This window comes from Sorangium sp. So ce1335, assembly GCF_051521615.1.
Taxonomy (GTDB): domain Bacteria; phylum Myxococcota_A; class Polyangia; order Polyangiales; family Polyangiaceae; genus Sorangium.
Genome location: NZ_CP150363.1, coordinates 10,749,465 through 11,210,837, shown reverse-complemented (window position 1 = coordinate 11,210,837; position 461,373 = coordinate 10,749,465). Strand labels below are relative to the sequence as shown.

Genomic DNA, 461,373 nt, shown 5'->3' with positions numbered 1-461,373 from the left:
AGGAGCTCCGCACCACGATCGCCGCGGCGAAGCGCTTCTGCGCCGAGCGCGGCGTCGACATCGACGGGGCGAAGGACAGGAAGGGCTTCGAGCGCCTCCTGCGCCTGCACGACGGCGTGGACAGGCTGCTCAACCCGGCCGAGGTGAAGAAGCGCTACCTCGACCTCGCCGGTCGCGTGGATCGCCTCTACCGCGCGCTCGGCGTCGATGCGCGGAAGGACGAGCTCGCCCCGGACTGGGGCGTTCTCACGGACCTGGCGCGCGGCATCCGGGGCCTCCAGCAGCCGGTCGACATCTCGAAGATCATGGACGCCGTCGAGCACCTGCTCGACGAGTCGGTCGACGCGAAGGGGTACGCCATCCGCGAGACCACGGGGGCGCCGTCCGGCGGTCGCGTCCACCTCGGCGGGATCGACTTCGACGCGCTCGCTCGGTACTTCGCGACGACGAGGCACAAGGCCAGCGCAGCGGAGGCGGCGGCCGTGTCGGCGCGGCGAAAGGTCGACACGCTCGTCCGCCTGAACCCCACGCGGGGGAACCTGCGCGCGCAGCTCGAGGAGCTGATCGCCGAGTACAACGACGGCGCGCGCAACGCCGCGCAGTTCTTCAAGGATCTGCTCGCGTTCATGAAGAACAAGGTCGAGCCCGAGGAGCAACGCACCAGCGCCGAGTCGCTGAGCCAGCAGGAGCTCACGCTGCACGACCTTCTCCTCCCGCCGACGCTGAGGCTCACCCCCGGGGAACATGAGGTCGTGAAGAAGGTCGCGCGAGAGCTGCCGAGGCAGCTCGCGCCGAAGCTCGTGATCGACTGGCGGAAGAGCCAGCGCGCGCGGGCGGCCGTGAAGGTGACGATCAGGCGTGCGCTCGAGGTGCTACCCCAGGAGACGTACAGCGACGCGCTGTACAACCAGCTCGTCGAGGCCGTGTACGACCACGTCTACGAGTCGTACTGGGGCGACGGGAAGAGCAAATACACCGAGTCTGCCAGGTAGGTGACAGCACTTTGCTGCGCCGACCCCCGACGGCCGCCGCCTACTCCGTACCCCCGTTACAGAACACGCGCTACTGCCACGTCATGGCGGCATCGCAGCGCGCCATGTGAGACGCGGATCGCGTCGAAGCGTTAGACGATGACGGGCGCTCCGGGCGTGACTTCCCGCGACCCGGTCAATGCGGCCATCTGATCCTTGAATGCTTCAACGAGCCCCTCATCACGGGGGATCATCCCAAGAACGGGCGCGGCCAGCGGCACGTCCCTCCTGATGTCGGTCGTGTCGCAGATCACGTCAGCGAACCACTCGGTACCCAAGCAAAAGCGGATGATGCCCACGTAGCGAGACAACAGCGCGGTCGTGACAAAAAGCCGAACCCGTGCGCCGGCGATATCGAGCGTGTGGAGGTCACGCAGGTACTGCCCACCCAGCATGAACCGCGGCTCCACCTTCAGCGCATCACGCCGCTGCTGTCCGGCGACCCGCACCATCAAGGGCAGGAAGTCTCCGGCATAGGCAATGAGATCCTCTGCCGAAAGTCGGAGTTTTGGGTACAGTGGCACGATCGCGCCCCAGACGGTCGCCTTCGAGGCAAACTTCTTCTCGAGGTCAGGAGAGCGCGGCTTGAGCTCGAGGGTTGGCGATTCGTCGTCCTGACGCGGAAGCCAGATCGCGCGCGCGTAAGGCCCCAGCCGGTCGTCGTGCACGTAAAGCCGGCTCAGGCCCGTAGATCGGAGCTCGTAAGCGCCATTGTGCAATCTCAGCACGATGTCCTCGGCCGGCTCGTCTTCGTCGCTCTCTCGGAACCCGACTACCGTGATCGCGTGCGCCTCATCCTCGTCCTCATGGCGGATGCGAAGGATGACCGGGATCCCGGAGCGGAGATAGCACTTGAGCGCGATGGTGAAGCCGGCATGATCGTCGTCACCCCTCGACGTCAAGAGGTAGGGCGAGTAACCGAACTCGCGGATGGCTCCGAGGATCTGGTTCAGATCCAGGCCTGCGTTGGCCGGCAGTGCCCGCCCGCGCACAATATACTTCGTTGCGGCGGCAGTCACGGCGAGCGGGGTCGCCGCCCGGCCCCCGTCGGCACGCATGACGCGCGCAAGCGCGGACCAGATCGCCGTCGTGGCGCATGCTCCTACGGCCTGATCTTGCTGTTGGAACGGCATCCCCTTCACCATGAGCTCGAAGCCGGCGAGGTGGACCCGGTACTCTGTGCTCGCTGCAGCGAAGCAGCGCGAGGGCAAGCCCCTGTAGGGGCGTAGGATCGTCCGCCCGATCGGAGCACTGGGGAAAGGGCGTATGACCACGAAACCTACGTAAGCCGATTGTAGCCGGCTCTGGACGGTCTCGTAGTCGCTCTTCGCGTCCTCAATCCACTGCGCTAGCTCAGCGTCATCGAGCTCGCATGACAGGACGTGAATGCGCGTCGCCTTGGAGCGTGGCGGACGTAACGCACTGGCGTAATACCCGGTGTACTCCTCGAGATAGTGGCGATCGACGTAGGGTTCTTCGACGATCAAGGTCCTCGACTTCACCTCCTTGCTGACGAGGTAGGAGATGAGATACTTGACCTGATCGGTGTCCGCGTCCTCCGGAAGTCCGCTCGCCTCTCGCACCTCGTGCCAGAACGCGCGCGACGAAAAGGGAACACACCGCAGCGATAGCCGCACCGCCGTCACCGCGTCCGGAGCTTCAAATCCTCGTCGGTGACGACCTGCATCTTGGCGAAGCGCTGCCGGATCTCCTTCCGAAGCGCCAGCCCTTCCCGGGCCAGCTCCCGAGCGAGCTCCGGGCTCAGCCGCAACGGCTCTCCCGTCGAGGGTACAGCGTCCTGCTTCGGCTGGGATTGGTCCTTCGTCGTCATGGGGGTCATCCCGGAGTAGCGGCCCCGTAGGGCACCGCTTGGGCTGAGCTTAGAGGGCGCAGGGCCAATGCTCAAGGTCTGGCAGGAGGCGGGCACCCGCGCTGAGAGCGGCCGGTCCGCTCTGGCTTGAGCTCGTCGGATCCCGACCTGTTCCGGCTCTGGCGGCTCCCGGATTCGGGCTCCTCGCCGCCGGATCTCCTGGCACGGGTCGCTGGGAGCGAGGAACGCTGCGGGGCTGGAGCGGCCGGGACCCGCGATGGGCTGAGCATGCCGGTGTCCCTGACGTGGCCCTTGGTCGGCTGTCAACCGTTCGCTACGGCGGCCAAGTCTCAAATCACGCAGGCCAAGCGTCTGTGGATTTTCATAAGGGCGGAATGTTCGTGGGTCTACTCGTCGAACGCGCCGCCCCTGGTGTCCGGGATGCGTCGAAGTGCACGACCCCGAGCGGGCCGAGCTCCCGGGCATCCGCGCAGGAGCGGCAGGCGCCCTTCGCAGCCCGAGCCGCTGACGGGCGTGCACTCAGTAAACGCAACGTTGTTGCAAATGCATCCAGACCGCTCTAGTGTGCCCCGCACGCTCGCGCCGCGGGCGCGGAGGCTCACGTCCTGGGCCTGCGCTCGGCGGCGCGCGGCGCGGCGGAGCGCGTCCGCCCGCGCCTGCGCGCAGATCTGCCGAGAGAGGCCTCGTCGTGAACCGAAAGCTCCCTGTGACCGTGCTGTCCGGCTTCCTTGGCGCCGGCAAGACCACGCTGCTCAACCACGTCCTCGCGAACCGCGACGCGCTGCGCGTCGCCGTGATCGTCAACGACATGAGCGAGGTCAACGTCGACGCGGCGCTCGTCCGGGGTGGCGGCGCGGCGCTCCGCCGCGTCGAGGAGAAGCTCGTCGAGATGTCGAACGGGTGCATCTGCTGCACCCTCCGGGAAGACCTGCTGGTCGAGGTGGCCCGCCTGGCCGGCGAGGGGCGCTTCGACTACCTGCTCATCGAGTCGACCGGGATCTCGGAGCCGCTCCCCGTGGCCGAGACGTTCACCTTCGACGATCCCGCGACGGGCAAGGGCCTCTCGGAGGTCGCCCGGCTCGACACGCTCGTGACCGTGGTCGACGCGCAGCGGTTCCTCGCCGACTGGACGAGCGCCGACGAGCTCCGGGCGCGCAGGGCCGCGCTGGACGGCGACGACGAGCGCACGGTCGCCGATCTGCTCGTCGAGCAGGTCGAGTTCGCGAACGTGCTCGTCCTCAACAAGACGGATCTCGTCGGCGACGACGAGGTCGAGCGGCTCACGGCGATGCTCCAGCACCTGAACCCCGGCGCCCGGGTGATCAGGGCCTGTCGCGGCCAGGTCGATCCCCGCGAGATCCTCGGCACCGCGCTCTTCGATTTCGAGCAAGCGGCGCGCTCGCCCGGCTGGATGCGGGAGCTGCGCGGCGAGCACGTGCCCGAGACCGAGGCGTACGGGATCGAGAGCTTCGTTTACCGCGCAGACCGCCCGATGCACCCGGAGCGGCTCTGGGCCTTCCTCCACGGCGCGGCTGCGTGGGATGGAGTGCTCCGCTCCAAGGGGTTCTTCTGGCTCGCGACCCGCATGGACATCACCGGCGCCTGGTCGCAGGCGGGCGGCGCGGCGTCGTTCGAGGCGGCGGGGCGCTGGTACGCGGCCCTGCCCGAGGAGCAGTGGCCGGAGGACGGGGAGGAGCGCGCCGCGCTCGACACCGCGTGGAATCCGGTCTGGGGCGACCGGCGGCAGGAGATCGTCTTCATCGGCGTCGACATGGCCCGGGACGAGCTCACGCGCGGGCTCGACGCCTGCTTGCTCACCGAGGAGGAGATGGCCGCCGGGCCTTCGGGCTGGATCCGGTTCGACGACCCTTTCCCGGCGTGGGAGCAGGCAGAAGAGGTAGAGCGCGAGGTCGAGACCGCGCTGCCACTCAGGCCGACGTGAGGCCGACGTGAGGCCGACGTGAGGCCGACGTGAGGCCGACGTGAGGCCGACGTGAGGCCCGCCGCAGCGCGACCGGCTCACCCCCGGCGCTGTGTCGCTGCGGCGAAGCGCGCGCTCGCGGACGCGCCTCGCCTTCAGCAGAGCGCCAGTGTCGCGCCTACTTGCCGCCCCCCTTCGATATCTTCCCTTCCGTGAAGAACACGTGTTTGCGGGCGATCGGATCGTATTTCTTCATCTGCATCTTGTCCGTCATCGTCCGCTTGTTCTTCGTCGTGTAGTAGCAGTAACCCGTTCCAGCAGACGAGACGAGCTTGATGATATCGCGCACGAGGTGCCCTCCTTGCCGGCGATCGTCGACGCGTGGCCGCAGACCGAGCTCCGCGGCCGCGGAGCGCCGCGCAGGCCAGACGCCACACCACTACCTCGGGGTGGCTACTGATGCAACTTGATTGCATCAGCAGCGTGCCCTGTGGCAGCATGGCCCATGAAGCTTCGTCGCGGCATGACGGCTCAGGCCGCGGCGCTCACGGAACACGGAACACGACATGATGACGACGACGATCGCTGAAGAGCGCGGGGAGCTCGCGTCTCCGCCCGCGAAGATGGGCAGCTCGACGCGCCTCGTGACGGAGCTCGCCGATCTGGCCGAGCTCGCGTCGCCCGAGGTGAGCGTGTGCGTGCTGCGGCGACGCATCGACCCCGACGTGGAAGGCTTCGTGCGCGGGTGGCTGCTGCCCCAGCCATTCGTCGAGACGCTGCTCGTCGATCCCGGCGCGCCCGACCTCTCGGCGCTGGCTGCTGGAGCGCCCCCTTCACCCGGCCGCGAGGCCTTCCTTCAGGACGTGCGCTGGCTGATATCGCTCTTCTCGGATCTCGCGGGCTGCCCCCGGGTCGGCGTGCGGCTCGCGCGGCTCACGAGGCCCATGTGCCCGCGTCTCCATGTGGATAGGGTGGCCGTCCGTCTGGTGACGACCTATGTCGGGCCCGGGACGGAGTGGGCGGAGCACGCGGCCGTCCGGCGGGACCGGCTCGGCCACGGCGCGAGCGGGCTCCCCGACGAGGGGTCGGGGGTGCTGCGCGCCGGCGCTCGCCTCGGCCGGATGGCGCCGTTCGACGTCGGGCTGCTCAAGGGCGAGGCGTGGCCCGGCAACCGGGGCCGCGGCGCCGTGCACCGCTCGCCGCCCGGAACAGGGTCACGCGTCGTCCTGACGCTCGACGCCCTGGCCTGAATGCTACGCCATCACCTGCACGTCGCCGTGATGGTCGCAGTGCCCGCTGTGCGGGTGGTGCAGGTGGCCATCGACGAGGAAGTCCACGTGATCTCCGTGGGGGACGGCGGGGTGCCCGCACCCCTCTCCGTGCTTGTGCTTCACCTCATGCCCTGAGCACGCGTGGCTCGGGGTGCACTGAGCAGGATTCGCCGCGTCGACCGAGAGGACGTGCTCGTCGAAGTGATCTTCGTGCTGGTGGTGCAGGTGGCCGTCGTGCAGGTAATCGACATGATCGCCGTGGCGGATCGCCTGGTGTCCACATGCCTGGCCGTGCTCGTGCGCATGCTCGTGGTGCGTCGCGTGGTCCTTCATCCTGGGTCTCCTTCTTTCTTTGAATGGTTGGGAACGGACAGATCCGGAAGAGGTAGAGGTTGCTTGCATCAGCCTCCGAGGCCCGACCGCTCGCCGCCACCCACGACAAAGGGCCTCAGGTGAACGAAACCTAATCGCAAGGCATGCACCGGCCATTCCACTCCATTGCAAATTCCTTGTCCGACGGTTGTCGTCGGGCGAGCCCGCCCGGCGTGACGCCCGCGGGCAGCGCGTGACGCCCGCGGGCAGCGCGTGACGACCGCGGGCAGCGCGTGACGACCGCGAGCACGGCATGAGACCGGCCGGCAGCGCGCGATCCCGCGGGCGCCGCGCGATGTCGGCAAATCGCGGCGGATGTCGGAATGCTCCGCCGGGCGGTCGCGCGGCGGGCACGGCCGATCCGTCGCCCTCGAACCCGCATCTCGTCTAGACTCCCCGGCGATGGTCGAGCTAGCCAGGCACGCCGACCCGGACCAGGCGCGGCAGGCACCCCCGGAGAGACCCACCCGACGCTGCCCCGCGTGCGGGGTCCGGTACCCGCTCGACTTCCTCGTCTGCCCCATCGACGCGACCGCGCTCGAGCTTCAGGGCGTGACGGCGACCGACCCGATGGTCGGCGAGCTCCTCGCGGGCAGCTTCTGCATCACCGGCGTGATCGGCGCCGGCGGCATGGGCCGCGTCTACGTCGCCGAGCACATCCGCCTGCCCAAGCGCTTCGCCGTCAAGGTGCCCCACGAGCACTTCGCGAGCCACCGGGAGGCGATGGCGCGCTTCGAGCGCGAGGCCCAGACCATCGCGCGCGTCGGCAACGAGCACGTGATCGACGTCGTGGACGTCGTGCGCCTCAAGGACGGGCGCCCGTGCATGGTGACCGAGCTGCTCAAGGGCGAGGACCTCGGCAGCCTCCTCGACCAGGTCGGCAAGCTGCCGCTCCCGACCGCGATCACCATCTCGCGCCAGGTCTGCCGGGGCCTCGCCGCGGCCCACGCGGCCGGCGTCGTCCACCGCGATCTGAAGCCGTCGAACCTGTTCCTCGTCCGGCGCGAGGGGGGCAGCGTCCACGTGAAGATCCTCGATTTCGGGGTCGCCAAGGTGCTCGACGGCGCCGACCTCACCCGCACGGGCTCGGTGGTCGGCACGCCGCAGTACATGGCGCCGGAGCAGGCGCGAGGCTCCGCCGAGGTCGACTCGCGCGCGGACATCTACGCGGTCGGCGCCGTGCTGTACCGCATGCTGACCGGCGATCGGCCGTTCCCCGACGAGGAGCCGACCCGCGTCATGATCCGCCTGCTCACCGAGGATCCGCGGCGCCCGCGCGACATCGACAAGGCGATCCCGGAGGGGCTCGAGGCGCTCATCCAGCGCGCCATGGCCCGCGCGCGCGAGGACCGCCCGCCGTCCGCCCAGGAGCTCGACCGCCAGCTCGCGGACTTCGACATGCAGGACCCGCTCGGGCCCGGGCGCTCGCTCGGCCTGAGCACGGCCGTGACCGACGGCGCCCCGAACGACGAGGTGGCGACCGTCGTCATCCCGAACGCCCAGGCGCAGAGCGCGGACGACGTGACGCGCAGGGCGCGGCGCGCCCGGCCGGTGGCGGTGCTGCTGTCGATCGCGGTGAGCCTCGCCGCGGGGGCGGCCGTCTTCACGAGCGCCGCGATGGTGCTCCGGATGGTCTACCGCATCATCGAGCGGCGGACGCTCAGCGAGACAGAGCTCCTCATCGCCGGGGGGGTCGCCGGCGCGCTGTCGCTCTTCGCCCTGATCGGCACGCTCCGGGTCCTCGTCGGGCGGTGGCGGAGCGCGCCGGCCATGGAGCGCCTCGGCAAGGGGCTGAAGGCCGCGCTCGTGTGGCTGTTCATCTCGTGCGGCGTGCTCGCGCTGGGGGCGGCCGCCTACAACGCCTTCGCGCTGCCGATCCCCGCGGTGGGGCTCGAGCCGACCGACTGGCTCGGCTGGATCGACGTGGGCGTCGTGGGGGTGCCGACCCTGATCGCGCTCGTGGCGCTCATCGTGGCGCTGCGGCGGGTGACGCGCGTCTCGTAGCGTCGCGTCGCGCCGCCAGGGGGCGGCGCCGGCGGCGCGGGAGGAAAATCTGCTCATCCCGCGAGCCCGTCAATATTTTCTCATACATTCGACAGCTTGTAAATAGGTGGTTGAATCGGCGAGATCTCCGGGCCCGCGAAAGCACCCACGAGGAGGCGAGATCATGTCCGCACGATTCAAACCCGAGATGTATGCCGTCGATTTCGGCACCTCCAATTCGCTGCTCTCGGCGGCCAGCGCGGAGGCGACCTGCCCGCCCATCCCGCTCGACGGCGCGGCGGCCGACCCGACAGTCCTCCGGAGCCTTCTCTTCTTCGGACAGCAGCGGTTCTCCTGCGGCGCGGCGGCCATCACCGACTTCGTCGCGAACGGGATGCAGGGGCGCTTCATCCGCTCGATCAAGAAATACCTGCCTGACCGGAGCTTCACCGGGACCCAGATCGGCCACCGGGTCGTGACCATCGAGGACCTGATCGGAAGGTTCCTCAAGGAGATGCGCGATCAGGCGAACCGCCACTTCGACACGGACGTCGCGCGCGTCGTGCTGGGCAGGCCGGCGAAGTTCTCGACCGACCCGGCGGACGATCGGCTCGCCGAGGAGCGGCTCGAGCGGGCAGCGCGCATCGCCGGGTTCCGCGAGATCTTCTTCTGCCCCGAGCCGGTCGCCGCCGCGCACGATTTCCAGGTGGAGCTCGACCGAGGGGCCGTCGTCCTCGTGGCCGATTACGGGGGCGGGACGTCCGATTACACGATCGTGCGGATGCGCCGGGAGGGGTTCTCGCCGTCGGACGTGCTCTCGCTCGGCGGGGTGTCCATCGCGGGGGACGCGCTCGACGGCAGCCTGATGCGGCACAAGATCGCCCGCCACTTCGGCGCCGAGGTCACCTACCGCGTCCCGCTCGGCTCGAACCTGCTGACGATGCCCCGGCCCATCGCCGAGAAGCTCTGCTCGCCGGCCGACATGACCGTGCTCCAGCACCGCGACGTCCTCGCCTTCCTCCGCGACGTGAAGGCCTGGTCGCTCGGGCCCGAGGACCGGCAGCGCATGGACAACCTCCTCTGCCTCGTCGAGGACTCGCTGGCCTTCCGCGTGTTCGAGGAGATCGAGCGCAGCAAGTGCGCGCTGTCCGGAGAGGCAGCCACGGAGTTTCGCTTCGACTACCCGTCAATTCACCTCCGCGAGCACATCACGCGGGATGATTTCGAGGCCGCGAGCGCGCGGCAGATCGACGCCATCCTCCGCGCCCTCGACCAGACCGTGCAGGACGCTGGCATGTCGGTCGACGACATCGACGTCGTGTGCTGCACCGGCGGCACCGCCAGGGTGCCGGCCCTGAGGCGCGGGATCGAGCGCCGCTTCGGCCCCGGCAAGGTGCGGCAGCTCCGGAGCTTCCACTCGGTCGTGCAGGGGCTCGCCGGGCGCGCGCGCAGCATCGCCGCCGCGTCCGCCTGAGCGAGCGCCTGCCGCGCCCGGCTCCGGGCGGGTGCCCGCCGCGCCCGGCTCCGGGCGGGCGCCTGCCGCGCCCCGGGAGGACACGGCCGCGCCCGCCACAGCGCCGTCGCCGCCGAGCCAGCGGGGATCGCCCTCGACGATCCACGGGTACGCCTCGTGGAGCGCGCGCTCCATCAGGCCGCCGTAGGTGTGGCCGGCCCCCGCGGCGTGCAGGACGCGCGCGGTGAGGCCGCCGCGCTCGAGCACCGCCTGCGTCTCGCGCGCCCTGGCCGCGCAGCGTGCCCCGCCGCACGCGAGCAGCACCCGCGCCCCGCCGCCGCCGCGAAAGCGCCGCGCGGTGCCCAGCGTCCACTCGCCGAAGCCGCCGTAGCCCCCCTCGATCAGCGCCGCCCGCGCGAAGCGCGCGGGATGCCCGGGCAAGAGCAGCGCGCCCATGATCGCCCCCTGCGAGAACCCCGCATAGACGGGCTCGCGCAGATCCACCCGATCCCCGAAGCGCCGCGCCAGCGCCGAGACGGCGGCGGCGACCTCGCGGCTCAGCGCGTGGTGGTCCGGGTAATAGAAGATCCGCCCGCCATCCGGCATCCGCGCGTCGATGGGCTTGCCGCGCGGGCAGAGGATGAACCCGGCTCCCCGCACCATCGCGCGCCAGACATCGCAGTGCCACTCGGGCCGATCGCCCGCGCCGTGCGCGACGACGAGCACGGGCCGCGGCCCCTCGCCGCTCGGCGGCACGACCACCGCGGGCCCGAAGCCAGGGACCTCGAGGTCGACGAACGCTCCCCCCTCCGCGGGCGGCGGCGGCTCCGGCGCCGGCTCGGGGCGCGCCTCCGGCGCGTCGAGCGACGCGTCGCTGCGGCCCACGGGGGCGGCGAGCGGCGCCGGCGCGCAGCCGCCGGCGCCGAGCGCGACAGCGAGGAGGAGCGCCCCTCGCGGGCCGCAGGTGGGCAGCGCTCGTCGGCTCGTCGCGCGCATCGCGCCCCGGAACCTGAACACCGCGAGGACGAGAATCAAGAAGCGGGGCAGATGCCCTATCCCGAAATACAGGGAGAGCCGTCCGCGGACCGCGCCTAGGCCGACACGAGCACGATGCGGCTCACCTCGGGGGGCGCGCCGATGCGGGCGGGCGGGCCGGCGGTGCCGAAGCCGCGGTTGATGTAGAGATGCGCGCCGCCGCGCCTGTAGAGCCCGGCCACGTAGCCGTGCGGGAGCACCATGTCGGCAGGCCGGACGAGCAGGTTCACCTGGCCGCCGTGGGTGTGCCCGCTGATCTGCAAGGCCACGTCGCCGGCCGCCTCCGGGAAGAACACGGGGTTGTGGCAGAGCAGCACGCGCGGCAGGTCGCGCGGCACGCCGGCGAGCGCGCGGCCGAGGTCGGGGCCGCCGCCGGGCACCCGACGGCGCGCCCACACGTCGTCGACGCCGAGCAGCGCGAAGGCGCCGCCCGCGCCGCCGATGACGCGCCCCTGGTTGCGCAGCACGTGCGCGCCGCCGCGCTCGAGCGCGTCGATCGTCGCGTCGATGCCGGCGTAATGGTCGTGGTTGCCCGGGATCGCCGCGACCCCCTCGCGGGCCAGCGGCCCGAGCCGCCGCGCGAGCCGCCCGAGGTGGTCGGCGTAGCGCGGATCGAAATCGATGAGATCGCCCGTCATCACCACGAGATCGCCGCGCGCCTTGCGCACGAGATCCTCGGCCGCGCGCATCTCGGGCTCCCCCACGAACAGCCCGAGGTGGATGTCCGAGAGCTGGACGATGGAGAAGCCGTCCAGGCTGCGCGGGAGGCCGGGTATCGGAATCGCGATCTCCTCGATGACGTAGTCGTGCCGCCCGAGCAGCGCGCCGTACACAGCGCTCCCGCCGCCGATGAGGAAGGCGGAGCCCGCGGCGCCGTTGGCGAGAAAGGCGCGCCGCGGGAGCGCCAGCGACGGCACCGGCGGCGTCGCCGGCGCGGCGACAGGCGGCGTCGCCGGCGCGGCGACAGGCGGCGTCGCCGGCGCGGCGGCCGGCGGCGCGACGGGCTCGCCCGCGGCGTCGCCCTCGTCGCGCGCCGCGGCCTGCGCAGGGAGGCCGGCGCCGTCGGCGGCGCGCGCGGGTCGGGTGGCGCGGGCGAGCGCGGCGCGGCCGAGCCGCGCGATGAGCCGCCCGAGGTCGACGACGGCGAGCAGGACCGCGGAGATCAGGACGGCGAGCGAGACGGTGCTGCCCCCGAGCCCCATCGCGCGGAGCACGCCGTCCGGCAGGGCGCCGCGACCGAGCCGCCCGACGGTCATGGTGGCGATCCCGGCGACGAGCAGCCAGGTGAGCGCGCGCCGGGCGCGAGGGCCCAGGCCGAGCAGCCGGGAGGCGCGCCGGTGCACGTACACGCCCATGAAGCCAACGACGAGGAGGACGATCAGCGAGACGATGACGATGCGCATGCGGGCTCTGCGGACAGCGAGGGGACCGAAGCGTAACCTATCCGCGACGCCCGGCCAGACGCCGGTCCAGGACGCGCCCGAGCGAGCCTGCCCGCTGCGTGCCTGCCGCAACTGGACACGGCCGGCGCGCTCACGCCTTGTCACCTCATGAGCGCTGATCCACCGCGAGGCCACCCGGACAGGCCGCCGCAACGCGCGGCGTGACGCACCCCATGGCGCCGCGCGTCGCGCGTTGCTCCCCGCATCACCCACGTCCAGCTCGACGCGTCATGCGCGGCGCGCGCACTATCGTGAGCTCACCGCCACGGACAGGACTGGAAATGAACCTGAAACCGCTCATGCGGTTTGCCATGTCACCGGGCGTCGGGCTGCACTGCCCAGTCGTGATGAGATGATCACGCGGTGCGTTGAGCTTTCAGGGAGCCGTCCGCCCGATGCGCGTCGGCGCGTTCTCCACAGAAGGAGCATCCCTGCGGCGCCGTGGTTGGAGACGCTCGTGACGCGCTCGTGACGCGAGATGTGGACGGACGTGTTTTATTCGATGTGAAAAAATAACCGCACGGCAGACAATCACGAAGGGCACGAAGCCCACGAAGCCTGCGAAGCGTACGAAGCGACGGTGAGATCGCGCAGTCGTCGTTTGTTCTTGCCCCAGCGAAACCGTTGGTCTAGATTCGGCGCGCTAATCTTGACGTGCTGAGTTTGCCTGGTTCCTTTGGCGAAGTAGATGAAAGGCTTAGTATGCTGAGAAGGAATTCGCATCTGGGGATGAGCAACTGGTTTGCGGTCCTCTGCGCCGCATCTATCGCGGCGTGCTCGGGTGCAACCGAGAACGGTGGGGACGACGGATCGAGCGGCCCGGGCGGCCCGGGCGGTCCGGGGGGCACCGGCGCGGGCACCCCGACGAGCTCGGGCGTCGGCGCGGGCACCCCGACGGGCTCAGGCGTCGGTGGGGGCACCCCGACGGGCTCGGGCGTCGGCGCGGGCACCCCGACGGGCTCGGGCGTCGGTGGGGGCACCCCGACGAGCACCGGTACGGGCTCGTCCTCCTGCCCCGGGGGCGTCAACATCTCGGTCGCGGCGTCGGGCAACCCGTTCGAGGGCGGGCGCATGTTCGTGGACCCGGAGTACGTCGCCAAGGTCCAGTCGTCGATCGACATGACGACCGACGCGGCCCTCATCGAGAAGATGAAGAAGGTCCAGGAGATCCCCACCGCCTTCTGGCTCGACAGGATCGCGGCGGTCGACCGCCTCGCGGGGCACCTCGACAAGGCGATCGAGCTCCAGAACCAGCTCTGCGAGCCGGTCATCCCGGTGATCGTCGTGTACGACCTGCCGAACCGCGATTGCTTCGCCGAGGCGTCGAACGGCGAGCTCCGGCTCGAGAACGGCGGGGCCGAGCGGTACAAGACCGAGTTCATCGACCGGATCGCGGAGATCTTCGCCGCCCGGCCGAACCTGCGCATCGTCACGGTCATCGAGCCCGACTCGCTCCCCAACCTGGCGACGAACATGGGCCAGAAGGACTGCTCCGAGGAGACGGCGGCCGGCTACAAGGACGGCGTCGCGTACGCGCTCAAGAAGCTCAACATGTCGCACGTCCACCACTACATCGACGCTGCGCACTCGGGCTGGCTCGGGTGGCCGGACAACCAGGAGAAGGGCGCCGCGATCTTCAAGGAGGTCCTCGACCTCGCCGGCAATCCGCCCAACGTCCGCGGCTTCGCGACGAACGTCGCCAACTACACCCAGCTCAAGTACGCCGAGGGGGGGGAGAGCTACGATCAGCAGTTCAACCCCTGCTACGGCGAGTTCGACTACGTGACGCAGTTCGGCGAGGCGCTGTCGGCCGTGGGCCTCGGCACCAAGCACTTCATCATCGACACGAGCCGCAACGGCCGCGGCAACATCCGGTCGGACTGGGGCTACTGGTGCAACAACATCGGCGCCGGCATGGGCGAGCGGCCCAAGGCGAACCCGGGCGGCGCGCCGCGCCTCGACGCCTTCTACTGGGTCAAGCCGCCGGGTGACTCCGACGGCACCGCCGACAAGTCCGCGGAGCGCTACGACCTGTTCTGCGGCTACGAGAACGCGGACCAGCGCGCGCCGGAAGCCGGTTACTGGTTCCACGACTACTTCGTGGAGTGCGTGAAGAACGCCAACCCGCCGCTCTGATCGGCGTCGGCGGCTGTCCCAGGCTGTGACGAGCGCGCTCGATCGGACTCGATCGAGCGCGCAGCGGCGGCCGGGGCAGGCGAGGAGCGTAGAAGAAGGGGTCTACCCGCCCGCGGGCCGCGCGGCCGGCCGGAGGGTAGACCCCTTGGGAAAACGCTCCTCACCTGCCCCGGTCGCCGTGCTGTTTTCAGCGCCCTCCCCGGCATGAAAGGCACGCTGCCGGCCGGCGGATGCCAGGTCGCGCGCCGCGGCTCGGGCGGACGCCAGGCCGCGCGCCGCGGCGAGCCGTGGCATGGTGGCGCCCGGTGCACGACTCCATCACGCTCGATCAGCTCCGCACGTTCATCGCGGTCGCCGACGAGGGCAGCTTCTCGGCGGCGGCCAGGAAGCTCCGCCGCGTCCAGTCGGCCGTGAGCCACGCGATGGCCAACCTGGAGGGCCAGCTCGGGGTCGTCCTCTGGGACCGCTCGACGAGGATCCCGGCGCTCACGGAGCACGGCCGCGTCCTGCTCGGCGCCGCGCGGCGCGTGTGCGCCGACGCGGACGCGCTCAGCAGCGCGGCGCAGCGGCTCGCCGGCGGCCTCGACCCGCTCGTCTCGCTGTGCGTCGACGCGGTGTTTCCGCTGTCGGCGCTCGTCGAGCTCTGCGTCGAGTTCGCGCGCGTCTACCCGACCGTGGAGCTCGTCGTCCACACCGAGGCCATGACCGCCGTCGCGGACCGGGTCCGCGACGGGACATGCCAGCTCGGCGTCGTCGGGCCGGCCGCGGCGGCCCAGGGGCTCGAGCGCCGGCACCTCACGTCGGTGCGCATGGTGCCCGTCGCCGGCAGGTCGCACCCGCTCGCCGCGCAGCAGCACGCCGCGCCCGCCGCGCGCCTCGCGACCGAGCAGCTCCGCGAGCACGTGCAGATCGTGCTGAGCGAGCGCGGCGGGTCGCGCTCACCGGAGCAGGCGGTCCTGTCCCCGCGCACCTGGCGCGTCGTGGATCTCCAGACGAAGCGAGAGCTCCTGTGCGCCGGGCTCGGCTGGGGGAACCTGCCAGAGCACATGATCCGCGATGACCTCGAGGCGGGGCGCCTCGTGCGCCTCCGGCCGGACGCGTGGGGGGACGACGAGCACGTCCTGTCGCTCGCGGTTGTCCACCGGCCGGGGCTCGTGATGGGCCCCGCCGGGCAATGGGTGCTGAAGCGCCTCGTCGAGCTCTGCTGCCAGCACGTCGGTGGCCAGCGAGCGCCGCGGTGACCGGCGATCGCGTCAGAGCGAGAGCCGCGAGAAGAGCTCGTTCACGCGGATCGCGGCCGCGACGCTCCCCGTGTCGTGCGCGTAGTCCATCGCCGCGAACAGGTGCGTCTGCTCGAGGTCGAGCCGCTCCGGAGAGCGCTCGAGGAGCGCGACGTAATGCTCGAAGAAGCGGCGCTGATCGAACTGCGTGCGCTTCAGCACGGCGTGGCGCACGGTCGCGTGCAGCGCGAACCGGCCCTCGAACGGCTCCTGCACGAGCCGGAAGCGGCGCAGCGAGGCGAGCGCGTCGCCGGCGCTGCGCCCGGCCCGCGCGAGCTCGGCGAGCGACGCCGCGTCGACGTGGTCGCCGTTCGAGTGCGCCAGCACCGCGAGCATCCGGCGCGCCGCCGGCGCCAGCCCGCGGAAGGCCCACGCGACGAGAAGGCCGACCTCGGGGAGGTCGTCCTCGTGGTCGATGACCTGCACGCGATCGACCCCGCCCGCCACGAGAAAGCGGCGGAGCTCGTCGACGTCGGCCGCGCCGCTCGCGACGATCGCGTCGGCGAGCTCCAGGGAGACCGGGTTCCAGCGGAGCAGGCGCGTCAGCGAGGCGACCGCGGGGAAGGGGCTCTGCCCCGAGGTCACGAGCGGCGCGATGACGGGGAAGATCGAGACGCCGGCCACGAGGCAGCGCCGCGCCGTGATCACCCACGTCACCGCCTCGTCGCGCAGGTCGTCGAGCAGCTCGGCGACGGCGCGGTCGTGCTCGTGGTTGTCGAGCACGATGAGCATCTCCCCGAGCGCCCGCAGGCGGCGCCGCAGCGCCGGCAGCGACGGCGACGGCCCCGCCCCGAACCGCAGCGACAGCATGCCGAGCAGCGTGCGCGCGTCCCAGGCGCCGACCCGGAACCAGTGAACCCCGCCGGGGAGCTCGCGCGCGAGCTTGTGCCCGAGCGCGCACGCGAGCGTCGATTTGCCGCTGCCGCCCGTGCCGACGAGCGCGATGCGCGTCGGGCGCGACGCGCGCAGGGCGGCCGTGAGCGTCGCGAGCTCGCGGCGCCGGCCGCGCAGCGAGGGGGGCGGGGGAGGGAACACGTGCGGCGAGGCGGTCATCCCCGCGCGAGGCTAGCAAAAAGGCGCGCGGGGGGCGGGCGCCTCTTCGCTTCCACGGAGGATTCCGCGTGATCCAAATGGCTCACGCGGCTCGCGCGGTTCACATGGGTGGGTGCGGCGCGCGCAAGAGCAGCTCGATCGCGCGGGAGATCGGCTCCGGCGACATCGAGGTGAGGCGGATCCGGCGCAGCTCCTGCCCGCCCCGGCTCAGGAACACCGCCGGCACGCCGCGGATCTCGAGGCGCTCGGCCTCGGTCCTCGCCTCGTCGAGCTGCCGAAAGACCTCCGCGCTCTCGCGCTCCGCCATCGCCTGCGCGGCGTCCACGCCCGGCAGCTCGGAGGCGACGCGCAGCAGCAGATCGTCCGTTATCGCCGGGCGCTCGCGCGCCTGGATCCGGAAGAAGTGGTCCACGAAGTCCCAGAGCCGGTCCTGCATCCCGACGGCCGCGGCCATGCGCGCGGCCTGCACGGAGCCCGGCCCGAGGAACGTGAGATTCCGGAACACGAGCTTCACCTGCCCCGTCCTCACGTGGCGCTCGAGGATCGCGGGCAGCACCTCGAGCGCGTAATCCCGGCAATGCGAGCAGCGGAGATCGGAGAACTCGACCATCGTGACGGGCGCGCTCGGATCCCCGAGGACGATGCCGTCCTGGGGAATGCCGGAATAGAGGCCGCCACCCGCGCTGACGGCGCCGGTGGCCTCCGGCTCGGGCACCTCGCCCGCGCCCTGACAGGCCGAGATCCCGAGCAGGACGGCGGCGAGCAGGGCGCCGCGCCGCAGGGCGGAGACAGAGTGTGCGTCGCGTGAATGGGCGAGTGGGAATCGTTCGAGCAGCTCAGGCTTCATTCCGGGACACACGGCACGATCCATACCCCGTCACGGACGCGCGGAGACCGGCTCACGCGCATTCCGGTAAACGGTGCTGGGCGAGGATCTCCGGGCGAGGAAGGACTCCTGTCCAGCGCGCCGGCCGTGGAGGATCTGGGGCAACAAACGGGTTGAACCCGCCTGAAACGAGCAGAACTTCGAACCGCCAAGACGCCAAGACATTGTCTTCTTCTTGGCGTCCTTGGCGTCTTGGCGGTTTATTTCTCGCTCGCTCGACGTGGTCGTTGTTCTGGGGCGCCGGGGCGTCGAGCGCGCCGGGCGACCCTCGACAGGGCCTCGGCAGCGGCCCGGCGCGCCCCCGGCGGTCCCGGTGACGGCGCGCTTGCCTGGACCCCGCCCCATCCGCAATGCTCGCGCGGCCCCGCGTGTCCGCCGAATCGCCTCAGCCAAGCGCCGCCCTGCGCCGCGACCGTGAACGGGTCGGCGCCCTCGCTCCGCCCGACGGCGCGAGGCCGTCGGGCGCGCGGCCCGCCGAGCCCAGGCCTCCGCCCGACGGCCTGGCCAGGCAGCTCCGCGAGCAGGCGCAGGCCGCGCTCGGCGAGCTCCTCCGCGGCCTCCTGACGGCCAATCCGCAGGGCGCCGGCCTCGCGCCCGGCGGCACCGCCGCCGGGCGGCGGCACCTCCATGCCGGCCTCGTGGCCGCGCTGATGCGGGTCGTCTTCCTCCTCTACGCGGAGTCGCGCGGGCTGCTCGCCGGCGGCGCGCCGCTCGCGCAGCTCTTCGACGAGCTCGAGGAGGACGTGCGCCGCGGCGGCGACCTCGAGCGCCGCCACGGCGCGTGGGCACGGCTCGCGGCGCTCTTCCGCGCGCTCGTCGACAACGGCCCCGGGGACACGCGCGGCGGCCTCTTCGATCCGGACGCGTTCCCCTTCCTGGCGAGCCCGCCCTCGCTCAGCGACGGCGTGCTCCACCGGGTGCTCTCGACCCTGCTCGTCCACGGCGGCGCGAGGGTCCACCACGGCGATCTCGAGGTCGAGCACCTCGGCACGTTCTACGAGGGCCTGATCGCCCTCGACCTCGAGGTCGCCCAGGGCGAGTCGATGGCGCTCCTGCCGTCCCACGTTGTCGTCGACCTGGAGGCGCTCCTCGCCCTCCCCGGCGCCGAGCGGCTCGCGCGGCTGCAGGAGGCGGCGGACCTGAAGCTCGGCGCGCGCCACGCCGCCGCCGTCGTCGCGGCCGGCAGCGTGGACGATCTGGCGCAGGCGCTCGCGCGCCGCGCGTCCCCGCGACGGCCGGGCCGGATCGCGCGCGGCACGCTCTACCTCCAGCCAGGCCAGATCAGACGACGAGCTGGATCGTATTATACACCACGTGACATCGCTTGTCACGTCATTCAACGCACGCTCGCGCCCCTCCTCCGTGCGGGCGGCCGGCCAGCCGCGCCCGACGACATCCTCTCGCTGGCGGTGTGCGACCCCGCGATGGGGTCCGGGGCGTTCCTCGTCGAGGCGTGTCGCCAGCTCGCCGCGCACCTCGTCGCGGCCTGGGAGCGCGCCGGCGAGGCGCCGGGCCTCGCGCCCGGGGCGTCGCCCGAGAGGCGCGCGATGGCGCTCGTGGCGCAGCGCTGCGTGTACGGTGTCGACCTCGATCCGCTCGCTGTCGACCTCGCAAGGCTCTCGCTCTGGCTCGTCGTGGAGGAGCGCGGCCTGCCGCTGAGCTTCCTCGACGGCAAGCTCCGCTGCGGCGACAGCCTCATCGGCGCCGCGCGCGCGGAGATCGGCGCCTTTCCGGCCGACGCGTCGTCGCGCGGCGGCGCCGCGGACGCCGCGGTGGAGCGGCGCGCGCGGCGCGCTCCTGCGCGCCAGCCGCCGGAGCGCGCCGCGAGCGCCGAGCAGGGCGAGCCGGCCGCGGGCGTGGATCAGGCCGCGCTCGACGCCTGGATGGCCCTCTGGTTCTGGCCGTCGGAGGGCGAGCTCGCGGCCGCTGCGCCGACGCCGGACACGTTCGCCCGCCACATGGCCGGGGCGCGCGAGCCGACCGACCCGCGCGCCGCGCTGTCGCGCCGCATCGCCGAGGAGCGCCGGTTCCTTCACTGGGAGCTCGCGTTCCCCGGCGTCTTCGATCGCCCGGAGCCGGGCTTCGACGCCGTGATCGGCAACCCGCCCTGGGTCGCGTACGTCGGCCGCGCCGCGCAGCCGATCGCGCCCGAGGTCTTCAACCTCCACCTCCGCAGGAACCCGGCCTTCCACGGCTACCGCTCGCTGCACGGCCTGTTCGTGCACCGGGCGGCGTCGCTGCTCCGGCCGGGCGGCCGGCTCGGCCTCGTCATCCCGACGTCCGTCTCGGATCTCGACGGCTACGGCCCCACGCGGCGCGCGCACGACGCGCTCTGCGCCGTGGACCCCGACCTCCCCAGCTTCGGCAGCGACGCCTTCGAGGGCGTCTTCCAGCCGTGCATGGGCCTCCTCTCGACGCGCGTCGGCCCCGCGTCTCCCGGGGCGGCAGCGGCCGGCGCCCCGTGGCCGCTCGCTCGCTCGGATCTCGACCTCGTGTCGCGCCGGCTCCTCGACCGGCTGAGCGCGCTCGCGCCGCTGCCGGCCGTCCTGTTCGGGGAGCGCGGCTTCCAGAGCACCGCCGAGGACGCCGAGCACATCCGGCGCGCGGACGTCCCCGTGCCGCCGTACACCTGCCCGATCCGGGAGGGCACCGACGTCGGCGAGCTCATCGCGCGCGCGCCGCGCCACCATGTCCACCGCGCTGCCGTGAAGGGCCGCTTCCGCAAGGACGAGGACTGGAAGGCGGTGCGCCTGCTCATCCGGCAGACCGCCCGGTACCCGATCGCCGCCCTGAGCGACGGCCTCCCGTTCCGCAACTCGATCCTGGCCGGCTTCTGCGACGCCACCTGGAGCGAGTACGCGCTGCTCTGCTACCTCAACTCCTCGCCTGTCCGTTGGTGGCACTACACCCGGCACCGGGACGCGCGCGAGGGCATGCCGCAGGTGAAGATCGCGCACCTGCGCGCGATCCCCGCGCCCCCGCCGGGTCGGGCCGACCTGATCGCCGCGCTGGACGCGCTCGGGCGGGAGCTCGGCCCGGCGAACGCGGGGCTGCCCGTCGAGGCCCGGCGCCACCTGGACGCCGTGGTGGCGACCATGCTGGAGATGACCGAGGAGGAGCGCCGCTGCGTCGCGGCCTGGGCGGCGGCGACCCCACTCCCGCGGCCGGACGGCTGAGCGCCGGCTGGCGGCCCCCGGCGGAGCGCTCGGCCGTTCGCGGCGCCGTCAGAAGCCGCCGTCGAAGCCGGGCGGGTCTTCCTGCGGGCTGTCCTTCAGGTTGAACAGCGCGCTGCGGAGATCATCGAGGTCGAACGGCTTCTCGAAGACCGCCGACGCGCCGAGGCTTCGCGCGGCCGCGTGGAGGTGGGGGTCGCCGAACGCCGTGATCAGGATGACCGGCGGCCGGCGCCTCAGCTCGGACAGGCCTTCCAGGATCTCCATCCCCGAGAAGCAGGGCAGCTGGATATCGCTGACGATCGCGTCGATCGGCTCTGGCGGCTCCTTCCCACCGAGCCAGGGCGCGACCTTGTCGAGCAGCTCGAGCCCGTTGCGCGCCTCGGACACCTCGAACCCGTCGCGCCGGAGCGCGAGGGCGAGCGTGGCCCGCATGTCGTCGTCGTCCTCCGCCAGAACGATATGCTGACCTTTGCCGAACAAGCCGCAAGGCGGGACCAAGGGCTTGTCGCCAATCCAGCTTTCCGTCAGGTTCATGGCCGCTTCTCCTTAACTTCAGGCCCGCCACCACCGCGTCCTCGGACCGTCCACCGCGGTCCTCGGCGCTCGAGCCCGCAGGATTTGCAGCGCGCGTGCCACGCTGTCGTACCTTGCGGTGAAGCGGGCTCGACGAGTTCATCGCGCGCGCGGGGCGCGTCGTCCGCGGCGTAGCGGCGCGCGAGCAGGAGTCCCCTTCCGCCTCGTAGGGGCAATTTGTCGCGAGGAGGGGCAGAACACGCGCACGCGTGGGGCACTTCCGTCTCCCTGCCTCGGGGGGCCGCACCACATCGCGCGCGCGCGGATCGCCGCGCGCGCAAGGCCGTTCCACCCTGAGCGCGAGCCGCGCGCGTCGGTGCCAGCGACGCCGTGGCGTTATGGCCGAAGAGATCGGTGAGCTTGGAACAGCCGGAACGGCCGCGGAGGGCGGGCGAGAGAACCAGCCACGAGGCTGCCTCTCTTGACGAGATCGCCCGGCGAACAACAGCGGGTGACGAGGAGGGGAGAGGGGAGGAGGGGGGTGGGCCAGCTCCGCGCGCGAGGCAGGTCGCTCGGGCGGGCGCTGGCCCGGGGGGGCGACCGCCTGGCGGTCATCCGTTGCTGTCAGGGGGCCGTCGCCGTTTCCGGTGGGTTACCGGCTCGTTGCCGGCAGGTCATCGATCAGTCACGGTGCGGCGCGCAGAGGCGACCGTTGTTGTAGGCGTCGAGCGTATCGGCGAGGGGCTGGCCGCTCGCCCAGGGCGTGTTCTTGCCGCCCTCCTTCACGTTGCTGCCGAGCGGGTACTGCTTGAGCCAGGCGTCGGCCTTGGCGATGGTGTCCTCGATGCAGCTCGACTGATTGCCGATACCGACATTGAGCTTGGCGACGATGAGGTGCTTCGCGATGATGTACGTGACGTCGCCCTTGGTCGGGCGGCTGATGATGTCGAGGAGCTGGGCCTTCGTGTAGGTCTTGCCGCCGATGGTCAGCTGCGAGACCTTCCACGCGTTCGGGTGGTTCTTCCAGTAACCGGGGGTGCCGGTGCCGGGCGCCGCGGCCGGGCACGCGCCGCAATCGGCGCTGCAGCTCGAGCAGTCCTCGAAGCCCGCCTTGCAGGTGCCGTCGCCGCACACGGGCGGGCACTCACCGCAATCGGCGCTGCAGCTGCCGCAGGTCTCGCCGGCCTCGCAGACGCCGCTGCCGCAGACCGGCGGGCAGATACCGCAGTCGCTCGGGCACTCGAGGCAGTTCTCGCCGGCCTCGCAGGTGTCGTTGCCGCAGACCGCGGGGCAAGCGCCGCAGTCGCCGGCGCAGTTCGAGCAGTCTTCGCCGGTCTCGCAGACGTTGTTGCCGCAGACGGCGGGGCAAGCGCCGCAGTCGTCCGAGCAGGTGCCGCAGTCCTCGCCGGCCTCGCAGGTGCCGTTGCCGCAGACGGGCGGGCAGGCGCCGCAGTCGTCCGAGCAGCTCCCGCAGCTCTCGCTGGCGTCGCAGGTGCCGTCGCCGCAGACGGGCGGGCAAACGTCGCAGTCGGCGCTGCAGCTGCCGCAGTCCTCGCCGGCCTCGCAGGTGCCGTTGCCGCAGACGGGCGGGCAGGCGCCGCAGTCGACAGCGCAGGTGCCGCAGCTCTCGTCGCCGCCGCAGACGCCGTTGCCGCAGGAGAGCTGGTAGCCGAAGTCCGCGTCGAGCAGGTCCTGGGCCCAGCCGAGCGACACGGTGCCCGCGTTGTCGAGCGCGCCGTCGGGGTCGGCCGTCGGCTCCTGTCCGGCGAGCGGACCGCTCGTCATGAAGTTGTCGGCGGTGATCACCACCGTGTAGGTGCCCGCGGAGAGGGTGTCGAAGAGATAGAAGCCAGGCTGGCCGGTGTAGGGGCTGTTGCCGGTGACCGTGGAGGCCATGAAGGCGCCGTCCTGGTACAGCTCGACGAGGACGCCGTTGACGCCGAGCTCGCCCGTCTCCGGCTCGTAGAGCCCGTCGGCGTCGCTGTCGAGCCAGACCGTGTCGCCGATCGACGAGTACGTCACGTAGCCGAAGTCGGCGTCGGTCACCTGCTCTCCCGCATCGAGCGACACGGCGAGCGGCTCGTGGTCGGTGGTGAGGTAGTGCCCGAGCGGGAGCGTCGCGTCATCGACGCTGACCACGTAACAGCCCGCCTCGAGGTCGCCGAACCGGTAAACGCCGTTCGCGTCGGTCGCGGTCGTCGCGAGGGGGTCCCCGTCGGCGGCGCGGTCGCAGTTCGCGTCGTTGAAGAGGTCGACGACGACGTCGGCGATGCCGAGCTCGGAGGCGTCCTGGATGCCGTCCACGTTCGCGTCGAACCACACCTTGTCGCCGATCGAGCCCTTCGGGGCCGTGTAACAGACCTCGAGGAGGGGGCGGTAGGTGAGGTTCGTGTGGGCGCTGCCCTTGTACGATGTCTTGCCGTACGGGTCCTCCTCGAGGAGGATCCCGTAATTGGGTGAGACGCCGCCCACCCACTCCCGGACCAGCTCCGTGAGATCGAGCTGCTGCCACACCGAGCCACCGGCCACGAACGACGTGAAGGTCGTCGGATCGATGCCGCCGAGGTTGTTCCAGGTGACGTCGTTCTCGGTCCAGGGCCCGAGCACCCGATGGGCTCGGACGGTCTGGGCGGTGCTGCTGTAGGTCTGAACATAGAACTTGGCCGACGCGACGAACGAGCCCGCGGGGATGGCGCTGAGCTCGAAGCCGAACAGGGCTCGTTTCTCGCCGGCCGTGCTGGAGTACCCGGTGTTCACCTCGTGAGGCGATCGGACGGCGTAGCTCGGGTAATTGCTCCAGATCTCGGCGTTGAAGATGTCGCCGAGGACGCCGCGCTGGATCACGGTGCACGTGGGCGACGGCGCGGTGGTGCTGGCGAAGCTCGTGGCGGTGATGAACAGGGTGGCGAGCGCGGCGGAGGAGGCGATTGCGATCTGCTTCATTGGTAGCTCCTTGAGGTCCTCACAGGTGAACCACTGCTGGAGCGTCATCCGAATAGCAGGCGCCATGACACACGGGTCAGGCGAGGTCGGTTTCGCGGGCTCCGGTCGGACTGAGCCCCGCGGGGCTGATCGGGATCAGATCAGGTACGCGGGCGCCTTGGCTCGGATCGGAGAGCGGATGCGCAAAGGGACAGTGTTTAACTTTGCAACTCGATGTCGAAAGTGTCCAGATCTTTTTGATGGTGATACGCGATAAATTCAGTGTTGCGTGCTGGCTTGCACAGTGACGCTTTTGGGCCGCGCGGTGACGAATTTGGGCACCGTCATGGCCAGTCGGCGTCCCCCGGCCGACGACGGCGGTCCGCGGCGCAGAGCGGCGCGCGGCCGAGCGCTGGAGCGCCGGAGCGCTCCGCGTCCGCTCTGGCCCGTTGCAGGGCGGAGGGACGAACAGGATCGGATCAGGTGCGCGAGCGTCGCGAGCGAGATTTGATGCAGAGTGCGCACAGGACCATTTTTCAAGATAACGAATCTCTGTTTCGCCTGTCCAGATCCTTCCTCGAGGCGCGCGCTTTTTGAGGCGCCGCGTCTCCCCCTGCCGGCGCGTGATGCCCCCGTCCTGCGCCACCGCCTACTCTTCCTCTGGTTACCCTGGTTCCTCCGGCCCCGGCGGCCGGGCGGGCCGGAGCGCGTTTGTCGTCGTCTTCGTCTGGTTCGTCTGGTTCGTCTGGTTCGTCTGGTTCGTCTGGCGCGTGCGTCGTCGCACCGTCGAGCACGCCGCGGGCCTGCCGGGTGCCCCCCGCGGGCGGGCGCTGCTAGGGTTCCGCCGTGCGACGCCCGCTGCTCGCCTCGCCGGCCCTCCTCCCCACACGCCTCGCGCTCGTCGCCTCGTCGCTCGTGGCCGCCTACCCGAGCACGGGCGCCGCGCAGGACCAGCCGACGCTGAGCGGATCGTGGACGGCGAGCCCGCTCACCGAGCAGTGGTCGATCGCCGCGTGGGGCGAGGCGTGCGGGCCCAGGCCGCGGCCGCAGGGCGCCCCGGGCGGCGCGGTGCAGATCCAGCAGCAGGGCTCGGAGCTGTCGATCTCGGGCGCCGGTCGGCCGTGGAGCACCGCCGAGTGCTGGGAGCAGATGCCCGGGCTGGCGCGGAGCAAGCACTCGGCGTCCGGCAACGCGCGCTCCTGGCAGACGCGCTGCACGACGCCCCCCAACGACCCCCGCCGCGCGGTCGTCACGACGACCACGCAGGCGACCGACACGAGCGTCCAGATGGTCGAGACGGGCCAGTACCAGTTCGTCATCCAGGACACGACCTGCAGCGCCTCGGTGACGAGGACGCGGACCTACACGCTCGTCCGGCGCGCGGGCGAGGCGCCCCCCGCGGCGAGCGCGCCGCCGCCCGCGAGCGCGCCGCCGCCCGCCGCGAGCGCGCCCGCCGCCGCGAAGAAGCCCGCGGCGCCGCGCGCCTGCGACGCCCCCGGGGAGCCAGCGCGCCTCGAGGTCACGCCGTCGCGCAAGCTCATGCGGCCGGGCGAGAGGTTCCAGTTCCGCGCGCTGGTGATGGATGCGGAGGGGTGCGCGCTCCCGACGCGGCCCGCGTGGTCGGTCGCGCCCGGGCCGCTCGCGTCCGCCGCGACGGTCGACGCGACCGGCGCGCTCTCGATCGGCGCCGACGCGGGCGATGGGAAGCTCGGCCTCGTCGCGTCCGTTGCCGGCAAGGGCGTGACCGTCTCGATCGAGGTGACCAGCCCCGATCGCTACGACGCGCTCCTCGCGACGAGCGGGCTCAACGAGGCCGGCGAGAGCGACGAGGCCGCGTCGGTCGTGATCGCGACCGGCACCATCGGCGGGCGCACGACCACCGGCGAGGACCTGGGGCGCCAGCGCAAGAACCTGTTCGTCGCGATCGTGGGCGGGGTGGCCGCCTGCCTCGGTTTCGCGGGGCTGATCCTGCTGCGCCGGGGCCGCCGCCGGCCCGGCGGCGACCTGGAGGGCCCGGCCTCGACGGGCGGCGACGCTGGAGAGCGCGGCGGCGCCGGGGCCGAGGAGGCGCCGGCGTCCTCAGGGGCCCCGCCCGCGGCCGGGGCGGCCATGACGCAGGTCCAGCCGGCGCGGGCGGCGCGCGGAAAGATCTGCCCGACGTGCGGCGAGCTTTATCCAGCAGAGGCGATGTTCTGCGGTAAAGACGGCACGCAGCTCGTCCTCGTGAACTGAGCCGAGGCGCACCGCGCCCCGACGATTGCGCGCGGCATCGACGCGCGCTGCGTCATCCGCCGCACCGCGCCGGAGCTCGCCGCGCGGTTGACGCGATGCCGGCAGTGCCGTCCGCGGTTCACAAAAAAAGTCGTCGCCTTGATCGGCCTCGCGACGTCCCGCTATCCTGCCATCAACACGACCGGGCCGCGTGGACGTGCGCGTGTGTGGTCGTTGAACCCATGCCCGCAGGCCGGAACGGGAAGGGCGACAATCGCATGAAGATTACGTGTGAGTCTTGCCAGGCGAAGTACACGATTGCCGACGAGAAGGTCGTCGGCAAGACGGTCAAGATCAAATGCAAGAAATGCAACCACGCGATGGTCGTCACCGGCGCGAATGACGCTTCCCCGGCGACCGCCGCGGCGCAGGAAGCGACCGCGGGGCAGCAGGGCGATCTCTCGGACGACACCGAGGCGAAGCTCGTCGCCGACGCGGGCGGCGCGGCCTCGGGGGCCTCGCCCGACGCGTGGACCGTCAACGTCGCCGAGGGCGACGAGCGGACGATGACGACGGCCGAGCTCGTGTCGGCGTACGCCCGCGGAGAGCTCAGCAACGACACGTACGTCTGGAAAGACGGCATGGGCGACTGGCTGCCGATCGCCAGCGTGCCCGAGCTCCGGCAGCAGTTCTCGACGGACGCGGCGCCGGCGGCGGCGGCTGCGCCCGCGGCGGCGGATGCTGCGGCGGCGGCGGCTGCGCCCGCGGCGGCGGCCGCGCCCGCGGCGGCGGCTGCGCCCGCGGCCGCCGCCGTACCAGCGCCTGCAGCCGCAGTGCCTGCGCCAGCGGCCGCGCCCACGCCGGCCGTGCCAGCCGTCGCGTCGGCGCCGGTGCCCGTCGCGCCGGCTCCGACCGGGCTCAGGTTCGGGCCCGAGGGCACCGTGGTGATGAAGGACGCGCGGCGCGGTCCGAACCTGCCCGGCGCCTCGCCCACGGCCGCGGCGTCCGCGGCGGCGGCGCCTGCCACGGCCGCAGCCGCGGCCTCCGCGCCGGCCGCGGATGCCGCGGCCCCGGCGGCCGCAGCGGCTGCGGCGCCGGCCGCTGCAGCCACCCCGGCCCCGACGGCCGCGCGTCGCGCGGGCCGGGCGCCCGCGGCCGACGTCTTCAGCGCCGCCGCCGAGCGCGCCGCGGAGCCGGCGGCGGCGCCCGCGCCGCAGCCCGGCGCCGAGCGGCAGGTGGGGGAGCGCAACGAGAACTCGGTCCTCTTCTCGCTCTCGGCGCTCACGGCGGTCGAGACTGCGGTGGCCAAGCAGAAGCCGGAGGAGACGCCGGTCGGCCGGCGCCCCTCGAGCCGCCCGGCGAAGAACAACGGACGCACCGGGTATGACGACCTGCTGAACCTCGGCGGCGGCGGCATCGCCTCCGCGCCGATGCTCGCCCCGCCGCCCCTGCTGGCGCCGGTGGCGGACTCGCGGCCGCCTCCGTCGGGCTCGGCGAAGTCGTCCGTACCGCCGGCGCCGCTCTCGTCGCTCCCGTCGCTCTCCCCGCTCGCGGCGCCCGAGGCGCCCGCCACGCGGAGCCGCACGGGCCTGATCGCCGCCGCGGTCGCCGTCGTCGCGCTGATCGGCGGCGTCGCCTTCTTCTTCATGCAGTCGCCGTCGCCCGAGCAGGAGACGGTCACGCCGGAGCAGGCGAACACCGCCCCGGTCGAGGCGACGCCCCCGGCGGAGACGGCGACCCCGCCGCCTGCGGCCACGCCGACCGAGACGGCGGCGGCCGCCACGCCTCCCCCGTCGGAGACGGCCGCGCCCGCCGCCTCCGAGGAGCCCGCTGCCGGCGCCGAGGCGGCCGCGGCCCCGGATCAGGCCTCGCCCGGCGCGGCGGAGAAGTCGGCGCAGAGCAGCAAGCCTGCCCCGGCGGCGGCGGCCGCCGCCGCGGCGGCGAAGCCGGAGCCGAAGCCCGCGGCGGAAGCGGCTTCGTCCGGCAGCGGGCCGTTCAACCGTGGCGCCGCGACCTCGGCGCTCGGCGCTGCCGCGGCGTCCGCCAAGAGCTGCAAGAGGGCCGGCGGCCCGACCGGGACCGGCAAGGTCAGGGTCACCTTCGCGCCGAGCGGCAACGTCACGTCGGCCGAGGTCCAGGGCGCGCCGTTCGCTGGAACGAGCGTCGGCGGCTGCGTCGCCAGGCTGTTCCGCGGCGCGCGGGTGCCCGCCTTCGGCGGCGCGCCGGTCGCGGTCAGCAAGTCGTTCACGATCAACTGAGGACAGGGCGCCCGCCCTCCAGCGGACCGGGCACCCGCGCTCCGCGTGCGCCCGGTGAGCGCCCGGTGACGGAGCGCTGGAACAACGATCCGTTGGTCGAGCGAGGGATCAACCGCCAAGACGCCGAGGACGCCAAGAAGAAGACGATATCTTGGCGTCCTCGGCGCCTTGGCGGTTCGAAGCTCTGCTCGTTTCCGGCGGGTCCAACCCGGCTGTCGCTCTAGGCCCTGCGCCGCCGGCAGAGCAGGCCGGCCAGCGCGAGCCCCGCGAGCCACCCGGCGCTTCCATCCTGGCCTCGGGGGCTCGTCGCGCAGGCGCCGATCATGCCGCTGCCGGCAGCGTAGAAGTCCTCCGGCTCCACAGCGAGCTCGGTGGGCGGCGCGCCGGCGGCGTCGCCGTTGCCGTCGGTCGGGTCGTCGCTGACCGGCGCGCCCATCGCGCCGCCGGCGGCGATCTTCGCCTGGTTCTTGATGATGTCCGGCGCGTCCGCGTCGACCGTGACCTCGAAGCGCACCGTCACGCTCCCGCCCGCAGGGATGCCCCCGCCCCGCGCGCCGTCCGCCCCCTCGCCGAGCCGGAACCTGACGGTCCGCGTCTGCGGGTCGTACTCGCCGAGATCGTCATTCGCCCTGTCCGTCTGCGGCCCGGCGCTCGGCCCGTCGACGATCGCCAGCGAGCCGGGGACGAACGTCACGCCCTGGGGCAGCGCGTCGGTCACCACCACGCCCACCGCGTCGTCATTGCCGCTGTTCGTCGCCGTGATGCGGTATTCGATCGCGTCGCCGCGGTAGGTCGGCAGCCCGCCGAGGTCCGTCGCCACCTTCGTCGACTTGCTGAAATCGGGGCCGAAATTGGAGATCGACGTCACCCACCCCGCGAGGAAATAGAGCTCCTGGCTGCTCGTTGCGACGAGCGTCGCCCGGTCGTTCCCCGGCCTGAGCTTCGCGCTGACGTCCACGATGTCGATGTCGACGCCCGACATGCTCTGCGGCGTCCCCGCGATCCTCGGGAGGTCGCCCTCGACCGACACCGGCTTTCCGAGCGCCGAGCGCGTGCTGTTGAAGAAGTTGTCCGCGGGGTTCAGCTCGTTGCTGAGCGCCTCGGCCGGGTCCGGCTTGCCCGGGTTCTGCGGGTTGAAGAACACGCTGTCGCCCGAGTTCGTGTTGTCGCCCTCGAACGCGACGATGCCGAGCTTCGCGTTGAAGCCTGCGTCGGGCACCTTGAAGCCCGACAGCTCGACCTGCTGCGAGTTCCCCTCCGAGACCCGATCGAGCCCGTCGAACAGCGCGAGGTTGCGCATCGGCGACTTCGGCGCCTCGTAGAACACGACCATCCACCAGGCCACGAACACCACGTCGTCGTCGCTGTTCCTCACGTCGACGACGTCCACGCCGCCCACCCGGTAGGCCCCGGCGCCGCTCTCCTTCACGATCGCGGTGATGTCGGCGACGGACTGGTAGTTGCGCGACTCGTTGTCCTTACCCTGGTTGATCACGGTCTCGACCGAGTCGATGGCGGTGACCTTGCCGTCGAAGCCGCCCGCGTGGTGGAGCTCGACCTCGAGATCGGCGCCGGCGGGGTTGCGCGCGGCCCAGTAGAGGTACGCGTGCGTCACCGTCGCTCCCTCGGGGAGCTCCAGCACCGCGGTCGTGCGCGCGTCCTCCGGGGCGATATCGAGGCTCGCCTCGGCCTTGCCGTCCTCGGGCGAGTCGGAGCGCCAGAGGAGATCGGGCCCGGACTCGACCGTCGACGCGCCGCAGTCGCCGACCGTGCCCACCTGGGGCCTCGGCGTCGACGAGCGGCACTCCTGCCCGATCGAGCTCCCGATGAGCGCGAAGTCGCCCTGCTGATCGACCTGCACCCGCAGCTTGGGCTCCGCCGTCGCGCTGGCGGTCGTGAGGCCCATCAGCGTGAGTAGCGCGAGACCGGTGACGCTCAACTGCTTTCTCATCGATCTTCTCCGGTTTCGACCTGCGGTTGGTACGCGGCCTTCTTGATGATGTTGAACTGGACACGCCGGTTTCTCTGCCGGCCCGCCTCCGTCTTGTTGTCGTCGAGGGGCTGGTCCCGGCCGTAGCCCTGGGCCGTGAGCCTCGTCGAGTCGATGCCGCGCCGGACCAGCGCCGCCATCACGGAGTTGGCGCGGTTCTGCGACAGGATCCGGTTGTGCTCGTCGGTGCCGCGGTCGTCCGTGTGGCCCTGGATCTCGATGAGCACGATCTCCGGGTGCTCCTTCAGCACCTGGGCCACCTCGTCGAGCAGCGGATCGCTCACGGGCTTGATGGTGGCCTTGTCCGTGTCGAACTGCACCTGCTGGAGGATGACGACGTTCTTGTCGGTGACCCGCACCGCCTTCGGGCAGCCGTGCTTCTCGGGATCCGGGTCGGCGAAGCCCTTCTCCCGCGGGCACGCGTCCTTGTCGTCGCGGAACGTGTCGCCGTCCGTATCGCGCGGGCAGCCGTTCTTCGCCGGGTCCTTCGACCGGACCCCCTTGACCTCGGGGCACGCGTCCTCGCTGTCGGGCACGCCGTCCTCGTCCTGGTCCGGCGGGCAGCCGTTCTTGCGCGGGTCGTCGTTCCGGACGCCGGCCACGAGCGGGCACGCGTCCTCCGCGTCGACGATGCCGTCGTTGTCGCGGTCCGGCGGCGGGGGGCAGCCGTGCTTGCGCGGATCGTCGCTGGGGATGCCGGCCACGAGCGGGCACGCGTCCTCGCCGTCGGGGATGCCGTCGTTGTCGCGGTCCGGCGGCGGGGGGCAGCCGTGCTTGCGCGGATCGTCGCTGCGCACGCCGGGCACCTTCGGGCAGGCGTCCTCGGGGTCGCCGATGCCGTCCCTGTCCTGGTCCGTCGGCTGCTCCGGCGTGAAGGCGGCCATCGCGACGACGCGCAGGTCCGGCGTGCCGATCCCCGAGGTGAGCCCCGGCCCGAGGCCGATGCCCGCCTCCAGGAAGGGGAGGAATCGATACCTCGCGTCGAGGAGGAGCTCCGCGTTCACCGTGCGATCGCTGATGTCCTCGAGCACCATCGCGGCGGTGAGCTCCGGCCCGATCTGGAGCCGGCCGTCCGCGGCGAGGAGGCCGACGCCGCCGCCGAGCGTGAGCATCGTCCCCTGCGCCACGCCGCCGAACGACTGGGAGCGCCGCAGCTCGGTGCCCAGCGCGCTCGACCACACGAGCCGCTCCGTGCGGCCGCCGACGGCGACGTAGGGCATCGCGCGGACGCTGCCGTCGCTCACGAACGAGTCGTCCGCGCCGGTGGGCAGCCAGAGATACGCGCCGACGGCGACCTGGAGCGGGTCGTGGTAGGTGCCGTGGAGCTGTACGCGCGCGCCGACCCGCAGGTCGCCGAGATCGGCGCCGGTCGGGGACGCGAACTGCTGGCCGCCGCCGTTCGGGCTCTCGCCCGACTGGACCGCGGTGAGGGGCGCGTCGAGGCTGAGGCTCACCCTGTTCCAGAGCGGCAGCGACGCGTTGAGCCGGAACGTGAGCTGATCGCTGACGACCGCGCCGATCTCCGCGTTGTCGCGCGCGCGCCGCAGGACGAGCGGATTGCTCGCGTAGTCGGCCATCAGCATCACGTGCGGCGTCAGGTGGCCTGCGGCGAACGGCGACGGCACGCTGAACATGCGGTCCCCGGCCGGCGCCGGGACGAAGCGGCTCAGGGCCATGCCTTCGGGCTTGACGGGCGCGTCCTGCGCCCGCGCGGGCGCGGGGGCGACGGCGAGAGCGGCCAGCGCGGCGGCCAGCGAGAGGAAAGAACAAGGTCTCATGAGGTGGCACCCTGCGTCGGCGGGTTACGCATGACGATATAAGACGCTGTCGCTGACGAGTATACAGGTCAGCAACTGACCCGTCTTGAACAACGAGCGACGCGGGCCACATCTTCGTAGCACCTGCGCGCACCTCCCCGGACCATCTGAACGAACGATGGGCTATCGAGCGCGCGCGGCGCGGCCGCTGCGGCGCTGCGCCGTCGATCGATCTCGAGGTCTCAACCTGGGTGACGCTCCGGAGCGCCGCGCGGCTCGAGGACAGGGCGCGCGCGGGCGCGAGCGCGCGAGGTCGTCGCGCCCGGCGCCCGGCGACGCGCCGGCGCTACCCGTTCGCCGCTCGGGCAGCGCGGCCGTCGGCAGGTCGCCGCCGGCTCGTCCGGGCGCGGGGGAGCCGTCCGCGGCGGCAGGGGGCGCGGCAGGCGGCGCGGAGCGGCGGCGCGGCGGCCCATGCGCGCGGAGCAGCGCGCGGCGGCGCGGGACGGGGCAGGCGGCGCGGAGCGTTCCGCGGCGGCGCGGGGGCGAGCCGGACGGCGGGCTCGCCGGGTGGAGGTCGGTCGCCATCGGGCGCCTGCGTTCTGGCGCCTGCGTTCAGGACGACGAGCGGCTATGGTTGGCGGGACACCGCGATGGGCACCCTCCTCAAGCGCGCGCTCGACCAGGCGGCGGTCTGGCATCGGGCACAGAGGCGCAAGTATCCGAACGCCGACGTCCCCTACATCAGCCACCTCGCCGGCGTGGCGGTCCTGCTCGCACGCCACGGCTTCGACGACGAGGTGGTCGCGGCCGGCGCGCTGCACGACGCCATGGAGGACCAGGGCGTCACGTTCGACGAGCTGCTCCAGCACTTCGGCGAGCGCGTCGCCACGCTCGTCCGCCACGTGACCGAGCAGGACAGGTCGCTGCCCTGGGAGGACCGCAAGCGGCTCTACCTCGAGGCGTTCCCCACGAAGCCCTGGGAAGCGCAGGCGATCACGCTGGCGGACAAGATAGACAACTTCCAGTCGATCATCGTGTGCACGCGCGATCACGGCGACCCGTGGTCGATGTTCAAGCGCGGCAGGGACACGCAGATCGCGAGGTTCGAGGAGCTGCGCGCGATGTGCCGCGCGCTGCGGCCGCACCCGCTGCTCGACGAGTACGAGGCCACCCTCGACGAGCTCATGGCGCTGGGCTGAGCGCCGGCACGGAGCGGGGGATCGAACGGGGAAAGCGGAACACCTCGCGCGGGTCGTACCTGGCCTTGACGGCCGCGAGCCGCGCGACGTTCGCGCCGTAATAGGCCGTCAGCCAGTCCTCGAGCCCCGCATCGATGTAGTTGATGTACGCGCCTCGGGTGTGGGGCAGCATCGCGCGGCGGACCCGCTCGACCCAGGCGACGTTCTCCTCTTCTTCCGCGGCCGCGGTCCAGTAAGCCTGGTATTGCAGGCTCCACAGCGCGCGCCGGTGCGGGAACGCCGTGGCGTCGGGCGCGACCCGGCCCACGGCGCCGCCGTAGGCGTCGAGCTGGACAAGGCACCTCGCGCTCGGCGCGCGCGAGAGCTCGGCGGTGAGCGCCGCGACCGCGCCCTCGTCGAAGGGCTCGTAGGCATACGCCGACGCGTTCTTGAAGCGCGCCTGCGCCTGGTGCTGGTGCACTCTCCATCGATCGGGATCGCTGCCGAGCCCGCCGAACTCACCGACCGCGTTGAGGTAAGGCATGGTGTGGATCGACACGCGGAGAGGCGCGGCCCCCCGCGCGGAGACGAGCGGCTGAAGGAGCCGGTTGAGCTCCTCGCCTGTCCCGAGCATCTGACCCACACACGAGATCTCGCCCGCGGATCTGGCCGTGAGCTTGAGGATGCTCGTCAGCCGCTCCTCGGTGGCGGGGGCGAACGACTGCCACGCATCGAGCACGCCCGGAAGCGCGTCCCACGGCCAGGTGATCCTGAAGATCGAGACATGGGAGACAGGGTGTGTCTTGAACGTGAACGAGGTGACGACACCGAAGTTGCCGCCCCCGCCGCCCTGGCAGGCCCACAGGAGATCCTGGTGCTCGCCCTTGTCGGCGCGGATCACCTCGCCGTCCGCGGTGACCATCTCGACGGCGAGCAGGCTGTCGCACGTGAGGCCGAGCGCGCGCGAGAGGAGGCCGAACCCGCCGCCGAGCGTGAGCCCCGCGATGCCCACGGTCGGGCAGGAGCCCGCAGGGACGGTGACGCCGACCTGCCCGAGCGCGTCATAGACGGTGACGAGGTCGGCGCCTGCCCCCACCACGGCGACGCCGCGCTCGCGGTCGACGCGCACGCTGCGGAGATCGCTCACGTCGACGACGAGCCCCGCGTCGACGACGGAGAACCCCTCGTAACAGTGCCGGCCGCTCCTCGCCCGGATCTCCGCGCCGCGCGCCGTCGCCCACCGGACGGCGTTCGCGACGTCCTGCGCGTCCTGGCAGAACACGATGGCGGCTGGACGTCGCGAGAAGCGCGCGTTGTACACCTCGCGCGCGTCGTCGTACCCGGGGTCCCCGGGGAGGACGACTCGGCCGGTGAGCCGCGGCGCCGCGCTCATGAAAGCTCCCTCGCCCGCGGGCGGCCGCCAGACGGGCAACGCGGCGCGCCGTCCGCGCGCGTCGGTCGATGGGCGGCGCGAGATCTGCCCAGCATGCGCCGGAACCTGCGCCCCGCGGAGGCCGCGTCAAGCTGGGCCGGCGGGCGGGTCGCCATCGCATGTGCCCGGAGGGGAGCTCCCATGAAGGCGAGAAGGTCACTATGAACATGTCTTCTCGTCTTCTCGCCCCATCGTGTTCCACCCTCCTGTTCGAAGCCGGCCACCACCGGCGGCCGCCTCGCCTGGTGTGAGCACGATAAGCACCCTCGCGCCCGTCCCGGACGCGGGGCGAGCGCGCCGCGCTCCGGCGGACGAGGCGTTCCGGGGCCGCCTGCGCGCGCCGTGGGCCGCTCTCCTCGGCACATGCGATGCACCGCCGCGGGGAGAGCTCCCCCCAAGGAGGGACCGATGAAGCTCCTGTCTCCCCGCCACCATGGGTACATCGACTACGCGGCCGTCGCCCTGCTCGCCCTCGCGCCGCTCGCGCTCCGCTTCGGGACGGTGCCGACGTCGGTCTGCTATGTCACGGCCCTGGCGCACCTCGTCGTGACGCTGCTGTCCGACCACCCGCTCGGCGCCGCGCGGAAGATCCCGTTTGCGGTGCACGGAGCCGTGGAGTTCTCCATCGCCGTCGGCCTCCTCGCCGCGCCCTGGCTGTTCGGGTTCTCCGCCGAGCTCCCGGCGCGCACCTTCTTCGTGGCCGCGGGGATCGCGCTGCTGCTCGTCGTCCTCGCGACGAGCTACACGGCCGGCATCCTCTCCCGGCCGGCGCCCTACGATCGCTACGATCGCTGAGCCGCGCGGGCGGCGCTCAGCAGGCCTCCACCGCAGCCTGCGCCTCGCGCATCACCTCGGGCCACGACGGGTCCGGCCGCGACACCTCCAGCGCGACCGACAGCGGATCCTCGCCGGCCTCGATGGCGAGGCGCGCGGCGGCAGAGCCGGTGAGCAGATCGAACGCCGGGATCGTGTCCACGTACTCGTACCGCTCGGTGCGGAATCGGAACTGCTCCGGCTGCTGCCTGCGGGCGAACGCGGTGAGCGCGACGTACGTCGCCACCGGACGGAAGGTGCGCGGGTCGGTGACGTGGATCTGGACCCCGCCGCAGATCTTGCCGGCGTGCTTCTGGAACGTGGGCCGGAACGTGAGCGGCCGCGCGACGAAGCCGAGAAGCCCCGTGGACGCGAGGCGCGTCGCGAGGTCGCGGCCGTCGAGCCACGGCGCGCCGACGATCTCGAAGGGCCGCGTCGTGCCGCGGCCCTCGGACAGGTTCGTCCCCTCGATCAGGCAGCCGCCCGGGTAGACGAGCGCGGTGTCCGCCGTCGGCATGTTCGGCGACGGAAAGACGAACGGCCGGTCCCACTCGGCCGCGAGCCCCTCGCGGCGGTGGCCCTCCACGGCCACGACCTGCAGCCCGCAGTCGACGTCGCCGAGCGGGATGCCCTCGCGCCGCGCGAAGAGCGCGACGAGCTCGCCCACCGTGAGCGAGTGGCGGATGGGGACGGGCTCGAGGCCGACGAACGAGAGGAACCCAGGCGATTGCGTCGCGCCCTCCACGCTCTCCGTCGCGCCGCCGATCGGGTTCGGCCGGTCGAGCAGCACGACGTGAACGCCCGCCGCGTGGGCCGCGCGCAGCGCGAGCAGCGCCGTCCAGACGAACGTGTAGTAGCGCGCGCCGACGTCGGCGAGATCGATGAGGAGCAGGTCGATCTGCGCGAGATCCGCCGCGGAGGGCGAGAGATCCTCGAAGCGGTCGCCGTACAGGCTGACGATGCGCGCGCCCGAGCGCCCGTCGACGTCGCTCCGCACCGCCGCCATGTCCTGCGCCTCGCCGCCGTAGCCGTGCTCCGGCCCGAAGAAGAGGCGCGGGCGCACGCCGAGCTCCTCGAGGACGGCGGCGATGTGGGTGAGCTCGCGATCGACGCTCGCCGGGTGCGCGAGGACGCCCAGGCGAGCCGATCGGATGCGCTTGAGCTGCGGGAGGTCCGGGAGGCGATCGAGACCGACGTGCACGGTACCCTGACTACCAAGGCGCGCGCGGGCAGTCCATTTGTCCGCGTCGGATTTTCCGGGGCGCTGGCGCCGGCGCGGTCAGCGCCTGAGCGCCGCGTAGAAGGTCGCGTCCCGGCGCTGCACCCGGACGAGGAGCTCGCCGTCGCGCGCGGCTTCCTCGACGGCGGCGGCGGTGGGCGCGCGGTTCCGGTCGGCCTCCAGGATCACGTCGCCCGGCCGGAGGCCGGCGCGCTCGGCGGGCGAGTCGTTCGCCACGGCGACGATCCGCGCGACCGAGCCGCGCTCGCCGCCGGGGCCGCGGGGGGCGGGCGCGTCGCGCAGGGTCAGGCCGAGGCCGGGGTGCCGGGCGGGCGCGCGCTGGACCGGGAGCGCCGGCGGCGGCGGCTCGTTCCGCGGGGCGAGCGTGACGCGGGTCAGGTACCGCTGGCCGCCGCGCACGACCTCGAGCGCCAGCGTCTCGCCGACGTTGTGGTTGAAGAGCTCGCGGATGACGTCCTGCGCGTCGCGCACGGGCCTGGCCGCGACCGACGTGATCACGTCGCCCGGCTCGAGGTTCGCCCTGGCCGCGGGGCCGTCCGGCGCGACGGCGTTGACGAGCGCCCCGGCCCGGGGCGGGCTCTGCATCGCGGCCGCGAGCTGGGGGGTGAGGTCCTGCAGGCCGACGCCGATGAAGGCGCGCTCGACGCGGCCGTTCCGGAAGAGCTGCTCCGCCACGCGGCGGGCCATGTTCGCCGGCACGGCGAGGCCGATGCCCTGCCCGCGGCTCACCACCATGGTGTTGATGCCGAGCACGCGGCCGTCGAGGTCGACGAGCGGGCCGCCCGAGTTGCCGGGGTTGATGCTCGCGTCGGTCTGGAGGTAGTCCTCCACGTCGTTCACGCCCACGCCGCCGCGCCCCTTGGCGCTGAGCACGCCGGTGGTGACCGTGTGGCCCAGGCCGAACGGCGAGCCGATCGCGACGACCCACGAGCCGACGCGCGCGGCGTCGCTGTCGCCGAACGTCGCGGCGGGCAGGTCCTTCGCGTCGACGCGGATGACGGCGAGATCGGTCGCGGGGTCGCGGCCCGCGACGCGGCCGGCGAACATGCGGCCGTCGCGGAGCCGGACGGTGATCGCGCGGGCGCCGTCGACGACGTGGTTGTTCGTGAGGATGCCGCCGTCCGGGGAGAAGATGACGCCCGAGCCGAGCCCGCGGCGCTGGCCGCCGTCGCGGAACCAGCGCAGCGGCGAGGAGACGTCCTCGCCGACGGTGACCTCGATCTGGACGACGGCGGGGCCGACCTTGTCGGCGACGTCGGCGAAGGCCTCGCCGAGGCGGCGCAGATCGGCGGCGCCGGCGGCCGCGGCGGCGCTCGTGGCGGCGGCGCGGGACGGCCGCGGGGGCGCGGCGCGCGGCCCGGGCGGCGCCTTCGGCGAGGGCGCCGGCGCCGGATCCGCGGCCGGCTGGGCGCCCGCGGGCGACGAGAGCGAGAGGGCAGGGACGAGCAGGGCGAGGGATACAGCGAGCCGACGCGAGTTCATGCTTCCTCCAGCGCGTGGGAGAGATCCTGGCCGCGGTCCGCGGCGTGGGTGCCCGGCAGCGAGGCGAAGGTAAGACGGGAAGCGCTCGCGAGCGCAACCTCCTGGCGCGCGGGGACCGCGCGGGTCACGCGGGTTACCGATCGAGCAGACGTCGCGCGCCGGCGTCGGGGCCGGGCTCGGGCAGAACGTGCGCGCCGGCGTCGGGGCCGGGCTCGGGCAGAACGTGCGCGCCGGCGTCGGGGCCGGGCTCGGGCAGAACGTGCGCGTCCGCCTCCAGCCCGGCGCCCGCCGCCGCGGCCTCGTCCGCCGGAGCCCCTGCCGGCCAGGCATCCAGGCCGTCGTCGCGCAAGGTGATCTGCTCGAGGTAGAGCCCGTCCGGCGGCGCCGTGATCCCGGCGTCGCGCCGATCCCGCGACGCGAGCGCGCGGGCGATCGCGCCGGGCTCGAGGTGGCCGCGCGCCACGTCCATCAGGGTGCCGACGAGGATGCGCACCATGTTGTGGAGGAACGCGTTCCCGTCGACGTCGATCCGGACGAGGCGCGGATCCGCAGGGTCGAGCGACAGCTCGACACCGTACAGCGTACGGACCGTCGTCGTCCGCTCGTCCGCGCTCGTCCGGAACGCGGCGAAGTCGTGGGTGCCCGTCGCGGTGGCCGCCTCGGCGCGCGCCCGCGCGAGCGCGTCGTCGGTGAGGCCCTCGACGCGCCACGCGCGCCGGCTGAGGAACGGGTCGCGGACCAGATCCCGGAGGATCAGGTAGCGGTAGCGCTTGCGGAGGCTCTCGAAGCGCGGCGAGTACCCGACGCGCACGACGGCGGCGCGCCGGATCACGATCTCGTCCGGCAGGTGGCGCGCGGTCGCGAGCACCCAGCCGCGCGGCGGCAGCGGCGCCGCGGTGTCGAAGGCGACGCGCTGATCGCGCGCGTGGACGCCCGCGTCGGTGCGGCTCGCGCCGCGGATCTCGCGGATCGCCGGGTCGATGGCGCGCAGCGCGCCGAGCAGCTCCCCCGCGACCGTGCGCTGGTCGCGCTGGCGGGCGAAGCCGGCGAACGGGCGTCCGTCGTAGGCGACCGAGAGCAGGATCCCCCGGCTGGACGCGGCGACTAGCCTCGGCACGGCACGATGGGGGCGCGCGGCCTAGCCGCCGCTCCCTCCGGCGCCGCCCGCGCCGCCTGCGCCCGTGCCCGCGCCGCTCGTGCCCGCGCCCGCGCCGCCCGTGCCTGCGCCCGCGCCGCCTGCGCCGCCCGTGCCGCCCGTGCCGTCGCTCCCTCCCGTGCCGGTCGCCGACGTCGTGCTGGACGCTCCGGTATAGGGCATGTACCCCCGGACGCACTCCTGGTTGACGAGGCCCTCCGCGTTCTTGCAGCACTCCTCGGGCGCCGCACGCGCGCCGTTCACCGTGCAGTACGGGAACTGGTGGCAGCCTTCCGGGTCCTTCACGATCCCCTGGTCGGGGTCGAGGTTGTCTGTGCAGAGCGGCGTGGTGCCTTCCTCCGCGCTGCACGCGGCGCCGTACAGCGCGAGCGGCGCAAGCGCGAGGAGGAGCAGGCTGGCCAACCGGAGGGGGAGCGTACGCATCGGCTGCTTCCTATTGCTTGATGGTGAAGTTGATCGGCACGTTCACCACGACGCATCCGCTCTGCGGCGGAGGCAGTGATTTGCCGCGGAAACGTCCCAGGACGCAAGACGCAATCTCGCCCGAGCCCACCGTGTCGTTGAGGATCGAGGCGCTGCACACCGCGCCCGTCGAGGCGACCTGCACGCTCACCGTCAGCTTGCCGGAGACCTCCGAGGTGCGCAGCGCGCGGTTATAACAACCCTGCGCCGAGCGAGCGAGCCCGAGGACGGCGGAGTCGAGCGCCGGCGAGCTCGCGCCGTCGCCGCACTTGCCGGAGCAGGGCGACTTGCCCGTCGCGGCCGGGCTCTGGCCCGACGCGACCTTGCCGGCGTCCGCGCCGGCGTCCTCGACCTCGTCGACCGGCGGCGGCGGCGGCGGCGCGAACAGCGGCGGAGGATCCGCCGGCTTGCTCGCGACAGGCACGGCCGCCGTCGGCGCCGGGGTCGGCGCGGCCGGCTCGGGGCGCATCTTCCAGTAGAGCAGGCCGGCCATGAGCGCGGCGAGGACGACCATGCCTGCGATGTAGAGACCCGAGTTGCCGGATTTTCCGGGGATCTGCTGAGACGACGGGGGCATCGATGCGGACACGTGAGAAGTCCTCCCGGAGAGGCGCGCGAGGCCGGGCCGCTTTCGGCGGGGCCTTCGAGCGCCGGAGCCGAGACGCACGTGCGTCCGGCGGGGGCGAGTCTACAAGGGCAGACAGGGAAGCGCGCCAGGAAACTGGATGCGCCCGGGATGAACACGGCGGGTCCGCGCGGGCGGGCAGCGCGCGCGGGCCCGCTCGGCGCGCGCTGCCGCTCAGCGCGTGTAGAACGAGACAGCGGTGTCGCCGTAGGTCCGGACCGCAGCGCAGGTGAGCCCGGCGATCTCCGGCGAGGGGTCGCGCCGCGCGTGCTCGAGGACGAGGCGCCCGGCCGGCGCGAGCAGGCCGAGCGGCCCGGCGAGGCGCGCGGCCGCGGCGGCGGCCCGCGCCAGGGCGGCGTAGGGCGGATCGAGCAGGGCGAGGTCGAAGGGGCCCTCGTCGCGGACCTCATCGCGGAGAAGCTCGAGCGCGCGCTCGACGGGGAGCGGGACGACCCGCGCGGCCTCGTCGAGGCCGAGGGCGGCGAGGTTCTCGCGCAGCGTCGCGAGCGCGGGCCGGCCGTTCTCCACGAAGACCGCGCGGCGCGCGCCGCGCGAGAGCGCCTCGATGCCGAGCGCGCCGGTGCCGGCGTAGAGATCGCAGACGAGCGCGCCGGTGACGTCGCCGAGCGAGGAGAAGAGCGCCTCGCGCACGCGGTCCGCGGTCGGCCGCGTCCCCTCGCCGCGCGGCGCGGCGAGCCGCCGCCCGCCGAGCCGGCCGGCGATCACCCGCATGGTCGTCGCCCGCGCGCCGCGGGCAGCGCAGCGCGGCTCACCAGCGGTACGTCACGTCGAGGGCGCCCGCGCCGAGGCCGACGCTGGGCTGCACGGTCCAGCCGGTGCGGTCCCCGCTCCGGCCGTCGCTCGTCACGAGCAGGTAGGCGCCGAGGCCGGCGGAGATCACCGCCAGCGGGTAGAAGACGTACTGGAGCGCCATGAACGTGTCCGCCTGCTCGCAGAGCCTGACGCCGGCGTCGGCCGTCCGGCCGTCGCTGCCGGCCAGGCCCCGGACCGACTCGCGCTGCGCTGGCGCGCAGACGTCCTCGACCTCGGTGCCGAACAGCCCCCGGTAGGCGGTGTACCGCGCGTCGCCCTGGATCGTCGCGACCTGGATCGAGCTGATGATGCCCACCGTCCCGAAGGCCGCCCCCGCCCCGAGGCCGATGAACCCGCCCACGCGCTTCCAGTTCGTCTGCGACGCATCGGCGGGCATCTGGCTCAGCGCGATGTCGGTGGTGGCGACGGGCAGGACGACCACCGACGCCTCGGAGTCGAGGAAGCCGGTCGACTTGACGAGCACCTTGTGCGGCCCGGCCGTGACCGTGAACACGCCCTCACCGTTCTCCACCCTGCCGACCGGCCTGCCGTCGATGAGCACGCTCGCCTGCGCGGCGCCCGTCCTCACGCGGAGCGACCCCTGCGGCGGCCCGCCGGTCAGCGCCGCGATAGCGTCCCCCGCGATCTTGCGGAGCGGCTCGTCGTTGGCCTCGGTGAGGTTCGCGCTGTACTTCACCGGCACGCTCGAGGACGGCTTCCCGCGGGCCCAGAGGTGGAGGTCGCCCTCCACGTTGGCGTCGCTCTTGCGGAGCATGCCCCAGAGGTAGCGGTCGCTCTTGATGTGGTCGGCGATGCGGGTCTGACAGGCCTCGTCGGGCCGATCCTCGCACTGGAGCGACAGCGTCAGGACCTCGAGCGAGAAATCCCCCTCGCCGACCGACCACCCCGCGCTGTTCTTGATGGCGGACCGGAGCGCCTTGGTCAGCGCGTCGGCCTGGTCGTAGGCGTCGTCGGTCCGGATGGCGATGACGGTGATCGGCAGGGCGGTGGGCGACGGCTCGGCCGCCCGCGCGGAGTCGGCGCAGGCGAGGCAGGCGGAGAGGGCCAGCAGGAATGCGAGGCCGGTTCTCTGTGCGCGCGTCATCATGCGGTCCTGGGCTCCACGCGCCCAAGTTACCCGGCCGACGGTCGGGAACGCAATCCGTGAGCCGCGAGGCGAGCGAGGCTGGCGTGGCGAGCGCGGCGAGCGCGGCGTTTTTCGTTTCACCCAAGATTGCGCCGTGTCAGAGCATCCTCGACGCCGCCGGCCCGCGCTGCAGCGCGGCCTCGGGGGCGCTCACCGCCGGTCCATGAAGTTCCCCCGACACATCTTCCGCGAGTACGACATCCGCGGCGTCGCCGAGCGCGACCTCACGAGCGAGCTCGCCCGCGAGCTCGGCGCCGCCTTCGCCCTGCTCCTCGGCCGCGAGCTCGCCGCCGGGGCGCAGCCCGGCGCGGCCCGGCCGCGCGTCGCGGTCTGCCGGGACGGCCGCCTCTCGAGCGACCGGCTGTTCGCCGCCCTCACGGACGGCCTCCGCTCGGCCGGCGCCGACGTGATCTCGGCCGGCGTCGGCCCGACGCCGCTCCTCTACTTCGCCGCGCACCACCTCGGGACCGACGGCGCGATCATGATCACGGCCAGCCACAACCCGGCGCCGGACAACGGGTTCAAGCTGATGCGCGGCAAGGCCTCGTTCTTCGGCAAGGACATCCAGGCGCTCGCCGACCTCATCGAGCAGGGCGCCGCCGCGGGCGCCGCGCCGCCGGGCTCGCTCACCGAGGTCGACCTCGCCGCCGACTACGTCGAGGCGGTGCGCGCCGCGTCGCGCCTCGCCGGCACCGACGTCCGCTTCGTGATCGACGCCGGCAACGGCGCGGCCGGCCCGCTCGGCGTCCGCGCGCTGAAGGCGCTCGGCTTCGCGCCGGACGCGCTCTTCTGCGACATCGACGGCCTCTTCCCGAACCACCACCCCGACCCGACCGTGCCCGAGAACCTCGAGGCGCTCCGCGCCCGCGTGCTCGCGACCGGCGCCTCGCTGGGCGTCGCGTGGGACGGCGACGGCGACCGGATCGGCGTCGTCGACGAGCGCGGCGAGGTGCTCTGGGGGGACAAGCTGCTGATCCTGTTCGCGCGGTCGCTCCTCGAGGAGCGCCCCGGCTCGGCGGTGCTCGGGGAGGTGAAGTGCTCCGAGACGCTCTACGCGGACATTGCGTCGCGCGGCGGGCGCCCCATCCTCTGGAAGACGGGCCATTCGCTCATCAAGACGAAGATGAAAGAGGAGGGCGCCTTGCTCGCCGGCGAGATGAGCGGGCACATGTTCTTCGCCGATCGGTGGTTCGGGTTCGACGACGCCGTGTACGCGACCGTCCGCCTGCTCGAGATCGTGGGCCGCGCGCGGCGGCCGCTCGGCGAGCTGCTCGCGGACGTCCCGGAGACCTTCGCCACCCCCGAGATCCGGGTCGACTGCCCCGACGCCGTGAAGTTCGAGGTCGTCCGCCGCGTGACGGATCATTTCCGCCGCGTCCGTCCGGTCGTCGACATCGACGGCGCGCGCATCGATTTCGGCGGCGGGGCGTGGGGCCTCTGCCGCGCCTCGAACACCGGTCCCATCCTCGTGCTGCGGTTCGAGGCCCTGTCGGTCGCGCACCGCGACGCGGTCCGCGCCGAGGTCGAGGCCGTCGTCTCCGACGCGGTTCGCGCGTCCCTGGCTGCACCGCTCCCGTGACAAGGCCCGACGTCGAACCGCAGAACGAAGCCTGGACGATCCGCCGCGTGATCGCCTGGGCGTCTGGCGATCTGAAGAAGCGCGGCGCGTCCTCGGCGCGCCTCGACGCAGAGCTCCTGCTCGGCAAGGTGCTCGGCCTCGATCGGGTCGGGCTGCTGATCGACGCCGAGCGGCCGCTCGACAAGGCCGAGCTCGCCGCCTACCGGGAGCTCCACCAGCGCCGCCGCGCCGGCGAGCCGGTCGCCTACCTGCTCGGTGTGCGGGAGTTCTACGGCCGCCCGTTCCGCGTCGATCCGCGCGTGCTCATCCCGCGCCCCGACACCGAGATCCTCGTCGAGGTCGGCCTCGCCCGGACGCGAGGCGTCGCGCTCTCCGCGCGCGTGCTCGACCTGTGCACCGGCTCCGGCTGCGTCGCGGTGAGCCTCGCGTGCGAGCGGCCCACCGGCCGCGTGCTCGGCGTCGACCTCTCGGAGGGCGCGCTCGCGGTCGCCCGCGAGAACGCGCTGCGCCTCGGCGCCGTCAACGCGGGCTTTCTGCGCTCGGATCTCTTCGCGGGCGTGCCGTCCGGCCTCCGCTTCGACCTCATCACCGCGAACCCGCCGTACATCCCCGACGAGGACGTCGGCGCGCTGCAGGTCGACATCCGCGGCTACGAGCCGCACCTGGCGCTCGCGGGCGGCGCGGACGGGCTCGACGTCACGCGCCGGATCGTCGCGGAGGCGCCGGCCTGGCTCGCGTCCGGCGGCGTGCTGGCCGTGGAGGTCGAGGCCGGCAAGGCGGCCGCGGTCGCCCAGCTCTTCGCGGCGGCGGGGTTCGCCGAGGTGGCGAGGAACCTCGACTACGGCGGGCACGAGCGGGTCGTCTCCGGCGTCCTGCCCTGATCGCCCGCCGCGCGCGGCGTGTACGGAGGCCGTCCGGGGGCCGCGCAGCGCGCGCGCGCCCGCGCGAGGGTGGGGGTGGCGTGCCGTATGCACGGCGTGGCGCGGTCGGTGGCGGGGGCGCCGCGGCGGTCCGGGTGCGCCGGAGGGCGCCTGCTCAGCTGCCCGAGCGCGTTCCCTGAGGCGGAGAGGTGTTCCATGAGGCAGGTGCAGGTGGATCCCAGGCCCGAGAGCTCGACGGCGGATCTCGTGAAGGAGGCGATCGTCGAGGCCCGTGAGCTGATAGAGGTCGAGGTCGCGCTGGCGCGCGACGAGATCAACCAGGAGATCTCGCGGGCGAAGACGTCGGGCGTCGCGATCGGCGCGGCGGCCGCCGCGGCGCTGCTCGGGCTTGCGCTGGTCCTCGTCGCGGTCGCGCTGGCGATCGCGCCGGCGCCGCTGCCGGCGCTGCTGATCGGGCTCGGGCTCATCGCCCTGGCCGTCGTCGTGGGCATCGTCGGCTACGGGCGCGCGCCGAAGAGGCCGCTCGAGCGGACGCGGGGGCGCCTCGGGTCGGACGTCCGGCTCGTCCGGGAGCGCGTCGTATGAAGGGGCTGAACGGCCAGCGCGAGGAGTTCGAGCGGAAGGCGGACGAGCTGCGCGATCGGCTGCTGCACACGATCGAGGCGATCGATCAGCGGCGTCACGCGTTGCTCGACGTGAAGACCCAGGTGCGCCGGCACGGCGCCGGGGTCGTCACGGGGGGGATCATGCTCGTCGTGATGGGGGGCGCGGCGGTGATCTCGCTCATCCAGGAGGCGCGCGCGCGCGACGCGCGGCTGCGGCGCGAGCGCGTGCGGGCGCTTGTCCGGTTCTGGCGGCACCCCGACTGGGTGGCGCCGCGCGGGAAGCCGAGCGTGCCGCGCGAGATCGGGCGGAAGATCCTGGTGGGCGCGGCGTCCTTCCTCGCGATGCAGCTCCTCCGCCGCGGCATCCGGCTCACGCTGGCGACGCCGCGGCGGGAGGTGGTCGCGCGGCGGCGGGTGCCGGAGCTGCAGGCGTAGGGGGCGCATCGCCGCACGAGGCGATTCGAGGGGTCTCAGGGCTCGGTGTAGAGGGCGGTGCGCCAGCCCAGGTAGAACCCTGGCTGGCGCACCGACGTGCTCCAGGTGTAATCGGCGTAGAGCCACGGCCCCATCGACACCTTCCAGAGCCGGATCCCCTCGTAGAACACGCCGCCTCCGATGCGGGCCGGGAGGGCGCCGTCGATGGCGTCGGTGTCGCTGTCGGCGTCCGCTGTCGTGTAGGCCACGCCGGTGCCCGCGTCGAGGATGACACCCACGTCCCGCCAGCGATCTCCGAGCGAGAACAGCGGGAAGACCTCGGTGTGGAACATGAACCCGCCGGCCAGGATCGCGTGGTCGGCGGCGCTCAGGGCGTGCCCGCCCACCGCGCCGCCGAACGTGAGCCAGTCCGCAAGCACGCCGCCAAGCCAGAGGTAGCCTCCCCCCCCGATGCCGACGCCGGTTTCCGTGTAGTGGCGCTGGAATCCTATCTTCTGGACGTCATTCGGGTAGCCGGCGGCGCTCCCGAGCGACAGGCCGCCGGCGATCCCGGCGGTGAACCCGCCGCGCCGCGCGGGTCGCCTGGGCGAGAACAGCGGATCGATCGCGGGCGCCTCCGCGGCAGGCTGCGCGGCCGCGCCGGCCGGGTCGTCCGCCGCGCCGGCCTGCGCGGCCGCTGCGCCGGGGGGCGGCGTCTGCGCGCGGGTGGGGGGTGCGGGCGTCGCGGGCGCGCTCTGCTGCGCGGCTGCGGTGGACTGGAGCAGGCAGATGCCGAGCAGCGCCGGCAGCGCGGTCGCGCGTCCAGGGGGGAAGGGCGTCGCCATGGGCTCCCTTCCTATACGATGGCCGGGGTGCCCGCATCGCAATCCGGCGGCATCGCGTCACCGGGGCGCGTCGGCCTTGCCGATGAGCGGTCCGCGCCGTCAGCGCAGGCGGGACTGCCGCGAGAGGAGGCGGTTTGCCTCATGAGGTAGTCGGTCAGCGGGCAGTCGGGGCGCAGCGCACCCGGATGCGCACCAAGGCGTCTTTCCGCTCTGCAACGAGCACGAACGGCGGAGCCACGTCGCCGGCGCTGGCTTCGATCGCCGCGATCATCTCGAGCACGAAGGTCGGCGAGATGTGCCCAGGCTTGAGGTGAATGATGCCAAGAAATGGCTCGCCGCCGTGATAGGCCAGCGTGCCGAAGTCACCATCATGGGTCAGGACGACCCGCCCCTGACGATGCGCGTGACGGAGCACGTCGACATCGTCTCTGCCGCCCATCCCTTCGTCGAGCACCGAGCGCACGTCCTTGCCGCGTGCGAGGAGCGCGCGGACGACATCTCGATGGATGTTCTCGTCCGCGAGGAGCGGAAATTCAAGCGGCCTCACGCGGGGATCTTCACGTCCCAGACCACCTCATTCTTCAGCGAGCGCGCGGCGTACCGCAGCGCCGCCGAGAGCCCTTCCGACGTGATCTGCGGGTGAGCCTCCAGGATCTGCTCGGGCGTCGCGCCGCTCGCCAGGAGCTCCAGGATGAACTCAACACTGATGCGGGTGCCCTTGATGCAAGGCTTACCCCCGAGCAAGCCAGGGCGTGCGACGATCCAGTCTTCCATGGGCTGTCCTCCAGGCGCGGTCCAGTCTACCGGATGATAGCAGCGCGATCGCCGGGTCTGTACCGGCGCGGGCGCTCGTTCGCCCTGCCTGCACGCCAGCACCGCGCGCCCGGGCGAGCGCGTGTTACGTCGCGCCGCGCCGGGGGCAGCGCTGGCCGGCCCCCACCACACGCCCCGGGGGGACGCGCGCTCGTCTCCCGCATACGCCGGAGCGCGCGCACGCCCGCGCGCCCAGGTGCGCGGGCGACGCGGGGCGCGCTATGCTGCTCGTCCCATGAAGGCTTCTCCCGGCCTGCTCTTCGCGGCGTTTCTCGCTGGCGCCTGTGGAGGTGCCGACGCACACCGAACGGGTCCCACCATGACTGCAAGCTCCTCGTTGCCCCCTGGCGCGGCCAGCGCTGCGCCCGCCCCCGCTCCCCCCGGCCGCCCCGCGTACCCGCCCACCCGCGCCGCTCCGGTGAAATACACCCTGCATGGGGTCGAGATCACCGATCCGTATCGCTGGCTCGAGGACGGGGACTCGGCGGAAGTGAGGGAGTGGATGAAGTCTCAGGACGCGTTCACGCGCGCCGAGCTCTCCCGCCTCCCCGAGCGGGCCGCGATCGCGTCGCGGCTCAAGCAGCTCTTCTACATCGACGCGGTCTCCGCGCCGCGCCACCGGCGAGGCCGGTACTTCTTCAGCCGGCGGCACGCGACGAAGGAGAAGTCGGTCATCTACTGGAAGGAAGGGAAGGGCGGCGAGGAGCGCGCGCTGCTCGACCCGAACAGCTGGTCTGACGACGGCAGCCTCTCGCTCGGCGGCTGGGAGGTGTCGTGGGACGGCAAGAACGTCGCCTACAAGGTCCAGAAGAACAACTCCGACGAGGCGACCCTCCACGTGATGGATGTCGCGTCCGGCAAGCGCTCCGAGGTGGACGTCATCGAAGGGGGCAAGTACGCGTACGCGTCGTGGACGCCGTCGGGCGACGGCTTTTACTACGTCTGGCTCCCCACCGACCCGTCGATCCCGGTCGCCGACAGGCCCGGCTACGCGGAGGTGCGCTTCCACCGGCTCGGCCAGGATCCGAAGCAGGACCGCGTTGTGCGCGGCAGGACGGGCGACCCGAAGACCTTCCTCGACGCGTCCCTCTCCAGAGACGGCCGCTTCCTGATCCTCACCGTGGCCCACGGGTGGACGTCGACGGACGTCTACTTCCGCGATCTCCGCAAGCCGGGCGGGCAGGCCGTGGACAAGCCGCTCGCCGTCGGGCGCGACGCTCATTACAACGTCGAGGTCTACAAGGACCGTTTCTACGTCCACACCGACGAGGGCGCGCCGCATTACCGCCTCTTCGAGGTCGACCCGGACAGGCCGGATCGCGCCGCGTGGAAGGAGATCGTCCCGGAGCGCGCCGACGCCACGCTGGACAGCGTCTCCGTGCTGGGGGGGCACCTCGCGCTGAGCTACCTGAAGGACGCCTCGAGCCGGGTCGAGGTGCGCTCGCTCGACGGCAAGCTGGTCCGCGAGGTCCCGCTCCCCGGCATCGGCACCGTGGGCGGCCCGTCCGGGCTGCCGGACGAGGACGAGGCGTATTTCTCGTTCGAGTCCTTCACCTCGCCTCAGGAGATCTACGCGACGTCGATCAAGACAGGTGAGACGGCGCTCTACACGCGCGTCGACGTGCCTGTCGACCCGTCGCCCTTCACCGTCGAGCAGACGTTCTTCCCGTCCAAGGACGGCACGAAGATCTCGATGTTCATCGTCCGCCGCAAGGACATGAAGAAGGACGGGAGCTCCCGCGCGCTGCTCTACGGTTACGGGGGATTCCAGATCGCGCAGACCCCCGCGTTCACGGCCTCGATGTACCCGTGGCTGGAGCGGGGCGGCGTCTACGCGGTGGCGAACCTGCGCGGCGGCGGCGAGTACGGCGAGGCGTGGCACCGGGACGGGATGCTGCTCAAGAAGCAGAACGTCTTCGACGACTTCATCGCCGCCGCGGAGCACCTGGTCCAAGAGGGGTACACGCGGCCCGAGCGGCTCGTCATCCAGGGCGGCTCGAACGGCGGGCTGCTCGTCGGCGCAGCGCTCACGCAGCGGCCGGATCTGTTCGGCGCCGTGCTCTGCGGCGTCCCGCTGCTCGACATGGTGCGATACCACCTGTTCGGCTCCGGCAAGACGTGGATCAGCGAATATGGATCCGCCGACGATGCGGAGCAGTTCAAGGCGCTCCACGCCTACTCGCCCTATCACCGCGTTGCGCCGGGGACGAGGTATCCGGCCGTCCTCCTGCTGTCGGCCGACAGCGACGATCGGGTCGACCCCATGCACGCGCGCAAGTTCGCCGCCGCCCTCCAGGCGGCGAGCGCGGGCGGCCCGGTCCTGCTCCGCATCGAGCGCAACGCCGGGCACGGCGGCGCGGATCTCATCAAGGCCGCCGTCGAGAAGGGCGCGGACCAGATCTCCTTCGCGCTGTCGGCGACGAGCGCCAAGCAGGCGACGGCCAGGTGAGGCGCGGGGCGGCGCGACGGCCAGGTGAGGCGCGGGGCGGCGCGACGGCCAGGTGAGGCGCAGGGCGGCGCGACGGACAGGCTTGCGGCTCAGCGCCGCGACGGGTAACAACGCGCCGCCGTGCGAATGCTTCACCCCGGAGCCGGGTCCTCGCGGCCCGGGCCTTTGACCTCGCGTCCCCTCGCGACCGCCGTCTCGGCGCTCGCGGAGGGGCCGCGCGCGCCGCTCGGGGAGCTCTCCGACCCGGCGGCGGTCCTGGCCGGGCTCATGGACCTGCACGGGAGCGTCTCGCTCGCGCGCGAGCTCTCGCTGCTCGACCGCGCCGCCGCGCCGGCGTCGCCCGCGCCGGCGCTCGACGGCGCGCGCGCCGAGGTCCGCGCGCTCGCCGCCGATCGCCTCGGCGAGCTCGCGGCGGCGCTCGACCACGTGTTCGCTGCCCCGTTCCACCGGCGGAACAAGCTGCCCGACGCCGGCGCGGTGCTCGCGACGCTGGAGCAGACCGGGGTGCTGCCCGCGCGCTCGCGCGCCGGGCGGGCGCTCGCGTCCGCGGCGGGCCAGCTCTGGGAGCCGTTCGGCGAGCTCGCGGGCCGCGTCCTCGGCCGCATCCGGCTCGAGACGCGCGCGCTGCGCGAGGAGCTCGCGCCGTCGTTGCGGGCGCTCGGCCCCGCCGCGGCGCGGCTCGAGCGGCTCGACGCCGCGATCTCCGCCGCCACCCAGAAGCGGCGCGAGCGCGCGCTCGCCGAGCTCGTCCCGGGCCTCGCGCGCGCCTTCGCGCGCGGCCTCCGGGCGGCCGTTGCCGCGCTGCCGGAGGAGGCCGGGATCGAGGACGTCGCGGGCTGGTTCGGCCAGGATCAATGGCTCGGGCGGGAGCTCCAGCGCATGGAGCTCGTGGTCCAGGCGGTCCTCGCGCACGAGGCGGGCCGGCTGCTCGCGCTCGTCGACGGGGCCGCGGCGGCGGGCGCGCCCGCGTAGCCCGCGGGGGGCATCACGATGCGGCTCGCGACGGCGCGGCAGTGGACGACGCGGCTCCTCGTGCTCCTGGCCGGGGGGCTCGGCCTCGCGCTCGTGGGCCGGGCGGCGCTCGTCTACCGCGGGACGGATCCGCTCGCGTACCGCCTCGTGCAGCTCATCGCGCTCGGGCTCGCGCTCGGCACGCTCGAGCTGTTCGTGCGCGCGGGGCGGGCCGCGCGGCTCGGGCGCGAGATCGCCGCGCTGCCGCGGCCGGCGACGCGGGCGGCGATCGAGCAGGCAAGCGCGCCGCTCCGGCCGCTGCTCGAGGCGCGGATCGCCGGGGTGGCATCGCCGCCGGCCGCCGCGACGTTCGCGTCGTACCTCGTCGGCCTGCTCGTGACCATCGGGCTGCTGGGCACGTTCCTCGGCCTGTTCGAGACCCTGCGGGGGGCGCGCGAGGCGCTGACCCTCAGCGCCGACGTCGACGCGCTGCGGGGGAGCCTGGCCGCGCCGATGCAGGGCCTCTCGCGCGCGTTCGGCACCTCGGCGGCGGGGGTCGCGGCGTCGGCGATGCTCGGGCTCGCCGCGGTGCTCGTGCGCCGGGCCGAGGCCGTGACCGCTGCCGCGCTCCAGGTTTACGCGGCGGGCCCGCTCGCGGCGCTGACGGTCGCGGGCCGGCAGCTCGCCGCGCTGGAGGCGCTCGCGCGGCAGGGCGACGCGCTCCCCGCGGCTGCAGCGTCGCTGCGCGAGGCGACAACCCGGCTCGAGCGCCTCGAGGAGCGGCTCGTGACCGTGCAGGTCGAGGGCGCGCGCCAGGCGGCCGCCTCGTTCGCGGAGGCCGCCGCGGCGATCCGCGGCGACATCGCCGCGGGCCTCCGGCAGACGGCCGACGTCGCGGCCGGCGTGGTGAGGCCGCTGCTCGCCGATGCCGTGGAGCGCGCCGGCGCGACGGCGGGCGAGGCGCTGAAGGCGGTCGAGCGGCGCCTCGACGAGGAGTCGCGCGCGCGGCGGGAGGCGGACGTCGCGTCGGCGTCGCGGCTGGAGGGGCAGGCGGAGCGGCTGGCGGCGGTGGTGGGGGAGGCGATCGAGCGGCTGGAGCGAGCGCAGGCGGCGCGTCTTGCGGAGGCGGCGGAGCGGCAGGCGGAGCTGGACGCGGCGCGTGCGGCGCACCTGACGGCGCTCGGCGAGGCGCTCGCGGCGCCGCTGACGGAGGCGGCGCGTGCGGCGCAGGCTGCGCCGGAGGCGGCGTCGCGGCTGATCGCGGAGGCGTCGGAGCGTCTGACGGCGAGGGCGGAGGCGGACGCGGCGCGGGACGCGCGGCTGGACGCGCTGCTGGCGCGGCTGTCGGAGGCGACGGCAGCGATGTCCGGCAGCGCGCGGGAGCAGGCGGCGCGGGTGGCGGCGCTCGCGGAGCAGGTGGCGCAGGGGGCGTCGGAGCGGGACGCGCGGGCCGAGGCGCGCGTCGCGGCGGTGGGGGAGGCTGCGCGCGCGCTGCTGGCGGAGCAGGCGGCGCGGGTGGCGGCGCTCGCGGAGCAGGTGGCGCAGGGGGCGTCGGAGCGGGACGCGCGGGCCGAGGCGCGCGTCGCGGCGGTGGGGGAGGCTGCGCGCGCGCTGCTGGCGGAGCAGGCGGCGCGGCTCGCGGCGTTCGAGGAGCGGCTGGAGGGGGCGCGGCGGGAGGCGGCCGACGGGCTGGCCGAGCGGCTCAGCGCCCACGCCCGCGGCCTCGGCGAGAACCTGGAGCGGCTCGAGGGGGGTGTGGCGTCGCGGCTGGAGCGGATGGAGGGGGGCGTCGCGTCGCGGCTGGAGCGGATGGAGGAGGGCGCGGCGAAGCGGTTCGAGCGGCTCGATGAAGAGGCCGCGGCGCGGCGGCGCGAGCTGGAGACCGAGTCGGCGTCGCGGCTGGAGGGGCAGGCGGAGCGGCTGGCGGCGGTGGTGGGGGAGGCGATCGAGCGGCTGGAGCGAGCGCAGGCGGCGCGTCTTGCGGAGGCGGCGGAGCGGCAGGCGGAGCTGGACGCGGCGCGTGCGGCGCACCTGACGGCGCTCGGCGAGGCGCTCGCGGCGCCGCTGACGGAGGCGGCGCGTGCGGCGCAGGCTGCGCCGGAGGCGGCGTCGCGGCTGATCGCGGAGGCGTCGGAGCGCTTGACGGCGAGGGCGGAGGCGGACGCGGCGCGGGACGCGCGGCTGGACGCGCTGCTGGCGCGGCTGTCGGAGGCGACGACGGCGATGTCCGGCAGCGCGCGGGAGCAGGCGGCGCGGGTGGCGGCGCTCGCGGAGCAGGTGGCGCAGGGGGCGTCGGAGCGGGACGCGCGGGCCGAGGCGCGCGTCGCGGCGGTGGGGGAGGCTGCGCGCGCGCTGCTGGCGGAGCAGGCGGCGCGGCTCGCGGCGTTCGAGGAGCGGCTGGAGGGGGCGCGGCGGGAGGCGGCCGACGGGCTGGCCGAGCGGCTCAGCGCCCACGCCCGCGGCCTCGGCGAGAACCTGGAGCGGCTCGAGGGGGGCGTCGCGTCGCGGCTGGAGCGGCTCGAAGGGGGCGTCGCGTCGCGGCTGGAGCGGATGGAGGAGGGCGCGGCGAAGCGGTTCGAGCGGCTCGATGAAGAGGCCGCGGCGCGGCGGCGCGAGCTGGAGACCGAGTCGGCGTCGCGGCTGGAAGGGCAGGCGGAGCGGCTGGCGGCGGTGGTGGGGGAGGCGATCGAGCGGCTGGAGCGAGCGCAGGCGGCGCGTCTTGCGGAGGCGGCGGAGCGGCAGGCGGAGCTGGACGCGGCGCGTGCGGCGCACCTGACGGCGCTCGGCGAGGCGCTCGCGGCGCCGCTGACGGAGGCGGCGCGTGCGGCGCAGGCTGCGCCGGAGGCGGCGTCGCGGCTGATCGCGGAGGCGTCGGAGCGTCTGACGGCGAGGGCGGAGGCGGACGCGGCGCGGGACGCGCGGCTGGACGCGCTGCTGGCGCGGCTGTCGGAGGCGACGGCGGCGATGTCCGGCAGCGCGCGGGAGCAGGCGGAGCGGGTGGCGGCGCTCGCGGAGCAGGTGGCGCAGGGGGCGGCGGAGCGGGAGGCGCAGGCCGAGGCGCGCGTTGCGGCGGTGGGGGAGGGGGCGCGCGCGCTGCTGGCGGAGCAGGCGGCGCGGCTCGCGGCGTTCGAGGAGCGGCTGGAGGGGGCGCGGCGGGAGGCGGCCGACGGGCTGGCCGAGCGGCTCAGCGCCCACGCCCGCGGCCTCGGCGAGAGCCTCGAGGCGACGGCGGCGGTGGTGCGTGAGGCGTCGGAGCTCGTGCAGGCCGGCGGCGCCGAGATGACGGCGGTGGCGGAGATGTTCACCGTCGCGGTCGACCGTTACCGCGACGCGAGCGATCGCTGGCTGAACAACCTGGGCGCGATCGAGGACGCGATCGATCGCCGCGAGCACGGCGAGGCGGCGGACCTCCTCGGCGCCTACCTCGATCAGACCCGCGAGGTGTTCGACAATTCGCTGCAGTTCCAGCGCGAGCTCTTCTCCGAGCTGCGGGCGCTGAGGAGCAGGACGAGCTGATGCGTCGCCCCGCGCCGCCGCCTCCGCGTGGCTCCTCGTGCTCGCGCGCCGTCAGGTCCGCGGCGCATCGGGCGAGCGCAACGATGTCCCTGATCCCCGCCGCGAGCGCTCGCCGATGTCCCTGAGCCCTGCCGAGGACGACGCGCCCGACCAGGCGGCGGTCTGGCCGGTCTTCGGCGACCTGATGGCCTGCCTCTTCGGGCTCTTCGTGCTCTTCTTCGTCTGGGCCATCGCGTTTCAGGTCGACCTGACCCGCGATCTCGCCGCGGAGCGCGCCACCCGCGCCGCGGAGCGCGCGCGCCTGGAGTCGCTCGAGCGCGCCCTGGCCGGACCGCTCGCCGAGGGGAGGATCACGCTGACCGAGGGGCGCATCGGGATCCGCGGCAGCATCCTGTTCGAGCTCAACTCCGCCGAGCTCCAGCCGGAGGGCGTCGCGCTGCTCCGCGCGCTGGCCGATCCGCTGAAGGCTTACCTCGAGCATCACGACGAGCTCATCATGGTGAGCGGCTTCACGGACGACCGCCCGCTCACGAGCTCGTCCCGTGGCTATGCCGACAACTGGGAGCTCTCGGCGCAGCGCGCGCTCACGGTGACGCGCGCGCTGGCCGCGGCCGGCGTCCCCGACACGGCGCTGTTCGCGGCCGGCTTTGGCGAGAGGCACCCGGTGGCGCCCAACGACACGAGCGAGAACCGGGCGAAGAACCGCCGGGTCGAGATCTCGCCCATCCCGCGGCGGGGAGCGCCCTGATGCCGTCCACGTCGGATTTCTCTCCCGTGACGGTCGAGCCTGAGGAGCGCCAGAGGCGTTCGTCTCAACCTCGGTCGGGGCGTTCGTCTCAACCCCGGTCGGGGCGCCGGCCTCAACCTGGGTCGGCGGAGGCGGATCCCCAACCCGGGTCGGCCACCCCTGCCCCTCAACCCGGGTCGGCCTCGGCCGCTCCCCAACCTGGGTCGCTCGCCTCCGGGTCGGCCACCCCCGCTCCGGCTCCTCAACCCGGGTCGGTTGCAGCCGCTGTTCAAACTCGGTCGGGGCGCCGGCCTCAACCTGGGTCGGTGGCCATGGCCCCCCAACCCGGGTCGGCCACCCCGCCTCAACCTGGGTCGGATCCCCAACCTGGGTCGGCCACCCCGCCTCAACCTGGGTCGGTGGCCATGGCCCCCCAACCCGGGTCGGCCACCCCGCCTCAACCTGGGTCGGACCCCCAACCCGGGTCGGCCACCGCCGGGGCAGCCCCTCAACCTGGGTCGGTGGCCATGGCCCCCCAACCCGGGTCGGCCACCCCCGGGGCAGCCGCCCCGGCTCCCCAACCCCGGTCGGCTACAGCCGCCGCTCAACCTCGGTCAGGGCGCCCATCTCGACCTGAAACGGCGCTCGCGGAACCCCGTCCAGGGTCCTCCACGACCCCCCACCCCGACTCATCTCCCGCGGTAAATCCCGCGTCACCCGGCGCACCCCGCCCCACGCCGCCACCCGACGCCCATCCCGGGTCCTCCACGACCCCCCACCCCCTCGCCGCCCGCCTCGCCGCCCTCCGGTCAGCCGGCGCCGACCGCTTCGACCCCGCCGCCTACCGCTTCATCGAGGCGCTCCTCGAGCGCGCCGCCCCCCTCGACGGCGGCGCCCGCGACCGCCTCGCCGCCCGCGCCGCCGACCGGCTCGCGGCGCTCGAGGCCTCCTTCCATCATGCGCACGCCGAGGCCGAGCGCCAGCTCCGAGCCCTCGCCGACGCCGGCATCCCGGACGACGGCGCGCTCGCCGCCGCGCTCGCGCGCGGCGACTTCCCCACCGTCGTCCGGGCCGCCCGCCGCCGCCTGCGCGCGCTCGCCGAGGGCCGGCAGAAGACCGCCGTCCCCGCGCTCGCGCGCCTGCGCGGCGAGGCCGCCGCCCGCGACGTGCGCCTGCCCGCGCCGCTCGTCCGCGATCTCGCGCAGCTCCCGTGCGACGGCGACGTCGTCGAGCGCCGCGTCAAGCGGCAGGCCCAGGCGCTCAGCAACGCCCTCTCCACCGCCCTCTTCCACGAGTCGCTCGTGTCCGCCCGCGCCACGCTCGCCGTCGCCCGCGCGGCCGACAACGTCCCCGAGGACGCAGGCCCCTACAACGCCCAGGTGCTCGCCGCCCGCGCGCTCTGCGCCGCCGAGCGCCTCTCCGAGCCCTACCTGCGCGCGCTCGTGGCAAGCCTCCAGGACCTCGGCGCCCTGGCCGCCGCTCTCGAGCCGCCGCCGGAAAAGCCCGCCCGGAAGAAGGCCGCCCCGCGGAGCACGCGGGACGCCCGGAACACCGGAGACGCCGGCGCCCGCCGCCGGCCCGCCCGAAAAAAAGAATCCCTTTTTCGCGGATCGCGTTAGGTAAGAAGTCCCCATGCCCCGCTCGCCAGGCCGACGCCTCGCCGCCCTCGCGTTCACCGTTCTCGCCGCCGCCGCCTGCTCCTCCCCCCCCAAGGTGCAGAGCGGGCCGGCGACGCCGCCGCTCAAGCAGTGCGGCACCGAGGTCGTCCGGCGCGGCGACGGCTACAACGGCGCGGCGCGCGAGTGCATCTGGCAGGCGTACAGGGACCGCGAGCCGTCCGAGTTCACGACGACCCGGTACACCATCGAGGGCGACCCCGTCACCTACCACCTCGAGGTCACGGCCACGGGCGTCGTCGTCGTCGTGGACAGCAAGGATCGCTACGCCATGCAGGGCGTCTTCCGCCACTCCTGCCGCAACCTCGAGCGCATCATGCAAGAGGGCTCCGAGGACCGGTTCGGCTTCGCGCTGAGCGCCTGCTCCGGCGGCGGCGCCGAGCGGCTCGCCGTCCCGTGACGATCGCGCGGCGCGCCACGGTGTTCCGGTCGGTCCGGCAGCCCACCGGCCCCGCCGACGGCCGCCCCGAGAACACGGCGTCGATAGGCGACGGAGACGGCGGAAACGGAACGGCAAACCACGGGCAGCGCGCCCGTCACCCGACCTGCGCGTGGACGGCCGCGACAAGGCGCTGCCCGAGGCCTGATCTGGTGGACGCGACCGATCCATGGCGCGTAGGCTCGCTACGAGAAACCGGAGCGGCAGCACGATGAGCAGACGGAGCGTCCTGTACTGCACGATCGGGTCGATCCAGGCGCCGGAAGGGCGCGGCTGACGAAAGGATGGCGAACGATGAGCGCCCGTCGTCCGGCAGCTCGTCCGAGCGTGCCCGCGAGCAAGCTGGGGGGAAGCGCCGTGCAGCCGCACCTCGTCTTTGAAGCCGCCGGGATCAGCCACCCCGGCATGGTCCGCGACACGAACGAGGACAGCTTCGCGATCCTCGAGAAACGGGGGCTGTTCCTCGTCGCCGACGGCATGGGAGGGCGCGCCGCCGGGGAGGTCGCGTCGCGGATGGCGATCGACACCGTGCGCGACTTCTTCGACGACCCGGAGTCCACCTGGCCCGTCGCCGTCAGCGTCGGTCCGCCCACGATCCGGGGCTCCGAGGCCCGCTACGTCGACCAGGGCCTGCCGCTGCTCGTCGCGGGCATCCAGCTCGCGAACGGCCGCATCTTCTCCGCGGCGCGGCGCGACAGGGAGAAGCGCGGGATGGGCACGACGTTCGCCGCCGCGCTCGCGCGCGACGGCTTCGTCGCCATCGCGCACGTCGGCGACAGCCGCGTCTACCGCCTCCGCGATCAGCGCCTCGAGCAGCTCACGCGCGATCACTCGCTCGTCAACGAGTGCATCCGGCTCGGCCACCTCCTGCCCGAGCAGGCCAGCTCATTCCCGCTCCAGCACGTGATCACCCGCGCCCTCGGCACCGACGAGGCGGTCGAGGTCGAGACGCGCATCGACGCCATCGAGGGCGGCGACGTCATGCTGCTCTGCTCGGACGGCCTGTCCGGCGTGGTGCCGGCGCAAGATATCGCAAGTATCCTCGGCGACCGCGCGGAGCCCGGCGACCTCGCGGCGCGGCTCGTCAAGCGCGCCAACGAGAACGGCGGCCCCGATAACGTCACCTGCGTTGTCGTGCGCTGGCACGCCGCTGCCGACGGCCAGACAAGGCGCTGAGCCGCGCGTCGCAGGGGCGGTGTGGGGCCGCGCATTGCGCGCGGCTTGCCCCGTTTTCCATGAAACATCAACTGCCGGAGAGCGCGCCACCATGTTAATGCCGGTGCGGAATTCCCATGGTCGCGCGAACGAACGGATCGGCACAGCCGCACTCGACGACACCCACGACATCCACCTCCCGGAGCGCGGTGGCGGCGAGCACGGGCAAGCTCCGGACACCGGCCGCGCGGCGCGCGGAGCCGGCCGCGCCGGAGCCCGATCGGGCCGAGCCGAGGGCGCCGCTCAAGCTGCTCGAGGCGGCGCGCGAGCCTGATTTCATCGAGGTGCTCGGCTCGCGCGAGCACAACCTCCGCATCGACCGGCTCGAGGTGCCGAAGCGCAAGCTCGTCGTGTTCACGGGGGTGAGCGGCTCGGGCAAATCGAGCCTGGCGTTCGACACGCTCTACGCCGAGGGGCAGCGCCGTTACGTCGAGACGCTGAGCTCCTACGCCCGCCAGTTCCTCGGCCAGCTCGATCGCCCGCAGGTCGAGCACCTGCGCGGGCTGTCACCGACGATCGCCATCGAGCAGAAGAGCGCGTCGAGCAATCCGCGCTCCACGGTCGGCACGATCACCGAGGTCTACGATTACCTGCGCGTGCTCTATGCGCGCGCCGGCGAGCAGCATTGCCACCTCTGCGGCAAGCCGGTGAAGGCGCAGAGCTCGGAGCAGATCGTCGACGAGCTCCTCGCGATGCCGGAGGGGACGAAGTTCGTGCTGCTCGCCCCGCTCGTGACGCACCGGAAGGGGGAGTTCAAGGACCTCTTCGAGGAGCTCCGCGGCCGCGGCTTCGTGCGGGTCGAGATCGACGACGCCCAGCACCGGCTCGACGAGGCGCCGCGGCTCGACAAGAAGCTCAAGCACACCATCGCGCTCGTCGTCGACCGGCTCGTCGTGCGGGCGGACGAGCGCCAGCGCATCACCGAGGGCGTCGAGCTCGCGCTCCAGGAGGGGCGCGGCGAGATCCGGGTCGAGCTCCAGGCCGACGACGGCGCGTCCGGGCGCAAGCGCCGCCCCGCGGCCCCGCTCCTGTTCAGCGCCGCGCGCTCCTGCTGCGGCCAGAGCTTCCCCGAGCTCTCGCCGCAGAGCTTCTCGTTCAACAGCCCGCTCGGCATGTGCGGCGCCTGCAACGGCCTCGGCACCCGCCTCGAGATCGACCCCGCCCTCGTGATCCCGGACCCGTCGCTGTCGATCCGCGAGGGCGCGATCGCCCCCTGGGCCTCGGCGATGGCCCGCGGCGAGGGCTGGACGTTCCGCATCATCGACGCCGTGGCCAAGGCGTGCTCGGTCGACCTCGACGCGCCCTGGCGCAAGCTCGGGGCGAAGAAGCAGGAGATGGTGCTCCACGGCCTCTCGGGCAAGCGCATCGCCGTGACCTGGGGCAAGGAGGGGACCGAGACGCACGGCACCTGGGGCATGCGCTTCGAGGGCGTGATCCCGAGCCTGATGCGCAGGTTCCAGCAGTCGTCGTCCGAGTCGGCGCGGGAGGCCTACCGCAAGTTCATGAGCGAGCGGGCGTGCGACGCGTGCGGCTCCCGGCGCATGCGCCCGGAGTCGCTCGCCGTGCGCGTCGCGGGCAAGGGCATCGCCGACGTCACCGCGATGACGGTGAAGGACGCGTACGAGCATTTCTTCCGGCTGGAGCTCCCGGGCAACCGGCAGAAGATCACGGAGGGCGTGCGGCGGGAGATCACGAGCCGGCTCAGCTTCCTCCTGAACGTCGGCCTCGATTACCTGACGCTCGACCGCTCCGGCCCGACGCTGAGCGGCGGCGAGGCGCAGCGCATCCGGCTGGCGAGCCAGCTCGGCAGCGAGCTCTCCGGGGTGATGTACGTGCTCGACGAGCCGAGCATCGGCCTGCACCAGCGGGACAACCAGCGCCTCATCGAGACGCTGCGGCGCCTGCGCGACCTGGGCAACACGGTGCTCGTCGTGGAGCACGACGAGGAGACGATCCGGGCCGCCGACTACGTCGTGGACTTCGGCCCCGGCGCGGGGCACCTCGGCGGCCGGGTGATGGCCGCGGGCACGCCCGAGGAGGTCGAGCGCGACCCCGAGAGCCTGACCGGCGCGTACCTGTCCGGGCGCGCGCGCATCGAGGTGCCCGCGGCGCGGCGCGAGCCGCGCGGGTGGCTGGAGATCCTGGGCGCGTCCGAGCACAACCTGAAGAACATCGATGTCCGGTTCCCGCTCGGCGTGCTGCTCGCGGTCACCGGGGTGAGCGGCGCGGGCAAGAGCTCGCTCGTGAACGGCATCCTCCTGCCGGCGCTGGGCCGGGCGCTGCACAACAGCACCGAGCCGGTCGGCGCGCACCGCGCGATCAAGGGGCTCAAGGCGCTCGACAAGGTGATCGCGATCGACCAGAAGCCGATCGGCCGCACCCCGCGGTCGAACCCGGGGACGTACACGAAGGCGTTCGACCAGATCCGCGAGATCTTCGCCGAGCTGCCCGAGTCGCGCGCGCGCGGCTATGGCCCGGGGCGGTTCAGCTTCAACGTGAAGGGCGGGCGCTGCGAGGCGTGCAGCGGCGACGGCGTCGTGAAGGTCGAGATGCACTTCCTCGCCGACGTCTACGTCCCGTGCGACGTGTGCGCCGGCAAGCGGTACAGCGCGCAGACGCTCGCGGTGCGGTACAAGGGCAAGAGCATCGCCGACATCCTCGACACGAGCATCGACGACTGCCGGCAGCTCTTCGAGCACCACGTCGCGCTCCGGCGCGTCCTCGACACGCTCGTCGAGGTCGGCCTCGGGTACATGAAGATCGGCCAGAGCGCGCCGACGATGAGCGGCGGCGAGGCGCAGCGCGTGAAGCTGAGCCGAGAGCTCGGCAAGGTCCAGACGGGGCGCACGCTCTACGTGCTCGACGAGCCGACGACGGGCCTGCATTTCGAGGACATCCGCAAGCTCCTCGGCGTGCTCCGCCGGCTCGTCGACGCGGGCAACACGGTGGTGGTCATCGAGCACAGCCTCGATGTCATCAAGTGCGCCGACTGGGTGATCGACCTCGGCCCCGAGGGCGGCGCCGGCGGCGGCCGCGTCATCGCCGAGGGGACGCCCGAGGACGTCGCGAAGGTGCAGGCCTCGTACACCGGCCAGTTCCTGCGCCCCCTGCTGGCCGCCGGCTAGCCGGGCCCGCGCCACGAGGCGCCACGCCGGAATGTAATCACCAATTCATCGAACCCGCCGATCCTGAGAGTCCATTCTTTACAAGAATGGCGTCGTGGGCGGATTTCTTCGGCGTGCTTGCATTGCGGTACAAAAGCGCGTAGCCGGGATCAATGGACACCGACGTGTCCTCGAGTGCGCAAGCACCCCACCTGCCACGTCAGCAAACCACCCTGATCGTCTCAAGCAAGCCGGGCTGTCGCACAGGCCCCTGTGCTCGAAGTCCGTCGTCGGGAGGGCCCATGCAGATCTCGAAGCACTCTCTGTTTCTCGGCCTGGGGTTGTGGCTGGGCGCCACCTCCGCGGCCGCGTGCTCCGCCAGCGGAGCATCGGCGCCTGCGTCCTCCCAATCGGGCTCTTCCGGTCCTGGGAGCACGAGCGGCGCTGGCGCCGGCGGCGGATCGGGCGGCGGCGGATCGACGTCGACGGGCGGGATCGAGGACGATCTCGGCAGCGGCGTCACCACCGGGGGCGGCGGCGACGACGGCGACGTCCTGATGCCGGCGGAGGATCCGAAGACGTGCGCGGAGGCGGCCGCGAGCAAGTCCTACATCGGCTGCGACTTCTGGCCCACGGTCACCGCCAACGTCGTCTGGTCGATCTTCGACTTCGCGGTCGTCGTCGCGAACGCGGGAGACGAGGCCGCCGAGGTCGAGGTGACGCGCGGCGGTGAGCCCGTCGCGCAGGCCGAGATCCCGCCCAACAGCCTGTCGAAGATCTATCTCCCCTGGGTCCCCGCGCTGAAGGGACCCGACTCCGACGAGTGCGCCTCCGGTCGGCCGATCGAACGATCGGTCCGCGTGGACGCCGGCGCGTACCGCCTCGTGTCGAGCAGGCCGGTCACCGTCTATCAATTCAACGCGCTCGAGTACAAGGGCGCGGGAGGGCCCGCCGGCAAGGACTGGTCCTCCTGCCCGGGCAACGACGTGTGCGATGATGTTGCCCCGGTCGGCTGCTTCTCGTTCTCCAACGACGCCTCGCTGCTCCTGCCGAGCACGGCGATGACAGGCAACTACCGCATCCCCGGCCAGCAGGGCTGGGCCGACGTCGGGATGGGCGGGACCCTCGTCATCACCGGCACCGCGGACGGCACGAGCGTCACCGTGAGCGTGGCCCAGGGCGGCGCTGTCGTCGCCGGCGGCGGCGTCCCCGCCACGCGCGGCGGCGAGAGCTTCACGGTCGAGCTCGACGAGGGCGACGTCGTCGAGATCCTCGGCGATCCGGCCAGGGACCTCAGCGGCAGCCTCGTCACCGCCACGAAGCCCGTCCAGGTGCTGACGGGCATGCCGTGCGTGGAGGCGCCGATCGGCCGCGCCGCCTGCGACCACATCGAGGAGTCGGTGTTCCCCGCCGAGACCCTGGGCAAGCATTACTTCGTCACGATCCCGACGTCGCCCCGCGGCCAGGTCATCGGCCACATCGTGCGCCTCTACGGCAATGTCGACGGCACGGCGCTCACCTATCCCTCCGGCCGGCCGGACGGCGCGCCGACGAGGATCGACGCCGGCCAGGTCGTCGACCTCAGCATGGTGAGGAGGGACTTCGAGGTCGTCGGAGATCACGAGTTCGCGGTCAGCTCGTTCATGCTGGGGGCCGACATCGTCGACCCATCCACGCGCCCGCCCAACCAGAAGGGCGATCCGTCGCAGAGCCACCCCACCGCCGTCGAGCAATACCGCACGAAGTACGTCTTCCTCGCGCCGAGCGATTACGACGAGAGCTACGTCGACATCGTCCAGCCGATGGACGCCTCGATCACGCTCGACGGCGCCGCGGTCGGCGTCGCGCCCACCCCGATCGGCAACGGCTCGGGCTTCGGCGTCGCGCGCGTCAAGCTCGGCCCCGGCAACGGCGGCGCGCACGTGCTGACCGCCTCGGCCCCTGTCGGCATCCAGGTGATCGGCTACGGCTCTTACACGAGCTACCAGTACCCGGGCGGCCTCAACCTCCTCACCATCGCGCCGCCGCCGCCCCCGCCCCGGTGACCGCGGACAGCAGGGCGTCGCCGCGGCCGCCGGTTGTCTTTCCCCGCCGCCTGGCCTAGCACCACCGCATGGCGGCCAGGCAGCGCGTCACGGCCCGGGGCGCGGCGCTCTTCGTCGTCCTGGCCAGCCTCGCCTTCGCCACGAGCGGCCCCCTCGCCCGGTACGCGCGCCCGGTCCACCCGCTCTTCATCGCCTTCGGCCGGGTCGCCCTCGCCGCCGTGGCGCTCTCGCTTTTCGACCTGCGCGGGCTCGCCCGCTCGGCCGCCGCCCTCTCGCTGCGCCAGCGCGCCGCCGTCCTCGCCGCGGGCCTCCTGCTCGCCGTCCACTTCGCGCTCTTCCTCTGGGGCCTCGACCGAACCTCCCTCGCCGCGGCGCTCTCGCTCATCTCGCTCGAGCCGCTCGCGGTCGTGCTCTGCGCGTGGGTGTTCTTCCGCGTGCGCCCCACCCGCGCGGAGCAGGCCGGCGTGCTCCTCGCCACCGCCGGCGCCGCCCTCGTCGCGCGCGGGGCGGGCTCCGGCGATCACCGGCTCTCGGGCGACCTCATGGTCGTCGGCGCCACCCTCCTGTACGGCCTCTACGTCTCCTTCGCCCGCGCGCTCCGCGACGCCCTGCCCGCGCGGAGCTACGCCGCGCTCGTCTACGCGAGCGCCGCGATGTTCCTCGCCGCGGCGCTCCCCGCCGCGCCCGGCGCGCTCGAGGGCGTCTCCCCGCCGCCGGCGCACGCCACCGTCGCCATCGTCGCGCTCGCGCTCGTCCCCACCCTCGTCGGCCACACCGCGGTGCAGGCCGCGGCGCGGCGCATGTCCCCGGCGATCGTCGCGCTCGTGTCCCCCGGCGAGACGCTGGGCGGGATCGTCATCGGCGCCCTGTGGCTCGGCGCCGTCCCGACCTCCACCGAGGTCGCCGGCGCCGCGATCATCCTCGCCGGCGCCACCGTGGCCATCCTGGGGTCGAGCCCGCCCGCGACCGAGGGCGCCGGCTGACGCGCGCTCTCGGCCACCGCCGCGCCGCCCCGCGCCGAGCGCCCGTCGCGCGATGCCCGTCGCGCGATGCCCGTCGCGCGACGTCCGGCGTGCGGCGCCCGCCTCACGATGGAAGCGTGCCTGTGCAGCGATGGAGTCGAGCGCCCATGTCCCTCCCGGGACGGAAGTCGCCGGCGCGCGCCGCTTCGGTCGAACTCCTCACCACGATGATGGGGAATCGCAGGAGAACCACCCTCGCGCGCTTGACTGTCGAGGGTTCGACACGACGCTCTCAGCATGTACGGTGGGCTGTTTCGAAACATCCTGTTTCCGCTCTACGAGACCCGATTGCGGGGCAGGGATACCCTCAGGTCCCTGGAAGAGCTCGAGCGCTCCCAGTGGCGATCGGAAGAGGAGATTCGCGATCTCGCCTTCCGGCGGATGCTCGCGACGCTCCATTTCGCCGAGCAGAACGTCCCTTTCTACCGCGCCAGGTTCGCCGAGCACGGCGTGCGCGTCGCCTCGGTGAAGTCGCCGGAGGATCTGCTGCGGCTCCCCGTCCTCACGCGGGCCGACCTGCGCGCCCACGGGCACGATCTCCTCGCCGAGGGCTTCGTCGGGCGGCTCTACGCGAGCGGCACGGGGGGCTCCACGGGAGAGCCGGTGCAGTTCCGCTTCGACCACCGCACGTACGAGCGCCGCATCGCGGCCGCCATGCGGTCCGACCGGTGGGCGGGCGCCCGGCTCGGCGACCGGGAGCTCCACCTGTGGGGCACCCAGCTCTTGCGCGAGCCGCTCGCGAAGAAGGCGAAGCGATCGCTGTACGAGGCCCTCCTCCGCAAGAAGATGATCTCCGCCTTCGACCTGTCCGACCGGCGGCTCGCCGCGCTCCTCGACGAGATCGCGCGGTACCGGCCGCAGCTCATCGTCGGCTACACGGGCGCGCTGTACCAGGCGGCGCGCTACGCGCTCGCCGGGGGGCGCGCGCTCCCGGCGCCGCGCGGCATCGTCACGAGCGCGGAGCGGCTCTTCGCGCACCAGCGCGAGGCCATCGAGCGCGCCTTCGGCGCCCCGGTGTTCGATCGGTACGGCTGCCGCGAGCTCATGCTCATCGCCGCCGAGTGCGAGCGGCACACCGGCAAGCACATCAACATGGAGGGCGTGTACGTCGAGCTGCTCCGCGACGGGCGCCACGCCCTGCCGGGCGAGGCGGGTGAGGTCGTCGTGACCGATCTCGTCTGCCGATCGATGCCGCTCATCCGCTACAAGAACCAGGACGTCGCGATCGCCGCCGACGCGCCGTGCGGGTGCGGCCGCGGGCTGCCGATGCTCGCCTCGGTGGAGGGCCGCGTCCTCGACCTGCTCGTCGGCCCCGACGGCGAGCTGCTCGCGGGGGAGCTCTTCCCGCACCTCATCAAGGACCAGCCGACGATCGCCCGCTACCAGGTCTACCAGGACCGGCGCCGCGCGATCACGATCAGGCTCGTGCCCGGCAAGGGCTTCCAGCCCGAGACCGCGCGGCTCATCGAGCGCACCGTCCGGCAGCACCTCGGCGAGCGCGCCGAGATCTGCGTCCAGCTCGTCGACGACATCCCCCTCACGAGCGGCGGCAAGCACCGCGTCACCCTCTCGGAGGTCCCCGTCGAGCTGAGCCGGCGCGCGGCGTGAGCCCCCGGCGCCCGCCGCGGCGGCGCCGTCCGTCCTGCCCTGCGCGCCCTGGCGCCCGCCCCACGCACCTCGGCGCCCGCCCCACGCACCTCGGCGGCCCGCGCCGCGCACCTCGACCGGCCCGCGCCGCGCACCTCGACCGGATCGCGCCGCGCACCTCGACCGGATCGCGCGGCGCGCCTACAGCGGTCTTTCTACAGATCCGCTGAAGCTGCCTGGCGGCTGGCGCGCCGCGGCCTGCTCGACGGCGCGTCGCCCCGCTCCCGACGGCCCGAAGCGCTGGCGGAGCCGCGCTGTCCGGGGTATTGGGCAGAGCAGTACGATGTCGGACGTGCAGAGACCGCTTCCGCCGAAGAAGGACGTCGCGCTGGCCCTCCTCGAGCGAGAGCCGAGCGTGTTCATCCACCTCGATCCGCGCCGGCCCGGTGTCTCCGTCCCCAAGTGGTTCACGGGGCAGCCGCAGCTCATCCTGCAGGTCGGCATGAACATGGCGATCCCCATCCCCGACCTGAAGGTCGACGACGACGGGATCAGCTGCACCCTCTCGTTCAACCGCGCTCCGTTCTGGTGCCGCCTGCCGTGGCACGCGATCTGGGCGCTCGTGAGCGAGGACCAGCGCGGGATGGTGTGGCCCGAGGACATCCCGGCCGACCTCGCCGCGCAGAAGCAGCAGCGGCCCCAGGCGGGCCCGCCGCAGAAGCCCGGCAAGCGCCCGCGCCCGCGGCTGGCCGCCGTCGCGACCCCGAGCGACGACGAGCAGCGCGCCGAGGCGTCGGACGAGGCGCGCGCGCGCGACCGCGGCCGCCGCCCCGAGGGGGACGCGGTGGAGACCGGCGAGCGCCGCAGCACCAGCGAGGCCCCGGCGCGCGACGCCGGCGCGCCCGTGCGGCCGCTCGCGCCGGTGCCCGCCCTCGCGCCCGTGCGGTCCGCCCCGGAGGAGCGCGAGCGCGAGGACGACGATACCAGCAGCTCCGGTGAGCCGGAGCCCAGCCCGCGCCCCGGAGCCGGCAAGCCGAAGCGCGAGCTGCCCCCGTATTTGCGCGTCATCAAATAAAGCTACTGCTTGACGGTACGGCTCGGCCAAATCAACTGTGGCCCGCCATGCCTCGACCGTTGCAGCGCGTCGTCCAAGCGCTTGGGCTCCTCGGCGCCGTCGTCGCGCTCGAGTTCGGCTTCGAGACCCTCTTGCCGGACGCCGCCTGGCGGCAGCTCGCCCTGTTCGCGATGGTCAACGTCATCGCGGCCCTCTCGCTCAACGTCATCAACGGCATGGCCGGCCAGTTCTCGATCGGCCACGCCGGCTTCGTCGGCATCGGCGCGTACACCGGCGCGATCGTCGCCGGCCACCTGCACCAGCAGCTCGGCGGCGGCGAGCCGCTCTTCGGCGACTCGTTCCTCGTGATGCCGGCCGCGCTGCTCGCGTCCGGGCTCGTCGCCGCGCTCTTCGGCCTCATCGTCGGCCTGCCGAGCCTGCGCCTGCGCGGCGACTACCTCGCCATCGTGACGCTCGGGTTCGCCGAGATCTTCCGCCTGACGATCGCCACGGCGACGACGGGCGGCGCCGACCAGGGGACGGTGGGCAGGCTGCTCGGCGCGCTCGGCGGCCCGATCGGCTACGCAGGCCCCGACGACACGGGCGTCCCGCAGTACGCCGGCCCGTTCTGGATCTTCGGCGCCGTCGTCGTCGCGACCCTCATCGCGTGGCGGCTCAAGTTCTCCGGCTGGGGCCGCGCGCTGCGCGCGCTCCGCGAGGACGAGATCGCCTCCGCCGCGGTGGGCGTCGATCCCACCCGCTACAAGGTCACCTCGTTCGTCATCTCCGCCGCGGGCGGGGGCATCGCCGGCGCCCTGCTCGCCTCGATGCGCGACGGCAACCCCACGGTCCAGCCCGACCAGTTCACGTTCAGCTACTCGTTCGACGCCATCACGATGGTGATCCTCGGCGGCTCGGGCAGCGTCACCGGCTCGATCGTCGGCGGCGTGCTCGTGACCTTCACGGTGAAGCTCATCGAGCAGCTCCAGGGGCTCGACAGCGTCCTCGCGCTGAAGGCCGCCTACCCCGCGCTCGACCTGAACGCCCTCCGGATGGTGATCTACGCCGCGATCCTCATCGGGCTGATGATCCTCCGCCCCGGGGGGCTCTTCGGCGAGCGCGAGCTGTTCGACCGGCGCTGGGCGCGCAAGAAGCGCCCCCCCGCGGGCCCGGCCGAGCCCATCCCCGCCACCACGGGCGCCGAGGCCGCCGGGCGCGCCGGTGGGGCGCCGCCCGAGGGGCAGCCGCCCGGCACCGCCCTCGAGCGCGAGGCCAAGCCGGCCGGGAGGGAGCTCGAGTGAACCTCGATCTGAAGCACGTCACGAAGCGGTTCGGCGGCCTGCGGGCCGTCGGCAACGTCTCCTTCACCGTGCCGGAGCGCTCGATCTTCGGGCTCATCGGCCCGAACGGCGCCGGCAAGACGACGGTGTTCAACCTGATCACCGGCGTCTACAAGCACGACGAGGGCTCGATCCGCTTCGGCGGGACCGACCTCGCGCCGCTCAAGCCGAGCCAGATCGCGCGGCTCGGCATCGCCCGCACGTTCCAGAACATCCGCCTCTTCGGCCAGCTCACGGTGCTCGAGAACGTGCTCGTCGCCTGCGAGAACCTGCGCAGGTCGACGCTCACCTCCGCCCTGCTCCGCTCGCCGTTCTTCTACAAGGACGAGCAGGAGATGACCGAGCGCGCGCTCTCGCTGCTCTCGGTGTTCAAGCTCGAGGACATGGCGGACGAGATCTCGACGTCGCTCTCGTACGGCAACCAGCGCCGCCTCGAGATCGCCCGGGCGATGATGCTCAAGCCGAAGCTGCTCCTGCTCGACGAGCCGGCGGCCGGCATGAACTACGGCGAGGCCGAGGGGCTCAAGCAGCAGATCCGCTGGCTGCGCGACACGTTCGAGATCACGGTCGTGCTGGTCGAGCACAACATGCAGGTCGTGATGGGCGTGTGCGAGGAGATCCACGTCCTCGATCACGGCGAGACCATCTCGCACGGCACCCCCGAGGCCGTGCGCAGGGACCCGAAGGTCCTCGCCGCCTACCTCGGCGAGGAGGTCGAAGGCGAGGCGGCCGAGGCCAGCCCCGCGGCCGGCGCGGCCGCCCAGGAGCCCGCATGAAGACAGTGCACCCGACGCGGCCGCCCCCCTCCGTGGCCCCCGGCGAGCCGCTGCTCGTCGTCGACGATCTCGCGGTCAGCTACGGCGGCATCAAGGCGCTGAAGGGCGTCAGCCTCGAGGTCCGGCGCGGCGAGATCGTCGCGATGATCGGCGCGAACGGCGCCGGCAAGACGACGACGCTGAAGACGATCGTCCGCCTCTTGCCGATCGCCTCCGGCCGCATCCGCTACGACGGCAGGGACCTCGCGTCCGTGACGGCCGAGGAGCTCGTCGCCGCCGGCGTCTCGCTCGTCCCGGAGGGGCGCGCCATCTTCTCGAACCTGACCGTCCGCGAGAACCTCGAGCTCGGCGCCTGGTGCCACAAGCACGGGCCCACCATGGCCGAGACCCTCGACGACGTGGTGAAGCTCTTCCCCCGCCTCGGCGAGCGCATGCACCAGCAGGGCGGCACGCTCTCCGGCGGCGAGCAGCAGATGCTCGCGATCGGCCGCGCCATGATGGCGCGCCCCGCGATGCTGCTCCTCGACGAGCCCTCGCTCGGCATCGCCCCGCGGCTCGTCGCCGACATCTTCGAGTCGATCGCCACGATCGCGGCGTCAGGGACTACCGTACTCCTCGTCGAGCAGAACACCCGACTCGCGCTCAAGTACTCGACCCGCGCTTACGTGCTCCGTACTGGGCAGATCGCCATGAGCGGCGACTCGAAGGATCTCGCGGCGAACGAAGAGATCAGAGCGGCCTACCTCGGCGGCTGAATCCCCGCCGAGCGCGGGTCCTCCGCCGCGGCGCGCGCAGGCGTCACGGAAGAGACAGGCGGGAAGCGCCGGTGTTTCGCGCGCGTATCAACGCGTCGCGTGATGCGTTGAGGTGCGTTTGACATCGCGCTTTGCCGCCAATGGAGTATGGTTTCCGTGACCCAGGCGATGAAGAACAGGTCTTAACGGTCGCGGTCAGCGGTGGCCGCCAACGGGGGATACCCATGGAGATCGAGAGCACGACCCGCGTTCTGGTGATCGACGACGACGCCAGCAACTCCCAGCCGCTCGTCCACTTCCTCTCATCCCGGGACTACACGGTGGAGACGTGCTGCGGGCTCGGCCATGCGCGCGACGTGCTTGCCCGGTGGCGTCCTCACGTGATGGTGCTCGTGCCGCGGGACGAGGCGGAGGTGCACAGCGAGATGGAGGAGCTGCGCCGCATGTCGCCGCGCGTGCCCGTCGTGGTGCTCACGCTCGCGGCGGGCCCGCAGATGATCCTCGACATGGAGGCGTTCGCGCCCACGGTGCCCGCGTGCCCGTCGCGCGGCCTCGCGTACATCGAGTCCGCGGTCGCGGACGCGTCCGCCATGGGCTGAGCGGCCGCCCGCCCGCCGGGGCGCCCGCCCGCCGGGGCCCCGGTCACGTGGCCCGGATCACGCGGCCGGGTCACATGGCCCGAGCACGTGGCCCGAGCACGTGGCCCGAGCACGTGGCCCGATCACGTGGACGACGCGATGCCGTCCGGCAGCCCGTCGAAGAACTCCCCCACCACGGCCGCGATCCAGGCGCGCACGGGCTCTGTCGCGCAGAGGCTCCGCACGGCGGGCCAGAGCGCGGCCGCGAGCGCGTCGAAGTCGAGCGCGGGCGCGATCCCGAAGCGCCCGAGCACCTCGCCGATCGGCTCGTCCGCGTGGGCGGCCACGAACGCCGCGGTCGCCTCGTGGAGCCGCCGCCGCACCGGCCGGTCCCGCAGCACCTGGGCGGCGACGTCGGCGCCGAGCTCCTCGGCGAGCTTCGAGCTCCTCGCGTCGAGCTGGCCGACGAGCGCGCTGATCTCCTGCTCCAGCACCCACGTCGCGACGTGCTTGCGCAGGCCGACGAACTCGGGCGTGTCGCCCTTGGCGACGAGGATGTCCTGCACCTGGCGCATCGCCGTGCGCGAGAACCCCTGCAAGAACCGGCGGATCTCCGGCTCGAGGCGCCGCTCGAACTCGCCCCGCAGCGCGCCCACGCTCTTGCCGACCCCGCCGAGGCCGAACGGGGCGACCCGCTTGAGCAGCGCCGGCAGGCCCCACTCGGCGAAGAACGGGTTCACCTTCTCGGAGAACTCCTTCAGCGTGTCGTAGAGGACGTCGCGCATCACCGCGTCGAGCGCCGCGCTCTCCAGCACCTCGCGCACGAGCCGCTCCGGGACGAGCTTCGGCTGCTCCAGGATGCGGTCGAGCTTGTCGCGCGCCCCCTCCGGCATGAGCTCCTTCGCCCGCCGCCGCTCCGCGCGCGCCGCCTCGACGAGCGCCTCGAGCGCCGCCTCGGCCGCGGGCCGGACGGCCCGCCGGAGCGACTCCTCCGCCGCCAGCGCGTCGAGCGCCCGCGCGATCGCCGCCGCGTCCGCGATCGCGCCGAGCGGCGTCGCGAGCAGCGCCGCGAAGCCGGCGGGCAGCCGCTCCCGGAAGTCCCGCGCGGCGGCCTCGGAGACGAGCCGCGCCTCGAGGAACGCGATCTGGCGGGCCTTCAGTTCATTAAGTAACGCGCGACTCATCCGGGAACGGATAGCCCCGGGTCCCCGCCGGCGCCAGACGCAGATGACCCCGGTCCGCGGCCCGCGCTCGGCGCGCCGCGGCGGGTCCGGGGGCGCCGCGCCGGACGCGTGGCTCGGCGCGCAGCCGGGCGCGTGGTTCCTGGACAGCCCTCAAAATCGCGCAGGACTGTGGAACACTGTGAATTTGACCGTCAGGTGAGGGCCGTAGTTATTGAACCGGATCCCAGAGAAGGCCTTACTAAAAACACCTTACTTGGGCTGACGGTATCCGGAGATCACCTTACCTGGAGTGTCGCTCGTGTACGTGCGTTCGCGCGCAGAACCCGCAGCGAACGCCGCGCGAGCGAGCGGAGAGGGATTGTCGGTGATTGTCATTTTCCCCGGGGAGCGACTCGGCGGTGGCGTCAAGTTTCCCGGCGTCGTGACAGAGAGTTGCAACGAATTACAAGTGCATGACAACTTCGGATTCGGCCGATGGTACGCGTTCGTCACCCGCCAGCATCGCAGGAGTGGAGACCGGGGCTCTCGACCGGACCCACGGCTGCCCGGCACCCGCTGGCGGCAGGTGGTCCCGATGCTCTCCATGCTGCTCTGTGTGCTCTACTTCGGCGTGCTGCTCGGCCTCAGCGCCTACGGCCTGCACCGGCTGCACCTCGTGGTCCTCTGCCGTGTGCACCGCGCCAAGATCGCGCGCGCGCAGGAGGTCCCGGCGCTGACCGATCGCGACCTCCCGCCGGTGACGATCCAGCTCCCGCTGTTCAACGAGTCGACGGTCGCGGCGCGGCTGCTCGACGCGGTCGCGCGGATGGACTACCCGCGCGACAAGCTCGAGATCCAGGTGCTCGACGACTCGACGGACGAGACGCAGGGCCTCGTCCGCGCGCACGTGGAGCGGCTGCGCGCGCAGGGCATCGACGCGGTGTACCTGCACCGCACCGACCGGACCGGCTACAAGGCCGGCGCCCTCGACGCGGGCCTCAAGGTCGCGAAGGGCGAGCTCGTCGCGATCTTCGACGCCGACTTCATCCCGCAGCCCGGCTTCGTCCGCTCGATCGTCGGCCACTTCGAGGATCCGACGGTCGGCATGGTGCAGACGCGCTGGGGCCACCTGAACCGCGACGTCTCCATCCTGACGCAGGTGCAGGCCCTCATGCTCGACGGCCACCACCTCGTCGAGAACCGCGCGCGCTACGGCGCCGGCCTCCTGTTCAACTTCTCCGGCACCGGCGGGATGTGGCGCAAGGACGCGATCCTCGAGGCGGGCGGCTGGCAGCACGACACGCTGACCGAGGACCTCGACCTGTCGTACCGGGCGCAGCTCGCGGGCTACCGCTTCATCTACCGCGAGGATGTCGTCTCGCCGGCGGAGCTGCCGGAGGACATCTCGGCGCTGCGCGCGCAGCAGTACCGCTGGGCCAAGGGCACGGTGCAGACCGCGCGCAAGCTCATGGCCACGGTGCTGAACGCGAAGCTCTCGCTCGGCCAGCGGGTCGAGGCGTTCTTCCACCTCACGCCGCACTTCGCCTACCCGCTCCTCGTGCTCCTGAGCGTGCTCCTCCTGCCGGCGCTCGTGCTGTTCCCCGCGGCCGACACGCTGACGATGGTCGCCATCGACCTGCCGCTCTGCACGGCCACCACGGGCTCGCTGGCGGCGTTCTACATGCTGGCCGAGACGGCGCAGGGCCGCTCGCGCTGGGGCGCGGTCGTGCGCCTGCCGATGCTCATCGCGCTCGGGACGGGGCTCGCGCCGCACCTCTCGAAGGCGGTGATCGAGGGGATTCGCAGCATGTCCGGCGAGTTCGTCCGTACGCCCAAGCAGGGCGACAACAAGGGCCGGTACAGGGTGCGCACGGACCTGCCGCTCACCGAGGCGATGCTCGCCGTGCTCTCGTGCGGCGCGGTCGTCGCGTCGGTCCAGACGGGGCACTACTTCGCCACGCCGTTCGCGGTGCTCTTCGCTGTCGGCTACCTCTACGTCGCGTTCATGGTCGCCCAGGAGCAGATCGCGCGCCGCCGCGACGCGGCCACCTCGAGCGCGCCGGCCGTCTGGAGCGACGCGCGGCCGGCCGACGCGGCCGTCGTCGGCGCCTGGTCCAGGCAGGCGACGAAGGAGCGGCCCCTCGGCGACCTCGCCGCCTGAGCGGAGCGCCGCCGCGGCGAAGGCCTGTCCCCGTCCGGTCCAGCCTGCTCCCGCCTGTCACCGTCCGTCTCGGCCTGTCACTTCCTGTCACTTCCTGTCACTGTAATTTTGCATGAAGCGCGCCCGGACCTATCGGGCGCAGCCTGCGTGACCCCCCTAGACCTCCCCGACGCGGGCTGGCATCCTGCCGCATGCCGGTCGGGGGACCGTACGCGGCTTCCTGAACGGTCTTCAGGGGTTGCGGCGCGTCCCCCGCTCTGCAAGGGCGATGGGGGTGTCATGACGAAAGCCGAAATCGTTCAGGCGGTCTACTCCCGCCTTGGCGGGTTCTCGAAGAAGGAGTCCGCCGATCTGGTGGACCTCGTGTTCGAGACCATGAAGGAAACCCTGGGGCGCGGGGAGAAGATCAAGATCTCCGGATTCGGCAACTTCGTGCTGCGCGACAAGCGCCAGCGGCAGGGCCGTAATCCCCAGACCGGCGACCCGATCCTGATCACGGAGCGGCGGGTCCTGAACTTCAAGGCGAGCCAGATCCTGAAGCAGGCCCTCAACCCGCGCGAGACGGCCTCGGCGGCCGAGGAGTAACTGCTTGGCGGGGCGCCCGCAGCTTCCGGCGAAGCTGTACTACCGGATCGGCGAGGTGGCCGGCATCGTGGGGGTCGAGCCGCACGTTCTCCGGTACTGGGAGACGGAGTTCCGCTCCGTCCGGCCGCAGAAGTCGGCGAAGGGGCAGCGGGTCTACAGCCGGCGCGACGTCGAGACGCTCCTCAAGGTGAAGGAGCTCCTCTACGCGCACCGCTTCACGATCGCGGGGGCGCGGCGCAAGCTGCGCGAGGGCGGCATCGAGCCGCCGCCCCCCGACGCGGGCGCGAGCAGCGAGGAGGTGCAGCGCATGCGCGCGGCGCTCGTCGAGATCCGCAGCGAGGTGCTCGCGTTGATGGATGAGCTCGACCGCGTCTGAGGTCCACGGCGTCGCGCCGGGCGTCGCGCTGCGCCTCTCGTTGCCCGCCGGGGCGCGCGACGCGCCGGCGGACGCGTTGCCCGCGATCGACGTGTCGGCGATCGCGGGGGCGAGGGTGACGCTCCGCCGTGGCGTGGACGCGGACGGGCTCTCGCTGCGCGCGGTCTGCGCGACGGCGCCGTCGCGGCAGTGGGTCACCGGGCTGGAGGAACTGGTGATCGATCGGGCGACGGCGCTCGTGCACGGGGCGCTCGGGGCGGCGATCGAGCGGTGGGAGGCGGGGCCGATCCGCGCCGTGGGGGATCGGTTCGAGCAGGCGTTCGAGGGGGCGGGGAAGGTGGGCGAGCGCGCGGTGGCGATCCGCGGGCGGCACGTGCTCGGCTTCGCCGGGAGCGAGCACGACGCGGCGCTCTGCAGCGTGGTCTGCGTGGAGCCGGCGCAGGGGGCGGGCGGGGGCTGCGGCGAGGTGCTCGGGGCGACCGGGCTCGAGGGAGCGCTCGTGGCGCCGCCCGATCCGGGGCTGCTCGTGCGGGCGATCTTCGCGGGGGCGGAGCACCCGGCGGCCGCGATCGCGGGGATGGGGGTGCTGGCGGCGGCGGGGGTGGCCGTCGTGCTGGCGCGGCGTCCGAGGCCGCGGCCCTCGCCGTGAGTGTGCCGCGGGGACGGGGGGGCTGCCGAAAACTGCCCGACCCGAGGCCCCGAGGCGCAGAGGCTCCTTGGGCTTAACGCCTCGGTGAGCGCAAGGCGAGCGACGGTCTCGGTGCGAGCGAGGCGAGCGACGGTCTCGGTGAGCGCAGGGAGAAAGAGCGTTGTCTGAAGGGAATGCCCGCGGGCAGAGCGATCAGAACGGGATATCGTCGTCGTTGCCGCCGCCGTAACCGCCGCCGAAATCGTCCGGAGGGGGGCCGGGATCCTGCGCGGCCGGGGCCGGGCGAGCGCCGCCGCCGCCACGGTTGTAACCGCCGCCGGCCGGGCGGCCGCCGCCACCACCGCCGTAGCCGCCACCACCACCGCCGTAACCGCCGCCGCCGCCGCCACCACCGCCGCCGTAGCCGCCGCCGGGATCGGCGCCGAACGCGCCCGCGTCGTCGCCGCCCGCGCCGCGGCTGCGGCCGCCGCCCGTCAGCAGGACGTTGTTGGCGATCACCTCGGTCTTGTAGCGCTTGTTGCCGTCCCGATCGTCGTAGCTCGACGTGCGGAGCGAACCCTCGACGAAGATCGAGGAACCCTTGCTGAGGATCTTACCCAAGGCCTCGGCGCGCTTGCCCCAGATCACGACATTGTGCCAGTCCGTCCGTTCTTTCCGGACCTTGTCGCGGTCGAGGTACGATTCGGTCGTGGCGAGCCGCAGGTTCAAGACGGCCTGCCCTCCCTGGGTGAACCGAAGCTCGGGGTCGGCGCCCAGGTTGCCGAGCAGCATCACGCGATTCAAGCCTTCGGCCATCTTGACTCCTTCCCTAGGAGGGGCTCAGCGCGACTCGCGCCGAGCAGAAGACGACTGCTTCACTCCCCCATGGGGGCCGACGCGTCAAGGGTCGCAGCGCGCCGGGAAGCCCGCGGCGCGCCGGCGCGGCGGTGCCGGGGGCGCCCGCGTCCCGGCAGCGCGTGAGGTCGAGCCGGCTCACCCGCCGGCGCCGCCCCTGGCGAGGAGGTCGGCCAGGAAGAGCCGGGCGATCGTGAAGTAGAGAAGGATCCCGAGGACGTCCACGAGGCTCGCGATGAAGGGGGTGGAGCTCGTCGCCGGATCCAGGCCGAGCCGCCGGAGCAGGAGGGGGAGCATCGCGCCCACGGTGCAGCCCATGAGGACGATCGCCATCAAGGTCACGCCGATCGTCAGGACGAAGCCGGTGCCGTCGCCCCAGAGCCAGACGCGGATCATGCCGATGACCGAGAGGATGAGGCCGAGCACGACGGCCTGGCCGAGCTCACGGACGAGGACGCTGGCCCAGTCGCCGACGCGCACGTCGCCGACGGCGAGGCCGCGGATGATGAGCGACGACGACTGCGAGCCGGAGTTGCCGCCGGTCGAGATGAGCAGCGGCACGTAATAGGCGAGCGTCGCGACGGCCTCGAGGTCGTGCTCGAAGCGGCGCAGCACCTCGCCGGTCATGAACTCGCCGACGAACAGCACGGCGAGCCAGGGGGCGCGCTTCTGGATGAACGTCCAGAAGCTCGTCTTGAAGTAGCTGTCCTCGATGGGGCCGACGGCGCCGAGCCGCTGCACGTCCTCGGTCTGCTCCTGGGTGAGGACGTCCATCACGTCGTCGACGGTGATGACGCCGAGCAGCTTCCGATCGGCGGAGAGCACGGGCAGCGCGCTGAAGTCGTACTTCGCCATGGTCCGCGCGACCTCCTCCTGGTCGGTCTCGGGGCTGACGGTGAAGACGTTCTCGGTCATCACGTCGGCGAGCTTCTCGGACGGGGCGGCGAGCAGGAGATCGCGCAGCGACACGACGCCGATGAGGTGGCCCCGCTCGGAGACGATGTACACGTAGTAGATGGTCTCGGCGTCCTCGCCGACGGCGCGGATCCGCTCGATCACGTCGGCGACGGTGAGGTTGATGTTCACCGACACGTAGTCGGTGGTCATGAGGCCGCCGGCGCTGTCCTCGGGCCACTTGGCGAGCTCCTCGACCTCGGCGGCGGCCTCGGGGTCGACCTTCTCCAGGGTGGAGAGGAGGGTGTCGCCGACCTGCTCGGGGAGGGCCTCGATGAGGTCGGTGCGGTCGTCGGCCGCCATCTCGGAGACGATCGGCGCGATGCTCTCGACGCCCATCTGCTCGACGAGCGCCTCCTGGATCTCGCCGTCGAGGCGCTCGAAGATGGGCGCGGCATCCTCGGCCTTGAGGGCCATGAGGACCTTGGCCGCCTCGGCGTCGTCCAGCAGGCCGATCAGGTCGGCGAGGTCCTCGTCGTGGATTTCCTCCAGCAATTCGGAGAGCTGCGCTGGATCCTCGGCGAGGAGCTGCCGGACCTCCGGGACCATGGCGAGGGCGACGCGCAACATGCTCGTCGGGCACTGACCACAACTCGGTCCTGCTGGGAAGCGTCAATCCCGCCGGCGCCGGTCGCGCCAGCAAGCCTCCCCCCTCCGGCCGAGGTCGAGGTCGTGGCCGACCGAGGTTTGTGGCCGACCGAGGTTGTGGCTGACCGAGGTTGTGGCTGACCGAGGTTGAGTCTGGAGGCCGTCGATGGGGGCGCGGGGCGACCGAGGTTGAGCTTGCCAGGCCTGTCAGGTGGCCCGGCTCACTCGCGCGGGCAGGGGGCGCCGCCTACTGGGTTGGCTGAGGCGCAATCGAGTTGACAGCGCGGCTGGGCGCAGAGATGACCGCCGCCGAGGCGCCGCGGCGGCACCTCATTTGCCTGGGAGCCCTCGGGCTTGCCTTGGCGGGCCCGAGCGGGTCAGGCAGGTCGAATTGACAGCGTTCCGCCGGGGTCCCTAGCATCGGGCTCCGTCGAGCCGCGGATCGCCTGCGGAAGTCGGTCGTGGACCCGTGGATGGCGGGTCTTGTCTGTGGCTTGACCGCCGCGCAACCGGATCGGTGGTCGAAAGGAAAGTCGAATGATGACGCGGATTGAGCGTGAGAGGAGGCGCCCATGGAGGGGCGCGGTGAGGCTCGCCCTGACGGGCCTCCTGATCGCGGGCACAGGCAGCGCCTTCGGATGCCTGAACCGCCCCATCGCGACGAACAAGCCCCGCACGACGACCACGATCGTCGAGCGGCTCACGCAGAGCTCGGTCGATAAGATCGACCTGCTCCTGGCCATCGACAACTCGGGTTCGATGGCCGACAAGCAGGACATCCTCGCCTTCGCGATCCCTGACCTCGTCGAGGGTCTCGTCAACCCGCGGTGCATCCCCTCGATGGGCCAGGGGAACCCCACGACGGTCAACTCGCCGAACGCCGACTGCCCGGCGGGCTACAAGCGCGAGTTCGAGCCGGTCAAGGACATCCACATCGGCATCATCAGCTCGAGCCTCGGCGGCCACGGATCGGGCGCCTGCCCGGCGGAGACGAGCCCCTCGAACGTGGACATGGCGCACCTCCTCGCGCGCTCCAACGAGCGCTCCACGGAGAACGACATCCCGACGTACCTCAACAAGGGCTTCCTGGCCTGGGACCCCGATCAGAAGCTCGACGGCGAGGCCGAGGTGCCCGATCCGGAGGACGGCGAGGCCGACATCGACCAGGACTCGCCCAACGACCTCAACGACACCTCGCTGGTCGGACAGCTCACCGCGATGGTCCGTGGCACGGGGCAGGCCGGCTGCGGCTTCGAGGCGCAGCTCGAGAGCGTGTACCGCTTCCTCGTCGACCCGGAGCCCTACGCGAGGATCGAGATCGATGCCGACAACATCGCGGTGCCGAAGGACGTGGATCAGGCCGTCCTGGACCAGCGCGCCGCGTTCCTCCGGCCGAGCTCCCTCCTCGCGATCATCATGCTCAGCGACGAGAACGACTGCTCGATCCGCGAGGAGAGCCGCAACTACCTCGTGGCCGAGACAAGGAACGGCTTCCGCCTGTGGAGGCCGCGCCCCGAGTGCGCCGAGAACCCGGCCGACCCGTGCTGCCGGTCGTGCAGCCAGCCGACACCAGCAGGCTGCCCCGAGGTCGAGGAGTGCACGGGCTCGGACGGCTTCCCCGCGCGCCTGACCGCGGAGGAGGATCCGGTCAACTCCCGCTGCTGGGATCAGAAGCGCCGCTTCGGCTTCGACTTCCTCTACCCGATCGAGCGCTACCGGCGCGCCTTCACCGAGGCGCAGATCGAGAACCGCCGGGGCGAGCTGGTCCCGAACCCGATCTTCAGCGATCTGGACGCGGGGGACGACGACAGCGACATCCGCGATCCCGGGCTCGTCTTCTTCGCCGGCATCGTCGGCGTGCCGTGGCAGGACATCGCGCGCCAGAACGCCGAGGGCCAGCCCGACCTCCTGAACGGCCTCAACCTGGACGGCGAGCCCGTCGGCGGGTTCAAGAACGCCGATGAGCTCAGCGCACCGCTGCTCGACGGCGCGTTCAGCAGCACGTGGGAGATCATCCTCGGCAATCCTGCGAAGTTCGAGCCGCCGAAGGATCCGTTCATGGTCGAGTCGACGGCGCCGCGCTCGGGCGCGAACCCGATCACCGGCGACACGATCGTCCCGCCGCAGGAGGCGGGCTGGAACGCGATCAACGGCCGCGAGTACACGATCCCGACGGGGAGCACGGGCGACCTCCAGTACGCCTGCATCTTCGACCTCCCCGAGGAGAAGACGTGCGACGGCAACTCCCAGAGCTGCGACTGCAGGGTGGTGGGGGGCCAGCCGAACGACAACCCGCTCTGCGAGCCGGAAGCCGGCAGCGATCAGGCGGACCCGGGGGCCAGGACGACGACGCAGATCAAGGCGAAGGCCTACCCGGGCCTGCGCGAGCTGCAGCTCATCCGGGAGCTCGGCGCCCAGGGCATCGTCGGCTCGGTGTGCCCGAGGCAGCTCACGAACGAGGACGCGGCCGACTTCGGGTACCGGCCGGCGATCGGCGCGATCATCGATCGCCTGAAGACGGTCCTCGGCGGGCAGTGCCTGCCGCGCACCCTGACGCCGAACAACGAGGGGCAGGTCTCCTGCCTGATCCTCGAGGCGCGCAACACGCAGGGCCAGTGCAGGTGCGACGACACGCCGGCGCGCGTGGAGGTCCCCGAGCTCCATCAGGCGGCGAAGGACAAGGTGCTCGACGATCCGATCGCCCAGGTCGCCGGCTGGGACTGCGTGTGCGAGATCGAGCAGCTCGCGGGCGATCAGGCGACCGCGTGCCGGAACGACCCGAGCGACAACGTGAAGGTCGGCGGCGAGGACGTGCACGGCTGGTGCTACGTCGATCCGTCGATCCGCGTCGGCAGCCCGGACATCGTCGCGAGCTGCCCGCCCACCGAGCGGCGCATCATCCGGTTCACGAACGAGGGCGAGGCCCAGCAAGGGGCCACGCTGTTCATCACCTGCTCCGGCGAGTAGCCGGCGGCTGATAGCGCCCGGCGCGCGGGGCCCGATCGCGAGATCGCGCCCCGCGTCGCTTTTTGTGGCTCCGGAGCGCCCCGAGCGGACCGCCCGGCGGCGCTCTGGCAGGTCCCGGCGGGTTTTGTGCTAGAACCGTGCCCGGTCGTGGCCGGACGCAAGAAGATCCTGATCATCGAGGACGAGCCCCACATCGTGCTGGGGCTGACGGACGCCCTCGAGTTCGAGGGCTTCGCGGTGGCGTCGGCCTCGAAGGGGAAGGACGGCGTGCTGCTCGCGCGGCAGGAGAAGCCGGACGCGATCCTCCTCGACCTGATGCTCCCCGACACGAACGGCTTCAAGGTCTGCGAGGACCTGCGGCGCTGGGACGCGTTCGTGCCGATCATCATGCTGACGGCCCGCGGCCAGGAGATCGACAAGATCCGCGGCCTCGACGCCGGCGCCGACGACTACGTGACGAAGCCGTTCAGCGTGGGCGAGCTGATCGCCCGCCTGCGCGCCCTCTTCCGCCGCGCCGCCCGGCCCGCCGAGGCGCCCGTCGAGGTGTTCACGATCGGCAACGTGCAGGTCAACATGACCGCCCACACGGTGTCGCGGGGCTCTCGTTCGGACCAGCTCTCGTTCTACGAGGTCGAGCTCCTGCGCCTCCTGCACGAGCGCCTGGGCCAGCCGGTCTCGCGCGAGGAGATCCTCCAGAAGATCTGGGGCATCGAGGCCGGGCCGTCGAACCGCACGGTCGACAACTTCATCGTCAAGCTGCGCAAGAAGATCGAGCGCTCGCCCGACAAGCCGGAGCACATCCTCACGGTCTACGGCTTCGGCTACAAGCTCGCTCCCTGACGGAGCGGCAGCACGTTGCGCAGGTCGCACGGCACCGTCACCGCGGCGTCGGTGATCCGCTTCGGATCGATGTCCGACAGGCGGGCGCCCTCGCGGAGCTGCCGCGCCTCGAGGTGCAGCCGGACGAGGCCCGGGCTGCCGGTCTCGCCGGCGTACCCGACCACGTCGCCCGCATCGAGGCGCGCGCCCGCGACGACGCCCGGTCCAGGGCGATCGAGGTGCCCGTGGAGCAGGACGTACCGGCGCACCCGGTCGCCCTCGCGCACGTCGTGCGCCGTGGCGACCGTGATCCCGGTCAGCTCGCCGACGAAGACGACCTCCGCCTTCGCCTCCTGGCCGTCGAGCCTCAGCGCCGCCACGCGGTCACCCCGCGCCGCGGCGATCTCGACCCCGCCCGTCCACGACGGCGGCTCGGGCCGCGGGGCGCCGATCGCGGCGACGGGGCTGGGGCCGGTCGGGGCGGGGCCGGCCTGGGGCAGCGCGCCTGGCGGCGCCGCGGCGCCCTCGACGAGGAGGAACGCCGGCGACGGGTGATCGGGCGCGCCGATCGGGAAGGCGTACGCGGCGGCGCTCGCCGGACGCTCCGGGCGGCGGGGGATGTGCTCGTAGGCATGGCTGCGCGCGCCCGCCCCTGGGCGCGCCCCGGTGGGGCCGTAGAGCGCCGCCGCGCCGCCCTCGGGCAGCGGCGCGCCCGGAGCGGGCAGCGGGACGCACGCGGCGCCCTCCGGGACGGTGCGGGGGCCGCAGAGCGCCCCGGCGGCGGCGCCGCCGCGCGCCGCCGCCGCCGGGGGCCCGACGGCGGGCGGCGGCGGCGCGGGGTCGTCGAGGCCGCCGAGCGCAAGGACGAGGGCGGACGCCGCGGCGCCGCGCACGAGCGGGGAAGGGGAGATCGCCGCCCTGGTCGGGCGGGCCTGCGATGAGCCGGACGCGCGCATGCCATGAACGGTCTACCGCATCGGGCGCGGCTGGCGAGCACCGCGCAGCGGCGCCGCGCTCGCCGCGCGCCGAAGCCATCCCGCGCTCGCGGCGGTGTCGGCCTGGCGGCGCGCGGCGGCGTTGGCCCGGCGGTGCGCGTGGTCGCGCCCGCCGTGGACGGGAGAGGAACGCGAGGAAAGGGAGCGGAATGCGCGGGGAAGAGGCCGCTGCTGCCTGCCGGCTTGCGGAGGCGGCGCGCCGTTGATAGCTCCTCCTCGTGCAAAATCGCCAAGCCATCGAGACGACCCTGAACAAGCTGTTCGACGCGGAGCGCACGGCTCGCCGGCTCCACGACGACCTCGCGGCCATGCCCGGCGATGCGCTGCTCGACGTGCTCACCGACGCGATCGCGGCCGCCTCGCGCGAGGAGGACGAGGACGAGGCGGCGCTCCGGCTGGTCCGCGTCGCGTCGCTGCTCGGCGAGCACGAGGGCCCGCGCGCGCTCGACGCGCTCATCGACGTGCTCGCCTCGGAGCACCCGGAGGCGCGGCAGGCCGCGGGCGAGGAGATCGAGTCGCTCGCCTACGACCGGTTCAAGGAGGTCGCGCAGGCGATCGAGCGGGCGCTCAAGCGGCTGCCGGTCGGCTCGTCGGCGCTGCCGGAGCTGCCGTACCTCATCGCCGAGGTGCCGGAGCCGGGCGTGCCGAAGCTGCTCGGCCAGTTCCTGAGCCACAAGGATCCGGACGCGGTGGCGGCGGCGATCGAGACGCTCGTCGAGATCGGCGACCCGACGCACGCGCCGCTCATCGAGCCGCTGCTCGGCGACAAGCGCACGGTCGAGCTGGCGGACGACGGCGGCGACGAGGCGACGTCGGAGGTCACGATCGGCGAGCTCGCCGAAGAGGCGCTCGGCCTCCTCGCGCCTTACGACGACGAGGAGGGGGACGGGGCCGCCTGATGATCGGCCCGCCGCTGAGCGCGGCGGACGCCGTGTTGTTCGAGCACGCGGTCGTCCCACGCTACCTCTCGTTCTTCGCCTCGCTGGCGGTGAACATGCTGCTGCCCTCCGAGGCGGCGCGGATCGTCCATTTCGGCTGCCGGAGCGGCTTCCCCGATCCGATCGTGGCCGACAAGCTGCCCGGCGCGGCCCTCGTGGGGGTCGACTGCTCCGCCGCCGCGCTCGATCTCGCGCGCGCCAAGGCGGCGCTGTTCTCCGGGATGAACGCGAGCTACCTGCTCTGCGACGCCCTGCCGACGCCGCTGCCGAGCGCGAGCTTCACCCACGCGTACACGCTGCACCCGGTCTGCCGGCCGAGCGAGCGCGCCGAGCTCCTCGCCGAGCTGCGCCGGGTCCTCGTCCCCGGCGGCCAGGCGCTCATCGCGCTGCCGCTGCGCGGCTCGTTCCCGGAGGTCGCCGACATCGCGCGGGAGTGCGCGCTCAAGCAGGACCTCTCGGAGCTCGGCGCGGCGGTCGACGCCGCCGCCGTCGCCCGCCCGACGATCGAGACGATCGCCGAGGAGATCGAGGGCGCGGGGTTCGACGAGGTCGAGGTCGACGTCCAGCTCATCGCCGTGTCGTTCGACAGCGGGCGCGAGTTCCTCGAGGATCCCATCTCCCGGCTGATGGTGCTCCCCGAGGCGACGGCGATGCTCGACGTCGAGCCGCAGATCATCGACTCGATGCTCAGGTACCTGCACCACGCGGTGTCGAAGTACTGGTCCGAGGGGGTCTTCGAGCTGACGGTGAACGTCGGGTGCGCGAGCGCCCGGCGCCCCCTCGGCTGACGTACGCCGCGCCGCTCTCGCGCGTCAGGGATCCCGGCGGGATCTCCGGCGCGCGAGGCTAGCGATCGTGACCGCCGCCGCGGAGGCCGAGCTCGTCGAGCCCGGCGAGCGCCGCGAGCGAGACCGGGTGGTAGGGGGGCCGCGGCGTGATCGGCTTCTGGACGTCGCCCCCGCGCTCCTCGATGAGGCGCGCGCAGAGCGCGAGGCACCACTTGCCCTGGCACCAGCCGGTGCCGAAGCCCGTGTAGCGCTTGACCGACTCGATGTCCTTGTAGCCGCGGTCCATCGCGGCCTCGAGCTCGTGCAAGGTGACGTCCTCGCAGCGGCAGACGAGCGTCTTCATCGCGCTAGTCGCCCTCGTACTCGCAGCGCGCGTCGCAGGTCTCGAAGATGGTGACCCGGTTGAGCGACGGCAGCGACGGCGCGAGGCGGCTCCAGATCCACCGGGCGAGCACCTCGCTCGTCGGGTTCTCCAGGCCGGGGACCTCGTTCAGGTAGTTGTGATCGAGCAGGTCGTGGAGGGGAGCCCAGGCCTCGTAGAGGTGGCCGTAGTCGATGAACCACCCCGTCTCCTCGTTCACGGGGCCTCGGATCGCGACCTCGACCTTGAAGCTGTGGCCGTGGAGGCGCGCGCACTTGTGCCCCTGCGGCACCTTGGGGAGGCGGTGGGCGGCCTCGAAGCGGAACTCATGCACGAGACGGACGTTCATTGGAGCAGCGGTCATGGGGCGGTCTCCGTGAGGCGTCAACGCCCCGCGGCCTCGTCCGGCGCCCTCGGGCGGAACCCTCGCCGGGCGCTTCGCCGGGGCGGGCGGCGGCGGGCGCGGCACGGAGCGAACAACACCCGGCCGCGCGCCGGACGGGGTTCCCTCGAGGAGCTCGAGCGGCTATACCCCCCGCCATGCCGCAGAAGCCCGCAGTGAGAGCCAAGAAGAAGCGTCGCGACACGAAGCGCCTGGCGAACTGGCGCGCCAAGAAGGAGCTGCAAAACGCCCAGGGGACGCCGCCGGCCGACCCGACCGCCGCGCAGCCCAGCAGCTAGGCCGCGAGCACCGGCCTCGGCCGGTGCTCAGCTCGCAGGCTCGTCTTCGCCGTTCTCGCCGTCGTCGTCCGGCCCCGGACCGATCGACGGCCGCCCCTTGCGCCGCGCCGCGCGGACCGTCGCGACCTCGGCCCGGGACGGGTTGATCACAAGGAAGCCGTGATCCGCGTCGAGGAGCGCGACGTCGCCCGGCGACGCCCAGCGGAACGCGCCCGCCACGTCCACGATCGACGGCACGCCGAGGAGCTGGAGGAGCACGAGCGAGCGCGGCCCGGACCGGTCGCTGAGCGCGACGCCCACCGGGTTGGCCCGCGCGGAGATCAGGAGATCGAAGACCGTGAGCTGGTCTCCCACGAGGACCGCCTTCGACGGGAGCTGCGCCCGGGCGTCCGGGGTCGCCAGCATCAGGATGGCGTCGCAGAGGTCCTCGATGTCGCGGGCGCGGTCCTGCAAGAACGGGTCGCCGACGATCCCGTTGGCGGCGCGCGCCACCTCGCGGGCGACCGTGCCGAGCGCCTGCGCGACGCTGCGCCCGCCGGCCGCGAGCTCGAAGGCGCGCGCGCGCAGGCGGCCGTCTCCGATCATCAGGAGGTAGGTCGAGAGGAACGCCGCGTCCTGCGCGATGCCCCGCTCCGCCGCGCGGGCGTGGAGGTCGACGAGCGCCTTCTCCGCGGTGTCGAAGGCGAACCGCAGGAGCTTCGGATCGCCGCGGCCCTGCTGCGGGCCGAGCGACGAGCTGGCCGGCCGCCGCAGGGCCGCGATGGCGCCGAGCGCGCGCCCCGGGACGACGGGCAGCCCCGGCAGCGTGACCTTGCGCGTGCCCCCGCCCGTGCGCCGCGGCCGCTCGCGCAGCTCGTCGAGCACCTGCGCGTGGCGCGCGCCGGCCGCGATCGGCGCCGTGAGGGCCATGAGCAGCTCGACGTCGCGCGCGGTGAAGGCGCGATCGCCCGCCCGCTGCACGACGAGAGCGCCGAGCGGGCGGCCGCTGCCCAGGATGGGGGCGGCGAGGAAGACCGGGAAGCGCTCCTCGTGGAGCTCCGGGAAGGCGCGGAAGCGCTCGTGCTCCGGCGCCTGGACGACCGAGATCGGGCGCAGGCACTCGACCGCCATGCCGGTGATGCCCTGCCCGACCGACAGCCGCACCGTGCCGCGCGCCTCGCGCGGGAAGCCCACGTTGCCGCGCAGCACCAGCTCGTCGCCGTCGCCCTCGAGGAGGTACAGCGAGGCGACGTCGGCGCCGAGGATCGCGGCGATCCGCTGCGGCGCCTCGTCGAGGAGGAGCGGCAGCGGCATCGGCTTCGCGACGAAGGCCAGGTACTCCATGACGAGATCCAGGCGCTCCTCGCGGCGGACCTGGATCCTGGCGGCCGGGGCGCCGTCGGCCTCGAGCCCGTCCGAGGCGCTGTCCCGCGAACCCTCCGCGTCGAGCGACGCCGCGGGCGGGCTCCCGATCGCCTCGAGCCCGTCCGAGGCGCTGTCCCGCGAACCCTCCGCGCCGAGCGACGCCGCGGGCGGGCTCCCGATCGCCTCGAGCTCCGTGGGCGGGGAGGACGCCTTCGGATCGGTGCGCGACGACATGGGATGATCGCTACCACACACCGTCGCCCGAGCGCACCTCGCACGCGCGAGCGTCCGGGCCGCCCCGCGACCCGGGCGGCGTGAGAGGGCGATCCAGCGGCGTGGCGGCGCGAGCTGCGCGCCCCGCCGCGCCGCCGCGCCCCCTCGGCGCGGGCCGGCGGCCCGGCGTCGGGCCCTCAGCGCGTCCGCAGGTCGACGGGGCCGTCGAGCGGCGGGCGCTGCATCCATCCCAGCGCCGAGGCCCGCGCGCGGGGGGCCGCGGCGGACGCCGCGCGCGCGAGCTCCCCGCCCCCGCCCGCGCCGATCGCCGTGATCGCGCCGCGGATCGGCGCGAGCAGCGCCGGCGCCACCTCCGCGCTGCTCGCCGCCACGTGGACGACGCGCGCCGCGGGCGGCAAAAGCAGCGATCGCGGCGCCGGGTCCAGGCCGACGCCGTGCCCCTCGCCCTGCCAGAACGAGCCCACGGCCTCGAGCGTCGCCCGGTACATGGCGATGTCGGCGCGCGCCGCGCCGTCGAGCGGCCCGCGCGGCACGCGCGCGCCCGCCTCCCCGAGCGCATCGTGGAGGGCGCGCGCGAGCGCCTCCGCGCGCCCGGCCGGCCCCTCGACCAGCACGATGCGCGGCGACAGGCAGCCGCGCTGATCGAACGGCACGACGTCGTCCGCGATGTCCCGCGCCGCCCCGGCGAGGTCCGCGGCGGGGCCGACGACGGCCAGCCCGAGGCCGGCGCCGTGCCCGCGCACGAGCACGCCCCGGCCGGCCCGCGCGCGCAGCGTCGCCACGGTCTCGTCCGAGCCGTAGACGTGGAGCTCGGCGCGCGGCGCGTCGCCAGCGGCGCCCTCGCCGTCGTCCTCGAGCGCGAGATCGGCGACGAGCGCGATGGCGCCGCCGGCGCGCGCGAACGCCTCGTCGGCCTGCAGCGCGCGCACGAGGAGCTCGGCGACGACGGGATCGCGTCGGGACGGGCGCACGAGGACCTCCGGCGCCGTCGCCGCCGCGACGGCGATGGCCCGCAACGGCGCCGTGCACACGTTGGCGGCCAGGATCACCTGGCAGCGGCGCGCGCGCCCCGCGCTCGCCACGAGGGCGTCGAGCTCGCTGCCGCTCGGCGCGACCTCGAGGTGGCGGCCGAGCGCGAGCTCCACGCCTTCCGGCGAGAGGCCGCTCGCCCGGGGCAACCGCCGGCGCGCCTCCTCGCCGAGCGGATCGCGCGGATCCGCGACGCGCGCCGCCGCGGCGACGGCGCGCTCGACCCGGGTGCGCCGCGCCGCGCCGGCGTCCATCACGGGCCGCCGCCGAGCATCTGGTCGATCGCGATCGAGCAGCCGCGCGGTGGAGCCCCGGCCGCGCGGCCGAGGAGCTCGACGCCCTCCGCGGTCACGCGCACGCGGTCGGCGGTCTGGATGGCGACGGCCGAGTCGACGTTCGCGAGATCGACGATCCGCGCGAGCCCGATCTCGCCCGCCGGCAGCGGCGCGAGCGTCTCGGGGTCGACCGCGGTGACGCGCGCCCAGGGCGGCGCGTGATAGAGCCCCGGCGCGGCGCGCGCAGCGGCCGCTGCGCCGCCGAGCGCCGCCGCGAGCGTGCCCTCGTAGAGCTGGCTGGAGAGCTCCGTCATCCCGTACTCGCCGACGACGTGCGAGGGCGGCACCCCCAGCGCCCGCGCGATCGACGCCCGCAGCTCGTCCGCGGGCACCTCGCGCGACCGGCCCTTGTAGCCGCCGGTCTGCATGGCGCGGCTCCCCGCGGGCAGCAGCGTCGCGCCTCCGGGCAGCGCCGCGTCGAGCAGGTGCACGAACGCGAACGAGGTGCCGAGCACGATGGCCGGCTCGCCCGCGGCGCGCGCCTCGCCGCACGCGCGGGCGAAGCCCTCGGCGTCGAGCTCGCCGCCGCGCACGTGCCACGTCGCCGGCCCCGAGAGGCGCGCCGCGAAGCGGTCGATCATGAAGCCGAGCGACGAGTCGGGCACCTCGTCGAGCGGCGGCGCGAGGATGATCGCGCGGAGCCGCGCGCCGTCGGGCCACAGCAGGCGCTCGCCCCAGGCCAGCGCGGCGAGCTCGTACGTCGCGGTCGTGCGGAACGGGTGCTCGCCGCGGGACGCCGCGCCGAGGGACGTCCCGCTCGTGCGGAAGACGCGCTCGTCCGCCTCCGGCGGGTGGGCCGCGACGCGCGCGAACCGGAAGACGTCGCACGGCACCGCGGGGATCTCGTCGGCGCGCTCCATCGCGGCGACGTCCGCGCCGCGCGCCTGGAAGAGGCGGGCGACCGGCGCGCAGCGGGCGGCCTGGTGCCGGGCGAGCGCGATGGCGAGCGCGTCGAAGGTCTCCGGGAGCGCCGCGCTGTCCGGGAGGAGCGACGCCTCGATGAACGCCCGCGCGCGGCGGTGCAGCGCCTCGCTCTGATCTATCGGTCCCACGCGACCGGGATAGCACGCGCGCGCGGCGGCACACACGCGCGCGGGGGCACAGCGCGCGTGTGCGCCCGCCGCGCGCGGCGACCCGGGCCGCGCGCGGCGCGCGGGCTAGGCCGCGAGCACGCGCGCGAGCGCGTCGGCCGCGGCCGACAGCAGCGCCTCGGGGATGGTGAGCGCCGGCGTCAGCGTCAGCGTCTCGCCGCGCGCCCCGCCCGTGAGGACCAGGTAGCCCTCGGCGAGCATCCCGCGCATGGCCCGGAGCCCGAGCGCGGCGCTCTCGAGCTCGACCCCGATCATGAGCCCGGCGCCCCGCACGTCGACGACGCCCGGCGCGCGCGCGAGCGCCTCGCGCAGCGCCTGCTGGAAGCGCGCGCCGACGTCGCGCGAGCGCGCGGCGAGCTTGCCGGCGTCGAGGGCGTCGAGCGTCGCGAGCGCCGCGCTCGACGCGAGCGGCGACCCGGAGTGCGTCGACGTGTGCACGACCTCGGCCTCGCGCGCCCACGCCCGCATGATCGGCTCGGGCGCCACGCACGCGGAGATCGGCAGCCCGCCGCCGAGCCCCTTGCCGAAGCAGACGATGTCCACGGGCGCGCCGACCTCCCCCGTGCGCGTCATCGCCCCCGAGCGGCCGAGGCCGGTCCAGATCTCGTCCGCGATGACGAGCGCCCCGCGCCGCCGCGCCGCCTCGCAGACCGCGCCGAGGAACCCGTCCGGCGGCACGACGCAGCCGCCCCGCCCGAGGATCGGCTCGAGGAGCACCGCGCCCGCCTCGCCGCCGCGCAGCGCCGCCTCGATCGCGTCGAGCGAGCGCGCGGCGCCCGCCTCGTCGCGCGGGTACGGCGCGAACGAGACGCGCGGGTTGAGCTGCTCCGCGAACGGCGCCCTGTAGCTCTCGCGCAGCCCGCACGCCGCGAGCGGCGCGTAGCCGAGGCCGTGGTAGGCGCCCTCGAACGCGACGAGCCCCGGCCGCCCCGTCGCGAGCGCCGCCGTCTTGATGGCCGCCGTGACCGCGTCGCTGCCGCTCTGCCCGAGCAGCGCCATGGGCGACGGCCCGGGGTGCAGCGCCGCGAGCCGCTCGAGCAGCGCGATCTTCACGTCGGCCGAGTACACGTCGCCGAGGGCGAGCGTGAGCCGCGCCATCTGCGCCTCCGTCGCGCGCCGCACCGGCTCCGCCGCGTGGCCGAGCAGCAGCGCGCCGAAGCCCGCGCACAGGTCGACGTAGCGGTTGTCGTCGACGTCGCACACGTTCGCGCCGCGCCCGTGCGAGAGCACGATGGGAAGCATGTCGGCGCCGCTCTTCTGCGCCCGCGCCTCGCGGCGCCGGCCGAACGCGGGGCACTCGACGCGCTCGATCCGCTCGAGGGCGCTCCGCGACAGGGGACCAGGCGGCGGCACCCGGATCGCGGGCAGCTCGTCGCCGCTGCCCGCGCCCGGCGCCGCCGAGGGCGAAAGCTCGCTGTTCGGCATCGTCGTTCCTCCGCGGGACCCTAGCGCGCCCGCGGCCCCGCGCTCAGGCGCACACCCGGTTTCGTCCGCTGTTCTTCGCGTGGTAGAGGCGCTCGTCGGCGCGCCGGATGAGGTCGTTCGCGGTGCGATCGCCCTCCTGGAGCAGCGCCACGCCGACGCTGATCGTCACGCGGATGCTGTCGGCCTGGAAGACGAAGAGGTGCTCCGCGACCTTCTGCCGCAGCGTCTCGCCGAGCGCCGCCGCGCCCTCGATGGACGTCTCGGGCAGGATGATCGCGAACTCCTCGCCGCCGTAGCGCGCAAACACCTCATCGCGGCGGATGCGGCTCTGCACGATGCGCGCGACCTCCTTCAGCACGAAGTCGCCGGCCAGGTGGCCGTGGACGTCGTTGATGCGCTTGAAGTGGTCGATGTCGAACAGGAGGATCGCGAGGTCCCGCTCGTGGCGGCGGCCGCGGATGATCTCGCGCTCGAGCGCCTCGTAGAGGTAGCGCTTGTTGTGGATCTGCGTGAGACCATCGATGATGGTCATCCGGTAGATCTCTTCGTGGTATTGCGCCTCCACGTCGGCGCCGGACAGGAACTTGAAGATCGTGGGGCCGATCTTCACGCGGTCGCCGTTCTTCAGCACCACCTCGCGGGAGATCTGCTCGTCGTTGCAGTACGTCCCGTTGGTGCTGCCGTCGTCGACGACCATCCAGGCGCTCGGCCGCTGCTCGAAATGGGCGTGGCGTCGTGACACCGAGTCGCCGTCGAGCACGATGTGGTTGTCGGCCCCGCGGCCGACCCGCGTCGGGTTGTGCTCCAGCACGAACCGCTTGCCGAGCAGCGTGGGCTCCTTCGTGTAGATCACGACCAGGCAGTCGATCGTGTTCTTGCTGCCGCCGCCCGGTGGGGGCTGGACCACCTGCGTTACACGAGTCTTTTCGTCGAAGTCGCTCACGCGCGCTCAGCCCAACCCGTCGTGCGACCTAGCCTCGACACGTCTCGAGCTCCTCCGGAGACGGAACCTACCCGGGCGCGGCGCTTCGGTCGCGATCCGACGGCTCGATATGCCTTAGCTCGCCCGAGATCAAAGCGTACTGACATGTACCGACTCCCGTCAAGACGCCCATCCGGGCGAAGCTGTCTTCGGTGCTTCCTCCGCCCTCCTGACCTGACAGCGGCATACGTCGCCCTCTGCGCTCCGTCGCACTCTTCCACGTTCTCGACTTGTTCCCCGCACGCCGCTGGCCCCCCGCAGCTCACTCCGCACACATCCCTGTGCTCGCTCACGCGCATTGTGGGGTATTGTGCGTGTCCATCGCAGTTGACACGATGCCCCGCTCCTCTTGACCAGCCCGTGCTCTCGACGATGCGGCTCTCTCTATGCGTTTCCCGGGCGCGCCGCCACCCGTCCGGCGAGCGGTGGGGCCTGCAGCGCAGAGAATGGTTTGCTGGAGCACGATGTGTCTGTTCGGTCGGCATGACCGCTGCGGGGAGAGGCTGCGTGAGTTCTGCCTCAAGACCAGGGTGCATCACAACGCTGAACTGACGCCAGCGACGACGGCTGGCCGCTGAGCACGCCGCGGCTTCGATCCGCGCCCGGGTCTGGCTGCCGAGCAGCGCCGGTTGGTTGACTTGGCATACGGGGTGCGTAGGATAGACCTGCGTCGCGGCGGAGACCTTCCCCCCCCAGGTCCGTCGCGGCGTTTTTCATTTCAGGCCGCCCGTGCCCGTCACCAGCCCGGCGCGGCCGCGTGTCCCCTCCTGGGATGATCCTCGGAGCACCGCGTTTCTCGACCTCTGCGGTGAGCCACACTCCGTCTTTGCTGGAACCGTACGTCCGGAGGCCGTATCGAAACGTCGAGCCCAGCCACAGAGAGGCAGAGGGGCGGCGGGAAAGGGCAGAGGAGGCAATCGGCGGCGGCAGAGGCGGCAGACGAGGCGAGCCGGCCGGCAGAGAAGAGGGCATCGAGAAACCGAGCCCGACCACGACGACGGGATTGACGGCCAGCGCCCGATCTCCGGGGGAGCCGGCGAGAGCGCCGGTGAAGCCCGAGGCGGCGGGCAGGTCTCGGTCACGCGCGCGACGGGAGCGCCGCGCGCGAGGCGCGCGACGGGAGGCGGGAGCGCGCCGCGCGCGACGGGAGCGCTGCGCGCGAGGGGAGCGTCGCGCGCAGCTCGCCGCCGTCGAATACCCAGAGCTCGCCGGGCTGTCCCGGGGTCCACGTCTCGTTCGCGGTGAGCGGGGTCGTCGCGACCACCGCGACGCGATCGTTCGGGGTCGTGACGGTGGAGAAGTCGACGCGGACATCATCGTCGACGAGCGTCGCGACGCCGAACGGAGCCTTGCGGACGATGTAACAGAGCCGGGTCGCGCAGCGGGCGAAGAGGTGGCGCCCGTCGCCGAGCAGGAAGTTGAACGTGCCGTCCAGGCCGAGCTCGCCGCCGAGCTCCGCGACCGCCTCCCAGAGGTCCCTTGTCCGGCGCGGGTACCCGGGGAACGCGCTGCGGAGCCCCTCCAGCAGGTAACAGAAGGCGTGCTCGCTGTCGGTCGTGCCGATCGGGTTGAAGCGGCCCAGCGCGCGGCGCCGCACGCGGGGCAGCGTGCCGTTGTGCGCGAAGACCCAGTGCCGGCCCCAGAGCTCCCGCACGAACGGGTGCGTGTTGGCGAGCAGGACGTCGCCGCGCGTGCGGCGCCGGATGTGGCCGATCGCGAGCAGCGTCTTGATCGGGGTCTCGCTGAGGAACCGCGCCAGCGGGCTCTCCGCGGCCGGGCTCGGATCGAGGAAGACGCGCGCGGCGCGCCCCTCGAAGAACGCGAGGCCCCACCCGTCGGCGTGGGGACCGGTGCGGCCGCCCCGGTGCCGTAGACCGTTGAACGAAAAGACGATGTCCGTCGGGACGTTGCACTCCATGCCGAGGAGCTCGCACATGCTCGCGGTTTCACGATACCACCGCGGGAGCGGGCTGATACCGGCGAGTCGATCGCCGACCGGAGGAGCTGCGACCGCGGTCCTGCGCCGCGCGGCCTGCGACCGGGGTCGTGCGCCGCGCGGCCTGCGACCGGCGACGTCGGCGCGCCGCCCGGGCCGGCCGAGGGCTCCCCGGCGGTCGCGCTGCGTTCGGGGCGCAGCGGTCGGGGCGCCGCGTCAGCGGCTCGCGTCGGCCGAGAGCGACGAGCGCGGGATGGAGTGGACGAGGTCGATGACCGCCTTCACCGTGTCGACCGGCGTCTCGGGGATGATGCCGTGGCCGAGGTTGAAGATGTGCCCCGGGCGCCCGCCAGCCTCGGCGAGCACCGCCCGCGCGCGGCGCTCGGCGACCTCCCGCGGCGCGCAGAGCAGCAGCGGATCGAGGTTGCCCTGCACGGCGCGATCGTGGCCGACGCGCGCCCACGCCTTGTCGAGCGGCGTGCGCCAGTCGACGCCGATCACCGTGCCGCCGGCGTCGCGCTGCGCCTCGAGCAGCGCCCCCGTGTTCGTGCCGAAGTGGATGACCGGGACCCCGGTCGCCTCGAGGTCGCGGAGGATGTACCGCACGTGCGGCTGCACGTGCTCGCGGTAGTCGTCGATCGAGAGCGAGCCGACCCACGAGTCGAAGAGCTGCACCGCCTGCGCGCCCGCGGCGACCTGCGCGCGCAAGAGGCGGCGGACGACCTCGGAGATCTTGCCCATCAGCGCCGACCACGCCTCGGGATCGCTCCACATGAGCTGCTTCGTCAGCCGGTAGTCGCTCGATTTGCCGCCCTCGACGAGGTAGCTCGCCATGGTGAACGGCGCGCCGGCGAAGCCGATGAGCGGCGTCTTGCCGTCGAGCTCCTTGCGGATGAGCCGCACGGCCTCGAGCACGTAGCCGAGCCCCTCCTCGGGCTCGAACACGCGCAGCCGCTCGATGCCCGCCCGGTCGCGCACCGGCTCGTGGATGACCGGGCCCTCGCCCTTCGCGAACTCGAACGGCGCGCCCATCGGCTCGAGCGGCAGCAGGATGTCGGCGAAGAGGATCGCCGCGTCCATGCCGAGCCGCAGCGGCTGGAGCGTCACCTCGAGCGCGAGCTCGGGCGTCTTGCAGATATCGAGGAGCGTGTGCTTCTTCCGGAGCTCGCGGTACTCGGCCATGTAGCGGCCGGCCTGGCGCATGAACCACACGGGCGTGACATCGGTCGGCTCACGTCGGCAGGCGCGCAGAAAGCGATCGTGCATGGCTGGCTCCAGGGTGGTTCGAGGGACGCCCTCGGGGCGTTCCTTCATGTCCGTTCAGCCATCCCCCGGCAATCATATTCTCGGCGCGTCTCGGCGCGTCTCGGCGCCGTGACGAGCGCGGCGGCCGGCCTCCGCGGCGGGCGGGCCCCCGGGAGCGACCCAAGCGCCGGCTCGCTCGCCGTGTAGACTAGGGACATGGCGCGTCCTTCCAGACCTCCCGGCTTTGACATGACGTACAGGCCCGAGAAGCGCATCGCGTTCGGGCCGCCGCTGAAGGAGCGCATCCCGGCGCTGCTTTACTTCGCCTTCGCCATCGCCGTCTCGGCGGTGATCCTCTATGGCCAGAACGCCCCCTCGAGCTCTCGAATTTTCCAGTACGTCGTCGAGGGGGACCGGCACCGGCTGGTTCCGTCGAGCGTCTGCGCCATCATCCTGTTCGTCAGCGCGCTCGCGGCGGTGCTGCGCGAGCAGATGCGCGGCGTCGTCGTGCACCCGGACGGGATCGAGCTGCGCGAGCTGCTCGGGTTCGGGCTGCCGCGCGTGCGGCGCTTCGCCTGGTCGCAGATCGACCGGATGTCGGTGCCCCCCGCGCGGGCGGGCGCCGGCGGCGCGATCGCCGACAAGGAGGCGGGCAAGCTGTCGGGGAACGTCCGGCTGGACCTCTGGGACGGGTCCCGCACCTGGCTGCCGGACGTGGGGGACAAGATCGCGCTGTCGATGGTGCTGGAGCGGGTGGCCCTGGCGCGGGCGATCCCGCTCGAGGGGGGGACGGGGCTGATGGACGACCTCGGCAACCCCCTGCAGGACGACGGCTGAGGCGGATCAGCCGGCGCGCGCGCCGGCCTTGCGCTGCGCGAACTCCTCGCGCACGGCGCTCCGCAGGTCGGGATCGAGCAGGAGATCCGCGCACGTCAGCGCCATCGCCTTGGCGGCGATCAGCATCGAGTCCTGGCCGGCGGGGCTCGCGGCGCGCGCGGCGAACGCGTGCTGGTGGCAGGTCGTCTCGTCCTTGCCGCAGATCGCGATCCACGGGTGGATGGCGGGGAGCGCGTGGGAGACGTCGCCCATGTCGGTCGAGCCGGTGCCGACGGCCGGGTCCATCTCCATGGGGGAGCGGCCGAAGGCGCGCAGGTGCTCGCCGAAGCGGCGCGCCATCTTCCGGTTGTTGACCATGTTCTTGTAGCCGCCTTGATCGACGAGCGTGAGCTCCACGCCGCTCGCCATGGCCGCGCCGCGGGCGCAGCGCTCGACGATGGCGCGCACGCGGGCGAGCTCCTCGGTGTCGAGGGCGCGGACCGAGAACTCGGCGACGGCGAGCTCCGGGATGATGTTGACCGCCCGGCCGCCGTTCTTGATGAAGCCGTGGACCCGGACGCCGTCGCGGAAGTGGACCCGCTGGCCGTCGATGAGGCGGAAGGTGTCGAGGCAGGCGGTGAGCGCGCTGTTGCCATCCCACGGCGCGAGCGCGGCGTGCGACGGCTTGCCGCGGAACTGGAGCTCGAGCCAGGTGCTGGCCAGCGTGTCGTGGGCGAGCAGGTCGCGGTCGAACGGGTGGAACATCATCGCGGCGTCGACGCCCTCGAAGGCGCCGGCCTCGAGCAGCCTGATCTTGCCGCCGCCGCCCTCCTCGGCGGGCGTGCCGACGAGGTCGATGGTGCCGGCCACGGCGTCCTTCTGGCGGGCGAGGGCGAGGAAGGCGCCGAGCGCGCCGGCCGCGATGAGGTTGTGCCCGCAGGCGTGGCCGATCTCCGGCAGCGCGTCGTACTCGGCGAGGATGGCGAGGTGGGGCCCCTTGCCCTGGCCGATGCGCGCGCGCAGCGAGGTGGGCATGCCGCCGAGCCCGCGCTCGACCTGGACGCCGTGCTTCTCGACGGCCTCGGCGATCCACGCCGCGGCCTTGTGCTCCTCGAACCGGAGCTCGGGGTTCGCGTGGATGCGCGCGGCGATGTCGCGGAGCTCGGGGGAGAGGTCGTCGATGTCGCGCTGGATGCGGCTCGGGTCGAGGCTCATGGGCGGGCGATACTACCCTGGATCTGCGCGGTGCGCCTGGGCCATGGTGGCGCCGGGAGTCAGGAGCTTCGAATGCACAGGCCGCGCTGTTCCTCGCGCTTCTTCTGCTGGTCCCGCTGGTCCCGCTGGTCCCGCCTCGGGGGGATGCTCGCGTCGGTCGCGCTGGCCGCGTGCGATGTGCCCGCGTGCGCGCGCGCGCGTCATCGGGAGAGCGCGCCGGCTGCCTCGACCGGCGCCGCCGCGCCTGCGCCGTCCAAGGCGGCGCAGGCGCAGGCAGGGCCCGCCCGCGTCGTCGTCGAGGCGAGGGCGATGGGCACGAGCCTGGTCCTCGCCGCCCACACGAGCGAGGCGATGGACGACGCGGCGGTGAGGCGCCGGCTGGACAAGGCGATCGACGAGATCCGCAGGCTCGAGGGGGTGATGACGACGTGGCGGCCGGAGAGCGAGCTGTCGCGGGTCAACGCGTCGGCCGGCAAGGGCGCGGTGGAGGTGAGCCCGGAGTCGCTCGCCGTGATCGAGAAGAGCCTCTGGATCAGCGAGCGATCCGGGGGCGTCTTCGACATCACGTTCGAGGCGATGCACGGGCTCTGGAAGTTCGACGAGGACATCGATGACAACGTGCCGCCGAGGGACGAGGTCGAGAGGGCGCGCGGGCTGATCGACTACCGGCAGATCGCGATCGACAGCGCCCGGCGCACGGTGATGCTCGCGAGGCCGGGGATGCGGCTGAGCCTCGGCGGGATCGCGAAGGGGTACGCCGTCGACGCGGCGGCGCGGGTGCTGCGGGGGGAGGGGCTGACGTCGTTCTTCGTGCAGGCCGGCGGCGACCTGTACATCGCGGGGAAGAAGCCGGACGGCTCGCGGTGGCGGGCGGGCGTGCGGGACCCGCGCGGCAAGGACGCGAACGACCACTTCGCGACGATCGAGGTGGAGGACCACGCGTTCTCGACGGCGGGCGACTACGAGCGGAGCTTCATCAAGGACGGCAGGCGCTATCACCACATCATCGACCCGCGGACCGGGTTCCCGGCGACCGAGAGCCGGAGCGTGACCATCTGGGCCAGGGACGCGCTGACGGCGGACGCGGTGGACGACGCGGTGTTCATCCTTGGGGCGGAGAAGGGGCTCGCGCTCGTCGAGTCGATCGAGGACTGCGGGGCGGTGATCGTCGACAGGAACAACAAGGTGTGGGTGTCGAAGCGGCTGGAGGGGAAGGTCGAGGTGCTGCGGCAGCCGACGGAGGGGTTGTAGAGGGCGCGGGGGCGGGGGAGCGTTCCTGGGCACATTCCCAGGTCCTTTTTCCGGACTCGATCGTTCTACGGCACAGCCGAGGCTCTATCCCTGGTACGGACTTGCGGCCTCGCCCCCGAGACCAGATTGCACGTGGTGCGCGTTGCCTGTGGGCCCAGCCGTGCTCTCGGTGACCTGAGGCGTGCCCGCGCGCCGCCGATGAGCTTCGTGTCATCAGGCATCAGGACGAGTTCATTGCGGCGCTTGGTATTCTTGCCGAGGAAGAGTGGAGGAGTCTGCTGGGGACTTTGCTGTTGCAGAAGCCAGGTGCCGCGAAGAGATAGCCATTGCTTCCACCGCAGGCGGATCTCTGTCGCCGGCTGTCCTGGAGTGATGTCGTCTCAGGGCCAGTACCGCGTCCCCTGCGGTCCCCCCGGGGTCATGGGAGAAGGAGCCACAGAGACAGGGAGTACACAGAGTTTGTTTCCTGTCCTCTGTGCCCTCTGTGCCTCTGTGGCCCTGATTCATCCCCCTCGCGGAACCCGGGCGACGAAGTGCGAGAGCTCGCGATGCAGCGCTTCAGCCCGCGAAGAGCTCGTCCAGCGTCCCGGCGACGAGGATCCGCTCGGCCCACGCCGCGAGCTGCTCCCCGGAGGCAGCGAGGACCTGCGCCCGCCGCGCCTCGGGCACCTCGCCGAACCGCGCACGGCGCTGGCGCAGCAGCAGGGCGCGCTGCCCCTCGTCGAGCGCGGCCTGACGCTCGCGGGCCTTGATGGCCTCGATCTCCGGGTTGCCCTTGCGCTCCAGCGCGCGGACCACCTCGCGCTCCACCGCCGCCCCGTCGAGCAGCGCGCGGACAGGGACCGGACGGACTAGGCACGGGTCCTCGATCGTCGCGTCGGGCGCGAGCGGCACGAACCGCCCCTCGGCCACGGACCACTCCGCGACCTCGTCGCGCTTCACGAACAGGGCGAAGGCGCGGCGCACGCCTCGGGCGACGAGATCCTCGGCCTTCTCGCGCACGTCCCGCATCGATGGCTCGTTGACGATCTCGAACGAGAGCTCCTCCAGGTACCGGCGCCCCGTCGCCGGGTCGGTGCCCGCCCTGCGGATGGAGAGGTCGGTCGCGAAATCATGATGGCCATCTCATGGCGGTCTGGCCACCAGCCTGGGCGCTCTGCCGGCCCAGCAGGGGAGCCGCGCCCCCTCCACCGCCGCCCGCGGCCCTCACCGCCCCTTGTAGACCGGCTTCCGCTTCTCCGCGAACGCGCGCAGCGCCTCCAGGCGGTCCTCGCTGCGCAGCGTCTCGTCGTAGTGGACCCGCTCGATCTCCAGGCCGAGCTCCAGCGGCACGTCGTAGCCGTCCTCGATCGCACGGAGCGCCGCGGCCTGCGCGATGGGCGCGCCGCTCGCGATCGGCTCGATCCACGCGATGGCGTCGTCGACGACCGGCGTCCCCTCGGGCGATACCCGGTTCACGAGGCCCCACGCGAGCGCCTCGGCCGCCGTGAGCCGCCGGCCGAGCAGGATCATCTCCTTCGCCCGCGCCTCGCCGACGACCCGCGGCAGCCGCTGCGTGCCGCCGGCGCCAGGGATGATGCCGAGCGACGTCTCCGGCAGCGCCAGCTCGGCGTGCGGCGCGGCCACCCGCAGATCGCAGATCAACGCGAGCTCCAGGCCCCCGCCGAACGCGACCCCGTTGATCGCCGCGACGACCGGCTTCGGGCTCCGCGCGAGCACGCCGAGCTCGGTCCGGTACAGGCCGACCTGACGGCGGACGTCGTCAGGGCTCATGCCCTGGCGCTCCTTCAGGTCGGCGCCCGCGCAGAACGCCTTGTCCCCGGCGCCCGTGATCACGATCGCCCGCACCCCGGGGTCGTCCGCGAGCTCGCGCCCGAGGCGCCCGAAGGCGAGCAGCGCGTCGCGCGAGAGCGCGTTGCGGCGATCCGCGCGATCGATGGTGAGCACCGCGACCGCGCCGCGACGGTCGAGCTTCACGGGAGAGGCCTCGGACATGAGGCCTCCCTAGCCGACCAGCGCGGCGCGGCAAAGGGGCTCGCTCACCTCGCGTCGGCCGCCTTCTTCGCCTTGCTCCCCGCCGCCTCGAGCTTGCCGAGCCGCGCCCGGATCTCCGCGTTGTCGCGGCGCAGCGCCTCGAGCTCGTCCCGCAGCCGGTCGAGCTCACGCTTCCCCGCGCCCCCGAGATCGCGCAGCACCTCGCGGATCCGCCGCCGCACCCGGCCGTCGAGGTCGCGGTCGAGCTGCCGCTGCAGCGCGCCGCGCGAGCGGCCGTCGCCGAGGTCGCCGAGCGCGCGCGCGACGTCGACCCGGAGGTACGGATCCGGCTGGTCGAGGAGCTCCTCGAGGAGCTCGCGCGTGCGCCTGTCGCTCGAGAGCTTCGGCAGCGCCATGATCGCCGCCCGGCGCGCCCGCGTCGGGACGCCGTAGCGCGTGCGCGCCGTCAGGTGCGGCACGGCGCGCTCGTCGCGCAGGTTCGCCAGCCCGTCGATCACGCCGCAGCGGACGACCTCGCCCCACGAGGGGCGGTCGATCAGGTCGATCAGCGTCTCGAACCCGGCGCTCTGCCGCGTGGCCCCGAGCGCCCGCGCGGCCTCGGCCTGGACCAGGTAGCTCGCGTCGCGCAGCGCCAGCCTGGAGAGGACCTCCGCCGCCTTCGACGACCTGAAGTTGCCGAGCGCGGCCGCGACGGCGCGGCGCACCTTCGGGTGCTCCACGCCGGCGTTCGCCTCGAGCAGCGCGAACGCCGCGCTCGACTGGAGCGCGCCGAGCGCGCCCGCGGCCTGCGCGCGCACCCCCCAGAACTCGTTCGCGTCGGCGAGCGCCTGGCCGAGCGCCCGCGCCGTCGGCGGGTCGTCGCGCCGCGAGAGCGGCTTCGCCGCGAGCATGCGGCCGCGCGCCGTCGGCGCGTGCGCGAGCTGCGCCCGCAGGAGATCGGCGGGCGCGTCGACCTTGACCTCGCCGAGGATCCTGAGGTCCGGATCCACGACGACGAAGCGCGGGCGCCGCGGCAGCGGGATGACGAAGGTGTGCGCCTGCTGATCCACGCGCCGCACCTCGCGGCGCACGCTCGCGGCCTTGCCCTCCGCGAAGCCAAAATCGAGCACCAGGTCGAACGCGAACACGGGCGGCGTCGAGGCGTCCGGCTGGAGCGCGTGCTCCCGGCTCGCGTGCTGCCCGGGCGCCTGCGTCTGCCGCACCGTCACCGTGCACTGGTCGCCCTCGAGCTCGATCTTCACGTCGAGCTCGGGGTGGCCGGCGCGGAAGACCCACTGCTCGAAGAAGCGCTCCAGCGACTTGCCGCTCACGTCCTCGAGCGCGCGGGCGAGATCCCGCGTCTCCGCGACGCCGCGCGCGTGGCGCGTGAGGTAGGTGTTCACCCCGCGCCAGAAGAGCTCGTCCCCGAGCTCCCGGCGGAGCAGGTGGAGCACGAGCCCGCCCTTCTCGTAGAGGTGCCGATCGAAGACGTCGAGCGGCGCCTCGTAGTCCTGACAGACGATCGGCCGCCGGTAACGCCCCCGCGCCTCGCCGAGGTACGCGTCGAGATCGGCCTTCAGGCTGTGGTCGTACTCGTCGGCGCCGAGGTGGTGCTCGCGGTAGACGTGCTCCATGAACGTCGCGAAGCCCTCGTTGAGCCAGCCGTGCGACCAATCGCGGCAGGTCACGAGATCGCCGAACCACTGGTGCGCGAGCTCGTGCGCGATGAGGTCGTCCGACGAGACGTCGAGCGCCGCCCGATCGTCGAGCAGGATGTGCTCGTACATCGTGGTGGCGGTCGTGTTCTCCATCCCGCCGAAGATGAAGTCGCTCACGACCACCTGGGCGTAGCGGCGGAACGGGTACTTGACCCCGAGCTTCTCGCTGAAGTGACGGATCATGTCCGGCGTGCGCGCGAACGTGCGGCGGCCGTCCTCCTCGCGCCCCTTCGGCACGAGGTACGCGAGCGGGACGTCGGGCGCGGCGTCGTCGATGCGCGCGAACTCGCCCGCCACCAGCGTGAACAGGTAGCTCGGGTGGGGCTCGTCGAGCCGGTAGTGGTAGACGCCCGCCTTCTGCGACTTCGCGTCGCCCTCCAGCTCGCCGTTCGACAGGCAGTACCAGCCCGGCGGCACCTCGGCGCGGAGCTCTGTCGTCTGCTTGACGTGCGGCTTGTCGATGCAGGGGAAGATGTGGCGCGCGTCCTCGTCCTGGCACTGCGTCCAGACCTGGCGCGGGCGATCGGGGACGTGCTCGTCGGGCTGGAGGAAGTACAGGCCGCGCCGCGGCGTCGCGCGGTACCGGACGAGGATCGACGCCTCGGCCGCGTCGAGCGGCACGGCCACGCGGAGCGTCTCGCCGTCGTACGTGTGCTCGGCCGGCTGGAACCCGCCGGCCGCCGCCTTGCCGCCGCCGCGCCGGGGCTTCGCGGCGCGCGCGGCGCTGGCGCCGGCGCTGATCTCGACGGACTCGAGGTCGAAGCCGATCGCGTCGAGCGCGATCTCGCGCGCCCCGGGGTCGACGCGGACGGCGTCGAGCCTCGCTGTGCCGCGGATCGAGCGCTCCGCGACGTCGAGCGCGAGATCGAGGGCGATGTGCCGGATCGTGAAGGGGCGGGAGCGCTCGTAGACGCGCTTCGTCCCGGCGAGCGCGAAGGGACGAGAGGCCAGCGCGAACTCGGACGACGACAGGACGGAGCCGCAGGCGCAGCGCGAATGAAGCCGGTACTCTAGGGACATCCCGGCCGAGTTTCCCCGCGCGACGCCCGGGCCTGCAAGGGAGAACTGGCGCGCGCTGGCGGGCGGCCGGGCGGCTCAGCCCGTCTTGAGGCCGTCGAGCACCTCGAGCGCGAGCTCGTACTTGCCGAGCGGCGGCATCAGGTACGCCCCCTGGACCCGCTCGCGCACCGAGAAGAGCATCTCGCGGGCGATCTTCACCCCCTCCTTGCGCGCCTCGGGGCCGGCCGGCACCTTGCGCATGCGCTCGCGGATCTCGTCCGGGATCTGCATGCCGGGCACCTCGTTGTGGAGGAACTCGGCGTTCTTGTAGCTGACGAGCGGCAGCACGCCGACGAGCACCGGCATCCCGAGGTGCTCGATGCGCTTCAGCACCTTCTCGAGGAGGTCCTGGTGGAAGACCGGCTGCGTCATGATGATGTCGGCCCCGGCGGCGCGCTTGCGCTCCAGGCGCGCGATCTCCTTGTCGAGGTCCGGGGCGCCGGGCTCGAGCCCGGTGGCGAGCAGGAACGACGTCTTGCCGCCCGGGATCGGCTTGCCGGCCGGGTCGAGGCCGCGGTTCATCGTGCTCGCCATGTGGAGGAGGCCGATCGAGTCGAGGTCGTAGACGGCGGTCGCCTCCGGGTAGTCGCCGACCTTCGGCGGGTCGCCCGTGATGACGACGAGGTTCTTGATGCCGATCGCGTGCGCGCCGAGCAGGTGCGCCATCTGGCCGATGAGGTTCCTGTCGCGGCCGCAGACGTGCAGGATCGGCTCGATGCCGTAGCGCTGGAGCAAGAGCGCGCAGAAGGCGAGGTTCGTCATGCGCGCGGTGGCGCGCGGGCCGTCGGCGACGTTCACGACGTCGACGCCGCTGTCGATGAGCATCTTCGCCGCGCTGAGCGCGCTGTCCGGGCTCAGGCCGGGGGCCGGGTTCACCTCGACCGAGACGACGAACTTGCCCGCCGCGATCTTCGCCGCGAGGGGGCTGCGCTCGCCGAGCGGCGTGGGCTCGCTGCCGGTGGGCGCGTCCATGGTGATGTGCGGGCGCGCGGCGGCCTCGGGCGCGGCGCCGCCCCGGAGCATGCGGGCCGACTTGGCCATCCACCTGACGTGCTCGGGCGTCGTGCCGCAGCAGCCGCCGATCATCGCGGCGCCCGCCTGGATCATCCGGCGGGCGAAGACGTCGAAGTACTCGGGCGTCGCCATGTAGAGAAGGCGGCCGTCGACGGTCCGGGGCAGGCCGGCGTTCGGCTGCACGCAGAGCGGCAGCCCCGCGGTCGCCATCCGCTCCGCCATCGCGAGCGAGAGCTGCGGGCCGTCGCCGCAGTTGACCCCGAGCAGGTCGACGCCCCAGTCCCGCAGCGTCCTGGCGACGCGCTCGGGCTCGCTGCCGTCGGCCACGACGCCGCTCGTGTCGAACGTCATCGACGCGAGGACCGGCAGCCCCGGCGCCGCCTTCCGCGCCGCCTCGATGGCGAGCTTGATCTCGTCAAGATGGCGAAATGTTTCAAGAATCAGGAGGTCGACGCCGCCCTCGGCGAGCGCGCCCGCCTGCTCGGCGAACGTGTCGGCGGCGGCGGCGAGGTCGTCGCGCGTGGCCACGCCGGGGACGAGCCCGGTCGGGCCGATCGAGCCGCCGACGTACGCGTCGCCGCCGGCGACCTCGCGGGCGATGCGCGCGCCGGCGAGGTTGAAGTTGCGCACCTCGTTGACGAGGCCGTACCGCTCGAGCCGGAACCTGTTCGCGCCGAAGGTGTTCGTCTCGATGACGTTCGCGCCCGCCGCGACGTAGTCGGCGTGCACCCTCTTCACGAGGTCGGGCCGCGTGACGTTGAGCTGCTCGAAGTTCTGGGTGACGAACACCCCTCGCTCGTAGAGCAGCGAGCCCATCGCGCCGTCGAACACGAGGATCGAGCGCCGGAGGGCGTCGAGGAGCGGGGCTTCGGGTCTCGCGCGGGACATGCGGCGCATCGTAGGGGCGCGCCGGCTTCTCAGGAAGGGGGGCCGCGACGCGGTTGACGGCGCGGTCAGGATCTCGGTAGGCAGATCCCGAGATGAGCACGCCCCGATGGCTTCGCGCATTCGCCCTGGCGGCCTCCGCCGCTGCCTCGCTCCTCGCCGCCGCCCCCGCGGCGCACGCCTGGGATCCGCCGGTGCACCGGTCGGACGCTGGCGTGGACCTCTACATGTGGAGCGCCCGCTACTTCGGCACGTCGCTCGCCGCCGTGCCGTTCGTGCAGTTCGAGCCGACGCCCGACCTGTTCATCAACCTGCAGTTCCCGCTCGCGCTCTCGATCGACAGCCGCCGCGGCGGCATCGATCTCGACAGCGAGTCGCGCGCGGGCCTCGGTAACCCCACGTTCGCGCTCTACTACTCCGACATCGACGGCAAGCTCACGTGGTACGCGGGCGGCCGCGTCTCGCTGCCGCTCGGCGCTGTCGACGATATCGACTGGCGCTGGGCCACGTCGTCCGCCGGGTGGGCGATGGCCCTGTACGACGCGCACCTCTGGGCGACGGACACGATCCCGATCGGCGGGTTCGGCGGCATCGAGTACCGCTTCGGGCGCCCGTTCGTGCTCCGGGCGGGCGGGGATCTCACGTTCCTCCCCCCGCTGAGCGAGGGGGGACGCAGCATCGGGTACCTGCCCTCGGACGATCTCGACGTCGTGTTCCAGACGAAGGTCGAGCCCGAGTTCCAGAGCCGCGCCGGCTTCGGCGGGGGCGTCTCGCTGCGGATGGCGTGGGTCCCGACGGCGCCGGATCGCGTCGATGACGCGCAGGTCTCGCTGATGCCGTACTTCGTGTACGACAGCCAGAAGACCTTCTTCATGCGGGCCGGCCTGCTGCTCGCGCTGGACGAGCCGGCGGGGCCCGCGTTCGACAGGGGGCAGGTCGCGTCGCTCTACCTGCAGTTCGGCGGGCACCTCGACTAGTCCCCGGCCCGGCGGCCTGGTCGCGGGGGCCACGCGCGGGGGCCTGCGCCGGGGCGCCGCGCTCCCACGCCTGGAGGCTCGAACATGACCCGTCGCCGCGCCATCGCCTGGGGCGCCGCCGCCGTCGCGGTGGTGGCGCTCTTGCTGATCTGGCGCCAGCTGAGCCAGTTTCCGCCGGACACGACGCCCGAGGGGGCGTATCTGCGCATCGCGTACAACATCGGCGCGAGCGATCCGCGCGCGTGCTTTCCGTACCTCGAGGACCGGGCGCAGCACGCGGCCTACACGATCCGGGACTACCGGCGGAAGGCGTTCGAGCGGATCGAGGCGAGCTATCCGGAGCCGGAGCGCGCGCGCCTGCTCGACCAGTACCGGGCGCACGCGATGGCCGAGGACGGGGCGGACGTGTGGGTCGATCTCGCCGCGAAGCAGGGCTTCATCACGCGGCTCCGGCGCGACCTGTCCGGCATCGGCCAGGTGGAGGTGACGGGCGAGCGCGCGACGGTGGAGACGGCGCGCGGCACGCGGTACCCGTTCCGCCGGCGGGACAACGGTATCTGGGGGCTGACGCTGTTCACGGCGGAGCTCGTGGCCGAGGCAGAGCGGGCGGCGAGGGACTGGGACGTCGTGGAGAAGGCGGCGCTCGATTACGAGCGGGGGCGGTGAGGGGGGCTGATCTCGCCGCCACGGAGCTCGTCGGCGGGTCGCCAGCGGGCTGAGCGAAAGCCCGGCTGCGGGCGCTCGCAGGGGCGGGACGACGGAGAAGAGAAAGGGACGAGGCTGCGTGGCGGCTCACGGGCGACGCTTACGGGAGCATGCCGGAGCCGGTACAGGTGGCCAGCGATGCTCGACACGCTCGAGATCATCGGGTTCAAGTCCCACGCCGACACCAAGCTCTCCCTCGGCCAGGTGAACGTTTTCGTGGGGGCGAACGGATCGGGCAAGAGCAGCCTGCTCGAGGCGCTCGGCGTGCTGGGCGCGGCAGCCGATGGACGCGTGGACGATACGAGGCTCAAGGAGAGGGGGTGCGGCCAGGCATCCCCTCGCTGTACAAGAGCTCGTTTCGAGAGGAGCCGCTCCCTCCGGTGATCAGCTCGCGGGGGAGGGGACAGGGCGATGTCGATTATCAGGTATCGCTGAACAACCCCCTCACGGCCCCGCAGCCTGCCTGGCAGTACGTTACAGAGCGCCTCGGCGCGGGGGAGCGCCACCTCATCGGGCGATCTCCGAGGAGCGCGAATCGAGGCAACCCCGAGCGCGGCCAGGCGGCGCTCCGGATGAGCGAATGGGACGCTGACGCGCCCGAGCGCCGCTTCCTGCGTCTCCTCTCGGAGTACCGCATCTTCACGCCGACGACGGACGTGATGCGCGGTCTTCACCCGGACCAGATACAGCGTGATCCGATCGGCCTCTCCGGCGGGCAGCTACCCGAAGCGTTCGACGAGATGTGGCGGGATTTCTCCGAGGAGCGGCGCGAGGAGCTGGAAGAGCATTTCCGGGAGATGCTCGACTGGGTGAAAGAGGTCCGCGCAGCGCCTGTCCATGGGTTGCCCCTCTCGCGGTCGGTGTCGACAACGCCGAACGTCTTCAAGTTCGTGGATCGGTTCATGAACGCGAAGCGGAACACGCTCACGAGCTACGATGCGAGCGAGGGGGCGCTCCACGTCATCTTCGCGACCGTGCTCTGCCTTCATCCGCGTTCGCCTGGGCTTTGCGCCGTCGACAACATCGACCAGGTTGCGCCGGACGGTGCTGTCGTGGATGGGCGGCGGCACCGTCGACCCGCGCGTGGTCGTGGCGATACCCATGAAGGAGACGGAAACCTGGGTCGTGGCCGCGCTGCGGCCAGGCGAAAAGCTCCTGCAAGGGACGGGGGACGCGTGCTTCGAGTGCCGCGACAAACCGTCCGCGCTCCTGGCCGGCGGCTCGCCCCGCCTCGTCCGATCGGGGAAGAAACACAAGAGCGCCTACCGCGATGTAAAGCGAGCTCGTACAAGGGTCGAGCACGCACGAACGCTGTCGCTGGTCACGCAGTTCGAGGAATGTTCACGCGCCGCGCATGCCGTCTTTCTATCGCGGGAGGTCGCGGAGACGTGAACTCGTCGCCGTCGGCGTGCCGGCAACGCCCTCCAGCGCCGCCGAGGCGCGCTCAGGCGACGACCCGCTCCAGCTTGAAGTCGAGGACGGCTCGGATCGCATCGTAGTCCTCGTCGGCCGTCAGGACGGTGGCGCCGAGAGAACGCGCGGAGAGCGCGATCAACACGTCATTGACCAGCGAGGCTCGGCGCACCTCACGCCCCGCCTCACGGAGCCGCCGCAACGTGCGTCCGGCATGGTCGAAGACCTCGGCGTCCGGGGCGACGATCCGCCCGGCGCTCCGGTACGCGCGGCCGAGATGATCGACGGCCCGCCGCGCCGGGAGGGTCGTGGCGCCGGCGCGGAGCTCCATCTGCACGACGGCGGAGAGATACCGGACCGGGCCGGGCCCTATCATCAGGTCCTCGTGGATCCCCCGGTTCAGCCAGCCGATGTACAGGTTCGTATCGAGGAGGACTTTCCGGAGGATCATCAGAGAGCGTCTTCGAAGCCGCCGACCGCCTTGACGCGCCGGTGGACCTTCAGGATCGGCTCCTCGCCGAGGACGAGATCGAGCGCGCGCTCGATCGTCTCCTGCTCCGTCTTCGCGCCGAGGAGCTTCTTGGCTCGATCGATCTTGGACTGGTCCAACTTGAGGTGCTTGTGCCGCGTCATGTTCACGCTTCAGGCTAGCGTGAACATCCCCAGTCCGCCAGCGCGCCAACATCGCAATGGAACCGTACAGAGCCATGCGTTGCGGAGTCTTCGCGCACGGCTCTCTCGGCGCTCATCGCGCCGACGCGCCACGGGCGACGCCGCCTCACCCCTTCCGGACCCGCCCGAGCGCCTCGTCCGTCGAGAGCAGCACCTGCTCCCACTCGTCCAGCGCGTTCGGCCAGTGCGGCGAGAACCGCAGCACGCCGTCCGGAATGGCGCACGCGATCCCGAGCTGCGTGAGCTCGCGGTGCAGCTCCACGACCGACGCGCCGCCCGGCGGCCTCACCCCGAGCGCGCACCCCCGCAGCGCCGGATCCGCCGCGCGGAGGCTCTCCCACCCGCGCTCGCGGAGCGCCTCCTCGAGCGGATCGAGGAACCGGTTCGCGTGCTCGTGGATCCGCTCGACGCCGATCTGCAGGATCAGATCCACCGCGGCCTCCAGCCCGGCGAAGCCCGCGGCGTTGAGGTTGCCCCCCTCCACGAAGTCGGCGCGCTGCCGGATCGGCCGGTCGTAGCGGAGCTTGCCAGGGCCCTGGAGCAGGAAGCTCACGCCGTCCTCGTGGCTCAGCCAGCCCGCCACCGCGGGGCGGAGCGCCGGCAGGCGCTCGCGGCGGATGTACAGGAAGCCCGTTCCCTCCAGGCCCATCAGCCACTTGTGCCCGCCGCACGCGAGGTAGTCGACCCCCGCCGCCTCGACGTCGACCGGCGTCGCGCCGACGGCCTGCACGGCGTCGACGCAGAGCTCGGCGCCGTGCGCGCGGCAGAGCGCGCCGATCGCGGCGAGCGGCATCCTGAGGCCCGTCTGGAACTGCACGGCGCTCACCGCGACCAGCCGCGCGCCGCGCCGGAGCTCGTCCTCCAGCCGGGCGAGGCCCGTGCCGCTGCCGTCCGCGAAGCCGCCGAGCGGCAGGAAGACGACCTCCAGGTCGAACATCGCGGCCGCGCGCTGCCACGGGGTCACGTTGGCCGGGAACTCGCCCTCGAACAGGATCACCCGGTCGCGGGGGCGCCACGGGAAGCACAGGGCGATGTCGGTCAGCCCGCGCGTCGTGCTCTGGACGAGCGCGATGTCGTCCGCCGCGGCGCCGATGAGCCGGCCGAGCTTCCCGCGCAGCCGCGCCCGCTGCGCGAACCACGCCGGGAACGCGGCCGCCCCCTGCGCGGCGTAGTCGTCGAGCAGCGCGATCATCGCGAGGCGCACGGGCCGCGACGGGGGCGAGATCCCCGCGTGGTTCACGTAGACGAGCGGCGCGAGGTGCGGGAACAGGCCGCGGTCGCCGAGCTTCGCGGCGAACGTCCGGTCCTTATCGAGTTCGGCGGTGTGTCGCATCGGCTGGCTTCCCCCGGCGCTCGCCGCGCACCCGGGCAAGGTAGCGCGGCGGCGCGCCCTTGCCGGCCGCCGGCGGCACGAGGCTGTGCGGCTTCGTGCCGATGAGATCACCGCGGCCCGCCTTGATCAAGGCCTCCCGCGCCTCGTCGTGGTGCGCGGGATCCCAGTAGAGCAAGAGCGCCTTCTGGAGCTTCTTCTCCCGCAGGTCCTTCGCCGTGTAGACAGGCTCGCGCGTGAGCGGGTCGATGCCCGTGTGGTACATGCACGCGGCCATCGACATCGGCGTCGGGATGAAATCCTGCACCTGGCGCGGCCGCATGCCGTTCTTCTTCAGGTACACCGCGAGGTCGACCATGTCCCGGAGCGTCGAGCCCGGGTGCCCCGAGATGAAGTAGGGCACGAGGAACTGGTTCTTGCCGGCCTCCTCGCTCGCGCACCGGAACTGCTCGGCGAAGCGCTCGTAGCTCTCGATGCCCGGCTTCTTCATCTTGTCGAGCACGTCCTTCTTGTTGTGCTCCGGGGCGACAGAGAGCTGGCCGCCGGTGTGGTGCGCGGCGAGCTCCTCGATGAACTCGGGCGACCGCTCGGCGAGGTCGTAGCGCACGCCGGAGGCGATGAAGACCTTCTTGATCCCCTGCTCCTCGCGCACCGCCTTCATCAGCTTGAGCAGCGGGCCGTGGTCGGTGTTCAGGTTCTCGCAGACCTCCGGGAAGACGCACGAGAGCCGCCGGCAGGCGTTCTCGATCGCCTCGTCCTTGCACCGCATCTGGTACATGTTCGCCGTCGGCCCGCCGAGGTCGCTGAGCACGCCGCGGAAGCCGTCCATGCGCCGGAGCGCCCGCACCTCGCGCAGGACGCTCTCCGCAGAGCGCGACTGGATGACGCGGCCCTCGTGCTCGGTGATCGAGCAGAACGTGCAGCCGCCGAAGCAGCCGCGCATCGTGACGACCGAGTGCTTCACCGTCTCGTAGGCGGGGATCGGCGCGTCGTACGACCAGTGCGGCACCCGGGCGAACGGCAGGTCGTAGAGCGCGTCCATCTGCGCCGTCTCCAGCGGGAACGCGGGCGGGTTGAAGTAGACCGCCTCGACGCCGTGCGCCTGGAGGAGGGGGCGCGCGTTGCCGGGGTTCGTCTCGAACTGGAAGGCGCGCGACATCTCGGCGAAGGCGCGCCTGTCCGCGGCGACCTCCTCGTAGCTCGGGAGGATCACCGGCTTGCCGTCGGCGACGTAGCGGGAGCCCTCGATCTTCTCCCACTCGCCCTTGCGCAGCGGGACGGCGGTGCCGCGGACGTCGCGGATCGAGCGGACGGGCTCGCCGCGGCGGAGGCGGTCGGCGACCTCCCAGACGGCCTTCTCGCCCATGCCGAAGATGAGAAGGTCGGCCTTGGCGTCGAGGAGGACCGAGCGACGGACCTGGTCGGACCAGTAGTCGTAGTGGGCGATGCGCCGGAGCGACGCCTCGATGCCGCCGAGGACGATGGGGACGCCGGGGAACGCCTGCCGGCAGAGGTTGGCGTAGACGATGGACGCCCGGTTCGGGCGCAGGCCCACCTGCCCGCCCGGCGAGTACTGGTCCTCGCTGCGGACCTTCTTCTGGGCGGTGAGCTTGTTCAGCATCGAGTCGAGGTTGCCGGCGGTGACCCCGACCATGAGCCGGGGCACGCCCATCCGGAGCAGGTCGCTCGTGTCCGTGGTGCGGGGCTGCGAGATGATGCCGACACGGAAGCCGCGCCCTTCGAGGAAGCGGCCGATGATGGCCGCGCCGAAGGCGGGGTGGTCGACGTAGGCGTCGCCGTTGACGATCAGGATGTCGAGCGCGTCCCAGCCCCGCGCGCGCATCTCCTCCCGGGTGGTCGGCAGGAACGCGGTGAGGTCGCGGGGGGCGGCGCCGGCGCTGCGGCGGAGCTGGGTGAGGGGCACGGCGCCGTCACCCTACGGGCCAGGGGGGCGATCGGCAAGGGGGCGGCCCGGGCGGGGCGCTGGCGCGCCCGCGGGCGAGATCGCGCGGCGGCGGGCGGGCTCCGGAGCGGGCCGCGGCGGCGCCGTCGAGCCCGGCGAGGCGCCGGCGGTGGGCGGACGCGTGGGCGGTGAGCGCCGAAAAGGCGCGGCCGAGGCCGGCGCGCCCGCTGGCGAGATCGCGCGGCTGCGGGGCGCGTCGCACGCGTTTCCCCGGGGGAAACGCGCAAATTGCTCGACACCCGACGACCCGGTCACGGCTTGTGATGACCGGGTATCGAATTCAGGGGCCGACATGAGGGCACAGGGCTGGCGGGCCGCGGGCGACTCTCAGGGGCGAGTCGCGCGCCAGACACAAAAAACACGGGAAAACACGGGTGTTTTGGCGTGTGGAGGCGGGATCCAAAACGACCCGGAATGAGCGTTCGTAAAAATTATATGTGGAATCACGATCAGATAACGCCCTCCAGGAGAAACATCGCAGCTTCGCTGTGGTGCTCGAGGTGGGGGGTCCCTTCCTTCGGAGGATGCTCCGCGGGTATGGCGTCGCGCCGCACGATCGCGAGGACGTGCTGCACGACATCCTCATGGCCGCCTACCGCCGCCTGGACAGCTTCGACGCGAGCCGGCTCTTGCGCGCGGCGCAGGGGGCGCGCGACGACGCCGACGACGCCGACGACGAGTTCGTGCCGCTGAGCCAGGTGCTCCCCTACCTCGGCGGGCTGCGGGCGCGGCGGGCGTGGGACCCGCTGTACCGGTGGCTCTTCGGGATCGCGTGGCGGCAGCTGACGCACTACCGCCAGCGGGCGTTCCGGCGCCGCGAGATCCCGGTGGGCCTGCAGAGCAGCGCGCTCTTCGCCGGCGTCGACAGGCGCCCCCGCCTGGAGCAGCAGGTGGAGGCGACGGAGCGGGCCGAGGTGATCGACGCGCTGCTCGCCAGCCTGCCCCCCGAGCGGCGCGTGATGCTGGTGATGCACGACATGCTCGACATCCCGGTCGTGGAGATCGCCCGCGAGCTGGAGATCAACGAGAACACGGCCCAGAACCGGCTCAGGCTGGCCCGCGAGGACTTCCGGGCGGCGGTGAAGCGGCTCGGCGCGGAGCAGCGCAGCGCGCTGCGCCCGGGCGACAGGCCGTTCGCCGCCGAGGCGACGACGCGGCGCCGACCGGCGCCCCGGCGGCGGGGGCCGGGGATGTGAGGGCGCCGGGCGGTGAGCGCTGGAGTCGCTTCACGTGCGTTGTCCTCGATCGGCCGATGGGTCCACGAGGCGGAGGTCCTCGGGCCTGGTGGGTCGCGCGTGGCGAGGTGAACGTGGTCGCGGAGGGACGCACCCAAGCGGCAGTCGATCGAGCGTCGGCAGCCGGGAGGCCGTCTCGCGTCTCGTTCGGGGAGGTACGCCGATGGTGTCGATGTCTCGTCCAGGGACCTGTCTCGCGTTGCTCTGGCTCGTGGGTTGTTTGTTCGCTGCCTGCGACAGCGGCGAGGGCGGTGGCGGCGCTCAGGGCGCGGCAGGCGGTTCGCCCAGCGGGGGCGGGGGGACCGCCGGCGCCGCGAGCGCAGCGGGCGAGGGGGGCGCCACGGCGGGACCCGGCGGAGGTCCCGGCGCGGGCGGCGGCGGGGGCGCAGCAGGGGATGGCGGCGGGGGCGCAGCAGGGGATGGCGGCGGGGGCGCAGCAGGGGATGGCGGCGGGGGCGCAGCAGGGGATGGCGGCGGGGGCGCAGCAGGGGATGGCGGCGGGGGCGCAGCAGGGGATGGCGGCGGGGGCGCAGCAGGGGATGGCGGCGGGGGCGCAGCAGGCGCCGGACCGACGGGCGGAGGCGATCACGGCGTCGCCTTCGACGCGATCTGGAGCAGGCGGTTCGGGGACGCCGAGCCTCAGGAGACGCACGACATCGCGGTGGACGCCTCCGGAAGCGCGGTCGTCATCGGAAACTTCCGAGGGACAGTCGACCTCGGCGGCGGTCCGCTCACCACCCCACGCCCGCTGGTCAACATGAACGCCTTGCTGGCGAAATACAATGCCGCCGGGAATCACGTCTGGAGCAAGCGGCTGGGGGTCGAGGGGACCACGACCGGCGACGCCATCGCTCTGGACGCCTCGGGCGCAGTGGTCGCCACAGGGAGCTATGACGAGAAAGTCGATCTCGGCGGTGGTCTGCTCACGGGCATGCCCTGGGGCGTCTGGGTGGCCAGGTACGACGCCGGTGGCCGTCACGTCTGGAGCAAGGGGTTCGGCGCCGATGCTCCGATGAACAGCCACAGCCTGGCGGTGGACGGCGACGGCAGCGTCATCATCGGCGGAGCGCTGTCCGGCGCGACGGACTTCGGCGGCGGCCCTGTCGTGTCACGCGGCGACATCACCAGCAGCGATGCGTTCATCGCGAAGCTGGACGCCGCGGGCAACCATCTCTGGAGCCGGAGCTTCGGCGACGTCGACCGGGTCGACCGGGTCTCGCGGGTCGTGCCGAGCGGGGCAGGCGACGTGTTCGTGATCGGCTCCTGGACGGGGACCCTCGACCTCGGCCGCGGCCCGCTCGTCAGCGACGAGGTCGCGACCTTCGTGGCGAAGCTCAACGCGACGGGCGCCCCCCTGTGGAGCAAGCGCCTCGGCGCGACCGGGCGCATCTTCACGTACGGTGGCGCGGTGGACAGCGCCGGCAACCTGTTCCTCACGGGGGGCTTCTCGGGCACGGTCGACGTCGGCGGTGGTCCGCTGGTGAGCGCGGGAGCCGAGGACGTCTTTCTCGTAAAGCTCGGCCCTGACGGAGCCCACCTCTTCAGCGCACGGTGGGGCTCGGCGGCCAGCGAGGTCGGAAGGACGATCAGCGTCGACGGGGCCGGCAACCTCGTGATGGGCGGGAGCTTCGACGGCACGCTGGATCTCGGTGGAGGCCCGCTGGCGAGCGCTGGCGGTGCGGACATCTTCATGGCTCGTCTCGACCCGAGGGGCGCCCACATCCAGAGCTCTGGCTTCGGGGGGCCTCAACAGCAGGTCGTGTTCGGCGCCGCGCTCGACGCCGCGGGGCAGCCCTACCTGACCGGTCACTTCAGCGGCAGCGTGACGTTTGGCGCCAGCACGCTGACGAGCCAGGGACACGACATCTTCCTCGCCAAGCTCCGGTGACGACACCCTCGTTCGCGGCACGTCGCCAGGGGCGGTAGCGACCTCGGGTCAAGGCCGGAACGGCGGTATCTGGCTGATCTCCGCGGGGGCGCGCGGCTCGACGCCGATGAACGGGCGCCTCTCCTCGGGCATCATCCAGAGGATCTGCTCGAGCATCACCCGCGGGTTCGTGTTCGCTGGGCGGGGTGGGGGATGGGCCGATGTGTGAGGCTGAGACATTGCTCATCCGGCTTGCCGGATGGGCAATGTCTCAGCCGAGTTCGGCGGGGCCCCCACCCCGCCCGGCGAACACCCTCTCCGGGGGCCGGGCAGCTCGGACCCCCCCGGGGGCGGACGCCCCCACCCCTACTCGTACTGGACCGACTCCGCCGCGTTGCTCCGCCCCGCGCTCCGCGCCGGATAGAACGACGCCCCCAGCGCCACCGCCGTCGCCCCCAGCGCCGTGAGCACCCCGTACTCCGGCGGGATGCTGAACTCGACCTCGAACGTCGACACCGTGCGGAGCGCCCCGAGCGCCGCCGACCCGAGCGGCACCCCGAGCAGCACCGCCAGCAGCCCGCCCAGCGCGCCGACGAGCGCCCCCTCCATCAGCACCATCCGCCGCACCTGCCCCGCCGTCATCCCGAGCACCCGCTGCAGCGCGAGCTCCCGCCGGCGCGCGTGCAGCGCCAGGACCATCTGGTTCGCCACGCCGATCGCCGCGAGCACCGTCGTGAAGCCGAGGATCATGTCGAAGATCACGAAGTCGCGCCCCGTCGCCTTCCGGCGCACCGCCTCGATCTCGACCCCCGTCTGCATCCGCACGCCGCGCGCCTGCGGCACGCCCGCGAGCAGCTCGCCCCACGGCGGCGTCTCCGGCCCGCCCCCCGCCGCCGCCGCGCCCGTCACCGGGTCGGCGACCGCCACCGTGTGCCCGATCGCGGTCGCGTACGGAGAGATGACGGGGAAGTCCGCCGCCTCGATGACCGCGTAGGTCCGCAGGTTGCGGTACGCGCCGGGCGCGTGCACGTAGCCGAGGTCGTCGGTCACGCCGACCACCTCGAAGCGGCGCGCGCCGGCGCGGCCGCCCACCTCGAGCTTGTCGCCGGGGCCCACGTCGAAGCGGCGGGCCATCATCGTCGAGACGATCGCCTTACCAGGGCCGAAGCGGCGGCTCAGCGCGATCGACTCGGGGCGCCCAGTTGCCTCGGCGAGCGCGCGGAGCTCGTCGGCGGGGACGGCATGGACGACGTTCGGCCACGGCGTGCGGCTCGAGAACCGCGCCGCGACGAGGCGCTCGGGCAGGTGCGGCAGCATGCGCTCGGCGTGGCCGAGCGGCTCGTCCGGGTAGAAGAACGTGTACGGCGCGAGCGCGCGGCCGGCCCAGGCCGAGACCTCCTGCTTGAGCGCCGCCGTGGCGATGTGCAGCGCGAGCAGCAGGGCGAAGACCATCATCACGCCGCCGACGCTCCAGGCGAGCTCGTGCCCGCTGTGCTCGACGCGGCGCTGGAGCAGCAGGCGCTCGGCCGCCCAGCGGCGCGGCGCGAGGCGCACGGCGAGCGCCCCGAGGCGCGCGACGACGTCGGGCACGAACACGATCGCCGCGAGGAACGCCGCGCAGACGAGCCCCGCCTCGAAGACGAAGAAGGCGAACAGCGGGACCGACTGCCGGAAGAAGGGGCGCAGCAGGCCGTAGACGAGCACCATGAACGGCAGCGCGAGCAGCATGACGCCCCGCATGCGGCGCCGCTGCTCGGCCCCGCCCTCGAGGAAGCGCGGGCGCAGGGCACGGGCGATGTCGACGCGGAGCGCCTCGCGCACCGGGCGGAGCACGCCGAGCAGCGCGGTGAGGGCGCCCGTCCCGCAGACGAGCAGCATCGCGCTCCACGGCAGGCGGATGGCGTGGAGCGGGATGCGCGCGCGGCCGGTCGTCGTGATGCCCGCCTTGGCGGCGAGGTACGCGAGCGGGATCGACGCGAGCAGGCCGAGCGCCGCGCCGCCGACGCCGAGCAGCAGGGCCTCGAGGACGAAGACCGCGGCGACCTGCGGGGGCAGGGCGCCGGCGCTGCGCAGGAGCGCGATCTCGCGGCGGCGGCGCTCGACGGCGACGTTGAAGGTGAAGAACACGATGAGCGCGCCGACGAGGAACGCGGAGAGCGAGCCGAGGCGGATCGCGGACCGCATGATCTCGTAGTCCTCGTGCGTCTCCTCCTGCGCGTCGGCCGCGGCGGTGGGCTGGCCGTCGGGGCGGAGGCCGCGCAGGGTGACCGTCTGCTCGGTGAAGACGGGCAGATCGGGGTTCGTGACGAAGCTCTTCGCCTCGACGGCGCGCGTGCCGACGTCGAGGATGAGGACGACGTTGACCGTGGCCGCGCCGAGGGCGACGCCGAGCAGGGCGGCCATGGCGCCGAAGCGGTCGGCGCGCAAGTTGCGCAGCGCGAGCATCCGGACGAGCGGCTGGAAGAGGGCGCGGAGGAGGAGCAACATTCAGATGCCGAGCTCCTTCAGGCGGTCGTGGACGGCGGCCGACGTGACGGCGGGGCCCGCGAGGGCGGCGTCGTGCAGCAGCAGGCCGTCGCGCATGAACACGACGCGGTGGGCGCGGGCAGCGTCCTCGGCGTTGTGCGTGACGAGGAGCATCGCGCTGCCGGCCTCGTGGAGGGCGTCGGCGAGCAGCGCCATGATGCGGCGGCCCGTCGCGACGTTGACGTTGCCCGTCGGCTCGTCGGCGAGCACGAGCGCGGGGCGGCGGACGAGGGCGCGGGCGATGGAGATGAGCTGCATCTCTCCGCCGGACATCTGCGACGGCAGGTGCTCGGCGCGGGCGCGCATGCCGACCCGATCGAGCATGCGCGAGGCGGCGTCGTGGTCCGGCGCGGCGCCGTCGATGAGGTACGGCAGCACGATGTTCTCGTAGCCGGTGAGCGTCGGGACGAGGTTGAAGAACTGGTAGACGATGCCGATGCGGCGGCGGCGCAGCAGGGTGCGGCCGTGCTCGTCGAGGGCGGCCATGTCCTCGCCGAGCACGCGCACCTCGCCGCGGTCGGGGGACTCGAGGCCCGCGACGCACGAGAGCAGCGTGCTCTTGCCGACGCCGGAGGGGCCCATGATCGCGCACATCTCGCCGGCGTGGATGTCGAGGTCGACGCCGCGGAGCACCTCGATCGGGGTCGCGCCGAGGGCGTGCGCCTTGTGGAGGTCGCGGACGCGGAGGACGGGCTCGTCGGAGCTCGCGGGGGCGGCGCGCACCCCGCCTGCAGGGGAGACCATCCGGCTACTCTAGTATCACCTTCCGGCGCGGCGTAAGCTCCGGCGCTCGGGAGCAATGTCCCGCTGTCCGGGAGAGCGCTCTTCGGAGCGCGGGCTTCGTGGACCTTGCCCTCCTTGGCTCACGCGCGGCTCACCGGCGGCCCACCCTCGGTCCATCCACGGTTTACCGACGGTTCACCCACGATTCGTCCTCGGTTCACGGGGCGCGAGGAACGCGCGCACGTGGTCGATGACCATCTTGATCTTGGGGATCTCCGAGAGCATCTCCGGGACGCTGAGCCGCACCGGCCGCTCCTGCCCGACGACCTCGGGGAGGACGGGGACGAGCGCGTCCGGGCCCACGCCGGGATCGGGCAGGAGCGCGTCGGGGACGAGGCCTATCCCGAGGCCGGCGATGCAACAGTGGCGGATGAAATGGATGTCCGTGGCGATGAGGGACGGCTCGACCGTGAAGGGCGCGCCGCGCCACGTCCGCCAGACGCGCGCGTCCTCGCCGGGGGCCTGCCACGCGAACAGCTCGTGGTGCCTCAGGTCGTCGATCGACCGCGGGGCGCCGCGCTGCTCCAGGTACGCGCGGCCGGCGATCAGCCGCTCGCGGGCGCGCAGGACGACGTGCGATATCCAGTGCCCCCGCGGCGCGTCCTCCCCGAGGTGGACCGCGATGTCGATGTCCGTCAGCGCCTCTCCGATCGGGTCGTTGCTGAAGCGGCAATGAAAGCGGAGCCGCGGGTACGCTCGGCGCATGGCGGCGAAGAGCGGCGTGAGCACGTGCGGCGGCATCCCCACGGGCAGGACGACGCGCAGGGTGCCCGAGGGCGCGTCGCCGACCTCGCGGATCGAGGCCAGCAGCGCGGCGGCCTCCTGCATCATGCCGCGCCCCCTGCCGGCGAGCACCTGCCCCGCCTCGGTCGGCTGGACGCCCTGGCGCACGCTCTCGATCAGCGGGACGCCGGCGCGCGCCTCGAGCGCCGCGACCTGGCGCCGGAGCGTCGTGCGCGACGTGCCGAGCGCGCGCGCGGCGCCCAGGTACGAGCCGGCCTCGACGACGGCGAGGAAGGCGCGCAGCTCTTCGAGGTCCAACGACCCTGCCACTGTCCACATTCTAGCCAGGGGTGACCGTCTTCGGCCATCGCGCTCGGGCGCGGATGGATAGCGTCGCTCCTGGAGGAGAGACGCCGATGGTACGAGATGCGAAGGCCGCGCTCGCGCGCGCAGGATCGCTCGCCGCGCTGGCCCTCTGGGCCGCGGTGATCACGGGTTGTGGGGGAGGGGAAGCGACAGGCGCGGCGCCGCCGCCGACGACGCCCTACGAGGATCCCCCCGAGCTCCGGCCTGGCCCGGACGGGGCGTTCGAGCTCCGTTTCGGCCCGAGCGCCGTCGAGATCGGCGGGCGGCGGTTCTGTCTCCGCGCCTACAACGGCATGACGAGCGGGCCCACGATCCGCGTCCCGAAGGGCGAGGATCGCCGGGTCCACGTGACCCTGCACAACGACTTCACGCGGAGCGACTTCCGCGAGATCGCGAGCATGATGGGGCACGGGGCGAGGTCGTGTCACGACTTCAACCTGACGAACCTGCACGGGCACGGACTGCACGTGCAGCCGAACTTCGCGACCGACGATCCGGCGGACCCGTGCGAGGGCGACGGCTGCGCGCCCGGCGGGCGGTATTTCGGGGACCACGTGCTCCACGCGGTGGGGCCGGGGGAGAGCGCCCGGTACCGATGGGATCTGGATGAGGACGGGATCCATCACGAGGGGACCGACTGGTACCACCCGCACATCCACGGCGCGACGGCCATCCAGGTGATGGACGGGGCCGCCGGCGCGTTCGTCATCGAGGGGCCGCTCGACGCGCTGCCCGGCATCGCCAGGGCCAGGGAGCGGGTCATGGTCATGACGCAGGTGCCGATCGATCACGAGAACACGGTGCCGTTGGGAGAGGGAGAGGACTGCACGGAGGACAACCTGTCGGTGACCGACTTCCTCGCGGTCGAGACGCTCCGGGCCACGCTGATCAATGGCAAGCTCAGGCCGCGGATCGTGACGCCGCCCGGGCAGGTGGAGCGCTGGCGCATGGTGTACGCCGGCAGCCCGGACGAGATGGGGATGAAGCTCCACGCCGCGAAGGACGCGGCGTGCTCCGACTTCGACAAGGCCCCCATCGAGACGACCCAGATCGCGCGCGACGGGCTGACGCTGCCGCAGTTTTACCGGAGCGACACGGTGTGGGTGTCACCGGGGTACCGCGTCGACGTGATGGTGAAGATGCCGGAGCAGGAGCAGACGCTCTGCCTCGTCGGGCGGCGGCCGAACGATCTCCTGGGGAGCGTCATCGCGGTCATCGACGTGACGAGGAGCGCGGGGGAGCCCACCGAGGTGAACATGCCAATCGAGGCGGACGTGGCCGCGCTGGCGCCGCCCACGTCGTGGACCGGCATGGTCGACGGGCAGGTGGCCGAGGTGAGCTGCGATTCGGTCGATACCGTGCACCAGAAGGTGGTGCTGCTCGTGCCCACGCCGGGGCAGCAGCCGCCCGACCTCGGCTCGGACGTGGCGCTCAGGTCGTGCGATCCGGAGGCGCACCCGCACGCGATCGACGAGGACGCGCCGGTGTGCCTGTGCCCGGATCCGAACATCAGCTGCCGCAAGTTCGACGACCGGCGGCTCCGGGGCTACCGGAGCGACCGGGTGATGACGGCCGGCAACGCGGAGCGGTGGGAGATCCGCGCGTTCGACGGCCACCCGTTCCACATCCACATCAACCCCTTCCTCGTGTGCCCGAACGACTCGAACAAGGAGCCCAACTTCCCCCACTGGCGAGACACGATGTGGGTGCAGATCGAGGACGGGCCGCGCCACGTGCTCATGAACCCGCGGAGGTTCACGGGGCAGTTCGTTCTGCACTGCCACAAGCTGAACCACGAGGACGAGGGGATGATGGAGCTCGTGGAGATATGCGATCCGGAGGATCAGGAATGCCTGTGCCTTGGGACGGACGCGGACGGCCAGTGCATCTCGCAGGCGGGGTGCAAGCCGGACGATCTCCCGTGCCAGTTCGCGAAGGCCGCGACGGACGCGTACCCGGCGCCGCCGGTGCCGAACCCGGGGCTGTGCGGGCCGTGAGATCGCGGCGAGGGAACCCCGCTCAGAACACGACCTTCAGGTGCCCGCCCACCGTCGTGAGCAGCAGGGTGTACGTGCCGTTGCCGAGGTCGTAGTCCGACGTGGTCACCGTGCGCGGCAAGATGCCCTGCACGCGGACATCGGCCGAGAGCGAGACGCGATCGCTCACCGTGAGGACCCCGCCGACATCGCCGATCAGCCGGTGGTTGTCCGGCGACGCCACGTCGATCGTGCTGTCCGGCGAGGCCGGCGACTGGTACCCGACCGACGCCGTCGCGAGCAGCGCCTCGCTCAGCCGGTACTTGGCGCCGGCTTCCAGCCACACGGTATCATTCCACCTGCGCGGCAAGGTCACGGTGACGCGGTCGGTGATCCCGAGCTTCGGCTGGGCGAGATCCGGTGAGGAGGCCTCGACGACGAACGCCTCGACGTCCGAATAGAGCACGTACGACATGAGGCCATCGACGCTGAGCCTGTCGTTCACCCGGTAGCCGACGCCCGCGGTGAGGCGCTTGGGGAGCGTGAACGAGAGCTCCGCGTCGCCCTCGACGAGGGGCTTGTAACGCAGGCCCTGCTCGGCCAGGTCCTGCGTGAAGAACGGGTGATCCATGTCGATGGCGAACTTGCCTTTGTACCGCATCGCGGCGCTGTGCTGGTACGTGAGGCCGAAGCGGAGATCCTTGTTCGGGTGGAAGGCGAGCCCGACGTGGAACGAGGCGCCGTGCGATATCGCCTGCTTGAGCGAGATGGGGCGCGCGAGGACGTCGAGCTCGCGCAGCTCGGACGGCGTCGTCGGGCCGAAGTCGTTGTCCTGCTTGAGGTAGGCGAGGCCGTCGCGGAACTCCTGGAGGCCGGCGAAGTCCTGCACCTTCGAGAGCTCGGCGACGCCGCCGACGTACGACACGCCGGCGCCGAGCGAGAGCTGCTCGGTCAGCTTCACCCCGGCGGCCAGCGTGAGCGAGGTCGAGACGATGAACGCCTGCTGGAGCTGCCAGCGCTGCGGGCCGTCCGGGAAGCTGAGCGCCGCGGCGTACGGCACGTACAGGCCGACCCCGAGCGTCAGGCGATCCGGGATCGTCGGGAAGGCGAAGAACGCGTTGCCGGTCGGCGCGACGGGCGTCGTCGAGACCTCCTCGGCCGGGCCGGTCTTGCCGGGGTCGACGTTCGCCGGGTCGAGCGGGAGCTTGAACTCCAGCGTGTCCGGCGTCTGGTAGGCGCCGCGCCGCTCGCGCGCGTAGGTCGCGCGGCCGACGATGAGCCCCGCGCCGAGGAGGAGCTCCGGCCGCTCGACCCCGGCGAGCTCGGCCGGGTTCCAGAACACGGCGGCGGCGTCGGACGTCGTGGGGCCCGAGACGCCGCTCGTCACCCACGGCGCGTCGATGCCCGAGGCGCGCGCGTCGCCCGCCGTCCAGAAGACGACGCCTGTCGCGAGCGCGAGCGCGGCGGGTACACGTCCTGTCGGTCGAGCGCCGCGCGCTCGGGCGCGCGCGCGCGGGGTGGGCAGAGCTCCTGACATGAGAACCGTCCTCACAAGGGGTGATCCGGCTACTCCAGCCGGGTGAGGGTGAGCGAGAGACGATGGGCGCTCGGCTTGTCGCCGATCCTGATCTCGTAACGGCGCCCCTCGTCGTCCTCGAAGTACAGCGCATCTCCCGGCTCGACCTCCACCTTCTCGTGGAGCGCGTCGCCGTCGATCTCCTCCGTCGTCGACACCTTCTTCGTGAGCTCGGGGTCGGCGAAGAAGCCCGGGCGCTCGTAGGCGTAGTCGCGCACGCGCGCGCCCTCGGCGTCCTTGCGGATGTCGTCGGGCGCGACGAAGTAGAGGTAATCCCGCGTGCCCGCGACGCCGCTCTCGGTGCTCGGCTGGTACAGGTAGAAATCCGCGTCGCCGGCGGCGTTGTCGTTGAGCTCGATCGCCATGTCCTTGAGGACCGCGGGATCGTTCGCGAGGTTCTCCTTGATGCTCGCGACGAGATCCTCCGTCTTCACGCCGACCGGGACGTCGCGGAGGGTCACCTCGATGTCGGCCTCCCCTTCGGCGAGGCCGCCGTCGTGGAGCCGCGCCTGGGCCACCTCGAGGAGGATGTCCCAGAAATACGAGGGCGAAGGAGGCGGCTCCTCGAGGACGACGCTGTCCTCGACGCTGATCCGGGTCCACCCGGCGTCGTCGATGCAGACCTCGACGGGCTGGAACTCGCTCGTGGAGGTGCCCTGGGGGCCATAGCTGGAGCAATGGTCCTCGATCTGCGCTGCCCTGAGCTCGCCGGCGCGCGCCAGGATGTGCTCGAACTCCCACAGCGGCTGTTCCCACACGGGCGAGTCGCCGCGCGGCGCGGGCTCCTCGCTCGTGCCGCCGGGCAGGTGCATCGGACTCTCCGGGATGGCGAGGGTCAGCTCGCCGATGCTGAGGTTCCTCGAGAGGTCGTCGAGGACGAGCCAGTCCGGCTCGCTGAAGTCGAAGAGGGTGTCTATCTGCCCGGGCGTGCTGTTGACGCTCGCGACGTCGGCCGCCGTCGCGTCGACGCCCTTGTAGGGGAGGGCGTTGACGTTGACCTTCACCGTCATGGTGAAGCTGTCGAGGGCCGCCTTCACCCCCGAGGCCGCCTTGATGAAGCCGGGGTGCTCCGCGCCGTCCGGATCGTCCGGATCGAGCGGGGCCGGGCCGAACTGCCCGGCGAGGCCGGCGAAGTCGGTGACGACGTCGTACAGGGTGACGGGGATGGAGTGGGGCGCGACCGGGTACACGCCGTCCGGGTGCTCGTCGGTCGGCGGCCCTCTCCGGGTCTTCGTGTTCGGGTGCGTGCTGACGAGGTTCTCGAGGACGGCCTGCGCGGTGATCTCGACGGGGATGATCCGCTCGTTGCCGGCCGCGCCCACGAGGTCGGAGAGGATCTTCGACGTCGGGATGCCGACGGCGTTCCCGACGCCGAGAAGGCCCTCGAGGCTCGTGCCGCGCAGGTCGGCGTTCTCCGGCGTCATGTTGAGGAGCCCGACGAGGTTCTGCGCCGCCGGGGGGAGCGCGGCGATCTCGGCCGGGGGCATGTACATGACCTTGAGCAGCGCGTTCTCGATGAGCGTCGAGACGTCGAGATCGAGCAGCCAGATCCCCTCGAGCGTGGGCCGCGGGAGGGCCCTCAGCTCCTCGAGCGTGAGCGTCTTGGCGAAGCCCCGCGCGTCGAACCGCATGAACTCGAGCGTGAGGGTCCGGCTCTCCCTCACGCCGAGCGCCGGCGGGGGCGGCGCCTGCTCCACCGTGACGGCGTCGACGCAGGCGGGCAGCGCAGAGGAGAGCGCGGCGGCGAGCAGCGGGCCGAGGCGGCCGAAGCGGGAGAGCCGGCGGCGGGCGGGGACCGCGGGGCGGGGGCTGTGGCGCGCTTTCATGATCAGAGCCTCTTCACGTCGGCGGTGATCTCCACCGGATCGCTTGTGTCGGGCACGTGGAAGCGGACCTCGTAGACGGCGGCCTCGTCGTCCTGCATGTACAGGGTGGTCTCGCCCGGCGGCAGCCTGTATTTCTCGTGCGCCGTGTCGGCGAGGCCGTCGAGCTCCTTCTTCGATACCTTGCTCCCCTCGTCGAGATCAGGGCTCGTGAAGAAGCCCGGGCGCTCGTAGGTGTAGGCGCGCGGGGCGTCCCCACCTTGTTCCGAGGGCCGGAGATCGTCCTCTGCCACGAAGTACAGGGTCGGCGCGCCGCCCGGCTCGCCGCGGCTGTAGAAGAAGTCGAGCGCGTCGCTGTTGGCCCAGTACCGGCCCAGGATGATCTCCGCGATCTGCTCGGCCTGGCCTTGCAGCGTCTCGCGCAGCGCGGCGGTGACCTCCTCGCCGGTGAGGCCGATGCCGACGCCGCGGAGCGCATAGACAGGCTGGGCGTCGCCTTCCTCGATGTCGGGCATGCCCTCGCCGGTCGGATCGTGGATGGCGACCTGCCCGACCTCGGTGAGCAGCTCCCAGAGGAACTGGGGATCAGGGACCCTGGGCGGCGTGCTCCCGAGGTTGGCGCTGAAGACGGACCAACCGGGCGGGTCGCCGCCCTGGCCCATGTTGACGCCGACCTGGCACCCGTCCAGCTGGAAGTAACACCCCATGAAGGGCGCGCGTTCGCCGTACGTGAGGTAGGCGGCCGTGCCCACGATGCTCTCGAGCAGGAACGGAGGGACGGTCCACACCGTATCCGTACCGACCGGCGTGTCGGGACGGTTTGCCTTGCAGGCAGGCGCCTCGACGCAGGATGGCACGCGGGTGGGCAGCTCGCGCAGCGCGATCCGCATGTCCACGGTCGGGCTCTGCGCGATGCCGGTGATCTGGAGCCTCTCCGGGTCGTTGAAGTCGAACCGGAGGGGCGCGTCGCCCTCGCGAAGGAACATGTCGCCGCCCCCCTTCGACAGGTCGATCCCGGAGACCCTGCGCAGGCCGGACTCGGCGACGACGCGCATCGAGAAATCGGGCTGAATCACGTCGCTCTTCGTCGTGAACGAGGCGTCGTCACGGCGGAGCACGCCGGGATGAGCGCCGGCCGGGCCGAGCTTCTCGTCGAGCGACTCGAGGTCGTGCAGGGCCTCGTGGAGCGTGATGGGCATCCTCACGCCCTCCGGATCGGAGATGGCCGGATGCGTGGCGAGCAGCTGCTGCTGGAGCGCCAGGATGAGCTTGTCGGTGGGGACGAAGGGGGATGTCCGGTTCGTTCGCGTGGCCGTCGGGGCCGGCTGGACCGCCAGATCGAGGGTGATGCTGTCGGCGAGGACGTCGGCGAAATCGAACGCAAAGGTGTCGGGGTTCTGCTTGAAGATCCGCTGCAAGCCTTCGAGCGACGTGCCGGTCACATTGGCGTTGGCGGGCGTCATCGTGAGCAGGCGGACGAGCGCGAACTCCGGCGACGTCATCCACAATGCCCCGAAGCTCTGGCCCAGCGGGGTGAGCGTGCAGTCGTGGCCGGGGTCCGCGCTGTCGTTCCTCCACGCGGTCCCGCACGCGTCCTGGATCTGCTCGAGCGCGCTCCGGAGCAGGCCGGTCGTGTCGACGTTCAGGACGGTGATCTGCTTCGCGCCGTCCTCGCCGAAGACCTGGAGCGCCTTCTGCCTGTCGAGCTGGAGCGTGACCGACGGCGTCTCCGCGTCGTCGATGCGCATGCGGAACCGGTTCGGCTCCTCGATGACGGGGCCGCCGCCGCCGCCGCCCTCGCCGCCGCCCCCTCCTCCGGCCGCCCCGTTGCCGCCGCCGCCGCCATCGTCGTCGCCGCCGCACGCGGCGAGCGCGGCGAGCGCGGCGAGCAGCAAGAGGGGAACACGGCCACGGCGCGAGGCGCCGCGCCGGGCGGAGAGTGCGAGCGGGGAGTGCGTCATGCGAGGGCTCCTCGTCGAGGGACCTCCTGGAGATCCACAGGAAGAGACGCCCGATGCTACCGAACTTCGACGCCACGGCGCGACAAAGAGCGCCGCGCCGCGACGGCGCAGGGCGCTCGAGCGGCGCCGTCGCCAGAGAGGGCCAGGACAACTGTCGGTGAGACCAAGGTGTCCTGGCGCTTTTTCCGTCTGCGATGTGCGCGGCGCGCTAGACGTCCTCGTGACCACCCTGGGCGTTCGTTGCCACCGCGGACGTCGGCTCGTGCGGCCCGGCCGCCTGGTCGTCGACGGGTGCCGCGGAGGTCCTTGGCGGCGCGGCCGCGTGGGCGTCGGCGGCCGCCTGGGGGCCCTCGACCGCCGCGGGCGGCTCGTGCGGCGCGGCCGGGGGCCGGCTCGACGGCGGGGCGCCGACGAGCCCGCGCGTCCGGTCGAACAGCGCGCGCAGCAGCGAGAGGCTCGGCTTGCGCTGGCGCGCCGCGATCGCGAGCACCTCCTCGCGGACGGCGGCGTTGATGGGCGTCGCGACGCCGAGCGCCGCGCCGCGCGTGACGACCTCGCCGTTCAGGAAATCGACGGCCGGCGGGCGGCCGCGCTCGATGGCGGCGAGCATCGAGGAGCGCATGCGGCGGTAGCGCGCGCCGACCGCGAGCAGCAGCGCGTGCTTCGCGAACAGCCCCGGCGAGCCGGCCGCGGTGCGCTCGGCGTCCGTGAGCGCGATCCAGTCGAGGTCGAGCGTCCCCGCGACCTTCTCGAGGCGCACGCCGAGCGCGCGCGAGACCTGCACGGTCTCGGTCATGACCTCCAGCGCGAGGCGGCGGACGAAGCGGTGCCTGAGGAGCGCGCCGAGGCGGTCGCCGCCGATGGTGCCGAGCGACGAGATCGCGCAGTTGATGGCGAGCTTCGACCAGCGCGCGCCGGCGAGGTTGTCCGTGACGGTGGTCGGCCCGATCGCTTCGAGGATGCGCGCGAGCTCGTGGAGGCGGGGGTCGCTCGCGCCGTCGAGCCGGCCGAGGACGAAGCCGCCGCTCGAGGTGCGGTCGTACACGCCGGGCTCGACCATGGAGGCGCCCCACGCGACGATGCCGCCGAAGGTGCGCTCCGGGCCGGCGATGCGGGCGATGCGCTCCTCGCAGAGGCCGTTCTGGAGGCAGAGCATCGCGCCCGTCGGGGCGAGGTGCGCGACGACGCCGCGCGCGGCCTCCTCGACCTGCGGCGGCTGGGTGGCGAGGAGGACGTAGTCGAACGGCCGGGTGTCCGGGCCGAGCTCGCGCACGGCGCGGCCGCGCACCGTGCCGGGGCTCGCCTCGCCGCGCACCCGGAAGCCGGTGGCGTTGATGGCGTCCGCGATGATCGGGTTCGTCGTGAACGCGGTGACGTCGTGGCCCTGCTCGAACAGGTGCGCGGCGGTGATGCCGCCGATCCCGCCGCACCCGACGACCAGCAACCGGGGCGCGGAGGAGCCGCGCGCCGCGGACGAGCCCGGGGCGAGCTCGCCCGCAGAAGAATCGATGAAGCTCATGCGAGATCCCTTATCACCGCTGCGCCGCGGGCTCGACGGGCTCCACGAGAGGGCGGCGAGGGGACAGGCGGGTCGGACGCCGCGCTGCGGGAGCGACGTCGTCGGGGAGGCGGCGCGCCGCAGCAACGGAGATGACGGGGCGCGTCGAACCGCGCCGCCGCTGCGGGTGCTCGGTCCGCCCGCGCCGGGGGGAGGCCGTGGCGGCGCGGGTCAGCGCGGCGGGCGAGGTGGTTGGGAGCCGGCGGAGGACCGCCTCCGCCGCCGCACGAAGAGCCCAGGAGCGAAGAGGAGGCAGGCTGCGCCAGCGTAGGAGGCGTCGAGACCGAGGAGGGGCAGCGAGCACCCGCCGCCCACCGGGGGACCCCCGGGGCCACCCGCGCCGCCGCCCGACGAGCCGCTGCCGTCGACGCAGAGCCCTCCCTCGCACGTGCCGCTCGCGCACTCCTCGGTGATGACGCAGGCGTGGCCCTCGGGCGTCTGGTGGAGCCCGTAGAGCTCCGCGCTGCCGCCGCCGACGACGAGCAGGCCCTTGCCGGGGATGTACGTGGTGGTGTGGCCCGACCGACCCACCGACAGCGAGGGGAGCGCCGTGAAGCTCTCGGTCGCGGGATCGTACAGCTCCACGCTCGCCCCGGCGTCGCCGCCTCCGACGACCACGACGCGCCCGCTCGGGAGCGTGGTCATCGTGTGGTCCCAGCGCGCACCGGCCATCGCGGGGCCCGCCGTCCAGGCGTCGGTCGCGGGGTCGTAGATCGCGGTCGAGCTCCTGCCCACGCCGCCCGTGACGAGCACCCGCCCGTCGGGCAGGAGCGCGGCGTCGTGCCGCCAGCGCGCCTCCGGCATCGGCGCCGCGCCCGTCCAGGTGTCGGTGACGGGATCGTAGATCTCGGCGCCCGCGAGCTCCTTGAAGCGCTCGTCCTCCCAGATGAAGTAGACGCCCCCGGTCACGAGCACCCGGCCGTCCGCGAGGAGCGTCGCCGCGGGGGCGCGACGCGCCTGGGCGAGCGGCGCGAGGGTGTGCAGCGCGCCGGTCTCCGCGTCGAAGCGGAGCGTGGTGTCCCAGTCGTCGAGATCCATCGCGCCGCCCACGAAGAAGCCGTCCCCGTCCGCGAGCTGCGTGACCGCGGTGTCGGAGACGAACACCCATGCGTCGCTCCACTGCGTCCACGTGTCGCTCGCCGGATCGTACGTCTCCAGGGGGGCCTCCATGGAGACGACGAGCAGCCGACCGTCATGGAGCGGCAGCGCGTGCACGTTGAGGTAATGGTCGCCCTGGGTCTCGCCGAAGACGGACCAGCTCCCCGTCGAGGCGCTGTAGCTCTCCACGGTCCTGGCTGTCCACGTGGACGGGTCGATGTACCCGCCCACGACGAGCACCTCCCCGCTCGGGAGCGCGGCGGCGCCGTGGCTCCCTCGCGCGATGCTCAACGAGCTGAAGGTCCAGGACTGCGCGGCCGCAGGCATCGAGATGAGCAGGGCTGCGCATGCGGGCAAGAGCCCCGAGATGGCGCTGCGATGTCGCATGAGACGATCTCCTCGTGGGAACGAGGGCATGCGGCCCTCGGAGCACCTTGCCGTGCTGGTGCGGCGAGCTTCGCGCTCGTCGCCACGCAACACCATCTCACAGAGGGGGCGGCGCGCCGTCAATCCTGATCGCGGCGTGGCCGCTCCGCGGACAGCGCTCCGAAGGGGCCTCGTGAAGGAGGCCTGTTGCGTCGTGTCGATTCGCGATGGCGAAGCGACGGTGTGGGGATACAGGGGTCGATGTCACGCGCATCGCGACGAGGGGCCCGAGCCGAGCCGCCTGGGGTTGCGGGGGCCCTCGCCGCCCCCTCAATCGGCCGGCGCCAGGACCTGAATTGCCCGCGGCTCCATCGTGACCGTGATCGGCAGCTTCCCGAGCGGCTCGCCGTCCACGTCGAGCAGGAATGCGTGCTCGACGTCGCGGTTCAGGAGCGTGAGCTCGATGCGGTCGCACTGGAAGTGACGGACGTCCGGGTGGCGGATGTGCGCGCCCGTGTACATGCCTGTCGACACGGCCGCGAAGCGGACGTGGGGCGCGCCGCCCAGATCGATGACGTCGAACACGCCGTCGTCGGCCCGCGCCATCGGCGCGACCTGCATGCCGGCGCCGAAGAACCGGCCGTTGCAGATCGCCACCGTGCGCGTCGCGAGCTCCAGCTCCTGCTGCTCCCCGCGCAGCGTCGCCACGCAGCGCACCCGGCCCACGCGGCTGCGAACGAGCCCCCGGAACGAGGCCATCGTGTACGCGAGCGTGTTGCCGAGCGCCCTCGTCGTCTCGCTGACGATCTGATCCACGAGGCCGCTCATCCCCGCGGAGAGGACGTTGACGAAGAACGCCTCGGCCCGCCGCCCGTCGTGCGTCTCGTACGAGAAGCGGCCCACGTCCATCGGGCGCGCGCTGCCGCCCGCGATCGCCGTGCAGTAGCGGTCGAGCCGGTGGTTCAGCCGCAGCGTCCGGCAGAGGTCGCCGCCGGTGCCCGCGCCGATGATCCCGAGCCGGGTCCCTGTTGCGCCCTTGTCGCGCGCCTGCATCAGGCCGTTCACGACCTCGTTCACGCTGCCGTCGCCGCCCACCGCGACGACCGTCTCGCGCCCGCCGAGCGCCGCCTCGCGCGCGAGGTCGACGGCGTGCCGCGGGCGCTCGGTCTGCACGACGTCGACGTCGCCGAGGATGCGCCGGATGGGCGCCTGCATCCCGTCGAAGAGCTTGCCCGTCTTTCCGCCGCTGGACCGTGGATTCACGATGAGGAGGGGGCGCATGCGGGCTCCGATGCTAGATGCCGCAGGCCGCCCAGGGCGAGGTGTTTTTGTGGACCGGCGCGACCCGGCGCGCCGCCGCCACCGCCGCGCCGCGCGAGGCACGCCCGCGTCTGCCGCGCGGGTCGCCTCCGGCGCCCGCGTCGCCCGCGCAGGTCGCCTCCGGCGCCCGCGTCTGCCGCGCGGGTCGCCTCCGGCGCCCGCGTCTGCCGCGCGGGTCGCCTCCGGCGCCCGCGTCGCCCGCGCGGGCGACGCAGGCGGCGGCCGCCGCGGCTCAGGGCTGCTTCGTGCAACCGCAGCCGCAGTCGTCGCTGAAGTAGCTCCAGCCGGGATCGCACACGAAGCGGATCCGCGCGCACGCGTCCTGGCTCTGCCCGACGTACTTGATGAGCGGCCCGTCGACCCCGCAGCCCTGCGCGGCGCCCGGGGCCGGCGCGCCGCCGGCCCCGGTCGGGTCGCCGGCGCTCCCTGCGTCCTCCTCGGCCTGGACGCCCACCGCCTCCGTGCCTCTCCCGGTCTCGACCGGCGGCGGCGTCGTTGGCGCGCCGCTCTGGGAGCCCTGGCAGCCCGCGGCGAGCGCGCCGAGCAGCACCAGCAGCGAGGGGAACGAGGCGAGTCGATGCGGCATCATAGACGAGCTCCAGGACAGGTCAGGCCCGCCGACGCGACGCTGCGCAGGCGGGGAGGATGGCCAGCAGAGGCGCTGGCGCGCCAGGCGGCGCGCAGCGCGGCAACTCTCGAGGACGCCGGGGATCCTCACACCGCACCTCCGGCGTCCTCGCGGTCCAGCGCAATCCAGCGCCGGACGGGGGCGGATCGGCGCTACGCCCTCCCGCCGTGCAGGTCCGGGTGGTTCGAGCGGATCGGGTGGGGCAGCGCGCCGCCCGCGGCCTTCTCGCGCGGGGGGCGCGCGGCGTCGGCCGGCCCCGCGACGCCCTCGCCCTGCTCCTTCGCGGTCTTTGGCACGTCCGCCCCCGTGTCGCTGCAGTCCTTGGCGCCCGTGCGCTTCCCGTCGGGCGAGCGGTGCTCGATGATCGCGTTGATCTCGGCGCCGAGGAGCACCGCCATCGAGGAGATCCACATCCAGAGCAGGAGGATGATGACGCCGCCCAGCGCGCCGTAGCTCACCTCGTAGCTGCCGAACCGGCCGACGTAGAACGAGAAGCCGAGCGAGGCGATCGCCCAGATCACGACCGCCACGACCGAGCCGGGGGTGATGAACTTGAACCTCTGCTCGACGTCGGGGAGCACGTAGTAGAGCGTCGCGAGGACCGCCATCACGATGAGCATCGAGACCGGCACGCGCAGCCAGAGGATCACCGTCCCCAGCGGGCCGAGGTGCTCCGCGATCGCCGGCGTGGCGACCGCGATCGCCGAGGCGATCGTCACGAGGACGGCGGCGCCCAGCGTGACGAGGAGGGCAATCCCGCGCCGCTTGAGGAACGACCGGCTGTCCTCGACCCCGTAGGCCGCGTTGAGCGCCTCCATCAGCGCGACGACCCCGCCCGAGGCGGCCCAGACGGCGCCGAGCGCGCCGACCGTCAGGAGCGCGGGGCTCTGGCCCTCGGTCAGCGCGTGGAGCCGCTCGCCCAGGATGTTCGCCACCGCCGGCGGAGCGACCTGGTAGAGCTCGTTGATCAGCCGCGCCGACTCGGCCGGATCGATGACGAGGCCGGCGAGGGCGACAGCGAAGAGCAGGAACGGGAAGATCGAGAGGACGCCGAAGAAGGTCAGCGCAGCAGCGACGGTGTCGACTTTGTCCTTGACCCACTCCTGCTTGAGGTCGTTCAGAAAATCCTTCCAGGGGATCTCTTTTCCGGGCAGGTGCATGACGGACCTTCACTGCAGGGGCGCACGACGCGCCGTGATGTGCTTCCTGGGCGGCTGACGCCGGCGCGGCTCACGCCGGGGCGGCTGCCCGGGGAAGAGCAACACGAATGCCAGGCCGAGCGCGGCGGCGGTTGGACGGACACGGGAGCTCCGGGCGTGCCCGCGCCCCGCCGGGGACCGCCGCTGGCGCCGTGCGCTTGCCGGCCCGACCTCCGCGCGTGGCGCGAATTGCCCCACGCGGCACAAAGGTCACATCACGACGCGCGCGATCGTGGGCCGGCCGCCTTTCCGGCGCGCGGGGCGAGGGCGTGGGCGATGGCGCTCTGGAGGGTGCTGCGGGTGGTGATGCCGGAGAGGTCGACGCCGAGGTCGACGAGGGTCTGCGCGGTGTCCGGGCCGATGCCGGTGAGGACGAGCTGCGCGCCGAGCAGGCGGGCGGCGCGCGCGATGCGCAGCAGGGCGTCGGCGGACTCCGCGTCGACGTCCTTGACGCCGGTGACGTCGAGGATGGCGGTGTGGAACTGGTGCTGGACGATGCCGTCCAGGAGCTTCTCCATGGCCTGCTGGGCGCGGGAGCGGTCGAGTGCGCCGATGAGGGGCACGGCGACGACGCCCTCGGCGAGGGGGACGAGGGGCGTGGACAGCTCGCGCAGGGCGTCCTGCTGTGCCTGGATGACCTGCTCCTGGAGGGCGAGGCGCTCGCGCTCGGCGTCGTGGATGGGGGTCAAGTCGCGCGCGATGGTGGCGACGGCCGGAGGCCGCCCTGCCTGCCCGGCGAGCGCGACCATGGAGACCTGGCAGGGGATGGCGCGTCCGTCGTGGTGGGAGAGGGCGAGGGTGCCTTGCCAGGACCCGTGCTCGAAGCAGCGCTGGACGATGCCGTCGAGCTGGTGCTGCTCGTCTGCGTACAGGTCGAAGAGGCGCTTTCCTGGGGTGGCGTCGCCGTGACCCGTCATGGCGCGGAAGGCGTGGTTGGCATAGAAGAGGGCGCCGTCCTGGGAGGCGAGGCAGACGCCGTCGGGCGCGCTCTCGACGAGCGCCTGGAAATCGCGCAGCTCCGCCTGGGCGAGCGCGAGCTGGCGCTGCGCCGTGATGTCGCGCGCGACCCAGAAGACGGTGTCGTCCGAGAACGGCTTGCATGTGGCCTGACACCACACCTCGTGCGGGCCGACGTGGATGGGGTAGTCCAGGCTCCCGATCGTCCCCTGGTCGATCGACCCCCGGATGACCGCGATGCAGCGCTCGACGTAGTCTTTCCGGACCACCGAGGCCATCGGCACGGCGGCCCCTTCCCTGGCCATCTCGGCAGGGGTGACGGGCGTCGCGAACATCTCCCGGAGGATCCCGTCGCGGTCGATCAGGGCGATGAACGCCGGGCTCAATGAGCAGAGCGCCTCCAGCTTCGCCTGAGCAGCCTCGAGCTCGGCCACCCGCTTGCGCAGCGCCGTGTTCTCGCGTTCGATGGCCTTCAAGCTCTGTTCGTCGTTCATCGTCCCACGCTCCACCCACGCTCTATTCCATCCCGAACCGTCTGTCAGCCACGACCCTGCGTCCGGACGACACCGGGCAGCACAGCGATGCGTGGCGTAAGGCGGAGAACGGCGCGCCGTCGGTCCCGGTGGTGATCGTGTCCGCCGACGTGGGACAAACATCGCGATGTGCGAGGACCGGTATCGGTTGGTGTGCCCTGTATTGTATCGATGTGTGAGTCTCCGCTCCAGGACTCGTCGCTTGCGCTCATGTGGCCTTGACAGAACGAAGCTCGATGTGATGGCGTATCCCGCGGGGGAAGAATGTACCTTCGGGTGCATGCCGCGCCGCATCGCCTCCATCGAGCGGGCGTGTCAGCTGCTTCGGCGGGCGATGAGCCCGCCGCGACATGGCGCTTCACGCAAGGATGCTGCGTACGACAGGACGAACCACGGAGCATGAGGGGGGACATGAACACGACAGGACGACGCTGGGTGGCGGCCTTCGGGCTCGCGCTGATGGCGGCGGCATGCGGATCGGGCGACACCACCGGCGAGGGCGAGAAAGCCTCGTCCATCAAGCGCCTGCCGACGCCCAAGAGCGAGTTCACCGCGGACGAGATCGAGGAGACGCTCGACGCGCTCGTCGCCGAGGTCAACGAGGCCGGCATCGAGCCCATGCAGATGGCGATCCTGCTGAAGGAGATCGGCGGGTTCTTCACGCCGATCACCACGGGGGCGAACCGCGCGATGGGCGAGCTCGGGGTCACGGGGAACGTCGTCGGGCCCAGCCGACAGGGGATCGATCAGCAGCAGAGGGCGGAGGCCCAGGGGGAGCAGATTGGACAGGCGGTGGCGGACGGCGCCGAAGGGATCGGTGTCTCGCCCTTCGGCGACGCCATCTCGGCCGGCATCGATGAGGCGGTCGCCGGCGGGGTCCCCGTGGTGACGCTCGACACCGACGCGAAGGACTCGGAGCGTTCCCTCTATGTCGGAACCATGAGCGATTCGGCCGGCGTCACGGCAGGACAGACCCTGCTCGCGTTGCTGCCCCCGGCGCCGGGCACGGTGGTGATCCACGGCGCCGACGACCCGTCCTGGGCCGACGGGATGAATCGAATGAAGGGGGCTCGGGGCGTCCTCGAGGGCGCCGGTTACACGGTCGTCGTGCGTCCGATCCTCTGGTCCCCGCAGGGGGAGGCCGCTGACGTCGAAGCGATGAAGGCCCAGATCGAGACCGCGGACCCGCCCGTCGTGGGGTTGCTCGGCCTGCACAACGTCTCGTACCGGTGCGCGATGGCCGCGGAGGCCGCGGGCGCGACGGAGCTCCCCGTCGTCGCCTTCGACTTCGAGCCGAGGACCGTCGAGTACATGCGCCAGGGGCTCATCAAGGCGACGCACACCCAGCGGCAGTATTACGCGGGGTACCTCGTGCCCTACATCCTCTACAGCATCAAGATCATCGGGCTCGACGCCACCAAGGCGATCCTCGCGCCTCGGATGATCGACCCTGGCCGGCTCAACGTCGGCCTCGACGTGGTCCCGTGGAACAAGGTCGACGAGTACAACGCCTTCCTCGACTCGATCGGCGTGACGCAGTAGCGGCGCCGTAGCTCGAGAAGACCTCGCGCGGCGAGAGCGGGCGCTCGATGCCCGAGAACCCGGCATCCGGCCCCGCGGCGCCGAGGACGCGCGAGCGGCGCGCCCACGAATGCGCAGCGGTGCGGCGGCGCTCCTGCACGGGCGTCCGGGCGAACCTGCGAGCCGAGGGGAGGCCAGGCTGCGGGCCCTACGGCCGCCCAGCGCAGGCTTCGTCGCTGTTCCATCGGGGGCGCACCAGCCGTTCGCCGGTCGCAACCGTGCCTCGCGCGTCGGTCACCACCCCCCTGATCCGGAGCGGTTGGCCGACGGCACACGCTGGCTCGCCGAGCACCGCCGGCCATCCGATGAACTCGCACCGGCCATCCTCGAGCTCCGTGAAGTTGATCCTCCCCCGGCTCGTCGTCGCCGAGGCGGGGTCGTCGATAACGGTCGTCGTGACCTCGAGCAGGACGCCCTCGGGCTCCAGGCCGCGCGTCCGGACGCTGGTCCACAGGTGCCAGCCGCCCTGCGCGCCGTGGGCGAGCTCGACCTCCTGGCCGTCGGCCAGCGGCTCGAACTGCCATTCGCCGGTGCCGAGCTCGGCGACGCCCTGCGCCGGCGGCTCGTCCCCGCCGACGCAGCCAGGAGCGAGCGCGAGGAGCACGACGAAGCCGGCGGCGGAGGTCGAGCAGGTCACGGCGCGGGACCCTAGGAGCGCCGGCGGCGGCGCGCAGCGAGCAGCAGCCCGAGCAGCCCGCCGCCGAGGGCTCCGGCGCTGCCAGCATGGCTGCCGGCATTGCAGCCTCCCGAGGTGGCCTCGACGATGGGCGGCGGCACGTCGACCGGTCGGCCACCCGGCAGCGAATCGGGCAGCTGCGGGACGCGCCCTTCGTAGAAGGACGCGGGGACGGGCTCGTCGGGGAGCACGCAGGTCGTCTCCCGGCTGCCGTCGCCGGCGATGGCGCCCACCGCCACATAACCCGCCGAACAGCGGCAGGTCGGCGTCATGTTCATGGGCACGCACTCGCCGTTCGGGCCGCAATCGAACGTCGCACAGGGATCCGCGAGCGGCGGCGCGTCGGGGAGCGCCCGGTCACCCGGGTTGAGGAACGACATGCGGAGGTCCTGACAGGTCACCGTCGGCCGACCCGACGGATCGAACGTCGTGCGCGCTGTCGTCCCGGGCACGCACGCGCAGGCGGCCACAGGCTGGGTGCCGTCTGCGGCCCCGACGACGCGGCACAGGCCGCCCGCGCCGCACGCCGCAAAGTCGCACGGCGACGCGGCGGCAGACTCGCCGCCAGGAGCGCCCCCGCACAGGTCGCGGCCGTCGACGTGGCGCGGGAGCACGCGGACGTTCGATACCTCGGGACCGTCGGTGCGCCGGAAGATCGGATCGACGGTCATCTCCTCGGGCGACAGGCGGGTATAGAGCCGGGTGATCGTCGCGTTGCTCTCCAGCAGCGGCAGCAGCGCGTCGCGCGCGGCAACCTGCGCCTCATCGGAGCTCATCGTGTTCCGGACCTGCTCGGCAATGGCCGCCGTCGGTCCGCTCATCTCCGTGACGAAGCCACGGCCGCCTGCCTCGTCGACGCCGCGCGCGACGAGCGCGGTCCAGTTCGTTTGCACCGGCCACGCGTACGGGCTCCAGACGATCTGGTCGTCGTCGATCTCGATGTCCGGCCAGTTGGCCGGCCCATAGCGCCGGTCGCCGAGGATCATCACGGTGATGCCCATCTCCGGCTCGGCCGCGATCGCCGTCAGCCGGATCGGGATCGACGGCGACCCCGACGGGAGCGTGAAGCGGAACGGCTGGATGTCGCTGACCTCGGCGTCCGGCTGGAGCCGCAGCGCGAGGAACTTCATCCCCTCGCTCGTGTAGATCTGGATGTACGGCACCATCGCGTCGTTGACGCGAAAGCTGTTGCGGCGAAGCCAGTCGACGAGCGCCGCGGGATCGGCCGACTCGATCACGGCCACGTCGTACGGCCCGACCTCTTCCCGGATGTGCACCGTGACGCCGCCGTCGTCGGTGCCGCCCGCCGTGGGCCCCCCGCCGGCGAACACGGGGGGGGAGCAGCTCGGGTCGTTGGGCCACTGGAACTGCGGGCCCGTCGCCGCATCGAGGGCGGTGAGCGCGAGCTGCGGGAACACAGCAAGGCTGTCCGCCGCCGGCACCTCGGCGAGCGGGACCACCCAGGCGAAGTCCGGCGCCGCGCCCGCATACTGGATCTGCGTCACCATCGTGACCGAGCCGTCCTCGTTCGTCGCGAACAGGATCCGCTCCGCGGTCTGGTCCACCGGCTGTCGTCCGCAGAAGAATCCACCGCACGCCTCGACGGGGCGTGGCGCTGTTGTCAGCGCCGCCGCCGCCATGACCGTAGCCGCCCACAGCTTGCGCATCGTCCAAGACCTCCTCGCCCGACCGGTCGGGCGAACGCCCCCGAGCAAACCCAGTGCCACGCTCGAAAGAAAGGCGATTCCTGGGTACAACGCCGCGGGCGACCGACCCGGGTTTTGTCGCTCGCGGCTCGACCAAGCTACCTGCCGCGGACGCGCGGATGCAAGTCACGTCGCCGGCTTCCCGAGCTGGGTCAGCGCCTGTGCTCCCGGGGCGTGGGACCGGTGATCGGGCGGCACCTCGTGACGGCGCGCTGCCCGACGACGGAGACAGCGACAGACCGACGTGGGCGACCGCGGCGCGGCGATGTGGCCGGCGACGTGATTGTCGGCCATCCTGTCCACGTGCTGTATGTCCGCCACGTGCCGGGCCCGCCGCTTTCGGCGCACGTCGCCGAGCTCTGGTACCTCTCGGCAGCTCCGCCGCGCGCGGCCGAGCGCATCCTGCCCTCCGGTACCCTCCAGATGGTCGTCAACCTCGATGGCGACGCGCTTCGCATCCACGACGGCCCCGCCGTTCGCCGCTACTCCGGTGCCGTCGTGTCGGGCGCGTACCAGTCCTCCTTCGGCGTCGATACACGCGAGCACGCGTCCATGGTCGGGGTCCACTTCCGCCCCGGCGGCGCGTGGCCGTTCCTCGGCGCGCCGCCCGGCGCGCTGACCGACACGCACGCCGACCTCGCGGATCTCTGGGGGCAGCGGGCGGCGGAGCTCCGCGAGCGCCTGTGCGCGGCGCCGGATCCGCGCGCTCGCTTCGCGCTGCTCGAGCGCGCGCTGCTCGAGCGCCTCTCGAATGCGCGCCCCGGTCATCCCCTGGTGCCGCACGCAATCGCGGCGCTCGAGGGAGGCGCGAGGCGCGTCGCCGACGTCGCGGCCACGCTCGGCATCAGCCACCGCCGGCTCATCGACGTGTTCACCGCCGAGACCGGCCTCGCCCCGAAGGCCTTCGCTCGGATCACACGCTTTCGGCGGACGCTCGCGCTGGCCGAGAGGGAGCGCGACCCCGACTGGGCCCGGCTCGCCGCCGCGTCAGGGTTCTGCGATCAGCCGCACCTGATCCGCGAGTTCGTGGCGCTCTCCGGTGATTCGCCGACCGCGCTCATCGCCAGGTCGTCCAGCGAACGCGTCAGGTTGCACCACATCGCCATCGCCGCGTCAGCCGCGCCGGAGGGCGCGCGGGGAGGGGGCCGGCAGCGCGCGCGACCTCGACGTGTCCTGACCCGGTGACCGCGAGGGCTCGGCGCGGCGCCGGACGCACCGCGGCGCGACCGGCGACGAGCCCGACCATTTCCAATTCGTCCAAGACCGGGTTGCCCGCCGTGGATAGACGTGGGTCATGACGCAATGCTCGCTCCACGTTGACACGAAGCCCGGCGATCCTCGGAAGACGTGCGAAGTAGGTCCGCAGGCGGCCGCACGGCCGTGCGAGACCGTCAGGGGGCTCGGGGCAAGAAAGAGCTCCATGGCGCGCACCCGATCGGTGATCCGAGTCGCCGCCGCAGCAGCGGCCCTGCTCGGGGGGGTCGGGCTTGCCGCACCTGCGGCCGCGCAGGGGGTCATCGGCACCGGCTCCGGGCGCGCCGGGGCCACCGTGGCCGCGGTGGTGGCGCTCCTCGGCGTCGCCCTCGGCGGGCTGGCCCTGGCCCGCTCCGTCGGTCGCATCGGCGACGGCGACGGGCGAGGTGGGGCCATCGCGGCCCTGGTGCTGGGGCCGATCGGCATGTTCCTCGCTGGGCTGCACCTGGCCACCTCCGCCGGTGGTATCGGCACCGGCAACGGGCGAGGTGGGGCCATCGTGGCCCTCGTGCTGGGGGTGCTCGGCGTGGTCCTCGGCGGGCTGGCTCTGGCCCGCTCCCGCCACAGCGGCTGACCGGCTGACCCGGCCATGGTGCCGGGCCAGCCGTCGCGCCGCGTGAGGCACGGCCCCTCGCCGGCGCCCTCAAGGCGTCTGAAATCGCCTGTGATGTCAGCGACGCCCAGCGCTCTAGCTCATCGCCTTCCCGATGAACTCGTGCAACGCCGGATCCATCCCGGGCTGGCTCTTCATCGACGGCTCCTCCTGGTACATCCTGTTCAGCGATCGCTCGATCCCGGGGTTCTTCCCCGTGAACGCGTCGATGAGCTCCCGCATGCGCCTCACGATCTGCTGCACCGGCTCGCTCTTCGGATCGGAGCCCTTCTGCATCTCCGCCCGCATGTCATCGTAGATCGTCTTCCACGCGTTCTCCGCCTCCCGCATCTTCTCCGGGCCGAGCGCGTCCGCCCGCTGCTTGAGCTCCGCGAGCTGCTCTGGGGTGTAGTACTTCTCGATCATGGTCATCACCTCGATGGTTTGAAGGAGCTGCTCCACAGAGACGTCCTTCCCCGCCCGGAGCACATGGGCCAGCCCCTCGAGCCGCGCGCAGAGCTTCTGCTCCAGCGCGATCTGCTCGCGCAGCCGCCCGAGGTGCAGCTCGATGGTCTGGAGCGGAGAGAAACCCTCCTTGTCCAGACACCCGCTGATCTGCTCCAGGCTGAAGCCGAGCTCGCGCAACGACTTGATCTGCTGGAGCCTGGCGACATCGCCCGCCGAGTACATCCGGTGCCCCGACGCGGTGCGATGCGACGGAGACAGCAGCCCGATCTCCTCGTAGTAGTGGAGCGTGCGGACGGAGAGGCCGGTCTGCCTGGCGAGGTCGCCGACTTTCAACGGTGCTGAACGCATGGTGCTTCCCCTGTTTCCAGGGCGGGGGAGGACGTCCATGCCCCGGAGGCTAGGTCCTCACGTAGCGTGAGGATCAAGGCCCGGCCTCAACTTTTTTTTTCGCTTTCGCTCGCGCCGCCGTGTCGCCCCGCGCGGCCCGGGGCCGCGGGCCTCGCCCGGACAGGTCACCGCATGCGCAGCGTGTACCTCTCGACCGACCTGTACTGGGGCGGCCACTCCATGTCGAAGCCCTGCTCCGCGGCCGCGTGCCGCGTCCAGTACGGGTCGTAGAGGTGCGCCCGCGCGAGCGCGCACAGGTCCGCCCTGCCGGCCGCGATGATGCTGTTCACGTCCGCGTAGCTCTGGATGTTGCCCACCGCGATCGTCGGCACCTTGGCCGAGAGCCGCACGAGCTCCGAGAGCGGCGTCTGGAACAGCCGCCCGTACTCGGGCTTGCCGGACGGGTCCGTCTGCCCCGCCGAGACATGGATGATGTCGGCGCCGTGCTCCCGGAGCATCACCGAGAGCGCGACGAGATCGTCCGTCGTGAGCCCGCCCGGCGCCCAGTCGGTCGCGGAGATGCGCACGCTCATCGGCTTGTCCTCGGGCCACGCCGCGCGCACCGCGTCGAACACCTCGAGCGGGTAGCGCATCCGGTTCTCGATCGGGCCGCCGTAGGCGTCCGTGCGCCGGTTCGTCAGCGGCGAGATGAAGCTCGACAGCAGGTACCCGTGCGCGCAGTGAAGCTCGATCAGGTCGAACCCGGCCTCGTCGGCGCGCCGCGCCGCCCGCACGAAATCCGAGGTCACCTGGTCCATGTCCCCGCGATCCATCGCCCGCGGCACCTGGCTGTGCGCAAGGTACGGCACCGCCGAGGCGCTGAGCAGCGGCCAGGCGCCCTCCTCGAGCGGCTCGTCCGCGCCCTCCCAGAGCCGCTTCGTCGCGCCCTTGCGCCCCGCGTGCGCCAGCTGGACGCCGATCTTGGCCCGCGAGCGCGCGTGGACGAACTCGACGACCCGCCGCCAGCCCTCGGCGTGGTCGGCCCTGTAGAGCCCCGCGCAGCCCGGCGTGATGCGCCCCTCGGCGCTCACGTCCGTCATCTCGGTGATCACGAGCCCCGCCCCGCCGAGCGCCCGGCTCCCGAGGTGGACGAGGTGCCAGTCGTCGATCCGTCCGCCGTCCGCCGAGTACTGGCACATCGGCGACACGACGACGCGGTTGTCCAGCACGAGCGACCGCAGCCGGAACGGCGTGAACATGGGCGGCGGCGGGCCCCCGCCGCCTCCGGGGACGGAGGCGATGCGCGCGCCCGACTGCGCCTCGGCCTTCTGCGCGACGTGCGCGTCGACCTCCCGCACGAACGCCGGATCGCGCGCCTTCAGCCCCTCGTGCGTCACCCGCAGGCTCCGCGTCAGCAGGCTGAACATGAACTCCACCGGGTCGAGGCCCATGTAGCGCTCCGTGTTCTCGAACCACTGCAGGCTCACCTGCGCGGCCCGCTGGAACGCGAGCACCTTCGGCTTGCGCTCCGCCTCGTAGGCGGCGAGCGCCTCCGGCACGCGCGGGTGCCGCCCCAGGCTGTCGACGAGCGCCATCGCGTCCTCGAGCGCGAGCTTCGTCCCCGAGCCGATAGAGAAGTGCGCCGTGTGCGCGGCGTCCCCGAGCAGCACCACGTTGCCCGCGCTCCAGCGCTCGTTGTGCACCGTCGGGAAGCTCCGCCACACGCTCCGGTTCTTCAGCAGCCGGTGTCCCCGCAGCTTGTCGGCGAAGAGCTCCTCGAAGTACGCGATCGTCCCGTCCTCGCCCGCGTGCTCGAGGCCCGCCCGCTGGAACGTCTCCTCCCGGCACTCGACGATGAACGTCGAGCGATCGGGCTCGTAGCGGTACGCGTGCACCCGGAAGAGGCCGTGGCGGTTCTCCTCGAAGTAGAAGGTGAACGCGTCGAACGGGAACGTCGTTCCGAGCCACACGAAGCGGTTCGGCCGGACGTCGATGCGGGGTCCGAACCGGTCGGCGAAGCGCTCGCGGATGCGGCTGTTCACCCCGTCGGCCGCGACGACGAGGTCGCTGCCGGACACGAGCTCGTCCGGGTCCAGGACCTCCTCCTCGAAGCGCAGCACGACGCCGAGCTCCCGCGCCCGCTCCTGGAGGATGGCGAGCAGCCTCCGGCGCGACAGGCCGCTGAAGCCGTGCCCCTTCGAGACGAGGACGCGCCCGCGGTAGTGCGCGTGGAGCTCGTCCCAGTGGGCGAGGCTGCCCCGGATCGCGTCGTAGCTCGGGCGGTCGGCGCCCTCGAGGTTGTCGAGCGTCGCGTCCGAGAACACGACGCCGAAGCCGAACGTGTCGTCGGGCCGGTTCCGCTCCACGACGACGACCTCGCGCAGGGGGTCTCGCTGCTTCGCCAGCAGCGCGAAGTAGAGGCCCGCCGGCCCGCCGCCCACGCACGTGATCCTCACCGCCCTGCTCCTCTGCTCCTGCGCCCGCGCCGGAGCCTACACGAGAACGTCGAGGTGCAGCGCCGCCCGCGCGGATTATAAAGGGGACATGAGCGACGAGCGGAACTTCCCGGACTGGCAAGAGCTGTATCGAAGCACCCCGGCAGAGAGCATGCCCTGGTACCACGCGAGCCTGGATCCCGACCTCGAGCGGGCGCTCGAGCGGCTGCAGATCGCGCAGGGACGGGCGCTCGACCTCGGCACGGGCCCGGCCACGCAGGCGTTGGCGCTGGCCGAGCGCGGGTTCGACGTCACCGGCACCGATCTCTCCCACGCCGCCATCGAGCAGGCCGCGGCGAAGGCGGCGCAGGCGACGCAGCGCGGGCTCGCCGCGCGCTTCGTGCAGGACGACATCCTGGACAGCAAGCTCGACGACCGGTTCGACGTCGTCTTCGATCGCGGCTGCTTCCACTGCCTCCCGCCGGAGCGCAGGGCCGATTACGTCCGCACGCTGAAGCGGCTTGTCGCGCCCGGAGGGCACCTGTTTCTCAAGTGCTTCAGCGTGCTGGAGCCGTTCGATCAGGGGCCTTACCGGTTCACGCCCGAGCTGCTCCGCGAGATCTTCGGCGCGGACTTCGAGGTCCTCTCCGCCGAGGAGACCGTCTACCATGGGCCCCGGGAGCCGCCCCCGCGCGCGCTGTTCGCCGTCCTGAAGCCGAGGTGAGCGGGGCGCCCGCGGCTTTCGCGGTATAGTCCCTCCGTGACGCACGAGGCTTCTCTTGAGCGGGCGCCGGCCGGCGGCGTCGTCCTCCGGTGGCTCGTCGGCCTGCGGTGGGCCGTGTTCGCGCTGCTCGCGGCGACGCTGATCGTCGACGAGGCGCTGTTCGGCTACCACGTCCAGTACGCGATCGCGGTGCCCATCCTGGCGCTGGCCGCCGCGCTCAACCTCCCCCTCGGCCGGCGCGCGCGGGCCGAGCGGGGGCCCGAGAGCGCGCTCGTCGCCGGCGTCGTCGCGCTCGACCTCGTCGCCATCGCCGGGGTCCTCGCCGCGTCGGGCGGCGCGGGAAACCCGTTCAGCGCGCTCTTCTTCGTGCACGTCGCGCTCGCCGCGGCGCTCCTGCCGGCGCGGACGACGTTCGCGCTCGCGGCGCTCGCGGCGTGCCTCTTCGCGGCGCTCTTCGCGCTCCCCGCCGGCGCTTGCTGCCCGAGCCACCCGGAGCACGGCGCCTTCTCGGCCCACCTCTACGGGATGCTGCTCGCCTTCGTGCTGAGCGCTGCGCTCGTCGCCCACGTCCTGCTCAAGGTCCGCCGCGCGCTCGACGAGAGCGCGGCGGAGAACGCGGCGCTGCGCCGGCGCGCGGAGGAGGCCTCGCGGTTCCAGGCGCTCGGCGCGCTCGCGGCCGGCACCGCCCACGAGCTCGGCACCCCGCTCGGCACGATCGCGGTGCTCGCCGAGGAGGGCCTCCACGACCCCGCCTCGAGCGACGCCGCGCGTCGCCGCGCCCGCACGATCGCGGAGCAGGTCGAGCGCTGCCGCGTCGTCATCGCGCGCATGCGGGCGGACGTCCGGGCCGACGCGCTGCGCGCCGGGGTCGACGTCGGCGAGGCGACGCTCCGCGGCGTCGCGGCGTGGCAGGCGGCGCACCCCGGGGTCGCTGTCGAGGTGCGCGGCGACCTCCAGCGGCGCCGCACGGTGCCGCTCGACGCGGCCGACATCGAGGCGGCGCTGTTCGCCCTGCTCGACAACGCGCTCGAGGCGCTCGGGCCGAGCCCGACCCCCGCAGCGCCGATCGTCGTCACGGTCGGCGACGAGGGCGGCGCGCCGGTGATCAGCGTCGAGGACGGCGGGGTGGGCGTCCCGCCGGGCCTCGAGGGGCGGCTCGGCGAGCCGTTCGTGACGACGAAGGCCCCCGGCGAGGGCATGGGCCTCGGGCTCTACCTCGTGCGGACGCTCATCGAGCAGGTCGGAGGGCGCCTCACGGTCTCGTCGAGGCAGGAATCGAACGTGACGAACGTGACGGACGTGAACGGCGCAGGCGGCGCGAGCGGCGCAGGCGTCGCGCGCGGCACGCGGGTCGCCCTGCGCCTCGCGCCGGTGGACTCATGAGCGCGGAGCGTGCCCTGGAGCCCGCCTCGGAGCCGACGCTGCTCATCGTCGACGACGACGCGACCTTCCGGACCGCGCTCGGCCAGGCGCTCGGCAGGAACGGCTTCGCCGTGCACCTGGCCGGCAGCGCCGAGGAGGCCACGGCGATGGCGCGCGAGCACGTGTTCGAGTACGCGCTCGTCGACGTGCGGATGCCGGGGCAGAGCGGCATCGAGCTCGTCGGGACGCTGCGGAGCATGGATGACGGCATCCGCATCGTCGTGTTCACCGGCTACGGCACCATCGCCAACGCGGTGGCGGCGATCCGCGCCGGGGCCGTCGACTACCTGACGAAGCCGGTGGACGCGGCCCGGTGCGCGCGGTCGCTGCTCGGCTTCGCCCCGGCCGCGGGCGGCGACGAGGACCTGCCGTCGCTCGAGCGGGTCGAGTGGGAGTACCTCCAGCGCGTGCTCGCGGACAGCGAGGGCAACATCTCCGAGGCGGCGCGCAAGCTCCGGATGCACCGGCGCTCGCTCCAGCGGAAGCTCTCGCGGCTGCCGCCGCGATCGTGAGATATCCAACATTCCCGATTTGTCGTCGGGTGGTTCCTCTCGGCTGGGCGGGCGCTATGGAGAGGCGATGCCCTACAAGCCCATCGAGTCCTACGGCGTCATCGGCGACATGCACTCCGTCGCGCTGGTCGGAATGGATGGCTCCATCGACTGGTGCTGTCTCCCCCACTTCGACTCGCCGAGCGTCTTCGCGGCCATCCTCGACGACAGGCAGGGGGGCAGCTTCTCGCTCGCCGCGGCGCACGGCGCGTCGCGCAAGCAGATGTACCTGCCGGACACGAACGTGCTCCTCACGCGGTTCCTCGACGCCGAGGGCGTCGGCGAGGTCTGCGACTTCATGCCGATCCACAGGGACACGTACGGCGCCTACCGCCGCGGGATGCACCAGATCGTCCGCGTCGCCCGCGCCGTCCGCGGCGAGGTGCGCTTCCGGCTCGCCTGCCGCCCCGCGATCGACTTCGCCCGCCGGCCCCACCGCGTCCTCCTCGACGACCCGCGCGGCGCCGTCTTCGACTCCGACGGCCTCGACCTCGCCCTGATCAGCCCGGTCCCGCTGCTCCCCGACGGCGCCGGCGGCGTCGTCGCCGACTTCGTGCTGCAGCCCGGCGAGTCGGCCACGTTCTCGCTGCGCCAGGTCGAGGACTGGACCACCAACGCCGACCTCCTCTCGACGCCGATCAACGGCGACGAGGCCCTCCGGCGCACGGTCACCTTCTGGCGGCAGTGGCTCGGCAAGTCGCGCTACAAGGGGCGCTGGCGCGAGATGGTCGACCGCTCGGCGCTCGTCCTCAAGCTGCTCACGTTCGAGCCGACCGGCGCCATCGTCGCCGCGGCGACGACGAGCCTGCCCGAGGAGATCGGCGGCGTCCGCAACTGGGATTACCGCTACGTCTGGGTGCGCGACGCCGCGTTCACCCTCTACGCGTTCCTCCGGCTCGGCTACACCGAGGAGGCCGCGCGGTTCATGGAATGGCTGAGCGCCCGCGTCTCCGAGGAGGACGGCCCCACCGGGCCGCTCCAGCTCATGTACGGCATCGACGGGCGCCACGAGCTGCCCGAGCTCGCGCTGACCCACCTCGATGGCTACCGCGGCTCGGGGCCGGTCCGGGTCGGCAACGGCGCGACGGAGCAGCTCCAGCTCGACATCTACGGCGAGCTCATCGACTCGGTGTACCTGTTCGACAAGTACGGCTCGCCCATCTCCTACGACTTCTGGCGCGAGCACCGGCGCATGGCCTACTGGGTCTGCGAGCACTGGGACAGGGAGGACGAGAGCATCTGGGAGGTGCGGGGCGGCAAGCGCCAGTTCGTCTACTCGAAGCTCCAGTGCTGGGTCGCGCTCGACAGGACCCTGCGGCTCGCCGACAAGCGCTCGATGCCGCTCGACAGGCAGCGCGTCGTCCGCGCGCGCGACGAGATCTACGAGGCGATCATGACGCGCGGCTGGGACGCGGAGCGGCGCACGTTCGTGCAGTCGTTCGGCTCGCACGCGCTCGACGCGAGCAACCTGCTCATGTCGCTCATGCGCTTCATCTCCCCCACCGACCCGCGCATGCTCGGCACGATCGATCGAACGCTCGCCGAGCTCGCGAGCGACACGCTCGTCCACCGCTACGAGCTCGGCACGGGCGCCGGCGACGGCCTGGACGGCAAGGAGGGCACGTTCAGCATCTGCACCTTCTGGCTCGTCGAGGCCCTGGCGCGCGCGGGCCGCCTCGACGACGCGCGCTTCATCTTCGAGAAGATGCTCACCTACGCCAACCACCTCGGCCTGTACTCCGAGCAGATCGGGCCGAGCGGAGAGCTGCTCGGCAACTTCCCCCAGGCGTTCACCCACCTCGGCCTCGTGAGCGCGGCGTTCTACCTGGATCGCGCGCTGGGGCAGGGCGGCTGACGGGAAGACTGACGGGGAGAAAGAGGGGCTCGCGCGCTCCCACCGTGGCCGGTGGGGGGGCTTCCGCGCGAGCCCGAGAGGGGAGAGGGAGCCGCCGGCGGCCCGGGATATCCAACCCCGGGCCGCCGACGCTCGGGAGTCCATCAAAGAGGAGGGCCGGAGCGGCGCCGCGGGATCCAGGGACGCGGAGCCTCTGGCGCCGTCCGGCGCGATGCGGTCAGGTCAAGCTCACCAGCAGCCGCCGAAGCCGCCGAGGCCGCAGCCGCCGAAGCCGAGGCCGCAGCCGCCGAAGCCGCCGAAGGTCGGGATGACGCTCGTGATAGCGGTCGTGACCGTCGTCAGACCACCGAAGCCGCAGCCGCCGAAGCCGCCGAGGCCGCAGCCGCCGAAGCCGCCACCCCAGCCGAAGAAGCGCCCCTCACGCTGGCTGGTCTGCTGCCCCACGAGGCCCGTCTGCCCGACGCTGACCTGGCCGACGCTGACCTGGCCGATCTGCGCCTGGCCGATCTGCGCCTGGCCGATCTGCGCCTGGCCGATCTGCGCCTGGCCGATCTGCGCCTGGCCGACCTGCGCCTCCGAGAGGCCCATCTGGCCCACCGAGGATTGGCCGATCTGCGCCGGGCCTTGCTGCGAGTACTCGCCCTTGGTCGGGTAGCCCTTGGTCGGGAGACCCTTCGTCGGGAGGCTGCCCTTGGTCGGGAACTCGGCCTTGCTGGGCGCGAGCTCGCCCTTGCTGGGGCCGAGCTGGCCCTTGCTGGGCAGCATCGGGCCCTTCGAGGGCAGACCCTTGCTCGGGGGCAGGCCGAGCTTGCTGGGCCCCATCTGGCCGACCTGGACCTGCGACTGAGCCGCGTACCCGCCGCGCTCGGCCTCTTCCAGCGCCTCGGAAGTGGAGTCGACGCTCTCCTCGTCGAGCTCCATCGCGTCCATATCGATCTCCTCGTCCGCGCCCGCCGCGCACCCGGCCCCGAGCGCCAGCACCATCGCGAGACCCATCATCTTGCCGTGAATCGAGATCATTGGTCCTCCCCGGTGTCCATGCCTGGCCTTGCGGCCCCCGAACACCTTGGCTTACCCCTGAGCAGGGTGTGTGCCTCGCTCGCCTGTGCATAGGTTGCCGCTCCGAGCCCGCGCGGATTCGCGGGCTGCGTCCGCGAAATAGGCGCTCCTCGGATCTGCGCGCCCTTGGGGACTTCTCCGCGATTCGAGCAAGTTGGATCCCGGCGACGCGCGTGGCGCGCGCGCCGCGGCGCTGCTTTCACGCGGAATCGGCGGCTCGCACTCCACGTCGCGCCCGGCGCGCGGCAAAAAGACGATACGAGGCGTGGCCCGCGCGCTCTCGACCGCGCGGAGCTCCCGCCGCGACGCGGCCCAGCGCTGCGGTCGTGGCGAGCTCAGGTGTCCTCGGAACGTGGAGCTCCCCTCCGGATCCAGAAAAACGCGGGCCGCGCGCAGCGTCGACGCAATCGATCGCGCCGTCCCAGGGAGACGGCCGCGCTGCGCCCGGTCTGCTCAGCGCCGCCCGCGTCGGCACGTTTGTGCATCCGTGTGTTTCCGCGCGCTCGCAGGAGCGGAATCCTCGTCCGGGGCCGGAATGCTCCGCCGTGGCCGTGACCGAATCCTCCACGACATAACCGTTACGACCGCGTGTCGCGACGTTATGCGCCGTTCACGCGTGCTCGCTTCCGGCCCGGCCGCGTGTCCGCAGCGAGCCGCGTCGGGCGCAGCGAGGACGTATGAACGCATGCTACAGGACCCCACGAGAGGAGAGGGCGCGACGAGCAGCGGCGCGAAGATGCATTTGCCTCCGCGCGCCCGGATCTCGTGATCTCCTGTCGAGCGCGCCGGGAGGTCGATCTCCACAAGACGCCAGCGGCCCATGTCGGTGGTAGTGAAGTTTTGCGCTGAGATTGCAGCCATTACGCGCGGGGCCGGACTGAGCTAGATTTTGTGCTGCGTTCCTCGAGTTCCTCCCCGGAGGCGAAGCCCGTTGCCCCGGCGGCACCGCGCCGGCCTCAGCGGTGGACCCAGGGGGCCGCGAGGGCACGGAGGAGAACGAATGAGCGTCCCTGTGTCCTCTGCGCCTCTCGGGTCCGTCCTCTCACGGGAGCAGGGGGCGAGCCGGGGTGCGCGAACCCAGCGCGAGGTCTTTCCCATGAGTTCGAACCGTTCCTTGGTGATATTTGGCTTCTTGGCTTGCGGATGGATGGCCTGCTCGTCGGCGGACGTCGAGGAAGGCATGGGCGGCGCGGCGGCGTCCGGGGGCGGCGACCCCGGCGTCACGAGCTCCAGCAGCAGCGCGACGACAGGCGCCGGGGCCGGCAGCGCGGCCAGCACGAGCGGCGCCGGCGGCGGCAGCACGGGCACCGCGGCCAGCAGCGCGAGCAGCGCGAGCAGCGCCGAGGCCAGCAGCACGAGCGGCACCGCGGCCAGCAGCAGCAGCAGCACCGGGGCCAGCAGCACGACGGGCGCCGGGGGCAGCGACCCCGGGTCGGTCTCTCCGGCGTGCGCCGGGCTCAACAACGGCTCGGGCACGACGATCCCGTGCGCGGCGACGGCGGACGGCAAGGCGGTGTGCTTCGCGTCGACGACGCCGACGACGCTCACGTACGAGGGCGGCGGCGAGGTCACGGGCGTCGCCCAGGTCACGGGCAGGAACTTCTCCGAGGAGGCGTGCGTCCTGCTCGAGACGGGCGCCGTGCACTGCGGCCGTCACGCGAACATCTCCAGGACGCCCACCGTCGCCGCGGGCGCGACCATGGTATCGGGCGGGCTCAACCATGCGTGCGCGATCGTCGGCAATGCCGTCAAGTGCTGGGGCGGGGACCTCCCCGCGGACGTGTCCTTCGGCGGCGAGGCGCCCGTCCAGGTCGCGTGTTACTACCATGGCTGCTGCGCGGTGACCGACGCCGGAAAGCTGTCCTGCTGGGGCGAGAACAACGGCGGAATGCACGGCGTCGGCACCTCGTCGGGCTCGGGCGGCCCCGTCTCCCCCACGACCGTCCCGGGCAGGGCGCTCTACGTCGGCCCGGGTCAGGATCACATGTGTGCGGTCTTCGAGGGTGGCAAGGTCCAGTGCTGGGGTCAGGACTGGAACAAGCAGCTCGGCGGCCTCGGCGCCTCGTCCGACCCGGGCGTCACGCTCGTCGAGTCGGGCGCGCTCGCCGTCGTTGGCGGGCAATTCCACACCTGCGTGCTCATGGCGACGGGGCAGGTCCAGTGCTCGAGCGGCGGCCAGTCCGAGGGCGCGGGGCTCGACATGGGCCGGCTCGCGCCCGTCGCGGGCATCTCGACCGCTGTCGCGCTCTCTGCGGGCAAACACTACACCTGCGCCCGGCTCGCGGACGCCTCCGTGCAGTGCTGGGGGTCGATCAGCCACGGCGCCACCCCCGCGGCGATCAGCGGCCTGAGGACCCGCGACTGCGACTGAGCCGCGCAGCCCACCCCACGCTCGCCGCGCCGCGCCGCGCCGCGCCGCGGCGAGCGCGGCGCGGCGCCTCCGCGCGCTGATCCTCTGACAGCGGAGGGAGCCGAAGCTGCGTCATTCCCCCTTGCGCAGGACGTTCGGTAAATGGTCCAGTGCATGACGTCGGAGACGGGGAGGGAGCATCCGAGTTGGTTGGCTGTCGCACGGCGCTTTGCGTGTCGACGGCGGATGGTCTCATGCTGTCCGGGACACCGGCTCACCGGCGTTCCCGGCGCTGGCCGATCGGCGGTCTTGGAGCGCCCGGTCGAGCCTTCTTGGCGGAGGATCACATTGTCGGCGCGCGCCGGAGGCGGGCGCCGGAGCAGGGCGGAACATGCCTCAGGGGCGCATCACGGCCGTCGCGACGTATCTTCCGGAGCGCGTCGTCACGAACCACGAGCTCGTCACGAGCTACGGTCTCCCTTGCTCCGCGGACTGGCTGCAGCAGGCCACGGGGGTCGTGGAGCGGCGCTTCGCCGGCGCGGCGGAGACAACGCTGTCCATGGCCGCGGCGGTGCTGCGGCAGCTCATCGAGGCGGGGCGGCTCCGTGACCCGTTCGTCGACGTCCTCGTCATGACCAGCGACGACGGCGCGCGGGGCGACGGCGGCGCGGCGGCGTTCGCCGCGTGCATGGCCGGTCTCTCGCCCATCCAGACGTTCGATCTCCCGTCCGCGCAGGGGGGCCTCGCCGCCGCCCTCCACGTGGCGAACCGGCACCTCGACAGCGGCGCCCGGCGCGCGCTCGTCGTCGCGGCCGAGGTGCGGTCGTGGCGCCTGCGCGCGGGGCAGCCGTGGGCCGGCCACGACCTCGAGGCGGTCCTTGGCGACGGGGCCGTGGGCGTGCTGCTCGAGCGCGGCGAGGGGCTCCTCGACGCGCGCGGCGCCGGGCTGCTCCCGTCGCACGTCGTGGCGCCGCTCGTCGCGTCGCGCGTGGCGGCGCCGCTGCTCGCGTCGCGCGCGGCGGCGCCGCTGCCCGCGCCGCACGCGGCGGCGCCGCTGCTCTCCGCCGCTCAGGCGAGCCGCGGATAGACCTCCTCCTCGAACAGCGCCTTCACCTGGTCGGCGGGGGCGTCGGCCACGAAGTCCTCGTGATCTTCCGGCGCCGGCACGCGGTATCCGCCCCTCCACGGCGCGACAGCGTTGAGCCACGCGGTGTGCTGGGTGAGCCCCGGCCGGAACGACGGGTGCCCCAGCTTGCAGAGCGGCCCGCGCGCCAGGTTCGCCGCGTCGAACACCCAGACCTCGGCGCGGTGGGCCGTCGCGACGAGCGCGACGACGTACCCGTCCGTGTCCGCCCCGCTGCCCCCGCGCCGGGGCACGAACTGCAGCGAGCTGAGCCAAAAGCCCACGGCGCGCCGGGGGAACTCGTAGCGATCCTCGATGCGCATCGACCTGTGGTTGAACCGGAACAGGCTGTCGGGGTGCCCCCCTTCGGCGCGCATCCGCCGGAGCGCCGCCATCGGGAGCGCCCGGTGCGGGTGCGCCGCGTAGAGCCGGTCGATGAACTCGGTCGAGAGCTCGTCCCACACCCCGACGCCGCGCCAGTAGACGTTCTCGATGCGATCGGGCGGCATCCACGACGCGCCCGTCTCGCGGTACGCATAGAGGCCGACGCCGAGCGCCCGCGCCGGGTCGGCGAACACCGCCTGATCCACGACGCGCTCGGCCGCCGCGTCGATCGTGTACCGGCCGATCCGGTGCACGTCCGCCTGCCCGGGCGGGGACAGCCCGCGGAGCCGCGCCGGCGCCGGGGCCTTGCTGGCCGCGTGCCGGTCGAAGGACCGGATCCACTCCCCGCAATCTGTCGCGCAGCTGTGCGCCGCGTGCACGGTGATGCGGTCCCCTGCGTCCTCGTAATCGACGAGGAAATGGAGCGTCTCCAGGGGCACGACGACCTTCTTCACGACGGCCTGCCCGCCGCCTGGCCGCAGCGCGTCCCGCCGGACGAGGTAGAACGTCGTGCTCGGCTCCTGGGGCATGGTGAGCAGCGCGCGGAGCAGGCGCTCGACGCCCGGGCTCTCCGGCGAGCTCTGGATGACGACGCTCTCCAGGCCGACCTTGAGGGCCGTGTCCGCGAGCACGACCCAGCGACGCGTCAGCCCGAGCTGGTGAACGCTCTGCTCGATCCGCACCGGCCGCGCCGGCGCGCCGCCCGGCAGGACGAGCTCGTGCCGCTCCGGCTCGTTGTGGCCGTCCCACCGCAGCAGGACGACGAAATCGCCCCCGCCCTGGTCGAGCGGGGCGCCGCCGAGGCGCGCCGCCTGCCGCGCCAGGAGCTCGCCCGGGCCCGGCGGCGCGGCAGGGCGAAGGCGCGCGGGCAGCAGCTCGAGCGCGCGCTTCGCGAAGAGGTCGAGCCGCTCCGCGCTCGGCCGGAGCATCTGCTGCTCGATCATCGACGCGGCCGCGGACGCGAGCCGGTCCCAGGAGCGCGGCAGGGCGCCGAGCTCGTCGAGCCACGGGAGCGACGCGAGGAAGCGGGGGAGCAGCGAGCGGCCGTGGTTGACGGTGAAGAGCTCGCCGCGCGCCGCGTCGAAGCACGGGTGCGCGGTCGCCAGCGTGACCGGGAACGGATGGTCGACGGGCACCGCCGGGAACCATGTGCTGTTGCGTCCGACCGGCGTGACGAGCTCGAGCGTCGCCGGGTCGATCTCGTACGGCCGCCCCGTGTCGCCCGTGACGAGGAGGCGCGCCGGCTCGCGCGGCGCGTGCATGGGCACGAGCGCGTGGTTGAGGTGGTTGCGCAGGCCGAGCTGGGGCGAGAAGCGGAGCAGCCCCGCGTCGCGGAAGCCGAGCGCCTCGAAGCGCGTGCCGGGCCGCGAGGCGACGTCCGCGCGATGGCAAGGGGTGCGGGCGAGCCGCGACGTCAGCCGGACGGGGCCGCCCGTGTCGAAGTCGAGCCGGTAGATCATCCCAGGGCCATTGAGGATCGGCGCGGCGTCCGCCCTGGGCAGGCTCCCAGTGGCCGGGCCCACCGGCCCGATAGCGAATACATGGCCCGTGAGGTCCCTGGGCACGCCGCTCGAGAGCGACGATTCGAGCACGGTGAGCTCGACGCTCGTGAGCTCTTCTGCGCTCGCTGCCATCAATGCATCGGGGACGCGCTGGCGCATGGGCTATCTCGGTCACACAACGCTACGCCAATTCGCGCGTCGCTGGGAATGCGCCGCGCTGCGCCGCACGATTTCGAAGCGGTGATTCCCGCCTCGGACGGAAACAGCGCCGGGGCAGCGCGGCGGCAGAGGCCGCGTCGTCGGAGCAGAAGCGTCATTGGGCGGCGAGCAGCGAAATCGCGCCGGCGCGGCGCTCGCTCCGCTGCCGCGCTCGTTTTCACCACCGCTTCACCTCCGCCATCCCGTGTCCACCTCTGCCCGGGCGTGCGCTTCCGCGTCGAAGGGCAGAATTGCGCGACCGGCCTTGTTTTCCCTGCGCCGGCGCGCCGTTGGCGGCTTGCGAAGGCGCTTGTCGGCCCCATCTGTACGACTGCACGAGGGGGCGCATGCTCGACCGGACGGGTGCACCAGGAGGCGCATGTTCGACCGCGGGTTGACTGTCCTGAAGATCCGGGGAATCCCGATCCGGCTGCATATCACGCTGCTGATATTCCTGCCCTACGTCGCGTATGTCGCCGCGTCGCAGTTCTCGCTCGTGGCGGCGTCGCTCGATATCCCGCCTGAGGCGATACGGCTGCCGCCGCTCGCCTGGGGGGCGATCCTGGCGGTGGGGCTGTTCGTGGGCGTCCTGGCGCACGAGCTGGCCCACTCGTTCGTTGCGCTGAGGAATGGAGTCCGGGTGCGCTCGATCACGCTGATGATGCTGGGCGGCGTCTCGCAGATGGAGCGCGATGATCCCGAGCACGAGGCGTGGATGGCGTTCGCGGGGCCGCTGATGAGCTTTGGTATCGCGCTCGGCAGCTACGGTGTCTATCGTCTGTTCACGCTGTTCCCGGCGCCGGCCGAGGTCGGCGCGGCGCTCCTGGCGTTCGCGATCACGAACGCCATCATCGGCGCCTTCAACCTGCTCCCGGCGTTCCCGATGGATGGCGGCCGGGTGTTGCGCGGGCTGCTCCTCCGCCGCCTCGGGCCGGTCCGCGCGACGCGCGTCGCGACAGCGGTCGGCAGGGGGATGGCGGTGGCCTTCGGGCTGTTCGGCCTGCTCACGTGGAACTTCATCCTGGTGCTGATCGCCGCGTTCGTTTACATGGGCGCCTCGGCCGAGCAGGCGCGCTCCAGCACGCGCGAGCTGGTCCGCGGCTTCCCGGTCGCGCGGTTCATGACCGATCGGCTCGGCGACGCGTACGCGGACGAGAGCCCTCGCGCGGTGGCCGAGCGGCTCCTGCGCAACAACCTCGTCGGCGCGCGGGTCATCGACGAGCCCCTGGGCGGCGGCGAGGGGCGCCGGGAGATCGGCGTCGTGACGGTGTGGGACCTCGCGCGCCAGCTCGGCCGCGGCGCCGCGCCGGCGACGGTGGGCGCGGTGATGCCCGTGGACGTGCCCCGGGCGCGCGCCGACGAGGACGCGTCCCGCTCGATCGAGGCCCTGGCGAGCGGCGAGGCGAGCGCGGTCGCGGTGCTCGACGGGGGGGAGCACGTGATCGGGCTCGTGACGCCGGCGGAGATCCAGCGCGCGCTCGCGCTCGCCGGCGCGCTCGGCGCGTTCCGCACGCCCGGCGCCGGCGGCTGAGCGCTCCGTCACCGGAGAGCGCGAGTCGCGCCGCCCCGCGCTGGCACTCGCATTGCTGAGCTGCGCCGCGAGGAGCAATGATGTGAAGCACCATCTGGAGCAGGACGTGAAACAGGACACAAGGCTGGACGCAAGACTGGACGCAAGACAGGAGGTGAGACAGGGCGTAAGGCTGAGCAGCGGTGTGGCGCCGCTCGTGCGGGCTCGACCCAGGTCGCTCTCCGCGGTGAGGTCTGCGCTCGTGGCGGCGGCGCTCGGGCTCGGCGCCTCGCTGCTCGTGGGGTGTCTCGGCACGGTCGGGGCGGAGGGCTATATCGTGTCCGGCCATCCGGCGGTTCGCGCGGAGGTCGTCCCGGTGCAGATCACGGCTTACCCGCGCGTCTTTTTCCGTGGGACGTACGCGTACCTGGTCGACGGCCAGTGGTATTACCCGACGAACCGGGGCTGGGTCATCTTCGAGGAGGAGCCGACGGAGCTCAGGCGTTACCGGCAGACGTACCGGTCGTCGCCGCGGTACGTGCCGGAGCGCGAGCTGAGCTATCCGCGCGAGCGGGGTCACCGGTACTACACGCCGCGTTGACGGCGAGGCAGCAGCGAAAGGACGGGTTCCAGGATGAATCAGGAGAAGAGCGTCTTTCCCCTCTGCGGACTCGCTTTATCGAGCTTCCTGGCCGCGGGGTGCATCGTCGACGTGCGGGACGACGCGCGTCCCCGGCCAGCCGTCGGGAGCCTCACGGTGGACTGGACGGTGAGCCGTCGGAGCGACCCGCGGCTCTGCGATCGTTTCGGTGGCCGCAATGGCGCCGATTTCGAGCTGATCATCTACCGTGGCAGCCGCGAGGTGGCGAGGGAGTACGCGAGCTGCGAGGACTTCAACATGACGGTGGATCTCCCGCCCGACGAGTACAAGGCGTACGCCACGCTCGTGGAGCGGGGCGACGACCGCCCTGTCACGACGACGCTGCCGCTCGAGGACATTCGCATCGTACGGGGCGCCCAGCTCAACATCGACGTCGACTTCCCGTCGAACTCGTTCCTCTAGAACAACGCGCACGTTGAGCGAGCGAGAAATGAACCGGCGAGACGCCAAAGACGTCAAGGACGCCAAGAAGAAGACAATGTCTTGGCGTCCTTGGCGTCTTGGCGGTTCGAAGTTCTGCTCGTTTCAGGCGGGTTCAACCCGTCTGTTGCTCCAGGCCGTCGGCGAGCTCGGGAGACCGAGAGGTGAGCCACAGAGGCACAGAGAGCACAGAGCAAGAGAGACGATAAGAATCCTTCTCTCTCTCCCCTCTGTGTCCTCTGTGCCTCTGTGGTTCGATTTCTCTCTCGGGCTCTCCAGGGCTCAGCCCGATCGAGGGAGGGTGAGCCGCACCCGCGTCTCCCCCCGCGGCCCGTCCTCGATGGTGAGCCCGTAGTTCGTGTGCGCCGCGATCGCGTGCGCCGCGATGAGCGGCAGCGCCGGCGGCCGCCCCTGCGCCACCGCCTCGAAGTCGCGGCTCAGCACCACGCTCCGCGCCGCCGCCGGCAGCGCCGGCCCGGCGTCGTCGAACGTGATCTCGACCCCGCTCGCCCCCTCGACGAGCGTGACGACCACCTCGCTGCCCGGCGGCGACGCGCTGATGGCGTGGTCGAGCAGCGCGTGGAGCAGCACCGTCAGCGCGCCCTGCGGCACCACGTCCTGCACCGCCTCCGGCGCCTCGACCACCACGCGCACGTCGTGGCGCGCGGCGCGCGCGACGTCGTCCTTCACGACGTCGCGCAGCAGGTCGGCCACGTCGCAGTGGCGCGGGAACTCGTGGAGCGGGCACGCGCCGAGCCTCGCGAGATCGCTCACGGTCTCGGACGCCGCGGTCACGTGGCGCCCGACCGACGAGGCCGTCTCGCCCACGTCGCCGCCGTGGCTCCGGAGCGGCGCGATGTCGCGGCCGATCGCCGACAGGATCCCGCGGAGCTGCGTCCCGAGCACGCGCGCCGCGGCGACGAGCACCGCGAGGCTGTCGCCGCTCGGCGGCAGGTGCGACACCGGTTCGCTGCCGAGCCGCGGGACCACGCCGGCCAGCGACCCGCGCTCGCGCTCGCCCTCGACCCGCGAGAAGACCGCGGCGAGCTCGCGCGCGTAGGCCTCGCCCTGCGCCTGGGCCGCGGCCAGCTCCTTCTTGAGGCTCTCGACCTCGAGGCGCTGGAGATCGACCTCGGCGGGCAGCGTCAGCGTCTGCATCAGCCCGTCGAGCTCGAGCCGGCCGCCGTAGCGGAGCGCCATGCGGGACAGCCACACCCGCTCGGTCTCGAAGTTCACGGGCGTCTCCGGGCCGAGGTTGACGCGGACGCTCACCTCCTCGCCGACGCGGCGGATGCTCACGTCGGGCGCGCCCGCCTGGCTCGTCGGATCGCCGCCCTGGGCGATGAGCACCTGGAGCATCCGCCGCAGCTCGGTCTCGTCGCCGAACACGGTCGTCCCCTCGCCCATCTCGATCTGCACGCGCGCCTCGGGCGCGACCTCCCACAGCAGCGCCGTGAGGTCGACGCGGCCGCGCCGCCCGCGCGCCATCGGCCGGCCGTGGAGCGACGCGAGCATGCTCACCGCCTCGTCGAGCCGGTTCAGCGTGCTCTCGACGCCGCCCGAGCCGTCGTCCTGCGACGGCAGCGGCGGCGGCGAGGCCTCGGTCGCGATCATCCCCACGCCCTGGCGGAGCTTCTGGGCGGCGCTGCGCGCCTCCTGCGCCAGCAGCCACGTCAGCTCGGGTCGGGTCAATCTGTCGCTGGTCACCCTGTTGTCCCTCTGTCCGCCGCGCTCCGCGGAATCGCGCGCCATGATGCCAGACGTGGCGGTGCCCTGCTACGCTCATTGCCGCTCACCTCGCTCGATGCGGATCCGCGCTTCCTCCTCCACCTGCTCTGCCTCGCCTGGCCCGCCTGCCGCGGTTGGTTCGCCTGGTCCCTCCTTGACGCGTCTCGTCCTCGTTGGTTGCGCGGCCGTGGCGGCGGCCCTGACAGGCGCTGCCTGCAGCAGCTCGAGCGCCCCGAGCCCCTTCCCGTCGACCGGCGGGGCGGGCGGGGCCGGAGGCGAGGGCGGCGCCGGCGGCGCCGGCGGTGAGCTGGCCCCGGCGGACCCGACGCTCGGCGGCCCGTGCGTCGACGACGAACAGTGCGAGGACGGATTTCCCTGCACCTTCGACGCGTGCGACACCGACGCAGGGCGGTGCCGTTTCACGCCGGACGACAGCGCCTGTCAGAACGACGTCTACTGCGACGGCGTCGAGCGCTGCAACCCGCAGCTCGGCTGCGTGCCCGGCGAGCCGATCGGGTGCAGCGACGGCAGCTCGTGCACGATCGACGCGTGCGACGAGGCGACGAGGACGTGCTCGAGCGCGCGGCGCGACGCCGATCTCGACGGCGATCCCGACGCGCGCTGCGGCGGGGGCGACTGCGACGACGCCGACCCCACGGCGTCCTCGTCGCAGCCCGAGGTCTGCGGGAACGAGCGCGACGACGACTGCGACGGCGCCACGGACGAGGACGGCTGCGTGTCCCCCGAGCACGACACGTGCGCCGACGCGCTCGAGATCGCCGCGCCGGGCTCGTACGCGATGACGACGGCGGGCGCGGATTTCCACTACGCGAGCTCGTGCGGCCTGCCCCGCCCGGCGAGCACGCGCGACGTGGTGGCCGCGGTGGTCCTGCCGCCGGGGCCGCCGGTCGACGTGCAGGTGACGGCGCGGACCGAGGGCACGGACGTCGCCGTGACGCTCGCCGGCCAGTGCGGCGACGCCGCGAAGGAGCTCGCGTGCGGCCGCCCGTTCGCGAGCGTGGACGGCGGCAAGCTCGCGAAGCTGCGCGCCCGCGGCCTCGGCGACCCGGAGCGGGCGACGGCGCTGCCGGTCTACGTGACGACCGCCGAGGGCGCGCCGATCCTCGTGGACGTCGCGTTCCTGCCGCCCGCGCCGGCGCCGGAGAACGAGACGTGCGGCACGGCGGCGCCGCTCGCGCCGGGCGAGCCTGCGCTGGCGACGATCCTCGACGCCGCCCGGGATCTCGGGACGGCGTGCGAGACCGAGCTCGGGGAGCTCGTCTACACGTTCGAGCTCACGGAGCCGCGGGACGTCGACCTGTACGCCGCGTCGACCGACGGCGACGGCGCGCCCTCGCTGTCGCTGCGGACCGCCGCGTGCGCGCTGCCGGAGGACGAGATCACCTGCCAGACCGCTATGGCGCCGCACCTCTTCCGGCGCGCGCTGCCCGCCGGGACGTACGCCGTCGCGGTCTCGGCGACGGCGCCGACGTCGGCGCTCGTCACGCTGGAGCTCTCGCCGCCGACCGAGCCGCCGCCCGACGAGAGCTGCGCGTCCGAGGCCGCGCTCGAGCCGAACCGGACGGTCACCGCGACGCTGCTCGGCCACCAGGACGACGTGGATCTCGGCTGCGGCCCGGCGGCGGTCGACGCCGTGTACGCGCTCGATCTGCCGGTCGCGTCCGACGTGCTCCTCGTCGAGGAGCTGTCGGCCGGCGACACCGGCGCGATCGCCCTGTCCGCGCCGGCGTGCGGCGGCCCGGACGATCGGCTCGCGTGCGGTGAGGGCGCTGTCTCCCCGCTCCGCAGCGCGCGGCGCGGCGTCCCGGCGGGGTCGTACCGCGTCGTCGCGGAGTCGCAGCTCCGCCAGCCCGTGAGCGTGACGGCCTTCGTGCGGCCCGCGGTGGCGCCCACGCTCGTCCCGTTCTCCGACGCGTGCGACGGCGCGCTGGAGATCCCCGAGTCCGGCGGCTTCTTCCAGGGCAACACGACGAACGCCGCCGCGGACTTCGACGCGGGCTGCGACAGCGCCGGCATCGAGGACCGCGGCGCGCGGGACCAGCTGCTCAAGCTCACGCTGACCGCGCGCCGGCGGGTCGTGCTCGACATGGCCGGATCGACCTACGACACGCTGCTCTCGGTCCGCCGCGGCCCGGCCTGCCCCGGCACCGAAATGCCGCTTTCCTGCACGATCGGTGTGGGCCCCCAGCGGAGCTTCCTCGATCTCGCGCTCGATCCGGGCGTCTACTACCTCCAGATCGACGGCCACGCGATGGCGCACGGCCTGTGGTTCCTCGACGTGCGGGTCGTGGACCCGGACGAGGCCGAGGGCCCCTGACCGGCGGCCCTTTACAAGCTCCCCCCGTCCCTTGCTAACGTCGCCCTGATGTTCGGCCGGATCTCCGCGATCGCGCTCAACACCTACCGGGAGTCGCTCCGGGCGCGCATCCTGATCGGCCTCGCGGGCGTCGCGTTCGCGGTCGCGTTCTACGCGATCATCGTCGGCGCCTACACGCTGCGCAACGCGCCGCGCGTCGTCAGCGATCTCGGCGTCGCGTCGCTGTCGGTGTTCAGCGTCGCGGTCGCGGTGATCATCGGCGCGACGTCGCTCTACCGGGAGCTCGAGCAGAAGACGATCTTCCCGATCCTCGCGCGCCCCATGCGGCGGGGCGAGTACCTCGTCGGCAAGTACCTCGGCACGCTGCTCACGCTCGCGGTGTTCATCCTGGCGGACGCCGGGCTCGTGCTGCAGATCAGCGCCGTGCTGGCGGGCCGCCCGGTGGCGCTCGTCGCGGGCGCCGGGGCCGCCTCGCTCGCGGTGCTCGGCGTCGCGGCGTGGCGCTCCCCTGCGGCGCGCACGTACGGGTTCATCCCGTGGTCGGTCGTCTTCCTCGCGCTCGGCGTGATCTTCTCGGCCGCCGCGCCCACCGAGCGCCGCGTCGTGCTCGCCGGCAGCGCGCTCGCCTTCCTCGAGGTGGGCATCGTCGCGGCGATCGCGACGCTGTTCTCGTCGTTCTCGACGCCGTTCCTCTCCTCGCTGCTCACGCTGGGCCTCTTCGTCGTCGGGCGCAACGCCGACGCGCTCGCGCGGCTGCCGGTGAAGTACTTCGGCCCCCAGATCAGCGCCGCGGGGCGCGCGCTGTCCCGGGTCGTGCCGAACCTGCAGATCTACGTGCCGCCGCGCCCGCTGCTCGCGGGCGAGGTCGCCGACGCGAACCTCCTCGTCTACCTCGGCTGGGCGGCGATCACGTGCGTCGGCTGGGCGCTCGGCCTGCTGGCGGTGGCGTCGTTCGTCTTCAAGAAGCGCGACTTTCTGTGAAGCTCTCCGTCGTGCTCGGCGTCCTGCGCGGCCTCGCGCTCGTCGGCTTCATCCTCGGCGCGGCCTCGCTGCGCGTTGTCGTCGCGGGCGAGCGGGAGATCGCCCGGAGCACCGAGGCCCTGCGCGCGGGCGATCCGCACGCCGCGGCGCTCCACGCGCGGCGGGCGGCGGGCTGGTACGCGCCCGGCGCCCCGCACGTCCGGGTGGCCTACGAGCGGCTGATCGCGCTCGCGACGGCGGCCGAGGGCCTCGGCCAGGCCGATCTGGCGCTCTTCGCCTGGCGCGGGGTGCGCACGGCCGCCCTGGAGACGCGGTGGCTCACGACGCCGCACGCGGAGGACCTGGCGCAGGCCAACGCGGCCATCGCGCGGCTCTCCGCGGCGGCGCCGCGCCCGCCGGGGACGCGGACCGAGCCGGCGGCCGCTGTCGCGCGGGAGCACCTCGAGGCGCTCGCGCGCGACGACGCGCCGCGGGTCGGCTGGGTGGCGGCGCTCGTCGCGGCGTTCGTGGCGTGGGTGGCCGGGGCGATCTGGGTCGTGCGGCGCGCGGTCACGGTGACGGGCCAGTGGGTGTGGCCGCGGGCCGTGCCGGGGCTCGCCGTGTGCGCGGCCGGCGTCGCCGTGTGGCTGCTGGCGATCTGGCAGGCCTGACGCCGCGGCGCGGCGGGGTGGGGCGAAACGGGGCGGCCGGGGCGAATCGGGGCGGGGCGGGGCGGGGCGGGGCGGGGCAGATCGCGGCGGGCGGTCAGGGCCGCCAGAGCGGGGAATCCGCCGGACGGGACGACTGCTGATCGATGGCACGCGGCATTGCAATGCCGCGGTCGGCGACACATCGATATCGGAGGGCGGTGTTTCCGGCGTCCCGTTCCATCGGGTCCCGTGGTTGCGCGGGTTCCCTGGGAGCGGCGCGCGCCGCGTTCCGCGCCGCGGGAGCAGCGTTTGCTGCGCTCCGTGTCGAGGGGTCCGAGGAGGTAGCGAAGTTCATGAAGAATCAGATCAAGACGATCCTGTTGCTCGGCATCATGTCGGCAATCCTTGTGTCCATCGGTGGGGCGCTCGGGCCGGGGTACGTCGTCTTGTTCGGCGTGCTCGCGCTCGCGATGAACCTGGGCGCGTATTTCATGTCGGATCGCATCGTGCTCGCGGTGCACCGGGCCGCCGAGGTCACCCCCGACGAGGCGCCTGGCCTGCACCGGATGGTGGAGGAGCTCTCGCGCCGGGCGGAGATCCCGAAGCCGCGCGTCTACATCATCCCTGACGCGCAGCCGAACGCCTTTGCCACCGGGCGCAACCCGGAGCACGGCGTGGTCGCGGTGACCGAGGGCATCATGCAGCTCCTGAGCGAGCGCGAGCTGCGCGGCGTGCTGGCGCACGAGATCGCGCACATCAAGAACGGCGATATCCTCGTGTCGACGATCGCGGCGGCGTTCGCGTCGGGCATCACGTGGATCGCCCACGCCGTGAGCTTCGCCGGGCTGTTCGGCGGCGGGCAGGCCGACGACGAGGAGGGCGGGAGCCCGCTCGGCGGGCTGGCCCTCGCGATCGTGGCCCCGATCGCGGCGACGCTCGTGCAGCTCGGCATCTCGCGCTCGCGCGAGTACCTCGCCGACGAGGTGGGGGCGAAGCTGTGCGGTGATCCCGAGGCGCTCGCGAGCGCGCTCTCCCGGCTGGAGCGCGGGGTCGAGCTCGTGCCGTCCGAGGCCGCGCGCCCTGCGACGGCGAGCCTGTTCATCGTGAGCCCGCTCGCCGGGGCTGGCTCCGTGCTGAAGTGGTTCTCGACGCACCCGTCGACCGAGGAGCGCGTGAGCCGGCTGATGGCGATGGCGGCGGGCGACCGGACCGAGCGGGGCTGGTCCGGGGCGGTCGCCTGACGGCGCGTCGCCCCTCGGGGTGCACCCCGGCCTTGCCCCCGCGGGGCGCTTCCGGCGCGGTCCGGCGACGGAGCCGTTCTCCAGGGCTCGCCCCTCTCGCCGCGTGACGGAAGGACGCGCTGCAAAGATGGAATAGCGACCGCCCGGTCGACGTCAGACCGGCCGAGCGCGTGGCGCCAGGAGCGCCTCGGCTCGCTTCGCAGCGATTTCGTCGCCACCGCATCGCGTCATCTGGAGAGGCAGGATCCATGAACAAGCTCGTTCGCATCACCTCGGCGCTCGCCGCGCTCGTCGCCCTCGGCGTTGCCGCCCCCCCGGCCGCGGCTGCGGCCAAGGAGACCCCGGCGGCGGCCGCCAGGGCGCCGCATCACGGCCGTGGCAAGGGCCAGCCCCAGTTCCCGCAGGACGCTGCCAGCTTCAGCAAGCGGGTCGACGCGAAGATCGCGAAGCAGCGCGCGAAGGCCGAGGCGAGGATGCAGAAGGGCGGCGTCCCCGACGCGCGCCGCGCCGAGATCCGGAAGGCGCTCGACGACGCCCAGGCGAAGGTGCGCGCGGCGGTCGACAGGGCCGCCAAGGACGGCGTGATCACCCAGGACGAGGCGAAGCAGGTCCGCAAGCTCGCGCGCGAGGCGCGCAAGGCGATCGCGGAGCAGCTCGGGCTCGGGAAGAAGCACGAAAAGAAGGCGAAGCGCGAGAAGGGGAAGGGGCGTCGTATCGTGGTTCCGGTCACCTAGCGCGACGGAGGACGGTACGATGTGAATGCCGGATGGCGGCACGCCGCCACCGGCCAGGGCTCCAGCAATGATGTTCACCGCTGCATGACGCGTCCCGGCGTCAGGAGGCACGGCCAGGAAGCAGAGACGAGGCGGCCGACCGCGTTCGCGGCGCCGGCGCCGGCTTCTTGGCCGCTCCTCAGTGCAGTTTGTTCCTGGCCGCGGCGAGCTCCTCGTTGATCCGGTTCACGAGCGCGTCGAGGGTCTTCGGGCCCTTGCTCGACGCCGCCGCGGCCTGGATGGCGTCCGTGGTGATCGAGGCGAGGCGTTCGACGTAGGCGAGCTCGGCTTCGAGCTTCTCGTAATCGCCGGTGGCGAAGTACCCGCTGTCGTCCTTGACCTCCAGATCGGGTGCATAGCGCTCCTTCACGTAACGCAGGGTGGCGCACACGGCGACATGCACCTTCGGCCCGGCGAACTGCGTCTTGGTCCAGTTGTAACGGCTCCCCTGTTTGAAGAACTCGACCCCTGGCGCCTCCGGCAGCACGGGCACGGAGATGCGCGGCGCGCCGCCGTGCCCCGCCTCCGCCTGAGAGGCTTGCGTGCTCCGGGCCAGATTGCGGGTGAGTGCCGCGGACTCTGCCAGCGCTTGACGCATCATGTCCGCCATCTCCGTGTTGCTGAGGAGGGCGTGGTAGTAGTGGTTGATGAAGGTGCCTTCCTCATCGAAGTGGAAGTGCAGCGGCTCGCATTCGCGATGGGGATAGAGCGTGATCCCCTCGAGACCGGAGCAGGTGACGCGCTTCTCGGCGACGAGCTCCTTCATGGTCTTGCAGAGCCAGCCGGCGGATTCGGCCTTGGCGGCGAGATCGGCGACGAGCTCGGGGACGAGGGCCGGGTCACGGAGCTTGCCGCTGTACGCGATGGAGATGCCCATGGTGCCTCCTTGTCGATCTCCCTTACTCCACCGCCGCTGTCGAGGCCAGGGCGCTCCGGCGCGCGGCCGCGTGCCGGAGCTATTTGCGGCGATGCCCGCCCCCGACGACCTCGATCGCGTGATTACGCGCTCTCGACGATATCCGTCTGATAAACGAACCTCGCCGTGAACATCTGCTGTCGCGATGGCTCGGCATGCGCGAGAAGCTCGTCTGTGCGCTTCGGTCGCGGCGCGCCTGAATGCCGCATCACGGCGATGTGCTTCGCGCAATGACAGGGACGGCAGGCCGTGGAGGGACGGGGCTGTCCCGGCCCTCGGGAGGCGGGCCGATGTCCGAGCGGAGGGAGGATGGGTCGAGGAAGCGGTAGGCCCCGGAAGGCCGCCCCGGGCACCATGCCCCCGGGAGCGGCGCCGATCCCGTCAGGACGCCGCGCGCGGCGCCTCGCCGAGGAGCTCGAGCCTCGCAAGGCTCGCGCACGTCTCGGACAGGGCGCGCATCAGCCGCAGGCGGTTGTCCCGCACGGCCGCGTCGTCCGTCATCACGAAGACGTCGATGAAGTACTGGTGGAGAAGCGGCGCGAAATCCGCCACCGCCCGGAACGCAGCGTCGTACGCGCCGCCCTTCACGTCCGACGCGATCTGCTCCCGCAGCTTCAGGTACCCCGCGAAGAGCGCCGTCTCGCTCGCGTGCACGTCCTTGCCGAACGGCGCGACCGGCTCGCCCGCGGGCGCCTTGTCCGCGATGTTCGTCGCCCGCTTGAAGACCTCGCCGACCCGCGCCCGCACGTCCGGGCTGAGCGCGTCGATCGCGCGCACGCGCGCCCGGAGGTCGAGCGGGCGGCTCGCGGCGACCGGCAGGCACGCGGCCACCGCGTCCTGCGGCAGCCGGTCGGAGAGCAGGCCCCGCAGCCGCTCGGCGAAGAACTCGCCGAGGCGCGCCGTGAGCTCCTCGCGCGCGACGTTGAGCTCCACCCCGGCGTAGCCGTCGTACGCCGCGCTGAACGCGGCGCCGAGGCGCAGATCGAGCTCGCGATCGAGCAGCGTGCGCAGCACCCCGAGGCACGCGCGGCGCAGGCCGTACGGGTCGGCGGTGCTCGTCGGGATGAGCCCGATCGAGAAGCAGCCGACGAGCGTGTCGAGGCGATCGGCGATCGCGACGAGCGCGCCCGCGTGCGTCGGCGCCGTCGCGTCCGCGGCGCCCTTCGGCAGGTAGTGATCGCGGATGACGTCGGCCACGTCGGGGCTGACGCCCTGGGCCAGCGCGTAGGCGCGGCCCATCTCGCCCTGGAGCTCCGGGAACTCGCCGACCATCAGCGCCACGAGATCGCACTTCGCGAGGTGCGCCCCGGACGCGGCCGCCATCAGCGTCGGCTCGGGCAGCATCAGCAGCAGTCCGAGCTCGCGCGCGAGCCGCTCGACGCGCTCCGCCTTCGCGAGCACGCTGCCGAGCCGCTTCTGGAACACGATGCCGCCGAGCTTCTCGCGGCGGTTCGCGAGCGGGATCTTCACGTCCTCGCGGTAGAAGAACTGCGCGTCCGACAGGCGCGAGCGCATCGTGTTGTCGTTGCCGCGCTTGATCGTCTCGGGCGCCTCCGCGGTGTTCACGACCGCCAGGTACCTCGGGAGCAGCGCGCCCGTCTTCGCGTCGCGCACGCCGAAGTAGCGCTGGTGTCCGCGCGCGACCTCGAGGATGACCCGCTCCGGCAGCTCCAGGAACCGCTCCTCGAAGCTGCCGACGATGACGTGCGGCTCCTCCACGAGCGAGAGGTTCTCGCCGATCAGGAACTCGTCCTCGATCAGCACCCCGCCCGCGTCGCGGGCCGCGGCGACGAGGCGCTCGCGCATGAGGCGCGCGCGCTCCTCGGTGTCGACGATCACGTGCGCCGCGCGCATCGCATCGACGTAGTCCTTCGCCGCGCCGAGCGCGATCTCGCCAGGCGCGAGGAAGCGATGGCCGCGGCTCGTGCGGCCGCTGCGCACGCCGGCGATCTCGACCGGGATGACGTCGCCGCCGGAGAGCGCGACGAGCCACTGGATGGGGCGGCCGAACGCGAAATCGCCCGACCCCCAGCGCATCGACTTGCGGAAGGGGATGGCCGCGACGAGCGACGCGATGACCTCCGGGAGGAGCTCGGCCGCGGGCCTGCCGGCCTCGCGCCGGGTGCCCGCGAGGTACTCGCCCTTGGGCCCCTCGACGCGGCGCAGGTCGGACACGGCGCAGCCGAGCTTCTGCGCGAACGCCTCGGCGGCCTTCGTTGGCGCGCCGTCCTTGAAGGCCGCCTTGACGGGCGGGCCGGTGACCTCCTCCTCGAGGTCCGGCTGGCGCGCCGCGACAGCGGAGACGAGCAGCGCGAGCCGCCGCGGGGTGCCGAGCGCGCGGATGGCGCCGTGGCGGAGCCTGAGCTCCGCGAGGCGCTTCGTTGCGAGTTCCGGGAGCGCGCGGAGCGCGGCCTCGACAAACGACGAGGGGAGCTCCTCGACGCCGATTTCGAGCAGGAGATCGCTCGCTTCGTTGGACATGGGACCGCGGACGCTACCCCAGAACGGCCCGTCCGGCGAGGCGGTCGATGGATCCACGTCCGGGGACGTCCGGGCCGCGACGGGCGCGCCTCGCCGCGGTGGACGGCGCGCCTCGCCGCGGTGGACGGCGCGCCGGGCCGGGAGGCTCAGCGCTTCGCTGCCGCGTCCTGGAGGGCGCGCGAGAGCACCTTCTTGAAGGCGCGCGCCTCTCCTGCGGTCGGGTTGTTCTTGCGCCCGAAACGGCTCGCCGCGCCGATCCGCACGACGCACTGGACCGTCCGCGTGTACCGTCGCGTCGCCTTCGCGACCGCCCGATCGTCGGGCGCGGACGCCGACGCGACGGCCGCGCCGAGGTCGTTCAGCGCCTCGTCGAGCGGGGGGCAGCCCTCCGGCGCGTGGGGCAGCTCAAGGGGGGGCGGGGCGTCGCAGCAACGGGCGCGCAGCGCGGCGAGGGCCGCCATGTCGTACCAGCGGAGCGCGCCCCATTCCTTCGTCGCGTCCGAGATGCCCTCGGCCCCGGCGGCCTGGGCGAGGTGGCCCTTCAGTGCGGCGACGCCCTTCATCGGGTCGACCTCGTCGCAGACGAACGACATCTGCCCCGCGGTCGCGGCGTCGACGCTCTTGCCGGGGAAGAGCGGCGCCATGCACGCGGCGAGGTCCGCGGAGGCCGCGCCGGTCGGCGCCGCGCTCGCCGCGCCGGCGTCCACCGGGGCGGGCGCCGCGGCTGGGTCGTGCGCGGCCGCGGGGGCCGCGTCCTGTGCGGCCGCGGGCGAGGCGGGCGGGGCGCCGGGCGCTGCGGGGGTGGCGCTGGCGGCGGGCGCTGCTGGCAGCGCCGGCACGGGCGGTCGGGGTGCCCCGGCATCCCGGTGGCGCAGCCAGAGCCATGCCGCCGTGGCGGCTCCGGCGACGGCGACGGCGCACAGGGCCAGCGTGGCGAGCCGGCGGGCCGCGGACGGCCTCTTTCCGGCCGGGCGCGGCGTCGGCGCCGCGGCCGGAGCGCGCGGCGCGCCGGGGGCGGGCGCGCGGACACGCGCGACGTTGCCGTGGGGCGCGAGCGCGAACGGCGACGAGAGCGCCGGCGGTGTCTCGTCGCCCGCGAACAGCGGCACCGCGCGTGCGTGCGGCGGGCTCTCCAGCTCGTCGCCCGGCGCGGAGAACGCCGCGGGCGACAGGGACGGCTGCGGGGGCGACAGGGACGGCTGCGGGAGCGACAGGGACGGCTGCGGGGGCGACAGGGACGGCTGCGGGGGCGACAGGGACGGCTGCGGGAGCGACAGGGACGGCTGTTCGGTGCGCGCGGGCGGCCTTGCCGGCCCGGGCGGGCTGCTGGATGCGCCCGCCGGCGCGACGTCGGCGAGCTCCGGCATTGCAGCAGGCGGGGCCGGCGGCACCGTTGCGGGGCGATCCGGCGCCTCGGGCACGGGGGTGGTCGGCGTCCCCGCCGTCGATCGAAGCCCCAGCGTCGCGAGCCCCTGGAGCGGGACCGGCGTCCGGCGCGCCGTGGAGCTCCCGCTGGCGGGCGGCAGCGAGCTCGTACGGCCATGCGGCGGCGCGCTCCTGCGCGGCGGCTGCGGGCCGCCGGAGCTCTCGCGCGGCGGCGCGCTCCTGCGCGGCGGCTGCGAGCCGCCGGAGCTCTCGCGCGGCGGCGCGCTCCTGCGCGGCGGCGGGTGCGAGCTCGACGCGCCCCGAAGCCCGCTGTTCGACGGGCGCGGCGCCGGCACGGTCTTCGGCGGCTCCGCGAGCGGGTGCTCGTCGAGCGGCGGCAGCTCCTCCAGCCCGTCAGTTGGCCGCGCCGCCTCCAGCGCGCGGCGGAGCGCGTCGACCTCGACGATCCGCTGCCTGGCGTCGCGCGCGAGCGCCCGCTCCAGGACGCGCCACAGCGCGTCGCCCTCCGCGCCCGGCGGCGTCGCCCGCGGGGCGGCGCCGGCGTCCTGAAGGCGGCGCAGCTCCCGGTCGCTCTCGGCCGGGAAGGGGAGCCTCCCCGAGAGCGCCACGTACAGGGTCACCGCGAGCGCCCACGCGTCGTCCCTGCGCGAGGGCCCCTCGCCTGCGGCTCGCTCCGGCGAGCGGTACGCCGCGAAGGCTGGCGTCGCGAGCGGATCGGAGAGCCACCCCCTCGACGCGCACGGCTCACCCTCCATGACGACGCACGCGGCCGACAGCCGGCCGTGGACGGTCCCGCGCGCGTGCAGGCGCTCGATGCGCTTCGCCAGGCGCGCGACCCAGCCCACCGCGTCCCTGGCCGGCAAGGGACCGGCGCGTGCGATCCGCGCAGCGAGCGTTTCCATACGGGCAGAGCAGCCTAGTGCGGCGCCCGGCCGCGGACCACATTGTGGCGCCGCGCGCGACCCACCGGATCGCGCGTCGCCGCCTCCTCATCGCGCCGCCGCGCCGCCGTCAGCCCCCGATCACGTCCGCCATCGTGTACCGGCCCGGCGGCTTGCCGTGCAGGTACCACGCCGCGCGCAGCGCGCCGCGCGCGAAGAGATCGCGGCTCGTGGCGCGGTGCGTGAGCTCCAGGCGCTCGCCGGGGCCGAGCAGGTGGATCGTGTGGTCGCCGATGACGTCGCCGCCGCGCACGGCGAAGATCCCGAGCTCGTCGCCCTTGCGTGGGCCGACGTTGCCCTCGCGGCCGTGCACGTCGGAGAGCGCCGCTTCGGCCTCGCCGCGGGCCGCGCGCACCGCGTCCGCGAGCCGCACGGCCGTGCCGCTCGGGGCGTCCACCTTGGCGCGGTGGTGCACCTCGACGATCTCGATGTCGTAGCCGGGCCCGAGCCGCCGCGCGGCGCTCGCCGCGATCTCCGCGAGCACGTGGATGCCGATGCTGGTGTTCGGCGACCAGAGCACGGGCACGTGCTGCGCCGCCTCGTCGAGCAGCCGCTCGCACGTGGCGTCGAGGCGCGTCGTGCCGCTGACCACCGCGACCTTGGACCGCATCGCGAGGTGCAAGAGCCGCGGGAGCGCCTCCGGCCGCGAGAAATCGATGACCACGTCCGCGCCGAGCAGCCCGGCGCTCGTGTCGTCGCTCAGCGCGACCCCCAGGTTGCCCGTCCCCGAGAGCTCGCCGACGTCGCGGCCGATGCGCGGCGAGCCGCGCGACACGATCGCGCCCACGATCTGCGCGCGCTCGTTCGCGGCGAGCCGGACGATCGCCTGCCCCATCTTGCCGCTCGCGCCGTGGACCGCGACCTTCAGCAAGCGGACCTCCTCGGCCGCGGTGACCTCGCGCAGAACGCCCATCGGTACGCCTCGATGATCGCCGTTCGATTTCACGCTCACGTCGCCTCGCGCTTCGCGTCGAGCCGCCGCATCGCCTCGGCGATCTGCTGCCGGGTCGCGTCGCCGGCGGGGGCGAGCGGCAGCCGCACCGCGGGGCTCATGCGGCCGAGCGCGGCGAGCGCGGCCTTCGCCGGGGCGGGGTTCGGCTCGACGAACATGAGCCCGTGCAGCTCGAGCAGCGCGAGGTGCGCCGCCCGCGCGCCCGCCAGGTCGCCGGCGAGGAATTTCCGGGTCACGGCGCTCGTCTCGCGCGGCAGCACGTTCGACGTGACGCTGATGACGCCCTTCGCGCCGAGCGCCATCATCGCGAGCGTCAGCGCGTCGTCGCCGCACAGCACCGTCAGCCGGTCGCCGAGGCGCCGCGCGAGCTCCTGGCAGCGGAGCACGTTGCCCGAGGCGTCCTTGATCGCGACGACGTTCGGCGCCGCGGCGCAGACGCGCTCGGTCGTCTCGGCCGCCAGGTCGACCCCTGTGCGCCCGGGGATGTTGTAGAGCACGATCGGCGCCGAGACCGCCTTCGCGACGGTGAGGAGGTGCTCGCGGAGCCCGTCCTGCGACGGCTTGCTGTAATACGGCATCACGATCATCACGCCGTCGGCGCCCGCGGCGAGCGCGGCGCGCGAGGCCTCGATCGTCTTCTTCGTCGAGAACGAGCCCGTCCCCGCGATCACCGGCACGCGCCCGCGGGCCGCCTCGACGACGCGCCGGACGACCGCCGTCGTCTCCGCCTCGGTCAGGGTCGGCGACTCGCCCGTGGTCCCGCAGGGGACGAGCCCGCTGACGCCCCCCGCGATCTGCGCCTCGACCAGCGCGTCCAGCGCCTGGAAGTCGACGGCCTCGCCATCGGGCGTGAATGGCGTGACCAGGGCGGTGAAGGTTCCCGACAAGGGGAGCTGGGTCATTCGACGACCATGATCGCCACCCGGGGTGCGCGTCAACAGGAGAGGACAGGTTCACCACCTCCTCCGCGCACTCCTCGGGTTCCCGCCGCGCCCCTCGGGTTCCCGGCGCGCCGCGCTTGTCGGGGCGGCGCGCCGCGCCGGTCGGGCGCGGCCGTCGGCGGCGCGCGTCGACGTACGCGCCCGACCGGCGTGGCGCGCTCGCAAAGCGCGCCCCGGACGCCTCGAGGCAGGCCGCCATCTGCTAGCCTGCTTTGTGTGGCGCCTCCCTCGTCAGGGCCGTATGCCCGGCGCGTCAGGCCCCGGAGAAGTCCCCGCCCATGGATCTCGCCCAGTACATCAAGAGCATCTCCAGCGCGGCCACGACCATCCTGGAAGGGATGGCGGTCACGTTCTCCCATCTGTTCCGGGAGCCCATCACCGTCCAGTATCCCGACAAGACGGACCGCCCTGTCAGCGAGATGCTCCCCCCGCGTTACCGCGGCTTCCTCGAGGTGCAGATGGACATCTGCACCGGGTGCAAGCGCTGCGAGCGCGCGTGCCCCATCGAGTGCATCGCCATCGACCTGGAGAAGGACCCGGCGACGAAGAAGCAGGCGATGAGCCGCTTCGACATCGACATGGGCAAGTGCATGTACTGCGGCCTCTGCGTCGAGGCGTGCAAGACCGAGTCGACCGGCGCGATCCGCCACACCCGCGAGTTCGAGGGCGCGGCGCCGACGCTCGATCACCTCACCTTCCGCTTCATCCCGGAGGGGCTGGTCCCGCTGTACAAGGCGCCGAAGGACCTCGGCGAGGTGCCTGTCGGCGAGTACGGGCCTCACGCCCGCGAGGCCCGCGAGCGCGCCATGCGCGACAACCCCGCCGCGCTGGAGGAGCTGCGCGCCATCTGGCGCCGCGAGCGCGCCAGGGACGGCGGCGGCGAGGCCGGCGACAGGCGCGCCGAGGCCGCGGCCGACGACGCCGGCGCGGCGACCGCCTGAGCCGGGGCGCCGCGCTGGATGGCTTGATGGCCGGTGGGCAGCGATCTAACGTCGCGGGCCTCACCTCATGCCCCCCCTGAGCACCATCGCCTTCCTCGGGCTCGCCGCGCTGACGCTCGGCTCCGCCGGGCTCGTGGCGTTCTCCAGGAACATCATCCACTCCGCGCTGGCCCTGCTCGGCACGTTCCTCGGCGTCGCCGGGCTGTACGTCACGCTGTCGGCCGATTTCCTCGCGGCGACGCAGGTGCTCGTCTACGTCGGCGGCACGCTCATCCTCATCCTGTTCGCCGTGATGCTCACGAGCCGCATCCAGGAGATGAAGATCTCGAACCCGCGCGGCGGGCTCGCCGTGGCCTTCGTCCTCGTCACGGCGGTGCTCCTCGTGCTCGGCAGGGTGGCGACCCGGACCCCCTGGCCCGCCGAGGCCCGGCCGGCGATGCCGTCCACCGCCAAGCTCGGACACGCGTTCCTCGGCGAGTACCTGCTCCCGTTCGAGCTCGGCTCGATCGTCCTGCTCGCCGCCATGATCGGCGCCGTCGTGCTCGCGCGCCGCGCCGTGAGGCGCTCCTGGGAGCGGGAGTAGGCGATGGAGATCGGGCTCATCCACTACCTCACCGTGGCCGCCGTGCTCTTCGGCCTCGGGCTGTTCACGGTGATGACGCGGAAGAACGCGGTGGGCATCCTCCTCGGCGTCGAGCTCATCCTCAACGCCGCCGCGCTCAATTTCGTCGCGTTCGAGCACTTCGTCGCGGGCGGCGTGGCCGGCCAGGTGTTCACGGTCTTCATCATCGTCCTCGCCGCGAGCGAGGCGGCGATCGCGCTGGCCATCGTGCTCCAGGTCTATCGCAGCCACCGCAGCATCATGGCCGACCAGCTCACCTCGCTGAAGCGCTGACGCGAGCGCGGTCATCCGTGCGGAACCTCGCGTCGGCCGAAGCGGCGCGCGACGCGCACGCAGCGCGCGACGCGCACGCAGCGCGCGACGCAGCGCGCGGCTCGTGGCGCGCCGCGGTGGAGCTCGATCCCACCGACAAGCAGGAAAAACCTGACCTTGCTAAGCCCCCCTGGGCGACCCACGTTCGAAGCATGCAGAACCTATCCAAGTCGGAGCTGGTGGGGTTCGTGGAGCTCGAGGTCGGCTCGCTTGCTGTGCAGGTCCCGATCCGCGCTGCAGAGGCGGCGACGGAGCTCCCCCTCGCATCATTCGAGGCCGAAGGGGACAATTGCGCCATCCTCGTGCGCGGCGACACGTCCTCCAAGGCGGTGGAGGTCGCGTTGCGGCAGGCGGCGCAGGAGGCGGTCAAGCACCTCTCGAAGAAGCTGCTCAACTAGCGCGGAGCGTGGTCCGTGGTCCCGGCACGGGGGGACTGCGGGCCGTCGGCTCCGGCGCCCCGACGCCAGCGCTCCGCGGAGGAGCGACGGGGGCATGCGCACGCGGGCCCACGATGTGATCCGAGGTGAATCCCTCGACGCGCATCGTGCTACGCTGCGCCGCGACATCCCCCGTGAAGCTCATCATCCAGATCCCTTGCTTGAACGAGCGCGAGACCCTCGCGCAGACATTTGCCGACCTGCCGAGGTCGATCGACGGCGTGGACGAGATCGAGGTCCTTGTCATCGACGACGGCAGCACGGACGGGACGAGCGCGCTCGCCGAGCAGCTCGGGATCCACCACATCGTCCGTTTTCCCAGGAATCGCGGCCTCGCCGCCGGCTTCATGGCCGGCATCGACGCGTCCCTGCGGCTCGGCGCCGACATCATCGTGAACACCGACGCGGACAACCAGTATCGCGGCGCGGAGATCCCGAGGCTCGTCGCCCCCATCATCGAGGGTCGGGCCGACCTGGTGATCGGCGATCGGCAGACGGACATGATCGAGCACTTCTCGCCGCTCAAGAAGGTCTTGCAGCGGTGGGGCTCGCGGCTCATCCGGCGCCTGTCGGCCACCGAGGTCGCCGACTCCCCGAGCGGCTTCCGCGCGGTGAGCCGGAAGGCCGCGCTGCAGCTCTTCGTGCACAACCGCTTCACGTACACGCTGGAGACCGTGATCCAGGCAGGCCGCCGCGGCCTCGCCGTGGAGAACGTGAAGATCACGACCAACCCGAAGACGCGTGAGTCTCGGCTGTTCCGCTCGATCCCCGACTACCTGCGACGGGCTGGCCCCGTGATGTTCCGGGCCTATGCGATGTACCGGCCCGTGCAGCTCGTCGGCTGGGCCGCGGCGGTCCTGCTCGTGTTCGGCCTCGCGCTCGGCGTCCGGTTTCTCTACTTCTACCTCCAGAACCCGGATTACAGCGGTTATATCCAGTCGCTGATCGTCGGCACGGGCGCCGTCGTCGTGGCGTGCATCCTCGTGGCCGTGGCGCTGCTCGCGGAGCTCATCGCGACGAACCGCCGCCTCACCGAGGAGGTGCTGATGCGCGTGCGCCGGCTCGAGACCGAGCTCGCGCAGCGGGCGCCGGGCCGCAGGCCGGAGGGAATCCAGACCACGGGCGCGACGCCGTGGCGCAACCAGCGGATCCAGGAGAGGCGGGCGAGCGCGGGATGAGCACCATGTCCGGGAACATCGTCGGCAATCATTACGACAAGTACGGCACGAAGAACCCTGTCGCCCGGATGCTGATGGGAGGGTTCCTCGGCGCGGTCACGGAGCTCTACCGCGGCGTCGCGCCGCGCTCCGTGCTGGAGGTCGGGTGCGGGGAGGGCAAGCTGGCCCACCACCTCGTGACGCACGCGCCGCGGCCCGAGCGGTTCGTTGCCACCGACGTCTCGCTGGAGCGCGTCGCGCCGGACGTGGATCCCCTCGTCCAGTTCCGGGAGGCGTCGGTCTACGCGCTGCCGTTCGAGGATCGCGAGTTCGATCTCGTCGTGTGCTGCGAGGTGCTCGAGCACCTGGAGGATCCGGCGCGCGCGCTGCGCGAGCTGCGGCGCGTGGCCGGTCGCTGGGTGATCGCGAGCACGCCGCGCGAGCCGCTCTGGCGCGCGCTGAACGTGCTGCGCGGCCGGTACCTCGCCGATCTCGGCAACACGCCGGGCCACATCCAGCACTTCGGCCGTCGCGACCTCGTGGCGCTCGTGGGGAGCGAGCTCGCCGTCCGCGAGGTGAAGAGCCCGGTCCCCTGGACCGTGCTGCTCGCCGAGCAGCGCCCGTAGGCGCGCGTGGGCCCGGGCGCCGTGCTGCTCGCCGAGCAGCGCCCGCAGGCGCGCGTGGGCCCGGGCGCCGTGCTGCTCACCGAGCAGCGCCCGCAGGCGCGCGAGCGCCCGGGCGCCCGGGCGCTCAGCCGCCCGGATCCTCCGTGTCGCCGTCCTGCGAGGGATCTGCCGGGTCCGTGAGATCCTGCCCGTTCGGCGCGTCGGCCGGCGGCGGCTCTGCGGGGGCGGCGTCGCGGCGGTTCCGCAGGTACACCGTGTAGCCCTTGAAGCGCTCCGCCGCGAAGAACGCGCCGTCCAGCTTCGGCGCGCGGCTGCGCCGCGCCGCGTCCTTTCCGAGCACCACCGCCTCCGCCGCGTCGAGGAGCGAGGCCTGCGCGGCGCTGTCGCTGGGCCACGCCTTCGCGGGCTTCGGCCCTTGGCCCTTGGGCGGCTGGAGCTTGGGGAGGATGTGGAGCGCCTCGACCGGATAGAGCCCGTCCGCGTAGCCCGGCGCGCCGAACGCCAGCACCTCGTACGGCAGCTCGTCGGGCGGCGGGGGCGCCGTCGGCATGGTCGCGAGCTGGAGGCTGCCGAAGCGGCGCTTCTCGGTCGCGTGGCGGTGGACGAGCTCGTTGAACAGCACGGCGGCCTGGAGCGTGTCCGGCGGGCGCTGGTTCGGCGGGTACAGGATGTGGGTGATACCGACGCTCCGGTAATGCTCGTAGAGCTCGCGCGGCCCCCTCACGGGCTCGTAGAAGATGAGCGACTGCCAGGCCTGGATATCGAAGATGATCTCGCGCTCGATGCCGAGCGTCGTGCGGTAGTTGCGCGCGAGGATGCGCGCGTCCGGCGGCGTCGCCTGGGTGATCGCGCGGTGATCCGCGCGGAACTTGAACCGCTGCGCGTCGCTCCATTTCTTCTCGTACGTGGAGCGGATCAGCGCGAGCGCGCGCTCCAGCCGGTTCGGGCCGGAGTAGAAGGGGACATCGCCGCTCCACACGATCTGGAAGATCACGAGCGGCACGAGCCCGAGCCGCGCGACCGTCCCGAGCTGCCAGGTGCGCACGAGCATCGCCGCCGTGGCGGCGATCGGCACCGCGAGCAGGCCCTGGAGGTACCGGTCCGCCGTGTACGTGTTGCCCCACACCCAGATGCCCGCGAACGCCGCCCAGGCCGCGAGCGCCGGCCTGCGCCGGCCGCGGATGACCAGCAGGGTCGGCAAGAGCAGCGTGAAGAGCGAGCCCATCGAGGGCACGTAGCGCGTGAACGAGTAGTGCGGGGAGAACGAGAAGGTGAAGAAGTTCCCGACCGCGATGAGCTGCCGCTCGAGCCCCTCGCCCTTGGGCAGATAAGGCTTGTTGGGGTACGCCTTCTCCATGAACTCCGCGGAGCGCGCGTGCTGCGGGTACGACCGCGTGAACACGCGCTGCGCCATCGGGTAAACGGGGTTGTTATAATAGATGGTGTTCTTGACGAAGTGCGGCGCGGCCGTGCCGAGCGCCACGCCCGACGCGATGAGCCCCGCGACGAGGACGCGGCGCGGCGACAGCAGCGGCCGCCGCCGCCCCTTCGCGGCGCGGAAGGCCGCGCGCCCGAGCAGGTACGCGGCGCGGGGCACGACGATCGCCGCCGCCATGGCGAGGTGATAGACGGCCTGGTACTTCACGAGCATCGCGCCCCCGAGGGACGCGCCGAGCAGGACGGCGTACCGCCTGTCGAAGCGCTCGGCGAAGCGCATCGACGCGAGCAGGACGGGCGCCGCGAAGAAGCCGAGGAAATGGTCCGCCGAGCCGCCGGGGTTCTGGTCCTGGACGAACAGCGACGGGAACAGGAAGAACGCCGTCCAGAGGCCAGGAATGCGCTCGCCTTGCAGCAGGTACCGCGCCAGCGCCGCGACGCCGACCACCTTCCACGCGACGAACACGAGCTCCAGGTGGAGCGCCAGCATCCACCGCTGCTCCACGATGAGCCCCGGGACGCTGAAGCCCCAGGAGTAGAGCATGCTCGCGAGGTGGGGGAAGGCGCGGTTCACGTCGCCGTAGAACGGCACGATGCGGCCGGCGCGCGCGTAGTCTTGCCCGATCGGCAGGTGATACCAGGTCGCGTCGAAGCTGATGGACTCCGGGGTCAGCGACAGCAGGTAGAGGAGCACGAGGCCCACCGCGCCGACGCCCGTCGCCGCGAGCCACAGCCAGCGCATTGCCCCCCTCGGCGTCCGCGAGGCGTCGAGATCGCCTCGCAACCGCGACAGCCAGCGCGGCAGCTCCAGCAGGCCGCCCGCGAGGAGCGCGGCCGGCAGCGCGAGCCCGTACCAGGGGCGGATCCACCCGACCGCGCCGGCGAGGTACATGCCGAACACGAAGGCGATGGAGCCGAGCGCCACGCCGAACAGGCCCTCTTCGACCGGCGGCAGGTGCGCGAGGCGGAGCGCCCGGCGCAGCAGCACGAGGCCGACACCGAGGCTGGAGAGCAGGAACAGCAGCGAATAACCCCAGAGCGGCGCGAGGCGCCACAGGAGCCAGTGCTCCACCGGGATGTGCCGGTGGACCGTGATCGCGTAACAGGCGAGGCCCGCGAGGCACGCGACGGCCGCGAAGGCGCCGCGCAGGAGCCTCGGCCGCGGCGAATCGGAGGTCAGGGCGGCGCGCACGCGAGCCAGGGGCGAGTCGGAGGTGAGGGCAGCACGCAAGCGAGCCAGCATGGCGGCGCGCATCCTAGTACCCCGTGTCAGAAATCCTGGCAGGATTTCGGGGCCGCAGACGTGCTCGTTGTGCTGCGCCGCGCGCGCGGGCGACGGGCTAGCGATCTCGGGATTCCGCCCCGCCGTGGGGCGCGTGTCGCCCGGTGAGCAGCCGCGCTGCGAGCCAGCCGCCCACGTCCACGGCGAGCGATGTGGCGCGCGAGATGACCGCGGCGCCCAGCGCGGCGGCGGGGCCCACGGCCGGGGCGAGGCCCACGGAGAGCAGCGCCTCGCGCACGCCGATGCCGCCCGGCGTGGCGAGCGCGAGGAACCCGACGATCGGCGCGAGCACGAAGAGGCCCGAGCCGCCGAGCGCCGCGGCCGGCGTCGCGCCGACGGCGAGCGCCGCGCAGGCCCCGTGCGCAGCCCAGGTCAGCCAGTACGCGGCGTGCGCGAGCGGGAGCCGCGCCGGCATGAGCGGCCCGCGCCCCTCGGTCGCGAGGAACCTGCGCACGCGCGCGGGCGCGCGGGCGCGATCCACGGTCATGAGCGCGACGAGCACGACGCCGAGGGCGAGGAGCACCGGCAGGCTCCATCGCCCGATGAACGCGCTCGCGCCCGCGACCTGCTCGCCGCCCGCCGCGAGCAGGCCGAGCCCCACGATGGCGCCGACGGCGACGAAGCTGACGAGCTCGACGGCGAACGACGACCCCACCACCGCGCCCGTCGTGCCGATGCGCGGCGCGCCGAGCATGCGGATCAGCGGGACGCCGACCTTCCCCGGGATGTACCTCGCCGCCTGCGACTCGACGTGCAGGGCGATCGCCCGCCAGCGGGGGATGGGCCGGCCGGTCAGCTCCTCGAGGAGCCAGGCCCACGCGAGCCCGAGCACGACGGCGCCCAGCGCGAGGGGCACCATCGACAGCGCCACGAACGCAGGGCGGACCTCGATGGCCTCGCCGCTCTCCCACCGGCGCGCCAGATCCCGCGCGGCGAGCCCGATGAACAGCGCCGCCGCGACGAGCATCACCGGCCGCAGCGCGGCGCGCAGCCTGGCGAGCGGGCCACCGGCCCCCAGCGGCGCGCCGGGCGCCGGCCCGGGTGGGGCCGCCGGGATCGCCGGGGGTGCGGGCGGTGCGTCTGTGGGCGGGGCGGCTGGGAGATCGGCGAGCGACGCGGGCCTGTCCTTCACGCCGGCCCGCGCCTCGCCACGCAGAAGACCGACAGCCCGAAGCTCGGCCGGTACCCGCGCGCGATGAGGTCGACCTCGGCGCCGAGCACGGCCTCGAGCGCGGCGGAGGCGAGGCCCGACTTCGGCGACGGCTGCTTCATGCTGCCCTTGCCCGGGCGCAGCTTGCGCGCGGCGCTCCAGACGGCGCGCGAGCCGACCGCGGCGGGGAAGAGGAGCTGGTTGAAGTAGGCGCACGCCTCCACGTGGAACCCGGCCGGCAGCGCGGCGCGGAAGCTGCCGGCGGTGTACCGGCGGAAGTGCTGGAGCGCGCGGTCGTGATCGCTGAACAGCCACGGGTACGCCGGCACCGTGGCGACGAAGATCCCGCCGGGGTGCAGGTGATCGTGGATCCATTGGAGCGCGGCGCGGTCGTCCTCGATGTGCTCGATGACGTCGAGCGCGCAGATCACGTCGTAGCGCCGGTCGAGCTCGAACGGGAGCGACGTGCTGTACAGCGTCCTCGCCGCGCCGGCCTTCGCGATGGCCTCCTGCCCGAGGGGGCTCACCTCGTTCGCGTCGACGTCGCCGAACTCCGCGAGAACGCTCAGGTTCTGGCCGACGCCGGCGCCGACCTCCAGGAGCTCGAGCGGCCGCCGCGCGGGGCCGAACTCGCGCACCAGATGGGCCAGCAGCCGAGCTCTCCCCTTTCTCAACCAGTCGCCGGATTCCTCGGAGTACTGCTGGTATGCCGTCGTTTCCATCCGCTCTTTATTCTGCCTGCGGGGCCGGTTCTTCCCGGGGTGAGGGCGAGTCGCTCGGCGGAGGCAGGTCCGGGAGCGGCGCGGGCGCGTCGTGGGCCTCGGCCGGCTCCGGGGCCGGGTCCGGGATCTCGATCGTCAGGTCGTCCACCCGGGTGGCCGGCTGCTGCTGCTTCCGCGGCCTCTTCGGCGGGGGCGGCGGCGGGCGTCGCTTGCGCGGCGCCGTCGAGGTCGCGGTGGCTGCCGCCGAGGGCTGCGCCGACGGGGCGGCCGACGCGGCCGGCGCCGTGTCGCTGGGCGTGGGCGCAGGCTCCGGTGCGGGCGCGGGCTCGGTCGTGACGACGGCCGGCGGCGCGGGCTCGCTCTCGGCCGCGGGCGCGCCCAGCGGCCGGAGCCGCGAGCCGAGGACCTGCCAGGCGACGACGCCGGCGAGGGCCAAGAGCGCGAGCGCTCCCCAGCGAGCGAGCCGGCGCCGGCGTGAGCCGGGGTCGAACTCCGGGAGCGCGCCCTCGTGCGCCAGCCCGCTGACGCTGGAGCCCTTCAGCCAGTTCTCCGGCGTCTGGCCGGCGCGCTCCGGCGCGACCGGGGCCGGCGCGCTCGGCGGATCGAGCGGCTGCGGCGCGTGCAGCGCGGCGGGGGGCGCGGCGGCGCTCGTGGCCGCGACCGCCGCGGCGGGCGCTCGCTCGACGCCGTCGCGGCGCTCTTCCGGCAGCAGCGCCTGGTCCGGCGGCGCGCCGGGCTCGATCGCTGCCGCCGTCGGATGGGCCGCCTGCGAGGGCGGCGCTGCGGCGATCGGCTCGGCCGGTGCGCCGGGCGCGACGAGCTCGCGGCCGGAGGGCGCCGGCTCCGCGAGGTCCGGGGACGCCGGCGCCGCGGCCGACGGCGGCGCGAGCGCCGCGGGGCCCGGGGAGGCGAGCGCCGTGGCCGCCTCGGGCTCGGGCGCCGCGGGCGAAGGCGGCTCCACCCAGGGCTCGTCCACGTCGGTGTCGAGCGGCTCTTCTTCGAAGTCCTCGACGTCGATGTCCAGCGAGGATGCGCTGTCGGCCGGCGGCCGGTGCGCTCCGCTGCGCGGAAGGGGCGTCGATCCCTGCGGGGCATCGACGCTGCCGTCCGCTGTCGCGGGCCGCGCGCCGCGCGGCAGCGGCGCGCTCGGCGGCGCCTTCGCGGAGGGCGGCAGCGGCGCGCTCGGCGGCGCCTTCGCGGAGGGCGGCAGCGGCGCGCTCGGCGGCGCCTTCGCGGAGAGCAGCAGCGGCGCGCTCGGCGGCGCCTTCGCGGAGAGCGGCAGCGGCGCGCTCGGCGGCGCCTTCGCGGAGAGCGGCAGCGGCTCGCTCGGCGGCGCCTTCGCGGAGAGCGGCAGCGGCTCGCTCGGCGGCGCGTCCGCGGCGAGCGGCAGCGGCTCGCTCGGCGGCGCCTTCGCGGCGAGCGGCAGCGGCTCGCTCGGCGGCGCCTTCGCGGCGAGCGGCGTCGTTCTGGCGCGCGGCGTCCCCGTCGAGATCGGCGCCGCCGGTTGCGGGGCGGTGTCGTTGCGCCGCGGCGGCGCCGGGGGCCGGTCGGTGAGCCGCGGCGGCGTCGCGGCTCGCTCGGTGGCCCGCGGCGGTGCCGCAGGTCGCTCGGTGGCCCGCGGCGGCGCCGGAGGCCGGTCGGTGAGCCGCGGCGGCGCCGGGGGCCGGTCGGTGAGCCGCGGCGGCGCCGGAGGCCGGTCGGTGAGCCGCGGCGGCGCCGCCGGCCGCTCGCCGAGCCGGGACGACATCGGCGCGCGCTCGCTGAGCGGAGGGCGCTCGCCGAGCGCAGGCGGCGCCGGGGGCCGGTCGGTGAGCCGCGGCGCCGCCGCCGGCCGCTCGCTCGGCCGCGCGGGGATCCTCGCGCTCGGCAGCGTCGACAGCGGGGTGGCGGCCACGCCCGGCGGGCTCGGCCGCCGCTCGGCCGCCGCCGGGCCGTCGCCGTCGGGCCCGGCCACCCGCGGCAGCGGCGGCGCCTTCGGGATCGCCGACCCGGTCGACGGCCGCGGCGGGGCCGTCGGCGGGCGCGTCGGCGCGGACCGGGGCGGCGGAGGCCGCGGCGAGCTCAGGCTGGCCGGGGCCTCGGTCGACAGATCGGCGATGCGCGCGAGCGCCTCCGCCTGGTCGCGCGCGCTGCTGAAGCGCCGCGCCGGCTCACGATCGCACGCGCGCGCGAACCACGCGTCGAACGCCGGCGGCAGCTCCGGGTTCACCCGTGAGGGGACCGGGATCTCGCCCACCGAGATCTTGATCAGCAGGTCGCCGACGCCCTCGCTGTCGAACGGGAGCTCGCCCGTCACGCACTGGTAGACGATCACGCCGAGCGCCCAGAGGTCGGCGCGGAAGTCGACCTCCCGGAGCCCCTTCACCTGCTCGGGGCTCATGTAGTGCGGCGTGCCCATGAGCGTGCCGACCGTCGTGCGCTGGGCGGCGCGCTTGCCGTGGCCCACCTTGGCGATGCCGAAGTCGAGGATCTTGACGATCTCGTCGTCCTCGTTCGCGCAGAGGAAGAAATTCTCCGGCTTGAGGTCGCGGTGCACGATGCCGGCCCCGTGCGCGCGGGTGAGCGCGCGCGCGACCTGCGTCATGATCCGCGACGTCTCCTGGAGCGTGAGGCGGCGCCTGCGCGCGAGCCGCTCGAAGAGGTCCTCGCCCTCGAGCAGCTCCATCACGATGAACGGCTGCTCCCCCTCGATGCCGTGGTCGAGGATCTGCACGACGTGCGCGCTGCGGAGCTGCGCCGCCGCCGTCGCCTCGCGCCGGAACCGCTCGCGCGCGTCCTCCTGCTTCGCCAGCTCGGGATCGATGAGCTTGACGGCGACGTGCGTGCTGAGGGCCAGGTGCTCGGCCACCCACACCGAGGCTTGCGCGCCCTGCCCCACGGGTCGGATGAGGCGGTAGCGCTCGCTCAGCACCTGACCTGCTGCGATAGACACGGCGGCAAAAGCCTACGTCGAGGGGAACAGCTGTGTCGAGTTCCTGCGCACCGTCTCAGATCTCATGACGAACCGTTTCCTTCATCAGCGCGCGCCACTCGTCATGGGTGAGCTCTGGATAAATGTAGTCGCCCTCGAAATTTGTATGGTGCAGGAGAAGCCGCGCGACCTGCGCGACGATCGCCGCGACGTCGCTGCCCTGCGCCGCGCGCGCGAGCGCCTCGGTGGCGTCGCGCACGGCGGCGTGCTGCTTCAGCGCGACCTGGACCTCCTCGGCGAGCCCGCGCGCCTGGAAATGCGGGAAGATCGCGGACTCCTCGTAGCGCATGTGGCGCTCCATGGGCCCGCGGAGGAAGGCGAGGAGGCGCTCGCGCTCGGCGCTCGCCTCGTCCGCGGAGCGCTGCGCCATGGCGATCAGCTTCCTCGCCATGTCGCGAGCGAGCTCCTCCTCCTGGAAGAGCTCGCTCACCATCCGGTCCAGTTCCATGATGCGCCGGCCCTCGTAGATCAGATCGCGCGGAGGGTCGAGCGTCGCGAGGCGATGGGGGACGGCGCGCGGCCGGCCGGCTCAGTCGCGCGCGGCTTCCCGGTCGCGCTTGGCTTCGCGGGCGCGGACGATGGAGGCGAGCCTGCCGACCACGCCGTTGGCGACCATGGTGAGCACCTGCTTTTCCAGCGCCTTTCGCTCGCTCGGCCTGCCGCCGAACGAGATGCGCGAGCGGGCGGTGGGGCCGCCGACGACGCGGCCGACGACGGTGCAGCTCACGCGGTGGACGTCGCCCCGCGTGGACGAGGTGAACTCGACGACGCGCGCGCTGAGCACGACCGAGCGCGCCTTGCCGAAGTCGGCCTTCCTCGCGGCGCTCGCGAGCAGGCCGCGCAGCGTGCGCGCCCGCTGGGCCTGGCCCTCGCCCGCGGGCACGTCGACGCTCTTCCACTCGACCTTCGTCTCGCGGGCGGAGGCCATCGCTGGCGAGGCCAGCAGCGTGGTCAGGGCCATCACCGCCGAGAGCACCCATCGTGACGCGTGCCGCATGAGAGCAGGCTAGTGGGCCGCGCGCTCGCCGGCCAAGTTCGCGCGCGGCGCCCCGCGCGCGGGGGCCGCGTTCGCGCGAGGCGGCCGCGGCCGCGCGATCTGCCGCGGCGATCGCCGCGCTCGCGCCGCGATCGGGCACGCGCTATGCCGTGGCCTGGAAGCGAGGATCGATGGAGCGGAGCTCGCCGGGGGAAGATCGACGTGGTCGGCGCGAACGACGTGATCGACGCGAACGACGCGGGGAGCGTGATCAACGCGAGGGCCGCGCCAGCGCCGCGCGTCGCGGCGGGTGGGTCGCGGCGCTGATAGTCCTCGCTGTCGCGCCCGCGGCGGGCCACGCGCAGACGCCGCGCCCGGGCGGCGCGAAGGCGGACGCGAGCGCGCCCACGGCGGGCGGCGCGAAGGCGGACGCGAGCGCGCCCGCCGCGGGCGGCGCGAAGGCGGACGCGAGCGCGCCCGCCGCGGGCGGCGAGGAGGCGCCGCGCCCGGGGAGGAAGGTCGTGCCGCGCCTGCCCGCGGCCGACGGCGCACAGGCGCCGCGCCCCGGCGGCGCGAAGGTGGAGGCGCGCGCGCCCGCTGTGGGCGGCCCGCGCGCGACAGAGAAGCGCGCGCCCATCGCGACGACGCTGCGGTGGACCGCCGCGACGCCCGACGAGATGCTCGGCGCCGCGCTGGCCCGCGCGCGGCGGGGCGGCGACGACGCGGTCGCCGGGCTCGTGATCGCGGCGGCGCTGTCCGATCGCGCGGCGCAGGGGCGCGCGCGCGAGGGCCTCGCGCAGATCGCCGCGTCGCCGTCGCCGCTCGCCGACGACGCGCGCTGGCTCGCGGCCTCGCTCGCCCCCGATCCCCCGGCCCCCACGTGGCCCGGCGCGCGCGCCGTCTCGTACGACGCGCCGCCGGACCCGTCGGGGCTCGTGAAGGCGTTCGCCATCCTGGGGCCGTTCCACGACAGCTCGGGCGGCGGGGTCGCGCGCCGCGAGGGGCCCGAGGCCGAAGGCCAGCGCTTCTCCGACATGAGCGCCCGCTACGCGTGGGGCGTGTACGACGTCGCGTGGCGGCGGGTGCTGCCCGCCGCGTCGACAGCGCGCGGCGTGCCGCTCGACCTCTACATCCACCCCCGCGCCGAGAGCTGCACGTACCTCGCCTCGCGCGTCACCGTGCCCGCCGCGCTCGATCGCAAGCCGCTGCTCGCGCACGTCGCCGCGACAGGCGCCGTGCGGCTCGCGTGGGACGGCGTCGACGTCGCCGCGAGCGACGCGGAGCACGAGCGCCTCGTGCTCGATCGCCTCGCCGCGCGCGTCGAGGCGCCCGCGGGCGATCACCTGCTCGCCCTCAAGGTGTGCACCGGCGCGCTCCCCGACGCGGGGCGGGTCCGCGTGCGCTTCACCGACGAGGCGCGCCGGCCGGTGGCGCTCGCGACCTCGTCGGACCTCACGCCGATCGCGCTGCCCCCCGCCGCGCCGTCGGCCGTGACCCCGGTCAGGACGTCGCTCGACGGGGCGCTCGACGCGGGCGCGTCGCCGGCCGTCGATCCGACGCTCACGTCCGTGGTGGCGCGCACGCTCGGGGGCGCGGACGACCAGCGGTCGCCCCGGGCGCCCGGGCTGCTCGACCGCCTGACGCGGGCGGCGGGCGTCTCGTCCGACGCGATCGCCATGGCGGGGTGGGTGTCCCCGTTCGGCGCGAACCGCAGCGGCTGGCTCGAGGCCGCGCGCGTCCGCGGCCTCGCCGAGAAGGACCGGGCCACCGCGTCGTTCGCGCAGCGCCGGCTCGTCGCCGCCCACCTCGCCTCGGACCGCGTCGACTGGGCGGCCGCCGCGCTGCGCGAGGATCCGCTGCGCTCGGCGCGCGATCCCGAGGTGCGCGTCCTCAGGGCGCTCGTGAAGAAGAAGCTCGCCGCCGGGGGGCTCACGCGCGCGGCGCTCGACGAGCTGCTCGCGGTCGAGCGCGAGCAGAAGGACAGGACCCCTGTCGTCGTGTGGCAGGAGATCGCGGCCGCGGCGCGGCTCGATCCGGCGCTCGAGCTGCGGGCCGCGCGCCGGCTCGCCGAGCTCGCGCCCGAGTCGCGGGGCGCGGGGTACGTGCTCGCGTTCGAGCACGAGGGCGGCGCCGCGCTGGAGGTGGCCGCGGCCGGGGCGCTCGCGCAGCAGACGTCGGCCGACGACGTCATCCACATCGGCCGCGCGCTCCACGGCGCGGGGCGCCTCGCGTGGGCGCGCGAGGTGCTGGCCTACGCCACGCACGTCGCGCCGAACCAGCCCGCCGCGTTCCAGGCGCTCGCCGCGGCCCGGCAGGGCGCCGCGGCCGCGCCCTGGCCGGCCCTCTCCACCGCCGCGCTCGCGCGGGCGCGCGACCTCACGCCGAGCGATCCGTTCCTCAAGGCCGAGCTCTCGTTCCGCATGGGCGAGGGCTCGGCCGGCGCGCCGGGACGGCGGCGCATGCGCGACGAGCAGCACCTCGTCGCGCCCGACGTCTTCCTCGCGCGGGCGCGCAAGGAGCCGGCGAAGAAGGGGGAGATCGCCGACCGCCAGCTCCACTGGGTGCGCGTCGTGACGTACCACCCGGACAAGCGCGTCTCGCAGCTCATGCACTACGCGCGCGAGGTCGTCATCGAGCCGCGCACCGAGCAGGATCTCTACGAGCGCGACATCCCCGCCGAGGCGGCGGACACCGAGCTGCTCTTCGCCCGCGTGCACCGCAAGGACGGCACCGTGGCGCAGCCGGACGAGCAGGGCGCGGGCGGGCAGAGGCCGTTCGTGCGCTGGCCCAAGCTCAAGACGGGCGACGTGGTGGAGGTCGCGGTGCGCTCGTGGACGCCGGGCCCCGTCGGCCGCCGCGGCGACGCGCCGTTCTACTTCATCGATTACGTCGGCTCCACCGACACGCGGCCGATCCTCTACAACGAGGTCGTCGTCGACTCGCCGAAGAGCGATCCGCTGGCGATCGACGTGCTGAACGGCAAGGCGGAGCGGGTGCTCACGTCGGAGAAGGACGGCCGCCAGGTGACGCGGTTCATCTGGGACGACCCGCCCGAGGTGCCCGAGGAGCCGCTCGCGCCGCACCTCTCGGAGGTGCTGCCGGTCGTCGTTGGCTCGACGTTCCACGGCTGGCACGACTTCCGGGAGTGGTACCGCGGCGCCGTCGCGGGGTTCACCGAGCCCGACGATCAGGTCCGCCGGCTCGCCGCCGAGCTCACGAAGGGCAAGACGACGCGCGAGCAGAAGCTGCGGGCGCTCTTCGACTTCGTGGCCGACGACATCCGCTACGTGAACTTCGTCTCGGGCGAGTGGTGGCTGCCGAACCGCCCGCAGGAGCTCCTGGCGCGCCGCCAGGGCGACTGCGACGACAAGGCGATGCTGCTGATCACGCTGCTCAAGTCGATCGGCATCGAGGCGACGGAGGTGCTCGTGCAGACGCGCTACACAGGCCAGCCGTCGCTGCTCCGGAGCGAGATCGCGGCGATCCCGGTGTTCGATCACGGCATCGCGTACCTGCCGGGCGCCGGCGGCGCGCCGGGCCTGTGGCTCGACGCGACGAGCCCCCAGAGCCGGCTCGGGCCGCTGCCGGCGATGGACGCGCGCACGCTGGCGCTGTTCGTCGACGAGGGGCCGCCGAAGATCGTGGAGACGCCGGCGAGCTCGCCGGCCGATCACGGCGTCGACGCGGCGTGGACGATCGCGCTCGGGCCGTCGGGCGCGGGCGAGCTCACGGCCAAGGAGCGGCACATCGGCGACGCGGCGTTCGAGCTTCGGTCGAACCTGGCCGAGGCCGACGCGCGCGCGCAGTGGGTCGAGCAGTACCTCGCGTACGGCTGGTTCCCGACGATCGACGTGAAGCCCAAGGTGGCGTTCCAGGCCGATCTGCCGAACGGGGCGGCGTCGCTCGAGTACGAGGCGCGCTCCGAGGGGCTCGCCCGCCGGGAGGGCGCCGAGCTCTCGGTGCCGCTCTCGGGCCCGTCCACGATGACGTCGATGCTCGCGCCGCTCGTGAAGCGCACGCTGCCGGTGGTGCTTCCGCCGAGCCTCGCGCCGCGGCACCACCACCGGACGATCACGATCGTCGCCCCCGCCGGGTACACGTTCGCCGAGCTCCCGCCCGGCGGCGACGAGGACGGCGGCGAGTTCGGCCGCGCGACGCTCTCGTTCGCGAGGGGGCCGGGCAAGAACGCGGTGGTCGTGAAGGAGCGCGTGGTCCTCGATCGATCGACCATCCCCGTGGCCCGGTACGCCGCCTGGCGGAGCTGGCTGCAGCGCGTCGACGCGCTCCAGCACCGGATGGTGCGGCTCGTGCCCGTCGCGCCGGCGAACCAGCAGGCGCCCTGACGGCCGCTGGCGCCCCCGACCACGGGGGCGCGGCGGCGAGCGCGGCGCGGGCCCCTGCCGGTGGTTGTGCCGGCGGGAAGCGGGCTCAGCCACGGCGCTCCTCGAGCGCGTGCCCCGGGCGATCCGCGCCGCGTCGAAATACCGCGGCCATGTACGATTTCGTGAAGGACGGTCCAGCCTGCCCGCATCCACGCGCGCAGAGAGACGTAGCCGGTCGCGAAAGGCGGACGGCGCAGCGGCAGCAGCCGAGGAACGGCGCTGGCGGTGCTCGATCACGGCGATGGATGGCGTGGTCGCAGGCCGATCCAGATCGCTCCGCGGGGGAGCTCCGCTCGCCGCCGGCTCGCGCGATCACCGTCAGTGCGTGGCTGGAGCGATCCGGCCCGCTCGTGCCTCGATGCACGCAAAGGATGAACAGGACAATGAACAGCCGATACAGAACGCGCACGCTGCTGAGCCGAGGAAGCCTGCTGCTGACATGCTGCGCGCTGAGCGCCTGCGCCATCGCCGGTGAGCCCGAGGACGGAGACCTGGTCGAGGCCGCCGAGCTCGCGCTGACGCAGCAGGAGTCGGTCTTCGGGTTCGAGAGCGTGTCGGATTGGACGGCGTCGGCCGGGACCCTCAGCTCCTCGACGCTCCACTCCGAGGGCACGGCCGCGATCGGCCTGAGCAACTTCACGTATTCGGAGCTGACGTCGGATGCGCTCTCCACCCTCTCGGGCGTCACCGACGAGCTCGCGCTCGACATCCGGCTCCCCTCGAGCCCGTCCTGGGGTCAGATCCAGGTGTACGTGAGCAGCCCCACGCTCGGCTACAACCGGCAGTGGGTGGGCCAGGCCTCGCTGCAGGGCCTGTCGGCCAACACGTTCAACACCGTGACGTTCGCGGTGCCCGCCACGCTGCAGAGCGCGCTCCAGCAGAGCTATTCGGATCTGCAGATCATCCTGGCGCTGAATCTCCCGTCGTCGAGCTCGGCGACCGTCGTCGACCACCTGCGCTTCGAGGGCGGCACGTCGACGCCGGCTTGCGGCGTCGGCAGCTCTTATACCCTCAACGTCACCAGCGCCACGGGGTTCGATGACGACATCCTCGAAGAGATGGTGTGTACGTTCTACTCCGTGTATCCGCTGCTCGCCCAGCGCTTCAACTCCGCTGCCGCGACCACGGTGAGCCTCAGCATCGTCCCGAACGCGTCGGACATCGCCTGGGCGGATCCGGACAACGCGGCCACGTTCTACAGGATGGAGCACATGCTCGCCAACCCGCAGGACACGGACGTCGTCGTGCACGAGATCATGCACGTCATTCAGGCCGGATACTCGGGCGTGGTCCCCGGCTGGATCATCGAGGGGACCGCCGACTACGTGCGCGACGCCTACGGCCTCGACAACGCCTCTGCGAACTGGTCCATCCCGAGCGGATGGACGTACGGGGCACACTACCTGTTCGGCTACGGTGACGCGGCGGCCTTCTTCAAGTGGATCGACGCGACGTACCGCGTGAACCAGACGCCGGTGGTCGACGCGCTCGACGACATCCTTCGCGCCGGCACGTACTCGAGCCAGACGTGGGTCAACCTGACCGGTTACGACGTCGACACGCTGTGGATGCAGTACTCGAACAACCAGGCGCCGCTGCCTGCGACGTCGGGGATCACCGTGTACGAGAACTCCAGCTTCGGGGGCAGGGCCATCGTGCTCGATCGCGGTTCGTACGAGGTGGACGACCTGAGGGCTCGCGCGATCGGGAACGACTGGATCTCCTCGATTCAAGTGCCCGCCGGCTACACGGTCACCGTGTACACCGACTCGCCCTACGCCGGCACGTCGGCCGTGTTCACCTCCGACGTGGCCTCGCTGGGTACGCTGAACGACCAGATCTCCTCGATCGTCGTGCAGTGAGCTTCTAGCGACGCTCGCTCGAGGCCATCCGGGTGGCGGCGATCCGAGGAGGGCCGCCGCCCCAGGGTGGCCGAGCGCTGCTCGGTCGGGTCGGTCTCCTCGCCGCGAGGCCGCCCGGCGGCGGCCGTTGGTACCGTTCTGGCTAACCGCTGTTCAACGCACCCACGCGCCAGCGCTACCCAGGGGAGGGATCACCATGCCGCTCGAACAGTACCGACGCCCGCGAATGATCGTACTGAGCCCGCGCTCGACCGCTTATGACGCGGTGAGGGCGATGGTCGACAACCACGTCGGCGCCGTCCTCGTCCACGATGGCCATCGCCTCGCCGGCATCGTGACCGACCGCGACGTCGCGCTCGAGGTCGTTGCAGGCGACCTCGACGCCCGCAGCACCATGCTGCGCGACATCATGTCCGATGAGCTCGCGACCCTCGAGATCGACGCGTCGGTCGACGACGCCGTGCGCATCATGCGCGATCAGGCGTGTCGACGCGTGCCGCTGACCGAGCAAGGGCGGCCCGTCGGCATCGTGACCCTGGACGACCTGCTCGCCGACGGCGCCGTCGGCGCCGAGGCCGCCGGCTCCGTCGTGCGCGCGCAGCTCGAGGTGGCCGCCCGGTTCAAGCCGGGAGGCGCGCTGCACCCCGAAGGGACCGCGCGCCCCGAGCGCTCGCGCGGCCCCGTGCGCGCCCTCACCCGGCGCAAGGCGCGCGCGGACAGCGCCTACGGCCGGCTGCTCCACGCGGTCGAGCGCCACAGCGGGCTCCAGCAGCGCGACCGCGCGGAGCTCGCGCTGCAGATCGTCCTCGGCAACCTCTGCCGCAGGGTGACGCCCCAGGAGGCGCGGCACCTCATCGCGCAGCTCCCCTCCAGGCTGCACCCGTCGCTCGATCCGTTCCTCGACGGGCCCGACAAGCGCATCACGACAGCGACCATCGAGGACGACGTCGCGCGCGAGCTGCGCATGGATCGCGAGGCCGCCGGCTTCGTTCTGCAGGCGATCTGCGAGGCGGTCGCGGACAGCGTGTCCGCCGGCGAGATCGAGGGGTTCCGCGGCCAGCTCCCGCTCGACATGAAGGACCTGTTCCCGCCGACCCCGCTGCGCCGGGCCGTCTGAGCCGCGGCGGCGCCTCAGGGGGCGGAGGGGGCCGACGCGGCCGCGGGCGCGGCGAGCAGCCTGCGGATCGTGCCGAGGAGCTTGTCGGCCGTGAACGGCTTCTTGAGCACGGCGTGCACCCTGTCGCCGAGCTTCTGGAGCAGCTCCTGGCGCTGCTCCACCGCGCTCATGATGACGATCGGCATGCCGTCGAGCCGCGGCTCGTCCTTCACGGCCTTCACCAGGTCGAACCCGCTCATGATCGGCATCATCAGGTCCACCAGGGCGAGGTCTGGGCGGGCCTCCCGCAGGTAGTCGAGCGCCTGCTTGCCGTCCGGGTACGTCACGACCGAGTACCCCTCGTCCTCGAGCAGCCCCTCGATGCACGCGAGGAGGTCTGTCTCGTCGTCCACCACGAGCACCGTCGTCACGGCTCCTCCTCGCTCTCCTGCAGCCCGGCGAGGAGCTGCGCCTGACCCGAGAGGATGCGCTCCGCCGAGCGGAACGAGCTCGCCACCTCGATCCCGCGCTCGGAGATCACGAACTCGCGGATCGACCTGTCATAGACGCTCTCTCGCATCTTCATGACCGAGATGAGCCGGTGGATCTGCGACCTGAGCTCGACGTAGCGGAGCAGGATGACGGTCTCGACCACGTTCCCGAGCTCGGGGTTGGGCATCTTGATGAGGGGCGTGAACAGATCCAGCTCCTCGGTCACCACCGTGGTCACGTCGAGCATCCTGAGCTGGTTGGTGAAGGCCGAGAGGAACCGCGGCATCCGGTCCGGGTAGACGGACGCGGCCCGGAAGCCCTCGATGCCGTCGATGAACAGCCGGCGCCGCGGCTTCGGGTCCTGGCGGAGCAGCTCGATGAGCTGCTCCGCCAGCGAGTCCATCATGTGCTCCAGCGGCGGCTGCCAGATGAGCCGGATCGTACCTTGTCGGATGTGGGTATCGAGGTCGATACCGACCTTCCTGGCCTTCTCGCAGAGCCTCGGCGGAGGCTCGTAGAAGCCGAAATAGACGCCCTCCTCGCCCCTCCTCGCCCCCTCGGCGAGGAACGAGAGCCCGAGGAGCGTCTTGCCGGTACCCGGCGCGCCGAGGAGGGCGGTCGCCGAGCCCGAGGGCAGCCCGCCCTCGATCATCGCATCGAAGCTCTCGATGCCGAAGCCCATCCGCTTGCGCTCCTCGGTCGCGCTCGCCCGCGGGCTGTCGAACTGGATCTCGGTGCGAGGGTGGATGATCATCCCGGACGCGGTGATCTCGACCTCGTGCTTGCCGCGCAGGCAGTCGCTCCCGCGGAACTTGTGGACCGTGAGCTCCCGGACGGCCCTCGGTCCGATGAGCTGGTCGGTGAGCTCGATGACGCCGTCGACGAGCGCGTTCTCGGCGTGCGACCGATCTCGCATGCTAGAGAGGAGGAACGTCGTGCAGTCGCTCAGCGTGGAGAGCCCCTGGATCTCGTGCACGAACTCGCGGTAAGCGAGCGCGCTGGGCGCGCGCTGCTCGACGCTCTCGAGCCCGTCGATCACGAGCACGTCCGTGCCGCGGCGCTCGCGCAGCGTGCGGCGCAGGAGATCGAGCAGCCCGGCGAGCCCCTGATCGCGGAGCGCCGGGTAACCGCTGATGTAATAGATGCGGTCCGGGATCATGCGCGGGTCGAAGAACTTCATCCCGCTCAGGTGGCGGATCATCTTGCTGTGCGACTCGACGAGGAGCGTCACGTAGACGCAGCGCGCGCCCGCGCTCCTCCGCACGTGCTCGAAGCAGAGCTGGTTGCCGAAGATCGTCTTTCCGCTCCCGGGCGGGCCCATGAGGGCGTAGGTCCCGTTCCGGAGGAAGCCGCCCTTCAGGATGTAGTCGAGCCTCGGAATGCTCGTCTCCAGCCGAGGGACCTCCGCGCTCGGGCCGTCGTCCGTTCGGTCGTCCGTCGAGGGCACCTGTGCGCCCGGCCTGGTTTCACGTCCCTGCGTCATGGCAGCTCCGCTGATGTCTCTGCTGTCGGCTTCTCCACGGGCAGGCGCACGACGAACGCAGCCCCGCCGCTGTCGGGCGACTCGATGGTGATGCTGCCGCCGTGCGCCTGGACGATCTCCCGCACGATGTAGAGGCCGAGCCCGAGGCTCTGCGACTTGTAGGTGGACGCGATCCGCTGGAAGGGCTGAAACACCCGGTCGCAGTCCGCCGCGGCGATGCCGGGCCCGTGATCGCGGACGGTGAGCCTGGCGGTCGCCCCCTCGCGCGCGAGGGAGACCTCGATGAGGCTTCCTCCGGCGTATTTCAGCGCGTTCGTGAGCAGGTTCTGGACGACCTGCTCGATGCGCGCGCCATCCCAGAGGCCGTGGATCGGCTCGCTGGCCGCGATCCGGACCGGCGTCCCGGCCGCGCGGGCGTGCTCGGAGAGCGCCTCGGCGGCCTCGCGCACGATCTGGAGCAGATCCTTCGGCTCGAGATCGAGCTCGAGCCGGCGGGCGCGGATCCGGGTCACGTCGAGCAGGTTCTGGACCAGGCTGGTCAGGCGATCGACCTGGCGTTGTGACATGTCGACGAGCCGGTCGAGCTCCGTGGGCGATCCATCCGTCGGGACGCGGAGCTTGACCCGATGGAGCGTGAGGAGCAGGGCGTTGAGGGGCGATCTCAGCTCGTGCGCCGCGATCGACAGGAACTCGTCGCGCGCGGCGAGCGCGGCGCGCGAGTCGTCCGTCCATCGCTGGAAGGCGGTCACGTCGACGAAGGTCAGCGCGGCGAGCTTTCGCTCGAGGTCGACGGGATCGCACCGGACGATGAGCGCGACGTCCCCGCCGCCGGTCTTCCAGTGCGTCACCAGGGGGCCGAACGCCTCACCCCGGAGGGCGCGGGCCCGCGGCCGCTCGTGGGGCGCGATCGGCGCGCCGTCGGCGTCCGTCACGTGCGGGGTCTGCCCGTCGAGGTCCTCGTAGGCGAACGAGATCTCGCGCGCCGGCGCGTTGGCGAAGGCCACCCGGCCATCCCGCCCGATCTCCATCAACACGAGCCCCACCTGGATCGCGTCCGCATTCGGTGTATCGGTGGACAGAGGCGGCCTCACCACGTTCGCTTCCTCGCCGTTGCCAGGCTCTTCGCTGGCGAGCCCGTATTGCAAGCGACGGACCGCCCAGGATCGCGGCTCGACGCGGCGCTCGCGGGCGCCGGTGCCGAGCGCGGCTGTGGCGTAACGCCATCACGCGGGGCAACTTGGCGCGTGCGGGGGGCGACGGGGCGCGATGGAGCCTGGAGCAGCGTGCTGTCATCGCCGCGCCAGCGCGTCCCGGCGCGCGGCGCGGCCGCGAGCGCGTCCTCAGCCCGCGGCCGCGCCGCGCCCGCGGGCGCGTCCTCAGCGCGCGTCCTCAGCGCGCGTCCTCAGCGCACAGCGCGACCGCGACCGCGACCGCCCTCGACGCGGGCGCCCTCGGTGCGCGATGTTGCCGCGCGCTCCGCGATCGACCTACGCCTGCGGCCAGACAACGCCGCGCGCGCGCAGGTCCGCGACGGTGTCCGCCAGCGTCTCGAGAGGGTCGCGCGGCGTCCACCCGAGCTCGCGCCGGGCCTTTGTGGCGTCGAGGTACCAGAAGTGCTGGCCCATCTCCGCCGACACCGGGTCGACCGGCAGATCGAACGGCAGCCGCTTGCGCGCCCGCTCGATGAGGTGCGCGCCCGCCTTCGCGAGCGCGACGCTCCGGGGCAGCCGCAGGGCGGGGGCGGGGACGCCCGAGATGCGCGCGAGGCGGTGGAAGAAGACCTCCAGGCTCATGTTCGCGGCGCCGAGCAGGTAGCGCTCTCCCGGACGGCCCTTCTCCATGGCCAGGACCATGCCGTGGGCCGCGTCCCGGGCGTCGACGAAGGAGAGGCCGCCCGCGGGGATGAAGGGCAGCCGGCGCTCGAGGAAGCTCGCGACGTCGCCCGTCGACGCGCCGTGGACGTCCCCCGGCCCGAGCAGGATGCTCGGGTTGACCGCGACGACCTCGAACCCCGGCCCGCTGCGATCGAACGCCGCGCGCTCGGCGTACAGCTTCGATCGGTAGTACGGCCAGCCGGCGATGAGATCGATCGGCGGGGGCGCCGTCTCGTCGCGGATGTCGCCCGGGTCCCGGCTCACGGCGACGACGCCGCTCGTGCTCGCGATCACCGCGCGCTTCACCCCCGCGTCGCGGCAGGCGTCGAGGGTGATCTTGGTCCCCTCGACGTGGGCCCGGTAGAGCGCCTCGGCGTCCTCGCGGCGCCGCGAGACGCGGCCGGCGCAGTGGAAGAGCCCCTCGCAGCCCCCGGCGGCGGCGCGGACCGACGCCGCGTCGAGGATGTCGCCGCGGCGGATCTCCACGCCTTGTTCGACGAGCGCGAGCGCGGGCGCCTCCGCGCGGCAGAGCGCCACGACGTCGTGGCCCGCCCCGCGGAGCTCGGTGACGAGGTGCGAGCCAAGGAAGCCGGTCGCGCCGGTGACGAGGTAGCGGCTCATGCGAGGTCGAACACCTTCTGGAAGGTCTGGAGGAGGGAGATGTCGTTCGATTTCACGAGGCCCGTCATGAACTCCATCGGGGTCGGCGTGTAGGCCTCGCGGACGATCTTCGTGAAGATCTCCGGCGTGGTCTTGAGGACGCAGTCCGCCTGCTGGATCGGCTTGCCGATCCGCGCCTCGCAGCCGGCCGGATCGATCCGCAGCGTCCACTTTGCCTCCTCCTCCGCGCCGAGCGTGACGTAGTAGGTGATCGGCTGGGTGACCCGCCCGGCCACGTATTTCGCCTCGAGCTCGCGGAACAGGAGCGTGAGCGGGTGCTCCTTCGTGCTCGCCGCCTGGTCGATGCTCTCGACCCGCTTCAGGTCGAGGGCGCCGCCGTCCCGCAGCTTGATCACGGCGAGCTGCGTGAGCTCCGCGACCTTGCGGCAGGCCACCGCGTACTTCATCCCGGCGGTGAGCCGCTTGAGGTCGGCGATCTCGAGCGGCGGCCCGATGCGCGCGAGCAGGTCGCGGCGCACCGGGACGCTGCGCCCCTTCGGCAGCGCCTCGAAGGTGCCCCCCAGGTAGAGGGGGAGGATGTCGACGTTGTGCGTGAGCGCGAGGTGCCCGATCGCCGGCTTGAACTCCAGGATGCTGCCGTCGGGGCTGCGCGTGCCCTCGGGGAACAGCAGCACCGTCCGCCCGCGGTCCAGGATCTCGCCGGTCTGGCGCAGCGCCGTGCGGAGCCCGCCCTTGCGGTCGAACGGCGCCAGGTTCGTGAGGTTCTCGAAGTAGGCGCGCCGCCAGCGGTTGCCCTCGAAGAAGTAGTCCTGGGCCGCCAGCGAGACGATGCCGTCGCCGTAGCTGCCCAGCGCGTACTTCACGAGCCCCATGTCGAGGTGGCTCGCGTGGTTCGAGACCACGATCGTGTTGCGGTTGTGCGGGATGAACGCGCGCCCGTAGACCTTCGGGCGCATGACGTTCCCGTAGAAGCCGGACTGGACCTTGTTCATCCAGTGCTTGGCGAAGTCGGCCACCGGGCGCGGGATGTGGATCGGCTCCGCGCCGGGCGCGTGCTCCTTCGGCTCCATGGCCGTCGCGCCGGCGTCCTGCGCGAGGCTCGCCGCGCCCGCGTCGGCGGACGCGGTCGCCTCGGCGGCGAGGCGCGCGACGATCGCCTTCACCTCGGCGCGCTTCACCTGGCCGGACGCCGTGCGCGGCAGGTCCGCGTCGTGGAGGTGCAGGGCCATCGGGTGGCACGGCTTGGGCAGCGCCTGGATCGCCGTCCGGAGCGCCTCGAGCGCGCGCTCTTGCTGCAGGGCCCACGCGAGCGCCTCGTCTTCAGCGGCGTCCTTCGGGTCGGGCGGCGCGGGGACCGCGAGGCAGGCGACCTGCTCGCCGCCGCGGCCGTTGTCGATGCCGACGATCGCGAGCTCCTTCACGTGATCGACCTTGCCGAGCGTGCGCTCGATCTCGGCCGGGTACACGTGCTCGCCCTTCGCGGCGGTGATGACCTCGCTCTGCCGGCCGACGAGGACGAGCCGCCCCTGCTTGTCGAGCTTGCCGAGGTCGCCGGTGTGGAGCCAGCCGTCCGCGTCGAGCGCCGCCTGGGTCGCGTCGGGGGCGTCAGCGTAGCCCTTCATGACGTTGGGGCCGCGCGCGAGCACCTCGCCCACGCCGTTCGCGTCGGGGTTCGCGATCTTGATCTGCACGCCGGGGAGCGGCTTGCCCACGTTCCCGGGGCTCGCCGCGGGCGAGGCCTTGGCGACGGTCAGGAGCGGCGCCGCCTCGGTCAGCCCGTAGCCCTCGGCGAGCGGCAGGCCGAGCCCCTTGAACACGGCGGCCGTGTCCCTGGGGAGCGCCGCGCCGCCGGAGATGAGGAAGCGGACGTTGCCGCCGAGCGCGTCGTGGACGCTGCCGAAGAAGAGCCGCCCCGCGTTCAGCCCGAAGCGCTTGCCGAGCATGCGGTTCAGCTCCATGGCCCAGTTGAACGCGGCGGCCGCGGCCGGCCCCTGCTCCTTCATCCTGGCGACGATCTTGCGCTCCAGCATCTGCCAGAGCGCCGGCACGCCGACCATCGCGGTGACGCGCGCCCGCTTCAGCCCCTCGCTCACCCGGTCGGCCGAGACCTCGTCGAGGTAGATGATCCGCGCGCCCTGCGACAGCGGCAGGAGCAGGCCGCAGGTGACCTCGAAGGTCTGGTGGAGCGGCAGCACGCTGAGCACGCGGTCGCTCGCCTTGAGCGGGAAGAGCGGGGCCAGGGAGGCGAGCAGCGCGGTGAAGTTGCCGTGCGTGAGCAGCACGCCCTTCGGCTCCCCGGTCGTGCCGCTCGTGTAGACGACGCTCGCGACGTCCTCGCTGCCCACGCGCACGTCCGGCGGCGCGAGCCCGTCGCCCGACGCCGGGCCGAGATCGGCCGCGCGGCCCTCGGGGAAGCCGACGAGATCGAAGGCGTACAGGTTCGGCAGCGCCGCGCGCACGTCGGCGCCGACCTTCGCCTCCACGTCGCTGTCCCAGAGGACGACCTTCGCCGTCGACGAGCGGACGATGGCAGCGAACGCCTTCGCGTCGAGCGCGGGGTCGATCGGCACGGCGACCGCGCCCGCGCGGAGGATGCCGAAGTAGGCGATGGGCCACGCCGGCTGGTTCGCGCCGGAGAGCGCCACGCGATCGCCGCGGCGGACGCCGAGCGCGGCGAGGCGCGCGGCCGTCTTGCAGGCCGCGTCGCGGAGCTCGCGGTAGCTCGTGCGCGAGAGCCCCTCCGGCTCGATCCGCTGGACGGAGAGCGCGTGATCGAAGCGCTCGGCGACCTCGTCGAGCAGGTCGACGAGGCTGTCGTAGGGCCGGAGCGCCTTGATCTCCCGGCGGAGCATGTCCTCCATGATCGGGAAGGCCCACTTCTCCAGGCCGGGGAGGTGGACGTTCCAGATGTAGTCGCGCCAGTCGATCTTCTCGGGCGCCCAGACGAAGCGCGCGCGCTCCTCGGGCGGCATGCGCGCCATGGCCGCGCGCGTGTTGGCGCAGGAGTAGACCCAGTCCGCCTCCGCGACGAACGGCATGAAGACCTCGAGGAGCATGGCCGTCCGCTGCTCGGTCCTGGCGGCGCTCTCCAGCGCGGCGGCGGCCGGCTTGAGGAGGGCGGCGGCGGGGCCGACGCCGGCCGTCTTCAGCAGGCCGCCCAGGCCGCGCAGCGCGCCCTCGATCGCCCGCGCGCCGTGCGCGTTGTACTGCTGCCGGGTGAGCCCGCGCGGCTCGAAGCGCGACGACACGATGTCGAAGAGGGCGGTCTTCTTCCCCTCGAAGACCTGCCGCCGCTTATAGAGCCCGGCGAGCTCCAGGTAGCGCGTCACGCGGCAGCCGTTCGTGTCGGTGGTCCCGTACTGGTACACGGCGGGCGCGCGGCCGTCGATGAGCTCGCAGAGCGAGGCGATCATGCCGCTCGCGACCATGTCGACGGGGATCAGGTCGAGTCGCACGTCGTGGTCGCCCGGGAACTGCACCTGGCCCTTCGAGGCCAGGTAGAGGTAGGGCGCCGAGGTGTTGACCCCCTCGTTCCAGCCGCAGAACGGGAACTCGACGGCCGTCTCCACGACGGCGGGGCGGACGATGGTGAAGGGCAGCCCCGAGCTGGCGAGCACCTGCTCGCCGATGCTCTTCGTGTAGGTGTAGATGTTGGTCCACCCCCAGAAGAGCGCGCGCTCCTTGCCGGCCTCGACGAGCCGGTCCTTGATGAACTTGCGCTTCACCCGGGCGAGCTCGTTCTCGAGCGCGGTGCCGCGGCCCGGCTCGCCGCGCGCGGCGAGGTTCGCCTTGGCCTCGTCGAGGAAGGCGCTCTGCCGGAAGGCGTCCTCGCACCGCTGGCGGGCCTGCTTCACGAGGTCGAGGCACTCGCTGATCTCGCGCTGCGGGTCCCAGTGCGATCGATCGAGCGTCCGCTTCGGGCACGCGGCGCCGAACCACGTCTCGCCCGCGGCGCGGGGGAAGGGGATCTCGGCCGGGTGGTTCTCCTCGATGAGCCCGGAGCGGTACCCTGCGACGAAGCAGGTGCTCGTGTGCATCACCTTGGCCCCGAGGGTCCGCGCGAGCTCGACGAGGTTGCTGACGCCGAACGCGTTGACCTCGAGCGCCTCGTCGAGCGGGGGGTTGAAGTCGACGACGCCGGCGACGTTCACGACCGCGGCGATGTTGCCGGTGAGCTCCCCCACGCGGTCGCCGAGCCCGAGCAGCGGCTGGCCGACGTTGCCGTTCATGGGGGTGATCTTCTGCCGGAGGTACTCCTCGAACGCGGGCCCGGGGTGCTGCTCGCGGATCGGATCGAACACCGGCGAGGTGGCGATCTGCGACCAGAAGCGCTCTTCGGGCGACTGGCCTTCCTTGGCCCGGACGAGCAGATAAATGTGGGCGATCTCCGGGAACCTCGCGAGCAGCATGGCCAGCCAGACCTTGCCGAGGAACCCGGTGCCACCGACCACCACGAGCCGCTTGCCCGAGAGCACGTGCGACGGCACAAGCGGCGGGGCCGCCGCGATCTCTTGGCGGCCAGCTTCACCCGGCGCCCCGGGCTCCACCCCTCTGGCCCCAGCCCCGTTCGTAACACCCATATGGCTCATCGAGACTCCAGGAAGGCCGCTCAATTCGCGCCTGGGCAGGAACGCGTCAAGGGCGAGGTGCCGCGAACCGGGGTTCGCGCCATCCAGGCATGGGGTTTGCTCGCATCTTTGCTCGCAGGATCGGGTCGTCGCGGAGCGTTGGACGCCGTGTTCCGGGGGTCTGCGCTCGCGCGCGCGTCGCGAGCGTCGTGGCAGAACGGGCGCGTTCGGCGCAATGGCTTGCCGGTGCGGGGGATGGGACCCAAGCCGTGCGGCCATGATCTTCGGGGCGCATGAATCCGTGGCCGGCGGTCTCCACCGCGCGATCGCGCTGGCGGGGGAGGATCGCTGCGAGGCGCTGCAGATCTTCACCAAGGTCTCGGGCCAGTGGCGTGAGCCCTCGCTGAGCGCGGAGCAAGTCGCCACGTTCCGCGGCGCGCGCGCGCCCTGGGCCGGCGCGGGTCGGACGCTCGCCCACGCGAGCTACCTCATCAACCTGTGCGCCGACGATCCGGTGATCCTCGAGCGCTCACGGGAGGCGCTGTACCAGGAGCTCGCGCGGTGCGACGCGCTCGGGATCGACTTCGTCGTGTTCCACCCGGGCGCGCACCGCGGCCTCGGCGAGGAGGCCGGCCTCGATCGCATCGGCGAGAGCCTCGCGATTGTGCTCTCGCGGGGGGAGGGGCTCCGCGCGCAGCTCTGCATCGAGAACATGGCCGGGCAGGGGACGACGCTCGGCGACCGCCTCGATCAGATCGCCGCGATGATCGAGCGCGCCGGGCCCGCGGGGGCGCGGCTCGGCGTCTGCATCGACACCCAGCACGCCTTCGCAGCGGGGCACGATCTCCGGAGCGAGGCCGGCTACGAGCGGTTCTGGGGCGACTTCGACCGGCTGCTCGGCATGGACCGGCTGCGGTGCATGCACGTGAACGACTCGAAGGCGGCGCTCGGTCAGCGGCTCGATCGGCACGAGCGCATCGGCGACGGGGAGATGGGGCTCGCGCCGTTCTGGCGCCTCGCGAACGACGCGCGGCTCGCGCGCGTGCCCGCGGTGATCGAGCTGCCGCCGCTCTCCAAGGAGCGGCGCGGCTACGCGGAGGAGATCGCGCGGCTGCGCGCCCTCCGGGGCGCGCCCGAGCCGGCGGCGGCGCCGGTGCCCGCCGGCGCCCGCCCGGCCAGCAAGGACAAGCCGCGCGCCCCCCGCAGGTGACGCTCGCGCCAGCGGAACGCCGCCGGGTGAGCGCGAGGGCCGGCGCGGCGCGCGCGCCCGGCCGTCCACGCGTCACCCCGCCCGGTGCGGCACCCTGACGCCCTTCTCGTCGGCGACGCGGATCGCCGTCTCGTACCCCGCGTCGGCGTGCCGGATGATCCCCATCCCCGGATCGATGGTGAGCACCCGCTCGAGCCTGCGCCGGGCGGCCTCGGTGCCGTCGGCGACGATCACCATCCCGGCGTGCAGCGAGTTGCCGATCCCGACGCCGCCGCCGTGGTGGAAGCTCACCCACGACGCGCCGCCGGCGGTGTTCGCGAGCGCGTTGAGGATCGCCCAGTCGGCGATCGCGTCCGAGCCGTCCTTCATCGCCTCCGTCTCCCGGAACGGCGACGCGACCGACCCGCAGTCGAGGTGGTCGCGCCCGATCACGATCGGCGCCTTCACCCGGCCGGTGCGCACGAGCTCGTTGAAGGCGAGCCCGACCTTCGCGCGATCGCCGTACCCGAGCCAGCAGATCCGCGACGGCAGCCCCTGGAACGCGATCTTCTGCTCCGCGAGCTCGATCCAGCGCCGGAGATCGGGGTCGCCCGGGACGGCCTCGAGCACCGCGCGATCGGTGGCGAGGATGTCCTCGGGGTCGCCGGAGAGCGCGACCCACCGGAACGGGCCCTTGCCCTGGCAGAACAGCTCGCGCACGTACGCCGGCACGAAGCCCGGGATCGCGAACGCGTCCTGGCAGCCCGCCTCCATCGCGCAGGTGCGGATGTTGTTGCCGTAGTCGAACACCTCGGCCCCGCGCCGCCGCATGGCGAGCATCGCGTCGACCTCGATCCGCATCCCCTCCTTCGCGCGCGCCACGTACTCCCCGGGGCCTTTGGCGCGGAGCTCCGCCGCCTGCTCCAGCGTGAGCCCCGGCGGGACGTAACCGACCAGCGGATCGTGCGCGGCGGTCTGCTCGGTGACGAGGTCCGGCGTGACGCCGCGGCGCACGAGCTCCGGGTAGACGTCGGCGGCGTTGCCGCAGACGGCGATCGAGCGCGGCGCGCCGCGCCGGACGCTCTCCAAAACCGCGTCGAGCGCGCGGTCGAGATCGTCGATGCGCTCGTCGACGTAGCCGGTGCGGAGCCGCTTCTCGATGCGCGCCGGATCGATCTCGACGCCGAGGCAGGCCATGCCCGCCATGGTCGCTGCGAGCGGCTGCGCCCCGCCCATGCCGCCGAGGCCCGCGGTGAGCACCCAGCGCCCGCCGCCCTGGACGCGCGCCGCGTGCGCCTTGCGCGCGGCGACGAACGTCTCGTAGGTGCCCTGCACGATGCCCTGCGACCCGATGTAGATCCACGAGCCCGCGGTCATCTGCCCGTACATCGTCAGGCCGAGCGCCTCGAGCCGCCGGAACTCGTCCCACGTCGCCCACCGGCCCACGAGGTTCGCGTTGGCGAGGAGCACGCGCGGCGCGTCGGGGTGCGTGCGGAAGCGGCCCACCGCCTTGCCCGACTGCACGAGGAGCGTCTCGTCGTCCTCGAGCTCCCGGAGCTCGCGGACGATCACGTCGAACGCCTCCCACGATCGCGCGGCCTTCCCGGTGCCGCCGTACACGACGAGATCGTCGGGCCGCTCCGCGACCTCCGGATCCAGGTTGTTGTGGATCATCCGGAGCGCGGCCTCCTGGATCCACCCCTTGCAGCTCCGCTCGCTCCCGCGCGGCGCGCGCACCACCCGGGCCCCCTGCTCTCCGGTCGCCATGCTGTCGTGTACTCCAGCCGCCCCGGATCGACCAGCAGCCGCGGCGCGACGCGCGGCGCGTGGCGCAAGCCTGCTCGGCGAGGCTTGTCGCTCTCCAGGGCAGCCGGCTTCGTCCGAACCGGAGTATGCTCGCCCCGGGCGCGCGCAGCGCCCCTGTCCGGGAGAGCCCATGATCTCGAGGATCCGTTCGGCCCTTGCGCGTTGCCCCGTCGGGGCCCTTCCTCCGCTCGCGGCCCTGGCGCTCGCCGTCGCGACCACCGGGTGCGACAAGGTCGGGTGCTTCGAGTGGACCGAGCTCGAGGGGGCCTGCCCCTCCCAGGCGGAAGCGCTCGAGTACTTCGGCAGCGACGCGTGCCAGGGACCGGTCGAGTCGGTGGACAGCGAGCCCGACTACGACGGGGACTACTGCTGTTACAGCATCACGAAGCGCGAAGAGTACGCGCTGTGCTCCCCGTTCGACGGGCGCTCGCCCTCGCCGGCCCCGTAGCCCGCTGACGGCTCGGGACGTCGAGAGCTAGGGCTCGTCCAGCGCATCCCTGGCGAGCTCCTGGAGCGCCGCGAGATCCCGCGCGGCCATCTCCTTCACGTCGCTCACGTCGCTCACGTCGCTCACGTCGCTCACGTCGCCCGGAGCCCCGCGCGGGTAGGCGAGCGCGACCTCGCCGTCGTGGAGGTAGAGGTGCTGGCCGTCGATGCACCCGTGCGCGCCCCCCGCGGCGTGGAGCGCCGCGATCGCCTCGCCGAGGCGCGCGCGCTGGCCCCGGGTCAGCGCGCGCCGCTCGTCGGCCAGCGCGCGGCCCAGGGGCAGCGCCACCCAGATCTCGCCGGCGGCGAGGTCGACCCGCAGCACGCACGGCAGCGCCGCGTGACCGGCGCGCGCGAACGCGCGGGCGCGCGCGAGCGTCGCGTCGTCGAGCTGCAGCACGAGGACGTCGCGATCGAGCCAGGCGTCGCGCCATCGCCCCTCCGTGTCCCGGCCGTCGCCGACCTCCAGGGTCGCCGCGAGCCGCGCCGCCGTCGAGGGCGGCGCTTCGCTCGCCCGAGGCCGCGCGCTCGCGCGCGACCGCTGCGGCCGCGCGCGCTCCGGCCAGGAGAGCGCGGTGAGCGCGCGCCGCGCCTCGAACGCGTCGGCGGGCCGCGCGGCCGGGTCCTCCGCGAGCAGCGCCGCCACGACCGCGTCGTGGGCCGACGTGAGGTCCGGGTGGACCTCGCTCGGCGCGGGATCGAGCAGCCCGGCCACCGCCGGGGCGGGCGGCTCCCCGGTGAGCAGCTCGGCGAGCACCGCGCCCACGCCGTACAGGTCGCTCGCCAGCGTCGCCGGCCGGCCCATGCGCTGCTCCGGCGACATGTACGCGAACGTCCCGATCGCGCCGGCCGTCGCGGTCGTCGAGAGGTCGCCGAGGTGCGCCGCGCCGAAGTCCGCGAGGTGCGCCGTCCCGACCTCGTCGAAGAGCACGTTGCTCGGCTTCACGTCGCGGTGGAGGATGCCGAGCCGGTGCGCCTCGCCGAGCGCGGACAGGAGCGCGCACGCGATCTCCACGGCGCGCGCGGGCGCGACCGGCTCGCCCCGCAGCCGCTCGACGAGGGACCCGCCGGCCATCCAGGCGAGCACCATCGCGGGCCCCTCCGGGTGGTACGCGCGGAGCGCGACGACGTTCGGGTGCCGGAGCTGGGCGAGGGCGCGCGCCTCGCGCTCGAACCGGAGGAGCGCGTCGCGGCCCGCTCCGAACGCCGCGCCCGCGAAGATCTTCACCGCCACGCGCTCCGCCGTGATCCGGTCGCGCGCCTCCACCACGCGCGCGTGCGGCGTGGCCGTGACCTCGCGCAGCGTCTCGTAGCGCCCGAAGAGGAGCGGCCCCGCTGCGAGCGGCCCGGCGGCGGGCGCGCCGGGCCCCGGAGCGCCGACGCCGACGTCGGGCGGCGGGAGCGACTCCGGACCGGGCGTGCCGCGCTGGGCGATCTCCTCGCGCACCGTCCGCGCGGCGTCGTCGAGCCCGAGCTCGCCCAGGCACCTGGAGAGCAGCGGCAGCGCGCGGGCGCGCTCCGGCGCGTCGGGCGGCAGCCGCTGCAGCGCCCGGACCGCGGCCTCGGCGCGGCCGTGGCGCGCGAGGAGCTCGCCGAGCGCGAGCCACGCCGCCGCGTCGTCCGGGCGCCGGCGGAGCGCGGCCTCGAGCACCCGCGCGCCGTCCGCGGGGCGGCCGGCGAGCTCGAAGCTCTCGGCGGCGCGGCGCGCGTCCTGCGCCGCCGTGAACGCCTCCGCGGCCGCGGCGTGCGCGCCGAGCGCCGCGAACAGCGCGCCGGCGTGGCGGGCGAACCCGCGCGCCGCGAGGTCGGCGGCGACGCGCAGCGCGGCGTCGCGGGGCGCCGTGGCGGCGACCAGATCGAGCGCCTCGCGCGCGAGCGCCTCGTCGCCGCCGAGCGCGGCCATCAGGGCCGCGCGGGCCGGGTCCTCCGCCGCCAGCGCCTCGCGGGCGGCGCCGACGAAGTCGCACGCCCGCTCGAGCAGCTCCGAGGCGCCGGCGTGATCGCCGGCGGCCACGAGGAGCGCGGCGCCGCGGGCGCGCTGCCCGATCGCGGCGAGCTCGGCCGCGCGCCGTCGCAGGTCCTCGAACGCCACCCCGACGTCGGCCGTCAAACCGTCAGTGCGCGGCGATGCGGGCGCGGCCGATCACGGAGAGATCGAAGCGCACCTCGCCGAGGTCGATCCCCGAGGCGCTGAACGGCACCTGCCGCGTGCGGTGCACGGCCAGCGTCGCGTCCGCCGGCAGGGGCCCGAGCGTCGACGGATCGAGCAGGGAGCCCGGGATCACGCCCCGCCCGGTGTCCTTGAAGGCGCACCGCACGGCCGTGCCGCGCGCGGACGTCACGTCGACGTAGATGACGTCCCGCGACCGGCCCGCCTCGGCGCCCTCGTCGGCGCGCCACTGGACGACGGCGCCCACCCCGGCGTCGAGCTGGACACCGTCGGCCAGATCGGCGTCGCCGACCCGCACCTCCTCGGGGCCCGCGGGCGCGTCGGCCTCGAAGGAGAACCGATCGAGCAGCCCGGTGCCGGAGCTCTCGAAGACGTAACGCGCCGGCGCCGGCAGATCGCTCGTGGCGTCGCGCGACGTGTAGAACACCCCGAAGACGAGATCGCCCACGTCGGGGAATGCGCGGGCCGCGAGCGGCATTGCCGCGCTGTCGGTCCTCATCGTCACGTCGCCCGCGTCGAGGAGCTCGATCGGCCCGATCGCGCTCAGGCTGGTCGCCGCCTCGTCGCCGGCGGGCGAGAGGACCATGCAGCTGCCGGCGGACGGCAGATCGAAGGTCGAGCCGACCACCCGCTCGGCGAGCTCGGGATCGGCCGCGGAGGAGAGGCGCATGAACTTCGCGGAGACGTTGGTGACCGAGCCCGCCCCCTCGACGGCGGCGCTCGGCAGCGCCGCCTCGTCGAACTCGACGGCCGAGGTCGTCCAGGCGTCGTCCCGGCTCAGGTTGATCGCGCGCTCGACGCGGACGACCCCCTGGGTGACCACCCCGCTGGCGTCGGCCGCGTCGTCGCCGGCGACAGGCGCCGAGCAGCCGATGAGAGCCGCACCGGCGAGGACGAGGCATGAGGTGGAGAGGGCGCCGTTGGGACGCATAGATCCGAGTCTAAGGCCGGTCCTCCGGGCGGGCAAGCGCCTGCGCAGGCCACAGAAAATGCAAGAAAATCCGTGCGGTTGACGTGCCCGCGCCGCGGTTACGGCCGCGTCAGAAGGTGACCGTGAGACCGCCGCCCGGAACGACGGTCCCCTGGTCGATCGAGACCGGAGCGCCGGCGATCTCGCCCCGGGCGTGGTGGTAGGTCGCTGTGGCCTCCAGGGCCACATGCACATGGCGAAACCCGCCGCGCACGCCCAGCACGAACCCGACCCGGAGGTGCTGGCCCGACGCGTCGACGAGCGGGCCCGCGGTCGCGCCGGCAGCGGGCAGCCGCACCTCGCCGCCGAGGAGCTCGAACCCGAGCCGCGGGCCGAACCACAGCGCGTAGAGGTCCGCGTCCGACCGGAAGCCGAGCAGGACGGGGACGTCGATCCCCGCGCCGTGGACGTCGCTCCCCTCGGAGCCGGGCCCGCCCGCGAAGAGCGCCGAGGCGCCGAGGCCGACCGACAGGGCCGACGCCTCGCCGAGCGGGAACGCATGGCGCCCGTCGAGCCGGAGGGCGCGCCCCGTGTACGCCAGCCCCGCCTCGTTGTCGCCCTCGATCCCGACGCGCGCGCTGGCCCAGGGCGCCACGCCGGGCGCCACGGCGATCTCGGAGAGCTTGCGCCGCGCGGCGTCCTCGGTCGCCGCCGGACCGCCGCCGGCGCTCGCTTCCCCGTCGGGCGGGGCGGCCGTCGCGCCGGCGAGGACCATCGCGCCGGACACGCCCGCGCCGAAGCTCACCGTGCCGGGACGGAGCACGTGGGCGGGATGGAGGAGCGGTCCGCCGCCGTGGCAGCCCGCGCACGCGAGCGCAAGGAGCCCTGCGGCCCAGCGCCGGATCACGGGGCCAGCCGGGTGCAGCATCGAACCGACGGAGCCATCGGAGCCATGACGAGCGCGGCCCGGCTGGCGGCGTGATGTGGATCGAGAAGCGGCGCTACTTGCGGAAGCGCGAGGGGTAGTCGTTGGCGGCGGCCCGCTTCTGCAGATCGGCATCGTCGGGGTGGAGCTTGATGGCGCGCGCGATGAGGGCCTCCTCGGTCTCCACGATCTGCGGGTTGGGCAGGCAGCACTCGACGGGGCACACGGCCTGGCACGCTTCGTGGTCATAGAAGCCGACGCATTCCGTGCAGAGCTCCGGATCGATCACGTAGATCTCATCGCCCTCGCTGATGGCTTCGTTCGGGCATTCCGGCTCGCAGGCGCCGCAGTTGATGCAGTCTTCAGTGATGTAAGTCGCCATGACCTTCGCTTCATTCTCCGGGGTCAACCCCGGTCCGCTCGTTTGTAGAGGCCAGGCAGCAGGGTGTCAATTCGGGCGGAACGTGGCGTCGGTTCCGCGCGCCAGAGCCGCGCGTATCGCGCGCTTGCGCGCGGGCGCCCCTGCCGGTACTAAGCGGCCCTCCTCGATGCTCCGCCTCACCGGGCCCGCCCCCCTGCTCGTCCTCCTCGGCGTCTCCTCGCTGCTCGCCGGGTGCGGCCCGCAGATCGGGGATGAATGCGTCACGTCGCTCGACTGCATCCAGCAGGAGCAAGAGCTCTTCTGCGACACCACCCAGCCGGGCGGCTACTGCACGAAGTTCAACTGCGAGCCGAACAGCTGCTTCGGCAGCAGCGTCTGCGTCGCGTTCAACCCGGTGCTGGATCAGGCGTGCAGCGCGCTCGAGAACGTCCGCTGGCCGCGGTTCGAGCGGACGTTCTGCATGGCCACGTGCGACGACGACGACGACTGCCGGGGCGGCTACGCGTGCGTGCCGCTGCGCGCGATCGGCGATGCCGCGGCGACCGCGCCGGGCGAGCGCAACGCCGTGATCATCGACAGCGATCCGGACGGCTGGAAGGCATGCCTGCCGCAGCCGTCCTCCTCGCCGAGCGCGTCCGGCGAGCCGCCGGGCGACGCCGAGGGCACGCCCGGGATCTGCGGGGCCGCTCCGGAGCAGCCCGCGTGGACGCCTTACACGCCCGGGTCTTCCGGTACGGGCGAGGGCGGGGCCGGCGGCGCGGGCGGGGCCGGCGGCGCGGCCGGCGGCGCGGCGGGCGAGGGCGGCGCGGGCGGCGCCGGCGGCACCGACGACGAGGGCGGCGCGGGCGGCGCGGGCGGCGCGGGCGGCGCCGGGGGCGCGGGCGGAGGCTGATCGCCGCGCGGTCGATCCGGCGTCGCGCGTCGGCCGTGCTAGCGTTGGCCGCGTGTTTGGACCGGCCCCTGCAAAGAGGACGCTCGAGGCCGCGCTGCGCGACGTCGGATCGCAGAAGCCCGCCGTGCGCGTGGAGGCGGTGACCGATCTCGTCCCGTATGCCGCGACGGCCCGGGAGCAGGTCCTGCGCGCCGTCGAGGGCGCGCTGCGCTCCGATCAGCACGCGGCGGTGCGCGCGGCCGCGGCGATCGCGCTCGCCGACACGAAGGCGGTCGAGGCGCTCCCCGCCCTGCTCCTCGCCGTCGAGGACGCGGACCCCCACGTCCGGCAGATGGCGATCACGGCGCTCGGCGAGATCGGCGACGGGCGCGCCACCGGCCGGCTCCGGCGCGCCCTCGCGGACGAGCGACCCGAGGTCCGCTTCCAGGCGGTGATCGCGTTCCCGCGCGTCTGCGCGCAGCGGGCCGACGCGATCGACGCCGTCATGCAGGCCACGCACGACGGCGATCCGCTCGTCTGCCACATCGCCCTGCGGATGTTCGAGGAGCTCGGGGAGTCGACCGGCGACCTGCCGCCGCTCGCCCTGGAGCGGACGCGGGCGCTGCTCGGCCATGCGTCGCCGCTCGTCCGGGCAGCGGCGGCGGTCGTCGCCGCGCGCTTCGGCGATCCGACAGGCCACCCGGTGCTCGTCGAGATCGTCGAAGGAAAGCTCCGCGGGGTCGACCACGAGGACGAGGCCGCCGCCATCGAGCTCTGCGGCGAGCTCGGCCTGGACGCCGCCCGGGGCGCGCTGGAGCGGCGCGCGTTCGGGCTCAAGATCGGCTTCGGCCGCGACCCGCTGCGCTGGCACGCGCGCGTCGCGCTCGCGCGCATGGGGCACGAGCGCGCGATCCGCGAGATCCTGAGCGAGCTCGGCGCGTGGGACCGCCACCGCCGCACGCTCGCGGTCGCGGCCGCCGGTCGCGCCCGCCTCAAGGCCGCCCGCCCGGCGATCGCGGCGATGCAGGGCGACGACCGGAAGGCCGACCAAGGGGCCGTCGAGGAGGCGCTCGCCGCGATCGCCGCCGAGGGGGCGGGGACGGCGCCCGGCGACTGAGCCGCGCCCCATGCGCCGCGCCGCTCGTCGGCCGGGCCGCGCGGGGCATGCGGCGCGGGCGAGGTTGGCGTAGAGGGACGGAGCCAACCGCGGGCAGGTCGCCGGGACGCCGCGCTGCCCCCACCGAGGTGGATGCATGAACGACGAAGCGCAGTTCAGCGAGGCCGACCTCGCCCCGGGACCCGAAGAGCGCGCCGCGGCGCGCCGCTTCCTCATCGACCGGGTGGCCGCGAGCGTGGCCGCGCTCGCGGCGGGCGCCTGGGCCGGCGGGATGGTGGCGCTCGGCGCGTGCGCCGCGCCGTTCGTCTTCCGGCTGGCCCCTGCCCCCTTCTCGGGTGACGCGATGAGCGCGGCGTTCGCCCGCTTCGATCAGCTCGCGCTCGGCGCCGCGGTGATCCTCCTCGGCGCGGAGGTGGCGCGCACCTGGGCGGCCGGGCGTCGCGGCGCGGGCCGCGCGGCCCGCGTGCGCCGCGTGGTCGCCATGGTGATGGCCGGCTGCGCCGCGTACGTCGGCCTGGCGCTCACCCCGCGCATCGCCGCGCTCCACCGCGACGGCGTCCAGCGCGGCGAGGGGGAGCTCGGCATGGAGCTCGAGCGCGTCCATCGCCGCGCCGAGCTCGCGGGGCGTGCCGAGGTGTTCCTCGGCGCGAGCCTCGTCGTGCTGCACGTCTTCACGCTCGGCGCGCGCCGCCCCGACGAGGACGACGACGACGAGGCGGCCGCGCCGCTGCCGCCCGGCCCGCGGTGACGCCGCGCCCACGACAGGGAGAGACCCCATGCCGCGCGACAACAAGCTGTACAGCGGCTTCGTCAACCACGATTACATCCTCACCTTCTCCATCGCCGACGAGGCGAACCGGGCGCGCCTCGTCGCGCTCTGCGCCGGACCGTGGCAGGGCGACGAGGTCACGCCGGGCACCTGGGAAGTGTCCAACACGCTGAGCCCGGACGAGATGGAGCGCGCCATCCTCGAGCTCATGGGCGACACCGACCGCGCCGCCTATTACTACCTTTCCGACAGCAAGCGGATGTTCCGCGTCCTCCTCGGCTGAGCGTGGGCGCGGGGGATGTGAGCCGCTTCGCTCCGGCGGGCGATCAGGGCGCGAGCGCCCGTCCCGGCGGGCCGATGGCGCCGCGATCGCCGCCGTTTCGCGGTATGGTCGTCCGGTCATGAGCGAGCTGGAAGCCACGCCGCCCGGCGCCACGACGAGGCCCGCAGCCGACGCTCCTCCTCCGTCCGGAGCGGCGGGAGCGGAAATGGCAGCGGACGACGAGGGCCTGCTCAGCGTCCTCCGCGACGACGGGTCGCTCGACCCCGCGACCGACCCCGGTCTGGACGACGCGCTGCTGCTGCGCGCGTACCGGGAGATCAAGCGCCTCCGGCTGCTCGACGCGCGCATGCTCCTGCTCCAGCGGCAAGGGCGGGTCGGCTTCTACGGCGCGTGCACCGGCCAGGAGGCGACGCCGATCGCCACGGCGCTCGCGCTCGAGCCCGGCGACTGGATCTTCCCGGCGCTCCGCGAGAGCGTGATGATGCTCGTGCGCGGCTTCCCGCTCCGCACCTACGTGGCCCAGGTGTTCGGCAACGCGGGCGACCTGCTCAAGGGGCGCCAGATGCCGTCGCACATGAGCGGCCGGCGCGTGAACCAGGTGTCCTGGTCGAGCTGCATCGGCCCGCAGATCCCGCAGGCGGTCGGCGCCGCGTGGGCGGCGAAGCTGCGGCGCGACAGCACGGTGGTCGTGGGGTTCATGGGCGACGGCGCGACGAGCGAGCCCGACTTCCACAGCGCGATGAACTTCGCGGCCGTCTTCAGGGTGCCGTGCGTGCTGATCTGCCAGAACAACCACTGGGCGATCAGCGTGCCGACGGAGCGGCAGACGGCGTCCCGGACCATCGCCATCAAGGGGCGGGCCTACGGCGTCCCGTCGGCGCGGGTGGACGGCAACGACGTCATCGCCGTCTACCGCGCCGTCTCCGCGGCGGTCGCGCGGGCCCGGGCCGGCGGCGGGCCGACCTTCATCGAGGCGCTCACCTACCGCGTCGGGGCGCACTCCTCGAGCGACGACCCGAGCCGGTACCGGTCGCAGGAGGAGGTCGATCGCTGGACGAGGCGCGACCCGCTGCTGCGCCTCGGGCGTCACCTCGCCGCCCGCGGCCTGCTCGACGACGCCGCGGAGGCCGCCCTGGAGGCGGAGCTCAACGCGGAGATCGCCGCCGCGGTCGCGGAGGTCGAGGCGATGGACCCGCCCGCCCGCGAAACGCTGTTCGACGACGTCTACGCGGAGCTGCCCTGGCACCTGCGCGACCAGCGCGCGGAGCTCCTGCGCTCCCCGAAAGCGCCGGCGCACGGCGGGCGCTGAGAGGATTTCCCCTCGGTGCGAGGTCGTGTAAGCCCGCCGGACCCCAGGGTACGGCTCGCGGTCGCGGGCGCGGCCTCAGGGCTGGTCAGCGAGGGGCTTGCCTGGCCCACCCCGGCGCCCCTATTCCAGTCTCCGAAGCGCACAAAAGGACAAGGATGAAGACCTACGACGCAATCGTCATCGGTGCCGGCCCCGGCGGTTACCCCTGCGCCATCCGGCTGGCTCAGCTCAAGCAGAAGACGCTCTGCATCGAGAAGGAGCAGCCCGGCGGCGTCTGCCTCAACTGGGGCTGTATCCCCTCCAAGGCGTTGATCTCCGCCGCCCACCTCTACGAGAAGTCGCAGGCCAGCGCCTCGATGGGGATCAAGGTCAGCGGCGTCGAGCTCGACGCCAACGCGATGCAGGACTGGAAGGAAGGCATCGTCAAGAAGCTCACCGGCGGCGTGAGGTCGCTGCTCAAGGGCAACGGCGCCGACCTGCTCACCGGCACCGCGACGATCGTCGGGCCGAAGCGCGTGGACGTGACCCTGCCCGACGGCTCGGTGGAGCAGATCGAGGCGACCAAGGGGATCGTCATCGCGACGGGCTCGACCACCATCGAGATCCCGACGTTCAAGTTCGACGGCGACGCGATCATCGGCGCGAAGGAGGCGGTGAGCCTGCGCCGCATCCCGAAGCGGCTGCTCGTGATCGGCGGCGGCGTCATCGGCCTCGAGCTCGGCATGGTCTACCAGGCGTTCGGCTCGCAGCTCACCGTCGTCGAGGCGCTCCCGGACCTGCTCACCGGCGTCGACCCGGACTGCACGAAGATCGTCGAGCGCAAGATCCAGAAGCGCGGCGGCACGATCTACAAGAACGCCAAGGCGCTCGGGTACGAGAAGCAGAAGGACGGCTCGGTCGGGGTGAAGATCCAGATCGAGGGCAAGGAGCAGACGATCGTCGTCGACACGGTGCTCGTCGCCGTGGGCATGCGGCCGAGCTCGAAGGGCCTCGGCCTCGAGAAGGTCGGCGTGACGGTCGATCAGCGCGGGTTCATCCCCACGGACAAGACGGGCCGCACCAACGTGCCGTCGATCTACGCCGTGGGCGACGTCAGCGGCCCGCCGCTGCTCGCGCACAAGGCCACCAAGGAGGGCGAGATCGTCGCCGAGGTCATCGCGGGCCACAAGGCCGAGAAGGACTGGGTCGCGATCCCGGGCGCGATCTTCACCGATCCGGAGATCGCCACGGTGGGGCTCACCGAGGCGGAGGCGAAGGCGAAGGGCCTCGAGATCAGCGTCGGCAAGTTCCCGTTCGCGGCGCTCGGCAAGGCCATGGCCATGAACGAGACGGAGGGGTTTGTGAAGATCGTCGCCGACAAGAAGACGAAGCAGGTGCTCGGCGTCCACATCGTGGGGCCGGAGGCCAGCACGATGATCAGCGAGGCGTCGCTCTCGCTCGAGATGGCGGCCTTCCTCGAGGACCTCTCGCTCACGATCCACCCCCACCCGACCCTCGGCGAGTCGCTGATGGAAGCCGCCGCCCACGCGATGGGCGCCGCCATCCACATCGCGAACCGCTGAGCGCGCCGCACCGGAGCCGCGGCGGCCTGCGCCAGGGAGGCGGGGCCGCCGGCTCCCACGGGCGGGGACGCTGATCCCGGGAAGCGCCGCCCGACCCGGGAAAGACCAGAAATGAACCACAGAGGCACAGAGGGAGAGAGAAGATAAAAAATTCTCTCTCTTCCTCTGTGCCCTCTGTGCCTCTGTGGTTCTAACTCTCTTTCTCTCCGAGCTGCCGCGCTAGCGCCCGCCCACCGGCTCGATCGCGAGCCGATGGGCCAGTCGTCACCGCCGCGTCAGTCGCGCATGTAATGGCACGTGTACCCGCCGGGGTACTTCACCAGGTACTTCTGGTGGTACTCCTCGGCGCGCGTGAACGGCCCCGCCTCCACGATCTCGGTGACGAGCGGCGCGCGCCACTTGCCGCTCTGGTTCACGCGCGCCTTCACCTCCTCGGCCACGCGGCGCTGCTCGGGCGTCGTCACGAAGATCGCCGAGCGGTACTGCGTGCCGACGTCGTTGCCCTGGCGGTTGCGCGTCGTCGGGTCGTGCATCCGGAAGAACCACTTCTCGAGCAGCTCGGCATAGGACAGCTTCGCCGGGTCGAAGACGATGCGCACCGACTCGGCGTGGCCCGTGGCGCCCGTCTTCACGTGCTCGTAGGTCGGGCTCTCCGTGCGGCCGCCCGTGTAACCGACCTCCGTCTCGAGCACGCCGGGGATCCCGCGGAGGAGCTCCTCCATCCCCCAGAAGCAGCCGCCCGCCAGGATGGCCGTCTCGAGCGTCGTCTGGCAGCCCGGGGCCTTCCCCGGCGCCGGGACGGCGCACGCGTTCGCGCCGGCCTGCGCCTCGGGCGCCTTGCCCCCGCCCTCGAACAGGGCGCGGTAGGCGCCGTACCCCTCGGCCTCGAGGCGATCCACCGGGATGAACCGGAGGGACGCGGAGTTGATGCAGTAGCGCAGCCCGGTCGGCGCAGGGCCGTCCTCGAAGACGTGCCCGAGGTGCGAGTCGCCGTCCCGGGAGCGGGCCTCCGTCCGGACCATGCCGTGGCTCCGGTCGACGCGCGCCACCACCCGCTCCGGCTCGACCGGGCGCGTGAAGCTCGGCCACCCGGTGCCCGAGTCGAACTTGTCGAGCGATGAAAAGAGCGGCTCGCCGCTCGCGGCATCCACGTAGAGGCCCGCCTCGTGGTTGTTCCAGAACGCGTTGCGGAACGGCGGCTCGGTCGCGTCGCGCTGGGTGACCTCGTACGCGAGCGGCGTGAGCCGCTTGCGCAGCTCCTCATCCGACGGTTTGCGATAGCTTCTGTCCGACATCGTCACAGCCTCCTTGGACCCGAGAGCAACCTCGCCCGCCCGCCCCGCGTCGCCAGCGCGCCGGCACGCGAACGAGGCGGCGCACCCGACGAGCAAGAGCGCGAAGAGAAGACGAGCAGCGCGGAGCCAATTCATATCCACCTGGCCTGCCGGAAGGGTAGCGTAACCATCCCTCCTACGCCGCGCAGCGCCGTCGGTTTCGCCCCGCCGATGCCGATCGCGCGGCCGGCGCGCGGATGCGCGCTGCGCCGGGCTCGGCGTTACGGGCTGCCGCTCTCGAGCGCGGCGTCGCCCTCGGCGGCGCGCCGCTCGAAGCAGTCGTCGGGGATCGCGCGCGCGCGGCGGACGAGGCGGGTCGCCCCGATGAACGCCGTGGTCACCGGATCGTGGTAGCCGCTCGCCCCGTGCAGGCCGGGGACCGCGCGCTGGTAATGGCGCGCGACCCGCTCCATCAGCGCCTCGCGGACGTACTTGCCCACCATCGACGCCATCGCGACGCAGAGATCCGAGGCGTCGCTGTCGCGGACGAACGCGATCTCGCCGAGCCCGGGGAAGCGGTAGGCGCTGCGGGCGCGGCCCTCCTCGAGCACCGCGTACAGCCGCCCGGAGAGCGGGCCGAAGGCGGAGCCGTACTTGCCGAAGCCGCCGACCTTGCCGCAGACGGCGAAGACCTCCGCGCCGGCGAGGCCGCCGAGCTCGAGGATGAGGCGCTCCATGGCGTGGAGATCGAGCAGGAACCGGTTCTTGCCGGCGCGCACGCCGTCGTTCATCCGCTTCGCGCAGAGCAGCATCGAGCGCACGGCCACGATCTCGACCCCCTTCTCCGCGAGCTTGTCGAGGTCGCGGCCGATCGCGCGCATCAGCTTGTCGGGCGCGGTGAACGCCTCGCCCTCGGTCGACCAGCACTGCTCCTCGACGTGGCCCGGGCAGAGCGCGCGCAGCGCGGCGCGGTCGTCGAGCGCGACGGCGTGGAGCAGCTCGTCCACCGACGACGCGGCGCCGGGCGCCCCGGCGCGGCCGCAGCCGCGGGCGACCAGGGCGCGGGTCCACGCCTCGCCGAGCGAGACGTCCCCGTGCGCGACGAGCTGCTTCGAGTCGCCGAGCCGCTGGGCCAGGGCGCCGCGGGGCGCGCGGCCGGCGGTCTCCCAGCCGGCCTCGGTGACGCGCGAGAGGACCGCCGTCACCACCATCGGACCGAGTCGCGGGCCAAGGCCGTTCTCGTCGACGCCGATGCGGTAGCGAATGGAGGTCTCGGCCGACGCCATGCCCGCCCCTTGCCACACGCCGCCGCCCGCGTCACGGCGCGAGGCGACCCGCCAGCGTCATCCCGCGCGCCGCTTCGAACGAAGTCGACAAGCGCGAGTCATTGCGGTCTCCGCCTCCAGTTTTTCTCCGGAGCGCACCGCGAGCGCCGCGATATAGTTCGCGCCCGATGCGCATCATCCCCGTCCCCTGCCTCAGCGACAACTACGCCTACCTCGTGGCCGCGGACGGCCGGAGCGAGGCGATCGTCATCGACCCCTCGGAGGCCCCGCCGGTCATCGAGGCGCTCGAGCGCGAGAAGCTCAGCCTGGTCGCCATCGTCAACACGCACCACCACCACGATCACGTCGGCGGCAACGAGGCGCTCCGCCAGCGCTACGGCGACCTGCCCGTCTACGCGCACTCGAGCGACGTCGGCCGCGTGCCCGCGCAGACCGAGCGCGTCGAGGAGGGCCAGCCGGTCCGGGTCGCCGGCCTCGAGCTGCGGCCGCTCCACGTCCCCGGGCACACGCTCGGCGCCGTCTCCTACTGCGTCGACGACGCCGTGTTCACCGGGGACACGCTCTTCATCGGGGGCTGTGGCCGCATGTTCGAGGGCACCCCGGAGGGGATGCACGCCTCGCTCTCCAAGCTGGCCGCGCTCCCGGGGCGCACGCGCGTGTTCTGCGGTCATGAGTACACCGTGAACAACCTCCGTTTCGCCGAGACGGTCGAGCCCGAGAACGAGGCTGTCCGCGAGAAGCTCGCGGCCGCCCGCGCGGCCCGCGAGCGCGGCGAGCCGACGGTGGGGAGCACCATCGCCGACGAGCTCGCGACGAACCCGTTCCTGCGCTGCGGCGAGCCTTCCGTGCAGGCGCGATTCCCGGGGGCCACGCTGCCCGACGTGTTCGCCGCCGTACGGCGCGCGAAGGACAATTACCGCTGAGTGACGGCGTGGCGCGCGGCCGTATTCCGCTCGCGCCCGCCGCCTGATTTCTATACGACTACGGGCATGGACTCCCGCGCTCCCATCTTCGGGTTCAACGACGCGCGCGATGAGATCGTGCGCACCGTGGTCGACCGGGTCGTCGCCGCCGCCCGCGATCCGCTGCTCGCCATGAACGAGGCGGCGTACCAGGAGGCGAAGCGGCTCGAGGGCTCCCGGAAGCCGCAGGACGTCCGCGAGCTCGCCGAGTGGCAGCGGCTCGCCCGCTCGCTCGGCCGCATGCACGACGCCGAGCGCCGCCGCCGCCTGCGGGAGCTCTCGGAGGAGTACGCGTGGGACATCGCCGGGAACTTCGACCGGCGCGTCTACCAGCTCTCGTCGCGGCTCCTGCCGCCCGTCGTGAGCGCGCTGCTCGCGCCGCGGAAGCTCATGACCGTGGTCCGCGACCCGCGCAAGCTCGTCAGCCTCGAGCTGCTCGCCGACCGGGTGCTCGTGCAGGGGCCGCTGCCGAAGCTCCGGTCGCTCGTTCAGCGCGGCACGGCCGTCTACGTGCCGACGCACCTGTCGAACCTGGACTCCATCGTGTTCGGCTACGCCCTCGAGCGCGCCGGCCTGCCGCCCGCCACCTACGGCGCCGGGAAGAACCTCTTCACGAACCCGGTCCTCTCGTTCTTCATGCACAACCTCGGCGCCTACCGCGTGGATCGGCGCATCAAGCACAACCTCTACAAGGACGTGCTGAAGACGTACTCGGGCGTGCTGCTCGAGCGCGGCTACCACTCGCTGTTCTTCCCGGGGGGCACGCGGTCGCGGTCCGGCGGCGTCGAGCGCAAGCTCAAGCTCGGCCTCGTCGGCAGCGCGTTCGAGGCCTACACGCGCACGCTGCTCAGCGGCCGCGAGCGCCGCGTCTTCTTCGTCCCCGCCACGATCAATTATCTCATCACGCTCGAGGCCGAGACGCTCATCGCCGATTTCCTCTCCGAGGCCGGCAAGGGCCGCTTCATCATCGAGGACGACGAGTCGAGCCGGATCGGCCGGATCGCCTCGTTCCTCCGGAAGCTCCTTGCGATGAACGCCGCGGTGGTCATCCGCTTCTCCGAGCCGCTCGATCCGTTCGGCAACCGGGTCGACGAGCTCGGCCGGTCCTTCGATGCGCGGGGCCGCGAGGTCGATCCGGCGAGCTACGTGAAGAACCAGGACGGCGCCCCGGTCATCGACGCGGCGCGCGACGCCCAGTATGCCCGCGAGCTCGGCGAGGAGATCTGCCGGGCGTACGCGCGCGACACGGTGGTGATGGCGACGCACGTCGTCGCGGCGGCGAGCTTCGCCCGGCTCCGCGCCCACGCGCCCGCGGCGGACCTCTTCACGGTGCTGCGCCAGCGCGACGTGCTCACGGTGCCGCGCGACGATCTGGCGGCCGACGTCATGGCGCTCTGCGACCGCCTGCGCGCGCTGGAGCAGCGGGGGCTCATCGTGCTCGGCGAGGACGTCCGGCTCGGCTCGGGCGGGGACATCGTCGAGCGCGCGCTGCGCGCCTTCGCCGGCTACCACTCGTCGCCGGTGCTCGACTCGCGGCCGGAGGGCATCGCGATCTGCGACACGAACCTGCTCTTTTATTACCAGAACCGCCTCGCCGCCCACGGCGTCGCGTGGGACGTCATCGCGCCGCCCGGCGTCCCCTCGGGCCTCCAGGTGCAGCCGCCGCTGCCGCCGCTCGCGCCCTCGTCGCCGCCGCCGCCGCTCGACGACCGCGGCGCGGCCTCGTCGCGCGGCGGCGCTCCGGCCGTCGGGGGCGCGCCGGTCGTCGGGGGCGCCGCGCGCGCGGGCTCGATGAACGGCGCCGGAGGTGGCCGGTGAGCGCGCGTCCGGCGCCCTCGGTGGGGGTCATCGGCGGCGGCTTCTGGGGCGTGGCGCTGGCGCTCGCGGCGAGCCGCACCGGGGCCGAGGTGCTGCTGTTCTCGCGGCGCGAGCACCCGCAGATCAACGACGGGCCGCGGATCGTGCGCGACTATGCGGAGGTGGCCCGGGCGCGGCTGCTCGTGATCGCGGTGCCGTCGAACGCGGCGCGGACGGCGCTGCGCGCGCTCGGCGACCACATGGACGGGTCGCACCTCGTGATCCACGGCGTGCGCGGCCTGGAGGGGGAGGCGCTGAAGACCGTCTCGGACCTCGTGCGCGAGGAGACCCCGGCGCGCCGGGTGGGCGCGCTGGGCGGCCCGGTGCAGGCGGACGAGCTCACGGAGGGCCGCCCCTCGGCGATCGTGTGCGGCTCGCGGTTCCCCGAGGTGCACGCGGCGGTGGCCGCGGCGTTCCAGTCGGACGCGCTCCACGTCTACACGACGCCGGACCTGCTGGGCCTGGAGTGGGCGTCGGCGCTCGTCGGGTGCCTCGCGATCGGGGTCGGCTTCGCCGAGGAGGCGGGCGCCGGGGCGGGGCTCCTGGCGGCGCTCATCTCGAGGGCGGTCGACAGCGCGGCGCGCGTCGCCGTGGCGGCGGGCGCGGAGGATCGGACGATGCTGGGGCTCGGCGGGTACGGCGATCTGCTCGCCTCGATCCGGCTCGCGGGCCGCCCCGAGGTGATCCTCGGCAAGGCCCTCGCGCGCGGGCGGACGCTCGACGAGGCGGTTGCGGAGGCGAGGCTGCGCGTGGAGGCGATCCCGCTGATCCCGCGCGTCGTGGCGTTCGCGAAGGCGCGGAAGGTGGACGCGGGGGTGTTCGAGGCGCTCGAGACGATCCTGCAGGGCGGGGCGCCGAGGGCGGTGCTCGACCGGATGTTCACGGCGTGACAGGACGCCAGCGCGGGGCGGTCGGACCGCGCAGCCCACTGCCATCTCGACAGCGGCGTGGCGGTCGAACCGCCTCTCCGGCATCGATCTCGACAGCGGTAGGGCGGTCGAACCGCCTCTCCGGCATCGATCTCGACAGCGGTAGGGCGGTCGAACCGCCTCTCCGGCATCGATCTCGACAGCGGTAGGGCGGTCGAACCGCCTCTCCGGCATCGATCTCGACAGCGGTAGGGCGGTCGAACCGCCTCTCCGGCATCGATCTCGACAGCGGTAGGGCGGTCGCGAGGGACATGGGTCGACCCGCCGCCGACGTCAGCCGTCCTGCCTCTTCGCGCCTGCAGCTTCCGGTGCGGCGGGCGGCTCGGGGCTGTCGCAGCAGCGGAAGCCCGTGGAGTAGTCGTGGTAGGCCGGCTCGTGGGCGATCGTCGTGAAGTAGCAGCCCGGGCCGAGCTCGCTTGTCGTGCTGAAGAAGCCGCCCATGAACACGCCGTTGCCGTGCTGCCACGGCTGGTCGCGGCGCTCGACACCCTCGGTGCGCATGCGCTGCACGAGATCGTGATCGACCATGTCGCTGACCCACTCGTGCAGGTTCCCGATCATGTCGTGGACGCCGAGCTCGCTGGCGCAGCCGGCGTGATCGCCGCTCCTCGCCAGGAAGCCGGGCTTCTGGTTGAGGTCGGGGCTGTTGAAGTGACGCTCGTAGCTCCACCCGCCGGGCGGGTGGTCGCCGAAGAGCTCGCGCAGGAGGTGGGGCTTGCCCGTGTTGCACCGCCCGCGCTCGCCGCGGGGGCCGTACGGGTAGCGGTGCACGCCGTCGCCGCGGCAGGCGCGCTGCCACTCCCGCCGCGTGCACAGGCGCTTGCCCGCGGCGACGCACGCGGCCTTGGCCTCGACACGGCTGATGTACGCCTGCGGAAAGACGCCGGCCTCGTTGCGGGCGAGGTAGCTGACGCCCGGCTCCGGCCGCTGGTAGTGCGGGTGGACGCTGAGCTGCCCGCCGGCGTCGACGACCAGGTGCGCCTCGTAGCGATCGATGCAGAAGCCGCCGACGAGGACCATGTCGGCGGGGCAGGACCCGAGCTCCAGCGGGAGGCCGAGCGGCCGCGGGGGAAAGACGCCGGGCCCGGCGCTGGCGGAGCCGGTCGGCTGCGCCCCGGCAGGGGCGGCGCTCGCTGCGGCCGCGGCCGGCGGGGGCCCGGCGGCGGCGCTGCCCGGGATGGCGGCGCCGGCGTGCGCGCTGCCGGCCGGCACGGGAGCGGCGTGGGCTGAAGCAGCGGCGTGGGCCGAAGCAGCGGCGTGGGCCGAAGCCGCGGCGTGGGCCGAAGCCGCGGCGTGGGCCGAAGCCGCTGCGGGCGCTGGAGCCGAGGCCATTGCGGGCGCGATCCGCGAGACCGCCGCGGACGCCGGCGCCGCTGCCAGCGCCGCCGTGCCCTCTGCGCCGTGCGCCACGAGCGCCTCGCCAGACGCGTCCACCTTCTTCGCCGCGCTGCCGCCGCCGTCGCTCGGGCTGACGCACGCCGCGAGCCATGCAAGGGCGACGAGCAGTCCTGGATCCGCGCGTCCTGACAGGTGGTACCGAGGGAGTGAGGAGGTCTTCGACAGACGGGCCCGGAGGTGATCGCGGGGTGGCGCGGACGGCACGAGGCGCAGTGTACACGCCCCCGGCGCGCTGCTGGGCTTCATCGCGGTGCGCTCCTCCGCCTCGCCCGCCGGCGCCGCCGCGCCTCTCCCCTGGGCTCGCGCCGAGGTAAGTGAGGTCACGACGAGGCGAAGCGCCCTGTCGTGTCCGCCCCTCGCCGTCGCGCCTTCCAGGCCGAGATCGCTTTGCGTCGCATGCGGAGGAGCTCGTCCCCCGCGAACCGCGGGACATGAGCGTGCTTGTCCCTCACTTGCCGGCGATGGCGAGATGCCTATCGATCCTCGCGTGCGGCCAGCGCGTACAGCGCGCCTGGGCCTCGGATCTCGGAGTGAACGCCATGGATCCAGTGAAGAAGCGACGGGCCATGTTCTCGGGCGTCTACCTGCTCCTCGCCCTCGTCGGGTTATGGCTTTTCCAGGCCACGCTCGTGCGGCGCCTCGAGCCTCGGGTCGTGCCCTACAGCGAGTTCCTGTCGCTGCTCCAGGAAGGGCGCCTCGATGAGGTCGAGATCCGCCAGAACGAGATCGTCGCGGCGCTCAAGCCAGAAGCAGAAGGGGGAGAAGGGGAAGGGAAGGGGAAAGCGCGCTCGGTCGTGGAGACCTCCCGTCTGCCGGGCATCGACGAGACGCGCCTGTTCGAGTCGCTCGTCGACAAGAAGGTGAAGTTCTCCGGGAAGATCGAGGTCGTCTCGTTCTGGGAGCAGTTCCTGCTGAGCTGGGCGCTGCCCATCGCCCTCATCGCGGGCATCTATTACATGGGTTACCGCAAGCTCGGCCGGGGGGCCGGGCCGATGAACCTCGGCAAGAACCGCGCGAAGATCTACGACGGCAACCAGGAAGAGCGCGTGCGCTTCGAGGACGTGGCCGGGGTGGACGAGGCCGAGGCAGAGCTCGTCGAGATCGTCGATTTCCTCAAGAACCCGGACAAGTACCGCGCCCTCGGGGCGCGCATCCCGAAGGGCGTCTTGCTCGTCGGCCCGCCGGGGACGGGCAAGACGCTGCTCGCCAAGGCGATCGCGGGCGAGGCGGGCGTGCCGTTCTTCTCTCTCTCGGGGTCCGAGTTCGTGGAGATGTTCGTCGGCGTGGGCGCGGCCCGCATGCGCGATCTCTTCGTGCAGGCCAAGGAGCGCGCCCCGTGCATCATCTTCATCGATGAGCTCGACGCCATCGGCAAGTCGCGCGGCGGCGTGGCCGCGCTCGCCACGCACGACGAGCGCGAGCAGACGCTCAACCAGCTGCTCGTCGAGATGGACGGCTTCGACGCGACGGCCGGGGTCATCATCATGGCCGCGACGAACCGCCCCGAGGTCCTCGACCCGGCGCTGCTCCGGGCGGGGCGATTCGACCGGCAGGTGCTCGTCGACAGGCCCGACCTCGAGGGCCGGGAGGACATCCTCCGCGTGCACGTGCGCCGCCTGAAGCTCGCGGAGGACGTGGATCTCGGGGTCGTCGCGCAGCGCACGTCCGGGATGGTGGGCGCGGATCTGGCGAACGCCGTCAACGAGGCCGCGCTGGCGGCGGCGCGCCGGGGCTCGACGCTGGTGGAGCAGCGAGACTTCGAGGAGGCGATCGACAGGATCCAGCTCGGGCTGAAGAAGCGAGGCCGCGCGATGAACGAGGAGGAGAAGCGCCGCGTGGCGTTCCACGAGGCGGGCCATGCGCTCGTCGCGCTCTCGGTCGAGCACGCCGATCCGGTCCATCGCGTGACGATCATCCCGCGCTCGATCGGCGCGCTGGGCGCGACGCTCCAGCTCCCGACCGAGGATCGCTACCTGATGACGCGCGACGAGCTGCGCGATCGGCTCTGCGTGATGCTGGGCGGCCGGATCGCCGAGGAGCTCTGCTGCAATGACATCTCGACGGGCGCCCAGAACGACCTGGAGCGCGTGACGGAGACGGCGCGGCAGATGGTGTGCCGCTTCGGGATGAGCGACGTGCTCGGGCCGCTCACGTTCGGCCGCCCGGTCGGCGCGCGGTTCCTGGACACCCCGGTGAGCCTCGGGGAGGAGCGCAACTTCAGCGAGGAGACCGCGCGCGCGATCGACGCCGAGGTGCGCGCGGCCGTGACGGCGGCGTACGAGCGGGGCCGCGCCCTGCTGAAGGAGCGGCTGCCGGTGCTGCACCGCATCGCGGAGCGGCTGCTCGAGCGGGAGACGCTCGAGAGGGCGGAGCTGGAGGCGATCGCGCGGGCGCAGGGCGCGCCGGCGCGGGACGGCGCACCCGCGCGGCGCGGCACGCTGGAGGAGGGGAGGGCGCCGGCGCCGTAGCCTCGCATCGACGCGGGCGGCCCGGCGGGTGCTCCCGGGCTGACGGGCTGCGCGCGTCGCTCTACGATGGCGCGCATGAAGATGCGTGCGTTGCCACGATGCCTCGGGGGACTGGGGATCGTGGCGGTATCCGGTTGCGGTCTGGTGCTCGGCCTGGACGACTTCAAGGACGCCGCGCCCGCCGAGGGAGCGACGCCGGCCGGAGCGGGAGGAGCAGGCGGAGGAACGACCTGCGAGCCGGAGAGCGTGGCCGCGTGCTACTCCGGGCCTTCCGAGACGAAGGATGTCGGCATCTGCAGGGCCGGGACGCAGGCGTGCAAGCAGGACGGCTCCGGGTACGAGGCGTGCTTGGGTGAGGTGACGCCGGCGGTAGAGACGTGCGCGAGCACGGAGGACGAAGACTGCGACGGGAAGGATTGCGTCAAGTGGGCAAGGCTCATCGGCGGCGCGGAGGACGAGACGATCAATGGCGCCGCGGTGGACTCCGCAGGCAACATCTATATTGCTGGCAACTTTCAGGGGGCGATCCCGCTCGGCGAGGATGTGCTCATCGCCTCCGGAGAGCGCGACGCGTTCCTGGTCAAGCTCTCCGCATCGGGTGAATACATCTGGGGTCGGCAGCTCGGGGACGTGGACAACGAGACGTTGTTCTCCGTTGCAGTCAACCCCCAGGGCGAGGTCGCCGTCGTGAGCGTGGAGATCGAGGATGGCCTGAGCTCAATGAACATGATGCTGCAGAAATACGATCCGGATGGCGCGTTGCTGTGGAGGAAGCCGCTGGGTGGAGGGATGTGCGGGTTCGTGCCGAGCACCACGTCGGGGATGGTATTTCTCCCGGATGGCGACCTGTTGCTCGCGGGAAGCTACTGCGGGACAATTAGGTTCGATGACGATCATGTCATAATCAACGATACTGAAGGCAGTGATGTGTTTGTTGTGAGATTGAGTTCTTCTGACGGCTCTTTTGATGATGAAAGTGGTTGGGGCCGCGTGTTGGGTGGCGACGGTACGCAGAGCGTCATCGGTCTCGTCGTCGATCCTGCTGGCAACATCATCGTTGCAGGTCTCTTTTATGAACAGCTAGTTTCAGGTGACCGTTCGTACACGCCCGTCGGTGGCTCGGACTCCTACGTGGTGAAGCTGTCGAACCGTGGCCTCGTGAGCTGGACGAGGATCCTCGGAGGCCCCGAGCACGATACCCTCCGATCCATCGCCGTCGATCGGCTTGGTGGCCCTGTGGTCTTGATCGGTTTTCGCGGGACGGTTGATTTTGGCGGCGGAGAATTCGTGGCGAATGAACTGTCGGCCGCCTTGTTGAAGTACACGACGTCGGACGTCTACGAGTGGGGTCAAGTCTTCGACCCGAACCTGAGCCTCCGTGAGCTCTTCGTCGAACCCACAGGTGACATGTTGATGATGGGTGCCTTGACCGAAAGCGTCGAGCTGGGCGGCGAGGTGCTTCGGGCAAAGTCAGAGCAGGACGTGCTGCTCTTGAAGATAGGGCCTAATCGTGAGCCCCTCTGGGCAAGGACCTTTGGCGTGGTCGGGGAGGACGGTATCAGCGTGAGCGCGAGCGCGCTCGGGGGCTCTGGAGATCTCCTGGTCACCGGCGTCGCTTCCGGTAAAATCGATTTCGGCACCGGAGCCATGACGCCACAGGACGGAGGGGACCTGTTCGTTGCGAGTCTCAGCCCGTGAGGCCAAGGTGCGCCGGTCAGGCACGGCCATCGCCAGCAGTGCTGGCGGTTCGCTCGTGCGCCGCCGGCGCGGCTCAGCTCACTGGTTACATGGATCCGCGACAGCCTCGCACGTCTCCTCGCAGCTCGTGCAGGCGCACTCGTACGCAGCACGGTAGAGCGTCTCTACCCGCTCGCCGTTCTCCGGGTCGTTCGAGGCCTCCGTGTCACAGCGCCTGAAGCACTCGCGCGCGATCGACGCCGAGGTGCGCGCGGCCGTGACGGCGGCGTACGAGCGGGGCCGCGCCCTGCTGAAGGAGCGGCTGCCGGTGCTGCACCGCATCGCGGAGCGGCTGCTCGAGCGAGAGACCCTCGAGAGGGCGGAGCTGGAGGCGATCGCGCGGGCGCAGGGCGCGCCGGCGCGGGACGGCGCGCCCGCGCGGCGCGGCGCGCTGGAGGAGGGGAGGGCGCCGGCGCCGTAGCCTCGCCTCGACGCGGCCTGGGGGATGCTCCACGGGCTGACGGGCTGCGCGCGTCGCTCTACGATGGCGCGAAGGACACGGCGTAAGGTGTCTGCGCCCGGAGGCTCTACATCCCCGGTTGATTGCAGGGATCTACAACGGCACCACAGCTCTCGCTGCAATCCGTGCAGGCGCAATCATAAACGGCTTCAGCCATCGCCGCTGCGCCAGGGTGCCTCTCATTGCAGGCGCTGAAGCACTCCGGCTGCGGATCGTTCTGCATGCATCCTTGTGCGCAGAGAAGCCAGATCAGGCACACGGGGTCGTCCGCACAGTCGTTCATGCAGGCATTTTGTCCCGCGCAGCTCAGGCACTCCAGGCCGCTGCCTCCCCCTTCCGTCCCCTCGCACTCGCTCAGACAGCCGGCGAGCTCCGGATCCACAACACCCCTCGAAATCGACTCGATCTGCTCGCACGACGCGTCGAGCATGCACTGCGCGCTGCACTCCGCGGCCGGGTCTGCGCAGTCGAAGGCGAAACTGCTGCACAGGGGAACCATGCATTCCTCGGCCTTGTCGCAGGCCTGATCGCACACGGTGTCGCTGCCGGTACCGCCACCGTCCCCGCCAGCCCCGCTCGACGTCGTGGCCGCCGTCGCGGTCGAGGTCGTGCTCGCCGACGTCGTGGTCGAGGCCGACGTCGTGCTGCTCGTCGTCCCCGCGCCGCCGTCTCCCCCGCTCCCCCCGCCGCCGCCGGGGCTCTCCGTCGTCTCGCCCGAGCAGGCCGCGAGCGCCGCGCCCGCGGCCACGCAGAACACGAACACCAGAGAAGAAGTACTCCCGCGCATCTCCGCTCTCCTTGGGCACGCCGCGCCCGTTCTGCCTCATTACGTCAACGCCGCGCGATCGTTCGCCTGCTTCACTCCCCCCGCAAGACTTTTCCTCACACCCGCACGCCCCGGCGCCTGCGTTCCCACCACCCTCAGGCCCGTTGGCATCGCGCCCCGGCTCGGCTACCCACCCCGCCCATGCCCGGGCTGCCCCCTGCCGCGCTCCTCTTCGATATGGATGGCCTCCTCGTCGACTCCGAGCCGCTCTGGCTCGAGGTCGTGCAGGCCTTCTGCCGCGCGCGCGGCTTCACCTGGACCAGGGAGCACCACGCCGCCTGCGTCGGCGGGGGCCTGCGCGCCACCCTCTCCGCCACGGGCGAGCGCTTCGGGTTCGCCGTCGAGCACGAGCGCGACGTCGCCGCCGTCGTCGACGCCTTCATCGGCGCCGTCGGCGGGCTCGCGCTGAAGCCCGGCGCCGCCGAGCTTCTCTCCGCGGCCGCGCGCGCGGGGCTGCCCACGGCGCTCGCCTCGTCCTCGCCGCACCGGCTGATCGACGCCGTGCTCGCGCGCTTCTCCCTCAGGCAGCGCTTCCAGGCCGTCGTCTCCGGCGACGACGTCGCCCACCCGAAGCCGGCCCCGGACATCTTCCTCCGCGCCGCGGCCGCGCTCGGCGTCCCCCCGGCCCGCTGCGCCGTGCTCGAGGACTCGCTCGCGGGCGTCACGGCCGCGCGCGCCGCCGGCATGATCGTCGTGGCCGTGCCCGAGGGCCCCTGGGAAGACCGCGGCTTCGAGGCCCTCGCCGACGTCTGCCTCCCCAGCCTCGAGCACGCCCACCGCTGGCTCGGCATCGCCCCTGGGGCGACCGCCGCCGGCGAGCCCTGACCGACGCCGCCGCCGCGGGCCCGCCGCGTCCGCTCAGCCTGTCCCGCCGCGTCCGCTCAGCCAGGCCCGCCGCGTCCGCTCAGCCTGTCCCGCCGCGTCCGCTCAGCCAGGCCCGCCGCGCCCCCCTCGGCCAGGCCTGCCTCTCCCTCAGCCCGGCCCCGGCGACAGCGCCCCGACCTCGGCGCCGCTGCGCTTGTTGCCGAGCAGGTCCCGCGCCGGCATCTCGCGCGGGTCGCCCTGCCCGAGCAGCATCTTCGACGTCCGCTTCGGCCTGAAATCCGGGCGGTTCGGGTTGAGCTTCCACCAGCTCCCCTCGAGGACCACCCACGGCTCCTCGCCCGCGCGCACCACCTCCGCCGCGAGCCGCGCGCGCGTGATCCCGGTGATCGCCCGCGTCTCCGGCAGCGCCGCCGCGAGCCGCTTCAGGCCGTCGGGCATCCCGCCGTAGCTCACCTGGGTCAGCACGTTGTGCCCCGCGTCGAACCGGTAGATCCCCGTGCTCAGCACCTCGATCGACGACGCCGCGTCGTTCACGAAGATGTTGTTCCGCAGCCGGCACCCCCAGCTCCCGTTGCCGCACTGGAGCGCGGCCCGGCCGCTCGTGTTCATGATCACCGTGTTGTTGCGGATGAGGTTGTTGCGGCACCCCCAGAGCGGCAGCGCGTCGGGGCCGCTCACCTGCTCCGGGGAGCGCGGGCCCGGCTCCACATAGGCCCGGTCGAAGGGGTTCGCGTTGTCCCACTGCGCGATTCCGTGGGCGAAGTTGCCGTAAACGAGGTTGTTCTGGATCACCGAGTCCGATAGCCCGGCGAGGTTGATCGCCCCGCCGCCGATGCGCCCGTTGCCGTTCATCACGTTCTGCTCGATGATGAAGTTGACGCCCCGGCCGTCCGGAAACCCGTGCTCGCCGAACCTGTCCGTCGCGAGCTTCATCAGCCCCGCGGCCCAGGCGCGGGTCGGCTGCATGGACGGGTAGCCCCGGAAGGACGGGTGTTTCATCACCTCCTCGAGAGACGCCTCCGGATCGAGGTTCGCCTGGAAACCGCCCGCGTTGTTGCCGAAGAACACGTTGCGACGAACCACGTAGTTGTCCGAGCCGTCGGACACGTAAGCACCGTGCTCGCGCCCGGAGAGCGCGAACAGGTTGTCCTGCAGGAGGACGGTGTGGCTGTCGGTCGAGTGGAACCCCCACACCCGATGGTGGTGGGAGAAGGTGCCGACGATGGCGATGTGGTGCGCGAGCCTGCCGGTCTCGCCGAACGCGCCGTCGACCATGATGCCCGCGCGCGGCGAGCCCGCGGCCTGCTTGCCCGGCTCGCTGCTCCCGGCGAGGTTGAAGCCCTCGATCACCACGTGGTGCGCCGTCTTCAGGTAGATCATCCAGTTCGGGTCGCCGGGGCACGCCCGGTTGATCACGACCTCGCCCGGGCTCCCCATCGCCTTAAAGTGGATGTACTTCTCCTGGCCGGCGCTCGGCTTGTCGCCGATCGAGAACCCCGCGTAGGTCCCCGGCAGCACCGCGACGAGGTCGCCGCCGCGGGCCGCGTCCGCCGCGTCCTGGAGCGTCGCGAACGCGCGCGTGACCGGCAGGTCCTGCGGCGCTGCCGCGGCGTCGCGCGCGTTCAGATCGCGCGGGGCGACGCGGATCGTGGCGGGGGCCGGCGCGCCCACGACGAGGACGCGCTCGTACCGCTGCTGCAGCTTGAACGTCTGGCTCACCCACGCGTCGGAGTCCTGCGTCTTGACGAACGGCTCGACGGCCGCCGGCGCCGGCGGCTCCGGCGTCGTGTGCGGCCCGGCCGGGGCGGGCGCCTTTTTCTGCGGCGCCGACGGCTGGGCCGTCTCGTCGGGCGGCGGCCCCGCGACCTGGATCGTGGGGCCGCAGGCGGCCGCGGCGAGCGCGGCGAGCGCGCAGGCGATGCGCACGCGATCACGGGCCCGCTGGATGACGTTCCTCGATCCTCTCATCTCGACGCTCCGGGGAAGGCCGCCCGCCGCGGCGCGGGCTCGTGCGGCGCTACGGCCTGTTTACCTCGAAGCGCGCGCCTCAGCCAGACGGGCTCGACGCGCTGCGAGCCCGCTCACCCGGGGCCGTGAGCCACCGCGCGTCGCGCCGCGCGCCACCGTGCGCCTCGCGCCGCGGACCGACGCGCGCTGCAAGCCGCGAGCGCCGCGCGGGGGGGCTACACCGCCGTCCAGCGGCGCCCTTCATGAGCCCGGTGCGTGGTCGTCGGTCGGCCGTTGGTGGCCCAGGTGGCCGTTCGCTGGTCGTTGGTGGCCGTTGGTGGCCCAGGTGGCCGTTCGCTGGTCGTTGGTGGCCGTTCGCTTCCTTCGCTGCCGTTCCTTTGATACGAAGAGCGCATGAAAGCGCTCCCCTCGCTCGTGAGTGTCGCTCTTGCAGGCGCCACCCTCCTCACGCTCGCGCCCGAAGCGCAGGCGAACATCAAGAATCCGAACGACCACCCCGACTACGTGGCCGAGCTCGAGCCGCACGGGAACTTCGTCTTCTTGCACCGCGACTACGGCCTGCGGCGGTACAGGGGCAGGTACGCCGGCGTCGGGGACCCGGAGCTCGGGCTCGGCTTCCGGGCGACGATCGAGCTCGCCGACCCGGCGTTCATCCCGCGGCTCAACAACACCGTCGGCATCTCGTTCGGCCTGGATATCACCAACTGCACGTACTGCTACCGCGACTACACCATCTGGAGCCCGGTCACGATGCAGTGGAACTTCTTCTTCAACGATCAGTGGAGCGCGTTCGCCGATATCGGCGGTGTCCTGCGGACCGACGGGTTCTACGAAGAGGTGTACCTCGACTTCGTCACCATGGTCGGCGGCCGGTACCACTTCAACGACGACATCTCGCTGACGATGCGGATCGGCTATCCGTTCTTCAGCTTCGGCGTTTCGTTCTTCACCGGCTGATCGCCACCCCGCCCGCGCGCTGGCCGGACTGAGCCGCCCAGCGCGCTGCCCTGCTGTCCCGTCACCCCGCTGCCAGCGCCCGGGGGGGGGAGCGCCGGCCTCCGCCGTGGGCGGCGAGCGCGATCTCGCCGGGGCGGGCGTACGGGGCGGACATCGGGCGCGTGCGGAGGAGGCCCGCCCTGGTTAGACTAGCCGGAGATGGTCGGCTGGTATCTCGTAGGCATCCTCGGTCTCGCCCTTCTCATGGTGGTCCACGAGGGAGGGCACTACTTCGCCGCGCGCGCTTACGGCATGCGCGTCCTGAAGTTCTCGATCGGCTTCGGTCCCACCTTCTTCAAGGTCGTCCCGAAGGACGGGTACTTCTGGTTCACGACCGCCGCGGACAAGATCCGCGTGCGGCTCTGGCGTCACGACCCGGTGAAGCACGGCCCCACCGTGTTCCAGGTCGCGATGATCCCGTTCCTCGCGTACGTCCAGATCGCGGGGATGAACCCGCTCGAGGAGGTCGATCCCGAGGACAAGGGCAGCTACGCCAACGCGAGCCTGGTGGGCCGGATCGCCGCGATCTTCGCCGGTCCGCTCGCGAACTACCTGTTCGCGTCGGTGCTCTTCTTCGCGAGCCTGATGGTGGGCGGCAAGCCCTACCGGCTGACGGACATCGGCGTGGTGGCCGGGATGCCCGCCGCGGCGGCCAACCTGAAGGACGGCGACCGCATCGTCGAGATCGACGGCACCCCGGTCCAGGACTGGGAGAAGATGGCGGAGATCATCTCCAAGAGCCCCGGCCGTCCGCTCGACATCGTGGTCGAGCGCGCGGGCGAGCGCGTCGAGGCCAAGGTCACGCCCGCGAACGAGAACGGCACGGGCAAGATCGGCGTGATGGCCATCGGCGCTGTGCAGTCGGCGCCGGTGACCGTGAAGGAGGCCGCGGTGCTCGCCGTGACGAAGCCGCCGAAGGTCGTGCAGAGCCTCGTCGTCGGGCTCGGCCAGTACCTGACGGGCAAGGTCGACGGGGAGCTCGGGGGCCCGAAGCGGATGATCGAGGAGACCGCGCACGCGGCCAAGCGCGGCTGGGCTGACGGGCTCGAGTTCCTCGGATTGCTCTCGGCGTACCTCGGCGCCTTCAACCTGATCCCGTTCCCGGCCCTGGACGGCGGCCGCCTGATGTTCCTGTTCTACGAGGCCGCCACGCGGCGCCGGCCGAACGCCCGCATCGAGGCGCACATCCACCTGGTCGGCGTGGTCATGCTGCTCGGGCTCATGCTCTACGTCACGGCGAACGATTTCGGCCTCGGCTCGAAGTAACGCTCCCGACGTGGCATCGAGGCGGCCCGCGCGGGTTCCGGCGTCGTCGAAGCGCCGCGCCCGCGCGGCGTCGCGGCGCCTCGCCCGCGCGGCGGCGTGCCTCTCGCTCGTCGCGCTGGCCGGCTCGCCTGCCTCCGCGCTGGCCGCGCCGCCGGGCCCGGGCGGGTGGCCCGACGACGAGGAAGAGGCCGTCTTCGACGTCCCCGCCCCGCCGACGCTCCCCGGGCTCACGCGGCGCGATCCGACCTTCACCTTCGAGTACACCGCGGCCGCGATCGAGCCCGAGTCGACGAGCCGGGCGGGCGGCAGGACGGCCTTCGCCTGGTACTCGCACGGCGAGATGGAGATGCCGCTCGTCCCGCGGAAATGGTTCGTCGGCGCGGTTCACGACAGCGCCGCCGCGAGCGTCCCTGGGGTGGCGCGGTCGATCGTGCTCGGGAGCCCCGAGATCTACGGCCGGGGCGTCTGGTCGAGCGTGCGCGGGCTCTCCTCGGGCGGCGGCTTCGGCGTCGTGATGCCGGTCCCGCGCGACGTCTCGCCCGATCAGGCCGAGGTGCTTCGGACCGCGCGCGTCGTGCGGCCGTGGGACGAGACGCGCTTCCGGGATCTCACGCTCACGTTCCGGCCCTGGTTCGACATGCGGCACATCACGGGGCCGTTCATCTTCCAGCTCCGGCAGGGCATCGACTGGTCGCTCGTCGTGCGCGGCCTCCGGTCCGGAGAGCGGCGCACCGACATCCGGGCGCACACCGCCTTCTACTTCGGCTACCGGCTCGCGAGGCCGGTCGGGATCGGGCTCGAGCTGTGGGAGGTCTACCAGCTCACCGAGGGCCTGCCGGACGACAGGCGCGCGACGTTCGCGATCTCCCCGAGCGTCCGCTTCATCCTGGCGAACGTGCAGCCCGCGCTGAGCGTGCTGCTGCCGATCGCGACCCCGCTGCGCGGCGACGTGGCCTCGTACTACGCCGCGCGGCTCAGCGTCGGGTTCGCCTTCCCGACCGACGATCCTCCGGCGCGCCCGTGAGCGGCGAGCGCGCCGCCGCGCGCCGGCGCCCCCGGCGGGCGCGGCGGCGCGCCGGCGGGGAAGCCGGCGTGGAGCCCGGCACGGAGCCCGGCGTCGAAGGTGCGGGGGGCTCGTTCGAGTGCGTGCATCCAGCGCGGCTGCTGGGTACCCTGGGCGCGTGGTCAAAGCGGCATGGCTCCGGCGCGGTCTGGTTCTCGCGGCGCTTCTCGGGTCGACCGGCTGCTCGACCCAGCTGGTGAGCCTGAACGAGGGCCCCCGCGAGTACGTGGCGACGGACTACGAGAACGTGCTGCGCACCTGGACGCGCACCGAGCACCTGTTCGCGCTCTCGGAGCTCGACAACTTTCTCACGGCGACCGCCACGTTCGAGTCGTGGGATTTCCGCTGGGCCTACGTGGCCCGCTACGCGCAGGACTACCGGCTCACGATCGAGCAGCGGCAGAAGCTCCTCGAGAAGACGCTCGAGGAGACGCGCCAGCACCACCAGTTCTTCGTCGCGATCTTCGGGGGCGAGCGCAAGTACAACGACCTCTCGACGCCGAACAGCGCGTGGATCGTCCGGCTGATCGACGACACCGGCAACGAGACGGCGCCCGAGGAGATCATCGCGATCACGAAGCCGAACGCGCTCGAGCGGACCTACTTCCCGTACAACACGGTGTGGCGGCAGGCGTTCCGCATCCGCTTCCCGCGCGCGACCGCGGAGGGGAAGCTGACGATCTCGCCCGCCGCGAAGTGGTTCGGGCTCCGCTTCGCCGGAGCGCAGGGCAACAGCGAGCTCGTCTGGCAGCTCACCGAGGACGAGGAGCCCGCCGAGCCGGTCGAGCTGGAGCAGGAGGCCGCCCGGCCGCTGCGCTCGCTGGCGGGCCGCTGATCGCCCCGGGGGCCCGGGGCGACGCGCGGCGCCGAGGAGCGGCGGGGCGAGGCTCGCTCCCTCCGGGGGCTCAGCCGCGCTGAGCGCCGAGCGAGACGGACTGCGCGAGGATGGAGAGCAGCTCCGGCGTGCTCTCGAACAGCTCGCGCAGCACGGGGTGGTCGGCGATGAGCACGAGCGCGCCGTCCGCGGCCGCGCGGGCGATCGACGGCGCCGGCTGGCCTCCGAGCAGCTCGGAGGCGAACAGGAGCTCGCCGGGCCGCGCGGCGCCGGTGGTCTCGTGCGAGCGCTCGTCGACGAGCTCCAGCGCGCCGGCGCCGATGATCACGAGCCCGGGCATGGGATTGCCGGCGTGCACGAGCGCCTCGCCGGGCACGAGCGCGCGCAGGCGAAGCCGGCCCAGGACGCGGCGGAGCAGCGTCTCCTCGAGCTCCCCGAGCGGGCCCATCGTGGCGCCGGCGAGCGACTGGAGCCGATCTGCGACGGTGCGCAGCTCATCGACGACCCACGGGCAGGAGCGGAGCGCGTCGTCGATGGTCGCCTGGTCCCAGATCGCGACCCGCGCGCCGCCCGCGCCGGCGACGACGCGCAGCGGGATCCCGTCCCCGAGCGTGCCGCGCGACGGGACGAGCGTCCGGATGACGGCGCGCTCGGCGGGGACATCGACGATGCTCGCGCACACGGCGGCGCTCCCGCTCAGCACCAGCGCCGCCCCCTGGACGGCGAGCTCCTCGTCGGGCGCGAGGTCGCCGACCTGCGCTGCGATCGCGAGCTCGTCGTGCATCTCCTCGGGCAGGTCGGCGAACGCCTCGATCTGCTCGATGTCGCGGCCGGTGAGGGCGGCGGCCGGCGCGGCGCCGGCGGCGTCGGGCTGCGGAAGATCCGGGGCGATCTCCGGGTCGAGGTCGATCGCGGCGATCGCTCCGTCCGGCGGCGGCGCCTCGGAGGGCAGGTCGAGCACCATCGCCGTGAGGTCCACGACGTCGCCTCCGTCCGGTCCGGGCGGCTCCACCGCGCGCCCCTCGGGCGGCACCGCGGCGGCCCCGGAGAGGGCGTCACCCGCCGCCGGCGCGGGGGCCGAGCTCGGGTGCGGCGGCAGCGGCTCGGCCGTGGGGGCCTGCGCCACGGGAGCCTGGGGCGTGGGCGTCTCGTCGAGCGCGATATCCGCCTCGTCGAGCACCTCGTCCGCCTCGGGCTCGGCGACCGCCTCACCGGGCCTGCGCGGGCCCTGCGCAGGAGCTGCCGCGCCGTAGGAGGCGGGCTTGCCCTGGACAGGGGCGGCCGTCGTCAGCAGGTCGCCTTCCTGCACCGCTGCGCGGGGTGCCGGCGCGGAGTCGTCCCGCACCGACGGCGGCTGCGCCTCGAGATCGTGGTCGGAGAGCTCGATGACGACGGTGCCCTCGGGCGTCGACGTCGGACCCGATGTTTCAGCGGCCGCCGGGGGCTCGTTGCGGGTCGAGGGAGCGACGGCGCCCTTCGGTGGAATGCTGCCTGCAGCGGCGCCGAGGTGTCCGGGCGGCTCGCTTCCGGTGGGGATCGCCGGTTGGGGGCGTGCCGCCGCGGGCGGGGGCGCGGGCGGCCGCGCGGAGATCGGCTTTCGCTTGAGCGTCAGGTCGAGCGGCGCAGCCGAGGTGATGACCTCGTCTTCGTCGCCCTCCTGCGGCGTCGAGGGAGGCCGTCGAGCCACGAGGTACGTATCGCCGCTCGGTGTGATCGTCTCCTGGGGCGGCCGAGGTGGCGCGGCGGTCTCGGCGTCGTCGGCCCAGGGATCGAGGATCGGCTCGCGCGGCTTCCGCCTCGCGACGGCGGTTCCCGGAGCGGGCGCGGTCGGGGCGGGGCGGGCCGGGGCGGGGGACGGGACCTGAGCCTCCACGACGATCTCGCCGATCTCGTCCTCTTCCGCGCGCTCGGCGCGCACCGGAGGGCTCGGGATCTGCGGCGGCGCTGACGGGGACGGCGTGGCCGAGGGCAGCGGCGCGGCGGGAGGCGGTGACGACGGCGCGACGGGCGCGGCAGGGGGCGGCGGCGCCGGTGTTGCGGGCGGCGCGGCGGGAGCCGGCGCGGGAGGCGGAGGCGGCGCGGCGGAGCTTGCGACGGCCGGCGGCGCGGGCGGCGGAGGCGGCGCGGCGGAGCTTGCGACGGCCGGCGGCGCGGGCGGCGGCGGCGGCGCGGGCGGCGGCGGCGGCGCGGGCGGCGGCGGCGCGGCGGGAGCTGCCACGGCCGGCGGCGCGCTGGGAGCCACCACGGGCGGCGGAGGCGGCGGCGCGCTGGGAGCCATCACGGGCGGCGGCGGCGGCGGCGCGGCGGGAGCTGCCACGGCCGGCGGCGCGCTGGGAGCCACCGCGGGCGGCGGAGGCGTAACGTGCGCCGACACATGAGGCGGCGGCGCAGCGGGCAGCGGAGGAAGCGGCGTGATGGCGGGCGGTGACGCAGCGGGCGGCGACGCAGCGGGGGGCGGAGGAGGTGGCGCGACGGACGCCGGCCTTGCAACGGGCCCGGGCGGTGGCGCGAGGGGCGGCGGAGGCGGCGGAGCGACGGACGCCGGGGATGCAGCGGGCGCGGCCGGCGGTGGCGCGAGGGGTGGTGGAGGAGGCGGCGCGGAGTGCGCGAGCGCGGAGTGCGCGAGCGGCGGCGCCGCGGAGGCCGACGGAGCGAGGGGAGACGAGGCCGGCGGGGCGACGGACGCCGACGAGGCCATCGGCGGCGCAGCAAGCGGCGGCGCAGGAGGCGCCGCAGGCGGTCGCGATGCGGAGGCCAGCGTGGGAGGTGGAGGCGGCGCCGGAAGCGCCTGCGGGTGCGGCGGCGCGACGGGCGGCGGCACAGCGGGGGCCAGCACCGAGGGCGGCGGTAGCGCGACGGGCGGCGGGAGCACGTGCGGATGCGCCGGTGCGGGCGGCGGAAGCGCCTGCGCGGGCGGCGGAAGCGCTTGCGCGGGCGGCGGAAGCGCTTGCGCGGGCGGCGGAAGCGCCTGCGCGGGCGGCGGCGCCACCGGCGGCGGAGGTGCAGCGTATGCGAGCGTCGGCGGTGGCAGCGATCCCGGTGTGGGCAGCGCCTGCGGGTGCGGCGGCGCGACGGGCGGCGGCGCAGCGGAGACCGGCGCGGCGGCGGGAGGCGGCGGCTGCGGGCGCGATGGCGCGAAGGACGGCGGCTGCGTCGCCTGGGAATAGGGCGGCGGCTGCGGGCGCGGCGGCGCGAAGGAGGGCGGCTGACCCGGTGCCGGCGGAGGCCCGAAGGACGGCGGATGCGGTGGACCCGGCGGAATCCCGAAGGACGGCGGATGGGACGGCGCCGGCGGAGGCCCGAAGGATGGCGGCGGAGGCCCGAAGGACGGCGCTGGCGGCGCGGACGTGGGCGAGCGGCGAGGCGGCTCCGACGGCGACCGCGGCGATACAGCGCGCGGAGCGGGCGGCGGCGGCGCGCTCTGCGGCCTCGCCTGCGTCGTGAGCCACGGCGGGTCCGCGGTGACCTGCGGCCTGTACGACGATGTTCCCGGCAGCGGAGGCGGCGGCGGGATTGCGCCTGCAGCCTGCGTGGTGGCGAGCGGAGACGCCGTGGGCGGCTGGCTCTGATAGAGCGCGCCCCCCTGGAGGTTCATCGCCCCCGGAGGTGGCGCAGACGGCGCCACCGGCGCCGGCGGCTGCGTATCATGGGGAGGCTCGACCCGCTGCGGGTACATGGCGGGCGGCGGCTGCGAGCGCGGCGCGGCAGCCTGTGCTGCCGGCGCGAAGGGCGGCGGCTGCGAGCGCGGCGCGGCAGCCTGCGCTGCCGGCGCGAAGGGCGGCGGCTGCGAGCGCGGCGCGGCAGCCTGCGCCGCCGGCGCGAAGGGCGGCGGCTGCTGGACGGGCGGCGCTGCCGGCGCGAAGGGCGGCGGCTGCTGGACGGGCGGCGCTGCCGGCGCGAAGGGCGGCGGCTGCTGGACGGGCGGCGCTGCCGGCGCGAAGGGCGGCGGCTGCTGGACGGGCGGCGCTGCCGGCGCGAAGGGCGGCGGCTGCTGGACGGGCGGCGCTGCCGGCGCGAAGGGCGGCGGCTGCTGGACGGGCGGCGCGGCCTGTGCGGAGGGGACGCCCGGAGCCTGCTGCGTCCGTCGCGGCGGGGGCGGCGGCGCGGCGCTGCCTTGCGCGGCGCCGGGAATCGCGGCGCCGGGAATCGCGGCGGCATACGGCGCGATGGGCCGTGGCGCAGGCGCAGGTCCGTCGTCGGCGGCCGGATGGATCACCGGCGACGGCCGTGACAGCGGCGGCGGCAGGCGCTCCGCCTCGGCGGCCAGCTCCGGCTCCGAGAGCGGCTCGAACATGTCGATCTCGATCGAGGGCATCGAGGCGCGCAGCTCCTCGGTGAGCGAGCGGCGACGGCGCCAGGTCTGCTCGTCGGAGGGCGGCCCTTCGTCGGTGTCGTCGGACGTCAGGGTCAGCTCGTCGTCCTCGTCGATCGTCTCCAGGAGGTCCGGATCGCTCGGCTGACCGACCTCCGAGGCCATCACCTCCTCGAGCGCCGTCGCGCACAGCCCGAGCTCCGAGGCGCGGAACGGCTGCCCCGCGGCCCCGGCCGCCTCGGCCGCGCGCCGCAGCCACACGATGGCGTCGCGCCGCTCGCCGCGCGCCCACAGCGCGCTGGCCGTGGAGATCCCCCACACGACATCTTCATCGTCATTCGGGTGCGGTTCGGGGAGGGCGACCACGCGGTTCGCCATGAGCAACACCACCTATCACAGGCCCCACAGCGGCCGTTGACCCCATCGTACCTGGCGAGCCGACGTCCCGGTTCGAGCGTCGCGCGAGCCCCACGGCGCGGGAGAAGCCGCGCCACCAAGAGCTTAGCCGCGCTGGATACGGCACGTACAAATTACGATACGGAGGCCGGCTTCCGGCCGTCGCGCCGCGGCTTCGGCGCCGCCGGCGCCCGGCGTCGGCGCATCGGGAGGGAGGCCCCAGACAGCGGGGCGATCGGCGCGTGCCCGCCGCGGAGCGCCCGCCAGCGCGCCGGCAGGGCTGCTCTCCTGGGCGCCGCGTGTCGCGCCGTCTGCCCGGCGCCGTCCGCTCAGGTGGACCGCCGACCGCCCACGCGCCGCGGCCGGCAGCCCAGGACTGCCGCGCGGCGGCACATCTCGTCGACCCCGTCTCGCGACGCCGCCTCGCCGGGCATGCGCCTCGCGAGCCAGCCGATGAGCGTCAGCCCCGCTGCACGGGCGTCCGCGGGCATCGTTCCTTCGTTCAGGAGGCTCGCGATCTGAGCGATCAGACGCGTGCGCGTTTCCTCGGGCGCCATCCTGCGTGCTCCATGAAGCATTCGAACGGGAAAGTCAAAACAACCGCCATGCTAGCGCGCTGCCCCGGCGGCGGGGAACGCCGGGGCTGTGCTCTCCTCAACATCCGTCTCGGTCTGCTCGCCCGGGCCTCCCGAGTGCCAGCTTGCGCTGAGGATCGGCGTCAAGAAAAATCGCACAACGATCAGATCGGCGCGATGAGCACCTCGCGATCCTTCGCGCCGTTGGCCGGCCCGACGAGCCCGCGCTTCTCCATCGCCTCGACCAGCTTGGCGGCGCGGTTGTAGCCGACGCCGAGCTTGCGCTGGAGCCACGACGTCGAGCAGCGCCGGGTATCGGCCACGATCCGCACCGCGGCGTCGTACATGGGATCGGTCTCCGCGTCGGACGTGTCGGGCTCCTCGCCCTCCTCGTCGCGGGGCCGGAGGATCGCCTCGTCGTAGACGGGCTCCCCCTGGAGCCGGAGGAAGTCGGTGATCTTCTGGACCTCCTCCTCGGAGCAGAACGGGCACTGGACGCGGCGCGTCTCGTTCGAGCCGTTCATCTTGATCAGCATGTCGCCGCGACCGAGCAGGTGCTCGGCGCCCTGCTCGTCGAGGATCGTGCGGCTGTCGACCTTCTGCGCGACCCGGAAGGCGATGCGCGTCGGGAAGTTCGCCTTGATCATGCCGGTGATCACGTCGACGCTCGGCCGCTGCGTCGCGAGGATCACGTGCATGCCGGCGGCGCGCGCCTTCTGCGCGAGGCGGGCCACGCTCGCCTCCACGTCCTTGCCCTGCTGCATCATCAGGTCGGCGAACTCGTCGACGACGATCACGATGAAGGGGATCTTCTCCGGCAGCGCCGCGTCGGACCCGTCCTTCGCCGCGTCGACCTCCACCTCGAGCCCATCGGCGCCGATCGCGCTCACCTTGGCGGGCGGCTTCGGCGGGCGCGCCTCGCCGCGCTGCACGCGCTCGACCCAGGCGTTGTAGGTCGTGATGTTCTTCGTCCCCGCGTTCGCGAAGAGCTGGTACCGGCGCTCCATCTCGTCGACGGCCCACTTCAGCGCGTTCGCCGCCTGCTTCATGTCGGTCACGACCGGCAGGAGCAGGTGCGGGATGCGGTCGAAGGGCGCGAGCTCGACGACCTTGGGGTCGATCATCAGGAGCCTGAGCTCCTCCGGCGTCTTGCGGAAGAGCAGGCTCACCAGCATCACGTTGAGCCCGACGCTCTTGCCCGCGCCGGTCGCGCCCGCGACGATCACGTGCGGCATCGACGCGAGGTCGGCGAAGTACGGCGTGCCGATGATGTCGCGGCCCAGCACGCACGGCAGCGGCGCCTTCATCTCGACGAAGCGGCGGTCCTCGACGAGCTCGCGCAGGTTGACGGGCAGGCGGTGCTCGTTCGGGATCTCGAAGCCGATCCGGTTCTTGCCGGGGATGGGGGCGACGATGCGGACCTTGCGCGAGAGGCCGAGCGCGAGATCGTCCGCGAGGCCCGCCACCTTGGAGACCTTGGTGCCGGCGGCGGGGGAGACCTCGAACGTCGTCACGGTCGGCCCGGGGTGGATCTCCTCCACCTTGCCGCTGACGCCGTAGTCGGCGAGCGTCTTCTCGAGGAGCTGCGCGGTCGCCTTGAGCTGATCCGCGTCGAGCTGGAGGCGTCCGCCCGCCGCCGCGTCGAGCATGTCGGTCGACGGCAGGCGGAAGCCCTCCCCGGTGGCCGGGACGACCTTGACGACCGCGGGCTTCTCGCTGACGAGCGCGCGGCTCGTGTCGACGATCGTCGGCGCGCGCGGCGCGGGGGCCTGGGGCCGCTCGGGGCCGCCCGCGGGGGGCGGCTCGCGGTGGGGCGCCCGGGCGTCCGGCTCGCGCGGCTCGCGAGCGGGCAGGTCGCGGGGCTCGCGAGCGGGCAGGTCGCGGGGCTCGCGAGCGGGCAGGTCGCGGTGGGCCCCCCTGGCGTCCGGCTCCCGCGCCGGCAGCTCGCGTACCGGCAGGATGGGCGACGGCGTCGGCACGTCGAGCACATCCGGCTCCGTGAACGCGGCCGCGCTCTCGTCGTCCGCCGACTCGATCGCCACGGCGTCGACGGCGTCGTCCTCGTCGAGCTGTACCTCCCTCTCGACGACGCGCACCTCGCCCGCGAACGGCGACTCATCGCTGTCCTCCAGGGCCGCGGCGTCGCGCGGCTCTGCCACGGTCGCGGCGCGGCGCCGCGCCGCCCGGCGCGGCTCGGCGGCGCGCTGCGCTCGTTCGCGCGGCTCGGCGGCGCGCTGCGCCCGTTCGCGTGGCTCCGCGCGGCGCGCTTCTTCGCGCTCCTCTTCCTCGGTCAGCTCGACGAACCGCTGCGCAGCCTCGCGCGGCCCGGCGCTGAGCAGCGCCACCTCGCGCGGCGCATCGCTCTGCGGTGCGTCCTCCTCCGGCTCCGGCTCGGCGCTGTGAATGACCACCTCGTGCGCCTCGCCGCCGTGGGTCACCACCTCGTGCGCCTCGCCGCCGCGGATCACCGGCTCGCGCGGCTCGGCGCTGTGAGTGACCACCTCGAGCGCCTCGCCGCCGCGGATCACCGGCTCGCGCGCCTCGCCTGCCTGCGGCGCAGCCTCGCGCGCCTCGCCTGCCTGCGGCGCAGCCTCGCGCGGCTCGCGGGCCTGCGCCTTGCGCCCGCGCCGCGGCTTCGGCGGGGCCGCCGGCTGCTCGGATGCAGCGCTGGCCGGCGCGCTCTTCCACAGGTCGAGCGCTGGCGCCTCGGCGCCGGCCGGGTCGACGGGCGTGCTCCTCGCCCCGGGATCCGAGAGCGGCTCGTCGGCGTCGTCGGCGAGGGCGGCGATGATCGCGTCGGGGCTCGAGTTGCGCGCGATGATCGGCGGCGTCTCCTGCTCCGATGCCGCCGCCCGCCGCTCCAGGTCGCGCGCCGCGGCCCACGCCCCGAAGAGCGCGCGCGCCCAGCCGGCGATGCGCGCCGCGATCGCGACCGCGAGCTGCTCGGCCCGGTGCGCCAGCTCGATGAACGAGAACGTCGCGCGCCCCATCAGGATGAGCGCCACGACGGTGAGCCCGATGATGTACGACCCGATGTTCGAGAAGAGCGCGCGCAGCACCTCCCCGAACAGCTCCCCCACGGCCCCGCCGAGCGGCATCGCCCCGAACGCGACCGCCCGCGGGAACGCGACGTGCGCGAGCGCCGCGAGCACCACGACCACCACGATGTCGCCGCTCAGCCGGAACAGGCTCGCGATCGAGCGCTTCGCCCCGAGCAGCGGCATCGCGAGCAGCGCCAGCTCGAGCGGGACGAACCACGCGATCACCCCGACCGCCTCGACCGACGCGCCCGCGAGCGCCGCACCCACGGGCCCCACCCAGTCGTCGCCAGAGAGCTCCGGGCGCAGCGGATCCGCGCGGAAGGAAGCGAGCGCCAGCGCGCTGTAGAGCGCGGACACCAGCAGGACCAGCGCCGTCGCATCCCGGGCATAGCTGTGCCCCGGCGGCGTGGCAGGACCGGCGACCCCCGCCGGGCTGGTCCGTGCGGCGCTGCGCGCTCCGGACCGCATGGGCTCGCCAGTGCCGGCGGCGGGCTGGGCACGGCGAGGAGCGAACAAGGGGACGTTCATGCCTACCTGAACCTACTTTGCTCACATATGCGCACTCCGCCCCGGGGGCAAGAAGTCTGGCAGGCCTGGTAAGAATGGGGCAAGGGCGGAATCGGGGCGAGATCAGGACGAATCAGGGCGGAATCAGGACGGAACAGCGCGGAACAGCGCGGAACAGCGCAGGGGACAGCCGCGTGCTTTCGCTCACTTTTGCGCTCCTGGGCGCGCTCGGGTGCTGCCGGGCTCCCCGCCGGTGCGGACTCGGCAGGGCGTAACGCGGCCGGACGGGCACGACGACAGCGCGACGGCGCAGCGCAGCGCGGACCCGCGGCGGGAAGGCGGACCCGCGCAGCGCAGCGCGGACCCGCGCGGGAAGGCGGGACCCGCGCGGGAAAGGCAAGAACGATGAGATCGCCGACGGCGCGCTGGAGTTCTGGCCCGATCTCGCGGAAACTTCGCTAGGGCTCCCTTCTCCTCGGCCTTGAAATTCTTTCAAACAGGACGCGGCGGGCGGTACCATCCCCACCCTCCTGAGACGCGCATGGAAACTGTCGAACGAGCAGGGCGGCGCGCCGGCGCTGCGGGCCTTCTTTTGCTGTGCCTCGCCACCGCCGGCGTGGGGCTCGCCACCAGCGGGTGCCGCGTCAACGAGAACGACATCCATCGCTGGGAGACGACGGCCCACGGGCCGGACAAGCTCAGGGCCGTCTTGTTTCACGACAAGTACGACGGCGCGCTCCGCGTCGAGGCGGCCAACTCGCTCATCCGCATGAAGCCGCGACAGGGCCGGCGCGTGGGCATCGGCATCATGGTCGAGACCCTCGCGACCATGGGGCCCGAGGCGCGGCAGGCCATCGTCGCGGCGCTCGTGCCCACGATCATCGCCGAGCTCCGCAAGCCGCCGCCCGTCGCGCAGCCCGGGCAGCCGGTCCCGCCGGACACCTCCTTCCCGTACAAGGACGCCGCGTACGCGATGCTCACGTCCGACAGGACCGTGATCATCGCGGACGAGGGGCTGAAGGAGGGGCTCAAGGCCGCCCTCATCGACTGGGCCATGGCGGACTTCGAGCACCGGCTCGAGGACCGCTCGCAAGCGTACGGGATGGAGCAGCTCCTGCGCTTCATCGGCCCCGCCGCGGTGGCCGGCCTGCCGAAGCTCATGACGCGCGAGGCGAAGCGGCTCGACCAGATGGCGTCGCTCGTCGCCGAGTACGGCGACCCGGCGACGAAGGAGGCCGCCTCCGCGAACCTCGTCGCCATCGCGAAGTTCGTCACCTCGGGCGACTGGATCAACGTCAAGAAGCCCGAGCTCCAGGCGGCGAACGCCGCGTCGAAGCTCACGCCCACCGAGAAGCAGTTCGAGGCGCAGCTCGCGCAGTACCAGGAGGAGGAGCTCTTCCGGGTCTTCGGCTCGATGAAGAAGCTCGGCGGCCGGCCGTCGGTGGACTTCCTCCTCGGCTTCGCGGCCGACAAGCAGCAGCCCGAGAAGCGCCGCCAGGCCGCCCTCGCCGCGCTCGAGGGCCGGCTCGACCGCAACAACCCGAGCGACATCCAGCGCATCCTCGAGATCGCGACCGCGGACGCGCCCGACGTGGTGCTCGATCAGGCCTTCCGCCGCGTCGGCGAGATGCCGCGCGAGCTCGTCGTCGAGAAGCTCTACGGCCTCTTCAAGACCGACAAGTGGAAGATCCGCCGCGCCGCGGCCGCGACCATCCTGAAGATGTCGACGGTGAAGCACATCGACGAGTTCATGGGCAGGCTCCCCGACAGCAAGGGGTTCGCCATGCCCGAGGCGCTCACGTACGGCGCGGCGCTCGGCGACCTGAAGGAGGGCTCGCCCGTCGAGGCCCTGAAGAAGCACTTCACCTCGGGCCCGGCGCCGGTGCGGACGAGCGCCATCGCGTACTACTTCACCTTCGGCACGGCCGCCGACGTCCCGGCCGTCAAGCCGCTCGAGGGCGACACGACGCGCGCGCCGGTCTGCGACGCCGATCCGGACTGCAAGTGGGCGTGCGAGGTGCCGAAGGAAGGGTCGAACGAGCGCGAGCTCAGGGACGTGAAGACCGTCGGCGAGTTCGTTCAGTACTGCATCGAGCCGGCCATGCAGGAGAGGAAGCCGGAGCTCGAGAAGGGCGAGAAGAAGTGACGGGATCGCCGGCTCCGTACGCGGAAATCTCGGGCGATGCGGCCGCGACCCCGCGAGGTCCAGCGCGGCCCCGCGCGCAGCTCGCGACGCGCGTCACTCCTGGATCGCCGCGCGATCCGGGCGCAGGTTTCGCGGCGGGCTGCGCGGGCGATCACGGGATCTCACGACGGCGTGTTCAGGGTCGCAGCGCGCGATCCGCGCGGCCGAGGGCCGTCTGGTGCTTGCAGGGAAGAGGCCGGGAGGAGGCTTCCCAGCGCAATTCATCCTCCATTATCGTTGGGTAGAGATGAGCGCGGATCCGAACAAGAAAAGCGCACGGACGTTCCAGTGTCGCGATGTCCTTTGGGAGACGTTCGAGCAGATGGCGCGCGAGCTCGAGTGCTCCATCGACTACCTCATCAATGAGTCGATGAAGCAGTATGCGCGGCAGCGAAGCTACAGCCCGCGCACGCCGTTTCCGCCGCCCGCGAGGGTCGACGCGCCGCCCGGCTCCGGACACCAGGCGGTCGCGCTCGCTCATCAGACCAACGCGATGCCCAACCCGCCGCTCCCGCCGCCGGGTCTGGTGACGCCCGGCTCGCCGCCGCCCTTCGGCGCGGGCGCCTCGCCGATGGTCGCGCTGCAGCAGCAGCCGGCCGCTGGAGGGTCGCCGTACGGGGCGCCGCCCGCCGCGCCGGCCTACGGCGCGCCGTCGCCGCCCTACGGCGTGCCGCCGGTGGGGCCGGTGCCGACGCCGGTCCCGGCCCTCACGCCGCCGCCCCCGCCGCCGCCGGGGCAAGTCCGGCAGGGCGCGCCGCCGCCCCCGCCGCCCGGCAGCAGCAACGCCGGCGGGAAGCGGCCGAGCCTGCCCGTGCCGCCGCCCATCCCGGGCCGCGTCGGCGGCCCGCCGCCGCCGCCGACGAGCGTGACCCGCCTCGGCGGGCCGCCTCCGCCGCTCCCATCGCAGGCCTCGAGCTCGGGCGGGCGCCAGAGCATCTCCGCCGCGCCGACGGGCCGCTCCGGGCCGCCGCCGCCCCCGCCGCTGAGCAGCGTGACCGGGTACGCTTCGCCGATCGGGCCTCCGGTGGCGCCGCCGCCGTACGGGGTCCCGCCGCAGGCGGCCAGCAGCGTGCCGGGCCCGCCGCCGATGGGCATGGGGATGCCGAGCCAGGTCCCCGCCGGCCCGGCGCTCGCCGCGTTCTACGCGGGGCAGCGCTTCGTCGTGAACAAGGACCGGTTCATCATCGGGCGCGGCAAGCAGTCGAGCGATCTGACGATCAAGGACCCGAACGTGTCGCGCCAGCACGCGATGGTCGAGTTCCTGAACGGCCAGTACTACATGGTCGACATGGGCTCGACGAACGGCGTCGAGTACAACGGCCAGCGCATCGCCCGGAAGGCCATCGTCGAGGGCGACCTCTTCCGGATCTGCGATCACGAAGTGCGCTTCTCGTACCGCTGACCGCGGCCGGGCAGTGTGCCAGTGAGCGCGCACCGCATCCCGGGAGCCCGCCGCCAGAGGGCGATGCGGGCCTGCGCGGCGGCGGTCGCGCTCGGCGCCGCGATCGGGGGCGGGGCGGTCTCCGCCGCGCAGGCCCCGCCGTGGGTCCAGGCGGGCGAGGCCCCGCTGCCGGCGTGGGTCAGGAGCGCGCGCGTGCTCAAGCGGGACCAGCCGCTGTTCGAGGCGCCGGGCGAGAACGCCCGCCGGCGCGGGTCCGTCGACCGCAACGTTGAGCTCCCCATCTTCGCGGTCCGGCGCGGCGACGGCTGCCTCGGGCGCTGGCTCGAGGTGGGCGCCACGGCCTGGGTCTGCGACGACGCCGTCGAGCTCTCGGCCGCGGGCCCGATCAGCCCGCTGGTGCGCACGTGGCGCGACATGCCGGACGGGCTGCCGTACCGCTATTACTTCGTCGGCCCCGACGGGACGTTCGGCTACCGCCGGGCCGAGGCGGCCGACATCGACGCGCCGGACGCGCAGCTCGAGCCCGGCTTCGCCGTGGCGATCGTCGAGGAGCGAGCGCAGGGCGGCGCGCGGTACGGCCGCACGAACAGCGGGTTCTGGGTGCCGATGCGCGATCTCGGTCCGGTGCGCGCCTTCGCCTTCCACGGGGTGGACGTCCCGGCGGGCGCCGCGGAGATCGCGACCGCGTGGGTCGTGTCCGACAGGGCCCCGCTCTACCGGAGGACGGCGGCGGGCTTCGCGCGGACCGAGGAGAGCAAGGCGCGGTTCGAGGTCGTCCCCACCCTGGAAGAGGCGCAGGGCGCGTCGGGGAAGCTCGCGCGCATCGCGGACGGCGACGGCGCGGTGTGGATCTCGACGCGCGATCTCCGGCGTCCGTCGGCCGCGCCGCCGCCGCCCGAGGTCGACGTCGAGGCGGGCGAGCGGTGGATCGACGTCGAGCGCGCGACGCAGACGCTCGTGGCGTACGAGGGGCGGCGCCCCGTGTTCGCGACGCTCGTCTCGACCGGCAAGGGGGCGCCCGGGTCGTCGAGCGTCACGCCGGCCGGCACCTACCGCATCTGGGCCAAGCTGCTCACCTCGGACATGGACAACCTCGAGGACGAGGGCGCCGATCGCTACTACCGGATGGAGGACGTCCCTTACGTGCAGTACTTCTCGAAGGGGGTCGGGCTGCACGGCGCGTTCTGGCATCGCTCGTTCGGCCAGGTGCGGAGCCACGGTTGCGTGAACCTGGCCCCGCTCGACGCGCAGCGGCTGTTCTGGTGGACGTCGCCCCGGCTCCCCGCCGGATGGACGGCCGTCCTCCCCACGGCGCACGAGCCAGGGACCGTCGTGCGCGTGCGGTAGCGTCGAGCCGTCGTGCGCGTGCGGTGGCGTCGCGCGAGCGCGCGTGGCCCGGTGCTCGGATGGGGATGACACAGGCTGGCAGCGCCGGCGCCGGGGGGGCGCCCTGCCAGAGGGGTGCGGTGCGGGTGGGGAGAGGCAGCGGAGCCGCGCGCGCTGCGTGGCGCGCGCGGCGAGCGCCGTCTCAGTTGGCGATCTGGCTCTGGAGGAGGTAGGCGATGACCCAGGAGAAGAGCACGAGCGACTCGATGAGCGCCAGGCCGAGGATCATCGGGGTCTGGATCCGGGCCGCAGCGCCCGGGTTGCGGGAGATGCCCTCCAGGGCGGCGGCCGCCGCGCGCCCCTGGCCCATCGTGCCGCCGAGGGCCGCGATGCCGATCGCGAAACCGGCGGCGACGGCGAGCCACGAGTTCGCGTCGTACTTGTTCGACGCTGCACCATCCTGCGCCAGCGCCATGGCGGGAACGAGTACCAGCGCGGTGGCGACAACGGCGGACAGCGACAGCTTGCTCTTCAGCGACATCCGAATCTGCTCCTTTCAAGCCACGCAGCCCGTGCGGGGCCGCATGCGTATCTCCTGCGAGGGTCGGGGGCCGCGCTGGCGGCACCCTTGCGAGGTCCGGGGATCGTTCCCGCGGCCCCTATGACTGCTCGGTAGGGGATGCGCCTTCGCGATCCACCCACCCCTTGGGGCAACCCATCGACAGCGGGGCCCCCTCTAATCCGAATTTCAAAGGCTGGCTAGCCTTTCTCTGCACCTCTGGCGCCGTTCTTCGACGGCGCTGGCCGGCACTGGCCAGGCGGCCAGCCGGGGCGGTCAGTGGTGATCCGCCTTCTCCGTCGCGAGACCGATGTAGATGCAGGACAGCAGGCAGAACACCAGCGTCTGCACGATGGTGACGATGATCGCGAGGAACATCAGGGGCACGGGGACGAAGAGCGCGACCAGGCCGAAGATGATGCTCGCCACGAGGTGGTCGACCCCGATGTTGAGCATGAGCCGGATCGCCAGCGTGACCGGGCGGACGCAGGTAGAGAGGAGCTCGATCGGGAAGATGAGCGGCGCCAGGTACCACTTCGGCCCGGCGAGGTGGGCGATGTAGCCCCAGCCGTTCTCCTTCAACCCGTAATAGTTGAAAAGGACGAACACGACGAGCGCGCACCCGATCGTGACGTTCAGGTTCGAGGTCGGCGGGTTGACGCCGGGGATGAGCGCCGAGGCGTTCGAGAAGAAGATGAACGCCGCCGCGCCGCCGATGACCGGGAAGTACCGCTTCGCGTTCTCGGGCCCCATCACGTCCCGGGCCAACCCGTAGAAGTAGCCGAAGAACGCCTCGAAGAACGTGCGCAGCGTGAGCTTGTCCTCGGGGATCACCGACTCGTTCAGGCGCCGGTACTGCCCGCGCACCTCGCTGGCGAGCAGCAGGAAGAGCACGATGACCAGCAGGCTCATGAAGATCGGCTCGGTCCCGCGGTAGTCCACGGTGTGGTGACCGATGAACGTCTTGCCGATGTTGCGCGCGTTCTCCCGGAGCCCGGGGAGCTGCGCCAGGAGGTACGTGAGGAACCCTGTATGCTCAGGCATGGCTTTCGTCGTCGATGCGCCGCGCCGGCGGCCGCGCGGCTGTGCAGGCGCGTCCGCGAGCGCTGGCGCGCCTTGGGGGAGTTCGCCCTCGGTCGAGGGGCCTCGCCTCTACCACAACTCGTTTACGGTGGGCACTCTGGAGCGCGCCGAGGGCGCTCCCCCGGCACGTCGCGCGGCGGGCGGGTCGTCCGGGCGCCGGACCCGGCGGGCGATCAGCCGGGAGCGCGCGGCGGGGGCGCGTCCGCCGGCGGCTTCGGGCCGAACAGCGTCCCCAGGCTGATGCCGACGACGAGCGAGGCGTAGCCGACCATCATGGCGACCCCCGAGACGGCCTCGCTCTTCAGGATGAGCCACACCCCGCCCATGAGCGCGCCGAGCTTCACCATCGCGATCACCGTCCACGACACGGTGTGGCCCCGGCGCGAGATGAACGCGTCGACGATGCGGGCGAAGACGTAGAGGTTGGCCGTGGCGATCGCGCCGCCGATGGCGACGCCGAGCGCTGCGCGCACGCCGTACGCGAGCAGCCCTGCCACAGACAGGACCGCGGCGGTGCCGGCCACCCAGCGGAGCACGGCGCGCATGGTCGCGTCCCCGACGCCCGGCGGCTCCTCCGCGTCGGGCTCCCTGCGCGGCGGCTCGCCGCCGCGCGCTCCGGATCGTCGATCAGCGCTCATCGTGCTCCTTCGCGGGTCGCCGCACGTCGGGGTCGAGGGCGACGTCGGTCGACGCCGCCCGGCGGCCGTCGTCCGGCGCGCGCTCGTCCTGCCGTGCCTTCCGGTCGTCGTACACCGGCGCGGGGTTGCCCTGCTCGCGCTCCTCCCGCGCCGCCTCGGCCCGCATCTCCTTCCACGCCCGGTGCACCGACTTGCCGGCGGCGCCGAGCCCGAAGAAGAACCAGAGCACCGACATCAGCGGATCGGTCCCGAGCTTGCCGTCGAGCCAGCGACCGATGAACAGGCCGAGCAGGACGCTCAGCACCACCTCGAGGCCGATGGTCCCGTAGCTTCCGACGGCCTTCCAGTCCTGCTTCATCACGGGCTCCGATCACCCGGCAGTACCTGGGTGCCTCCGGTCGCGATTACAAGCGGTCCCGGACGGGGTCAACCGGCGTTGGACGTGCGGCGTGCGGCGCGCGGCCCCGAGGCTACGGGCGCCGCGCGAGCAGCGCCTCGAGCGAGGATCGCATCGCGCGCGCGGCCTTGCCGCGGTGGCTGACGAGGTTCTTCTCGGCGTCGCCGAGCTCGGCCATGGTCCGTCCGTGGTCCTCCACGACGAACAGCGGGTCGTAGCCGAAGCCGCCCGCTCCGCTCGGCTCCCGGCCGATCCAGCCCTCGCAGCGGCCCTCGGTCACCATCGGCGGCTCGTCGGATCGCGGATCGAGCAGCACCATCACGCAGCGGAAGCGGGCTCGACGCTGGCCGTCCGGCACGCCGGCGAGCGCCGCGAGCAGCGCCTCGTTGTTCTCCGCGTCGGTCGCGCCCTCCCGCGCGAAGCGCGCGGACCGCACGCCCGGCCGGCCGCCGAGCGCGTCCACCTCGAGCCCCGAGTCCTCGGCGAGCGTCACCATCGACGACCTGAGCGCGCCGGCGCGCACCTTGAGGAGCGCGTTGTCGAGGAACGTCTCGCCGTCCTCGACGACCGGCGGCGCGTCCGGCAGCACCTCCGCGAGCGAGAGCACGTCGATCGGGAGATCGGCGAGCAGCGACCGCAGCTCCGCGAGCTTGCCCCGGTTCGACGTCGCGGCGAGCAGGCGCATCCGCTCCCGGCTCACGCGACCCTCCAGTGGTCCGTCTGGAACAGCCCGGCGAGGTCCACGCCGGCCTCGGCGAGCGCGCGGTGCTGCGCGCTCGCGAGCGACGCCACGCCCGCGAGCGCGAGGTCGATCATGCTGTCGAGCTCCGTGCGGGGAATGGCCTCGTCCTCCGCGGTCGCCTGCACCTCGACGACGGAGCCGACCGCGGTCGCCACGACGTTCATGTCGACGCGCGCCGCGCTGTCCTCCGTGTACACGAGATCCAGCGCGAGCCCGCCCGGGAGGTGGCCCACGCTGATCGCCGCGACCTGATCGCGGAGCACCGGCGCCTTGAGCGCCCCCGCCGCGCGCATACGGTCGAGCGCCAGCGCGAGCGCCACGAACCCGGCGGTGATCGACGCGGTCCGCGTGCCCCCGTCTGCCTCGAGGATGTCGCAGTCGATCGCGATCGTCTGCTCGCCGAGCTGCTTCAGATCGACCGCCGCCCGGAGCGCGCGCCCGATGAGCCGCTGGATCTCCTGCGTGCGGCCGCTCGGGGCCTTGCCGCGCCCGTCGCGCGGCTCCCTGCGCGCAGGGCTCGATCGCGGGTGCATCTGGTACTCGGCCGTCAGCCAGCCCGCGCCCTTGCCCATCATCCAGGCGGGCACGGTGGGATCGACCGACGCCGTGCAGAGCACGACCGTCCTCCCGGCCCGGTAGAGGACCGACCCCTCTGCGTTGCGGTGGAACCCGAGGATCATCTCCACGGGGCGGTGGGCGTCGAGGGCGCGGCCGTCGGGGCGATTCACGAGCGCCGCCTTAGCACAACTCGGGCGGGGCACCGCCCCGCGGCGGCGCGCGGCCGGCGCGGGCCGCCCTGGCGCCGCCGCTACATCCCGAACCAGGGGCCCGGGTCGATCACGTCGGCGCCGCGCCGCAGCTCGAAGTAGAGCTTCGCGCCGCCCGGTCCGCTCGCGACCGTGCCCACCCGCGCCCCGCCCGGGAGCTGATCGCCGGCGCGCACGTCCGCGGCGCCGAGGCTCGCGTACACCGAGTAGTGCCGCTCGCCGTGATCGACGATCACGGTGAGCCCGTAGTCCGCGTAGGTGTCGGCGAAGGCCACCCGCCCCGCGGCCACGCTGCGCACAGGCGCGCCGTCCAGCGCGGTGAGCTCGACGCCGGGCCCGCCGGCGCCGCGGCGCGACACCTTGCGCACCTCGGCGCGCCCGGCGATCGGGAAGGGGAGCCGCCCGAGGAGCGAGCGGAAGCCGGCGCGGCGATCGGGCTCGGCGGGCCCCGTGTCCGCCCCGTAGATCGCGAGGTAGTCGGGGCGCACGCTCGTCTCGAACGCGCGCGCGAACGCCGCGCGGCGCTCCTCCTCCTGGGCCAGGGCGACGCGGGCGCGGTTCATCGCCTCGCGGTGCACCTCGAGGGGCGCGCGCTCCGCGCCGAGGTGCGTGAGGCGGTCGGCGATCTCGGCGCTGCGCCGGGTCAGCTCGGCCTCGCGGGCGAGGTCGCGCTCGAGGGCGAGCCGGGTGCGCTCGACGCGCGCGGCGTGATCGACGAGCGCGTCGAACCCGCCGCCCACCGGCAGGAAGCCGGCGCGCACGTGGCGGTAGTAGGCGCGCCCGCGCGCGATCATCCGGCGGCGCGTGACCTCGAGCGCCGGGCCGATGGAGTCGAGCTCCGCGCGCAGCGCCTTCTCCTCGGCGTCGAGCTTCGCGAGCAGCCGGTCGAGGTCGTTCTCCGCCAGCGCGGAGCTCGGGCGCGCGGCCGGGGCCCTCGCCGGCGGCGGTGTCGGATCGAGCGCCGGGACCTCGGCGCCGCTCGTGGCGGCGCCGGTCAGGAGCGCCAGCGCGATCGGCGCGATCCGGGCGCGGCGCCTCACACCGCCACCATCTTGCGCAGCGTGAGCAGCGCCGTCGCGGCGCCGAGCGTCGCGCCGAGCGCGACCATCCCGAGCGCGACCTCCCAGGGCAGGAACGACGGCGAGACGCCGAGCAGGTTGGCGAGCTCGTGATCGAAGCGGCCCCGCACCATCAGGAACAGCGCCCCGAGCAGGAGCAGCGCGCCGGCCGCGCCGGCGGCGCCCTGCGTGGCGCCCTCGACGATGAACGGCCGGCGCACGAAGCCGTCGGTCGCGCCGACGAGCTTCAGCACCTCGACCTCGATCTTCCGGCGGTGGAGGAGCAGCCGCATCGTCGAGCCGATGACGCTCACGACGGCGCAGAGGACGATCGCCGCGAGGCAGGCGCTCGCGGCCACGCCGCCGCCGAGGAGCGAGGAGAGCCGCTCCGTCCAGCGCTCGTAGGTCTCCACCGACTCCACGGCCGGCAGGGCGCGCAGCTTCACGGTCATCGAGGCGAGCGCCTCGTCGGACACCTCCTCGGTGAAGCCGACCTCGAGCGACGCGGGGAACGCGCTCGGCGGCAGCGCGGCGAGCGCCTTGTCGCCGTCGTCGTGCACCACCTCGCGCCGCGCCTCGGCGCTCGTCACGAGCCGGACCTTCCTGACGCCCTCGGTGCCCTCGAGGGCGCGCGTGAGCTCCGCCGTCTCCGCGTCGGTCGCGCTGTCGTGCAGGTAGATCGTGGCGCGGCCGGCGCGCGACCAGCGATCGCGCACCGCCACGAGGTTCGTCACCACGAGGAGGGCCGACGCGAGGCAGACGAACGCGACCGCGAGCGAGAAGATCGACAGGGCCTGCAGGCGCCAGTCGCTCCTCCCGGCCCGCCAGGTGCGAAGCCACCGCCGCCGATCGTCACGTTCGCTCGTCTGCATCCGTCCCTCTATCCGTCGATCGCCTGGGGCGGCGCCCTCGGCCTACGCCGCGCCGCGCACGCCGCTATCCATCTCGTCCTCGCCCTCGACGCTGTCGAGGTCGCCCCCGGCCCCGAGGCCGTGCGGCACGTCGGTCGCCTTGCCGTCGTCGAGCACCACGACGCGCCGCGGGCGCACGTCGAGCAGCGTCCGGTCGTGCGTCGCGAACAGCACCGTCGTGCCGGTCTCGTGGATGTCCTCGAACAGCCCGAGCAGATCGATCGCGAGCTGCGGGTCGAGGTTGCCCGTCGGCTCGTCCGCGAGGATCAGCGCCGGCTCGCCGACGATCGCGCGCGCGATCGCGACGCGCTGCTGCTCGCCGCCGCTCAGCACCTGCGCCCTGTCGCCGCCGCGCCCCGAGAGCCCGACGCGCTCGAGCGCCTCGCCGACGCGGGTCCGGAGCAGCCGAGACGGCAGGCCGAGCACCTCCAGGGCGATCGCCACGTTGTCGAACACCGTCCAGCTCGGGACCAGCTTGAAATCCTGGAAGACGAAGCCGATGTTGCGCCGCAGCGCCGGGATCGACGTGTCGGTCAGGCGCGCGATGTCCCGGCCGAGGAAGAGGATCCGGCCGTCGTCCACGCGCTCGGTGCGGTGAACGAGGCGGAGGAGCGTGCTCTTGCCCGAGCCGCTCGGCCCGGTGATGAAGACGAACTCGCCCCGCTCGATCGAGAGCGACATCCCGCGGAGCACCGGTTGGTCCGCGCGGTACGACTTATATACGTCCTCGAACACGAGGATCGGCCGGCGCGCGGCGGACGCGTCGTAGCGGTGGCCGGGCCGGAGCGCCGGTCGAAATGAGCCTTGCGGGGGGGGCGCCGCCATCGGACCCTCCACCTATCAGCCCGCTCGGACACGGAAAACTTTTCGGCCAAAGCGCGGACGGGCGCCCCCTCCGGGTCGTCTTCTTCGGCCTCCCGCTCGCGGCGCTGCTGCTCCGCGCCGACGGCCACGAGATCGCCCTCGCCGCGATCAGCCGCGCGGACGCGGTGGGGCTCCGCCGCGCCCGCCGCGTCTTCGGGTCGCGCCTGCTGATGCGCCCCGACGTCGGGCGCCCCGCGCTCCTGTCGCGCGTCGAGGCGCTCGCGCCCGACCTGCTCGTGAGCTGGTTCTGGACCACGCGCCTTCCGATGTCGCTCGTGAGGGCGGCGCGGCTCGGGGGGATCGGCGTGCACCCCTCGCTGCTCCCGCGCCACCGCGGTCCCGACCCGACGTACTGGGCGATCGCCTCGGGCGACGCCGAGAGCGGCGTCACGGCGCACCGGATCGAGGCGGAGTACGATACAGGCGACATCCTGGACCAGGAGCGGCTCCCGATCGATCCGGCGTGGACCGCGTGGCAGCTCGCCCGCGCCCTGGATCGGCCGAGCCTGCGCGTTCTGCGGCGCACGGTCGCCCGGTTCGCGCGCGGCGAGGAGGTGGCGGGCGTCGCCCAGGATCCGGCGCTCGCGACGGAGGCGCCCACGCCGGACGACGAGGTGTGCGCCATCTGCTGGTCGTGGCCGACGGAGCGCGTCCTCCGGCACATCCGCGCGCTCGCGCCGGCGCCGGGGGCGTGGACGGAGATCGAGGGCGCCTGCGTCATCGTCCTGCGGGCGGCGCCGGCGCCGACCTTCCCGGAAGCGCTGGCGCCGGGCGAGGCGGTCGCCCAGGGCGGGGTGGTGGTCGTGCGGACGGGCGACACGGCGGTCGCGCTGCTGGAGGGGGAGATCGACGGCGAGCCGGCGTCGGCGGGCGAGCTCGCGGCGCTCGTCGCGTCCGGCGCGTCGGGCGCGTCGAGCGGGTGACCGCCAGGCGGGGCGTGGCCGGCGGCCGCAGCCGGCGGGGCCGCCTGGCCGGCGCGTGGGCCATCGAATCCTGAGCCCGCGCGCGCGCGACCGCGTAGGATGCGCCCTTCGGAGGATTCATGTCGGAACCCGCGCAGCTTGCGAAAAGCGCCCGCGAACTGCTCGCGGCGGCGCTCAATGCGCTCCAGTCGAACGGGTCAGTTTCGCCTCAGGTGGAGGCGCTCGCCGAGCCGATCGCGAAGGCGATGGGCATCATGCACCGCATCGAGCGCTCCGGGGGGCAGGCCCTCGACGGCAGCGACGTCGCGCTCGGTCACGTGCGCGACGTCCTGAACCGCCTGCAGAGCATCACCGTGCCCGATCCGGTGGTGGACGTGCTGATGGAGCACGTCGCGTCGTCGCTGAGCAAGGTGCACGCGCTGAGCCGAGCGCAAGCGGCCGCCGCGCAGGCGCCCGCGCCGGTCGCCGTCGCTGCTCCTCCACCCGTCGCCGTGGCGCCCGCGCCGGTCGCTGCGGCGCCCGCGCCGGTCGCTGCTCCTCCACCCGTCGCCGTCGCTGCTCCTCCACCCGTCGCCGTCGCTGCTCCTCCACCGATCGTCGCGCCCGCACCGGTCGCGGTCGTCGCGCCAGCGCCCGTCGCGGCGGTCCCGGCGCCCGTTCCGGCGGCGGCTCCTGCGCACCTCCAGCAGACGCTGCCCTCCCCGCAGCAGCCCCGGCATGCGCCCGCCCCGCCGGCGCCCCCGGCCGCGGACGCGCGCCGCGCGCCGCCGTTCCAGGCGACGGTGCCGTCCGCCGACCACCGCGCGCCGCCGTTCCAGGCGACGGTGCCGTCCGCCGACCACCGCGCGCCCGCCGCGGTCGTCGACGTCGAGCTCGGCGCTTTGACGCCGTCGAATTTTTACAAAGGGCTCGCTGGCAACGACATCATCGAGCACGGCGGCATCTTCGTCGCGACCTACAAGATCCCGCCGATCGGCACGCCCGTGACCTTGCGCGTCCGCTTGCCGGGCAACTACGAGTTCACCGCGTCGGCGACGGTCCGGTGGACGCGCGAGGCCAGCGGATCGAGGGACTCGGTCGAGCCCGGCTTCGGCGCCCGGATCACGCAGATCTCCGCGGAGGGGCGCCAGCTCGTCTCCCGGTTCACGCGCAACAGGGAGCCGCTCTTCTACGACGACCTCTGACGCCACCACGACCTCTCACGCCGCCACGTCGCATCGATCCCGGTGAATCTCCCCCCCGCGCGGCCCGGCTCGCGAGCGAGCCGGCCGCTCCACCGCGCAGCCTCCGTCGTCTCCGCCGTCGCCCTCGCGGCGCTGCTGCTGCTCGCGCCGCGCCCCGCGCTGGCGACGGGCGACCCTGACCTCGCGTTCTGGACCTACGAGACCGCGCACTTCCGCGTGCACTACCCGCAGGGCCTCGAGCCCGTCGCGGCGCGCATCGCCTCGCTCGCCGAGACGATCTACGGGCGCGTCGAGGACGCGCTCGGCTACGCCCCGAAGGACCGCACCGAGATCGTGATCACCGACGACTCCGAGATCGCGAACGGGTCGGCCGGGACGATCCCCTACAACGCGATCTCCCTGCTCGTGTCCGGCCCCGAGGACCTGTCGACGCTCGGCGACTACGACGACTGGTACCTCGATCTCCTCACGCACGAGTTCACGCACATCGCGCACATCGACAACACCTCCGGCATCCCGGCGCTCCTGAACGCGATCGCGGGCAAGTCGTTCTCGCCGAACCAGGTGCAACCGCGGTGGATCATCGAGGGCCTCGCCGTCGTGAGCGAGAGCCACCACACGAGCGGCGGTCGCATGCGCTCGACCATCTTCGACATGTACCTGCGCGCCGACGTGCTCGAGGACAACATCGCGGGGCTCGACCAGATCTCGAGCTCCCCGCACCGCTGGCCGCAGGGCACCCTCTGGTACCTCTACGGCTCGCGGTTCCTCGGCTGGATCCTCGACGTCTACGGCCCCGACACGATGCGCGCCGTCTCCGCCGACTACGGGGCGTCGCTCGTCCCCTGGGGGATCAACCGCGCCATCCGCCGCGCGACGGGCAGGACCTACGTCGAGCTGTACGAGGGCTGGAAGGACCACCTCCGCCGCCTGTACCGGGAGCAGATGACCGCGGTCGAGGCGCGCGGGCTCCGCGAGGGCGCGCGGCTCACCCACCACGGGCGCGTCGTGTACTACCCGCGCTTCGTGCCGCCCGTCGCGCGCCGGGGCGCCGCCGACGAGATCGTCTACTACCGCGACGACGGCCACGAGCGCCGCGGCATCTACCGCCTCCCGCTCGCCGCGCCCGCGCCCGGCAGAGCGCGCCCCGAGGCGCTCGTCGCGCGCACGAGCTCGGCCTCGCGGCCGGCCTTCACGCCGGCCGGCGACATGATCTTCACGGCGCTCATGCCGTGGCGCAACCAGTACTACCGCGACGACCTCGTCCTCCTGCCGCGCGACAAGGCGGCGCCCGACGGCGACGAGCCCTGGCGCCGCCGGCTGACGCACGGCCTCCGCTCCTCGGCGCCCGACGTGAGCCCGACCGGGGACCACGTCGCCTTCTCGCTCAACAGCAAGGGCACCCGCTACCTGGAGATCGCGCGGCTCTCCCGGGACGGCGTCCTCTCGGAGCGGCGCGATCTCGTGCCGAGCGCCCGCTTCGAGCAGGCGTACTCCCCGTCGTTCTCGCCGGACGGCGAGCTCCTCGCGTACAGCGCCTGGACCGCCGGCGGCTACCGCGACATCCGCGTGGTGGACGTCGCCACGGGCAGCTTCCGCCAGGTGACGCGCGACCGCGCGACCGACATGAGCCCGGTCTGGTCGCCCGACGGCCGGACGCTCTATTTCACCTCCGATCGCACCGGCATCCACAACGTCTACGCCTTCGAGCTCTCGACCGGCGCGCTGCGGCAGGTCACCAACGTGCGACTCGGGGCCTTCCAGCCGGCGATCAGCCCCGATGGGAAGACCCTTGTCTATGTCGGGTATACCTCCCGGGGCCACGACCTCTTCGTCATGCCGCTCGATCCGGCGCGCTTCCTCCCGGCGCCGCCGCCCCCGGGCGACCGCCCCGATCCGGCGACCGAGCCGTCGCCCCTGCGGCTCGAGCGGACGCCGTACAACCCGCTCCCGACGCTCGCGCCGCGCGCGTTCACGCTCGACTACGCGCCCGGGAGCTACGGCTCCAACGCGCTCACCGTGAGCGTGACCGGCTCCGACATCGTCGGCCGCCACGCGATCTTCGGAGAGCTCACGGTCCAGCCGGACGCGCCGGCCCCGGACGTCATCGTCGGGTACAACTACGGGCGTCTGCCCGTCGATCTCGGCGTCCGCGGCTACCACGTGACCTCGCCGCGCCGGGGCTACCGCATCGGCGGCCGCGACATCACCTACGACGAGCGCGCGATCGGGATCGTCTCGGGCATCAGCTACCCGATCCGCGGCGAGTTCTCGCGGCAGACGCTCAGCGCGTCGTTCAGCAGCGTCGGCTTCAAGGGCAAGCTCCCCGTCCGCGGCAACATCGACCCGTACGCGCCCCGGACCGTCCTGCCGCCGCAGGGGACGCTGAACCTCGCGCACCTCGGCTATGCGTTCTCGAACGCCGAGGGCTCGCTCGACGCGGCGGGCGCCGTGCGCGGCGTCTCGGTGAGCGCTGGCCTCGATTACGCCGGCCCGGAGACGGGCAGCAGCTACAAGACCTACGCGTTCGCGACGGCCCTGAACGCCTACGTGGCGATGCCCTGGGCGCGTGACCACACCCTCGCGTTCCGCGTCGCCGGGGCGGTCTCGGGCGGCAACTTCCCCCGGGGCGCCGCCTACGCGGTCGGCGGGTACGATCTCGAGAACCTCACGCTCGTCGACACGCTGCTCACGGGGGTCACGAACAGCTCGTTCACGCTCCGCGGCTATGCGCCGGGCGCGGCGTCCGGCCGCGCGTACTTCTCGCAGACGTTCGAGTACCGCGTGCCCATCGCGCAGCCGGATCGCGGCCTCTCGACGCTGCCGATCTACCTGCGCCGCATCGACGCGAGCGTCTTCCTCGACCACGGCGGCGCGTTCAACCGCTTCGAGACCGACGACCTCGCGCTCTTCACGAACGGGAGCCTCCTCTACTCGCCGCAGCTCCACACCTCGTTCGGCGGCGAGGTGTGGTTCAGCATGAGCCTCGGCTACGTCGCCTTCTCGCAGCTGCGCTTCGGCTACGCCTATGGCCTGAGCGAGCGCGCGATCCCCGGCGGTCAGCTCTATTTCGTCGCGACGAACTCGTTCTGAGCGCCGCGCGCCCGCCGGAAAGTTTGCCCGCCCGGGCCGCTTCGCCCACGGTGCTCGGCATGCGCCGCGCCCTCCTCGCCCTGGTCCTCGTCCCCCTCGCCAGCTGCGGCATCGCCCCGAGCAACACCCAGCGCCTCACCGACGCGGCGATCGAGATGAACACCGCGGCCCGGTTCGGCCGCATGGATATCGCGCTCGAGAGCGTGGGCGCGAGCGCGCGCAAGGACTTCATGAGCCGCCACGCCGAATGGGGCACCCGCCTCCGGGTCGTCGACGTCGAGTTCGGCGGCTTCGAGCTGGTCGAGCGCGAGGAGGCCGAGGTCTACCTCGACGTCCTCTGGCTGCGGAACGACGAGGCCACGGTCCGAACCACCCGGATCGCCCAGCGCTGGCGCGACGTTCGGGGCCACTGGGAGCTGATCGGCGAGGAGCGGAAAGACGGCGACGCCGGGCTCCTCGGCGAGCCCCCGCCCGCGGCCGCCGAGACAGCCGGTGAGGCGTCGAGCGCGGCGGAGTCGAGCGCGGCCGCAACGGGCCGCAAACACGGCCTGGGCCTCCTCACGCGCGTCATCCGCGACGAGTGATCGCCGCCGCGCGGCGCGCGAGGCGATGAGCGTGCGATCACGCCGGGGCTTCGGCGCGCTGCCGGCCGGCGCGGCCTCGGTGATCGGTGCGGTGGGTGGGATCGGTGATCGACGGGACCGCGCGGTCGCGGCGGTCCCACGCGTGGCCGGTCAGCCGGCCACGCGTCCGTCAGGTGGCGGCCGGCGCAGGGCTGGCAGGAGCGCTCTTGGGAGCCCGGGGCTTCTTGGCCTTTCCGGCGACCTCCGTCGTGGTCCTCGTCAGCTTGCTGCGCTTGGCGCGCTCCTTCTTGGCAGCCTGCGCCTTGCGGCGCCTCATCTTCATCGACTGGCGACGATCGCGCTTGCCCATCTGCTTCAATCTCCTCACGGTCGGGGGCACGGGCGCGGCATCGTACGGTTGCACGACGAAGACAGCTCGCCAGGCGAGCCCCATCCTGCAACCGCGTGGATGGCCTACCGCGGGGCCCCTCAAAGGGAGCGGGAATGTGCCCAAGAGCGAATGGGAGCGCAAGGGGCAATGCGCGCGGAGACGCAGTTCTCGGCCTAGACGCGTGTGCAGTGCCACGCGCGCTGTCGCGGGGCGCCGCGCGGCCGTCGCGGGTCGCGCGGCTTCTCCTTCACTGCGTCCGCTCTCCGCGTCTGGGCGGCTTCAGCGCGGGATCTCGCGCTGCTCGCGCCGCGCCCGGCCGGTTCAGCCCCCGACCGCGCCGTCCAGCGCGACCTCGCGGCCGCGGACCTCGAGGCGGTACCGGGAGTTCACGGTCTCTATGTAGAAGACCTCGCGCCCGGCGAGACGCAACACGCGCTTGACGGGGGTCGTCACGTATTCATGCATTCCATCGGAAAACTCGATGACGATGACCGAGCCTTTCCGTGGTGCACGGACGAGCCGGCCAACGACTGCGCGCGATCCCCGGCCGAGCTTGCGGAGCACAACCTGCACAACAGAGATGCTAGCACGCAGATCTCGGCCGAGCACAAGCTGCACAAGCAGCACCTCTCGCAACTAGGTCCCACCCTGGCCCAGGGTGTCCGGCTGCATCGGAGCCGTCCGGACCTTCTCGCCGCGGACGGCGAGCGGGTGTAGGGGGGCCGGCTCCCGGGCGGAAAGTTCTGTAAATCAATGGCCCTGGCACAGCAACCAATGCTTCTGTAAACCCTGCCGGCCGCCGAGCGGGCGCGACGACCCGTCGCGTCGTCCATCGCCGAGCCGCGGGGGGAGGACCAGGAGGAGGCGAGGCGGTCGCTCTCAGCCTTGCAGCGAGGGCGCACAGGCTAGGCGATCGCCCGTCCGATGCCCAGCCGGATCCGCGGGCGGCAGCGTTGCACCGCGCGCGGCGGGCGCTCTCGACCGTGTCGCTCCGGCGCTGCGCCGCGCGGCGTGACGCAATGCGCGCCGTGGCCCGTCCGCGCTGTCAGCGGCGCTTGGCTGTCGCGCCGGTCCGGTCGTTCGGATCGCTCACGCCGGGCGCGCCCTGGTCCGCGAAGTAGGTGCGGAGCATGTCGCACGCCACGTTGGTCGCTTTCACGCGCCATTTCGCGCCGTTCGCGACCATCACCGAGATCGCGACCTCCGGCTTGCGGCTCGGGGCGAAGCCGACGAACCACGTGTAGAAGGGCCCCTCCGGGGTCGGCTTCGTGAGCGTCCCCGTCTTGCCCGCGACGCGGATATCCGGGAGGTACGCGCGGCCGTTGCGATCGTGGAACGAGCGGTAGCTCGTCCCGTTATCCACCGTCGCTTCCATCATCGTGGTCACGGCGCCGGCCGTGCTCTCGTCCATCACCCGCTTGAGCACCTGCCGCTCGCTCGGGCCCTGGTAGATCTCGCCGACCTCGTCCTTCACGCTCGACACGACGTGGAGCCGGATCATCTCGCCGCCGTTGGCGATGGTGGTCGCCAGGTTCGCCCCCTGGAACGGCGACAGCGTCGTATTCCAGAAGCCCGCCGCGGTCCGCGCGAAGCCGAGCTCGTCCTCCGGCAGCGCGATCGTGCTCGCCGCGACCTTCACGTCGAACGGCAAGTCCTGCCCCCACCCGAGCTTCGCGGCCACGGCGCCGAGCTTGTCGTGATCGAGGTTCCTCGCGGCGAGGCGCGCGAACACCGTGTTGATGCTCCGGCCCATCGCCTGCGTGAGCGTCGCGCAGTACTTGTCGCGCCGCTTGTTGTCGATCATGTCGGCGGCCCGGATCGAGTGCTCGCCGCCCGAATAACACTGCTTCGTGCTCGGGCTCAGGCCGGCCTCGATGAGCGCGGTGCCGGTCACGACCTTGAAGATGCTCGCCGACGGCGCGGTGGCCTCGGCGGCGACGTCGTGCAGCGCCCCCTCGTCCACGTAGCTCGCCCAGACCAGCACCTTCCCGGTGCGGATATCGGTCATGACGACCGCGCCCTCGGGGACCCGGCCTGCGCGCAGGAAGCCGAGCGCCGCGTGCTGGTACATCGGGTTGAGGGTCAGCTCCGCGACGCGGCCGCCGTGCGCCGGCGCCGTGGGCGGGCTCCTCCGGTCGTCGATGCGCGTCAGGTCGAGGTCCGTGAGCGGCGGCGGCGTCACCTTCCGCGTGATCGTCGGCCCGCCGGCGGTCGTCTTCTTGGCGAGCAATCCCCCGAGCTGGACGTCGTGCTCGCGCAGCATGGGCAGGGTCACGGCAACGAGCCCGACGGCCGCGCCGACGGCGATCCACTGACGCATCTCGCGCATGGCCCGACGGGTACCCCGCCCCGGCGCGCTGGGCCAAAATTGAGGCGCGCCGGCGGGCGCGGGGCGCCGGTCGACGAGGCGCCCCGCGGGCCGGGAGGAGCAGGGCCCCCGGCGGCCATGTTCGTTGGAGGACAAACGAATGAGCGAGGCCGCCGGGGCGGCGGCAGCGGGAGGGCAGCGCCGCGGATCAGAAAGACAGGCCGAGCCGGGCGCCGAGCTCGTGGAGCGCGTGCGCGTCGGGCCGCCGCAGGGTGTTGCCAGGCACCCGGAGGAGGCTCTCGTCCGAGCCGCTGCCCGGCGTCAGGTAGGCGTTGTAATTCACGCTGAGCCGCACGTTCTTCGTGTGCCAGTAGTTGGCGGCGACGCCGATTTGCAGGACGTCGAGATCGGTGCCCGGCCCTCCCTCGGCGCCCGGCGTGTTCTCGTCGTGCGTGCTCTCGTGGCGGGTCGCGCCGTCGTACGTCGCGTTGATCCCCGAGAGGAGCGCCGCGACCTCGAGCCCGGATTTCGGCTTCTCTGGCTCCTTCGTCAGGTCGACCTTCGCGGGGCGCGGGCTGTACCCGGGATCCCCGGTGATGAAGGCGTCGCCAGCGGGCCACGCCGAGAGCTGCACGTACCAGCCGAGGCCCTTCACCCGGCCGAGCCGCTCGGTGTTGGTGAGCTGATAGCCTTCCACGGCCTCGCGGGTGTTGTTCGCGACGTAGTACGCCTCGGCCCGCAGCTCGACCATCTTGATGGGCAGCCGGAGCTCGCCGCCGATCGCGTTCTGCGCGCCCGACGGGATGACGTGGATCTGCCGGCCCAGCGAGTCCCTGTAGCCGCCGCTCCAGAGCGTGTAGCCCTGCCCCGTCCTGATGGGCGCGTAGTCGTAGCCCACGTAGTCCTGGTCGCGCTCCCCGTGCTGCGCGCTGACGCCGATCTGCGCCTTGGCGAGCAGCCCCTTCTTGTCGCCGGCGAACGGGCGCACGAACACGCGGCCGATGAAATCGGGCGGGGCGTCGACGCCCGGCCGGTTCTGGCCGTCGCCGGCGACCACGCCGACGCCGTAGCCGAGCATCTTGTCGGCGACGTCGCCCCACGCCATCACCCCGATGCTCTTGCCCTCGGGATGGGCGAAGCTCCGGATCGCGATGTTGCGTTCCATGAAGGTGATGGCGTTGCTGCTCGTCTGGGTCTCCATCCCGAACGGCGAGTTGAACTGACCGAACATGAAGTTCAGCGCCGGCATCACCGAGTAGTTGATCCAGACGTCGGCGAGCGACGCGCTCGCGCTCGTGCTCTGCACCGCGGCGAAGCGCGCGGTATCGGCCGTCGGCGTATCGCCCGGCGGCGCGGCGGCGATCTCGGCCCTGCCGTTGGCGTTCCCGAGCGCCTGGCCGGCGAAGTCGACGTCGAGCTTGAACGACCATCGCTTCAGGAACTCGCCGTCGAACTCGAGCCGGGCGCGACGGACGAAGAAGCGCGGCTGCAGCGCGTTCCCTCCGTCGGCCGCCTGCACGTCCGACACCCCGCGGCCGAAGCTGCTGTAGAAGTCGAGGTGCATCCGGGCCTTCGGGTAGAGCCGGAAGGTGTCGCTCGCGTCCCGGAGGAAGAAGCCGCCGTGCCAGCCCGCGAGCGGCTGCTGCTCGATGACGGCGGCGGCCTCGGACGTCGGCGCGAACACCGGCGGGGGCGGCGGGGGCACCGCCGCGGCCGCGGCCGCTCCAGGAGGAGGTGGCGGCGGGACCTGGACCGGGGGCGGCGGCTGCTCCGGCGCTGCGGGCGCAGCGGCGGCGGGCGGCGCCGGCGGCACCGCGCCTGCGGCGGCGGGCGGTGCCGGCGGCACCGCGCCCGCGGCGCCGGGGGGCGGGGCCGCGGCCGGCGGCTGCGCAGGTGCCGGTTGCGCCGGGCCCTGAGGCCCGGGCTGTGCTAGCGCCGAAAGGCCCGACAGCGTAACGGTCATGCCCAGCAGCGCCGATGTAGCTAACCTCATGCAATTCTCCCTTGTGCGGCTCGGCCGCACGCCTGACTCCACCACGCACCCCGCCGCAGAGTTATGACTTGGACGTTACGATTTTGTGTAGTCCAGACGACGCGCGGGCAGGACAATCACGTAGAGGGTGGGTGGGGTCAAGGTCCCGCTCCGGCGGGACGGGCGCGCGCCGGCGAAGGAGCGCCGGGGCAAATTCAGGGAAGGATCACTCGATGACGACCAGCGTGCGGATCACGGCGGATGTCGAGGTGCTCGACAACAGCACCTTGGTGGCCCTGGCGGGGCCGGGGAACGAGAACTTGAAGCTCATCGCGCGCACTCTCGGCATCGAGTCGGGCGTCCGAGGCAACACGATCCGGCTCGCCGGCGACGCCGACAAGGTCGCGCTCGCGGAGCGGTGCCTCGCGGAGGCCGCGCAGATGCTGAGGAGCGGCGTGGCCCTGGACCCACAGGACTACGTGCGCGGGGTGCAGGCGCTCCGCGACGACCCGGCGATGACGCTGCGCGAACTGTTCGAGGATGTCGTCCTCATCTCGGCGCGCCGCCGGCCGATCTCGGCGAAGGGGCTGGCGCAGAAGCGGTACATCCAGGCGATCCGATCGCACGACATGACGTTCGGCATCGGGCCGGCGGGGACGGGCAAGACGTACCTCGCGATGGCGATGGCCGTCCACGCGCTGCTCGAGCGCCGGGTCAAGCGGATCATCCTGACCCGCCCGGCCGTCGAGGCGGGAGAGCGGCTCGGCTTCCTGCCCGGCGATCTGGCGGAGAAGGTGAATCCCTACCTGCGTCCGTTGTATGACGCTCTCCATGACATGATGGACGCGGACAAGGCGCAAGGCCTCGTGACGCGCGGCCAGATCGAGGTCGCCCCGCTCGCCTTCATGCGCGGCCGCACGCTCAACGATTGCTTCGTCATCCTCGACGAGGCGCAGAACGCGACGAGCGACCAGATGCGCATGTTCCTCACCCGCCTCGGCTATGCGTCCCGCGCCGTGGTGACGGGCGACGTCACGCAGGTGGATCTCCCGCACGGCGCGCGCAGCGGCCTCGCGGAGGCGCGCGAGCTGCTCGCGGGCATCGAGGGTATCGCGATCTGCTCGTTCACCGAGGTCGACGTCGTGCGCCACCCGCTCGTGCAGCGGATCATCGTGGCGTACGAGCAACGGGACGCCGAGGTGGCCCGCCAGCGCGAGGAGCGGCGGGAGGCGGCCCGCGTCGCGCGCGGCGGCGCGGCGCCGGCGGCGGACACCGCGGCCGCGCCGCAGGGCCGGGCGCCCGGGGACGAGCCGGGCGGGGGCGGCGCCGCGAGCTGACGCGAGGTGCCGCTGGACGAGCGCGCCGCCGTCGGCGCGCGTCCAGCGGTGCGCGTCATTTCTTCTTCAGCTCCACGGCGGATTCGCGCACCAGCATCGCGTCGGGCCCGGCCACGCGGATCTCCGCCTGGATGGTGTTGTCCTTCAACTTGCCGACGAGGACGCCGGTCATCGCGTTCGGCGCGCGCGGATCTTCGGGGAAGACCGAGGCGCGGACCATGCCGTCCTCGACCTTTCCGACGAGGGTCGCGTCGCCGAGCGCGCCCTTCGCGGTGCCCTTCAGGTCGCCGCTCGGCTCGATGGTGACGGTCACCGTCCCGGCGCCCGTGGCCACCTTCCCGTCGTCCTTCTGGCGCACGGCGTCCTTGACCTTGGGGGGAAGCACCACGCTCCCTTTCTTGGCGTCGTAGCGCCCTTCCCAGGTGCCCTGCCACGCCGGCGAGCCCTGGGGATCGCCCGCGCCGCCCGGCGCGCCTGCGCTGGGCAGCTCCGTGGCCGCCGCGCTGGCCGCGGGCGGCGCGGCCGCCGCGCTCGGCTGGGGCGGCGGGGGCGCCGGCCGCTCGGGTTCGCTCGGGCGCGGCGGGCTCTCCTCGCAGGCCGCGAGGAGGACGAGGGCGATGGGCAGGAGGATCGCGCGGGCGACGCCGCGCGCCCGGCGAGCTCGTGTTCCGGTGGGATTCACGCGGACGCTTTTATTACGTGCCGGGCTGGCCGTCGCGCTGATTTGACGGGCCGGCGCGCTGCCGGCGCCTCGCGTGCGGTCGGCCGCGGGTCACGGCGCCTTGCGGAACGCCAGGGTCCAGTGCCGATCGCTCGTCAACCGCGCGCATTCCGGGGGAATCTGGAGCGAGCACAGCATCCCCCGCACCTCGTCGAGCGAGAGCGCCGCGCGCAGGGACGCGTCGAACAGGGCTCTCTGGTACGCTGTATCGTTCGCCGCATACGTGGCGACGAGGGCTGCGAGCGACGCCTCCGTTTCCGGACGGACCAGGTCGCGCACGAACAGGAGCCCGCCGGGCCGGAGCACGCGGACCATCTCCCGCAGCACGGCCATCGGCTCCGGGATGTGGTGGACGATGCTGTTCGAGAGGACGGTCGAGAACGCCTCGTCCGGCTCGGGCAGCGCCTTTGCGTCCACCAGCGCGAGCGCGATGGCGCGGGTGAGCCCGGCCTGCTCCACGTGCTCGCGCCCGAGCGCGAGCATCGACGTCGAGAGATCGATCGCCTTGATCCGCGCCGTGGGCACGCGTCGGCAAATCTCGATGGGCAACAGGCACGTCCCTGTGCCGACGTCGAGGGCGTATGCGAGATCGGGGTCGCGGGAGAGGAGGGCGTCGCAGAACGCCGTGTTGACCGCGGCGTGGTCCATGCTGTCGTAGGCCCGCGCGTCCTCGTCGGTATCCATGATCTCGGGCTCGAGCACACGCACCAGCGGCATCGGGGCATCCTTCTCGGGATGGAGGCGCATGTCAACGAAGGTCGGCGGCTGGCCAATCTCGGCCGGCCACCGCGGCGGCGGGCGCGGGCGCTGGATCGTCGTGGAGGATACCGGGGCGGCGCTGGAGGACGCCGGATCGGCGCAGATATGGACAGGAAGACGTTTGATGGGTCGAGGTCGAGCGGGCTGGCTCTCGGCCGTCGTCCTTGCATTGGAGCAGACGACAATGTCGTAGAGGACGTGCACGCGGGGAGCGGCCCGCGCGCCAGAGAGCGCCGGGTCGGAGCCTGAGCTCTCCGGGGATCGTCGAGCAGGAGACATGAAAACGGCGATGAGCCCGCCTCGGCGCTCTGCTATGTGACAGGAGGAGGCGCTCGCCGGATCGAGCGCGCGTTCGCGGCCGGTCTGCCGGACGCGACGAGCCAAAAGGTCTCACCTGTCGCGTCCGAGGGCGGCAGGCTGCGGGCGTGATCCCGAGATCGGCGCTGCGTGAGGAGAGGGGGACGGCGGCACCGGCGCAAGCGTCAGCATTCCGAAGAGCCCGGCGGTCCCCTCGTGGAACGAAGAGGCAGCGCGCGCGATCCGAGCCCCGCTGTGCCGCCTCTGCCGGGCGGCGTCGCCCAGGATCCATCACAGGTCACTCGTGTGCCCGGGGCGTGCAATGTAGCCATGCGCTGGTCGCCTGTGTGATGCCGCCAGGCGCTCGCGCCCTGCGCGGGCCGCTTCAATGGTTGGGGGAGGCGCCGGGCCGGGGGCCGACGCGCCTCTCCGTTGTGCGCGCGCCCGCATTGCCGCCCGCGACGGGCCTGATCGAGGGAGCGGGCCGCTAGGCTCATACAGCGGTTACCTGACCGGTCACCAGAACCCGAGACTCGCAATGCTGCGGTGCATCGTGAGCGGGGCCTCAGAGGGATTTGGGCGCGGGCCGGGACGTCCCGCGCGGGGGAGGGGTCTCGGCTATCAATTGACGCTCGCGGCGCGGGCGGCGCTCGCGGCTCGGGCGACGCTCGGGGCGCGCGTTCATCGCTCGGCGCCTGTCGAGCAAAGCAGCCCAGCCGTTCGTGGCCGTCCAATGAGCTCTCCGATTGAGCCCGCCCGCAGCGCCTATTGAAAGAAAAGACAGCCCTCTGTCCTCAATTCGCTTGACCAGGCAAGTGGCAACGGCATAGTCGTATCCAACCGCCGAGCTGGATTCGGCGACGAGGGAGAGCACATGGCAACGGATGCCTTTTCACAGCAGATTGTAAACCTCGTGCGGAAGATGCCGGACGAGGCGATCCTCGCGCTCGTCAAGAATCAGCTGGGCGCCGTGACCGGGGAAGCGCCGTTGGTTCCTCCGCCGGCGCCGCGCCGCAGCCGCACGCGTGCCCGTGCTGGAGCGGTGCAGTCCAAGACGTCTTCCGTCGCGGCCAAGCGTGGCGCCGCGCCGAAGCGCCGGCCCGGCCGCCCTCGCAGCTCGCCCGCCGCCTCGGCGGAGCGTCAGGAGACGCTCGATGCTGTCGAGCGCGTCGTCAAAGCGAGCTCTGGCGTCAGCGCGAGCGAGGTGGCGAAGCAGGCGGGTATCCCGCAGACGCGCGCTGCTGCCGCGCTGAAGGAGCTCAAGCTGGAAAAGCGGATCTTCCAGGGCGGCGATCGCCGATTCGCGCGCTATGCGGGCGACCTGAAGACAGCCGAGCAGGCGAGCGCGAACGCGCGCAAGACGGCGGCGGGGCCCGCGCCGGTGAAGAAGCCGACCGCCAAGGGACGTAAGCGGGCCGCTCAGCCTGCCGCGCCGGCGAAGTAGGTCTGGAGACCACCGCGCACGTCAACGTCAGAGGGGATGGAGCTATGCTGACGCGACGCGTTCAGAATGGCTGTCCCGTTCGAGACGGAGCTCAGGGCGGGCTCCAGGTGAGCCCGCTATCTTCGGAGGCGGCGACGTACCAGCCGCGTCGCGATGTCCCTGTGACGTCTGCCTGGAGGAGCATCACCAGCCGATTCCCGAAAGAGAGGAGTGCTCCGAGCTCGATGCGGCCGCGCTCGCCCGTGCCTTCTCCGATGACCCTCGGGACGTCGTAGATCTTACCTGCTTCCGGCGATTGCGCGATGTAGAGCCCCCATCGCTCTGCGGCGCGGGAGGTCAGGACTGCCGCGACGCCCTCGCGTGTGGGCGCCAGGGCGACAGAGCGCTCGTGCGGCTCCAGCCAGGGGCGAAAGGGCGCTTTCTCGGCGAGGACGCAGGCGCCTTCGAGCGTGCATGTCGCGATCGTGAGCTCCTTGGTCGCGGGCGCAACGACCTCGACCATGATCCGATCGGCTGCACAGCCGACCGAGGCGCCGGGGGCGGCCGTCGCGGGGAGCTTCAGCACGGCTGTCCGCGTCGCGGAGATGGCGACAACGACGGTCGTGTCAGGCGGCTGAGGCACGAGCTGGATCGACCAGCCCGCGAAATTGCACGCGGGCGGCGTCGAGAGCGCGGCCGTCGCCGCCGGGGTCATCACGATTCCATCGACGCTCCGGGGCGCGTCGAGCGGCTTCCCCGGCTCGGGCACGGGCCGCACGAGGAGGTTGCGCCCGCGCATGGACAGGAGCGCCGGCGGGCGGCCATAAGGTACGAGCAGCGCTTGTTCCTGCGTGGGGAACGGCACAGGCGGCGCGGTCGGGGCGCCGGGCGGCCCCGCGTAGACGAGCGTTGCTCGCCGGGGCTTCGGCTCAACGAGCAGCGCAGCGCTCTCGGCGGAGAGCACCGCGGGCACGGCGTTCACCGGTTGCCGCGCGCCGCGGCTCATCTCGGGCAGCGTGACCGGCGAGGGCGCCGAGAGCTCGGTCGCCTCGAAGGGCGCAAAGAGGAGGCTCGGCGGGTCCACCGCGGGCGGCGCCCCTGCTGCTCCGCGCGTCTGCTTCGAGAAATCCTTGCCTCGGATGCCGAGGGTGAGCACGGTCGAGCCGTCCTCTCCGACCGACCAGGTCGACCACCCCTCGCGCAGGCGCCGCAGAGAGCGCCAGGTCCTGCCTGCGTTGTCGGTGACGAGGGCGATCGCCTCGTTCTCGACCTCTCCTGTCAACACCGCCCGCCTGTCGTCGAGCACGAATGCCCGATGCCACCGCGTCGACGACGGCGCGAGCGTCGAGTGGATGCCCCGCGCCTGGCCGATGGCCGTGGTGAGCTCGTCGGACGATGCCGCGCCCGGGGGCGGAACGGTGATCGGCGCTGCCTTTTCCTTTTTTCTGCACCCGGTCGCCATCAGGGCGCTCAGGACAGCAACGGCCGCCGTCAGCCTGCCGGGACCGCCGCCGCGGGCTCCGCGTCCGCGTCGCGGCCGCTCGACGCGGGCCGCACCTCGCGCGGCCCGCACTAGTCGACCTGCTCCGGATCCATGCAGCACCGGAAGCCCGTCGAGTAGTCGTGGTACCCGAACGAGTGCGCGGTCGTCGCGTACTTGCAGCCCTCGCCGTTGCGCGTCGTGTCCATGAAATAGCCGCCGCGGAAGGTGCCGTTCGGGTCGTCGACCCACTCGTGGAGGTTGCCTACCATGTCGAACACGCCGTAGGCGTTTGTGCACGATGCGCGCTCGCCCGTCGGGAGCAGCGCGTGCGAGAGCTGGTTGATGAGCGGGTTGTTCATCGCCGTCGTCCAGAGCTCCTCGGACTTGATCTCGAGCAGCGCCGCGATCTCGGCGACGGGGTGCACCGGGCGCTCGTCGTCATTGCACACGCCCTGCTGTCGCTGCGCGCCGTAGGGAAAGGTGGTGCCCTCCGGCCCGCGGCAGGCGCTCACCCACTCGTCCGAGGTGCACAGGCGCTTGCCCGACGCCGCGCACGCCATCTTGGCCTGCCGCCCGCTGATGTACCCCTGCGGGATGACACCGGGCCAGGACACGGCTCGCACGCGGCGCTCGCTCCCGTCGACCGGATCGAACGGCGACCAGGGGCGCTCTCCGCTGGGCGTCAGCTCCACGAGGGAGCTCTCCCACCGATCGACGCACACGCGATCTTCGACGAGGGCCATCTCGGCGGGGCAGCGCGCGCTGGCCGTGGAGGAGGACACCTGACCTGCGCCGCCCTCGTGCGCCGTCGTGGACTCGAGCGCGGCGCCGTCCTTGACGGCGGCGATCGCGCTCTGCTTCGCCTTCATGGGCCTTTCCACGAGGACGGCGGCGCGCGCGTCGAGCGAGGCGTGCATCATCAGGCGGGGCGTGATCTGCTCCGCTGTCGTCGAGCCAGGCGCGCAGCCGGCCGACGCGGCCAGCAGACCTATCAGGGCACCGCCGCGAAATGGGCGCGCCCGCGACGAACGGGGACGGCAGGTTGCCTGGCGCGGTCGGGAGGAGTCCTTGGCCACGGAGGACGCGAGGATCCCTTCCCGCCATCTTTTTTGCAACCGAATACCGCCCTCAGGGATCGCCCGAAGGCTCGTACATGAGAGGCTGCGTACGTCGTGGCGCCAAGGTGGGCGTGAGCTGATGAGGGGCTCGGAGGTCACCGGATGTGCGTCGCGTGTCGGGGGAAAAGAACCACGAGAGCAGAGCGGGCGCCGGTGACGCCCTGCTCCTGTCTCCCCGACGGTGCCTGTTCAGCCCTCGAAGTACAAGGCCTCCAGGTAGCACGCGTCGTACGCCTGCTTGCAGGTGACCTGGTCGTCGGCGTTCATGCAGTCAACGAGCGCTTCCTTTGTGGACCGGTTGAACGGGTTCAGTTGCGCGTTGCACGTCGCCGTTTCGAACGTGTCGTCGCAGGCGCCCTCGATGGCTTCGCAGATCTCCTCGGCCTGGTCCGGGCACGCGTTCGCGTACACGCGGTCCATGCACTCCTGGACCGGCGGCTCATCGCACGCCTCCTGCACGGGGATGTCGCTCAGGCAGTCCACGAGGTCCGCGGCGTGGCCCGGGGCGAAGATGACGAAGCCGTGCTGGCACAGCCCGTAGCCGATCGGCTCCTCGTTGCGGTTGTCGCCGCACTGGCTCGTCGCGCCCTGCGTCGGCGAGATGTTCAGCTCGTCGCACGCCGCGACCGTGAGGTTGCCGTCGGCGTAGTCGACGCACGCGCCACCGCCCTGGCCGCCGCCGCCGCCGCCCTCGCCACCCCAGCCCCCGTCGCCACCCCAGCCGCCTTCGCCGTCGTCGCCACCCCAGCCGCCTTCGCCGTCATCGCCCCCGGTGGAGGAGCTGCTGGTGACGCCGACGCCGGTCGCCTGCTCCACGTCGTTGTCGGTGTCCGTCGACGACACGACGCAGCCGTAGAGGGCCGGGAAGATCAAGGTGAACGCGAGGAACGAATGGCGATGACGAGCAAGCATGGTCACGTTGCCTCCTACAGTGTCAGGGAAAAGCTGCTGCACCTGGTACGTTCGACTGAGCCTGCGGCTCTCCTATTCCCCTCGCAATCCTGTTCTTCACCTTCGTGGCGCCGCACGAGGCCGGCGCGGCGGCGAGCGCGGCCGATCCGCGGGCGCACGGCTGGCGCTCCGCGGCCGCTCCGGCGGCGCTCCGGGCGCGAGGACGTGCAGCACCGATCGCCCGGTCCGCCTGTTTCAGAGATGTTTCGTGGTTGTCAAGGCCAAGTTCCGGGGGTATGAACGATCCGTCCGCCGTCCCTGAGCCAGCCCAGCCCAGCGTCCAGGCGAACGCTCGCCCCTCCGGACGCGCGTTCAGGAAAATCTGAAAAGCTGCGCAGGGGCCAGCGACCCCAGCAGCGTCGCAGCAACAAACTGAAAGGACGCGGAAGGATCGCGCTTGCGTACCGCGCGCGCCGCTGGTAATCACCGCGCTCCGTTTTCCCGGGCGATCGGGTGTCCTCCCGGTCTCCCAGTAGAAGAGCCGTAACGGCGCTTCGATCTCAGCTCCGCCCCTTCGGCCGCCGCGGGCCTCCCCCCGGTGACGCGAAGGGGGGCCACGTCCAGGGACGTCGGGCTGCGACCGGAAGCGTACGACGGTGCAACCGGTTCCCAGAGAACCGAAACCCGGTACGGAGTCTCTCCGCCCGCCGGTGTCGCGAGGTGTCTCGAATGGTAAGCAAAGCCAGTGCGATGTTTTCGCGGATCGCCCCGCGCAAGGCACGCATGATCGCCGATCTCGTCCGGGGTCGCGACGCGGACGAGGCGATCCAGCTGCTCTCGTTCACGCAGAAGAGCGGCGCCCCTGTCCTGCGGAAGATCATCGAGAGCGCGGTCGCGAACGCCCAGCAGGCGGGCGCGGACATCGACGCGCTCTTCATCAGCAAGGCGACCGTCGACAAGGGGCCGAACAAGTTCAACCGCCGCTGGCGGCCGCGCGCGATGGGCCGTGCGACCCGGATCACCAAGGGCGTGTCGCACATCGTCATCGAAGTCGACGAGAGAAAGTAAGTAGAGGACCTGCCGATATGGGACAGAAGACCCATCCGTATGGCTTCCGCGTCGGTGTCATCAAGACGTGGAGCAGCAAGTGGTACGAGGACGGCGCCGCGTATCAGAAGTGGCTCCACCAGGACATCCGCATCAAGCGCGCGATCAAGCAGTACCTCTACAACGCGAACATCGCCGGCGTGGAGATCGAGCGCGCCGCGAACCGCGCGAAGGTGATCGTCTTCACCGCCCGCCCCGGCATGGTGATCGGCAAGGGCGGCAAGGGGATCGAGACGCTGAAGAGCGGCAACGTCGGCACGGCGTCCAAGGGCGAGACCCTCTTCCCCGGCGTGTCCTCGTTCACGGACAACGAGGTCTTCATCGACGTGCAGGAGGTCCGGAAGGCCGAGACCAACGCGCAGCTCGTCGCCGAGAACATCGCGACGCAGCTCGAGCGCCGGATCGCGTTCCGCCGGGCGATGAAGAAGGCCGTGTCCACCGCCATGAAGTTCGGCGCGAAGGGCATCCGCGTGCGCTGCGCCGGCAGGCTCGGCGGCAGCGAGATGAGCCGCGTCGAGACCTACCGCGAGGGTCGGGTGCCGCTGCACACGCTCCGCGCCGACATCGAGTTCGGCCTCGCCGAGGCCAGGACGAAGGTCGGCATCATCGGCGTGAAGGTCTGGATGTTCAAGGGCGAGGTCCTGCAGCGTAAGGCGCGCCGGATCCAGTAGAGGGATTGCAGAATGCTGTCTCCGAAGCGAACCAAGTTCCGCAAGATGCAGAAGGGGAACAACCGTGGCATCGCCCTCACGGGCAGCGACGTCTCCTTCGGCGACTTCGCGCTCCAGTGCGTCGAGCCTGCCCGCGTGACCTCGCGGCAGATCGAGGCGGCTCGTATGGCGATCCAGCGCCACGTGAAGCGCGCGGGCAAGCTCTGGATCCGCATCTTCCCGGATCGTCCGGTGACGAAGAAGCCGCTCGAGGTCCGCATGGGTGGGGGCAAGGGCGCGCCCGAGGAGTGGTGCGCGCTCGTGCTGCCCGGCCGCGTGATGTACGAGATCAGCGGCGTGAGCGAGGAGATTGCGAAGGAGGCGTTCCGCCTCGCGGCGCACAAGCTCCCGATGCAGTGCAAGTTCCTCGCCCGCGGGCTGACGTGAGGTAGGCGATGAAGGCGAAGGATTTGCGGGAGCGCACCACCGACCACCTGCGCGAGCTCGAGAAGACGCTCGCGGCGGGGCTGTTCGAGGCGCGCTTCAAGAATTTCACGAACCGGCTGAACGACACGGCGACGATCCGCAAGACCAAGCGGGATCTCGCGCGGGTGAAGACGATCCTCACGCAGCGCGCGCGCGCCGAGGAGAAGGCGTAGCCATGGCGAAGAACAAGGCAGAGAACCAGCAGCCGGTCGCTGCGGCGCCCGAGCTGGCCGCCGCCGCGCCTGCGCAGGCCGAGACCGAGGCGAAGGCGCACGGCTTCCGGCGCAAGCTGGTCGGCAAGGTGACCAGCGACAAGATGAACAAGACGGTCACCGTCGAGGTCATCCGGAACGCGCTCGACCCCGTCTACAAGAAGTACGTCCGTCAGCGGGAGCGCTACAAGGCGCACGACGAGACGAACCAGTACAAGGTGGGCGACCGCGTCGAGATCACGGAGCACAGGCCGATCTCCCGCGACAAGCGGTGGCTCGTGACCAAGCTCGTTGCCCGGCCGGTGGAGGAGTAGCGCCATGATCCAGGTGTCGACGCATCTCGAGGTCGCGGACAACTCCGGCGCCCGAGTCGTGAAGTGCATCAAGGTGCTCGGCGGCTCGCGCCGCAAGTACGCCGCGCTCGGCGACGTCATCGTCGTCTCGATCAAGGAGGCGCTGCCCGGGACGAAGGTGAAGAAGGGTGACACGGCGCGCGCCGTCGTCGTCCGCACCGCCCGGGAGTACCAGCGCTCGGACGGCAGCTACATCAAGTTCGACGGGAACAGCGCGGTCCTGATCAACAAGGAGAAGGAGCCGATCGGCACCCGTATCTTCGGGCCGGTCGCTCGCGAGCTCCGCGCGAAGAAGTTCATGAAGATCATCTCGCTCGCCCCGGAGGTCCTCTGATGAAGCGCCTGAAGGTCGGTGACCTGGTGCAGGTCATCAGCGGCAAGGAGGCGGGGAAGCAGGGCCGCATCACGAAGATCCTCGCGGACGAGGATCGCGTGGTCGTCGAGGGCCTGAACACGGTGACCCGCCACCAGCGGCCCACGCCGCGCAACCAGGAGGGCGGGAAGATCACCAAGGAGGCGCCGATGCACGCCTCGAAGGTCATGCCGGTCGATCCGGCGACGGGCAAGCCGACGCGCGTGAAGATCCGCGTCGGTGAGGACGGCAAGAAGACGCGCGTCGGCAAGAGCGGCAGCGCGATCGGTGTGGGCTAGCCATGGCGGACAAGAAGGACAAGGACAAGGCGGCCAAGGACGGCGGCAAGGGCAAGGACAAGCCCAAGCCGCAGCAGGCCAAGCCGCAGGCGCCCGCCAGGAGCAAGGAAGCCAAGGGCGCGAAGGCGAAGGGCGCCGAGGTCGAGGCCTCCGGGCAGGTCGAGGCTCGCCCGCGCGATCCGAACTACGTCCCGCGGCTGCGCACGCACTACCAGAAGAGCGTGACGGCCGCGCTGTCGAAGCGGTTCGGCTACAAGAACCCGATGATGGTGCCCCGCCTGCAGAAGGTGGTGCTCAACATGGGGCTCGGCGCCGCGGTGCAGAACCCGAAGATCATCGACTCGGCGGTCGAGGACATGCGGGCGATCTCCGGCCAGAAGCCGGTGGTGACCCGGGCGCGGAAGTCGATCGCGACGTTCAAGCTCCGCGAGAACCTGCCCATCGGGGTGATGGTGACCCTGCGCGCCGAGCGGATGTGGGAGTTCGTCGATCGCCTGATCGCGTTCTCCCTGCCGCGCGTCCGTGACTTCAAGGGCGTGAGCCCGAAGGGGTTCGACGGCAAGGGCAACTTCACGATGGGCCTGCGCGAGCAGATCATCTTCCCCGAGATCGACTACGACAAGATCGACGTCGTGAAGGGGCTCAACATCTCGTTCGTGACCACGGCGAAGACGGACGAAGAGGGACGCGCGCTCCTGACCGAGCTCGGCATCCCGTTCCGGCATTGAGGGATTTTCGATGGCTCGTGCAAAAGAGTTTGCGAAGCTGAACCGTCCGCCGAAGTTTTCTGTGCGGCACAAGAACCGTTGCAAGGTGTGCGGGCGCTCGCGCGCTTACTACCGCGACTTCGAGCTCTGCCGTGTCTGCCTTCGGTTGTTCGCGCTCCGTGGTGAGCTCCCTGGTGTGATCAAGGCCAGCTGGTGATTCTATGATGACCGATCCCATCGCCGACATGCTGACCCGCATTCGCAACGCGGCGCTCGCGCGGCACGACCGGACCGAGGTCCCCGCGAGCCGCATCAAAGCCGCGGTCGCGGAGATCCTCAAATCCGAGGGCTTCATCGCCGACGTGCGCGAGACCGAGGGCGAAGGTCCCAAGAAGCTCACCATCGTGCTCAAGTACGGGCGCGATCGGCAGAGCGCGATCGACGGCGTGCGCCGCGTCTCCCGCCCGGGGCGCCGCGTGTACGTGCGCCACGACAGGATCCCGCGCGTGTTCAGCGGGCTCGGGATCTCGATCCTGAGCACGTCCCGCGGGCTCATGAGCGACAGGGATGCGCGCCGCCTGAAGGTGGGCGGCGAGCTGCTCTGCGAGGTGTGGTGATGGAAGCTCAGGCGAACGCAGCTCAGCCCGCGAAGGGCAACGCGAACGGTGACAGCCGCCTCGCCCCGAAGACGTCGCGCGTCGGCAAGCGGCCGATCGACCTCCCGAAGGGGGTCACCGCGACCGTCAACGGCCGCCGGATCGAGATCAAGGGGCCGAAGGGGCAGCTCTCCCGCGCGATCACGGACCGGGTCGACATCAAGCTCGAGGGCGGCAAGCTCCACGTGAGCTCGCTGGCGCCTGGGCGCGACGGGTCGCGCCTCCAGGGGCTCACGCGGGCGCTCGTGGCCGCGATGGTGAAGGGTGTCGCCGAGGGCTACGAGCGGACGCTCGAGCTCAAGGGCACCGGTTATCGCGTCGAGCTCAAGGGCACGACGCTGAACTTCGCCCTCGGCTTCTCCCATCCGGTGACCTTCGCGGTCCCGGCGGGCCTCACCGCGACGATCCCGGCGGACTCGAAGGGCACCGTCCTCGTCCTGACCGGCGCGGACAAGGAGCTCATCGGGCAGACGGCCGCGACGATCCGCGGCTTCAGGCCGCCGGAGCCGTACGGCGGCAAGGGCGTCCGCTACCGCGGCGAGCGCGTGCGGGAGAAGGCTGGCAAGGCCGGCAAGGGCGGCAAGAAGTAAGGGCGAGCGGCGGCGGGTACGCCGCTGCACCGAGGTACGAGACGGTCATGGGCATGAAAATCGTCGGTCGGGAGCGCCGGAAGCTCCGCATCCGCAAGAAGGTCGAGGGGACGCCGGAGCGCCCGCGCCTCAGCGTCTTCCGCAGCACCAAGCACATCTACGCGCAGGTCATCGACGACGTGAGCGGCAAGACGCTCGCCCACGCCTCGACGCTGTCGAAGGACCTCAAGGGCTCGCTCGACGAGGACAACAAGGTCGAGGCGGCGAAGAAGGTCGGCGCGCTGATCGCGAAGATCTGCAAGGAGAAGCAGATCGACAGGGTCGTCTTCGACCGCAACGGCTATCTGTATCACGGGCGCGTCAGCGCCCTCGCCCAGGCGGCGCGCGAGGCAGGTCTCGATTTCTGACTCCCACAGCCGCTGCCCTGCAGGTAGGGGCGGCGGGCGCGGTCAACTGCCGCGGCGGAGAACGTGATAGAGGACGGTTATGGCGTTCGATCATGTCGACGAAGAGAAGCTGAAAGAGCGAGTCATCCACATCAACCGCGTCGCCAAGGTCGTCAAGGGCGGCCGGCGTTTCAGCTTCTCGGCGCTGGTCGTGGTGGGCGACGAAGCGGGGCACGTGGGCGTCGGCCTGGGCAAGGCCAACGAGGTGCCGGAGGCCATCCGCAAGGGGAACGACCAGGCTCGCAAGAACCTGTTCCGCATCCCGCTGGACGGTGTGACCATCCCGCACGACTCGTTCGGGCACGTCGGGGCGGGCAAGGTGCTGCTGAAGCCCGCCAGCCCCGGGACGGGCGTCATCGCCGGCGGCGCGGTGCGCGCCGTCGTCGAGTCGGCGGGGATCCACGACGTGCTGTCGAAGTCGCTCGGCACGAGCAACCCGCACAACGTCGTGCACGCGACCGTCGCCGCGCTCCGCGGGCTCAAGAGCCCGGAGAGCGTCGCCGGGAAGCGCTCGATGCAGCTCGACTCGCTCGACTACCAGCGCCGCGGCGCCGCGAACACCGGGGCCCGCCGCCGCGCGAGCGTCGCGCCCCCCGCGCCGGGCGGCGCGCCGCAGGGCGGCAGCGGCGGTGAAGGAGGCTCGCAGTGAAGCTCCGCGTACGTCAGAGGGCCAGCACCATCGGCCAGGTCGAGCATACCCGCAAGGTCATCAAGGGGCTCGGCCTGCGCGGGCCGGGGTCCGAGGTGGTCGTGGCGAACACGCCCTCGTTCCGTGGCATGGTCAAGAAGGTCCTCCACCTGGTCGAGGTGGAGGAGGTCGCCGACGAGGCGACCTCCCCGAAGTCCTGAGAAGCGAGATCGTCATTCCAGCGGGTTTGCCGCGTACGGAAGTGTGAAACATGGACATCCTTTCTAAGCTCCAAGCCCCCGAAGGCGCCGTAACCAAGAGGCTCCGCGTCGGCCGCGGCGTGGGATCCGGCGTCGGCAAGACGTCTGGCCGCGGACAAAAAGGGCAGAAGGCTCGGGCGGGCGGCAACATCAACAAGAAGCACTTCCAGGGTGGCCAGACGCCGATCCAGCGTCGTCTCCCGAAGCGCGGCTTCCGCAACCCGCTCGCGGACATCGTCGCGAACGTCAACGTCGGCGCCCTCGAGGCGTTCGACGACGGCGCGCAGGTCGACCTGATCGCGCTCCACGCGACCCGCCTGGTGCAGGGCCGGTTCGACGTCGTGAAGATCCTCGGCGGCGGTGAGCTCACGAAGAAGCTCACGGTGACCGCGCATCGCTTCTCCAAGGGAGCGATCGAGAAGATCGAGAAGGCGGGGGGCAAGGCCGTCGTGCTCGCGTCGCCCGCCGCTCAGGGCAGCTCGACGGACTCCTCGTCCTCCTAGCCAGCGCGCAGGCGCAACCCCTCAAGCCGGAGTCCAGGAACGCCCATGGCCAGCCTCGCGGGAATCACCAACTTCCACAAGATCCCCGAGCTCCGGCGGCGCGTGATCTTCACGCTGGTGATGCTCGCGGTCTACCGGGTCGGCGTCTTCGTGACGACGCCCGGCGTCGACCGGAACGCGATGCGACAGTACGTCGCGAAGCAATCGGGCGGGCTCCTGGGCTTCTTCAACATGTTCTCGGGCGGAGCGCTGGAGAACCTGTCGATCTTCGCCCTCGGGATCATGCCGTACATCTCGGCATCGATCATCATGCAGCTCATGGGCATGGTCTACAAGCCCATCGACGAGCTGCGGAAAGAGGGCGAGCAGGGGCGTCGTCGGCTCGATCAGTACACGCGGTACGGCACGGTCGCGCTCTCGCTGTTCCAGGCCTTCTCGATCGCGAAGATGCTCGAGGGCCTGTCGAGCAGCGAGACCGGGGCCGGGATCGTGAACCACCCCGGCATCGGCTTCCAGCTGATGACGGTCATCACGCTCACGACCGGCACCGCGTTCCTGATGTGGATCGGCGAGCAGATCACCGAGCGCGGCGTCTCGAACGGCGTCTCGCTCCTGATCTTCGCCAGCATCATCACGCAGATCCCGCAGGAGATCGGCAACTACTTCGCGCAGAACTCCGGTGATCTCCAGCCGCTGTCGATGGCCGCCATCGTCGCGTTCATCGTGCTCGTCATCGGGGTCATCGCGTTCTTCGAGAACGGCAGGCGCCAGATCCCGATCGTGTACTCGCGTCGCCAGGTCGGGCGCCGCGTCTACGGCGGGCAGACGGCGCACCTGCCGCTCAAGGTGAACACCGCCGGGACCATCCCCCCCATCTTCGCGTCGTCGCTGCTGATGTTCCCGCAGACGCTCGCGAACATGAACGTGCCCGGGGCCGACCAGCTCCAGGCGATCATCAACCGGGGGGACTGGGTCTTCAACACCGGCTACGCGCTGCTCATCATCTTCTTCTGCTTCTTCTACACGAACGTCACGTTCCAGCCGGTGGACGTCGCCGAGAACCTGAAGAAGCAGCAGGCAAACATCCCCGGGATCCGGCCGGGCAAGCAGACGGCGGACTACATTCACCGGGTGATCCAGCGGATCACCGTCGGCGGCGCGCTCTACGTCGCCGCGGTGTGCGTGGTCCCGTCGATCGTCGGCAACCTTCTGCGCGTGCCCTTCGGCTTCGGAGGGACGTCGCTCATGATCGTCGTCGGCGTCGCGCTCGACACCGTGAACCAGCTTGAGGCGCACCTGATCACGCGGAGCTACGAGGGCCTGACCGGCCCCGGCGCCACCCGCATCCGGGGCCGCAGGCTCCCGGAAGCGTGATGGAGGTCAAATGATCTTGGTTCTGGTGGGGCCACCTGGGGCTGGGAAGGGTACGCAGGCGAAGCTGCTGTGCGCTCGCTTCGGCATCCCGCAGATCTCGACGGGCGACATGCTGCGCGAAGCGAAGCGGTCGGGCACGCTGGAGAAGCGCTACCTGGACATCATGGACTCGGGCGGGCTCTTGCCGGATGAGGCCGTCATCGGCCTCATCGATCGCAGGACCGCCGAGCCCGATTGCCGCGACGGCTTCCTCCTGGACGGATTTCCCAGGACGGTGCCCCAGGCGGACGCGCTCGACGCGCTCCTCGCCGGCCAGGGCGGCGGGATCGACGCGGTGATCCAGCTCGACGTTCCACGTTCCCTGCTCGAGGAACGGTTGATCCATCGCCGGACTGACAAACGCAGTGGACAGATATATCATCTCGTTTATAATCCGCCGCCCCCCGGTGCGGAGCTGGAGCATCGGGCCGACGACCGGCCCGAGGCTGTTGGCAAGCGTCTCGACGCCTACGAGGCGATGACGGCCGCCCTTCTTCCGTTCTACGAACAGAAGGGGCTGCTGCGTCGCGTTGATGGGGTCGGCACGCCGGAAGAAGTCACGCAGAGGGTGATGTCGGCCCTCGGCCGACCGGGCTCGGGTGGAGAATGAGGCGATCAAAACAAGCCAGAGCGCCGAAAGAACCGAAAGGCGACAAGCTCGAGTTCGACGGCGTGGTTCAAGAGGCCCTGCCGAACGCCATGTTTCGCGTGAAGGCGGACAACGGCCTCGGCGTCCTCGCCACCATCAGCGGCCGGATGCGGCAGTACTACATCAAGATCCTGCCGGGCGACCGCGTGACCGTCGAGGTCTCGCCGTATGACCCGAGCCGAGGCCGGATCACGTACCGGCACAAGTAACGTATTTTTTGAGGAATCTGGAGGCTCCCCGTGAAGGTGCGCCCGAGCGTCAAGAAGATCTGCGACAAGTGCAAGGTGGTGCGGCGGCGTGGTGTCGTTCGGATCATCTGCGAGAACCCCCGCCACAAGCAGCGCCAGGGGAACTAGCTCTTTCGGCGGAAGCCCGCCCTCGTTTTTGGTTTGGAGTAACCATGGCTCGTATCGCTGGTGTCGATCTCCCGCGTCGGAAGCATGTCGCCTACGCCCTGCCGTACCTCTACGGCATCGGGCGGACTCTCGCGTTGCAAATCTGCGAGAGGACCAACATCCCGCAGGACAGGCGGGTCGAGGAGCTCAGCGACGCCGAGGTAAAGGCGATCCGCGACCTCCTGGACGCCGAGTACAAGGTCGAGGGCGACCTGCGGCGCGAGGTTCAGCTCAACATCAAGCGGCTCATGGACCTCGGCTGCTACCGGGGGCTCCGCCACCGGCGTGGCCTCCCGGCGAACGGGCAGAGGACGCACACGAACGCGCGCACCCGGAAGGGGCCGCGCAAGGGCATGTTGCAGCGGCGTCCGGCCGCTACGAAGTGACGAGCGGGGATTAGGACGCCATGGCGCAAGCGAAGACGGCTGCCAGCACCAGCAAGACGAAGCAGAAGAAGAAGGTCAAGAAGAATGTGTCCGCGGGCATCGCGCACATTCAGTCGACCTTCAACAACACGGTCGTGACGATCACGGACATCAACGGCAACGCGATCGCGTGGTCGTCCGCTGGCGCTCGCGGCTTCAAGGGTTCGCGCAAGTCGACGCCGTTCGCCGCGCAGCTCGCCGCGGAAGAGGCGGCGCGTCGGGCGCAGGAGCACGGGATGCGATCGGTCGCCGTGTTCGTGAAGGGGCCGGGGGCCGGGCGCGAGAGCGCGCTCCGCGCGCTCCAGACCGCTGGCTTCAAGGTGACGCTGATCAGGGACGTCACGCCGATCCCCCACAACGGTTGCCGGCCGCCGAAGCGGCGCAGGGTTTGAGGTAATTCACGATGGCTCGCTACATTGGTCCGGTCTGCAAGCTCTGCCGCCGCGAGGGGATGAAGCTCTACCTCAAGGGTGAGCGCTGCTACTCCGAGAAGTGCGCGTACACGCGTCGCCCGTATCCGCCCGGCCAGCACGGCCAGGGGCGCATCAAGCTGAGCGAGTACGCGGTGCGCCTGCGCGAGAAGCAGAAGGTGCGCCGCATCTACGGCGTGCTCGAGCGGCAGTTCAGCGGGTACTTCCAGGAGGCCAACCGGCGCAAGGGCCGGACGGGCGAGGAGATGCTCGCGCTGCTGGAGCGCCGGCTCGACAACGTTGTGCACCGGATGGGCTTCGGCTCGTCCCGCGCCGAGGCGCGCCAGCTCGTCCGGCACGGTCACGTTCACGTGAACGGCAAGCGGCTGGACATCCCGAGCTACGTGGTGCGGACCGGTGACCGGATCGAGCTCACCGAGGGGGCGCGCAAGTTCAAGAGCGTCCTCGCGTCGATCGGCGGCGCGGACAAGCGCCCGGTCGCGAGCTGGATCGACGTGGATCGCGCGGCGTTCACGGGCGCGGTCAAGGGCGCTCCGATCCGCGAGGATCTGAACGAGCCGGAGATCCGCGAGCAGCTCGTCGTCGAGTACTACTCGCGCTGATCGCGCGAGAGCGGCGCCGAGGAGGCAGCGTTTCGAGCGCACCCTGCGGGGTGCGCTCATGCGCTGCGGGCTCCCCTCGGCGTCGTCGTCCTGCGCGCAGGGCGCGCGGGCGGTTGGAGCCACGAATGCGGGCAGGAGGCGGCGTCGGACCGGTCGAGTGCGGCCGCGGCGTGAGACCTCCGCGCAGACCCATGAAGGAAGGAGATCGTCATGACGATGAACAACCCGAACCTCACGATGATCGCCCGCAACTGGCGCGATCTGATCCGGCCCAAGGGCATCTCGATCGACGCGGAGAGCGGGACGCAGTTCTACGCCAAGTTCACGTGTGAGCCCCTGGAGCGCGGCTTCGGGATCACGATCGGCAACTCGCTGCGCCGGGTGCTGCTCTCCTCCCTCCAGGGCGCTGCCGCGACGGCCATCCGCATCGAGGGGGCGCTCCACGAGTTCACCACGGTTCCGGACGTCGTCGAGGATGTCAGCGACATCATCCTCAACGTGAAGGAGGTCGTCTTCAAGGCGGCGACCCCGAAGACGTACTCGGTGCGGATCGACCGCGAGGGCCCCGGGCCCGTCTACGCGCGCGACATCCAGCTCGTCGAGGGGCTGTCGGTGCTCAACCCCGACCACCTCATCGCCGTGCTCGACAAGAAGGGCCCGCTCTCGATGGAGCTCACGGTCAACGTGGGCCGCGGCTACGTGCCCGCCGAGCGCAACAAGACGCCGACCATGCCCATCGGGACGATCCCGATCGACGCGCTGTTCTCGCCGATCCGCAAGGTGAACTACACCGTGCAGAACGCCCGCGTCGGGCAGGTGACCGACTACGACAAGCTGACGCTCGAGGTCTGGACCAACGGCTCCGTCTCGCCGGCGGATGCGGTCGCCTTCGCCGCGAAGATCCTGAAGGAGCAGCTCTCCATCTGGGTGAACTTCGAGGAGAGCGAGGAGACGAGCTACCAGGCCGTGATGAGTGACGACGAGCCGCTCAACGAGAACCTGTTCCGCTCCGTCGAGGAGCTCGAGCTCAGCGTCCGCTCCGCGAACTGCCTGCAGAACGCGAACATCACGCTCATCGGCGAGCTGGTGCAGCGGACCGAGCAGGACATGCTCAAGACAAAGAACTTCGGCCGCAAGTCGCTGAAGGAAATCAAGGAGATCCTCGCGAATATGGGGCTCTCGCTCGGGATGAAGATCGACAACTGGCCGCAGCTCCTCGAGCGCTGGAAGGCGCAGCAGGCGCAGGCGTGAGTCGGTACTGAGGGAACGTCATGCGTCACAAGAAAGCGGGCAGGCAGTTTGGTCGGGATACCTCCAGCCGCAGGGCGATGCTTCGCAACCTGACGGCGAACCTGATCACCCACGAGCGGATCGAGACGACCGACGCCAAGGCGAAGGAGCTGCGCCGGGTGGCCGAGCGGCTCATCACCAAGGCGACGCGGCTCGGCAAGGTCGCGTACACCGCGCACGCGGAGCTCAGCCCTGGCGACAGGGCGCGCCGGCTCCACGCCGAGCGGCTCGTCGGCAGCTACATCCCTCGCTGGGGCGTCGCGACCGACGGCAAGAAGGTCGACATCATCGCCAAGGTGATGATCGATCTCTCGAAGCGGTTCGAGGGGCGGCCGGGTGGTTACACGCGGATCATCAAGCTCGGGCCGCGCCGCGGCGACAACGCGCCGATGAGCCTCATCGAGTTCATCGACGCGCCCGCGATCGAGGACGCGCCCGCGCAGGCGGCTGAGCCGGTCGCGGCGGCGGAGCCGGCCACGCCGGCGACCACCGCGGGCTGAGCCGGACCAGGCCGGCGCCCCGCGGCGCCGACGCGGTCACAGGAACGCCGGGAGAGCGAGGAGCTCACCCGGCGTTTCGGCTTTGTTGGGCCCGCTGCGCAGCGTCCGTTGCCGGATCAGCCGCCGCCCGCTTCGGCGTCCGGCGTGTCGTCGGGCCGCGGCTCCTTGGCCTCGGCCTGCTGGATCGGCGCAGCGTTCGGCTTCGGGCCGGCGGACGGCGGCGTCTCCGGGTCGGCCGGCGGCTGCGAGGGAGCGGAGCCGGCATGTCCTGGCTGCGGCTCCGTCGCCGCGTGCGGCGGAGCGGCGCTCGCCTGCGCTGGCGGCGGCTCCGTCGCCGCACCCGTCGGCGGCGGAGCGGCGCTTGCCTGCCTCGGCGACGGCGCCGGGGCGCTCCGGCGGCGGGCGATGAAGAACATGGCCAGCATCGCCGCGAAGCCCACGGCCCCCGCGGCGATATAGCGGTTCTTCTGGCTCTTCCGCTCGGCGACCTTGTCCCCGAGCGACGCGAGCGCCGCCTTGGCGCCGGTGTGGGCGGGGTCGAGCTCGATCGCCCGCTCCAGCACGAACTTGTCCGGCGTGCCGCGTTCGATGAGGAGCACGCCCTCCAGATAGGCGATCTCGGCCTCGATCTTCCCCGCGTGCTCGCCGGTCGGGTCGAGGCGCAGCGCCTTGCGCAGCATCGCGAGGGCGTCCTCGCGACGGTCGTCGCCCAGCGACTTCGCCCGCTCGACGTAGGCCCCGACCATCTCCTTCCGCCGCTCGAAGAGCGGCGCGCGGGCGAGGACCTTGTCGAACGCGTCGGTGGCCTCGGCCAGCTTGTTCGCGCTCGCCGCGGCGACGCCCTCGTCCATCAGCTGATAGACCTCGGCGAGCCGCGCGCGATCGTACGTCGCGAACAGCTCGCGCGCGACGCGGTCCCACGACCACTCGCGCGGCGGCTTGTTGCCCGTGAGGTTCAGGTACGCGTCGCGGAGCTGCCAGATGCCGGGCTCGCCGATCGCGGAGATCGCCTCGCGGGCAGCGTCGCGCACCCGCGCGCGATCGCTGTTGCAGAAGCTCAGGATCGCGCGCATGGCGTCCACGTCCCGGACGCGGCCGTACGCGCGCAGGACGTCGGCCAGGATCTGCGTGTCGTTCGTCGCGATCGCCTCGCCGGGGATCGCCCGGCCGAGCAGATCGAGCTGCTTGCTGGCCCACCGCTGCACGATCTTCGCGTCGTGCTGGCGCGCCTCGATCAGCGCAGGCACGGCCTTGTCGCGCAGCTTCGCGATCTGCCGCTGCAGGTCGATGCGGAGCAGCTCGCCGAAGTAGGCGTGGAGCGCGATGAGCTCGCGCACCGCCGGCGTCGTCCCATCGGCGGCGAGCACCCGCACCATCGCGAGCAGCTTGACGACGTCGCGCCACGCGCTGTCGCGCGGCCGCGGCACGGCCAGCATGAAGTCCAGCCAGTCGCCCTCGGTGTCGTCCTTGTCGTCGTCGGCCTTCTTAGCGCCCTGGTCGGCCTTGGCATCCTTCCTGGTGTCGCCGGCGCCCTTCTTCTCGTCGGTCGCGGCCTTCTTCCCGTCCTTCTTGGCGTCGCCCGAGCCCTTCTTGACGTCGCCCGAGGCCTTCTTCGCGCCCTTGGCGTCCTTCGCCTCCGCGCCCTTCTTCTTGTCGTCGCGCTCGTCGTCGCCCTTGTCGGCCTTCAGCGCCTTGCGCCCTTGCCTGCGCGCCTCGGCGAGCACGCGGGGCGCCGCGTCGCGATCGAGCGAGCCGCGGATGTCCTGCACGCGCAGCCGCACCGCGTCGACGATCCCCGGGAGCGGCTCGTCCAGCCCCGCGCGGGCGCCCTCGCGCGAGCGCGCGTCCTGCGACGTGATCTGGTCGAGCACGCGATCGAGCTCCCGGACCGCGGTGATGTCGGGCTCCGGACGAGCGATCGGCGCGAGGCGCGGGAGCTCCGGCAGCGCGGACGAGGCAGCCGCAGCGGCGCCCGCGTCGCGGTCCAGCGCGGCGTGCGCCGGGGGGAGCGCGAGCGGCGCCCCGACCAGCAGGCTGAGCAGCACGAGCGACGCGCCCGCCGGCCTGCCGCACCGCGACGGCCGCGCGCCCGCGCTCCCCGGATCGGACGGACGGCGTGCCAAGTCCCTCAATCCGTGATGCGGAAGTCGAAGAAGTCGCCCGAGAAGCCGCGCCACCGGACGTCGACGCGCTCGACGCGCGCCGCGCTCGGGCCGCGGTTGGCCCAGGCGATGAGCTCCTTGAGCTCGTCCTCCTCGCCCTCGGCGAGCACCTCGACGCTGCCGTCGGAACGGTTCTTCACCCAGCCGGTGAGGCCGAGCCGCTTGGCCTCGCGCTGCGTGGAGGCACGAAAGAAGACGCCCTGGACGCGACCGCGGACGAACAGTTGAACCTGTTTGAGCCCCATGGAACCAGCTTGACTTAGCCGCGCATCCGGAGGGAGGCAACTTCAGGCAGCGCCAGGGCAGTCCGCGGCGGTTCGCCCCCGCCGTCCCGCGCGAGCGCGTTGCGGCCGACCCCCGGCGTCCACGGCCGCCGGCGCGCATTGACAGAGCAAACGCGCTTGATAGAGTCGCCGCCCGATCGGCAAGCGCAGCCCGCCGATCGAGCGACATGAACGTGAGGGGCGCCGGCGACGAGGCGAGCCCTCATCCCCTTGGCGACCCGCCGACATCGACGACATGCTCGGTCCCGCCTCGGGCCCGACCCGCTAGACCCCCCCAAACAGAAACCATCGACCGACGGCCTCCACGCCCTTGACAGGGCGCGCGCTGTCGCATCCTGGAGCTTTCCGACTCATGCACCTCAGGGAACTGAAGCAGAAACCGATGGCCGAGCTCGTCCAGATGGCGAAGGGGCTCAACATCGAGGGCGCTGCCGGGCTGCGCAAGCAGGAGGTCATCTTCGCTCTCCTGCAGGCCCACGCGGCGCAGGACCAGCCGGTCTACGGCGAGGGCGTCCTCGAATGCCTGCCCGACGGCTTCGGCTTCCTGCGGGCGCCGGACTACAACTACCTGCCGGGCCCGGACGACATCTACGTCTCGCCGTCCCAGATCCGGCGCTTCAACCTCCGCACCGGCGACAGCGTGAGCGGCTCGATCCGGCCGCCGAAGGAGCGCGAGGCGTACTTCGCGCTGCTCAAGGTCGACAAGATCAACGGCGAGCCCCCCGAGGTCGCCCGCGACAAGATCCTCTTCGACAACCTCACGCCGCTCTACCCGCAGCAGAAGTTCAACATCGAGAACGGGACGAAGAGCTTCTCGACCCGCATCATCGACATGCTCTGCCCCATCGGCAAAGGGCAGCGCTGCCTCATCGTCTCGCCGCCCCGCGCCGGCAAGACGGTCCTGCTCCAGCAGATCGCCAACGCGATCTCCGCCAACCACCCGGACACGACCCTCATCGTGCTGCTCATCGACGAGCGCCCGGAAGAGGTCACCGACATGCAGCGCACCGTGAAGGGCGAGGTGATCAGCTCGACCTTCGACGAGCCGCCGACGCGCCACGTGCAGGTCGCCGAGATGGTGATCGAGAAGGCCAAGCGCCTCGTCGAGCACAAGCACGACGTCGTGATCCTCCTCGACTCGATCACCCGCCTGGCGCGCGCCTACAACACCGTCGTCCCGCCGAGCGGGAAGATCCTGTCCGGCGGCGTCGACTCGAACGCGCTCCACAAGCCGAAGCGCTTCTTCGGCGCCGCGCGCAACGTCGAGGAGGGCGGCTCGCTGACGATCGTCGCGACCGCGCTCGTCGACACGGGCTCGCGCATGGACGAGGTCATCTTCGAGGAGTTCAAGGGCACGGGTAACAGCGAGATCCACCTCGATCGCAAGCTGATGGAGAAGCGGATCTTCCCCTGCCTCGACATCAACAAGAGCGCGACCCGCAAGGAGGAGCTGCTGCTCCCGGAGTGGATCCTCCAGCGCGTGTGGCTGCTCCGCCAGCTCCTGCACCCCCTCAACGTGATCGACTCGATGGAATTCCTCCTGGACAAGGTGAGCCGCACCGAAACCAATCAGGAATTCCTCGAGAGCATGAACCAGTAGCGGCTCGCCCCGGGGGCGCTCCCGACGGCCGTCGGGGGCGCTCTCTGCCGAGCGGACGCGTCGCTCAGGGGACCTGCGCGCGCGCTCCCACGGACGAAGTCGTGTTAGCGTCTCCGGGTGACCGCGAAGGCGGAACAACGCACGAAGGCGCTGCAGGCTCGCATACAGGAGCTGGAGGCGCGGCTCGCCCAGGCCGAGAAGACCGTGCACGCGCTCCGGGACGTCGGGCTCGCGCTCGGCAGCACCCTGGATCTCGACCAGCTCCTCGCGCTCATCCTCAACAAGATCACCGAGCTGCTCGACGCGGACAGGGCGACCCTCTACCTGCTCGACGAGCAACGCCAGCGGCTGTTCTCGCGGATCGTCATCGGCGAGGAGGCGCGCGCGATCGAGCTGCCCGTCGGCGCCGGCATCGCCGGCCACGTCGCCAAGGTCGGGCGCACCGTCCGCGTGAAGGACGCCTACCGGGACCGCCGGTTCTCGCGCGACTGGGACGACGTGACGGGGTACCGAACCCGCTCGATCCTCGCCGCGCCGATGAAGAACCACGTCGGCCGGACCATCGGCGTCATCCAGGTCCTGAACAAGCACGGGGAAGGGGAGTTCTCGGTCCACGACGAGGAGCTCCTGAGCGCCCTGGCCACGCAGGCGGCCGTCTCCATCGACAACTCGCGGCTGTTCCTCTCGGTCATCCAGAAGAACACGCAGCTCGTCGAGACGAAGGAGCAGCTCGAGCACCGCGTGAGCGACCTCAAGCTGCTCTTCGAGCTCGAGAGCGCGATGGGCCGCGCGACCACGATGGAGGATCTCGCGCGCGCGGTGATCACGTCGGCCGGCAGGGCGTGCGAGGCGCGCGCAGGGGCGATGCTCGTCGACGAGTTCGAGGGCGGCCTCGTCCTCTACTTCTTCGATCTCGCCGCCTTCGAGGAGGGCAGCGCGCCGCCCCGCTCGGCCGCGTCGGACGACGAGCCCGAGGGGGTCGTGGACGGGTCTCTGCCGAGGCCGGAGGTCAAGCGCATCGCCATGCGCCGCGGCGAGGGGATCGTCGGCCGCGCGATGGTCCACAACGAGGCCGTGTGGTTCTCGGGCGAGGGTGGCGGCGACGAGGGCGACACGCCGGTGTCGCCCCGGCTCGCCCAGCTCCTCGGCGCGGAGCTGAAGACGGCGATCGCGGTGCCGCTCGAGGGCGAGGACGGGGTGCCGATCGGCGCCATGGCGCTCTATAACTCAAGGAAACATCACGGTTTTTCGAAGGACGATCGCGCGCTCCTTCGGCTCGTGTCGGCGAACGCGTCGACCGCGCTGCGGCTGTTCCGGTCGCGCCTCGAGCGGGAGCAGAGCGAGCGGCTCACCACGATCGGGCGGCTGCTCTCGGGGGTGATGCACGACATGCGCACGCCGCTCACCGTGATCAGCGGCTACGTCCAGCTCATGGCCGGCGCGCCGGACGCGGCGACCCGGGAGGATCACGCGCGGCTGATCCTCAAGCAGTTCGACGTGATCAGCGCGATGCAGCGCGAGGTGCTGGAGTTCGCGCGCGGCGAGCGGAGCATCCTCGTCCGCAAGGTGTACCTGACCAAGTTCTTCGGCGACATCGAGAAGCAGCTCGAGCAGGAGCTCGCCGGGACCGGCGTGACGCTGACGCTGCTGCTCGAGGACCGCGGGACGGCGCGGTTCGACGAGGCGAAGATGACGCGGCTCCTGCACAACCTGGTCCGCAACGCGGTCGACGCGATGCGGCCGGGTGGGGGCAGGGTGACGATCCGCGCCTACCGCGACGGGGGCGATCTCGCGATCAGCGTCGCCGACACGGGCAAGGGGATCCCGAAGGAGGTCCAGGGCCGGCTGTTCCAGTCGTTCGTCACCTCGGGCAAGCGCGGCGGCACCGGGCTCGGGCTCGCGATCGTGAAGAAGATCGTCGACGAGCACGCCGGGACCATCGAGGTCGAGTCGTCCGACAAGGGCGCGAAGTTCACGATCCGCTTGCCCCAGGAGAGCGCGACGTCGCGGTCGTCGACGGCGGCGGAGGCGCAGCCGCGGCTCGCCTCGACGGACGGCGAGCCGGCGACGAGGCCGAGCGCCCAGGCCGCGCCGGTCGTCCACGAGGGCCCGCCGCGCCGCAGGCCGGCGAGCTCAGCCCCCCCGGCGAACGAGCGTGGCAGGCGCTCGTCGAGCAGCGGCTCGGACGCGTGATGCGCCCCCGCCGCTTGCGCGAGACGCATCCGACGGAGAGACTCGAACGGTGCCCCAGCTCCGCCTGAAGCTCCTCGAGCCGCACCGGACGTCGCTCGAGAAGTGCGTCTACTGCCCCAAGCTCTCCCGCGCCGCCTGCCCCGTGTCGAACGTCGAGGCGAACGAGACGGTCACGCCGTGGGGGAAGATGTCGATGGCGTACTTCGCCGGGCGCGGCGACGTGCCGCTCGACGCGCGCCATGCGGACCCGGCCTGGGCGTGCTCGGCCTGCTACGCGTGCCGCGAGCGCTGCGACCACAAGAACGAGGTGGCCACCGTGCTGACCGACGCGCGCGCGGAGTTCTTCGCGCGCGGCCTCGCGCCGGAGGGGGCCAAGCGCGCGGCAGAGCGCTTCTGGGCCCGCGAGGACGGGCGCCATGACGGCCCGGGCGGCGAGCCCGACGCGCGGGCCCGCGCGGCCACGGGCGCGGCGGCGGTCCGCGTGCTGGTCGGCTGCGGCTACGTGCGCCACGCGCCGGGTGTCGCGCAGGACGCGCTCGACGCGACGGAGGCGCTGGTCGGCGCCCCGGTCCGCCCGGTGCGCGCGTGCTGCGGGCTTCCGCTCCTGTACGCCGGCGACAGGCCGGGCTTCCTCGCGGCGGCGCGGCGGCTCGCCGCCGAGGTCGCGGAGGGCGAGCGCTTCGTCGCCGTCGACCCCGGCTGCGCGCGCGCCGTCCGCGTCGAGTACGCGCGGGCCGGCGTCGACGTGAAGGCGCCGGAGCTGTTCGTCGACCTCGCGGTCGCGTCGCTGGACCGGCTGCAGCGGTCGACGTCGGAGCGGCGGGTGCGCTACCACGACCCCTGCCAGCTCGGGCGCGGCCTCGATCGCTACGACGCGCCCCGGGAGATCCTCGCCCGCATCACGGGGCGGCCGCCGGAGGAGTTCATCCACCGCCGCGAGCACGCCGACTGCAGCGGCGGCGGCGGCCTGGTGCCCGCGACGCGCCCGGCCTCGTCCGCGGCGATGGCCGACGGCAGGATCGCGGAGCACCGCGCGCTCGGCGGCGGGCTGCTCGTGACCCACTGCGCGCAGAGCCTCCGGCGGTTCAGGTCGCGGGGGGAGCCCGCGGAGGACCTCGCGAGCCTCGTCGCGCGGGCCGTCGCGCCGCGATGACCGCGCCGGAACCTGCCGCGGACGGCGCGCGCGGAGGCGCCGCGGGCCCGGCGGGGCGCGCGCCGCACAAGCGGCGCACGGTCGCGGGCAGGCTCCTCGCGAGCTACCTCGTGGTCCTCGCTGCCTTCGCGCTGACGGTCGGCTGGAGCGTCCAGGCGCTGCGGGCCGCGTCGCGGGACGCCCAGCTCCTGCGCGCCGGGTACGTCCCGCTGCTGCTCCGCATCGGCGAGGTGCTGGCGGAGCAGAACGTCTTCAACGCGCAGCTGAACCACATCACCGCGGCGAAGAACCCGGGCGACGTGCGCGAGTGGCTGGAGACCGCCCGGCGGACCCGGCCGCTCGCCTTCTCGCTCGTCAAGGACGCCGCCCGCGCGCTCGCCGGCGCCGACGAGAAGGCGGCCGGCGGGGGCGCGGGCGTCGGCGAGGCGGCCGCCTCGACGGGCGTGCGCCGCTTCAGCGAGGAGATCGCGACCGAGGTGGCGGCGATCGAGCGGCTCGTCGGGGCGAGCCCGGAGCGGTTCTCCCAGCTCTTCCAGGCGCTCTCCGTCGGCAACCGCGAGCTCGCCGAGCGCACCCGCGACGAGCTGGTCAAGCGCGAGGTCGAGGGCGCGCAGCGGCTGCGGGCGATCAAGAGCCGCGTCGAGGAGCAGATGGAGAGCCTCACCGTCGAGGCGAGGCGGCGCGAGGAGCGCTCGATGCACCTGCTCGTCGGGCTGGGCGTGCTGACGCTGCTCGTCGGCGTGATGATGTCGCTGTACGCGCGGCGCGTGCTCGCCCCGCTCACGGCGGTCACCGAGCGGGCCAACGCGGTCGCGCGCGGCGACCTCACCCCGAAGCAGGTGCTCGCGACGAACGACGAGATCGGCGAGCTCGCGACGACGTTCGAGGACATGGTCGCCGCCATCCGCCGCGCGCGCGCCGAGCTCGTGAACGCCGAGCGGCTGGCGGCGATCGGGAAGATGGCGGCGCACGTCACGCACGAGATCAGGAACCCGCTGTCGTCGATCGGGCTGAACCTGGAGCTCCTCGAGGAGGAGGTGGCGCGCGCCTCCGCCGAGGGCACGCCCGACGCGGAGCTCAGGCCCGTGATGAAGGAGTCGGCGCAGCTCGTCACGGCGATCCGCGCCGAGGTGGACCGCCTGTCGCGCATCGCGGAGCAGTACCTGAGCGTCGCCCGCCGCCCGCGCCCGCGGCTCGTGCCCGAGCGCGTGGACGACCTGGTGCAGGAGCTCGTGGCGTTCGTGCGGCCCGAGCTCGATCGCGCCGGCGTCGCGGTCCGCGTCGAGGTGGACGAGGAGGGGCCGGAGATCCTCCTCGACGAGTCGCAGCTCCGTCAGGCGCTCCTGAACCTGCTCCGCAACGCGCGCGAGGCGATGCCCAAGGGCGGCGAGATCACGGTGAGCGTCAGCTTCTCGGGCGGCGCGGCGACCATCGCGGTCGACGACACGGGCCCCGGCGTGCCGGAGGAGCTGCGGGCGTCCATCTTCGACCCGTTCTTCACGACCAAGCAGCGCGGGACGGGGCTCGGGCTCGCCGTGACGCGGGACATCATCGAGGCGCACGGCGGCACGATCTCGTGCGAGGCGCGCGAGACGGGGGGCACGCGGTTCCGGATCACGCTGCCCGCCGGCGGCGCGTCTTCCCAGGGCCGCGCCGCGGAGGAGCACGCGGCGCTCTGACCCGCGCAGCCCCGGCGCGGAGGACGTGGCCGGGGCGCGCAGCGCTGCGCGCCGGCTACCTCGCGGCGTCCAGGTACTCGAGGGCGATCCCCATGAGGAGGAAGCCCACGACGGCGAACAGGAGCGCCGCCAGCACGTAGACGATGGTCCGGAGCGTCCGCGCGGGGGGCCGTTGCTCGATCGGCTCGGGCCCGCCGGGGGCAGGCAGCCCCGAGCTCGCCGAGCCCATGGTGGGCCTCGTGGGCCTGTAGATGAGCGTCGGCCCCTGGCTGGTCGACCCGGCCGAGCTCTCCTCGGAGAGGTCCAGGATCCTCGGCGGTCCGGCAGGGGGCGCCGCGACCGGGGGCGCGAGCTCGCCGGCCGCGTTGTTCAGCACCATGGTGCCGTTCGGGCCTGTCCACTGCGCGGGCGGCGCCGTCAGCTGCCCGCCGGCCGCGCTCCCCGCGTGCGACGGGCGCTGATCCTCGGTCTCCGCGAGCGGCGGCTGCCCGAGGGCGTGGGCCGCGAGCTCGTGCTCGCTGCGCGGGCGCGTCACGTTCCCGCCCAGCGCCTGCGCCGCGGGATCTGTCTGCGTGCGGATCAGGACGGGGTCGACCGGCGGCTGCAGGCTCCTGAGCGCGCCGGAGGACGGGGGCCTGGCGGTCTGGGGGGGCAGGGGCGTGACGAGCGCGCCACCGGCCGCGCTGCCGCCAGCCAGGGAGGCGCGCGAGCCGCTGACGGGGTGGCTGGAGCCCCTCACCGGCCGCAGCTCCCGCCACGCGGTGAGGCCCTCCAGCGCGCTCTGGAAGCGGTCGGCCGGCTCGCGCGCGAGCCCCTTCGCGAGGAACGCCTCGAGCCGCGGATCGACCGGGCCGTCCATCGCGTCGGAGAGCCTCCGTGCGTCGGTCTTCTGCTTCATCTCGACCATGATGAGCAGGTTGCGCGCCTGGTACGGGAGCTGGCCGCTCATCGACTGGTAGATCATCGTCGTGCAGGCGTAGATGTCGGCGCGGTGGTCGACCGTCTTCGCCTTCCCGATCTGCTCGGGCGGCATGAACGAGAAGGTGCCGAGGCTCTGCCCCATCTCGGTGAGCGTCTCCCCGCCCATCTCCTTCGGCAGCTTGGAGATGCCGAAGTCGAGGATCTTCACCCGCGTGGACCCGTCGGGGCGAGCCTCCAGGTACACGTTCGACGGCTTCAGATCGCGGTGGATGATGCCGGCGCGATGCGCGTCGGCGAGGCCCATCCAGACCTGCTCGATGATCGGGTGCAGCTCCTCGAAGCTGATCGGCCCCGTCCGCTTCAGCCGATCGATCAGCGACTCGCCTTCGAGCAGCTCGAACACGAGCACGATGCCGTGCTCGGGATCCTCCTCGACGTCGAGGATCTCGGTGACGTGATCGCTGTTGATCGAGCCTGCCGCGCGCGCCTCGCGCCGGAACCGCTCGGCGGCGGACGACTTGGCCTTCGAGTCGGGGCGCAGGAGCTTGATCGCCACCTGGCGGCCGGTGCGGATGTTCTCCGCAGCGAACACCTCACCCATGCCGCCGCGGCCGAGCTGGCGGATGATGCGATACCGGTTCGCAACGACGGTTCCAGCTTCGAGCTCCAAAAGCGCCTCGCCCCAGATTATCCCCCGCGCCGCTGCGGGGGATCAAATTCTCCGGCGCGAACGAGGAGGTCCGGCCGTCGACCGCCGGCCGCCGGCCGTGAGGCGCCGTCGCCCCGAGGGGGTCGGGGACGCCGAAAGCGCTGTCGTGCCGGGCTCTTCCATGAAGCTGCTGCCCTCTCGCTGGTCGAGCCAGCGCCTCCCCCGTGCCGCGCGGTGCCGTGCCGCGCCGGCCGCAGGGGCACGGGCCGTGCCGCTGCGCCGACGCGGCGAGATCACTCGTCTTCCTGCTGGCGGAGCTTCGCCACGACGCTCAGGTCCTCCAGCGTCGAGGTGTCGCCGGTCATCTCGCGCCCCGCGGCGACGTCCTTCAGCAGCCGGCGCATGATCTTGCCGCTGCGGGTCTTCGGCAGGGCGTCCGCGAAGCGGATCGCGTCGGGGCGCGCGAACTTGCCGATCTCCTTGGCCACGTGCTCGGAGAGCTTCGCCTGGAGCTCCGGTCCGGCCTTGAACCCTGGCCGGAGCGAGACGAAGACGACGAGCGCCTGCCCCTTGAGATCGTCCGGGCGGCCGACCGCGGCCGCCTCTGCGACCGCCGGGTGAGAGACGAGCGCGCTCTCGATCTCGGCGGTGCCGATGCGGTGGCCGGCCACGTTCAGCACGTCGTCGATGCGACCGACGACCCAGTAGTAGCCGTCCTCGTCGCGGCGCGCGCCGTCGCCGGTGAAGTAGCAGCCCTCGATGTCGCTGAAGTACTGCTTGCGGAAGCGCTCGTCGTCGCCCCACACGGTGCGCAGCATCGACGGCCACGCCTTCTTCAGGACGAGCAGCCCGCCCTCGCCGGGGGCCACCGGCTTGCCGTCCTTCGTCACGACCTCGGGCACGACGCCGAACATCGGCAGCCCGGTCGACCCAGGCTTCGAGGGCGCCGCGCCGGGCAGCGTGGTCATCATGATCGCCCCGGTCTCCGTCTGCCACCAGGTGTCCACGATCGGGCAGCGGCCGCCGCCGATGGTCCGGTGGTACCAGATCCACGCCTCGGGGTTGATCGGCTCGCCGACCGAGCCGAGGAGCCGGAGGCTCGAGAGGTCGCTCTTCGCGGGCCACTCGTCCCCCTGCCGCATGAAGGCGCGGATGGCCGTCGGGGCGGTGTAGAGGATGGTCACCCCGTGCTTCTCGATCAGCCGCCAGAAGCGGCCCCAGTCGGGGAAGTTCGGCGCGCCCTCGTACATGAGGCACGTCGCGCCGGTCGAGAGCGGGCCGTACACGATGTAGCTGTGCCCCGTCACCCAGCCGACGTCCGCGGTGCACCAGTAGACGTCGTCGTCGCGCAGGTCGAAGGTGTACTTCGTCGTGACGTGCACGTTGACCAGGTAGCCCGCGGTCGTGTGGAGCACCCCCTTGGGTTTCCCGGTCGATCCGCTCGTGTAGAGGATGAACAGCGGGTGCTCGGCGTCGACGATGGTCGGCTCGCACGAGGGGGACGCCTGGGCGAGCAGGTCGTGCCAGTAGACGTCGCGGCCCTCCTTCATCTGGATCTCGCAGCGGTCGCTGCCGAGGTGCTGGTAGACGATGACGCGCGTCGCGCTCTTCGCCTCCGGCTGCGCGAGCGCCTTGTCGACGGTCGCCTTGAGCGGCACGACCTGCCCGCGCCGGTACGCGCCGTCCTGCGTGATGACGAGCTTGGCCTGGCTGTCGTGGATGCGGTCGCGGAGCGCGTCCGCGGCGAAGCCGCCGAAGACGACGGTGTGCACCGCGCCGAGCCGCGCGCAGGCGAGCATCGCGACCGCGACCTCGGGGACCATGCCCATGTAGATCGCGACGCGGTCGCCCTTCTCGATTCCGAGCCGCTTGAGCGCGTTCGCGAGCAGCAGCGTCTCGCGGTGGAGCTGGGCGTAGGTGAGCGTGCGCGTGGCGCCGTGCTCCCCCTCCCAGATGATCGCGGCCTTGTTCTTTGTGGCCGTCGTCAGGTGTCGATCGAGGCAGCTCTCGGTGACGTTGAGGGTCGCGCCGAGGAACCACTTCACGTGCGGCAGGGACCAGTCGCTGGTCGTGGTCCACGGCGTGCGGAACACGAGGTCGCCTGCCTCCCGGCGCCAGAACGCGTCCGGCTGCTCGATGCTCTCGCGGTAGAGCGCCTCGTAGGTCTCCCGCGCGCCGACGCGCGCACGACGCGAGAACTCGGCCGGCGGCTCGAACCGGCGCGTCTCCTTCAGCAACGACGTGATGGCATCTTGCGACATGGTCACCCCTTGAGGGGACGGCGGAGGCCGATCCCCGACCTGCGTTGAAGGGGACGGCGGAGGCCGATCCCCGACCTGCGTTGAAGGGGACGGCGGAGGCCGATCCCCGACCTGCGTTGAAGGGGACGGCGGAGGCCGATCCCCGACCTGCGTTGAAGGGGACGGCGGAGGCCGATCCCCGACCCATGTTCCCGCTGGAAAGGTCGACGAACCATCTCCGACCCGTCGCGAGGGGGTGCGAGAATACATCCGCGGCGCGGCGGAACAAGGAGGGAACGAGCGGCCCGCCGAGCCCGGCGCCGCCCGATCACCAGAACGCGTAGCCGGCGTGCAGGCTGCCGCCGAGCTGCAGCAGCACCGCCGAGTACAGCGTGATGTCCTCGCCGCTCTGCTGGTAGCTGATGCCGCGCGACGACTGGAAGTAGCTGTCCAGCGAGGCCCCGAGGAGCACGCCGCCGAGGTCGAGCTCGACCCCCACCTCGGAGTAGACGAACGCGTTCACCCCCCTGGCGGGGTGGCACCGGCCGTTGCAGATGTCTCCGTCCTGCGTCCTGATGCTGTGGAACTTCACGTCGTCGTAGGTGAGGCCGCCCCCGATCGAGCCCACGAACCGCCACGTCTGCCCGGGGGTCATCAGCCGGACGTTCAGCCCGAGGCGCGTCGAGCCGAGCGTGTACCTTGCGCTCTGGTAGGCAGGGTCGTCCGACGCGATCGACATGTTCGCGTACTGGAGCATCATGTCGAACGCCGCCGCGGTGTTCACCCGGTACCCCACCCGGATCGATCCGGCGCCGCCGCTGTTCAGCTCCGGCTCCGGGAAGGCCCGAGGGTGGCCGAGCGGCCAGATCAGCGAGGCCGCGCCGATCACGTAGTAGCCCTGCGGCGCCAGCGAGAGGGGCACGGGCCGCGGCGCCGGCGGGGGCGGCGGCGGCGTGAACGGCTGCGTGTCCGGGGGCGGGGCGCGCCGCTCCGGGGACAGCGACAGCTTCACCCGCTTGCCGCGCTCGCCGCTCACCACGGTGACGCTCTGCTCGGCGCTCACGTGACCGTCGGCCCGCGCGCCGATGCGGTGCACCCCGGGCCCGAGCTCCACGACCCGCGTCCCCGACGGCGACGCGGGGTGCTCCTCGCCGTCGATGATCAGCGTCGCGTCCTCCGGGCTGAGCTCGATCGTGACGTAGGCGAGCAGCGCGCGCATCTCCTCGATGGCGCTGCGCGCCGTCTTCTCGTCGCCCTCGTCCATCGTGTCACGGTGCTGCGCGAGCGCGCGCTCGAGCGCCGCGATCGCCCTCGGGTAGTTGAAGAGGGCCTTCTCGGCGAGGGCGACGTTGAACAGCGGGCTGGCCTTCGGCTTCTCCTTGTAGGCCGCCTCGAACTCGACGATCGCCGCCCGGTAGTTCCGGTCCTGGAACAGCTTGATGCCGTTCTCCATGTGCTGCCGGTACGGCTCGACCTGCGCGAGCGCCGGCGAGAGCAGGAGGGTCAGGCCGAGCGTCGCGGCGCAGAGCGCGAGAGGGAGTCGTCCGTGCGATCGGCCCAAGTCCGCCTCAGTCCACCTTGAGCTGTAGACCCGCCGCGACCCCCGCCGGCTTCGACGTCGCCACCGCCGGGGTGGCCTGGCTCGACGCGGCCGGCTTCGCGCCGGCGCCCGCGCCCCTCGGGCGCGCGGCGAAGGGGAGCGTCGCCGTCTTCTTCGCGCTCGGCGCGGCCCTGGGGGGCGAGGCGGGCGCGGGCGGCGTCGGCTCCGTGGTCTCGACCGCGGCGGGCGCGGGCGGCGTCGGCTCCGCGGTCTCGACCGCGGCGGGCGCCGGCGTCACGGCCTGCGGCAGCGGCTGGAGCAGGACCTCGATGGGGGCCCTGCCGGCCTGGAGCGTCACCTCCTTGTCCACCGGCGTGTAGCCGGAGGCCTCGACCCGGACCCGCTTCGTCTCGCCGGTGCGTCCGCGCAGCGTGCGGTCGACCAGGGCGACGCCGTCGACCGTGAAGCGCGCGCCCTCGGCGTTCGTCCGGAGCTCGACCGAGACCTGCGCGGGGGGCGCAGGCGCGATGGCCGCCGTCCCTGCCTCCGGCGCGCGGCGCGCGTGGAGGACCGCGGCGGCGAGCCCGCTGACCAGCGAGAGCAGCGCGATCGCGACGAGCACGAGCCGCCGCGGCCCCCGCGCGCCGGTGCGCCCGTTGCTCGACCAGCCCACCTTGGAGCCGCTGCCGAGCACCTCGAGCGTTGGATCCAGCCCGATGCCCGGGTCGCCTGGCGTGGGCTTCAGCGGGGTCTGCCCGGGCACGCCAGGTGAGTTCGGCGTGTGCATCGACAGCTCGTCGCTCGAGCTGCGCCGCGGCCCGAGGAGCCCGCCGGCCGCCGCGATCAGCGCGTCGAGGAAATCCCGCGAGGACGAGAACCGCAGGTCCCGGTCGCGGGTGAGCGCCTTCGTGATGACGCGCGCGATCGGCTCGGGGACGGCCGGGTTGCTCATCCGCACGTCCTGGGCGTCCTTCATGCAGATGTTGACGATCACCTGCTCGTACGAGTTGCCGCTGTGCGGCGGATGCCCGGTGAGGCACTCGTAGAGGATCGCGCCGACGGCCCAGAGGTCGGTCCTGCCGTCCACGTCGGGCAGCGCCTGCGCCTGCTCGGGCGACATGTAGAACGGCGTCCCGAGGACCGTGCCCTCCCGGGTCAGCGTGTGGGCCGGCGTGCCGTCGGCGCGGCGCATCTTCGAGATGCCGAAGTCCAGGATCTTGGCGAAGTTCGGGTCGTCGTCGCGCTCGACGAGGAAGATGTTGTCCGGCTTGAGGTCGCGGTGGACGATGCCCGCCTCGTGGGCGCGGTGCAGGCCGCGGAGGATCTGCGCGGTCACGTGGAGCGCCTCGCCGAGCTCGAGCCTGCCGCAGCGCCGGATGCGGTGGCCGAGGTCCTCACCGCGGAGCAGCTCCATGACGAGGAAGGGGACGTCGTCGGCGAAGCCGGCGTCGAAGATCTCGACGATGTGCGCGCTCTCGACGGCGCTCGCGGCCTGCGCCTCGCGGTGGAACCGGGCCACCGCGTCCTTGTTCCGCGCGAGGTCGGCGTCGACGAACTTCATCGCGACGCGCTTGCCGATGGCGGTGTTGACCGCCTCGTAGACCATGCCCATGCCGCCGCGCCCGATCGTCCGTACGATATCGTACTTCTGCACCCGCTTTCCGACGAGCGACCCCTCGACGAGCTGAGTCGCTGCTGCAGTGGTGTCGGTGCTGCTAGGCATGGCGGTTGCGACTCGAGGGGGTCGAGGGGGCCGAGGAGGCGGGCGAGGCCCATGAATCCCTGCGGACGAACCGTATCAAAGAAAGCCGCGCGCCGTCCCCGCGCGGCAGCTTATCACCTACCCATGCCGGGATGCACCTTCGCGGCGGGACCCATGGGCTCCCGGCCAGGGGCGCCGTCGCACCATCCGCCTGCGCCGCTCAGCGCGGCAGGGTGGGTGCGTCCGCGCGCGGCGCCTCGGCGAGGCGCGTGTCGAGCTCGCCCTGCTTCTCCAGCGCCGAGAGCTCGCTGAATCCGCCGATGCTGTTCCCGTTGATGAAGATCTGCGGGACGGTCCGCTGCCCGGAGGCCTTGACCAGCCAGGCGCGGAGGTCGTCCCGGTCCTCCACGTTGATCTGCGTGAAGCGCACCTGCTTCTGGCTCAGCAGGCGCTTCGCCATGGTGCAGTATCCGCAGTAGTCGGTGACGTAGATGGTGACTTCGGCTGCTTGCATGGGCATCTCGTCCTTCTTCCTTTCTCGGGATGGCCAAAGATGCAAGCGCACACGGCCCTTCCTTGGGCTACGCTGCGCGCATGGCCGAAAAAGAGGGGACGATTCACCTCGATCGCTACACAGGCGACGCGAAGCAAGTCGTCGCCGGCGCCCAGCAGATCGCTGACGAGCGCCAGCACGCCGAGGTCACGCCGCTCCACCTGCTGACGAGGTTGCTCGAGCGTGACCGCGGGGTATCCGAGGTATTCCGGCGGGCTGGCGCCGACCCGAACGAGGTGCTCCAGCTCGCCGAGAACGCGCTGAAGAAGCTGCCCAGGGCCGGCGGCGGGGTGGCGTACGTGAGCCCGCGCCTGCTCGACCTGCTCGGGCGCGCCGAGCGGGAGGCGACCCGCGACAAGTCCGCGAACGTGGGCATCGAGCACCTGCTCCACGCGCTCGCCCAGGAGATCCGCGGGCCCGCGGGGGAGATCCTCTCGTCGTTCGGCATCGGCCCGGGGGCGTTCCGGCCGCACCTCGGCGCGCTGGAGGCCGCGTCGCGGGAGCCGTCGCCCGCGCCGGCAGGCGCGTCGGAGCCGGGACAGCCCGCGCCTTACACCCGGGACCTCGTCGCAGACGCCCGGGAGGGGCGGTTCGATCCGGTCATCGGGCGGGACGTCGAGGCGCGCCGCCTGCTGCAGATCCTCGAGCGGCGGTTCAAGAACCACCCGCTCATCGTCGGCGAGCCCGGCGTGGGCAAGACCGCGCTCATCCGCGGCCTGGCCGACCGGATCGCCCACGGGGACGTGCCGACGAACCTCGCCGGCGCCCACCTCTACGAGCTCGACACGGGCGCGCTCGTCGCCGGCGCCAAGCTGCGCGGCGAGATAGAGCAGCGCCTCAAGGTCCTCGTCGACCGCCTGCGCGGCGAGCAGGACGCCGAGAGCATCCTCGTCGTCGAGGATCTCGACGCGCTCTTCGGCCAGGGGGTGCAGGGCGCCGGCGTGGGAGAGCTCCTGAAGCCGCTCCTGTCGCGCGGGGAGATCCGGATCATCGCCACGACGACGCCGGAAGGCGTGCGCAAGATCAACGAGCGCGACCCCGGGATCATCCGCCGGTTCTCGACGATCACGCTGGAGGCGCCGAGCATCGACCAGGCCACCGAGATCCTGCGCGGGATCGCGACGAAGTACGAGGCCCACCACCGCGTCCGCGTGGGGGAGAGCGCCATCGCCTCGGCGGTCGCGCTGGCCAAGCGGTACATCTCGGACCGCGCGCTCCCCGACACCGCCGTCGACCTGCTCGACGAGACGTCCGCCCGCAAGCGGGTGGAGGTCGACGGGGTGCCGGCCGAGCTCGACGCGCTCAGCCGCCGCGTGGACGCGCTTCGCGCCCAGATCGCCGCGCTGGCAGACGACGACGACAAGCTCAGCGTCCAGACCCGCGCGCGGCTCGAGGCGGAGCTCGCCGAGATCGAGCCGAAGGCGTCGTCGATGCGCGCCCGCAACGCGTCGCGGCGCGGCGTCATCGCGGCGTGCCAGTCCATCCGCCGGGAGCTCGTCGCCGCGACGGACGCCTTGAAGGCGGCCCAGCGCGACAAGGCGTTCGCGAAGATCGGCGAGCTCGAGCACGTCACGATCCCGGAGATCAAGCGGCGGCTCCAGGCCGCCGAGGAGGCGGCGCAGCGGGAGGGGGTCGCGCCGACCTCGAACGTCGTCAGCGAGTCGGACGTGGCGGCGACGCTCAACGACTGGACCGGGATCCCGGTGGCGAAGATGCTCGAGGGCGAGGCCGAGAAGCTCCTCAAGATGGAGGAGCGGCTCGCGCAGCGCGTGGTGGGCCAGGACGAGGCGGTGCGCGCGATCGCGAAGGCGGTGCGGCGCGGGCGCGTGGGGCTGCGCGATCCGGGCAAGCCGATCGGCTCGTTCCTGTTCCTCGGGCCGAGCGGCGTCGGCAAGACGGAGCTCGCCAAGGCGCTCGCCGAGTTCCTGTTCGACGACGAGCAGGCGCTGACGCGCATGGACATGAGCGAGTTCATGGAGCGCCACATGGCCCAGCGCCTGATCGGCGCGCCGCCGGGCTACGCGGACAGCGAGCAGGGCGGCTTCCTCACCGAGGCCGCCCGGCGCCGGCCGTACAGCGTGCTCCTGTTCGACGAGGTCGAGAAGGCGCACGCGGACGTGTTCAACCTGCTGCTCCAGATCCTCGACGACGGCCGGCTCACGGACGGCCGCGGGCGGCTCGCCGACTTCTCGAACACGGTCGTGATCATGACGTCGAACATCGGGTCGAAGCGCGTGCTCGACACCGACGCCAAGCTCTGGGCGACGGAGGACGGCCGCGAGGCGATCCGCGACGTGCTGCTCGAGGAGCTGCGCGGCTTCTTTCGCCCCGAGTTCCTGAACCGCATCGACGACATCGTCGTCTTCAAGGCGCTCAGCAAGGAGGACCTCCGGGGCATCGTCGACATCCAGCTCCGCCGCCTGGAGCAGCTCCTCACGGACAAGGACATCCGCCTGGCGCTCACGGACGCGGCGAAGGCCCGGCTCGTCGAGCTCGGCTACGAGCCGAGCCTCGGCGCGCGCCCGCTGAAGCGGGCCATCCTGCGCGAGCTCCAGAACCCGCTCGCCGAGACGATCCTGGCCGGCGGCTACAAGGCCGGGCAGAAGATGCTCGTCGACGTGGTCGACGAGAAGTTCGTCTTCACGAAGGCCGAGGGGTAGCGAGCTCGACCGGGCGCTGCCGCGCGCGGCAGCGCCCCGGCGCGGCCGTCCGGCAGGCGGCGGCCTGTTTCCCCGGGCGAAGAACCTGGGCGACGGCGCTGCGAACCTCTTGCCAAGCCGGTGAAGGTCCGTATACTGCCGCTCCCTCGCTCACCGGGCCCTCCGATCGAGGGCAATTGCGTGACGTAAGGTGAGGGATCGCGGTCCCCAGGTTGAGGAAGACGCACCATGTACGCGGTCATCAAGACGGGCGGCAAGCAGTATCGGGTCGCCGAAGGTCAGAAGCTCCGGGTCGAGAAGCTTGCCGGCAATGCCGGTGACAAGGTCACCTTCAGCGAGGTGCTCCTCGTCGGTGGCGACTCCCCCAAGATTGGCAAGCCCCTCGTGAGCGGCGCCTCCGTCGCGGCCGAGATCACCGGGCAGGACCGCGGCAAGAAGATCGTGGTCTTCAAGTTCAAGCGCCGGAAGAACTACCGCCGCAAGAACGGCCACCGGCAGCCGTACACCGAGCTCAAGATCACCGGCATCACCGCCTAGCAGGAGAAGTAGACATGGCTCACAAGAAAGGCGGCGGCTCCTCCAGGAACGGCCGCGACTCGAACGCGCAGCGCCGCGGGGTGAAGGTCTACGCCGGGGCGCCCGTTCGCGCGGGCAACATCCTGGTCCGGCAGGTCGGCTCCTCGATCCACGCCGGCCACAACGTCGGCACCGGCCGCGACTTCACGCTCTTCGCCCTCGTCGATGGCGTCGTGAAGTACGAGTGGAAGTCCAACACGAAGAAGCAGGTGTCGGTCTACCCGGCCTCCTGAGCCCTCCTCTCCGGGGGGCGGCACCCCGCACGGTGCCAGCACATCCAGCAAATCCTGCCGGCCGCGCCCCGTGCACGCTCGTCCTGCTCGCGGCGCCGTTTGACGGACGTCGCGAGCAGCCCCAGGCTCGGGAGAGCGAGCGAGGAAGCTTGCGGTGTTCCGAGCGAACTCGACCGCCGGCCAGGGCAGTGCGGCCGCTCCTTGAAGAGAGCGTAGCGCGGTGACGACCTACAAGCTCCTCGCCATCGATGTCGACGGGACCCTCGTCCGTCGTGATGGATCCATCCACGACGACGATCTCCTCGCCATCCAGCGGCTCCAGGCCGCCGGCGTCCCGGTCTCGATCGCGACGGGGCGCCTCTACTCGGGGACGCGCGAGGTCGCGCGGCGGGTCGGCGTGATCGGCCCCATCGCCTGCGTCGACGGCAGCCACATCGTGCACACCGAGGGCGACGAGCACCTGTTCTCGCGCACGATCTCGGGCGCCGAGGCGGCGCTCCTGCGCTCCGTCGCCGAGCGGCACGCGACGGCGTCGTTCCTCTTCGCGCAGGACAGCATCGTCCACGACGCGACCGGCACGCCGCACGTCCACTACGTCCGGGGCTGGTCGAACGCCATCGCCGAGGTCGAGCGCGTCTCGTCGCACCCGTACTGGGAGCACGAGCACGGCGTGCTCGCGCTGGTGGCGATCGGGACCGAGCGGCAGGTCATGGCCGCCGTCGAGGAGGTCCGGTCCGAGCTCGGCCAGGCGGCGTTCGTCGTCTCGTTCCCCCTCTTCCACGACGTCCACGCGATGATGGTCCGCGCCGCCGGACCCACGAAGGGGACGGCGATCGCGTGGCTCGCAGCGCATCACAAGTGCTCGCCGTCGGACGTGGTCGTGGTCGGCGACTGGCTCAACGACCTGCCGATGTTCGAGGTCGCCGGGCGCTCCTTCGCCATGGGGCAGGCGCCCGAGGACGTGAAGCAGGCGGCGACGGACCGCCTCGAGGCCGACGGCCTGCGGGGCGGCGGCATCGCCGAAGCGATCCGCCGCGCCTTCGGCCGCTGAGCGCCGTCGAGGCCACTGCGGCGGCCTTCCCGCTGTCGGCTGCTGCGTTGCTGAGCTGTTGCTGAGCTGGACGAGCGCTGGGGCCCGCTGCGGCGAGCTCCTGCGGGTGCGTCGCTGAACGCGACGCGGACGCCGGGGAGCGCCGTGTCGTCGGCGCTCCCCGTGCGGCCTCGTGAGCGCCTCAGGCCTTGCGCTGCGCCGGCTGGGACGCCGCGGCGAGCTGCTGCTGCTGCTGCTGCAGGTACTGAGCGACGGCGCGCGAGCGCTCGATAGCGAACTGCTTGACCTCCTTGTTCGGAGATCCGGCGAGCGCGTTCAGCAGCTTCGTCACCTTCTCGAGCTGGCGCGACTGGAAGAGGGCCTCGAAGTAGTTGTTCGCCAGGCGCACGTCGCGGCTCATCTTCGCCTCGTGCGGCTGGAGCAGGCGGACCACCGCCTCGAGGTCGTTCTTCTGCCCGTACAGCGCCGACAGGCAGAGCAGCGCCAGCGGGTCGTCCGGGTTCATCGCGACCGCCTTCTTGGCGTACTCGATGGCCTTGTCCCGCGTCTCCTCGTTGCTCGCGTAGAAGCCCTGGATCGCGATGTACGGCGCGGCCGTCTTCTTGTCGGCCGAGAGCTTCTCGAGCTCGGCGACCGCGCTCGCCTCGTCACCGCGCTGCTTCAGGTGCTGGAAGAGGTAGGCCCACGCGTCGATACACCCCGCGTCGATCGCGATCGCCTTCTCGATGTACTCGCGCTCCTTCGCGTCCTCCTTGCGCCCCTGGTAGAGCTTCGCGAGGTGCAGCGAGGGGTAGGGGTTGTCCTTCAGCAGGTTCTGCGCGCCCTTGAGCGTCCCCTCGGCCTTGTCAAACTTCTCCTGCTGGAGCTGCGAGATGCCGAGCGCGAGCCAGTCGTCGCCCGTGCCGCCCTTCGCCACCACCTTCGAGAGCACCTGCTCGGCGCGCGGCAGCCGGTTGTGCTTGAGGAGCTCCTGCGCGTAGATGCGCCCGCGGTTCAGGTCGTCAGGCTGCTCGGTCCAGTGCTTCTCGAGGCCGGCGAGCAGATCCTCCAGGCCGATCGCGATGGGACGCCCCTGGTCGTCCTGCACCTGCACCGCCGGCCCGTTGAAGCCGAGGAGCTGCCACATCTGATCGAGGGTCACCGCCGCCGGGCCCTTCTCGAGGAGGTCCTTCAGCTCATCGGTCGGCTTGTTCATCGGGATGACGATGAGCGCGTTCCCCGGCACGCCGTTCGGAAATGCACTCACGGGCGCGACGATCGCCGCCCCCCCGCTGATGTTGAGCCCAGCCGCCTGCTGCTGTCCGTTGGTCGTCATCGTCGATGCTCCGAGATCTCTCCCCCACGCGCGCCGAGGGGCAGGAATCGCCCAGCCTCGCCCCGGTACCCCGCGCGCTGACATGATGGGGGTCGTAGTTCGTGTAGAGGGGGCGCGAACGCTAGCAGGCAGGGCCGATCCGGGCAACGGGAGAGCTCGCAGCGCGCGGGCCCGCGCCGCGGCGGCGCCGGTCGCTACGTCTGAGTTTCCACCCGGGATTCCCCTCGTGATTCCACGGGTCGCGCCCGTGAATCTCATCGCGCCTCCCGCGCTCCAGGCCAGCCGCGCCGGGCCCTGCTTCGCTGTCGCCTTGGCCTCGTCGCGCGCCTCGCGCTCGCTCGTGTGTTCGCTGTCGTGGTCGCTGTCGCCGTCACGGACGCTCATGTCGCTCGCCCTCTCCGGCCGCCGTCCTAGTCGAGTCGCGGCCCGGCGGCGAGAGCCGGCGTGGGCTCGGGCGCCGGCCCGGAGCGCGCGGCCGCCGCGCTGCGCAACCGCTCGGCGAGGTGCGTGCGGCGCTCCTCCTTGCGGGTCTCCGCCAGCGCCAGCGACACGGCCCGCGGGTCGGCGACGAGCACCACCAGCCGCTTGCCGCGCGTCACCGCCGTGTAGATCAGGTTCCGCGACAGCATCACGAAGTGCTGGGTGAGGATCGGCACGATCACCGCCGGATACTCGCTCCCCTGGCTCTTGTGGATGCTCGTCGCGTAAGCGAGCGTCAGCTCGTCGAGCTCCGCCTCCTCGTAGCCGACCTCGCGATCGTCGAAGCGGACCTGGAGCTTGCGCTCCTCGGCGTTCACGTCGGTGATGAACCCGACGTCGCCGTTGTAGACCTCGCGATCGTAGTCATTGCGGAGCTGCATCACCTTGTCGCCGAGCCGCAGCGTGCGCGCGCCGCGCGTGACGCTCGGGCCCTCGGGGTTCAGCGCCGCCTGGAGCCGCGCGTTCAGGGCGATCGCCCCGGCCTCGCCCTTGTGCATCGGCGTGAGGACCTGCACGTCCCGCCGCGGATCCAGCCCGAACCCCTTGGCGATGCGCTCGGTGACGAGGTGCAGGATCAGCTCCGCCGCCGCCTCGGCCTCGGTCCGCTCGATCACGTAGAACTCGCCGCCCGGGCCGCGCGCGCCCTCCGGCGGCTCGCCGTCGTGGATGCGGTGCGCGTTCCGGACGATGAGGCTGCCCTCGGCCTGCCGGAAGATCTGCGTGAGCCGCACCGTGGGCACCTCGCCCGAGGCGATGACGTCCCGCAGCACCGCGCCAGGGCCGACCGACGGGAGCTGGTCGACGTCGCCTACCAGCACGAGCCGCGCCGCGTCGGACGTGGCCTGAAGGAGCGCGTCGGCGAGCGCCAGGTCGAGCATCGACGCCTCGTCGACGACGATCGCCGCCGCCTCGATCGGCCGGCCCCGCTGGCGCGCGAACTTGCGCTGCTTCGGATCGAACTCCAGCAGCCGGTGGAGCGTGACCGCCTCGCGCCCCGTCGCCTCGCTCATCCGCTTGGCCGCGCGCCCCGTCGGCGCGGCGAGCCGCACCGGGAGCCGGGCGCGATCGAACAGCGCGAGGATCGCCCGGACGATGGTCGTCTTGCCCACGCCCGGGCCGCCCGTGATGACGAGCACCTTGTTCCGCGCGGCCTGCGCCACCGCGGCGCGCTGCGCGGGCGCCAGCGAGACCTTCGTCTTCTCCTCGAACGCGGCGATCGCCGCGTCGACGCCCTCCACGAGGCGCCCGCCGCCCGCGGCGTCGTCCTCGTCGCCGCCCAGCAGGGAGCGCATCCGGCGCGCGAGGCGCACCTCGGCCTCGTGGAGGTCCTTGGGGTAGACGGCGACCTCGCCGGTCGACAGCGTCTCGATCCGGACGTGGCCGCTCGCGACGAGCGCGTCGATCGCGCCGTCGACCTCGGCCGCGTCGCGCTCGAGCATCGCCGCGGCGAGCTCGGCGAGCTCCGGCCGCGTCGCGAGCGTGTGCCCGCGCGTGGACAGGTCGACGAGCGTCTGCAGGACGCCCGCCTGCGCCCGCTCGGGCGAGTCGGCCCGGACGCCGATCGAGCGCGCGATGCGGTCGGCCGTCTTGAAGCCGATGCCCCACACGTCGAGCGCGAGGCGGTACGGGGAGCGGGAGACGATGTCGATCGCGTTGGGGCCGAAGCGCCTGTAGATGCGGCTCGCCAGCGCCGGGGACGCGCCGTGCGCCTGGAGGAAGATCATGATGGCCCCGATCGCCCGCTGCGACGCCCACGCCTTCGCGACGGCCTGCGCCCGGCGCTGGCCGAGCCCGGGGACCTCGGCGAGCCGCTCCGGCGACCTGTCGAGGATCTCGAGCGTCTCGGCGCCGAACGCCTCGACGATCCGCTTCGCGTACGCGGGGCCGATGCCCTGCACCATGCCGGAGCCGAGGTAGCGCTCGAGCCCGTCCAGCGTGGCGGGGGCGATCGGCAGCAGGGTCTCGACCTTGAGCTGCTCGCCGTGCTTCGGGTCGCGCTCGTAGCGCCCCGTCGCGCGCACGCGCGTGCCGGGGCCGACCTGCGGGAAGACGCCGACCCAGACCTCCGGCGGGGCGCCAGGGGTGACCTCCACCCGCAGCACCCGGAAGCCGCTCGACTCGCTCTCGTAGGTGACGCGGACGACCTCGCCCTCGACCGTCGCGGATCCGTCGCCCGCCACCTCGCGGGCCGAGAAGAGCTTCTGCTGGCCCCCGCCGCCCGGCTGCCGTTCGCCGGCCCCGGCCGGCCGCTCGCCGCGGTCGTGCGGGCGCGGCGCGCCGCCCTGCGCGCCGGCCGCCGGTGCCGGACCGCGCGCAGGCGCGGCCGCCCCCTGGGCTGCCGGATCGGGGCGGCCGCTCCCCTGAGACCGTTGCACGAGGGCAGCATGTAGCCGCCGCCGCGCCGGCGGCAACGCCCTCGTGCGCCGCGGGATGTCGGGCACGTGGGCGCGCCGCGCGCCGGCAGAGCCCGCGCCGGCGCAGCGCCGCGCGCGCGTCCCGGGAGGGAGCGCGCGCGGGGCGCCAGGCCGCTGAACACGCGTCGCGTGCGCGCAGTGCAGCCGCCGGGCCGCGGTTGGCGTGTCCTCCGCGTGCCGGTATAGTGCCGCCGCGATGGGCCGCAGCAGCTTGGTTTCCGTCCTCTGCGCCCTCGGCATCGTGGGTTGCGCCGGGAGGGCGCCGGAGGCGGCGCGATCGAAGGACAGCCTGCAGCGCGTCGTCGCCGCGGTCTCGGCGGAGCACGGCGAGGGCGCGCCCGGGACGGCGGACCACGCGGAGCTCGCGGCTGCCCACGACCACGACCACGACGACGAGGTGGAGGAGGACGGCGGGGAGGTCGACGACGACGTCGAGCTGCCTGTGGAGCCGGGCGCCGGCGCGCCGGCGCGCTCGCCGCTCGCGGCCATGACCGACGCGCAGATCGAGGAGCTGCTGGCGAGGGACCCGGCGGCGCTCGGGCCGATGTCGCTCGGCGCCACCAACGCGGGCGCGCTGTTCAACGGCATCCGGATGCCCGAGAGCGACCGGTGGGAGCTCGTCGACCCGGGCCACGCCTGGGGGACGCGCGAGACGGTCGACGCGCTCGATCGGGCGATCGCGGAGGTGCACCGGCAGTTCCCGGGCAGCCCGAAGCTCTACATCGGGCACATCAGCGCGCGGGAGGGCGGCCGCCTGTCGCCGCACAAGAGCCACCAGGCCGGGCGCGACGTCGACATCAGCTATTTCCTCGCCGACGCGCGGCACCGCTGGTACCAGCGGGCCACGGCGGCGAACCTCGACCGGGAGCGCACGTGGGCCTTCGTCCGGGCGCTGATCACCGAGACCGACGTGGAGCTCATCCTGATCGACACGAGCGTGCAGAAGCTGCTGAAGGAGCACGCGCTGAAGATCGGCGAGGACAAGGACTGGATCGACGACGTCTTCCAGTACGGATCGAGGAGCCGGCGGCCGCTCATCCGTCACGCCCGGGGGCACGCGAACCACATCCACATCCGGTTCTACAGCCCGATCGCGCAGGAGTCGGCCGTGCGCGCGTACGCGCTGCTCGTGAAGCGCGGGGCGATCAAGCCGAGGGCGCAGTACGTGCGCCACGTCGCGAAGAAGGGGCAGACCCTGGGCTCGCTGGCCCGGCAGTACGGCACCACCGTGGAGGCGATCAAGCGGGCCAACGGGCTTCGGTCCACGGCGATCCAGGCGAAGCGCGCCTACAACATCCCGCGGCCGTCCGGCGGCCCCGCCGCCCCGCCGAAGCACGTGACGGTGCCGCCGCGGCGGCTGCCGCCGCCGAGGGCGGCGGACGCGTCGCCGGCGCCCCACGCCGCCCACGGGCCCGCGCTCGGCGGCTGACGGCCGGCGCGGGCCGCGCGCGGGGCCTCAGTGCTTCACGTCGACGACGAGCCGCGCCGGCCTCGTCAGCTCGAGGACGCGGTACCGGTTCGGCGACGCGACCCCGAGCACCCAGGTCACCTCGGCCTCGAAGTCGCACGTGCGCTCGAGCTCCAGGGCCACGCCGAGCGCGAGCTTCCGCTCGCGGAACGGGATCGTGGCCTTCCCCGCCTCCGTGTGCGCCGCGGCGGGGCTCATGCGCACGGCGAGCCAGCCGTCGCCGGCGATCTCCGTCGCCTCGCCCGAGCCGCACTGGCGCACCGGCCTGTCGATGTACTCGACGTGGTAGCCCGGCACCGCGTCCCCCTCGAACTCGAACACGACGCGGTCGTAGTGCTCGTGCCGGGCCGCGCGCACGTCGCGCAGGACGGCGAGCTTGGCGTCGGGGCGCGGCTTGTCGGTGGGGCCCGCGGTGCCCTCGAACGAGTCCGTGCTCGTGGGGTCGGCCTCCTTCGGGGGCCGCGGCGTGGGCGGCTCGTCGTCCGCTGCCGGGTCGGCGGAGGGGCGCGTGTCGATCGGCGTGACGTGCGGGATGGGCTGCGCAGGCTCGCTGCCGGCGCCGCCGCGGCAACCCGCGGCGAGCGTCACGATCGCGGCCGCGAGCAGCAGGTTCGCGGTCCTCATGAGGTTTCTTCCATGGCGCCGCCGCCGCCGCCCGTCCACCGCGGCGCGGGGGCGCGGCCGCCGGCGCGGGCGGCGCGCCCGGCGGGTCACCGCGCCGCCGCCCGCGCCCTGGCCAGGATCGCCTGGAGCCGGGGGACGATCTCGTCCACCGCGCGATCGCCCTTCACCGACCCCTCGACGCGGAGCGGCGTTCCCCGGCCGTCCTCGCCGGGCACGGCGAAGAGCGGGATCATCTCCGACGCGTAGCCGGCCTCGGCGAGCCGATCCTGGTCGCGGTCGAGGTCGAACTCGAGAAGGCGCAGCGCCGGGAAGGTCGCGTCGAGCCGCCCCGCCTTCACGGCGTCGTGGAACCTCGTGCACGGCTCGCACCACGGCGCGCCAACGTAGACCACGAGCTCGCGCCCCTCGCGCCGGGCGCGGTCTCGCGCCTCCTGCACGAGCGCGGGGACCTCGCCTCCCTCCGGCGCCGGCACGACCTCGGCCCGGAGCGCCGCCGGCCGCGCGGCGCCGCCCTCCGCAGCGGGCTGGGAGGTCTCTTCCCGCGAGCAGCCGAGGAGCGCCGCCATACAGAGGATCAGCCCGGCTCGCGCCGCCCGGTTCAATCCATGACCCTTCACGTCGTCGTCTCCCTCTCGGCCACTGTCTTGCTCACGCCTGGCCGCGCCGCCAGCCCGTCTCGCGCTGCGGCTGCGTCCCGAGCCCGCGTCCGTGACCGCCGCCGCTCAGGGCGGTTCGCGCCTCATGCGGCCAGCGCCGCGCCCGCGACGTGCGTCCCTGGTCCGGGATGGACAAGAATTTGAACCACAGAGGCACAGAGGGCACAGAGGGCAGAGAGGAGAAGATGATATGGCCCTATCCATCTCTCTCTTTCTCTCTTCCTCTGTGCCCTCTGTGCCTCTGTGGTTCAAATTCTCATGAACCAGGGGCGGGCCTCGACAACCTGGTACCGGCGTCAGGGCAGCACGAGCTTGAGCGAGAACACGTAATCGACGTTGACCGGCCGGCCCTGGTACGTGACCGGCTTGTAGCGGCTCGCCGCGAGCGCTGCGAGGACCGCCTCGTTCATGTGGGGGACACCCTTGACGATACGGCAGCCGGTGAGGTTGCCAGCCGTCGTCACAACGCACCGCGCGAGGACCGTCCCCTCGACGCGGGCCTGCCGCGCCTCCCGCGTGTAGACCACCGCGGGCGCCACGACAGGCACGGGGCGCGTCATCCCCTCCTGGAAGCGCAAGATCTCGGGGGCGGTCGCCGCCGGCGTGGCGGGCACGGCCGCCGGCGCGGACCGCAGGGCGTCGGCGGGCTGGGCGGCATCGGGCGCGGCGTCGGCGGGCTGGGCGAGCTCGGGCGCGGCCACGACGGGTTCGGCCGGGGCGCGCTCCTCGCGCGGCGGTTCCTCCTCGTAGGGAGTCGGCTCCGGGAGCGCGCTCGCCGCGACCTGCGTGCTCGGCGGCGGGGGCAGCGCCGGGGCCGCGGCGAGCGCCTCGAGCTCGGCCGACGCGGTCTCGTCCTCGGGACGCACGACGAGCACCGTCGGCCTGTGGCCAGGCTTCGTGAGCTGGAGGCGGTACTCGGCGCGTGTCCCAGCGCCCTCCAGGACGAGCCGGCACGGCGTCGCCAGGCACACCTCCGTCCCGCGGTCGGACACGCGGGCGCCCGGCGGATCGCTCTCGATCCGCACGATCCTGAACCCCGCCGCCGTGCCGGGCTCCCGGTCCGCCGACGCCCCGGCGGGGACGGCCATCGGCACGAGGACGGACTGGACGGCCGCCGGGGCGCTCGGCGCCTGCGGCCCGCGCGCATGCCCGCCGAGCGCCAGCACGAGGCCGCCGCCGACGAGCGCCGCGATGGGCGCCACGAGATAGAGAGACAGCGACCGGTGGCGAGGCGGCGCGACGGAGCCGCTGAACGTCGGCGGCGCGTGGGGTGGAGAGAGCGAGTCGAGCTGCGTCGAGCGGGGCGACGGGCCCGGGTCGAACGGCGACGGCGAGAGCTCCGCGATGCGCGGCCCCGAGCCCGACGGCGCGGCGGGCAGCGCGCCGCCGGGCTGCGACACGGGCACGCGCTCAACGTGATCGGCGGCGTGACTGGCGACGCGATCGGGCGTCGACGCCCGCGCGACGTCGACCGGCTCGCCCGCGGCGGCCTTCAGCGCGAGCAGGCACTCCTTCATCGACTGGAAGCGCCTGTCAGGGCTCTTCTCGAGACACCGCATCACGAGCGCCTCCATCGCCGGCGACACGGGCGCACCCGGCGCGCGCCCCGCGAGCGGCGGCGGCGGCTCGCTGACGTGGGCCATGAGCGTCGCCGTGGGCACCTTCTTGTCGAACGGCGCCTTGCCGCAGAGCATCTCGTAGAGCAGCACGCCGAGCGAGTAGATGTCTGCGCGCGGCGAGAGCTCGTTGCCCATCGCCTGCTCCGGCGCCGTGTACTTGGGAGATCCGATGAACAGGCCCTTCTGCGTCAGGTCGTCGAGCTGCTGTCCCGAGACGTCCTTGACGAGGCCGAAGTCGAGCACCTTGACGAAATCCTTCTCGTCCCCCTGGTCGACGAGGAGCACATTGCTCGGCTTGAGGTCCCGGTGCACGAGCCCGAGCCCGTGCGCCTCCGCCAGCGCGCGGCAGATCTGCCGCGCGATCCGGCCCGCGCGCGCCTCGGGGAGCGGGCCCTCGTCGTGGAGCACGCGGTGGAGCGTGCGCCCGGCGATGTACTCCATGGCGATAAAATAGATCCCGCGCGGATCGTCCTTGCCGTAATCGAAGACGGTGACCGAATTCGGGTGGGTGAGCCTCGCCGCGGTGGCGGCCTCGCGCGAGAAGCGCCGGAAGAACTCCGGATCTTGCTCGCGGCGCTCATCGGGGACGAGGAGCTTGAGGGCGCAGATCCGACCAAGCGCGAACTGCTCTGCCCTGTAGACCTTGCCCATACCTCCGCGGGCGATGAGCGAGATGATCCGATATCGACCCGCGATCGTCGCGCCGATGAGGGGGTCTTGACCGCTGCTCCTGGCCGTACCCATGCCGTTCATCATACGCACGAGGGCGAGCGCCCGGCTACCCCAACGCCCGTGTCATTCCTGTTTGCGCGACCCAGGATCGTCCGTGCGGTTACAGGCGACCGCCGGTGTGACGCGATCGATACCGTGGTGTGATGATGGCGTTTTCCCTGGACGGCGTCTCCGCGGGGGCGGCGAGGTGAACGCGTGGTGACCCGCAGAGCACCGGAAGGTTGCGAGCCGGTTTCGCGGCGACGCGACGGAGCGCGGCCGCCCGGGCCACGCGGGCGGGCAGCCTGGAATCCGTTCAACGACCGGGGCGCGGGGTCGCCGCTGAAAATTGCGTTGCAGGTCGGGAACCTGGGGCAGGGACCGCTGTCGATTCAGGGCGTGAACGCGGTGCTCCGCGGCGCACGAAGGGCGCGGTGAGGCTCGCCGCGCGCGCGCCGGGGCGCGCCGCGCCGGCGGGCTCCCGCGGGCTCCCTCCATTCAGACCGCTCGCCGCGCGGCGCTGGCCGCGCGCGCGAGCAGGAAAGGGCTGTCTCCGATGGACACGTTCAAGGTGGCTCCGAGCATGGCATCGTCGAACCCGTTTCTTGGCAACACGCCCTTCAGCCCGGCTCCGGCCTGCGATGCCGAGGTGCCCGCGGACGCGCCGGAGGGCTCGTATACGTACGCGCTGGTCAAGAGCGCGCCCGAGGTGCCCGCGGACGAGTGCGAGACCGAGACGGTGTCCGTCGAGGTGATCGTCCGGTGGGGGAACAGCGTGCTTCACATGGCGCACCTGACCCCGCCGCGCGCCTTTCACGTCGGCGAGCAGGACGGCGCCGAGAGCGGGTGCGACTTCTTCGTACCGGCGGCGCGGCTCGGCGCCGCGAGGGCGCCGCTCGTGCTCGTCGGCGACGGGGGCGAGGTGAGCGCCGTGATCCCGCAGGGGGCCAGGGGCATGATCGACCTCGGGAGCTGCAAGATGACCGTCGCGCAGGCGATCGCGTCGGGCCGCGCGGTGCCCTGCGCGGCGCTCGACGGGGCGCGGCAGATCGCGCTGCCGCTCGGCGGCCGGGCGAGGCTCGATCTCGGCGACTTCGGCTTCGAGGTCGCCGTGGGCAGGGCGGGCCGCCGCGTGGCGGGCAAGGTGAGCCTCGACCGCCGGAGCCTGCCGTTCGCCGCGCTCTCGACGCTCGTCCACGTCGGCCTGCTCGGGGCCATGGCCGCGTTCATGCCGCCGCTGGCCATGGCCGACGACGGCGGCGTGAGCCCGGAGCAGGCGTACCTGCTCGCGCAGGCGCTCGCGGCGACCGCCGAGCGGGAGCTGCCCGAGGCCGACGCGAGCGCCGCGGCGAGCCGCCCGAACGAGACGGAGGGCGGCTCGGGCGCGGCCGCGATCGGCGAGTCGGGCAAGGCCGGGAGCGAGACGAGCCGCAAGACGAACGGGCGCTTCGACATCGCGGGGCCGAAGGACAACCCCGACGTGCGGATCTCGCGGGCGCAGGCGCTCGACGACGCCGGGCGCTTCGGGTTGATCGGCGTGCTCCAGGCGGGGCTCGGCGACCCGAACGCGCTCACGGCGCCCTGGGGCGGCGTGGACACGCTCGGGAACGGCGCGCGCAGCGTGATCGCCAACCTGTGGGGCGAGACGATCGACGAGTCGGGCGGCGCGGGCGGCCTCGGGCTCACCGGCGTCGGCGAGGGCGGCGGCGGGCGCTTCACGGGCATCGGGATGGGGCCGCTCGGCACCATCAACCACGGCAACGGGCTCGGCGACGGGCAGGGCTTCGGTCCCGGCCACGGCGCGTCGCGCTTCGCCGGCGCCCGCGGCCACAAGCCGGCAGGCGCGCCGCGCATGCGGATCGGGTCGCCCTCGGTGTCGGGCCGGATCCCGCCCGAGGTCATCCAGCGCATCGTGCGGCAGAACTTCGGTCGATTCCGGCTCTGCTACGAGAACGGGCTGCGCAACAACCCGAACCTCACCGGGCGCGTGTCGGTCGGCTTCACGATCGGCCGCGACGGCGCGGTCTCCAGCGTCCAGAACGGCGGCTCCGATCTGCCGGACACCGGCGTGGTCGCCTGCGTCGTCCGCTCGTTCTATGGGCTGTCGTTCCCGCCGCCGGACGCCGGCATCGTGACCGTGACCTATCCGCTCCTCTTCAGCCCCTCCGGCGGCTGACTCACCCCTCGCGCGGCGGAGGCCCTTCAGTGGCCGCCGCCCGCGGCGATCTGGCCGACGGCCCGCTCCGCCTCCGCGATCTCCCGCTCTCGCTGCTGGATCATCACCCCTTGCGGCGGGCCCTGGAAGCGGCGGCGCTCCAGCGCAAACCAGATGATCGCCGTCAGCGCGAACACGATGAGCATGATGACAAGGGCCTTGTCGTTCGGCGGCTGGACGCTCACGACGATCAGCATCAGGCACGCGAGGACGCTGATGACCGCGAGCGGCCGGTAGAGCGGGCCGAGGTCCCACGGCCCCATCGTCACCCAGGTGCGGCCGTAGGCCCGCACGCCCGCCATCGTCGGCATGACATAGGAGATGTAGAGGAAGATCACGCACACGGCCGTGATCGTCGAGTAGACCGGGGTGTAGACGGTGAAGGCGATCGTCAACCCGCTGACGACCCAGATAGCCGTGGCCGGCGTGCGGAACTTCGGGCTCACCTTGCGGAGCTGCTCCGAGAGGGGCAGGCCCCCGTCGCGGGCGAACGCGAACGTCATGCGCGAGGCGGACGTCACCGTCGCCAGCCCGCAGAGGTACTGGGCGACCGAGATGCCGGCGTAGAGCGCGATCCGCAGCTTCTCCGGGATGACGCTCTCCATGATCCAGAAGAAGACCCCGCTGCCCTTCGACGCGGCCCTGTCCATGTCCGGGATCGCGAGCACGATCGCGCTCAGCATGAGCCAGCCGAACACGCCGGAGACGAGCACCGCCCGGACGATGCCCCGCGGGACGGTGTGCGCCGCGCCGATCGTCTCCTCCGAGGTGTGCGCCGACGCGTCGTATCCGGTGATCGTGTATGCGGGCAAGAGGAAGCTCAGGAGGAACAGCATCGTCATGCTGTCCGTCTCCGGCCACACGTCGCCCCCCTTCGGGCCGCTGTAGTTCGTGAACGTGACGAGCCGCCCGAGGTCGATCTCGGGCGCGTGGAACAGCATCGCGAGGGTGAGGACCACCGCGACGACGAGGATGAGGTATCCGCTGAAGTCGGTGAGCAGCGTGGTGACGCGGATCCCGAGGTGGTTGAAGAGCGCCTGTGTCCCGGTGATGAGCGTGACCCCGACGATCTGCGTCAGGAGGGCCCGAGCCGGATCCATCGCCGCGATGTCGACGCCGAACAGCGGGCCGAGCGAGCTCATGATGAACAGGTAGGCGCCGACGTTGATGGCCGCGAGGACGGTGACGAGGCCGATCAGGTTGAACCACGCGGTGGCCCAGCCGAAGCCCCGGCCGCCGAGGATGGAGGCCCAGTGATACAGGCCGCCCGCGGTCGGGAACGCGGAAGCGACCTGCCCCATCGTGAGCGCCGTGCAGAGCGACAGCGCGCTGCAGACCGGCCAGCCGATGCCGATGCCGGCGCCGCCGACGCTGCAAAGGCCCATCTGGAACGAGGTGATGCCGCCCGCGATGATGCAGATGATCGAGAACGAGATGGCGAAGTTCGAGAATCCCCCCATCCGGCGCAGCAGCTCCTGCGCGTAGCCCATGCTGTGGAGCGTCTTCACGTCCTCGGCGATCACGCCCTCCACGCTGCGCGGCCGATCGCCGGCGCGCGGCCCGACGTCCCCCTTCGTCTCACGGCTCATGAGCGGTCCCTTTCATCACGGGTCTGGAGCACGGCCGACGGCGCCCGCGGGCCCCGTGACGATCGGCGCGTGTCGCGCGATGAGCGCCCCGCTCGGGGATCTCGCCCGCGCGAGGAGAGCGTACCCGGGCACGCCGGCGAATGCCTAGTGTCCGTATCCGGGGCGGCGCGGGGACCAGGGAAGGGATATCAACGCCGAGGCGCGAAGGCGCAAAGAGACAAAAGTTTTGCGTCTTTGCGACTTTGCGCCTTTGCGTTGAAATCTCTTTCTCTCTTCGCGAGGCTGATCCCTGGCATGGTCTTTTCCCGGATCCGATCAAGCTGTCTCGAGCGCTGCCTGCAGCAGCGTGGTCGGATTTCGAAACCTGCTGTTCGTGAGCCCGATACCGGACAAGCACGGTGCATGGACGGCGGCACCGGCGGCACCGGCGGCACCGGCGGCACCGGCGGTGGCCGGGGAGCCCCGCTGCTACCCTCGCCGCCGATGGCCGCCACGAAGCTCCCCCCGCTCCCGCGCCGGCGCGCGCTGCTCGGCCTCGCCGCGCTCGCCTCGGCCTCGTGCCGCCGCAGCAGCTCGCCGCCGCCGCCGCCGGACCCGGCGCCCGCTTCGTCCGGAGCCGCCGCTCCGGGCTGGAAGGACCTCGCGTTCGCGCCGGACCCGGGCGGCGACGGCCCGCAGCGCGCGCTGCTCCTCGCCCCCGGCGGCGCGGCGGCGCCGCCGCTGCTCGTCGCGCTGCACGGGCGCGGCGAGGCGGTGCGGGGCGTCGAGGTCGGCGCGCGCGGGTGGCGCGACGACTACGGCCTCGACGCGACGATCGAGCGGCTCCGATCGCCGCCGCTCGATCCGGAGGACCTCGGGCACATGGTGACGCGCGAGCGGCTCGCGCAGCTCAACGCCTCGCTCGACGCCCACCCCTACCGCGGGATGTGCATCGCCACGCCGTTCACGCCCGACCTGCGCGATCGCTCCGCCGAAGGGGCCGCGGCGTTCGGGCGGTTCGTCGTCGAGCGGCTCCTGCCGCGGGCGCGCGCCGAGGGCGGCTGCCAGGCCGCCCGGGAGGCGACGGGCATCGACGGCGTGAGCCTCGGCGGCCGGCTCGCGCTGCTCGTCGGCCTGTCGCACCCCGACGTCTTCGGCGCGGTCGGCGCCCTGCAGCCCGCGGTGCGGGCGGGCGAGGCGGAGATGTTCTCGGCCCTCGCGCGCCGGGCCATGGAGCGCCGAACGATCGCGCTGCGGCTCGTGTCCAGCGAGGCGGACCCCTTCCTGCCCGCCATCCGGGCGATCAGCGATCGGCTGCGCCAGGACGGCGTCGCCCACGAGCTGCTCATTGTGCCCGGACCGCACGACTATGCCTGGAATCGCGGCCCCGGCGGCGTGGAAATGGTGCTCTGGCACGAGCGCGTGCTGCGGGGGTTGAGCCCGCCGTGACCGGGCCGGCCCGGCGTCACAAGCCCCTGACCCAGGCCGCCGAACCGTGTTAGTTCCTCGGCAACGACGTGGCCGACACGACACGCATCGCCCGCGCCGACAGCGCGACCGACCCGCCCTCCGTGCGCGAGTGGCTGAAGCCGCTCGAGACCGCCGGCCAGCGCCGCAGCACGAGCGCGAAGCGCGTCGGCGGCAAGGCGGCGTCGCTCGGGCGCCTGCTGCGCGACGGCTTCCCGGTGCCGCGCGGCTGGGCGCTCGACGCGCGGTGCTTCACGGAGCTCGTCGACAGGCAGCTCCCGCCGGGGCACGACCTCGCCACGCTGATCCGGCTCTCGGGCACGAAGGCGGGCGTCGACCGGGCGGCGCGGGCGCGCGACCGCATCCTGACCGAGCCGCTGCCCGAGGCGCTCTCGACCGCGCTCGGGGCGCTCTGGCAGGCCGTCGAGCCCGAGGCGCCCTGGGGGCTCGCGGTGCGGTCGAGCGCCACCTGCGAGGACAGCGACGAGACGTCGATGGCGGGGCTCGCCACCTCGGTGCTCGGCGTGCGCGGCGAGGCCGAGCTCCACGCCGCGATCCGGCAGGTCTGGGCGAGCGCCTTCCTGCCGCGCGCGCTCGCGTACCTCGCGCACGCGGGCGTCCGCGACGTCGCGATGGGCGTGGTGCTCCAGGTGATGGTGCGCGCCGAGGCCGCGGGCGTGCTCTTCACCGCGCCCCCGCCGGGGCTCGAGAGCGAGCACTGGCGCGCGGGCGAGCGGCTCGTGAACGTCACGCTCGGGCTCGGCGCGCCTGTCGTCGACGGCGCCGTGGCGGCCGACACCCTCCGGATCGCGCGCGACGGCGGCCGGGTCGTCGCGTCCGCCGTCGCGCAGAAGCGGCGCGCGCTCGTCGTCGGCGCGGCGGGGATCGAGGAGGTCCCGGTGCCCACGGAGCGCGCCGAGCGCCCGGCGCTCGACGAGGCCGCGCTGCAGCAGCTCGCCGAGCTCGCCGCGCGGCTCGAGCAGGGCGGCAAGGGTCCGTTCGACGTGGAGTTCGCCGTGGAGGGCGACGACCCCGGCGGCCCGGAGGCGCCGCGGGACGGCGCTGCGCCGGGCAGCTCGCCGCCGCCGGCCGGGCGGCGCGTCTGGCTGCTCCAGGTGCGCCCGGTGAGCGGCGGCGGCTTCCCCGAGGGGGGCGGCGCCGACACGATCTGGTCGCGCGCCAACGTGGGCGAGGCGCTCCCGGGCGCGGCGACGCCGCTCACCTGGTCGGTGGCCCGGGCGTTCTCGGACCGGGGCTTCCGCGAGGCGTTCGCCGCGCTCGGCTGCCGCGTGCCGCGCGGCGCGCGCCTCGTGACGAACGTGTACGGGCGCTTCTACCTGAACCTGACCGCCTTCATGCAGATCGCGGCGCAGGTCCCGGGTCTCTCGCCGGGGGCGCTGCTCGGCATGAGCGGCGGGGCGAGCGAGCAGCTCATCGCGCGGCTCGCCGAGCAGAGCGCGGGCGTGTCGCGGCGCCGCTTCTACGCGCGGCTGCCGCTCACCGCGCCGCGGCTGCTCCTGCGGCAGGCGCGCCTCGAGCGCGAGGTCGCGGCCTACGAGGGCGAGGCGCTCTGGGCGCAGCGCGCGCTCTCGGAGCTCGACATGACGCTCCTGCCGGACGACGCGATCGGCACCACGCTGCGCAGCGTCTTCCTGCTGCTCGAGCGGACCGGCACGCTGATGCTGCACTGCGCGTCGGCGTCGCTCGCGAGCCACCTCGGGCTCTGCAAGGCGCTGGAGCGGGTCACGCGCCGCCGCGCGTCCGCGCGCTCCGCGTCCGGCGAGGCGCCGCTCGACGACGCGGCCGGTCGCGCGGAGACGAACATCGAGCACCTGGCGCAGGTGCTCGCGGGCGGCGTGCGCGAGCTCGACAGCGCGGGGCCGGGCATCGAGCTCGCCCGGGTGGCCGAGCTCGTCATGCTGGATCGGGTCGCGCGCGAGCGGCTCCTCGCCGGCGAGGTGAGGTGGCCGCGCGACCTGCCCGAGGGCCCGGCGCGCGACGCGCTGGCGCGCTTCCTCGACGCGTACGGCGATCGCGCCGTGCGCGAGGCGGAGCTCGCGACGCCGCGCTGGCGGGAGGATCCGACGCCGGTCATCGCGATGCTCACGGCGTCGCTGCGCGGCGCGCCCGGCGACCCGGAGCGCGCGCTGGCGCGGGCGCGCGCGCTCGCCGACCGGGAGATGGCGGTGCTCGAGACGCGCCTGTCGCGGGCGGAGCTCGCGCTGCTGCGCGTGCTCGTCGGCCGCGCGCAGCGCTACGTGCGCCTGCGCGAGCGCATGCGCACGTGGGTGACGCGCGTGCTCGGCATGCTGCGGAAGGTCGCGCTCGACATCGACCGGCGGCTGCGGCGCATCGAGCCGTCGCTCTTGCCCGGGAGCGTCTTCTTCTGCACGTACGAGGAGCTCGTGACGGCGCTCTCCAGCGGCCGCGCCGACGTGGGCCACGTCGTCCGGCTGCGCCGCGCCGAGCACCTGCGCGACGCCGCGCGCCCCGATCCGCCGCCGACGTTCATCGGCCGGCCGCCGCCGATCGTGCTGCCGCCGGCGTCCGGGGTCCGCCTCCTCGGCTTGCCGGCGAGCCCCGGCGTCGTCGAGGGGCGCGCGCGCGTGCTCGACCCCGGCGCGCCCTCGCTCGACGCGGTGGAGCCGGGCGAGGTGCTCGTCGCGCGGACGACGGACATCGGCCTGTCGCCGCTGTTCCTGGTGGCCGCCGCCGTCGTGACGGAGCTCGGCGGCCCCATGTCGCACGCCTCGATCGTCGCGCGGGAGTACGGCATCCCGGCGGTGGTGAACGTGCCCGGCGTGACGCTGGCGATCAAGACGGGCGACCGGCTGCGGATCGACGGCGATCGCGGCGTGGTCGAGCGCCTGGACGAGCGCGGCGCGCCGCCGTCGAGCGACGGCGGGCCGCCATCGCTCGACGGCGCGCCGCCGTCGCTGGACGGCGCCTCGGGCGAGGGCGCGGCGCCGCTCGCCGCGCCGCCCGGATGACCGCGGCGCGGTGGCGCGTGGGGCCGTCGGACGGCCCCACGGTGGCCGACGTCCTCGAGCGCATGGGCGGCGCGTCGCGCGCGTTTGCTGGCGCGGCGGCGGAGGGGCGCGCCTTCCTGAACGCGCGGCGCGCGCGGCCGGACGACCCGGTGGCCGAGGGCGACGAGCTCGCCGTGTGGCCGGCGCGGCGCGACGCGCCGGGCGCGCCGCCGGTCGAGGTGCTGGCGCGCTGGGGGGAGATCCTCGTCGCGTCGAAGCCGGCGGCGCTGCCGACGATGCCGGAGCGCCGCGGCACGCGGTCGCTTGTCACGGAGGTCGCGGAGCTGCTCGGCCTGCCCGCGCCGCCGCACGCGGCCTCGCGGCTCGACGTGGGCGTGAGCGGCGCGGTGCTGTGCGCGACGGGCGCGCGGGGCCAGCGGCACCTCGCGGCGATGCGCGAGGCGGGGCGCATCGCGCGCGTCTACGTCGGCGTCGCGGGCGGGCGCGTCGAGGGGGCGGGCACGTGGGATGCGCCGATCGGCGCGGCGCGGGCGCGGGGCGGGCGCAGCCTGCCGGCGGTCGGCGGCGCCGGGGCGAGGGACGCGGCGACGCGGTACCGTGCTGTCGCCTGGGCCGGGGGTGGGGCGGCGCCGGCCACGCTGCTCCGGCTGGATCCGGTGACGGGCCGCATGCACCAGCTCCGGGTGCACGCCGCGCACGCGGGCGCGCCGCTCCTCGGCGATCGCGATCATGGCGGCGCCCGGTCCGTGACGACGGCGCGGGGCCGCGTGCTCCCGCTCGCGCGCATCGCGCTGCACGCCCTGCGCGTCGCGGTGCCGGACGAGCGCGGCGAGGAGCGCGCCGCGGTGGCGCCGGTGCCGGAGGAGCTGCGGGATCTCTGGACGGCGCTCGACGGCGACGGCTCGGCGTGGGAAGAGGTGCTGTCTGCGGCGCCCGAGGCGGCCTTGCTGCTCGGGGCTCCCTCCGGTACCCGATGACCTCGCCTCGCCCTTTTGCCCGTGCCGCCCTTGCAACCCTCGCCGGCCTTGCGCTCGCCGCCGCGGGGGTCGTCGCGGTGGCCGACCCCGGCGCTCCTCCGTCGCGCGCCGGGTATGCGCCGGACCCCGAGGTGCGGCCCAGCGCGAGGCAGTGGGTCTTCGAGGTGCAGTACGCGAAGGGCAGGGGATCGATCGCGCGGGTGCGCCCTGTGACGCTCGACAGGCCAGCGGCGACGGCGCGCGTGATGGGCCGGTTCGCGATCGAGCTCTACGTCGGCAAGGAGCTGCTCGATCGGATCCGCTTCGACGTGCCGCTGACGGGCGACGCGCCCGAGCGGTCGAAGGACATCCTGCTCCGCCGGCCGACGTTCGACGAGGGCGTGACGACGAGGCTGCGCGTGCAGATGGCGGACAACCCGCGCGCGAGCTGGGCCAAGCTGGTCGATCGGAAGACGGGCGCGGAGCAACGTTTCGTGTGGCCGCCGGAGCCGGACGGCCGGCTTGCGTCGCTGGACGCGCCGAGCCCGGCGGCGCTCGACGGCGGCGTGCCGGCGGATGGCGGGAGGCCGCCGGCGGACGGCGGCGCGGCGGACGGGGGAAGGCCGCCGGCGGACGGGGGGCGCCCGGATGCGGGTTGGCCGCCGGTGGACGCGGGGCCGCCGGATGCGGGGTGGCCGCCGGTGGACGCGGGGCAGCCGGACGGGGGCTGGCCGCCGGTGGACGCGGGGGTACCGGATGGGGGCTGGCCGCCAGTGGACGCGGGTCGGCCGCCGGATGCCGGGGTGCCGGTGGACCCGTTCAGGCCGCGGCGCAAGTAGCTCGGCGCGGGGGTCGCTGGCGACGCGGGGGTCGTTGGTGACGCGGGGGTGGCTGGCCCTCTGGCCCGTGCAGCAAGGTTTCCCCTTCGGGGCGCGGCTGCGGTACCTTGGGGGCCATGCAGGACCGCTCGCTAGCTGTCATCGCCTCGTTCGCTTTCGCTGTCGCCGTTGCGGTGCCGGCTGCTGCCCAGCAGCCGGCTGCGGACGCTGCGGCGCCGCCTGCTGCCGCGGCGGCCACGTCACCGAAGGATCCTGAGGGGCGGAGCGGCATCAGCCCGTACACGGAGCAGATCCTGAAGGGTCAGGGGTCGTTCGTGGCGCGCGACATTCCCGGTGCGATCGCTGCCTTCCAGGAGGCGATCAAGCTGGATCCCACGAAGATGCTCGGCTTCTACCGTCTCGGCGAGGCGATGCTCGAGTCGGGCAACCAGGCGGAGGCGGAGGCGGCCTGGACGACGGCGCTCAGCAAGAAGGGCACGGAGGCGCTTCACGCCAAGGTGCTCTTCTGCCTGGCCGATCTGCGCGAGCGTCAGAAGAACTGGCAGGGTGCGAGGGACGCGTGGGGTGCCTACGGCGCGTACCTGACCAGCAATCCGAAGGCGGGCGGCTACCCGGCGACCGTGACGGAGCGTCAGAAGCAGATCGACCGGCGGGTGAAGGACGAGAAGGACTACGTCGCGGTCAAGGAGCGCATCGTCCAGCGCGAGGCCGAGCGCCAGAAAGAGGCCGAGGAGAACGCCAAGAAGGACAAGCTGAACCGCTAGCGTGTCCTCGGCTGCGCGGAGCTCCTCCGCCGCGCACATGACAGCTCCCGATATCTAACCCAAGCACCCGTCGCCGGCGTGAAGGCAGCGTGTCGGAAGGCCTCGGGCGTGTGTCGGAGCGCAGTCGCGTCCTGAACCGCGAGCCTGCTCCGTCATCGGCTCCCCACCGCCGACGTCCGCCGCCTTCTCGACGACCCCCCTTTTCTTCAGGAGCTGGCGCAGGGGGTAGAGAGCGCTCCGGGCGCGCGCGGGGACGGGCCGATGTCTGAGCGCCTCTTGCCCGTGCTTGTCCCTCGCGCAGCGAGGGGCGAGCACGGGCCCGCGCGAGTTCGGCGGGCCCCCGCGCGCGCCCGGAGCGCTCTCTACCCCCTGCGCCAGCCGTCGCCCTCGATGGGTTGGGCCCCCGCCTCGGTCCACCGGTAGAACCCCTCCCCGGTCTTCTTCCCGAGCCTCCCCGCCCGCACCATCTGCCGCAGGATCACCGGCGGCCTGAACTGCTCCCCGACCTCCCGGTGCAGGTGCTCCAGGATCGCGAGCCGCACGTCGAGCCCCACGAGATCCGTCAGCTTCAGCGGCCCCATCGGGTGCCGGTACCCGAGCTCCATCGCGCGATCGATGTCGACCGCCGACGCCACCCCGGACTCCAGCATCCGCATCGCCTCCGCGCCGAGCGCCACCCCGAGCCGGCTCGTCGCGAAGCCGGGCGTGTCGTTCACCACGATCGGCGTCTTGCCCAGGCGCCTCGCCACCGAGAGCGCCGTCGTCACCGTCGCCTCGTCGGTCTCCAGCCCCCGCACCACCTCGAGCAGCTCCATCACCGGCGGCGGGTTGAAGAAGTGCAGGCCCACCGTGCGCGCCCCCGCCCCGAGCCGGCGGCCGAGCTCCGTGATGCTCAGGCTCGACGTGTTCGAGCCGAACAGCGCCCGCTCCGGCGCCGCCGCCTTCACCCGGCCGAGCACCTCGACCTTGAGGTCCATCCGCTCGGGCACCGCCTCGATCACGAGATCGACGTCCGCCGCCGCGCGCTCGAGATCCGGCGACGCGACGAGCATCCCGATCATCTCGCTGCGCGCCTCGTTGAGCATCTTGCCCTTCTGCACGAGGCGGTCGGTCGAGCGCTTGATGTCCTCGATCGCCGCGCCGATCCGCGCCGCGTCGACGTCGTGGAGGCGCGTCACGTAGCCGGCGACCGCCGTGACCTGCGCGATCCCCTGGCCCATCGTGCCCGCGCCGATCACGAGCGCCGCGCGGATGCGCGCGGCGGGGGAGCCCTCCACCGCCTCGCTCACTTCGGCGCGGCCGGCGGCTGCTGCGCGCCGCCCTTCTGCCGCGCCTCCTGCATCTGCTTGCGCACCCGCTCCACCTCCTCTGGCGTCAGCTTGCGCAGGTTCGCCGTGCCGGGCGCGGCGGGCCCCCGGAGCGCCTCGGCAGCGCGCATCGTCTCCGCGGCCGCGCCCGCGGCGGGCCCGGTCGGCGGGGTGGGGCGCTCGCCCGGCAGCCTCAGCCGGCGCCCGGGCGGGGGCTGGTCCGCCCCCGGGTGCGGGTGGTCGTGCGCGCCCTCCGGGTGGGCGCCGTGCGGGGCCGCGGGGCGCGCGCCGGCCGGGCGCGCGTTCGCCGCGGCCGCCGGGCGCGCGTCGGCCGGTGCCGCCTTGCCGGTCCCGGTCGCATCGTCGCCGCTGCTCATCGCGAGGAACGTGACGCCCGCGACCACGAAGACCGCGAGCCCCAGCGCCGGGACCCAGTTCGGGGTGGGCGGCTCGTCGGCCGGCAGCGCGCGGGCGGGCTCTGCGTCGAAGCCGTGGTGGTCGCTCGCGTCGTGCGCCGCGGCCGCGTGGGTTTCTTGATGGGCCGTGCTCATGCGCGCGACAGTTGCCGCACTTCCACAGCGGCGTCGAGGGGGTATCACGCCCCGCGCGGCGCGGGCGCCCGGCGCGCGGCGGCGAGCGCGCGGCCAGGCGCGCTCAGCCCGCGAGCCTCCGGTGGCTGTCGAGCGCCGCGCGCTGGTCCTCGAGGTCGTCCCCGTAGACGGCCTCGATGGCCTCGGCCGCGAGGCGGTGCTGCCGCTCGGCCGCCTGCTTCGGCTGCATCCCGTACGCCGCGTCGCGGATCAGCACCGTGCAGAACTCGAAGCGGTGCTCCCCCATCCGCGACCAGAGCCGCTGCGCCTCGCCGAAGCGCAGGTGATCCACGAGCGCCGACGCGTCCGGGATCATCCGGGCGAGCACGCGCGTGTCGAACTCCCGCCCCAGCACCGCCGCGGAGATGACCGTCTGCCGCATCCGCGGCTCGAGCCGATCGAGCCGGGCGACGAGCAGGCTGTTCACGGTGCGCGGCGGCATGAACCGGCTCGAGCGCGCGCCCTCGTGCGTCGACCCGTACCGGCCGTCCTCGAGCCAGTACGCGAGGATCTCCTGCGCGAAGAACGGGTTGCCGCCCGCGGTCTGGCCGAGCAGCGACTCGAGCATCGTCGGGAGCGGGCCGCCGAAGAACGGCTCCGCGAGCGCGAGCAGCCGCTCCTTCGGCAGCGGCGCGAGCTCGATGACCTCGGACGGGATGCCGTCGTCGAGCGGGATGCGCACCGCGTCTCCGTCGTCCCCGGGCGCAGGGGGCCGCGCCGAGCAGATCACCGCGAAGGGCAGATCCCGGCAGGCGGCCGCGATCGCGCGCACCGCCTCGAGCGACGTCGGATCGGCCCACTGCGCGTCGTCGAGGTGCACGACCACCGGCTGGAGCGAGCTCTCCGCGACGAGCAGCGCGGCGAGCGCCGCGAGCGCCTCGTCGCGCCGCGGGGCCTCGGCCTCCGCCGCCGCCGGCTCGTCGTCCCGCAGCCGGAGCAGCCGCGCGAGCGCCTCGCGCGACCCTTCGATCCCCGCGCGCACCTCGGTCCAGCTCTCGGGCAGCCGCTCGAGGAGGAGCTGGAGCGCGAGATCGAGCCCGGCTTGCTTGGCGCGCTGGCCGATCTCCGACGAGATCCCGAGGTACTCCTTCAGCGCGAACTCGAACGCGTAGAGCGGGGTCCTCAGCGTCTGGTCGCAGCGGGCCTCGATCCAGAGCAGCGGCCGCATGTCCATGAGCTGCGCGCGCTGGTGGCGGTAGCTGTGCACGAGGTAGCTCTTGCCGATGCCCGCGTCGCCGACGATGTACACGACCCCGGCGGAGCGCCCGGCGAAGATCGGCTCGAGCGCGCGCGTGAGCCGCTCGAGCTCCGCCTCGCGGCCGATGGGGCCGAGGTCGTAGAACTCCTCCTGCACGGCGATGCGCCGCCGCTCGAGCGAGTAGACGAGGATCGGCAGGTCGAACCCGTCGAACCGGAAGATGTTCTCGGTCGACCACTGGTGGCTCGCCTCGCCCGCGAGGAACGCCCGCTCGTCGGCCCAGATCGACGACGGCGCCGCCTTGCGCGCGATCTGCGCGGCGAGGTGGACGGCGCGGCCGATGCAGGCGAACTCGCGGCGGCCCACGGCGCCGAAGAAGCCGACGAGGCAGCGCGCGCGGGTGATGCCCACCGCGAGCCGCTGCACGCCGAGGCCGTTGCTCTTCAGCTCGAGCGCGAAATCGAGGGCGCGATCGTGGTCGCTCTCGTGCGCGACGGGCGCGCCGAAGTAGAAGAGCGCGCCGAAGCCGCGCTCCGTCACGTGCACGCCGGCGAACGTGGCGCCGTACATCGCCGCGATGTCGTGGAGCTGCTGGATGAGCTCCGTCGGGCTCGCGACCCGGTCGAGCGACACCGCGACCGTCGTCACCTCCCGGATCTCGCCCTCGGGCGCGAGATCGCCCGCGCCCGGCGGCAGGAACGCCTCGGCGTCCGCGTCCGTCGGGGTCGACGCGACCGTCAGCGACGGGGGCCCGCTCAGGAGATCGGCGTCGTCGAGCTCCACCGTGCTCTCCCGCGCGCCGACGGCCGGGAGGCGCTCGCGGAAGCTGCGATCGAGGTGGAGCTCGCTGTCGTCGCCGCCGCGGTCGGTCGCCTGGCAGGCCTCGATCGCAGGGCCGTAGAGCAGGTAGTACGCCCGGTCCTCTGCGATGCGCACGATCGTCCAGTGGACCGGGCCCCACGCGAGCCCGATCCTGAACGGCATCTGCGCGCCCCCGGCGCCGAGCGCGCGGCGCGCGGCGAGCTCGAGGAGGCTGCGGCGCATCGCGAGGGCCGCGCTGCGGGCGTGCCGCGTGACGTTGCGCCCCGGCCGGTCGGGGAAGATCGCCGTGAACCCGCCGCCGGGCGCGAACGCCGCGACGAACCCGCCCGACTGGTGCACGGCCTCGAAGAGCGGATCGAACAGCGAGCGCAGCGCGTCCGGATCGATCGCCTGGCGCGCGATCATCTGCTCGGCGAGATCGACCACCGCGGGGAGCGAGACGTGCAGGACGGCCGCGTCGACCGCCCCCGCATACTGCCCTTCGGCATCCTGTTCGAGGATGAAGTCCGGGACGAGCGGGTTCATGACGAAACTGTATCGAGGATCTCCTCCCGACACGAGCGCGGCGCGGGGGCCCTCATGACCCCCCCGACACGCGCCGGGAGACGCGCGGGCAGATGCGCGGGCAGATGCGCCGGGAGGCGCTTTCCGGAGAGCGGCGCAGGGCGTGCGCCGGCGCCGCCGCGTCACCAGCGGCGCGGCGGGGGCGCCGGGGCGCCGTCGACAGGCACCAGGCGGGAGGTGAAGAAGACGCGCACCGTGCCGATCTCGCGCCGCGCGCCCTCGAGCGTGAAGGGGACATTCCGCGTCTCGCCGGCGAGGCGCAGGGTCAGCTCGCCGCGCACGACGCCGGGCGCGCCGGGCGGCGAGGCGCCGTCCCCGGTGGACGCGCGCGCGATCTCGACGACGTAGCTGCCCCTGGGGAGGTTCCGCAGCGCGAGCGACTCGGCGCGCGTGCTCGTCGCGTCGCGCGAGCGCACACCCACGGACCCGAGGGTGGAGCCCATCCAGGAGAGCCGCCGGCCCTGCGCGTCGATGAGCGCGAGGTCGAGATCGGCGCCCCCGCTCCACGCGGCGCTGAGCTGGACGTCGCCCTGAAGGCCGGCGGGCGGCGCCGCGTCCGGCTGGGCGAGGCGCCGGTCGACCTCCGCGCGGATGGCGGACGTCACGTCGAGGCGGAGCTGGCTCGCGAGCTCGCTCATGCCGCCCTCGCCGGCGCACCGGATCGCCGCGGCGACGAGCTGCGCGTCGGCGGGCGCGAGGTCGGCGAGCGCCACCCGGTGCTGGCACGCGAACGCGGGCCGGCCCGCGGCGTCCCAGAGCTCGGCGAGGCGCACCTGGACCGCCCTGTCGCCGGGGCGCACGTCGGCGAGGCCCCCGAGGATGCGCGCCGCGCGGTCGCGATCGCCCTGGCGCGCCGCGAGATCGGCGCGGGCGATCAGCGCGTCGGGGTCGAGCGCGTCGCGCCCGCTCCAGCGCGCTGTCAGCTCCTGGGCCTCGCCGAGGCGGCCGGTCGTGGCGTAGAGCGCGTAGAGGCCCATCGTCCTGTCGCGGCTGTCCGGGGACGCCGCGAGCGCCGCCTCGGCGGCCGCGGTCCTCGCTGCGCTCTCGGGCGCGAGCGTGTTCGTCGCGTCGAAGCTCACGTGGCGATCGAAGACCCGGCGCATCGGGATCAGCCGCTGCGGCGGCGGCTCCCAGGCGGACGGCGGGGCGGCCGTGGCCGCCGGCCTCGGCGCGCCGACGTCCGCCGGCGCCTCGGCGACCTCCGCCGGCAGCTCTCTGTCGAGGGACGGCGACGGAGGCGCGCTCGGGCGCGCGGCCTTCGGCGCTGGCCGCGGCGCCTGGCTCGCCCGGCGGGGGAGCGCGTCCATGCTGGACCGGCCGCCTCCGCCGAACCCCGAGCCGGAGACCCCGAGGTCCTCCGCGGATTTCAACCGTTCCCCCTTCGACTTCGCCCTGGCGTCCAGGGCCTCCGCCTCGACGTCGTCGCCGAACGCGTGCGCGCTCTCCGCGGCGTCGTCGGGCTCCCCGGCGGCGCTCGCGCTGACGCGCTCGGCCTGCTCCTCGCCCGTGAAGGCCGAGGCGAGGCCGCCCCGCTCGAGGCCGAACGCCTTGAACATGGCCTCGCTCTCCAGGACGAGCAGCGACGTGAACCGGCTCGCCACGGAGAAGCGCCGCGACAGCTCGATGATCGCGGGCTTCTGCGCGTCGCCGCCGGTCTCCTCGAGCTCCGCGATCTTCGCCGCGGCGTAGAGGCGCGGGACGAAGGCGTTGCCCGCGCCCGCGCCGGCGGAGATGGTGACGGGATAGGTCTGCTCGAAGCGCTCGCCCGAGACGCGGCCGCGGAGGCGGATCTCGCCGGTGACGTCGGCGCCGGAGCTCATCCGCGCCACGACGAACGCCTCGCCGCCCGCGCGGATCGGGTCGAGCCGCGCCGGCGTGACCTGGGTGAGGCCCGGCGGCAGCTCGATCTCCGGATCGCGCAGCACGAGGCCGTAGGCCGCGCCGAGGACCGACTGCGCCGCGCTCGCGACGCGCTGGCCGGGCACGTAGGGGACCATCACGCCGCCCCCGCCGCGCGCGAGCGCCCGGAGCGACGTCGCGTCCGCGTCGCTCCCGAGCGCCACCGCGACGACGGCGGCGCCGTCCGCCGGGATCGCGCCGCGCACCGCGGCCTCGAGGTGCGCGGGGCGCGTCGGCCCGACCGAGGGCGTGCCGTCGCCGAGGTAGATGATCCGGAGCTCCTTGCCCTGGAGAGGGCCGGCGGCCGCGCGCGCCGCGATCATCGCCGCGGCGAGATCGCTGCCGCCGTCGGGCTCGATGCGGCCGAGGAACCGCTCGACCTCGTCCGCCGACGCGGCGCCGGGCGCCATGGGCCGCGCGGCGCCGCCCTCGCCGAGCGTGCGGCAGAGCGTGTCGCACGCGAGCACGACGACCTCGTCGCGCCGGTCCATCTCGCGGACGATCGACGAGGCGAGCCGCGTCGCGCGGGCGAAGCGCTCGCCGATCATCGACCGGCTCGAGTCGACGACGATCGCGTGGCGCCGCGACGTCGCCTGCTCCCAGCGGGGGAGCCGGGGCCGGAGCGCGATCGCGACGTAGGGCGAGGTGTCGGTCGCGATGGCGCGCGCCGCGGCGAGCGAGGCCTCGTGCTCCGCGCTGTCGCCTGCCGCCGCGCCGGCCGGCCTGCGCGGCGGAGAGGTCGCCGCCTTCGGCTCCGGCGCCGGCGCCGCGGCGGGGGGCATCCGGTAGGCCCACGCCGTGACCGGGCGATCGCGATCGGGGAGCGCGTACTCGACCGTGAGATCGCCGGCCGGCGTGAACCCCTGCGCGCGCAGCGTGCGCCGGTCGGCGGCGCCCTCGGCCGGCGCCGGGGCGAGCTCGTAGCCGCGCGTGGCGACGCCGAGCTCCCGGTCGTGGCCGAGCACCTGGAGGTCGAGCGAGAAGTCGCCGATGGTCGTCGTGCCGCTCTGGTCGTGCGCGAGCGGGTAGGTGAAGCGCCGGACGCCGCCCGCCTGCTCGACGAGCTGCGTGTAGGTGAGCACGACGCGGCGCGCGCCGCGCTTCGGGATGGGGAAGATGCGCAGCTCGAACCGGCCGCCGCGCTGCCACTCGAGCAGCGCGGGGTCGCGCCACGGGCCGGGGACCCAGACGATCTCCTCGCGCGGCTTCGGCGCCTTCGGGGCGGCGTTCTGGAGGACGCCGCGCCAGATCGCGGCCCCGCGATCGCGGTCGACGAACGCGCCCTCGACGAGCTTGCCGTCGACCTCGAGCGCGAGCCGCTCGATCTGCGCGCCCGGCGGGAGCGGGAAGCGGAAGATGCCCTCGAGCTCCTCGTCGGTGTCGTTGGCGAAGGTCTCGTCGATCTCGGTCCTGGCGACGACGTCGACGATCCGCACCTTGACCGCGTGCCTGGCGAGGCGCACGGCCCGCTCCTTCTCCTGCGTTGCGCCCGGCCTGCGCGCCCTGAGCTCGCCGAGGCCGCGCAGCGCCGGGGCGTCGGCCTCCTCGGCGGACCTGTCGCTCCACGAGAGCGAATCGGCGAGCGACGTGGCGCTCGCGACCCGCGGCGCCGCGCCCCTCTCGAGCGTGGCCTCCTCGCCGGCGCGCACCTCGACGGGCTCGCCCTGCTCGCCGGTGACGCGCACGGCGCCGCGGGCGACCTCGACGGAGGCGCGCCCGGCGCTCGCGGTGACCGCGAGCTTCGTCCCGAGCACCTCGATCGCGCCGTGGGGCACCTCGATGCGCGCCGGCGGCGCGCCGCCGGCCGGGACGACGTCGAGGACGACGGCGCCCTCGTCGACCCGCGCGCGGCGGGCGTCGCCGGCGCCGATCCACACGCGCGAGCCGCGGTCGATCGCCAGGGCGGAGCCGTCCTTGAGCGCGACGTGCGCGCGCGTCCGGTTGTCGGTGCGCAGGGTCGCGCCCGCGGGCAGCTCCGCGCCCGGGGCGAGCGGCGCGCACGCGCCGGCGGCGTCGCACGCCTCGAGGCCGCCGGACCTGTCGGCCGAGGCGCGCGACACCGAGGCGACCTTGCCGGACCAGGGCGCGCTGACCGCCGCCGTGTCGGCGGGGCCGACCTCGCCGCCGCGCAGAACGACGACCCCGGCGACGGCCGCTGCGGCCGCGAGGAGGGCGGCGGCGATGGCCGGGCGCCGCCCGGAGAGCGGGCTCCGCGCGCGGCGCGGCGACGGCGCGGCGCGGCCTGTGTCGCCTGGGCTGGCGGAGCGCGGCCCGTCGACGCCCGTGTCGGCCGGCGCCGTCCCGGTGCGGGCGTCGCTCAAGCCAGCGCCGGTGCGGGCGCCTGCCATCGCATCTCCCGCGCCCGCCTCGCTGCTGCGCGCGTCCATCCGGTCGCCGCCGTCGCGCGCGCCGGGCACCACCCGGAGGGCGGCGCCGCCCGACGCGCCCTCCGGCGGGCGCGCCGCCTCGATCCGCCGGAGCAGCGCCTCGGCGAAGTCGTCCGCGGGCCGGAAGTCCGCGCCCGCCGCCGCCGCGGCCTCCGCGGCCCGCGCCGCGTCGTGCCGGAGGTCGCGGCACGCGTCGCAGCCGGCGATGTGCTCGTACAGCGACGGCCGCGCCGTCCCCTCGACCACCTCCGCGAGCTGCTCCTCGACCTCGCCGCAAAGCCCAGCCGAACCCGTCCCTGTCGCGCTCATCGCCCTCACTCCTCGCCCAGCTCGGCCCTGAGCCGCCCGAGCGCGCGGCTGACGCGCTTGCGCGCCGTCGCCTCGTCGATCCCGCACGCGATGGCCACCTCCTTGAAAGAGAGGCCCGCCTCGAACCGCAGCACCACCGCCTCGCGCTCGCTCGGCTTGAGCCGCGCGAGGGCCGCGCGGGCGCGCTCGGCCCGCTCCCGCTCCAGCGCGATCTCGCTCGCGTCGGGCCGCGGCCGGGTGTCGTGCACGAGGCGCAGCCGCGCCTCCCGACGCGCCTTGAGCTCCGCGTGGCGCCCGCAGATCCGCCGCGCGATCCCGAAGAGCCAGGCCCGCACGCTCCCGTCGGCGCGGTACTGGGGGAACGCGTCGAGCGCCGCGAGCAGCGTCTCCTGCACGAGCTCCTCGCTCTCGGCCTGCGACCCCGTGAACGCCATGCACAGCCGGCCGAGCGGCATGGCGTACGCCTTGGCGCACCGCGACAGCGCTTCGCGGAAGTCGCCTGCCCCGATCAGCCCCTCGATCGCCCGCGCCTCGTCGGCCCGCGCGTCGCCCCCCGCCCGCGCGTCGTCCGCCGTCCGCGCGTCGTCCCCCGACCTCGCGAGCGCTAACCCCGCTGCCATCGCTGCCTCATCGCCGGCCATGTGTCCGCGTCCCCCGATTTCGTGACCGGATTTCTTCTTCGCCCCCCGCCCCCCGGCGGACTCCGGTGCCCGATCCCACAGTACAGGCCGGTCCGACCTTTGCCTTTTGCAATGCGATCCCAGCCGCACCAGAATCGGCAGTCGCCTCAGGAGCCGCGCCCATGAATGAGACAAGCCCGTCTGTGCTCGCGAAGGCCCCCGCGCCCGGAGACGCCGGACCGAGAGCGCCCGTTGACACCTCGCGTGTGAAGCGATGGAGACGGTCGCTCGCGTTCGCCCTCGCCCTGTCCGTCGCGGGCGCGCTCTCGTCGCCCGCGGCGCGCGCGCAGGACGCGCCGGAAGAGGAAGCGGAAGCCGAGGAGGCGGAGGCCGAGGCCCCGCCGCCCGCCTCGAAGGCGCGCCGGAAGGTGATCCCGGCGCGCGCCGACGTGGGCGTGAAGGACCGCAAGGCGGCCCCCGCGGACGCGGATCAGAAGAGGGGGCCGACCGAGAAGGAGAAGGGCAAGGCCGAGCGCCCGGTCGAGGAGCGCGCCGCGCGCGGCGTGGCGGTCATCGAGCGCGGCGGGCAGGTGCTCGGGCTCGGCGCGGTGCTCGCGGGCGACGGGCGCATCCTCACGGCGCTCTCGCCGCTCGGCGCGGGCAACGATCTGTCGGCGCGCCTCGCCGACGGGACCACCGTGCGGGTGAAGCTCGGTCACCACGACCGCGTGTGGGACCTCGCGCTGCTCGTGCCGCAGACCGGCCGGTGGGCCGAGGGGCTCACCGCCTCGTCGCGCGATCCGGTGCGCGAGGACGCGCAGATCCGCTCGTTCTCGGCGGCGCGCGGCAAGGTCGCTGCCGTCCCGCTCGTCCTGCGGTCGCGCAAGACGCTGATCGGCGGCGACGACCGGCCGCTCGACGACGCGCTCGAGCTCGGGTCGCGCGTCTCGCCGCTCGACCTCGGCGCGCCGATCATCGACGAGGACGGCCGGGTCGTCGCGATCCTCGGCCGCGGCTGCGCCCCGAACGAGGGCAAGCCCTGCACGCCGGTCGCCTTCGGCGCGCCGATCGGCGCGATCCGGACGTTCCTTCGCGCGGTGCCGCCGACGGCGGTCCAGCCGGCGGCGTGGCTCGGGATCCAGGGGGTGAGCGAGGCCACGCCGGTCGCCAAGGGGGTCCGGGTCACGGTGGTCCACCCCGAGAGCCCCGCGGACGAGGCCCGCTTGCAGGGCGGCGATCGCGCCACGAGCGACATGATCCTCGCCGTCGACGGCGTGCCCGTCACCAGCCCCGAGGCGCTCGCCGACGCGATCCGCACGCACGCGGTCGGCGAGAAGGTCCCGCTGCTCCTTCTCAGCGGCGGGAAGTACCGGCAGGTCGCGGTGCAGCTGCGCGCCGCGCCGGATCCGAAGGCCGCCGCGGCGAAGAAGCCCGCGCGCGAGGCCGAGCTCCCGCCGCCGAGCTCGAGCGGTAAAGCCACGGAAGAGTACCGCAAGTAAGCGAAAAATGTGGGGGCCCGCGCGGGGATTCTATAAGCTCGGCGACCGGGCGCGATCCGGTTGACACTCCGTCAACCAAACCTCCAGGATCGGCCTGAGCGGCTCGTCTGGCGCGCTCGCGGTTCTCATACAGCCCTGCGCCTCGCGCGGGGCCTTCGATCGGGTGATCCGTGTCCCAAACGTTTCGAATCGAGGTGGCCGGCGAGACGAACGTCGGGCGCAAGCGCAACCACAACGAGGACAACTTCGGCATCATGGTGGAGTACGGCCTCTTCATGGTCGCCGATGGGATGGGGGGGCATGCGTCCGGCGAGGTCGCGTCGAAGATGGCTGTCGACGCGATGCAGGACTTCTTCGCGCAGACGCAGGACGACCCGGAGCGGACCTGGCCCTACAAGATGGACCGGTCCAAGGGCTATGAAGAGAACCGGCTGATCACGGGCATCAAGCTCGCGAACCTGCGTATCTACGAGACGGCGCAGCGCGAGGCGAAGAAGCGGGGGATGGGGACGACGTTCGTCGGCATCTTCACGGCGAACGATGGCGTCTACGTCGCGCACGTCGGCGACAGCCGCGTCTACCGCTTCCGCGAGGGCCGGCTCGAGATGCTCACCGAGGACCACTCGCTGCTCAACGACTACATCAAGATGAAGCGCCTCACGCCGGAGGAGATCGCGAACTTCCCGCACAAGAACGTGATCGTGCGCGCGCTCGGCATGAAGGACACCGTCAAGGTCGACACCCGCTTCGAGGTGCCGCAGCTGAACGACCTCTACGTGCTCTGCTCGGACGGGCTCTCCGGTCCGGTGAGCGACCACGAGATGGCCCAGATCCTGTCGGACCACCAGGACATCCAGGTCGCGACCTCGAAGCTGATCGAGCGCGCGAACGAGAACGGCGGCCCCGACAACGTGACCTGCGTCCTCGTCCGCTGGACACAGTGAGCGACGGGCACCCGCTTCGGAGACGGGCCCACCTCGACGTTTTCGGTGCTCGGCGTACCGGAGTACGCCTGCGCGCCGAAAACGCCGATCTGGGCCCGTCTCCTGTGCGGGTGACCGCCGCTCGGCGACCGCCGCTCCTGGGGGAGCGCCGCTTCCGAGAGAGCACCGCTCCTGCGTGATCGCCGCTCAGGGGAGGGCGCCGCCGCTCCAGGGGACCAGGACGAGGAAGACGAAGGCGATGAGCGCGAGCATGAACAGGCTCGTCATCAGGTAGGTCGATCGCGGCGAGCGCGCGGTGCTCCAGCCGTCGCCGTAGAACTTTCCACGCGAGCGCGTGCGGATCCGCTGCTGCACGCCGCGGAGCAGGCTCGGCGGGGTCGCGGGGGGCGCACGCATGGCGCCGCGGACCAGCTCGCGCAGATCGACCTCGTCGACGAGCGGCAGGTCGCCGTCGTCGGGCAGGTCGCCGTCGTCGGGCAGATCGCCGTCGTCGGGCAGATCGCGCGGCGGCGCGGCGGCGTCGCGCGGCGGCGCGGCGGCGTCGCGCGGCGGCGCGGCGGCGTCGCGCGAGGGCGCGGCGGCGTCGCGCGGTCGATCCTGGGGCGGCGTCGTGGGACGGCTGCCGCTCTCCACGCCGGATGCGGCCGGGTCCTCGGCTTGCCCCGCGCGCCTGGGGTCGTCCGATCCGCTCATTTCCCGCCCCTCACCTTCTCGCCCATCACCTTCTCGACAAGCGCGCGGAGCTGCCCGCGCGCGCGATGGATGCGGCTCTTCACCGTCCCGTCCGGCAGCCCCGTCACGGAGGCGATCTCCTCGTAGGACATGTCCTCGACGTCGCGCAGGATCAGCGCCTCCCGGAACTCGGGATCGAGCTGCCCGATCGCGCGCTTCACGACCGCCTCGAGCTGCATCCCCTCCACGAGCTCGTCGGGGCGGCTCACGTCGCCGACGCTCACGCCCTTGGCGGCCGACAGCGGCACCCGCTCGACCATGGCGTCGACGTCGTCCTGGGCGCCGGCGTGGCGGCGCGAGAGGTACTTCGTCCGGTTCTTACAGAGATTCACGGCGATGCGGTAGATCCAGGTCGAGAGCTTCGACTCGCCGCGGAACTGATCGATCGCCTTGAAGACCTGCACGAAGACTTCCTGGGACAGGTCCTCGGCCTCGTCACGCCGGCCGAGCATGCGGTAGACGAGCGCGAACACGCGGCGCTCGTACATGACGACGAGCTCGTTGAACGCGTTCTCGTCGCGCGCGACGAGCCGCGCGATGAACTGGGCCTCGGCCGCGTCGAGCTCCCGCTCGGGCTCGACGTCCACGCGGATCGGAGCGCCGCGCCCGCGGTCCCCGTCGGCGCGGATCGGAGCGCCGCGCCCGCGGTCCCCGTCAGCGCGGATCGGAGCGCCGCGCCCGCGGTCCGCATCTGCATGGGCCGGTACGCCGCGCTCGCGGTCGTCCCCTTCATCGCTCGCCACGCCGTCCGGTCCTCCAGGATGCAGGGCCTCGCCCCCGCCGCGCGGCAGGCGCAGAGCCCTCGGTGAGACCACGGTAAACAACCCCGGCGCGACCGCGCCAGACAATAGCGAGCCGGCAGCGGCGCACGCCGCGGCCGCGACGCGGCGCGACCGCGCCGGTCGCCCCCCTGTGCGCTCGATGGAGACCGCCCGCCACGATCCCTCTCAGAGAGCGCGGGCGCTCGTTGGTTCCGGCGCGTGGATTCGAACCACGATTAGGGGATTCAAAGTCCCCCGTCCTGCCCTTGAACGACGCCGGAGTGCCGCGGGATCGGAGCTGACCGCCGCGCGGCGCGCACCTTAGCGCGAGTCGCGCTCGATGGCACCCGTCCATGAGCCGGGTCCGCGGCTCGGGTAGCGGATGCCGCGCGCGGTGTCCGGATCGGAACGACCTCGCCGCAGGCGGAACTGCCCGCGCTCTCGGCGACCCCCGGGCACCGGCTTCGCGCCGGCCGCCGGAGCCTTCCCCGCGCGGTGGAGCGGCGACGCGGGCGCGCCGGCGCCCCCGGCCGAGGCCGCGCCCTCGAGCGTGGACGTCGTCTGGGCCGCGGCGGCGGGATGGCCGGCGGCGCCGGCGGGGAGGGCCGCGCCGGCGGGGAGGGCCGCGCCGGCGGGGACGCCGGCGGCGGGACGGCCGGCGGGGGCGGGGAGACCGGCGCGGCCGGGGAGGGCCGCGGCGTGCTCCGGGACTGGGTGGGCGGCCTGGGCGGCGGCCGCCGCGACGCCCTGGGCCACGCCGCGGTGCGCCGCCGGCGGGGCCGCGGCCGCCGCGGGCGCGCGCGCGGGGCCGAGCGCGTTCAGCACCGAGAGGCCCAGCGCGAGCACGACGGCCGCGCTGCCGGCCGCCAGCGAGACAGCGCTCCGGGAAGCGCGGGCGCGCCGCGCGAGCCGCGACAAGGTGCCCGACGCCCGCCCGCGCGCCGCCTGCGCCGCGTCGCGCGCCAGCCCGGGCTGCGCGGCGCCGGGCCTCGGGGCCCCGGCGCTCGGGAGTGTGTCGGGCGCCGACGACGGGATCGCCGGAAAGCAGGACGGGATCTCGAGGGAGATCGGCGGCGCGAGGGGCTCGTGCTGCGCTGCGGGCTCGGCGGGCGGGAACGGGCCGAGCGCGAAGAGGTCCGCGCCCTGGCCGCCGGCCCCCGCGGGGCCGCCCTGGTGGACGCGGGGCGCGACGGACCTGAGGTCGTCGGGCGTCAGCGCGAAGCTGAGCGGGCCGGTGGACTCGGGCCCCTCGCCCGCGGCGGAGACGGCGGGCGCCTCGTCGCGCGGGGGCGGCTGGGAGATCGTCCAGCCGAGCGCCTTCACCTCGCCGGCGGGCGTCCAGCACTCGAGGCCCTCGCGCCACACGCGCGTGCTGTGCGGGAGCTCTCCGACCTCGAGCGCGCGCCACAGCGCGACCGTGCTCATCGCCTCGAGCCAGTCGCCGTGGTCGACACACCAGGGCCTCGACTCCGTCGGCTCGTCCACGCTGCCGGTGTCCGAGCTGAACGGCATCGTGGGGGCGCTGCAGAGGCTGAGCTGCCCCTGCTTCCGCCCCTCCACGCCGCTCGGCGCCGGCACCCCGTCGCAAAGCCCCTCCACCTTGTACGCCGCGCTCGGGCCCATCGCTGTCTCCCTCGCGAGCCGCGGCGATCCCTCCGAAACTTCCGGGTGCACCACCGCTGCTCTCGTGCGTCGGTAGCGGATGCTGGCGCGGTGGGCCAAGAAAGTGCCGGGCCGGCGCCGGACGCCGAGCCCGGCCGGCGGGCGCGTTTGCTGCGGTGGCCGCGTCGGCTGCGGTGGCCGCGTCGGCTGCGGCGGGCGCGTCGGCTGCGGCGGGCGCGTCGGCTGCGGCGGGCGCGTCGGCTGCGGTGGTCGCGTCGGCTGCGGCGGGCGCGTCGGCTGCGCGAGCGGCGACCCGGCGTCGTGCTGCGCGGGCTGCGCCGCAGGCCGGGCCTGCGCTCAGAGGTCGGTGTAATTGTCGGAGAAGATCGCGCGCTGCCCGAGGAAGCTGATCTCGAGCATGCCGCCGATGTCCGTCTCGCCGGTCGAGCGCCGGATCACGCTGAGCGCCGGCATCAGCCGGATGAGACCGCGGTACTTCGTCCCTTCCGGCGCGCGCGTCAGCGTCACGTGGACCGGCGCGCGCACGTTGATGCCCACGTCGGCGGGCGCCTCGTCGTTGAGCGCGACGGCGACCCGCGCGCCGATCGCCGCGCGGAACGTGGCGTCGGCCACCTTGTCGACGAGCCCGGCGTGCGCCGCGATCGTGAGCTCCTGGCTCTTCACCGGCGCGCCGAGCACCTCGCGTCGGCAGCGGTTCGCCGGGGCGTGCTCCGTGGACTGGGTGACCGGATCGACGCCGCGCACGACGTCGCCGACGGGCTCGCACCACTCGAGCGTGTCGGTCGACGCGGTCCAGCGCGAGTCGAACGCGATCTGCCCCTCGAGGGTCGGCGCGAGCCTCTTCCCGCCCTCGCCGACGTAGACCGCCGCCGCGCCGACGCTCCAGGGCACGGCGATGAGCTCGCGCGGCACGAACGTGGGCGGCAGGCTCTCGTCGCGCCGCTCGGGGCCGGGGCCGAGGTAGCTGAACCGCGTGCGGCCGACCTTGCCGCCGACGTAGAGGATCAGCGGCGGATGTGCCGAGCTGCCCTCGCCCTCGAAGTCGAGCCGCGCGAACGACGCGGACAGGCGCAGGCTGCCGATGGGCCCCTGGGCCGTCTCGTCGGCGCCCGAGAGGCCGATCAGCGTGGCCAGCCCGTTCTCGGTCGCCACCTCGGCGTCGATCACGGCGCTCACGTCCCAGGCCGTCGGATCGGTCACCTCGCCGAACCCGGCCAGCACACCGAAGCCGACCCGCGCGAGCGCCGCGCCGCCGGAGGCGCCCGTGACCTCGGCTGGGACGAGATAGACGAGCTCGCGGCCCGTGGCCGCCGGCGAGATGGGGGCGTCTGCGGCGGGCGCAATCGGGGCAATCGGAGCACCCGGAGCGTTCGAAGCGCCCGGCGCGACCGGCAGGATGGCGCGGCCCGGCGGCGCGGGCGCTGGCGCGCCGGCGTCGGGCGGCGGGGCGACGGGCGGAGCGGGCGCGGCGGCGGGCGGGACGGGCGCGGTGGGGGCGGGCGGGACGGGCGCGGCGGGCGGAGGGCCCGGCGGCGCGGGATCCGAAGGCGGCGGCGCGCTCTGGGCGAGCGCGGGCGCGGCCAGCGAGAGCGAGAGCAGCGCGGCGGTGGGCAGGAGCAGCAGCGATCGTGTCATGGCGTCACCGTGAACTTGAAGGTGAGGTGCTCGGCGCCGTTCGACGTGTCGTATTCCGCGCGCGTGCTCTGGTTCGTCTTGGGGTCGATGGCGAAGATCTGGAACTTGCCGCTGCCGTTCCGGACCCTGAAGCGGAACACGTAGTTGCCGGGCTCCAGATCGAACTCGGGAAACACCGTGTTGCGGATCGAGAACGGCCTCACGCCAGCCGGATCCGCGTCCGGTGGGGGGTCCTCGAACAGGTAGCCGACCGCGCTGAGGTGGTACTCGTCGCTGTGGAGCTTGAGCTTGATCCTCTTCATGGGCGAGATCGATCCTCTCACACGCGCGCGGCACGGTACAGCGGCGGAGCGGCCCGCGACGCCCTCACCACGGGATCGGACGTCGCTGCTGGAATGACCCGCTGGTCGGGGCGTCGCCGGGCAGCGCCGCCGTTCCGGCGCGCTCGGCCGGCGTCCTCGGAGCGAGCGCCGCGGGCGATGCTCAGATGGCTTTGCCCCTGGCGTTGATCTTAACCGGTTAATTCAGGGAGCGTTGCTCCACCAGCTCGCTTCACGCGGAGGGGTCGATCCCGGCCGCCGAGCACACCCAGGGGCGCCACGCGAATCCCCGGCGAGCCTCTTGCCCTCCGGCGCGGCGGCCGCCACGCTCGCCGCATGAGCCGCCGCTTCAACACGGCCGGTCCCTGCCGCCCGGACCATTTCCCCGCGTCCGTCGTCCTCTGCGGCCTGCGGGACGTGCGGGACTGCAAGGCACACAGCGCGCATGGCAGCGGGAGGCCATCGAGCTCAAGGTCTGGCGGGCCGGCGAGAAAGACCCGCTGCCGAAGGCGCTCACCCAGCTCGACGCGTACCTCGACAGGCTATCTCTCGACACAGGCGTGGCCGTGATCTTCGACCGGCGCCCCGGCGCAGATCCCGAGTCGTGCACCCGCTTCGAGGAGGCGCTCACCCCGTCGGGCCGCCGGGTCACCGTCCTCCGCGCCTGACGAGGGCTGACGGAAAGACACCTCCCGCCGCATCGCCAGGCCGCGGCGGGCGCCGGGCGCGCGCGCCGTCACCGCCGCACGACGAACATGGCCGCGAAGTACCCGTCCGTGCCGTGCACGTGCGGCAGCAGCCGGAACGCATCGCCGCCGGCCGCGAGCTCCCGCGCGATCTCCACGTCGAACGGCGCCGGCTCCAGGCGGACGCCGAGGTCGTCGTCCGCCGGGGCCGCGAGCCGCGCCGCCACGGCCTCGCACTCCTCGCGCAGCACGCTGCACACGGCGAACACGAGCCGGCCGCCGTCCCGGGCCCGCGTCGCGGCGCGGCGCGCGATCGCGACCTGCAGGTCGGCGAGGCGCGGGAGGTCGTCCGCCTCGCGCCGGAGCGCGATCTCGGGGCGCCGCCGCAGCGTGCCGACCCCGGAGCAGGGGGCGTCGACGAGCACCCGGTCGTACCCTTCGGGGACGTCGCCCGCGCCCACCGTCCAGTCGACGGCGTACGTCTCCCGGACGAACGCCGCCGCCCGCTCCAGCCCGCCGCCGGCGCCCGCCGGCGCGTCGCCGGCCAGCGCATCGCCCGGAAGCGCGCCGGCCTCCGCGCCCGCGCTCTCCGAGCTCGCCGGCGGCGCGCTCAGCGCCGCGCGGAGCTGCGAGAGCTTCGCGGGGTACAGATCCGCCGCGTCCACCGCGCCGCCGGGGAGCACCGCGCGCGACAGGAGCCACGACTTGTTGCCCCGGCCGGCGCACGCGTCGAGCACCCGCTCGCCGGGCCGCGCGCCGAGCGCGAGCGCGAGCGCCTGCGCGCCCTCCTCCTGGCCGATCCACGCGGCGCCGAAGCCGGGCAGCCGCCGGAGGTCGCCCGCGCCGCGCGCGACGATCGCGCGCGGCGAGACGCGGCCCGCCTCGAAGGTCGCGGAGGGCGCGGCGGCCCGCAGCGCCTCGAGCCAGGCGTCGCGGTCCTCGCCGGGCGCGAGGCACAGGCCGGTCGGCGGCGGCACCGGGCCGGCCGACAGGAAGGCCTCGGCCGAGGCGCGGCCGAGCGAGCGGCGCAGGGCGCCCCGGAGCCACCCCGGCGCCGACGCCACGACGGCGTCCGTGAGCGGCGGGCGGCCGCCGGACTCCACCGAGGCCGCGAGCTTGCGCAGCACCGCGTTCGCGAACGCGCCGACGCGCGGACCGCCCGCCGCCTGGGCGCCGTCCACCGCCTCCGAGACGGCCGCGAACGGCGGGACCCGGTCGAGGAAGCAGAGCGAGTACGCGCCCATGAGCACGTGGGCGCGCACGAGCGGGTCGGTTGTCCAGCGGCCCTTCGTCGCGAGCTCGGCGATGCGCGCCTCGAGCGCCCCCTGCGCGCGAAGGACGCCGTAGACGAGCTCGGTCGTCAGGCCGACATCCCGCGGGTCCAGGGCCGGCGCGCGGCGCAGCTCGGCGTCGAGGGCCGCCGAGGCGAACGCGTCCGAGCCCCACACCCGCGCGAGAACGCGGGCCGCGACGGCGCGCGGCGCGCTCTCCCGCGGCCGCGGCGCGGCGCCGCCCGTGGGGCCGCCCGCGCCGCCGCTGGCGCCGCCCGCGCCACCCGTGGCGCCGCCTGCGCCACCCGTGGCGCCGCCTGCGCCGCCCCTGCCGCCCTTCGCCCGGTCAGCCAACGAGCTCCTTGAATTGCCCCTGGATCACATCCCAGCGGCGCTCGACGTCGTTCTTGAAGGCGATGCCCATCAGGCCGATGAGCACCATCAGCCCGACGAGGCTCGCGATCTCGCGGACGCGCAGCGGCAGCGGGCGCCGCAGCACGGCCTCGAACGTGAAGAACAGGAGGTGTCCGCCGTCGAGCACGGGAATGGGCAGCAGGTTGATGAGCCCAAGGTTGATCGAGATCACCGCCATCGCCCAGACGAAATAGCTGACCCCCTTCGCGCCCTCCTCGCCGATCACGTCGTACACCGTGATGGGGCCGCCCAGCGTGGAGATGCTGACCTTGCCCTCCATGATGCGGACGATCCCGACAACGATGAACCGGATGACGTCGTACGTCTCGTCGATCGCGCTCTCCAGCGCGAACTTGAAGGCGGACGGGCTGTCGACGTAAGGCTCGGCCACCATGGGCGACCAGTTCGTGGCGCGCAGGTAAAAGCGCGGGCGGTGCTGGCCGTACTCGTCGATCCAGTCCTCGCGGCGGAGCTCGATGGTGCCGCTCTTGCGCTGGCCCGACCGCTGCCACGTGATGACGTGCGGCCGGTCGGGCGCCGCGAACAGCAGCTCCACGAACGTCGACCAGGCGGTGACCTCGACGCCGTCGACCTCGGTGATGCGATCGCCCGGCCGGAGCTCGGCGTCCCACTCGGCCGAGCCCTCGGGCACCTCGGCGACGTAGAGATCCGCCGGCTCGATGCCCGTCCGCGCGAGCAGGTCGCCGTTGCCCGTCTCCGGGGTCAGCGCGGCGACGCCCGACTCGTAGACGGCGAGCTCGGCCAGCCCGCCGAGCGCGCGCGACACCGGGATCGGCCGCAGGTACGTGACCGGCACCGTGGCGCCGCGGCTCTCCTCGAGCGCTTGCTCCAGGTCGGCGAACGTCTTCACCGGCGTGCCGCGCACCTCCGTCACCACGTCGAACGTGCGCAGACCGGCGCGGAACGCGGGGGAGTCGGGCCGCGAGACGCCGACCACGGCGGCGGGGCGGCTCGGCTTGATGCCGATCTCGCCCACCCGGTCGACGATCTCGAGCGGCTTGTGGACGAGCTTCTCCTCCGGGACGACCGTGACCTCGACGTGCTCCTTGTTGCGGAACACCTTGAGCCGGAGCTCCTGGTTCGGGCTCTTGGCCACGATGCGGTGGAGCTCGGCGAAGGTGCTGACGCGCTCGCCGTCCACCTCGAGGATGCGATCGCCCGGGACGAGGCGGCCCTCGGCCGGGTGCCCCGGGAGGACGACGCCGACCGTCGGCGGCACGAAGCGGGTCTCGCCGATGAAGACCGCGAAGTAGAGGAGCACCGGGAAGAGCACGTTCATCGCCGGGCCGGCCATGACGATGATCACGCGCTTCCAGAGCGCCTGGGACTCGAAGGTGCGCTTTCGATCCTCGGGGAGCACCGCCTCCTGCCGGTTCTCCTCGAGCATCTTCACGAAGCCGCCGAGGGGCAGGAGGGCGATGCAGTACTCCGTCTCACGGCCCCGCAGGCGCAGCACCCGGGGGCCGAAGCCGATCGAGAAGGTGAGGACCTTCACGCCGAAGATCTTCGCGCACACGAAGTGGCCGAGCTCGTGCACGAAGATGAGCACGGAGCAGAGCAGCGCGAAATACAGGAGGTCCACGGCGGGGCCTGTCTTTACGCGAGGCCGGGCGCGGTGGCCACTGGCCACTGCGCCGATCGGCGACGGGCCCGGTGACGCGCTCGGGCGAGCGGCAGCGTCGGCTCGCTGCCCGCTCGGGTGAGCGCAGCGTCGGCTCGCTGCCCGCTCGGGTGAGCGCAGCGTCGGCTCGCTGCCCGCTCAGGTGAGCGGCGGCATCGGCCGGCCGCCGTCCGCGCCGTTCGCGCGGGCGCGCGCCCGGAGGACCCGATGCCGGGCGCGGCGGAGCTCCAGCGCGGCGTCGTCCTCGTCGTGGAAGCGGTCCTCGAGCGCGGCCAGGAGCTCGTCCGACCATGGCTTGCCCTCGGACGCCTCCAGCGCCTCCAGCAGCAGGCGCGCCCGCGCGCGCCGCTCGGTCTCGGCGCGGTAGCGCTTCCGCTGCACGAGCAGCGCCGTCACCCAGATCGCGAGCGCGACGGCGATCGCGCCGAGGATCCACGGGATCGCGCGGACGAGCTGCGCCCCCTCGTCCGCCAGGTCGCCGACGCGCGAGAGCATCGACTCGCCCTGCGGCCCGCCGCTCCGCTGCTGCACCTCCGTGAGCGCGTCGTTCGCGCCGGCCACCATCTCGCGGCCGATGACCCGCGCCGTGGCGCCCAGCGCGCGCTGGAAATCCTCGCTGCCGAGCAGCGCGGTCATCCCCGGCCCCAGGTCCTCCGCGATCACCACCTGGAGCGCCGGGCCGAGCTGCTCCCGCAGCGCGGACGACATCGCCGGGCCGAGGTCGGCCTCGTCCAGGCTCTCCCGGAGCTGCCTGACGCTCGCCTCCACGAGCGATCCCGTCATGCGCTGGAGGTCGCGCCGGCTCTCCTCGCCGAGCGCTCCGTTCATCGCGCTCCGCACGACGCCGCGCATGTACTCCGCGGTGAGCTCGTTGACGCGCGCGGCGCGGTCCGCCTCGCTCAGCGAGGCGAGCGTCCCGTCGATCAGCCCGGCGACGAGCTGCCGCTGCGCGGCCCGCACGTCGGCGCTCGCGAGGAGGCGCTCGATGCGCCGCTGGGTCTCGGCCTCCTCCAGCTTGCCGAGCCCCTCGTCGATCGCCGCCGGCGTCTGGACGCGGGCCACCTCCTCGTCCACCGAGGTGATCCGCGTCGGCAGCGCGCACCCGCCGGCGCCGAGCAGCAGGGCCGCTGCGGCCGCGAGCCTCAGGAGATCTCCGGGACGAGCGCGTCGCACACGCATGCGAGAGCGCTTTGCATCCGCGGTGCCTCCCGCCCGGCCCATCGCGCAGCGCCCGGGTGAGCCCGGCGCGCCGTGCGCAGGAGCCCACAAAGCACGGCAATTCCGCCTCGTGGCGAAATGTCACAGAGCGCAGAAGTGGGTCAGTGGCCGTCCTGGGCCGCGTGGCCAGCGGTTCCGTGTTATCTCACGATGGAAATCGGTCGGGCGCCGCGCCCGGGCCGCGCGCCGAGCGCACGCCTCGGGCGCGGACGACTCCGGCGCGGACGTTCCCCTGGCCGGTTCTCGCGATGTGCCCTGATACGAACTGCGAGGTCTCATCATGAAGCACACGATTGAGCACGACCTGAACGACGGCGAGGCGAAGGTGGCGACCGAGCGAGCGATCGCGCAGTACCGGCAACGTTATGCCGAGTACGAGCCCTTCCTCGTGTGGCGCGACGAGAAGCGCGCGGAGCTCGGCTTCTCTGTGAAGGGGGTCAAGCTGAAAGGCAGCATGGAGCTCCGCCCCGGCGCCGTGGACGTCGATCTCGACGTGCCGTTCCTCCTGCGCCCCTTCAAGGGCGTCGCGCTCGCGGCCATCGACAAGGAGGTCCGCCACTTCATCGAAGAGGCGCACAAGGAACGCGCCCAGGGCGGAGGCAAAGCCACCTGACGAGCGGGCTCTTCCGGCGTGGACAGCCGCGCCGCACCGCGCTATGTTCCTGCAACACAGTATCAACTTCGCCGGCCGAAGCGCGCCCCGCAGCGTGGCTCACTCAAGTGCTCGGCCGGCAGAGGGCTGCCTCGCCGCGCATTGACCTCCAGCCGATGTCCAGCCGACATCGCGTGGAGGGCCAGGTCGTCGATGCGTCGTGGACGCGTCGTGGACGACGGTGCGTGGATGTCAGGCCCCCGCTCGGGGCGCCCCGTCACGGGGCGAGCGGCCTCACGGCGGTCAGCTTCTCCGAGGCGAGCACGACGTGGATCGCCGTGATGCGCCCGTGCGCGTCGATGTCGCAGCGCAGGACGTAGCGCGGCGCCGCGCCGGGCAGGCCGGGCACGCGCTCGATGACGATCGCGGGGAGGCCGTTGACCAGGCGGAGCTCGTGGCCGAGCGCGCCGCCGCCCTCCCATCGCAGCAGGCCGGCGAACAGCCGCGCGGCCCGGTTCGCCCCGACGACGATCCGGCGCGCCGCCTTGAACTCGCCGTTCGCGTCGTTGACGACGCGGACGTCCTCGCTGAGCAGCGCCTCGATCGCGGAGACGTCCTGCGTCGCCAGCGTCTGCAGGAAGCGCACGAGCGCCGCGCCCGACCGCTCGACGAGCTCGGGCGAGGGGCGGCAGCGCTCGCGGTCGTACGGCTCGAGGGCGCGGCGGGCGCGGTGGTGCGTCGTCTTCACGCTGGCCTCGGACAGGCCGAGCGCGTCGGCGGTCTCCTGCACCGAGTAGTCGAAGACGTCGCGGAGCAGGAGCACGGCGCGCTGCTGCGGGGTGAGCGCCTCGAGCGCGATGAGGAAGGCGAACGACGCGCTCTCCAGGAGATCGTAGCGGCCCTCGGTGCCGTCCCTGCCCGGGATCTCGAACGACGGCGGCTCGGGCTCGGTCTCGATGGGCGAGGGGAGCCACGGGCCGTCGTAGGCGCGGCGCTTGCGGCGCCGGAGGGCGTCGCGGCCGAGGTTGAGCGCGACGCGCGCGAGCCACGGGCGGACGGGCTCGTCCGTGCGCGCGGGCGGGTGCTCCAGCGCGCGCACGAACGTCTCCTGCACGATGTCGTCCGCGTCGGCGGCGCTGCCGGTGAGCCGGTACGACAGCGCCCAGAGGAATCGCTCGTGCTCGCGGTAGCTCGCGGCGAGGAAGCCCGCGAGGGGCGGCGCCGGCGCGGCGGGCGCCGCGCGCGGGGCGGAGGAGGCCGTGGAGGGGGAGCCCGCGGAGCGCATGGAGTGCCCGGGTAACCCCGTCACGCCGCGCGGTCGAGCGCCCGGCGCGCGGTCCGCGCCAGCAGGGCGCCGGCGGCGTCGCGCGCGCTGGCGAGGCTCGCGTCGGCCAGCATGCCCGTCGGGCCGACCCAGTCGCCCGCGAGGAAGAGCCCCTCGATCTCCGGGACGCGGACGCCCGGGCGCCCCGCGGCGCCGCCCCCCTCGGCGGCGACGACGGCGTTCGAGACGACGAGCGAGGGGAGGAAGCGGCGCTCGACGATCGCGCCGCGGTATCCCGGCTGCGCGCGGTCGAGCAGGTCCTCGAGCTCGCGCTCGGGGTCGCGGCCGGCGAGCTCGGGGCCGTACTGGACGGCGTGGAACACGGCGCCGCCCTCGGGGGCGAGGCGCGCGGACGCCGAGTGGAGCGCCAGGTAGAGGGGCCGGTCGACGCCGAGCACGACGCGGAGCTGCGGGCGGGGGACGCTCGACAGCGCGAGGTCGAGGCACGCGGCGCGGACCGGGACGGCGCGCTCGGCGTACGCGGCGAGGGCCGGGCTCCCGGGCACGAGCGAGGCCGCGGCGCGCGGGCTCGCGGCGACGACGACGGCGCCGGCGCCGAGGCGGTCGCCGTCCGCGAGCTCGACGAAGGAGACGGCGCCGCCCTCGACGGCGATCTGCTTCGCGCGCACGCCGGTGAGGAGCTGCACGCCGGCCGCCGCGGCGGCGTCGCGCAGGCCGTCGACGAGGGTCTGCCAGCCGCCGTCGAGGTAGAGCACGCCCTGGCTGAACGCGAGCTGGATCTGGGCGAGCGCCGCGCCGGCGCTCTGGCGGTCGGCGTCGGCGCAGTAGGTCGTCAGCCGGACGAGCGTGCCGACGAGGCGGCGCACCTCGGGGGTCCGGAAGGCGTCGCGGAGCCAGGTCGAGACGGGGACCGACGCGAGCGGCGCGGGGCGCATCGCCGCGAGGCTGCCGAGGACGCGGATCATCTCGATCTTGGCGGCGACGCCGAGGAGGCCCGTCGTGAGGAGCGAGAGGGCGCCGGAGGGCATCGTGTGAAGGGCGCCGCGGTCGAGCGCGAGCGCGCCCGACGCGGGCGGCGGGGCGCCGGTGAAGCGGACGCCGAGCTCGCGGAGCACCTCCTCGGCGGCGCTCCCGCGGTAGAGCGCGTGGGCGCCGAGGTTGAGCGAGAAGCCGTGGCTCTGCTGCGTGACGGCGCGGCCGCCCGGCGCGTGCGCCTTCTCGACGAGGGCGACGGACCGCCCCGCCCGGCCCAGGTACGTCGCCGCGGCGAGCCCCGCGAGGCCGCCGCCGATCACCACCACGTCTTTTGTAGTGCTCATCACATGTCCCCTTTCCTGGCGGTACCACGATCGGGGGCCCGGAAAGGTTACGTGCGCCCTGTCGATTTTTCGGAGCGGGCGCCGAGGGCCGGACGGAACGGAGCAGGAGAGGAGGAGAGGAGGGAGGGGGAGGGGAGGAGGAGAACGGCGCGGCGGCGTTCCGGTGGCGCGGACGAGCGGCTGGCGCGGGCGACCGGCGCGCCGGCGTTCAGGTGGCGCGGACGAGCGGCGTGTCGACGAGGTGCTCGGACAGGAACCACACCTGCATCTCGTGGGTGCGGAGGACATCGCTCATGAGCAGGTCGGCGGTGCCGTCGTCGTGGTTGCCGGTGGTGAGCTTCACCGCCTCGCGCGTCTCCCGGAGGATGACCTCGTGCGCGTCGAGCAGGCGCGAGAGCTGGGCGGGCACCTGCTCGCGGCCGCGGGGGGGCCGCTCGACCTTCGTCATCTCGGCGACGTCGTGCGCCATGGCGATCGCGACGCCGCCGAGCATCTGCACCCGCTCGCCGAGCAGGTCGATCAGCGCGGTTTGCTCCTTGAAGTGCTTGTCGAAGAGCAGGTGGAGCTGGAAGAAGGTCGCCCCGGAGACCTGCCAGTGGTGCTTCTTGTACATGTCGCGCAGGACGATCGTGTCCGACAGGATCTGATTGAGCACCTTGATGCTCTCCGCGCGCGCCTTCGCGTCGAGCGCCAGCGGATATTCCACGAGCGTCCCGAAAGGCTGGATCTCCTTGCCTCGCTGGCGGAGGACGGGCTGGGCCTCCAGCGTCCGCGCTTCTCCGTCCCTGCCACGCTGCCGCTGCCGGCCCCTTGCTGCCATGATCCCCTCCGCGTCGATCGGTTCATTGCGTATCTAGAGCCTGAGCCCGCTCCGTCCATGGCCGCACGTCCGGCGTCGCGCCGCGCGCGGCCGGGGACCGCTCGATCCGCGCGCGTTTCTGGAGAGCGCGCGTCCCTGGAGAGCGCGCGCGGGCCCATCGGCCGCTCGCCTCCGGCCGGGATTTCGGGCAAAGTCCAGCGCAGCATGAAACGGCTCCTGCTCACCAGCGCGCTGCCCTACGCCAACGGGCACATCCACATCGGCCACCTCGTCGAGTACACGCAGACGGACATCTTTGCCCGTTACTGGCGGATGACCGGGCGGAGGTGCATTTACCTCTGCGCCGACGACACCCACGGCACGGCCATCATGATCCGCGCGCGACAGGAGGGGCGGAGCGAGGCCGACGTCATCGCCGACATGAGCGCGGCGCACCAGCGCGACTTTGCGGCGTTCCAGATCGAGTTCGACCACTACGGCAGCACGAACTCCCCCGCGAACCGCGCGCTGTGCGAGGAGATCTGGGCGTCGCTGCGCGAGCGCGGCATGGTGACGACGAAGGAGGTCACGCAGCTCTTCGATCCGCAGGAGGGCATGTTCCTGGCGGACCGCTTCGTCAAGGGCACGTGCCCGAAGTGCGCCGCGCCGGACCAGTACGGCGACAGCTGCGATCGGTGCGGCTCGACGTACGCCGCGACCGACCTTGTCGAGCCGAGGAGCGCGCTGACGGGCGCGCGGCCCGAGGTGCGGAGCGCGCAGCACCTCATGGTGGCCATCGAGCCGGAGCGGCCGTTCCTGGCGACCTGGACGCAGGGCGAGGGGCGGATGCCGAAGGAGATCGCGAACTACCTCGCGGGCCACTTCCTGTCCGAGCCGCTGCGCGACTGGGACGTGTCGCGCCCCGCGCCCTATTTCGGCTTCGAGATCCCCGACGCGCCCGGGAACTACTGGTATGTCTGGTTCGACGCGCCGATCGGGTACATGGCCTCAAGCAAGGAGTGGTGCGACCAGCACGGCGAGGCGTTCGACGACTGGTGGCGATCCGAGGAGACGGAGATCGTCCATGTCATCGGGAAGGATATCGTTTATTTTCACACGCTCTTCTGGCCGGCGATGCTGCGGGCCGCGCGCTTCTCGCTGCCGTCGCGCGTGCAGGTGCACGGGTTCCTCACGGTGAACGGAGAGAAGATGTCGAAGAGCAAGGGCACGTTCGTGCTCGCCTCGACGTACCTGAAGCACCTCGACCCGGCGTACCTTCGTTATTACTACGCGAGCAAGCTGAGCTCGAAGGTCGACGACATCGACCTGAACCTGGACGAGCTCGTGAACAAGGTGAACGCCGAGCTCGTGAACAAGGTCGTGAACCTGGCGAGCCGGTCGTCGCGCTTCGTGGCGCAGGCGGGGCTCTCGGCGGACTACCCGGACGACGGGGGTCTGTTCGCGGCGGCGGCGGCGGAGGGGGACGCGATCGGGGCGGCGTACGAGGCGTTCGACTACGCGCGGGCGTCGCGGCTCATCATCGCGCTGGCGGACCGGGCGAACGAGTATGTCGACCGGATGCAGCCGTGGGCGCTGGCGAAGCAGCCGGACAGGAAGGCGGAGGTGCAGGCCGTGTGCACGGTGGCGCTGAACCTGTTCCGGCAGATCGTGATCTACCTGGCGCCGGTGGTGCCGAAGCTCGCCGAGGACGTCGGGCGGCTGCTCGGCTGCCCGATGGACCGGTGGGCGCTCGCGAAGACGCCGCTTGTGGGGACGCCCGTGGCCGCGTATGAGCACCTCATGAAGCGGGTTGATCCGGGAGCGGTGGAGAAGATGATCGCGGAGAGCCGCCCTGCCGACGAGGCGGCGGCGCCGGGCGGCGCGGGCGCGGCGGCTGCGACGGCGAGCGCGGCGGAAGGCGCGGGCGCGGCGGCGCAGGGGGCGGGCGGGGGCGCGGCCGAGGACGACGGCGCGGCGCTCGCGAAGGAGCCGCTGGCGCCGGAGTGCACGATCGACGACTTCGGCAAGGTCGACCTGCGCGTGGCGCGCATCGTCGCGGCGGAGCACGTGCCCGAGGCGAAGAAGCTGCTCAAGCTGACCGTGTCGCTCGGCGGCGAGGCGCGAAGGACGGTGTTCGCCGGGATCAAGGCGTATTACAAGCCGGAGGACCTCATCGGGAGGCTCGTCATCGTGTGCGCGAACCTGGCGCCGCGGAAGATGAAGTTCGGCCTGAGCGAGGGGATGGTGCTCGCGGCGGGCGACGAGACGGTTCACCTGCTCTCGCCGGACTCGGGTGCGAAGCCGGGGATGCGGGTGCACTGAGCGGTTGCCGATCCTGAGCGCAACCTCTCCTCAGCGAAACGGCCCCGCCGCCGGCGCGCCCGGCAGCTTGCAAGATCCGCCCGCGCACGACGGGTGTCCGAACCAGCCCGCGATCCACTTCCTGTTGCCCGACAGCGCGTGGAAGAAGCGCTCTGCCACCTTCGACAGCGTGTCGCCGCTCAGCCGATACGACCACTCGCGGTAGCGCTCGAGGGCCCAGAGCGCCACGATGAAGGCCGCCGGGCCGGCCCAGACCTCGCCGCGATCGCTGACGACAACGAGGTCCTCACCGAGCCAGGGCACGGCCCCGAACCGCGCCGCCGCCTCGCGCGACCCCGCGGGCAGGAACTCGATCTCGACGAGCGCGGCCTGGCTCCCCATCCACTGGCGGCATCTCACGCACAGCGCGCAGGTCGAGTCATAGAGGACGGTGATCCGCTTGATCATGGCTCTTCTCCTCGTGAACGGGGGCAGGCCCTCCCTCGCTACGCGCTCGCCTCCAGCCTCATCTGCGGCGCGACCGGCGGCGGCAGCACCGCGAGCTTCGCGCGGCGGCGGATGCGGTGGAACACGTAGAGATTCATGAAGTGCATGCCGGCCAGCGAGAGCAAGAGCAGCCCCAGCTTCGACGACAGCACCTCGATCCCGCCCGCCACCGTCGTCGAGCGCTCCGCCTTCAGGATGAGCGACGCATACCCCAGGTTCACCAGGTAGAAGCCCACGACGAGCAGCCGGTTGACGGCCTCGGCCATCCTCGGATTTTCCGCGAACACGTCCTCCAGGAACACCGCTCCGTTCTTGAACAGCGTGCGCGCGATCCAGATCGTCAGTCCGACGCTGATGGCCGCATAGGCCCCGTATACCGCGATGATGTAGCCCTCGAAGGTGCTTTCCATGAATCGTCTCCTCGGCACACCCCTCAGCAGCCCTCGTGCCACGCCAGGATCCGCGCCAAAACGCGGCTCCGGCGCGCCCCCGCCGCGCGCTCGGGCCCATCTCTCCCCCGCCTCGCCCCCATCCCGCGCCCAGCGCGTGGACACCCCCCTGTCCACGCGCTGGATACCTCGCGCCACCTCGCGCCACCTCGCGCCCCCGCCGCCGCCAGCGCTATCTTGACGGCCCCCACCCCGCCGAGGCCCCGTGAGACCGCTTGTCGCCCTCGCCTATTACCCGCTCTGGGCCGCCGTCGTGACCGTCGCCGTCACCGCGCTGCGCCTCGGCCGCAACGTCGGCCGCGGCCTCGTCGCCCTCTGCTTCTTCTTCGCCTTCTGGGTCACGGGGCTCATCCTGCTCGAGACCGACAGCACGGTCCGCCTCGCCGAGCGCGTCCTCCCGAGCGGGATCATCCTCGCCGCCGGCCTCGCGCACGCCCACGCCGACGTCGCCGGCACCTCGCGCCGCCCCGTCGTCGTCGCCTACGCCGTGAGCGCCGCGGTCGCGCTGCTCGGGGCCGTCTCCCCGCGCCTGCTCTACGGCCCCGCCGCCCGCTCGCCGGGCCCGCTCTTCTTCCCGCTCGCCGTCGTCATGAGCGCCGCCGCGATCGCGATCGACGTCCACGTCGCGCGCGCGGTGCTCGCGGCCCGCGGGCTCCAGCAGCGGCGCCTCGCCGCCCTCTTCTTCGGCAGCGTGCTCGCGACGCTCGGCGGCGGCTTCGTCGTCGTGCTGCGCGTGACCGGGCTCGGCGACGTGATCGTCGCCGCGCCGCTCCTCCTGGCCGCGATCCTGCTTGTCGCCTACGCCGTGCTGAGCAGCGAGCTGGGGCGCTCCCGCCGCGTCGTCATGCAGGGGCTCGCCTACGCCGCCCTCACGGCGCTCCTGTCCACCTTCGGGCTGATCGCGCTGCTCAAGCTCCTGCCGTACCTCTCGCCCGGCGGCGGCGCGTCGCTCCCCTGGCTCGCCTTCGTCGTGTTCCTCGCCGCGCTCCCGCTCGATCCGCTGCGCATGCTCGTCGTCGAGCACCTCGGGCGCCGGCTCTTCGACAGGCCGATCGGCGTCCGCGACCTCGCCGACGAGGTCGAGCGCGTCGAGGTCCGCGCCGACCAGGCCGAGCGGCTCGCCGAGCTCGGGCGGCTCGCGAGCGCCGTGGCGCACGAGATCCGCAACCCGCTCGGCGTCATCGCCGCGCAGGCGAAGCTCCTCGAGCGGCAGGGCGCGAAGCCCGAGACCGTGGCCTCGCTGCGCGCCCAGGTCGACCGGGCGCGGCGCTTCCTCGACGACCTGCTCCGCTACAGCCGCCCGCGGCCGCTCGAGGTGAGCGAGGTCGACGTGCTCTCCACGCTGCGGCTCGCGGCGACCCACGTGCGCCAGATCGTCGGCGAGGGCGCGCCGCCCATCGAGATCGCGTCCGAGGCGGGCGAGGCGATCTTCGTCGAGGCCGACCGCGGGGCGTTCCTCGACGTCGCCACGGCGCTGCTGCAGAACGCGGCCATCGCGCTCGACGGGAGCGCCGAGGGGCGGATCCGCGCCCGCGTCGCGCGCGGCGAGGGCGGCGTCGTCGTCGTGCGCGTGGAGGACAACGGCCCCGGGGTGCCCGAGGAGATCGAGGCAAGGCTGTTCGAGCCGTTCGTGACGGGGCGCGGGCGCGACGCGAAGCACCCGGGCACCGGCCTCGGGCTGGCCGTCGCGGCGCGCTGGCTGGAGCGGCACGGGGGCGCGCTGCGCCACGAGCGCGCGCCGGGGGGCGGCGCGCGCTTCGAGGCGCGGTGGCCGGAGAGGGCCGCGGCGGCGGGGTGAAGCGGGGAGCGGCCGCTCGGGCTCAGGCCGGCGGCGTGCTCGCCGGATCGGCCGGATCGGTCCCCGCGTCCTCCTCGTCGCCGTCGAGCGCCCCGTCGCCGTCGCGGTCGAGCGCCATCCGCACCCCCGTGCCCGGCGGCGCGCAGGTGTAGGTCAGCGCGATCCCCTCGGCCGCGCGCTGGCGCAGCGCCGCGTCGCCGATCGCCGCGCTCCCGACCCTGTTCCGGCGGAACGTGCCGTCGCCCTTGTAGAGGAAGCCCCTCTCCTCGCCGCCCATGCGGCCCTTCACCACGAGATCGCACTCGCCCGCCTCGGCGCGCGCCATCAGGAGGTCGACGCGCTGCTCGGCCGCCGCGTCGCCGACGCCGGCGAGCGTCGCCTGCTGGCCCACGATCGGCGCGAGGTTGTTCTCGAAGGCGTGCAGATAGTCGGTCACCTGCCGCCGCAACACGTCGCCCGCCTCGCCCGGCGGGAAGCCGGCGATCCCCGGGGCCTCGTTGAAGCCGCCCTGATCGTGGAAGCGGAAGATCGTGTCCACCGTCCCGTCGTGGGCGAAGCCGAACCCGCGGATCTGATCGCCCTGGAACGCGTGGTCGCGGTTGTTGAAGCGGGGGTTCTGCACCATGCCGAACATGCCCACCTTCGCATAGAGGCCGCGGAGCTGGGCGACCTTGAAGCTCTGGAAGATGAAGTCGAACGTGTAGCGCCCGTCGGTCCCGAAGAAGCCGGGGAACTGGACTCCATGCTCTGCGTTGCCCGTGAGATCGAGCACGTGGCATGAAGCGCAGGGGCCGCCCTCGCTGAGCGGCAGGGTGAAGAACGCCTTGCCCGCCTGCTGATCGGCCGTGAGCGAGTTGTCCAGCCGCCGGATGGGGTTGGGCGGATACATCATCTGGAGGACGAAATCGGTGAACGCCTGCATGTCCGGCTCGGGGATGGGCGCGTCGCGCCCGAGCAGGCCGACGAAGGCGACGTTGAACTTCTTGAACGCCGCGACCTCGTCGAAGGTGCCGCTGTCCGGCTGCGCGCTCGGCGCGTCGTTCCCGCCGGTGCGGTCTCCCCGCCAGTGCATCGGACCGTGGTTGGCCATGCCGCGCAGGGTCTGCGTCGTCATCGGCCCCTTGAGCGCGGCGAACTCGGCGGGCTGGCCGAAGAGCGTCGGATCGAGCGCGAACGGGCCCGGCATCGGCGCGGTCATCGCGTCCGGATCGCCGAGGTCCCACGCCAGGCTGTCCGTGTCGCCGAAGACATGGCAGCTCGCGCAGGCCGAGTCGCCGTGGCTCGACGAGAACGAGGCGTCGTAGAGGAAGCGGCGGCCGCGGACCACGCTCTCCGGCTCGGGGCTGTGCATGGGGACGTGCGCCACCTCGGCCCGGACATCGGTGTCGATGACCGAGATGGAGTTGTCGAAGCGCGTGAGCACGTAGAGCTGGTCGCGCGCCTCGTCCAGCACGACGCCGGTCGGCCCGCCGCCGGAGACCGGGATCTGGCGCGCGCGCCTCGGCACGAAGGTGTCGGCCTCGAGCGCCGCGGTCGAGAAGACGCCGATCTTGTCCGAGCCGAGCGCGGCGACGTAGAGCCTCTTGCCGTTCCCCGAGACGGCCATGCCTTGCGGCAGCGCGAGGCTCTTGCGGCTCTCGGCGTTCGGGACGGGGGCGCAGCACGCGCTGTAGTCGATGTGCTTGTTCAGGTGCCGAGGGGTCACGCTGCCCGTCGCCGGGTCGAGCACCGTGATGCGGTTGTGGTTGAAGCGGCCGCGCACGGAGTGGCCCGCGAAGACGCCGGCGCCCTCGAAGCGCTGCTCGTTGAACGCCTCCGTGTTGGCCACGTAGACGCGCCCGCTCACGGGGTTGACGGCCATGTTGTAGAGCACCGTGCCTACGCCCCCGAAGGCGCCCGCGGCGCCCGCGACGAGCGCGGGCGGGTCGGCGAGGGCGTCGAGGACGAAGACGTCCTTGTCGGGCAGCGCGAAGTTCACCTTGTCGTCCCAGGAGCGATTCAGCTCGTCGACCCAGTGCTGGCCGTCGAACTTGACGATGAGCGGCGCCGAGGGCTGCGCGGCCCCGGCGGCGTTGGTCGTCGGCGGGGGAAGGCCGAGGCCCAGGTTCACCACGTTGGTCTCCACCACCGTCGTGCGGTTGCCGGAGTGGAAGGCCGCCGCGTAGACGCGCGATCCGTCGGGCGTGGCGGCGAGCGCGCGCGGCGTGTCGCTGAAGAGGGTGACGATGGTCAGCGGCGCCGCGCTCGGGCTCGCCGCGGAGAAGACCCAGACGTCGGCGCGGCCCACGCCGGGCGTCGTGAGCGCCGGGTCCACGGGGCTGTTCTGGCCGCGGTGCGCGGTGGTGATGAACGCCCGGCCCTTGCCGGCGCCCGCGAAGACGATATCGCGCGGCTCGTCGCCGACGAGCAGGGTGCGCACGACGCGGGGCCTCCTGGGCCTCGACACGTCGACGACGCTCACGCTGTCGGAGAGGTGGTTGACGACCCAGACCTCGTCATCGCTGCGGGCCGCGACGGCGACGGGCTCCAGGCCGACGGCGACCGAGCCGCGGTGCTCGAGCCCGCCCCGCTCGACCTTGAAGATCTCCAGCCGGTTATCGGGCGTGTTGACGGCGAAGAGCGTCGACCCGTCGGGCGAGAGGGCGAGAGGGCGGACCTGGCCGCTCTCGAAGAGGGTATAGGACGGGGAGGACGGGGAGCCGGAGAGCGCGCTCGGGGCGCTCTCGGCGGCTCGGGGTTCGTCGAAAGGCGTGCCTGTGTCGCTGCAGGCGGCGAGGACGAGCGCCGGGAGCGACCGGAGAACGGACTTCATCATGGGCACCTCGGAGGCTGAGGGGAACATACAAAGATGACATAAAAACTCGGCCGCCGAGCAAGAGAGAAGAATCAAATCACGATTGGGTTGTTCGGTAAGACACCTTTCCATGGCGACGACGCCTCGGAATCGGGGCGGGAAACAGAGCGCTCCACGATGTGCTACAGGTCTTCCGCGGTGGGCTCCTGGCCCACAGGAAGGACGCGGTCGCGAGGGCGTCCAGCCGCTGTCGTGAGGAGCGCGCGCCCTCTCGGCGGCGTGCGCCGCGCGTCATCGTGCGTCGTTGGCTCCGGTCTCTACCGGGGCGGGCCCCGCGGCGCGGCGCGGGAGGCGGGGATCAAGCCGCGGCGCGCGCGGCGGGGCGGCGCATCAGCGTGAGCGCGACATAGGCGACGAACGAGATCGCGAAGCCCGAGAACCAGGCGTAATGGTAGAGGTTCATCCACGCGCCGGAGACCGTCACGACGTTGATGGTGCCGAGGAAGCCAGGCAAGTTGGGCAGGACGCCGGCGACGAGGGCGACGATCGCGATCGGATTCCACCCGTTCGCGTACCAGTAGGGCCCTTCCCGCCGGTAGAGCTGGACGAGATCGAGCCTGGTCCTCCGGATCACGTAGTACTCCGCGATCAGGATCGCGCCGACGGGGCCGAGCAGCGCGGAGTAGCCGACGAGCCAGGTGAAGATGTACCCCGTGGGGTCGCTGACGAGCCGCCACGGCTGCATCAGGATCCCGATGATGCCGGTGATGATCCCGCCGGTCCGGAAGGAGATCCGTGACGGCCAGAGGTTCGAGAAGTCGTTGGCCGGGCTCACCACGTTCGCGGCGATGTTCGTCGCGAGGTTGGCGATGCTGAGCGCCGCGAGCGAGACGATCAGGACGACAGGGCTCTCGAAGCGCGCGAGCAGGACGACCGGGTCCCAGAGGGTCTCGCCGTAGATGACGACCGTGGCGGAGGTAACGGCGACGCCGATGAACGAGAAGAACGCCATGGTCGGCGGCAGGCCGACGGCCTGCCCGAGGATCTGATCGCGCTGCGAGCGCGCGTAGCGCGTGAAGTCAGGGATGTTGAGCGCCAGGGTGGACCAGAAGCCGACCATCCCTGTCAGCGCGGGGAAGAAGAAGCTCCAGAGCTGGCCTTCCCTGGGCTGCCCCGGCGCGAACGCCGAGGGCTTCTCGAGCATGGGGCCGAACCCGCCGGCGCGGAGGTACGCCCAGCCGAGCAGCAACAGGCCGAGGGCGACCAGCAGGGGCGCCTTGATGTTGAGCAGGATCCGGATCGACTCGATGCCCATGTGGATGATCCAGACGTTGACGCCCCAGAACAGCAGAAAGCAGGCGAGCTGTGGGGCGTTGACGCCGAGCGACGTCGCCGGCATCTGCTCTATCGACGGCGCGAAGACGGCGACAATCTTGTAGATGGCCCACCCGCCGAGCCACGTCCCGATCCCGAACCAGCCGCAGGCCACGAGCGCTCGCAGCACCGCGGGCACGTTGGCCCCCCGGACGCCGAAGGCGCTCCGGCAGTAGACGGGGAACGGGATACCGTACTTCGTGCCCGCGTGCGCGTTGAGGATCATGGGGAGGAGCACGAGGATGTTGCCGAGGAGTATCGTGAGCACGGCCTGGACCCAGCTCATCCCCTCGGCGATCAGGCCCGAGGCGAGCATGTAGGTCGGCGTGCAGGCGCACATGGATACCCACAATGCGGCGATGTCCTTCATCCCCCACCGGCGCTGGTCCGAGCGCACGGGCGCGATGTCCTCGTTGATGGTGCGGGGGTCGAACCCTCCTTCCATCGCGTGGACGGCGTCGCTGGCATTGCCATTCGCTGCTGGCTCCACGTCGGGTCGGGCGGTCGTGTGCATCTGCGCCATGATCGATGAGGCTACACGACAGGGCGAGAGGCCGGATATTGGATAATGGAGGACAGGCGCAGCGTCAGCGGGCCGGCGGCCGAGCGCCGGCGGGGCCGCGCCGCAGCGCGAACGCGATACCCTCCTTCAGCGTCCGGAGCGTCACGACGCCGCCTACACCGACGCCCTGTTCGACGAGCGTCTGCGCGATGCGCGGCTGGATGCCCGTGAGCACCACCGTGGCGCCGAGGAGCCTCACCGCCCTGGCCAGCCGGACCATCGCGTCAGCCACCTGGGCGTCGATGACGCTGACGCCGGTGATGTCGAGGACCACCGTCGTTGCGTTGTGCGCGATGATACCGTGGAGGAGGGTCTCGAGCGCCGCCGCGGCGCGCTCGCCGTCGACGAGGCCGATCAGCGGCATCGCGATGACCTGATCCGCCACCGGCATGAGCGGGGCCGAAAGCTCGCGGACCATCTGCTCGAGCCTCCTTGTCTTCTCCGCGACGCGCAGCTCGAGCTCGGCGTTGAGGCGCCTCACCTCGTCCTCCGCCTTGCGGCGATCGGTGACGTCGACGCCGATCGCCTGGAACTCGGCGAGCGGCCCCCCCTCGCCGAGCGGGGCGCGGTTCGTCCAGTGCAACCAGCGGATCGATCCGTCGGGGCACACGACCCGGTGCTCGGTGTGGACGATGGGGTTCTCGGGGCCGAGCTTCGCGAACTGCTGGTCGAGCAGCAGCTGGTCCTCGTCGGGGACGAGCGGCGTGAAGTGATGACCGACCAGCTCCTCCCGCGTCTTGTCGAAGTACCGGCAGTACACGTCGTTGACGAAGGTCAGCGTGCCATCCAGCCGGAAGCGGCAAATCAGCTCGGTCTGGTCCTCGACGATGCCCCGGTAGCGGGCCTCGCTCTCCCGCAGGGCGGCCTCGACGCGCCGCTTCTCGGCGAGCTCCTGCTCGAGCTCGGCGTTCCGCCGACGGAGCCTCTCCAGCTCCGACGCTGGCGCGGTGCCGGGTATCGCATCCCCCTCGTTCATGATCCCGTGTTCCTTCAAGCGCAGATGGAAGGCGGCGCTCGTCCGAGGCAGCGTACCAAAAGCACGGCTACCCTGGGCGAACTTCGGACGCCGGCTCATTGCGCGCATCGCCTCCGACCCCGCACGACCTCCACGCGAGGTCGGCGTACCCGAGCGCACCGTTGCGTCATGTGACGCTCGTCACACGTGCGGAGCCGGTGAGGATATTCTCCCGGGATGACCCCTGAAACCATCGATGTCCTCGATCCAGACCTCTACCTGGCGGGCGCGCCGCACGATCGCTTCGAGATCCTGCGCCGGCAGGCCCCCGTCCACTGGCACCCCGAGCCCGCGGGCAGGGGGTTCTGGGCGATCACGCGGCACGCCGACGTCGCCCGCATCTCGCGCGACCCGGCCGCGTTCTGCTCCGGGCGCGGCCTCTTCATCGAGGATTTCCAGCCGGGGGACATGCGCGACAACCCCGACGTCATGATCATGATGGACCCGCCCCGACACGCCCGCTTCCGCGCGCTGGTCAACAAGGGGTTCACGCCCCGTGTCATCCAGCGGCTCGAGGGGCACGTGCGGAAGCTCGTGACGGGGCTCATCGACGAGGTCTGCGCGCGCGGCGGGTGCGACTTCGCCAGCGAGCTCGCGGGCAAGCTCCCCCTGGTCGTCATCCTCGAGATGCTCGGCGTCCCCCGCGAGGATCAGGGGCAGATGCTCGACTGGACGACGCGCTTCTTCGGGGCCAGCGACCCTGACCTCGGCGTCACGAAAGAGGAGCTGAACACGGTGCTCCACAACATGAACGCCTATGCCCACGAGCTCGCCGAGGAGCGGCGGAGGGAGCCGAGGGACGACATGCTGAGCCTGCTCATGGCCGCCGAGGTGGACGGCGAGGAGCTCTCGTACACGGAGTTCGGCGGCTTCTTCAACCTGCTGCTGACCGCCGGCCACGACACGACGAAGAACCTCATCTCCAACGGGATGCTCGCGTTGCTCGAGCACCCCGACCAGCGCCGGCGCCTGCTCGACGATCCCTCGCTCCTCCCGACCGCGATCGAGGAGATGCTGCGCTTCTCGCCGCCCGTCTATTATTTCCGGCGCACGGCGGTGCGGGACACCGAGGTCGGTGGGAAGCGGATCGCGGCCGGGGACAAGGTGGTCCTGTGGTACGTCTCGGCCAACCGCGATGAGGCGGTGTTCAGGGATCCGCACAGATTCGATGTCGGCCGGACGCCGAACGAGCACCTCTCCTTCGGCGTCGGCCCGCACGTGTGTCTGGGCCTCGCGCTGGCGCGCCTCGAGGCGCGGGTCGCGTTCGAGGAGCTCTTGCGCAGGCTCCCCGACCTCGAGCTCGCCGGGCCGGTCGTGCGGCTCCGCTCGAACTGGGTGAGCGGCGTGAAGTCGATGCCGGTCCGGTGCGCGCGCCCGGCGAGCTAGCGCGCGGCGCGCCGGGGCGCTGGAGAGGCCTGGATCCGCGCCCCGGCGGCGCGGTACGGTCACCCGTGACCGAGACTGTCCTGCTCATCGACGACGATCCCGGGTTCCGCGACGCCTACCGCGAGCTGCTCGCGCAGGAGGGCTACGCCGTCGCCGAGGCCGGTAGCGCCGCGAAGGCGCTCCCGGAGCTCCGCCGGACGGGGGCGCGCCTCGTCGTCCTCGACCTCATGCTGCCGCCGTCGGGGCGGCCCGAGGAGGGCGCGGCGCTCGCGGACAAGATCCTCGCCGAGCGGCCCGCGGCCAAGGTGATCGTCGTCTCCGGCGCGGGCGAGACGCCGCTCGCCCTGCGCCTCGTCCAGCGCGGCGTACACGACTTCCTGGCCAAGCCCGTCGACCCGGACGTGCTGCTCTCGGTCGTCGCGCGCGCGGCGGCGCGGCTCGCGCTCGAGGACCGGGTCGCGGAGCTCGAGCGCTCGCTCACGGCCCGCGAGGGCGACGCCTCGGCGCTGCTCGGGCAGTCGCCGGCCTTCCTCGAGGCGAGGACGTTGTGCGAGCGCGCGGCGCCGACCGACGTGCCGGTGCTCATCACGGGCGAGTCGGGGACGGGCAAGGAGGTGTTCGCCCGTTATCTGCACGCGAGGAGCCGGCGGAAGGACCGGGCGTTCATCGCGGTCAACTGCGGCGCGCTCGCGCCGACCCTGCTGGAGTCGACGCTGTTCGGGCACAAGAAAGGCGCCTTCACGAGCGCCATCAAGGACGCTCCCGGCCTGTTCGTCGAGGCGGACGGGGGCACGCTGTTCCTCGACGAGATCGGCGACATGGATCCGGCGCTGCAGGTGAAGCTCCTGCGCGTGCTCGAGACGGGCGAGATCCTGCCCGTGGGCGCGTCGCGCCCGACGATCGTGGACGTCCGCATCGTGTCGGCGACCCACAGGCCGCTCGAGTCGATGGTCGCGGGCAGGACCTTTCGCGACGACCTCTACTGGCGCGTGCGCGGGATCGAGGTCGCCTTGCCGCGGCTCGCCGACCGGGTGGGCGATCTGCCGCTGCTGGCGCAGCACTTCCTGAACACGGCGCGGGCGCTCGTGCCGCGCGCGCCCGTGACGACGATATCGCCCGGCGCGATGCGGCGGCTCGAGGCGTGCGACTGGCCCGGCAACCTGCGCGAGCTCCGGCACGAGATGCAGCGCGCGCTCGTGATGGCCGGGGGGAGGGGAGAGATCCTCGAGGAGGACCTCTCCCCGGCGCGGCGCGGCGGCGCGCCCGCCGCGGCGGGCGGCGACGAGCCGGCCGAGGGGGCGACGCTGGAGGAGAAGATCGCGGCGCTCGAGCGGCGCGAGATCGCCGCCGCGCTCCGGGCGACGCAGGGGAACAAGAGCCAGGCCGCGGCGCGGCTCGGGCTGTCGCGCCAGGGGCTGCTCAACAAGATGGATCGGTACGGGCTGAAGTGATCGAGGACGGCGTCGTCGTGCCACCCGATCCCGAGCTCCGAGGTCATCAGCTGCAGGTGCCGATCGAGGGCGGGGTGGACGTCGCTGCATGCGTGCTCGTCCCCTGCGCGCGCATGATATCGGACATGCGCGGAGCTCGACGTCGCCCGCCGTCCCAATCGACGTCGTGAGAACCACGGCCGGGCGTCGCGACGAGCATCGCCGCGACGCCGCAGAGCAGAACTCGGTTCATGAGGATCAGCGCCTCTCCCGCGACACCTCCCCCGGCGGCGTGACCACCGTGTCCCGCTGTCCGTCGGAGGCCGGTGTCATCGGCGTGGGTTGAACACCGGCGCGCGCCTGGCGCGACGTCTCCCGTCCGGGGGTCAAGGCACGGGTTGCACGCGTAAGGCGCCGAGCCTGAGCGGCGCGCGCATCTCGAGCACGGCGCTGTCCAGCCGCGGGAGCGTCGTGGAGCCGAACACGTCGACGCAGCCAGCGCCACAGTCCTCGCAGAACGCCGCCCAGCCGTCGGCGGTCGCGCCGAGCTGCCGCTCGCCGTCGGCGAGCACGCGCACCTTCTGCCCGGCCTCCGGCAGCACGAACGTGCTCGTCGTGTCCGAGGGCAACGGGACGGGCTCGGACCCGGCGCACGTCGGGCCGGACCACGCCTCGATCGCGCGGAGCTCCGTGCGCGTGGGCTCCGCGAGCGCCTCGATGTCGAACATCTCGCCGATCCGCGTGAGCGCGAATTGCTCCCCGAGCGCAGGCCAGAAATGCTGCCCTCGAACGGTCCCGAAGACGGGATCCGCGCCGCCCAGGAGCACCTCGCGGCCGCTGCCGTCGCAGGCGATGGCGCGCAGCGGCGGACCCTCGGTGATGAGCACGCTCGGCGTGTCCGTGCTGAAGACGCGCTCTCCGGACCCCGCGCAGGTCGGCCCGACCAGGTCGACCTCGGAGAGCTCGCCGGCCGCGCAGGCCCAGATGGGGAGACAGGCAGGGATTTGCACGCCCGAGAACACGGCCGACCAGACCGTATCGATGTCGACGCCGTAGACCTGCTGGAACATGGACGCGAAGTACTCGGGCGGGGTCAATAGCGAGACGCTCTGATAGAGCTCCCGGAACCTGGACACGCCACCGCGCTCGCTGATCAGATGGGTCACCAGCGCGCCGGCGTACCTGTAGCTGGAGAGCTTGGCGTCGTCGATCCCCGCGAAGACGTCCCGCCAGGGCCTAGCAGAGACGATACGGCCCCATGGCCGGCACGAGAGCGCGACCGCGATCCCTTCTCGGAGCATCGCTGCGCTGTCGCCCCAGTGCGGGATGGTATAGGCATGTATCAGCTCGTGCGTGTTCATCGCGAACGGCGACCTGATTCCGTCGCCCGAGTAGCACGAAGAGTGGGATTCCCCGCACCCGGAGTGCTCCTCGGATTCCTGCATGCTCGGGAACTTGTAGTAGTCGATCACGGCGTCTTCTGGCCAGTCGATCCCGAGCTCCGCCGTCATCACTTGCAGGTGCCGCTCGAGGGCCGAGTGGACGTCGCTGCATGCGTTCGGATCGTCTTCGCGCATGTGATAGCGAAAGTGCGCGGAGCGTGACGTGACGCCTCCCTCCCATTCAACGCCAGAATGGCCACAGCCGAGCAGCGCGCTGGATGCGATCGCGGCGCCGAGCATCCTGTGTCGATTCATGACGAGCCGAGCGTAGCTCAGGGGAGACCGCGGGGCCCACCGCGGCGCACGCATCCTGCGGCCCGGCGCGGGGCGCTCACGAGGCGTACCCCGCCGTCGAGGCATCCGTCGCGAGAGCGTGGCGGAGGTGCGCTCGAGGCGAGCTCGGCCGCTGATGCGATATTGCGGGAAAATTTTGGTCGGGTGCGAACGTACGAGCGATCGGCAGGCACCCACAAAAACATGAGCCGCGCCGGGCGGAGGCGGGCACTGAAGGGACCGAGAGCACGGCTCGTGCTGAGCGGGAGCAGCTCAGGCTGATGGAGATCGTGGCCTCCGCCGAGGGAGGCTGGAGGATCCCGCTCGGCGCGAAGCCGACCACTTGACGTGCGCGCTGCCGCTCGATGGCTCGTCGCGAGCATCGATCGCCGCTGGATGGGGAATTTCAGGAGGAGTCATGACGCTTAGCAGAATGATGCTTGTGGGCTGCCTGTCGCTTGTCGGAACTGCCCTCGTCGGCTGCGGGCTCGCCGGCGGCGATCGCGTGGGCGAGGGGAGCGGCAACGTGGTCGTGGGTACCCCCACGTCCGAGGGCGAGGGGTGCACGCTCACCCAGGGCTACTGGAAGAACCACGAGGAGAGCTGGCCTGTGTCGTCGCTCACCATCGGAGGCGTCGAGTACTCCCAGGAGGAGCTCCTCGAGATCTTCCGGACGGCCCCGAAGGGCGACAAGAGCTTGATCCTTGGTCACCAGCTCATCGCCGCGCTGCTCAACGTGGCGAGCGGCGCGAGCGACGCGGACCTCGGCGGGGCGCTCGCGGACGCCGAGGCGTGGATGGCCGCCAGCAAGGATGCCGATGGCCGGCTCCCGTACGGCGTCAAGGGAGGCAGCGCGGCCGACGCCGCCGTCTCGCTCAACGAGACGCTCACCGCGTTCAACGAGGGGCGTGTCGGGCCCGAGCACTGCACGGACGGCCCTGGCAGCAGCTCCGGCAGCACGGGCAGCGCCGGCGGCACGGGCGGCAGCGACGGCGGCACGAGCAGCACGGGCGGCGGCGACGGCTGTGACTGCGATGGCGGCACCGGCAGCACGGGCGGCAGCGACGGCGGCACGACGAGCAGCGGCACGGGCGGCTGCCCGCACGACGGCGGCACCACCAGCAGCAGCAGCGGCACGGGCGGGACCGGCGGCAGCGGCGGCGAGCCCGACGGCGGCGAGGGCGGGTCCGGCTGGGTCTGCGACGAGCCCTGCGGCGCCGACAGCCTGTGCTCCGACGGTTACTCCTGCGTCCTCGGGTGCTGCTCCTTCGTCGCGAACTGAACCGAGCTCACTCGGTCACCAGCGGAGCGAGCCAGGGCACGACCGGCTCGCGGTAGACCCGGTCCTTCCACTCCTCGTCGGTGAGGCGCACGAGGCCCTCCTCGACGACCTCGTGGTAGGCGGAGACGACGCCCACGTACGCGCGGGGGCCCTGGCAGGAGTCGACGGTCATCACCATCAGGCGCGGCAAGCCGGTGCCCACGTGAAGCACGCTGGGCGGGCGAGGGACCGGCAGCTCGCCGCCGATGTCGGTGTGCACGTCGGTGATGGTCGGGTCCATCTCCACGGCCTGCAGCGGGTCGAAGTGGAGCTCGCTGTACCAGCCCGAGTGGCCGAGGATGGTCCCGTCGCAGTTCACGTTCGCCGTGACGGCCCGGTTGATGAACGCCAGGTGCTCCTTGCTGTGCGGCTGGCCGGTGCGCTGGGCGCGCGCCATCTCGGCCAGCGTGAGGTTGATGCTCGCGACGCGCGCAAAGTAGCCCTGGATCTCGCTGCCGAAGCCCGGATCGAGGTCGAGCCCGGCGGTGAGCTCGTGCGCGCGCTCGGCGAAGCGGACGACGGACTCGAAGAACTCGGGGTAGGGATCGACGTAGGCCTCGGGGTACTCGCACGCCGCGTCCGACGTGTACGACTGCTTCACGTAGAGCACGTTATTGTGACGGAGCTGCGCCCACGAGCTGAGCTGGGTGTTGAGCAGCCGGCGGCCCCAGGCCTCACTGCGGGCCACCGCGGGCAGGTCCGCCGCCGGCGTGCCTGCTCCGGGCGACAGCGTGCGGAGCGCGCCGAGCCAGCTCGTGTACAGGCTGCCCTCCCAGTACGGCGCGGGGTGCTCGTCCACGAGCACGCGCAGCGCGGAGAGCTCGCCGGGATAGCCGGCCTCGACGTCGAGCTCCTCGCCGATCAGGCCGAGCGCCTGGTCGTTGCCCAGCGCGGCGAAGGCCACGTCGAACGGATCGGGCACCACGCGGGTGGGCAGGCGGTCGTAGACGAGGTTCGAGAAGACGTGGCTGTCGACCGTGTAGCGCTGGCCGAACAGGGCGAAGCTCAGGTTCAGGGGGAAGGTGCTCGGGCCGCCGGGCAGGCGCCTCATCACGTGGCTGGCGATCCGCTGCTCGCCGAACTGGCCCTCGACCAGCGCGCCGGCGAGGGTCGCGTCGTCGACGACGGCGATCCCGTCGGGAGCGTCGAGCGCGGCGAGCAGCTCGTCCACCTCCTGAAGCGTCATGTAGTCGTGCTCGCCAACGAACGCGCTGATGGTCGCGTCGATCGACCGGTACTCGGCGAACGTGCTGTCGTCGAGGAGCCGGCGCAGCGCGACGGCGCTCTCGACCTGCCTGCGCCGCAAGAGCTGGCTGCCGTCCTTCTGCGTCTCGATCAGGCGAAAGTCGATGCGGCCGAGCCAGATCATGCTGCGGAAGTAGCTCTCCAGCTCCGGATCGCCGGCGTAGTGCCCGCGCGGCTTGAACTGGGAGAAATCGATGTTCCGCTTCACGCCGAACAGCACGCGCTCCTGGATCCCCGTGGCCTGCGTGGCGGCCTCGACGAAGCCCTGTACCCCCGAGGGCTCGCGGGGGTCGACCTTGCCGTTCAAGAGCGACACGGCGACGCCCAGGTAGAAGTTCAGATCGGACGCCACCTCCGGCTCCAGCGTGTCGGCTGACTCGATCAGCGCGCCGCGGATCGCGGTCAGCAAGCGCTCGAGTCGAGGCCGCAGCGCCTGCTTCTCCAGCTGCTGGAGGATCTTGTCGTGCGAGCGGTAAATGGCCTCCAGCACCATGTCGCTGCTGATGAACACCGGCAGGTCCGCCAGGTAAATCTCGGAATAGCCGAGGGCAAAGGACGAGACTCCGTGGCCTGGGCCGATGACGAAGCCCGTCTGCGACAGGCGCTCTTTCGGCGCGTCGGGCGTCGGGAAGAAGGCGGTGAGGATCTGGTCGAGGTTCGCCGCGGTGAGCGGGTCGTAACCGAGGTCCGGCGCGAACTCGACCGCGTGGCTCGCTCGCAGCTCGTCCGCGGTCGCCTGCCGCGCGTCCTCGAGCTTCTGGATCAGGGGGTCGACACCGGCCGGCGCGGCGACCGTGACTTCCGTGCCAGGGTCGACCTGGCCTGGCACATCGGCGATGGCGCCGGGATCGGGTCCGCCGGGTTCACTCGAGCAGGCGCAGAGCAGCGCCAGCAGCGGTAGCGTCACGCTCGGCGCGCGCCCGAGCCAGGTCATCGTCGTTCGCATCATGTCATGCCTCCCGCTCCCCCGGGTCATCGTGTGCCACGATCATCGGAGAGCCGAGGACGGCGAACGGCAACACGCATGCCAGGCGTGGAGAGGCTTCCTTGGCCCCGTCACGCCGCGCCGGCGATGCGCGGCAAGAGCGACGGCCAGCTCCGCGGCGGCTTGAACAGGTACGCCGGCGCGGGCCCGTGCGCGTCGACGATGTGCTCGACCCCCTCGAGGTCACTCCCGGGCAAGAGCACCCCGCCAAGCGACTCCCGCACGAGCGGTATCCGCGCCGGATCGAAGCCCATCACCTGCGACGCGATCCCGTCGACGACGCTCGGGTCGAACCCGCCGATCAGCACCCCCGCGCGCACCGGCGTCGCCCCGAGCGGCCCCTCGCCCTCGCCGGCGACGATGCCGTCGACGATCGTCAGATACCGCCGCTGCGGCTGCCCGCGCAGCGCGCCGTCCCGGTCCGCGAAGAAGAGGATGCGGTTCAGATCCAGGATCGTCCGCCAGAGCGTGTTGTTCCCCTCCCAGCTGCCGTCGATCACCTTGGGCGGCGCAGCGAGCCGCGGCGCGCGCGCCACGAGCGAGTGGTCGCCCGGGAGCGGGAACCGGCTCAGCTTGTTCTCCACCGCGTCGCCGAGGCCCTGGGGCCGGTCGAACTCGTCGCCGCCCACCGACGGATCGCCCTCGGTGAAGTGCGGCAGCCAGTACTTCTCGTTGGTCAACCCGATGACGCTCTTCAGCGAGAGCGTGACCCCCGTCTTCTTGTGCGTCTTCAGCTTGGGCAGGTTGATGACGACATCCGCGTCGAGGAGCGTCTGGGGAACGCTGTACTCGTGCCGCTCCGCGCTGTGGTGCGGCACCGGCGTCGTGTAATGGCTGCGGTGGAACCGGAGCGCCGCGCTGCGCGGGGCGCCCGGGGCGGCGAAGAAGCTGTCCCGGCCGAGATCGACGACCCGGTAGCCCCGCGGATCGCCCGGCAGGCGGCGCCGGAGCAGCAGGCCGAGGTTCCACGAGCGGCCGAAGCGGCGCACGTCGTCGAGCGCGAACACCGGCGCGACCCGGAAATAGCGCAGGTCGATGAAATCGATGTCGTGGCCCTGCGCCTTCAGGTGATCGATGACGTCGAAGATGCCGAGGGGGCCAGCGACCTTCTCGATCTCGCAGCCCTCCACGGGCGAGTCGACGACGCGCACCCGCCCGCGCGGGCCCGCGGCGCGGAGCGCGTAGTCGAGGACGGGCCGGAGGAGCGAGCCGTGCGTGCTCGAGGCCGCGAGCCGCTCGCCCGTGATCTTCTGGTGCAGGTTCTTCGACGAGACGAGGTTCGGCTTGATGATGACGCGGTCGCCCGGCGCGATCAGGTCGCCGAGCGGGTTCCACGCGGGCGTGCCGGCGCGGGCCGCGTCGAGGCCGAGCCGCCGGAAGAGCGCCTCGACGGCCTCGTAGACAGGGCTCGGCGGGCCGAAGGGCGCGCGCTCGTCGTAGCTCACGCCGGGCCTCGATACCGTCACGACGCGGTTCATCGTCGCTGCCATCGTGGGCTCCTCCTCAACCGCCCGCGCCGCCCTCGCCGGGCGACAGGATCACCGCCGGCGCGGCGCGCTGGAAATCGACGTTCAGGCGCGAGACGCTCGCGAGGTGCTTGCCCGTGCGGACGAGCGCGATGTCGTCCGCGAACTCGACGGTGATGCGCATCCGCTCGCCCAGGTAATGGCGGAACGTCGCGAGCACCTCGTCCAGCACCTGCTGCGAGTACCGCCCGCCCTTGACCACGCGGAACGTGATCGCGTCGCGCTCCTCCTGCACCACCTGGAAGCGCTTGATCGCGTGATCGAACTCCTTGAGGTAGTGCGCGAAGAACGTGCCGGGCAGGTACCGCCCGTCCGTCCCCCGGATGATGGACTGGACCCGCCCCTCGATGCGGCCCACGCGCGGCGCCCCCCGGCCGCACGGGCACGGCGCGGCCGGATCCATCGCCTCGGCGAGGTCGCCGATGCGGTAGCGCACGAACGGCATGCAGAAGTTGTTGAGATCGGTGATCACCACCTCTCCGATCTCCCCGGGCTCGGCGGGGCGCCCGTCGCGCAGGACCTCGACGATGTAGCCCTCGGCCACGACGTGGTGGCCCTCGTGCGCGTCGCACTCGTAGGCGATGCCCGAGAACTCGCGGCTCCCGTACTTGTCGAAGACCTTGCAGCCGAACGCCTCCTCGATGAGCCGGCGGCTCGGCAGCGGCAACGTCTGCGCGCTCGACATGATGGCGCGCGGCCGGGCGGCGACCTTGCCGGTGCTCTTGACGTAATGGGCGAGGAAATCGAGCGCCTCGGCGTAGCCGTCCATGAGCACCGGCTGGACGGCGGCGATCCGCGCGATCATCTGGCTCAGGTTGTCGTCGGACAGCTCGAAGATCGGGATGAACGTCCGGTTCGACAGGATCGCGTCCGCGCGCTCGCGGGCGGCCTGCGACCTCGACATCCCGATCGTCTGGTGCCACAGCCGCACCGTGGGGTCGCCGAAGCGGTAGCCCGTCCACTCCTGCGCGCGCAGCGTGGCCGCCCAGCGGAACTCGAGCTGCGCCCGGTCGGCGTAGCAGACGAACGGCTCGCCGGTGGAGCCGCTGGTCGTGATCTTGAGGACCTGCGACTTGTCGTGGTTCTCCGACATGATGTCGAAGTAGAGGTGTCGCCGGATATCGGCCTTCGTGAGGAACGGCAGCTTGTGGAGGTCGCCCTGGCCGCGGATGTCCTCGGGCCGGAGCTTGAGCTCCTGCATTCGCGCGCGGTAATAAGGCACGTTGCGGTAGCAGTGGCGGACGAGCCGCCGCAGCTTCTCGTCCTGGAGCTCGCGCGTCTGCTCCGGCGTCAGCCACTGCGTCTTGCGGAGCGTCTCGTAGTAGTGCTCGACGTCGCGCGTGATCATCCAGTGGGTGTGGTTGAACGCGGCGAGGTAGGCGCGCCATTTCGCCGTGGTGAGCGGATCGCGCTCCGGCGAGCGGTCCGTGACCGGGTGGCGGCGGAGGTACTGCGTGGCGATGTCCGCCGGGATGCGGCCGACGCGGTACTCCCACACCGCCTTGCCGAGGTCGTAAAAGGACTTGGCGACGGCGCTCACCTCGCGCTGGTCGAGGAAGGAGACGCCCTGTCGCCGCTGCTCGAAGAGCGTCTCGACCTCCTTGTACGAGTAGCCCTTGGCGTGGGCGGCGACGAGGATGAACGACTGCCAGTAAAAGTAGGTGCCCTTGTACGTGAGGAGGTCCTGGAAGACCTCGCGCGCGCACATCACGAAGCCGCTCTTGTTGTCCTGGAGCGACATGCCGAAGGTCTTGTTGAGGAGGTAGTTGAGCCCGCGGCTCAGGTGGTAGCGCCGGTCGCGGCGCCGCCCGACGGCGCTGCGCCAGCCCTGGACGACATCGACGCTGTGCTCGTAGAGCTCGCGCCGGAGGCGCAGCAGGTCCTCGGGCTGGTACTGGAGGTCGGCGTCGATGATGGCGACGAGCTTGCCGCGCGCGGCGGCCGCGCCGGTGCGCCACGCCGCGGTGATGCCGCGGTTCTGCGGGTGGTAGCACCCGACGACGAGCCCGGGGTGCGCGGCGGCGAGCGCCTGGATGGTCGTCTTCGTGCCGTCGGTCGAGCCGTCGTCGACGAGGACGAGCTCCCCCGCGAGGCCCCCCGCGCGGAAGACGCCGAGGACGCGCTCGGCGAGCTCGGGGATGTTCAGCTCCTCGTTCAGACAGGGCACGATGACGGAGAGCTCGATAGGCGTCTCGGGCGCGCGCTCGGATCGGGGTTCGGACATTGTGGGTTCGCCTGGCTTGCCTTGAAGGGGAGGCTGTGACGGAGCGTGAACGGAGCGAGGGGCGCGCGCGGGGCGGCCTGGACGCGCCGCGCGGGTCACAGGGGGACGCAGCGGAAGCACGCGCGGATCGGCAGCGCGCCGTGCGGCGCCGCGCGGCGCTCGGTCACGCGGAAGTGGCGCGCGAGGAGGCGGCCGAACTCGTCGGGCGTCCACGTGTGCAGGTGGTAGACGTCGCCGCCCCACTGGATGCGGTCGCGGAGGAGGTAGCCGACGGGCGTGCGGCGGACGATGCCCTTGAGCCGCGCGATGAGCGGGTCGTTCGGGACCGTGATGGCGGCGACGCCGGCGGGGCGCAGGAGGCGGGCGATGGCCGCGAGGACGGCGGCGGGGTCGACCGTGTGCTCGAGGACCTCGGTGCAGATGATGCGGTCGAAGCTGGCGGCGGGGAGGTCGAGCTTGTCGACCTCGCCCTTGAGGAAGCGGGCGTCGTAGCCGGCGAGGTTCTTGCGGGCGGTGTCGAGGAAGACGTCGGAGACGTCGATCGCGGTGATGCGCGCCCGCGGGAACATCCGCAGCACGTGCCCGCCGCCCGAGCCGACCTCGGCGAGCTCGAGGCCGGCGCAGTCGCCGAGCATGTCGCGGATGATGGCGAGCCGCTCGCGCTCGATGAACCGGATCGGCAGCGGGGCGCGGTCGTAGTAGTCGTCGATCGGGTGCTCGCGGGCGAGGCGGTCGTTGAGCGCCTCCACGTCGATGTCGCCGGCCACGTTCGGCATGGCGGCCCCATAGCACGGGGGCGGCGGTGCCTCACCCGGGGCGCGGCGGCCCGGGAGGCAGGCGGCTGGCCTGCGGCTCGGGCGTGGCGCTATCCTCTGGCGAGGACTTCGGCAGATGGGCAACGCCGCAATTCGACAGGCCGCCATGACCTTCGAGGCCGCTGCGCGCCTCGATCCAGACGATGCACCGGGAGAGCTCGACGCGGGGAGGTGGGTGCCGGTGACGAAGAACACGTGGCGACACGGTGAGGTCGCCAGCAATGTCTGCCTGCTGCTCCGCCTTTATGCGCGCCAGCACCCGGGCTGGAGCGTCGCCGTGGGCGACCCAGGCACCAAGCTGGGCCATGATCCGGACATCCTGCGCGGCCCCGACGTGGCCATGGTCCGGTCGGATCGCAGGCCGCAGGGGCGCGGCGCCGACGGCTGGCTCGAAGGGGCGCCGGACGTCGCGGTCGAGATCGTCGGAGACAGCCAGTCAGCCTCCGAGCTGGCCAAGAAGGCGCTGGAGTACCTCGCGGCCGGCGCCAAGCTCGTCTGGGTGCTGGATCCAGAGCCGGGCCGGCTGATGATCTTCACGCCCCCCAACCAGATCCGCGTGCTCGGGCGCGGCGATGCGCTCGACGGCGGCGACGCCCTGCCCGGCTTCTCCTGCCGGGTGGACGAGCTGTTCGAATAGCCCGGAAGGTGCCTCCCGCGCCCGTGGCCCGTACGAGCAGGCACCCGCTGGACCTGGCGGCCGGGCGCCGCGCCGCGCCGTGCCGCCTCAGCGCGCGCCGGTCGAGCGCGGGTAGCTCCCCAGCACCTTGACCATCTCGCAGCGGGCGCGCAGCCGCTCGATCGCCTCGGCGACGCGCGGGTCGCTCCGGTGGCCCTCCAGGTCGACGAGGAACACGTAGTCCCAGTGCTTCTGCCGGCTCGGCCGCGACTCGATCCGCGTCAGGTTGATCGCCGCGTCGTCGAAGATGGCGAGCACCCGGCGGAGCGCGCCGGGCTCCTCCTGCACGGAGAAGACGAGCGACGTCTTGTCGGCGCTCGTGGGGGGCGCGTCGCCCGGGGCGATGACGATGAAGCGCGTCGCGTTCTCGGGGCGATCGTGGATGCGCTCGCGCAGCAGCGGCAGGCCGTAGAGCTCGCCCGCGCCGCGGCCCCCGATCGCCGCCGCGGCGGGGTCGCCGAGGGCCTCGTGCGCCGCGGCGGCGGCGGAGACCGTCTGCACGATCTGCGCGCCGGGCAGGTGCTTCGCGAGCCAGAGGCGGCACTGCGAGAGCGCGTGCGAGTGCCCGTGCACCCGCGCCACGCCGCTGAGCCCCTCCGCCTTGCTGAACAGGCAGTACGCGACGTCGAGCACGAGCTCCTGCCGGATCTGGAGGTCGCTCTCGATCAGCGCGTCCGCCGTCAGCGTCACCGACCCGTCCGTCGAGCTCTCGATAGGGACGACGCCGCAGGCCGCCTCGCCCGCGCGCACGGCGTCGAAGACACCCTCGATCGTGCCCGTCTCCCGGTAGCGCGCGGCCAGCCCGAACAGGTGCCGCGCCGCGACCTCGGCGAAGGCGCCCTCCGTGCCCGGGAAGGCCACCTTCATGGGCTCCTCGAGCGACAGGCAGGCGCTCATCACCTCGCGGAAGACCACCCGGATGGCGTCGCGCGGGAAGCGGCCGGCGCCCTTTGCCTGGAGCCGGGTGAGCACGCGCCGCTCCCGCTCCGGGTCGTGGAACTGCGTGGCGTTGGCGGCGCGCTTCGTGTGCGCGACGTCGAGGGCCACCTCGGCCCGCTCGGCGAGGAGCTCGAGGATCCGGTCGTCGATGCTGTCGATGCGCACACGAAGCTCGTCCAGGGTCGCCATGAGCTGCTCCACCGCGGAAGGGGCCGGCGGGCATCAAAGCGCAGGGGGCGGCCCTGCGCAAGGCTCGCCTCGGCGCGGGGAACGTCCGCGGAACGCGCGCGACGGAGGCGCGCGTCAGGGGCGAAGCGGCCTCCGTGCGGGCTCGACGCGTGGAGCGGATGGCGGAGAAAATCGCCGAGGAAGCCACGAGGAAGGAAGAACTCCTGGCGCTGGCGCGGGAGGATCGGGCGCTGGCGCGGGAGGATCGGGCGCTGGCGCGGGAGGATCGGGCGCTGGCGCGGGAGGATCGGGCGCTGGCGCGGGAGGATCGGGCGCGGGAGACGTCAGGCTTCCGGGCCGAGCACCGGGGCGGCGACGGACTCGGTGGCTGTAGCCTTGAGGCGGGAGCGTCGTTTCACGCTCGCCCTGTAGCGCGACACGAATCTGGCCGCGATCTTGGGTTGATCGCGGAAGGCATAACGGCCGCCCTCGCGGACCTCCTTGGCGAGCTCGTCGGCGGCCCAGAAGCAGCGGTTGCGGAGCTCCAGGGCGTGCGCGGCGCTCGCGTCCGAGGCCTCGTTGGCGGCGGCCTCCTCGAGCGCGTCGGCGAGCGCGACGGCGCGCTCGAGATCCTTTCGGGTGATATCGGTGACGCCGAGCGCGCTCTCGTGGTCGGACCAGAAGTCGACGAGATCGCGCAGGTCCTGGATGGTGTCCGCGAGGCCGGAGCCGTCGGCGATGCGCGAGAGCTCCGCCTGGGCGGCGGCGTCGTTGCGGCAGCTCCACCGGCCGCCGGCCACGAGCTTCGCGTCGAGCGCCTCGGCCTCGTCGCGGAGCTTGCGCTGCGCGGCCGTGAGCTTCACGGCGCCGCGCGCCTTCTGCCACGCCTTCTCCAGCGCTCCGAGCCGCCGCGCGATGCGCGCGAGGAGATCGACCTTGTCGGAGCCGATACCGATCCTCGATAGACGCGCCTGGTGCGCGCGGGCGAGGCGCGAGAGCGAGGTGAGCTCCCGCTCCGCGACGCCCACGGGCATGTCGGGGGCGGCCGCGTAGCTCGGGTCCAGCGCGAGGAGCGCGTCATCGGCGGTCGGATCGTGGGCCTGTGCGGCGGGGCGTCTCGTCCTCGGGGCTGGCGCCTTGCTGGATGGCCTGGTCCTGGATGACGTGGGTCTGGGCGTGTTCTTCACGGTGCGTTTCAGGGGCATGGGCTCCCTCCTGGTTGAGCGTAACGGGCGATGGTCGCTGATGAGGAGACGCTGTCAACAGCGCTCAGCGCGGCCAGACGTCCGAATACTGCTGCGACGATGTCCCTGCGCAGCTTCCGGCAACGTTCCGGCGATCGAACGAGATGGCAGCGCCAGTTCATTGCTCTCCTTCGTCGCGCATTGACACGATGCGTCCTGCCGTGGATACGTGGGCGCACATCAACAGACCTTGCATCGGGGATCTCGAATGCGACACGCGGGCTCGTTCTATCGTCTCGTGCTGTGTTGTGCTGTGGTGCTCTTGCTCGGGCGGGGGCACGAGGGCCTCGCGCTGGCCGGGCCTCCGGAGCCGCGGCTCTTGCCGCTGTCGCCTCCGGGCGGCGGGGTGGCGCTCTCCGCGGTTCCTTTGCGGCTGCCGAGCGACGGCGCAGGGGGCCTGTCGCTGGGCCCTCGTGTCGACGCGCCGCTCATCGAGGACGTGGGCGCGCCTCATGGCGAGATGGTGCTCCCGGACCAGGCCCGGGTGGTGGCGTTCGCGGGGGCCGAGCTGGAGATCCCCGAGGGGGCGGTGGACGAGCCGGTGCGGATCACGATTCGCCCGCTCGACCCAGGCGACGTGCGGCCGATGGGGCGCGCGATGGTCAATGTCACGCCCGGAGGGAAAGCCTACCGCTTCGGGCCGCACGGGCTCAGGTTCAAGAAGCCCGTACGCCTGACGCTGCCTTATGACGAGCACGCCATTCCGCCGGGGATGACGGCGCAGCACATCACCGGCTTCTATTTCGACGAGGCGCTCGGCGCGTGGCAGCGCGTCGAGCGGGCAGGCGAGGCCGAAAAGGGGAAGCTGGCGAGCCTCACCGATCACTTCACCGATTTCATCAACGCGACGCTGGCGATGCCGGACGCGCCGGGGGCGCGCTCGTTCGATCCGAACAGCATCAAGGGGCTCGCGCTCGGCAGCCCGCTCGCCGGGGTGACGCTGATCGCGCCGCCGGAGGCGAGCTCGAGCGGCTCGGCGCACCTCAGCCACCCGATCGAGGTCCCGCCGGGACGCAACGGCCTCCAGCCGGCGCTCGCCATCCGTTACGACAGCGAGCACCGCAACGGCTGGCTCGGCGTGGGCTGGGATCTGCGGCTGTCGCGGGTGGAGATCGACACGCGCTTCGGCGTGCCGACGTATGCCACCGGCGAGGAGCGGTACGCGCTCGACGGGAGCGAGCTCGTGCGGATCGGCGACGCGTCGAGCGAGCCGCAGGCCTACCGGCAGCGGGTGGAAGGGCGCTTCGCGCGGATCCTGCGCCACGGGACCGGACCCGACTCCTACCACTGGGAGGTCACGGACAAGGACGGGACGACGTATGTCTACGGGCGCAGCGCGAGCGCGCGGCTGGACGATCCGGACCCGGACCGTCCGCGCAACGTGTTCCGCTGGTACCTCGAAGAGGTCCGCGATCCGTTCGGCAACCAGATGTTCATCCACCATGCGCGCCGGGTCGACTCGGAGGGGCCGGCGCCGCGCATCGAGGTGCACCCCGAGCGGATCGAGTACACGGCCAACACGTCGCAGGGCGTGGGCGCGGCGTACGCCGTGGATTTCATCTCGGAGGGCGGGCGCCCGGACGTGATGCTGAGCGGCAGGCCGGGCTTTCTGGAGCAGAGCAGCGAGCGGCTCGCGCGCGTCGACGTGCGGTTCGGCCAGACCATCATCCGCAGCATCGAGCTCGAGTATACGCAGGGCGACTTCGGCAAGAGCTTGCTCCAGGCGATCGCGGTGCGCGGCAAGGGGAGCCGCAACGCCGACGGCACGCTCACGAGCCAGGAGCTCTATCGGCACACGTTCGAGTACTTCACCGCGCCGCGCACCGCTTCTGGGCAGCCCGCGGCGTTCGCGGCGGACGCCGTGACGTGGGGGCGGGCGTCATCCCGGAGAGGCCTGTCGCGCACGGAGGACTCGACCTTCGGCGGCAGCGTGTCGGTGGGGCTGTTCGGCATCGTCAGCGTGGGCGGCGGCGGTTACAGCGGCGACCAGACGACGCGCGCCAGCCTGCTCGACCTGAACGGCGACGGATTGCCCGACTTCGCCAGCGACGGCGGGGAAGCGCTGCGCAACCTGCTGCGCCTTCCCGACGAGAATCACCTCGATCCGTTCCACCTCGGCGGGCTTCACAGCGACGATCTCGGGGTCACCGACACCTCGGGGTGGAGCGTTCACGCGGGCATCAACGTGGGCGACGTGCTCAGCGCGTCGGCGGCGTACACGCGCAGCCGGGCGGAGGACGAGCGGGCCGTCGCGGATCTCAACGGCGACGGGTTCCCCGATCTCGTGTCGGTCGGGGCGCTCGGGCAGCTCCAGGTCGCGATCAACGATCGGCGCGGCGGGTTCCTGGGCGTGAGGGACTGGGGGACCGTCGACGACAGCGCGCCTTCGGGCAACCCGGAGTTCGCGCTGGCGTCGCGCGCGGACTTCCATCCGGCCGACCCGATGCTCCGGTGGATCGCGCCGTTCGAGGGGGACGTGCGCATCGAGGGTGTGCTCCAGAAGCAGGAGGCGGGGGGCGACGGGGTTCGCGTGGAGCTGGTCCGCAACGGGGAGCTGCCGCCATTGTTCAGCCACGTGTTCGGTCCGGACGAGCTCGGGCCGTGCGCGGTGGGCGCGGGCGATTGCGGGGGCGCGGCGCTCTCGGTGCACGTGCTCGCGGGCGATCGCCTCTACTTCCGGGTGAGCGCGGCGCCCGAGATCGACCCGGAGCGGCCGGTGAACACGGCGGCCGACCTGCTGTCGTGGAGCCCGTCGATCACCTACGAGGTCGGCGCGGAGCTGCTCGGGCACGCGGGGCCGGACGGCCGGCCCATCCACCGGTTCGCGTACGCCGAGGATCACCGCCTCGGAGGGCAGCCCGAGGTGCCCTGGGTCGCGTCGTCGGATGGCCTCGTGAGCATCACGGGCGATCTGGTGAAGGCGTCGACGAGCGACACGCTGCGGGTGTCGATCGCGCGGGAGAGCGAGGGCACGTTCCAGAGCGTGATGGATGAGGAGGTGGTGAGCGCGGACGCAGGGGCGCTGGCGCTCGCAGGGCGGATCCACGGCGACGCGAACGGCCTTGTCGAGGTGAAGGAGGGCGACAGGCTGTGGTTCCGGGTGAGGTCGGATGTGCCCGACGACCCGGCGCGCATCGCGTGGACGCCGACGGTCGACTACCGGACAACCTGCCGCGCCGATCGACGGACGGGGGAGCGGCGCTGCGGGCCGGTGGCGTGCGCGATCCAGCCGAACGGGCGCGCGGGCTGCAAGCTGGACAGCGACACGGACGAGGACGCGGCGCTGCCGGTGGCGCTGATCCAGCAGCAGCCGTACGTGGCCATGCCGGTGCAGCGGTGGAGGCCGGGGGCGCGCCGGGCGCCGTGGATCGCGCCGGAGACGGGGACGGCGCGGCTCGAGGGGACGCTCGTTGTGCCGGGGACCAGCACGCTCTCCCAGCCGCTGACGCTGCTGGTCCAGGGCGTACACCGGCTGCTGTACAAGCAGTCGTATTCGGCCCCGAGCAGCGTCGGGACCGCGTATTCGGTCTCCGTCGACCTGGAGGTCCAGGCCGGCGAGCCGATCTACGTGACGCTCTTCTCGGAGCAGGCGCCCGGGGGCCTCGCGGTCCTGAACGGCGCGAGCATCGATGGAGAGCCGGTCCAGGCCACCCTGCTCGTGCCCGATCCTGCGGCCAGGGCGCTCGTCGACGGGGCGCCGCAGGATCCGACCGCGGGCGGATTCCACGGCTGGTCGGTCGGCTTCATGAACGGAGACCGCGAGTTCAGCGAGGCGGACATCCTGTTTCCGACGCGCGATCCCGGGCGCGGGTTCACGCTCGCGGTGCCGCTCTCGCCGGAGGAGAGCGCGCCGGTCTGGGGCGCGGCGGCGTCGGAGGCGTTCGTGGGCGGCGATCGGGTGCTGCCGTCGGTGGTGGGGCGGCTCTCGGGGCAGCGCCAGGGGGGCAGCGTGCGCTACGCGGAGACGTGGAACGCGGAGCTCACGGCGGGCGCAGGCCCCGTGGGCGGAGGCTACAGCTTCGGCAGCACGACGACGGATCTGGAGCTCATCGATCTGAACGGCGACCGCTACCCGGACAGCGTGACGCGCGAGGGCGCGGTGCTCAACACGGGCAGCGGGTTCGGTGCGAGCACGTCGTTCTCGCTGCCGGACGCGCTGCGGCGGGTGGAGCACCGGACGGTGCGGCTGAGCGGCGACCTTGCGTCGCTCACGTTCACCGCAGGAGACGAGGAGGAGCAGACGCTCAACAAGACCGACAGCCGGGGGCGCTCGCAAGGATACCTGCGCACGAGCTTCAGCGCCGGGACCAGCTACGGGCTGTCGGCGGCGCACGTGGAGCTCATCGACATCAACGGCGATGGGCTCGTCGATCAGGTGGCGCAGAACCCCGAGAACCGGCAGATGACGGTGGCGCTGAACCTCGGCTACCGGTTCACGGCGCCGGTGCCGTGGCAGCGGGACGGGTTCAACAAGGCGAGCTTCAACGCGGGCGAGCTGAACGGTGCGCTGGGCGAGGTGCTGGGCTTCTTCACGGACGCGGCGGGCGTGGAGGCGGTGCGGCTGGAGGACACGGGCGCGCAGAGCGTCGGGTTCGGGCCGAGCGCGGGCGGCTCCAGCGGCGGGGTGAGCGCGAGCGTGGGCGCGGGGATCGGGTACACGCGCACGACGGCGCGCACGATCGTGGACTTCGCGGACGTGAACGGCGACGGGCTGCCGGACAAGGTGATGAAGGATCCGGGGGAGGCGTCCTTCCGGGTGCAGCTCAACCTCGGTGACCGGTTCGCGGCAGAGGAGGAATGGCCGGCCGGCGGCTGGGGCGTGAACATCGATCCGCCGGAGTACGCGTTCATGGGGAGCGGCGACGCGGTGGGCTTCCGGCGCTCGGAGAGCCTCGACGGCAGCGTGTCGCTCCAGGTCTGTTACTTCGTCTGCATCGGCGGGTCGGTCTACTACTCCGAGGGGACCGGCGCGTCGCACCTCGGGTTCGAGGACATCGACGGCGACGGCCTGGCCGATCACGTGCTGAAGTGGGACGGCGACAGCGCGGTGCGGGCGCGGAGGAACACGATCGGCAAGGCGAACCTCCTGTGGCGGGTGCACCGGCCGCTGGGCGGGAGCGTGGAGATCGACTACCGGCGCGAGGGCAACCTGGTGGTGCCGAGGGAGGTGCCGGCGGGCGGGCCGGTGGGCGACAGCGGCTTACCGATGGACGACGCGCGCACGGCGGCGGACGATCGCACGGCCCTGGTGGACATGCCGTCGAGCCAGTGGGTGCTGAGCGATGTGGTCGTGCGCGACGGCGTCGAGGGCGTGAGCGGCGCGCACGGGGTGCACACCTACCGGACGCACATCGAGACGTACGCGGACGGGGTGTACCACCGGGACGAGCGCGTGGACCTCGGCTACCGGCACGTCACGACGACGGCGCTCGGCGAGGACGGGGTGACCGCGATGTCGGTCGAGGAGGTCGCGTACGAGAACGAGGACTTCTACCGGCGAGGCTTCCTGGCGCGCTCGGCGCTGCGCGACGGCGAGGGGATGCTCTACACGGTGATGGAGGTGGATCACCTGCCGCCGGATCTGGCGCACATCGCGGCGAACGGGTGGTTCTTCCCGAGGGAGACGGAGCGGCGGAGCGCGTTCTACGAGGGGCTCACGGACGACCCGGAGGCGACCCACAAGAGCACGCGAGAGACGCGGCTTCATGACGACGAGGGCAACCTCACCGACGTGTTCTTCTACGGCGAGGAGGGGACGACGGCCGACGACGTGCACCACCACGTCGAGGTCGAGAAGGACGAGGCGCCGTACATCAGGAAGCCGAGGCTCGTCCGGACGACGGACACGGAAGGACGCGTGCTGCGCGAGCGCACGTCGACGTACTGGCCCACGACGGGCGCGCTCGAGACGCTCACGAACGTCATCACCGGGGGCAAGCGGCCGGATGGGTCGCTGTATGCCGGCGACGAGGCGACCTGGCACTTCGATTACGATGATCTGGGCAACCTGAAGACCTTCACCGACCCGAACAGCTACGCGCTGACCTACGGCTACGATGCGCTGACGCGCAGCTACCGCACGTGCGTTGTCGACAGCTTCGGATACCGGTCGAACAGCGTGCCCAACGTGCTGTACGGCGCGGTGGCGCAGGAGACCGATGTCAACGGACAGACGATCGCGTACGGGTACGACGACTTCGGCCGGCTGACCGGGGTCTGGGGGCCGCATGACCTCACCGAGGCACAGGCGCTCCCGGTCGACTGCACGCCGAGCAAGGTCTGGAGCGAGGACGAGCTCGACGGACAGGGCGAGCCGGCGGTCGGGTTCGAGTATGCGCTCCAGCCCGATCAGACGACGGCGGTGCCGGCGTGGGCGAGGACGAGCCACAAGGACGCGGAGCACCCGGACGATCCGATCGTGACGGTGACGTTCGCCGACGGGCTCGGGCGGGTGATCCAGACGAAGAAGGACCTGGAGCGCGACACGGGCACGGGCACCGAGGTAGGGATGACCGTGAGCGGGGCGGTCGTGTTCGACGCGCTCGGCCGGGTGGTGGAGCAGGGGCAGCCGGTGTTCAGCGCGGAGCCGGACACGACGTTCACGGCGGTGGAGCTCGTGCGGAGCACGCGGTTCGAGCACGACGTGCTGTCGCGGACGCGGCTGGTCGAGGTGCCGGACCCGAAGGCCGCGCGGACGGGCGGGTACGCGCAGACGTGGGTCGAGCGCGACGTGGTGCAGTTCGACGGGCAGCTCTTGTTCCAGGAGACGGTGATCGACGCGAACGGCAAGTCGCGCAACACCTACCGGGACGTGGGCGGGCGGATCGCGGCGGTGGAGGAGTGGAACACGATCGAGGGGGTCGAGCAGCAGATCGTGACGCGGTACGCGCACAACCCGCTGGGCGAGCTGGTGCGTGTTACGGACGCGCGGAGCAACGCGACGGAGGCGAAGTACGACACGGTCGGGCGCATGGTGGAGCTGGTGAGCCCCGACGCGGGGCGCACGGAGTGGCGCTACGACCTGGCCGGCAATCTTCGCGCGAAGCAAACGGCGGAGCTGGCGCTGCGCGGGCAGCTCATCCGGTACGAGTACGATTACAACCGGCTGAGGAAGATCGATTATCCGGTGACGCAGGACGTCGTGTATGCGTACGGCGACGCCGAGGAGGCGGGCGACGCGGAGGGCAACCGCGCGGGGAGGCTGAAGGAGGAGACGAGCGTGGCGGGGACGCGGAGCTACCGCTACGACCGGTTCGGCAACGTGGCCGAGCTTGTGGCGGAGTTCCCGCGGCTGCGTGAGCCGCACCGGGGGCCGTACCAGGCGAGGCTGAAGTACGTGTTCGACTCGCTGGGTCGGATGCAGGAGCTGCACTTCCCCGGCTCCGGGGAGGAGGTCGTGCGCTACGGGTACGACATCGGCGGACTCTTGGTGTCGGCGATCGGGGAGAACCAGCAGGTCAATCCGCAGCACCCGGACGAGCTGAGGATGACGGAGTACCTGAGGCACATCGGGTACGACGAGCACGGGCGGCGGGTGCGTGTGGTGGCGGGCAACGGGGTCGAGACGACGTACCGGTACGACCCGTCGACGCGGCGGCTGACGGACGTGGATGCCGATCACCAGACGGCGCAGATGCGGCGGATGGGTCGCGGGCCGAGGGCGTTCCAGCGGCTGCGTTACGACTACGACCTCGTGGGCAACGTGCTCGCGCTGTACAACCAGGCGCGGTTCGACGAGTCGCTGGGCGGGGCGGTGATGGTCGCGACGACCGAGCAGCGGTTCGCGTACGACGACCTGAACCAGCTCACCGGGGCGTCGGGCACCTACCAGGAGCGGGAGAACGAGCGGCAGGGGTACGCGCTGGAGATCGCGTACGACGTGCTCGGGAACGTGAAGAGGAAGGGGCAGGAGGTTGCCCGGTACGTACCGAAGTGGGACGACCGGACGGTGTGGGAGAAGCAGGACGTGATCCGGGAGCGGACGTACCGCAACGAGTACCGGTACACGGGGCCGCGGCCGCATGCGGCCAATCAGGTGGACGAGTACGTGCACGCGGAGGCGGCGCCTCGGCTGCGGGAGCTGTTCCACGACGCGAACGGCAACCACAGGGAGTGGAAGTACCGGGGGAACCTGCAGCGCACGCTGGGCTGGGACGAGGACAACCGGCTCGTGTCGGTGGTCGAGAACAACCAGGAAGTGTCCCGGGCGCTGTACGACGGCGCCGGGGAGCGACGGGTGCACCGGCACGGTGTGGCGGGCGAGGAGGAGACGGCGTACGTCGATCAGCACCTCGTCGTGCGCAACGGGGTGATCGCGACCAAGCACATCTTCGCGGGCGAGACGCGGATCGCGAGCAAGATCGACGCGGACTGGTTCCAGAGGCCGCCGGTGGCGTACTACCACCCCGACCACCTCGGGAGCACGCAGTACGTCACCGACCAGGACCAGGAGCTGAGCCAGCACGTCGAGTACCTGCCGAGCGGGGAGCTGTGGGTCGACGAGTCGGACTCACGGTTCCAGAACCGGCAGCCGTACCTGTTCAACGGCAAGGAGCTGGACCTGTCGACGGGGCTCTATCACTACGGGGCGCGGAGCTATGAGCCACGGCTCGGGGTGTGGATGAGCCCGGATCCGGTGCTGGCGGAGTATATGGCCGGCAAGCTCAACGGCGGGGTGTACCGGCCGATCAACCTGAGTCTCTACACGTACGCGTGGAACAACCCCGTCGTCTATATCGATCCGGACGGGCGCCTGACGACGCAAGCGGTCGCCGAGGCGTTTGTGAAGGGAGCGGCGGTCGTCGGGACGGCGCTCTCTGCGCCCGCCGCGGCAGCCGTGGTCGAGCCGACTCCTGTCGGAGAGCTGGTCGTGGGCGGCCTGTTCGCCGTGGGAACGGTGGGCTATGCAGTCTACACCATCGCCACTGCCGATCCCGATGAGTCCGCGCTCGGGCCTACTTGCGACGTACCGGCAGACGTATCGGTGCCTGCGACGCCTGGAACACCGCCGCCATCGGAAGCGGGTGGGGGTGGGGCGAAGGAGCCGCCGAAGCCCCCTGCGCCTGCCCAGGCGGAGCCGCCACAGAAGCCGTCGAAGAGGCAAGGCGAGGGCGCGAGCAGAGCCGCATCGAGGATCGACCCTACAAAGCCTGCAAGAGAGGTTCTACCAGGAAGCCTGAGACGCGAATTTCCCGGCCAGCACCTGGACAAGTCTCTGAACGGTATCAAGGATGCCCTGCGCACGGCGAGTGGTGCGGAGAAGAGATCTCTTCAAACCGCCAAGAAAATACTTGAGCAATCGGAGCGTCTTCTGGAGAAGACGAAGAACAAATGAGTGGTTGGTATTCGGTGTGCATGCTCTTTGAGTCGAAGGTCGATGATCAGTCTTCTGAAGAGCCGCTGTGCGAGGAGAGTATTCGGTTAATATGGGCGGCCGATATTGAGGCGGCCAAAGTGATGGCAAATTCGCTTGGGGTCGAGCTGGAGCATGAGTATTCTAATCCGGATGGCAGAATGGTTCGATGGGTATTCAAGGGGATTGTTGATTTGCAAGATTTGTGTGAGTCCGAAATTGTGAGTGGAACCGAGGTCTTCTCGAGAATGTTCAAGAAGGGCCAGCTCGACAGGTAGGTCTGCTTCGGACAGCGCGCTTTTGGCCAGCTCGCTGCTTGCGAGCAAGCCCGTAGTTCCCGCGGCTGCGGGAGCCGCACCGTGGGCCGTACGAGGCGAGGCTGAAGTACGAGTTCGATTCGCTGGGTCGGATGCAGGAGCTGCACTTCCCCGGCTCGGGCGAGGAGGTCGTGCGCTACGGGTACGACCGCGGCGGGCTGCTCGTGTCGGCGATCGGGGAGAACCAGCAGGTCAATCCGCAGCACCCGGACGAGCCGAGGATGACGGAGTACCTGAAGCACATCGGGTACGACGAGCACGGGCGGCGGGTGCGCGTCGTGGCGGGCAACGGGGTGGAGACGACGTACCGGTACGACCCGTCGACGCGGCGGCTGACGGACGTGGACGCGGATCACCAGACGGCGCAGATGCGGCGGATGGGCCGCGGGCCGAGGGCGTTCCAGCGGCTGCGTTACGACCACGACCTCGTGGGCAACGTGCTCGCGCTGTACAACCAGGCGCAGTTCGACGAGTCGCTGGGCGGGGCGGTGATGGTCGCGACGACCGAGCAGCGGTTCGCGTACGACGACCTGAACCAGCTCACCGGGGCGTCGGGCACCTACCAGGAGCGGGATGTTGAGAATCAAGCTGGTTGATGCTCTCTCGCTCGGGCTGGTTGATGGCCATCGCGACGGTGAGCGGGCGCCGGTCACGGGCGTGATGGTCGGCCCATCGCGCTCTGAGCGTGCCGGGGTGCTCGGACGCGTCAAGGGTTCCCTCGCAGGGCTCGGCGGCTGCGCCGCCCTTGACGCGCCCTGCGCGCCCCGGCGGCCGCGTCGCGCGGGCGATGGGCGGACGGAGCCTCCGGCGGGGGCTCCGGGCACCGGATGGGCTGGCGATGGCCATCGCCCGCGTGAGCGAGGCATCATCCTGGGTGAGCGAAAAGCGGCCCCCGCCCATCATCTACCGGGAGCGTCAACACACCTCGCCGCGCTCGGCCGCTCAGCCGCCCTGGTCAGCCGTGTGTGCGCCGCCGACGAGATCCGCGATCTCGCCGGGCGCGAACCCGACAAGATCGGGCTCGGGCGTCAGCGCCACGCCGAACCTGTCGAGCACGCCGCGCCGCACGCGCCGCGCGAGATCGAGCAGCTCCGTCGCCGTGGCGCCGCCGCGGTTCACCAGCGCGAGCGTGTGGCGCGTCGAGATGCCCGCGGCGCCGTGGCGCGTCCCCTTCGCGAAGCCGGCGCGCTCGATGAGCCAGGCGGCCGACAGCTTCACCCGGCCGCCGCCCGCCGGGTACTGCGGGATCGCCTCGCCCGGCGCGAGGACGCCCGCCGCCTCGATGCGCGCGATCGCGCCGGCGGCGGCGCCGGCCTCGAGCGTCGGGTTCATGAAGAACGACCCCGCGCTCCGGCCGTTCTCGTCCGCGGGATCGAGCACCATCGACTTGCCGCGGCGGAGCGCGATCACCGCGCGGCGCACCTCGGCGAGCGGCGGCGCGGCCCCGCCGGCCGGCGCGGCGAGCGCCCGCTGGAGCTCGGGGTAGCGCACCGTCGCCGCGCCGCCGGGGCGCAGCGCGAAGGTGACCGCCGTGATGACGTACCGCCCGCGCCACGCGCGCTTGAACTGGCTGTCGCGGTACCCGAAGCCGCAGTCCGCGCCGGCGATGACGGCCGTGGCCCCCGTCGCGCGGTCGACCGCCCGGACCTCGGCGATCGTCTCCGCGACCTCCTGGCCGTAGGCGCCCACGTTCTGGATCGGGGTCGCGCCGACGTCGCCCGGGATGCCCGAGAGGCACTCGACGCCCGCCAGGCCCTCGGCGACCGCGCGCGCGACGACGTCGTCCCAGCCCTCGCCCGCTCCGGCGCGCACGAGCGCGCGCGGCCCCCGGCCGTCGTCGACGGCGTCCCTTCCGCCGACGAGCGCGACGCCGCGGACCCGCACGCGCAGCACGAGCGCGTCGACGCCGCGGTCCGAGACGACGAGGTTCGAGCCGCCGCCGAGCACGAACAGCGGCACGCCGCGGGCCTCGGCGAAGCGGAACGCCTCGACCACCGCGGCCTCGTCCGCGGCCTCGGCGAAGAAGCGCGCCGGCCCGCCGACGCCGAGCGTCGTGAGCGGGGCCAGCGGGACCGACTCGCGGATCTCGAGGCTCAGGGCTTCTTCTCCGTCTTCTGCGGGCTCTCCGCGCCGCCGCGACCCGCCGCGCCCGTGGCCCCCGCGGCGCCCGCGGCCCCCGCGGGCCGCGCCACCCGGATGCCCGCCATGAAGCCGCTGTCCACCACCTGCACCCGCTCGACGAACGCGCGGTACGCGTCGGCCGCCACCGTCCCCGTCGGCAGGCTCAGCGCGAAATCCTCCTCGATCACCGCGCCGTAGCTGCCCTTGCGCGACGCCGTGAGGCCCGCGTGCTCGACCCGCACGCCCTCGGGCGCGCGCGCGACCGCGTACCCCTCCGGCAGCTCGATCCGGCGGCGCACGTGGTACTGGAGCGCTGTCTCTATCGCGAGCGCGCTCTTGCGGGCCCCGCGCGAGGCGTACGTCGCCCCGAGCGTGCCCGTGAACGCGCGCGGGAACACGAGGTGCACCGGCTCCAGCCCCGGCAGCGTCCACGCCGCGGCGTCCTTGCCCTCCGGCCGCGCGAAGCCGTGGATCGTCACCGCCGCGCGGAGCGCGACCTCCCACGAGCCCTCCGTCGACGAGACAGCGACGTCCTCGACGTCGGCCCACGGCAGCCAGCCGAGCACAACGCCGCGGAGCATCTCGCGCCGCGCCGTGCCGACCACCGTCTCGAATGCCTCGGACAGCGCCTGCGCCGCCCTGCCGTGCAGCAGAATCGTGAATGTTCCCGCGGCGTTACCCTGCGCGTCGACGGCGAGCCGCAGGTCGACCTCGTCGCCGGTCTCGCCGCTCGTCCCCGCCACCGTGACGAGCTCGCCGCCCGGCAGCATGGCGGCGCGGCCGCGCAGCTCGGGGCTGATGCGCCCGGGCGGCAGCGGCGGGCCCTCGACGTCGGCGTCGATCCACACGTCGCCGCCCGGCAGGCGCGCGATGACGAGCGGGTGGCGGAAGCGCCCGGCGTGCGGCGGGAAGTCCGCCGACGAGCTGAACGGCTCGGTCTCGGCGATCGCGAGGTCGGCGCGCACGCCGAGCTCGCGCAGCGCGCGGTAGACGACCCACGACCGGCTGCCCTGGCCGAGCTCGATCATCGCGCGCGCCGTCGTGCGCTGCGGGCCGCCGCCGAGGAACGCCGCCATGTCCGAGAGCTCGGCGCCGCCCGCCACCTTGATCGCCTTGCCCGCGGCCGCGACGACGCGCTCGAGCAGCGCGGGCGACGGCGTCCGCTCGGGCCCCGCGGCCTCGCGCGCCCAGCGGGTCATGGCGGGATCGCGGTCCGAGAGCGCGCGGATGTTCTCGTCGATCGCGGCGGCCACGTGGCCCCAGGTCTGCGTCCCCAGGCTGACGCCGACGCCCATCTCCACCCGGGGCACGCCGTCCTCCATGCGCCGCGGCGGCTGGTCCTTGATGCGCCAGACGCTGACCGTGGAGGCGCCCTCGGCGCGCTGCTCCGGGGCGCCGAGCAGCGGGTGCGACCAGACCGCGAGCCGGAGCGACGACGGGCGGCGCACCTCGATCTCCGCCTCGCGGACGCTCGTGCGCTCGGGGAGCAGGTCCCACGTGTCCATGACGAGCTGGCCGCTGTCACCCGGGAGCGCGTAGCCCTCGGTGATCTGCTCGACGTAGTCGCCCTGCTCGAGCTGCGAGAGGTCGCTGTGGTCCTGCGCGGCGTTCGCGGCCGCGTCGGGCGCGAGGATGCGGCCGTCGCGCTTGTGGATGCGGCGGCGCAGGAGCCGCGCCGCGCCGCGGCCCTCGATGAGCGGGCCGTAGGCGACCGCGCCCTGGGCGACGTCGGTGGTGCCCGACACGCGGCGGAGGTCGTACGTCACGTAGTGGACGAGCCCGTCGGGCGAGATCGTGAACCGCTCGACGTGGCGCAGCACCGCGGTCGCGGCGCCGGGGAGGAACGCCTTGGCCTGGTCCTCCAGCACGAGCTTGCGCCCCTCGGCCTCGAGCCTCGGCGCCGGGTCCGGCGTGAGGCCGAGCGCGCGCGTGATGGGGCCGATCCCGCCGGGGGTGTCGCGCGCCGTCGTGCGGTCGCGGGCGAGGCGGCCGCGCGCCGCGCGGACGTTGCCGCGGCCGGCGGCGAGGCCGAGCGCCTCGAGCATCACGCGGTCGCCGGGCGGCATGGCGTCGTACACGGCGAGCGCGCCGCGCAGGTCGCCGCGGGCGACGCGCTCGCGCAGCTCCACCTCGCGCAGGGCGTCGGGCGCGCGGCGGAGCCGGCGGAGCCGGCCGAGCTCGGCGAGGACGGCGTCGCGGTCGCTCGCGTCGAGGAGCGCGCCGAGGCAGGCCGTGCTCGAGCGGTCGAGCCCGCCCTCGCAGGCGGCCTTCACCGCGTCGGCGCCGACGCGGCCGTGGATGCGGTCGTCGACGGCGGCGAGCAGCGCCGATCCCGGCGCCGCCGCGGCGAGCCTCGCGTACGCGGCCTCGGCCACGTCGGTGACGCCGGCGCGGAGGGCGGTCGCCGCGAGCTCGGCGAGGACCATGCGGTCGGCGTCCGGGACCGCGGGCGCCCTCGGGCCGGAGGGGCCGGGGGGCGCGACCTTCACCCCGAGCTCGCGGAGCGCGTCCATGGTGCCCTCGCCCTGGCCGCCGCGGCGCTCGGCGAGCTCCGCCTCGTAGAGGCGCGCCTCCCACGACGCGGGCCACGCGGCGAGCACGCGCTCGAGGGCGGCGCGGGTGCGCTCGACGACCTCGGCCTCGGGCAGGTCGCCCACGCGGCGGATGGCCCTCGCGTAGAGCAGGTCGTGCCGCGGCTGGCGCGCCGGGAAGGCGGCGGGCGCCGCGGGGGCGCCGGCGGGCGCCGCGGGGGCGCCGGCGGGCGCCGCGGGGGCGGCTGCAGGCGACGCGGGGGCGCCGGCGGGCGAGGCCTGCGCGCGCGCCGCGCCGTCGCCGGAGCGGCCGTCGCCGGCCGGGTCGAGGAGGTGCTCCGCCGCGCGCGCGTCGCCCAGCGCGAGCAGCGCCGCGGCCGCGACCTCGACGGCCGCCGGGCCGCCGCCGGGGCCCGGCGCGAGGCGGACCGCGGCGGGCCGCGATGCCGTCGCCGTCGCGGCGGCGCCGGGGCGCGGCGCGCGGGCGCGGAGCGGCAGGCCGTTCTCGCCCCACGCGCTGAGCTCGATGAAGCTGCCGTCGCCCTTCTGCGCCACGCGCACGACGACGCGCAGCGTCCCCGGCTGGGCCTCGACGGTCGCGAGGCGGGTGACCTGCCCGCCGCCGGCCGCGTACTCGCGCTGGAGCGCGGGCGCGCCGCCCACCTCGAGCGCGGCCGCGGACGCCGAGGAGAGCGCGAGGCTCACCCGCTGGGCGACCGGGTTGTGGAGGTCGACGACGACGGCGCGCGTCCCCTGGAGGGCGCTCACCGCGTCGATGTCGATCGCGCACGCGTCGGCGCGGACCACGATGGGCGAGACGCTCGGCGCGAACGGCGCGATCCCCGGGTAGGACCGCGCGAGCGGCGCGCCCGGCGCGGAGCTCACGGGCGAGGGCCGGTCGAGGCTCTGGAGCGGCGTGGCGTCGAGCGGGCCGACGAGCGCGGCCTCGTGCGCGCAGCCGCGGCGCGCGCTCCACGTCGCGGCGGCGGCCTCGTCGCCGACGAAGAGGGCGATGCGGTGGAGCGCGCTCGCGAGCGTGCCGCGCACGAACGGCATCTCCGGGGCGCCGCGGCCGGCGACGTCCGCGAACGCCCAGGCGCGCTGGAGGCGGCGGGCGACCTCGGGGAGCGCCTCGCGCGAGCGGAAGGCGATGGCCGAGGCGCCGGGGTCCGGGCCGCCCGCGGTGCCGACGCCGAAGACGAGCGCGTCGGTGGCGGCGATCACGGTCGCGAGCGCGCCCGCGTCGCCGGGCGCGTCGACGGCGCGCTCGAGGGCGTCGAGGTACGGCGCCGCCGCGGCGGAGCTCGCGACCTCGGCGTCCATCGCGGCGGCGAACGCGGCGGGGAGCGGCGCCTCGGCGGCGACCGGCGACGCCGCGCCCCGGGGGGCGCACGCCGCGGGCGCCGCGCCGGCGAGCGCCACGGCGAGCGCCAGGGCCGCGCGGCGGCCGGCGGCGCGCCCGCCGGCGAGGGCGCGCCCGACGCTGCGAGGGCTGCGAGGGCTGACCGCGCGCTGGCCGGCGTTCGTTGTGCTGCGGGGCTCGGTGGTCACGGTCGGCGTCTCCCGGCGCCGCGCGCGGCGTCGCCTGTCCGCCGTTCCTTACGGGCCTGGGATTGCCGACGCAAACGCGAACTTCCGCGGGCGAGGGCGGGCTGACTGACCGCGGGCCGGCGGGCCGCCTTTCCTCTCAGCCAGGGGATCGCCTCGTCCAGGGGGGCAAGGTCGCCCAGCCCCCGCCCTGAGCGCTCGCGGCGCGTCCCGCCGCCGGGTGCAGCCCGCGCGGCGCCCTCTTACTTGCCGCCCTCGACCGGAAGCCCCTCGGCCCGCATCGCTGCCTGCACCGCGGGGCGCGCGGCCACCCGCCGCTGGTACGCGAGCAGATTGGGGAAGTCCGACAGGTCGAGCTTCACGAAATTCGACCAGTTGGTGACCGTGAAGAGGTAGGCGTCGGCCACGGTGAACTGCTCGCCGAACAGATAGGGCCCCTTCGCGAGCGCCGCCTCGATCAGGCCGTAGCGCTTGCGCAGGTACGCTTCGCGCTCTTGCCGCTGCTCGGGCGACGTCTTCGGGTTGAAGAGCGGGCTGTAGCTCTTGTGCAGCTCGGAGTTGATGTATCCGAGCGTCTCTTGCAGGCGGTAGCGAGCCATCGTGCCCGGCGGCGGCGCGAGCTTCGCTTCGGGCTTCTGGTCGGCCAGGTACTGAACGATGGCCGGCCCCTCGGTCAAGACCTCGCCGCCGTCGAGCTCGAGCGCGGGGATGTACCCCTTCGGGTTGATGGCCCAGAAGTCGCCGCCCGACGAGGTCTTCTTGGACGCGACGTCGACCTTGTCGAGCGTCAGCTCGATGCCGAGCTCGCGGGCGACGATGTGCGGAGACAGAGAACAGGCACCGGGAGAGAAATACAATTTCATGGGAGCATCCCTCGGATCATGTGGTGTTGGTGAGATCCCCGAACGACCCCGCCACGGCGACGCGCCCCCGGCCGTTCGGGGCGGCGAGGGGCGGGCGGGCGCGTGGATCGGCGAAGGCCCCCGCGCGCTCCGGCGAAGCCCGTCGCTTCGGCGGGGGCCGCGGCGCGCCAGCCCCGATCGCTCGGGGCCGGCGCCATCGAGACCAGCAAGCTAGCGCGCGAAGTTACTCCTGGATACTGGCCAGGTGCTGGATACCTGAAAAAGGGGTATCTTCGGGGTTACCCATGGCGCTGCCGGTTCGAAAAAATCGCGTCCCCCCGCCGCCCCTCTGCCCGCTGACGCTGTGCATGGCGCTCTTGCGCGGGGCCTGGGCGCCGAACGTCATCTGGTCGCTCAGCGGGCAGCCGCGCCGGTTCGGCGAGCTGCGCGTCGACATCCCGCAGATCTCGGCGCGGGTGCTGAGCGCGCGCCTGCGCGAGCTCGAGGCCAAGGGCGTGGTCAGCCGCCGCGTCATGCCCACCTCGCCGCCCTCGGTCGAGTACGAGCTCACCCCGCTCGGCCATGAGCTGGTGCCCGCGCTCCGTGCCATCGTCGAGGTCGGCAGAAAGCTCGACGTCCGAGGGCCTCACGCCGGGCCTCACACCGTACCGGGGCCCGGGGCACGCTCGCGCAGGCGCGCGGCCGCCCCGGCGCGAAGCCACGCCGACTGAGGTGCGCGAGAGGTGACGGCAAAGATGGAATCCCAGGGACGAATCGCGCGAGGACCGGCACGATGCCTCGCCACGGGACGAAAGAAGGCGCACGCTGCGGCGATCCTCTCGCTCGTCGCGGCGCCCGCCCTGCCGCTCGCCGCGGGGGTCATGGTCTGTCTCGGCGGAGGGGCGCGGAGGTGCAAGGTCCGATGCTGAAATGGCTGCTCGTCGCGCTCGTCGTGTTCCTGGTCTACCGGTTCGCGATGAAGCGGCCGCGTTACGATCGGCTGTTCTCGCCGGACCACCTGATCGAGCTCTCGCGCGGGCTCGGCCGCGCCAAGAACACCGCGCTCGGGCGCGTCGGCGGGGGCCCGCCCGCGGACCCGTTCGCCGAGGGCCATGCGTTCATCACGTCCGCCGACATCGCCGTGGTGTACACCGTTGCCGAGGCCGGCGCGGACGGACACGAGCACCACGTCTCGCTCTCGTTTCGCGGGGGCGCGTTCGCTCGTGCTGCCGCGGGCTTCCTTGCCGCGGCGATCTGTCGATTGCTCGGGCTCGGGGAGACGCAGCGCGTGCTCGCGGTCTCGAACAGCGGCGTCTACCACCTGATCTTTCAGGTGCCCGCCGCGGAAGAGGCACGGTTCGCGGCGCGAGCCGTCCCGAAGCTCGACGATGCCTCTGCGCGGAGGCTCGTCGGCGTGGCCATGGAGGACCGGGGCCCGCTGCTCGCGCGCCTCGGCAAGCTCGACGTCAAGGTCCCGAGATGAAGGGAAACGGGAATCCTCTACTCGCAGTCGACGAACACGACGTCGTAGGCGATGGTCGCCGGGATTCCCGAGACGCTCACGGAGTAGGTTTGGCCGGCCTCGGGGTCCCAACCGTTCGGCACGATGCGGATGGCGTTCGTGGAGCCGTAGCCCCCCTGGAGCGGCTCCACGTCGACGGCCAGAGGGGCTCCGCCGCTCGTGATCGTGACCTCGGCGTCCTCGAGCTCGATGTCCTCGCTCTGGATCGACCAGCCGGTGTCGCTGAGTGAGCTCCAGCGGTCGCCATACGCCTGCACCGGGAACACCCCGGGCGGAGGCCAGGCCGTCCACTCCTTCCCGGCGCGCCCCGTCCCTCCGATGTTCTGCATGCAAGAGGCGCCGTTCTTCCCGGTAGAGCCGAGGCCGATCGGACCGAGGTCGTTCGAGAGGATGATGCGCCGGTGGCCGAAGGTCGACTCGTTCCCGGGGTCGATCAGATAGCCCAGGACGCTCGCGACGCCGGGGCCACTCGAGATGTTGCTTGTCCTCGCGCCGTCCGCGCCTGTTCTCGAGTAGCACTTCCAGCTCTCCGGCGGCTCGTGCGAGAGAGAATCGTTCGCGTCCATCATGAGCGCGCAGGCCTGGGCCTGAGCGTCGCGGGTGGGCTCGGTCACGACCGGGGGCAGGTCCGCCAGCCAGCGGTACAGGTTGAAGAGCCGGAGCGCATTCGCTCGACCTTCGGCAGAGATGTCTCCCGGGTCGCACTCGGGATCCAACGAGCCGCTCCACGTGCCTTCGCTCATGTCGGCGGTGTCGGCGTTGAAGCGCGCACAGGTGCCTTCCGGCGAGCGGTCGCCCGTCTCGGGCTCCGCCCCTCCCGAGCCCCCCGATGCCGTGCCTGCCGATCCGCCGCCCCCTGCTCCTGTGCTGACGGCTGACGAACCTCCCGTAGAAATGCCGCCGGCTCCTCCGGCGCTCGAGCCTGAATCCACACCGCCGCTGCTCGCGGCCGCTCCACCCGTCCCACCCGATCCGCCGGCTGGCGGCGAGCCGCCCGACGAGCCTTGCGTGCCGGGATCGGCATCTTCGCTGCTGCAGGCCGCGGCGGCCGCGACGAGGAGCGCCGTCGATGCGACGAGTCGAAAGCGAGGGAAAGCCGTCTTCATGGTCGAGACAGGAGATCCAAACGTCCGGGAGACGTCAAGCCCCAGCTGGCGCGGGGGACCTGGTGGTGACGATGGAGAGCAGCAGGTGCTGCTGCGAGCGGCGGTGAGGACGGAGCTCGCGGAGCGTTTTTGTGATCCGTGTATTTTGCACAAATTTCCTTGACGCCTCGGGCGGGGCGACTATATGCATAGTACACATATCTGAAGCGCAGTCGAACCAAACGTGGCTCCTTGCCAAGCGCCCGGACCCTCCGCTCGTGAAGGATCCGGCTGCCCGGAGGTCTCATGCCTGCCTCGATACGCTCGCGTTCCGTCGCCCGAGTCTCGCTGTCCGCCCTCACCCTCGCCCTCGCCCTGCCAGCCGCCGCCTCGATCACCGGCTGCTCCGGGGGCGACGAGCCCACGGAGCCCCAGGCTACCGGGAGCAGCCCCACGTTCCACAGAGACGTCGAGCCCATCCTGCAGAGGAGCTGCATGGGCTGCCACTCCGCGGGCAACATCGCGCCCTTCAGCCTCACCGCGTACGAGGAGGCCAAGGCGGTCGCGGCGCTCATGGTCCAGGCGACCAAGGCGGGCACGATGCCGCCCTTCGCCGTGCGTGACACGGACGAGTGCTCGACCCGTCACGCGTGGAAGGGCGACATCCGCCTCTCCGACGAGGAGATCCGCACGCTCGAGGCCTGGAGCAAGGCCGGCACCCCCAGGGGTGATCCGAAGGACACGCCCGCCCCGTTCGTGCCGAAGAGCCCCGACCTGCCGGGCATGACCCTCGAGGTTCATCCGAACGAGCCCTACGTCACCTCCGGTGAGCGGGACGAGTTCCGCTGCTTCGTCATCGATCCCGGGCTCACCGAGGACCAGTACCTGAGTGGTCTACAGATGGTGCCCGGCAACCACAAGGTCGTTCACCATGGGATCATCGCCATCGATCCGGAGCGGAGGTCCGCGAGCCTGGCCGGCCCCGACGGGAGCTTTCCGTGTGGCGCTGGCGAGGTCCCGAATGGCGTGAATGTTGACGCGCTCCAGATGCTCACAGCCTGGGCTCCCGGCACCGACCCGGTCGATCTGCCCGAGGGGGTGGGGCAGCTGATCCCGAAGGGGTCGCTCCTCATGATGCAGATCCACTACCACCCCGCCGGTACGACGGCCGACCCGGACCTGACGCGCATCCAGCTCAGGCTCACCAGGGAGAAGCCGAAGTACGGCTTCCTGTACCACCTGATCGGCAACTTCGATGATCCGGTCGGCGAGCTCGGCTTCGGGCTGCTACCGGGTCCGGGCGACAGGAATGGCGTCGAGTTCCTGATCCCCGCGGACAGCAAGGACCACGTGGAGACGCAGCAGCTCACGATACCGGCCCCGGACTTGCCCGAAGCGCAAGCGATGCCGTTCCCGTCGGGCACGCGCGTCTATGGCGAGTTTCTGCACATGCACTACCTCGGCGTCGACCAGAAGGTGACGGTCACGCGGGCGAACGGCTCACCCGATCAACCCGAGGAGGAGTGCCTGGCGCACGCGCCGAAGTGGGAGTTCGGCTGGCAACGCTCGTACTCGTACGACGCGCCCATCGAGACGCTCCCGACGCTCGAGCCGGGCGATGTGCTCCAGATCCGGTGCACGTACAACAACTCGACGGAGAACCCGTACGTGGTCAAGGCGCTCAAGGAGGCGAACATGGTCTCGACGATCGACGTGGCCTACGGCGAGGGGAGCACGTTCGACGAGATGTGCGTCGCCGGGCTCTCGCTCGTGTACCCGATGCCCTGACGGGAGCGGAGGCGGGAGGAGCACAAGGCATCCGGGGAACGTGGCGTCCGCAACCTCGTCCCCGCAGGTCTTCGCATCTACCGACCGTGGCGGTGCGACCCGAGACGTCGGACGAGCTCCGCCGTCGGCAGGCGAGGATGGCACGGGACGACATCGGCGCCATCCTCGAGCATCTCGGGCTCCCGAGCGAGGCGCCTGCCATCGCGCGGTTGCCGGACCCGTGGCCTCGAGGATCGCCTCGTTCGCTCCATCACGAGAAATACGTGCTGTGGGACACGTCCTTCCAGGCCTCGTACTCGGCGCGCTGCGCATCCAGCTTCGCCATGATGCCTGTCCAGCTGTCCGCGCCGAGGCTGAGGCGCTGGGGCATCTCTCCAGAATCCACAAGTCGGACGAGGATGTTCGCCATCCGAACGGGATCGCCTGGCGCAAGGGAGCCGTCCTTATCGTTCCCCAGCAGGTCCATGACCGCATGGGCGGTGGCGCCATATGCGTCGATCCTCGGGCTCCGGAGATTCCGTTCGACGATGCCCGTTCGGAAGCCGCCCGGTTCGACCGACATCACCTTGAGGCCAAGCGGCGCGACCTCCTGCGACAAGGCCTCCGTGAGGCCTTCGAGCGCGAACTTGGAAGCGCTGTAATACCCGAGAGCGGGCATGGCGATGACGCCGTTCATCGAAGAAATGTTGATGATCGTACCGCGCCCCCGAGCGCGCATGCCGGCCAGCGCTGCCCGAATGGTGCTTGCGACGCCGAAGAAGTTCGTCTCGAAGACCGTCCGGATCTTCTGATCTTCTCCCTCTTCAACTGCGGCGAGATAGCCGAGCGCAGCGTTGTTCACGAGCACGTCGATGCCGCCGCGCCACGCCTCGGCGGCGGCCACAGCGGTCTCGATCTCGGATGGCTTGGTGAGATCCATCGACAGTGGAAGCACAGCGTCGGGATACGCCTCCACGAGCCCTCCGAGGCGAGCGCTGTCCCGCGCCGTGACGGCAACGTGATGGCCGGCGCGAAGGGCAGCGTTTGCGATCGCGGCCCCGAGTCCGCTGGACGCTCCGGTGATGAACCAGGTCTGGGCACTCATCTTCTGTTCCTCCTGATGGCCGCATTGGGCGGCCTGCAGCGCTGTTCCTCCGCGGCCAGGCGCGCGAGCCTGCGCTGCGGTCGTCCCGTGAATGATCGTTCGCCTAGGCTTGGACGCGCACGACGACCTTGCCGACGGCGCCCCCCTGGAGATGGGCGACGGCCGCCGGGAGATCGCCCAGGTCATAGGTCGCGGCCACGACGGGGCGGATCCCGAGATGATCGATGGCCCTGATCATGTCCTCCAGCGCTCGCCGGGGGCCGACGCCGATCGCGTTGATCGTCGCGCGACGCAGGAGCAGCGGGCCAACCGGGGTCGAGATGCGGTCGCTGTCCAGAAGGCCGACGAGCAGGATCCTTCCGCCGTAGGCCAGGGCTTCAACGGAGGTGGCGAGGTTCTCGCCCGCGGCCATCTCGATCACGGCGTCCGCGCCGCGGCCGCTCGTGAGCGCCATGACCTCGCGGTCCCAGCGGGGACGGGCGCGATAGTTGATGCCCGCGCGCGCGCCCAGGCCCAAACCGAACGCCAGCTTCTCATCGCTGCTGGAGGTCAAGATCACCTTCGCCCCGTGCGCTGCTGCGAACTGCAGCGCGAAGAGCGAAACGCCGCCCGTACCCTGCACGACCCAGGTCTGCCCCGCCCTGACCCGCCCGGTCTCCACGACAGCCATCCAGGCGGTCAGACCTGCAGTCGAAAGCGTGCTCGCCTCCTCGGGGCCGAGGGTCTGGGGCGCTGCGACCAGCATGTCTTCGCCGACCACCGCGAACTCGGCCAGGCGGCCCGAGACCGCGATGGTGTTCGTGTGACGGCCCGGGGCCGCCCCGTCGATCCAGTCCTCGATGTCGACGCCGACCACCCGATCGCCGATGGAAAATCGCGTCGCGAGCGTTCCGAGCTCCACGACCTGCCCGGCGAAGTCGCTTCCGGGCACATAGGGGTGCGCCAGCTCGCCCATGCGGCCCTCCCACATCAGAAGATCGCGGTAGTTCAGCGAGACCGCCTGGATCCTCACCAGGACCTCGCGAGGCCCAGGCTCGGGCCTTCGAGCATCGCGGAGCGTCAGGTTCCGGACGCCTGGGGCATCGAGCTCCCAGCGCCGCATGCGCGGCCTCTGCAGGGTTTGTCCGGCGCCGGACGGCTTCGGTGTCGTGAGACCTGAACTGATCATCTCGTGCCTCCTGTGCATCGACGGCAATTCGTCCTTGCCGAGACGTAGCCGTCGCACCGGCGGCGGTGCAGTGGAGCAGATCGTGAGGCTCCCTCTCGAAAAACGAGAGGCTGCCGTCGTCTCGGCGGGCCGCTAGGCGCCCGGTCGCGGTTGCCCCGCCGGCGCCCCGACGCCTTCGGCCGCGAGCCGGGCCTGCAGCCGGGGCGCCATCCAGTCCAGGAACGCGCGGACCTTCAGCGGTAGACGGCCCTGACCGGAGAAGACCAGGTGGATCGGAAGAGCAGGCACCTCGAAGGCCTCGAGGAGCGGCGTGAGGGCTCCGCTCCGCAGCTCCGATGCGATCTGGTAGTCCAGGGCTCTCGTGATCCCCAAACCGGCCTTGGCCGCCACCACCGCCGCAGCGGGCGAATTGACCGCGACCCGCGCGCGCGGCTCCGCGATCACGTGGGAGGCGTCCCGGACGTACCGCCAGGGCGAGGACACGAACCCACGATAGGTCACGCCATCCCGCCCCGTCAGGTCCTCTGGCGCCTCAGGGCCGCCGAATGCCAGCAGGTAGCTCGGGCTCGCACAGGTGATGGAGCGTGTCGACCCGACACGTCTCGCCATCAACGAGCTGTCCTCCAGCTCTCCGATCCGGACCGCCACGTGCACATGCTCCTCCACGACGTTCACCATCACGTCCGTCAGGAAGAGGCGCAGATCGATCTTCGGATGCGCGGCGAGGAACTCGCTGGCGATCGGCAGTACGTGCAGCTCGCCGAACATCGTCGGCGCCGTGACGGTCAGCTCCCCCCGAGGCTCCTGATATTCGCCCGCGACGGCCTGCTCGGCTTCCTGCAACTGCTCGAGGATGTGCCGCGCGGCAATCGCGTACTCCCGCGCCGCCTCGGTCAGCTCGACCCGGCGACTGGTGCGGATCAGAAGCTGCGTGCCGAGATGACGTTCGAGCTCTGCGATCTTGCGGCTGATGGTGGGCAGCGGCGCCTGCAGCCGCCGGCCCGCCGCGGACAGGCTGCCGGCGTCGACCACGGCCAGGAAAACGAACATGGCGTCGAGCCGGTCCATCGGCCTCTCGTATCACGGAAGGGCCATGGCGGGCCTCGCCCCGGCCTGCTCCAGGGAGATGCTGAACACGGCGCACGGCCCGCCAGGCCCGGTCGCGGTGGCTCGAATTCCGGGAGCGGCGCGCGGCCTATCGCTCGATCACCGCGAGCGGCGCGTGGCCACGGCGGGCGACGCGGGCGAAGGCGCCGGGCGTGATCCCGAAGGCGCGCCGGAAATGGCTGTGCAGCTGGCTCTGATCGCAGAAGCCGAGCGCGCTCGCCACCTCGCTCACCGGCCTGCCCGCCGCCAGCCACGCGTACGCGCGCGCGACGCGCATGCGCAGCACGTAGGTGTACGGCGGGATCCCGTGCTCGGCGCGAAACGCACGGCACAGCTGGAAACGATCGAGCCCGGCCGCCGCCACCAGCTCGTCGAGCGAGAGGGCCTCGCCGAGGCGCGCGTGGATGAGCTCGACGGCGCGCCCGACGCGGCCGCGCGCCACGCTGGCGTGGGGCCGCGCATCGACGCCGTCGAGCTGGCGCACCAGCGCGTCGAGCGCCTCGGCCACGACGACCTGCCGCGTGAGCGGATCGGGCCGCCCATCGTCAGCTTCGCCGTCGCCCCCGGCGCGCTGTGGCCCGAGTACCCGGGGATCGCCTTCCACCTCGCGGTCTTCGCGCTGGTCCCGAGCCTGCGCGCGCCGGAGTGGGCGCGGATGGCCGGCTACGGCTGGCTGTTCCTCGACGTGACCACCGGCGTGCTGGCGCTCAACCACGTGCCCCGCGCCGTCGCCGATCCGGTGCGGCTCGGCGCCCACCTCTTCGCCGGCATCTGGATCGTGACGGCGTCGCGCGCGGCCTCGCTGCCGGTGAAGCTCGTCGGCGTCCCCGCCGGCGCCTTGCTCTTCGCCTACAGCTTCGTCTCGCCCTTCTTGCCCTCGACGGTGCTGGCGCCGGCGTCGATCTTGATGATGGTCTGGTTCGCGCTCATCGCCTGGCAGAACGGCAGCCATCGGCGCGCGTGACGCAGCCGATGAGCTGCGCGCGTTGGAGCCGCTCTCAGCGGCCCGGAACCCACGAAGCACCTACGGACCGACGTAGCGGTAGACGCGGAGCCAGTCGTACTCGGCGCGCGTGGGGGCGGTGCTGCTGTCGACGGGGCCTGCCCAATCTGGCGCCCCAGAAGCCCAGATCGTCAAGAGGATGTTCTGAGGGAGGACCATGCGTCCCATTTCCTTGGTGGCCGTGTGCATGAGCGCTCCGTCGACGTAGAAGCGCGCCTCACCGGGCACCCATTCGATGGTGTAGGTGTGAAAACCCGCTGCGGGGTTGAAGTCCAACGTGACGAGCTCGGGAAACTGGAGGTGGCCCGTGGCTGGATCAGCGGGCGGGATGTTCACCATGTGGTTGAACTGAATGCGGTCGGCGTTTTTGCCCAGAAACTCGATGTCGAGCTCGTTCCAGTCGTCGGGGGGCCAAGGGGTATAGATGAGCACCAGCGAAGAGACGACCGCGGAGCCCTGCGCAAACCGAGCTGACGCCTCTATTTTTCCGTAGGTCAGCGTCTCGCGAGAGCGCATCTCCACGCCGCGGAAGGGCTTGTTGGCATCGTTGGCCGCCGTCAGCGAGAGGTGCAGGATGCCGTCGCTGACCGCGGCGTTTTCGCCGGTAAACTGCGCGAGATTGCCGTCCCAGCTGTGGGTCATCAGCTGCCAGCGAGCGAGATCGACGGTGTCGAACGGATCTTCCCAGGCGAGCTCGAAGCTGCCATCTCCAGCGGCGCCCCCCGTGCCGCCCGTCGTTGCGACGCTCGTCTCACCGGAACCTGCGCCGCCCATACCTGCGCCGCCCGTACCACCGGAGCTTGCGCCGCCCGTACCACCGGAGCTTGCGCCGCCCGTACCACCTGCGCCACCGGTCATGGATGTCTCCGGCGGCATGCCGCCACTTCCACCGGTCATGGGGCCGGCAGCAGCCCCGCTCGTCGCCGTGCTGGGGGGACCTCCGCCAGCGGCGGGGGAGGCGTCCGGATCCGGCGAGTCGTTGGAGCACCCCGAAAAAGCAAGGAGCGCGAGCAGGGAAAGGGCTGATCGACTTCGCATGCCGAGCGAATACCCAGCCGCCGCACGGCGAGCATCAAGTTCTGTGCGTTTTCGCAGCCTGAACGCCGATTCGCGGAGCAGCGGTGCCGGAAACGATGGGTCTGGATGCGCGAGCTACCCGGGATCTCGGCAACGGTGCTGTGCGACCAGCGGCTCCAACCTGTCGGCGAGCAGCTTCCGGGTGCCTGGGTCGAGGAGCGTGCTCGGCGCCATGCCCAGCAGCTCTCTGATCACCTGGTGACAGCGCGAGTAGCTGCCGAACCCGGCTTCGAGCGCCGCATGAGTCAAGTGGTCGCAGCCCTGCTCGAGCAGCTCGAGGAGCCTCAGCGTTTGCAGCCGGTTCTTGTACTCCGTCAAAGACAGGCCCTGGTCGCGGCGAAATTTGCGGCTCACATCGCCGCGGTTGCTGGCCAGGCGCCGGGTCAGCTCGTCGCGGCGGAGGCCTGGCGCCTCGACCAGCAGGGCCGCAGCACGGTGGCCAAGGCTCATCTGCGGAGGAGGTGTCATCCGGGCCAGCGCTGCAAACAGATCGAGCAGCCGTCCTTCGACAGCCGGGTTGTCGCGGCTGTCGGGCACCTGGGCCATGGCGTCTGCACAAGCCAACAAGGCGGCCCCGTCAAGGCGCTGCTGAGGCCGAGAGAAGCTCGGCGCGCAGCCGTGCTCGCGCGCGAACGCATCGATCAGCTCGGGCCGGAACCCTGCCACATAGAGCTCGAGGTCAGGGCTGGCGTCTTCGAGATAGTGATCCAGCCCGGGCGGATACCAGGACAGCGAGCCGCGGCCCATCAGGACGCGACGGTGCCCCACGCGGAAGATGGCAGTTCCCCGGACGAGGAGGTTGAACTCCGGTTCGTCGTGAAAATGGGCGGGTCGCCTGTAGGCGGGATGATATCGCCAGGCCTGGGCGCGTCGACCTTCGGGCATGGGGAACGACTGCCACAGCAGGTTCACGGTGAGCGCAATGATAGTGCAGCCACGTCAGGGAAGCACGTCTGCCGGCGGACGCGCCTCCAGCGTGCCCCCGGCCTCAGCGCGAGCCGCCGCCCGGGAGCCTCGGCGCCGCGCCTTCGGCGGGGGCGCGCGCGGGCGCGCCGGCTGACGCCGCGCCGGCCGCGGCCGCGCGCTGCATGCAGAGCTTCAGGCCCGCGCGGAGGTTCCCCACGGTCGCGATGCCCGACAGGTCGAGCCCGAGCGAGACCATCGTCTGCGCCACGTTGGCCCGGATGCCCGTGATGACCCCCTCGGCGCCGAGGAGCCGGATGGCGCGGACGAGCTCGATGAGGTAACTCGCCGTCTTCGTGTCGACGACCTCGACGCCGGTGAGGTCCAGGATCGCGAAGCGGGCCCGCTTGTCCACGACGGCGGCCAGCAGGTCATCCATCACGTCGGCGGCCCTCTTGCTATCGACGACGCCCACCATGGGGAGCGTCAGCACGCCGTCCCAGACCTCGATGATGGGCGTCGACAGATCGCGGATCACCTTCTGCTGGAGCTCGATGATCTCGATCCGCGATTTCAGCTCGTCCTCCCTGAGCTTCGCCTCCGTGCCGTCGAGCGTGAAGCTGACCGCCCCGTCGGGCTCCCCGCGCTCGTCGCGCAGCGGGATGACCCAGGTCTCCCAGGCCTTCCCGAACGCCTCGACGTGGGAGCGGACGAGCTCGCCCCGCACCGCCCTTTGCATCGGCCCCATATCCATCGGCGCGGGCGGCGGGTCGAACACGTTCAATCCGATGAACTGGCCCGGCGTCAGGCCGAGGGACGCGAGCATCTTGCCCTCGTGGAAGGTGCAGTATCCCTCCCGATCCATCCGGGTCACGCTCGTCTCCACGGCGCCGAGGATGGCGCGGAGGATGACGTCGCTCTCCTTCAGCCGCGCGACGGCCTCGACCTGCGCCGTGACATCCTGGCCGAAGCAGAGCAGCCGGATCAGGGCGCCGCCGTCGTCGACGACGGGCGCAAGCCGCCACTCGCACACGACGGTGCGTCCGTCCTTGCGGGTGTGGGTGCAGCGGAGCGGGGCGCTCTCCCTGCCGGGCGCGCGCCGGAAGGCCTCGACATCCGCCTCGCTCACGATCGTGTCCGTGAGCCGGCGGCCCACCGCCTCGGCGCCGGTGTGGCCGAAAATGCGTTCTGCCTCACCGTTCCACGCGCAGACCACGAGTTCGTCGAGATCACCCGCGCACTCGATCACCGCGAAAGGCGCGTTGCGGACAGCGCTCATGTAGCTCGTGGAGAGCGCCTGGGAGTCGGGAGCCGTCGCTGAGGTCGTCATCGTTCGTCCCCAAGGTAACTTGGGCCGCCGGCCGCTGTCGAGCGCCACCGGGGAGCGGCGATCCACCGCGGAGGAGCCCCGCGCCGGATGCGTGAGGTGACATTCAATTTGTGTCGGCGCGTCGCGGGCTCAGCGGCGCTGTTCGCCGTCGTGTAGGGAGCTTCCTGCTTCGCGCCGTGGCGCCTGGCGAGCTCGGAGGGGGGCAGATGACCCCAGCTGCGGTGTGGGCGCCTGCAAGAAAGTGGACCGCCCGGCGCAGGTTCTGCTAGGGGGGGGTCATGATCATCGCGCTCACCGGACAGAAGGGTGGGATCGGCAAGAGCACCACGGCCGTGAGCCTCGCCGTTGCCGCGCTGGCGAAGGGCCGGCGGGTGCTGCTCGTCGACGCCGATCCCCAGGGCACCGTCCGCACGTGGGGCGACGTGGCCGCCGAGGCAGGGCACGAGATCCCGACCGTCATGGCCATGGGCGCCTCGATGCACAAGCCGGGGCAGCTCCCGGAGGTCGCGGCCGCGTACGATCTCACGGTCATCGACTGCCCGCCGCGCCACGGTGAGATCGCCCGGTCGGCGCTGATGATCGCCGATATCGCCGTCTATCCTTGCGGCCCCACGGCCGCGGACGCCTGGGCGCTGACCGCCGCGATCGAGGTGTTCCGCGAGGCCGCCGCGCTGCGGAGCGCGCTCAAGGGCTGCATCCTCATCACGCGCAAGCAGGGCCGCACGGCGCTCGGCAAGTCGGCGCGCGCGGTGCTCGAGACCTCGGGCCTGCCGGTGCTCTCCACGGAGCTCGGCTATCGCATTGCCTATCAGGAGTCCCTCGCCTGCGGGCAAGGGGTGACGGGCTACGCGCCGCGGGACGCCGCGGCCAGAGAGATCACCCACCTTCTCGAAGAACTGGAGACGCTTCACCATGGCGAAAAAACAAGTCGCGGTCTCGCTGAGAAAGCCGCCGTCGCCTGAGAAGGTCGACGCGTTCGTCGCCGGCGGCGCGGACGGCAAGCCGGCGCACGACGACGGGAAATCTCGGCGCGCGCTCGACGCCGAGAAGCCGAGGGCCGCTGTCGACCGGCGCGCGCTCGACGCCGAGAAGCCGGCTGAAGCGAGGCAGGAGCAAGCGCCGCAGCCGGTCCCCGAGCCGCCCGCGGCGACGCCGCCCGCGGCGACGCAGCCGGCGCAGCCCGCGGCGGCGCAGGCCGCGGCGGCGAGCGCGACGCCCGCGCCTCAGCCGCTCGCCACCACCTCCGAGCTGGCGGCCGTCCCGTCGGTGCTCGTCGGGAACGACGGCCGCGCGCGGCGCGCGGTCACGGTCTACCTCCCCGATCCGCTCGCGGACAGGCTGCTGCTCCACTGCATCGAGAACGACCGCGACATGAGCAACCTGATCGGCGAGGCCGTCGAGGTGCACCTCGACAGGCGGCTCGGGCCGGCGCCCGTCACCGCAGCACCGGCCGAAGGCGGCGCAGCCGCCGCCCGCGAGCCGGCGCCCGCCGGCCCGGCCTACCGCGCCGAGCCGTTCCGCGCCGAGCCGTTCCGCGCCGAGCCGTTCCGCGCCGAGCCGTTCCGCGCCGCCGACACGAGCCCGAAAGGGCGGGTCGGCCGCATGGTCCAGGCCGGGCGCGTGCTGATGACGCTGTGGCGCCAGCGACCGCGGGTGAGCTGACCCGCGATCTCCCCGCGAACCCGCCCTCCTCGAGCTCCTCGAACGGCTCGCGGCGCCACCTCCCTCCTCGAACGGCTGCGGCACCACCGCCGCGCTCTCACCGGGCGCGGCCGGATCCGGACAGGAAGTCCGGGGAGGGAAGATAAGGATCTTCCTGCCTTCCTGTCTCGTATGCATCTCTCCGGGCCCACTCCCCCTTTTCTGGGTCCGTTGACATCCCCAGGGTGACCAGGCAGGCTCGGTATCGCGACGCTGCGCAACTGGCTCCGAGCCCGCCGCCGGGTGCGTGATGAGCTGCGTCACCGAACGTTCGCCGCGGCGGCAACTGACCACCAGGACGAGCGATGACCCAGCATTTTCGCGACGAGGGGGCGGCGGCGCGCGGACTCCATCCGAAGGACGCGCAGGCGACGTCGAGCGCCAGCCGTCCAGTCCACGCGCTGTTCATGGAGGCGCCCACCGCCATCGCGGTGCTCCGGGAGCCCGACTGGGTCATCGACTTCACGAACCGCCTCGCGCAGCGCCTGTTCCGCGACCGCGCCGCGGTGGGCAGGCGCCTGTTCGAGTGCGCCCCGGAGCTCGCCCGCTCCCCGGTCGCCGAGCTGCTCGATCGAGCCCACGGGTCGGGCCGCCCCGCCGCGGCGTGCGAGCTCCTGATCCTCCTCGACCGCGGCGACGGCGCGCTGGCCGAGGGCTATTTCAACGTGACCCTCGAGCCCATCCCGGCCGCGGGCGGCGGGACGGAGAGCGTCGTGCTCTTCGCGGTCGAGGTCACCGACCAGGTGCTCGCCCGGCGCCGCATCGAGCAGCTCGCCGAGCAGCTCGAGCACGAGCGCCACAAGCTGGAGCAGATCATCCAGCAGATGCCCCACGCCGTGTACATCGCGGAGGCCCCCTCGGGCCAGCTCGTGACGGGCAACGCGCAGGGCTCCGCGCAGCTCGGTCGCCCGTTCGTCGCGTCGACGGACATCGCGGCGTACAGCGCCGCGTATTCGGGCTTCCACGCGGACGGCCGCCCCTACGCGCCGCACGAGTGGCCGCTCGCGCGCGCCGTGACGAGCGGCGAGCTCGTCCGGGCCGAGCCGGTGGAGATGGTGCGCGCCGACGGCTCGCGGGCCATCATCGAGTACAGCGCCGCGCCCATCCGCGACGCCTCGGGGCAGATCGTGGCCGGCGTGGTCGTCGGCGTCGACGCGACCGACCGCATCCGCGCCCTGCGCGAGGAGCAGCGCCGCAGCGAGCAGCTCAGGGGGCTCGCCGAGGCCTCGCTCGCCGTCAACGCGGCGCCGTCGCTCGATCGCATGCTCGCCGAGATCACCGAGCGGGCGCGGTCGCTCATCGGCGCGCACCAGGCCGTCATCAGCATGACCCGCGACGACGACCGGGCGCAGGCCATCAGCGCGGTCAGCCTCTCGGACAAGTACGCCGCGTACCGCGGCCACGACGCGAAGACGGACGGCAGCGGCACCCACACGCTCGCCTGCAAGCTGAACCGGCCGCTCCGCATGACGCAGGCCGAGCTCGAGGCGCACCCGGCGTGGCGCGGCTCCGGCGGCGAGGCGTCGCGCCGCCCGCCCCTGCGCGGCTGGCTCGCCGCGCCGCTCATCGCCCGCGACGGCAGCAACATCGGGCTCATCCAGCTCTCGGACAAGATCGAGGGGGAGTTCACCGGCGACGACGAGTCGATCCTGATGCAGCTCGCGCAGCTCGCCAGCGTCGCCATCGAGAATACGCGGCTGCGCGAGGCGGCGCTCGCCGCCGAGAAGCGCTTCCGATCCATGGTGGAGGCGACAGCGGTCGTCGTCTGGCGGACCCTGCCGGACGGCCGCGTCGTCGAGGACTCGGCGTCCTGGCGTGGCTTCACCGGCCAGCGCTACGAGGAGTGGATCGGCTACGGCTGGCTCGACGCCGTCCACCCCGACGACCGCGAGCGCGCGGGCGCCGCGTGGCGCGCGGCGGTCGCGTCGAGGGGCCGCTACGAGGTGGAGTACCGGCTGCGCCGGCGCGACGGCTCCTGGGCCCACACCGTGGCGCGCGGCGTCCCGCTCCTCGCGGACGACGGATCCATCGACGAGTGGGTCGGCTGCAACGTCGACGTGAGCGACATCCGGCGCGCCGAGGAGGCGCTCCGCGTGCAGCACCAGCTCGTGCGCACCATCGCCGAGAACACGACGCTCGGCCTGTTCATGATGGACGCCCACCAGCGCTGCACCTTCATGAACCCGGCGGCCGAGAAGATCACCGGCTTCACCTTCGACGAGATCAAGGCGCTCGATCGCCCGCTGCACGAGATCGTCCACCACAAGCGGCCGGACGGCAGCCATTACCCCATCGAGGAGTGCCCCATCGACCGGGCGCTGCCGCGCAAGAGCCAGGAGCAGGGGGAGGACGTCTTCGTCCACAAGGACGGCGCCTTTTACCAGGTCGCCTTCACCGCGAGCCCGATCCTCGACGGCGCCGTCCCGGTGGGCACGGTCATCGAGGTCCGCGACATCACCGAGCAGAAGCGCGCCGAGGCGGAGCGCGAGCGCCTCATCGCCGCGCTCGAGCGGAGCAACAAGGAGCTCGATCAGTTCGCGTACGTGGCGAGCCACGACCTGAAGGCGCCGCTGCGCGGCATCGCGAACCTGACGCAGTGGATCGAGGAGGACCTCGCCGGGACGCTCGCGGGCGACTCGCGCGAGCACATGAGCCTGCTGCGCGGCCGCGTCCGGCGGATGGAGGCGCTCATCGACGGGATCCTCGACTACAGCCGCGCCGGGCGGGTGCGGCACGAGGTGGAGGCGGTCGACGTCGGCCAGGTCCTCGCCGACGTCGTCGAGCTCATCGCGCCGGCGCCCGGGGCGCGCGTCGAGGTCTCGCCCGGCCTGCCCGTGCTGCGGACCGAGCGGATCCCGCTGCAGCAGGTGTTCATGAACCTCATCAGCAACGCGCTCAAGCACGCGCGGCGCGTGGACGTGCGCGTGCGCGTCGGGCACCGCGACGCGGGGCAGCTCCACGAGTTCTTCGTCGAGGACAACGGCCCAGGCATCGCCCCGGAGTTCCACGACCGCGTCTGGGGCCTCTTCCAGACGCTGGAGGCGCGCGACAAGGTCGAGGGCACGGGAATCGGGCTGTCCGTGGTGAAGAAGATCGTCGAGAGCCGCGGCGGCCGCATCTGGATCGACTCCTCCCCGGGGCAGGGCGCCGCGTTCCGCTTCACATGGCCAAAGCGCGATGCAAGCGAGCGCTGAGGCCCCTCGTCCAGGCCGGCGAGCCGACCCTGGGCAAGCTCAGCGGTCGAGCGGTGTGCCCCTCATTGCAGTTGAATCGGGCGAACCGGTGGTCCAAGCTCGAACGATGAGACACCCCGGGAGAACCTGCGCGACCAGCGGCGCGCCCGAGTGCGCTCTGGCACAAAGGCGGCCGCGAAACCCCCGCGGCGGTCGCCCCCTTGCCGTGGTGAATCCGGCGGCGGTCATCGCGCGGAGGTTGACGTTCACGTCCTTCCCGCCAAGGAGAAATGGGAGACAATGAACGTCGAAGAGAAACTCCTGAACATCCTCCTCGTCGAGGACGACGAGGTCGACGTGATGAACGTCCGCCGGGCGTTCAAGAAGAACAACATCTCGAACCCCCTCTGGGTCGCCGGCAACGGCGTCGAGGCGCTCGAGATGCTGCGCAGCGGCGTCATCCCCGTCGAGCGCCGGCTCATCCTGCTCGATCTCAACATGCCCAAGATGAACGGGATCGAGTTCCTTCGCGAGCTGCGCGCGGATCCGGATCTCGTGTCCACGTCGGTTGTCGTGCTGACCACATCGAACGACGATCGCGACAAGGTGGGGGCGTTCAACCTCAACGTGGCGGGCTATCTCCTCAAGCCCGTCACGTTCCTCAGCTTCGTTGAGCTGATGGCGGCGCTCAACAAGTACTGGAGACTTGTCGAGCTACCTTAGCGAAACTCGACAGCTTTCCGCGAGCGCCATCGCGGCTTTGGCCGCCGCTCGCGGCGAGGGCAGCGCGCCGCGTCCGCGGCGGATAGCGAGCCGACAGAGCAGCCGATTGCGCCCCTCCCGGATCTGCCGGATAGGTGGAAGCATGCGGCAACTCAAGCTCCGGACCAGCGTCGCGATCACAGCGCTCCTTGGCCTCTGCTCGATGGGCACCTTCTGCGTCCTGCCCGATCCAAACCCCGGCGCCCCGCCCGACCCCTCGACGGCGTGCGCCGACGGCGAGCCGCCCGCGGCCGGCGCGGCCGCCCTGTTCTTCAGCGATCCGGAGGGCGGCGCGACCCCGCTCTCCGCGGACGCCGTGCTCCAGATCGAGTACGGCCCGCAGGGCGGCCAGCACGTGATCGTGGGGATCCGGCACCACACGCGGAGCGACGGCGTGTGGGCCTACCGGCTGGGGTTCGAGCCGGAGGCGGCCGAGCCGGGGGATCCGGCGGCGCCGCGCAGGCCCGTCCTCGAGGGCTCGAACAGCGTGCCCGTCAACGCGTGCGCCTCCGGGTGGACCGAGACGATCGCGCCCGTGTTCCTCAACATCCGCGACAGCGGGCAAGCGGACGCGACAGGGGCCATCCCCGCGGCCCGCGGCGTGCTCCGCATCGTCGCCACCCCCAAGGAGGCGGGCGAGAAGGTGTCCGCGGACATCCCGTTGCAGATCGCGATGTGAGCCGGGCGCCGCGCCGCTACTTGCCCCGCTTGACCACGCCGAGCGCCCGCTGCGCCGCCCGCAGCGCCGCCTGCGCGTCCTTTCCCTCGGCGCCCTCGAGCGCCGCCGCCACGGCGGCCGCGACCTCGCGCTTGCTGTGCGGGTGCACGTCCGCGAGCTTCAGGTAGAGCTGCGCCTTGTCGGCGAAGTCGGCGTCGCCGCGCCGCGCCTCGACCCGCTCGCGCAGGCACGCCGCCACCGCGGCGTCCTCCATCTTCTTCAGCGCGTCGAGCGCCGCCGCGCGCTTCGCGATCTCCGGCCGCGCCTCGATGAGGTCCACGAGCGGCCCGAGCGCCACCGGGCCGAACGCGCGGATCGCGTCCGCCACGATGCCGGGCTTGTACCCCTCGGCGTAGGCCGACAGGAGCTCGCCGAGCCCCCGGACGTCGCCGAGGTAGCCGAGCGCGTACGCGGCGATCTTCGCCTCCCGCTCGTCCTCGCCGCGGCTCGCCAGCCTCCGCACGAACGTCTCGACCATCTCGACGTCGCCGAGCTGGGCGAGCGCGTAGGCGGCCTCCTCGCGCACGCCGCGGGCGGCGTCCGCGTAGAAGGCGCGGCGGAGCGCCGGCAGCGCGGCGAGATCGCCGAGCTCGGCGAGCGCCTTGAGCGCCTCGATCCGCTCCTCCTTCGTCGGCGCCGCGCCGAGCGCCTTCGCGAGCTCCTGCACCCGCTCGCTCTGCGCGGCGCGGCGCGCGCGCACCGCGGCGCCGCCGCCTGGCCCTGCCGCCTGCGCCCCCTCGAGCACGTCGAGCGCGTCCCGGGCGAGCGCCCGCAGGCCGGCGTCCTTCGCGTGCTCCGCGACCCGACCGAGCATCGCCGCGGCGTCTGCCCGCGCCGCGCCGTCACCGTGGAGCGCCACCGCCTGCAGCACCCGCACCGCGGTCAGCCTCGCCACGCGGCCCGCCTTCACGGTGAGCGCCCTCTCCGCGGCGGCGATCGCCTCGGCCCCGAGCGGCGCGAACGTCCTCGCGAGGGTCGGCGTCGCGGTGCCGTCCGCCCAGAGCGGGAAGATGTTGTTGACGAGCTCGCTCGCCGGCAGCGACGCGTAGTGGCGGTCGTGGTGGACCGCGGCGACGTAGCGGCTCATCGCGCCCGCCGCGCGCCGCCGCGCCACCTCGTCCGGGGGGAGCACCTCGTCGGGGCGCGCCACGGCGACGCTCTCGTAGCTCGGCACGCGCTCCATCGCCGCGCGGTCGATGTGCGTCGCGCCGGCGAGGCGCACGAGCGCCATCTCGAGCACCTGGTAGAGCTTGATGAAGTCGTCGAGCCGGTCGGCCGGGTCGGGCCGCTGCGGGAGGCTCTGGAGCAGCGCGGCCTGCTTCTCCAGGCGTAGATCGCGGAGCCGCTCGGCGAGCGGGTCCGTCGCGCGGGCGACGAGGCCTGTCAGCCCGGTGACGAGCGCCTCGGCGAGCTCCTCGCGCACCTCGCCGAGCGCGATGGCCGCGGGCGAGGCGCCGGCCTCGCGGGCGGCGGCGTTCCAGGCGGAGCCCTCGAGCGGCGCGCTCCGCGCCGCGGCGCCCTGCTCGACGCCCACATCGAAGACGGCGCGGAGCTCGAGGCCGAGCGGGCCCTCGACGACGGCGGCGAGCGGCCACAGCGTGGGCAGCGCCGCGTCGATCCCGACGTCACCGAGCAGCGCGCGCAGCCGCGCGTCGCGCAGGGAGCCCGCGAGCCGCTCCTCGAGCGAGGCGTCGTCGGGCAGGTGGAGGGCCTCGCCCTTGTCGTCGACCGCCGAGAGCCGCGCGCCCCGCGCGAAGAGCGTGTCGATGCGCACCGCCACGGGCACGAGGTCGGGCGCGAAGACGTCCTTGCGGTGCTCCTGGAGCGCCGCGAGCGCCGCGCCGACGTCGGGCAGCGCCCGCGCGAGCACGGCCCCGAGGGCGCCGGCGTCGAGCGGGCGCTTGTCGCCGAGATCGGTGAAATCGAGGCGGAGCGGCGGGTAGCCGGGGTAGGTCGTCGCGCGCGCGCCGGCGAGCACCTCCCCGGCGAAGCTCCGCTTCGGCTCGGTGCGCTTCGCCATGAAGGCCGGGAGGATCTGCTTCTCGCTGAAGTGCCGGCCGGACTCGAGGTCGAGGAAGCGGCTCTCCCGGATGACGAAATCGTCGCTCGTCGTGCGCGTCGAGAAGGCGTACTCGACGAGCGTGAGCCCCTCCGCCGGCTTGCGGTCGGACGCCTTCCACGTCTTGCCGACGAGCTCCTCGACGTGGCGGTCGTCGAGCGGCTCGCCCGCGAGGTGCTTCTCGAGCTTGCGGGCGGTGAGCAGGAGATCGGCCATCAGGTTCGCGTAGGCGACCGCCGGGAGCGCGCCGCGGCGAGCGCCCGCGGCCGGGCCAGCGCCCGCGGCTGAGCCAGCGCCCGCGGCCGGCCCGCGCAGCAGCGCGGCGAGGTCGAGCGTCCGCGCCGAGAGCCGCCGGAGGCGGTTCTCCCGGAGGCCCTCGGCGAGCTTCTCCATCTGCTCGATGCGGTCGGCCCCGATCGTCGCGACGCCGGCGACGGCGAGCTCGCGCACGAGGGTGCCGACCTGCTCGACGCCCGACTTCATCAGGGCCTGCGCGTTCACGCTGCCCTTCTTGACGCTCTTCCTCGCGGTCTCGCCGCCCGTCGCGCCGGGCGGCGCCGCGTCGCTCACGACGAACGACTCCGGCGCGCGCGCCCAGGCGACGAGCAGCGCCGCCGCGTGCTTGCAGAACGCCGTGGTGAACGTCCGCGCCGGGCAGGTGCAGCGCCCCTTGAAGCCGGGCGCCGGCGAGCCGCTGTAGACGAGCGTGACCTTGTAGGGCGCGGCCCCCGAGCCCTTCGCCTCGCAGAACAGCTTGTTCTCGTGGCGGGCCAGGTTCAGGAGCTGGCCGCCGTCGTAGAGGAGCGTGCCCTTCTTGAGCTCCCCCGGGTCCTGGATGAACGCCCGGAGCTCGGCGGCCCCGATGCGCTGGACCTCGCCCGGCGCCGCGCTCACGGGCCCTCCGCGGGCGAGCGCGCCGCGCCCGGCGCCGGGCGCTCACCGTCTGCCGGGAGCCCCGGCGACAGCGAAGGGGTCGCCATCGGGAACGGATGCGGAAGATGCGGAAACGGGGGAGGGGCCGCCGACATCGGCCCTGGAGACTATCATGGGCCGCGGCCCGGGGACCCTCGCCGCGCCGCCCCCGGATGCCGCGCTCCGGGCGTCGACTTTACCGGTTCAGTTCAACGGATGCGCTCCGTCCGATGCTTCATCGGATGCGCTTCGTCCGACGCGCGTCCTCGGGCCCGCTGCTCCGGCATACCCGGCTCACGCCGACGGCTGCGCGGCGGCCTGCGCCTCGCCGAGGCGGGGGTAGTCGGTGTAGCCGCGCGGCCCCTCGGAATAGAAGGTCGCGACGTCGGGCGGGTTGAGCGGCGCGCGGCGCGACAGGCGCTCGGGCAGATCGGGGTTGGCCAGGAACGGCGCGCCGAAGGAGACGAGGTCCACCTCACCCGCCCGCAGCGCCTGCTCCGCCGCCTCGAGCGTGTAACCGCCGTTCGCGATGAGGGCGCCGCGGAACCGCTCGCGCAGCAGGGGCGACACGCGATCCGCGGGGGCCTCCTCGGCGACCGGCTCGACGACGTGCAGGTAGACGAGCTTGCGCGCCCAGAGCTCGGCGGCGACGTGGCCGAAGAGCGCCTTCGGGTTCGAGTCGCTCATGTCGTTGTAATCCCCTCGCGGCGAGACCCGCGCGCCGACCCGGTCCGGGCCGAACACGCCGGTCACCGCGTCGACGATCTCGAGGAGGAACCGCGTCCGGTTCTCGATCGAGCCGCCGTACCGATCGGTCCGCCGGTTCACGCCGTCGCGGAGGAACTGGTCGATGATGTAGCCGTTCGCCGCGTGGAGCTCGACGCCGTCGAAGCCGGCCGCCTTGGCCCGGCGCGCGCCTTCCTCGAACTGCGCGACGACGCCGGGGATCTCGTGGGTCTCGAGGGCGCGCGGGGTGCTGTACGGCTGCTTGCCCTCGGGCGTGTGCGCGTGGCCGGTGCGGATGGGGACGGCCGAGGACGAGACAGGCGCCTGCCGGCCCGGCTGGAACGAGACGTGCGACGCCCGCCCGACGTGCCAGAGCTGGGCGAAGATGCGCCCCCCCGCCCGGTGCACCGCGTCGGTCACGAGCCGCCACCCCTCGACCTGCGCATCGGTGTGGATGCCCGGCGTGCGAAGGTACCCCACGCCCTGCGGGCTGACCTGCGTGGCCTCGGTGATGATGAGGCCGGCGGAGGCGCGCTGCTCGTAATACAGCGCGTTGAGCTCGGTGGGCACGTTGCCCTCGCCCGCGCGGCAGCGCGTCATCGGCGCCATCACGAGGCGGTTCGGCAAGGACAGGGGGCCCAGCGTGAAGGGGCTGAACAGCAGACCTGTGGCGGTGGTCACGATCGATGCTCCTTGTAGAAAGGACGTTACTTCCGAAAGGGAAGCGTGGCCCGTCAGGAAGGCATCATGAGACGCCGCTACCTCGTGTCAAGGGACTTCCTTTTTGGTAGTGAAGAGGTCATGCTTCCGGGACGCGGAATGAAGCACTCATGCCAGCACCTCTGCGGGGCGTTCCAGGCGGGGATGGATGTGCTCGCGAAGCCGTGGAACGGCCTCATCATCGCGACCCTCGACGAGGGCCCGCTGCGCTTCGGCGAGCTGGGCGAGCGGCTCGACGCGATCAGCGACCGGATGCTCTCGAGCCGGCTGAAGGAGCTCGAGGCGCTCGGCCTCGTCGTCCGGCGCGTCCTGCCGGGCCCGCCCGTGCGCGTGGAGTACGAGCTGACCGGCGTCGGGCGGGGGTTCAGCGAGGTCGCGCAGGCCATCTCGCGGTGGGGGGCCATGCTCACGGAGAGCGCAGCGCGCGGCGGCGCGGCGAAGGGCGGCGCGGCGGCTGGCGCGCGCGGCGGCGCGGCGGCTGGCGCGCGCGGCGGCGCGCGCGGCGGCGCGGCGGCTGGCGCGCGCGGCGGCGCGGCGGCGGCCGCGGCGGCGGGGCAGCCGCGAGCGCGACCCGCGCAGGCGGGATGACGGCCAACGGAGTGACCGACATCACGCAACGTCGACCGAACGGTGGGTGGCAGTCAGGCAAAGCCTGATGCCCATTCGCAGCATGGCCTGATGTGCAGTCGGTCCATGGCGTGGCAGCGCGCCGAATCCACATTGTCCACGCGCCGGAAGACCTTGCCGGCCTTTGGAAATGATGATGTGATTCGAAGGCTTCGCGCGATCGGCCCCTCCGATGACGCGAAGCACTGACGCGGTGGCGTCCTGTGGGCGTCGCGGTGGATCGTCGTATGGCAGTGGAACACCAGCGCCGACCCGCGGGGATGAGGCTCGCACACCAGTTCTTTTTGTCTCTCGTCCTGCCCATCGCGATCGCCATCCTCGTGTATGGCGTCTTCGCCTCGGCGCACCGCAAGCAGGTCCTGCGGGAGGAGGCCACGGCGGAGCTCCGCAATTACGCCACCCTGCTCCAGGCGTTCGTCGAGAGCGCGCTCCAGCGCCGGGACATCGCGCTCGTCCGGCGCCGGGCGGAGCACTTCGCGAGCGCCGAGCGCATCCTGGGGGTCGCCGCCTTCACGGAGGGCGGGGAGACGGTCTTCATCACCGAGGGGGTCAAGCGGGATGCCGAGCGGCTCGGGGAGCTCGCCCGGCGGGCGTTCCAGGAGGGGGGAGACATCGAGGAGACCACCACCGTGGTCGGCCAGTCGGTGCTGATCCGCTCCGTCTCCATCCAGCCGAGCGACGCCAATCCACCGCTCGTCGCCATCCTCGTGCGCGATCGTCAGTACATGGAGGTGCTCGAGAACGCGCTCAATCGCGGGCTCGCTGTGACCGGCGTCCTGCTGCTGCTGATCAGCGCGATCGTCGCCGGGCTCGTCGGGCGCTTCACGGTCGCGCTCCCGGCGAGGGCCATCCTGTACGGGGCCGAGCGCGTCGCGAGCGGCGATCTCGACGCGGCGGTGCCCGAGAAGGGCGCGGAGGAGCTCTCCCGGCTGGCCCACGCCTTCAACACGATGACCTGGTCGCTCCGGGAGGCGCGGGCGCGCGCCCAGCGGGAGGAGACGGCGCGGGTGAACGTGGAGCGGCGGCTGCAGCAGGCGCAGGCGCTCGCGGCCGCGGGGCAGGTGGCGACCTCGCTCGGCCACGAGATCGGGTCGCCGCTGAACGTGATCCAGGGCCGCGCGCGGCGCGCCGCCGACCTGCCCGGGTGCCCGGAGAACCTGCGCGCCGAGCTGGAGACCATCGCGCGGCAGTCCGAGCGCATCACGCGCGTCGTCTCTCGCCTCGTCTCGCTCGCTCGTCCGTCTCGGCAGCAGCAGGAGGCGAGCGATCTCCGGCGCGTCATCGAGGACGTGATCGCCTTCCTGGGTCCGGAGTGCAGGAAACGCGACATCGAGACGAGCGTGGTCTGTCCGCGCGATAGCGGGGAGTGGGGGCGCGTCGCGCTGGACTCCGATCGTCTGTTCCAGGTGGTGTTCAATCTCTGCCTGAACGCCATCGAGGCCCAGGAAGGCGGCGGCGAGCTCGTCGTGCGCGTCCTCCCCGAGTGCGACGGCCCGGCGGGCGCTCGCGCCGTGTGCTTCGATGTCGAGGACGCGGGGCCCGGGGTCCGCGCCGAGGACGCGGGCCAGATCTTCGAGCCGTTCTTCACGACGAAGGCGAACCGCGGGGGCAGCGGCCTCGGGCTCGCCATCGTCCACGGGATCGTCCAGGAAGCGGGCGGCACGGTGGACGTCGCCCCCTCGCCGACGGGCGGGGCGCGCTTCCGGGTCACCCTGCCCACGACTTTGTCCGCCCCGCCCGTGTCCGGCTCGCCTGGGGCCGCGGAAGCGAGCTCTGCAGTGAACGCCGGAGCGAGCTCTGCAGTGAACGCCGGAGCGAGCTCTGCAGTGAACGCCGGAGCGAGCTCTGCAGTGAACGCCGGAGCGAGCTCTGCAGTGGGCGCCGGAGCGAGCGCGGACACGCACTCGGACACGGAGAAAAGCAGCTGAGCACCCGGGCGAGCGCGCAGGGCGCAAGGTAATCGGACAGGGAGACAGGGCGACAGGGAGACAAGGACCATCAGGGCTCGCGCCCGGCAAAGACCCGGGAAAAACGGAGAGTGGCGGGGGAGAAACGGGGAAGGAAAAGCGCCATGAGTTCGACCTCACCGAAGGTATTGATTGTTGAGGACGACGACGATCTCGGCAGGTTCGTCGTTGACATCGCGACCGATCACGGCTACCAGGCGACGCATGTTGCCGATGCCCTGTCCGGCATCAGGCTCCTCCCTTCGGAGAAATTCGAGCTCCTGATCACGGACATCCGCATGCCGGGGATGGACGGCATCGAGCTGATCTCGCGCGCCAAGGCGCACGACCCGTTCCTGGCCGTCATCGCCATCACCGCCTTCGGCTCCGTCGAGACCGGGATGCGGGCCCTCCGCGTCGGCGCCTCCGATTACCTCTCCAAACCTTTCCGTTCCGATGAGCTAAGCTCTCGCATGCGACGCGCGCTCGAGCGGCGCGCGCGTGAGATCGAGCACGCTCGACTCCAGCGACAGGTCGAAGAAGTTCTGCGCCGCGGCAAGTCGTGAGGCGGCGGCGCACCGGCGCCCCGTGATGCCGCGCTCCCCTGGCATCGACGGGGCCCGATCACGCGAAGCAGGACCGAGATTTCCAGGCGCGCACTCGTCGTCAGGAAGGTATTCATGCAACCGAACAACATCGCGTCGGCGTCGAAGGACAAGAACGGGACCGCGGCCAACAAGAAGAAGCCGCCGTCCCGCAGGCGCGGCGCGGGCGGGCTCAACCTCGACGTGCGGGAGATGCAGCTCCAGGCGATCCTGGAGGTGCTCAAGGCCGTGAAGGCCGGCAACTTCTCGGCGCGCGTCGGCATCGGCGAGGTCCCCGGGACGATCGGGCAGATCGCCGACGAGGTGAACGACGTCGTCCAGCAGCTCCAGACCGTGGGCTCGGAGATCACGCGCGTCGCGCGCGAGGTAGGCACGGAGGGCAAGCTCGGGGCGCAGGCCGAGGTGCAGGGCGTCAGCGGGACGTGGAAGGACCTCACGGACAACGTGAACGTCCTCGCGGGGAACCTGACGAACCAGGTGCGCAACATCGCGGTCGTGACGACGGCGGTGGCGAACGGCGACCTGTCGAAGCAGATCACGGTCGAGGCGAAGGGGGAGATCCTCGAGCTGAAGAACACCATCAACAAGATGGTGGAGCAGCTGCGCGCGTTCGCGTCGGAGGTGACGCGCGTCGCGCGCGAGGTAGGCACGGAGGGCAAGCTCGGGGCGCAGGCCGAGGTGCGGGGGGTCAGCGGGACGTGGAAGGACCTCACGGACAACGTGAACGTCCTCGCGGGGAACCTGACGAACCAGGTGCGCAACATCGCGGTCGTGACGACGGCGGTGGCGAACGGCGACCTGTCGAAGCAGATCACGGTCGAGGCGAAGGGGGAGATCCTCGAGCTGAAGAACACCATCAACAAGATGGTGGAGCAGCTGCGCGCGTTCGCGTCGGAGGTGACGCGCGTCGCGCGCGAGGTAGGCACGGAGGGCAAGCTCGGGGCGCAGGCCGAGGTGCGAGGGGTCAGCGGGACGTGGAAGGACCTCACGGACAACGTGAACGTCCTCGCGGGGAACCTGACGAACCAGGTGCGCAACATCGCGGTCGTGACGACGGCGGTGGCGAACGGCGACCTGTCGAAGCAGATCACGGTCGAGGCGAAGGGGGAGATCCTCGAGCTGAAGAACACCATCAACAAGATGGTGGAGCAGCTCCGGACGTTCGCCGCGGAGGTGACGCGCGTCGCGCGCGAGGTAGGCACGGACGGCAAGCTCGGCGGCCAGGCGCAGGTGCCCGGCGTCGCCGGCACGTGGAAGGACCTGACCGACAACGTCAATCAGCTCGCCGGCAACCTGACGAACCAGGTGCGCAACATCGCCCTGGTCACGACGGCCGTCGCCAAGGGTGACCTGTCGCAGAAGATCACCGCCGAGGCGCGGGGCGAGATCCTCGAGCTGAAGGACACCATCAACAAGATGGTGGAGCAGCTGCGCGCGTTCGCGTCGGAGGTGACGCGCGTCGCGCGCGAGGTAGGCACGGAGGGCAAGCTCGGGGCGCAGGCCGAGGTGCGGGGGGTCAGCGGGACGTGGAAGGACCTCACGGACAACGTGAACGTCCTCGCGGGGAACCTGACGAACCAGGTGCGCAACATCGCCCTCGTGACGAAGGCGGTCGCGAGCGGCGACCTGTCGCAGAAGATCGCGGTCGAGGCGAAGGGGGAGATCCTCGAGCTGAAGGACACCATCAACAAGATGGTCGACCAGCTGCGCGCGTTCGCCGCGGAGGTGACGCGCGTCGCGCGCGAGGTAGGCACGGACGGCAAGCTCGGCGGCCAGGCGCAGGTGCCCGGCGTCGCCGGCACGTGGAAGGACCTGACCGACAACGTCAACCAGCTCGCGGGCAACCTGACGAACCAGGTGCGCAACATCGCCCTCGTGACGAAGGCGGTCGCGAGCGGCGACCTGTCCCAGAAGATCACGGTCGAGGCGAAGGGGGAGATCCTCGAGCTGAAGGACACCATCAACAAGATGGTCGACCAGCTCCGCGCGTTCGCCGCGGAGGTGACGCGCGTCGCGCGCGAGGTAGGCACGGAGGGCAAGCTCGGCGGCCAGGCGCAGGTGCCCGGGGTGTCCGGCACCTGGAAGGACCTGACCGAGAACGTCAACGTCATGGCCTCGAACCTCACCTCGCAGGTGCGCGGCATCGCCAAGGTCGTGACCGCTGTCGCGAACGGCGACCTCCGCCAGAAGCTCGCCCTGGAGGCCAAGGGCGAGATCGCGTCGCTCGCGGACACGATCAACGACATGACCTACACGCTCCGGGTGTTCGCCGAGCAGGTGACCACGGTGGCGCGCGAGGTAGGCATCGAGGGCAAGCTGGGCGGCCAGGCCAAGGTGCCCGGCGCCGCCGGCACGTGGAGGGACCTCACCGACAACGTGAACCAGCTCGCCGGCAACCTCACGACGCAGGTGCGCGCGATCGCCGAGGTCGCCACCGCCGTGACCAAGGGCGACCTGACGCGGGCCATCTCCGTCGAGGCGCAGGGCGAGGTCCTTCAGCTGAAGGACAACATCAACCAGATGATCTCGAACCTGCGGGACACGACGCGCGCCAACCAGGAGCAGGACTGGCTGAAGACGAACCTGGCGCGCTTCTCCGGGATGATGGCCGGGCAGCGGACGATCGAGGCGCTCAGCCGCCTCATCATGTCCGAGGTCACGCCGCTCGTCTCGGCGCAGCACGGGGCCTTCTACGTGCTGGAGTCCGAGGACAAGCACCCGACCTTGAAGCTCACGTCGAGCTACGCGTTCCAGAAGAGGAAGGGCATCTCGAACCGGTTCGCGCTCGGCGAGGGGCTCGTCGGGCAGTGCGGCCTCGAGAAGAAGAGCATCGTCGTCACCGACCTGCCGGACGACTACATCCGGGTGAGCTCGGGCCTCGGCGAGGCGCCGCCGCGCAACATCTGCGTGCTGCCGGTGCTGTTCGAGGGCGGCCTGAAGGCGGTCATCGAGCTGGCGAGCTTCCAGAACTTCACGCCCATCCACCTCACGTTCCTCGAGCAGCTCACGCAGTCGATCGGCGTCGTGTTCAACATGATCGGCGCCAGCATGAGGACGGAGGAGCTGCTCCAGGAGCTCCAGAGGTCGAACACCGAGCTCGGCTCGCGCTCGCAGGAGCTCGAGGAGAAGGCGTCGGAGCTCGAGATCAAGAACCGCGAGATCGCGCGCGCCAGCGCGTCCCTGGAGGAGAAGGCCAGGGAGCTGTCGCGCACCTCGAAGTACAAGTCCGAGTTCCTCGCGAACATGTCGCACGAGCTGCGCACGCCGCTCAACAGCCTGCTCATCCTCGCCAGGATCCTCGCGGACAACGAGGAGCACACGCTCACGCCGAAGCAGGTCGAGTACGCCAAGACGATCGCCGCCGCGGGGCAGGACCTGCTCCAGCTCATCAACGAGATCCTCGACCTCTCCAAGATCGAGGCCGGCAAGATCGACGTGAAGACGCAGCGGGTGGCCCTGTCCGAGCTCGCGGAGTACGTCGAGCGGAGCTTCCGGCAGATCGCCGAGCAGAAGGAGCTCGAGTTCTGGGTCCGGGTCGGCACCGGCGTCCCGTCGACGATCATGACGGATCTGCAGCGGCTCCAGCAGATCCTGAAGAACCTCCTGTCGAACGCGTTCAAGTTCACGTCGTCGGGCCGGATCTCGCTCGAGATCGAGGTGGCCAGCCGCGGGATGACGTACAAGCGGGACACGCTCATCAAGGCGAAGACCGTCGTCGCGTTCGCCGTCACCGACACCGGCATCGGGATCCCGCCGGACAAGCAGACGCTCATCTTCGACGCGTTCCAGCAGGCCGACGCCTCGACGAGCCGCACCTACGGCGGCACGGGGCTCGGGCTGACGATCAGCCGGGAGCTCGCCAGCCTGCTCGGCGGCGAGATCTCGCTGCAGAGCACGCCCGGCCTCGGCAGCAAGTTCACCCTCTACCTCCCGGCGGAGCGGCCGGAGCAGAAGGCCATGAAGCCGACGCGGGCCGAGCTGCCCGAGCCGATCGCGCCGATGCTCACGAACGGCGCGACCTCGGTCGCGCTCTCGGGGCGGAACGTGCTCGTCATCGACGACGACGCGCGCAACGTCTTCGCGATCACGAGCCTGCTCGAGCGGCGGGGCGCGCAGGTGCTCCTGGCCGAGAACGCCAGGCACGGCATCGATCTCCTCCGCGAGTCCGACGCCCACGTCGACATCGTCCTCATGGACATCATGATGCCCGAGCTCGACGGCTACGAGGCGACGCGCGAGATCCGCAGCGATCCCCGCTTCAACGATCTGCCGATCATCGCGGTCACGGCCAAGGCGATGCCGGAAGATCGGCAGAAGTGCCTGGACGCGGGCCTCAACGACTTCGTGGCCAAGCCCGTGGACGAGACGCGCCTCATGTCGGTCATGATGCACTGGCTGCGGCCCGACTGAGCAGGAGCCCTCGGTGTCCTCTGCTCCCGCGATGACCAGCATCCTGCTGGTGGACGACCAGCCGGAGAACCTGGCGGCGCTCAAGGTGATCCTCACCGACGAGAGCTACCGGCTGGTCACCGCGGCGAGCGGCAAGGACGCGCTCCTCAGGATCCTGGCCGAGGATTTCGCGGTCATCCTGCTCGACGTGCGGCTGCCCGACATCGACGGGTTCGAGGTCGCCTCGCTCGTGAAGCAGCGGGAGCGGTCGCGCCACACGCCGATCATCTTCCTCACCGCGGCGACCGACGATCTCTCGGCCATCTACAAGGCCTACGCCGTGGGCGGCGTCGACTACCTCTTGAAGCCGCTCGAGCCGGAGGTCGTCCGGGCGAAGGTCGCCGTCTTCGTCGAGCTCCACCGGCGGGGCGAGCAGATCAAGGAGCAGGCGGAGCTCCTGCGGAGGGCCGAGCAGCGGCGGCGCGACGCGGAGGTCGAGGAGCTCCGGCGCGCCGCGCAGGCGAGGTACCAGAACCTCGCCGACGCCATCCCGCAGTGCGTCTTCACGGCGAAGCTCGACGGCGCCATCGACTACGTGAGCTCACGCTGGCTGGAGTACACGGGGCTCGCGTTCGAGGCGCTCCGGGGCTGGGGCTGGCAGGCCGCGGTGCACCCGAACGACCTGAACCAGTTCGTCGGCAAGTGGCGCCGCTGCCTCGAGTCCGGCGAGCCGTTCCAGGGCGAGTGCCGGCTCCGGTCGGCGCACGGCGTGTACCGATGGCACCTCTGCCAGGCGGTCCCGGAGCGGGATGTCTGGAAGCGGGTGGTCGGCTGGCTCGGCAGCTTCACGGACATCGACGACGGCAAGCGCCACGAGCAGGAGCGCATCCACCTGTTGACCCGCGAGCGGGCGGCGCGCGCCGAGGCCGAGGCGGCGGTGCGCCGCTCGGAGCTGCTCGCCGAGGCGTCGAGCTCGTTCTCGGCGTCGCTCGACGAGCACAGCGTGGCCCGGGCCCTGACCCGCCTCGTCGCGGAGCGCATCTGCACCTGGTGCGTGCTCGATCTGCGCAAGGAGGGCGGCCTGCGCAGGGTCGCCGCCGCGCACCGGTCGCGCGAGGCGGCGCGGTTCGCCGAGCGGTTCGTCCCGCGGGAGCTCGCGCTGGCCGGGGACGGCGTCGCCGCGGTGCTGACGACCGGGCGGCCCGATCTGCGGGTCGAATGCGCCCCGCGCGACGTCGCGCAGGCGCTCGACCCGGAGGACCCGGCCGTCGTCCACGAGCTTGGCGCGAGCAGCTACCTGTGCGTGCCGCTCGTCACGCGCGGCAGCGTGCTCGGCGCGCTCAGCATGGTGTGGGTGGAGCCGGGCGAGCGCTTCGAGCCCCCCGACTTCGCCGTGGCCCTGGACATCGCCCAGCGCGCGGCGCTCTGCCTCGAGAACGCTCGCCTGCTGCGCATGACGCGGGAGGCGGTCCAGATCCGCGAGGACTTCGTTGCGGTCGCCTCGCACGAGCTCAAGACACCGCTCAGCGCGCTGGTCCTGCAGATCCAGGGGCTCACCCGCGCCCTCGGCCGCGCGGGCGGGGCGCTCCCGGCGGAGCAGGTGCTCGCGAAGCTCGCCCTGGCCGACGGGCAGATCGAGCGGCTCACGCGGCTCATCGACACGCTGCTCGACGTGGCGCGCATCAACAGCGGCCAGCTCGAGCTCTGCCTCGAGGACGTCGATCTGTGCGACGTGGCGCGCGACGTGGCGGCCCGGCTCGAGTCCGAGGTGCACCGGGCGGGCTGCTCGCTGGAGCTCGAGCTCCCGGAGCGGGCGATCGGCCGGTGGGACCGCCTGCGCATCGATCAGGTGATCACCAACCTGCTCATGAACGCGATCAAGTACGGGTGCGGCAAGCCCATCCAGCTGCGGATCTCGGTCGAGGGGCGGTCCGCGGTGCTCCAGGTGATGGATCACGGCATCGGGATAGCCCAGGAGTCCATCGGCCGGATCTTCGGGCGCTTCGAGCGGGCGGCGCCCACCAGCTCCTACGGCGGGCTGGGGGTCGGGCTGTACATCGTGGATCAGATCCTCCGGGCCCATGGGGGAACGATCCAGGTAGAAAGTGCCCCAGGCATGGGGGCGAGGTTCCAGGTGGCGCTGCCGCTCCCGCCCCGGGCGGCAGGTTCGGACGGTTCGGTGGGCGATCGCTCCGGGCCGTCGCTCACCGGCCCCGCGAGCTGAAAAGCCTTCAATTTCGGTACCTTGCGGGGGGGTGCCTGCCGCCGCCGCGCCGCCGCGCCGCCGCTGCGTTGCGCCACGGTTGCAACCGGTGGTTTCAACCGTGAAAGGCGTCCGACCGCCACCCCGGGAAAAAAGCCGATGCCCGACTCAGGCCATCGTTGGCCTGCATCGTGCAACATCCTCGTGACAGAGCGCCCGGTGCGACACCCGGGGCAATCCCTCGCCGAGCACCACGGAGACACGAAGGCACGGAGCGAACCCAGACCCGTGCCTTCGTGCCTCCGTGGTGCATGCGTGATCCGTCGTGAGAGGCGGAAGGCGAGCGGCTCTCCCGGGTGGACAAGTTCACGTCCGGACGGGCGCTCAGGGCTCGTGATCCTGGCGTTGTGACGCTGCGTAGACGATCGAAACCGTTTATAGGTGATGAGTCCTCCGCTGCATGACGTGATTGGTCCGCCACCACATCGGTAGTTCAAGTGAAACTTTCAATCAGCCAAGTTGGCCCCGCGATCAGCGCCATGAGCAGCACTGGTCCTCTTCTGGTCACGTCGCCCTCGCGGGATGAGGGGGTTCGCTCGGCCGGGACCCGCCGGCGCGCCGCAGCGGGCTCTGCCCGGAGCGCCACGCCGCGCAAGCGCGCCGCTGCTCGGCGGACGGAAGAGCGCGCCGCCAAGGCGCTCCACCGCGCGCGCTGACCGCGCCGCGCGCGCTGATGAAGACCGCGCCGCGCGCTGATGAAGACCGCGCGGGGCGCTGATCGCGCGCTGATGAAGACGGCGCCGCGCGCGCTGATCGCGCGCTGATGAAGACCGCGCGGGGCGCTCAGCGCGCCTCGGCTTCGAGCAGCGGGCCGAGGTCCTGACCCCGCATGATCCGCTCCACCACCTTGACGAGCAGCTTTGGCGTGCAGCCGAAGCACGGGGTCCCGAGGGCGGTGAGCTTCTGCGCCATCTCGTGGTCGTGCGAGGGCTTGCCGCTGTCCGAAAGCGCGAGCAGGCAGATAGACCTCACCTTGCTGTCGGCGAGCTGGCGCATGCGGGCGACGAGCTCCTCGGCGTTTCCGCCCTCGTACAGGTCGGTGATGAGGATGAGCAGCGTCTTCTCGGGGCGCTCGATGAAGTTCGCCTGGGCGTAGGCCACGGCGCGGTTGATGTCGGTGCCGCCGCCGAGCTGCGCGGTGAACAGCACGTCGACCGGATCGACGAGCATCGGAGTCACGTCGACGACCTCGGTGTCGAAGAAGAGGAGCCGGGTGCGGAGGACGTCGAGCGACGCGAAGATCGCGGCCATGATGGAGCTGTAGACGACGCTCTCGCTCATGGATCCCGACTGGTCGACGAGGATGGCGACGTCCCACTCGTGTCGTCGCGTCTGGTTGGCCCAGAAATAGAGCTTGTCGGGGACGAGGCGACGCCGCTCCGCGTCCCACCCCTTCAGGTTCCTGCGGATCGTGCGCTTCCAGTCGAGGTTCCTGAGCACGCGCAGCGGGCTCGTCGTGTTCCGGCGCAGGGCGCCGAGGACGGCGGTGCGGACCTCGGACTCCAGCGCGCGCCGCACCTCCTCGACGACCTCGCGCACGATCTGCCGCGCCGTCTCCCGCGCGGCGTCGGGGATGAGGCCCTTGGCGCTCATCAGCGTGGCGACGAGCTCGACGTTCTTCTCGAGGAACGGCAGCGTCTCCGGCTCGAGGAGCAGCTGCGTCAGCCCCCTTCGCTCGATGGCGTCCTTCTGGACGAGGGCGACGACATCGTGGCTGAAGAACTCGCGCACGGCGGAGAGCCACTCGGGCACGTACGGTCGCGAGCCGCCGAGGCCGCCTGCGCGCTCGTCGTAGAGGAACGAGAGCGCCCTGTCGAGGTCGCCGAGCCGCCGCGGGTCCACGTGGAGCGCGGGCGCCGCGCCGCCGAGCCCGCCGAGGGAGAGGCGCGGGTCGACCCGCTCGGCCTCGGGCCCGAGCGCGAGCCGCCAGCGCAGGAGCGCGTCGCGATCGCTGTCGCTGAGGTCGTCCGGCGCGCCGGAGGGGGCGGGCGGCGGCGGCTTGCGGGGGGAGCGGGCGGGCATCGCGGGTAGTGTCGAGGAAATGGGGATCACCGTCCAGAGGACCGAGCCGCGCCGGGCGGATGGGCGCGCGAGGCGCCGGCGCGTTGCATCCGGCGCCGATCCGAACCAACGCAGGAGGATGGGACAGCCAACTCCACGGAGCCTGAGCTGGCTCCGTCATCCGCGGCCCGTGCGCCTGAGCGCGCTCCTCGGGGCTGCCACGGTTCTCCTCACGAGCGTGGCCATCGTCGTCGCCGGAGCGCTCCTCGTCGCGTCGACGACGATGCAGCAGACCACCCGGATCCTCGGCGCCACGGTCGAGAGCGTCCGGATCGTGGAGCGGCTGGAGATCGACCTCCTGCTCGGCGCGCAACAGACGCAACAGAGCGCGCCAGGGGGCGGCCTCGCGGTCGGCGCCGGCGAGCTGGCGCCCTCCGTGGCGGCGTGGGAGCAAGGCCTGAGGCGCGGCCTCGCGGCGGCGCGCGGCCACGTGAGCAGCCCGGAGGAGGGCGAGATCCTCGAGCACGCGGCGCAGCGCGTGGAGGAGTACCTCGCCCGGCGCCGCGCCGACGCCGACCGCGTCCTCCCGCCCGCGGCCGGCGCGCACGGCCCCGCCGTGCCCGGCGGCCACGCCCCGGCCCTCGACGAGGCGTTCAGGGCGCTCGATCTCCTTGTCGAGATCAACCTCGAGCAGGCCCGCGCGTCGGAGGCGCTCGTCGCGCACCTGGCCCGGCGCACGACCGGCGCCGGCGCCGCGGCGGTCGTGTTCTTCCTCGCGGCCGCGTCCACGGTCCTGCTCAGCGCGCGGCGGCTCATCTACCGCCCCATCGTCGCCATCCAGGAGGCCATCGGGCGCTACGGCGCCGGCGACCGCGCCGCGCGCGCGCCGCTGCTCGGGCCGGCCGAGCTCGGGGATATCGCGCGCGCGTTCAACGACATGGCGGAGTCGCTGGAGCGCCAGCGCGCGGCGCAGTTCGCGTTCCTCGGCGGCGTGGCGCACGACCTCCGGAACCCGCTGTCGGCGCTCCGGCTGTCCGTTCACGTCCTCGACTCCGACAACCCGCTCCCGGAGCCGCACATGCGCCGGACGATGGCGCTCGTCGGCCGTCAGATCGACCGCCTCGAGCGCATGGTCGGCGATCTCCTCGACGCGTCGCAGATCGAGGCGTGCAAGCTCGATCTCCGCGTGGAGGAGCGCGATCTGCGCGATCTCGCGCAGGAGGCGGTGGACCTCTATCGCCCGGTCTCGCCGGAGCACCCCATCGATCTCGCGCTGCCGGAGACCCCGGTGCTCGTCTGCTGCGACGCGACGCGGATCGAGCAGGTGTTGAACAACCTCCTGTCGAACGCGCTGAAGTACTCCCCCGCCGGGGGGCAGGTCGACGTGGCGGTCCGCGCCGACGGAGACGGCGCCGAGATCGCCGTTCGCGATCGAGGGCTCGGGATCGATCCCGCGGAGCTGCCGCACCTCTTCGAGCCGTTCCAGCGACTCAAGTCCTCGGCCGGCTCCATCCCCGGCACGGGGCTCGGCCTCGCCGTGGCGAAGCGCATCGTCGAGGCGCACGGCGGCCGGATCCGCGTCGAGAGCCGGCCCGGCGCCGGCTCGGTCTTCCGTATCGAGCTGCCGCGCTCGTCCTCAGGGGACGAGGCCGATGGCCCGCGCCGCGTCTCCCATGGATGAGTCCGCGGGGATCCGCAGCGCCGAGCGCGCCGCGCGCAGGTACTCCGCGAGCGACATCAGCGCCTGGAGGTCCTGGGGAGAGAGGCTGTCCGCCGCCGCGTAAAGCTGCTGGCGCGCCGAGTCGACGGCGCGGGATCTCGGCGGCCCGGGGCGCGCGTCCGGCGAGGCGCGCTCGAGCGGGACGGGCCTCAGGCCGCGGGCGTGAAACCACCGGAGGATGGCGGCCCGGATCTGCTCCTGCCGGAAGACGCGCCAGCGCCGGAGGTGCTCCGGCCTGTCCGCGAGCGCGGCCTTGAACCGCCGGAACGATCCCGGGCCTTGCATGCTGCGCAGCAGCTCCACCCGGAGGGCCACGTCGTCCACCGTCGCGATGAACGCCTCCAGCCATCGGTACTGGTCCCGCGCGGCGATGGACTCGATGATCACGCACCCCGGATCCTCCTCGATGCGCGCGCGCGTCGCGGCGTCGACGAGCTGCTCGTTCAGCCGGATCACGGCGCCCGTGTCGAGGTGAAGGAAGTGACGGACGCCGCGGGCGATGTTGTCGAAGGCGTTCGCGAGCGCGATCCAGTCGACTGGCACGCTCCGACCCGCAGCAGCCGACGCCGTCGTTGTGTGGCTCATGTTCGCGACCGGGCTTCAGGCAGGCCTCATGCCATGAGCGCAGACCGCGTGTGCCCGCGGGCCACCTCGCTTGCCGCGCGGCGCCATGGGTGTTGCGTTCTGCGACAGCGCGAGGGGCGGGCGGGGTCGCCGCCGCGACGCGGCGCTGGCGATCACCGCCCTCGCGCCGTGGGGCGGGTCACGCCTTCGGGTCGCTCGCGCGCCCTGCGCGCATGCCGTACCGATCGAGCTTCCTGTACAGGGTCGCCCGATCGAAGCCGAGGATCTGCGCTGCCTGGCTCTTGTTTCCGCCGACCACCTCCAGGACGCGGAGGATGTAGCGTCGCTCGACCTCCTCCATGGGGACGAGCTCTGTCGGGTCGTCGCTGGAGACGAGCACGTGAGAGCGCCTGTAGGTGCGTATCTTCTCGGGGAGATCGTCGACCGTGATCTGGTCGTAGCGCGCGAGCGCGACCGCCCGCTCGACGCAGTTCTGGAGCTCGCGGACGTTGCCGGGCCACGCGTAGGCCATGAGCTTCTCGGCGGCGGGCGCCGAGAGGCCCTTGATCGGCCGCTCCTTGACGGTCGCGAAGTGCTCGAGGAAGTGCTGCGCGAGCAGCAGCACGTCGGCGCCGCGGGAGCGGAGCGGCGGCAGATCGACGTGAACCACGTTGATCCGGTAATAGAGGTCCTCGCGGAAGCGGCGCTCCTCGATCGCGGTCTCCAGGTCGCGGTTCGTCGCGGCGATGAGCCGCACGTCCACCGGGACCTCCTCGTCCGCGCCCACGGGCCGGACGACGCGCTCCTGGAGGGCGCGCAGCAGCTTCGGCTGGAGCCCGAGCGGCAGCTCGCCGATCTCGTCGAGGAACAGCGTGCCGCCGTGGGCCCGCGCGAACAGGCCGCTCCTCGCCCCCTTGGCGTCGGTGAACGCGCCCCGCGCGTGGCCGAACAGCTCGCTCTCGAGCAGGGCGTCCGGGACCGCCGCGCAGTTCACCGCGACGAACGCGCCCTGGCCCCGCCGGCTGCGCTGGTGCACCGCGCGCGCGACGAGCTCCTTTCCGGTGCCGCTCTCGCCCGTGACGAGGATCGATGTGTCCGAGTCGGCGACCCGGTCGAGCAGGTCGAAGACGCCCCTCATCGCCGGGCTGCTGCCGAGGATCTGCTCGTACCGGCGGGAGTCGTCGACGGCGCGCCGCAGGCGGCGCACCTCCTCGCGGAGGGCGCGGTGGCGCAGGGCGCGCTCGACGGTCAGCTTGAGCGCGTCGAGCTCGAACGGCTTCGTCACGAAGTCGTACGCTCCGGCGCGGATCGCCGACGTGGCGGTGTCGAGGCTGCCGAACGCGGTGATGACGATGACCGGCAGATCGGGCCGGTTCTGGACGATGCGGTCGCAGAGCTCGAGGCCGTTCATGCCGCGCATGGTCATGTCGGTGACGACGACGTCGAAGTCCTCCGCGTCGAGGAGCTCGATCGCCTCGGCGGCCGACGTGCGCCACGCGGTCTTGAACCCCCGCTTCCTGAGCCCGGCGTCGAGCAGCTCGCAGACGCCGCGCTCGTCGTCGACGATCAGCACGCGTCCGGTCATGACCTCTCCTGCGGCAGGTACATCGTGAACTGGCTCCCCGAGCCCGGCCGGCTGTCGACGTGGATCCAGCCGCCGTGCTCCTTGATGATGCCGTAGGCGACCGACAGGCCGAGCCCGGTCCCCTCGCCGACGGGCTTTGTCGTGAAGAACGGCTCGAAGATGTGCTCGAGCACGTCCGCCGGCATGCCGTGTCCCTCGTCGCGCACCGACAGCGCGAGGTAGTCTCCCTCGGCGTCCCCCTGGTCGGCCGGCGGGCTGGCGCGGGCGGTCCGGACGCCCACGGTGATCGTGCCGCCGGCCGGCATGGCCTGGATCGCGTTGACCACCACGTTCGTGAGCGCCTGCTGGAGCTGGTCGGCGTCCGCGTGGATCACCCGGTCCGGCGCGTCGCCCTCGTCGACCATCGTGACGCCCTGCTTGTCGGCGAGCGGCTTCAGCATCGTGAGCGTGCCGCGGATGACGCCGCTCAGCGCGGTCTCCTGCTTCTCGGCGCTGCGGCGCCGGGCGAAGTCGAGGAGCTGGCGGATGATCCGGGTCATCCGCTGCGACTGCTCGAGGAGGATCTGGCCGTTCTTCGGCACCTCGTCGCCCGATACGTCCCCGTCCACGAGCATCCGCGCGCGCCCCGTGACGATCTGGAGGGGCGCGCCCAGCTCGTGCGCGATGCCCGACGCGAGCTTGCCGACGGTCGCGAGCCGCTCGGCGTGGCGGAGCTGCTGGAGCGCGGCGATCCGCGCGGAGGCCTCGGACTCGAGCCGCTGGTTCGCCGCGGCGAGGCGGTCGCACATCGCGTTCATCTCGCGGGCGAGCTCGCCGACCTCGTCTTCCTGGCGCAGCGAGAGGCGCGCGGAGAGATCGCCGGCGCCGATGCGCCGCGCCTGGTCGATCAACGTGCGCATGGGGCGTCCCACCAGCCAGACTCCGAGGCCCGTCGTAAGCAACCCACATACCAGCGTCAGCGCGGCGGTGGTGATCGCCGTGCTCAGGATCATGCTGCGGATGTACCGGCGCGCGCCCGCGAGCGACTCGGAGAGCTCCAGCGCGCCGGCGCGGTCGCCGGGCACGGGCACCGGCACGCTCGTCACGAGGAGGTCCGCGTCGCGCTGGGGGATCCGGTGCACGACCGCTTGCCCCGTTGTGACGGCGGCGAGCTGCTCCGGCGCGAGCCGGGGCCGGTGGGCCTCATCGGCCTGGCCGTCGAGCCAGACCCAGCGGATGTTCACCTGCTGCTCCCGCTCGTTTGCGTCTTCCACGAGGCGCAGCGCCCGCGCCGGCCCCTCGGACCGCCACACCTGGACGACGGCGGACGCGAGCGCGCGGGCCATCGTGTGGTGATCGCGCTGGACGTCGTTCTCGAAGATCCTGGCCTCTCTGCGGATCTGGGCGTAGGCGCTCAGCGCGAGCACGAGGAAGACCCCGAGCACCAGGGCGAGCGTCAGCTTGCGCGCGAGCTTCATGGCCGGGGTGGTAGCGCAGGTGGCGCGCGCGGAGCCATCCGCGTGACGCCGGCGGGAGGGCCGCCGCAAAATGCGACATGCCGCAGGGTGCGGCAGCGCCGCTGCCGTCGTCCGGGCGCTGCGTCGCTGTGCTCGTCCTCACTTCGGCCCGTCGGGGGCCTTGTCCGGGCAGCAGAACAGGTGATCTGGCACGAGCAAGGCGCAGCCGTCTTTCCAGGGGTCGTCCGGTGCGTAGTCCGTGCGGTTCTCCGCGGGATAGAAGTACGCCCTTGGCTTCGCAGGATCGGTACAGGCGCCGTCGCGCTCCGGCGCCGCCTCGCGGTGCTTCGGCCCGCTGGTGCCCCTGGAGCAGGCCGCGAGCGCGGCGCCGGCGGCGAGGAGCGCGACGAGGGCGGCGGCGGGCGCGCGGGCGGGGCGGCGGCGCTTGCGGTCGAGCGCGGGCGGCATGTCCATGCCCCCATCCTGCACCTGCTCGTCGCGCGGCGGAAGCCGCGAGCGCGCCGGTCACCGCCCGGTCGTGCCCTCTGGGCCTTTGACGTCGGTCAACGCGTGATGCCTCATCTTCCGGATACGGTCGGGGAAGGGCTTCACCTTGGCCCAGCGCGGGCGGGCCGACTCGCTGTGTGGGTCGTCGTCGATTCTGCGGCGTGATCCTGTCATGAACAACAAGCTTGTGGACCGCCCTCGCGGCGCAGGCTGCCCGTCTACATCTCGCCGGAACGTATGCGAGATCCTGGAAGAAGAAGCTGTATCCCTGCCCGGCGCGCATTGTACCGTGCGCGCTCTGTGGAGGGGCGCATGGATAGGGTCAGTCATGCACAAGGTATGTTCCTGATGATCGCTGCCGCCGTTCTCGCTGGCTGTGGCGCGCCGGAGCCGCTGGGGACGGCGTCGGAGCGCGTCGAGGCGGGCCAGCCGGCTTATCACGGCGGGTCGAGCCACGGGGGAGACCGCTGGATTCACGTGACGAGCGGCGGCCGCGAGCGCTCGGCCCTCCTTCACGTCCCGAGATCGCTTCACAAGAGGAAGAGGCGTGTCCCGCTGGTGCTCGACTTCCACCATGTCAATGGTACGCCCGAGGCGGAGGCCGCCCTCACGGGGCTCAGCGCGCTCGCGGACGAACGCGGTCTCCTGGTCGCCTATCCCGCGGGCATCGGCGGGAGCTGGAATGCAGGCCGGTGTTGCGGCCAGGCGTGGGAAGAGGAGGTCGACGACGTCGGCTTCACGCGGGACCTGATCGACGCGATCTCGGAGGAGCACAGCGTCGACCGGAGGCGCATCTTCGCGACCGGCATGTCCAATGGCGCGCTCATGGCGCACCGCCTCGGCTGCGAGCTCGCGGACAGGATCGCGGCGATCGCCCCGGTCGCCGGCGTGCTGCACGTACCGCCCGCGTCCTGCGATCCGGTGCGCCCGATCTCCGTCCTGCATGTGCACGGGACTGCGGACGTCGTCATCCCTTATGAGGGAGGCCTGGGCGTCGTCCCTGTGCCGGTGTCGGGGAGCCTCGATTTCATCTCCGTGGCCGAGAGCCTCGCTGTATGGCGCGACCGCGACGGCTGCGCTGACGTCTCCCACGTGACCTACGCGCACTGCGACACGACGTGCACGGCGTGGTCGCGCTGCGCCGACGAGGCCGAGGTCGAGCACTGCGCGGTCGAGGGGGGCGGGCATACGTGGCCGGGCGGAGGGGATCTGCCGCCGGTGTTCGGGGCGAAGAGCGAGACATTCGACGCGAGCGAGCGGCTGCTTGACTTCTTCGAGGAGCACCCGATGTGAGAGCATGGACGAGCAGACGTCTCCCGCTGCATGCGATACGGCCTGACCTTCCTCGCCCTGAGCGCCGCGCTCGCCGCGCTCGCCGCGCTCGCCGGCGGGGCTGCGCTCGTCCTGCTCTGGCCGGCGCTGAGCTTCGGCCTTGTCGGCGCCGCGTACCTCGGGCGCCGGCCCGCGCTGCTGGGCAAGCGGCCGGACGGCACGCAGGCTGCGTGGGCGCTCGTCCTGCTCGGTCCGTACTTCCTCCTGGCCTGGGCCATCTGGCGCGCGGAGCGGGCGCTCGGGCGGGCGGACTGCGCCAACGAGGTTGCGCCCGGGGTCTGGGTGGGCCGGCGGCCGCTGGCCCACGAGCTGCCCGCGGGCGTGCGGCTGGTCGTGGACATGACGGCCGAGTTTCCGGCGGCCGCCGCGGTGCGGCGCCACCCCGGGTACCTCTGCGTGCCCACGCTCGACGGCACAGGGCCCGAGGTGGAGCGGCTCCGGGAGCTGCTCGAGCGGCTGCGGGGCGTCGACGGCGTGTACCTGCATTGCGCCTCCGGCCGCGGCCGATCGGCGACGCTCGCGACCGCGCTGCTGCTGGAGCGCGAGCTCGCCGCCGACGTCGACGCGATGGAGGCGCGGCTCCGGCTGCGGCGGCCCGGGATCCGGCTGAACGCCGCGCAGCGGGAGCTCCTGCGCCGGGCGCGCTCGCGTCCCGGCACCTGAGGCTCGGCCGGTCGTCGAGGCGGGGGACGAGCCGTCGCCGCCGCTGCTCGCGTCGGCGACAAGGCGGCGACGGGGCCCGCGTGCCACGCGGCGTGGGCGCGCGGCGACACCGGCGGCGCGCGGCGCGGGCTTTCCTGGCAGCGCTCCGCGGCACACACCATGCTCTTCCGGCTCCGCATGCTGCGCTCCCGAACTGCTGTGTTGATCGTCTCCATGGCGCTGATCTCCGGCTGTGCCGCCCGGCCGCGGCCCGCGCCCGCCGCTACCACCGAGATCCAGCTCGCGCCCGCCCCGCGCTCGCCCGAGGCCGAGGCGGCGGGCGACGCCGAGGCGGCCGGCGTTGTCCTGGTCTGGGGCAGCACGGGCGATGGGCCGCAGCTGACGTGGCACGTCGCCGAGGGCGGCGCGGTGCTCCGCGAGGAGCCCGGGATCGTCGTGGCGACCCGGCGCGGGGCGTGGCGCTGGGAGGCGCGCGCGAAGGAGGTGGAGACCGCGCCCTGCGAGCTCTGGGACGGGGACACGCGCGCGCCGGGCGAGGGCACGGCGACCGACGCGGAGCTCGTGCTGCACGGGGGCGGCGAGCGCCAGGCGGTGATCTCGGCGCCGGACCAGGGCGAGAGCAACGTGTTTCAGCACAGCGCCGCGGTGATCGGGAGCGTGGGACCGTACCTGTTCATCGAGGAGCGCACGTACAGCGACCTCTGCGGCGCGCACGGCTCCGAGAGCGCGGCGTTCACGGTGTGGGACGCCGAGCGCGGCGCGGTGGTCGACCTGGTCGCCGAGGTGTCCGGCGTGCCGTCGCTGCAGCGCGCGGCCGAGGCGATGTTCGACGAGGAGGACCCGGACGCCGAGCGGCGAGAGCAGGACCCCCCGCAGCTCGTGAAGGTCGCGCCGGTCTATGACGCGCGGGGGGCGCTCCGGCTCACCGCGCAGCTCGCGCGCTCGGTCTGCTATGCCTGCAGCGACGGCGCGTGGAGCTCCTACTCGCGCTCGGCGACGGTGCCAATCCCGCGGGGCCCGGGGCGCCTCGCCGCGTGGGTGGCGCCGCCGCCCGCGGTGCAGGCGTTCCTGACGCAGACGCCCGGCGTCAAGCTCGGCGGCTGGTCGCGAGCCGGCCAGGACGAGTGACCTGAGCCACCACGACCCGACCCGGGTTCACGACCCACGACCCGACCCGGGTTGGCACGACCCACGACCCGACCCGGGTTGGCACGACCCGACCCGGGTTGCAGCCACGACCCGACCAGGGTTGGCACGACCCGACCCGGGCGGGTCACGACCCGACCCGTGGAGGACCAGCCACGACCCGACCCGGGTTGCAGCCGCGGTGGCACGACCCGACCCGGGTTGCACGACCCACGACCCGACCCGGGTTGCAGCCGCGGTGGAGCCACGACCCGACCCGGGTTGCACGACCCACGACCCGACCCGGGTCACGACCCGACCCGGGTCACGACCCACGACCCGACCTGGGTTGGACCGAGCTGACCTGAAGGCGAGCCAGGTGACTACGACCGGACCCAGGTTGATCCGACTCGACCCAGGTTGACGAGGCGGATCCGACTCAGGTTGAGGTGACCCGAAGGGGCGAGGTGACCCGACCCAGGTTGACGATCCGACCTAGGTCGGGGGCGCTGAGGCCGGAGGTCGAACCGACCAAGGTTGGGGTAACCAGGTTAGGGTAACAGGGGGTAACCAAAGGTTCGGGTGACGGACGGGCCCGACGCCGTCGGTCCAGCATGGCGGAAACCGGCGAAAAGCAGCATCCGCCACCCACGTGGCCGGGTAAGTTGTTGAAATGATTCACGCCAATGGATGGCGCAGTGTTTGTCTACGTGATCCTGCCATGAGCCAGCCTCGCGAGATCGCTCCCGGCGCCACGTACCTGATCACCCGTCGCGTTCTGCGTCGGCACCTCCTCCTTCGTCCCGATGCAGCCATGAATCAGTTCTTGGTATATGCCCTCGCTGTCTCCGCTCACCGCTACGGCGTCGAGGTGCATGCCCTTTGCGCCATGTCGACGCACTTGCACCTCGTCGTGACCGATGTGAGGGGCGTCCTGCCGCGCTTCTTGCAGTTCTTTCATCGCATCGTGGCACTCGGTACGAAGGTGCTGCGGAAGTGGGAAGGGCCTGTATGGGATCATGAGGTCACGAGCGCGGTGCGGCTGCTGACGCGCGCGGCAGTCGTGGAAAAGATCGCTTATGCCCTTGTGAATCCCGTCGCCGCTGGCCTCGTACGCCATGCGAGGGAGTGGCCGGGCGTCAAGGTAGAAGTGGGTGAGATCGGCCATGGCATGCTACACGCTGCCCGTCCGTCGGCGTATCTCGACCCGGAAAACCCTCAGTGGCCCGAGGAAGCAACGCTCCCGCTTGCGCTGCCGCCCACCATCGAGCAGGGCACCGCAGAGGCATTTCGGCGCGAGGTTGCGGCCGAGATCGAGCGGCAAGAAGCGCGGGCCCATGCGGAGGTGGAGCGGCAAGGACTCCGCTTCTTGGGCGTCGAGCGCGCCAGGAACGTCTCGCCTTACCGGCGTGCCACAAGCTTCGAGGCGTTGCGCGACCGCAATCCAACCTTTGCAGTGGGTCGTGAGCAGGGGGGCGCATGGCAAGCCGCTGCTGCCGTGCGGGCGTTCCGCGCGGCGTACCGCGCGGCGCTCGAACGCTGGCGTGCGGGGGTACGCAGCGCCGTATTCCCCGCGGGGACGTGGTGGATGCGCATGTTTCACGGCGCCAGCGTGAACGACGTGGTGCTTGTGGTGTAGAGCTGCGCGCGGGATTGCGACGGCGAGACTGCCAGGGAGTAGGGTGGGCGTGGCATCGACGCGTCCGGATGGGGACGTGCCTCTTTAGAATGCAGGTTAGTCAGATCTCAGCCTGGGTCGGTTCGTTCGGCCTGATGCGGTCCGCTGCTCAACCCGGTTCGGGGCGGAATCACGGGTCGGGTCATCCTCAACCTGGTCCGGGTCGTCTCCTCCGTCCCGTCTCCTCAACCTGGTTCGGGTCGTTTCATCCTCAACCTGGTTCGGGTCGTTTCATCCTCAACCTGGTTCCAGGGTCGTTCAACCTGGTTCGGGTCATTCGCCTCAACCTGGTTCGGGTCATTCGCCTCAACCTGGTTCGGGTCATTCACCTCAACCTGGTTCGGGTCATTCAACCTGGTTCGGGTCGTTGAGCAGGTCGTTCAGAGCAGCTCGTCCAGGTCGTCCATCGCCTGCGAGAGGTCCTCGCTCATCTCCTTCAGCCTCTCCCGATCCTTCTCCAGGAGCACCGCCTGCGCCGCGCGCGCCTTATCCCCCAGCTTCCGCGCCGCGAGCACGTTCTCGAGCAGGTACCGCCGCTCTGTCGCGCCGAGCCCCGCGAACGCGCGCCGGAGTACCGGCAGCGTATCCCTGAAGCGCTCCGGCGCGATCCCCCCGAGGAACGCGTCGAGCGCCTCGACCACGTGGCGGCTCTTTACCAGCACGAGCGCATTCACCTCCAGAAATCCGGCCAGGAACGACGCCGCCGCTTCCGGCGCGGCCGCGCCCCCGAGCCGCAGGCCAACGACCCGCGTCACCTCCGCATCGTCGATCGCCTGCGCCAGGTAGAGCAATCCGCAGGCGAGGCCCGACGTCGTCGGGTTCACCGCCTCGCTGTCCACGAGCCCCCGTGCGGCATCGAGCCACGCCCCGCGGTCGACGATCGGCTGCGACAGCGCCACGTCGTGCAGCGTGCGCAGCGCCTCCTTGGCCGCGGCGATTGCCTCGTCGCTCCCCGTACTGCCCCCGTGGACGCGCAGGACCGCGCGCGCGAACGTCTTCTCCAGCATCGGCGCGATCACCCCATCGCCGAGCGACGACAGCGACCGCGACGACCCGAACGAAGCGAGCCCCGCGAACGCCCGGCACGCCCGGGCGAGCGACGGGAGATCGCTGTCGCCCGCGGCGAACTCGTCGCACGCGCGCAGCGCGGCGCCCACGGCGCGGGCGCTCGACGCCAGCACGCCGTTCAGCAGCACGTCCGCGGCCTCACCGGTGGTGTGGCACGCCGCGAGGTCCTCCTCGAGCAGCCGTGTCGCCACCTGCTCCAGCGTGTCGCCGAGCACGATCTTCTCGACAAGCGCAACGTCGGTCGCCGGCGTCCACTGCGCCTCCCACGTCTCGCTGAGCTGCCCGAGCAGTTCGTCCGGCGGCACCACCTGCGCCGCCTGGCCGCGGGATCGCGCCGCGCCTCCAGCTCTTCGTGTCCCGGCGTACGCTGCGTAAGGAATCTTCGCGATCCGGAGCCGGTGCAGGAGGACGCTCGTGCCGACCTCAACCTGGTTGGTGAGCGAGAGCCGGAACGACTCGGGCGCGTCGGTGGCGGGGAGCCTGCGTTCGCGCACCTCGCGCCAGAATTCCTCCTGGAGCGAATTCTTCCCGAGTAGCTGGCCTCCGACCCGACCGACGTTGCGCCCGATGACCGCCGGCCAGAGGAATCCGTCAACGTGGGTCGCGTCGCCGCGGCACATGGTCGCGATCGTCGCCTCGCGCACCTCGTCGAGCCCCGGCTCTGCCTTCCCCCGGAGCTCTGCCAGCGCGACCGCGAGGCGGAAGGCCTCGATGGTATCGGCGAGCGACGCCATGAAGCCGCGCAGGCGGAGGTGTTCGGTGAAGTCGATGAGCACCTCGAGCGTCGCGCGCCGGAAATCTCCACCCGCCTCGTGCGCGCGCTGGTAGTACTGCGGCGCTCGGTTGCCCGCGCCGTAGCCGAGCTGCTCGGACAGCCGCGGAAAGCTGAACGGGATCAGCGTCACCGCGCACGGCACCGGCGCTGGCAGCCGCGCCTCCAGCGCGGGATCCACGTCGCGCGCCGCGAACGCCGCCGCGTGGGCCGCGCCGAGCACGGCCGCGACCTCGTGCGGGGCGAGGTCCGCCCCCATGCGCTCGAGGATCTGCCGCGCCATGTATGCATCGCGCGCCCGGTGGACCAGCCGCTCGCCGTCGCCGCGCGCGAGGTCCGCGTAGGCGAGGAGCGCTTCCCGGAACGCCCCTGGCTCGTACCGTGGCGCCTCGAACGAGGCCTCCCAGAACTCCTCGAACGAGCGGAACCCCCGCGCCCGCGCGCACGCCTCGTAGATGCTCTCCTGCGCCCCCGCCTCGCCCTCGTCCTCCCCGCGCCCCGCCTCGCCCTCGTCCTCCCCGCGCCCCGCCTCGCCCTCGCCCTCGTGGCCGCCCGGGTCCTCGGCGTCGTCGTGGCCGACCGTGGCGCCCTCGAACGGCGCGAGGGTCATGCCGACGGGCACGTCGACGAGCTCCACGCGCGCGCCGTGCTCGAACGCCCACTTCACCGCGACGTACTCCGGCGAGTACGCCGCGAACGGCCACAGCGACGACGCGGGCTCCCCGTCGGTCCGGTAGCCGAGGATCGCGACGGGCGGCACCGTCTTCGGGTCGACGAGCGCCTCGAGGAGCGCCGTCGCGTCGCTCGGCCCCTCGACGAAGATCGCCTTCGGCCGCACCTCGTCGAGGTAGGCGCGCAGCGTCGCGCTGGAGCGCGGCGAGTGGTGGCGCACCGGGAAGAGGTGGACTGCGGCGAGCCGGTCGAGGTCCATCGGGTCTCCCTCGGTCAGGGCGCCATCCGCTTCCTGGACGCCGCGTAGAACTCCTTCCAGAGCCCCGCGCGCCCCTTGACCACGGTCTCGCAGTACTCGCGGACGGCCTTGAGGTCGTCGCCGCCTTCCTTGCTCACGGCGCCGAGCAGCGACCGCGACAGGTCGTCGGCCGTGACCTTCCCCGTGCCGAAGTGCTGCGCCAGGATCCCGCTGTTGAACAGCACGCTGATCGCCTCCGCGGTCGACAGGACCGAGCCGGGCGTCTTCACCTTGGTCTTGCCGTCCTTCGTCACGCCCGCGCGGAGCTCCTGGAACAGCGTCACGAGCAGCTTCGCGAGCTCCGCCGGCGGCTCGACGCCGACCTGGTAGTCGCCGCGGAGCTCGGCCTCGCGCTTCTGCACGATGCGGATCTCCTGCTCCAGGTCGTCGACGACCGGCACGGTGATGAAGTTGAAGCGCCGCTTCAGCGCCGCGCTCATCTCGTTCACGCCGCGGTCGCGCGTGTTGGCGGTGGCGATGAGGTTGAACCCGCGCTGCGCCGAGACCACCTGATCGAGCTCCGGGATGGCGACCTGCTTCTCCGACAGGATGGAGATGAGCGCGTCCTGGATCTCCGACGAGGTGCGCGTGATCTCCTCGAACCGCGCGAACCGCCCGTCGCGCATGGCGCGGAGGATGGGCGAGGGCACGAGCGCCTTCTGCGACGGCCCCTCGGCGAGGAGCAGGGCGTAGTTCCAGCCGTATTTGACGTGCTCCTCGCTCGTGCCCGCGGTCCCCTGGACGACGAGGGCGCTCGTCCCGCTGATGGCCGCGGAGAGGTGCTCGGACAGCCAGCTCTTCGCGGTGCCTGGCTCGCCGACGAGCATGAGCGCGCGGTCCGACGCGAGCGTCGCGAGGGCGACCTGCACGAGCGACCGATCGCCGATGTACTTCGGCGTGATCGCGACGCCGCCGACGGGCTTGTCGCTGCCGAGGATGTAGGTCTCCACGGCCCTCGGCGAGAGCCGCCACCCGGGCGGCCTCGGCGCCGTGTCCTCGGCCGCGAGGGCGGCGAGCTCGTGTTCGTACCTGGTCTCGGCGGGCTGGCGCAGGTCGCTCATGGGGCGGGAGAGGCTACCGCAGAACGGGGCGGGGGGAGAGCCTGGCGAGCGGCGCCGGGGGCGAGCGCGGGCGCGCCACGGCGCCAGCGCGGGCGCGTCACGGCCGCTCTCGGCTCATCCGCGAGCCCGCGGCGGCGCGGCGCGGCGAGGCCGCGGGAGAGCGCGCGACATGCGTTCTCCGCCGCGGCGCGCGCCGCTCGACGCGCTCATTCCGCGGCGCTGATGGGCAGGGAGACCGGCTCGGACTCCCAGCACCAGTCGTCCGACGACTGCGCGACGCAGGCGTACTTGAGATCCTCGAAGCGCATTTCGCCAACGACCTCACCGTCGGCGCGGACCTGGACGTCGATCCACGTCGGGCTGTAGTGCGGCGGCGGGCTGTCGACGTAGACGACGAGCGCTGTCGCGACCGCCCCCGACCCGCCGCCGGCGCCGCCTCCTCCTCCCGCGCCGCCGCCCTCGTCGACGACGACCCTGACACCGATCGGCTCGTCCTGGCTCGCGGCATCGAAGACGTCGCCCTCGCTGGTCTCGACGGTGAACGTCAGCGCGGCGACGGGGACCGGCTCGGCGAGCTCGATCGTCGCGGCCGAGCACCGGAACGCGTTGGCGCCGCCGGCGCCGTCGTAGAAGCAATCATCGGCCGACGTGACCTCGGCAGGATCCTTGTCGCCGGGCGCCCCTCCATCGCCGCCGCCGCCGCCGCCATCGCCGCCGCCGCCGCCCATGCCGCTCGAGGAGCTGCTCGTGGAGCCCGGCCCCGAGGTGGCGCCGTTGTTTCCGCCGTCGTCGTCGCTACACCCGGCCGCCACGAGCGCGGCGGCCACGAACCACAAGCTGAAGAATGTGTGTTTTGCCATGATCGCAGCGTATCAGAGGCAGCGTCCCGTCCTCCGCGACCGAAACGTGCTGGCCGCTGCGCTGCGCGCAAGCTCCCGGAAAACGCCCGGCAGACGCGCGCCGGCGGAGCACGATCGCGCCGCCGGCAACCAGGCGAGCGATCTCCTCTCCTCGGCGCAGCCCGGCCAGGAAACCGTCATCGACGGAGCCTGCGCGCCCACGGGAAACGTGCCCGAGCCGGGACTAGAAGCGCTGCGCGGCCGCGACGAGGACGGCGAGGAGGAGGAACAACAGGCCGATCGCCCCGAACGCGGAGAGGGCCACTTCGCCCCTCTCCACGGCCCCGAGCAGGCGATCCGACAGCCGCCCGATCGGAACGAGCCGTGCGCCCCGCTGCTGGACATCCACGCTCGCCCACGCGCCCCGGGCCGCGAGCAGGACCCGCTTCAGCTTCATCAGGGCGGCGTCGATCGGATAGAGCAGGTCCCCCGGTGGGAGCTCCACGCGGACGCGTGGGCCCCGGCGTAGCAGCCGTCCGCCGGCAGCGGCGATCGCGGCACCCGCGAGCACCGGCCAGGCCGCGGCCCAGAGCGTGCCGGGGGCAACGAGGAGCCCGAGATCCGCCGGCGCGATGGGCGGCCTCACGAGAAGGACGACGTCCAGCAGGAGGAGCGACGCCCAGGGAACCCATAGCCCGGCGCCGGGAACGAGCCGCTCCGCCGAGCGCGGGAGGGTGCGACGCACGAAGTGGATCATCAGGAGCGTGCTGGCCACGGCCCCGGCGGAGAGCAACCACGGCAACCACGTGGTTCCCCAGGGCGCCTGCGCCACGATGTCCTTGAGGGAGATCTTCGCGAGCGAGCCGCTGGAGAGCGGCGCCCCCGCCAGATCCAGGGCCGGCAACGAGAGGCCGAGAGCCACGAGGCCCCCCGGCCAGCCAGATCCCGTCGCCCTGGCCACCCCGGTGCCGAGGAAGAGCGCTCCCTTCGCCAGGGCGTGGTGCATCGCGTAGAAGAGGATCGCCGCCACCACCGCGGGAGCGGCGCCCGGATTCGAGAGCCCGACGCCGAGCGCGGCCGTCATGAAGCCCATCTGACTCACGCTGGAGTAGGCCAGGATCGTCTTCGATTCCCGCTGCGTCAGCCCGAGCGCGACACCGAAGAACGCCGCGGCGATCCCGGCGACCATGCACGCCGATCCGTGGGCGGGCAGCGCCGCGGCGCCGAGGGGCAAGAACCGCAGCCAGCCGAGGACACCCGCCTTGATCATCGCGCCGCTCAGGACCGCGCTCGCCGGGATCGGCGCCGCCGGGTGCGCGAGCGGCAGCCACATGTGCAGGAAGAGCGCCCCGGCCTTGACCCCGAACCCGACGAGGACAAGGGCAGCGACGAGCTCCCGGGTCGCCGAGGCGGCCACAACGCGAGGGACGTCCTGCAGCGCAACGTTGATGTCGGCGCCCACGATGAGCAGAAACGCGCCCAGGATCGACATCTCGCCGAGCAGGGCCATCACGATGTAGACCCGGCCGGCCCGGCGCGCCGCGCCGGTTCCATCGTGCACGATCAGCCCGTACGCGGCGAAGGTCATGAGGCCGTAGAACAGATAGAAGCTCGCCACGTCCTCTGCGAGGACGAGCCCGACATTCCCGCTCAGCGTCGCGAGGAAGAAGACCCAGAAACGAGGGCGATGCGGATCGCCCGCCAGGTACGCTCGGGCAAAGAGGCTGGAGACGAGCCACAGGCACGCCGTCAGCAGCAGGAATCCCCGGGTCACCGTGCCTGCGGACCCGAGGCGCATCCCGAGGACGGCGGCGCTCGAGACGATCGTCGCGCGACCGTGCAGGGCGACGGCGAGGATCAGCGCCGGCAAGGCGGCCCAGGGGGCGAGCGCCGCCGCGAGGGGTCGGAGGAAGCGGTTCGGCATCCCCGCCGCGAGGAGCAGGGGGAACGCGAACGCCGCGATCGTCGCCTCGGCGGCGAGGCCGTCGAGGGTCACGGCCTGAACTCCCGGGCGGCGATCAACTTGGCCCATGCCAGGGGGCTCAGCGGCGCGCCGGCGAAGAGCCCGACAGCGAGGGAGAGCGCGGCGGCCACCAGCGTGGGCCACAGCAAGAAAGGCCTCGTCTCCGCGCGGCCCGGCGCCTCCGGCCAGGGCGACGCGGGCTTGCCGAACCACGCATCGTGGACGATCGGCAAGAAGTAGGCGGCGTTGAGGAGGCTGCTGAGGATCAGGACGCCGGCGATCCACGGCTGGTCCGCCTCGAGCGCGCCCACCCCGAGGTACCATTTGGTCACGAACCCGGCGAGCGGCGGCGCGCCGATCATCCCCAGCGCCGCCAGGGTGAACGCGCCCATGGTCAAGGGCATCCGCCGGCCCACGCCGCGCAGCTCGCTCACCTTGTGGAGGCCGAGCTCCTCGGCCAGGTTCCCGGCGCAGAAGAACAGCGTGATCTTCATCAACCCCTGGTGGACGAGGTGGACGATGCCACCGATGGTGGACAGCGTGCCGACCGCCGCCACGCCGAGCGTGATGTAGGAGACCTGGCTGACGGTCGAATAGGCGAGCCGCGACTTGAGGCCATCCTGCGTGAGGGCCTTGAGAGAGCCGTAGAGGATCGTCGTCGCGGCGACGACCGCGAGGGGCCCCATCACGCCGAGCTCGTGGGCGAGGTGGACCCCGTACACGTCGTACACGACGCGCGTGATCCCGAACGCTCCGGCCTTGACGACGGCGACCGCGTGGAGGAGCGCGCTCACCGGGGCAGGCGCGACCATGGCCACGGGAAGCCATGCGTGCAGCGGGAACAGGGCGGCCTTCACGCCCAGGCCCCCTATCAGCAGCACGAACACGCCGATGAAGACGTACCTGTCTTGCGGCGCGGGCCGGGGGAGCGCTCCCCCCTCGGTGAACTCGATGGATCCGACGAGCGCGTACAGGCACGCGACGCCCGCGAGGAGCAACGCCCCGCCGAAGATCGTGTAGCGGAGATAGAGGTCGCCGGCGCGGAGCGCCTCTTTCGTCCCGCGGTGGACGACGAGCGGGTACGTGGAGAGGGTGAGCATCTCGTAGAAGACGAGGAAGGTGAGGGGATTGCCCGCGAGCGCGACGCCCATCGTCGAGGAGACGCTCAGCGAGAAGAAGCCGAAGAAGCGGCTGCGGTTCGGCGACCCCTCCAGGTAGCCCACGGCGTAGACGGTCGTGACGAGCCAGAGGACCGCCGAGAGCGTGACGAAGAGCATGCTGAAAGGGCTGGCGCGCAGGAGCAGGTCCGCGCCGGGGAGGAACGGCAGGCGCGTCTCGTAGCGCCGGCCTTGCCCGATACCCCAGACGAGGACGCCCGTGAGCGCGAGCTTCACGACCGCCGAGGCCAGGTTCAGGGCCGTCCGGGCGCGACGCTGCTCCTCGGCCAGCAGGAAGATGACGATCCCGGGCACGAGAGAGCTCAGGATGACGAGGAGGGGAATCGCGTCGTCGAGGCTCATGACGAAAGCCCCACGCGCAGCGGCAGCCCCGCGCGGAGGAGATCGAGCGGGGCCTTCGGCGCGACGCCGAGCAGGAGCGCGAGGAGGGCGAGCGCGAGGGCCGCGAGCTCGGCGCCGCGCCGGAGCGGGCGGAGGCGCACCTCGCTCGGCAGCGGCAGGAACGCGCCGCGAAGGACCCGGAGCACGTAGCCGGCGGCGAGCAGCCCGCCCACCAGGATCACGGCCGCGAGCCACCCGTTGCGGCGCTCGATGGACGCGCGGAGGAGCAGCCACTTCGCCACGAATCCGCCGCTCGGCGGCATCCCCATCAGGCTGGCGCCCGCGAGCGCCAGGGAGAAGAAGGTGACCGGGCGGTGGCGGGCCAGGCCTTGCAGCCCATCGAGCTCGTCGTGGCCGAGCGTGCGATGAACCGCGCCGGCCGAGAGGAACAGGGAAGCCGCGGCGGCGGCGTGCGAGACAGCGAGGTACACGGCGCCCGACAGGGCGCCCGGGACGTCGAGCGGAAAGAACAGGAAGAGATATCCGACGTGCGCCACGCTCGAGTAGGCGGTGAGCGCCTTCAGCCGTCGCTGTCTCAGCGCGAGGAGCGAGCCCCAGAGGACGCCCGCGGCCCCGAGCGCCCCGAGGAGCTGGCCGGCCCGGGGCGCCGCCTCCGCCGGGAGGACGTCGAGCCATATCCTCAAGAGCACGTAGAACGAGCCCTTTCCGACGAGCGCGGCGACGAGCGCGCTGACGGTCGACCTCGCGGTCACGTAAGAGGGGGGGAGCCACGCGTGGAGCGGGAAGAGCGCGGCCTTGAGGCAGAGCCCGACGATCATCAGCGCGAGCGCCGTCCACGCCGTCGGGGCCGGGGCGAGCCGCGCGCCGAGGACGCTCAGGTCGAGCGTGGCGTACATCCCGTAGAGGATCGCGACGCCGAGCAGGTAAACGAGCGAGCCCGGGAGCGCGACGAGGAGGTAACGCAACCCCGCGGCGGTGGCCTCTCGGCTGCCGCCGGCGGTGACGAGCCCCACCGCGGCGAGCGTCGTCAGCTCGAGCGCGACGTACAGGTTGAAGGCGTCGGCCGACATGGCGAGGGCGTTGAGGGCCGCCCACGCGGCGAGCCAGAGCGAGAAGAACCCGCCTCCCGGGCGAGGGCCGGCTGGCGGATCCCGGATGGCCTGGGCGCTCGTCAGCGCGCCGACGACGCCGACCACGAGCAGCATCACCGCCGCCAGGCCGTCGGCGCGCAGATCGATGCCGAGCGACGCGCCCCAGCCGCCCGCGGCGTGGCGGAGCGCGCCGCTGCGGCTGACGGACCACGCGACGGCGGAGGCGGCGCCCAGCGTACCCAGGCTCGTGGCGCCGACGATCCATCGCTGGCCGCGCGGACCGGAGAGCAAGCACAGGACGGCGCCGATCAGGGGGATGATCACCGCCCAGGCGAGCTCGGTGTTCATGGCTCATCCGCTTCTGTCTCGGCGGACGCGGGCGGCCCGGGGGCATCCTCCGCCGCGCCGCCGAGGCGCCTCGCCAGGGAGAGGGCCAGGGCCGTCGCGCTCACGGACACGACGATCCCGGTCAGGACCAGCGCGTGGGGCACCGGATCGGGGATGCCGGAGGAAGATCGCCGCGCCAGCGCCACGAGGAACAGGAACACGCCGCTCCCGACGAGGTTCGTCGCGATGACCTTCCTGAGGAGGTATCCGGTGGAGAACAGCCCGTACAGGGCCGCGGCCATGACGACGACGCCCGAGAGGGCATAGAGGATCCACGGGCTCACGTCCTGTCCTCCTGGCGGGCCTGCTCTCCCGTGCGATCGAGGCGCCCCGTGGAGGGGAAGAACATCGCCAGGATCATGGCGATCGAGATCGTCAGGGCCGCTTCGACGCAGACGATCAGCGTCCCCGCCCACGCGGGCGGGTACTCCAGCACATGCCGACCGGCGAGGAGCGGCGCCACGGCGACGGCGAGAAAGCACGCCGGGCCTACGAGCAAGGCCGCTCGCACGACGGTCGACGACATGCAGGGGGGTGGGACCGTCCTCGCGAGCAGCAGGAGAATCGCGCCCCCGCCGAGGATCGAGCCCGCCTGAAACGCCCCGCCGGGCGCCATCGCGCCCCGCCAGAGCAGATAGCCGGCCACCAGGATCATGCTGGGGATGAGCTGGCGTACGAGCGCGGGGAGCATGGGCCCGGCCAGGGCGGCATCGCCGAGCTCCATCGCCGGCCGGAGCTGCGCCTGCACGCCGATCGCCGCGAGGAGCAGGACGGCGATCTCCAGGAGCGTGTCGTAGCCGCGGAAGTTGAGGAGGACCGCGGTGACGGGATAGGAGACCCCGGCCGGCGCGAGGTGGCTGAGCACTTCATCGCTCAGGCCACGGCTCGGATCGGGCAGAGAGAACACGACCGCGCCGAGGAGGAGGGCGAGCCCGGCGAGCAGCAGGGAGAGCCATGCTCGCCGGTGACGCGACGCGGGCGGCGGCGCCTGCTCCGCCGGGCCGATCCACCCGAGCGCGCTCATGAGCAGGGCGCCCGTGAACCCGGTGCCGACCGCCGCCTCGACGAGGGCGACGTCCGGGGCGCCGAGGCGCGCCCAGGCCAGCGCGGAGAGGAGGCCGAAGGACAGGAAGAGCACGACGGCCTTCGGCGGATCATCGGTCACGAGGGCCCGCCACGAGAGGAAGGGGAGGGCGCACGCGAGGATCCCGTCCATCGCCCAGTCGACCCCGCTCACGGCTCCCTCCAGGGTCGGATTCCGCCGTGGTATGCGGCCCTCGCGATCAGGTGACAGGTGACGGCGCTGGAGAGCAGCACGAGGCCCCAGGTGAGCCCGAGCTTGAGAACGACCGAGAGCTCGCCGGCCTCCAGCGCGAGCCCCGCCGCGACGAAGCCGAGTCCGAGGTTGTCCGCCTTCGTCAGCGCGTGCAGCCGCGTGTAGACGTCCGGAAACCGCAGGAGCCCCGCCGTTCCCGCGAAGAAGAAGAACGCGCCCACGGCGAAGAGCGCGCCGGAGGCGACGTCCACGATCCTCACGAGCCGCCCCCTGTCCACCGTCCGAAGGCGTGCTTGACGAACGCCACGACCGTGATCGGCGCGAGCAGGGCGAAGAGCAGGGCCACGTTGCGCAGCGCCGACATCCCCTGGTCCTCGGCCATGAGCAGGAGCACGGCCACGCCGGTCGTGCCGAAGAGCTGAGCGACGAGGATGCGATCGGCGAGCGTGGGGCCTCGCGCGACCCGCACGAGGCCGGCGAGGACGTTCAGCAAGAGAAACACGGCGACGCCGGTCCTCACGTCATGCATGGGAACGCTCCAGGCGCTCGCCCAGGGCGCGAGCGATATGCCCCTCCAGCGCCCGCAGCTGCCCGACGAGCGCATCACCCGTGTCGATCAGGGCGTGGATCTCGACCTGATCGCCGTCGACATCCACGCTCAACGTCCCGGGCATCATGTTCATCGTTCCAATGAAGAGGTGCCGGGCCGGGCCCGCGGGCAGGCGGAGCGCAACCCGGATCATCACGGGCGTTATCGAGAGTCGCGGCGCGAGCGCGCGGCGGGCGACATCGATCCCGCCGCGCAGCGAGCCGATGAGGAAGACCAGCGCGAACCGCAGCAGGCCGAGCGGGCTCCACCGAGGCGAGGGCGAGGGCAAACACGCGCTCGCGAAGAGGGCCAGGAGCACCACCGGCACGCCGAAGGCGAGCCCCGCGCGATCTCCCTCGGTCAGCGCCCACCAAACGCCGGCGAGGACCAACGCTCGGACTGGCAACGATCGAAGGCCCCCTGCGCCGAGGCGGTCCCGGACTTTGTGGAGAATCTCGGTCTTCGTTGGCCCCTCCCCCTCATCCACGCTGGGCCTGTCGTCGTCGCAGCGCGCGCGACACGCCTCCGGAAGAAGCTAGGTGGGAAGCCCGTGACGTCAACGGGCCTTGGGGCCCTCGGCGCAGGAGGTCAGACAGCGCTGGTGGCGCGGTGCTTACCGCAGACAGGCCGCAGAGGAGCGAACCGCCAAGACGCCAGGAGCGCCAAGAACGCAAAATTGTTAAGACGCCTTGGCGTCCTTGGCGCCTTGGCGGTTCCCCAAATCCCGCACTGCCACCGCGTCGCTCCGGAATGGACGTGAGACGTGAGCGGACGCCGGACATCCTGGCCGAGAGAGCGCACGCAGCTCGAACGGGAGCGGCAGGGCGCGGGAGTGAACCGTCAGGGACACGAAGAGAGCCGCCAGGGACGAGAGGTGGCGCGTCAGGGACACGGAGCTCGCCGCCAGGGACACGGAAACACGTCAACGGGACGTGGTGGCGTTGCCGTCAGGGACACGGAGGTCGCCGCCAGGGACACGGAGGTCGCCGTCAGGGACACGGAGGTCGCCGTCAGGGACACGGGGGGCGCCGCCAGGGACACGGAGGTCGCCGTCAGGGACACGGGGGGCGCCGCCAGGGACACGGAGGTCGCCGTCAGGGACACGGGGGGCGCCGTCAGGGACACGGGGGGCGCCGTCAGGGACACGGGGGGCGCCGTCAGGGACACGGGGGGCGCCGTCAGGGACACGGGGGGCGCCGTCAGGGACGTCCAGGCGCTACGTCGCCTGTCCCTGGACGGCTTCCTCGGCGCGCGGGCGGCGCACCGCTCGCCGGCCGGTCACTTCCGCGCGCCGGTCACGCGGATCTCGCGGAGGCGCGCCCGCATCGCGGCGTAGTACGGCTCGATCTCCTTGGCCGCCGGCGTGCCCCACAGGTTCTTTCGCTCTTCCGGGTCGCTCGCCAGGTCGTAGAGCTCGAACCGGGCGCCGCCCGAGATCGTCAGCTTCATGTCGCCGCGGATGAACGACCGCCGCGCGTCGTTGTAGGGCCCGGCCGGCATGTCGATGAGCACGTCGCGCGCCTCGGCCTGGTCGCCGGGGGCGAGGAACACGTCGGGCAGGAGCGACGTGCCGGACAGGAAGTCGGTCGCCGGCGCGCCCTCGCCAGGGCCCGGCACCCGCATGAGGTCGAGGATCGTCGGCGTGAGGTCGATCAGGCTGCGCCGCGCCGAGACCCGCGACGGCGCAGCGCCCGGCACGTGGACGATGAGCGGCACGCGCACGAGCTCCTCCCAGAGCTCGAAGCCGTGGCGGAACATCTTGTGCTCCCCGAACGCCTCGCCGTGATCGCTCGTCACGAAGACCGCCGTGCGCCCGCCGAAGGGCGCCGCCGCGAGCGCGTCGAGCAGCCGGCCGATGTGCCTGTCCGTGAAGGCGACCTCGCCGTCGTAGAGGTCCCGCTGCGTGGCCGCGCCGAAGCCCGGCACGTCGGCGTGCCGCAGGTAGTCGGCGTGCGGGTCGAGGTAGTGGACCCACAGGAAGAACCGCCCGCCCGTGTTCTCGGGCGACCCGAGCAGCCGCAGCGCCGCGTCGGTCAGCGCGGGGCTCGTCGCCTTGTTGTCGACGTCCCAGGGCGCGCCCTCGGGCGGCGCCGCGGACATGTCCACCACGTCGAAGCCGCGGTCCAGCCCGCCGAAGCGGCCGAAGTACCGGTGCCCGTGCACGCTCATCGTGCGCACCCCCGCGCCCTTCAGCCGCTCCGCGACGAACGTGTCCTCCTCGCTGAATGTGTTGAAATGCCCCCAGTTCCTGTGGGTCTCGCTCCCGTACTTGCCGATGAGCATCGGGCCGATGCTCTTGCCCGTGTAGGACGCGAGCGCGTACGCGCGCTCGAACACCGTCGAGCGGGCCGCGAGCGCGTCGAGGTTCGGCGACACGGGCCGCGGGTTGCCCGCGTAACCGAGGTCCCAGCGGAGCGTGTCGATCGTGATGAGCACGACGTTCAGGTCCGGCGGCACGCGCGCGGCGGACGACCCGCGCGCGTCGGCGCCCGCCGGCGGCTTCGGGGCGGGGGCGAGCTTCTCGAGCGCCGCGGCGGTCAGGTCGCCGCCCGTGCAGTCGTCGTCGACGCCGTTGTCGAGGATCTCCTCGGCGAGCGGGTGGACGCGCGCGTCGCTGTCGTCGCAGTCGCCGCCGCCGAAGAGCGCGGCCGCGCGGTCGCCGTCGCGGTCGGCGGCGCGGCGCAGGACCGCGAGGCTCTTGCCGCCGACGGGCGCGCCGCGCTCGAGCGCCTGGCCCACCGCGGGCTGGGCGTTCAGCGACGTGGCGGCGCGCGCGGTGAGCGCGAGCGGCAGGACGGCGAGGACGATCGCGAGCGGGGCGCGCACCGTCCGGATGGCGGCCGGCGCGAGGAAGGCGGCGAGCGCGACGACGAGGAGGATCGCCGGCGCGCGCAGGTCGAGCTCGGGGCGCTTGAAGACGCCGTAGATGCCGAGGAAGCCGCCCTCGCCGGAGACGCCGCCCGTGGCGACGCCGAGCGCGAACAGGATCGCGGCGATGCCGAGCGCGACGCCGCCGGTGGCCGCCGGGTCGACGCAGGCAGGGCGGCCGTCGCTGGCGTTGGCGAGCGTGCGCCGGAGCGGCGGGGTGAGGGCGAGGACGGCGAGGCCGGCGATGAGGCCGAGGCCGAGCGCGCCCGCGGCGATCGCCGTGCCGACGAGCAGGGGGGCGGCCTCGAGCCCGAGCAGGGCGCGGGCGAGGTGCGCGCACAGGGTCATCCAGAGGAACGCAGCGAGCACCGCGAGCGGCACGAACGCCGCGATGTCGGCGGGCCGGCCGATCGCGCGCACCCGCAGCGAGGCGACGAGCGTGGCGGGCGACGGCGGGCGCGACGGGTCGACGACGATGGCGGCGGCGCCGCCGAGCAGGCCGACCGCGAGCGCGACGGGCGCGAAGACGCCGATGTCGGCGAGGTAGGTCGCGAGCTGGAACGCCGGGTCGTCGCCGGTGCCGGCCGTGGCCCACCCGGCGTCGAGCGACGCGGCGAGGGCGCCGAAGACGCTGGCGCCGAGCGCGCTCCTGGCGAGCCGCCCCGCCCACGAGCGGGCCAGCGTGGGGACGGCGTGCCCCGGCGAGCTCGGGGTCCGCTTCACGAGGGGCTCCGCTTGCGCGCCATGGGGTGGGCGGCGTCGTAGACCTTGAGCAGGTGGTCGATCGAGACGTGCGTGTACCGCTGCGTCGTGGCGAGCGAGGCGTGCCCGAGCAGCTTCTGGATGGCCCGGAGGTCGGCGCCGCCGTCGAGCAGGTGGGTCGCGCAGGTGTGCCGGAGCGCGTGCGGGTGGAGGTCGGCGCGGCCGGCGCCGAGCGCGCCGTAGCGCTGGACGAGCGCCTGGACGCGGCGCACCCCGATGCGCGCGCCGCGGCGCGACAGGAACAGCGCGCGGGGGTCGCGGGCGCCCGTCGTCGGGTCGGATAGCTCGGCGCGCCGCTGGAGGTAGCGCTCGATGGCGGCGAGGGCGTGGGAGCCCAGCGGGACGATCCGCTCCTTGTCGCCCTTGCCGACGACGCGCATGGACGCCTTGTCGGGCTGCCGCGTGACGTGGGCCAGGTCGAGCCCGCAGAGCTCGGAGACGCGCAGGCCCGCGCCGTAGAGGGTCTCCAGGATGGCGCGGTCGCGCAGCCCCTCGGCCGTGTCGGCGCCGGGGATCTCCATGACCTCGGCGGCGGCGTCGACGTCGAGGAAGGTGGGCAGCGGGCGGCGGACCTTGGGCAGGGCGAGCTGGGCGGCCGCGTTCTTGTCGACCTCGCCGCGCCGCTCCAGGTACCGGAGCAGGGCGCGGGCGGCGCCCACCTTGCGCGCGATCGACGCGGGCGCGTGGGTGCGCGCGAGCGAGCCCAGCCAGCTCCGCAGGAGCAGCACGTCGAGGCCGTCCACGCCGGGGGCGTCGCCTGCGGCCGGGGCGTCGCCTGCGGCCGCGGCCTTGCCCGCGGCGAGGGCGTCGCTTGCGGGCGCGGTCTTGGCCGCGGCCTTCGCCTTGCCACGTGACGGCGCGGCAAGGCGGTCGGCGTCCGCGGCTGCCTTCTCGCGGGCGAAGCGCGCGAGCTGCTCGAGGTCGCGCCGGTAGGCGGCCACGGTGTGGCGCGAGGCCCGGCGCTCGGCCGTCAGGTAGGTGAGGAAGCGCGCGATCGCCTGCTCCAGCGTGGTCCCGCCGGATCGATCGCCGCTCCGCCGCGCGTGCATCACGGGTTTGCCCTACCACCAGGACGCGGCGGCAGGCAAAGACTCGCCGGCGGCCCGGCCGAGGCGCCCCGCGGCAGGCGCGCCGGCCCGTGGCGGCCGCTGCGGATCGCCCTTCGCGGCCCTGAGCCGTGCGGCGCTGGCGGCGGGGTACGAGGGCCGGCCCGGGGCCGGGGACGCGAGGTGTCTCCCGGCAGGGCAGCCCGCGATCAGGTCAACGCGTCGGCCGCCGTCCCGGCGGTGACGGCGCGCTCGATCCATCGTTCCAGCACGTCGAGCTCGGCGCAGCCCTCGATGCGCGCGTCCTCCTCGGGCGTCAGCGCGAGCTGCCGCTGCGCGAGGACCCTCCGCAGCGCGGTGCGGGCCTCGGCGACGCGGCCTTTCTCGATCCCCTTCTCGATCCCTTTCTCGATCCCCTTCTCGACGAGCTTCTGCTGCACGTCCGGGTTCGCGCCGAGCAGCGCCTGAAGGATCTCGCGCTCCCGCGCCTTGACCTCCGGGTCCTCGCCCTTGCCAACCCACCACAGCAGCTCCTCGCGGACGGTCG

At 72.7% G+C, this 461,373-nt stretch carries 362 protein-coding genes and 1 tRNA gene (2 of these 363 running past the window's edge); 179 read left to right on the top strand and 184 right to left on the bottom strand.

Features of this window, described 5'->3' with window-relative positions; translation table 11 throughout:
* Positions 1-992, top strand: partial view of a type I restriction endonuclease subunit R gene (locus WMF24_RS42030; RefSeq protein ID WP_437733092.1) — the end only. 2,257 nt of this gene lie to the left of the window's left edge; 992 of the gene's 3,249 nt are visible here — the last part of the coding sequence; the start codon falls outside the window, past its left edge; its stop codon occupies positions 990-992.
* Between the two features lie 131 nt (positions 993-1,123).
* Here the strand turns inward: WMF24_RS42030 and WMF24_RS42025 are convergent, their stop codons facing one another.
* On the bottom strand, positions 1,124-2,677 hold the full coding sequence (locus tag WMF24_RS42025) for a hypothetical protein (protein WP_437733091.1): 1,554 nt from the start codon (positions 2,675-2,677) through the stop codon (positions 1,124-1,126).
* Positions 2,674-2,862 (bottom strand): hypothetical protein, encoded by a 189-nt coding sequence (locus tag WMF24_RS42020; protein WP_437733090.1) that lies wholly within the window; start codon positions 2,860-2,862, stop codon positions 2,674-2,676. The genes WMF24_RS42025 and WMF24_RS42020 overlap by 4 nt, the downstream gene beginning before the upstream one ends.
* Positions 2,863-3,550: 688 nt before the next feature.
* Here WMF24_RS42020 and zigA point away from each other — a divergent pair.
* Positions 3,551-4,804: a zinc metallochaperone GTPase ZigA gene (gene zigA / locus WMF24_RS42015; RefSeq protein WP_437733089.1), complete on the top strand. Its 1,254-nt coding sequence runs from the start codon at positions 3,551-3,553 to the stop codon at positions 4,802-4,804.
* A gap of 157 nt (positions 4,805-4,961) precedes the next feature.
* On the opposite strand, the gene rpmG is transcribed toward zigA, so the two are convergent.
* The gene (rpmG, locus tag WMF24_RS42010; protein ID WP_437733088.1) at positions 4,962-5,132 is read right to left on the bottom strand and encodes a 50S ribosomal protein L33; all 171 of its coding nucleotides are present in this window, start codon (positions 5,130-5,132) and stop codon (positions 4,962-4,964) included.
* A gap of 217 nt (positions 5,133-5,349) precedes the next feature.
* Between rpmG and WMF24_RS42005 the strand changes: the two genes are divergently transcribed.
* Complete coding sequence (locus WMF24_RS42005; RefSeq protein WP_437733087.1) at positions 5,350-6,033, top strand: DUF1826 domain-containing protein; 684 nt, start codon at positions 5,350-5,352, stop codon at positions 6,031-6,033.
* 3 nt (positions 6,034-6,036) lie between these two features.
* Here WMF24_RS42005 and WMF24_RS42000 read toward each other — a convergent pair whose 3' ends face one another.
* Positions 6,037-6,387, bottom strand: coding sequence for a hypothetical protein (locus WMF24_RS42000; protein WP_437733086.1), 351 nt, complete (start codon positions 6,385-6,387; stop codon positions 6,037-6,039).
* Positions 6,388-6,828: 441 nt separating this feature from the next.
* Here WMF24_RS42000 and WMF24_RS41995 point away from each other — a divergent pair, with 441 nt between their 5' ends.
* Positions 6,829-8,430 carry a serine/threonine-protein kinase gene (locus WMF24_RS41995; RefSeq protein ID WP_437733085.1) on the top strand — a complete coding sequence of 534 codons (1,602 nt, stop codon included), beginning with the start codon at positions 6,829-6,831 and terminating at the stop codon, positions 8,428-8,430.
* A gap of 163 nt (positions 8,431-8,593) precedes the next feature.
* Positions 8,594-9,883, top strand: a complete 1,290-nt coding sequence (locus WMF24_RS41990; protein ID WP_437733084.1) for an Hsp70 family protein — start codon at positions 8,594-8,596, stop codon at positions 9,881-9,883.
* Positions 9,884-10,953: 1,070 nt separating this feature from the next.
* On the opposite strand, the gene WMF24_RS41985 is transcribed toward WMF24_RS41990, so the two are convergent.
* Positions 10,954-12,300, bottom strand: a complete 1,347-nt coding sequence (locus WMF24_RS41985; protein ID WP_437733083.1) for a metallophosphoesterase — start codon at positions 12,298-12,300, stop codon at positions 10,954-10,956.
* 1,110 nt (positions 12,301-13,410) lie between these two features.
* Between WMF24_RS41985 and WMF24_RS41980 the strand changes: the two genes are divergently transcribed.
* Together WMF24_RS41980 and WMF24_RS41975 are read left to right on the top strand one after the other, a co-directional pair.
* Positions 13,411-14,475 carry a glycoside hydrolase family 6 protein gene (locus WMF24_RS41980; protein WP_437733082.1) on the top strand — a complete coding sequence of 355 codons (1,065 nt, stop codon included), beginning with the start codon at positions 13,411-13,413 and terminating at the stop codon, positions 14,473-14,475.
* A 305-nt stretch (positions 14,476-14,780) separates the two neighbouring features.
* Positions 14,781-15,716, top strand: coding sequence for a LysR family transcriptional regulator (locus tag WMF24_RS41975; protein ID WP_437733081.1), 936 nt, complete (start codon positions 14,781-14,783; stop codon positions 15,714-15,716).
* Positions 15,717-15,728: 12 nt separating this feature from the next.
* Here WMF24_RS41975 and WMF24_RS41970 read toward each other — a convergent pair whose 3' ends face one another.
* Both WMF24_RS41970 and WMF24_RS41965 read right to left on the bottom strand, forming a co-directional pair.
* Positions 15,729-16,808, bottom strand: coding sequence for a hypothetical protein (locus tag WMF24_RS41970; protein ID WP_437733080.1), 1,080 nt, complete (start codon positions 16,806-16,808; stop codon positions 15,729-15,731).
* A 100-nt stretch (positions 16,809-16,908) separates the two neighbouring features.
* A complete protein-coding gene (locus WMF24_RS41965; protein WP_437733079.1) occupies positions 16,909-17,655 on the bottom strand; it encodes a DsbA family protein in 747 nt (248 codons plus the stop codon).
* Positions 17,656-18,062: 407 nt separating this feature from the next.
* Here WMF24_RS41965 and WMF24_RS41960 point away from each other — a divergent pair, with 407 nt between their 5' ends.
* Positions 18,063-20,870, top strand: a complete 2,808-nt coding sequence (locus tag WMF24_RS41960) for an Eco57I restriction-modification methylase domain-containing protein (protein ID WP_437733078.1) — start codon at positions 18,063-18,065, stop codon at positions 20,868-20,870.
* Positions 20,871-20,918: 48 nt separating this feature from the next.
* Here the strand turns inward: WMF24_RS41960 and WMF24_RS41955 are convergent, their stop codons facing one another.
* Together WMF24_RS41955 and WMF24_RS41950 are read right to left on the bottom strand one after the other, a co-directional pair.
* Positions 20,919-21,404, bottom strand: coding sequence for a response regulator (locus tag WMF24_RS41955; protein ID WP_437733077.1), 486 nt, complete (start codon positions 21,402-21,404; stop codon positions 20,919-20,921).
* Positions 21,405-22,064: 660 nt separating this feature from the next.
* Positions 22,065-24,326, bottom strand: a complete 2,262-nt coding sequence (locus WMF24_RS41950; RefSeq protein WP_437733076.1) for an SdrD B-like domain-containing protein — start codon at positions 24,324-24,326, stop codon at positions 22,065-22,067.
* A gap of 825 nt (positions 24,327-25,151) precedes the next feature.
* Here WMF24_RS41950 and WMF24_RS41945 point away from each other — a divergent pair.
* Complete coding sequence (locus tag WMF24_RS41945) at positions 25,152-26,537, top strand: hypothetical protein (protein ID WP_437733075.1); 1,386 nt, start codon at positions 25,152-25,154, stop codon at positions 26,535-26,537.
* A gap of 257 nt (positions 26,538-26,794) precedes the next feature.
* On the top strand, positions 26,795-28,774 hold the full coding sequence (locus tag WMF24_RS41940; protein ID WP_437733074.1) for a zinc-ribbon domain-containing protein: 1,980 nt from the start codon (positions 26,795-26,797) through the stop codon (positions 28,772-28,774).
* Positions 28,775-28,994: 220 nt separating this feature from the next.
* Here WMF24_RS41940 and WMF24_RS41935 read toward each other — a convergent pair whose 3' ends face one another.
* Together WMF24_RS41935 and WMF24_RS41930 are read right to left on the bottom strand one after the other, a co-directional pair.
* The gene (locus WMF24_RS41935) at positions 28,995-30,725 is read right to left on the bottom strand and encodes a DUF11 domain-containing protein (protein ID WP_437733073.1); all 1,731 of its coding nucleotides are present in this window, start codon (positions 30,723-30,725) and stop codon (positions 28,995-28,997) included.
* Positions 30,722-32,542: an OmpA family protein gene (locus WMF24_RS41930; RefSeq protein ID WP_437733072.1), complete on the bottom strand. Its 1,821-nt coding sequence runs from the start codon at positions 32,540-32,542 to the stop codon at positions 30,722-30,724. The genes WMF24_RS41935 and WMF24_RS41930 overlap by 4 nt, the downstream gene beginning before the upstream one ends.
* Before the next feature lie 629 nt (positions 32,543-33,171).
* Here WMF24_RS41930 and WMF24_RS41925 point away from each other — a divergent pair.
* Positions 33,172-33,720 carry an HD domain-containing protein gene (locus WMF24_RS41925; RefSeq protein ID WP_437733071.1) on the top strand — a complete coding sequence of 183 codons (549 nt, stop codon included), beginning with the start codon at positions 33,172-33,174 and terminating at the stop codon, positions 33,718-33,720.
* On the opposite strand, the gene WMF24_RS41920 is transcribed toward WMF24_RS41925, so the two are convergent.
* The gene (locus WMF24_RS41920) at positions 33,704-35,092 is read right to left on the bottom strand and encodes an FAD-binding oxidoreductase (RefSeq protein ID WP_437733070.1); all 1,389 of its coding nucleotides are present in this window, start codon (positions 35,090-35,092) and stop codon (positions 33,704-33,706) included. The two genes, WMF24_RS41925 and WMF24_RS41920, sit on opposite strands and share 17 nt — an antisense overlap.
* A gap of 447 nt (positions 35,093-35,539) precedes the next feature.
* Here WMF24_RS41920 and WMF24_RS41915 point away from each other — a divergent pair, with 447 nt between their 5' ends.
* Entirely contained in the window at positions 35,540-35,926 is a 387-nt protein-coding gene (locus WMF24_RS41915) for a hypothetical protein (protein WP_437733069.1), read from the top strand.
* Between the two features lie 16 nt (positions 35,927-35,942).
* On the opposite strand, the gene WMF24_RS41910 is transcribed toward WMF24_RS41915, so the two are convergent.
* The 7 genes from WMF24_RS41910 to WMF24_RS41880 all read right to left on the bottom strand — a co-directional run bounded on the left by WMF24_RS41910 (position 35,943) and on the right by WMF24_RS41880 (position 42,830).
* On the bottom strand, positions 35,943-37,145 hold the full coding sequence (locus WMF24_RS41910; RefSeq protein ID WP_437733068.1) for an exo-beta-N-acetylmuramidase NamZ family protein: 1,203 nt from the start codon (positions 37,143-37,145) through the stop codon (positions 35,943-35,945).
* A gap of 78 nt (positions 37,146-37,223) precedes the next feature.
* Complete coding sequence (locus WMF24_RS41905; protein ID WP_437733067.1) at positions 37,224-38,666, bottom strand: trypsin-like peptidase domain-containing protein; 1,443 nt, start codon at positions 38,664-38,666, stop codon at positions 37,224-37,226.
* Positions 38,667-38,799: 133 nt separating this feature from the next.
* On the bottom strand, positions 38,800-39,783 hold the full coding sequence (gene truA, locus WMF24_RS41900; protein ID WP_437733066.1) for a tRNA pseudouridine(38-40) synthase TruA: 984 nt from the start codon (positions 39,781-39,783) through the stop codon (positions 38,800-38,802).
* A 21-nt stretch (positions 39,784-39,804) separates the two neighbouring features.
* Entirely contained in the window at positions 39,805-40,245 is a 441-nt protein-coding gene (locus WMF24_RS41895; protein ID WP_437733065.1) for a hypothetical protein, read from the bottom strand.
* A gap of 10 nt (positions 40,246-40,255) precedes the next feature.
* Positions 40,256-40,861, bottom strand: a complete 606-nt coding sequence (locus WMF24_RS41890; RefSeq protein WP_437733064.1) for an AgmX/PglI C-terminal domain-containing protein — start codon at positions 40,859-40,861, stop codon at positions 40,256-40,258.
* Positions 40,862-41,083: 222 nt separating this feature from the next.
* Positions 41,084-41,641, bottom strand: coding sequence for a 16S rRNA (guanine(966)-N(2))-methyltransferase RsmD (rsmD, locus tag WMF24_RS41885; protein ID WP_437733063.1), 558 nt, complete (start codon positions 41,639-41,641; stop codon positions 41,084-41,086).
* A 37-nt stretch (positions 41,642-41,678) separates the two neighbouring features.
* On the bottom strand, positions 41,679-42,830 hold the full coding sequence (locus WMF24_RS41880; RefSeq protein ID WP_437733062.1) for a hypothetical protein: 1,152 nt from the start codon (positions 42,828-42,830) through the stop codon (positions 41,679-41,681).
* A 202-nt stretch (positions 42,831-43,032) separates the two neighbouring features.
* On the opposite strand from WMF24_RS41880, the gene WMF24_RS41875 reads away from it, so the two are divergent.
* The 4 genes from WMF24_RS41875 (at position 43,033) to WMF24_RS41860 (ending at position 46,369) form a co-directional block, all read left to right on the top strand.
* On the top strand, positions 43,033-44,448 hold the full coding sequence (locus tag WMF24_RS41875; RefSeq protein WP_437733061.1) for a phosphomannomutase/phosphoglucomutase: 1,416 nt from the start codon (positions 43,033-43,035) through the stop codon (positions 44,446-44,448).
* Complete coding sequence (gene prmC, locus WMF24_RS41870) at positions 44,445-45,329, top strand: peptide chain release factor N(5)-glutamine methyltransferase (protein ID WP_437733060.1); 885 nt, start codon at positions 44,445-44,447, stop codon at positions 45,327-45,329. The genes WMF24_RS41875 and prmC overlap by 4 nt, the downstream gene beginning before the upstream one ends.
* Before the next feature lie 195 nt (positions 45,330-45,524).
* Entirely contained in the window at positions 45,525-45,914 is a 390-nt protein-coding gene (locus WMF24_RS41865; protein ID WP_437733059.1) for a phage holin family protein, read from the top strand.
* Positions 45,911-46,369 (top strand): hypothetical protein, encoded by a 459-nt coding sequence (locus WMF24_RS41860; RefSeq protein WP_437733058.1) that lies wholly within the window; start codon positions 45,911-45,913, stop codon positions 46,367-46,369. The genes WMF24_RS41865 and WMF24_RS41860 overlap by 4 nt, the downstream gene beginning before the upstream one ends.
* Before the next feature lie 35 nt (positions 46,370-46,404).
* Here the strand turns inward: WMF24_RS41860 and WMF24_RS41855 are convergent, their stop codons facing one another.
* The 3 genes from WMF24_RS41855 to WMF24_RS41845 form a co-directional block, all read right to left on the bottom strand.
* Positions 46,405-47,193, bottom strand: coding sequence for a hypothetical protein (locus tag WMF24_RS41855; protein ID WP_437733057.1), 789 nt, complete (start codon positions 47,191-47,193; stop codon positions 46,405-46,407).
* Positions 47,194-47,347: 154 nt separating this feature from the next.
* Positions 47,348-47,740, bottom strand: a complete 393-nt coding sequence (locus WMF24_RS41850; protein ID WP_437733056.1) for a DUF5615 family PIN-like protein — start codon at positions 47,738-47,740, stop codon at positions 47,348-47,350.
* Positions 47,737-47,967 carry a DUF433 domain-containing protein gene (locus tag WMF24_RS41845; protein WP_437733055.1) on the bottom strand — a complete coding sequence of 77 codons (231 nt, stop codon included), beginning with the start codon at positions 47,965-47,967 and terminating at the stop codon, positions 47,737-47,739. Before WMF24_RS41845 ends, WMF24_RS41850 begins: the two co-directional genes overlap by 4 nt.
* Positions 47,968-48,325: 358 nt before the next feature.
* Here WMF24_RS41845 and WMF24_RS41840 point away from each other — a divergent pair, with 358 nt between their 5' ends.
* The 16 genes from WMF24_RS41840 (at position 48,326) to WMF24_RS41765 (ending at position 71,261) form a co-directional block, all read left to right on the top strand.
* Entirely contained in the window at positions 48,326-50,455 is a 2,130-nt protein-coding gene (locus WMF24_RS41840; protein WP_437733054.1) for a prolyl oligopeptidase family serine peptidase, read from the top strand.
* Positions 50,456-50,620: 165 nt separating this feature from the next.
* Positions 50,621-51,427, top strand: a complete 807-nt coding sequence (locus tag WMF24_RS41835; RefSeq protein WP_437733053.1) for a hypothetical protein — start codon at positions 50,621-50,623, stop codon at positions 51,425-51,427.
* Positions 51,428-51,445: 18 nt separating this feature from the next.
* The gene (locus WMF24_RS41830; RefSeq protein ID WP_437733052.1) at positions 51,446-54,922 is read left to right on the top strand and encodes a hypothetical protein; all 3,477 of its coding nucleotides are present in this window, start codon (positions 51,446-51,448) and stop codon (positions 54,920-54,922) included.
* 115 nt (positions 54,923-55,037) lie between these two features.
* Positions 55,038-55,670 carry an OmpA family protein gene (locus WMF24_RS41825; RefSeq protein ID WP_437733051.1) on the top strand — a complete coding sequence of 211 codons (633 nt, stop codon included), beginning with the start codon at positions 55,038-55,040 and terminating at the stop codon, positions 55,668-55,670.
* Positions 55,670-57,268: a DUF2894 domain-containing protein gene (locus WMF24_RS41820; RefSeq protein ID WP_437733050.1), complete on the top strand. Its 1,599-nt coding sequence runs from the start codon at positions 55,670-55,672 to the stop codon at positions 57,266-57,268. The genes WMF24_RS41825 and WMF24_RS41820 overlap by 1 nt, the downstream gene beginning before the upstream one ends.
* 13 nt (positions 57,269-57,281) lie before the next feature.
* Positions 57,282-57,725: a hypothetical protein gene (locus WMF24_RS41815; protein WP_437733049.1), complete on the top strand. Its 444-nt coding sequence runs from the start codon at positions 57,282-57,284 to the stop codon at positions 57,723-57,725.
* Between the two features lie 396 nt (positions 57,726-58,121).
* Positions 58,122-58,940 carry a Stp1/IreP family PP2C-type Ser/Thr phosphatase gene (locus tag WMF24_RS41810; RefSeq protein ID WP_437738917.1) on the top strand — a complete coding sequence of 273 codons (819 nt, stop codon included), beginning with the start codon at positions 58,122-58,124 and terminating at the stop codon, positions 58,938-58,940.
* A 116-nt stretch (positions 58,941-59,056) separates the two neighbouring features.
* Complete coding sequence (gene uvrA / locus WMF24_RS41805; protein WP_437733048.1) at positions 59,057-62,104, top strand: excinuclease ABC subunit UvrA; 3,048 nt, start codon at positions 59,057-59,059, stop codon at positions 62,102-62,104.
* A 281-nt stretch (positions 62,105-62,385) separates the two neighbouring features.
* Complete coding sequence (locus tag WMF24_RS41800) at positions 62,386-64,128, top strand: IgGFc-binding protein (RefSeq protein ID WP_437733047.1); 1,743 nt, start codon at positions 62,386-62,388, stop codon at positions 64,126-64,128.
* Positions 64,129-64,196: 68 nt separating this feature from the next.
* Complete coding sequence (locus WMF24_RS41795; protein WP_437733046.1) at positions 64,197-65,111, top strand: DMT family transporter; 915 nt, start codon at positions 64,197-64,199, stop codon at positions 65,109-65,111.
* Positions 65,112-65,438: 327 nt separating this feature from the next.
* Positions 65,439-66,758, top strand: a complete 1,320-nt coding sequence (locus WMF24_RS41790) for a phenylacetate--CoA ligase family protein (protein WP_437733045.1) — start codon at positions 65,439-65,441, stop codon at positions 66,756-66,758.
* 322 nt (positions 66,759-67,080) lie between these two features.
* The gene (locus WMF24_RS41785) at positions 67,081-67,812 is read left to right on the top strand and encodes a ClpXP protease specificity-enhancing factor SspB (RefSeq protein ID WP_437733044.1); all 732 of its coding nucleotides are present in this window, start codon (positions 67,081-67,083) and stop codon (positions 67,810-67,812) included.
* Between the two features lie 59 nt (positions 67,813-67,871).
* Positions 67,872-69,092, top strand: a complete 1,221-nt coding sequence (locus WMF24_RS41780) for a branched-chain amino acid ABC transporter permease (RefSeq protein WP_437733043.1) — start codon at positions 67,872-67,874, stop codon at positions 69,090-69,092.
* Positions 69,089-69,907: an ABC transporter ATP-binding protein gene (locus tag WMF24_RS41775; RefSeq protein WP_437733042.1), complete on the top strand. Its 819-nt coding sequence runs from the start codon at positions 69,089-69,091 to the stop codon at positions 69,905-69,907. The genes WMF24_RS41780 and WMF24_RS41775 overlap by 4 nt, the downstream gene beginning before the upstream one ends.
* Positions 69,904-70,662 (top strand): ABC transporter ATP-binding protein, encoded by a 759-nt coding sequence (locus tag WMF24_RS41770; RefSeq protein WP_437733041.1) that lies wholly within the window; start codon positions 69,904-69,906, stop codon positions 70,660-70,662. Before WMF24_RS41775 ends, WMF24_RS41770 begins: the two co-directional genes overlap by 4 nt.
* Positions 70,663-70,886: 224 nt before the next feature.
* Entirely contained in the window at positions 70,887-71,261 is a 375-nt protein-coding gene (locus WMF24_RS41765; RefSeq protein ID WP_437733040.1) for a response regulator, read from the top strand.
* Between the two features lie 122 nt (positions 71,262-71,383).
* Here WMF24_RS41765 and WMF24_RS41760 read toward each other — a convergent pair whose 3' ends face one another.
* Entirely contained in the window at positions 71,384-72,424 is a 1,041-nt protein-coding gene (locus WMF24_RS41760) for a hypothetical protein (protein WP_437733039.1), read from the bottom strand.
* 574 nt (positions 72,425-72,998) lie between these two features.
* Here WMF24_RS41760 and WMF24_RS41755 point away from each other — a divergent pair.
* The 4 genes from WMF24_RS41755 to WMF24_RS41740 all read left to right on the top strand — a co-directional run bounded on the left by WMF24_RS41755 (position 72,999) and on the right by WMF24_RS41740 (position 76,174).
* Complete coding sequence (locus WMF24_RS41755) at positions 72,999-74,564, top strand: glycosyltransferase (protein ID WP_437733038.1); 1,566 nt, start codon at positions 72,999-73,001, stop codon at positions 74,562-74,564.
* Between the two features lie 279 nt (positions 74,565-74,843).
* The gene (locus tag WMF24_RS41750; protein ID WP_012241218.1) at positions 74,844-75,149 is read left to right on the top strand and encodes an integration host factor subunit alpha; all 306 of its coding nucleotides are present in this window, start codon (positions 74,844-74,846) and stop codon (positions 75,147-75,149) included.
* Positions 75,150-75,153: 4 nt separating this feature from the next.
* Positions 75,154-75,525 carry a MerR family transcriptional regulator gene (locus WMF24_RS41745; protein WP_437733037.1) on the top strand — a complete coding sequence of 124 codons (372 nt, stop codon included), beginning with the start codon at positions 75,154-75,156 and terminating at the stop codon, positions 75,523-75,525.
* The gene (locus WMF24_RS41740) at positions 75,506-76,174 is read left to right on the top strand and encodes a hypothetical protein (RefSeq protein ID WP_437733036.1); all 669 of its coding nucleotides are present in this window, start codon (positions 75,506-75,508) and stop codon (positions 76,172-76,174) included. Before WMF24_RS41745 ends, WMF24_RS41740 begins: the two co-directional genes overlap by 20 nt.
* 192 nt (positions 76,175-76,366) lie before the next feature.
* On the opposite strand, the gene WMF24_RS41735 is transcribed toward WMF24_RS41740, so the two are convergent.
* Together WMF24_RS41735 and mgtE are read right to left on the bottom strand one after the other, a co-directional pair.
* On the bottom strand, positions 76,367-76,969 hold the full coding sequence (locus tag WMF24_RS41735) for a single-stranded DNA-binding protein (protein WP_437733035.1): 603 nt from the start codon (positions 76,967-76,969) through the stop codon (positions 76,367-76,369).
* A 177-nt stretch (positions 76,970-77,146) separates the two neighbouring features.
* Positions 77,147-78,532, bottom strand: coding sequence for a magnesium transporter (gene mgtE / locus WMF24_RS41730; RefSeq protein WP_437733034.1), 1,386 nt, complete (start codon positions 78,530-78,532; stop codon positions 77,147-77,149).
* A gap of 603 nt (positions 78,533-79,135) precedes the next feature.
* On the opposite strand from mgtE, the gene WMF24_RS41725 reads away from it, so the two are divergent.
* Both WMF24_RS41725 and WMF24_RS41720 read left to right on the top strand, forming a co-directional pair.
* Positions 79,136-81,517 carry a hypothetical protein gene (locus WMF24_RS41725; protein ID WP_437733033.1) on the top strand — a complete coding sequence of 794 codons (2,382 nt, stop codon included), beginning with the start codon at positions 79,136-79,138 and terminating at the stop codon, positions 81,515-81,517.
* Positions 81,518-81,664: 147 nt separating this feature from the next.
* Positions 81,665-82,357 carry a response regulator transcription factor gene (locus tag WMF24_RS41720; RefSeq protein ID WP_437733032.1) on the top strand — a complete coding sequence of 231 codons (693 nt, stop codon included), beginning with the start codon at positions 81,665-81,667 and terminating at the stop codon, positions 82,355-82,357.
* Here WMF24_RS41720 and WMF24_RS41715 read toward each other — a convergent pair.
* Positions 82,339-83,292 (bottom strand): hypothetical protein, encoded by a 954-nt coding sequence (locus tag WMF24_RS41715; protein ID WP_437733031.1) that lies wholly within the window; start codon positions 83,290-83,292, stop codon positions 82,339-82,341. The genes WMF24_RS41720 and WMF24_RS41715 overlap by 19 nt on opposite strands.
* Before the next feature lie 257 nt (positions 83,293-83,549).
* Here WMF24_RS41715 and WMF24_RS41710 point away from each other — a divergent pair, with 257 nt between their 5' ends.
* Positions 83,550-84,230, top strand: a complete 681-nt coding sequence (locus WMF24_RS41710) for a HEAT repeat domain-containing protein (RefSeq protein WP_437733030.1) — start codon at positions 83,550-83,552, stop codon at positions 84,228-84,230.
* Positions 84,230-85,057: a class I SAM-dependent methyltransferase gene (locus tag WMF24_RS41705; protein ID WP_437733029.1), complete on the top strand. Its 828-nt coding sequence runs from the start codon at positions 84,230-84,232 to the stop codon at positions 85,055-85,057. Before WMF24_RS41710 ends, WMF24_RS41705 begins: the two co-directional genes overlap by 1 nt.
* Before the next feature lie 58 nt (positions 85,058-85,115).
* On the opposite strand, the gene WMF24_RS41700 is transcribed toward WMF24_RS41705, so the two are convergent.
* Together WMF24_RS41700 and queD are read right to left on the bottom strand one after the other, a co-directional pair.
* On the bottom strand, positions 85,116-85,400 hold the full coding sequence (locus WMF24_RS41700; RefSeq protein ID WP_437733028.1) for a (2Fe-2S)-binding protein: 285 nt from the start codon (positions 85,398-85,400) through the stop codon (positions 85,116-85,118).
* A 4-nt stretch (positions 85,401-85,404) separates the two neighbouring features.
* Positions 85,405-85,767: a 6-carboxytetrahydropterin synthase QueD gene (gene queD / locus WMF24_RS41695; RefSeq protein ID WP_061605432.1), complete on the bottom strand. Its 363-nt coding sequence runs from the start codon at positions 85,765-85,767 to the stop codon at positions 85,405-85,407.
* A gap of 191 nt (positions 85,768-85,958) precedes the next feature.
* Here queD and WMF24_RS41690 point away from each other — a divergent pair, with 191 nt between their 5' ends.
* Entirely contained in the window at positions 85,959-86,099 is a 141-nt protein-coding gene (locus WMF24_RS41690) for a hypothetical protein (RefSeq protein WP_437733027.1), read from the top strand.
* Between the two features lie 27 nt (positions 86,100-86,126).
* Here the strand turns inward: WMF24_RS41690 and WMF24_RS41685 are convergent, their stop codons facing one another.
* The 7 genes from WMF24_RS41685 to hemE form a co-directional block, all read right to left on the bottom strand.
* Positions 86,127-87,677, bottom strand: a complete 1,551-nt coding sequence (locus WMF24_RS41685; RefSeq protein ID WP_437733026.1) for a GAF domain-containing protein — start codon at positions 87,675-87,677, stop codon at positions 86,127-86,129.
* A gap of 176 nt (positions 87,678-87,853) precedes the next feature.
* The gene (locus WMF24_RS41680) at positions 87,854-88,960 is read right to left on the bottom strand and encodes an acyl-CoA reductase (RefSeq protein ID WP_437738916.1); all 1,107 of its coding nucleotides are present in this window, start codon (positions 88,958-88,960) and stop codon (positions 87,854-87,856) included.
* On the bottom strand, positions 88,960-90,093 hold the full coding sequence (locus WMF24_RS41675; RefSeq protein ID WP_437733025.1) for an acyl-protein synthetase: 1,134 nt from the start codon (positions 90,091-90,093) through the stop codon (positions 88,960-88,962). Before WMF24_RS41675 ends, WMF24_RS41680 begins: the two co-directional genes overlap by 1 nt.
* 105 nt (positions 90,094-90,198) lie before the next feature.
* On the bottom strand, positions 90,199-91,557 hold the full coding sequence (locus WMF24_RS41670) for an aspartate aminotransferase family protein (protein WP_437733024.1): 1,359 nt from the start codon (positions 91,555-91,557) through the stop codon (positions 90,199-90,201).
* Positions 91,558-91,600: 43 nt separating this feature from the next.
* Positions 91,601-92,464, bottom strand: coding sequence for a diguanylate cyclase (locus tag WMF24_RS41665; RefSeq protein ID WP_437733023.1), 864 nt, complete (start codon positions 92,462-92,464; stop codon positions 91,601-91,603).
* Positions 92,465-93,617: 1,153 nt separating this feature from the next.
* Positions 93,618-94,475, bottom strand: coding sequence for a class II glutamine amidotransferase (locus WMF24_RS41660; RefSeq protein ID WP_437733022.1), 858 nt, complete (start codon positions 94,473-94,475; stop codon positions 93,618-93,620).
* Positions 94,476-94,691: 216 nt separating this feature from the next.
* Positions 94,692-95,741, bottom strand: coding sequence for a uroporphyrinogen decarboxylase (gene hemE, locus WMF24_RS41655; protein ID WP_437733021.1), 1,050 nt, complete (start codon positions 95,739-95,741; stop codon positions 94,692-94,694).
* A 228-nt stretch (positions 95,742-95,969) separates the two neighbouring features.
* On the opposite strand from hemE, the gene WMF24_RS41650 reads away from it, so the two are divergent.
* Entirely contained in the window at positions 95,970-96,557 is a 588-nt protein-coding gene (locus WMF24_RS41650; protein WP_437733020.1) for a PH domain-containing protein, read from the top strand.
* Positions 96,558-96,563: 6 nt separating this feature from the next.
* Here WMF24_RS41650 and WMF24_RS41645 read toward each other — a convergent pair whose 3' ends face one another.
* The gene (locus WMF24_RS41645; RefSeq protein WP_437733019.1) at positions 96,564-97,751 is read right to left on the bottom strand and encodes an amidohydrolase; all 1,188 of its coding nucleotides are present in this window, start codon (positions 97,749-97,751) and stop codon (positions 96,564-96,566) included.
* 72 nt (positions 97,752-97,823) lie between these two features.
* Here WMF24_RS41645 and WMF24_RS41640 point away from each other — a divergent pair, with 72 nt between their 5' ends.
* The gene (locus WMF24_RS41640; RefSeq protein WP_437733018.1) at positions 97,824-99,002 is read left to right on the top strand and encodes an FAD:protein FMN transferase; all 1,179 of its coding nucleotides are present in this window, start codon (positions 97,824-97,826) and stop codon (positions 99,000-99,002) included.
* A gap of 558 nt (positions 99,003-99,560) precedes the next feature.
* Here WMF24_RS41640 and WMF24_RS41635 read toward each other — a convergent pair.
* The 4 genes from WMF24_RS41635 to WMF24_RS41620 all read right to left on the bottom strand — a co-directional run bounded on the left by WMF24_RS41635 (position 99,561) and on the right by WMF24_RS41620 (position 105,655).
* Positions 99,561-100,013 (bottom strand): hypothetical protein, encoded by a 453-nt coding sequence (locus WMF24_RS41635; RefSeq protein WP_437733017.1) that lies wholly within the window; start codon positions 100,011-100,013, stop codon positions 99,561-99,563.
* A 195-nt stretch (positions 100,014-100,208) separates the two neighbouring features.
* On the bottom strand, positions 100,209-100,997 hold the full coding sequence (locus WMF24_RS41630; RefSeq protein ID WP_437733016.1) for an enoyl-CoA hydratase-related protein: 789 nt from the start codon (positions 100,995-100,997) through the stop codon (positions 100,209-100,211).
* A gap of 44 nt (positions 100,998-101,041) precedes the next feature.
* Positions 101,042-103,714, bottom strand: a complete 2,673-nt coding sequence (locus WMF24_RS41625; RefSeq protein WP_437733015.1) for a M1 family aminopeptidase — start codon at positions 103,712-103,714, stop codon at positions 101,042-101,044.
* 75 nt (positions 103,715-103,789) lie between these two features.
* On the bottom strand, positions 103,790-105,655 hold the full coding sequence (locus WMF24_RS41620) for a bifunctional homocysteine S-methyltransferase/methylenetetrahydrofolate reductase (protein WP_437733014.1): 1,866 nt from the start codon (positions 105,653-105,655) through the stop codon (positions 103,790-103,792).
* Positions 105,656-105,747: 92 nt separating this feature from the next.
* Here WMF24_RS41620 and WMF24_RS41615 point away from each other — a divergent pair, with 92 nt between their 5' ends.
* The 4 genes from WMF24_RS41615 (at position 105,748) to WMF24_RS41600 (ending at position 108,726) form a co-directional block, all read left to right on the top strand.
* Complete coding sequence (locus WMF24_RS41615) at positions 105,748-106,629, top strand: hypothetical protein (protein ID WP_437733013.1); 882 nt, start codon at positions 105,748-105,750, stop codon at positions 106,627-106,629.
* A gap of 84 nt (positions 106,630-106,713) precedes the next feature.
* Positions 106,714-107,295, top strand: coding sequence for a hypothetical protein (locus WMF24_RS41610; protein ID WP_437733012.1), 582 nt, complete (start codon positions 106,714-106,716; stop codon positions 107,293-107,295).
* Between the two features lie 177 nt (positions 107,296-107,472).
* Positions 107,473-107,718: an AAA family ATPase gene (locus WMF24_RS41605; RefSeq protein ID WP_437733011.1), complete on the top strand. Its 246-nt coding sequence runs from the start codon at positions 107,473-107,475 to the stop codon at positions 107,716-107,718.
* A gap of 717 nt (positions 107,719-108,435) precedes the next feature.
* Complete coding sequence (locus WMF24_RS41600) at positions 108,436-108,726, top strand: hypothetical protein (RefSeq protein WP_437733010.1); 291 nt, start codon at positions 108,436-108,438, stop codon at positions 108,724-108,726.
* Between the two features lie 52 nt (positions 108,727-108,778).
* Here the strand turns inward: WMF24_RS41600 and WMF24_RS41595 are convergent, their stop codons facing one another.
* The 4 genes from WMF24_RS41595 to WMF24_RS41580 all read right to left on the bottom strand — a co-directional run bounded on the left by WMF24_RS41595 (position 108,779) and on the right by WMF24_RS41580 (position 112,673).
* Positions 108,779-109,198, bottom strand: a complete 420-nt coding sequence (locus WMF24_RS41595; RefSeq protein WP_437733009.1) for a type II toxin-antitoxin system VapC family toxin — start codon at positions 109,196-109,198, stop codon at positions 108,779-108,781.
* Positions 109,198-109,380 (bottom strand): hypothetical protein, encoded by a 183-nt coding sequence (locus WMF24_RS41590; protein WP_437733008.1) that lies wholly within the window; start codon positions 109,378-109,380, stop codon positions 109,198-109,200. Before WMF24_RS41590 ends, WMF24_RS41595 begins: the two co-directional genes overlap by 1 nt.
* A gap of 145 nt (positions 109,381-109,525) precedes the next feature.
* A complete protein-coding gene (locus WMF24_RS41585) occupies positions 109,526-110,752 on the bottom strand; it encodes an aminotransferase class V-fold PLP-dependent enzyme (protein WP_437733007.1) in 1,227 nt (408 codons plus the stop codon).
* Positions 110,727-112,673, bottom strand: a complete 1,947-nt coding sequence (locus WMF24_RS41580; RefSeq protein WP_437733006.1) for a YgiQ family radical SAM protein — start codon at positions 112,671-112,673, stop codon at positions 110,727-110,729. The genes WMF24_RS41585 and WMF24_RS41580 overlap by 26 nt, the downstream gene beginning before the upstream one ends.
* Positions 112,674-113,236: 563 nt before the next feature.
* Here WMF24_RS41580 and WMF24_RS41575 point away from each other — a divergent pair.
* Positions 113,237-113,908: an RNA polymerase sigma factor gene (locus WMF24_RS41575; RefSeq protein WP_437733005.1), complete on the top strand. Its 672-nt coding sequence runs from the start codon at positions 113,237-113,239 to the stop codon at positions 113,906-113,908.
* A 796-nt stretch (positions 113,909-114,704) separates the two neighbouring features.
* Positions 114,705-115,835, top strand: a complete 1,131-nt coding sequence (locus tag WMF24_RS41570; RefSeq protein ID WP_437733004.1) for a hypothetical protein — start codon at positions 114,705-114,707, stop codon at positions 115,833-115,835.
* Between the two features lie 345 nt (positions 115,836-116,180).
* Here the strand turns inward: WMF24_RS41570 and WMF24_RS41565 are convergent, their stop codons facing one another.
* From WMF24_RS41565 to WMF24_RS41555, 3 genes are all read right to left on the bottom strand, one after another.
* Positions 116,181-118,301: an FtsX-like permease family protein gene (locus tag WMF24_RS41565; protein WP_437733003.1), complete on the bottom strand. Its 2,121-nt coding sequence runs from the start codon at positions 118,299-118,301 to the stop codon at positions 116,181-116,183.
* Positions 118,302-119,084 carry an ABC transporter ATP-binding protein gene (locus WMF24_RS41560; RefSeq protein WP_437733002.1) on the bottom strand — a complete coding sequence of 261 codons (783 nt, stop codon included), beginning with the start codon at positions 119,082-119,084 and terminating at the stop codon, positions 118,302-118,304.
* Positions 119,085-119,258: 174 nt separating this feature from the next.
* On the bottom strand, positions 119,259-120,185 hold the full coding sequence (locus WMF24_RS41555) for a LysR family transcriptional regulator (RefSeq protein ID WP_437733001.1): 927 nt from the start codon (positions 120,183-120,185) through the stop codon (positions 119,259-119,261).
* Positions 120,186-120,262: 77 nt separating this feature from the next.
* Here WMF24_RS41555 and WMF24_RS41550 point away from each other — a divergent pair, with 77 nt between their 5' ends.
* Positions 120,263-122,209, top strand: a complete 1,947-nt coding sequence (locus tag WMF24_RS41550; protein ID WP_437733000.1) for a multicopper oxidase family protein — start codon at positions 120,263-120,265, stop codon at positions 122,207-122,209.
* A 22-nt stretch (positions 122,210-122,231) separates the two neighbouring features.
* Here the strand turns inward: WMF24_RS41550 and WMF24_RS41545 are convergent, their stop codons facing one another.
* The 9 genes from WMF24_RS41545 to WMF24_RS41505 all read right to left on the bottom strand — a co-directional run bounded on the left by WMF24_RS41545 (position 122,232) and on the right by WMF24_RS41505 (position 135,168).
* Positions 122,232-123,725 (bottom strand): OmpP1/FadL family transporter, encoded by a 1,494-nt coding sequence (locus WMF24_RS41545; protein WP_437732999.1) that lies wholly within the window; start codon positions 123,723-123,725, stop codon positions 122,232-122,234.
* A gap of 29 nt (positions 123,726-123,754) precedes the next feature.
* Positions 123,755-125,590 (bottom strand): acetyltransferase, encoded by a 1,836-nt coding sequence (locus WMF24_RS41540; protein ID WP_437732998.1) that lies wholly within the window; start codon positions 125,588-125,590, stop codon positions 123,755-123,757.
* A 2-nt stretch (positions 125,591-125,592) separates the two neighbouring features.
* Entirely contained in the window at positions 125,593-127,548 is a 1,956-nt protein-coding gene (locus WMF24_RS41535) for a hypothetical protein (protein ID WP_437732997.1), read from the bottom strand.
* 208 nt (positions 127,549-127,756) lie between these two features.
* Complete coding sequence (locus WMF24_RS41530; protein ID WP_437732996.1) at positions 127,757-129,067, bottom strand: ketopantoate reductase family protein; 1,311 nt, start codon at positions 129,065-129,067, stop codon at positions 127,757-127,759.
* Between the two features lie 210 nt (positions 129,068-129,277).
* Complete coding sequence (locus WMF24_RS41525) at positions 129,278-130,591, bottom strand: Kelch repeat-containing protein (protein WP_437732995.1); 1,314 nt, start codon at positions 130,589-130,591, stop codon at positions 129,278-129,280.
* A gap of 309 nt (positions 130,592-130,900) precedes the next feature.
* Positions 130,901-131,851: a diacylglycerol/lipid kinase family protein gene (locus tag WMF24_RS41520; RefSeq protein WP_437732994.1), complete on the bottom strand. Its 951-nt coding sequence runs from the start codon at positions 131,849-131,851 to the stop codon at positions 130,901-130,903.
* 271 nt (positions 131,852-132,122) lie between these two features.
* Entirely contained in the window at positions 132,123-132,479 is a 357-nt protein-coding gene (locus WMF24_RS41515) for a hypothetical protein (protein ID WP_437732993.1), read from the bottom strand.
* 191 nt (positions 132,480-132,670) lie between these two features.
* Complete coding sequence (locus tag WMF24_RS41510; protein ID WP_437732992.1) at positions 132,671-133,678, bottom strand: YihY/virulence factor BrkB family protein; 1,008 nt, start codon at positions 133,676-133,678, stop codon at positions 132,671-132,673.
* Between the two features lie 254 nt (positions 133,679-133,932).
* On the bottom strand, positions 133,933-135,168 hold the full coding sequence (locus WMF24_RS41505) for a PAS domain S-box protein (protein WP_437732991.1): 1,236 nt from the start codon (positions 135,166-135,168) through the stop codon (positions 133,933-133,935).
* A 450-nt stretch (positions 135,169-135,618) separates the two neighbouring features.
* Here WMF24_RS41505 and WMF24_RS41500 point away from each other — a divergent pair, with 450 nt between their 5' ends.
* Entirely contained in the window at positions 135,619-136,749 is a 1,131-nt protein-coding gene (locus WMF24_RS41500; protein ID WP_437732990.1) for a substrate-binding domain-containing protein, read from the top strand.
* Between the two features lie 187 nt (positions 136,750-136,936).
* On the opposite strand, the gene WMF24_RS41495 is transcribed toward WMF24_RS41500, so the two are convergent.
* Positions 136,937-137,425, bottom strand: coding sequence for a hypothetical protein (locus tag WMF24_RS41495; RefSeq protein ID WP_437732989.1), 489 nt, complete (start codon positions 137,423-137,425; stop codon positions 136,937-136,939).
* A gap of 11 nt (positions 137,426-137,436) precedes the next feature.
* Positions 137,437-139,131: a DUF2330 domain-containing protein gene (locus WMF24_RS41490; RefSeq protein WP_437732988.1), complete on the bottom strand. Its 1,695-nt coding sequence runs from the start codon at positions 139,129-139,131 to the stop codon at positions 137,437-137,439.
* A gap of 318 nt (positions 139,132-139,449) precedes the next feature.
* Here WMF24_RS41490 and WMF24_RS41485 point away from each other — a divergent pair, with 318 nt between their 5' ends.
* Together WMF24_RS41485 and WMF24_RS41480 are read left to right on the top strand one after the other, a co-directional pair.
* Positions 139,450-140,355, top strand: coding sequence for an AraC family transcriptional regulator (locus tag WMF24_RS41485; RefSeq protein ID WP_437732987.1), 906 nt, complete (start codon positions 139,450-139,452; stop codon positions 140,353-140,355).
* A 235-nt stretch (positions 140,356-140,590) separates the two neighbouring features.
* Entirely contained in the window at positions 140,591-140,998 is a 408-nt protein-coding gene (locus WMF24_RS41480; RefSeq protein WP_437732986.1) for a DUF6223 family protein, read from the top strand.
* A gap of 114 nt (positions 140,999-141,112) precedes the next feature.
* Here WMF24_RS41480 and WMF24_RS41475 read toward each other — a convergent pair whose 3' ends face one another.
* Together WMF24_RS41475 and WMF24_RS41470 are read right to left on the bottom strand one after the other, a co-directional pair.
* The gene (locus tag WMF24_RS41475; RefSeq protein ID WP_437732985.1) at positions 141,113-141,832 is read right to left on the bottom strand and encodes a MerR family transcriptional regulator; all 720 of its coding nucleotides are present in this window, start codon (positions 141,830-141,832) and stop codon (positions 141,113-141,115) included.
* A gap of 164 nt (positions 141,833-141,996) precedes the next feature.
* Positions 141,997-144,267 carry a bifunctional salicylyl-CoA 5-hydroxylase/oxidoreductase gene (locus tag WMF24_RS41470; protein WP_437732984.1) on the bottom strand — a complete coding sequence of 757 codons (2,271 nt, stop codon included), beginning with the start codon at positions 144,265-144,267 and terminating at the stop codon, positions 141,997-141,999.
* 88 nt (positions 144,268-144,355) lie between these two features.
* Between WMF24_RS41470 and WMF24_RS41465 the strand changes: the two genes are divergently transcribed.
* The 4 genes from WMF24_RS41465 (at position 144,356) to WMF24_RS41450 (ending at position 148,798) form a co-directional block, all read left to right on the top strand.
* Complete coding sequence (locus WMF24_RS41465; RefSeq protein WP_437732983.1) at positions 144,356-144,970, top strand: class I SAM-dependent methyltransferase; 615 nt, start codon at positions 144,356-144,358, stop codon at positions 144,968-144,970.
* Between the two features lie 36 nt (positions 144,971-145,006).
* Positions 145,007-146,353 (top strand): sensor histidine kinase, encoded by a 1,347-nt coding sequence (locus tag WMF24_RS41460; RefSeq protein WP_437732982.1) that lies wholly within the window; start codon positions 145,007-145,009, stop codon positions 146,351-146,353.
* The gene (locus WMF24_RS41455; protein ID WP_437732981.1) at positions 146,350-146,904 is read left to right on the top strand and encodes a response regulator transcription factor; all 555 of its coding nucleotides are present in this window, start codon (positions 146,350-146,352) and stop codon (positions 146,902-146,904) included. Before WMF24_RS41460 ends, WMF24_RS41455 begins: the two co-directional genes overlap by 4 nt.
* A gap of 67 nt (positions 146,905-146,971) precedes the next feature.
* On the top strand, positions 146,972-148,798 hold the full coding sequence (locus tag WMF24_RS41450; RefSeq protein WP_437732980.1) for a glycoside hydrolase family 15 protein: 1,827 nt from the start codon (positions 146,972-146,974) through the stop codon (positions 148,796-148,798).
* 228 nt (positions 148,799-149,026) lie between these two features.
* Here the strand turns inward: WMF24_RS41450 and WMF24_RS41445 are convergent, their stop codons facing one another.
* Positions 149,027-149,818, bottom strand: a complete 792-nt coding sequence (locus WMF24_RS41445; protein ID WP_437732979.1) for a hypothetical protein — start codon at positions 149,816-149,818, stop codon at positions 149,027-149,029.
* Positions 149,819-151,004: 1,186 nt separating this feature from the next.
* On the opposite strand from WMF24_RS41445, the gene WMF24_RS41440 reads away from it, so the two are divergent.
* Together WMF24_RS41440 and WMF24_RS41435 are read left to right on the top strand one after the other, a co-directional pair.
* The gene (locus tag WMF24_RS41440; protein WP_437732978.1) at positions 151,005-152,228 is read left to right on the top strand and encodes an RCC1 domain-containing protein; all 1,224 of its coding nucleotides are present in this window, start codon (positions 151,005-151,007) and stop codon (positions 152,226-152,228) included.
* 370 nt (positions 152,229-152,598) lie between these two features.
* Positions 152,599-153,294 (top strand): hypothetical protein, encoded by a 696-nt coding sequence (locus WMF24_RS41435; RefSeq protein WP_437732977.1) that lies wholly within the window; start codon positions 152,599-152,601, stop codon positions 153,292-153,294.
* Here the strand turns inward: WMF24_RS41435 and WMF24_RS41430 are convergent.
* A complete protein-coding gene (locus tag WMF24_RS41430; protein ID WP_437732976.1) occupies positions 153,276-155,348 on the bottom strand; it encodes a carotenoid oxygenase family protein in 2,073 nt (690 codons plus the stop codon). The genes WMF24_RS41435 and WMF24_RS41430 overlap by 19 nt on opposite strands.
* Before the next feature lie 445 nt (positions 155,349-155,793).
* Between WMF24_RS41430 and WMF24_RS41425 the strand changes: the two genes are divergently transcribed.
* The 3 genes from WMF24_RS41425 (at position 155,794) to WMF24_RS41415 (ending at position 157,987) form a co-directional block, all read left to right on the top strand.
* A complete protein-coding gene (locus tag WMF24_RS41425; protein WP_437732975.1) occupies positions 155,794-156,945 on the top strand; it encodes a site-2 protease family protein in 1,152 nt (383 codons plus the stop codon).
* Between the two features lie 226 nt (positions 156,946-157,171).
* The gene (locus WMF24_RS41420) at positions 157,172-157,525 is read left to right on the top strand and encodes a hypothetical protein (protein WP_437732974.1); all 354 of its coding nucleotides are present in this window, start codon (positions 157,172-157,174) and stop codon (positions 157,523-157,525) included.
* 168 nt (positions 157,526-157,693) lie between these two features.
* The gene (locus WMF24_RS41415; RefSeq protein WP_437732973.1) at positions 157,694-157,987 is read left to right on the top strand and encodes a hypothetical protein; all 294 of its coding nucleotides are present in this window, start codon (positions 157,694-157,696) and stop codon (positions 157,985-157,987) included.
* Between the two features lie 300 nt (positions 157,988-158,287).
* On the opposite strand, the gene WMF24_RS41410 is transcribed toward WMF24_RS41415, so the two are convergent.
* Positions 158,288-159,712 (bottom strand): sensor histidine kinase, encoded by a 1,425-nt coding sequence (locus tag WMF24_RS41410; RefSeq protein WP_437732972.1) that lies wholly within the window; start codon positions 159,710-159,712, stop codon positions 158,288-158,290.
* 208 nt (positions 159,713-159,920) lie between these two features.
* Here WMF24_RS41410 and WMF24_RS41405 point away from each other — a divergent pair, with 208 nt between their 5' ends.
* The 5 genes from WMF24_RS41405 to WMF24_RS41385 all read left to right on the top strand — a co-directional run bounded on the left by WMF24_RS41405 (position 159,921) and on the right by WMF24_RS41385 (position 165,656).
* Positions 159,921-162,071: a putative metal-binding motif-containing protein gene (locus tag WMF24_RS41405; RefSeq protein WP_437732971.1), complete on the top strand. Its 2,151-nt coding sequence runs from the start codon at positions 159,921-159,923 to the stop codon at positions 162,069-162,071.
* Between the two features lie 48 nt (positions 162,072-162,119).
* Positions 162,120-163,052, top strand: coding sequence for an ABC transporter permease (locus WMF24_RS41400; protein ID WP_437732970.1), 933 nt, complete (start codon positions 162,120-162,122; stop codon positions 163,050-163,052).
* Positions 163,049-163,702 carry a hypothetical protein gene (locus tag WMF24_RS41395; RefSeq protein ID WP_437732969.1) on the top strand — a complete coding sequence of 218 codons (654 nt, stop codon included), beginning with the start codon at positions 163,049-163,051 and terminating at the stop codon, positions 163,700-163,702. Before WMF24_RS41400 ends, WMF24_RS41395 begins: the two co-directional genes overlap by 4 nt.
* Positions 163,703-164,034: 332 nt before the next feature.
* Positions 164,035-164,922 (top strand): zinc metalloprotease HtpX, encoded by an 888-nt coding sequence (locus WMF24_RS41390; RefSeq protein ID WP_437732968.1) that lies wholly within the window; start codon positions 164,035-164,037, stop codon positions 164,920-164,922.
* Between the two features lie 248 nt (positions 164,923-165,170).
* A complete protein-coding gene (locus WMF24_RS41385) occupies positions 165,171-165,656 on the top strand; it encodes a hypothetical protein (protein WP_437732967.1) in 486 nt (161 codons plus the stop codon).
* A gap of 178 nt (positions 165,657-165,834) precedes the next feature.
* Here the strand turns inward: WMF24_RS41385 and WMF24_RS41380 are convergent, their stop codons facing one another.
* The 3 genes from WMF24_RS41380 to WMF24_RS41370 all read right to left on the bottom strand — a co-directional run bounded on the left by WMF24_RS41380 (position 165,835) and on the right by WMF24_RS41370 (position 169,736).
* Positions 165,835-166,572: a hypothetical protein gene (locus WMF24_RS41380; RefSeq protein ID WP_437732966.1), complete on the bottom strand. Its 738-nt coding sequence runs from the start codon at positions 166,570-166,572 to the stop codon at positions 165,835-165,837.
* Positions 166,573-166,992: 420 nt separating this feature from the next.
* Positions 166,993-169,092, bottom strand: a complete 2,100-nt coding sequence (glyS, locus tag WMF24_RS41375; protein WP_437732965.1) for a glycine--tRNA ligase subunit beta — start codon at positions 169,090-169,092, stop codon at positions 166,993-166,995.
* A 146-nt stretch (positions 169,093-169,238) separates the two neighbouring features.
* On the bottom strand, positions 169,239-169,736 hold the full coding sequence (locus WMF24_RS41370) for a hypothetical protein (RefSeq protein ID WP_437732964.1): 498 nt from the start codon (positions 169,734-169,736) through the stop codon (positions 169,239-169,241).
* On the opposite strand from WMF24_RS41370, the gene WMF24_RS41365 reads away from it, so the two are divergent.
* Positions 169,735-171,027, top strand: coding sequence for a hypothetical protein (locus WMF24_RS41365; protein ID WP_437732963.1), 1,293 nt, complete (start codon positions 169,735-169,737; stop codon positions 171,025-171,027). The genes WMF24_RS41370 and WMF24_RS41365 overlap by 2 nt on opposite strands.
* Before the next feature lie 462 nt (positions 171,028-171,489).
* Here the strand turns inward: WMF24_RS41365 and dapB are convergent, their stop codons facing one another.
* Together dapB and dapA are read right to left on the bottom strand one after the other, a co-directional pair.
* Complete coding sequence (dapB, locus tag WMF24_RS41360; protein ID WP_437738915.1) at positions 171,490-172,290, bottom strand: 4-hydroxy-tetrahydrodipicolinate reductase; 801 nt, start codon at positions 172,288-172,290, stop codon at positions 171,490-171,492.
* 77 nt (positions 172,291-172,367) lie between these two features.
* Entirely contained in the window at positions 172,368-173,273 is a 906-nt protein-coding gene (gene dapA, locus WMF24_RS41355) for a 4-hydroxy-tetrahydrodipicolinate synthase (protein ID WP_437732962.1), read from the bottom strand.
* A gap of 317 nt (positions 173,274-173,590) precedes the next feature.
* Between dapA and WMF24_RS41350 the strand changes: the two genes are divergently transcribed.
* From WMF24_RS41350 to WMF24_RS41325, 6 genes are all read left to right on the top strand, one after another.
* Entirely contained in the window at positions 173,591-174,253 is a 663-nt protein-coding gene (locus tag WMF24_RS41350) for a NuoI/complex I 23 kDa subunit family protein (RefSeq protein WP_437732961.1), read from the top strand.
* 67 nt (positions 174,254-174,320) lie between these two features.
* Positions 174,321-174,836, top strand: a complete 516-nt coding sequence (locus WMF24_RS41345) for an NADH-quinone oxidoreductase subunit J family protein (RefSeq protein ID WP_437732960.1) — start codon at positions 174,321-174,323, stop codon at positions 174,834-174,836.
* A gap of 3 nt (positions 174,837-174,839) precedes the next feature.
* Complete coding sequence (gene nuoK, locus WMF24_RS41340; protein ID WP_437732959.1) at positions 174,840-175,148, top strand: NADH-quinone oxidoreductase subunit NuoK; 309 nt, start codon at positions 174,840-174,842, stop codon at positions 175,146-175,148.
* Between the two features lie 17 nt (positions 175,149-175,165).
* Positions 175,166-175,585, top strand: coding sequence for a hypothetical protein (locus WMF24_RS41335; protein ID WP_437732958.1), 420 nt, complete (start codon positions 175,166-175,168; stop codon positions 175,583-175,585).
* A gap of 173 nt (positions 175,586-175,758) precedes the next feature.
* The gene (locus WMF24_RS41330) at positions 175,759-176,802 is read left to right on the top strand and encodes a glycosyltransferase family 2 protein (RefSeq protein WP_437732957.1); all 1,044 of its coding nucleotides are present in this window, start codon (positions 175,759-175,761) and stop codon (positions 176,800-176,802) included.
* Positions 176,799-177,407 carry a class I SAM-dependent methyltransferase gene (locus tag WMF24_RS41325; protein ID WP_437732956.1) on the top strand — a complete coding sequence of 203 codons (609 nt, stop codon included), beginning with the start codon at positions 176,799-176,801 and terminating at the stop codon, positions 177,405-177,407. Before WMF24_RS41330 ends, WMF24_RS41325 begins: the two co-directional genes overlap by 4 nt.
* Before the next feature lie 124 nt (positions 177,408-177,531).
* Here the strand turns inward: WMF24_RS41325 and WMF24_RS41320 are convergent, their stop codons facing one another.
* From WMF24_RS41320 to WMF24_RS41295, 6 genes are all read right to left on the bottom strand, one after another.
* A complete protein-coding gene (locus tag WMF24_RS41320; protein WP_437732955.1) occupies positions 177,532-180,087 on the bottom strand; it encodes a hypothetical protein in 2,556 nt (851 codons plus the stop codon).
* A gap of 97 nt (positions 180,088-180,184) precedes the next feature.
* On the bottom strand, positions 180,185-181,258 hold the full coding sequence (locus WMF24_RS41315; protein WP_437732954.1) for a lysylphosphatidylglycerol synthase domain-containing protein: 1,074 nt from the start codon (positions 181,256-181,258) through the stop codon (positions 180,185-180,187).
* Positions 181,255-181,998 (bottom strand): class I SAM-dependent methyltransferase, encoded by a 744-nt coding sequence (locus tag WMF24_RS41310; protein ID WP_437732953.1) that lies wholly within the window; start codon positions 181,996-181,998, stop codon positions 181,255-181,257. Before WMF24_RS41310 ends, WMF24_RS41315 begins: the two co-directional genes overlap by 4 nt.
* A 7-nt stretch (positions 181,999-182,005) precedes the next feature.
* Positions 182,006-184,930: a protein kinase domain-containing protein gene (locus WMF24_RS41305; protein WP_437732952.1), complete on the bottom strand. Its 2,925-nt coding sequence runs from the start codon at positions 184,928-184,930 to the stop codon at positions 182,006-182,008.
* A gap of 55 nt (positions 184,931-184,985) precedes the next feature.
* Positions 184,986-185,417: a hemerythrin domain-containing protein gene (locus tag WMF24_RS41300; protein WP_437732951.1), complete on the bottom strand. Its 432-nt coding sequence runs from the start codon at positions 185,415-185,417 to the stop codon at positions 184,986-184,988.
* Between the two features lie 81 nt (positions 185,418-185,498).
* Positions 185,499-185,966 carry a hypothetical protein gene (locus WMF24_RS41295; RefSeq protein ID WP_437732950.1) on the bottom strand — a complete coding sequence of 156 codons (468 nt, stop codon included), beginning with the start codon at positions 185,964-185,966 and terminating at the stop codon, positions 185,499-185,501.
* Positions 185,967-186,136: 170 nt separating this feature from the next.
* Between WMF24_RS41295 and WMF24_RS41290 the strand changes: the two genes are divergently transcribed.
* From WMF24_RS41290 to WMF24_RS41280, 3 genes are all read left to right on the top strand, one after another.
* Positions 186,137-190,288 (top strand): transglutaminase domain-containing protein, encoded by a 4,152-nt coding sequence (locus WMF24_RS41290; protein WP_437732949.1) that lies wholly within the window; start codon positions 186,137-186,139, stop codon positions 190,286-190,288.
* Between the two features lie 422 nt (positions 190,289-190,710).
* On the top strand, positions 190,711-192,189 hold the full coding sequence (locus WMF24_RS41285; protein ID WP_437732948.1) for a basic secretory protein-like protein: 1,479 nt from the start codon (positions 190,711-190,713) through the stop codon (positions 192,187-192,189).
* 196 nt (positions 192,190-192,385) lie between these two features.
* Entirely contained in the window at positions 192,386-193,306 is a 921-nt protein-coding gene (locus WMF24_RS41280) for a DUF2267 domain-containing protein (protein WP_437732947.1), read from the top strand.
* A gap of 14 nt (positions 193,307-193,320) precedes the next feature.
* Here WMF24_RS41280 and WMF24_RS41275 read toward each other — a convergent pair whose 3' ends face one another.
* From WMF24_RS41275 to WMF24_RS41255, 5 genes are all read right to left on the bottom strand, one after another.
* The gene (locus tag WMF24_RS41275) at positions 193,321-193,716 is read right to left on the bottom strand and encodes a response regulator (protein ID WP_437732946.1); all 396 of its coding nucleotides are present in this window, start codon (positions 193,714-193,716) and stop codon (positions 193,321-193,323) included.
* Positions 193,713-195,260, bottom strand: a complete 1,548-nt coding sequence (locus WMF24_RS41270) for an RAD55 family ATPase (RefSeq protein WP_437732945.1) — start codon at positions 195,258-195,260, stop codon at positions 193,713-193,715. The genes WMF24_RS41275 and WMF24_RS41270 overlap by 4 nt, the downstream gene beginning before the upstream one ends.
* Positions 195,257-196,354 carry a sensor histidine kinase gene (locus WMF24_RS41265; protein ID WP_437732944.1) on the bottom strand — a complete coding sequence of 366 codons (1,098 nt, stop codon included), beginning with the start codon at positions 196,352-196,354 and terminating at the stop codon, positions 195,257-195,259. Before WMF24_RS41265 ends, WMF24_RS41270 begins: the two co-directional genes overlap by 4 nt.
* Positions 196,355-196,747: 393 nt before the next feature.
* On the bottom strand, positions 196,748-197,755 hold the full coding sequence (locus WMF24_RS41260) for an NAD-dependent epimerase/dehydratase family protein (RefSeq protein WP_437732943.1): 1,008 nt from the start codon (positions 197,753-197,755) through the stop codon (positions 196,748-196,750).
* The gene (locus WMF24_RS41255; RefSeq protein ID WP_437732942.1) at positions 197,752-202,230 is read right to left on the bottom strand and encodes an AMP-binding protein; all 4,479 of its coding nucleotides are present in this window, start codon (positions 202,228-202,230) and stop codon (positions 197,752-197,754) included. The genes WMF24_RS41260 and WMF24_RS41255 overlap by 4 nt, the downstream gene beginning before the upstream one ends.
* A 370-nt stretch (positions 202,231-202,600) precedes the next feature.
* Here WMF24_RS41255 and WMF24_RS41250 point away from each other — a divergent pair, with 370 nt between their 5' ends.
* The gene (locus WMF24_RS41250; RefSeq protein ID WP_437732941.1) at positions 202,601-203,533 is read left to right on the top strand and encodes a deoxyribonuclease IV; all 933 of its coding nucleotides are present in this window, start codon (positions 202,601-202,603) and stop codon (positions 203,531-203,533) included.
* Positions 203,534-203,605: 72 nt separating this feature from the next.
* On the opposite strand, the gene hutU is transcribed toward WMF24_RS41250, so the two are convergent.
* Complete coding sequence (hutU, locus tag WMF24_RS41245) at positions 203,606-205,279, bottom strand: urocanate hydratase (RefSeq protein WP_437732940.1); 1,674 nt, start codon at positions 205,277-205,279, stop codon at positions 203,606-203,608.
* A gap of 169 nt (positions 205,280-205,448) precedes the next feature.
* On the opposite strand from hutU, the gene WMF24_RS41240 reads away from it, so the two are divergent.
* Complete coding sequence (locus WMF24_RS41240; RefSeq protein WP_437732939.1) at positions 205,449-205,766, top strand: hypothetical protein; 318 nt, start codon at positions 205,449-205,451, stop codon at positions 205,764-205,766.
* Positions 205,767-205,793: 27 nt separating this feature from the next.
* Here the strand turns inward: WMF24_RS41240 and WMF24_RS41235 are convergent, their stop codons facing one another.
* The 4 genes from WMF24_RS41235 to WMF24_RS41220 all read right to left on the bottom strand — a co-directional run bounded on the left by WMF24_RS41235 (position 205,794) and on the right by WMF24_RS41220 (position 210,191).
* Positions 205,794-207,914, bottom strand: a complete 2,121-nt coding sequence (locus WMF24_RS41235) for a protein kinase domain-containing protein (protein WP_437732938.1) — start codon at positions 207,912-207,914, stop codon at positions 205,794-205,796.
* 4 nt (positions 207,915-207,918) lie between these two features.
* A complete protein-coding gene (locus tag WMF24_RS41230) occupies positions 207,919-208,905 on the bottom strand; it encodes a hypothetical protein (RefSeq protein ID WP_437732937.1) in 987 nt (328 codons plus the stop codon).
* 109 nt (positions 208,906-209,014) lie between these two features.
* Positions 209,015-209,812, bottom strand: coding sequence for a hypothetical protein (locus tag WMF24_RS41225; RefSeq protein ID WP_437732936.1), 798 nt, complete (start codon positions 209,810-209,812; stop codon positions 209,015-209,017).
* A gap of 73 nt (positions 209,813-209,885) precedes the next feature.
* Positions 209,886-210,191 (bottom strand): YfhL family 4Fe-4S dicluster ferredoxin, encoded by a 306-nt coding sequence (locus WMF24_RS41220; protein ID WP_061610113.1) that lies wholly within the window; start codon positions 210,189-210,191, stop codon positions 209,886-209,888.
* A 166-nt stretch (positions 210,192-210,357) separates the two neighbouring features.
* Here WMF24_RS41220 and WMF24_RS41215 point away from each other — a divergent pair, with 166 nt between their 5' ends.
* The 6 genes from WMF24_RS41215 (at position 210,358) to lpdA (ending at position 216,102) form a co-directional block, all read left to right on the top strand.
* A complete protein-coding gene (locus tag WMF24_RS41215; protein ID WP_437732935.1) occupies positions 210,358-211,083 on the top strand; it encodes a hypothetical protein in 726 nt (241 codons plus the stop codon).
* Between the two features lie 52 nt (positions 211,084-211,135).
* Positions 211,136-212,179: a HEAT repeat domain-containing protein gene (locus WMF24_RS41210; RefSeq protein WP_437732934.1), complete on the top strand. Its 1,044-nt coding sequence runs from the start codon at positions 211,136-211,138 to the stop codon at positions 212,177-212,179.
* Positions 212,180-212,315: 136 nt separating this feature from the next.
* On the top strand, positions 212,316-212,927 hold the full coding sequence (locus WMF24_RS41205) for a DUF4149 domain-containing protein (protein WP_437732933.1): 612 nt from the start codon (positions 212,316-212,318) through the stop codon (positions 212,925-212,927).
* Between the two features lie 28 nt (positions 212,928-212,955).
* Positions 212,956-213,231: a hypothetical protein gene (locus tag WMF24_RS41200; protein WP_437732932.1), complete on the top strand. Its 276-nt coding sequence runs from the start codon at positions 212,956-212,958 to the stop codon at positions 213,229-213,231.
* A 118-nt stretch (positions 213,232-213,349) separates the two neighbouring features.
* Positions 213,350-214,540, top strand: a complete 1,191-nt coding sequence (locus WMF24_RS41195) for a thiamine pyrophosphate-dependent dehydrogenase E1 component subunit alpha (RefSeq protein ID WP_437732931.1) — start codon at positions 213,350-213,352, stop codon at positions 214,538-214,540.
* 155 nt (positions 214,541-214,695) lie between these two features.
* The gene (lpdA, locus tag WMF24_RS41190) at positions 214,696-216,102 is read left to right on the top strand and encodes a dihydrolipoyl dehydrogenase (RefSeq protein ID WP_437732930.1); all 1,407 of its coding nucleotides are present in this window, start codon (positions 214,696-214,698) and stop codon (positions 216,100-216,102) included.
* A gap of 275 nt (positions 216,103-216,377) precedes the next feature.
* Here the strand turns inward: lpdA and WMF24_RS41185 are convergent, their stop codons facing one another.
* A complete protein-coding gene (locus WMF24_RS41185) occupies positions 216,378-217,532 on the bottom strand; it encodes a bifunctional methionine sulfoxide reductase B/A protein (protein ID WP_437732929.1) in 1,155 nt (384 codons plus the stop codon).
* A gap of 125 nt (positions 217,533-217,657) precedes the next feature.
* Positions 217,658-218,662: a hypothetical protein gene (locus WMF24_RS41180; RefSeq protein WP_437732928.1), complete on the bottom strand. Its 1,005-nt coding sequence runs from the start codon at positions 218,660-218,662 to the stop codon at positions 217,658-217,660.
* Between the two features lie 167 nt (positions 218,663-218,829).
* Here WMF24_RS41180 and gloB point away from each other — a divergent pair, with 167 nt between their 5' ends.
* From gloB to WMF24_RS41165, 3 genes are all read left to right on the top strand, one after another.
* Complete coding sequence (gene gloB / locus WMF24_RS41175) at positions 218,830-219,585, top strand: hydroxyacylglutathione hydrolase (RefSeq protein ID WP_437732927.1); 756 nt, start codon at positions 218,830-218,832, stop codon at positions 219,583-219,585.
* Positions 219,586-219,651: 66 nt separating this feature from the next.
* Positions 219,652-221,442: a 1-acyl-sn-glycerol-3-phosphate acyltransferase gene (locus tag WMF24_RS41170; RefSeq protein ID WP_437732926.1), complete on the top strand. Its 1,791-nt coding sequence runs from the start codon at positions 219,652-219,654 to the stop codon at positions 221,440-221,442.
* Complete coding sequence (locus WMF24_RS41165; RefSeq protein WP_437732925.1) at positions 221,439-222,371, top strand: NAD(P)-binding domain-containing protein; 933 nt, start codon at positions 221,439-221,441, stop codon at positions 222,369-222,371. The genes WMF24_RS41170 and WMF24_RS41165 overlap by 4 nt, the downstream gene beginning before the upstream one ends.
* A 312-nt stretch (positions 222,372-222,683) precedes the next feature.
* Here the strand turns inward: WMF24_RS41165 and WMF24_RS41160 are convergent, their stop codons facing one another.
* Positions 222,684-223,622, bottom strand: coding sequence for an SUMF1/EgtB/PvdO family nonheme iron enzyme (locus WMF24_RS41160; protein ID WP_437732924.1), 939 nt, complete (start codon positions 223,620-223,622; stop codon positions 222,684-222,686).
* Positions 223,623-224,347: 725 nt separating this feature from the next.
* On the opposite strand from WMF24_RS41160, the gene ftsH reads away from it, so the two are divergent.
* From ftsH to WMF24_RS41145, 3 genes are all read left to right on the top strand, one after another.
* Positions 224,348-226,276, top strand: coding sequence for an ATP-dependent zinc metalloprotease FtsH (ftsH, locus tag WMF24_RS41155; RefSeq protein ID WP_437732923.1), 1,929 nt, complete (start codon positions 224,348-224,350; stop codon positions 226,274-226,276).
* A gap of 75 nt (positions 226,277-226,351) precedes the next feature.
* Positions 226,352-227,974: an SBBP repeat-containing protein gene (locus WMF24_RS41150; protein ID WP_437732922.1), complete on the top strand. Its 1,623-nt coding sequence runs from the start codon at positions 226,352-226,354 to the stop codon at positions 227,972-227,974.
* A 202-nt stretch (positions 227,975-228,176) separates the two neighbouring features.
* Positions 228,177-228,434 carry a hypothetical protein gene (locus WMF24_RS41145; RefSeq protein ID WP_437732921.1) on the top strand — a complete coding sequence of 86 codons (258 nt, stop codon included), beginning with the start codon at positions 228,177-228,179 and terminating at the stop codon, positions 228,432-228,434.
* Between the two features lie 106 nt (positions 228,435-228,540).
* Here the strand turns inward: WMF24_RS41145 and WMF24_RS41140 are convergent, their stop codons facing one another.
* Positions 228,541-229,260 (bottom strand): hypothetical protein, encoded by a 720-nt coding sequence (locus WMF24_RS41140; RefSeq protein WP_437732920.1) that lies wholly within the window; start codon positions 229,258-229,260, stop codon positions 228,541-228,543.
* A 180-nt stretch (positions 229,261-229,440) separates the two neighbouring features.
* On the opposite strand from WMF24_RS41140, the gene WMF24_RS41135 reads away from it, so the two are divergent.
* Positions 229,441-230,124 (top strand): HAD family hydrolase, encoded by a 684-nt coding sequence (locus WMF24_RS41135; RefSeq protein ID WP_437732919.1) that lies wholly within the window; start codon positions 229,441-229,443, stop codon positions 230,122-230,124.
* Positions 230,125-230,271: 147 nt separating this feature from the next.
* On the opposite strand, the gene WMF24_RS41130 is transcribed toward WMF24_RS41135, so the two are convergent.
* Positions 230,272-232,092, bottom strand: coding sequence for a right-handed parallel beta-helix repeat-containing protein (locus WMF24_RS41130; protein WP_437732918.1), 1,821 nt, complete (start codon positions 232,090-232,092; stop codon positions 230,272-230,274).
* 393 nt (positions 232,093-232,485) lie between these two features.
* Between WMF24_RS41130 and WMF24_RS41125 the strand changes: the two genes are divergently transcribed.
* From WMF24_RS41125 to WMF24_RS41110, 4 genes are all read left to right on the top strand, one after another.
* Positions 232,486-233,049 carry a hypothetical protein gene (locus tag WMF24_RS41125; protein ID WP_437732917.1) on the top strand — a complete coding sequence of 188 codons (564 nt, stop codon included), beginning with the start codon at positions 232,486-232,488 and terminating at the stop codon, positions 233,047-233,049.
* A gap of 198 nt (positions 233,050-233,247) precedes the next feature.
* Positions 233,248-234,354 (top strand): M50 family metallopeptidase, encoded by a 1,107-nt coding sequence (locus WMF24_RS41120; protein ID WP_437732916.1) that lies wholly within the window; start codon positions 233,248-233,250, stop codon positions 234,352-234,354.
* Positions 234,355-234,364: 10 nt separating this feature from the next.
* Positions 234,365-235,378 (top strand): hypothetical protein, encoded by a 1,014-nt coding sequence (locus tag WMF24_RS41115; RefSeq protein WP_437732915.1) that lies wholly within the window; start codon positions 234,365-234,367, stop codon positions 235,376-235,378.
* Positions 235,379-235,613: 235 nt separating this feature from the next.
* Positions 235,614-236,252, top strand: coding sequence for a hypothetical protein (locus WMF24_RS41110; protein ID WP_437732914.1), 639 nt, complete (start codon positions 235,614-235,616; stop codon positions 236,250-236,252).
* 70 nt (positions 236,253-236,322) lie between these two features.
* On the opposite strand, the gene WMF24_RS41105 is transcribed toward WMF24_RS41110, so the two are convergent.
* Positions 236,323-238,170 carry a cyclic nucleotide-binding domain-containing protein gene (locus WMF24_RS41105; RefSeq protein ID WP_437732913.1) on the bottom strand — a complete coding sequence of 616 codons (1,848 nt, stop codon included), beginning with the start codon at positions 238,168-238,170 and terminating at the stop codon, positions 236,323-236,325.
* A 40-nt stretch (positions 238,171-238,210) separates the two neighbouring features.
* Between WMF24_RS41105 and WMF24_RS41100 the strand changes: the two genes are divergently transcribed.
* The 4 genes from WMF24_RS41100 to WMF24_RS41085 all read left to right on the top strand — a co-directional run bounded on the left by WMF24_RS41100 (position 238,211) and on the right by WMF24_RS41085 (position 240,712).
* Positions 238,211-238,630, top strand: a complete 420-nt coding sequence (locus WMF24_RS41100) for a hypothetical protein (protein WP_437732912.1) — start codon at positions 238,211-238,213, stop codon at positions 238,628-238,630.
* A 36-nt stretch (positions 238,631-238,666) separates the two neighbouring features.
* Positions 238,667-239,419 carry a hypothetical protein gene (locus WMF24_RS41095; RefSeq protein ID WP_437732911.1) on the top strand — a complete coding sequence of 251 codons (753 nt, stop codon included), beginning with the start codon at positions 238,667-238,669 and terminating at the stop codon, positions 239,417-239,419.
* Between the two features lie 180 nt (positions 239,420-239,599).
* The gene (locus WMF24_RS41090) at positions 239,600-239,821 is read left to right on the top strand and encodes a hypothetical protein (RefSeq protein WP_437732910.1); all 222 of its coding nucleotides are present in this window, start codon (positions 239,600-239,602) and stop codon (positions 239,819-239,821) included.
* Positions 239,822-239,926: 105 nt separating this feature from the next.
* Positions 239,927-240,712 (top strand): hypothetical protein, encoded by a 786-nt coding sequence (locus WMF24_RS41085; protein ID WP_437732909.1) that lies wholly within the window; start codon positions 239,927-239,929, stop codon positions 240,710-240,712.
* A 577-nt stretch (positions 240,713-241,289) separates the two neighbouring features.
* On the opposite strand, the gene WMF24_RS41080 is transcribed toward WMF24_RS41085, so the two are convergent.
* Both WMF24_RS41080 and WMF24_RS41075 read right to left on the bottom strand, forming a co-directional pair.
* Positions 241,290-241,517, bottom strand: coding sequence for a hypothetical protein (locus WMF24_RS41080; RefSeq protein WP_437732908.1), 228 nt, complete (start codon positions 241,515-241,517; stop codon positions 241,290-241,292).
* A gap of 182 nt (positions 241,518-241,699) precedes the next feature.
* Positions 241,700-245,104: a DNA translocase FtsK 4TM domain-containing protein gene (locus WMF24_RS41075; RefSeq protein ID WP_437732907.1), complete on the bottom strand. Its 3,405-nt coding sequence runs from the start codon at positions 245,102-245,104 to the stop codon at positions 241,700-241,702.
* 520 nt (positions 245,105-245,624) lie between these two features.
* Between WMF24_RS41075 and WMF24_RS41070 the strand changes: the two genes are divergently transcribed.
* The 3 genes from WMF24_RS41070 to WMF24_RS41060 all read left to right on the top strand — a co-directional run bounded on the left by WMF24_RS41070 (position 245,625) and on the right by WMF24_RS41060 (position 250,017).
* Entirely contained in the window at positions 245,625-247,229 is a 1,605-nt protein-coding gene (locus WMF24_RS41070; protein ID WP_437732906.1) for a hypothetical protein, read from the top strand.
* A gap of 286 nt (positions 247,230-247,515) precedes the next feature.
* Complete coding sequence (locus tag WMF24_RS41065; protein WP_437732905.1) at positions 247,516-248,670, top strand: FHA domain-containing protein; 1,155 nt, start codon at positions 247,516-247,518, stop codon at positions 248,668-248,670.
* 21 nt (positions 248,671-248,691) lie between these two features.
* A complete protein-coding gene (locus tag WMF24_RS41060; RefSeq protein WP_437732904.1) occupies positions 248,692-250,017 on the top strand; it encodes a L,D-transpeptidase in 1,326 nt (441 codons plus the stop codon).
* 181 nt (positions 250,018-250,198) lie between these two features.
* Here WMF24_RS41060 and WMF24_RS41055 read toward each other — a convergent pair whose 3' ends face one another.
* From WMF24_RS41055 to WMF24_RS41015, 9 genes are all read right to left on the bottom strand, one after another.
* The gene (locus WMF24_RS41055; RefSeq protein ID WP_437732903.1) at positions 250,199-250,537 is read right to left on the bottom strand and encodes an ATP synthase F0 subunit C; all 339 of its coding nucleotides are present in this window, start codon (positions 250,535-250,537) and stop codon (positions 250,199-250,201) included.
* 294 nt (positions 250,538-250,831) lie between these two features.
* A complete protein-coding gene (gene atpB, locus WMF24_RS41050; protein WP_437732902.1) occupies positions 250,832-251,599 on the bottom strand; it encodes a F0F1 ATP synthase subunit A in 768 nt (255 codons plus the stop codon).
* Positions 251,600-251,811: 212 nt separating this feature from the next.
* Positions 251,812-252,276 carry an ATP synthase subunit I gene (locus tag WMF24_RS41045; protein WP_437732901.1) on the bottom strand — a complete coding sequence of 155 codons (465 nt, stop codon included), beginning with the start codon at positions 252,274-252,276 and terminating at the stop codon, positions 251,812-251,814.
* Positions 252,266-252,634: an AtpZ/AtpI family protein gene (locus tag WMF24_RS41040; RefSeq protein WP_437732900.1), complete on the bottom strand. Its 369-nt coding sequence runs from the start codon at positions 252,632-252,634 to the stop codon at positions 252,266-252,268. The genes WMF24_RS41045 and WMF24_RS41040 overlap by 11 nt, the downstream gene beginning before the upstream one ends.
* A gap of 112 nt (positions 252,635-252,746) precedes the next feature.
* On the bottom strand, positions 252,747-253,373 hold the full coding sequence (gene rdgB, locus WMF24_RS41035) for an RdgB/HAM1 family non-canonical purine NTP pyrophosphatase (RefSeq protein WP_437732899.1): 627 nt from the start codon (positions 253,371-253,373) through the stop codon (positions 252,747-252,749).
* On the bottom strand, positions 253,370-254,143 hold the full coding sequence (rph, locus tag WMF24_RS41030) for a ribonuclease PH (protein WP_437732898.1): 774 nt from the start codon (positions 254,141-254,143) through the stop codon (positions 253,370-253,372). The genes rdgB and rph overlap by 4 nt, the downstream gene beginning before the upstream one ends.
* 80 nt (positions 254,144-254,223) lie before the next feature.
* Positions 254,224-255,222: a murein hydrolase activator EnvC family protein gene (locus tag WMF24_RS41025; protein ID WP_437732897.1), complete on the bottom strand. Its 999-nt coding sequence runs from the start codon at positions 255,220-255,222 to the stop codon at positions 254,224-254,226.
* On the bottom strand, positions 255,219-256,112 hold the full coding sequence (locus tag WMF24_RS41020; RefSeq protein WP_437732896.1) for a cell division protein FtsX: 894 nt from the start codon (positions 256,110-256,112) through the stop codon (positions 255,219-255,221). The genes WMF24_RS41025 and WMF24_RS41020 overlap by 4 nt, the downstream gene beginning before the upstream one ends.
* A 42-nt stretch (positions 256,113-256,154) precedes the next feature.
* Positions 256,155-256,832 carry a cell division ATP-binding protein FtsE gene (locus tag WMF24_RS41015; RefSeq protein ID WP_437732895.1) on the bottom strand — a complete coding sequence of 226 codons (678 nt, stop codon included), beginning with the start codon at positions 256,830-256,832 and terminating at the stop codon, positions 256,155-256,157.
* A 116-nt stretch (positions 256,833-256,948) separates the two neighbouring features.
* On the opposite strand from WMF24_RS41015, the gene WMF24_RS41010 reads away from it, so the two are divergent.
* From WMF24_RS41010 to WMF24_RS40995, 4 genes are all read left to right on the top strand, one after another.
* On the top strand, positions 256,949-257,938 hold the full coding sequence (locus WMF24_RS41010; protein ID WP_437732894.1) for a methionyl-tRNA formyltransferase: 990 nt from the start codon (positions 256,949-256,951) through the stop codon (positions 257,936-257,938).
* 119 nt (positions 257,939-258,057) lie between these two features.
* Entirely contained in the window at positions 258,058-259,122 is a 1,065-nt protein-coding gene (locus WMF24_RS41005; protein ID WP_437732893.1) for a hypothetical protein, read from the top strand.
* Positions 259,123-259,164: 42 nt separating this feature from the next.
* A complete protein-coding gene (locus tag WMF24_RS41000) occupies positions 259,165-262,215 on the top strand; it encodes a BamA/TamA family outer membrane protein (RefSeq protein ID WP_437732892.1) in 3,051 nt (1,016 codons plus the stop codon).
* Positions 262,216-262,274: 59 nt separating this feature from the next.
* Complete coding sequence (locus tag WMF24_RS40995; protein WP_437732891.1) at positions 262,275-262,799, top strand: hypothetical protein; 525 nt, start codon at positions 262,275-262,277, stop codon at positions 262,797-262,799.
* Between the two features lie 169 nt (positions 262,800-262,968).
* Here WMF24_RS40995 and WMF24_RS40990 read toward each other — a convergent pair whose 3' ends face one another.
* The 4 genes from WMF24_RS40990 to WMF24_RS40975 all read right to left on the bottom strand — a co-directional run bounded on the left by WMF24_RS40990 (position 262,969) and on the right by WMF24_RS40975 (position 267,323).
* Positions 262,969-263,148: a hypothetical protein gene (locus WMF24_RS40990; protein ID WP_437732890.1), complete on the bottom strand. Its 180-nt coding sequence runs from the start codon at positions 263,146-263,148 to the stop codon at positions 262,969-262,971.
* A 342-nt stretch (positions 263,149-263,490) separates the two neighbouring features.
* The gene (locus tag WMF24_RS40985; RefSeq protein ID WP_148314458.1) at positions 263,491-263,787 is read right to left on the bottom strand and encodes a hypothetical protein; all 297 of its coding nucleotides are present in this window, start codon (positions 263,785-263,787) and stop codon (positions 263,491-263,493) included.
* 427 nt (positions 263,788-264,214) lie between these two features.
* On the bottom strand, positions 264,215-265,498 hold the full coding sequence (locus WMF24_RS40980) for a penicillin-binding transpeptidase domain-containing protein (protein WP_437732889.1): 1,284 nt from the start codon (positions 265,496-265,498) through the stop codon (positions 264,215-264,217).
* 187 nt (positions 265,499-265,685) lie between these two features.
* A complete protein-coding gene (locus tag WMF24_RS40975; RefSeq protein ID WP_437732888.1) occupies positions 265,686-267,323 on the bottom strand; it encodes a porin in 1,638 nt (545 codons plus the stop codon).
* Between the two features lie 359 nt (positions 267,324-267,682).
* Between WMF24_RS40975 and WMF24_RS40970 the strand changes: the two genes are divergently transcribed.
* Positions 267,683-268,786, top strand: a complete 1,104-nt coding sequence (locus WMF24_RS40970; RefSeq protein ID WP_437732887.1) for a PhoH family protein — start codon at positions 267,683-267,685, stop codon at positions 268,784-268,786.
* Between the two features lie 55 nt (positions 268,787-268,841).
* Here WMF24_RS40970 and WMF24_RS40965 read toward each other — a convergent pair whose 3' ends face one another.
* Positions 268,842-269,468 (bottom strand): hypothetical protein, encoded by a 627-nt coding sequence (locus WMF24_RS40965; protein ID WP_437732886.1) that lies wholly within the window; start codon positions 269,466-269,468, stop codon positions 268,842-268,844.
* A gap of 90 nt (positions 269,469-269,558) precedes the next feature.
* Positions 269,559-270,224, bottom strand: a complete 666-nt coding sequence (locus tag WMF24_RS40960; RefSeq protein WP_437732885.1) for a class I SAM-dependent methyltransferase — start codon at positions 270,222-270,224, stop codon at positions 269,559-269,561.
* A 1,213-nt stretch (positions 270,225-271,437) separates the two neighbouring features.
* On the opposite strand from WMF24_RS40960, the gene WMF24_RS40955 reads away from it, so the two are divergent.
* Positions 271,438-272,007 carry a hypothetical protein gene (locus WMF24_RS40955; RefSeq protein ID WP_437732884.1) on the top strand — a complete coding sequence of 190 codons (570 nt, stop codon included), beginning with the start codon at positions 271,438-271,440 and terminating at the stop codon, positions 272,005-272,007.
* 91 nt (positions 272,008-272,098) lie between these two features.
* On the opposite strand, the gene WMF24_RS40950 is transcribed toward WMF24_RS40955, so the two are convergent.
* From WMF24_RS40950 to WMF24_RS40940, 3 genes are all read right to left on the bottom strand, one after another.
* Positions 272,099-273,448 (bottom strand): hypothetical protein, encoded by a 1,350-nt coding sequence (locus tag WMF24_RS40950; RefSeq protein WP_437732883.1) that lies wholly within the window; start codon positions 273,446-273,448, stop codon positions 272,099-272,101.
* A 110-nt stretch (positions 273,449-273,558) separates the two neighbouring features.
* Positions 273,559-274,389, bottom strand: coding sequence for an SUMF1/EgtB/PvdO family nonheme iron enzyme (locus WMF24_RS40945; protein WP_437732882.1), 831 nt, complete (start codon positions 274,387-274,389; stop codon positions 273,559-273,561).
* Positions 274,390-274,776: 387 nt separating this feature from the next.
* A complete protein-coding gene (locus WMF24_RS40940; protein WP_437738914.1) occupies positions 274,777-275,499 on the bottom strand; it encodes a hypothetical protein in 723 nt (240 codons plus the stop codon).
* A 708-nt stretch (positions 275,500-276,207) separates the two neighbouring features.
* On the opposite strand from WMF24_RS40940, the gene rplV reads away from it, so the two are divergent.
* From rplV to rplQ, 24 genes are all read left to right on the top strand, one after another.
* Complete coding sequence (rplV, locus tag WMF24_RS40935) at positions 276,208-276,546, top strand: 50S ribosomal protein L22 (RefSeq protein WP_012240567.1); 339 nt, start codon at positions 276,208-276,210, stop codon at positions 276,544-276,546.
* Positions 276,547-276,563: 17 nt separating this feature from the next.
* The gene (gene rpsC, locus WMF24_RS40930; RefSeq protein WP_012240566.1) at positions 276,564-277,256 is read left to right on the top strand and encodes a 30S ribosomal protein S3; all 693 of its coding nucleotides are present in this window, start codon (positions 276,564-276,566) and stop codon (positions 277,254-277,256) included.
* Positions 277,257-277,268: 12 nt separating this feature from the next.
* Positions 277,269-277,682: a 50S ribosomal protein L16 gene (gene rplP, locus WMF24_RS40925; protein WP_437633088.1), complete on the top strand. Its 414-nt coding sequence runs from the start codon at positions 277,269-277,271 to the stop codon at positions 277,680-277,682.
* A gap of 8 nt (positions 277,683-277,690) precedes the next feature.
* Positions 277,691-277,894: a 50S ribosomal protein L29 gene (gene rpmC, locus WMF24_RS40920; protein WP_436614925.1), complete on the top strand. Its 204-nt coding sequence runs from the start codon at positions 277,691-277,693 to the stop codon at positions 277,892-277,894.
* 53 nt (positions 277,895-277,947) lie between these two features.
* Positions 277,948-278,247 carry a 30S ribosomal protein S17 gene (gene rpsQ, locus WMF24_RS40915; protein ID WP_272102908.1) on the top strand — a complete coding sequence of 100 codons (300 nt, stop codon included), beginning with the start codon at positions 277,948-277,950 and terminating at the stop codon, positions 278,245-278,247.
* A 4-nt stretch (positions 278,248-278,251) separates the two neighbouring features.
* Complete coding sequence (gene rplN / locus WMF24_RS40910; RefSeq protein ID WP_061614904.1) at positions 278,252-278,620, top strand: 50S ribosomal protein L14; 369 nt, start codon at positions 278,252-278,254, stop codon at positions 278,618-278,620.
* Positions 278,620-278,937 (top strand): 50S ribosomal protein L24, encoded by a 318-nt coding sequence (gene rplX / locus WMF24_RS40905; RefSeq protein WP_437732881.1) that lies wholly within the window; start codon positions 278,620-278,622, stop codon positions 278,935-278,937. Before rplN ends, rplX begins: the two co-directional genes overlap by 1 nt.
* A 2-nt stretch (positions 278,938-278,939) precedes the next feature.
* The gene (gene rplE / locus WMF24_RS40900; protein WP_437732880.1) at positions 278,940-279,665 is read left to right on the top strand and encodes a 50S ribosomal protein L5; all 726 of its coding nucleotides are present in this window, start codon (positions 278,940-278,942) and stop codon (positions 279,663-279,665) included.
* Positions 279,666-279,675: 10 nt separating this feature from the next.
* A complete protein-coding gene (locus WMF24_RS40895) occupies positions 279,676-279,861 on the top strand; it encodes a type Z 30S ribosomal protein S14 (RefSeq protein ID WP_061614902.1) in 186 nt (61 codons plus the stop codon).
* A 4-nt stretch (positions 279,862-279,865) separates the two neighbouring features.
* The gene (gene rpsH, locus WMF24_RS40890; protein WP_061609602.1) at positions 279,866-280,261 is read left to right on the top strand and encodes a 30S ribosomal protein S8; all 396 of its coding nucleotides are present in this window, start codon (positions 279,866-279,868) and stop codon (positions 280,259-280,261) included.
* Positions 280,261-280,890: a 50S ribosomal protein L6 gene (gene rplF, locus WMF24_RS40885; protein ID WP_437732879.1), complete on the top strand. Its 630-nt coding sequence runs from the start codon at positions 280,261-280,263 to the stop codon at positions 280,888-280,890. The genes rpsH and rplF overlap by 1 nt, the downstream gene beginning before the upstream one ends.
* Before the next feature lie 47 nt (positions 280,891-280,937).
* Positions 280,938-281,297, top strand: coding sequence for a 50S ribosomal protein L18 (gene rplR / locus WMF24_RS40880; protein ID WP_437633080.1), 360 nt, complete (start codon positions 280,938-280,940; stop codon positions 281,295-281,297).
* A 79-nt stretch (positions 281,298-281,376) separates the two neighbouring features.
* Positions 281,377-281,985 (top strand): 30S ribosomal protein S5, encoded by a 609-nt coding sequence (gene rpsE, locus WMF24_RS40875; RefSeq protein ID WP_437732878.1) that lies wholly within the window; start codon positions 281,377-281,379, stop codon positions 281,983-281,985.
* Positions 281,982-282,185, top strand: coding sequence for a 50S ribosomal protein L30 (gene rpmD / locus WMF24_RS40870; protein WP_437732877.1), 204 nt, complete (start codon positions 281,982-281,984; stop codon positions 282,183-282,185). Before rpsE ends, rpmD begins: the two co-directional genes overlap by 4 nt.
* Positions 282,186-282,235: 50 nt before the next feature.
* Positions 282,236-282,727, top strand: coding sequence for a 50S ribosomal protein L15 (gene rplO / locus WMF24_RS40865; RefSeq protein WP_437732876.1), 492 nt, complete (start codon positions 282,236-282,238; stop codon positions 282,725-282,727).
* Between the two features lie 45 nt (positions 282,728-282,772).
* Positions 282,773-284,101, top strand: a complete 1,329-nt coding sequence (secY, locus tag WMF24_RS40860) for a preprotein translocase subunit SecY (RefSeq protein ID WP_437732875.1) — start codon at positions 282,773-282,775, stop codon at positions 284,099-284,101.
* A gap of 10 nt (positions 284,102-284,111) precedes the next feature.
* A complete protein-coding gene (locus WMF24_RS40855) occupies positions 284,112-284,750 on the top strand; it encodes an adenylate kinase (protein ID WP_437732874.1) in 639 nt (212 codons plus the stop codon).
* Positions 284,747-284,998, top strand: coding sequence for a translation initiation factor IF-1 (gene infA / locus WMF24_RS40850; protein WP_061609609.1), 252 nt, complete (start codon positions 284,747-284,749; stop codon positions 284,996-284,998). The genes WMF24_RS40855 and infA overlap by 4 nt, the downstream gene beginning before the upstream one ends.
* Before the next feature lie 30 nt (positions 284,999-285,028).
* Positions 285,029-285,145 (top strand): 50S ribosomal protein L36, encoded by a 117-nt coding sequence (rpmJ, locus tag WMF24_RS40845; protein ID WP_012240549.1) that lies wholly within the window; start codon positions 285,029-285,031, stop codon positions 285,143-285,145.
* Between the two features lie 44 nt (positions 285,146-285,189).
* Positions 285,190-285,570 carry a 30S ribosomal protein S13 gene (gene rpsM / locus WMF24_RS40840; protein WP_061614896.1) on the top strand — a complete coding sequence of 127 codons (381 nt, stop codon included), beginning with the start codon at positions 285,190-285,192 and terminating at the stop codon, positions 285,568-285,570.
* A gap of 20 nt (positions 285,571-285,590) precedes the next feature.
* Complete coding sequence (gene rpsK / locus WMF24_RS40835; protein ID WP_437732873.1) at positions 285,591-286,001, top strand: 30S ribosomal protein S11; 411 nt, start codon at positions 285,591-285,593, stop codon at positions 285,999-286,001.
* Between the two features lie 11 nt (positions 286,002-286,012).
* Positions 286,013-286,642 (top strand): 30S ribosomal protein S4, encoded by a 630-nt coding sequence (gene rpsD, locus WMF24_RS40830; protein ID WP_437732872.1) that lies wholly within the window; start codon positions 286,013-286,015, stop codon positions 286,640-286,642.
* A gap of 210 nt (positions 286,643-286,852) precedes the next feature.
* Positions 286,853-287,893, top strand: a complete 1,041-nt coding sequence (locus WMF24_RS40825) for a DNA-directed RNA polymerase subunit alpha (RefSeq protein WP_012240545.1) — start codon at positions 286,853-286,855, stop codon at positions 287,891-287,893.
* 20 nt (positions 287,894-287,913) lie between these two features.
* Entirely contained in the window at positions 287,914-288,432 is a 519-nt protein-coding gene (gene rplQ, locus WMF24_RS40820) for a 50S ribosomal protein L17 (RefSeq protein WP_436614938.1), read from the top strand.
* A 116-nt stretch (positions 288,433-288,548) separates the two neighbouring features.
* On the opposite strand, the gene WMF24_RS40815 is transcribed toward rplQ, so the two are convergent.
* On the bottom strand, positions 288,549-290,477 hold the full coding sequence (locus WMF24_RS40815; RefSeq protein ID WP_437732871.1) for a hypothetical protein: 1,929 nt from the start codon (positions 290,475-290,477) through the stop codon (positions 288,549-288,551).
* Between the two features lie 83 nt (positions 290,478-290,560).
* Positions 290,561-290,839, bottom strand: coding sequence for an acylphosphatase (yccX, locus tag WMF24_RS40810; RefSeq protein WP_012240542.1), 279 nt, complete (start codon positions 290,837-290,839; stop codon positions 290,561-290,563).
* 391 nt (positions 290,840-291,230) lie between these two features.
* Here yccX and rho point away from each other — a divergent pair, with 391 nt between their 5' ends.
* The 4 genes from rho (at position 291,231) to WMF24_RS40790 (ending at position 297,503) form a co-directional block, all read left to right on the top strand.
* A complete protein-coding gene (gene rho, locus WMF24_RS40805; RefSeq protein WP_012240541.1) occupies positions 291,231-292,478 on the top strand; it encodes a transcription termination factor Rho in 1,248 nt (415 codons plus the stop codon).
* Positions 292,479-292,595: 117 nt separating this feature from the next.
* On the top strand, positions 292,596-294,671 hold the full coding sequence (locus WMF24_RS40800) for a GAF domain-containing protein (RefSeq protein WP_437732870.1): 2,076 nt from the start codon (positions 292,596-292,598) through the stop codon (positions 294,669-294,671).
* A 49-nt stretch (positions 294,672-294,720) separates the two neighbouring features.
* Positions 294,721-295,824, top strand: a complete 1,104-nt coding sequence (locus tag WMF24_RS40795) for a (Fe-S)-binding protein (RefSeq protein ID WP_437732869.1) — start codon at positions 294,721-294,723, stop codon at positions 295,822-295,824.
* Positions 295,821-297,503 (top strand): ATP-binding protein, encoded by a 1,683-nt coding sequence (locus tag WMF24_RS40790; protein WP_437732868.1) that lies wholly within the window; start codon positions 295,821-295,823, stop codon positions 297,501-297,503. Before WMF24_RS40795 ends, WMF24_RS40790 begins: the two co-directional genes overlap by 4 nt.
* 55 nt (positions 297,504-297,558) lie before the next feature.
* Here WMF24_RS40790 and WMF24_RS40785 read toward each other — a convergent pair whose 3' ends face one another.
* The 5 genes from WMF24_RS40785 to grxC form a co-directional block, all read right to left on the bottom strand.
* The gene (locus WMF24_RS40785) at positions 297,559-299,094 is read right to left on the bottom strand and encodes a protein kinase domain-containing protein (protein WP_437732867.1); all 1,536 of its coding nucleotides are present in this window, start codon (positions 299,092-299,094) and stop codon (positions 297,559-297,561) included.
* A 272-nt stretch (positions 299,095-299,366) separates the two neighbouring features.
* Positions 299,367-301,334, bottom strand: coding sequence for an acetate--CoA ligase (gene acs / locus WMF24_RS40780; protein WP_437732866.1), 1,968 nt, complete (start codon positions 301,332-301,334; stop codon positions 299,367-299,369).
* A gap of 307 nt (positions 301,335-301,641) precedes the next feature.
* On the bottom strand, positions 301,642-302,874 hold the full coding sequence (locus tag WMF24_RS40775; RefSeq protein WP_437732865.1) for a tetratricopeptide repeat protein: 1,233 nt from the start codon (positions 302,872-302,874) through the stop codon (positions 301,642-301,644).
* 7 nt (positions 302,875-302,881) lie between these two features.
* Positions 302,882-304,576: a serine/threonine-protein kinase gene (locus WMF24_RS40770; RefSeq protein ID WP_437732864.1), complete on the bottom strand. Its 1,695-nt coding sequence runs from the start codon at positions 304,574-304,576 to the stop codon at positions 302,882-302,884.
* A gap of 199 nt (positions 304,577-304,775) precedes the next feature.
* Positions 304,776-305,069, bottom strand: coding sequence for a glutaredoxin 3 (gene grxC / locus WMF24_RS40765; protein ID WP_437732863.1), 294 nt, complete (start codon positions 305,067-305,069; stop codon positions 304,776-304,778).
* 80 nt (positions 305,070-305,149) lie between these two features.
* Here grxC and WMF24_RS40760 point away from each other — a divergent pair, with 80 nt between their 5' ends.
* From WMF24_RS40760 to WMF24_RS40745, 4 genes are all read left to right on the top strand, one after another.
* Entirely contained in the window at positions 305,150-307,768 is a 2,619-nt protein-coding gene (locus WMF24_RS40760; RefSeq protein WP_437732862.1) for an ATP-dependent Clp protease ATP-binding subunit, read from the top strand.
* A 228-nt stretch (positions 307,769-307,996) separates the two neighbouring features.
* A complete protein-coding gene (gene rplU, locus WMF24_RS40755; RefSeq protein ID WP_020740951.1) occupies positions 307,997-308,305 on the top strand; it encodes a 50S ribosomal protein L21 in 309 nt (102 codons plus the stop codon).
* Between the two features lie 14 nt (positions 308,306-308,319).
* On the top strand, positions 308,320-308,577 hold the full coding sequence (gene rpmA / locus WMF24_RS40750) for a 50S ribosomal protein L27 (RefSeq protein WP_437588724.1): 258 nt from the start codon (positions 308,320-308,322) through the stop codon (positions 308,575-308,577).
* Between the two features lie 220 nt (positions 308,578-308,797).
* Complete coding sequence (locus tag WMF24_RS40745) at positions 308,798-309,628, top strand: HAD family hydrolase (protein ID WP_437732861.1); 831 nt, start codon at positions 308,798-308,800, stop codon at positions 309,626-309,628.
* 181 nt (positions 309,629-309,809) lie between these two features.
* Here WMF24_RS40745 and WMF24_RS40740 read toward each other — a convergent pair whose 3' ends face one another.
* Together WMF24_RS40740 and recD2 are read right to left on the bottom strand one after the other, a co-directional pair.
* A complete protein-coding gene (locus WMF24_RS40740) occupies positions 309,810-310,943 on the bottom strand; it encodes a tetratricopeptide repeat protein (protein ID WP_437732860.1) in 1,134 nt (377 codons plus the stop codon).
* 410 nt (positions 310,944-311,353) lie between these two features.
* Positions 311,354-313,798: an SF1B family DNA helicase RecD2 gene (recD2, locus tag WMF24_RS40735; RefSeq protein WP_437732859.1), complete on the bottom strand. Its 2,445-nt coding sequence runs from the start codon at positions 313,796-313,798 to the stop codon at positions 311,354-311,356.
* A gap of 235 nt (positions 313,799-314,033) precedes the next feature.
* On the opposite strand from recD2, the gene WMF24_RS40730 reads away from it, so the two are divergent.
* A complete protein-coding gene (locus tag WMF24_RS40730; RefSeq protein WP_437732858.1) occupies positions 314,034-315,266 on the top strand; it encodes a LysM peptidoglycan-binding domain-containing protein in 1,233 nt (410 codons plus the stop codon).
* A gap of 27 nt (positions 315,267-315,293) precedes the next feature.
* Here WMF24_RS40730 and WMF24_RS40725 read toward each other — a convergent pair whose 3' ends face one another.
* From WMF24_RS40725 to WMF24_RS40715, 3 genes are all read right to left on the bottom strand, one after another.
* Positions 315,294-315,929 carry an AMIN-like domain-containing (lipo)protein gene (locus tag WMF24_RS40725; RefSeq protein WP_437732857.1) on the bottom strand — a complete coding sequence of 212 codons (636 nt, stop codon included), beginning with the start codon at positions 315,927-315,929 and terminating at the stop codon, positions 315,294-315,296.
* A gap of 86 nt (positions 315,930-316,015) precedes the next feature.
* On the bottom strand, positions 316,016-316,546 hold the full coding sequence (locus tag WMF24_RS40720) for a thioredoxin (RefSeq protein ID WP_437732856.1): 531 nt from the start codon (positions 316,544-316,546) through the stop codon (positions 316,016-316,018).
* A gap of 335 nt (positions 316,547-316,881) precedes the next feature.
* Positions 316,882-318,948 carry a TonB family protein gene (locus WMF24_RS40715; RefSeq protein WP_437732855.1) on the bottom strand — a complete coding sequence of 689 codons (2,067 nt, stop codon included), beginning with the start codon at positions 318,946-318,948 and terminating at the stop codon, positions 316,882-316,884.
* Between the two features lie 550 nt (positions 318,949-319,498).
* Here WMF24_RS40715 and WMF24_RS40710 point away from each other — a divergent pair.
* Positions 319,499-321,091 carry an AgmX/PglI C-terminal domain-containing protein gene (locus tag WMF24_RS40710; protein WP_437732854.1) on the top strand — a complete coding sequence of 531 codons (1,593 nt, stop codon included), beginning with the start codon at positions 319,499-319,501 and terminating at the stop codon, positions 321,089-321,091.
* A gap of 26 nt (positions 321,092-321,117) precedes the next feature.
* On the opposite strand, the gene WMF24_RS40705 is transcribed toward WMF24_RS40710, so the two are convergent.
* The gene (locus WMF24_RS40705; protein WP_437738913.1) at positions 321,118-322,620 is read right to left on the bottom strand and encodes an amino acid permease; all 1,503 of its coding nucleotides are present in this window, start codon (positions 322,618-322,620) and stop codon (positions 321,118-321,120) included.
* A 501-nt stretch (positions 322,621-323,121) separates the two neighbouring features.
* On the opposite strand from WMF24_RS40705, the gene WMF24_RS40700 reads away from it, so the two are divergent.
* The 5 genes from WMF24_RS40700 (at position 323,122) to WMF24_RS40680 (ending at position 329,714) form a co-directional block, all read left to right on the top strand.
* Positions 323,122-324,147 carry an alpha/beta hydrolase gene (locus WMF24_RS40700; protein ID WP_437732853.1) on the top strand — a complete coding sequence of 342 codons (1,026 nt, stop codon included), beginning with the start codon at positions 323,122-323,124 and terminating at the stop codon, positions 324,145-324,147.
* A 68-nt stretch (positions 324,148-324,215) separates the two neighbouring features.
* The gene (locus WMF24_RS40695) at positions 324,216-327,155 is read left to right on the top strand and encodes a PEP/pyruvate-binding domain-containing protein (protein WP_437732852.1); all 2,940 of its coding nucleotides are present in this window, start codon (positions 324,216-324,218) and stop codon (positions 327,153-327,155) included.
* Positions 327,152-328,132 carry a pseudouridine synthase gene (locus WMF24_RS40690; RefSeq protein ID WP_437732851.1) on the top strand — a complete coding sequence of 327 codons (981 nt, stop codon included), beginning with the start codon at positions 327,152-327,154 and terminating at the stop codon, positions 328,130-328,132. Before WMF24_RS40695 ends, WMF24_RS40690 begins: the two co-directional genes overlap by 4 nt.
* A complete protein-coding gene (locus WMF24_RS40685; RefSeq protein WP_437732850.1) occupies positions 328,129-328,950 on the top strand; it encodes a hypothetical protein in 822 nt (273 codons plus the stop codon). The genes WMF24_RS40690 and WMF24_RS40685 overlap by 4 nt, the downstream gene beginning before the upstream one ends.
* 116 nt (positions 328,951-329,066) lie before the next feature.
* Positions 329,067-329,714, top strand: coding sequence for a tetratricopeptide repeat protein (locus WMF24_RS40680; RefSeq protein WP_437732849.1), 648 nt, complete (start codon positions 329,067-329,069; stop codon positions 329,712-329,714).
* A 362-nt stretch (positions 329,715-330,076) separates the two neighbouring features.
* Here the strand turns inward: WMF24_RS40680 and WMF24_RS40675 are convergent, their stop codons facing one another.
* The 5 genes from WMF24_RS40675 to WMF24_RS40655 all read right to left on the bottom strand — a co-directional run bounded on the left by WMF24_RS40675 (position 330,077) and on the right by WMF24_RS40655 (position 339,410).
* Positions 330,077-330,991, bottom strand: a complete 915-nt coding sequence (locus tag WMF24_RS40675; RefSeq protein WP_437732848.1) for a 3-hydroxyacyl-CoA dehydrogenase family protein — start codon at positions 330,989-330,991, stop codon at positions 330,077-330,079.
* Positions 330,992-330,999: 8 nt separating this feature from the next.
* Positions 331,000-331,572 carry a hypothetical protein gene (locus WMF24_RS40670; RefSeq protein WP_437732847.1) on the bottom strand — a complete coding sequence of 191 codons (573 nt, stop codon included), beginning with the start codon at positions 331,570-331,572 and terminating at the stop codon, positions 331,000-331,002.
* A 103-nt stretch (positions 331,573-331,675) separates the two neighbouring features.
* On the bottom strand, positions 331,676-334,156 hold the full coding sequence (locus tag WMF24_RS40665) for an AAA family ATPase (RefSeq protein WP_437732846.1): 2,481 nt from the start codon (positions 334,154-334,156) through the stop codon (positions 331,676-331,678).
* A gap of 161 nt (positions 334,157-334,317) precedes the next feature.
* Entirely contained in the window at positions 334,318-338,790 is a 4,473-nt protein-coding gene (locus WMF24_RS40660; protein ID WP_437732845.1) for a VIT domain-containing protein, read from the bottom strand.
* Positions 338,791-338,795: 5 nt separating this feature from the next.
* Entirely contained in the window at positions 338,796-339,410 is a 615-nt protein-coding gene (locus WMF24_RS40655; protein WP_437732844.1) for an RNA polymerase sigma factor, read from the bottom strand.
* Positions 339,411-339,676: 266 nt separating this feature from the next.
* Between WMF24_RS40655 and WMF24_RS40650 the strand changes: the two genes are divergently transcribed.
* On the top strand, positions 339,677-340,909 hold the full coding sequence (locus WMF24_RS40650) for a S1C family serine protease (RefSeq protein WP_437732843.1): 1,233 nt from the start codon (positions 339,677-339,679) through the stop codon (positions 340,907-340,909).
* Positions 340,910-341,079: 170 nt separating this feature from the next.
* Positions 341,080-341,853, top strand: coding sequence for a Stp1/IreP family PP2C-type Ser/Thr phosphatase (locus tag WMF24_RS40645; RefSeq protein ID WP_061612734.1), 774 nt, complete (start codon positions 341,080-341,082; stop codon positions 341,851-341,853).
* 186 nt (positions 341,854-342,039) lie between these two features.
* Here the strand turns inward: WMF24_RS40645 and WMF24_RS40640 are convergent, their stop codons facing one another.
* The 9 genes from WMF24_RS40640 to WMF24_RS40600 form a co-directional block, all read right to left on the bottom strand.
* Positions 342,040-342,546 carry a hypothetical protein gene (locus WMF24_RS40640; protein WP_437732842.1) on the bottom strand — a complete coding sequence of 169 codons (507 nt, stop codon included), beginning with the start codon at positions 342,544-342,546 and terminating at the stop codon, positions 342,040-342,042.
* Positions 342,543-343,172 carry a sigma-70 family RNA polymerase sigma factor gene (locus WMF24_RS40635; RefSeq protein WP_437732841.1) on the bottom strand — a complete coding sequence of 210 codons (630 nt, stop codon included), beginning with the start codon at positions 343,170-343,172 and terminating at the stop codon, positions 342,543-342,545. The genes WMF24_RS40640 and WMF24_RS40635 overlap by 4 nt, the downstream gene beginning before the upstream one ends.
* 381 nt (positions 343,173-343,553) lie before the next feature.
* A tRNA-Gln gene (locus WMF24_RS40630) sits at positions 343,554-343,627 on the bottom strand.
* A 40-nt stretch (positions 343,628-343,667) separates the two neighbouring features.
* Positions 343,668-344,969 (bottom strand): hypothetical protein, encoded by a 1,302-nt coding sequence (locus tag WMF24_RS40625; protein ID WP_437732840.1) that lies wholly within the window; start codon positions 344,967-344,969, stop codon positions 343,668-343,670.
* Positions 344,970-345,305: 336 nt separating this feature from the next.
* Positions 345,306-346,604, bottom strand: coding sequence for a hypothetical protein (locus WMF24_RS40620; protein ID WP_437732839.1), 1,299 nt, complete (start codon positions 346,602-346,604; stop codon positions 345,306-345,308).
* A complete protein-coding gene (locus tag WMF24_RS40615) occupies positions 346,601-346,906 on the bottom strand; it encodes a hypothetical protein (protein WP_437732838.1) in 306 nt (101 codons plus the stop codon). The genes WMF24_RS40620 and WMF24_RS40615 overlap by 4 nt, the downstream gene beginning before the upstream one ends.
* Positions 346,907-347,660: 754 nt before the next feature.
* Entirely contained in the window at positions 347,661-349,235 is a 1,575-nt protein-coding gene (locus WMF24_RS40610) for an RsmB/NOP family class I SAM-dependent RNA methyltransferase (protein WP_437732837.1), read from the bottom strand.
* Entirely contained in the window at positions 349,228-350,898 is a 1,671-nt protein-coding gene (gene rseP / locus WMF24_RS40605; RefSeq protein WP_437732836.1) for an RIP metalloprotease RseP, read from the bottom strand. The genes WMF24_RS40610 and rseP overlap by 8 nt, the downstream gene beginning before the upstream one ends.
* 177 nt (positions 350,899-351,075) lie before the next feature.
* A complete protein-coding gene (locus WMF24_RS40600; protein WP_437732835.1) occupies positions 351,076-352,116 on the bottom strand; it encodes a hypothetical protein in 1,041 nt (346 codons plus the stop codon).
* A 319-nt stretch (positions 352,117-352,435) separates the two neighbouring features.
* On the opposite strand from WMF24_RS40600, the gene WMF24_RS40595 reads away from it, so the two are divergent.
* Positions 352,436-352,768 (top strand): polyhydroxyalkanoic acid system family protein, encoded by a 333-nt coding sequence (locus WMF24_RS40595; RefSeq protein WP_437732834.1) that lies wholly within the window; start codon positions 352,436-352,438, stop codon positions 352,766-352,768.
* A 256-nt stretch (positions 352,769-353,024) separates the two neighbouring features.
* Here the strand turns inward: WMF24_RS40595 and WMF24_RS40590 are convergent, their stop codons facing one another.
* From WMF24_RS40590 to WMF24_RS40580, 3 genes are all read right to left on the bottom strand, one after another.
* Positions 353,025-354,032, bottom strand: a complete 1,008-nt coding sequence (locus tag WMF24_RS40590; RefSeq protein ID WP_437732833.1) for a sigma-70 family RNA polymerase sigma factor — start codon at positions 354,030-354,032, stop codon at positions 353,025-353,027.
* 20 nt (positions 354,033-354,052) lie between these two features.
* Positions 354,053-355,351 carry a phytoene desaturase family protein gene (locus tag WMF24_RS40585; RefSeq protein WP_437732832.1) on the bottom strand — a complete coding sequence of 433 codons (1,299 nt, stop codon included), beginning with the start codon at positions 355,349-355,351 and terminating at the stop codon, positions 354,053-354,055.
* Between the two features lie 208 nt (positions 355,352-355,559).
* Complete coding sequence (locus tag WMF24_RS40580) at positions 355,560-356,171, bottom strand: Dps family protein (protein ID WP_437732831.1); 612 nt, start codon at positions 356,169-356,171, stop codon at positions 355,560-355,562.
* A gap of 204 nt (positions 356,172-356,375) precedes the next feature.
* Between WMF24_RS40580 and metG the strand changes: the two genes are divergently transcribed.
* Positions 356,376-358,472: a methionine--tRNA ligase gene (gene metG, locus WMF24_RS40575; protein WP_437732830.1), complete on the top strand. Its 2,097-nt coding sequence runs from the start codon at positions 356,376-356,378 to the stop codon at positions 358,470-358,472.
* Positions 358,473-358,502: 30 nt separating this feature from the next.
* Here metG and WMF24_RS40570 read toward each other — a convergent pair whose 3' ends face one another.
* Both WMF24_RS40570 and WMF24_RS40565 read right to left on the bottom strand, forming a co-directional pair.
* A complete protein-coding gene (locus WMF24_RS40570) occupies positions 358,503-358,919 on the bottom strand; it encodes a DCC1-like thiol-disulfide oxidoreductase family protein (RefSeq protein ID WP_437732829.1) in 417 nt (138 codons plus the stop codon).
* Between the two features lie 38 nt (positions 358,920-358,957).
* A complete protein-coding gene (locus WMF24_RS40565) occupies positions 358,958-359,368 on the bottom strand; it encodes a hypothetical protein (protein WP_437732828.1) in 411 nt (136 codons plus the stop codon).
* Positions 359,369-359,612: 244 nt separating this feature from the next.
* On the opposite strand from WMF24_RS40565, the gene WMF24_RS40560 reads away from it, so the two are divergent.
* Positions 359,613-361,205: an ATP-binding protein gene (locus WMF24_RS40560; RefSeq protein ID WP_437732827.1), complete on the top strand. Its 1,593-nt coding sequence runs from the start codon at positions 359,613-359,615 to the stop codon at positions 361,203-361,205.
* A 22-nt stretch (positions 361,206-361,227) separates the two neighbouring features.
* On the opposite strand, the gene WMF24_RS40555 is transcribed toward WMF24_RS40560, so the two are convergent.
* The 3 genes from WMF24_RS40555 to WMF24_RS40545 form a co-directional block, all read right to left on the bottom strand.
* Positions 361,228-364,020, bottom strand: coding sequence for a hypothetical protein (locus WMF24_RS40555; RefSeq protein WP_437732826.1), 2,793 nt, complete (start codon positions 364,018-364,020; stop codon positions 361,228-361,230).
* Between the two features lie 337 nt (positions 364,021-364,357).
* Complete coding sequence (locus tag WMF24_RS40550; RefSeq protein WP_437732825.1) at positions 364,358-365,896, bottom strand: NCS1 family nucleobase:cation symporter-1; 1,539 nt, start codon at positions 365,894-365,896, stop codon at positions 364,358-364,360.
* Between the two features lie 64 nt (positions 365,897-365,960).
* The gene (locus WMF24_RS40545) at positions 365,961-366,911 is read right to left on the bottom strand and encodes a PAS domain S-box protein (RefSeq protein ID WP_437732824.1); all 951 of its coding nucleotides are present in this window, start codon (positions 366,909-366,911) and stop codon (positions 365,961-365,963) included.
* A gap of 216 nt (positions 366,912-367,127) precedes the next feature.
* On the opposite strand from WMF24_RS40545, the gene WMF24_RS40540 reads away from it, so the two are divergent.
* Together WMF24_RS40540 and WMF24_RS40535 are read left to right on the top strand one after the other, a co-directional pair.
* Entirely contained in the window at positions 367,128-368,336 is a 1,209-nt protein-coding gene (locus tag WMF24_RS40540; RefSeq protein WP_437732823.1) for a cytochrome P450, read from the top strand.
* Positions 368,337-368,401: 65 nt separating this feature from the next.
* Positions 368,402-369,787, top strand: coding sequence for a sigma-54-dependent transcriptional regulator (locus WMF24_RS40535; protein WP_437732822.1), 1,386 nt, complete (start codon positions 368,402-368,404; stop codon positions 369,785-369,787).
* Between the two features lie 365 nt (positions 369,788-370,152).
* Here WMF24_RS40535 and WMF24_RS40530 read toward each other — a convergent pair whose 3' ends face one another.
* Positions 370,153-371,343 carry a hypothetical protein gene (locus WMF24_RS40530; RefSeq protein WP_437732821.1) on the bottom strand — a complete coding sequence of 397 codons (1,191 nt, stop codon included), beginning with the start codon at positions 371,341-371,343 and terminating at the stop codon, positions 370,153-370,155.
* A gap of 556 nt (positions 371,344-371,899) precedes the next feature.
* Here WMF24_RS40530 and WMF24_RS40525 point away from each other — a divergent pair.
* Positions 371,900-372,763 (top strand): hypothetical protein, encoded by an 864-nt coding sequence (locus WMF24_RS40525; RefSeq protein WP_437732820.1) that lies wholly within the window; start codon positions 371,900-371,902, stop codon positions 372,761-372,763.
* Between the two features lie 7 nt (positions 372,764-372,770).
* Here WMF24_RS40525 and WMF24_RS40520 read toward each other — a convergent pair whose 3' ends face one another.
* The 4 genes from WMF24_RS40520 to WMF24_RS40505 form a co-directional block, all read right to left on the bottom strand.
* A complete protein-coding gene (locus WMF24_RS40520; protein ID WP_437732819.1) occupies positions 372,771-374,996 on the bottom strand; it encodes a DUF3160 domain-containing protein in 2,226 nt (741 codons plus the stop codon).
* A 107-nt stretch (positions 374,997-375,103) separates the two neighbouring features.
* On the bottom strand, positions 375,104-376,522 hold the full coding sequence (locus tag WMF24_RS40515; RefSeq protein WP_437732818.1) for a DUF362 domain-containing protein: 1,419 nt from the start codon (positions 376,520-376,522) through the stop codon (positions 375,104-375,106).
* A 13-nt stretch (positions 376,523-376,535) separates the two neighbouring features.
* Positions 376,536-378,782 (bottom strand): glycosyltransferase, encoded by a 2,247-nt coding sequence (locus WMF24_RS40510; protein ID WP_437732817.1) that lies wholly within the window; start codon positions 378,780-378,782, stop codon positions 376,536-376,538.
* 95 nt (positions 378,783-378,877) lie between these two features.
* Positions 378,878-379,558 (bottom strand): methyltransferase domain-containing protein, encoded by a 681-nt coding sequence (locus WMF24_RS40505; protein ID WP_437732816.1) that lies wholly within the window; start codon positions 379,556-379,558, stop codon positions 378,878-378,880.
* Between the two features lie 115 nt (positions 379,559-379,673).
* On the opposite strand from WMF24_RS40505, the gene WMF24_RS40500 reads away from it, so the two are divergent.
* Complete coding sequence (locus WMF24_RS40500; RefSeq protein WP_437732815.1) at positions 379,674-380,234, top strand: Uma2 family endonuclease; 561 nt, start codon at positions 379,674-379,676, stop codon at positions 380,232-380,234.
* Positions 380,235-380,321: 87 nt separating this feature from the next.
* Here WMF24_RS40500 and pheA read toward each other — a convergent pair whose 3' ends face one another.
* Both pheA and WMF24_RS40490 read right to left on the bottom strand, forming a co-directional pair.
* Positions 380,322-381,401, bottom strand: a complete 1,080-nt coding sequence (gene pheA / locus WMF24_RS40495; RefSeq protein WP_437732814.1) for a prephenate dehydratase — start codon at positions 381,399-381,401, stop codon at positions 380,322-380,324.
* A gap of 323 nt (positions 381,402-381,724) precedes the next feature.
* Positions 381,725-382,585 carry a hypothetical protein gene (locus WMF24_RS40490; protein WP_437732813.1) on the bottom strand — a complete coding sequence of 287 codons (861 nt, stop codon included), beginning with the start codon at positions 382,583-382,585 and terminating at the stop codon, positions 381,725-381,727.
* 247 nt (positions 382,586-382,832) lie between these two features.
* Here WMF24_RS40490 and WMF24_RS40485 point away from each other — a divergent pair, with 247 nt between their 5' ends.
* The 3 genes from WMF24_RS40485 to WMF24_RS40475 all read left to right on the top strand — a co-directional run bounded on the left by WMF24_RS40485 (position 382,833) and on the right by WMF24_RS40475 (position 392,889).
* Positions 382,833-391,958, top strand: a complete 9,126-nt coding sequence (locus WMF24_RS40485) for a SpvB/TcaC N-terminal domain-containing protein (protein ID WP_437732812.1) — start codon at positions 382,833-382,835, stop codon at positions 391,956-391,958.
* Complete coding sequence (locus tag WMF24_RS40480) at positions 391,955-392,254, top strand: DUF4288 domain-containing protein (RefSeq protein ID WP_437732811.1); 300 nt, start codon at positions 391,955-391,957, stop codon at positions 392,252-392,254. The genes WMF24_RS40485 and WMF24_RS40480 overlap by 4 nt, the downstream gene beginning before the upstream one ends.
* Before the next feature lie 131 nt (positions 392,255-392,385).
* Positions 392,386-392,889, top strand: a complete 504-nt coding sequence (locus WMF24_RS40475; protein WP_437732810.1) for a hypothetical protein — start codon at positions 392,386-392,388, stop codon at positions 392,887-392,889.
* Between the two features lie 346 nt (positions 392,890-393,235).
* Here WMF24_RS40475 and WMF24_RS40470 read toward each other — a convergent pair whose 3' ends face one another.
* The 3 genes from WMF24_RS40470 to gstA form a co-directional block, all read right to left on the bottom strand.
* Positions 393,236-394,390 (bottom strand): UDP-N-acetylmuramate dehydrogenase, encoded by a 1,155-nt coding sequence (locus tag WMF24_RS40470; protein ID WP_437738912.1) that lies wholly within the window; start codon positions 394,388-394,390, stop codon positions 393,236-393,238.
* Positions 394,387-398,496: a hypothetical protein gene (locus WMF24_RS40465; protein ID WP_437732809.1), complete on the bottom strand. Its 4,110-nt coding sequence runs from the start codon at positions 398,494-398,496 to the stop codon at positions 394,387-394,389. The genes WMF24_RS40470 and WMF24_RS40465 overlap by 4 nt, the downstream gene beginning before the upstream one ends.
* A gap of 239 nt (positions 398,497-398,735) precedes the next feature.
* Complete coding sequence (gene gstA, locus WMF24_RS40460; RefSeq protein ID WP_437732808.1) at positions 398,736-399,356, bottom strand: glutathione transferase GstA; 621 nt, start codon at positions 399,354-399,356, stop codon at positions 398,736-398,738.
* Positions 399,357-399,640: 284 nt separating this feature from the next.
* On the opposite strand from gstA, the gene WMF24_RS40455 reads away from it, so the two are divergent.
* Positions 399,641-400,066: a winged helix-turn-helix transcriptional regulator gene (locus tag WMF24_RS40455; RefSeq protein ID WP_437732807.1), complete on the top strand. Its 426-nt coding sequence runs from the start codon at positions 399,641-399,643 to the stop codon at positions 400,064-400,066.
* A gap of 191 nt (positions 400,067-400,257) precedes the next feature.
* On the top strand, positions 400,258-400,818 hold the full coding sequence (locus WMF24_RS40450) for a hypothetical protein (RefSeq protein ID WP_437732806.1): 561 nt from the start codon (positions 400,258-400,260) through the stop codon (positions 400,816-400,818).
* A 17-nt stretch (positions 400,819-400,835) separates the two neighbouring features.
* Here WMF24_RS40450 and WMF24_RS40445 read toward each other — a convergent pair whose 3' ends face one another.
* Positions 400,836-401,600 carry a CAP domain-containing protein gene (locus WMF24_RS40445; RefSeq protein WP_437732805.1) on the bottom strand — a complete coding sequence of 255 codons (765 nt, stop codon included), beginning with the start codon at positions 401,598-401,600 and terminating at the stop codon, positions 400,836-400,838.
* A gap of 837 nt (positions 401,601-402,437) precedes the next feature.
* On the opposite strand from WMF24_RS40445, the gene WMF24_RS40440 reads away from it, so the two are divergent.
* Positions 402,438-403,730, top strand: coding sequence for a hypothetical protein (locus tag WMF24_RS40440; protein ID WP_437732804.1), 1,293 nt, complete (start codon positions 402,438-402,440; stop codon positions 403,728-403,730).
* A 250-nt stretch (positions 403,731-403,980) separates the two neighbouring features.
* Here the strand turns inward: WMF24_RS40440 and WMF24_RS40435 are convergent, their stop codons facing one another.
* From WMF24_RS40435 to WMF24_RS40420, 4 genes are all read right to left on the bottom strand, one after another.
* Positions 403,981-404,814, bottom strand: coding sequence for an SDR family NAD(P)-dependent oxidoreductase (locus tag WMF24_RS40435; RefSeq protein ID WP_437732803.1), 834 nt, complete (start codon positions 404,812-404,814; stop codon positions 403,981-403,983).
* A 103-nt stretch (positions 404,815-404,917) separates the two neighbouring features.
* Entirely contained in the window at positions 404,918-405,916 is a 999-nt protein-coding gene (locus WMF24_RS40430) for a zinc-dependent alcohol dehydrogenase family protein (protein ID WP_437732802.1), read from the bottom strand.
* Between the two features lie 198 nt (positions 405,917-406,114).
* Positions 406,115-407,050 (bottom strand): LysR family transcriptional regulator, encoded by a 936-nt coding sequence (locus tag WMF24_RS40425; RefSeq protein WP_437732801.1) that lies wholly within the window; start codon positions 407,048-407,050, stop codon positions 406,115-406,117.
* Between the two features lie 127 nt (positions 407,051-407,177).
* Positions 407,178-407,531 carry a helix-turn-helix transcriptional regulator gene (locus tag WMF24_RS40420; RefSeq protein ID WP_437732800.1) on the bottom strand — a complete coding sequence of 118 codons (354 nt, stop codon included), beginning with the start codon at positions 407,529-407,531 and terminating at the stop codon, positions 407,178-407,180.
* Between WMF24_RS40420 and WMF24_RS40415 the strand changes: the two genes are divergently transcribed.
* The gene (locus WMF24_RS40415; RefSeq protein ID WP_437732799.1) at positions 407,490-408,053 is read left to right on the top strand and encodes a hypothetical protein; all 564 of its coding nucleotides are present in this window, start codon (positions 407,490-407,492) and stop codon (positions 408,051-408,053) included. The genes WMF24_RS40420 and WMF24_RS40415 overlap by 42 nt on opposite strands.
* 60 nt (positions 408,054-408,113) lie before the next feature.
* On the opposite strand, the gene WMF24_RS40410 is transcribed toward WMF24_RS40415, so the two are convergent.
* The 3 genes from WMF24_RS40410 to WMF24_RS40400 form a co-directional block, all read right to left on the bottom strand.
* Positions 408,114-408,950 carry a family 16 glycosylhydrolase gene (locus tag WMF24_RS40410; protein ID WP_437732798.1) on the bottom strand — a complete coding sequence of 279 codons (837 nt, stop codon included), beginning with the start codon at positions 408,948-408,950 and terminating at the stop codon, positions 408,114-408,116.
* 294 nt (positions 408,951-409,244) lie between these two features.
* A complete protein-coding gene (locus tag WMF24_RS40405; RefSeq protein WP_437732797.1) occupies positions 409,245-410,081 on the bottom strand; it encodes an AraC family ligand binding domain-containing protein in 837 nt (278 codons plus the stop codon).
* A gap of 76 nt (positions 410,082-410,157) precedes the next feature.
* Positions 410,158-411,402 (bottom strand): PAS domain-containing protein, encoded by a 1,245-nt coding sequence (locus WMF24_RS40400; protein WP_437732796.1) that lies wholly within the window; start codon positions 411,400-411,402, stop codon positions 410,158-410,160.
* Between the two features lie 278 nt (positions 411,403-411,680).
* On the opposite strand from WMF24_RS40400, the gene parA reads away from it, so the two are divergent.
* The 5 genes from parA to WMF24_RS40375 all read left to right on the top strand — a co-directional run bounded on the left by parA (position 411,681) and on the right by WMF24_RS40375 (position 417,717).
* Positions 411,681-412,364 (top strand): ParA family partition ATPase, encoded by a 684-nt coding sequence (parA, locus tag WMF24_RS40395; RefSeq protein WP_437732795.1) that lies wholly within the window; start codon positions 411,681-411,683, stop codon positions 412,362-412,364.
* Positions 412,315-413,064 carry a hypothetical protein gene (locus WMF24_RS40390; RefSeq protein WP_437732794.1) on the top strand — a complete coding sequence of 250 codons (750 nt, stop codon included), beginning with the start codon at positions 412,315-412,317 and terminating at the stop codon, positions 413,062-413,064. The genes parA and WMF24_RS40390 overlap by 50 nt, the downstream gene beginning before the upstream one ends.
* 344 nt (positions 413,065-413,408) lie before the next feature.
* The gene (locus WMF24_RS40385; RefSeq protein ID WP_437732793.1) at positions 413,409-416,297 is read left to right on the top strand and encodes a PAS domain S-box protein; all 2,889 of its coding nucleotides are present in this window, start codon (positions 413,409-413,411) and stop codon (positions 416,295-416,297) included.
* A gap of 279 nt (positions 416,298-416,576) precedes the next feature.
* Positions 416,577-416,999, top strand: a complete 423-nt coding sequence (locus WMF24_RS40380) for a response regulator (protein WP_437732792.1) — start codon at positions 416,577-416,579, stop codon at positions 416,997-416,999.
* 142 nt (positions 417,000-417,141) lie between these two features.
* Entirely contained in the window at positions 417,142-417,717 is a 576-nt protein-coding gene (locus tag WMF24_RS40375) for a hypothetical protein (RefSeq protein WP_437732791.1), read from the top strand.
* Between the two features lie 16 nt (positions 417,718-417,733).
* Here WMF24_RS40375 and WMF24_RS40370 read toward each other — a convergent pair whose 3' ends face one another.
* Together WMF24_RS40370 and WMF24_RS40365 are read right to left on the bottom strand one after the other, a co-directional pair.
* Complete coding sequence (locus WMF24_RS40370) at positions 417,734-420,709, bottom strand: HEAT repeat domain-containing protein (protein WP_437732790.1); 2,976 nt, start codon at positions 420,707-420,709, stop codon at positions 417,734-417,736.
* A 312-nt stretch (positions 420,710-421,021) separates the two neighbouring features.
* Positions 421,022-422,134: an alkene reductase gene (locus WMF24_RS40365; RefSeq protein ID WP_437732789.1), complete on the bottom strand. Its 1,113-nt coding sequence runs from the start codon at positions 422,132-422,134 to the stop codon at positions 421,022-421,024.
* A 138-nt stretch (positions 422,135-422,272) separates the two neighbouring features.
* Here WMF24_RS40365 and WMF24_RS40360 point away from each other — a divergent pair, with 138 nt between their 5' ends.
* The 5 genes from WMF24_RS40360 (at position 422,273) to WMF24_RS40340 (ending at position 431,964) form a co-directional block, all read left to right on the top strand.
* On the top strand, positions 422,273-422,761 hold the full coding sequence (locus WMF24_RS40360; RefSeq protein WP_437732788.1) for a winged helix-turn-helix transcriptional regulator: 489 nt from the start codon (positions 422,273-422,275) through the stop codon (positions 422,759-422,761).
* A gap of 299 nt (positions 422,762-423,060) precedes the next feature.
* Complete coding sequence (locus WMF24_RS40355; protein WP_437732787.1) at positions 423,061-424,728, top strand: ATP-binding protein; 1,668 nt, start codon at positions 423,061-423,063, stop codon at positions 424,726-424,728.
* Positions 424,729-424,871: 143 nt separating this feature from the next.
* Entirely contained in the window at positions 424,872-425,312 is a 441-nt protein-coding gene (locus WMF24_RS40350) for a response regulator (RefSeq protein ID WP_437732786.1), read from the top strand.
* A 114-nt stretch (positions 425,313-425,426) separates the two neighbouring features.
* Positions 425,427-429,761 (top strand): HAMP domain-containing protein, encoded by a 4,335-nt coding sequence (locus tag WMF24_RS40345; RefSeq protein ID WP_437732785.1) that lies wholly within the window; start codon positions 425,427-425,429, stop codon positions 429,759-429,761.
* 13 nt (positions 429,762-429,774) lie between these two features.
* Entirely contained in the window at positions 429,775-431,964 is a 2,190-nt protein-coding gene (locus WMF24_RS40340; RefSeq protein WP_437732784.1) for an ATP-binding protein, read from the top strand.
* 822 nt (positions 431,965-432,786) lie between these two features.
* Here the strand turns inward: WMF24_RS40340 and WMF24_RS40335 are convergent.
* Positions 432,787-434,025 (bottom strand): VWA domain-containing protein, encoded by a 1,239-nt coding sequence (locus tag WMF24_RS40335; protein WP_437732783.1) that lies wholly within the window; start codon positions 434,023-434,025, stop codon positions 432,787-432,789.
* Positions 434,026-434,194: 169 nt separating this feature from the next.
* Here WMF24_RS40335 and WMF24_RS40330 point away from each other — a divergent pair, with 169 nt between their 5' ends.
* Positions 434,195-435,685, top strand: a complete 1,491-nt coding sequence (locus WMF24_RS40330) for an ATP-binding protein (RefSeq protein WP_437732782.1) — start codon at positions 434,195-434,197, stop codon at positions 435,683-435,685.
* On the opposite strand, the gene WMF24_RS40325 is transcribed toward WMF24_RS40330, so the two are convergent.
* The 4 genes from WMF24_RS40325 to WMF24_RS40310 all read right to left on the bottom strand — a co-directional run bounded on the left by WMF24_RS40325 (position 435,641) and on the right by WMF24_RS40310 (position 439,783).
* Positions 435,641-436,309: a UPF0158 family protein gene (locus WMF24_RS40325; RefSeq protein ID WP_437732781.1), complete on the bottom strand. Its 669-nt coding sequence runs from the start codon at positions 436,307-436,309 to the stop codon at positions 435,641-435,643. The genes WMF24_RS40330 and WMF24_RS40325 overlap by 45 nt on opposite strands.
* A gap of 178 nt (positions 436,310-436,487) precedes the next feature.
* Positions 436,488-437,873: a sigma-54-dependent transcriptional regulator gene (locus tag WMF24_RS40320; RefSeq protein WP_437732780.1), complete on the bottom strand. Its 1,386-nt coding sequence runs from the start codon at positions 437,871-437,873 to the stop codon at positions 436,488-436,490.
* Complete coding sequence (locus WMF24_RS40315) at positions 437,870-439,330, bottom strand: sensor histidine kinase (protein WP_437732779.1); 1,461 nt, start codon at positions 439,328-439,330, stop codon at positions 437,870-437,872. The genes WMF24_RS40320 and WMF24_RS40315 overlap by 4 nt, the downstream gene beginning before the upstream one ends.
* A 138-nt stretch (positions 439,331-439,468) precedes the next feature.
* Complete coding sequence (locus tag WMF24_RS40310; RefSeq protein WP_437732778.1) at positions 439,469-439,783, bottom strand: hypothetical protein; 315 nt, start codon at positions 439,781-439,783, stop codon at positions 439,469-439,471.
* Positions 439,784-440,164: 381 nt separating this feature from the next.
* Here WMF24_RS40310 and WMF24_RS40305 point away from each other — a divergent pair, with 381 nt between their 5' ends.
* The 4 genes from WMF24_RS40305 (at position 440,165) to WMF24_RS40290 (ending at position 444,575) form a co-directional block, all read left to right on the top strand.
* Complete coding sequence (locus WMF24_RS40305) at positions 440,165-441,109, top strand: extracellular catalytic domain type 1 short-chain-length polyhydroxyalkanoate depolymerase (RefSeq protein ID WP_437732777.1); 945 nt, start codon at positions 440,165-440,167, stop codon at positions 441,107-441,109.
* Between the two features lie 30 nt (positions 441,110-441,139).
* Positions 441,140-441,811, top strand: a complete 672-nt coding sequence (locus WMF24_RS40300; RefSeq protein WP_437732776.1) for a hypothetical protein — start codon at positions 441,140-441,142, stop codon at positions 441,809-441,811.
* 213 nt (positions 441,812-442,024) lie between these two features.
* Positions 442,025-442,939: a hypothetical protein gene (locus tag WMF24_RS40295; RefSeq protein WP_437732775.1), complete on the top strand. Its 915-nt coding sequence runs from the start codon at positions 442,025-442,027 to the stop codon at positions 442,937-442,939.
* 718 nt (positions 442,940-443,657) lie between these two features.
* Entirely contained in the window at positions 443,658-444,575 is a 918-nt protein-coding gene (locus tag WMF24_RS40290) for a transposase (RefSeq protein ID WP_437738911.1), read from the top strand.
* Between the two features lie 419 nt (positions 444,576-444,994).
* Here the strand turns inward: WMF24_RS40290 and WMF24_RS40285 are convergent, their stop codons facing one another.
* The 14 genes from WMF24_RS40285 to WMF24_RS40220 all read right to left on the bottom strand — a co-directional run.
* Positions 444,995-447,385 (bottom strand): DUF5682 family protein, encoded by a 2,391-nt coding sequence (locus tag WMF24_RS40285; protein WP_437732774.1) that lies wholly within the window; start codon positions 447,383-447,385, stop codon positions 444,995-444,997.
* 14 nt (positions 447,386-447,399) lie between these two features.
* Complete coding sequence (locus tag WMF24_RS40280; protein WP_437732773.1) at positions 447,400-448,485, bottom strand: ATP-binding protein; 1,086 nt, start codon at positions 448,483-448,485, stop codon at positions 447,400-447,402.
* Positions 448,486-448,691: 206 nt separating this feature from the next.
* Positions 448,692-449,345 (bottom strand): hypothetical protein, encoded by a 654-nt coding sequence (locus tag WMF24_RS40275; RefSeq protein ID WP_437732772.1) that lies wholly within the window; start codon positions 449,343-449,345, stop codon positions 448,692-448,694.
* A gap of 223 nt (positions 449,346-449,568) precedes the next feature.
* Positions 449,569-451,320 carry a complex I subunit 5 family protein gene (locus tag WMF24_RS40270; RefSeq protein ID WP_437732771.1) on the bottom strand — a complete coding sequence of 584 codons (1,752 nt, stop codon included), beginning with the start codon at positions 451,318-451,320 and terminating at the stop codon, positions 449,569-449,571.
* Complete coding sequence (locus WMF24_RS40265) at positions 451,317-452,807, bottom strand: proton-conducting transporter transmembrane domain-containing protein (protein ID WP_437732770.1); 1,491 nt, start codon at positions 452,805-452,807, stop codon at positions 451,317-451,319. The genes WMF24_RS40270 and WMF24_RS40265 overlap by 4 nt, the downstream gene beginning before the upstream one ends.
* The gene (locus WMF24_RS40260) at positions 452,804-454,246 is read right to left on the bottom strand and encodes a complex I subunit 5 family protein (RefSeq protein WP_437732769.1); all 1,443 of its coding nucleotides are present in this window, start codon (positions 454,244-454,246) and stop codon (positions 452,804-452,806) included. The genes WMF24_RS40265 and WMF24_RS40260 overlap by 4 nt, the downstream gene beginning before the upstream one ends.
* Positions 454,243-454,569, bottom strand: coding sequence for a sodium:proton antiporter (locus WMF24_RS40255; RefSeq protein ID WP_437732768.1), 327 nt, complete (start codon positions 454,567-454,569; stop codon positions 454,243-454,245). Before WMF24_RS40255 ends, WMF24_RS40260 begins: the two co-directional genes overlap by 4 nt.
* Positions 454,566-455,522 (bottom strand): hydrogenase subunit MbhD domain-containing protein, encoded by a 957-nt coding sequence (locus tag WMF24_RS40250; RefSeq protein ID WP_437732767.1) that lies wholly within the window; start codon positions 455,520-455,522, stop codon positions 454,566-454,568. Before WMF24_RS40250 ends, WMF24_RS40255 begins: the two co-directional genes overlap by 4 nt.
* Positions 455,519-455,821 (bottom strand): monovalent cation/H(+) antiporter subunit G, encoded by a 303-nt coding sequence (mnhG, locus tag WMF24_RS40245; protein ID WP_437732766.1) that lies wholly within the window; start codon positions 455,819-455,821, stop codon positions 455,519-455,521. The genes WMF24_RS40250 and mnhG overlap by 4 nt, the downstream gene beginning before the upstream one ends.
* Positions 455,818-456,090, bottom strand: coding sequence for a monovalent cation/H+ antiporter complex subunit F (locus WMF24_RS40240; RefSeq protein ID WP_437732765.1), 273 nt, complete (start codon positions 456,088-456,090; stop codon positions 455,818-455,820). The genes mnhG and WMF24_RS40240 overlap by 4 nt, the downstream gene beginning before the upstream one ends.
* Positions 456,083-456,541: a Na+/H+ antiporter subunit E gene (locus WMF24_RS40235; RefSeq protein WP_437732764.1), complete on the bottom strand. Its 459-nt coding sequence runs from the start codon at positions 456,539-456,541 to the stop codon at positions 456,083-456,085. Before WMF24_RS40235 ends, WMF24_RS40240 begins: the two co-directional genes overlap by 8 nt.
* An 887-nt stretch (positions 456,542-457,428) precedes the next feature.
* Positions 457,429-459,741, bottom strand: a complete 2,313-nt coding sequence (locus WMF24_RS40230; protein WP_437732763.1) for a sulfatase-like hydrolase/transferase — start codon at positions 459,739-459,741, stop codon at positions 457,429-457,431.
* A complete protein-coding gene (locus tag WMF24_RS40225; RefSeq protein ID WP_437738910.1) occupies positions 459,738-460,829 on the bottom strand; it encodes a tyrosine recombinase XerC in 1,092 nt (363 codons plus the stop codon). Before WMF24_RS40225 ends, WMF24_RS40230 begins: the two co-directional genes overlap by 4 nt.
* 206 nt (positions 460,830-461,035) lie before the next feature.
* Positions 461,036-461,373 carry the end of a hypothetical protein gene (locus WMF24_RS40220; protein ID WP_437732762.1) on the bottom strand. Its footprint extends 610 nt past the window's final position, so the window shows 338 of its 948 coding nt (coding positions 611-948); its start codon lies beyond the right edge, outside the window; the stop codon is at positions 461,036-461,038.

Bases quoted from the DNA above. Each gene is read 5' to 3' on its own strand.
- WMF24_RS42020 (WP_437733090.1), bottom strand. From the start codon at position 2,862: ATGACGACGAAGGACCAATCCCAGCCGAAGCAGGACGCTGTACCCTCG.
- WMF24_RS42005 (WP_437733087.1), top strand. From the start codon at position 5,350: ATGATGACGACGACGATCGCTGAAGAGCGCGGGGAGCTCGCGTCTCCG.
- WMF24_RS42000 (WP_437733086.1), bottom strand. From the start codon at position 6,387: ATGAAGGACCACGCGACGCACCACGAGCATGCGCACGAGCACGGCCAG.
- WMF24_RS41995 (WP_437733085.1), top strand. From the start codon at position 6,829: ATGGTCGAGCTAGCCAGGCACGCCGACCCGGACCAGGCGCGGCAGGCA.
- WMF24_RS41990 (WP_437733084.1), top strand. From the start codon at position 8,594: ATGTCCGCACGATTCAAACCCGAGATGTATGCCGTCGATTTCGGCACC.
- WMF24_RS41985 (WP_437733083.1), bottom strand. From the start codon at position 12,300: ATGCGCATCGTCATCGTCTCGCTGATCGTCCTCCTCGTCGTTGGCTTC.
- WMF24_RS41980 (WP_437733082.1), top strand. From the start codon at position 13,411: ATGTTCGTGGACCCGGAGTACGTCGCCAAGGTCCAGTCGTCGATCGAC.
- WMF24_RS41970 (WP_437733080.1), bottom strand. From the start codon at position 16,808: ATGACCGCCTCGCCGCACGTGTTCCCTCCCCCGCCCCCCTCGCTGCGC.
- WMF24_RS41965 (WP_437733079.1), bottom strand. From the start codon at position 17,655: ATGAAGCCTGAGCTGCTCGAACGATTCCCACTCGCCCATTCACGCGAC.
- WMF24_RS41955 (WP_437733077.1), bottom strand. From the start codon at position 21,404: ATGAACCTGACGGAAAGCTGGATTGGCGACAAGCCCTTGGTCCCGCCT.
- WMF24_RS41950 (WP_437733076.1), bottom strand. From the start codon at position 24,326: ATGAAGCAGATCGCAATCGCCTCCTCCGCCGCGCTCGCCACCCTGTTC.
- WMF24_RS41940 (WP_437733074.1), top strand. From the start codon at position 26,795: ATGAAGATTACGTGTGAGTCTTGCCAGGCGAAGTACACGATTGCCGAC.
- WMF24_RS41935 (WP_437733073.1), bottom strand. From the start codon at position 30,725: ATGAGAAAGCAGTTGAGCGTCACCGGTCTCGCGCTACTCACGCTGATG.
- WMF24_RS41930 (WP_437733072.1), bottom strand. From the start codon at position 32,542: ATGAGACCTTGTTCTTTCCTCTCGCTGGCCGCCGCGCTGGCCGCTCTC.
- WMF24_RS41925 (WP_437733071.1), top strand. From the start codon at position 33,172: ATGGGCACCCTCCTCAAGCGCGCGCTCGACCAGGCGGCGGTCTGGCAT.
- WMF24_RS41920 (WP_437733070.1), bottom strand. From the start codon at position 35,092: ATGAGCGCGGCGCCGCGGCTCACCGGCCGAGTCGTCCTCCCCGGGGAC.
- WMF24_RS41915 (WP_437733069.1), top strand. From the start codon at position 35,540: ATGAAGCTCCTGTCTCCCCGCCACCATGGGTACATCGACTACGCGGCC.
- WMF24_RS41905 (WP_437733067.1), bottom strand. From the start codon at position 38,666: ATGAACTCGCGTCGGCTCGCTGTATCCCTCGCCCTGCTCGTCCCTGCC.
- WMF24_RS41895 (WP_437733065.1), bottom strand. From the start codon at position 40,245: ATGCGTACGCTCCCCCTCCGGTTGGCCAGCCTGCTCCTCCTCGCGCTT.
- WMF24_RS41890 (WP_437733064.1), bottom strand. From the start codon at position 40,861: ATGCCCCCGTCGTCTCAGCAGATCCCCGGAAAATCCGGCAACTCGGGT.
- rsmD (WP_437733063.1), bottom strand. From the start codon at position 41,641: ATGCGGGTGATCGCCGGCCGGCTCGGCGGGCGGCGGCTCGCCGCGCCG.
- WMF24_RS41880 (WP_437733062.1), bottom strand. From the start codon at position 42,830: ATGATGACGCGCGCACAGAGAACCGGCCTCGCATTCCTGCTGGCCCTC.
- WMF24_RS41875 (WP_437733061.1), top strand. From the start codon at position 43,033: ATGAAGTTCCCCCGACACATCTTCCGCGAGTACGACATCCGCGGCGTC.
- WMF24_RS41865 (WP_437733059.1), top strand. From the start codon at position 45,525: ATGAGGCAGGTGCAGGTGGATCCCAGGCCCGAGAGCTCGACGGCGGAT.
- WMF24_RS41860 (WP_437733058.1), top strand. From the start codon at position 45,911: ATGAAGGGGCTGAACGGCCAGCGCGAGGAGTTCGAGCGGAAGGCGGAC.
- WMF24_RS41855 (WP_437733057.1), bottom strand. From the start codon at position 47,193: ATGGCGACGCCCTTCCCCCCTGGACGCGCGACCGCGCTGCCGGCGCTG.
- WMF24_RS41845 (WP_437733055.1), bottom strand. From the start codon at position 47,967: ATGGAAGACTGGATCGTCGCACGCCCTGGCTTGCTCGGGGGTAAGCCT.
- WMF24_RS41840 (WP_437733054.1), top strand. From the start codon at position 48,326: ATGACTGCAAGCTCCTCGTTGCCCCCTGGCGCGGCCAGCGCTGCGCCC.
- WMF24_RS41830 (WP_437733052.1), top strand. From the start codon at position 51,446: ATGCGGCTCGCGACGGCGCGGCAGTGGACGACGCGGCTCCTCGTGCTC.
- WMF24_RS41825 (WP_437733051.1), top strand. From the start codon at position 55,038: ATGTCCCTGAGCCCTGCCGAGGACGACGCGCCCGACCAGGCGGCGGTC.
- WMF24_RS41820 (WP_437733050.1), top strand. From the start codon at position 55,670: ATGCCGTCCACGTCGGATTTCTCTCCCGTGACGGTCGAGCCTGAGGAG.
- WMF24_RS41815 (WP_437733049.1), top strand. From the start codon at position 57,282: ATGCCCCGCTCGCCAGGCCGACGCCTCGCCGCCCTCGCGTTCACCGTT.
- uvrA (WP_437733048.1), top strand. From the start codon at position 59,057: ATGGTCGCGCGAACGAACGGATCGGCACAGCCGCACTCGACGACACCC.
- WMF24_RS41800 (WP_437733047.1), top strand. From the start codon at position 62,386: ATGCAGATCTCGAAGCACTCTCTGTTTCTCGGCCTGGGGTTGTGGCTG.
- WMF24_RS41795 (WP_437733046.1), top strand. From the start codon at position 64,197: ATGGCGGCCAGGCAGCGCGTCACGGCCCGGGGCGCGGCGCTCTTCGTC.
- WMF24_RS41785 (WP_437733044.1), top strand. From the start codon at position 67,081: ATGTCGGACGTGCAGAGACCGCTTCCGCCGAAGAAGGACGTCGCGCTG.
- WMF24_RS41770 (WP_437733041.1), top strand. From the start codon at position 69,904: ATGAAGACAGTGCACCCGACGCGGCCGCCCCCCTCCGTGGCCCCCGGC.
- WMF24_RS41765 (WP_437733040.1), top strand. From the start codon at position 70,887: ATGGAGATCGAGAGCACGACCCGCGTTCTGGTGATCGACGACGACGCC.
- WMF24_RS41760 (WP_437733039.1), bottom strand. From the start codon at position 72,424: ATGAGTCGCGCGTTACTTAATGAACTGAAGGCCCGCCAGATCGCGTTC.
- WMF24_RS41755 (WP_437733038.1), top strand. From the start codon at position 72,999: ATGCTCTCCATGCTGCTCTGTGTGCTCTACTTCGGCGTGCTGCTCGGC.
- WMF24_RS41750 (WP_012241218.1), top strand. From the start codon at position 74,844: ATGACGAAAGCCGAAATCGTTCAGGCGGTCTACTCCCGCCTTGGCGGG.
- WMF24_RS41740 (WP_437733036.1), top strand. From the start codon at position 75,506: ATGAGCTCGACCGCGTCTGAGGTCCACGGCGTCGCGCCGGGCGTCGCG.
- WMF24_RS41735 (WP_437733035.1), bottom strand. From the start codon at position 76,969: ATGGCCGAAGGCTTGAATCGCGTGATGCTGCTCGGCAACCTGGGCGCC.
- mgtE (WP_437733034.1), bottom strand. From the start codon at position 78,532: ATGTTGCGCGTCGCCCTCGCCATGGTCCCGGAGGTCCGGCAGCTCCTC.
- WMF24_RS41715 (WP_437733031.1), bottom strand. From the start codon at position 83,292: ATGCGCGCGTCCGGCTCATCGCAGGCCCGCCCGACCAGGGCGGCGATC.
- WMF24_RS41705 (WP_437733029.1), top strand. From the start codon at position 84,230: ATGATCGGCCCGCCGCTGAGCGCGGCGGACGCCGTGTTGTTCGAGCAC.
- WMF24_RS41700 (WP_437733028.1), bottom strand. From the start codon at position 85,400: ATGAAGACGCTCGTCTGCCGCTGCGAGGACGTCACCTTGCACGAGCTC.
- queD (WP_061605432.1), bottom strand. From the start codon at position 85,767: ATGAACGTCCGTCTCGTGCATGAGTTCCGCTTCGAGGCCGCCCACCGC.
- WMF24_RS41690 (WP_437733027.1), top strand. From the start codon at position 85,959: ATGCCGCAGAAGCCCGCAGTGAGAGCCAAGAAGAAGCGTCGCGACACG.
- WMF24_RS41685 (WP_437733026.1), bottom strand. From the start codon at position 87,677: ATGTCGTCGCGCACCGATCCGAAGGCGTCCTCCCCGCCCACGGAGCTC.
- WMF24_RS41680 (WP_437738916.1), bottom strand. From the start codon at position 88,960: ATGGACGCCGGCGCGGCGCGGCGCACCCGGGTCGAGCGCGCCGTCGCC.
- WMF24_RS41670 (WP_437733024.1), bottom strand. From the start codon at position 91,557: ATGCCGAACAGCGAGCTTTCGCCCTCGGCGGCGCCGGGCGCGGGCAGC.
- WMF24_RS41660 (WP_437733022.1), bottom strand. From the start codon at position 94,475: ATGTGCGAGCTCCTCGGCATGGAGTGCAACGTCCCGACGGACATCGTC.
- hemE (WP_437733021.1), bottom strand. From the start codon at position 95,741: ATGCACGATCGCTTTCTGCGCGCCTGCCGACGTGAGCCGACCGATGTC.
- WMF24_RS41650 (WP_437733020.1), top strand. From the start codon at position 95,970: ATGACGTACAGGCCCGAGAAGCGCATCGCGTTCGGGCCGCCGCTGAAG.
- WMF24_RS41645 (WP_437733019.1), bottom strand. From the start codon at position 97,751: ATGAGCCTCGACCCGAGCCGCATCCAGCGCGACATCGACGACCTCTCC.
- WMF24_RS41640 (WP_437733018.1), top strand. From the start codon at position 97,824: ATGCACAGGCCGCGCTGTTCCTCGCGCTTCTTCTGCTGGTCCCGCTGG.
- WMF24_RS41635 (WP_437733017.1), bottom strand. From the start codon at position 100,013: ATGCGGGACGTGCGCGAGAAGGCCGAGGATCTCGTCGCCCGAGGCGTG.
- WMF24_RS41630 (WP_437733016.1), bottom strand. From the start codon at position 100,997: ATGTCCGAGGCCTCTCCCGTGAAGCTCGACCGTCGCGGCGCGGTCGCG.
- WMF24_RS41625 (WP_437733015.1), bottom strand. From the start codon at position 103,714: ATGTCCCTAGAGTACCGGCTTCATTCGCGCTGCGCCTGCGGCTCCGTC.
- WMF24_RS41620 (WP_437733014.1), bottom strand. From the start codon at position 105,655: ATGTCCCGCGCGAGACCCGAAGCCCCGCTCCTCGACGCCCTCCGGCGC.
- WMF24_RS41615 (WP_437733013.1), top strand. From the start codon at position 105,748: ATGAGCACGCCCCGATGGCTTCGCGCATTCGCCCTGGCGGCCTCCGCC.
- WMF24_RS41610 (WP_437733012.1), top strand. From the start codon at position 106,714: ATGACCCGTCGCCGCGCCATCGCCTGGGGCGCCGCCGCCGTCGCGGTG.
- WMF24_RS41605 (WP_437733011.1), top strand. From the start codon at position 107,473: ATGCTCGACACGCTCGAGATCATCGGGTTCAAGTCCCACGCCGACACC.
- WMF24_RS41600 (WP_437733010.1), top strand. From the start codon at position 108,436: ATGAAGGAGACGGAAACCTGGGTCGTGGCCGCGCTGCGGCCAGGCGAA.
- WMF24_RS41595 (WP_437733009.1), bottom strand. From the start codon at position 109,198: ATGATCCTCCGGAAAGTCCTCCTCGATACGAACCTGTACATCGGCTGG.
- WMF24_RS41590 (WP_437733008.1), bottom strand. From the start codon at position 109,380: ATGACGCGGCACAAGCACCTCAAGTTGGACCAGTCCAAGATCGATCGA.
- WMF24_RS41585 (WP_437733007.1), bottom strand. From the start codon at position 110,752: ATGCGACACACCGCCGAACTCGATAAGGACCGGACGTTCGCCGCGAAG.
- WMF24_RS41575 (WP_437733005.1), top strand. From the start codon at position 113,237: ATGCTCCGCGGGTATGGCGTCGCGCCGCACGATCGCGAGGACGTGCTG.
- WMF24_RS41570 (WP_437733004.1), top strand. From the start codon at position 114,705: ATGAACGCCTTGCTGGCGAAATACAATGCCGCCGGGAATCACGTCTGG.
- WMF24_RS41565 (WP_437733003.1), bottom strand. From the start codon at position 118,301: ATGTTGCTCCTCCTCCGCGCCCTCTTCCAGCCGCTCGTCCGGATGCTC.
- WMF24_RS41560 (WP_437733002.1), bottom strand. From the start codon at position 119,084: ATGGTCTCCCCTGCAGGCGGGGTGCGCGCCGCCCCCGCGAGCTCCGAC.
- WMF24_RS41555 (WP_437733001.1), bottom strand. From the start codon at position 120,185: ATGTGGACAGTGGCAGGGTCGTTGGACCTCGAAGAGCTGCGCGCCTTC.
- WMF24_RS41550 (WP_437733000.1), top strand. From the start codon at position 120,263: ATGGTACGAGATGCGAAGGCCGCGCTCGCGCGCGCAGGATCGCTCGCC.
- WMF24_RS41545 (WP_437732999.1), bottom strand. From the start codon at position 123,725: ATGTCAGGAGCTCTGCCCACCCCGCGCGCGCGCGCCCGAGCGCGCGGC.
- WMF24_RS41540 (WP_437732998.1), bottom strand. From the start codon at position 125,590: ATGAAAGCGCGCCACAGCCCCCGCCCCGCGGTCCCCGCCCGCCGCCGG.
- WMF24_RS41535 (WP_437732997.1), bottom strand. From the start codon at position 127,548: ATGACGCACTCCCCGCTCGCACTCTCCGCCCGGCGCGGCGCCTCGCGC.
- WMF24_RS41530 (WP_437732996.1), bottom strand. From the start codon at position 129,067: ATGAGCTTCATCGATTCTTCTGCGGGCGAGCTCGCCCCGGGCTCGTCC.
- WMF24_RS41525 (WP_437732995.1), bottom strand. From the start codon at position 130,591: ATGCGACATCGCAGCGCCATCTCGGGGCTCTTGCCCGCATGCGCAGCC.
- WMF24_RS41520 (WP_437732994.1), bottom strand. From the start codon at position 131,851: ATGCGCCCCCTCCTCATCGTGAATCCACGGTCCAGCGGCGGAAAGACG.
- WMF24_RS41515 (WP_437732993.1), bottom strand. From the start codon at position 132,479: ATGATGCCGCATCGACTCGCCTCGTTCCCCTCGCTGCTGGTGCTGCTC.
- WMF24_RS41510 (WP_437732992.1), bottom strand. From the start codon at position 133,678: ATGCACCTGCCCGGAAAAGAGATCCCCTGGAAGGATTTTCTGAACGAC.
- WMF24_RS41505 (WP_437732991.1), bottom strand. From the start codon at position 135,168: ATGAACGACGAACAGAGCTTGAAGGCCATCGAACGCGAGAACACGGCG.
- WMF24_RS41500 (WP_437732990.1), top strand. From the start codon at position 135,619: ATGAACACGACAGGACGACGCTGGGTGGCGGCCTTCGGGCTCGCGCTG.
- WMF24_RS41490 (WP_437732988.1), bottom strand. From the start codon at position 139,131: ATGCGCAAGCTGTGGGCGGCTACGGTCATGGCGGCGGCGGCGCTGACA.
- WMF24_RS41480 (WP_437732986.1), top strand. From the start codon at position 140,591: ATGGCGCGCACCCGATCGGTGATCCGAGTCGCCGCCGCAGCAGCGGCC.
- WMF24_RS41475 (WP_437732985.1), bottom strand. From the start codon at position 141,832: ATGCGTTCAGCACCGTTGAAAGTCGGCGACCTCGCCAGGCAGACCGGC.
- WMF24_RS41465 (WP_437732983.1), top strand. From the start codon at position 144,356: ATGAGCGACGAGCGGAACTTCCCGGACTGGCAAGAGCTGTATCGAAGC.
- WMF24_RS41455 (WP_437732981.1), top strand. From the start codon at position 146,350: ATGAGCGCGGAGCGTGCCCTGGAGCCCGCCTCGGAGCCGACGCTGCTC.
- WMF24_RS41450 (WP_437732980.1), top strand. From the start codon at position 146,972: ATGCCCTACAAGCCCATCGAGTCCTACGGCGTCATCGGCGACATGCAC.
- WMF24_RS41445 (WP_437732979.1), bottom strand. From the start codon at position 149,818: ATGATCTCGATTCACGGCAAGATGATGGGTCTCGCGATGGTGCTGGCG.
- WMF24_RS41440 (WP_437732978.1), top strand. From the start codon at position 151,005: ATGGCCTGCTCGTCGGCGGACGTCGAGGAAGGCATGGGCGGCGCGGCG.
- WMF24_RS41435 (WP_437732977.1), top strand. From the start codon at position 152,599: ATGCCTCAGGGGCGCATCACGGCCGTCGCGACGTATCTTCCGGAGCGC.
- WMF24_RS41430 (WP_437732976.1), bottom strand. From the start codon at position 155,348: ATGGCAGCGAGCGCAGAAGAGCTCACGAGCGTCGAGCTCACCGTGCTC.
- WMF24_RS41425 (WP_437732975.1), top strand. From the start codon at position 155,794: ATGTTCGACCGCGGGTTGACTGTCCTGAAGATCCGGGGAATCCCGATC.
- WMF24_RS41400 (WP_437732970.1), top strand. From the start codon at position 162,120: ATGTTCGGCCGGATCTCCGCGATCGCGCTCAACACCTACCGGGAGTCG.
- WMF24_RS41390 (WP_437732968.1), top strand. From the start codon at position 164,035: ATGAAGAATCAGATCAAGACGATCCTGTTGCTCGGCATCATGTCGGCA.
- WMF24_RS41385 (WP_437732967.1), top strand. From the start codon at position 165,171: ATGAACAAGCTCGTTCGCATCACCTCGGCGCTCGCCGCGCTCGTCGCC.
- WMF24_RS41380 (WP_437732966.1), bottom strand. From the start codon at position 166,572: ATGGGCATCTCCATCGCGTACAGCGGCAAGCTCCGTGACCCGGCCCTC.
- glyS (WP_437732965.1), bottom strand. From the start codon at position 169,092: ATGTCCAACGAAGCGAGCGATCTCCTGCTCGAAATCGGCGTCGAGGAG.
- WMF24_RS41365 (WP_437732963.1), top strand. From the start codon at position 169,735: ATGCACGCGGCGAGGTCCGCGGAGGCCGCGCCGGTCGGCGCCGCGCTC.
- WMF24_RS41370 (WP_437732964.1), bottom strand. From the start codon at position 169,736: ATGGCGCCGCTCTTCCCCGGCAAGAGCGTCGACGCCGCGACCGCGGGG.
- dapA (WP_437732962.1), bottom strand. From the start codon at position 173,273: ATGACCCAGCTCCCCTTGTCGGGAACCTTCACCGCCCTGGTCACGCCA.
- WMF24_RS41350 (WP_437732961.1), top strand. From the start codon at position 173,591: ATGGATCTCGCCCAGTACATCAAGAGCATCTCCAGCGCGGCCACGACC.
- WMF24_RS41345 (WP_437732960.1), top strand. From the start codon at position 174,321: ATGCCCCCCCTGAGCACCATCGCCTTCCTCGGGCTCGCCGCGCTGACG.
- nuoK (WP_437732959.1), top strand. From the start codon at position 174,840: ATGGAGATCGGGCTCATCCACTACCTCACCGTGGCCGCCGTGCTCTTC.
- WMF24_RS41325 (WP_437732956.1), top strand. From the start codon at position 176,799: ATGAGCACCATGTCCGGGAACATCGTCGGCAATCATTACGACAAGTAC.
- WMF24_RS41320 (WP_437732955.1), bottom strand. From the start codon at position 180,087: ATGCTGGCTCGCTTGCGTGCTGCCCTCACCTCCGACTCGCCCCTGGCT.
- WMF24_RS41310 (WP_437732953.1), bottom strand. From the start codon at position 181,998: ATGGAAACGACGGCATACCAGCAGTACTCCGAGGAATCCGGCGACTGG.
- WMF24_RS41300 (WP_437732951.1), bottom strand. From the start codon at position 185,417: ATGGAACTGGACCGGATGGTGAGCGAGCTCTTCCAGGAGGAGGAGCTC.
- WMF24_RS41295 (WP_437732950.1), bottom strand. From the start codon at position 185,966: ATGCGGCACGCGTCACGATGGGTGCTCTCGGCGGTGATGGCCCTGACC.
- WMF24_RS41290 (WP_437732949.1), top strand. From the start codon at position 186,137: ATGGAGCGGAGCTCGCCGGGGGAAGATCGACGTGGTCGGCGCGAACGA.
- WMF24_RS41285 (WP_437732948.1), top strand. From the start codon at position 190,711: ATGAACAGCCGATACAGAACGCGCACGCTGCTGAGCCGAGGAAGCCTG.
- WMF24_RS41280 (WP_437732947.1), top strand. From the start codon at position 192,386: ATGCCGCTCGAACAGTACCGACGCCCGCGAATGATCGTACTGAGCCCG.
- WMF24_RS41270 (WP_437732945.1), bottom strand. From the start codon at position 195,260: ATGACGCAGGGACGTGAAACCAGGCCGGGCGCACAGGTGCCCTCGACG.
- WMF24_RS41260 (WP_437732943.1), bottom strand. From the start codon at position 197,755: ATGAGCCGCTACCTCGTCACCGGCGCGACCGGCTTCCTTGGCTCGCAC.
- WMF24_RS41250 (WP_437732941.1), top strand. From the start codon at position 202,601: ATGATCTTCGGGGCGCATGAATCCGTGGCCGGCGGTCTCCACCGCGCG.
- hutU (WP_437732940.1), bottom strand. From the start codon at position 205,279: ATGGCGACCGGAGAGCAGGGGGCCCGGGTGGTGCGCGCGCCGCGCGGG.
- WMF24_RS41240 (WP_437732939.1), top strand. From the start codon at position 205,449: ATGATCTCGAGGATCCGTTCGGCCCTTGCGCGTTGCCCCGTCGGGGCC.
- WMF24_RS41230 (WP_437732937.1), bottom strand. From the start codon at position 208,905: ATGCGTCCCAACGGCGCCCTCTCCACCTCATGCCTCGTCCTCGCCGGT.
- WMF24_RS41225 (WP_437732936.1), bottom strand. From the start codon at position 209,812: ATGCTGCACCCGGCTGGCCCCGTGATCCGGCGCTGGGCCGCAGGGCTC.
- WMF24_RS41220 (WP_061610113.1), bottom strand. From the start codon at position 210,191: ATGGCGACTTACATCACTGAAGACTGCATCAACTGCGGCGCCTGCGAG.
- WMF24_RS41215 (WP_437732935.1), top strand. From the start codon at position 210,358: ATGCTCCGCCTCACCGGGCCCGCCCCCCTGCTCGTCCTCCTCGGCGTC.
- WMF24_RS41205 (WP_437732933.1), top strand. From the start codon at position 212,316: ATGAACGACGAAGCGCAGTTCAGCGAGGCCGACCTCGCCCCGGGACCC.
- WMF24_RS41200 (WP_437732932.1), top strand. From the start codon at position 212,956: ATGCCGCGCGACAACAAGCTGTACAGCGGCTTCGTCAACCACGATTAC.
- WMF24_RS41195 (WP_437732931.1), top strand. From the start codon at position 213,350: ATGAGCGAGCTGGAAGCCACGCCGCCCGGCGCCACGACGAGGCCCGCA.
- lpdA (WP_437732930.1), top strand. From the start codon at position 214,696: ATGAAGACCTACGACGCAATCGTCATCGGTGCCGGCCCCGGCGGTTAC.
- WMF24_RS41185 (WP_437732929.1), bottom strand. From the start codon at position 217,532: ATGAATTGGCTCCGCGCTGCTCGTCTTCTCTTCGCGCTCTTGCTCGTC.
- WMF24_RS41180 (WP_437732928.1), bottom strand. From the start codon at position 218,662: ATGGCGTCGGCCGAGACCTCCATTCGCTACCGCATCGGCGTCGACGAG.
- gloB (WP_437732927.1), top strand. From the start codon at position 218,830: ATGCGCATCATCCCCGTCCCCTGCCTCAGCGACAACTACGCCTACCTC.
- WMF24_RS41170 (WP_437732926.1), top strand. From the start codon at position 219,652: ATGGACTCCCGCGCTCCCATCTTCGGGTTCAACGACGCGCGCGATGAG.
- ftsH (WP_437732923.1), top strand. From the start codon at position 224,348: ATGGATCCAGTGAAGAAGCGACGGGCCATGTTCTCGGGCGTCTACCTG.
- WMF24_RS41150 (WP_437732922.1), top strand. From the start codon at position 226,352: ATGAAGATGCGTGCGTTGCCACGATGCCTCGGGGGACTGGGGATCGTG.
- WMF24_RS41140 (WP_437732920.1), bottom strand. From the start codon at position 229,260: ATGCGCGGGAGTACTTCTTCTCTGGTGTTCGTGTTCTGCGTGGCCGCG.
- WMF24_RS41135 (WP_437732919.1), top strand. From the start codon at position 229,441: ATGCCCGGGCTGCCCCCTGCCGCGCTCCTCTTCGATATGGATGGCCTC.
- WMF24_RS41130 (WP_437732918.1), bottom strand. From the start codon at position 232,092: ATGAGAGGATCGAGGAACGTCATCCAGCGGGCCCGTGATCGCGTGCGC.
- WMF24_RS41125 (WP_437732917.1), top strand. From the start codon at position 232,486: ATGAAAGCGCTCCCCTCGCTCGTGAGTGTCGCTCTTGCAGGCGCCACC.
- WMF24_RS41120 (WP_437732916.1), top strand. From the start codon at position 233,248: ATGGTCGGCTGGTATCTCGTAGGCATCCTCGGTCTCGCCCTTCTCATG.
- WMF24_RS41095 (WP_437732911.1), top strand. From the start codon at position 238,667: ATGGCGGGCGGTGACGCAGCGGGCGGCGACGCAGCGGGGGGCGGAGGA.
- WMF24_RS41085 (WP_437732909.1), top strand. From the start codon at position 239,927: ATGGCGGGCGGCGGCTGCGAGCGCGGCGCGGCAGCCTGTGCTGCCGGC.
- WMF24_RS41080 (WP_437732908.1), bottom strand. From the start codon at position 241,517: ATGGCGCCCGAGGAAACGCGCACGCGTCTGATCGCTCAGATCGCGAGC.
- WMF24_RS41075 (WP_437732907.1), bottom strand. From the start codon at position 245,104: ATGAACGTCCCCTTGTTCGCTCCTCGCCGTGCCCAGCCCGCCGCCGGC.
- WMF24_RS41070 (WP_437732906.1), top strand. From the start codon at position 245,625: ATGGAAACTGTCGAACGAGCAGGGCGGCGCGCCGGCGCTGCGGGCCTT.
- WMF24_RS41065 (WP_437732905.1), top strand. From the start codon at position 247,516: ATGAGCGCGGATCCGAACAAGAAAAGCGCACGGACGTTCCAGTGTCGC.
- WMF24_RS41055 (WP_437732903.1), bottom strand. From the start codon at position 250,537: ATGTCGCTGAAGAGCAAGCTGTCGCTGTCCGCCGTTGTCGCCACCGCG.
- atpB (WP_437732902.1), bottom strand. From the start codon at position 251,599: ATGCCTGAGCATACAGGGTTCCTCACGTACCTCCTGGCGCAGCTCCCC.
- WMF24_RS41045 (WP_437732901.1), bottom strand. From the start codon at position 252,276: ATGAGCGCTGATCGACGATCCGGAGCGCGCGGCGGCGAGCCGCCGCGC.
- WMF24_RS41040 (WP_437732900.1), bottom strand. From the start codon at position 252,634: ATGAAGCAGGACTGGAAGGCCGTCGGAAGCTACGGGACCATCGGCCTC.
- WMF24_RS41020 (WP_437732896.1), bottom strand. From the start codon at position 256,112: ATGCAGACGAGCGAACGTGACGATCGGCGGCGGTGGCTTCGCACCTGG.
- WMF24_RS41015 (WP_437732895.1), bottom strand. From the start codon at position 256,832: ATGTCGCTCTCGATCGAGCGGGGCGAGTTCGTCTTCATCACCGGGCCG.
- WMF24_RS41010 (WP_437732894.1), top strand. From the start codon at position 256,949: ATGAGCCTTGCGGGGGGGGCGCCGCCATCGGACCCTCCACCTATCAGC.
- WMF24_RS41005 (WP_437732893.1), top strand. From the start codon at position 258,058: ATGTCGGAACCCGCGCAGCTTGCGAAAAGCGCCCGCGAACTGCTCGCG.
- WMF24_RS40995 (WP_437732891.1), top strand. From the start codon at position 262,275: ATGCGCCGCGCCCTCCTCGCCCTGGTCCTCGTCCCCCTCGCCAGCTGC.
- WMF24_RS40990 (WP_437732890.1), bottom strand. From the start codon at position 263,148: ATGGGCAAGCGCGATCGTCGCCAGTCGATGAAGATGAGGCGCCGCAAG.
- WMF24_RS40980 (WP_437732889.1), bottom strand. From the start codon at position 265,498: ATGCGCGAGATGCGTCAGTGGATCGCCGTCGGCGCGGCCGTCGGGCTC.
- WMF24_RS40970 (WP_437732887.1), top strand. From the start codon at position 267,683: ATGACGACCAGCGTGCGGATCACGGCGGATGTCGAGGTGCTCGACAAC.
- WMF24_RS40960 (WP_437732885.1), bottom strand. From the start codon at position 270,224: ATGCCGCTGGTGCGTGTGCTCGAGCCCGAGATCATGGATACCGACGAG.
- WMF24_RS40955 (WP_437732884.1), top strand. From the start codon at position 271,438: ATGGCAACGGATGCCTTTTCACAGCAGATTGTAAACCTCGTGCGGAAG.
- WMF24_RS40950 (WP_437732883.1), bottom strand. From the start codon at position 273,448: ATGGCGACCGGGTGCAGAAAAAAGGAAAAGGCAGCGCCGATCACCGTT.
- WMF24_RS40945 (WP_437732882.1), bottom strand. From the start codon at position 274,389: ATGATGCACGCCTCGCTCGACGCGCGCGCCGCCGTCCTCGTGGAAAGG.
- WMF24_RS40940 (WP_437738914.1), bottom strand. From the start codon at position 275,499: ATGCTTGCTCGTCATCGCCATTCGTTCCTCGCGTTCACCTTGATCTTC.
- rplV (WP_012240567.1), top strand. From the start codon at position 276,208: ATGGTAAGCAAAGCCAGTGCGATGTTTTCGCGGATCGCCCCGCGCAAG.
- rpsC (WP_012240566.1), top strand. From the start codon at position 276,564: ATGGGACAGAAGACCCATCCGTATGGCTTCCGCGTCGGTGTCATCAAG.
- rplP (WP_437633088.1), top strand. From the start codon at position 277,269: ATGCTGTCTCCGAAGCGAACCAAGTTCCGCAAGATGCAGAAGGGGAAC.
- rpmC (WP_436614925.1), top strand. From the start codon at position 277,691: ATGAAGGCGAAGGATTTGCGGGAGCGCACCACCGACCACCTGCGCGAG.
- rplN (WP_061614904.1), top strand. From the start codon at position 278,252: ATGATCCAGGTGTCGACGCATCTCGAGGTCGCGGACAACTCCGGCGCC.
- rplX (WP_437732881.1), top strand. From the start codon at position 278,620: ATGAAGCGCCTGAAGGTCGGTGACCTGGTGCAGGTCATCAGCGGCAAG.
- rplE (WP_437732880.1), top strand. From the start codon at position 278,940: ATGGCGGACAAGAAGGACAAGGACAAGGCGGCCAAGGACGGCGGCAAG.
- WMF24_RS40895 (WP_061614902.1), top strand. From the start codon at position 279,676: ATGGCTCGTGCAAAAGAGTTTGCGAAGCTGAACCGTCCGCCGAAGTTT.
- rpsH (WP_061609602.1), top strand. From the start codon at position 279,866: ATGATGACCGATCCCATCGCCGACATGCTGACCCGCATTCGCAACGCG.
- rplF (WP_437732879.1), top strand. From the start codon at position 280,261: ATGGAAGCTCAGGCGAACGCAGCTCAGCCCGCGAAGGGCAACGCGAAC.
- rplR (WP_437633080.1), top strand. From the start codon at position 280,938: ATGGGCATGAAAATCGTCGGTCGGGAGCGCCGGAAGCTCCGCATCCGC.
- rpsE (WP_437732878.1), top strand. From the start codon at position 281,377: ATGGCGTTCGATCATGTCGACGAAGAGAAGCTGAAAGAGCGAGTCATC.
- rplO (WP_437732876.1), top strand. From the start codon at position 282,236: ATGGACATCCTTTCTAAGCTCCAAGCCCCCGAAGGCGCCGTAACCAAG.
- secY (WP_437732875.1), top strand. From the start codon at position 282,773: ATGGCCAGCCTCGCGGGAATCACCAACTTCCACAAGATCCCCGAGCTC.
- WMF24_RS40855 (WP_437732874.1), top strand. From the start codon at position 284,112: ATGATCTTGGTTCTGGTGGGGCCACCTGGGGCTGGGAAGGGTACGCAG.
- infA (WP_061609609.1), top strand. From the start codon at position 284,747: ATGAGGCGATCAAAACAAGCCAGAGCGCCGAAAGAACCGAAAGGCGAC.
- rpsM (WP_061614896.1), top strand. From the start codon at position 285,190: ATGGCTCGTATCGCTGGTGTCGATCTCCCGCGTCGGAAGCATGTCGCC.
- rpsK (WP_437732873.1), top strand. From the start codon at position 285,591: ATGGCGCAAGCGAAGACGGCTGCCAGCACCAGCAAGACGAAGCAGAAG.
- rpsD (WP_437732872.1), top strand. From the start codon at position 286,013: ATGGCTCGCTACATTGGTCCGGTCTGCAAGCTCTGCCGCCGCGAGGGG.
- WMF24_RS40825 (WP_012240545.1), top strand. From the start codon at position 286,853: ATGACGATGAACAACCCGAACCTCACGATGATCGCCCGCAACTGGCGC.
- rplQ (WP_436614938.1), top strand. From the start codon at position 287,914: ATGCGTCACAAGAAAGCGGGCAGGCAGTTTGGTCGGGATACCTCCAGC.
- yccX (WP_012240542.1), bottom strand. From the start codon at position 290,839: ATGGGGCTCAAACAGGTTCAACTGTTCGTCCGCGGTCGCGTCCAGGGC.
- rho (WP_012240541.1), top strand. From the start codon at position 291,231: ATGCACCTCAGGGAACTGAAGCAGAAACCGATGGCCGAGCTCGTCCAG.
- WMF24_RS40790 (WP_437732868.1), top strand. From the start codon at position 295,821: ATGACCGCGCCGGAACCTGCCGCGGACGGCGCGCGCGGAGGCGCCGCG.
- acs (WP_437732866.1), bottom strand. From the start codon at position 301,334: ATGTCGCAAGATGCCATCACGTCGTTGCTGAAGGAGACGCGCCGGTTC.
- WMF24_RS40770 (WP_437732864.1), bottom strand. From the start codon at position 304,576: ATGCCTAGCAGCACCGACACCACTGCAGCAGCGACTCAGCTCGTCGAG.
- grxC (WP_437732863.1), bottom strand. From the start codon at position 305,069: ATGCAAGCAGCCGAAGTCACCATCTACGTCACCGACTACTGCGGATAC.
- WMF24_RS40760 (WP_437732862.1), top strand. From the start codon at position 305,150: ATGGCCGAAAAAGAGGGGACGATTCACCTCGATCGCTACACAGGCGAC.
- rplU (WP_020740951.1), top strand. From the start codon at position 307,997: ATGTACGCGGTCATCAAGACGGGCGGCAAGCAGTATCGGGTCGCCGAA.
- rpmA (WP_437588724.1), top strand. From the start codon at position 308,320: ATGGCTCACAAGAAAGGCGGCGGCTCCTCCAGGAACGGCCGCGACTCG.
- WMF24_RS40740 (WP_437732860.1), bottom strand. From the start codon at position 310,943: ATGACGACCAACGGACAGCAGCAGGCGGCTGGGCTCAACATCAGCGGG.
- WMF24_RS40730 (WP_437732858.1), top strand. From the start codon at position 314,034: ATGGGCCGCAGCAGCTTGGTTTCCGTCCTCTGCGCCCTCGGCATCGTG.
- WMF24_RS40725 (WP_437732857.1), bottom strand. From the start codon at position 315,929: ATGAGGACCGCGAACCTGCTGCTCGCGGCCGCGATCGTGACGCTCGCC.
- WMF24_RS40715 (WP_437732855.1), bottom strand. From the start codon at position 318,948: ATGGGTACGGCCAGGAGCAGCGGTCAAGACCCCCTCATCGGCGCGACG.
- WMF24_RS40710 (WP_437732854.1), top strand. From the start codon at position 319,499: ATGGCATCGTCGAACCCGTTTCTTGGCAACACGCCCTTCAGCCCGGCT.
- WMF24_RS40705 (WP_437738913.1), bottom strand. From the start codon at position 322,620: ATGGGCTACGCGCAGGAGCTGCTGCGCCGGATGGGGGGATTCTCGAAC.
- WMF24_RS40700 (WP_437732853.1), top strand. From the start codon at position 323,122: ATGGACGGCGGCACCGGCGGCACCGGCGGCACCGGCGGCACCGGCGGT.
- WMF24_RS40690 (WP_437732851.1), top strand. From the start codon at position 327,152: ATGACCGCGGCGCGGTGGCGCGTGGGGCCGTCGGACGGCCCCACGGTG.
- WMF24_RS40685 (WP_437732850.1), top strand. From the start codon at position 328,129: ATGACCTCGCCTCGCCCTTTTGCCCGTGCCGCCCTTGCAACCCTCGCC.
- WMF24_RS40680 (WP_437732849.1), top strand. From the start codon at position 329,067: ATGCAGGACCGCTCGCTAGCTGTCATCGCCTCGTTCGCTTTCGCTGTC.
- WMF24_RS40670 (WP_437732847.1), bottom strand. From the start codon at position 331,572: ATGAGCACGGCCCATCAAGAAACCCACGCGGCCGCGGCGCACGACGCG.
- WMF24_RS40665 (WP_437732846.1), bottom strand. From the start codon at position 334,156: ATGAACCCGCTCGTCCCGGACTTCATCCTCGAACAGGATGCCGAAGGG.
- WMF24_RS40660 (WP_437732845.1), bottom strand. From the start codon at position 338,790: ATGAGCGCGACAGGGACGGGTTCGGCTGGGCTTTGCGGCGAGGTCGAG.
- WMF24_RS40655 (WP_437732844.1), bottom strand. From the start codon at position 339,410: ATGGCAGCGGGGTTAGCGCTCGCGAGGTCGGGGGACGACGCGCGGACG.
- WMF24_RS40640 (WP_437732842.1), bottom strand. From the start codon at position 342,546: ATGAGCGGATCGGACGACCCCAGGCGCGCGGGGCAAGCCGAGGACCCG.
- WMF24_RS40625 (WP_437732840.1), bottom strand. From the start codon at position 344,969: ATGGGCCCGAGCGCGGCGTACAAGGTGGAGGGGCTTTGCGACGGGGTG.
- WMF24_RS40620 (WP_437732839.1), bottom strand. From the start codon at position 346,604: ATGACACGATCGCTGCTGCTCCTGCCCACCGCCGCGCTGCTCTCGCTC.
- WMF24_RS40615 (WP_437732838.1), bottom strand. From the start codon at position 346,906: ATGAAGAGGATCAAGCTCAAGCTCCACAGCGACGAGTACCACCTCAGC.
- WMF24_RS40600 (WP_437732835.1), bottom strand. From the start codon at position 352,116: ATGCGTGTGCGACGCGCTCGTCCCGGAGATCTCCTGAGGCTCGCGGCC.
- WMF24_RS40595 (WP_437732834.1), top strand. From the start codon at position 352,436: ATGAAGCACACGATTGAGCACGACCTGAACGACGGCGAGGCGAAGGTG.
- WMF24_RS40590 (WP_437732833.1), bottom strand. From the start codon at position 354,032: ATGCGCTCCGCGGGCTCCCCCTCCACGGCCTCCTCCGCCCCGCGCGCG.
- WMF24_RS40585 (WP_437732832.1), bottom strand. From the start codon at position 355,351: ATGAGCACTACAAAAGACGTGGTGGTGATCGGCGGCGGCCTCGCGGGG.
- WMF24_RS40580 (WP_437732831.1), bottom strand. From the start codon at position 356,171: ATGGCAGCAAGGGGCCGGCAGCGGCAGCGTGGCAGGGACGGAGAAGCG.
- metG (WP_437732830.1), top strand. From the start codon at position 356,376: ATGAAACGGCTCCTGCTCACCAGCGCGCTGCCCTACGCCAACGGGCAC.
- WMF24_RS40570 (WP_437732829.1), bottom strand. From the start codon at position 358,919: ATGATCAAGCGGATCACCGTCCTCTATGACTCGACCTGCGCGCTGTGC.
- WMF24_RS40565 (WP_437732828.1), bottom strand. From the start codon at position 359,368: ATGGAAAGCACCTTCGAGGGCTACATCATCGCGGTATACGGGGCCTAT.
- WMF24_RS40555 (WP_437732826.1), bottom strand. From the start codon at position 364,020: ATGATGAAGTCCGTTCTCCGGTCGCTCCCGGCGCTCGTCCTCGCCGCC.
- WMF24_RS40550 (WP_437732825.1), bottom strand. From the start codon at position 365,896: ATGGCGCAGATGCACACGACCGCCCGACCCGACGTGGAGCCAGCAGCG.
- WMF24_RS40545 (WP_437732824.1), bottom strand. From the start codon at position 366,911: ATGAACGAGGGGGATGCGATACCCGGCACCGCGCCAGCGTCGGAGCTG.
- WMF24_RS40540 (WP_437732823.1), top strand. From the start codon at position 367,128: ATGACCCCTGAAACCATCGATGTCCTCGATCCAGACCTCTACCTGGCG.
- WMF24_RS40530 (WP_437732821.1), bottom strand. From the start codon at position 371,343: ATGCGCGAAGACGATCCGAACGCATGCAGCGACGTCCACTCGGCCCTC.
- WMF24_RS40525 (WP_437732820.1), top strand. From the start codon at position 371,900: ATGACGCTTAGCAGAATGATGCTTGTGGGCTGCCTGTCGCTTGTCGGA.
- WMF24_RS40520 (WP_437732819.1), bottom strand. From the start codon at position 374,996: ATGATGCGAACGACGATGACCTGGCTCGGGCGCGCGCCGAGCGTGACG.
- WMF24_RS40515 (WP_437732818.1), bottom strand. From the start codon at position 376,522: ATGGCAGCGACGATGAACCGCGTCGTGACGGTATCGAGGCCCGGCGTG.
- WMF24_RS40510 (WP_437732817.1), bottom strand. From the start codon at position 378,782: ATGTCCGAACCCCGATCCGAGCGCGCGCCCGAGACGCCTATCGAGCTC.
- WMF24_RS40505 (WP_437732816.1), bottom strand. From the start codon at position 379,558: ATGCCGAACGTGGCCGGCGACATCGACGTGGAGGCGCTCAACGACCGC.
- WMF24_RS40500 (WP_437732815.1), top strand. From the start codon at position 379,674: ATGGGCAACGCCGCAATTCGACAGGCCGCCATGACCTTCGAGGCCGCT.
- pheA (WP_437732814.1), bottom strand. From the start codon at position 381,401: ATGGCGACCCTGGACGAGCTTCGTGTGCGCATCGACAGCATCGACGAC.
- WMF24_RS40490 (WP_437732813.1), bottom strand. From the start codon at position 382,585: ATGCCCCTGAAACGCACCGTGAAGAACACGCCCAGACCCACGTCATCC.
- WMF24_RS40485 (WP_437732812.1), top strand. From the start codon at position 382,833: ATGCGACACGCGGGCTCGTTCTATCGTCTCGTGCTGTGTTGTGCTGTG.
- WMF24_RS40480 (WP_437732811.1), top strand. From the start codon at position 391,955: ATGAGTGGTTGGTATTCGGTGTGCATGCTCTTTGAGTCGAAGGTCGAT.
- WMF24_RS40475 (WP_437732810.1), top strand. From the start codon at position 392,386: ATGCAGGAGCTGCACTTCCCCGGCTCGGGCGAGGAGGTCGTGCGCTAC.
- gstA (WP_437732808.1), bottom strand. From the start codon at position 399,356: ATGAAATTGTATTTCTCTCCCGGTGCCTGTTCTCTGTCTCCGCACATC.
- WMF24_RS40455 (WP_437732807.1), top strand. From the start codon at position 399,641: ATGGCGCTGCCGGTTCGAAAAAATCGCGTCCCCCCGCCGCCCCTCTGC.
- WMF24_RS40450 (WP_437732806.1), top strand. From the start codon at position 400,258: ATGCTGAAATGGCTGCTCGTCGCGCTCGTCGTGTTCCTGGTCTACCGG.
- WMF24_RS40445 (WP_437732805.1), bottom strand. From the start codon at position 401,600: ATGAGCGAAGGCACGTGGAGCGGCTCGTTGGATCCCGAGTGCGACCCG.
- WMF24_RS40440 (WP_437732804.1), top strand. From the start codon at position 402,438: ATGGGCTGCCACTCCGCGGGCAACATCGCGCCCTTCAGCCTCACCGCG.
- WMF24_RS40435 (WP_437732803.1), bottom strand. From the start codon at position 404,814: ATGAGTGCCCAGACCTGGTTCATCACCGGAGCGTCCAGCGGACTCGGG.
- WMF24_RS40430 (WP_437732802.1), bottom strand. From the start codon at position 405,916: ATGCGGCGCTGGGAGCTCGATGCCCCAGGCGTCCGGAACCTGACGCTC.
- WMF24_RS40425 (WP_437732801.1), bottom strand. From the start codon at position 407,050: ATGGACCGGCTCGACGCCATGTTCGTTTTCCTGGCCGTGGTCGACGCC.
- WMF24_RS40410 (WP_437732798.1), bottom strand. From the start codon at position 408,950: ATGACCGGTGGCGCAGGTGGTACGGGCGGCGCAAGCTCCGGTGGTACG.
- WMF24_RS40400 (WP_437732796.1), bottom strand. From the start codon at position 411,402: ATGACGACCTCAGCGACGGCTCCCGACTCCCAGGCGCTCTCCACGAGC.
- parA (WP_437732795.1), top strand. From the start codon at position 411,681: ATGATCATCGCGCTCACCGGACAGAAGGGTGGGATCGGCAAGAGCACC.
- WMF24_RS40390 (WP_437732794.1), top strand. From the start codon at position 412,315: ATGGCGAAAAAACAAGTCGCGGTCTCGCTGAGAAAGCCGCCGTCGCCT.
- WMF24_RS40385 (WP_437732793.1), top strand. From the start codon at position 413,409: ATGACCCAGCATTTTCGCGACGAGGGGGCGGCGGCGCGCGGACTCCAT.
- WMF24_RS40380 (WP_437732792.1), top strand. From the start codon at position 416,577: ATGAACGTCGAAGAGAAACTCCTGAACATCCTCCTCGTCGAGGACGAC.
- WMF24_RS40375 (WP_437732791.1), top strand. From the start codon at position 417,142: ATGCGGCAACTCAAGCTCCGGACCAGCGTCGCGATCACAGCGCTCCTT.
- WMF24_RS40360 (WP_437732788.1), top strand. From the start codon at position 422,273: ATGAAGCACTCATGCCAGCACCTCTGCGGGGCGTTCCAGGCGGGGATG.
- WMF24_RS40355 (WP_437732787.1), top strand. From the start codon at position 423,061: ATGAGGCTCGCACACCAGTTCTTTTTGTCTCTCGTCCTGCCCATCGCG.
- WMF24_RS40350 (WP_437732786.1), top strand. From the start codon at position 424,872: ATGAGTTCGACCTCACCGAAGGTATTGATTGTTGAGGACGACGACGAT.
- WMF24_RS40345 (WP_437732785.1), top strand. From the start codon at position 425,427: ATGCAACCGAACAACATCGCGTCGGCGTCGAAGGACAAGAACGGGACC.
- WMF24_RS40335 (WP_437732783.1), bottom strand. From the start codon at position 434,025: ATGCCCGCCCGCTCCCCCCGCAAGCCGCCGCCGCCCGCCCCCTCCGGC.
- WMF24_RS40325 (WP_437732781.1), bottom strand. From the start codon at position 436,309: ATGAGCCACACAACGACGGCGTCGGCTGCTGCGGGTCGGAGCGTGCCA.
- WMF24_RS40320 (WP_437732780.1), bottom strand. From the start codon at position 437,873: ATGACCGGACGCGTGCTGATCGTCGACGACGAGCGCGGCGTCTGCGAG.
- WMF24_RS40315 (WP_437732779.1), bottom strand. From the start codon at position 439,330: ATGAAGCTCGCGCGCAAGCTGACGCTCGCCCTGGTGCTCGGGGTCTTC.
- WMF24_RS40310 (WP_437732778.1), bottom strand. From the start codon at position 439,783: ATGGACATGCCGCCCGCGCTCGACCGCAAGCGCCGCCGCCCCGCCCGC.
- WMF24_RS40305 (WP_437732777.1), top strand. From the start codon at position 440,165: ATGATCGCTGCCGCCGTTCTCGCTGGCTGTGGCGCGCCGGAGCCGCTG.
- WMF24_RS40300 (WP_437732776.1), top strand. From the start codon at position 441,140: ATGCGATACGGCCTGACCTTCCTCGCCCTGAGCGCCGCGCTCGCCGCG.
- WMF24_RS40295 (WP_437732775.1), top strand. From the start codon at position 442,025: ATGGCGCTGATCTCCGGCTGTGCCGCCCGGCCGCGGCCCGCGCCCGCC.
- WMF24_RS40290 (WP_437738911.1), top strand. From the start codon at position 443,658: ATGAGCCAGCCTCGCGAGATCGCTCCCGGCGCCACGTACCTGATCACC.
- WMF24_RS40285 (WP_437732774.1), bottom strand. From the start codon at position 447,385: ATGGACCTCGACCGGCTCGCCGCAGTCCACCTCTTCCCGGTGCGCCAC.
- WMF24_RS40280 (WP_437732773.1), bottom strand. From the start codon at position 448,485: ATGAGCGACCTGCGCCAGCCCGCCGAGACCAGGTACGAACACGAGCTC.
- WMF24_RS40275 (WP_437732772.1), bottom strand. From the start codon at position 449,345: ATGGCAAAACACACATTCTTCAGCTTGTGGTTCGTGGCCGCCGCGCTC.
- WMF24_RS40265 (WP_437732770.1), bottom strand. From the start codon at position 452,807: ATGAGCCTCGACGACGCGATTCCCCTCCTCGTCATCCTGAGCTCTCTC.
- WMF24_RS40260 (WP_437732769.1), bottom strand. From the start codon at position 454,246: ATGAACACCGAGCTCGCCTGGGCGGTGATCATCCCCCTGATCGGCGCC.
- WMF24_RS40240 (WP_437732765.1), bottom strand. From the start codon at position 456,090: ATGCATGACGTGAGGACCGGCGTCGCCGTGTTTCTCTTGCTGAACGTC.
- WMF24_RS40225 (WP_437738910.1), bottom strand. From the start codon at position 460,829: ATGCACGCGCGGCGGAGCGGCGATCGATCCGGCGGGACCACGCTGGAG.